The organism is Janthinobacterium sp. SUN026, assembly GCF_030397625.1.
GTDB classification, from domain to species: Bacteria; Pseudomonadota; Gammaproteobacteria; order Burkholderiales; family Burkholderiaceae_D; genus Janthinobacterium; species Janthinobacterium kumbetense.
Genome location: NZ_JAPQNU010000005.1, coordinates 1 through 458,763 on the forward strand (window position 1 = coordinate 1; position 458,763 = coordinate 458,763).

A 458,763-nucleotide genomic window follows, 5' to 3' on the forward strand; every position below is an offset into this window, starting at 1 on the left:
ACCAAGCATGCTGCCTGCTGTTTGAACTCAGGGGAAAACGTACGTCTTTGCTTGCTCATCAAACACCTCTCCATGGCGAGCATTCTCGCCTAAATCAGTGTCCGGGTACATTAAACCACTACACACCGCTTCCGCTAGGCAATAAAAAACCACCCGAAGGCGGTTTTTATTGCCTATCTGAAACGAGCTGGGCGCCTTCGTGCCCTTTGTGTGAGATTCGAAGGGCCGGGCCTACCGGTCCAGCCCGCCCCGAATGCCGTTGCGCGGCAGCCCCGCGCGCTGCGGGCGCGCGTTCGTGGCTCCAATTAGGCTTCGACTGAGTTAGCTTCTACAGCACCCAACGCATCAGTCCGTATCCGAATAGCAGACCTGCCCCTCGTACTGCTAATGCACACTCTTCATCAACACCAGCACGAGGAACACGCAAAACACGATGTTGGCCACTACCAGCAGCATGCAAGTGCGCCACAGCGCGCCCCATTTGCCCAGGTTGTAGGTGCCGCGTAGCTGCAGAAACATGTGCAGGGGCGGCGCCACGCACACCAGCAATCCGATCAGCCAGCCCTGGTTGAGTATCGATAGCGGTATCAGCACGGTCAACAGCAAGGACATGAAGCACAGCGAGTACAGCACGAACACCGCATGCTCGTACATGGTCACGCCAGGCTTCCAGAAAAACATCAGCCACATGAAGGGCAGCGAGATCGGGATCAGCAGGAACGAGAACTTGTAGATCGTGTTCTTGAGCTTGTAAAACGCCAACTCGGGATTCTCTGCGGCGTGATGAAAGCTTTTTTCCAGCGCAGGAAAAGTGGCGTCGGGATTGGGCGGGCTGGACGCGATCCTGGAGATAGTCTTGTCGAACCAGCCGGGCTCTCTCAACTCAATTGCCTCCTCACTGTTCACTTTTTCGGGCGATGCGACGTACAGCAGGCGTTGCTCGGCTTCGTGTTGCAGCTTGCGCGAAACGGCCAGCGCCTTCTCGACACCGGCGACCCCGGTATTGGCCTTGCGGGCCTCCTCCAGCGCTTGCTCATTGCGCTCGACCCGGAGCTTGGCAGACGCGGCATGGTTGGTCAGCGAGGCGATATTGGCGTCGCGGCTGAGAAGCTGGCCGCTGCCGAACGAGGTGACGAAGAAGGTCAGGAAGACCATGAACAGGAACAGCGCCAGCGGCGAAACATAGTTCTTGCGCTGGCCGTCGATGTAGCGGCGCGTCAGGCGGCCAGGAAAGGCCACCAGCAGCGGGAGCGTCTTCCAAGCCTTGGCGTCGAAGTGCAGGATGCCGTGCACGACTTCTTCGGCCAGGTGCAGCAGCGAATGGTGGATGTGGGCCGGCTGGCCGCAGGCCTGGCAAAACGCGCCGCCCAGCGGCGCCTGGCAGTTGGCGCAGTTCGCCAAGGGCGCGGCACTGGCCGGCTGCGGCGTTTGATCGCCCGCGATCTCGCTGGCCGTCACATCTGCCATCGTCAGGGCGCCGGCCGCTTTCTGGTCACTCATCGTGCATCTCCCACCAGGAAAATGGCTGATTGTGCAACAAGGAGCCTGTATGTTCAAGTAAATACTGGCAAAAACGGCTATCCGTTCGACCAGCCCGGTGCGTGCTAAAAAAACGACGTTTTTCTTCCGCTTGTCCGCCGAAAACGCAGTTCGTCGCAAGCCGCTGGTTCTTTGCCGTCATCCTCTTTATCTTCCTTACTGAGCTGGCGCGAACGGTCGCGCTGCCGAGCCACTTTCAACGGGATATCCATATGTCGAAACTTTACTCGCGTCGCCTCGCCTCACCGCTGCTGCTGACACTGCTTTTGGTGCTGCATGCTCCCGCCAGCCATGCTGACTCCGCCTCCACCACCGCTCCTGCAAGCGTCACTGGGGCCAGCGAAGAAGTGGCGCTGGCCGCACGTATCGACAGCGAGATCGCGCCCCTGTTCAAGGCAAACGAGCCTGGCGCCACTGTCATTGTCACGCAGGCTGGCCTTACCGTGTTTCGCAAGGCGTATGGCATGGCCGACGTGGCCAAGGGCCTGCCCATGACCCCGGACACCGTGATGCGCATCGCTTCAATCAGCAAACAGTTCACCGCCACCGGCATCCTGATGCTGGCGGATGAAGGCAAGCTGGCTTTGGACGACGACATCCAGAAGTTCCTTCCCGACTACCCCAGCGGTGGCAAGCGCATTACGATCGAGCATCTGCTGACGCATACCTCGGGCATCGCAAACTTTACCAACAAGCCGACCTTTGAGGCGGGAATGAATACGGATCAGACCGTGAGTCAGATGATAGACAGCTTCAAGAACGATGCGCTCCAGTTCGAGCCAGGCACGCGCTATTCGTACAGTAATTCAGGTTACTTCTTGCTGGGTGCAATTATCGAAAAGGTCTCAGGCCTGTCGTATGCCAAATTCGTCGAGCAGCGCATCTTCGTGCCGCTCGGTATGCGCGACAGCGCGTACGAAGGCCATGAGCGTGGCAGTGCGATGCGTGCCAAGGGCTATACGCGCAGCAGTGCCGGTTCCGGCTTCGAACCAGGCAAGGCGGTCAGCATGACGCTGCCGTACGCGGCCGGAGCGCTCGTGTCCACGGTGGATGACCTGGCGCGCTGGGATGCCGCCGTCAGCGCCGGCACACTGCTTAAGCCTTCCAGCCAGCAGAAAGCGTTTACCGCCCATGTCCTGGCCGACGGCAAAAGTGTTCCCTATGGCTACGGATGGAGCGTGCGCAAGATGCGCGGCATGCCAATGCAGTCACATGGCGGCGGCATTCCCGGCTTTTCCACCTACGCTTTGCGTCTGCCCGAGAAACAGCTGTATGTGGCGGTGCTGACCAATGCTGACAGGGGCCTCCCGGGGGCCGAAATGATTGCGGTGAAGGCGGCGACTATCGCAGTTGGCAATGGTTTCCCTGAGTAATTCGAGGGGGATGCACACGTGCCGCCAACCGGCGCTGCAGAGGCAGGCGGTCACCCGGTGTCAGCGATCCTTCTGCCACCGCCGCCTGCAACGCCTCCGCAACCCGCAAAAAACGTGGCCCTTCATTCCTGGCCAGGCGCGGCAAGCAGATGGTCAGGTTTCAATCTTGTATGGTTTGCAACTGGGACATTTTGTCTCAATGTATGGATATTGTTTTAAAGTAGTATGTGTCAGAACCTGCAGCAACACCATCCTTGCATGGCCGTCGCTGACGTTTTCACCTCGCTCATCCGCATTCGGCAAATCACGGCGCTCGGTGCTCTTGATATTTCATAGCTGGCTATAATGAAAGAGTCACGCAGGATGCCCTGGGGGATGGTTTGAACCGTAGTTGCGGAAGCAGCGTTTTGGGGAAGTGCTCCTCACGATAGACAGTATCAAGTAATAAAACCTGGAAATACTCAAAATGATGGATTGGACCCCTATAGTCTTCGTTACGTTCAAGGCTCTCGTGCTTTGCACGGGCATGTTCTTCGCCATCAAGTGGCATTACGATCAAGGGAAGAAGGGGAAAGAGCAAGAGGCGCGCGCGGTGCTGCGTGCGGGCGGCAAGGTGGCCGCACTCTTCGTGCTCACGCTCCTGGGCCTGGGGCTCGTCACCTTCTTCGTCGTCAAGATGGTCGGTCTGGAGATGATCTGGCCCTGATGGCCAAGAATAGTCTGCCGATATCCGGTGATGCGGCAGCAATTCCCCGCTGCGCGGCAGCCCCGTGCGTGCACGGAGCTTTCTGAATCATGTGTACCTTGTCTGTTTGGAAATACTGTGTAAAAATACAGTGTCAACTTTCAAAAAGGACTCCTCATGATCAAAGGCAGTTGCTGCTGTGGCTCGGTAAAGTTTGAATTGGCATCCCCCCCGGGCATGATGGGCATGTGTCACTGTTCCCGTTGTCGGAAGGCTGGAGCGAGCACCCTGGCCTTCGTTGATAAAAATTCATTTACCTTGCTGGCGGGACGGGAATTTATTCAACGCTATGAGCCGGAGCCTCCGTTTACATATACAAGAACTTTTTGCAAAAAATGCGGAACTTCTTTAGGAGAAATTGGCTCAGAGAATGATTCATTTCCCATCTCAGTCAATTGCCTGGATGACGACCCTGAGGCAAGAATACAATTCCATGTGCATGTTGGCTCCAAGCCTGCATGGTATGAGATTTGTGATAGTGCAAAACAGTTTCAAGAAAGTCCGACATAATAAGAAAAGCCAGTCATTTGACTGGCTTTTTTATTGCACATGCAGTGCTGCTGCGCGGATGTTAGGCAATGCATTCAGCAGATAAAATATCCTGCCGACGCAAGGAGTTGAGTCAATTTCCCCACGGATCGGTATAGGGATCGCCTGAACGGCAAGATTCGCGCGTTTGCTCCAATTTGTAAGCGGTCGACTGTCCCCAGAGAACGGTGGTCCCGCCATTGCAGTGGAATTGTCCTTCGCCCACTTGCTCGCTGTAGCTGGCATCGGAATAGTATGCATATGAAATGGAGTATGCAGCTGCCGCGTAAGCATAGGTTGAAAAAGCTACTAATCCTACGGAGAACGTTGCAAAAATCGACTTTTTAAATGGCATTTTAAATCCTTTTAAATTAATGCGGTCAATGTTCAAGTATGGAGTGAAGTCGTGATGAAAAGTCGTGATTAATTATGTGACTTTTCAAAAATGCAAATCCATATTGCCCAGAGAGCGTATTGGTGTCAATGGATTTTTCAGCTATTTTTTCGCCTGTAGCCCTTATTGACAGGCACAAACACTTCCCATTTATGCTGTATCGCGGGATTGACGGTCTTGGCGCAACTCACGGCAACATTCGGTCCAGACAGGCCGTGGCTTTGCTGAACCCATTTCACGCTCAAAGCTGCCGCGCATTTCGTCACCAGAATCTTCCGGTTCGGCTCCAGGACTTGCCAACTTGTTCCCTTTTTGGAGTTTTCTGCTGCAATGAACTGTACTGCGGCCTCCCTGATTTCAAACAAGCCATGGATGTCACCGCGTGTCCGGTCTTCGTCGAGCGTGGCCGCGAGTGCCGATGAGACGCCAGCAACAAGAAAAACGGCGACGACCAAGGAAGCGTACATGCGTCTATTCAAACGTAACGGTGCCAACATATTTACAATCCTTGCCAAGTCTGTTCGATATCAGATAGAGATATGAAAGGTTTTGCATTCTACAGTCACAATCCCGGATCCACCGTTTTTGTTCTCCACTGGCGAGTGCGTACTTTTCGTGGCACGATGATAAGTTCATCGGCTACTCATTCAACTGACTGAACGCACATGGCTTTTACTTTTCACCCGCTTTCCGATATTCCCCACGAAGAATGGCTCCTTCTGTTGAATCACCCGGATGTCATCCGCCATATGCCACTGGCCACCGAACGTTGGACGGATGGCGCTATTGCGGAATGGGCGAAAGGCAAGGACGCGCAATGGCAAGCGAATGGCTATGGACCGTGGGCTATCCGGGTGGATGGCGCGTTTGCCGGCTGGGGCGGTTTTCAGAAGGAAGGGGGCGAAGCAGACCTGGCACTGGTATTGCTCCCTTGGTTCTGGGGACATGGGCCGGCGCTGGTGCGCCATTTCATGCACCGCCGGCTGGAACTGGGCATTGGGCCGGTCAGCATCCTGCTGCCGCCCAGCCGCACTCGCGTCAAGGGGCTGGCAAGAATCGGCTTCCTATTTGATCGCGAGGTGGAGTATGAAGGCCAACGCTTTTTGAAGTTCCGGACATCGGAATGAGCGTCACATGCGCGGTGGGGACGGGAGCAGCCTTTCTCTCCCGCAACTGGCATACTATTCAATGCATATGCGAATCTGAGTAAAGTTTGCAGAAACAAGCTATTCCCATGCGCGATCACTTTCCACTTTTGAATCCATGAAAAACAGCACCGTCGAATATCGCCATAACTTCCCCCTCGATCCGCTCGATGTCGTCCGTGTCTTCGATCAATCCGGCATCAAGCGGCCGACCGCCAATCTTCCGAGAATCGCGCGCATGTTCGCCGCGCCTTGCCTCTCGCTGTCGGCTTGGGTGGATAATGAGCTGGTGGGATTGGCCCGCTCGCTGACCGATTATGCGTATTGCTGCTATCTGTCGGACCTGGCCGTCGACCAGCGGTACCAGGGCCTGGGTATCGGCAAGGAACTTGTCAAGCGCACCCAGGCCATCATCGGCGACGACGTGTCCTTGATACTGCTCTCCGCCCCGGACGCCATGTCCTACTATCCGACGCTCGGTTTCGAGCCTGCCGGCAACGCTTACGTCATCCGGCGCAAACATTGAGCGACCGTTTTAACAATTCCCGCAGCTGATGAAACCCGTCTATACCCTCGCCGAAGCCCTGGCAAAAGATCCCGGCCGCGTCGCCAAAACCCAGGCCCTCACCCTCGACAGTGCCAGGCCCCACATGGGCTTGAAAGGCAGGCATGGCCTGTTCGCTTCCGTAGCCTGGTGGGAAAGCATCGAGGCCCAACGCCTCCCGACGCAAACCTTGACGGGCATCATTGAACGCACGTATTTCGCGGGCCAGGACAGCCGCCGTGGCGATCAGGTCAACAGCTTCACCTTGCGCATGGCGGATGGCTCGGCAGTGGACGAAAGCATCTACATAAACCACAAGCAAGACATCAGGCTGTTCGTGCCTGGCGCGATGGTGACGATGGTCTACGCGCAAGATGAGCTGAAGGCACAGCCGGCCGCCGACGGCGGCGTCAATGTGGCGCGTATCGTGCTGGAAGTGGCCATATCCGTCAGAAAAGATAAAGAGTAGGGGACGGCGCCATGCCGATGCTCCACGATCTGCACAAGCTTGATATTGGACAAGTTTCTAGCTGAAATTGGTTTGACCTCCCCCCGCGCCAGGTCTAGAGTCAGGCAAGAACCTTCAACGGACCACGATCGCCTCCCATGGCCAAGCCTTTCCCCTTGAATCCCAAGAACCCCGAACGCATCTGCTGGGGCTGCGACAAGTATTGTCCGCCGGATGCCATGCGCTGCGGCAATGGTTCCGAACGCACGCAGCATCCGATCGAGCTGTTTGGCGAAGGCTGGAATGACTGGGGGCTGGCGGCGGCCGACAAGGCCGATAAGGACGAGAACCCGCCTTGACGGCAAGCGCAGCACGCGGCGCGCCGCTACAATCTCTTTATCGCGTCCGCGCTGAGGATTCTCCATGCAAGAAACCCTGTCACGCTGGCTGGCAAGCAGCGCCGGCGATGTCCGGTTCGTCGAGCACCCGCTGCGCAACACGGCCACGGTGGCGCTGTCGCATGCCACCCTGGTCCGTTTCCTCGCGCAGACGGGACACGTGCCGCGCATCATGAGTGTCCCTGCGGCTCCCTGATGCTCAATGCCCGGCCACGGGCGCGCCGCCGCTGCGCCGTCCCGGCCGGAAGCCGTGCGCGCGGGCCGACCAGGCGATCGCAAAGGCCAGCACCAGCAAGCTGACCATGGCCCACGGGAAGGCGTCCGCGCCCCACGTTTCCAGCAGGGCGCCGCCTGCCACGCCCGCGGCCGCAATCGCGCCATTCCACGCCACCACGTTCATCGACAAGGCCACGTCGGCGCCATTGCCTGCCGTGTCGGCCAGCGCCGTCTGCAACAGCGTTGCCGCGCCGCCAAAGGACAAGCCCCAGACGGCCATGCCCAGGTAAATGACAATGGGAAACTGTGACGCGATGCCCAGCACGAGGGCCGTGGCGCCGAACACGGCCAGGCTGGCCAGCACGGCGGCGCGCAGGTGGCGCTCGACCAGCTTGCCCGTGATCCAGATGCCGGCCATGGCGGCGGCGCCGAAGACGAGCAGGACCAGGTCGACCCGCTCCGTCAATCCGGCCGGCGCCACGAACGGGGCGATGTAGGTATAGAGAATGTTGTGCGCCAGCATCCAGGCGATGACGACGGCCAGCACGGGGCGCACGCCCGGCGTCGTGAAGACGCGGCGCAGGGGCAGGCGTTCATGGATGGACTGGCCCGGGTAGTCCGGCACCTTCGCCAGCACCCAGGCGATCAGGATCAATGTCAGAGCGGAAATGATCCAGAATGCGGCGCGCCAGCCGACGAGCGAACCGAGCAAGGTGCCCAGCGGCACGCCCAGGGACAGGGCGACCGGTGCGCCCACCATGGCCAGCGCCAGGGCGCGGCCTTGCTGATGCGGCGCCACCATGCGCCGCGCGTAGCCGGCCAGCAAGCTCCACGCCAGTCCGGCCGCCATGCCGGCAAAGAAGCGGGCCGCCAGGGTCAGCCAGTAGTGGGACGACAGCGCCGTGACGGTATTGAACACGAGAAAGCCGATGATGGTCAGCAACAGCACGTTGCGGCGGCGCCAGCCGCGCGTGGCGATGGTGAGCGGAATGGCTGCCAGCAGGGAACCGAGGGCATAGGCCGTGACTATTTGTCCGGCCAGCGCGGCGCTGATGCCGAGTCCCGTACTGATCTGCGGCAACAAGCCGGCAGGCAAGGTTTCCGTGACGATGCAGATAAAACCCGTCATGGCCAGGGCCAGCAAGCCGGCGACGGGGAGGCGGTCGGCCAGCGCAGGGCTGGCTCCGGTGGTGAGCGTGGCGTGATTCAAAGCGAAATTTCCTTGGAAGTGTGACGAGTGGGCCGGGCGCAGGCGTGCCCCTGACCGTCGTTGCGGTACATATGTATCGATCGGTATAAATATAGGCGATGGCGCACCGCGTTGTCAACGACTTCTGTATCGAGTAGTATGTAAGTGGCATATGGGTAGATGAGAAGGAGCGATGGATGGCGCAAATGGGACGGCCGCGCACGTTCGACCGGCAGGCGGCGGTCGAGCAGGCCATGTTTTTATTCTGGCAACAGGGATATGAATCGACATCCTTGAGCCAGCTCAAGGCGAGCCTGGGCGGCGGCATTTCCGCGCCCAGCTTTTATGCGGCGTTCGGCTCGAAGGAAGCGCTGTTCCGCGAAGCGGCGCAATGCTATCTGGACACGTTTGCACGCGTGACGGAATGCCTGTGGGACGACGGCCTGGCGCCGCGCGCAGCCATCGAGCTGGCCTTGCGCCAGTCGGCCAGCATGCAGTCCGATGCGGACCACCCGCCCGGCTGCATGGTGGCGCTCGGCTGCATGAGCGCGCCGACGGCCGAGCATGCGGCCGTGGCCGCGCCCCTCACGCAATCGCGCGCCCGCACGCGTGCCGGCTTCGTGCGCTGCGTCGAGCGGGGCATGGCCGGCGGAGAATTGCCTGGTGATATGGATGCCGTGGCGCTGGCGTCCGTCTTCGACAGCTTTCTGTCGGGCGTGGCTATCCAGACCCGCGATGGCGTGGGCTACGCCGTGCTGGACGGCGCCATCACGCAGATTCTGCGCGTGTGGGATGCCAGCCGCGTGCCGGGCTAGACGCTAGGCCGTAAAGCGAAACTCCAGCACGTCGTCGCCATACTTGTCCGTCTCGCCCGTCGAGGTCCAGCCCAGGTAGCGGTAAAAGCCGTAGGAACGCGAAGCGGGGTCGTCGGAGCAGCCGAGGAACAGCCGTTGATGACCGTGCGCGCGCAGTTCCGTCATCACCAGTTCCAGCAAGGTTTTGCCGATACCGAGGCCTTCGAATTCCGGCAGCAGTGCCAGGACGATGATTTCGCCCGTGTCGCGCTCGCCAAAGCAGTAGCCGGCCAGCTGGCCGTCATGATGGCAGACGTGGCCAGGCAGGCTGCCCGAACGCATCATTTCCGCCCAGGTGCCGGCCGTGATGCCCACTTCCGCCAGGCGTTCCGCGGGCACGGCGTTTTGCCGCGTCCTGCCCCGCAAGTCGATAAAGGCCGGAGTGTCCTCCGCCTTGGCGGGATGGAAGGTAATGGAAGCTGGATGTGTCGTCATGTAATTACTCGCTGGTGTCGTGTCTGTGGCGAAAATGAGGCTGGATAAACCTCATTCCCAAGGTTTGCGCATGGTTTGCGCATGGCGCTGCCAGTCAAAGATTTTGCTATTCTCGATTGCCTGCTGGCCGGGATTGCCGCTATCGATGATTTCATCCTTGACGATAATCAAGTCGTTTTTGTCATTCAAGCGGTATTCCCGGTAACGCTCGCAATCCTGTGCGCGCCGGGCGATGGCGATTAATGTGTTGCCCCGCCACGCATAGCTGTCTTCATAAAAGCATTGCGCCGCGCAGCCGCAATTGGGTATGCCCCCTTCGATTCTTTGCTCGGCCATGTTGATGTTCAGATTCGGAATGGCTGACAAGGGTTGATTGAAACGGTATTGCTGCGCTGGCGCATCCCACAGCCATACATCGGAACAGCGGATGCGTCCCTGGCTATCCGTGTATCCGGTGACCCACAGGTCGGCATGGCCGTCGAAATTCATGTCCAGCAGCAGCGCGTGCAAATTGCCCGTGCCGCTGCTGCTGCAACTGCCATTCATCCACTGCTTTCCGATTTTCAGCCGATACGTCTGTTTTTCATCGTGATTCGCATAGCGGATATCGGCCGCTTGTTGCACTTTGCCTGTCGCGGCTTTATCCAGATGCAAGGTACCAGCATAAACCGAGGTGGAAATCAGGGATAAAAGCAGAGCGATCAGTTTCATGGCGATATTTATGGGCTGGCACGAGTGCACAATGCGTGGATTACATCAGGCGGAGAATGATCATACTGCATGAATCCGGCAATGCGCCACACGATTTCCTATCGTGCATTCTGCGCGGAACAGTGCTGTGTACAATGCCCAAAAATCCCCGAATAAGGAATCTTTATGAGCTCCTCTCCTGAATCTTTGAATGAAGCGGGCATCCTCGCCTATAACGACGGGCATTATGCCGAGGCCTTCAAGCAATTCGATGCGGCGGCGCGCACGGGCGATCCGGCCGGCCAGCATTTATTGGCCAGCCTGTATTACCAGGGCCATGGCGTGACGCAGGATTTGCCGAAAGCGGTGGAATTGTTCACGGCAGCCGCGCAAGCGGGTTTCCCGCCGTCGCTGGCGAATCTTGCCCTGATGTATGCGGGCGGCGATGGCGTCGCGCAAGACATGGCGCAATCGCTCGCGTATGGCCGCCAGGCGGCCGAGGCGGGCGATGGCCAGTCACAATTCAACCTGGCGCAGGCTTACCGCAAGGGGATTGATGTACCGCAAGATTATGCCGAGGCGGCGTTCTGGTACAAGCAGGCGGCCGAAGCCGGTTCCCTGTCGGCGCAGAATGAATACGGCTTGCTGTACGCGCAGGGGCAGGGCGTGGAACTCGATTACGTGCAGGCATATGCGTGGATCGCCATGCCGGCCGAGGCGGGCAGCGCGCAATCGATCAAGAACCGCGACCAGTTGCTGGAAATTCTCACGCCGTCACAGCAGCAGGCGGCGCGCGCGCTGGCTGCGGAGTATGCGGCGCAGTATGGCGTCAATCCCCATTGAGCGACGATTTCGCGGGCAGCTTGGTCAGCACGCCGGCCGCGTCGAGTTCATAGCTGTCGAAATCGCGCGCGAGAAATAGTTTGCCCGAGTAATGCAGCCGCGCTTCCGCTTCCAGCTCGGCCATGCCTTCCGCATGGTGATAGCGGGCGCTGAAGTGGGTGAGGATCAGGTTCGGCAAGCGGACCGCTTCGGCGAACTGCGCCACGCGCTGCACGGAGCTGTGCGTGGGGCCGGGGCCCACCTTTTGCAGCATGGCTTCCGTGTAGGTGGCTTCATGCACGAGCAATTGCGCATCTGCGCAAGCGTCGGCCAGCAAGGCCGGCGTGTCGTTGTCGCCGCCGACCACCACCGTGGCGCGCTGCGTTTCCGTCTGGCGGAAAGCGGCGGCGCGCAAGACCGTGCCATCGTCAAGCAGCGCATCCTGGCCAGCCTGCAAGAGTCCCCAGGCGGGACCGGGCGGCACGCCGGCCGCCTGCAGGGCCGCCTTGTCCAGCTTCCACCTGCTCGTTTCCAGCGCGAAACGGTAGCCGACGCTCGGTGCGCGGTGCGACAGCGCGTGGCGCGAGACGGTCAAGCCCGCTTCCTCGTACACCACTGGCGCGCTGTCCACGTCGATGTGGATCAGCGGATACGTCAGGAACAGTTCCGTGTGCAGCAGGGTGGCGTCGATCCAGGCCTTGATGGCGGCCGGGGCGATCAGCAGCAAGGGCTTCTTGCGCCCCGTCATCGAGGCGCTGGCCAGCAAGCCCGGCAGCCCATAGCTGTGGTCGCCATGCACGTGGGTGATGCAGATGCCCACCAGGTCGTGCACGGACAGGGGCAGGCGCTGCAGCCGGTGCTGCGTGGCTTCGCCGCAATCGATCATCCACCAGTCGCGGTTGTGCGTGGTTTGCAGGGCCAGCGACGTGACGTTGCGGTAGCGCGTGGGCACGCCGGAAGACGTGCCGAGAAAAGTCAGTTTGAACATGCGCGCATTATGCGGCAAGCCAACGCCGTTGCCAACGCGCCCGCCTTCAGCTTGTCAATGGCGCGCGCAATTTGTCCTTGTAGATGCGGCCGTTCTTCATGATCAGCAGCAGGTTTTCTTCCGGCTGGGCGAGGAAATCGAGGTTTTTCGCAGGGTCGCCATCGGCCACCAGCAAGTCGGCCAGCGCGCCCGCGGCCAGCTTGCCCAGGGTGCCAGGGTAGGGCGAGCGCTGGCCGGACAGGGCCAGCAGTTCGCCATTTTGCCCCGTCGCCTGCGCCAGCAAGGTCAATGGATCGTAAAAGCGCGTGAGTTTCGCCAGCTGGCGGCCTTGCGTGGGCGTGTTTTTCGCGTTGAACAGGATGTCCGTGCCCCAGCCCGTCTTGATGCCGTACTTTTGCGCCAGCGCATACGCCCTCACCGTGCCTTCGGATACGATCCTCTGGCTGGCCTTGCGCGCCGCATCAGGATACACATTCGCATCCGCGTCTTGCAGGAACGGTTGCAGGCTCCACCATGTGCCCGTGTCGCGCATCAGGCGCGCGGAGTCGTCGTCCGCCAGCTGGCCGTGCTCGATGCTGCGCACGCCTGCGCGGATGGCCCGCTGTATGCCTTTCGGCGTGTAGACGTGGGTCATCACATACGTGCCCCAGTCGGCGGCCGCTTCCACGCCGGCGCGCAGTTCGCGCTCCGAATACTGCGTGCTGTCGAGCGGATCGTACATGGAGGCGACGCCGCCGCCGGCCATCATCTTGATTTGCGTCGCGCCCAGCATCAATTGCTCGCGCACGCGGCGCAGCACTTCCGCTTCGCCATCGGCGATCATGGCCATGCCCGCCGTTTCCGCCATGCCCAGCGGCGCATTCGCCGCACGGGGGATGTCGGAGCGCAAACGGAAGTCGCCATGGCCCGAGGTTTGCGAAATCATGGCGCCGGACGGAAAGATGCGGGGGCCATCGACGATGCCTTCATCGATGGCGCGCTGCAATGCAAACGCGGGGCCGCCCGGATCGCGCACGGACGTAAAGCCCCGCAGCAAGGTGCGCTGCGCTTCCTGCGCCGCCACCAGGTACAGATAGCCGATATCGGAGGTCATGGCCGTCACCTGGTTGATGGCGGCCAGCATGGTGTGCCAGTGGGCGTCGATCAGGCCCGGCATCACCAGCTTGCCCTGGCAATCGACCACTTGCGCGCCGTCTACCTTTTCGCCGGCCGGCAACAGGGCGGTAATGGTCGGGCCCGTCACTAGCACGTGGATGCCGGAGCGGGGCGCCTTGCCCGTGCCGTCGAACAGGCGCAGATTGGTCAGCAGCAGTGGGCGCTGGGGCGTTTGCGGCTGCTGGGCGATGGCGTTGCTGGTGGACAAGCCGATGAAGGGCGCCAGCATGGCGGCCGCGCCGCCGAGAAATTGCCGGCGCCGCATGTCCGCCATCACCCGCTGGTGCAGGATGGTGAAGACGGTGCCGCCGCAGTCGCAGGCGCGCGGCTTCAAGCCGCCCGTTTGCCATGTATCCATCAGATGCTGCTCCTGTGCCAGTGCCATCGCGTCATCCTTTCATCGCTGCCGCGCCGTGTGCTGGCACGCGGACAAAGTTAATTAATGGAAACAATGACCATTGAAAGCCCGCAGCGATGGCAAGTCAAGCGTGCACTTGCTTTACAGCAAAGAATGCAGCATTTGCCGTTCAAGGTGCATGCTAAGGTGCATGCTGGCCGCTATCTTCGCTCGCCGTGTAATCGACAAAGCCGTCGCGGCGGCAAAAGCTGGCCAGCTGCATGCCGGCCTGGCGCGCGATGCGGATGGCCAGCGAGGTGGGCGCCGAGATGGTGGCGACGAGTCCGATATGCATGCGCGCCGACTTGCGCACCAGTTCATAGCTGGCGCGGCTGGACAGGAAGACGAAGCCGTCGTGCATGGCGATGCGGTGCAGGGCCAGGTAGCCGATCAGCTTGTCCAGGCCGTTATGCCGGCCCACGTCCTCGAACACCTTCACGATGGCGCCCTCGGCCGTGCACCAGGCGGCCGCATGTACGCCGCCCGTCTTGTGCATCAGCTCCTGGTAAGGCAGCAGCTCGCGCGCGGCGCGGCCGAGGATGGCGCTGCTGGCCACCAGCGGCGGCAGGGGGCGCGTGATCTTTTCCGGCACCAGGTCCAGCAGGGCCAGGCTTTCGATGCCGCACACGCCGCAGCCCGTGCGCCCGGTCAGCGCGCGGCGGCGGGCCTTGAGCTTGATCAAATCCGGCTGCGCGATGGTCAGCCGCACTTCGGCGCTATCCTCGCCGCAGCACACGTCGAGGTCGTAGATGTCGCGCACGCTGCCGACGATGCCTTCGGTCAAGGTAAAGCCGACGGCGAATTCCTCGAGGTCGCGCGGCGTGGCCATCATCACGGCGTGGGCGATGCCGTTGTAGACGAGGGCCACGGGATACTCCTCGGCCACCATGTCGCGGCCCGCCGTGGCCACGCCCCCCTGGTGGCGCACCATGGGAACGTCCAGGTAGCCGTCGCGTTCGATGGTGGTGATGTCGCATTCCATGATTTTTTCCTCCGGTTAATCGATCTGATAGCGCGGGCAGGGCCGTATCGACGGCGGCAGCGGGTCGCCATGCAATTCCAGCAGCGAGCGTTCCGTTTCCCGCGTCATGGCGTTCAGGGCCAGGCAGTTGGGCGCCAGGCCGAACGGTTCGGCGATCTGCTGCGCGATGGCTTCCAGCGCAAACAGGGTGTAGGCGACGAAGACGGAAATGAGGGGCGTGGCCACGCCGATGGCGTCCACCAGGCCCAGCGGCAGCAAGAAGCAATACATGTAGACGGTGCGGTGCACCAGCACGCCGTATGGATACGGGATCGGCGTGTTCTTGATGCGCTCGCAGCCGGCCACGGTGGCGGCCAGGTCGTTGAGCTGGGTGTCGAGCATCCACAGCAGCTGCGTCTGGCCCCCCTGGCGCTGCACGGCGTCGTGCAGCATGGCGCGCACCGCATGCAGTATGGCGACGGGCTTGAAGTTGACGCCCTGCAAACGCTGCACGTCTTCGGCCGGCAGGTAGCGCAGCAGGTCTTCCTGCGGGTCCGTCTGGCGCAACTGGTGCTTGAGCGCGTAGACGAAGGCGACCAGGCGACGCAGCAGCAACTCGTGGTCGAGGCCGCTCGTTTCCTGCGGCAGATACGTGAGCGCCTGCGAAGCGAGGGCCCGCGCGGCGATCAGCAATTGCCCCCAGATATGCCGCGCCTCGACGAAGCGCGCATAGCTGGCGTTATTGCGAAAGCCGAGAAAGATCGCCAGGCTGATGCCGACCATGGGAAACGGCGCCGTATCGAGCGGAATCTTGACGCCGAAGATACGGCCATCCGTCAGCAAGGCCAGGGAGCTGACGACCAGCATCAGCAACAATTGCGGGATGATGGCTTGCAGCACCGAGCCATCCCAGACAAACAGCATGCGGAACCAGTTGGTGGTGGGGCGAATGATCATGATGGAAGACGCATGCTGTGATGTGAATCAATGTTTCCGGGGCACGACTTTGCCCTCGAAGACGTAATATTGGAACAGGTTGTAGCCGATCATGATCGGCAGCATCGTGCCCATGCCGATCAGCATGAAGATCAGGGTCGGTTCATTGGACGCGGCCGCCTCGATGCTCAGCTTGCCCGGCACGAGGTCCGGGAAGAAGCTGATGGCCAGGCCCGCGAACGACGCCAGGAACAGCACGATGGCGCCGCGGAAGGGGCCGCGCACGCCGTTCACATGCACGGCCCACAGGATGTAGATGAAGGCGCTGGCGGCGATGGCGGCCAGGGCCAGCAGCACGCCGAACACGCCCGGCTGCGCCCAGCGGTCGTGGCCGATGGCGCTGAAGACCATGGTGCCGGCCGACAGCACGATGGCGGCCGCGACCGTTGCCAGCACGCTGGTGGTCGCGTAGCGGCGCGCCGCCGCTTCCAGCAGGCCGCCCGTCTTCTTGATCAGATACGTGCTGCCCAGCAGGCAATAGCCGGCCACCACGCCCAGCGCCGTACAGGCCGTGAAGATGCCGCTCAGCCAGCCCGGCTGCAAGCCCGTGATGACTTCGCCCAGCACCACGCCCTGCGCCACGGCGGCCAGCAGGCTGCCCACGCCGAAGACCACGTCCCACAGGCGCTTGTTGCCGGCCGCGTGGCGGAACTCGATCGAGGCGCCGCGCATGATCAGGCTGGCGATCAGCAGCATGATGGGAATGTACAGCTGTTCCAGCAAGGTGGCGTAAGCGCTGGGAAAGGCGCCGAACAGGGCGCCGCCCACCACCACCAGCCAGGTTTCGTTGGCGTCCCACACGTGGGCGATCGATTGGAAGATCAGGTTGCGTTCCTGCTCGCGGCGGGTGAACAGGCTGAGAATGCCCACGCCCAGGTCGAAGCCGTCCGTGACGACGTAAAAGATCAGCATCAGGCCGATCAAGCCGAACCAGGCATTGCCCAGCATGGCATGCGAATTCATATCCATTACATACTCCTAGTCAGATGGCGGCGCATGTCAATACCCCACGGCATGGGCGGCGTCCGGCAGCGGCAGCGCCACGTCCGGGCCTTGTTGCAGCCATTTCTTTGCGAACACAAAGAAGGTGAGGAACAGCACGACGTAAAACACGGCAAACATCAGCATGCTGCCGGCCACGGCATGGGCCGCCACGTCGGAGACGGCGTCGCGCGTGCGCAGCAAGCCGTACACGACCCACGGCTGGCGTCCCACTTCGCGCACAATCCAGCCGCACTCGACGGCGATGTAGGGCAGCGGAATCGTCAGCACCCAGGCCAGCAGCAGCTTGCGGTTGCGCACGAACTCCTGCACCCGTCCACCCACCTTGCGCCAGGCCACGAAGGTCCAGAACGACAGCAGCACGAACCACATGCCGATGCCGGCCATGGCGCGGAAGGCGTAGTACAGCAGCGGCAGCATGGGCGGCTGGTCTGCGCGGGCGATGTCGGCCAGGCCCGTGATCTTGCCCGTGGCGCTATGCGTGGCGATCACGCTGAGCATGCCGGGCACTTCGACGGACCAGTCATTCTTTTGCTCCGCCTGGTTGGGCCAGGCCAGCAAGGACCAGGCCGCGCCTTCGCCATCGCGGTTCGTGTGCCAGTGGCCTTCGATGGCCGCGCCCTTGGCGGGCTGGGTCTTGAAGACGTCGACGCCGCTGGAATCGCCGAGCCACACTTGCAACGGCGCAATGACCAGCAGCAACATCAGCGCCAGCTTGAACGAGCGGGCGAAGAAGGCCGGTTCGCGGCGCTTGAACATATACCAGGCGGAAATGCCGGCGATGACGAACAAGCCCGTTTCCACGGCGGCCACCCACATGTGGCCCACGGCCCAGGCCATGTCGGGATTGAAGATGGCGGCCACGTAATCGGTGACGATGATCTTGCCGTCCACCACGCGCACGCCGGCCGGCGTCTGCATCCAGGAATTGGCGACCATGATCCAGAACGAGGAAATGCTGGATCCCAGCGCCACCATGCCGGTGGCAAACAGGTGCACGCCCTTCGGTACGCGGCCCCAGCCGAACATCATGACGCCGATGAAACCCGCTTCCAGCATGAAGGCCATGGCGCCTTCGAAGCCGAGGATGTTGCCGATGAACTGGCCGGAATGGTGCGAAAACGGCGCCCAGTTGGTGCCGAACTGGAATTCCAGGGGAATCCCGCTGACGACGCCGACGGCGAAGTTGAGCACCAGCAACTTGCTCCAGAAGCGCGCGTGGCGGTAGTAGACGGGGTCGCTGGTGCGCAGCCACAGCGCCTCGACGACGAACAGGAACAGCGACAGGCTGATCGTCAGGATGGGCCACAGGATGTGGAAGATGGCCGTCATCGCAAATTGCGCGCGCGACAGGTCCAGGGTATCGAAACCGAACATGGCGTTCTCCTGTTCAGCTGACTGCGGCCGAAGGCGACAGCAGCACGGGGATGGATTTGAAGGTCGGCGTGCGCGAACCGTAACCGACGCTGTCGAGCGGCACCAACGGGTTGGTTTCCGGGTAGTAGGCGCCGATGCAGCCGCGCGGGATGTCGTACTCGACCAGCAGGAAGCGGTCGGCGCGGCGTTCGATGCCGTCGTGCCACACGCCGATCAGGTCGACCCAGTCGCCGGCCGCAAAGCCCAGCATGGCCAGGTCGTCCTTGTTGATGAAGACGACGCGGCGCTGGCCGAAGACGCCACGGTAGCGGTCGTCCATGGCGTAGATGGTGGTGTTGTACTGGTCGTGCGAACGTGTTGTCATCAGCACCATCAGGCGCTCGCCGTATTGCTGGCGGGCGCGGTGGATCGGCGTGTCCAGTTCCACGGCGTTGACGAGGAATTTCGCCTTGCCGCTTTCCGTCTTCCATACCCGTTCGCGCGAGGCGATTTCCAGGTGGAAACCACCGGGTTTGGCCACGCGCAAGTTGTAGTCGAAAAAGTCATCGAACACTTGCTCGATGGAATCGCGCAGCAAGGCATAGTTGCCGGAATAGCGCAGCCAGTCGATCTTCTCGCTGCCCAGGGTCGATTGCGCCATGCCGGCCACGATGGCGATTTCCGAACGCAGATTGGGCGAGGCGGGCTGGTTCATGCCGAACGAGATATGCACCATGCTCATCGAGTCTTCCACCGTCACGCCTTGCGCCACGCCCGACTGCACGTCGATTTCCGTGCGTCCCAGGGTGGGCAGGATCAGCGCATCCTTGCCGTGCACGAGGTGACTGCGATTGAGCTTGGTGGCGATGTGCACGGTCAGGTCGCACGAGCGCAGCGCATCCCAGGTGCGCGGCGTGTCCGGCGTGGCCATGGAGAAATTGCCGCCCAGGGCGACGAACACTTTCACTTTTTTCTCCAGCATGGCTTCGATGGTGCCGACGGCGTCGTAGCCGTGGTGGCGCGGCGGCTCGAAGTTGAAGACGAGACCCAGGCGGTCGAGGAATTCCTTGGTCGGCTGTTCCTCGATGCCCATGGTGCGGTCGCCCTGCACGTTCGAGTGGCCGCGCACGGGGCACAGGCCCGCGCCCCGCTTGCCGATATTGCCGCGCATCATCATCAAGTTCGACAGGATTTGCACGGTGGCCAGCGAATTCTTGTGCTGCGTCACGCCCATGCCCCAGGTCGAAATGACGGCCTTGCCCTTGACATAGATCTGCGTCAATTCTTCGATCTTGTCGCGCGCCACGCCCGATTCGGCCAGCAGCAAGTCCCAGCTTTCCGCGCGCAGGTCGGCGGCGAAGGCGTCGAAGCCGCTCGTGTGTTCGGCGATGAAATCGCAGTCGAGCACGCGCTCCTGGCCATGGGCGACGGCTTCATCATCGAGTTCGACGACGCGCTTGGCCATGGCCTTGATCAGCGCGAAGTCGCCGCCCAATGTCGGGCAGATGAACAGCGAACAGATGTTCGTACTGCCGCCCGTCAGCATTTCCAGCGGATGCTGGGGGCTGGTGAAGCGCTCCAGGCCCCGTTCGTGCAGCGGGTTGATGGAAACGATGGTGGCGCCGCGGCGCGACGCTTCGCGCAATTCGCCCAGCATGCGCGGGTGGTTGGTGGCCGGGTTCTGGCCGAACAGCAGCAGGGTGTCCGCATGCTCGAAGTCGTCCAGCAGCACCGTGCCCTTGCCGATGCCCACCGTTTCCGGCAAGCCGCGGCTCGTCGCCTCGTGGCACAGGTTGGAACAGTCGGGGAAGTTATTCGTGCCGTAGGCGCGCACGAACAGTTGATACAGGAAAGCCGCTTCGTTGCTGGCGCGGCCCGACGTGTAGAAGGCGGCCTGGTTCGGGTCGTCCAGCGCGTGCAGGTGGTGCGCCACGAGGGCGAAGGCGTCGTCCCAGGAAATGGCCTGGTATTTGTCGCTGGCCGCGTCGTACACCATGGGGTCCGTCAAGCGGCCATGTTGTTCCAGATCATAGTCCGACTGCTCCATCAATGCGGTGACCGTGTGCTCTTCGAAAAATTCCGGGCGCACGCGCTTGCTCGTCGATTCGGCGGCCACGGCCTTGACGCCGTTTTCGCAAAATTCGAACGTGGACGCGTGTTCTCGGTCGGGCCAGGCGCAGCCGGGACAGTCGAAGCCGTCCGGCTGGTTTTGCTCGAACAGCGAACGGTAATTGCCCGCGCTGACTTTTTCCTTGAACAGGTTGATGGCCACGTACTTGAGGGCACCCCAACCGGCCGCGGCATGGGTGTAGGGCGCGATGCGCGCGTCGGACTTTGGCTTGCTCATGATGACTCTCCTGGTGATATGCGATGGGACAATCACATGGTAGGGGCGGCGGCTTGCCCCGTAGGCGCACAGTTCCGGACAAAAAAACAGAGTACAGATGGCAAGATGACGATGCCGGTCGCGCCGGCGCCGGCCGTGATCTATGATGTGGACAAGGAGAAAAAACATGCACAAGGAAGACAAGGAAGACGGCATCGACGCGGCGCTGATTGCGCTGCTGGCGCTGCTGTGGGAAGCGCGGCAGGAGGCGCCGGAGAAACCGTGGTCGCTGGCCAAGCTGGCCAAGCGGGCGGGAGTACAGATGAGCACTTTGTTGCGCCAGCTCAATGCGCTGTCCAGCGCGGGACTGGTGAACGTGACGACGGCGGAGAGCGGCGGCGGCAGCGCGCTGCTCAGCGCGGCGGGCGCGGACCTGTGCGCCACGGTGTTTGCCGCACCACCTCCGCCAGCGCAGTAGGAGCACAGTCCCGCGCGTCTGTACTCTATCGGCCGGAGCCGGACTGTACCTCTTTGCCTGACCCCATTCGTCCTATGCTACTTCCAGACGAATGCCTATCGAGGGGAAGCACCATGAACACCATCCTGTATCCGCAGCCGGCGCTCCGGCAGCCAAGCCATATCGAACCGTGCGTGGATATGCTGGGCCGCCCCCTGACGGACTTGCGCATTTCCGTGATCGACCAGTGCAACTTCCGCTGCACCTATTGCATGCCGGCCGAGCTGTACCCCAGCGACTACCCGTTTCTTCCATCGAGCGAGCGCCTGTCCTTCGCGCAGATCGAGACCATGGCGCGCGCCTTCGTGCGCCTCGGCGTCGATAAAATCCGCATCACGGGCGGCGAGCCGCTGCTGCGCAAGAACCTGGAGCAGCTGATCGAAGCGCTGGCGAAACTGACCACGCCGGACGGGCGCGCCGTGAGCATCGCGCTGACGACGAATGGCAGCTTGCTGGCGGCCAAGGCGCAGTCGCTCAAGGATGCGGGCCTGGAGCGGGTCACCGTGAGTCTCGACAGCCTGGATAACGGCATTTTCCAGCGCATGAATGGCGTCGATTTTCCCGTCGAAAAAGTGCTGCACGGCATTGAGGTAGCGCAAGCCGTGGGCTTGACTCCAGTGAAGGTCAACATGGTGGTGCAGAAAGGCGTCAACGACAGCCAGATCGTGCCGCTGGCGCGCCATTTCCGCCACACGGGCGTGGTGCTGCGCTTGATCGAATTCATGGACGTGGGCGGCATCGGCGCCTGGTCGTGCACGCACGTCGTCACGTCCGAGGCGGCGCGCGCGCTGATCGCCGCCGAGTTCCCCCTCGTGTCGCTGGGCGAAGGCAAGCCCCTCTCGCACGAAACGGCCAGCCGCTACCGTTATCTGGATGGCGGCGGCGAAGTGGGCTTCATTTCCAGCGTGTCGCAGCCGTTCTGCGGCGACTGCAGCAGGGTGCGCGTGTCGTCGGACGGCAAGCTGTTTACGTGTTTGTTCGCCCAGGACGGCCTCGACCTGCGGCCCCGGCTTGATTCTGCGCAAGGTCTGGAAAGCCTGCTGCGCCAGCACTGGCAGCGCCGTGGCGACCGCTATTCGGAAGTGCGCGGCGCACTGGCCCAGCTTGGCGGGCGCAGGCAGTATCCCACCGTGCGCATGTCGCTGGTGGGCGGATAACTGGTTTACAACGCCTAGCAAAACCGTAGCGAGCGGAAGTAAGTTGTGGCTAAGAAGCGCAACTGTACGAAGGTACAGTGAGCATCGCAGGCCGCAAATTACGACGCGCAGTAGGTTTTGATAGGTGTTATTAGAGGAATTCGGTGATGAGCTTACCGAGCAGGATGATGGCTTGCTCGACGCCCACGCTCCACGGATAGCTGTAGTTGAGGCGGATGCAATGCTTGTAAGCCTGGCTGACGGAAAACATGCGTCCCGGACCCACCGTGATCTTGCATTCCAGCGCGCGCCGGTACAGCTGCATGGAGTCTATGTCGCCAGGCAATTCCACCCACAGCACGTAGCCGCCCTGCGGGTGCGAGATTTTCGTGCCAGCAGGAAAGAAACGCTGCACGGCGGCGGCCATGATGCGCGCCTGCTGGGCATACGCCTTGCGGGTGCGGCGCAGATGCTGTTCGTAGCCGTCGTTTTGCAGGTATTCGGCGATGGCCAGCTGGGGAAACGAGGACGTGGCCAGGGTGTTGAGGAATTTGAGTTCCTCCACCTTGCCCCGGTAGCGTCCGGCCAGGGCCCAGCCCACGCGCTGCGCGGAACTGAGGCTCTTGGAAAACGACGAGCAATGCAGCACCAGGCCCTTGCGGTCGTAGGATTTGAGCGAGGTTGGGTGGGCGTCGCCGTAATACAGCTCGTTGTAGACGCCGTTTTCGATGGCGGGCACGTCGTGCTGCTCCAGCAGCTGGTACAAGGCCCGCTTGCGCTGGTCGGACATCTGGAATCCCAGCGGATTCTGGAAGTTCGGCATCACCATGACGGCGGCGATCGGCTGCCGGGCCATGATGTCGGCCAGCGCCTCGATGCTGATGCCTTCATACGGGTCGGTGGACACTTCCACCACCTTCATGCCCAGCCGTTCGACGGCCATCAGCATGGCGTAGAAGGTGGGCGACTCGACGGCGATGGTGTCGCCCGGCTTGGCCACGGCTTGCAGGCACAGGTTGATGGCTTCCGTGGCGCCCACGGTGACGATGATTTCGTCGGGATCGACGGCCAGGCCGTTTTCCATGTAGCGGCGGGCGATTTCGCGGATCAGCTGCGGGTTGCCCGGCGGCAGGTCGTCCGTCACGTTCCAGGCGCGGTTGCGGCGCGCCACCGCGCCCGCATACTGGTTGATGCGTTCCCAGGGAAACAGCGACGGGTCGGGGTAGGGTGAGCCCAGCGGGATGGCGTCATGCAAGCCGATCGAGCGCAGGGTGGACAGCACCAGGCGGCTCACGTGCACTTCCGCCGGCACGGGGCTGGGGTGCGACGCCTGCATGCAGATGGACGGCGCGGCGGCGTCGCCGGCCCGTTGGCGCACGAAGTAGCCGGACTGGGGCCGGCTTTCGATCACGCCCATGCCTTCCAGCTTGACGTAGGCGCGCAGCACCGTGGTGATGCTCAGCTTGTGCTGCTGGCTGGTCTGGCGCACGGACGGAATGCGTTCGCCGGGCAAGAGCACGCCCTTGGCCACCAGTTGCTCGATGTCGCTGACGAGCTTTTCATACAATTTCATGCAATGGTATCCATTCTTATTCTTGCTCTACGTCATTGCATTATCGTCCAATTCATGACTACCTATAGTTACAGTTATCGCATGTTGCCAAAATGAAACTGCCAACCGGCACTTCTGGTTTAAGATCCACATAGAAACGAAAAAGAGGAACCTCTGTCATGGCAATTCCACAAAGCATGCTGTCTGTCGTCGCGCGCGACGAAGTGCATTTGCAGTTCAAGGTGAAGGCCGGCGTCGACATGCGGCAGCTGTTCCAGCGGCTGGGTAAGCTGTGGGAATCCGAAGTCACGGGCATTTTGGACCCCACCCTGAACCGCCACCATCAGTTGACGGGCGGCACGGCCAACGTGGTGCTGGGATTCAAGCCCGAACTGTGGCGCGCCGCGTGCCCAGGCTGCGTGCCGGACAATATGGCATCGTTCGCGCACGACCTGGTGGGCGCCAACGGCAAGACGGCGCCGGCCACCCAGCACGATTTCTGGGTCTGGATCACGCAGTCGAACGCGGCCACCCTGTACGACAGCATGCGCACGACGCTCACCTTGCTGAGTCCTTTTGCCGAGCTGGCCAGCGAACAGGTGTGTTTTCCGTATCACAACAATGTGACGTTTGACGGCTTTGCCGACGGCGTCGCCAACCCGAATCCATTCCGCGCCAACGGCGTGGCCATCATTCCGGACGGCGAAGCGGGCGCGGGCGGTTCCACCGTGTTGCTGCAGAAATGGCGCATGGACGTGGAGCGCCTGCGGGCCTTGCCCGTGCACGCGGCGGAGCAGGTGTGGGGCCGCACCAAGGCCGGCAGCCATGAATTGTCGCCGTTGCCCGTCGATTCCCACGTGGGCCGCAACCAATTCATCCGCGATGGCGAGGAAGTCGATATCGTGCGCCGCAACGCCAATTACGCCAATGCCAGCGAGGCGGGCGTCATGTTTGTCGGTTTTTGCAAGGACATCACCGTGACTATGGGCATGCTGCGGCAAATGTACGGCGTAGGCTATGATGGCGTCACCAAGACGGACCGGCTGCTGGATTTTTCCACGGCGCTGTCGTCGGCGATCTATTTCGTGCCCAGCATCGATGCCTTGCTGGCCGCGGGCATTTCGCCGGCGGACCCCGGCTGAGGGCCGCCCCGGCGGTCCCTATTTTTACTTTAAAGGAGTTTTCCATGCGTATACGTCCCGCCACACTGCTGTCCGCCCTGATCTTCGGCAGCGTCGTCTTCAGCGCTTCCGCTTCCGCCGTCGGCCTGGGTTTCCTGGCCGATACGCCGATGGCTTACCTGAACAAGAACGACAAGCCCGTCTTCGTCAAGGCCGTCACCGACGTGCTCAATGACAAGAAAGATGGCGAAACCGTGCAATGGAGCAATGAAGGCTTGCGCAATTCCGTGCGCATCGCCGCCGACATCACGGCCAGCGACACGCAAAAGACAGATGAGCAAACCTGCCGCAAGGTACAGGTGGGCTTGAGCGCCAAGGGTCAGGAACAGACCCTCAAGCTGACGGTCTGCAAGGCCGGCACGGCCGCCTGGAAAGTGAAAAAACAATAAGCACCGGCCGCCGCCCTTCCTTGCCGGAAGGGCGGCGTCGCGATGACTGCCCGCAGCGTGCGCTGCGGCTGCCTAGTCGTGGTTGATGGCTGCCACCTGGTGCAAGCATGCCTCGTCGGTGAGCAAGGTGACCACCGCATTGGTTCTGGCATGGACGCGCACGCCCTTGAGCCAGTCCGGCAGGACAAGGACGGCGCCCGCCACGATGGGCAGGATGACCTGGATCACGGGCTCGCTGCCCCTGGGCGGCGTCGCCCCGAAGTCCAGGTCCTGGATGCCGTCCTGCGGCGGCTTGAGGTAGACGCGCGGCGCGAGGGGGACCGCCTGCCAGCCGCCGGAGCTGACTTCGCCGATCGCGCTCACATGCAAATGCGGGGGAAGGCTCTTGTCGATGGCTAGGTGCACGGCCTTTACTTTGTAGATGGGAACGCTCATGGTATCTCCAGGAAGGATGGGGTGCGCCGCCAGGCCCGCGGCGTGTAGGGCCAGTCCCGATGTCTCGGCATCGTTAAGCTAGCTCAGCAAGTGTAGGTCGTATTTTCACCATCACCATCTCCAATTGTCACCATGGCCAGGCGCGCAAGCCATGCTGCTCTACTTTCTTGGGGGAAAGCCACCCGCAACGGTTAGAATCACGTTTTACCTTCTTTTTCCCATCTGCATGCAGCAAAGTCGCCTCCTGTTCTTCCGCCTGGCCGGCCAGTTTCGCCGCTATGGCGCCATCGTCGCCGCCACCTTGCTGGCCGTGGGCGTGGCGTCCGCCACCGATGTGTTGTTAATCAGGCAATTGCAAAACGTCGTCGACGCCATGCGCGCGACGGCCAGCACGCAGGCCGCGCCCGCGTCCGGCGTGATGGGCATGCTGCAGGGCTGGGTCGACCGTTTCTTGCCGGCACAGGCGGGGCAGGTGGACTTGTGGGTGATTCCCGCCACCATCCTGGGCCTGGCCGTGCTGCGCATGGTGTCGAGCTTTGCCGGCGATTACGGTTCCGTATGGCTATCGAGCCGGGTGCAGGCGGATTTGCGCGAAAAGATGTTCGCCACCATCATGCGCCTGCCCAGCCGCTTTTTCGACACCACCACCACCAGCCTGACGCAGTCGCGCGTGGCCTTCGACGCCAGCCAGGTGTCGCAGGCGGGCTTGAACGTGCTCAACGTGATGGTGCGCGATTCCGTCGCCACCGTCGGCTACCTGATTTTATTGTTCAGCATCGACGTGAAACTGGCCCTGTTCTGCATGGCGTCGATGCCCATCGTGGCCATCGTCGTGACCCTGGCGGGCCGCCGCATGCGCCACCTGAGCAAGAGTTCGCAGCAAGCCGTGGGCGAGCTGACGTCCGTGCTGGATGAAAGCATCGGCGGCCAGCGCGTGGTGAAAATCTTTGGCGGCCAGGATTATGAACAGGCGCGCTTCGTCAACGTCGTCAAGCGCAACCGCCAGCTGGCCGTCAAGCATGCCGCCACCTCGGCCATGAATTCCGGCTTCATCATGATGCTCGTCGGCATTACCCTGTCGTCCGTGATCTATTTCGCCATGCTGCGCGCGCAAAGCGGCGCCATCACGCCGGGCGCCTTCGTCGCCTTCATGGGCGCGCTGATGGCGATGCAGTCGCCGATCAAGAACTTGACCAAGATCAATGAGCCGCTGCAGCGGGGCTTGGCGGCTGCCGAGTCCGTCTTCGGCTTGATCGACACGCCGCTGGAACCGGACCCGGGTACCATCGCGCCGGTCACGGTGCAGGGTAATCTGTCCTTGCAGAACGTCAACTTCCGCTACAACAGCGACGATCCCGATGCGCCCACGGCCTTGAGCGATATCACGCTCGACATCCGCGCCGGCGAAACGGTGGCCCTGGTGGGCGGCTCCGGCGGCGGCAAGACGACCTTGCTGGGCTTGCTGCCGCGCTTCTACGACGTCAGCGGCGGCCAGATCCTGCTCGATGGCGTCGACCTGCGCGATTACGCCTTGCTGGCCCTGCGGCGCCAGTTCGCCCTCGTCAGCCAGGATGTGATTTTGTTCAACGACACGATGGCGGCGAATATCGCGTATGGCGACCCGGCCCCGGACCAGGCCCGCATCGAAGCGTCGGCGCGCGCCGCGTATGCGCACGACTTCATCATGCAGTTGCCGCAAGGCTACGAAACGCAGGCGGGGCAGAACGGTTCGCGCCTGTCGGGCGGGCAACGCCAGCGCCTGGCCATCGCGCGCGCCCTGTACAAGGACGCGCCGATTCTCTTGCTGGACGAAGCGACCAGCGCACTGGACACGGAGTCGGAACGTTCCGTGCAGGCGGCGCTGGAAGTGCTGATGCGCAACCGCACCACCATCGTCATCGCCCACCGCCTGTCGACCATCGAAAGCGCCGACCGCATCGTCGTCATGCAGGGCGGGCGCCTGGTGGAATCGGGCAGCCACGCCACCTTGCTGCAGCAGGGCGGCGCGTATGCGCGCCTGCATGCGAGCCAGTTGTCGCCCGTCAAGGATGGCGCGGCCTAGAACCTCAGAACACGTGAATTTCCTGTAATACCAGCGTGGCGCCCAGCGCCGTGCCTTCCACGCGGAAGGTGGCGGTCAGGTCCGACCAAACGCCATTCAGTGGCAGCGCGTGGCGCACTTCGGCGATCGCCACGCCGCCGTCCTCGCTTGCCGGGCGCTCGACGCAGCGTTCGTGCGGCGCACCGCTGGCTTGCGCCGCCGGCGTGACGCGATACACCATGCCATCCGCATACGGCTCCGGCGAACCATACCCTTCGATCACGGCGCGCAGCAGCGCCGGCGTCCAGCCGTAATACGCGTCGTGCGCCGTGCGCGCATGGGCGCACGCGTAATCGCCGCGCGCCAGGTCGGCGATCCAGGCGTCGATGATGTCCAGTATCTGTGTGTCGCTGGGGGCGGAGGGCAAGTGCATGGATTTCTTTCGTGACAGGGGAAAACGTTGCTTTCCATTATGATGGCCGCCGCACGATAACATTGCAACGGAACACAATGCACACACGACAGAAGATACGCGTGGCCCTGGCCGCCTTGCTGGGCATGGTCCTGGCCTTGCCGCTGGCGGCACAGGCACAGCCCGCAGGGCAAACGCCGACGCCAACCTTGCAGGAGGAAGACCGGACCATGTATTTGGATGAAAATTTCATGCCCAGCAATCAGCGCGGCGCCGTGTATGCGCTGCGCACGCCGCCCGTGCGCGACGAGGCGCTGGGCGCCTGGCATGTGCTGCTGGAATTTCCCGACACGCCGGGCGTGCCGGCCTTTGAAACCTATGCCACGGACCTGGACTTGAGCCAGGTCAAGTTCGTAAAGTTTCGCAAGTATTACCATGAAAATGGCCAGCTGCTGCGCGAAACCTATTTCGATGCCCAGGGCGAGGAATTGCTCGGCGGCAGCGTGTACTTCGAAAATGGCCAGGTCCAGCAGCGGGTGACCGCGTTGCCGAACGGGCGCGACAGCATCTCGGAAACGTATCACCAGAATGGCCAGCTGATGAGCCGCACGCTGTATCACGGCGACGAGATGGCCGATGGCGAGCAAGTGTCGTATGGCGCGAACGGGGCCGTCAGCAGCCGCTCGTATCAGCGCCATGGCAAGATGGATGGCGTGCAGGAATTGTTTTATGCGGATGGCAAAGTGCACCGGCGGGGACGCTTCGTCGATGGCCAGCGCGAGGGCGAGTTTGTCCGGTATGCCCAGGATGGCAAGGTGCTGGCCAGCACCGTGTGGGTGCACGGCCAGCCCGACGGCTGGTCGTTTGAAAGCCATGACAATGGCGTCGTGTCGAACAAGACGCTGTACCAGAAGGGTGCCGTGCTCAGCTTGCAAACGTGGGCCCCGAATGGCCGGCCTGTGTTTGCATGGCAGAAAGACGCGCAGGGGCGTGACCACGGCGACACGACGGATTGGCATGCCAACGGCGCGCGCGCCAGCGTGACCCCGTTTGTCGAAGGCCAGCGTCACGGCTTGCTGCAGGCCTGGTACGACGACGGCAGCCTGCGCCAGATCGTGCCGTATGAGCACGGCAAGAAGCACGGCATCGAGCGCCACTGGGACCAGGCCGGCAAGCTGGTGCTGGAGCAGGCGTGGCAAGCCGGAGAGCCAGTTTCCATGCGCTAGGAGTCGCCCGCCTTTGCAGGTATCATGCAGGGATTCCGGCCCGCCAGCAGGCGCGAAGCCGGCAGGATAACTGGAGGCAATGGTGGTGGAAGCGGAAGTTTCGGCGATGGCCAGGGCGCAAGGCATGGCCTTGCAAAACATGCGCGTCGTCATGCGCGCGGCGCAGCGCCACTCGGCGCAAATCGAAAAGCAATGCGGCGTGTCGGGCGCGCAATTGTGGGTGATGCAGGAATTGCTGGAACGGCCAGGCTTGCGCATGGGCGAGCTGGCCAGCAAGATGTCGATCCACCAGACGACGGCCAGCAACCTGGTCGAGGCGCTGGTCAAAAAAACCTATGTGCGCAAGGCGCGCGACCAGCCCGACCAGCGCGTCGTCACCCTGACCCTGACGGCGGAAGGGCAAGCCGTCATCGCCGGCGCGCCGCAGCCGGCGCGCGGCTTGCTGCCCAGTGCGCTGGCCCAGCTGGACCCCGACAGCCTGGCGCACCTGAACCAGGGCTTGAACGCCTTGCTGGCCGTCGTCGCCCCCGACGACCGGCAGGCGGGCATGCAGCCGTTTCCGTTCACCATGTAGTCACGCGCAAGCGTGTGGCGCGCCGCCCTGCTTGCCCGTATCATCGGCGCCGTCGCACCGTTGATGAAAGCATGCATTGAAGGTACTCACCTCTGTTTTGCTGGCCTCTGTCCTGGCCGGTTCCCCGTCCGTTTCCATGGCCAACGCCCTGGACAACGCCCCGGCCACCCCGGCCACCCCGGCCGTGGCTGCCGAACCGTCGCCGGCGTCCCTGTATTTTGACGGGGATTACCAGCCCGTGGCGCCCGCAGCGGCCGTGTACGAGCAGCGCGCGCCGCTGCGCCACGATGCGGCCCGCCAGGCCTGGCATTGGCAACTGCATTTCGCGCAGCCGCCGGGCAAGCTGCACATGGATGCCTGGCTGCTGGGCACCGACGTGGCGTCGCCGCGCTACGCCGGCCAGCGCAGCGTGTATTTTGCCGATGGCCAGCTGGGCCTGCAGGAAGAGCGCAACGGGGAGGGCGATTTCAATGGCGTGAACGTGGAATACTATGCGGACGGGACGGTGAAGAGCCGCAAGGCGTACCGCGACGGCGAGTACGACGGCTTGCACAGCCACTACCATGCGAATGGCCAGCTGAGGCATGCCTTGCTGTACCAGGCGGGCCAGCCCGCCGATGGCGAATTCCTGAGCTTTGACGAGCATGGCCAGGTCAGCAACCGCGCGCATTTCGCCGATGGCGTGCTGACCGGTGAAGTGACGGCGTTTCATCCGGATGGCCGGCTGGCCGAGCGGGGACCGTATCTGGACGGCCAGCGCAACGGCTTGCACCAGGCCTGGTGGCCGGACGGCCGAGAAATGTCGCGCCTCAATTTTTTGCATGGCAAGCCGCAGGGCTGGTCGCTGCTGTATTTCGCGAATGGCCAGCTGGACCAGAAAAACCTGTTCGAGGATGGCGTCATGCTGAGCACGCAAAGCTGGCGCGACGATGGCACGCCGCTGCGCCAGCGCCAGCAGGATGAGCAGGGCCGCGCGCAGGGCGACGACAGGCAATGGCATGCGAACGGCACGCTGGCCCGGCTCGCTTCCTACCGCGATGGCGAGCCGCATGGCGCGTGGCGCGAATGGCATGCGGACGGCTCGCCCCGCCACGCCGTGGACTATGCGCGCGGGCGCAAGCAGGGCCTGGAGCGGGCCTGGGCCGGCGACGGCACGCGCACCGTCTGCGAGTGGCAGGATGGCCGCTTGCTGCGCGCCTGCCGCAATTTCTAGTGCGGTGGCGCGGGCAGCCGTTGCAGCTGCAACTGCGCCAGCGCCCCGTACAGCGGTTCGCTGAGCACGCGCGATACGGTGCTGGCCACGACGGCGCAAGCCATCAGGCTGAGCACCATGCCGTGGCCGTCGACCATTTCCATGACAATAATGAAAGCCGTCAGCGGCGCCTGCGTGGCGGCGGCCAGGAAACCCACCATGCCCAGCGCGATCAGGGCGGGCGCGTGCGGATAGTGCAGCAGCACGGCGATATCGTGGCCGATGCCCGCGCCGATGGCCAGGGATGGGGCGAAAATGCCGGCCGGCACGCCCGACCACACGGTCAGCCACGTCGCCACATATTTGAAGGCAACGAAGGCGGGCCCCACGTCGGACGAGCCTTCCAGCATGGCGCGCGTGGCCACGGTGCCGCTGCCGAACGTGGCGCCATGGCTGGCGATGCCGATGGCCGCTACCAGCACACCGCAGACGGCGGCGAACAGCACGGGCCGGCCTTTTCTCCACGCGGACAGCTTGCCCAGCGGATTGCCCCTGGCTGACGCCAGCAGCAGGCGCGCAAACAGGCCGCCGGCCACGCCCGCGACCAGGGTCACCAGCAAACCCGGCAAGGCCAGCGCCAGGCCGATGGGGCCGGGATGGATGATGCCGAAGTGGGTGGCGTTGCCGTGGATGGACACGGCCATCATGCCGGCCAGCACGATGCCAGCGACGATGAGGCCGCTGTTGCGCTGCTCGGGCGAGCGCGACAGTTCCTCGATGGCAAACATGACGCCCGCCAGCGGCGTATTGAAGGCGGCCGCGATGCCGGCCGCGCCGCCCGCCACCAGCAGGGAATGGGCGCTCACCTGCGAGTGGCGGGGCAGCCAGCGGCGCGCGGCCAGCATCACGCCGGCCGCGATTTGCACGGACGGTCCTTCGCGTCCCAGCGAGAGTCCTCCCAGCAAGCCGCCCGCCGTCAGGCCGATCTTCGCGGCGCTCAGTTTCAACGAGACAAACAAGGAGCGCTGTTCGGGCGCCACGGCCGGGTCCAGTGTCGCCATCACTTGCGGGATGCCGGAGCCGGCCGCGCCCATGGCGTAGCGGCGCGTCAGCCAGACGAGCAGGGCGGCGCAGGCGGGCGTCCACAGCAGGGCGAACCACCAGGCCTTGCCGTTAAAAAAGAGGAACAGGTCCAGCGCTTCCTCGGCCAGCCACGTAAAGCCTACGACGACGAGACCGGCGATGGCGGCCATGCCGACGACGACGGCGCGCGACCACCACAGGCGCGGGTTGGCAAATTCATGCTTGAAGGCAGAGGGAATATCGTGCAAGTGCTTCATTGCGGCAAGTCCAGGAAGGGGCGCGCAGGGCGTCGGGAAGACTTGCCATTATAGAGATATATTTGTCCGAATGTTTTTGCTCTGCCTTATTTGTGGGCAATTGACGACAACAGCTGCGCCTCGGCCAGGAAATCGACGAGCGCCCGCACTTTCGGCGCCAGGTGCGGCCCGGACGGCCACAGCAGCCAGCAACCGTGGGCCGGATGGCCGCTGATGGCGTAATCCTTCAGCACCTCGATGAGGCTGCCGTCAGCGAGTGCCGGGCGCACATGAAAGTCGGGCAGCCAGGCGATGCCCAGGCCTTGCCGGGCAAAGTGCAGCCGCGCTTCCACATTGTTGCAGATCATGGACAAAGGCAAGTCCGGCGCAGCCTCGCCATCGTCCTGGCGCAAGCGCCACTGCTCCACCTTGCCGCTGTGGCGGAAGCGGTAGTGCAGGCAAGCATGTTGTTGCAGCTCAAGGGGATGCTGCGGCGTGCCGTGGCGCGCCAGATAGGCGGGGGAGGCCACGAGGCAGGAGCGGAACTGGCCCAGCTTGCGCGCGGCCAGGCGCGAATCGCGCGGTGCGCCGATGCGGATGACGGCGTCGAAGCCATCGCCGACGACGTCGGCCAGCGCGTCGGAAAAGTCCAGCTCCAGCGCGATGGCGGGGTGCTGCGCGGCAAAATCGGCCAGCGCGGGCAGGAACACGCCGCCCAGTTCCGGCAAGCCCAGGCGCAGGCGTCCCCGCGGCGCGCGCGCTCCCTCCAGTTCTTCCTGCGCCGCCTGCATTTCCGCCAGGATGCGTTCGCTGCGCGTCAAAAACAGCTGCCCCTCGGCTGTCAGGCTCAGCTGGCGGGTGCTGCGCTGGAACAGGCGCGCGCCCAGCCGCTGCTCGAGCCGGGCCAGGCTCTTGCTGACGGCCGACGGCGAAATGCCGGCCTGGCGCGCGGCGGCGACAAAGCTGCCCGCCTGGGCCAGTTGCACGAACAGGGCCACGCCGGAGAGATTATCTGTTTCCTGGTTTTGCATGATTCATGACAGTTTGGTCAGTAGTGAAACGCATTGAAGCATATTTTTCTTTGTTGCGTGGCTGCTTACCATGGGCTTTTATTTGCGGGGGGTGGCAATGAAGACGATCGGTTTCAACAAGGGCAGCGGCGTGGGCGACGAGCATGGCTTGTTCGACGTGGAGGGGCCGATGCCCGTGCCCGGCCCGCGCGACGTGCTGGTGCGGGTGCGCGCCGTGGGCGTCAACCCGCTCGACACCAAGGTGCGCGCCGGGCGGGTAGAAGTGCCTGAGCGTGTCGTGACCCTGGGCTGGGATGCGGCCGGCACCGTGCATGCGGTGGGCAGCGAAGTCACCCTGTTTGCGCCGGGTCAAGCCGTGTATTACGCGGGTTCGTTCGACCGCGCGGGCGTCAATGCCGAATATCACCTGGTCGACGAGCGCATCGCGGGGGCCATGCCGGCGTCGCTGGACTTTGCGCAGGCGGCCAGCGTGCCATTGGCGGCGCTGACGGCGTGGCAATTGCTGTTCGAGCGCTTTGCCATCGCGCCCGGCGATATGCAGCCGCGGGGCAGCCTGCTGGTGCTGGGCGGCGCGGGCGGCGTCGGTTCCATGCTGATCCAGTTGGCGCGCCAGCTGACGGGTTTTATCGTGATCGCCACGGCGTCGCGCGGCGACAGCATGGCGTGGTGCCGCGCCATGGGCGCCCATCACGTGATCGACCACACGCTGCCGCTGGCGGCGCAGGTGGCGGCCTTGCACGTGGCGCCCGTGCGCCATATCGCCGCCCTGTCGCACACGGCCCAGCATGCCGCGGCGCTGGTGGAGCTGATCGCGCCGCACGGCAAGCTGGCCGTCATCGACGACCACGATGCTTTCGACGCGGCGCCGCTGAAGGGCAAGAGCATCTCGCTGCACTGGGAAATGGTGTTTACGCGGCCGTTGTTTGCTACCGACGACATGATCGAGCAGCACCGCATTTTGCAGCGCGTGGCGCGGCTGCTGGACGACGGCGTGCTGCGCCACACGGTGCGGCAGCGCCTGTCGCCCATGGATGCGGCCACCTTGCGGCGCGCCCACGCGCTGCTGGAGCGGGGCGGGCAGCCGGGCAAGATCGTCGTCAGCGATTGAATCTGCCTTACACGAACAGCTCGCGCCGCGCGCTCTGGCTGATGGCGATGGTGGCCGGGTGGCTCAGGCGCCGTTCCGTGGTGATCGCATACACTTGCTCGACGAGGCTGTCGACCCGGCCCAGCGCCACCACGGCGTATTGCTCGCAGACCTGGGGCGCGATGACGGTGGGCGCGAAGAACAGGCCGGCGCCGGACTGGCCGAAGGCTTTCATCATGGCGCTGTCGTCGAACTCGCCGACGATGCGCGGGTGCAGCTTGTTGTCGCCCAGCCACTGCAGCAAGCGGCCGTAGATGGCGAAGTCTTCGCCGGGCAGCAGCAGCGGCGCGCCGTCCAGGCATTGCGGAAAGCCGCCCGCCAGGGTGGCGGCCAGCGCCGGCGTGCCGAACAGGGTCATGCCGCTTTCGCCCAGCAAGTGGTTAAAGCCGCGCACGCTCAAGTGGGCCGGCATGGGGCGGTCCGCCATGATCAGGTCCAGCCGGTGCACGGCCAGGTCCGCCAGCAGGCTGGCCAGCCGGCCTTCGCGGCAAATGATGCGCAGCGGCTCGGCCAGTCCCAGCGCCGGCGCGACGAGGCGGCAAGCGATCAGTTTCGACACGGAATCGGCGCAGCCCACGCGGAAGGTCGTCGTCGTCGTGCGCGACTGGTCGCGCACGATTTCCAGCAATTCATCGCCCGTGCTGAAGATGCTTTCCGCATGGCTGAGGATGCGCCGGCCCGTGTCCGTCAATTCCAGCTGGCGCCCGCTGCGGCGGAACAGTTCCACGCCCAGGGTGTCGGCAAACTCGCTGAGCTGGCCGGAAATCGACTGCGGCGTCAGGTGCAGCTGCTCGGCCGCGCGGGCGATGCTGCCCGTCTTGGCCACCATCCAGAAATAGCGCAAGTGCTTGAAGTTGAGTGTGGACATGGTGTTTCCCGGAAAATAAATGCATCGAATTTTTCGATGTATTATTAAATTATATTCGATTTGTTCGATGTTTATAAGAAGGCTATGATGGCTGCTCAATTCATGCAAGGAGAGTGCCATGGACTTCAGAATACAAACAGAGCATTGCGGAGGCCGCCGATGAACGGCCTGGAAAGTATTGCAACGGCACCCATGTGGGCCGGTTTCATCGCCTTTGTCCTGGTGATGCTGGCGCTGGACTTGTTCGTCTTCGGCGGCAACAAGGCGCACAAGGTGGGCGTCAAGGAAGCGGCGACGTGGTCGCTCGTGTGGGTCAGCCTGGCCCTGCTGTTCAACGGCGGACTGTGGTGGTATCTGAACGGCACGGCCGGTCCCGAGATCGCCAACCAGAAGGCGCTGGAATTTTTCTCCGGCTACCTGATCGAAAAAGCCTTGTCGGTCGATAACGTGTTCGTCTTTCTGCTGATCTTCAGCGCCTTCCAGGTGCCGATCCAGTACCAGCGCCGCGTGTTGATCTATGGCGTGCTGGGCGCGATCGTCATGCGCGCCGTGATGATCATGGCCGGTGCGTGGGTGGTGAGCGAGTTCAGTTGGGTGCTGTACCTGTTCGGCGCCTTCCTGCTGGTGACGGGCATGCGCATGCTGGTGGCGGCCGATGCGGAGCCGGACGTGGCGAACAACCCGGTGCTGCGCTTTGCCCGCCGCCACTTGCGGGTGGCCGATGGCGACCACGGCGAACGTTTCTTCGTGGCAAAGGGCGGTTTGCGCTATGTCACGCCGCTGTTCCTCGTGCTGATCCTGATCGAGGTGACGGACCTGGTGTTCGCGGTCGATTCGATCCCGGCGATCTTCGCCATCACGACGGACCCGTTCATCGTCTTCACGTCGAACCTGTTCGCCATCATGGGCTTGCGGGCACTGTATTTCCTGCTGGTGGATGTGGCGGACCGCTTCCACATGCTCAAGTATGGCCTGGCGATGGTGCTGGTGTTCATCGGCGCCAAGATGCTGATCATGCCGTGGTACCACGTGCCGGTGGAAGCGTCCTTGCTGGTGGTGGCGGTACTGATCGTGTCGAGCTGCGTGGCCAGCGTGTTCATCACCCGCAGCGACAAGAAGTAAATGTTGTACGGCGCGCCCCGCCTGGCGGTGGCGTGCCTTTTAATTGACTAATAGAAAGAGTAGAAAATCATGCGTACCTATGAAGCAAACAGTCCCCAGGCAGCGGGACGTATCCTGGCCCTGATGATGGTGGTCGACGGCAACCTGGCCAGCGCCGAGCTGCAAGCCATGCATCGCAGCAAGATCCTCGAGCATATCGACCTGGAACCGGCAGCCTTCCAGCAATTGCTGCAAGACTTGTGCGACGACATGCTGACGTCGACCGTGCATGGTGCCGTGCAGCTGGCCCATGGCGTGATCGACAGCTTGCTCGATGAAATCACGGACCCGGACTTGCGCCGCAAGCTGCTGCAAGCCATGTGGAAGATCGCCGATGCGGACGACTGGCTGGCCGATGGCGAAGCCGTCCTGCTGGCCCGCGCCAGCGCGGCATGGTCGGCGGAAACAAACTTCCGCGCGCATGCCGCTTGAGGTAAATCAAGCCGCCTTGTGTCCCATGGCAATGACGGCGGCGCCGGCCAGGGCCAGGCCCACGCCGGCGATGTCGGTCCAGGCGGGCGTGACGCCGTCCACCAGCCACAGCCAGCCCAGCGCCGTGGCGATATAGATGGCGCCATACGTGGCATACACGCGGCCGCTGGCGGCCGGATGCAGGGTCAGCAGCCAGACGAAGATCAGCAGGCTGACGGCGGCCGGCAACAGCAGCCAGGCGCTGCCCTTGTTGCTCAGCCATAGCATGGGCAGGTAGCAGCCCAGCAGTTCGGCCACGGCCGTGACGGTAAACAGCCCGAAAGTGCGGGCAAGGCTGGTCCATTCGAAGGCGTCGTTCATGCTGTTCCTGTTGTGCGGTCAGCCGCCATTGTAGACGGGCCTGCGTCAATTCAGTTGCAGGGCGACATACAGCAGCAGGCGGTCATCCGTGTCGTCCAGGTCCAGCCCCGTCAGTTCGGCGATCTTTTGCAGCCGGTAATCGAGCGTGTTGCGGTGGATGTGCAGTGCCCTGGCCGTGGCCATCGGGTGGCTGTGGTGGCGGAACCAGGCGGCCAGGGTGCGCATCAGGGTGCCGGACTTGCGGTCGTGCGCCTGCAGGCGCGCCAGGGTCTGGCGCAATTGCTCCGCCTGCCAACCGGCTTGCAGGCCGGACAGCAGCACGGGCAGGCTCAGTTCCAGGTAGGAAAAAGTGGCTTGCCCGCCATCGCGGGCGCGCCCCACGCGCGCCGTCTGCTTCGCCGATTCATACGACGCCGTCGCGCCATCGAGGCCCGGCAAGGCCACGCCCATGGACAGGGTGGCGGACGGGGTGAGCGCCTGCTGCGCCACCTGGTGCAGTTCGAGCAGGCGCTGCCTTGCCTGCGCCGCGCGCGCCTGCTGCGGGCCGCTGGCGGGAAAGGCGTCGAGCAGCACCAGTTCGCCCGGCGAGACGACGGCCATCAGCAGGGCGGGCCAGCGCGCCGACAGGTCGGACTGCACTTGCTGCAGCTGCGTCAGCACCTGGTCCAGCCGCTCGCCCGGACCGTCTCCCGCATCGGGTATTTCCAGCACGAACATGGCGCGCGGCACGCGCAAGTCCAGCGCCAGGCGCGCCGCCCACGCTTGCATGCTGGCATCCGAAATGCCCGTGCGGTACACGAGCTGGAACACGAATTCCTCGCGGTAGCGCTTTTCATGCTGCAACTCGCTGACCAGGCGCGCCTGCTCCAGCATCATTTCCGCCATGGCCCGCACCAGTTCGCCGAACTGGCGCACGGCGTCCGGCTCGCCCGTCAGGCCCAGCACGCCGCAAATCTCGCCGCGCACCGTCAGGGGCAGGTTGATGCCGGCCCGCGTGCCCGGCAGCCTGGCCATGTCGGCCGCGCCGATTTCCACGCTGGCGTGCCGGGCCAGCGCCAGTTGCGCGCCCGGATGCAGGTCGCCCACGCGCTGCGGATCGCCGCTGGCCAGGATCACGCCGCGCGCATCGATCACGTTCACGCTGAAGGGAATGATGTGCATGGTGCGCCGGACGATGTCCTGCGCCAGGGGGGGATCGATGCTCGGCATGGTGTTCACCTTCTGGTTTTGTGCATTTGCATGGAATCATCGGATTCAAGACGGGTTTTCTTCATGCATCCGCACGATGACTGTTTCTGTGGGCGATTGTACGATGGGCTGGTCGCATCCCATAAAAAAATAGTCAGGAGACACCCATGACCACCCATCCAGGCGCCAGCCTGTCCGCCGGCGCGTCCGCGCAGGACCGCGTGCGCGAAGGCGCCTACCGCAAGGTCACCTTGCATCTGATCCCCTTCATCTTCATCTGCTACCTGTTCAATTACCTGGACCGTGTCAATGTCGGCTTTGCCAAGCTGCAAATGCTCGATGCGCTGCAATGGAGCGAAAGCGTGTACGGCCTGGGCGCCGGCATTTTCTTCATCGGCTACGTGGCCAGCGGCGTGCCCAGCAATCTGCTGCTGCACCGCCTGGGCGCGCGCAAGGTCATCGGCACCCTGATGATCGCCTGGGGCATCGCCTCGGCCTGCCTGATGTTCGTCACCACGCCGGCCGCGTTCTACTCGCTGCGCTTCATCACGGGCGTGTTCGAGGCGGGTTTCTTCCCCGGCATCGTGCTGTACTTTACGAACTGGTATCCCGCTTCGCGCCGGGGCCGCATCATGGGCCTGTTCATGTCGGCCATTCCCATTTCCGGCTTGCTGGGCAGCCCCCTGTCGGGCTGGATGATGCAATCGTTTGCCGGCCACGGCGGCCTGGCCGGCTGGCAATGGATGTTCTTGCTGCAAGGCATTCCCACCGTGCTGCTGGGCTTTCTCGTGTATGTGCTGTTGAACGACGGCATCGCCCAGGCGAAGTGGCTGAATGCGGAAGAAAAGCAGCTGCTGCGCGCCGACCTCGACGAGGACGAACGCCAGCGCCGCAACAGCGCGAATACGGCCGACACCTTCGCCAGCGTGCTGCGCAACAAGCATGTGTGGATGCTGGGCCTCGTGTATTTCTGCATCCAGATGGGCGTGTACGCGATCAATTTCTGGCTGCCCACCATCGTCAAGTCGCTGGGTTTCGCCAGCCCCGTGGCCGTGGGCTGGGTCAGCGCCATTCCCTACCTGTGCGCCAGCATCTTCATGATCTGGGTGGGCCGTTCGGCCGACAAGCACAAGGAACGCCGCTGGCATTTGAGCGGCCCCCTGCTGATGGCGCTGTGCGGCTTGCTGCTGGCCACCCAGGCGCATGGCAACGTGGTCGTCGCCCTCATCGGCCTGTCGCTGGCGACCATGGGCGCGCTGTCCGGCCTGCCCATGTTCTGGCCCTTGCCGACGGCGTTTCTCGGCAGCGCGGCGGCGGCCGGCGGCCTGGCGTTGATCAATTCGCTGGGCCAGGTGGCCGGCTTCGTCAGCCCCTTCCTCGTCGGCTGGATCAAGGATGCGACGGGCGGCACCGACGTGGCCCTGTATATTCTTTCCGCAGTCATGCTGCTGGGCGCCATACTGGTGCTGCGCGTTCCCGCGCGCATCGTGAACCGTTGAACGAAGCTGCCATCGAACCGGAGGAATTGACCATGACGACCACCCCGGCGCCGCGCGCCTTGCTGCAAGCCATGTTCCAGGCCGCCATCGAAGCGGCCCAGCCATCGCACTGCATACCGCCCCATCTGCCGCCGGCGCCCAAGGGCCGTTTGATCGTCATCGGCGCCGGCAAGGCGTCGGCCGCCATGGCGCAAGCCGTGGAACGGCATTGGCCGGGACCGCTGTCCGGGCTGGTCGTCACGCGCTACGGCTATGCCGTGCCGTGCGAACGCATCGAGATCGTGGAAGCGTCGCACCCCGTGCCGGACCAGGCCGGCATGGACGCGGCGCGCCGCATGCTGGAACTGGTCGGCAACCTGCAGGCGGACGATACGGTGCTGTGCCTGATTTCCGGCGGCGGCTCGTCGCTGCTGGCCTTGCCGCTCGATGGCATCACTTTGGCCGACAAGCAAGCCTTGAACCGCGCGCTGCTGGCGTCCGGCGCCACCATCGGCGAAATGAATTGCGTGCGCCGCCATTTGTCCGCCATCAAGGGCGGGCGCCTGGCGGCCGCCTGCCATCCGGCGCAGGTCATCACTTTGGCCATTTCCGACGTGCCTGGCGACAAGCTGGGCGACATCGCGTCCGGCCCCACGGTGGGCGACGCGACGACGTGCGAGGATGCGCTGGCCATCGTGCGCCGCTATGGCATGGACTTGCCGGACTGCATACGCGCCACCTTGGAAAGCGGGCGCGGCGAATCCGTGAAACCCGATGATCCCCGCCTGGCGCGCACGCGCACGACCCTGATCGCCACGCCGCAGATGGCGCTGGAAGCGGCGGCGCAGGTGGCGCGCGCGGCCGGCGTCACGCCGTATATATTAGGCGACAGCCTGGAAGGCGAGGCGAGGGACGTGGGCAAGGTGATGGCCGGCATCGCGCTGCAAACGGCGCAGCGGGGCCAGCCGTTTCCCGCCCCGTGCGTGCTGCTGTCGGGCGGCGAAACGACGGTCACCGTGCGCGGCAACGGGCGCGGCGGGCGCAACGTGGAATTCCTGCTGGCGCTGGGCATCGCGCTCGATGGACGCGAGGGCATCCACGCGCTGGCCGGCGACACGGATGGCGTCGACGGCCAGGAAGACATCGCCGGCGCGGTCCTGGCGCCGGACACCCTGCAACGGGCCTGGGCGCTGGGCATCAAGCCCCGCGACAGCCTAGACAACAACGATGGCCACGGCTTCTTCCAGGCGCTGGGAGACAGCGTGGTCACGGGCCCGACATTGACGAATGTCAATGATTTCCGGGCCATCCTGATTACCTGATTACTGGAAACTTGCCAGCACGATCTTTCCTTTTGCCGTATTGCTTTCCAGCAGGGCATGCGCGCGTTTCAGGTTTTGCGCGTTGATCGTGCCGAAGCGCTCTGCCAGGGTCGTCCTGATGACGCCGGCGTCCACCAGCTGCGCCAGCTCTTCCAGTAGTTCATGCTGTTTGACCATGTCCGGCGTCTGGAACAGCGAACGGGTAAACATCAGTTCCCAGTGCAGCGACACGCTCTTGCCCTTGAACTTGCGCACGTCGATGTGCTCGGGGTCGTCGATCAGGGCAAACTTGCCTTGCGGCGCGATCAATTCCACGATCTGCTCGAAATGCCGGTCGGTCTGGTTCAGGCTGATCACATAGTCGACGGGCGGCAAACCCAGGCGCGTGATTTCCCCCGCCAGCGGCAGGCTGTGGTCGATCACGTGGTGCGCGCCCAGTTCCTTCACCCAGTCCGCCGTTTCCGCGCGCGAGGCCGTGCCGATGATGGTGACACCCGTCAATTGCCGCGCCAGTTGCACCAGCACGGAGCCGACGCCGCCGGCCGCGCCGATCACCAGCAGGGACTTGCCCGTCAAACTCTTGTCGCGGCTGATCTGCAGGCGGTCGAACAGCAATTCCCAGGCCGTAATGGCCGTCAGCGGCAGGGCGGCGGCCGGAGCGAAATCGAGGCTGGCCGGCATGTGGCCGACGATGCGCTCGTCGACCAGCTGGAATTCGCTATTGCTGCCGGGGCGGTTGATGGCGCCCGCGTACCAGACCTTGTCGCCCACTTGGAACAGGGTGGCATCGGGGCCGGCGGCCGTGACGACGCCGGCTGCATCCCAGCCCAGCACTTCCGGCTGGCCATCCTTCGGCGCGCGGTTCTTGCGCACCTTGGTGTCGACGGGATTGACGGAAATGGCCTTGACGGCGACGAGCAGGTCGCGCCCCGTGGCGACGGGCACGGGCAGCTCGATGTCGAGCAGGGCGTCGGCATCCGTGATGGGCAGGCTGTGGTGGTAGGCGATGGCTTTCATGTGCTTCCTCGTTGAGTGGATACCGTATGATGGTGGCAATGCCGCCCTGGAAACAGGGGGCGCGTACGGAAACACTTTCAAAGGAATGCTGAAAATTGCTGCGACTCGATGACTTGCAGGTATTTGTGCGCACGGCCGACCGGGGCAGTTTGTCGGCGGCTGCGCGCGAGATCGGCATCTCGCCCGCGCTGGCCAGCGCCGCCGTCAAGCGCCTGGAAGGCGTGTTGGGCTTGCGCCTGCTGGCCCGCACGACGCGGTCGCTGAGCCTGACGCCGGAAGGCACGCAATACCTGGAACATGCGCGGGAAGCCTTGCGCCTGCTGCGCGCAGGCCACGATGCACTGTTGGCCGGCAAGGACAGTTTCGGCGGAACCTTGAAAATTGCCATGCCCTCCGACCTGGGCCGCAACCTGATGCTGGGCTGGCTGGACGAATTCCAGCTGCGCCATCCGACACTGCATTACCAGCTCAGCGTCAGCGACCGGGTGGCCGACATGGTGCGCCAGCAAGTCGACGTGGCCATCCGCTATGGCCAGCAAGACGATTCGAGCCTGATCGCCATGCCGATCGCGCCCGCCAACGACCGGGTGCTGGTGGCGTCGCCCGCCTACCTGCGCGAATACGGCCCCCTGCTGGCGCTGGAAGAGTTGTCGCAGCGTAATTGCCTGCGCTTCGCGCTGGAAGACGGCTTGCACGATCGCTGGACTTTTTACCGCCTGCCCCAGCGCGAGCAAGTGACGGTGTCCGTGAGCGGCAACCGCAGCGCCGACGACGCCGACCTGGTGCGCCGCTGGGCCGTGGCGGGACTGGGCATCGCCTATAAGTCGCGGCTCGACGTGGCGGGCGACCTGGACGCCGGCCGCCTGCAAGCGCTGTTGCCCGACGTGGCGGGCGAGGCCACGCCCTTGCACCTGGTCTGCACGCACCGGGCGCAGGTGACGCCGCTGGTGCTGCAGTTGCGCGATTTCCTGCGCGACAAATGTGCGCAGTTATTAAAACAGCAGAATTGACCGGGGAGCGTTGCTGCGCGACGTATGTATCGCTTATCTGATATCAGTGATTTTTTAAAATCACATCGCTCATGTATTGATTCAAATCGCGAAAATCCTTTACCCGCCAGGCATATGGCGCAATCTTGACGCCATTCTCTTTCAAGGTCTTGGGAATCAGATCGCCATTCGGACGCAGGATGACCGACGATACGATCACGCCAGGATAATCCTTCAGGCGTTTTTTGAAGGCGGCGGTGGTCAGGTCCGGCGTGGGCGGATTGCTTTTATTCGCCAACGGCCCCGTTCCCTTGATCTCTGCGCCATGGCACACGGCACAGCGCTGTACATACAGGGTTTTCCCATTCAGATTCTCCGCCAAGGCTGACGGCGCTTGAATCAGCGATAACGTTCCTAATGCAGCGATAAATAATATTTTCATTTCTTTTTAATGTGGACGTATTGTATGGATAATGTCTGGTTCGAGAGAAAATACGCAGCTGCCATTGCAATACGCAATTCTTCCGATAACATTTTATCCGAGATGATTCATGATAATGTGCCCGTAATGTGCCCCTGCCCGCGAGAGCCTGGCTGCTGAACCATCGTGCTTGATTACAACTCGTTGCAAATGGCAATCATGCGCAGGTCAACCTGGGCGTACCCTCAAGCATTCTGCATGAAACCGCTTGAAGGACCGCCATGACCCCGCACCGATTATTGCCGACGACCTTGATTTCGCTGCTCTTGCTGGCCGGCTGCGCCGCGACCGGACCAGGACCGGCCGCCCAGGCCGATCATCGCGCGCAGAGCAGTCCCGCGCAGACCAGTTCCGCGCAGGACGTCGCCATGCTGGAACGGGTCAGCTGGGGCGTGAGCGGGGGCAGCGTGCGCCAGGTACAGGACAAAGGCTGGAACGCCTGGCTGCGGACGCAGTTGCATCCAGGAAAAGCGGCCTTGCCGCCAGCCATCGCCGCGCAAATCGACGCCATGACCATCAGCCAGGTGCCGCTGGAGCAATTGGTGATTTCTATGGAGCAAAAGCGCAAGGAGTCGGCCGGCGTCATGGACGACATGGCGAAGCAGCAGGCGCAAAAGGATTATCAGCAGGAACTTAACCGCCTGGCGCGCGAAGCGGCCACGCGCTCCTTGTTGCTGGACGTGTATTCGCCGAACCAGTTGCAGCAGCAGCTGAGCTGGTTTTGGCTCAACCATTTCAGCGTGCACCAGGGCAAGCACAACTTGCGCGCCATGGTGGGCGATTACGAGGCGAACGCCATCGCGCCACATGCTCTGGGGAAATTCCGTGACTTGCTGGGCGCCACCGTCCACCATCCGGCCATGCTGCGTTACCTGGACAATGAAGCCAATGCCGCCAAGCGCATCAATGAAAACTATGCGCGCGAGCTGATGGAGCTGCATACGCTGGGCGTGAACGGCGGCTATAGCCAGATGGACGTGCAGGAACTGGCGCGCATCCTGACGGGCGTGGGCGTGAACCTGGGAGCGGACACGCCGAAAGTGAAGCCGGCGCTGCAGTCGCAATACGTGCGCCGGGGCTTGTTCGAGTTCAACCCCAACCGCCACGATTACGGCGACAAGCAATTCCTCGGGCAAACGGTGAAGGGCAGGGGGCTGGCCGAGCTCGATGAAGCGCTGGACCGCCTGAGCCGCAGTCCCGCCACGGCGCACTTTATCAGCGGCAAGCTGGCCCAGTATTTCGTCGGCGACAACCCGCCCGCACCGCTGGTGGCGCGCATGGCGGCCACCTTCCAGCGCAGCGACGGCTTGATCGCCGACGTGCTGCAAACCATGTTCGACAGCCCCGAATTCAGGCAGTCGCTGGGCAAGAAATTCAAGGATCCCATGCATTATGTCGTATCGGCCGTGCGCCTCAGCTATGACGACAAGCCCATCCTGAATGCGGGACCCATGCTGAACTGGCTTTCGCGCATGGGCCAGTCCCTGTACGGACGCCAGACGCCCGATGGCTATCCGTTGACGGACGCTTCCTGGGCCAGTCCGGGGCAAATGACGACGCGCTTCGATATCGCCCGCACCATCGGTTCGGGCAGCGCGGGCCTGTTCAAGACGGATGGCCCGCAGCCGCAGGAAAAAGTGGCGTTCCCGCAACTGGCCAGCGCCCTGTATTACCAGGCGCTGCAGCCAGGCTTGAGTCCGGCCACGCGCCAGGCACTGGATCAGGCCGCTTCGCCGCAGGAGTGGAATACATTTCTTCTTTCCTCGCCGGAAATGATGCACCGCTAAGTTGAAATCGGAGGATTGCCATGAATCGTCGTGACCTGTTGAAAGCCCTGGCCGCCGCACCCTTGTTCACCCATGTGGGCAGCCTGCTGGCCGCACCCGCCACGGATGCGAAGCTGCTGTTCGTCTTCTTGCGCGGCGGCTATGACGCGAATAACTTGCTGGTGCCGGTCGGCAGCGATTTTTACTATGCGGCGCGGCCGAATATCGCCATCGCGAAACCGGGTGAGGAAAACGGCGCGCTGGCCTTGAACGCGGACTGGGCCTTGCATCCGGCCTTGCGCGAGAGCATTTATCCCATGTTCACGGGCGGCGAGGCGGCCTTCATCCCGTTCGCGGGCACGACGGATTTGACGCGCAGCCATTTCGAGACGCAGGATACCATCGAGTTGGGACAAGAGATCAACACGCGGCGCGACTTCCGGTCGGGTTTCCTGAACCGCCTCGTGCAGACCTTGAATGGCAGCAAGGCCGGCCCCGCCATCGCTTTCACCGACCAGTTGCCGCTGATCTTCCAGGGCGGCGTGCAAGTGCCGAACATGGCGCTGCGCTCCGTGGGCAAGTCCGGCATTGATGCGCGTCAAAGCCAGATCATCGCCGCCATGTACCGGGGCACGCCCCTGCAGCAACCCGTCAGCGCCGGCTTTGTCGTGCGCGACGACGTGACGAAGGAATTGACGGGGGAAATGCAGGCGGCCAACCGCAACGCCATCAGTACCAAGGGCTTTGAACTGGAAGCGCAGCGCATCGCCCGCTTGATGAAGGACAAATACAACCTCGGCTTCGTCGATGTGGGCGGCTGGGATACGCACGTAGGGCAGGGCGGCGCCAGCGGCTACCTGGCGGGGCGCTTCGATGAACTGGGACGGGGACTGGCCGCGTTTTCGCAGGAAATGGGCAGCGCCTGGCGCAATACCGTCGTCGTCGTCGTCAGCGAATTTGGCCGCACCTTCCGCGAAAACGGCAACCGCGGCACGGATCACGGCCACGGCAGCGTGTTCTGGGTGCTGGGCGGCGGGATCAAGGGCAAGCAGGTGGCGGGCGAACAAGTGGCGATTGCGCAGGCAAACCTGTTCCAGAACCGCGACATGCCCGTGCTGAATGAATACCGGGCCGTGCTGGGCGGATTGCTGCGCCGCACTTTCGGCTTGACGCCGGCGCAACTCGACCACGTGTTTGCCGGCGTGAAACCGGCGGAACTGGGCCTCGTGTAAATCGGCGAATCTCCGTGTTACGCTACGCCTGCGCATGTGGCGCATAGCGAATACTGGCGGCCGATGGCGCCGGGCACGAATGGAGCAGCATGAACGATACCCAGCGCGACATTGTCAGCGCAGGCTTTTCCCTGGCCCTGATCGCCGTGACGGCCTTCGTCATGCAGCGTTTCTTTTTGCCGCTCGTGTGGGCCGGCATCCTGTGCGTGGCGACCTGGCCTTTGTATGTGCGCGTGCGCGCGGCGCTGGGCCAGCGCACCATCGTCGCGGCAGCCGTGCTGACCCTGGCGTTTGCCTGCATCTTCATCATTCCCGTGCTGTTCGGCGTGGCGCAGGCGGCGCGCGAAGTGCCCGTGCTGGCCAATTTCGTCGTGCATGCGAATGCCGACGGCTTGCCCGTACCGGACTGGGTGGCGCATGTCCCGCTGGCCGGCAGCGCCATCGGCGACTGGTGGCAAGCCACCCTGAGCCAGCCCCATGGCCTGGGCCACTTCTTTGCGGGCAGCGCCGTGGGCGGCTTTCATTCCGCGCGCGACATGCTCAAGGTGCTGGGCGCGGACGTGTTCCACCGCCTGGTCGACTTCGGCCTGGCGTTTTTATGCCTGTTTTTCTTTTACAAGGATGGTGAAGCGCTGACGCGCCAGATCACGGCCGTCGGCAGCCATTTTTTGCGTCCCGAACGGTGGGGCCGCTATGCGCAAAAGATCCCCACGGCCATCCGCGCGACCGTCAACGGCCTGGTGCTGGTGGGCCTGGCCGAAGGCGTGCTGATCGGCATCGCCTACGCCATCGCCGGCTTGCCGTCACCGGCCCTGTGGGCGTTTGCCACGGGCATCCTGGCCATCATCCCGTTTGGCGCGCCGCTCGCGTATGGATGCGCGGCCGCCTTGCTGGTGTTCCAGGGCAATGTGGGCGCCGCCATCGGCGTGGCCGCCTGGGGCACCGTGGTGCTGTTTGTTGCCGACCACTTCGTGCGCCCTGGCATGATCGGCAACGCCACCCGCTTGCCTTTTCTTGCCGTGCTGTTCGGCATCCTGGGGGGCGTGGAAACCCTGGGCCTCGTGGGCCTGTTCATCGGCCCTGTCGTGATGGTGCTGTTTGTTACCTTGTGGTACGAAGCGAATGCGACTGACCGCGTACCGCCGGCCAACATGCCTTCCAGCACAGCTGCCGATGCAGGTGCTGACGCACTTGCCGGTACAGTTGCCGAAACACCTGCCAGCCCGGCCGCGCCGGAACGCACACAGTAGTGAGGGGTCGGTCAGCGTGCTGCTGGCCGGTACTGAGGCGTTCCCGGCGTGGCCGGACGGAGCTGACTTGATAACAGGGTGCGAACACCTTGTTTTAAAGTCATTCTTAATGTGCCTTGGATAGAATAAGCAACCAACGGCGCATCAGCAGCACTTCAATATAGCCCGGCTCGATGCCCGTACCGCACTCGATCAAGGGATTGACGGTGTAGTAGCGCTTGCGGAAGTCGCGGCAGACGAGGATTTCGCGCTTGCCCATGCGGACGAGGAAAGAGCTTGGGGCGTATTCCAGGCCGAACCGTGAGCCAAAACCGCTATTCAATGTTGCCATGACAATTCCTTTGAGGGAGATGTGTTGAACGAGTCATCAGAATAGCATAACTACTGTATGAATACACAGCTACTGTATGAATAAACAGTATTTTTTTATTGGTGTGGTTTTTTTGATCAGTACCAGGGATATGAAAGAGAGATGAGTTTGCAAGAGAAAAATGACATGGGCATGACCACGGGCTGGACCACGAAACTGCGCCGCTTCGTCGAGGCGCGCCTGTCGCCCGAAGGCGAACTGGGCCTGCATATGACGGTGGGCGTGGCCCTGATGCTCGTCGCCATCGTGGTCTTCCATGAGATCGCCGAAGCCGTCATGGGCATGCAGCAAATTACCGTGATCGACTTGCAGGTGGCGCAGTGGTTCAACCAGCATGCCGTGCCGTGGATCACCAGCTGCCTGCTGGTCGTCACGCACATGCATGGCGTGATCGGCGCCATCACCCTGGCTGTCTTGCTGGGCTGGTATCTGCACCGCAAGGGCGCCAGCTACTGGCTGTTTACCCTGGTCATCACCATGCCGGGCGTCATGTTTTTGAACCTGCTGCTAAAGTACATTTTTGTGCGCGCGCGGCCCAGCTTTGACGAGCCCATCCTGCAGACGGCCCTGAGCACGTACAGCTTTCCCAGCGGTCATACGGCCACCTCGACGGCCCTGTACGGCTTGCTGGCCGCCTACCTGATTTGCCAGACGGCGCCGGGTGCGTGGGGCAAGCGCATCGCCATCGCGCTGGGCGCCTTCCTGATGGCCTCACTCGTGGGTTTCAGCCGCATTTACCTGGGCGCGCATTACCTGAGCGATGTGCTGGCGGCCATGGCGGAAAGCTATGGCTGGCTGGCCATCTGCATCGCCGGCGTGTCGACCCTGCGCCGCCGCCGGCATATCCGGCAAACCAGTTAAGGGGAAACCATCCTGAGCAAGATTGCAGTCATCATCAATGCGGGCGCCGGTTGCGGCTATGCGCCCGACTGGGCGCAGCAGCTCGAAGCGAAATTCGCCGCCGTGGGGCTCGACGCCGCCATCACCCTGGCCGCCAGCGGCGCCGACATGATCGCCACGGCCGGGCAAGCGCTGCGCGATGGCGCGCCCAGCGTCGTGGCCGGTGGCGGCGACGGCACCATCAATGCTGTCGCGTCCGTCGTTGTCGGCAGCGGCACGCCGTTTGGCGTCTTGCCGCTGGGTACCCTGAACCATTTCGCCAAGGACTTGAATATTCCGCTCGAACTCGATGCGGCGATCGCCAACGTGGCGCAGGGCGTGCCGCACCAGGTCGACGTGGGTGAAGTCAATGGCCGCATCTTCCTGAACAATTCCAGCCTGGGCCTGTATCCCGATATCGTGCGCGACCGCGAAAAGCAGCAGCGCCGGCTGGGACGGGGCAAGTGGCTGGCGTTCAGCTGGGCGCTGGTGGCCGCGTTGCGCCGCTATCCCTTCCTCAGCGTGCAATTGAAACTGAAGGACGCCGTGCATGCGCGGCGCACGCCGTTTGTCTTTATCGGTAACAATGAATACCTGATGGAAGGCTTGAATATCGGCGAGCGCGAACGGCTCGATGGCGGCCAGCTGAGCCTGTACGTGGCGCAGCGTCCGGGCCGCCTGGGATTGCTGAAGCTGGCCTTGCATGCGCTGTTCGGCAGGTTGTCGCAGGCCAAGGACTTCGACGTGCTGACGGCGACCGACCTGGAAATCGCCACGAAGCACCGGCGCCTGCGCGTGGCCACGGATGGCGAAGTGACCGTCATGAATACGCCGCTGCAGTACCGCATCCGCCCCGCCGCGCTGACGGTGCTGGTGCCTGCGCCGGCACCTTCCGGGGAGTAAGGCCATGCGTACCATCGTGCATTTGTCCGACTTGCATTTTGGCAAGGTCGACGCGGACTTGCTGGCGCCCTTGCGCGCGCTCGTCGAGCGCCTGGAACCGGACGTCGTGGTGGTGTCGGGCGATTTGACGCAACGGGCCCGCAGCGCCCAGTTCCAGCAGGCGCGCCACTTTCTCGACAGCTTGCCGGGGCCGCAGATCGTGGTGCCGGGCAACCATGACGTGCCTTTGTATAACGTCTTTTCCCGCTTCCTGACGCCGCTGGTGAAATACCGGCGCCATGTGACGGACGATTTGTCGCCCGAATATGTGGACGAGGAAATCGCCGTGCTGGGCATCAATACGGCCCGCTCGCTGACGTTCAAGGATGGCCGCATCAGCCACGAACAGATCGATTTCCTGCGCGAACGCCTGGGCCGTTTGCCGCCCGGTTTGACGCGCATCATCGTCACGCATCATCCATTTGACTTGCCCGAGCACTTCGACGACGATGATCTGGTCGACCGTGCACCGCTGGCGCTGCAAATGTTTTCCGAATGCGGCGTGGATCTATTGCTGGCCGGGCACTTGCATGCGAGCGTGGCGGGCAACACGGCCGAGCGCTACAAGATCGCCGGCTACGCTGCCCTGATGGTGCAGGCGGGCACGGCCACGTCTACGCGGGGCAGGGGCGAATCGAATTCCTTCAACGTGCTGCGCGTGGAAAACAGTTGTATCCGCGTCGAGCGCTACAGCTGGAATGAAGACAGCGCCGACTTTGAAAAAGTCAGCACGGAAGCATTCGCGCGCCAGGGTGGCGTGTGGGCCAGCTTGCGGCCGCTGTAGCCAGAATTAATGGGGTAGGCGGCAACCGGCATCAGGAGTGGCCGGCAAAATGGCCAGGGCTAGGCGCGTTGCCGAAGACAGTACGAATAGTACGGCGAGGCAATGCAACAACGCCCTGGACTTTTTGATGGCTACTCCGCTACAGCCAGTAATTCATGAAGCGGGCCGCCCACTCCTTCATACGGTCGGCAATCGGCCGGGTTTCCCATTTCGCCCTGGTGATCTCTTCCGAATCGCGCAAGTCTTCCTGGAAGGCGTTTTCCATTTCGCGGCCGAAGCTGTCGCCCAGCACGATCACGTTCAGTTCGCTGTTATGCAGGAAGCTGCGCATGTCGATGTTGGTCGAGCCCACCGTCGACCAGGCGCCGTCGATGACGGCCGTCTTGGCGTGCAGCACGGCCAGTTTCAAGTGGAAGATGCGGATGCCGCCGGCCAGCAGCTTGTCGTACAGCGCGTGTCCCGCATGGAACACGAGACCGCTGTCGGACACGCCGGGCAGCACCACGGTGACGTCCACGCCCCGTTTCGCGGCGGCCACCAGCGCGTCGACCGTCTGCTGGTCGGGCACGAAATAGGCGGACGTGATGTGGATGGATTTTTTTGCTTCCTGGATGGCCAGGATATACGCCTTGTAGATTTCGAAGCCGCCGTCCGGCTCGCTGGCCACGACGCGCACCAGCTTGTCGCCCACTTCCGACAGGGTCGGGAAATAGTTCGCGTCCGGCAAGTCGGCCTGGTCTTGCTGGGCCCAGGTGCGGATGAACAGCCACTGGAAGGCGGCCACGGCCGGGCCTTCCACTTTCACGTGGGTATCGCGCCAGCCCACGTCGCTCTTGTCGGCGGACTTGTTCTTGGAGCGGAACAGCGAGCTTTTCGCATAGGTGTCGCTGATGTTGACGCCGCCCGTAAACGCCGTCTTGCCGTCGACGATCAGCACCTTGCGGTGGTCGCGGTTGTTGATCTTCCAGTCGTCGCCCTTGAGCTTGGCGGGATTGACGGGGTTGAAGGCCACCAGGTGCACGCCGGCCGCGCGCATGCGCTCGAAGAACGCCTGCGGCACGCCGAGGGTGCCCACGCTGTCGTAGATGACGTTGACCGTCACGCCCGCCTGCTGCTTTTCGATGAGCATGTCGGCAAACTTCAGGCCCAGCGGGTCCTGGTCGAAGATATACGTTTCCAGGTTGATACTGTTCTTCGCTTCGCTGATGGCCTGGAACATGGCTTCCATCGTTTGCGGGCCGTCAAACAGCAGGGTCACCTTGTTGCCCTTGATCAAAGGCACGCCCGTGGCCGCCTCTTCCAGCGCGGCCTGGGCTTTCAAGTCCATGCCAGACTTCGCCCAGCGCTTGTTGAGCAGGGCGGCGCGGCTATTGACGTTCAGCACGGCACCTTTGCCCGTGATGACCTTGGGCTTGGCCACGGGCTCCAGCGTGGTGTTGAGATTCTTGACGTTGGGCAGCGAGGCGCATGCAGCCAGGGTCCAGCACAGCAGTAGGGCGGTGAGGCAGGGTTGCATGCGCCTGGCGGTCATTTTTGAGCCTTGGTCGTGGGTGACAGGTTTGCCGAGTCATCGGCCAATGCCAAAGGTGGCGGGTTTTTCGAGCCGAAGAAGAAGACGATGGGCGAGCGCAGGAAGCGCTTGCCCAGGATCTTCAGCAATTGCATGCCGTGCTTGAAGCGCACCTGGCGCGAACGCAGGGCCACCCACAGGGCCAGGCCGAAGCTCACCAGCAGGTTGGCCGTGCCGATGGCGAAGATGCCCGACAGCGACTTGACGGCCAGTTGCCAGCTCATGTTGTGGTCCAGGCCCACCAGCGCGGTGGCGAAGTTGGCGGCCGAGAAGGTGATGTGGCGGATATCGATCGGCAAGCCGATCAGGAAACCCAGGGTGCCGATGGAACCGAGCAGGATACCGAAATAGAAGTTACCCATCAGGCCGCCCAGGTTGTTTTCCAGATACAAACCCAGCCGTTGCAGGCGTTCCTGGCCGATGACGCGGCCCAGGCCGCGCAATTGCGCGATGCGCTGCGCCCAGCGCGTGTACAGGGCCTGGTTGTCGTAGTAGCCGGAAATCAGGCCAGCCACGAACAGGCACACGCCGGCGATCATGGCGTAAAAGATGGCGGGGCTGCCGATGGGGTCGATATCGTGCAGCAAGCGCATGGCCTTCTCGGGCGTCACCAGGTTGTGCCCGGTGATCGCCTTGTAGCCGAGCGCGATCAGCCACGCCGTGGGGATGGCCGTGGCCAGGTTGCCCAGCACGGCCATGTTTTGCGTGCGGAACACCTTGTTGATCAATTCCGCCATGCTGTCGAGGTCGATATTCCGCCCATCCTTGCTGTGCAGGCCGGCGGCGATGCGCGACGCCGTCATGGCCGGCTGCTTGGTGGCCACCGTGAAATGCAGCAAGTGGATGAACATGAAGCCGATCGAGTAATTCATGCTGAACATGAACGCTTCGACCAGCGGCGCCGAGCGCAGGTAGGACATCAATATCTTGAACAGGGCCATGAAGCCGATGATCACGCCCGCGCCCGCGGACGAGAGGAACATGGCGCCCATCTCGCGGCGGTTTTCCGCGATGTAATGCTCGCCCGTGCGGCTGGCGTTTTCCGTCACATTGCGCGCCAGCAAGTTGATATTGTCGGAAAACAGGTCGCTGACCTTGTATTTGTTGTTGTGCGCCTGGATCAGTTCCAGCGCCAGCCCGACGGCGCCCGCGCGGCGGCGGCTGACGGGTTGCGGGTGCAGCAAGTCTTGCGTGGCGTCCACCGTGATGGCGGCGATGTCCACGTTGTTCGAGGCCGGCAATTCGCCGCTCGTGTCGACGAGGAACAGCAGCTTGCGCAGGCGCTCGATACTTTGCGCCAGCGCCACCAATAAATACGTAAGGGGGATGCTGGTGCCCTGGTATAGCGCCTTCTTGCGGATCTTGGCGATGACGGCGTCGCACTGGTCCAGCATCACCAGCAAATGGCGCGCATCCTCGATGTGCTCGAGATCGCCGTGCAGCAGATTCGTGTAGGCGTCCAGGTAGGCGTTCACTTCCGTGTTTTGCACCATGAACGGCGACTGGAACACTTCAATTTCGCTATGGAAACGCGTCAATTCCGGTTCCAGGCCCATGGCGCAGACGCGGTAGGACAGGGTGCGGATGGCGTCGAGCATGCCTGGCAGCATGATATTGCCGTCGCCGACGGCCAGTTCGATGTCGTCGCTCGTGAGCACGTCGAACAGTTCCAGCCAGTCCGTGGCGGGCACGTTGCTGATCCACAAATAATCGGTCTTCAGGTACAGCACCTGGTCGAGCGCGTCGTTCAGGTATTCGTCGCCGAGGGCGGGCGGCAGCATGCGGTAGGCGATGCGGCGTTTCAATTCAGTGAAAAAGCCGCTGTTCGACAGCACGCCGATATCGGTGTACAGGCTGGCGTGGCGGCGCGCGGCCAGCACGCGCAGCACGTACTCGTGCAGGGCGCGCGCTTGCGCGGGGTTACCTTTGAGAAGCTGGCGCAGGGTGCGCACGTTGGCAATCGCGGTAGCGCTGTCGTGGGGGCGCTTGGGACGCAGTGAGTTGAATAGTTCCACCAGCAAGTCGATATTGCTGGAGTTGGGGTCAATGCGTTCGAGGATAGCTAGCATGCAGAAAAAACGGGCGAGCCGCTGTCGGTAAAACCAGTAGTGTACCGCCTGCGTCAATTCTCGCAACGTTCGCCACCGAACATTGCTTTACGGCAGGGCCTGCATTTAACGCCATTTTGCCGCAAATTGCCTGAATCATGCTCACTCTTGCGTGTTGTCAGTACGCGACGTGGTTTCATGGCCTAAGCTGAAGTTTCTGTTGTACAACGCACGGATGGCTGGACAAAAAGCGAGGATAAGGTAACACTAAGATCAGACACACAGCGCATGTCCTGATCAATACCGGGAAGTTTCAATTCACGTTACCGAGATATTTATCATGCAGACCTCGTATTTTGCGCTTGCTGTGATAGGGATGGGGCCGTGGATGCTTTTTGCACCGGCCCAGGCTGCCGATGGCGCAGGCAGTGCCGCATCCACTAACGTTGCCGTGTACGGCGTGCTCGACGCGGGCATCGTGGCCGAGCGGGGCTGCGCCGCCAATTGCGCCAACACCAAGGTGTCCGGCGGCGTCGCGTCCGGTTCGCGCCTGGGCGTGCAGGGCCGCGAAGCGCTGGGTAATGACGTGTCCGCCGTATTTACCCTGGAAGCGGGCATCCAGAACGACACGGGCCAGTCGGAAGAGGGCCGTTTGTTCGGCCGCCAGGCCTACGTGGGCCTCGACAGCCGCCTGGGCGCGCTGACCCTGGGGCGCCAGTACAATCCCCACTACCTGGCCCTGACCGACGTGGCCGACCCGTTCAAGGGCGGCATGGCCGGCAGCGCCGGCAACCTGGCCGGCTACAGCGTGAAACGCTACGACAATACCGTCAAGTACGTGACGCCCGCCTTGCGCGGCGTGACTGCCAGCGCCATCTACAGCTTTGGCGAGTCGCCGTACAGCAACGCCAGCAACCGCGCGTATGGCGCCACGCTTGGCTATTCGGCCGGCGCCGTGAATGTCAGCGTGTCGCACCAGCGCAAGAATAACCTCATCCTCGCTTCCGGCACCTTGCCCGCCATCGACATGTCGGCCCGCAATACCCTGATCGCGGCGAATGTCGACCTGAAAGTGGCCACCGTCTTTGCCGCCGTGGGCGTGAACAAGGGCTACGGCAGCTCGCCGTGGGACCCGAACAACGCCTACAGCGCGCTGGCCCTGTCGATGTCGTCGTCGGACAGCCGCGACACCTTGCTGGGCGTGTCCGTGCCCGTGGGCGGCTTCAAGCTGCTGGCGTCCTGGGTGCGCAAGGATGACCGCGACCTGGCCAACCGCGACGCCAGCCAGATGGCCGTCGGCCTCACGTATTCCCTGTCAAAACGCAGCGATTTCTACGCGTCCTACGCGAAGATCCACAACAAGAACGGCGCCCGCTACACGGTGGGCAATGCCAGCGACAGCGGCCGCGGTGATGCAGCGTTCAACCTGGGCTTCCGTCACGGCTTTTGAGCTGCCGTCGTGGCCGGGGCAGGGCAGCTGGCGCCCAGCCACTTGCCGCTGCTCGTCACATTCACCTGTTCCGGCGCGCCGCGCGCGCTGGTCGTCACGGCCAGCTGCATGTTGAAAGCCTGGTCGCCCGTGAACATGACCTTGCCTTCGCCGCTCGATTTCGGGTTGGCGCAAGTGAACGATACCTGCATGCCGCCCGCGATGTCCGTGTTTTTCGACTTGCAATCGCCGGGCTGGCCCGTGGGAATCTGCTTGCGCGCCGCCATGTCCGGCGTCACGCACGCCGTCACGCGCACGGCGCCGTCGGCGCCCACGGTGGGCATGGCCATGCCGCGGCTGGCCGCCATGCTTTCCAGCTGCTTGCGTTGATCGGGAGGAAGGTTGCCCAGTTGTTGCAGCACCATGGACATGGCGTTGTCGGTGGCGGCGTCCGGCGACGCCATCTTGCTGTCGACTTGCCACAGGCCCGGCTTGATGCTGGCGGATGGCGAGGCGGCGTGGGCGCCGGCGTGGCTGCCTAAGGCGGCGCAAGCCAGCAGGGTCAGGCGTAGCAGGGATTTTTTCATTGTGGGGTCTCCGGTATGGGCAGACCCCAGCATACGGCATGGCAAGCGGGGCACGCTTGCCATTGTGTTACAAACTGTGATCGGGCTCGATGCGGCGCACGTCCACGCAGGCGATGCGGCGCTCGTCGGCTTCGACGATTTCATAACGCAAATCATCGAGTTCCAGCACTTCGCCCACGGCCGGCATGTTTTCGAAATGCGCCAGCAGGAAGCCGGCCAGCGAGTTGTATTCGCCATCTTCGCTGACCAGCGTTTCCGTCTCGAACACTTGCTCCAGGTAATGCAGATCCGTCGCGCCATCGATGCGCCAGTGGCCGGGGCCCAGCACTTCCACGTCCGGCTGCTCGTCCTCGTCGGGGAATTCGCCGGCGATGGCTTCCAGGATGTCGATGGGTGTGAGCACACCCTGCACGGTGCCGAACTCGTCGACCACCAGCACCAGCTGGCCGCGCGAGCGCTTTAACGTTTCCATGGCTTTCAGCACGCCGGCCGCTTCCGGCACGACGACGGCTTCGCGCATGCTGTCCGGGTCGATCTTGCCGCGCGACACCAGGTCCTCGATCAGGTCCTTGCTGCGCGCGATGCCGACCACGTTGTCCAGGTCGTCATTGCAGACAGGAATCATGCTGTGCGGCGTTTCGCGCAGCAATTGCAGCATCTTTTCGCTGCTGTCGTTCAGGTTGACCCACGACACGTCGCCGCGCGGCGTCATGACGGAGCGGATCGAGCGTTCGGCCAGGGTCAGCACGCCGCTGACCATGTTGCGCTCTTCCACGCCGAAGGCGGAAACGTCGGGCAGTTCCTTGACTTCGTGCTCTTCCACGGCTTCGCGGCCCTTGCGTCCGCCCAGCAGGCTCAACACGGCTTGCGCCGTGCGGTCGCGCAGCGGGGCGTTCGACTGCAGCTTGAGGAAGTTGCGGCGTGCCAGCTGATTGAAGAATTCGATGACAATCGAGAAACCGATAGCGGCGTACAAATACCCTTTCGGAATGTGGAAGCCCAGGCCTTCGGCCACCAGCGACAGGCCGATCATCAGCAGGAAGCTCAGGCACAGCACGACGACGGTAGGGTGGGCGTTGACGAAGCGCGTCAGCACTTTCGACGCCAGCATCATGACGACGATGGAAATGACGACGGCCGCCATCATCACGTACAGGTTTTCCACCATGCCGACGGCCGTGATGACGGCGTCGAGCGAAAAGACAGCGTCGAGCACGACGATCTGCGCCACCACGAGGCCGAAGCCGGCGTAGACTTTCGGGCCAGTCTGGGCGTGCGTGACCCCTTCGAGGCGCTCGTGCAGCTCGCTGGTGGCCTTGAACAGCAGGAACAGGCCGCCGACGAGCAGGATCAGGTCGCGTCCCGAAAATGAGAATGTCAGTATGGAAAACAATGGCGTGGTCAGGGTGACCAGCCAGGAAATCAGCGAGAGCAGGCCCAGGCGCATGACGAGGGCCAGGGTCAGGCCCAGCACCCTGGCCTTGTCGCGCTGGTGCGGCGGCAATTTCTCGGCCAGGATGGCGATGAAAATCAGGTTGTCGATCCCCAGTACGATTTCCAGTACGACCAGCGTCAGCAGGCCGACCCAGATTGTCGGGTCAAATAACCATTCCATGTGTATAACCTTGTAAAGTCGATCAGTGTAAAGCGTGCCTGGTGGCTAAAGCCCCGGGCGCGTGGGTGCTGCATGCATGTCTTCAGGGGCGGACGCGCGGCGGCCGGGTGGCCAGCCGCACGTCCGCTTCGGCAAGTGCGCCCGGTCCCGCTTGCCAAATGATGGCGCAAAACGGCGCCCCCTGGCGCGAGCTCGGGTACAGCGTGATGGGGTCGTTGTCGCATTCTTCAGTATCGCAGCTGTCGCCAGGCAGGTCCGCATGGAGGCTGGCGTCAGCACAATCGATGCCGAAGGCGGGCGTGGCGGCAGCGCCGGCCGCGATTGCATGCTGGAATGGGGAAGGACTGGCGTAGGCCATGCTGGCGAACGCCTGGGGTAACGCGATGAAAACAAAAAGGCAGAGCAGGACGAGAGCTCGTCTCATATACAGGCAGATAGTTCTGGAACCATGGAGTATAACACGGGCACATAACAGCTCGATGACAGGACTTGCGTAAGTGATAAGTATGCCGTAAATTGCGAGAGCAATGATTTCCCTGGGCGGCGAAGACGCAGCGCGGGTCCATGGCAATTCTTGCGTTTGTATTCCATGGCGCCGCTTGTGCGCTTGTCTAAAACGTAGTGTTACCAGGACTCTGCCTTGAAACCCATTACCGCCCTCCTGCTTGCCGCCGGCATCCTCTCGCCTTCGTTCATCCTTGCCGCCACCCCGGTGGAAGCGGCGCCGACCCAGAAAGCCGGCAAGGCTGCGCCCAGCCGCGCCGCCGTCAAAGTCACGTCCGTCGAAGGCATCACGGAATACCGCCTGGCCAATGGCTTGCGCGTGCTGCTGTTCCCCGACGCCAGCAAGCCCACTTTGACCACCAACATCGTTTACCTGGTCGGTTCGCGCCATGAAAACTATGGCGAAACGGGCATGGCCCACTTGCTCGAGCATTTGCTGTTCAAGCCCAGCGCCAATTTCGGCGTCAAGAAGGGGAGCAAGACCCCCGTTGAGATCCTGAACTCGACGGGCGCCCAGTTCAACGGCACCACCTGGTACGACCGCACCAATTACTACGCCACCTTCCCCGCCAACGACGACAACCTGCGCCAGATGCTGGCCATGGAAGCGGACCGCATGGTGAACGCGGCCATCGACCAGAACGACCTGTGGAATCCGAAGACGCAGAAGGGCGAAATGACCGTCGTGCGCAATGAGTTCGAAATGGGCGAAAGCGACCCGATCGGCGTGACGAGCGAACGCATCCAGGCCGTCGCCTACGACTGGCACAACTATGGCAAATCGACCATCGGCGCCCGTTCCGACATCGAACAGGTGAACATTCCCCGCCTGCGCGCGTTTTACCATAAATATTATCAGCCGGATAACGCCGTGCTGATGGTGGCGGGCCGCTTCGACGAAGCCAAGGTCTTGAAGCAGATCAATGAGCTGTTCGGCAAGATCCCGAAACCGACGCGCGTGATCGAACCGACCTACACGGCCGAACCCGTGCAGGATGGCGAGCGCGCCGTGACGGTGCGCCGCAGCGGCGGCACGCAGTTCGTCGGCGCCGGCTACCACGTGGCGCCGTCCGGCAACCCGGACGCCGTCGCCATCGAGGTGCTGGGCCACGTGCTGACGGACGCGCCGGCCGGCCGCCTGCACAAGGCGTTGGTGGAAAGCAAGCTGGCCAGCAAGATCGAATACAACTCCGTGAGCAACCTGGAGCCCGGTTACAACCTGTTCGGCGCGCTGGTGCCCGTCGATGGCAACCTCGACGCGGCGCAAGCTGCCATGCTGAAAGTGCTGGAAGACTTGAAATCGCAGCCGGTCACGGATGCGGAAGTGGCGCGCGTGAAACAGCAGCTGAACAAGCAGATCGAACTGGCCACCTCGAACACGGCGAGCCTGACGATCGCCCTGACGGAATCGCTGGCGGCCGGCGACTGGCGCCTGTTCTTCCTGCAGCGCGACCAGCTCGACAAGCTGACGACGGCGCAAGTGCAGGCGGCGGCCGAGAAATACCTGAAGAGCTCGAACCGCACCCTGGGCCGCTTCATCCCGACCGATGCGCCGGACCGCACCGTCGTGCCGGCCTACGCCGACGTAGCGCCGCAACTGGCCGGTTACACGGGCCGCGCCGTCGTGGCGCAGGGCGAAGCGTTCGACCCAAGCCCCGACAATATCGAAGCGCGCACCACGCGCTTCACCTTGCCGAACGGCTTGAAGGGCGCCTTGCTGCCGAAGAAAACCAAGGGCAGCACGGTCAGCGTCGTGTTGAAACTGCGGATCGGCAGCGAAGAGAGCTTGCGCGGCAAGGGGCAAGTGGGCAGCTACACGGCGAATCTGTTGTCGCGCGGCACGGATAAACTGTCGCGCCAGGAAGTGAAGGACAAGTTCGACCAGCTGGGCATGCAGGTCGCCATCACGGGCGGCGCCGAGGGCGTCACCGCCATGCTGACGGGCAAGCGCGAAAACTTGCCGGCCGCCATGGACTTGCTGGCGCAAGTGCTGCAAAAGCCGGCCTTGAACGAGACGGAATTCTTGGAATTGCAGCGCGAGCGCGTCGGCCGCGCGGAGCAGGAATTGCCTGAACCGCAGCCGCTGGCCGTGAACGCCTTCCGCCGCCTGCTCGACGCCACGCCGGAAGGCCATGTGCGCCACGTGGCCACCTTGCCGGCCGAGCTGGCGCAATGGAAAGCCATCCAGGTGGCCGACGTGAAAGCCTTCCATGGCGCCTACTATGGCGCGTCGAACGCGACTTTTGCGGCCGTGGGCGACTTCGACCCGGCCGCGCTGAAGGCGCAAGTGGCCAGCCTGTACGGCAGCTGGAAGGCGCAGCAGCCGTATGTGCGCATTCTTGACACCGTCAAGCCCGTCAGCGGCGAGAAAGTCACATTGGAAACGCCGGACAAGGCGAACAGCGTGCTGTTCGCCATCCAGCCTATCCCCCTCAAGGATGACGCCGCCAGCTATCCCGCCTTGCTGATCGCCAATCACATGCTCGGCGGCGGCGCCTTGCGCAGCCGCCTGGCCGACCGCATCCGCCAGAAGGAAGGCCTGTCGTACGGCGTCGGCTCGCAAGTGAGCATTCCATCGCGCGAACCGGCCGGTTACTGGATGGCGTATGCCATCAGCGCGCCGCAAAACACGGTCAAGGTGGAAGCGGCCCTGCGCGAGGAAATCGCCAAGGTGCTGGCCGACGGTTTCACGCAAGACGAATTGACGGAAGCGAAAAAGGGCTGGCTGCAATCGGAAGAAGTGGAGCGCACGCAGGATGCGGGCCTGGCGCGCGAACTGGCCGGCTATCTGGCGCAAGACCGCACCATGGCGTACAACAAGGACCTGGAAGCCAAAGTGGCCGCCTTGACCCTGGCGCAAGTAAACCAGGGCTTGCGCGACTACCTGAAGCCTTCGGCCGTGTCGATCGTGACGGCGGGCGACTTCGCCAAGGTGGCGAAAGAGGGTGAAAGCGGCGCCAAGGCAACGACGTCGAAATAAGCTGCTTCAAAATAAGCTGCTTTAAATGGAAAAAACCCGTTGGCAAGTGACCTTGCCAGCGGGTTTTTTTACGATCTTGATTTTGATGTCAACATCCCGACACCGAACAAAACCGTAGCGAGCGGAAGGGAGAGGTGGCCGAGAAGCGCAACCGTACTTTAGTACGGTGAGCATCGCAAGCCGCCTATACCGACGCGCAGTAGGTTTGGTTCGGTGTTACCCCCGCGGGGCTAGCTCTGCTACGTAGATTTCCACGCGGCGATTGCGTGCGCGTCCCGAGGCATCCGCATTCGAGGCGATCGGCTCGCGGGCGCCGCGGCCTTCCGTGACGACGCGGGTCGGCGAGACGCCGCGCATGGACAGGTAGTCGCGCGTGTGGGCCGCGCGTTCCACCGACAGCGGTTCATTGATGGAATCGCTGCCCGTGCTGTCCGTATGGCCGATGATGCTGACCGTCGTGTTCGGGTTTTCATTCAGGGTGGCGGCAAAGCGGTCGAGAATCGGGCGGAAGTTGCCCTTGATGTCGGCGCGGTTGGTGTCGAAGGAAATGTCGCTTGGAATTTCCATTTTCAGGCGGTTATCGGCCGTCTGCGACACTTGCACACCAGTACCCTGTGTCGCCTGTTCCATCGCGCGCTTCTGGTTTTCCATGCGGTTCGACCAGATATTGCCGACCACGGCGCCAGCCGCCGCACCCAGCAGGGCGCCGCCGGCCGTGCGGCCGCTGCTGCCGCCACCGGTGGTGCCGCCGATCAAGGCGCCCAGGCCCGCGCCGATGCCTGCGCCCGTGGCCGTGCCACGTTGCGTCGAGGACATGTCCGCGCAGCCGGTGGCGGCCAATGCGATCACCAGCATGCCGATCAGGGATTTGGCGCCAGGGCCTTTTTTGAATGTTTCTTTCATGGATTTTCTCCTTGTTTTGTTATGGGGACATACCCAGGACTACCCGTACACGTTACTGCAAAACGACGCCGCTTGCCAGTGCGCGCACACCGTGCGAAAAATACGGCAAAAGGCGACGCCCGTTTGCACGCGCGCCGCTCTTGTCAGACCTGGCTAAGGGCCTGGGCTATAAGCCGCGCCCGCTGATCAGGCGCAGCAGCACCATGATCACGGCGACCACCAGCAGGATGTGAATGAAGCCGCCAATGGTATAGGAAGTTACCAGGCCCAGCAGCCAAAGAATGATGAGTACGACGGCGATTGTATACAGCATGATGTGTCCTCCGAGAGTAATGTGTGGATGACGGCGACTGCCGTGGCCTTGCAGGCGCTGGCGCGTGGCGCCGTCATCGGTTCTTGTCATTGCGCGGCGACCGGGTCGCTGAACGCTGATGCCATGACTAAGTGTCTACTTTGTTTCCCTTGCGTTCTGTACGCTGTCGTACACAAGGCTCAACTATCGGGGGCGGTCCGCGTGTTCATCGGCCATGCCCGGCACCCACGCCAGCATGCCGGCCATGCCGACTGCGCCCGCCAGGCAGCTGACCATGCCGCCCGTGAGCAGCAGCATGACGCCGAATACGGGGCTGCCCGCCGGCGGCGCCAGGTCCAGCGCGCAGAAGCCCAGCGCGGTGGCCAGCAGGCCGCCGCCAATAAAGCCCAGCCAGATCCTGTTGCTGCCTGTCTTGTCGTCTTCCATGGCGTCTCCTTTGACATTCCGTTGAACTTTCCTGAATGCATCATCTCGCGGGACGGCAAGCTCATCTGTACGCCAGCGAACATTGCCAAAAAGAAAACGCCCGGACTAGCCGGGCGTGTGTTTAATTTGCAACTAATCGCGACAGCGGTGCCGCCGCGGTTCGCTTAGCCCATGGCGCGCAAGCCGCCGTTGACGACGCGCACGCGGTCGCCCTGGCGCCAGTTCGGCGCGGCGCTCTGGTGCACGGTGCGCGTCTTGCCGTTATCGAGGCGCACGACGATGTTGTAGCTGCGCGTGGCGCGCACGCTGCCTTCGATCTGGTTGCCGGCCACGGCGCCGCCGACGGCGCCCAGCACGGTGGCCAATTGCCTGCCGTGGCCGCCGCCCACCTGGTTGCCCAGCAAGCCGCCGACGACGGCGCCGCCGGCCGCACCCACGCCGCTGCCTTCGGCGCGCGTATTGACTTCATGGATGGCTTCGATCACGCCGCAATTGGCGCACACCTGCGGCGCCGGGGCGGCCGCGTATTGCGGCTGCGGCTGGCGCACGGGTTGCTGCTGTGGCTGCTGCTGCTGCTGCTGCGGTGGCAGGGCGGCCAGCGGCAAGGCGCCGGCAGGCTGCAGGTTCGCTGGCGGCTGGTTCGCCTGCAGGTTGGCCATCTGCTCGGCCGAGGTGCTGGCCGCCAGCGGCTGGGTGTCGCCCTGGGAGGAGGGCAGCCAGCCCATCAGGGCAGCCGTGCCCACGCCGCAAAACAGCAGGACGGCGACGGCGGCGGCAAGCACCAGCGGATGGAGGGATTTGGTGGTGGTAGTCATGGAAGGCTCCTTGGTTTTTTTAAAATAGTAAAAAGGGTAGTGCGTGTTCTGCGTGTTATGTGCGTCTGTTGCCAGTGTGCTGTGCCGCTTGCTTCGCTTCCGTGCGTCACCGTACATACAGGGCCGGTAGTGCACCGTAGGCTAGGTAAAAATTATGTCGAGTTGTAACGACGCCGAGGAAAAGCAATGCCACCAACGACTGCCAGCATGACCCTGCCCCGCGATGCAGGCCGATCCGGCCTGGGTTCGCCCGTGGGTGCGCCAGACGCCGGCAACCGCTTGCTGGCCAGCCTGCCCGAGCACGACTTGCGGCACCTGACGGCGCTGTTCGATACCGTCACGGTCGAGGTGGGCGAGGTGCTGTACGAACCGGGCCAGCCTATCGGCCACATCTATTTCCCCGGCGATTGCCTGATCTCGCTGCTGGCCGTGGCGGAAGGGCGGATGACCCTGGAAGTGGGCTCCGTCGGCCGCGAAGGCGTGCTGGGCGCGTCCGTCGCGCTCGGTCATGACCTGGCGCAAGTACGTGCCGTGGTGCAACGTTCCGGTACGGCCAGCCGCATCGCGCGCGCGGAGTTCTGCGCCGAGTTCGCCCAGCTCGAATCCCTGCAGCGTTTGCTGTACCGCTACACGGACACCTTGCTGGCGCAAGCCATCCAGATTGCCGTGTGCAGCCGCTTCCACGTGCTCGAGGCGCGTCTGGCCCGTTCGCTGCTGATCACGCGCGACCGCCTGCAGTCGGAAAAATTTCACCTCACGCATGAATTTCTTGCCCACACCCTGGGCGTGCGGCGGGTCGGCGTGACCAAGGCGGCCAGCGCGCTGCAACAGCAAAAACTCATCACCTATAGCCGCGGCAATATCGAGATCCTCGATTCGGCGGGCCTGGAAGCCGTTTCCTGCCGCTGCTACGAGCTGGTCAAGGATAGCGGCGCCATCGGCATGGCCAACGTCTTCGTCTAATTTCCTCAGAATAACTTTTCAATTCGTCAACGGAAGCCGGACGCAAAAAAGCGGGGCGGGCGCCTGGGCACCCACCCCGCTTTTTCGATCAACGATTACTTCGGCTTGACCTGGTTGCCGATCACGCCGCCGACGGCGGCGCCGCCGACTGCGCCGACAGCGCTGCCGCCCGTCAGCACGGAGCCGGCAACGGCGCCGATGCCGGCGCCGATGGCCGTGTTCTTATCCTGGCCGGACATGTTGGCGCAAGCCGTCAGGCTCAGCAGCAGGGCGGCAACGGAAGTGGTGGCAGCGATTTTTTTAATGATTTGCATGATAGTTCTCCTATGAATTCGGACCTCGTGGCGCCGGCATGGTATGGGCCGGTGGGACTTCGTATCGCCACGTCTTGGGTGTTTCAGGCACGATCACAGAATAGATTTGCGGCAAGGCAGGGTCTGTTCGGCAACGCACATAGGGGTGTAACAATTGTAAAAGCACACATGCCGCGCTTAACGGGCCTTGCGCACGGGCTTGCCCGGCTTGGGCGCCACCGGTTTCACGCGCGCCTGGGCCAGCAAGGCCGCGCATTCGCTATCCTCGACGGGGCCGGTGTTGACCAGCGGCAGCAGCGCCGCCACGGGCGCCACCACGGCCAGCGCCAGGGCGCCGCCGGCGCGCAGGGCCAGCACGCCCTTGTCGACGCTCACGTCGGGCTTGCTGAAAGTGCCATGCACATACAGGGGCGAGCGCAGCGAAAAGATGCGCAAGCCCTTGCTGTCCGGCCGCAGGGTGAGGTCCAGCCGTTCATCGGCCAGGTTCACCGTGCCATCGATATGCAGGATGGCGTCATCCGTGTCGACGATGAACTGGCGCGTGCGCATCAGCCCCTTGGTGACGGCGAAGTCGGCCGCCATGCAGTTCAGCTTGACCTGCTTGTCGCCTGCCAGCTTGGCCAGCACGATACTGCCGATATTCAAGCCCATTTCTTCCAGTAACAGCTTGCTGATGCTGCCCCGGTTGATCAGCGCGCGCACTTCGCCGTTCGAGCTGCCCAACAGGGTGGCGACGGAATTGCCCGTGGCCGACAGCGACGCATCGCCATTGATTTCGCCCACGCTCGCTTGCAGGGCCGGCAGGCGGGGGAACAGTTGCTGGATGTGCAGATGGCGGGCGCTGGCCTTGAGTTCGGCCGCGATGCCGTTGGCGATGACCTTGCCGCTGCCGTCGAGCTTGATCTGCGACGTCAGGGTGCCGCCCGCCACGTTGAAGTTGAGCGGCGTCAAAGACAGCACGCCGTCCGTCAGCACGACATGCGTGTCGAGCTTGCTGATCGGCAATTCGGCATCGCGCGTGATCTTGTCGGCCGTGTAGCGCACGTCGGCGTCCAGGCTGGTCCAGCGCTCCGTCTTGAAGGTTTCCACCGGCAAGACGCGGCCGGCCGGCTGCGTCGACGGCACGCCCCGTTCCTTCTTGCTGGCGCTGGAATCGGCGCCCACCAGCGGACCCAGGTCGGAAAATTGCAGCAGGCGCGAGTGGACTTCGCCCGTCAGGCGCTTGCGCGGCGTGCTGGCGGAAAAGGCCAGCTTGCCGTTGATGTCGCTGGAGCCCACCTTGCCGCTGAACTGGTCGTACACCCATTCGCCGCCGCGCGGCGCCAGGGTGCCCGTCAAATGGCCTTCCGTGCTGAAGTGCGGCGTTTCCGGCAGCAGCACGCCCGTCAACGGATACAGGCGCGCCATGCTGGGTCCGGATAGCTTCAGGCGCACGTCGAGCGCGGCCAAGTCGGTCGGGCGGGTCAGTGTGCCTTCGATGGCCACGCTGCTGCCGCTGGCGCGCATGTCGGCCTGGATGGGGAAAGGCGTGCCTTGCCGCTGCAGCGACAGCACGCCGCCCGCCTTGCCGCCGCCCTTGACGGTTTCGCCGCGGTAAGTGCCGGACAGCGTCCACGCGATGCCGTAGCGCGCATCGTCCGCGATGGTGTCGATATCGGCGCGCATCGCCGTCTTGCTGACGCCATCGTCCAGGGTCACGGTGCCCTTGCTGAAGACCACGCTTTGCAATTCCAGCTGCCATGGCGATGGCTGGTCCTGCTTGTCGAAGGTCCAGTTGTTCTTGCCATCCTTGCTGCGCAGCAAGCGCACTTGCGGCGTGTCAAAGCGCAATTGCGGGATGATGATTTTCTTGTCCAGCAGGGCCAGCGGATTGAGCGAGAACGCCAGCTGGCTCACGGTGGCCAGTTGCCCCTTCTCACCCGTGTCCGCCATGGCGTTCGGGTTGCCCAGGCGCACGTCCTTTGCCTGCAGGTGCGGCCAGGGCAGATAGTCGCGCCAGGTTTTTTGCCCCGCGGTGGCTGGCTGTTGCCACGTCAGCGCCAGGTCGCCCTCGATGGCAAACGGCCGTCCCAGCGCGTCGCTGGCGCGCGCATTGAGCCAGGGCTTGGCGCGGTTCCAGTCCATGTTCAGCAGGACGACGGCGGCCGTGACGGGCAGGGCGATCAGCACGGCGGTACTGGCGAGGGCGATTTTTTGACGGCGGGAGAGCGGCATGAGCTGATTCTTTCTGGACAAGTAGTCACGATGCTACAGGAATCGCTCCAAAGCCGGGCCTGTTTCAGGTTTTGCTGGCGGACACGTGCGCTGGCGCACGTTGCCCATGCAAGTATTGTCGATTTCCTACCCTATGTGCGGCACCGAACGGATATGCGGGGATGCGGGGCCTATAACGTCATACATCAAACGCAGTTCCTGATTCGTTCCATGTATGACTTATATCGTTACCTCACTCTCCAGGAGAAGAAAAATGACAAACCGAGATTCCATCAAAACCCCCTTGACCGCCCTGGCTGCCTGCATCAGCGCCGTCGTCCTGATGACGGGCTGCTCCAGCCTGAAAACGCCCGCCACGGCCGATGTCGCCGTGTCGCGCGCCGCCGTCGATAACGCCGCCAGCGCCGGCGCCGCCGACCTGGCTCCCGATGAAATGCGTTCGGCCCGCGAAAAAATGCGCATGGCTAACCAGGCCTTGAAAGACCGCGACTACAAGACGGCGCGCGACCTGGCCGACCAGGCGCAAGCGGACGCCAAGCTGGCGCAAAGCAAGGCCAACTCGGCCAAGGCGACATCGGCCGCCGATGAAATCAACGAGAACATCCGCGTCATGCGCGAAGAGCTCGACCGTGCCAATCAGCAAGCCCCAAAACAATAAGCAATAACAATAACAGGACCCCATCATGAAAAAAGCTACCTACACCACCATTCCCGGCCTGCTGGCCATGGCCGCCCTGGTTGCCGCCTGCAGCTCCGCACCGACCACCACCAGCCTGCTCGACCAGACGCGCGGCGACTACATGGCGGCGCAATCGAATCCGATCGTGTCGACCTATGCGCCACGCGAATTCCGCGAAGCGAGCGCTGCGCTGGAAGCGGCAAACGCGGCCGCCACGCGCCAGGAAGATAGCGAAAAAGTCGACAAGCTGGCTTACCTGGCCAAGCAAAAGATAGCCACGGCGCAAGAAGTTGCCAAGCAAAAGGCGGCGGAAGCCGATATCGCCAACGCCGGCAAGCAGCGCGACCAGTTGCGCCTCGATGCGCGCACGCAGCAGGCTGACCAGGCCACGGCCCGCGCCCAGTCGGCGCAAGCGGATGCGGAAGCGGCCAAGGCCCAGGCACAAGCGGCCGAAGCATCGGCCCGCGATGCGCAAGCGCGCGCCGCCGGTCTGGAAGCGCAGCTGGCCGACCTGGCCGCCAAGAAAACGGAACGGGGCATGGTCATTACCCTGGGCGACGTGCTGTTTGGCACGGACAAGGCGAACCTGACGGCCGATGGCGCGAATACGGCGCGCAAGCTGGCCGACGTGCTGAAAAACAACCCGCAGCGCACCGTGCTGATCGAAGGCTTTACGGATAGCACGGGCGGTTCCGCGCACAACCTGGAATTGTCGCAACGCCGCGCCGAGTCCGTGCGCAATGCGCTGCTGGAGCAAGGCATCAGCCGCGACCGCATCGCCACGAAAGGCTACGGCGCCGCCTATCCGGCCGCCGGCAACGATACGGCGGCAAACCGCCAGCTGAATCGCCGGGTGGAAATTGTCCTGTCTGAGGACAACACGGCCATTCCCGCCCGCCGCTAAAACACCAGGCCAAACCTGCTGCGCGTCGCGACTTGCGGCCTCCGATGCTCACTGTGCTATAGCACAGCTCCGCTTCTCGGCCACAATTCACTGCCGCTCGCTACGGTTTTGCCAGGTGTTTGATTTGTTAGTAGGCAGCACCGGCCGCTACCTGGCCGGTGGATACCCATGCAAGACTTGAAAGGAAACATCATGACCCAAACATCTGTTGAGATTCCAGCTGGCATCGATACGGCCGCCATCCGTGCCGCCGCGAAAAACCTGGACGACGGCGCCGTCACGGCCGGCTATCAGGGCGACCGCCAGGAGTTGATCACCCTGTTGAATGGGGCGCTGGCCACCGAACTGGTGTGTATTGCGCGCTATAAACGCCATTACTACACCGTGAGCGGACGCGACAACGGCACCATCAAGGCCGAGTTCCTGGAACATGCGCAGCAGGAGCAGGAACACGCCGACTGGCTGGCCGAGCGCATCGTGCAATTGAATGGCAAGCCAGATTTTAATCCTGCAACATTGCTTGCGCGTAGCCATGCCGAGTATGATGACTCCGAAGACGTGCAAAGCATGGTGCGTGCCAACCTGATCGCGGAACGGGTGGCAATCGAGTCGTATCGCCAGATGATCGTGAAAATCGGCGACAAAGACCCGACCACACGCCATTTGTTGATCAAAATCATGGCTGTCGAGGAAGAGCACGCCGATGATATGCGCGATCTAATGGAATAGTGTTTTTGAGTAAAGTAGGTATAGTAACTACATTCATCCACAGCTAAGGAGCTAAACCATGTTGGAAAACAATATCACCACCGTCAATAACGATGTCAAAACCCTGGTCAAGGACGCTCAGGCCCTGTTCAGCGCCGCTGCCGCCCTGACCGGCGAAAAAGCCGACGAAGTGCGCGTCAAGGGCATGAAAACCCTGGATGCCGCGCTGGCCAAGGCACATGAAGCGCAAGCGTCGGCCATCGTCGCCACCAAGCAGATGGCTGCCCAGGCAGACGGTTATGTCAAGGAAAACCCATGGCGCACCGTGGCCGTCGCCGCTGGCGTCGGCGTGCTGGTTGGCTTCATCCTGGGCCGCAAGTAATCCACTGTCAGGAGCGATATGGACAAGTCTGCTTCGTCTCACCAGGGGCCGGGATTGATCGGCTCGGTCGCCGGCCTGGCCAAAAACGCCGTCGGACTGATGTTGTCGCGGCTGGAGCTGGCCACCATCGAACTGTCGGAAGTGCGCAATCACATGTTGCAGCTGATTGTCATTTTCGCGTTGGCGACCGTGGCGGGCTTGTTTGCCATCGCTTACGGCAGCGTGCTGGTCGTCTTCCTGGCCTGGGATAGCCTGGGCTGGAAGATCCTGGCGATCATGACGGTCGTGTTCGTACTGCTGGCGATCGCCCTGGTCATGTATGCGCGCGCCATGTTGCGTCAAGGAAAGCTGTCCATGCCGGCCACCATGGCGGAATTGAAGGCCGACCGCGACATGCTGATGTAAGCGGCCTTACGAGGAGAATTCATGTCGGAAAACGACAAACTGGCGGCGCAAGCCGCCCGCAAGCGCCTGCTGATCGCCCAGGGTGAAATGTACCGCGTGGGCATCGTGCATGCGCGCGCCAACGTGGGCTACGCATTGCGTCCCGAATCGATGCTGCAGGGCGTGGTCGAAACGGCCGTCGGCTTTGCCGGCCACCGCGTCGAATCCCTGCTGGCGCCGGGCGGCATGCGTTTGCAAGGCGCCATGCCTTACGTGCTGACGGCGCTGTCATTTATCGGACGCAAGAAGCTGGTCAAGCCGGCCCTGGTCCTCGTGGCCGTTGCCGCCGTTGCCGCCAGCTGGCTGCGCCGCAAGCGCTGAACGCCAGCCGTGTTGCACAGGAACGCCGTCATTGACGGCGTTTTTTTTGCCCGTACCCAACGTCCGGCACGTGCAGGCGCAATCCCTTACAATGATTCACGCCGCACCCGCGCGGCGGACAGAGGGCCATCTCGATGACGAATTCAAAGACACCGATCAATCAGTTAAATCCCTCGCGCCTGCGCATCGTGCTGGTGCTGCAAGGCGGCGGCGCACTGGGCGCCTACCAGGCTGGCGTCTACCACGCGCTGCACGAACATGGCCTGGCGCCCGACTGGGTGGTGGGCACCTCGATCGGCGCCATCAATGCCGCCATTCTTGCCGGCAACAAGCACGAAGACCGGCTCGTGCGCTTGAAACAGTTCTGGCAGCGCGTGGCGCACCGTGACAGCATCGACATGAACCTGGTATCGGACCAGCAGCGCCGCTCGAACATCTGGCTGGCCACGCTCGATACGGTGCTGCGCGGCGTGCCCGGCTTCTTCAAGCCGCGTTCCTTCAGCATGTTTCCGGCAGGAATCGCCGTCAAGCCGGAAGAGGCCAGCTTCTATGACACCAGCGAACTGGCCGGCACCCTCGAGGACCTGGTCGATTTCGATTACCTGAACCAGCCTGGCGGCATGCGCCTGACGGTCAACGCCCTGCGCGTCAAATGCGGCAGCCTCACCAGTTTCGACAGCCAGCAGCAACCCCTGACGGCGGACCATATCCGCGCCAGCGGCGCCTTGCCGCCCGGCTTTGCCGGCGTGCGCGTCGATGGCGACTTATATTGGGATGGCGGCCTGTATTCGAACACGCCGCTGGAGACCGTGCTCGACGATACGCCCCACGTCGACACCCTCGTCTTCATGGTGGACCTGTGGAGCTCGGAAGGGCCGGAACCGACCACCCTCGACGAAGTGCAGACGCGGCAAAAGGATGTCACCTTCGCGTCGCGCTCGAAGCGGCATATCGCCGATTATGTCAATACGCATACCTTGCAGCGCAAATTGCGCGAACTGTACGCCGGGCTGCCCGATACCAAGCACAACCGCCAGCAGACGGAAGAGCTGGTCGCGCTGGGTTGCGACAGCACCATGCACATCGTGCGCCTGCCGTACGCGGGACGCGACTGGCACATGGCGGCCAAGGACATCAATTTTTCCAAGGGCTCCATCGAGTGGCGCTGGGAGCAGGGCTACCAGGATGGCTTGCGCGCGATCAAGGCGGCCGGCTGGCTCGCCTATGTCACGGAAGACACGCCGCTCGTGGTGCACGAACTGCCCCCTTACGAGCGCGACGCCGCCTGATCAGGCCGAGTCGCAAGAGTACGCTTCACTATTGCGGATGGGCTGCTTCGCGCAGTTTTTCCGCGTTCGCCATGTCTTGCCGGTAAGTGTCTTGCGCCTCCTTCAGGCAGGTGGCGCGCGCCGCGGACGGTTCCGAGCGGCAGGCTTTCTTGGCTTCGGCCAGGGCGGCGGCGATTTCCTTGCGCAGGGTGCGCAGCTGGGCTTGCGCCGTGCTGTCTTCCTGGTACCAGCGTTGCGGGTCGCCCGGCTGCGGCGTGGCCGTCTGGGCCAATGCCAGCGGCGCCAGGCTGCAGGCGAACAGGGTGGCCAACAGTGTGCTGTGGATAGTCATGATATTTCCTCCTTGAAATAAAAAAGGCGCCGTAGCGCCTTTTTTTACAACCTGCCCGTCAGTAATAGCAGGATCAGTATCACTACGACGAGGCCGGCGATGCCGCTGGGGCCGTAACCCCAGTTGCGGCTGTGCGGCCAGGTAGGCAGGACGCCGACCAGGGCCAGGATCAAGATGATCAGAATGATGGTGCCCATGGTATCTCCTAGTTGGTGCATGGTCCGGCGCAGGCTTGCGGGCAAGCCCGGCCAGGGGATTAATAGCGGTAGACGCGGCCGTCAACGATGCGCACGCGATTGCCGGGGCGCAAGTCATTCGCGTTGTCCTGCACCACGGTGCGGTATTCGCCGTTATCGAGGCGCACGCTGATCTGGTAGCCCTGCGCTTGCTGCCTGCGGCCTTCCACCTGGTTGCCCACGACGCCGCCGGCGACGGCGCCCGCTACGGTGGCGGCCGTGCGTCCGCCGCCCGAGCCGATGGTGTTGCCCAGCAGGGCGCCCGCGATGCCGCCTACGACGGCGCCGGCGCCGCTGGTTTGTCCGCCGCCCTGCACAAGCTGGATGGAATCGACGGTGCCGTACATAGCGGACTCAGGCTGGTTGGCTGGATAGTATGGTTGTTGTGACTGGTAAGAAGGGCCGGTGGCGCAACCGCTCAGTACGGCGGTGGCGGCGAGCATCAGTGCAGCCATGGTGGCGTTGGTTTTCATTTTATTCTCCTGACGAGGTGAGGGTGTAGTGCCATCTTAGTCATGCCCCCGTCCCCGGTCTGTACGCTGCCGCACGTACTTATTTCATGTCGAAATGGTATTTTTTACCACGGCGATCCCGCAAAACGTTGTTATTTCTCCCTGTCTGCCTCCCGCTTTCAAAATAAATTACTTGTGTACGGCAGCGTACAGAAGAGAGGCGGCGATCCACGTAAAACGGTAGTCATGCCAAGCAGACATGCTTGCTACCACCAGGGAGAAATACATGAACAAGAATAAGCTTTTCACCGCCATCGTCGTCAGCCTGGCGTGCGCCGCCTGGGGCGGCCAGGCAGCGGCTGCCACGCCGGAAGCGAAAGCAGCTTACAAGGCGGCCAACGAGCAGGCGGGCCTCAATTACAAGCTGGCGCATGCCGAATGCGAAAAAATCACGGGCAACCCGAAGGATGTCTGCATCGCCGAAGCGAAGGCCGTGCGCGCTTATGATGAAGCCGTGGCCCAGGCGCAATACACGAATACCCTGCGTGCCTACACCAAGGCGCGCATCAAGATTGCCGATGCCAACTACGACGTCGACCTGGCGCGCTGCAATGCGCTGACGGGTAACGACAAGGATGTCTGCGTCAAGCTGGCCAAGTCCACCAAGGTGGCGGCCCTGGCCGACGCCAAGGCAGACAAGAAAGTGATCGAAGCGCGCAGCGATGCGCGCGAAGCAAAAAGAAAAGCCGAGTACAAGGTCGCGACAGAAAAATGCGATGCATTAGCCGGCGCAGCCAAGGATGACTGTATCAAGGCTGCAAAAACCCAGTTCGGTTACTGAGCTCCCTCCGGCGCGCAGTCACCAGACTGGTATAAGAAGCTCATTGTGAGCACATTGATTGACCACTCCTAAGGAAACCACCATGAAATTCACTAAATCTATCGCTACTGGCCTTTTCGTCGCTTCCCTGTTCGCCGTTGCAGGTTGCGCTTCGACCCCGACCAAGGAAGGCACGGGCGAGTACATCGACGACGCGGCCATCACCACCAAGGTGAAAGCCAGCATCTTCAACGAGCCTACCCTGAAATCGACGGAAATCAACGTTGAAACCTTCAAGGGCGTGGTTCAGCTGAGCGGCTTCGTGGCCCAGCCGTCGGATGCCGCCAAAGCAGGCGAAGTCGCCCGTGGCGTCAAGGGCGTGAAGTCGGTGAAAAACGACATCCGCGTCAAGTAATGGCCTGACCTGCCGCAGCGGCCCGCCCCACGGCTGGCCCTGCGGCCCACCACCGACCGTCGCGGGAATCGCATGCATATCCAGCCTACAGATACCCCGCCCGAGCCGGTGGCGGCCGCCTCCACCGAGCCTGCCGGGCCACCTCCCGGCGCGCCCGTGGAGAATCCGGACGCATCCCTGCGTTTGCCGCTGCATGTCAATGCGCGCGGCATGGCGCTGGGCATCATCGCCACCGTCAGCTTCATTTATGCGCTGCAGTGGGCACAGAAATTCCTCATTCCCGTCATCTTCGGCATTTTCATTGCCTATACCCTCAATCCCGTCGTCGCCTGGCTGGAAAAGCTGCGCCTGCCGCGCGCCATCGCCGCCACCGCCGTGACGGCCCTGATCCTGTTCGGCTCCATCGTCGTCGTCGAGCGCGTGCAGGGCGAATTCGAATCCATCGTGGAAGAATTGCCGGCCGCCACGCATAAACTGTCGCGCCTGATCGCCGCCAATACGGGCGGCAAGAACAGCACCTTCCAGAAGATGCAGGCCGTCGCCAATGAAATCGAGCAAGTGGCCGCCGGTGCCGAGGCGCGCCGCAACAACCGCCGCGCCGCCGCGGCCGAGGCGCCCAACTTCAAGATCATGGACTGGGTCTGGGCCGGCTCGCTGGGCCTGGTGGGCTTCCTCAGCCAGGCCACCATGGTCATCTTCCTCGTGTTTTTCCTGCTGCTGTCGGGCGATACCTTCAAGCGCAAGCTCGTCAAGCTGACGGGGCCGTCGCTGAGCCGCAAGAAAGTCACCGTGCACATCCTGGAAGACATCAATACCTCGATCCAGAACTATATGTTCATGCTGCTCGTCACGAATGGCTTGCTGGCCGTCCTGATGTGGATCGCCCTGCGCGTGATCGGCCTGGAAAACGCGGGCGCCTGGGCCATCGTGGCCGGCTTGCTGCACATCATGCCGTATTTCGGCCCCTTGCTCATCACCATCGCCACGGGCCTGGTGGCCTTTTTGCAGTTCGAATCGCTGGAAATGGTCTTGCTGGTAACGGGCACGTCGATGGCGATTGCCACCCTGGTGGGCACCTTTGTCACCACCTGGATGACGGGGCGCATCGCCCGCATGAATCCCACGGCCGTGTTCATCAGCCTGCTGTTCTGGGGCTGGCTGTGGGGCGTCTGGGGCTTGCTGCTGGGCGTGCCCATCATCGTCATCGTGAAAGTCGTGGCCGAGCGCGTGCAGGGCATGGAAGTGGTGGCCGAGCTGCTGGGCGAATAGTTTGCGGTAGCTCAAGAAAAACGGCGCCCGCGGGCGCCGTTTTGATCTGCCGCAGCCGGCTCAGGATTGGTGGCGTTTCAATATCTTGACTTGCACGTCGCCATCGTCCGTCTTCGGCATATCCTTCATGCTGCCCAGTTGCAGGGCGAACTGGCGCGTGAATTCGGCGCCCAGGAAGAAGATTTGCGCCGAGTAATACACCCACAGCAGCAGGGCCACGAGCGAACCGGCCGCGCCATAGCTGCTGGCCACACCGCTATTGCCGATATACACGCCAATTGCATATTTCCCCAGGGAAAACATGAAGGCCGTGCCCACGGCGCCGATCACCACGTCGCGCCAGGACAGGCGCACGCGCGGCAGCATTTTATAGATGACGGCAAACAGGCTGGCGATGACGGCAAAGCCGATCAGGTTCGACAGGATGGTAAACAGCACGGCCGTGTCTTTCCACACGCCTTCCCAGAAATTGGCGAGGATGGCCATGGCCGCATTGACCACCAGCGACACCATCAGCAGGAAGGCCAGCACCAGCACCAGGCCGAAGGACAGCAAGCGCGTGCGCAGCATGTCCCAGGCGCCCGCTTCCTTCAACGGCGGCACTTGCCAGATTTCATCCAGGCTGGCTTTCAGTTCGGCAAACACGCTGGTGGCGCCGAACAGCAGCAGGGCGCTGGCGATGAGGGTGGCGATGCGGCCCTGCTCATGATTCTTCGCGCCGGCCAGCACCAGCTGGATGGCTTCGGCGCCCTGCGTGCCCAGCAAGCCCTGCAATTGCCCCATCAGCTCGCCGCGCGCGGCGGCCGGGCCATAGAAAAAGCCGGCGATGGCGATCACCAGCACGAGGATGGGGGCGATGGAAAACAGGGTGTAATAGGCGAGGGCGGCGCCCTTGCTCGAGGCGCGGTGTTCCAGCCATTCGGTGACGGAACAGACGATGACGCTGCGCATCTGCTTGCTGAACGGCGCCAGGCCGGCCAGTCTGGGATAGCGGGGGGAAATATTCATGATGGCTTTCAATGCAAAAAAGGGGCGCGAGCCCCTTTTTCTATTCACGAGTGGCGTACCACTGTTGAGCTTACTGCACGCGGCGTTCGATGGTGATCTGTTCCACTTCAACGCGGCGGTTTGGTTCCAGGCACTTGATCAGGTCGGCACGCTTCTTGTTATCGCAGGTGACGACAGGATTGGTGGAGCCCTTGCCTTCGGCCGTCAGGCGGTTGGCGGCGACACCGTGAGCGACCAGGTATTCCTTGACTGCATCAGCGCGCTGCTGCGACAGTTTCAGGTTGTACTTGGGCGAACCGATGCGGTCGGCATAACCGCTGATGACGACGTTGTTGACGTCCGGCGCTGCGTTCAGCACGCGGGCGATTTCGTCGAGCTTGGTCTGTGTCGGACCCAGCTTGGCGCTGTCGAACGCGAACAGTTCCGTTGCCGCCATCGTCACTTTTTCAAAGCGTGGCGGTGGTGGTGGTGGCGGTGGCGGCACGACCACGACGACTTCTTCACGCACTGGCGGCGGTGGCGGTGGTGGCGGCGGTGCAGGCGGTTTGTCGAACGCGTAGTTCAGGCCCACGGTGACGTAGTAGTTGTTGGACTTGCTGCTCGGGTCGAAGGTGTTGCCGCGCAGGAAGCCGTGCACATTGCGTACGTCAGCCTGGAGGGACAACTGATCCGTGATGCTGGACTGGAAACCCAGGCCCACGCTGGCGTACGGCGAGCTCTTGCTGCGTTCACCGAAGGCGAAGCTGGTGTCCTTGTCGCGCTGCATGCCGGCACCGACCAGCAGGAAGGGGCGGAAGGCTTTGCGCGAGAACATGTACAAGCCGTCTACGCCCAGCGTATTTTGCTGGTAGCGCTGACCGCCATCCTTGGAGCGGGCATACGTGGTGCCCAGCTGGATATCCCAGTCCGGCGAAACGGGTTTACCGAAACGCAAGCCCGCGCCATAGCCGGTTTTATCCGTGGCGAAGTCGGAATCTGGCTTGAGTGCGTTGATGCTAGGTTGAATGTACCAGGAGGGATTGATTTCCTGGGCCTGTGCGCCGAGGGCGGAGCACAGTACTGCGGCGGCGACGGCGATTTTTTTTAGATTATTCACAAGTAACTCCCAACGTTGATAAGAGATTTTCTCTACTGCATCAATGCGACAACTGCCAGACATGCTATTGCTAGAGGTAGACAACAATTCCAGGTGCGCTTTCTTGCGATAAATGCACTGCTGTTGGACTAGAGAATACGGTTGCAGGTTCAACTGGTCGGTGCGTTGGCGCACAAAGCATTGTTGTATATCAATGGTGTTGCAGATTCACGACAAAGACTTCGGTGTTGAAAAAAACTAATTCGCCTCGGGAAACTTTTGCAATCACGGCCACTTCCTGGCGCCGCGACCAGAGGCAATCGTACGACTTGTTACCAGCGTGCCACTGTATATTAGCAACAATGATGAGCTTGATAACTAATATTACATTGATGTTGTATTCCTGCCGCGTTCTGTTGCCTTGCCGGGCTTCTTTTAGGCAACTTTTACGCGCCGCAGCCAGCTCCGCCACTTTTCATCAAGGAGTCACCCGTGCCTGATCACCCCCGTGTTGTTTCCTCCCCGCTGTCTGGCAAACTGGGCCCGCTATGTCTGCTGAGCCTGCTGCTGTCGCCGGGTCTGGCCATGCCGGCCTGGGCCGATAGCGGCGTGTCCCTGTTTTCGCCCAGCGGCACGGTCAAGGCCGTGCGCCAGGTGCGGGCCCAGTTCGCCACGCCGATGGTGCCGTTCGGCGACATGGGCTTGCCCGCGCCGTTCGCCATCGATTGCGGCAAGGCCGAGCCTGCCGTCGTGGCGGGCGCGGGACGCTGGGCCGACGAGCGCAACTGGAACTACGATTTCGAGCGCGACTTGCCGGCCGGCGTGGCCTGCAGCTTTACCTTGAAAGCGGGGCTGAAGGACGTGGCGGGCCAGGCCTTGCAGGGCACTGGCGCTTACCGCTTTTCCACGGGCGGGCCGGCCATCGTCGAGGCCGTACCGTATGACGGCCAGCCGTATATCGATGAAAACCAGATCTTCGTGCTGGGCCTGGACGCCGCGCCGAACGAGGCCAGCGTGGCCGCCAACGCGTATTGCCGCGCCGATGGCATCAATGAAAAGATTCCCGTGCGGCAGCTTGTAGGCAAGGAACTCGAGCAGGTACTGACCCTGCGCAAGAGTTTTCTTGACCGCTACCTGACCGTGTATTTCAAGAAGCGGGGCACGCTGTGGAAGGTGGGCATGCCCGTCGCCAGCAAGGGCGCGCCGCCGCTGCCCGTTACCGTGCTGCAATGCAAGCGCAGCTTCCCCGCCAACGCCAAGGTGTCGCTCGTGTGGGGCGAGGGCATTGCCAGCGCCAGCGGCATCGCCACGGACAAGGCGCAAACCCTGCAGTTCAAGACGCGGCCCGATTTCACGGCCAAGTTCAGCTGCGAGCGCAGCAATCCGAAGGAGCAATGCATTCCCTTCCTGCCCATGCGCGTGCAGTTTTCCGCGCCCGTGAGCGCGGCGCAGGTGCGCGCCATGACCCTGAAGGGCGGCGGCAAGACGTATGCGCCGACGATATCAAAAGACGAGGAAAAGGCGGAATTCCTGTACGGCGCCACCTTCAACGGTCCGTTTCCCGTGCAAGCCAGCTTCGTGCTGAATTTGCCGCCGAAATTGACGGATGACGCGGGCCGCGCCTTGCTCAACCGCGCGCGCTTCCCCATGACGGTGCGCACGGGCGAACAGCCGCCGCTGCTCAAGTTCCCGGCCCCGTTCGGCATCATCGAAGCGAAGGGCGACGGCTTGCTGCCCGTGACGGTGCGCAATATCGAGCCCGTGCTGTCTGGCAAGGAAATCGCCCAGCCAGCCGCCGCCACGGGCGCCACCTTGCGCGTGCCCGACAATGACGACAAGTTCATCATCGAGTGGATGCAGCGCCTGGCCGGCAATGGCGACGGGGGAGAGTACTGGCAGCCGTACGCCCAATATGCGGGCAACATGAGCAAATCCGTGTTGGCGGACGCGGCCGGTACGCGCCCCATCAGCCTGCCGCGCCCCGATGGCAAGAAAACCTTTGAAGTGATCGGCATCCCGTTGCAGAAGCCGGGCTTTTACGTGGTCGAGCTGGCCAGCCCCATCCTGGGCAAAGTGCTGCTGGGCAAACCGACGACGGCCTACATCCGCACGGCCGCGCTGGTGACGAACCTGGCGGCCCACTTCAAGCATGGCGCGCAATCGTCGCTCGTGTGGGTGACGTCGCTGGACAAGGGCGCGCCTGTTGCGAAAGCGCAAGTGGCCGTGCGCGACTGCGCTGGCAAGCTGCTGTGGCAAGGCGCCACGGGCGCGGACGGTGTGGCGCACATCCCCGGCGAGCTGGCCAATTCCAGCTGCAAGAACAATGGCCGCTACTTCATCAGTGCGCGCAGCGGCGGCGACATGACGTTCACCCTGTCGGACTGGGTGGGCGGCATCGAAGCCTGGCGCTTCAATTTGCCCACGGACGACACGCGCGCCGACAACACCCTGCTGGCCACGGTATTCGACCGCACCTTGCTGCGCGCCGGCGAAACCGTGCACATGAAGCATTTCATCCGCAAGCACACGGGCGAAGGCATGAGCCTGGTCGACAAGAACAACGGCCCCGGCAGCGCCACCTCCATCGTCATCACGCACCAGGGCAGCGACCAGAACTACCAGTTGCCCCTGCGCTGGTCTGCCGGCGGCACGGCGGAAAGCGACTGGCTCATTCCCGCCGACGCCAAGCAGGGAGAGTACAGCGTGACGATGGCGGGCCGTCCTTCCGGCAGTTTCCGCGTAGAAGCGTTCCGCGTGCCGACCATGAAAGCCGTGCTGCAGGGACCGAAGGCGCCCGCCGTGCAGGCGAAGCAGCTGGCCCTGGATGCGCAAATCACCTATCTGGCCGGCGGCGCCGCCACGAATGCGCCCGTCAAGCTGCGTACGGTGCTGCAAGACAAGAGCGTGACGTTTGCCGACTATCCCGATTACAGCTTCAGCAATGGCGACGTAAAGGAAGGCCTGGTGAAACAGGGCACGGGCTACGACGACGATGAGGGCGAATGGCAGGACGAAGGCCATGGCGCGGCCGGCGCCGGCGCGGCGGCTGCGCGCACGCAAAGCTTGACCCTGGACAAGGCGGGCGGCGCGCGCATCGTCATCGACCAGCTGCCGCAGCTGTCCACGCCGCGCGACCTGGTGGCGGAAATGGCTTTCCAGGATGCGAATGGTGAGACAGCCTCGGTGGCTGCGCGGGTGCCGCTGTGGCCGTCCAACTATGTGATCGGCATCAAGCCCGACGCCTGGGCCCTGAGCAAGGATGCGTTCAAGTTCACGGTGGCCGTGCTGGGCACCAATGGCAAGCCCGTGGCGAACGCCCCCGTTGCCGTGGATTTCTTCCAGCGCAACAGCTATTCGCACCGCCGGCGCCTGATCGGCGGCTTCTATGCGTATGAAAACAGCAGCGAAGTCGTCAAGCTGGGCCCCGCGTGCTCGGGCAAGACGGACAGCAAAGGTTTGCTGATCTGCGACGTGAAGGCGCCCGCCAGCGGCAATCTGATACTGCGCGCCCGCACGCAGGATGGTGCCGGCAATGCGGCCGTCGCCAACCGCGAAACCTGGGTGGCCGGCAGCGGCGACTGGTGGTTCAACGCCAGCGACAATGACCGCATCGATGTGTTGCCTGAAAAGAAACGCTATGAGCCGGGCCAGGAAGCGAGCTTGCAGGTGCGCATGCCCTTCCGCTCGGGCACGGCCCTGATCACGGTCGAGCGTGAAGGCATCCTCGACACCTATGTGCGCCAGCTCAATGGCCGGGAACCGGTGGTGGCTATCCCTGTCAAACCGAATTACGCGCCGAATGTGTATGTATCCGTGTTTGTCGTGCGGGGCAGGGTGGATGGCGTGCAGCCGACGGCCTTGGTCGACCTGGGCAAGCCAGCCTACAAGATGGGCATCGCACCGCTGAACGTGGGTTGGCAGGCGCATGAACTGAACGTGATGGTCGTGTCCGACAAGGAGGTGTACAAGACGCGTGACAAGGCGGAAGTGTCCGTGCGCGTGCGCCGCGCCGACGGTAAAGCCTTGCCGGCCGGCGCCGAAGTGGCGCTGGCGGCCGTCGACACGGGGCTGCTGGAATTGATGCCCAACGATAGCTGGAAGTTGCTCGATACCATGATGGCGCAGCGCAGCTTGCAGGTGGAAACGGCGACGGCGCAGATGCAGGTGATCGGCAAGCGCCACTTCGGCCGCAAGGCCTTCCCGGCCGGCGGTGGCGGCGGCAACAGCGCCAGCCGCGAACTGTTCGACACCCTGCTGTTCTGGAAGGGCACCGTCAAGCTCGACGCCAAGGGCGAAGCGACCGTGCAAGTGCCGCTCAACGATTCGCTGACGGGCTTCCGCATCGTCGCCATCGCCAGTGCCGGCAAGGAATTGTTTGGCACGGGCAGCACGGACATCCGCAGCTCGCAAGACTTGATCTTGCTGTCCGGCTTGCCGACCCTCGTGCGCGAAGGCGACCAGTTGCGCGCCGGCTTTACGGTGCGCAACACTTCGGCCGCATCCTTGAGCGTGGACCTCAACGCCACGGCGGCCGGCAAGGCCTTGCCGCGCCAGAGTGTGACCCTGGCGGCGGGCGAGGCGCGCGAAGTGGGCTGGGATTACCAGGTGCCGCTCGGCGCGGCCAGCATTGTGTGGGAGATCGGCGCGAAAGCAGGAAACCATACGGACAAGCTGAAAATCACGCAAAAAGTGGGCCAGGCCACGCCCGTGCGCACCTATCAAGCCACCTTGCAGCAGATCGACAAGCCCGTCAATATGTCCGTGCAAATGCCGGCCGGCGCCTTGCCGGGCCGGGGCGGCATCCAGACCAGCTTTGTCGCCAAACTGGGCGGCGAACTGCCCGGCGTGCGCGAGTACATGGCTGCGTATCCGTACACCTGCTTCGAGCAAAACACGTCGAAAGCCATCGCCCTGCAAGACCAGGAGGCGTGGAACAAGCTGGCCGCCAGCTTGCCCGCCTACCTGGACAGCGATGGCATGCTGAAATACTTCCCCATTATGGAGCAGGGCAGCGACAGCTTGACGGCGTATGTACTGTCGGCAACGAGGGAGGCGGGCTATGCGATTCCCGAACAGACGAAGAACCGCATGGAAGAAGCCTTGACGGCCTTCGTGCAGGGCCGCATCGTGCGCCGTTCCGCGCTGGACACGACCGACCTGGCCGTGCGCAAGCTGGCCGCCCTGGAAGCGCTGTCGCGTTCGAACAAGGTGTCGCCCGACGCCCTGGAGAGCATCAGCATCAATCCGAACCTGTGGCCGACGTCGGCCATCATCGACTGGAGCTTGTTGCTGCAACGCACGCCAAGCCTGGCGCGCCGCGATGCATTGCTGGCCGAGGCGCAGCAAATCTTGCGCAGCCGTTTGAACTTCCAGGGCACGACCATGGGCTTTTCCACCGAGCGCAAGGATAACTGGTGGTGGCTGATGGTGTCGGGCGACGTCAACGCCAACCGGCTGTTGCTGGCCGTGCTGGACAATCCCGCGTGGAAAGACGACATCGGCCGCCTCGTGCGCGGCAGCATGGGCCGCCAGAAGAAGGGCCGCTGGGATACCACGGTGGCCAACGCCTGGGGTACCCTGGCGATTGCCAAGTTCTCGGCCAAGTTCGAGTCCACCCCCGTGACGGGCGCCAGCGCCGTCAAATTGGGCAGCGATACGCAAGCGCTCGTGTGGAATGGCGCGGCGAAAGTGGGCCCCGTGCTGCAAGCGTGGCCGAAGGGCACGGACACCCTGGGCCTGGCGCACAGCGGCACGGGCAAACCGTGGGCCACTGTGCAAAGCCTGGCCGCCATCCCGCTCAAGGCGCCCGTGTCCAGCGGCTACACGATCAAGAAAACCATTACGCCAGTGGAACAGAAGACGGCGGGCGCCTGGTCGCGCGGCGACGTCTACCGCGTGCGCCTGGACTTGTCCGCGCAGGCGGACATGAGCTGGGTGGTGGTCGACGACCCGATTCCCGCCAGCGCCACGGTGCTGGGCAACGGCCTGGGCCGCGATTCGCAGCTGCTGACGGCCGGCGAAAAATCCACGGGCTGGGTCTGGCCCACGTTCGAGGAGCGGGCTTTCGACGCCTTCCGCGCCTATTACGCCTTCGTGCCGAAGGGTAACTGGAGCGTGGAATACACGGTGCGCCTGAACAATGCCGGGGATTTCAGCCTGCCCGCCACGCGCATCGAAGCGATGTATTCGCCGGAAATGTTTGGCGAGTCGCCGAACGCGAATGTGAAGGTGGGACAGTGAAGAGTTTGATTTTTGTCACGGGCTGCCTGCTGGCCGGCCAGGTTTTCGCCGAGGTGGTCCTGACGCCGGCCCAGGTGCAGGCCGCCTACCGCAGTTCGGAAGCGCAATTGCTGGACCGCAGCGGCGCGCCCCTGCAATCCTTGCGCGTGGACATGAAGGTGCGGCGTTTGCCGTGGGTGCCGCTGGCCGACATCTCTCCCGCCGTGCAGCAAGCCGTGCTGCTGGCGGAAGACCAGCGCTTCATGCGCCACGGCGGCGTGGATGTGTCCGCGCTGGCCACGGCCGCCTGGGACAATCTGTTTTCCAAGAAACCCCGGGGCGCTTCCACCATCACCATGCAGCTGGCGGGCCAGCTGGATGCGGACTTGCAGGCGTCCTCGGGCGGACGCAGCCTGCGCCAGAAGTGGGACCAGATGCGCGCGGCCCAGGCCATCGAGGATAGCTGGAGCAAGGCGCAGATTTTCGAAGCGTATTTGAACCTCGTGTCGTTCCGCGGCGAATTGCAAGGCATCGCGTCCGCCTCGTATAGCCTGTTCGGCAAGGCGCCGTCGGGCCTGAACCAGACGGATGGCGTCATCCTGGCCAGCCTCGTGCGGGCGCCGAACGCGCCGCCGGCCACCGTCACGCGCCGCGCCTGCGCGCTGGCGAAGGAATGGCGCATGGACAGCAGTTGCCAGCTGATCGGCCAGCGCGTGCAGACGGCCTTGCAGCGCAACGCCCTGTATGTGGAGCTGGCGCCGGCGCCGCAAGTGGCGCAGCAACTGTTGAAACAGCCGGGCGCGCAGGTCGCCAGCACCCTCGACGGTCCCTTGCAGCGTTTCGCGCAGGAAAACCTGCGCCAGCAACTGGCATCCTTGCGCGAGCGCAATGTCAACGATGGCGCCATCATCGTGCTCGACAACCGCAGCGGAGACATTCTCGCCTATGTCGGCAATGCGGGCGGCAGCCATGTCGACGGCGTGGCGGCCCTGCGCCAGGCTGGTTCCACCTTGAAACCATTCTTGTATGAACTGGCCATCGAGCGCCGCCTGATGACGGCCGCGTCCGTCATGGACGACTCGCCGCTCGACGTCGCCACGGCGTCCGGCATGTATGCGCCGCAAAACTATGACCGCAATTTCAAGGGATACGTCAGCGCCCGCACCAGCCTGGCCAGTTCGCTCAATATTCCCGCCGTGCGCACGGTGTTGCTGACGGGGCAGGATGGCTTCTACAACCGTCTGAATGACGTGGGCTTGTCGAGCCTGACGGAGCCGGCCGAATACTACGGCCCTTCGCTGGCGCTGGGTTCGTCCGAAGTGACCTTGCTGGAACTGGCCAACGCCTACCGCGCGCTGGCGAATGGCGGGCTGTACAGCACGGCCAGCCTGCAGCCGGGCCAGGCGGGCAAGGACAAACGCCGCGTGATGGAAGCGGGCGCCGCCTTCATCGTGGGCGACATCCTGGCCGACCGCGCCGCGCGCAGCATGACCTTTGGCTTGCGCAACGAACTGGGGACGAATTTCTGGAGCGCCGTCAAGACGGGCACGAGCAAGGACATGCGCGACAACTGGTGCATGGGCTACTCGGCGCGCTACACGGTGGGCGTGTGGGTGGGCAACTTCGACGGCAAGCCCATGTGGGACGTGTCGGGCGTGACGGGCGCCGCGCCCGTGTGGCGCGACGTCATGGATTACCTGCACAAGAACGTGCCCAGCCATGCCCCGAAAGCGCCGCCCGGCGTGCTGCAGCAAATGGTGGCGTACCAGCCCGCGCTGGAAGCGCCGCGCCGCGAATGGTTTATCGCGGGCACGGAAAGCCCCGTCATCGCAGTCGTGGGCGACACCGTGAAGCCGCCCGCCATCGTGTATCCGGCCGACGACAGCATCCTCGCCATCGATCCCGACATCCCGCCCGCCCTGCAGCGCGTGTTCTTCCAGGCCCAGGGCAGCCGCGACTTGCGCTGGGTGCTCGACGGCAAGGACCTGGGCGGCGCGGCGGAGAGCATCAGCTGGCGCCCCGTGCCCGGCAAGCACGCGCTGGCCCTCGTCGACGACGCAGGCAAGACGGTGGCGCAGGTGGCGTTCCAGGTGCGGGGGAATGCGCTGGCGCAGCTTGCCGCACAGGGTAAGTAATCAGTTCGATGGATAGTTCGCCGGGTCGATGGCTGGCGTGACGTAATGCCGCAATACATCGCCGCCGTGCGGGTGTTTTTGCGTGCGGCGTCTTTCGTCCGATGGCGGACTGACCAGCACGATGGTCGCTTCTTCCGGATTACGCAGATTCACCACGGCGCTGACGCCGCCGTCGCGGTAGCTGCCCATCACGCCGACGGCCATTTGCACGAACAGAGTGGCCGCGCCCGTGTTGCCCAGGCGCTGGTCCGTATCGATCCACTGCTGCGGCTTGCCGCTGTCGAGTTCCGTGCCGCCATCTTCCGCATGCTTGAGCAAGGTCTTGTGCAGCGCCACCAGCTGTGCCTGATTGCCGCCCGTGGCGGCGACCAGGCGCGCCGGGGCGGCGGGGCGCTCGGCTTCCGGCAAGCTGTGCAGGGCCTCCTGCCAGCCCGCCTGCAAGGCCTGTTCGCGCTGGTCGCGGCGCGTGAGCGGCTTGCCGTGTTCATCCGTCATCCTGACGAACGTGGGCCTGTGGATGAAGCCGAAGGTCGGCAGGCGGTCCAGTTGCGCCAACTGTTCCTTGTTGAAGGGCACAGGAAACCAGGGCGTGGGCTGCCACTCTTTCGGCGGGTGATAGGTCTTGTGCTGGAGCTTGTCGAGCATGCTGAAGCTGCCCGTGCCACGGATGTCGGGACGCTGCGCGAATTGTGCGGCGACTGGGAGCCATTCGGCGATTGAGGGCTGGCGCTGAGTGATTGCAGTTGGATCTTCCTTCTTGCGTGGGTGCGGAACGGCCCGCTTCAATTCGTCATACGCCAGATACAGGCGCCGCGCCACGCCGTAGGTATTCAAGTCATCGACGCTATCCTCGGGCGGTGCATCGTCGTAGGCGAACTTTCGCACGGCATCGATGCGTTCGCGCCGGGCCAGCACGAACAGGGCCGAGGCGTCGGGCATTTCGGGAATGTAGTAGCCGTCCTTGACGAGTGATGGCGATTCATTGGGCCGGTAAAGATCGCGCGTGGACATGCTGTCCTCTGAATTGAGTACGATGTACGGCACGTCGGGATGGGCATCGAAGAAGGCAAATATGTCCTCCAGAATACGGTCCGGGTATTCGCTGAAGCGGCGCGGACCGGCAGCGAACAGATGCCAATGCATGCCGGAAGGTGCTGCGCCAGTGGCCAAGCCTATAACCGGTGCGTCGGGCCTGTCACGCATGCGTGAATTAATGATCGGTGGTTCTGCGTTAAAAACGGGCACGCCAAAATACATCGGAGTATCCCTCGCGCCATTTTCCAGCGTGTCGCCGCCGCGGCCACCAGCCATTCCAGATCGTTCCATCGCATCCCAAGGATATTTTTTAGTATCCTGCTCGCGGATGCTGGCGTAGGCATTTCCATTCTGCAGCGCTTCCCACAGCTTGCCTTGGCGATACTTGTCCAGGGTGATGCCAAGGCCGATGACTTCCAGCACGTACTCGCGCTTTTCCTGCTCGGTGGGCGCCGCTAACTGCACTTGCTGCTTTGCGACTGCCACGGGCTTGGGCGAATGTAGCCAGCGTGATCCAAGCAATGTGGCCGCGACGATAGGCGGGACCAGCAACAGCCACTGCAGGTGTTTCCATATATTGCTGCGCATCGTGGACTCCAGCAAGAAAGGTAATGGGCTGATCACTAATGACCACAGCACTAGTAGTGCCATGACGATGGCGGCTGCATACAGCGGATATTGCATGCGGAGGAATAAATTTTTCATCTTGGGATGTCGTTGCTGGCTTTATGGACGACAGGAGTAACGACCGATTCAGTGCGCCTGCCGTTGACTATTTCACATACAACGGTGGAGGGCAGCCCAGCCTGCAGGGCAGGTAACCAGGCCGGTAACTCTCCCGAGCTATAGTATTGAGCATTTCCTTCAATAATCTGTTTGCGCTGCGCGGACTCAGCGGCCCAATAGATACCAAATTGCGTCAAGAACTCTTCCCATCTGGGTATGGATGGTCGCTTAAGTATCAGTGGATTTCGTTGCAGCCGCCAATCCGCCACCGCACACAAATACCGGTAAAACCTCGGATCGCTGCTCGCTTTGCCTCCGCCGATGGCCACGTCATACGCCGTCACGTTGCGGTGGTTTTCCGCGTTGCCGATGATGGCGCCGTGGAAGGATTTGGGGCTGACCTCGTTCTGCCAGCGCTGGCGCGCCTCGTTCGGGGTTTCTTCGCGATCCACGCGCAGCCTGTCGCCGCCGCCCGGATGGCGCGAGACGCGGTCTATCCTGCATCGGTCGCCCGCTTCCTTGCCCAGGTTCAGGGCCTTTTCCACTTGCTCGCGCTCGCCCGCGCCGAACATGCCGGCGCCGTACTCGGGAATGCGATGCTTGAGCGGCCGCGGATCGGCGATGATTTCCTGCTTGCGGATGCGCAAACCTTTCTTGCTGGTCACCGCGATGGCCGCGTCGATCGGGTCGACTTCCTCGCACGGTCCTTGCTGGTCGCGCGGCAGCCTGGCCTGGTCGGAATCCTTCGGGAATTGCCCAGGGCGGATCTCGCCGCCGTCCAGCACGGCCGCCCTGGGTACGCGCAGCGCTTCGCCATTGATCGTGCGCAAGCCTTCGCGCCTTCCCGCTGCCGTGGAAAAGACATTCCATTTGCTGGGCTTGACGGGCGGCCAGGGCGCTTCGTCATGGCTGGCGCGGTGACCCCGGTTGGCGCCCGCCACGTGGGCATGGTCATCCTCGCCTTCCACGCGCAGGGCGAAGTCGTGCGGCGGCAGGCCCACCGGCACCGGCCCGCGGTTCTTGCCGGCCGCATCTGGGCGTTGTTTGTTGGTAAATACGCGCTGGTAAAACCCTTTGCCCAGTTCCGCCAGCGGCTGGCGGCGCTGGAATTCCTTTTCCCAGTAGGTGGGGCCGTCGCCCCAGATGCTTTTGTTCGTCTTGCCCTTGGTTTTGGACAGGCCATGGCCATCGACGTGGTCGGGTATGCCTTGCCAGCCTATGCCCTGCATATTATCCAGCGCCACAGTCATGTCTTCGGGGCAAAAGTACAGATAAACCTTGCCCCGGTTGTCGCGGTCCGCTTCCGCGCGCCATGCGGCGCCCGCCATGCCATGGCAGATAGTGTGATCCTTGATGTGCGCAAAGGCGGGCGTGGCGTGCTTTTTTGCCACCACGCCCTGCACGATCTGTACGAGGGTTTGCAAGCGTGCATGCAGGGTCTGGCGGTTGTCGATGGCGTCGTACTGGCTTTCCATCGCCGCATCGCGGCCGCCGCCGAAGATGCGGCTCGCCTCCGCCGCGCCGAAAAACATCGTCGTGTCTTCCACCAGGCTGTAGGGAGGATGCGTGAGGATCAGGGTGTCGGCGGGGCGCTTGCCCTCATCGAGCAGGAAGGCTTGCGCCAGCAGCGAGATCAGACAGCCCTGGCTGTGCGCGACGATGGATACCACGTCGTTGCTGTCGTAGTCGCGGATCATGGCGGTCAGCGCGGCCAGGCGCTTGGCCGCCAGCACCATGTACATGCGGCCCGGCGCCGTCATCAGTGGACGCACGGGGTCGCCGCCCACATCGTAGGGTGAAAACAGCCCCTTGTTCCACATGTCGGGCAGGGTGTTGGTGGCATTGCCGAACGGACCGCCGTTCTTCGACATGTCCTTGTCCAGGCGGTTGCCGTAGCGGTCAGTGTTTTGGCCGTTGACCACTTTGCTGGCGTTGCCGCGTTCGCGAAAGCCCCAGTAAAACGGAATGACGGGGCTGTACGTCGCCTCATCAGGCTTGCGCTTGAAATACACATCGTCCGGGTCGGCGATGGTTTCACGCTTGTCGGCCTCTTGCGGCAGGCGGTAGGCGGCTGGGGTGAAAACGTGGCCGCCGCCGTACATGCGCGCGTCGAGTCCCTGGCACAGCCCCTTTTCCACGGCACTGAAACTCGTGCCCACGTCATTGACGCCATGGATGACGATGACGTTGCCCGGCAGTTCGGGGCGGATGCGCACGATGGCTTCCTGCGTGCGGTCGCAGTGCAGCAGGGCGGTGCTCTTGCCGCTAATATACGGAAGTTTGGGATACGCCATCGCCGCTCCAGGCTGACCAGACAGGTCAGTGTAGAGGGGCGGGATGACTGATTAATTGCGTTTCCGCAAGCATTGCGGAAAAGAAGGTGTCCTTACGGCGCGCTGATGATCTTCGTCAGCGCGATGCGGTACGCGGGCTGCACGTCGCCATCCTTGTCCAGCTTGTCCGTCATGATCGCGCCATAGCCTTGCGCGTACCACACGTATTCGCCGCTTTTACCACGGCTCTTGCCGCCGACGTCGCGCAGTTCGAACTTGCAGGCGTCGGGGAAGCGGCGGCCGCCCAGTTCCAGGCGTTCCCAGCCGAGGAAGGTGATGGAGAAATCGCGTTTATCGGTGCGCGTGGAGGTGGTGATCTTGTCGGACAGGCCCGCCAGCGGGTAGTGGGTGCTCGTTTGCGTGTCCGTGAACTGCACGCGCACTTCCTGGCCGGGGCGCATGTTGGCGGGAATGGCGGACTGCGGCGTGTAGACGTTCTTGCTGTGCACGGTGCCGTCTTCGTTGTAGTGGATGGCGCCCGTCAGGAAGACCTGGCCGTCGCGGATATCCTGGTAGGACGTGGCCAGCAGCACGCCGCCGTCGAGGATCAGCTGCGTGCCCTTCTGTTTCTTGCCGTCGAACATCTCCTCGACGTTGACTTGCGCGTCGCCATTGTTCTTGCTGAACTTGATGCCTGTCGTCAATTCCATGCATTCGCCCACCGTGGGCGCCGCCTGTACGCTCGCGGCCGCGAATACGCTGGCCGCCGCCATTCCACACCATGCTGCTTTCATTGTCATCCTGGATATATTGCAAAGGCGCGATGATAACGTGCCTTGGAGCAATGTGGCGCAGCGCTGGAGGCAGACTTAGCGGGCCGGCGCGACTGGCGTCGCCGGCGGCGCGGTGGCCGGTCCGCTGGCGGCCGGGGTGTCCGGCGTGGCCACGGGCTTGCCGCGCCGCGTGCGCTTGTCCGTGCGCGTCTTGCCGGGCTTGGCGTCGTGGATCGGCTTGCCTTTGTTATCGAGCTTGTCGGACTGGTCCGATTGCTGGCCAGGGTCCCTGGCATTGTTGGTGTGGTTGCCCGTCTGGTTCACATTCGTCGTCGACTGGGCTTGCACCCAGGCGCCGCCGACGGTCATCAGGGTGGCGGCCAGCAAGAGAGCGGCGGTTTTCATGGCGGTATCCTGTGAGAAATGAGGTTGAACTTGCATTCTCACACAGGAGTCCGTCCGCACGGGTAGGACGCCGCCTCATGGCCGTGTCGGCTATTTGCTTCAGATCAACGGAACTGTTCCGTCGAGATATCGAAGCGCTTGAGCTTGTCGTACAGGGTTTTCTTCGGGATATTCAGGCTGGCAGCCGCGTCGATGACGTTGCCGTTGTGGCGGCGCAAGGCTTCTTCGATGATGGAAATCTCGAAGGTGTCGACTTGTTCGGCCAAGGATGCTTCGCGGCAGCCGGCCGGGCTCAGGGTGTCGTCGAGCAGGCCCAGCACGAAGCGGTCGGCCACATTGTGCAGCTCGCGCACATTGCCGGCCCAGCGCTGCGCCATTAGCGAGGCGATCAGTTCGCCGCTGACGAGGGCAGCCGGCTGGCCGTAGCGCAAGGCTGCCTGCAGCACAAAGAATTCAAACAGCAGGGGAATATCCTCGCGCCGGTTGCGCAGCGCGGGCAAGGTCAGGCTGGCCACGTTCAGGCGGTAATACAGGTCGGGCCGGAACTTGCCCTGTTCGGCCAGCACATTCAAGTCTTCCTTGGCGGCGGCGATGACGCGGAAATTGACTGAAATCAATTTGTTGGAGCCGAGCCGTTCCACTTGGCGTTCCTGCAGCACGCGCAGCAGTTTCACTTGCAGGGCCAGCGGCATGCTTTCGATTTCGTCTAAAAACAAAGTGCCGCCGTTGGCGTATTCGATCTTGCCGATGCGCTGGCGCTGCGCGCCCGTGAATGCCCCTTCCTCGTGGCCGAACAGTTCCGATTCGAAGATCGATTCGGGCAGGGCGCCGCAGTTGATGGCCACGAACGGGTGGTCGCGCCGCTCGCTGAAATCGTGCAGGCAGCGGGCGATGAGTTCCTTGCCGGTCCCCGTTTCGCCGAGGATGATGATGTCGGCCGATTTCGGCGCCAGGTTCAGCACCAGCTGGCGCACCTTGGCCATGGCCGCGCTGCGCCCAACGATGCGCGCCTCGATGCCGACCCGCTGCTCGAGCTGGCGGCGCAAGTTCATGTTTTCCAGCACCAAATGGCGTTTATCCAGGGCGCGGCGGCACACTTCCACCAGCAAGTCGGCGGAAAACGGTTTTTCGATGAAATCGTAGGCACCACGGCGCATGGCGCCCACGGCCATCGACACGTCGCCGTGGCCCGTGACGAGGATGACGGGCAGGCTGGCATCCTGCGCCACGGCGATATCGAGCAGTTTCAAGCCATCCATGCCGGGCAGCTTGATATCGCTCAATAAAATGCCCGCAAATTCCGGCACCAGGTAGGGCAGTGCTTCCTCGGCCGTGGCGATGGCCGTCACTTGCAAGCCCGCCAGTTCCAGCGATTGCCGGGCGCCCTTGCGCACGACGGCATCGTCTTCCACCAGCAGCACTTGCATGCCTTCAAAATTATTCTCGTGCATCGGGTGTTTCCTCTGTCTCTTTATTCTTTTCCCCCGGGGCGCAACTGAGGGTGATGGTAAATTGCGCGCCGCCCCCTTCCTGCGCGCTGCGGTTGCGCACGGCCAATGCGCTGCCGGCCGCGCGCAGTATGCCAGCGCTGATCGACAATCCCAAGCCCAGCCCGTGTTCCTTGGTGGTATAGAAGGGGTCGAAGATCTTGTCCAGCGAAGCGAGCGGGATGCCGGGGCCATTATCGGTGATATGCAGCACGGCGAGGTCGCCTTCGCGGCGCACCTGGAACCAGATTTGCACGGGCTCGTTTTCCGGCACGGCATCCATGGCGTTCGTGATCAGATTGGTAAACACCTGTTCCAGGCCGATGGCGTTGCACAGGACGATGATGTCGTCCTCCAGCCAGCTTTCATGCAGGGTCAGGCGCTGCGAATGCTTGCGTGTGCGGATTTGCAGCATGGTTTGCGCAAACGCCTGGCGCACGCTGACGGGTTTGCGCGCATCGTCGCTGCGCCGCGCAAAGCCTTTCAGTTGCGACGTGACATAGCCGAGACGCTTGACGAGGTCGGAAATGGTCGACAGGTTGTCGAGCGCATCGTCGATGCGCCCGCGCGCCAGGAACACCTTGGCATTGTCGGAAAACGTCTGCAGGGCGGCCAGCGGCTGGTTCAGCTCGTGCGTGACGCCGGCCGCCATCTGGCCGATGGCGGCCAGCTTGCCGCTTTGCACCAATTCCGCCTGGGCATAGCGCAGGGTCTGCTCGGCCCGCTCGCGCTCGGCCACTTCCGCCTGCAGGCGGCCATTCGCGTGCACGAGGTCGGCCGTGCGCTGCTCGACCTTGATTTCCAGCTGTTCATAGGCGCGTGCCAGCGTCTGTTGCGCATTGAGCTTGTCGGCGATGCGGCGCCGGCGCTGACGCGCATACATCAGGGCCAGCAACAGCAAGGCCCAGCCCAGCGCGGCGGCGATGGCCGCGTTGCGCGCCGCCTCGTCGACCTGGTCGAGCTCGGCCAGCACGGTGATCTTCCATTGCAGCGGGCCCAGGGCGCGGTTCACGGCCAGATAGTCTGCGTTGCCGGACAGGGCGGGCGTATCGCCCGTCTGCGGACGTTCCAGCGTCATCACGCTGGCGCCATCGGCGAACTGGCGCCGCAACCGGTGCGGCAAGATGGGTAGGTTTTCCTGCAGGAACTGGCGCTGCGCGCTGATATCGTTCTTCGCGGCCGGCGACAGGGGCGCCAGGGTCTTGAACTTGAAGGCGGGCGTGGTAGCCAGGATCAGCACGCCATTTGCATCCTTGACCCAGATCTGCTCGCCGGCGCCGGGCGTGCGCCACGATTGCTCGATCCAGTCCAGGTTGACCTTGGCGGCGACGATGCCGATGATGCGCCCGTTGCGCTGCACGGGCTGCGAAATGAAATAGCCGGCCTCGAAGGTGGAGGCGCCGATGCCGTAGAAGCGGCCGATGCCGCCCGCGATCGCATCCTTGAAGTAGGGCCGGAAACCGTAGTTGACGCCCACGTACGAGCTGCGGTCTTGCCAGTTGCTCGACGCCAGGGTCGTGCCCTTGTCGTCGAGCACGTAGACGGCAAAGGCGCCCGCGCGGCGGTTCATGTCGACCAGGTAGGCGTTGATCTGCGTGACCTTGTCGGCGCTGGGCTGTTCCAGCAATTGCGCCACGGCATCGCTCTGGGCCACGGCCAGGGGCAGGAATTCGTACTTGTTGAGGGCGCCGCCGATGGACGCCGCATACAGTTCCGCGCGCGAATCGAGCGTGCGGTGCAATTCATCGAGCTGGCGCTGCTTGACCCAGGCATACGACGCCCACGTCAGCACGACCAGCGATCCCACGGCCAGCAGGGGGCCGAGCGCGGGTCTCAGGGTCCATTTGCCGAATGCCATGGTGCTCCGTGTGTCGGGTTAAGCTTGCGTGTGCCGCAAAGAAGGAATGGTAGTGTACGGCGGGATTCACCCGAATGGGTGAATCCTGATTTACGACTGACATGCAAAGTTGCAGTGTCTGACAAAACCGTAGCGAGCGGAAGGGAGAGGTGGCCGAGAAGCGGAACCGTACTCTAGTACGGTGAGCATCGCAGGCCGCCTATACCGACGCGCAGTAGGTTTGGTCAGACACCACTAATCAGCGGTGCTGGCCATGGTCTCGGCGTTATGATGACGCTGTTGCTCTTCCATCACCATCTCGCCCAGCATGCGCTTGAGGCGGTTGAACTCCGGGTCGCTCGGGTCGCGCGGGCGGGGCAGTTCGATGGCCACGTCGCGCTTGATGGTGCCGGGACGGTAGGTCATGACGATGGTGCGGTCGGCCAGGTAGATCGATTCCTCGATCGAGTGCGTGACGAACACGATGGTGGTGCCGAAGACTTTCCAGATTTTCAGCAATTCATCTTGCAGGTTGCGCCGCGTCAAGGCGTCCAGCGCGCCGAACGGTTCATCCATCAGCATGATCGGCGAATCGAGGGCCAGCACGCGGGCAATCGCCACGCGCTGGCGCATGCCGCCCGACAAGTCTTTCGGGTAGCGGGCACGGAATTCCGTCAAGCCCAGCATGCTCAGCAGCATGTCGACCCGTTCCTTGATTTCGGCCGGCGTCTTGCCGGCGATTTCCAGGCCGAAAGCGATATTGCTTTCGATGGTCATCCACGGGAACAGCGCATATTCCTGGAACACCATGCCGCGGTCGGGACCGGGTTCGGTGATCAGCTTGCCGCCGGCCAGGATCTGGCCCGACGTCGGCTGCGAAAAGCCGGCGATGGCGTTGAGCAGGGTCGACTTGCCGCAGCCGGATGGTCCCAGCAGGCAGATGAACTCGCCGCTGGCGATTTCCAGGTTGATATCCTTCAGGGCGATGACGTCCGCGCCGCCCGTGGTGAAGATTTTATTGACTGCATTGATATTGATCGTGGTCATGGCCGTTCCTCTCAGTGTTCCAGGCCGCGATGCCACTGCAGCAAATGATTATTCAGGGCATTCATGGCCATGTCGATGGCCAGGCCGAACAGGCCGATGGTGAACATGCCGGCGATAATCTTGTCAGACCAGAAATATTCGCGCGCTTCCAGGATGCGGAAACCGAGGCCGCTATTGACGGCGATCATTTCCGCCACGATCACGACGATGAAGGCCGTGCCCATGCCGATGCGCGCGCCCGCCAGGATGTAGGGCGTGGCGGCCGGCAGGATGACGCGGCGGAACATGGTCATCTGGCTGGCGCCCAGGTTGCGCGCGGCGCGGATGTAGATGCCGTCGACCTGGCGCACGCCGGCGATGGTATTCATCAGCACGGGGAAGAAGGAGCCGATGCTGATCAGGAAGAAGGCGGGCGGGTTGCCCAGGCCGAACCACAAAATGGCCAGCGGAATGTAGGCGATGGGCGGAATCGGGCGCAGCACCTGCACCAGCGGGTCGAACAGTTTATAGATGGTCTTGTTGGTGCCCATCAGCAAGCCCAGCGGCAATGCCAGGCCGGCGCCGATGGCGAAGCCGCCCAGCACGCGCGACAGGCTGGCCCAGGCGTCATGCGGCAACTCGCCGGAGAACATCCACACCAGGTAATTGCCCGTTTCGGGCGTGTAGGCTTCCATCGGCACCAGGTATTCATACCATTTCACCAGCACGGCCACGGGCGAGGGCAGGATTTGCGGGTTGATCCAGCCGAACGTCGACATGGCTTGCCACAGCAGCAGCACGGCCACGGGCACGGCGGCACCGTGCGCGAAGCGTTTCATCATTTGAATATTCATCGTGATACTTTCAGATTAGCGTGGTCATGGTTAGCGTGGAACATAGGACTTCTTGGCTTTGTCCAGCAGGTCCAGCTTGACCCAATCCTGTGCTGCAGGCGGTTTGGCCATGCGGCCCACGCCGAATTTCACCATGTAATCGGTGGTCAGCTGCACGTGGCTTTGCGTGATGTCTTCCGTGAAGATGGCGTTGTCGATGGCGTCGCGGTAATCCTCGGTCGTGATCTGGTTCTTGAACATCGATTCGCGCACGTATTTTTCCGCCAGTTTCGGGTCGGCCAGGAAGGCGCGCGTGGCGGCGACGAAGCAATCCATGAAGCGCTGGGCCACGGCAGGTTTCTCTTTGTACATCTTTTCCGTCATCACGAGCGCGCGCACGGGCTCGCCCAGCGGCGTGTCGTAAGGCTTGATGATGGCCGCGCCGTATTTCTTGTGGATCGCCTGGGTCGAGTACGGCTCGGACTGGCTCATGACGTCGATATCCTTGGTCAGCAGCGCCTGGTTCAAGTCCGGGTAGCCCATGTACAGGATCTGCACGTCCTTGCCCGGCTTGTCGGACCAGGTCAGCTTGGCCTTGGTCAGTTCGGCAAACAGCAGGATTTCCTGCGGGCCGCCGCGCGTGACGCCGACTTTCTTGCCTTTCAGGTCGGCGATGCCCTTGATGTTCAGGTCGGGACGGCCGACGATCTGCACGCCGCCCTTGGCGAAGCCGCCCACCAGGTACACGGGCAAGCCCGTGGCGCGGCCCGTGATGGCCGCTTCCAGCGCGCTGGCGGAAACGTCGATTTCACCGGCGATCATGGCCGGCACGATGTCGAGGCCCTTGGCGAAGATGCGCTCTTCAATTTTCAAGTCGTATTTGGGCGCGATTTCCTTCATGTAGGCGACGGCGCCGTAATGGGCGAATTTCAGGTTGCCCAGGCGGACCAGGTCGGCTGCATGGACGGCCAGCGGGAATTGCGCGGCCAGTGCGACGGCGACGGTCAGTGCCTTGGTGTTCAGGAAGGACGAGATGCGGAAGGTGCGTGCCATGCTGTTGTCTCCAAAAGGTAGATGGTTTTATATAGTGGGTCGGGCTGCCGCTCTGACGGCGGTTATGAAAATATAAAAGCATCTTCCGTGCCAGTGGAGCGCATTTTGACGTTTATTGCAAGTGATTGTTTATAAAGGTTTAATTTGAATCTAGTGAAAATGGGAAATGGCGTGATTCCGTCTTTCCGCACGACGAGGGGAAAGGCTGTGCGGATTGCCGCATTTTCGGGGCGGTGCGCGCTTGGCTTGCGGGCCACATGCCGGTGAACCTTCAGGGCGTGGCCGACTCCAATCGTAAAAAAACGCGTTGCAAACAGGCTGGCAACGCGTAACTCCCCCGTGGAGTAGGGATGGCGCCGCGCGGGCGCCCGTCTGAGGCCGTGCTGGCCTCGACTGTAGGCTTACTTCGGCGCCGTGGCCGGCGGCAGGGCGGGCGCGGTGGCGGGATCGGTCAGCGGCGCAGGCGGCGTGGTGCTGCCGGGACCCGCGTCCGGCATGGCTGGCGTGACGGGGGCAGGCATCACTTGCGGGGTGGAAGCGGGATTGGGCGCCGTTTCGGGCAGGGGCGGCTCGGCCGGTTTCTTACAGGCGGACAGGGTGACAAGCAAGGCGGCGGCCAACAGGGCGGGCATTTTCATGATGTTTCCTTTGCAAGAGTCGAAGATTCGCGATGCGGGCGGCAGGCGCCGCGCGCGAAGCTTGAATTTATTGCAATGGCGTTTCCGCTTCTGTTCGCTATTTCACTTTGCGCCACGAATGGCGGCACAGGCTCGTCATGCCGGTTTTTTAGATGTCTTTTTTAGATGCCACGAGAGAAAGAATTCAGTAGGGCAATATTTTTCACTTTCTTGCTTCTAATGTTCGTTAACGCACAGACCGCAGCCGCCGACACGGGCATTCTGTGCCCAGACGCTCAGGATTCGTGGTGTTCTGGTATAAAAATTGCCAAGAACTTAACAATCCGGGCTACCGGCAATCGTTTAAAAGGAGTATTCAAATGCATGCAATGACTCAGTCTCACGTGAAGAGCGAATTAAAGGCAGCGCACCAGGAACTTCGTAGCCCCGAAAAAGGCTCGCAAATGGTAGAACGCGCAGCACCTATCCCCCCGGAACGCATGAATCCCATTTCCATGGCACCGATCGAGCGCGTGCGTTCGACGTCGGCCACCCTGCGCCGCATCGAAAACATGCAAAAGCTGATCGGCGAATTGTCGCTGCACGAGATGCTGGCCGACGAAATCGCCTGGTTCCTCAAGTTTTCGCCATCGGGCGCCCGCAAATACATCCGCGACCTGCGCGAAGCGGGCGTGATCGAACTGGCCCGCTACATCGAAGGCACCGCCACCTACCTGGGCAAGGCAGTGTACCAGCTGACGCCAGACCCTGAGCGCGTGCGCGCCTTCCTGGCCGCCATCGTCCAGCCAAAACGCGAAGGCGCGCCACCGCGCAAGGATCGTCCAGGCTTGCGCGAGCAAAGCATGGCAGGCAGCGGCCGTCACTTCCACATCCTGGCCGATGACACGCATTACGCCATCCGCGTCAACCGTGGTCCCGTGACGCGCGATCCGCTGGTGGCAGCCCTGTTTGGTGCGCCGCAGCAGAAAGCTGCCGAGTAATAGTTACGGCGCCTGAACGGCCGCCTGGCGGCTGGCGGGCGTAATACTTGTGGTTCGTATTATCAGACGCATGTCGAAAGCCGGGTTGCGACCCGGCTTTTGGCGTTGTGCCGAACCATCCGAGGTGAGTCGATTGAACGTGGTCTGATTGAAAAGACTGCAAGCATCCCCATGTGGGCTGGACTGCTGCCCGCGCCGTGCGGGTTCACTTGAAGGAGCTTGTCCTTGTCTGCCTACGCCGTGTTCTCCTGCATTGCTCCCATTGTCCTGAAACGGGCCGCCGCATGAACCCGCTGCTGTGGATCGCCCTCGTCACGGCGGCCATCGTCTTTTCGCTGTGGTTCCCCCGCTGGCGTCTGAAGCGGGCCCTGGCGAAACCCTTGCCGGCCGCAGGCTTGGCCGTGCTGGAAAACAATATCCCCGTCTATCAGCATATGCCGGCGCCGCAGCAGGAGCAGTTGCGCCGCCTCGTCGTGCAATTCCTGTATCAAAAGAAATTCGTCGGCTGCGGCGGCCTGGAAATCACGGACGAGATGCGCTACACCATCGCCGGCCAGGCTTGTTTGCTGCTGCTGAACCGCCAGACGCAGGTGTATCCCGAACTCGACACCATCCTCGTGTATCCCACGGAATTCATCGTCACGCGCAATGAAGTGGGGCCGGGCGGCGTGGTGACGCCGTCGGCGAATGGCTTGCTGGGCGAATCCTGGGGCGATGGCCGCGTGGTGCTGGCCTGGGACCACGTGCAGCGGGGCGCGGCCGACTGGAGCGACGGCCACAATGTCGTGCTGCATGAATTTGCCCACCAGCTCGACAGCGAATCGGGCGCCGCGAATGGCGCGCCCTACCTGCCTAGCGTGTCGAGCTACCGCAGCTGGGCCACCGTGCTGTCGCGCGACTTCGACAACCTGCGCCACGACGCCATGTACCAGCAGCAAAGCGTGATGGACCATTACGGCGCCACCAATCCCGCCGAATTCTTTGCCGTGGCCACGGAAACCTTCTTTGAAAAGCCGTACCAGATGGCGGAACACCATGAAGAACTGTATGCGCAATTCTTGCAGTACTACAAGGTCGACCCGCGCGACTGGATGGCGCCGCCCGTGGAACCCGAACACATGGCCTCGCCATTCCCCAACTACGCACCGCACTGGTAAGCGGGAACGTCAGCCCAGCAACCGCTGTTTCAGCGCGGGATAGCTGCTGCGCGACACGGGGATGCCCGTGCTCGTCTGCGTGTCGAGCGCGTATTTGCCGCCCGCGCCGATCTGCAGCCGCTTGAAACCCAGGCTGTTGACGATGTAGGAGCGGTGCACGCGCAGGAAGTGGGGCGGCAGCAGGGCCATGAGCTTGTCGATAGGCAAGTCGTGAAAGCATTGCTCGCCGCTGCACAGCACGATATTGCTGTAGTGGCCATCGGCTTGCACGTGGTCGATGTCGGCCATGGCGATCCATTCCAGCGCCCCCCGTTTCTTGACGGACAGCGAAGCCGCTTCCGTGTGCCGCCCCGTATAGCGTTGCAGCGCCTTGTGCAGGCGTTCGCGGCTGAAAGGCTTGGCGACGAAATCGAGCACGCCGAATTCGAAGGCCGTGATCGAGCGTTCCGCGTGGGCCGAGACGATGATGGTCTGGAAGCGCGCATCGGCGGCCAGGCGCAGCAAATCATAGCCGTCCGCGCCGTGCAGGTTCAAATCCAGCAGCAGCAGGTCGATCTGCTCCTGCCCTTGCCCCTGCGCCAGGGTGGCCAGCGCTTGCGGCACATTGTCATGCAGTACGAGATTGCTGAGGCGCGCGCCGAAATGCGCGCGCACTTCGCGTTCCAGGCCTTGCGCGATCAGCGGTTCATCTTCCAGTATCAACACATTCATGGCGTCGCCGGCAAGGTAAAGGTGAGGCGCCAGCCTGCCGGATGCTGTGCGCAGGCATAGTTTGCCGCATCGCCGAACACGGCGTGCAGGCTGGCGCGGATGTATTGTTCGCCCACGCCGCTGCCCGCATGGGGGCGCGCTTCGCCTTCGGGCAGCAGCAAGGTAAGTATTTGCGTTTGCGCATGTTTTTCGATGCGCAGGATAAAGGACGCGCCGTGGCGGTAGCGGTTGTGGCTGAATGCATTTTCCAGCGCCGTCAGCAACAGGGCGGGCGGCACGGTGATGCCCGCCGCCTCGCCGTCGAACTGCAGGCGGCACGGCTGCTGCAGCCGCGTGCCCATGATGCTCAGGTAATTCTCGCACAGGGCCAGTTCCTGCGTCAGGGCAATGCTGGGCTGCTGGGCAAACTCGTTGAGCATGCGCAATTCGGCCCCCAGCGCCTCGATGAAGGTTTCCGCCGCCTGCGGCGATTGCGCGTTGAGTTCGCTGATCAGGCTGAGGGAATTCATCAGGAAGTGCGGTTGCATGCTTTTGCGCAAGAGCTGGTTTTCCAGCTGCTGGGCGCGCGCTGCCTTGCTGCGTTCGCGCAATAGCTGCGCCAGCAATTGCGCGCATACAGGCAGCAGCAGGAAGCACACGACGAGGGCGAAGCCGCCTTCGGCAAACTGGCTGCCCGTCAGCAGGAACAGGGCGCACGACGCCAGCGCGATCAAGGTGCCGCCGCGGCTGCCCGGCAGGCGGCGCCACAGGGCGACCAGGTTGAGCGCCAGGCTCGCCGCCAGGCCCGTCAGAAACATCAGCCAGCAGCGCGCGTCGAAATGCGTGGGCAGCGCGCCGGCCAGCGCGATGCCCGCCAGCAGCACCGCCGCCGCCAGCGGCCAGCGGGGCAGGCGGTAAGCCGTATAAAAATACAGGGGCAGCAAGGCGGAAAACAGCCAGGTCAGGGCGCTGACGGCGTACAGGCGCGGCATGTGCGAGGGATAGGCATAGCCGGCAAAGCTGCGCCACAGTTCCGCCACCAGCAGCAGCCCCGCCGCCAGGCACAGCGCCGCAAACATGGCCCAGTGCCGCTGCCGCTGGTACAGTACCGTCAAGGCGAGAAACAGCAGGGCGACGGCGCCCAGCGCCCCGGCCAGCAGCAGTGGCGGCAACCGGTACCAGGCCAGCGCCGCGCGGTAATCGTGCCGGTCGACCAGGTACAGCGCATAGAATGGCGATGCCAGGTGAACCGGCACCTGCTGCGTCGACAGCAGCAGGCGCAGGTGGTGCGTGCCCATGGCCAATTGCTGCGGCCTCAGGTGGAGGGCGAAATCGACGTCGCCCGCGCGTTCCCCGCTGGCCTGGCGGGCCGGCTGGCCATTGCTGCCGATCAAGACCCCATCGAGCCACAGCTCGCTGGAAGCCAGCGCCGACAGCACCAGCAATTGCGTCGACGACGGCGTGGCGGCCAGGGCGACATCGCGCTCGACGCACAGCAGCTGGCCCGGCCGGACCAGCTGCTGCAGCGAGGCGGGCGCGGAAGCCGTGTTGCCGCAGGTGTGCCAGCCGTCGTCCAGCGAGAGCGGATGCATGGCGCAGGCGAAAGAGGGCAAGGCCAGGCAGCACAGCAACAGGTAGCGGAAGAGGGAGGGCATGGCGGGCATTGTAGCTGCTCATTTACTACCCCTTTGCAACATTTTCAGCCGTTTCGGTGCCGTTCGTGCGGGCCACGTGCATTTCGTGCACGGCCCGCCAACGGCGTGTGAAAGACACTTACCATGCATCAGCGCCGTGCTGTGCACACGGCCCTCACCATGGAATCATGACTATGCAAAGCAGCAAATACTACGGTTTCGCCGGCGCGCTGGCGCTGTTCTGCGGCGTGGCGCAGGCCGCCTCCGCCGCATCCTCTGTTTCACCCGCTGCTCCGTCCGCCGCGCTGGCCGCGCGCCTGGCCGATTTCGACGGCTGGGCGGCCCGGCGCATGGGCGCGGAGCGCATTCCGGGCGTGACCGTCGGTTTCAGCCAGGGCGACGTGGAATGGGTAAAAGGCTACGGCTATGCGGACCTGGAAAACCGCGTGCCGGCCACGGCCCAGTCCAGCTACCGGCTGGCGTCCGTCACCAAGCCCATGACGGCGGTGGCCATTTTGCAACTGGTCGAACAGGGCAAGATCGACCTGGATGCGCCCGTGCAAACCTATGTGCCGTATTTTCCCGTCAAGCCGTTTCCCGTGACGGTGCGCCAGCTGCTGGGCCACCTGGGCGGCATCGACGCCTACCGCGACAGCAGGGTGGAACAGCATTTCAAGGAGCACAAGGATACGCGCCAGTCCATCGCCGTCTTCGAACAGTTCGACCTGATCGCCGAACCGGGCACGCGCTTCCGCTACACCAGCTATGGCTACAACCTGCTGGGCGCCGTTATCGAGGCCGCCTCGGGCGAAAGCTATGGCGGCTACATGCGGCGCCACGTGTGGGGGCCGCTGGGCATGGACGCCACCGTGATGGACGACCCGGACGCCGTGATCGCGCACCGCGTGCGCGGCTACCGGCTGGCCGGCAAGGAGTTGAAGAATTCGGAATTCGTCGACATCAGCAGCCGCTTTTCGGCCGGCGGCACGCGCGCCAGCGTGCCCGACATGCTGGCCTTTGGCCGGGGCGTTCACGCAGGCAAGATCTTGTCGGCGGCCAGCGTGGCCGTCATGGTGCAGCCGATGGCCACGCGCGCGGGCCGCTTGACGAATTACGGCATGGGCTGGGAAATCTTGCCGACGGGCGGGCGCTACGCCATCGCCCACGGCGGCCAGCAGCCGGAAACCGTCACCTACCTGTACAGCTTTCCTTCGCGCAAGCTCACCATCGCCGTCGCCGCCAATCTCGAGCGCGTCAATCCCGAGGCCTTCGTGCAGCGCCTGTTCGAAGTGGTCACGGGCGAACCGTGGCAGCTGAACACGTATATTGCCGATGCGGGTGCGCAGCGCGCTTACCGGGTGGCGCAAGGCTTGTTCGAGGAGGGCAGGGCGCATGCCGAGCGCACGGATCAAGCATATGCCGATGCGGCCGCCACGCGCGAGGCATTTACGCAAATCAATCTGCAAGCGCTGGCGCCGGACGCCCAGGCGGCGCGCGCTTATATCGATGCGGCCCGCCATCCCGCAGGCGGCCGCGTGTTTCTCACGGCTGGCGCCAGCATGGCCAGACAGCTGCGCGAGGCGGGCATCGACCTGAATCAATACTCGCGCGGCGGCGCGCTGGCATTTGCGCGCGACTATATCCGCTTGTCGCAAGATGCAAAGGCCGGCACCGTGCCCCGTTTCGACGCCGCCTTCGAGCAAGCCATCGTGGCCCTGGCCGCCAGCTGGGACCGCACGGCCGCCATCGCGTGGCCGGCCGCACCCGTCTCCATCGCCGCACGCGATAGCCAGCTGCGCACGGCCTTCCGCGGCCAGCGCGCCTATCCCGATTTCGTGCCCGAGCTGCTTGATCTGGCGCAAGCGTCGGCCGCGCGCGGCGAGGCGGATGCGGCGCTGGCGGCCAGCCGCCTGGCCGTGGAACTGTATCCGCTCAGCGACCGCGCGCATGCGCTGCACGGCTTGACCTTGTTGCGCGCCGGAAAGACGGAACCCGCGCTCGCGGCCCTGCGCCTGGCGCTGGCCCGCGACCCGCTGGGCGCGGCCAGTCCGGCGGCGCTGAACCTGGAAGCGTACCGCCTGAAAGGCGGCGGCGCCGTGGCGCAAGGCATGGCCGTGCTGCAGGCGGCCGCCAGCCTGCATCCGCGCGACGCGAATCTGCAGGACAGCCTGGCCGAGTTTTATGTGGAGCAAGGCTTGCGCCCGCAGGCGGTCGAGGCGTACAGGCAGGCGCTGCAGCTCGACCCCCGCTATCCGGGCGCCGTGGGGGCCAGGGCGGCGATCATCCGACTCGGCGGCGAGACGAAGGCGCTGGCGCCTTAGATGACGCCTTACAACACCTAACAAAACCGTAGCGAGCGGAAGGAAGGCTCGGCGCCCCCGTTGGCTTGAGAAGCGCAACTGTACGAAGGTACGGGGGCGCCGAGCCAGTGAGCATCGCAGACCGCAAATTACGACGCGCAGTAGGTTTTGATAGGTGTTCTTAGATGAATTCTGCATAAGCAAGGGTGAAAAGATTCCTTTTTGGAAATAAGAGCGCTGCGGTCTAATGGCGGCATTCATTGTCCACCAGAGGAATTCCATGCAGACCCGCCTACACTTCGCCGCGCTTCTTTTCACCTCCATCGCCTTCACGCAGGTGGCGCAAGCGGACCAGCTGGCCGCGATCAAGGCGAAGGGCGAGCTGGTCTGCGGCACCCTGGGCACGGACGAGCCGAACAGTTTCATCGACGTCAAGTCGCGCCAGCTGGTCGGCTATGAAGTGGACCTGTGCCGCGCCATCGCCCAGGGTCTGGGCGTCAAGCCGGTGATCAAGCAGCTGGCCGTGGCTGCCCGTATTCCCGAACTGCAGCAGGGCCGCATCGATATCCTGACGGCATCCTTGACGCACAACAAGGAACGCGAAGCGCTGGTCGATTTTTCCCTGTCCACGTTTTATACGGGCCAGCGCGTGCTGGTCAAAAAAAGCAGCAATATCACGACGGTCGCTGGCCTGGCTGGCAAGAAAGTGCTGACCGTCAAGGGCGGCACGCAGGAACCGAATATCCGCAAGGCCGTGCCCGGCGTGGACGTGGTGACGTTCGAGACGGCGGGCCAGGCCTATCTGGGCTTGCAGCAAGGCAAGGGCGTCGGCTATGTCGACGATGAAGTCTCCTTGCTCAACAACTACGCCAAGCTGGGCGCCGCGCAAAAGGATTACATTGTGCTGCCGCAAAACATCAGCCAGGAAGTGTTTGCCTTCGGCATCCGCAAGGGCGAGACGGGCGTGAAAACCGCCGTCGACAAGGTGTTGCGGGAACTGGAAAAGTCGGGCGAGGCGGAAAAACTGTTCTTCAAATGGTATGGCCCGACGAGCAATGTGAAATTCCAGAAACGCACATTTAAAATTGAATCGGACAAGATCGACGCCTGAACCTTGCCTGACTCTTCCGCATGTTTGATCTGAATTTTTTGCTGGCCGGCGACTACCGCGACTGGTTGCTGTCTGGCTTGCTGCTGTCATTGCAACTGATGGGCATCACCTTGCTGTTGTCGCTGCCGCTGGCGTGCGGCGTGGCCATGCTGCGCCTGGCGCCGTCGCGCCTGCTCAACGGGCTGGGCGCCGCGTATGTCGAGCTGATCCGCAACGTGCCCTTGCTGGCCCACTTCCTGTTCTGGTATTTCGGCGCGCCCGAATTGTTGCCCGACGCCTGGAAGGAGCGCTTGTATGCCGGCAATATCGAAGCCGTCAGTGCCGTCACGGCCCTGACTTTATATACGGCCGCCTACATGGCGGAAGACATCCGCAGCGGCATCCGCGCCATTCCTGCCCAGCAATTCGAGGCGGGCCGGGCGCTGGGCTTCGGCTTTCTCGCCACCATGCGCCTGTGCATCGTGCCGCAAGCCTTGCGCCTGGCCGCGCCGCCGCTGCTGTCGCAAACCCTGAACCTGTGGCAAAACACCAGCATCGCCACCGTCATCGGCGTGGCCGAGCTGATGTACCAGACGCAGCGCGTGGAAGCGGCTTCGTTCCGCAGCGTGGAAGCGTTCGTCTTCGCCAGCGTGGCCTATCTGGCCGTTTCCCTGGTGATCGCGGGCCTGGCGGCCTTGCTGCAAAAGAAGGTGTCCTGATGCTGGAACTGATCCACGATTACTGGCTGTATTTCCTTGTGGGACGCTATCCCGAGGGGCCGCTGGGCGGCCTGGCGCTGACGGTGCTGCTGGCCAGCCTGGCGCTGGTGCTCAGCCTGCCATTCGGCTTGCTGCTGGGGCTGGCGCGCCTGAGTCCCTGGCGCCTGCTGCGCTGGCCCGTCGCCGCGCTGATCCACGTGGTGCGGGGCATCCCCTTGCTGCTCGTCATCTTCTGGGCGTATTTCTTCCTGCCCAGCCTCACCGGCCATGAAAGCGGGCAATTCGGCACCATGCTGGCAGCCCTCGTCATCTTCGACGGTATTTATCTGGCGGAAATCGTGCGCGCCGGCGTGCAAGCCGTGCCGAGTGGACAGGTGGAGGCGGCCCTTTCGCTGGGCTTGAACTATCTGGACAGCATGCGCACGGTGGTGTTGCCGCAGGCGCTGCGCCACATGCTGCCGTCCCTGGTCAACCAGTTCGTCTCGACCATCAAGGAAACCTCGCTCGGCACCATCATCGGCCTGGCCGAAGTGTCGTTCATCGCCTCGCAAGTCAATGGCCTGGTGCTGACGAAACCCGTGCAAGTGTATTTCTTGCTGGGCATGACGTACTTTGTTTTATGTTTCAGCCTGTCGCGCGCCGCCTTCTGGCTTGAGCGGCGCCAGGCGCGACTCTTGAAAGCGGCTGCATGATTACCTTTGACAACGTCAACAAATACTATGGCGAGTATCACGCCTTGAGCGGCATCAATGAACACGTCGCCAAGGGCGAAGTACTGGTGGTGTGCGGGCCGTCCGGTTCCGGCAAGTCCACCCTGATCCGCACCATCAACCGGCTGGAGCCGATCGCCTCGGGCCGCATCACGGTGGCGGGCCAGGACATCCACGCGCCGGGGCTGGACGTGAACGCCTTCCGTTCGCATATCGGTTTTGTTTTCCAGCAATTCAACCTGTTTCCGCACCTTTCCGTGCTGGACAATTGCGCGCTGGCGCCGCAGCGCTTGCGCGGCCTGAGCCGCAAGGAAGCGGAAGAGCGGGCGCTGGCCCTGCTGGAACGGGTGGGCCTCGCGCACAAGGCGCGCGCCATGCCAGCGGCCCTGTCGGGCGGGCAGCAGCAGCGCGTGGCGATTGCCCGCGCGCTGGCCATGCAGCCGCCGCTGATGCTGTTCGATGAACCGACCAGCGCGCTGGACCCGGAAATGGTGGGCGAAGTGCTGCAAGTGATGCGCGACCTGGCGCAGGGCGGCATGACGATGGTGTGCGTGACGCATGAAATGGGCTTTGCGCGCGAAGTGGCGGACCGCGTCTGGTTCATGGATCACGGGCAAGTGCTGGAACGGGCCGCGCCCGAGGATTTCTTTGCGCGGCCTCAACATGCGCGCGCACAACAATTCCTGTCGGATATCCGCAGCCCCTTCAGCGCGTCTGCTTGAGTGAGCATATGATTGGGCATGGGAGTAAGCGGCTGTGTGCGTAAGCGAACGGTATCCTGGCGTTGTCTGGCGCACGCTATCGAGGCGGCGCATGGTGCGCCAGCAGCCGACGAGGAGGGCCGTATCATGTCACGCATCATCGCAGGTCATTTTCAGTTGCAGGAACAGATCGACGTCGCGCGCGCCGCGCTGAACCAGGCGGGCTTTTCCGACAGCCGCATCAGCGCCTTTTTTGTCAACCAGCCGGGGCAGCATGATCTGCACGCGCTGGGCGGCGACCGCGACATGTCGCCGGGCGCGAAGGAAACGCCGGAGGGCGTGGTGGAAGGTGTGGCCGTCGGGGCCGCCTTGGGCGCGGGCATCGGCGCGGCCACCGCCCTGGCGACAGGGCCGCTGGGTCCGGTCGTCGGGGCGCTGGTGGGCGCCCACGTGGGCTCGCTCTACAGTTTCAACAAGATGAAGGAAGCGGGCGAAGCCGAGAAGAATGGCGAAGACAACGGTGAAAACCGCCGCCAGCCACGCCATCCGGGCATGCTGATCGCCGTCGCGCTGGGCGGCCTCGACGAGCGCGAACGGGCGCTCGAGGCGCTGCACCGGCTGGGCGCCGAGCATATCGAGGAAGCGGAAGGCACGATCGCCAATGGCGACTGGCATGATTTCGATCCGCTCAGCATTCCCGTGCTGGTGGCGTGAATTGGCGCTTCTGTGGCGCAAGATGCATAAATTCCGCGCTGCATGAAATTTAGGTATGATCCTTGTTAGTATTAGTAATTATTGGTAAACAATGCCGACAGGGATAGTTTCCGCGCGCCCGAAGTGACACTGGACCAAGGTGACTGCCCGTAGTACTTGCCTCGCATGCTAACGAGTATGGATAGGAGGGCGCGTCATGACACAGGCATGGTTCATTCTGACACGGGCCGATGGGCGCGACATCTGCGCGCCCTCGCCGGCACAGCTGGCCGATGCGCTGGCCGAGGTCTACCGCGGCGGCGCCGTCACGCCGGACGGCAGCCCGGCCGCCGTCCTGTTGCGCTTTGGCTACGACGATGGCTTGATGTATCAGGTCGAGGTCGCTAGCGGAGGCGAAGTCACTTTCGAGGAATGGTCGGACCGCGATTGTGAAATCGCCCTGGCCACGCCGCGCCACATGTCGGCCCTGCCGCAGGACGCGGCCCTGCAGCTGTGGCAGTGGCTGGCGCAGCGCCAGGTGGCGAAGATCCGCAGCCAGCCCTGGCAGGGCGGCTAGTCCTGCCATCAGTCCGCCCGCCTAGTGCGCCATCAGCACGGGGATCGTCATGCTTTGCAAGATCGTGCGCGTGACGCCGCCCAGGATGGTTTCGCGCAGGCGCGAATGGCCATACGCCCCCATCACCAGCAAGTCGGCCGACAGGTCGGCCGCCTGCGACAGCAGCGCTTCGCCGATATCGCCGCGCCGCACGCCACCGCCATCGAGCATATGCAGCCGCGCTTCCACGCCGTGGCGCGCCAGGTAGTGCGTCAGTTCCGCGCCCGGCTGTTCGCCGTGCTCGGCGGCGTGCACCTGGGCGTCGAAGATGGCCACGTGGACTTGTCCGGCGCGCTGCAGCAGGGGCAGGGCGGCGCTCACGGCGCGGCTCGCTTCCTTGCTGGCGTTCCAGGAAATGAGCACATTGCGCGCGGCCGCCGGCGGCGCCAGCCGGGGCAGCGGCGGCGCATACGGCACGATTAGCACGGGACGGCCCGAATGCAGCAGCACATAGGCGGGAAAGTCGCGCATCACGGACGGCGATTTATCGCTGGCATTGTATTGGCTGATGACGACCAGGTCCGCATAGCGGGCCAGCAGGCTGATGCCGCCCGCCGCCTCGTCGTCGAGCACGCGCTGTTCGAACGAAGCGACGCCGGCCGCACGCACCTGCGCCTCGAAACCGTCGAGCGCGCGCGTCGCCCGCTCGCGCAGAAAATTGAGGTGCAAGCTCAGGTTCGGGTCCGCATCGAGGTCGGGCTGGTTCTGGTACAGCAGGCGCGACACGCCCGTCAGCGCCACGCCCGTCAGGTGGCCGCCGCACGCCTGGGCGATGCTGGCCGCCGCGTCGATACGTGCGGCGCGCCCGGCGCTGTCGTCGATGTGGAGCAATACGGTCTTGTAGGTCATGGCCTGTCCTCTCGCTGTGCAGTAGTGGCCATTCTGGCACAGTCCCGGGTGCCGGCCGCGCACGACTGCGGCCGGTGCTTGTTGCCTCAGCTCATGGCGATGATGATGATGTCGGCGTCGCAGTTGCGGTAATGAATCACGATGACGATGACGCGCCGCAATTGCGCCGCCTTTTGCGCCACCTCCAGCATGGCGCGGCTGGCGCGGTTCTTCATCGTCACCTGCACTTGCGAGGCATCGCTGACGGGGATGCCCATGGCTTTCAGCGCCGCTTTCGGGTTGGCCATCAGGGCCAGCGCATGCTGTGGATCGAGCTCCGCCTGATGCACGGATTCCACGTCGCTCATGCCGGGATTGATATCGTTGAACAAGTCCCTCAATGCTTCTGTGTCGTCCTGGATTTCCATCGCGTTCTCCCTGTGAATCTTACCGTCAAGCAAAGTCCGCACGACTTGCCTGTCGAGGTGCCATCACCTCTTCGAGGAGTATAATTTTGATAATTATCTCTGCATGGATGCAGCGCAGACGGACGCTGCAATACGCAGGCTCAGCCTTTGATCTGGCGCAATGCCCGCTTCAAAAGTGCCACCTACACTTGATCCCACGCAGAACAACCATAACAAGCGGGGAGAGACAGCAATGAAGGAACAAAAGGTAGCACTGGTCACGGGCGGCATGGGCGGCCTGGGCACGGCCTTGTGCCGGCGCCTGCATGCGGCGGGGTTTGCCGTTGTGGCCGCGCATACGCCGGGCAATGCGCGGGTGGGCAGCTGGCTCGACGAACAACAGGCGCAGCAGTATTATTTCCACCCGCTGGCCCTCGACGTGGGCGATTTCGATGCCTGCAGCGAGGCCGTGGCAAGCGTGCTGGCACAGTTCGGCCGGATCGACGTGCTGGTCAACAACGCCGGCATCACGCGCGACCAGAGCATGCGCAAGATGGAATTGCCGCACTGGGCCGAGGTGATGCGCACCAATCTCGACAGCCTGTTCAACATGAGCAAGCAAGTGCTCGAACCGATGCTGGCCAACCGCTGGGGCCGCATCATCAATATCTCGTCCGTCAACGGCCAGAAGGGCGCGTTTGGCCAGTGCAACTATGCGGCCGCCAAGGCGGGCGTGCACGGCTTCAGCAAGGCGCTGGCGCTGGAAGTGGCGCGCCACGGCATCACCGTCAACACGGTCTCGCCCGGCTACCTGCGCACGCAGATGGTGACTGCCGTGCCGGCCGACATCCTGGAAACGAAGATCCTGCCGCAGATTCCCCTGGGCCGCCTGGGCGAGCCGGACGAGGTGGCGGCTCTGGTCGCTTACCTGGCGTCCGACGAGGCGGCCTTCGTCACGGGCGCGAATATCGCCATCAATGGCGGGCAGCACATGAGTTAGGCAAGCTGGCAGCTTGCAGGAGGGCAATGGCAGTAGAGGAGACCCGTCCACCCAGCCGGCGCACAGAAGCTGGCAGGGGACGCAAGGCAGCAGCAAGGAAGGAAAGCAGGGGGCAGGGCAGCGATGCCTTGCCCTTTGTCATGCAGCAACGGCTGGTGACATGCCGCGCCGCTGCCCGGCCTAGCGCTGGGCTTTTTCCAGCCGCGTCTGGCAATCGATGCACAGGCGCGCTTCGGGGCGCGCATTCAGGCGCGACAGGCCGATGGCTTCGCCGCAGTTGTCGCACAGGCCGTAGCTGCCGTCGGCAAACTTGGCCAGCGCGTGCTTGATGATGGCCAGCTGCGCCACGTTGTGTTCGGCCGCTTCGCTGACGAGGGCGTTCAAGGTGCGCACGCTGGCGTTGTCGGCCGGCGAGGCTTCGATTTCATTGAGCAGCGAGGCGCGCGCGTCCGCTTCGGCCGCTTCATTCTCGATCTGTTCCAGCAACGCCAGCTTGCGTTGCTCCAGCACGCCCTGCAGGCGTTGCAGCTGGTCTTGCGGCAATCCATTCATGGCCATCACCCGTTAAGAGTCTGTCCTATATGGTAGTCCAGGATGGGCGACTCTGCTTGCGCTACCACCCGCGCCGCGTTTGACGCGGCGCAGGCTGGCAGCGGCCGTTCTATGCTGGTTCTTTCAGGCAGTTGATCATCCAGGCGACGCCGAACTGGTCTTTCAGCATGCCGAAGCGCTTGGCCCAGAATGTTTCCGCCAGGGGCATCTGGATGGTGCCGTCGCGCGCCAGCGCGTCGAAGGCCCGTTCCGCCTCTTCCGGCGTGTCGACGGTCAGGCAAATCGCGCTGCCGCTCATGCCCTTGGCGCCCTCGTCGCAGCCGCCGTCCGAGCCCATCAGCATGGTCGGCCCTAGCTGCACGGAGCCGTGCATGATCTTGTCGTACCAGTCTTCCTTGACTTGCTCCTGGGCCGGCGAGCCCCGATACGGCATCAGGCACAGGTCGCTGCCATGCAGGTGCTGGCGGTAATATTCCAGCGCTTGCGCGCAGTTTCCATCGAATTGCAAATACGGTTCGATACGCATGTTGGTCTCCTCTGGTCATCGCCCCGCAGGCACGATTGCCAGGCGGGGACGTCCCAGTATAGGCGCTTGCCAGCCGATTTCAATCAGTCCGGCGCCATCTCTTGTAGCCGCTCACGCACCTTGCCCAGGGCGCCGAGGATGCGCTCGGGATTGCCGGCGAGAACGGCGCTGCCCAGGTGCAACAAGCTCGTCGCCAGGCTGATCCAGTGCCGCACGTCGTCGTTGCGGGCGATGCGCAGGCGCACCGTGTCGAGCAGGCCGCTGAGCTGGCGCTGCGCCGTTTCCAGGCCCGCCACCGTGTGCCCGGCCGCATCGGCATACAGCTGGTTGGCTTGCTGGCGCAAGGCCACTTCCAGGGCGAAGACGGCTTGCGCCTGGCTCAGGCTGATGCCATTTCCCCCCTGGCTGGCGCGCTTGCGGATGGCGCGCATGACGGCGCCGTGCAAGGTGACGGCCGCCTGCGACAGGCTGTCGGCCAATTGCTCGACGCGCATGGCGCTGCTGAGAGCCGCTTCGCGGCGTTCGCTGCCTACCGATCCGTCCATCTTGCCTCCGTGGTGGTGAGGGCGGCGGCGAGCTGGGCGTGTTCGCGCCCCAGTGCCGCCAGTTGCCGGCGCGCCAGGGTATGGCGCAGGCCCGCCAGGCGGTATTCCTCGGTTTTGCTTTGCTGCATGTTTTTCGCCAGCACGGCCAGCAGGCGCTGCTGCGGCGTGTCCGCATACGCGATTTCCACGTCGAGCAAGCCGAGCACCATGTCGCGCTCGTTATCGCCGCTCTTGTCGTACAGCGCCAGCAAGCTGTCGAGCGCGGCCAGCAGGGCTTGCAGCGGCGCATCGCCCTCGTGCAGCACTTGCGCCAGGTGCGCTTGCTGGCCGGCCGCGCCGCCCAGGCGCGATAGTTGCTGCAGCAACAAGGTGTAGGCGCTGACATGGCGGTCGTCGATGCCGCTGCCCGGCCAGGCGCGGATGGCGGCACCGGCGCCGGCCAGTTCGGGCTGCACGTCATACGCATCGGCATCGGCCAGCCGGCCCAGCGCCTGCAGGTACAGGCGCACGGCCTGCGCCAAACGCGCCACGTCCGCCTGCGCGGCGCGGCGCTGCGCATCGAGCAGGCGCTCGCGCGCGTCTTCGGCCGGCGACAGATAGGGGCGGGCGCGCTGGTAAGTGTTCACGTGGCGCTGCGCCAGTTCGTTGAAGGCGGTCAAGGCATCGGCGCCGGCCGCCAGGGCGCGCACTTGCGCCAGCTCGGGGCGCGCGGTGGCGCAGCCGCACAGCACGGCAGCCAGGAAGAGGCTCTGGCACAGCTTCAGGCAAAGGGCGCGGCGATGGCGGGCGGGCAGGGTGGACACGGCACCTCTCGACAGGAAATACTGTATGGAAAGGTATTGTCGTGCCGGCTTGCGCCGGCCGCCTTGTGCGGGCGCAAGCGCGCTGCGATCAGGCGCCCGGCGTGCCTGCTGTGCCCGTCAATTGCTCGCGCCAGCCCAGTCCCGCGACGGTGTCGCTGGCGGGGCGGTATTCGCAGCCGACCCAGCCTGCGTAGCCGACCTGGTCCAGCAGTTTGAACAGATGGCGGTAGTTGATCTCGCCCGTGCCCGGTTCGTGGCGGCCCGGCGTGTCGGCGATCTGGATGTGGCGGATCAGGGGCAGCAGGGCGCGGATGGTGTTGCTCAGTTCCCCCTCCATGCGCTGCATGTGATAAATGTCGTATTGGAGGAAGACATTGCCGCGCTGGCAGTCGGCGATGATGTCGGCCGCCTGCTGGCTATGGTTCAGGAAGTAACCGGGCATGTCGTAGCGGTTGATCGGCTCGATCAGCACGTTGATGCCATGCGGACGGCAGGCGTCGGCCGCATATTGCAGGTTGGCAATCAGGCTTTGCCGCGCCCGCTCCAGGCTCATGCCGGGCGGCACGATGCCGGCCATGCAGTGCAACTGCTTCGCCCCCAGCGCCAGCGCGTAATTGAGCGCCAGTTGCACGTTGCCGCGGAATTCCTCGCCCCGCCGCGGATCGCAGGCGATGCCCCGCTCGCCGTGTTCCCAGTCGCCGGGCGGAAAGTTGAAGAGGGCCAGATGCAGCTGGTGGCGTTCCAGCCGCATGGCGATCTGCCGCGCCTCGACGGCATAGGGGAAAAGAAATTCGACGGCATCGAAGCCCGCTTCCCTGGCGGCGGCAAAGCGGTCCAGGAAGGGCAGTTCGGTAAACATCATGCTGAGGTTGGCAGCGAAGTTCGGCATGGCAGCACGCAGGTGAGGATGATGGGCACTATCCTAGCCCAAATCGGCAAATGGTGGCGTGCATAAAAAAACCGTCCCAAGAGCAAGTCCTGGAACGGTTTTATTGTATTTTTAATACAGGTAAACGGGGCCTGAAAGCGTAGCGAGCGGGAGTGATATTGCGTCGAGTCGCGCAGCCGTACAAGAGTACGGCGAGCAACGCAAACGCCATAGCGCCCCGCGCAGTAGCTTTAAGGCCGCGTTTTAGCGGCCGCGGCCACCGGAGCGATGGTTCGCCGCCGAACGCGGCGCATTGCCCGAACGGTTGCCGCCGCCACCGCCGCCCGATGGGCCGGCGCTGCGTGGCTTGGCGCCGCTGCCGCCCGTTTTCACGCGCACCACGGCGCCCGCTGGCGCGCGGCTGTTGTTGCGGTGACCGCCGGTGCCGCTGCGCAATTGCACAGGCTGGGCGCGGGCGTTCAGGTCCGGCTCGAAGCCTTCGATGACTTCGCGCGGCAGGGTTTGCTTGATCAGCTTTTCGATGTCTTTCAACATTTCGTGCTCATCCACGCAGACCAGCGACACGGCTTCGCCCTTGGCGCCGGCACGGCCCGTGCGGCCGATACGATGCACATAGTCTTCCGGAATGTTCGGCAAGTCGTAGTTGACGACGTGCGGCAACTGGTCGATATCGATACCGCGCGCGGCGATGTCGGTGGCGACCAGCACTTGCAGGGTGCCATCCTTGAACTCGGACAGCGCGCGCGTGCGTGCCGACTGGCTCTTGTTGCCGTGGATGGCCAGGGCGCCGATGCCGTCCGTGCCCAGCTGCTCGACCAGTTTATTCGCGCCATGCTTGGTGCGCGTAAATACCAGCACTTGCGTCCAGTTGTTCGACTTGATCAGGTAGGACAGCATCGGGTGCTTCTTGTCGCGGTCGACGGGATGGATCTTTTGCTTGATCACTTCCACGGTCGAATTGCGGCGCGCCACTTCGATCATGGCTGGCTTGTTCAGCAAGCCGTCGGCCAGGGCCTTGATCTCTTCCGAGAACGTGGCCGAGAACAGCAGGTTCTGGCGTTTCGGCGGCAGCACGGCCAGCACTTTCTTGATGTCGCGGATGAAACCCATGTCCAGCATGCGGTCGGCTTCGTCCAGGATCAGGATTTCCACTTTCGACAGGTCGACGGTGCCCTGGCCCATATGGTCCAGCAAGCGGCCCGGCGTGGCGACGAGGATGTCGACGCCATGTTTCAGTTGCTTGATCTGCGGGTTGATGCCGACGCCGCCGAAGATCACGGCCGAGTTCAATTTCGTGTACTTGCTGTAGGCGCGCACGCTTTCCTCGACCTGCGCGGCGAGTTCGCGCGTCGGTGCCAGGATCAGGGCGCGGATCGGGCGCGTCGAGGTGTTGCTGGTGATGGCCGCGCCATTGGCGTCGGTCGACAGGCGGTGCAGCACGGGCAGGGTGAAGCCGGCCGTCTTGCCGGTACCGGTTTGTGCGCCGGCCAGCAAGTCGCCGCCAGCCAGCACGGCGGGAATCGCCTGCGACTGGATCGGGGTCGGCACGGTGTAGCCGTGTTCGGTAACGGCACGTACGATAGCGTCGGACAATCCGAGGGAGGAAAAGGACATGGTAACTTTATTGTGAGATCGGCCTGTCGCCATCGTGGGGCGCCAGTCGCAGGCAATCAGATTAGGGGTCGAAAGACAGCGGCAAGGGGACTGGTCATATGTGCCGCACACGCGAAGTATAACAGCCTGGCAAAAACGCGCCTGTTTTGTTTCAGGTTTGCAATGCCGCAAGTAAAGAAAAATGCGGCAAGGGCGCGCTGCCCCGGCGTAAATCTGGGTAGAATTCCCGCCTGCACCCCTTGCGCGGGGGGATCGCCGCGCTGCCGGGGTTCTTGTTCCTGGAGGAATACCATGCGCATTGCCGACCTTCGCATCGCCACCCGCCTGTACGGCGGCTTCGGCGCCATTGTCTTGCTGCTGGCCGTCCTGGTCACAGTGGCCACCTTGAATTTCTCGAAACTGGCCGACGCCAACGCCATCAATACCCACACCTACCAGGTGCTCGGTGAAAATGACGCCATCCTGGAAAGCCTGATCAATATGGAAACGGGGCAGCGCGGCTACGTGATCACGGGCGCGGAGGCGTCGCTGGAACCCTACACCGTGGGCAAGACTTCGTTTCGCAGCCACCTCGACAAGACGCGCGCCTTGACCAGCGACAATCCTGTCCAGCAGCAACGCCTGGCGAAACTCGATGCCGCCCAGCAAGCCTGGCTGGCCGGCGCGCTCGACCCCGTGATCGCGCTGCGGCGCGCCGTGGCGCAGGGCACGGCCCCCATCGAACCCGTGCTGGCGCTGGAAAAAGAGGGCCGGGGCAAGCAGGGCATGGACGCCATGCGCGCGTTGCTGAAGGAAGTGGGCGACGCGGAAACGGCGCTGCTGGCGCAGCGTTCGCAGGCGCTGGCGGGCTTGCAGGCGCAGACGCGCTGGGTCTTGCTGGGCGGCGGCGCGGTGGCCGTGTTGCTGGCCGGCATGATCGCCATGTGGCTGGCCAGAAATATCAGCCGGCCCCTGCGTTCGGCCATCGAGGTGGCCAGGCAGGTGGCGCAAGGCGACTTGACGGTGCCGGTGGCGGTGGGCTCGAAGGATGAGACGGGCGAGCTGATGCAGGCTTTGCAAGACATGACGGCCAGCCTGCTGCGCATCGTCACCGAGGTGCGCAGCGGCACGCAAACCATCGCCACGGCTTCGCGCCAGATCGCTTCGGGCAACCTCGACCTGTCGGCGCGCACGGAACAGCAAGCCAGTTCGCTGGAAGAGACGGCGTCGTCGATGGAAGAACTGACGGGCACGGTCCAGCAGAATGCGCAGAACGCCCACGAAGCCAATGGCCTGGCCGCGTCGGCCGAGTCCGTGGCGGGCAAGGGCGGCGCGGTGGTGGCGCAAGTGGTCGACACCATGGGTTCGATCAACGATTCCTCGCGCAAGATCGTCGACATCATCGGCGTGATCGACGGCATCGCCTTCCAGACGAATATCCTGGCCTTGAACGCGGCCGTGGAAGCGGCCCGGGCGGGCGAGCAGGGGCGCGGCTTCGCCGTTGTCGCCACGGAAGTGCGCAACCTGGCACAACGCTCGGCCAGTGCCGCCAGGGAAATCAAGGCCCCCATCAACGATTCCGTGGCACAGGTGGAGAGCGGCGCGCGCCTGGTCGACGAGGCGGGCCGCACGATGCACGAGATCGTCGACAGCGTGCACAAGGTCAGCAGCATCGTCGGGCATATCTCGGCCGCCAGCGACGAGCAGCGCTCCGGCATTGAGCAAGTCAACCGGGCCATCGGCCAGATGGACCAGGTGACGCAGCAAAATGCTGCGCTGGTGGAAGAGGCGGCCGCGGCGGCCGAAGCCATGCAGGAGCAGGCGGCCCGCCTGGCCGACGCCGTGGCCGTGTTCAAGACGGCGCAGGCGGCCGCCACGCCGGCGCTGGCATCCCGGCCCGCCGCGCGCCGTCCAGTGCCGCTCAAGGCGGCGCGCGCCGCCGTCCGCCTGCCCGCCAAGGGGGCCGCGCCCCATGCGCCGCAAGTTTCAGCCAGGAAACAGCGTCCGGAGGACGATGCGTGGGACGAGTTCTAGGGCGAGCGCCGCAAGCCTAGTCGTCGACCTCCGCGACGGCGTAGTCCACGCCCTGCGCATCGAGCCAGGCGCGCACGGCGTCCAGGCCGTGCCACGGTTCCGGGCGCAGGTACTGGCATACATACAGGCCGGCATCCGTCAGCCTGGCGTCCGTGCCGGGCATGCCGTCGGCCGCCTGCGGCAGCGCCGCCAGCAGCTGTTCGATGTGCTGGCGCTGGCCGGCCGTCAGGCTGGCCGCGATCCTGAATTCAAACCCCATGTTTTCCTCCGTGCGATTGGTTGCGGTGCGCTTATTTTATATCATCGAAAAAATCGAATATAGCTTGGCATTCTTTCCGTTTTTGTTTTCCTTTTTGTGCGTGCATACTGCCTATCACTGACACGCAACATGGCAGCGCAAGAAGGAAGGCGCTAGATTGTGCGGGCCGGATACCACTACTTTGATATTCAATTATTTTCACTGAGGAAAACATCATGCCTATCGCTACCGCCCAAGCCGCCCAAAAACTGCTGACCCCGAACGACCATACCCTGATCATGATCGACCACCAGTCGCAGATGGCGTTCGCCACGCGCTCCATCGACCTGGCCTTGCTGCGCAACAATGCGGCCCTCGTCGCCAAGGCTGCGGCGGAATTCAAGGTGCCGACGATCCTGACGACGGTGGCGGCCAAATCGTTCTCCGGCCCTATTTTTGACGAAATCCAGTCCGTCTTCCCGGAGCAGGCGCCGATCGACCGCACCAGCATGAATACCTGGGAAGATGCGCGCATCGCCGACAAGGTGAATGCCTACGGCAAGGGCAAGATCGTGCTGGCCGGCCTGTGGACGTCCGTGTGCATCGTCGGCCCCGCGCTGTCGGCGCTGGAGCAGGGCTTTGACGTGTACGTGATCGCCGACGCCAGCGGCGACGTCTCCGACGAAGCGCATGCGATGGCCATGCAGCGCATGATACAGGCGGGCGCGCAGCCGATGACGTCCGTGCAATACTTGCTGGAACTGCAGCGCGACTGGGCACGCGGCGAGACCTACAACGAGACGGTGGCGACGGCCGTGGCGCACGGCGGCGGCTATGGCCTGGGCTTGATCTACGCCAAATCCATGTTCAATGCCAGCGAAGGCCATTGAGATTTTATTGATATCGTGCCACCGCCGCCCGCCGGCGGGGGCGTATCCTTCACCTGAATCGGGAGTTCCCATGCATGCACACACGATCTTGCTCAATGGCCGTTTCCACACGGTCGACAGGGCGCAGCCGCTGGCGTCCGCCGTCGCCATCGCCGATGGCAAATTTCTCGCCGTGGGCGACGTCGAGGACGCGATGCGTCATCGCGGCCCCGCCACGCAAGTGATCGACCTGGCTGGCCGCACCGTCATTCCCGGCCTGAACGACTCGCATTTGCACCTGATCCGCGGCGGCTTGAACTACAACCTGGAATTGCGCTGGGAAGGGGTACCCTCGCTGGCCGACGCCTTGCGCATGCTCAAGAAACAGGCGCTGCGCACGCCGAACCCGCAATGGGTGCGCGTGGTGGGCGGCTGGACGGAATTCCAGTTCGCGGAAAAGCGCATGCCGACCCTCGACGAGATCAACGCGGCCGCGCCCGACACGCCCGTCTTCATCCTGCACCTGTACGACCGCGCCCTGCTGAACCGCGCCGCCCTGCGCGCCGTCGGCTACGACAAGAATACGCCGAACCCGCCCGGCGGCGAAATCGTGCGCGACGCTGCCGGCAACCCCACGGGCTTGCTGATCGCCCGCCCGAACGCCATGATCTTATATGCGACCCTGGCGAAAGGCCCGACCCTGCCGCGCGAATTGCAAGTCAATTCCACGCGCCAGTTCATGCGCGAATTGAACCGTCTGGGCATCACCAGCGCCATCGACGCGGGCGGCGGCTTCCAGAATTATCCCGAGGATTACGCCGTCGTCGACGAGCTGGCGCAAAAAGAGCAGCTGACCATCCGCATCGCCTACAACCTGTTTACGCAGAACAAGGGCGCCGAATTGCAGGACTTCCAGAAGTGGACGGGCATGGTCAAGCCGGGCGACGGCACGGACTTTTACCGCCACAACGGCGCCGGAGAGATGCTGGTGTTTTCCGCCGCCGACTTCGAGGATTTCCTCGAACCGCGCCCGGAGCTGGCGGCCGGCATGGAAGACGAGCTGGAAAAGGTCGTGCGCCACCTGGTCGAGCAGCGCTGGCCGTTCCGCCTGCACGCTACCTATGACGAATCGATCGGCCGCATGCTCGACGTGTTCGAGAAAGTCAACCGCGACACGCCGTTCGGCGGCTTGCACTGGCTGTTCGACCACGCGGAAACCATCAGCCCGAAAAATATCGACCGGGTCAAGGCGCTCGGCGGCGGCCTGGCCATCCAGCACCGCATGGCCTTCCAGGGCGAGTACTTCGTCGAGCGCTATGGCGCCGAGGCGGCGAAGGCCACGCCGCCCGTGCAGCGCATGCTGGACGCGTGCGTGCCCGTGGGCGGCGGCACGGACGCCACGCGCGTGGCCAGCTACAACCCGTGGACTGCGCTGTACTGGCTCGTGTCGGGGCGCACCGTGGGCGGCCTGGCCCTGACGGATGCGGCGGGGCGCCTGTCGCGCGACACGGCGCTGGAACTGTGGACGGCGGGCAGCGCCTGGTTTTCCAGCGAGCAAGGCAAGAAGGGGCGCATCCGCGAGGGCATGCTGGCCGACCTGTCCGTGCTGTCGGCCGATTATTTCACGGTGCCGGAAGAGGCGATCAAGTCCATCGAATCCGTGCTGACCATGGTGGGCGGCAAGGTCGTCTACGGCCAGGCGGAATTCACGACCCTGGCGCCGCCCCCGATTCCCGTGCTGCCCGAATGGTCGCCCGTGCGTGCGGTGCCGGGCCATTACCGGCCCGTGGCCAGGCCGGCGCAGGCGGCCATGCCGCACCAGTGCGCGGGCGCCTGCGGCGTGCACGCCCACGCCCACGACCGGGCGCGCAAGTCGGCCGTGCCGATCAGCGATTTTTCCGGCTTCTGGGGCACGCTGGGCTGCAGCTGCTTCGCTTTCTAGTAGAGGACAGAGCCATGCGCTACAAGAAAGTCATCCTGGGCCTGCTGCTGGCCTTTGTCGTGGGATTCGTCTGCCAGCTGGCGCACATCCCCGTGCCGGCGCCGCCCGTGCTGGGCGCCGCGCTGCTGGTGTTCCTGACCAGTTGCGGCTACTGGCTCACGGGCCTGTATTTGCAGCGCCGTGAAACGCAAGGGGAGGCGCCATGAACGTCATGCTGGCAGGATCGGTACTGGGCTTGCTGGTGGGGGCCGTGTGCCGCTGGTTCGACTTGCCGTCGCCCACGCCGCCTACGCCGACCGGCGCGGCGATGGTGGTAGCCATGACCCTGGGTTTTGTCGTGGCGGGGCAGTGGCAGGGTTAGGCGCTTATTTGGACAGGCGCAGAATGGCCGAGGCGAGCCGGGTGAAGCAGGGACTCAGGTCGCTGTCGCTGGCCGCATAGCAATACAGGCCCACGGGTTCGGCCGGCTTGCGGCAAGCCGCTTTCGCATCGGTGGTATTGGCCAGGCAGCGCAGCAAGTCTTCGCCCAGCTCGTTGTCCGGCCCTTCCTTGGTTTTCAGCGATGCGCCCATGCCCAGGGTAAAGACGAAAATGCCTTCCTGGCGTGCCTTGGCCGCCATCGCTTCGACCAGGTTGCGCGAGGCGCGGTGCACATTCGTCCATTGCGCCTGCGCCGTAGCGGTGGAAGCGGTCACGACGCGGGGCGAGTTGGTGACGATGGGAAACTCACGCAGTGCCGCGTCATTCGTCGCGTTGTACCATGCGGGAAGCGCGGTGATCTGGCTGGCGGCGCAATCGCCGTACTGGAGCGAGTCGCTCACTTTCATCCTGTACAGGCCCGCCAATGCCGGGTTTTGCAGTTTCGGAAAGGTGGCGAGGCCGCCTGCGTCCTTGCATTTGTTGTCCTTGTTGGGAAAGTACGAGGAAAATGCCGCCGGCGAACCGTCGGAGAAAAACACGATGACGCGCAGGCTGGAGCGGTCGACCTGCGCGATGTCGTTCAGCTGCTTGCGCGCCTGGAACATGCCGGCGGACGAGTTGGTGCCGCCGACAAAGGCGAATTGATCGATCTTTCCACCTTTCATGATCATGCCGCCGCGGTCGAAACCGCGGTCGGTCTGCCTGATCGGGACGTCGATTTGCGCTTCCGAGGCGAAGTGCAGCAAGCCGACCCGGTCGACCGTGGCGTTGAACTTGTTCAGGAAGGACTTGCCCGCCGCCCGCACGGCGTCCGCATTGTGTTCCAGCGAACGCGACGTATCCATCACCAGCACCATGTCCAGGTCCTTGCGGATGGTTTGCGCGCTGGCGGCCACCTCCAGGGTCTTGAAGCCGAGTACGCCCATCAGCGAGACGGGCAGCGAGGCGCTGGCCGAGACGTCGATGGTGACGGTACCCTTGTCGAACGTGACGTCGACGGGATGGAGGGTCGGCGTCGACAGCAGGAAGTGGTCCGGATAATTGACGTCAAAAAAATCCTTTGCCGACTGGCGCGCCCTGGTCCGCTGTTCCTCTTCCGAGTTGCCCGCGGTGACGCCGCGCGCCGCCGCCAGGCTGGCCGAGTCGACGGCCGCGTTGAGCTTGGCCTTGACGAAGTAGCCGAGGGCCGAATCGATGGCCAGGCCCACGGAGGCGATCAGGACGACGGCCGACAGCGCCACCATGACCAGGACTTGCCCGCCTTGCCGCTTGTGTGGAATGCGCATCAGAATACCGTCATCGAAGTCAGGTTGGGCGCCAGCACGGGCGTCGTGCTGTTGCCAAATTTCAATGTGCCGAACAGCAGGTCGAAATTGTAGAAAGTTTCCACGGCGTAAATCAGTTCGCCGTCGGCCAGCTGGTTCTGCATCAATGACACCGTGGGGGCGTATTCGTCCTTGGCGATGCCGGTGCACGTGCCATCGCGCCAGCTGCCGCATTGCCACACCTGGCTGGCGGGCAGGTAGCCGCTGGCCTTCGCGCCGGCGTCCCAGCGGTACTGTTCCAGCACGATATTGCGCAAGCCGCTCTGCGCCGTGTAACCCATGATCTTGGTGATGTAGATCATGCCGCGCCCGTGCATGTCCAGCGGCGGCGTGCTGGCGGCCAGCGCATTCATGATGCCCTGGCTGGAGCCGCTCAGGTCGGACGTGGCGCGCGCGGACAGGTTGGCGCCTTCGCGGCTGATATTGAGCAGGATGGTCTTGGCCTGGATGGCGCGCGACAGGTCGGCCAGCATGAACAGCAGCAAGGCCAGCAAGGGCAGCACGATGGCAAATTCCACGGCGGCGATGCCGCGCGCGGCGCGGCGCGGAAAACGGGGAGCGGGCGCGCGCATCACAGGCCGCCAAAACTTTCATTGCGCATGGTGGCCGCCACCACGAAATGCGCCTGGCCATCGCGGAACAGGGCACGGATCATGGGCGTGGCGAACGCCCAGCGGCAATCGACGGAAATGACGACGATATCGCCGGCCTGGCCGAACATGGCGGCGCCCACCGCATCGCTGCCGTTGACGGAGATCACGGGGCTGACCTTGTCATACATGCCCATGGAGCTGTCGCGTATTTTTTGCATGACGGCGTGGTAGCGCTGCTGGTTGGCGTTGTCGGGGTCGAGGTCCTTGGCCCCCGTGACGGCATAGCGTGCCCCTTCGCGCACCGCGTGCTGCATGGTCATATTGGCAAAATAAGCCATGCTCAATTCAATGATGCCGATTATCAGCATGAGAAAGACCGGTGTTATCAGGGCCAATTCGACCAGGGTGGCGCCACCCTGTCCGCTTTGCTTGCGGAATATGCGGGAATCGGCCTGTTTTAAACGCATGGGAATAATCCGGTTAAGTTCCGCGATGACGAATGTCGGGCGGATGGCATTGCGCCATTTGACTGGCAATTATTCTATATCGATTTTCAAGGGCGTGTCCGCCATTTAAATTATTACAGGTCAAGATAATCGCAATTAACTGCGTTATTTCAAACGTGCCGGCCCCGTCGCTACAGGGCCGGGAGTAATATGCGCGGGTATGAAAACAGGCCTGGTGTCAGGATTGTCCTGCGTGCAGGCAAGGACTTGTTTTGCAAGGTGATGCAACAAAAATGCTGCAATGTAAGCAACAGCAGCGGTGGCAGCAGCGATGGCGCACCCGTGGCGCACCCGCCCCGGCCACGCTGCCCATCCATCGGCTCACGCCCGGCATGCGGCGACCGCTGCCTTGGGGCACGCACCGCGTTGGCGCGTGCCGGCCCAAGGCCTCTTCCTTTGTGCCCCCATGACTTCTTTCCCCCGCGTGCGGCAGCAGAAGGCGCGCGCGGACGAGGCAGGCAAGCCGATTCGGATCAACAGCATTCCCCGATGGGAGTGGGCTACAAGTAAAGAGGTAAAGCATGTCAACAAACAATGTCATACGCGTCATGCTGGTGTCGGACCACAAGACCTGGCTGTGGGGCCTGGAGCAGTTGCTCGCCGGCGCCCAGCCGCCGATGCAGGTGGTGGCCAGCTCCACCGAGATCGACAGCGCGCTGCTGCTGGCGCGCACCCTGTGTCCCGACGTCATCGTGCTCGACGCCGATCTTGGCTGCGGCGGCGCCTGCGCCATCGATTATCTGCCGCAGCTGCTGGGCAATGGCGTGTCGCGCGCATTGCTGTTCAGCGGCACGCAGGACCAGGCCGCCTGCGGGCGCGCCGTGCGCAGCGGCGCGCGCGCCGTGGTGGGCAAGGAAACGCCCGTCAAGCAAATGGTCGACGCCATCGCCCGCCTGCATCAAGGCGAATTGTGCCTGGACCCGGCGCTGCTCGACAGCATGCTGGGCGTGCTGAACAAGCCGGAAGCGGCGCCCGACCCGGAAGAGCAGCGCATCGCCAGGCTGACGCTGAAGGAGCGCAAGATCGTGGCCATGATGGTGGAAGGAAATGGCGCGCTGAACCGTGCGATCGCCCAGCGCGCTTTTATCTCGGAGCAAACCTTGCGTAATCATTTGACATCGATCTACAGCAAGCTCGATGTCACCAACCGCCTGGAATTATATGTGTACGCCACCCGCAACCGGCTGGCCGAACCCGTCCATGCGGAGTGACAGTACATATGTCCTGATTATAGACAAAAAATTAAGATGGTTTGTACTGCGCATAAAATGACTTTTCTCTGATTCGATTTAATGTTTGTTTATATAAAATACACGCATCAGAAATTGGCAAATAAAAACAAAGAGAATGTTTTTATTTTCAGACTGTATTTTCAGTTTTTATCATGTTTAAAACTTGACCTGAAAGGGAATAATATGAATTTCATTAAAAACTTTATCGCCGAAGAAGATGGCGTGACGGCCATCGAATATGCGCTGATCGCTGCGCTGGTAGCTGCGGCGCTGGTCACGGCCGTCGGCTATTTCACCACCGGCCTCGATGGCGCCTTCAAGGCGATCGGCACCAAGCTGACGGGCGCGGCGATCTAAGGCGCGTGCCCACCGCGCTGCACCCCGACAGGCCGGCTGCCCCTGCGCACCGGCTTGTCGACTTCCCGCCCAACGATGCGCATGCCGTCATGCCATCGGCTTGCATCAGGTACACGATGGACCCTCATTCTTTCTGGACGTTCAGCCCCGCCTTAGTCTTGTGGGGGCTGCTTGCCGCGGCTGTCTGGCATGACGTGCGCCGCCGGCGCATTCCCAACCGGCTGGTGTTTTCCGGCGCCTTGCTTGGGGTGCTGCTCAACAGCGTGGCCTGGCCCGGGGTGACGCCGGCCGGGCCGTGGCTGGCGCTGGGCGGCCTGGCCGTCGGCCTGGGCTTGCTGCTGCCCATGTATGCGATGAAGGCGCTGGGCGCGGGCGACGTCAAGCTGATGGCGATGGTGGGGGCTTTTCTTGGCCCGCGCCCCGCCGTGTTTGCCGTGCTGTGCAGCCTGCTCGCGGGCGGCGTGCTGGCGCTGGCCGTCGCCCTGTGCCAGGGCACGCTGCGCCAGGCGATGGCGAATGCCCGGCAATTGCTGCTGCAAGGCTGGCTGCGCGCCGCGGCAGGCGAAGTGCCGCGGGTCGATGCGCCCGCCGTGCCGGGCGGCAAACTGCCGTACGCGATCGCCATTGCCGCCGGCACCGCCATCTGGCTGGCCCTGGCGGCCGGCGGCTATGCATGATGTGCCCGTCCGGAAACCCAAGTTTTACCAAGAGGAAAAATCATGAGAAATAGCCGCGTTGCGATCGTGCTGCTGCTGGCGCTGCTGATGGCGGGGGGCGCCGTGCTGGCGGCGGCCCGCTGGATGTCGGGACAAGGCGCGCCGGCCAGCCAGACGGTGATGGTCGCGCTGGTCGATATCGGCGTGGGCGCGAAGGTGACGCCGGCCATGCTGCGCGGCATGGACTGGCCGGCGGGCGCCATGCCGCCGGGGGCGTTTGGCGAGGCTGGCGCGCTGGACGGGCGCATCACGCGCACGGCGGTCAGCAAGGGCGAGCCTGTGCTGGAAAGCAAGCTCGCGCCGCCCGGCGCCACGGGCGGCCTGTCGGCCATCGTGGCTGCCGGCAAGCGCGCCATGACCGTGCGCGTCAACGACGTGGTGGGCGTGGCCGGCTTCGCCCTGCCGGGCAATTTCGTCGACATTCTCGTGCATACGCAGGATGACCGCGCCAGGCCGGCGGGCGGCGGGCCGCTGGCCATTTCCAAGATCGTGCTGGAACGCATCCTGGTGCTGGCCGTGGCGCAAGAGTCCGGCCGCGACGACAACAAGCCCAAGGTGGTCAATGCCGTGACCCTGGAGCTGACGCCGGAGCAGGTGGAAAAGCTGGACCTGGCGCGCAGCGTGGGCAGTCTGTCGCTGGTGCTGCGCAACCAGGTCGATCCGGCGCCCGTCACCACGGGCGGCGCCACCAAGGAGTCGCTGCTGGAACTGAAGGCGCCGGCGGCCGCGCCGGTGCGCGCGGCGCGGCGCCAGGCGGCCCCGGCACGCGCTCCCGCGCGCGACAGCATCACCGTCATCAAGGGCATGGATACGAGCGTCCAGCAATTTTAAAAATCAGCAGGCAAGCGAGCAAGGATGATCGATGAACAAATTTCGTAAGCACGCCGCGAGTGCGGGCATGCGCCTGGCCCTGACGCTGGGCGGCGCGGCGGCAAGCCTGGCCTGGCCAAGCGGCGCCAGCGCGGCGGCGCCGGCCAGGCAGGCCGTCATGTCGCCCGTCGCGGCGCCGGCCATGTCGCTGGGCGCCGATATCGCCCGCCTGGGCGCGCCCGTGCGCATCGCCGTGGGCAAGTCCACCTTGCGCAGCCTGAGCCTGCCGGTGTCGCAGATCGCCGTCAACGATCCGCGGGTGGCCGGCGCCAGGATGCTGGGCTCGTCCAGCCAGCTGTTCGTCTGGGGCCTGGCTCCGGGCAGCACCAACCTGATCCTGTGGGACCGGCAGCAGCGCCCCGTGATCGTCGATATCGAAGTCGAGATCGACGTCGAGGGCTTGCAGGCGCAGCTGGCCTATGTCTTCCCCGGCGAGCGCGCCGTCAAGGCCGGCGCGGCCGGCGGCAGCATCGTGCTGTCGGGGCAGGTGAGCGACAGCGTCAAGGCCAGCCAGATCCTGGACATGGCGCAAGCCTATGCGCAGCGCGGCGCCGGCGAAGCGGCAGCGCCGGCCGACGGCGCCGCCAGCGCGGCCGGCGGCGTCAAGGTCATCAACATGCTGACGATCGCGGCGCCGCAACAGGTCATGCTGGAAGTGAAAATCGCCGAAGTGTCGAAGAGCCTGGTCGACCAGCTGGGCGCCAGCGTGGGCATCAGCGGCACGCGCGGCAACTGGAGCTACGGCTTGCTGTCGAACTTGCTCAGCGGCAACCCCAGCCAGCTGGGCGCCGTGCACGGCAAGAATGGCAACGGGCTGACGCTCGACGCACAAAAGCGCGACGGCCTGGTGAAGGTGCTGGCCGAACCGAACATCATGGCCATCAGTGGCCAGGAAGCCAGTTTCCTGGCGGGCGGCAAGATTTTCATTCCGGTCGCGCAAGACAGCACCACCAACAAGATCACGCTGGAGGAAAAGGAATTCGGCATTGCCGTCAAGTTCACGCCCACCGTGCTGGAAGGCGGGCGCATCAACCTGAAGGTGGCGCCGGAAGTATCGGAGCTGAACCGCGAAGGCATCGGCATCACCACCGGCGGGGGCGCCGCCGCCAATGCCGTATTGCCGGCCTTTACCACGCGGCGCACCACCACCACGGTGCAGCTGTTCGACGGCCAGAGTTTTGCCGTGGGCGGTTTGATCAAGAACAATGTGACGACCAATATCAAGGCCTTGCCCTTCCTGGGCGAGATCCCCGTGCTGGGCGCGCTGTTCCGCAGCAGCGATTTCCAGACCGACCGTACCGAGCTGGTGTTCATCATCACGCCGCACCTGGTCAAGCCGCTCGACGGCACGCTTGAAGGCGATATCGTCTTGCCGACCGACGCCTATGTGGCGCCCAGCCGCAGCGAGTTCTTCTTGCAAGGAAAAATGGAAGGCGCTGGCGCGCCACGGCCACGGCAGGAAGCGGCCACGCAGACGGCGCCCGCCGGCCCGGACACTCACTAGGAGCACATCATGCAGCATTCCCTTTCCCTCTCTGTGCTGCTGGCCGCCCTGGCCGCCAGTGGCTGCGCTGCCACGCCGAACCTGGACCGCCAGTTCGGCCGCAGCGTCGAGCAGCTGCGCCTGCGGCAAGTGCTGTCGCCGCAGGCGGGCGCGAACCGCGATCCCGTGGCCGGCATGGACGGCAAGGCCGCCCAGGCCGCCTACGCGGCGTACCAGAAAAGCTTTGCCGCGCCCGCGCCGCAAGGGGCCGCCTTCACCATCGGCGTCGGGGCGCGCCAGTGAAGCGGGCACCGTCACCACAGAACCCGCAAGGCATATCGTGAAAATCGCCATCCATTCAACGGATCAAAAAACGCTGTCCGAACTGGGGCGGCTGCTGCGCAGCCGCAACCGGCTCGACGAGATCAACGCAGGCGGCGAAACGCTGGAACCGCTGCAGGCGGCGCAATCGCTGCCCGACGTGCTGATCTTCGACCGCCCGTCGAACGACGGCGCCGACCTGGCCGCCATCGAGCGCCTCAGCAACCAGCATCCGCGCATGGCCTTCATCGTGCTGTGCCACCAGCAGGCGCCTGAATTCCTGCTGCAGGCCATGCGTGCAGGCGTGCGCGACGTGCTGCCGTTTCCCGCCGCGCCGGCCAGCCTGTATGCGGCGCTCGAACGCATCGAGGAAAAGCTCGAGCGGCGCGAGCATGGCAACGGCAAGGTGCTGGCCTTCATCTCCTGCAAGGGCGGCAGCGGCGCCACCTTCATCGCCAGCAACCTCGGTTATGCGCTGGCCGCCGGCGGCCAGCAGCGCGTTGCCCTGATCGACATGAACCTGCATTTTGGCGACGCCTCGCTCTTCGTGTCCGAGAACAAGCCGCTGGCCACGCTGTCCGACGTCACGCGCGACATCCACCGGCTCGACGCCTCGTTCCTGGCATCGAGCATGCTGCACATCCTGCCCAACTACAGCGTGCTGGCCGCGCCCGAGGATCCGGCGCACGCCAGCGAAGTGGCGCCCGAGCACATCGACGCCGTCATCCGGCAAGCCAGGCGCCAGTACGATTTCATCGTGCTCGACGTGGGCCGCAACCTCGACGCCGTCAGCGTGCGCGCGCTCGACCACGCCGACATGATCTTTCCCGTCCTGCAGGCGACCTTGCCGTACATCCGCGACGGCAAGCGCCTGCTGGGCATGTTCCGCTCGCTCGAATACGCGAAGGACAAGGTGCATATCATCGTCAACCGCCACGACAAGGGCGGCGAAATCCGCCTGCGCGACCTGGAAGCGGCGTACGGCACGGCGGTCTACCGCACGGTGCCGAATCACTACGCCTCGGCCGCCGCCTCGGTCAACCAGGGCGTGCCTATCCTGCAGCTCGACAAGGCCAGCCCGATCACCCGCTCGCTGCAGGAGTTCGCCGCCAGCCTGGCCGGCGGCGCGGCCAGCACGGCGCGCCAGGGCTGGCTCGGCCGCGTCCTGCGGCGCGCCTGATCCACGCGCTTGACCCCCATCCCAGAACAGGAGCACTTCATGGCTACTTCCCCCATCGCCGCCTTGTCCATCCGCGAACGGCTCGGCAGCGCCAAGATCGCCGCGCTCGCGCCGCAACGCATGGCCGTCATCGACAACCACGGCTACCGCGACCTCAAGCTGCGCATCCATGGGCTGCTGCTCGAACGGGTCGACCTGGAAAGCATGCAGCGCCTGTCGCAGGAGCGCATCCGCGAAGAATTGCGCGGCCTGGTCGAGCGCCTGCTGGACGAAGAGGCGGTGGTCATCAACGACGCCGAGCGCCGTAGCCTGACGCGCGACATCCAGCACGAGATGCTGGGCTTCGGACCGCTCGAAACGCTGCTCGCCGATGCCAGCGTGTCGGACATCCTGGTCAACGGCCACAAGCAGGTGTATGTGGAGCGCGGCGGCCGCCTGGAGCTGACCGACGTCTGCTTCGACGACGACGCCCATCTGATGAAGATCATCGACAAGATCGTCTCGCGCGTGGGCCGCCGCATCGACGAATCGAGCCCCATGGTCGATGCGCGCCTGCCCGACGGTTCGCGCGTCAACGCCATCATCCCGCCGCTGGCCATCGACGGCCCCGTGATGTCGATCCGGCGGTTTTCCGTCGATCCGCTGCGCCTGGCCGACCTGGTCGCCTACCACAGCATGACGGCCGAGATGGCCGAGGTGCTGCAGGGCCTGGGCAAGGCGAAGATGAATATCCTCATTTCCGGCGGCACGGGCAGCGGCAAGACCACCATGCTCAACGTGATTTCCGGCTTTATCGGCCAGACGGAGCGCATCGTCACGGTGGAAGACGCGGCCGAGCTGCAATTGCAGCAGCCGCACGTGGTGCGCCTGGAAACGCGGCCCGCGAATATCGAAGGCAAGGGGGAGGTGAGCCAGCGCGCGCTGGTGCGCAATGCGCTGCGCATGCGCCCGGACCGCATCATCCTGGGCGAGGTGCGCGGCGCCGAGGCGCTCGACATGCTGGGGGCCATGAACACGGGCCATGAAGGCTCGATGGCCACCATCCACGCCAATACGCCGCGCGACGCCATCACGCGGCTGGAAAACATGATCAGCATGGCGGCGGCCAACCTGCCCAGCAAGGCCATCCGGCAGCAGATCAGCTCGGCCGTGTCGGTGGTGGTGCAAGTGTCGCGCCTGATCGACGGCAAGCGCAAGGTCACGTCGATCCAGGAAATCACTGGCATGGAAGGGGAAGTCATCACGATGCAGGAAATCTTCAGTTTCCGGCAGACGGGCGTGGCCGAGGGCGGCGCGGTGGTCGGGCATTTCTCGGCCAGCGGCATCCGCCCGCGCTTCCTCGATCGCCTGAACAGCTTTGGCATCGGCGTGTCGGCCGCCCTGTTCGAACCCACCGCGGCGGGGCGCTGACCGGCCATGCTTCCCTACCTTGTCTATCTGTTCCTTTTCCTGGCCGTGCTGCTGCTGGTGGCTGGCGCCTGGCTGGCGTGGCAAGCGGCGCGGGGAGCGGGCGCGGCGCGGGTGGCGCGGCGCCTGCAAGCCATGTACACGGCCAGCGATGGCGAACAGGCGCTGTCGATCACCAAGCAGCGCCCGCTGAGCGTCCATCCCTTGCTGCACGGCGTGCTGGAAGGCTTGCCCGGCGCGCGGCGCCTCGACCAGCTGCTGCTGCAGGCGGGCATGCGCTGGTTCGTGGCCACTTTTCTGGGCTATTGCCTGCTGGGCGGGACGGCCGGCCTGCTGCTGGCCGGCGCGCTGCCGCTGCCATGGTATGTGCGCCTGGGCCTGGCCGCGGGCGGCGCCGCGCTGCCGTATCTGCTGGTGCGCCGCGCCAGGAGCAAGCGGCTGGTGCGCATCGAGCAGCAATTGCCGGACGCGCTCGACCTGATGAGCCGCGCCATGCGCGCCGGCCATGCCTTTCCCACCGCGCTGAAAATGGTGGGCGAGGAAATGACGGGGCCGCTGGCCGACGAGTTCCGCGCCGTGTTCGACGAAGTCAGTTTCGGCGTCGCGATGGCCGATGCGTTGGGCAATCTGGCCGCGCGCGTGCCCAGCACGGACTTGCGCTATTTCGTCATCGCCGTGCTGATCCAGCGCGAAACGGGCGGCAACCTGACTGAATTGCTGAGCAGCATCAGCGCCATCATCCGCGACCGCCTGAAATTGCTGGGCCAGGTGCGCGTGCTGTCGGCCGAAGGGCGCATGTCGGCCTGGGTCCTGGGTTTGCTGCCATTTGGCGCGGCGTTGATGATGCATTTGATGAATCCGCAGTTTATTGCCGTGCTGTACACGGATGGGGGCGGGCGCAAGATGGTTGGAGTATCGCTGGGCTTGCTGATGCTGGGCTTGATCTGCATCAGAAGAATTATCAATATCCGGGTGTAAGATGAAAGAAAAGACACGATGAGCACGATGAGTACGGCGCAGCTGGCCTTGCTGGGCCTGCTGTTCCTGATTGTTTTCGCGCTGGCCTTGCTGGTGTTGCGCCTGTGCACGGGCAGTGCCGTGCAGGAGCGGCTGCAGGCGCTGGGCGATGCGGGCGCCGGCGGCGATGGCGGGCGCCCTGCGAGGCGGCGCTGGCTGGCGCATGCCGTCAGCCTGACGCGCCCGCTGGCCAGGCTGTCGCTGCCGGACGAGGGCTGGGAAAGTTCGCCCATCCGCAGCCGCTTCGTCCATGCGGGCTGGCGCAGCCAGGCCGCGCCCGCGCTGTTTTACGCGGCCAAGACAGGCTTGTTCGTGGGCTTGCCGCTGCTGGCATATTTTCTGCTGCGCCGGGGCGAACATAATCTGCTGTTGTGGCTGGTCGCCGCGGCCGCCCTCGGTTACTACCTGCCCAATGCCTGGCTGTCGCACTGCCTGAAACAGCGTCAGCGCGAAGTGTTCGAAACCTTTCCCGATGCGCTGGACCTGATGACGGTGTGTGTCGAAGCGGGGCTGGCGATGGATGCGGCGCTGGCGCGCGTGGCGCAGGAAATCGGCTTGAAAAGCGCGGTCCTGGCCGAAGAGCTGCAACTGGTGACCTTGGAATTGCGCGCCGGCAGCGCCAAGGACAAGGCCTTGCGCAACCTGGCCCTGCGCACGGGAGTGGAGGATGTGGACGCGCTGGTGACCCTGCTGATCCAGGCCGAGCGCTTCGGCACGAGCATCGGCGCGTCGCTGCGCGTGCAGTCCGACCAGCTGCGCACCAAGCGGCGCCAGCGGGCCGAGGAAACGGCGGCCAGGATCGCCCTCAAGCTGCTGTTTCCGCTGATCTTTTTCATCTTCCCCTCGCTGATGGTCGTGCTGATGGGGCCGGCGTTCCTGCAGATTTACCGCGTGCTGCTGCCGGCCATGCGCGGCAACTGAAGAGGGGCCGGGGCGAAAAAAAAGCTGCCGGAGTCGCCTCCGGCAGCTTTTGTTACATCAGCGCGGGCCCGGCAATCAGGCGAATGGCGTCAGCAGGGTGATCATCTGGCCAAAGATCTTCGGGCTGGCGGCGATGACGTCGCCCTTGTACAGGTAGTCCGATTCGCCGGAAAATTCACCGACGATGCCGCCCGATTCCGTGATCATCAGGGCGCCGGCGGCGATATCCCAAGGCTTCAAGCCTTTTTCGTAGAAGCCGTCCAGGCGGCCGCAAGCGACGTAAGCCAGGTCCAGCGCGGCCGAGCCGGCGCGGCGCACGCCCTGGCTGCGTTCGCCCATGATCGCGTACATCTTCAGGTATTCGTCCAGCGCGCGGGCGCTGCCGGCCACGTAGCCGGTGCCCAGCAGGGCGTTCGAGATACGGTCCAGTTTGGTGACGCGGATGCGTTTTTCGTTCAGGTAGGCGCCGGCGCCCTTGGTGGCCGTAAACAGGTCATTGCGGACCGGATCGTAGATGACGGCTTGCGTGACGACGCCGCGATGCGCGAGGGCGATCGAAATGCAGTATTGCGGGAAACCGTGGATGAAGTTGGTGGTGCCATCGATCGGGTCGATGATCCACTGATATTCATTCTCGTCGTGCGAGTTGGCGGAAGCTCCCGATTCCTCAGCCAGGAACGCGTGGTCCGGGTAGGCTTTGGACAGCACCTCGATGATGGCTTGTTCGGCCGCCTGGTCGACGTCGGTGACGAAATCGTTATGTTGTTTTTCCGTGACGACGACGCGGTCGAGGTCAAAAGAGGCGCGATTGATGACGGCGGCGCCGCGGCGGGCGGCTTTGATCGCCGTGTTGAGCATTGGGTGCATGTGAGCTTCCGTTAAAAGCACGCGACCGCCCAGCGTCGCCTTTCGGCGCCGGTACGATAGAGTGCAAGAATGAATTAAAGAGCGGAGCGGTGCCGAAGTGGTTAAAATCCCGGCCTGGAGTCAGCGTTTTGTGACTCCGTTTCCCGAAATTTCCTGTATCGATACCGCGCAATAGCGCTATTTTAAATGAATCTGCCCGAAATCAACACGTCTCTTTTCAAACGCCTGCGATTTATTCTTGTCGAAACTAGTCGATCCGGCAACATTGGCGCCGTCGCGCGGGCCATGAAAACGATGGGTTTTTCCGATCTGGTGCTGGTCAACCCCCGCTTTCCCGATGCCTTGACGGACGCGGAAGCGGTGGCTTTCGCCAGCGGCGCGCAGGATATCCTGGCGGGCGCGCGCATCGTCGGCTCCATCGCCGAGGCGCTCGAAGGCTGCAATTACGCGGCGGCCGTCTCGGCCCGGCTGCGCGAATTTTCGCCGCCCGTCACGGCGCCGCGCGCCATTGCCGCGCAGCTGGCGGCCAGCGAGGACTTGCACGCGGCCGTCATCTTCGGCAACGAGCGCTTCGGCTTGCCCAACGAGATCGTCGAGCAGTGCAATGTGCTGATCAACATCCCCGCCAATCCCGAGTATTCCTCGCTGAACCTGTCGCAGGCGGCGCAAGTCGTCGCCTATGAATGCCGCGTGGCGGCCCTCGGCGATGGGCAAATCGCCAGTCCCGTCGGTTTTCACGGCGACGCGGCCAGCCTGGCGCAGGTCGACGGCATGTATGCGCACCTGGAACAGGCGCTGGTGGCCATCGATTTCCTCGACGCGGACAACCCGAAAAAACTCATGCCAAGGCTGAAACGCCTGTTTTCGCGCACGGGGCTGGAAACGGAAGAAGTCAATATCCTGCGCGGCATCGCCCGGCATATCCTGGCGGTGGCGAAAAAAGGCCCATGATAGAAACCCGGCTGCTGCGCCAGTTCATCGCCGTCGCCGAGGAACTCAATTTCCGCCGCGCGGCCGAACGGCTGCACATGGCGCAGCCGCCGTTGTCGCAGGCGATATTGCGGCTGGAAGAAGCGCTCGGCTACCCCGTCTTCGAGCGCACCAACCGCAAGGTCAGCCTGACGCCGGCCGGCACGGCTTTCCTGGCCACGGCCCGCCAGGTGCTGGCCAGCCTGGAAGAGGGCGTGGCCGCCACGCGCCGCGTGGCGCAGGGCATCGAGGGCCACTTGCGCCTCAGTTTCATCCACATCACGCCCTACGCCCACGTATTGACGGCCTTGCGGGCCTTCCGCGCCGCCTCGCCCGCCGTGCAATTCACCTTGCGCGAAGCGTCGACGCAGCAGCAGGTCGAGTGGCTGGAACGGGGCGAGGTCGATGTCGCCCTGCTGCGCGCGCCGGGGCGCAGCACGCCGGGCCTGCGCTTCGAGCGCCTGTCCGGCGAAGACATCGTCGTGGCGCTGCCGTTGAACCACCGCTGCGCGGGCCAGGCGCGGGTGGACCTGGCGGATTTGGCCGGTGACGATTTCGTCGCCTCGCCGCGCGAACTGGGCCAGGGTTTCCACGACCAGCTGGCCAGCCTGTGCCTGCATGCGGGCTTCGTGCCGCAGGTGGCGCAGCAGGCGCGCCGCTTGCAGACTGTGCTGGGATTGGTGGCGGCCGGTTTTGGTGCGGCCCTGCTGCCGGCCAGCCTGGCGGCGTCCATGCCGGCGGGCGTTGTCATGCTGCCGCTGGCAAGCAGCGCGCCCGCGCCGCTGCGCCAGCTCGACCTGTACATGGCGTGGGACCCGCGGCGCACATCTCCCGTGCGCGAGCGGCTGCTGGCGCAATTGCGGCACTTTTCCCCGCATTGAGACTTTGAGCGTCTCGTTTCAAGATAAATAAGATATTTTACAGATGGCGATCGCGGGGCCAGCATGGCGTTTTGATTGTCAGGAACTGCCATGTCCACCATGTCCTCGCGCACTGCGCTGCCGTCCGCCGCGCTGCCACTCTCCATTTATCTGCTCTCCCTGTGCAGCTTCGCCTTCGGCTTGTGCGAATTCATCGCCGCCGGCCTGTTGACGCCCATGGCGCGCGACCTGCACGCCAGCGTGGCGGCGGCCGGCGGCGCCATCGCCGCGTATGCGCTGGGCGCGGCCATCGGCGCGCCCGTGCTGACGGCCCTGTTGGCGCGCCGGCCCGTGCGCCAGGTGCTGGTGGCCACCATGCTCGTGCTGGCGGCCGGCAGCGTGGCCATGGCGGCCGCGCCGGCGCTGGGCGCGCTGCTGGGGGTGCGCTTTGCCGTCGGCCTCGCGCATGGCGTGTTCATGGCCATCGCCTCGCATGCGGCCACCAGCCTGGTCGACCCGTCGCGCGCGGGCCGGGCGCTGTCCATCGTCTGGCTGGGCCTGACCCTGGCGCTGGCGGGCGGCGTGCCGCTGGGGACGTGGCTGGGCGCCGTCGCGTCGTGGCGCTGGGTATTTGCGGTGATCGGCGTGCTGGCCCTGTGCGGCGGTGCGGGCTTGCGCCTGGCCATGCCGGCCGCGCGCCAGCAGGCCGCCGCCACATCGGCCCTGGCCAGCCTGCGCGCCATCCTGCAACCGCCCCTGCTGCTGGCGGCCGGCGTGGCGGCGCTGGTCAGCGTGGCTACCTTCAGTTTTTTCACGTATGTCTCGCCCTTCCTGCTGCAGCTGGGCGGACTCGATGCGGGCTGGCTGGGCGCCGCCATGCTGTGCTTTGGCGCGTGCGCCATCGGCGGCAACCTGCTGGGCGGCTGGTGCGCGGACCGCCCCCACGCGCTGCGCGCCACCATGCTGGCCCTGGCCGCGCTGGCGCTCAATCTGCTGGCCTTTTATCTGCTGCGCGCCTGGTCCCTGGCCATGCTGGCCCTGTGCGGCACCTTGGGCTTGCTGTTCTTTGCCCTCGTCACCCTGTCCACCATGGGTTTGCTGCGCCTGGCGCGGCGGCATTGCCCGGGCAGCGACGCCGTGGCGGCGGGCTTGAATATCGCCGCCTTCAATGCTGGGACGGCGCTTGGCGGTGCACTGGGCGGTGCGCTGATCGTCGCCTTCGGCTTGCCCAGCATCGCCATCGGCGGCGCGCTGGCTGCGCTGCTGGCCATGCTGCTGCTGTGGTTTCAGTCGCAAAAACTAGACTCTCCGCTCTAGTTTTTGCGTTCAAACGTCCACTGCCTTTGGCGTACACTGGCTTGCAAAAGGCGGTATAAAACAAGGGGATAGGGGATATGCAACGCAGATCGTTTCTGAAACTGGGTGTGCTCGGCGCCTGCGCGCTGGCCGCCGGCGGCGCCGCGTATCGGCTGGTGCGCGGACCGTCGCCTCCCGGCCGCTTCGTGCTCGATGGCGCGGCGCGCGCGGCGCTGGCGGCCATCGTGCCGGCCATGCTGGGCAGCGCGCTGCCGCGGGAAGCCCCCGCGCGGGCCGCGGCGCTCAATGGCGCCATCGCCGGCGTGGACACCGCCATCCGCGGCTTGCCCCTGGCGGCGCAGCAGGAAGTGCAGGATTTGTTCGGTTTGCTGGCGCTGGCGCCCGCGCGGCGCTTCGTCGCCGGCGTAAAAGATGGCTGGCGCGAAGCCGACCCCGCCCAGGTGGCAGCCTTCCTGCAATCGTGGCGCACGCACCGCCTGGCCACCCTGCAGACGGCCTACCTGGCCCTGCACGACCTGATCCTCGGCGCCTGGTATGCCGATGCCGCCCACTGGGCCGCCATCGGCTATCCGGGACCGCTGCCCGAACTGAGCGCATAAGGCATCCATGAGCACATCCCCCATTCCTGACCCCATCGCCATCGGCGTGGCCGACGGCTGGAGCGTCACCGACGCCAGCACCCTGAATGCCGACCGCACCCTGGAGGTGGATGTCGTCGTCATCGGCAGCGGCGCCGGCGGCGGCGTGACGGCGGAAATCCTTGCGCTGGCCGGCCTGAAAGTCTTGATCGTCGAAGAGGGCGGCTTGAAGTCTTCGCGCGACTTCAAGATGCGCGAAGCGGACGCCTATCCCGCGCTGTACCAGGAATCGGCCGCGCGCAAGACGCGCGACAAGGCCATCAACATTTTGCAGGGGCGCACCGTGGGCGGTTCGACCACCGTCAACTGGACGTCGAGCTTCCGCACGCCGCCCGGCACCCTCGATTACTGGCGCAAGCATTTTGGCTTGTCCGGCTATTCGGTGGACGCCATGGCGCCGTGGTTCGCCATGATGGAAAAGCGCCTGCACGTGAGCGACTGGGCCGCGCCGCCGAATGAAAACAACGACTTGTTGCGGCGTGGCGCCGCGGCGCTGGGCATCCCCACGGCCGCGATCCGGCGCAATGTGAACGGCTGCTGGAACCTCGGCTACTGCGGCATGGGTTGCCCGACCAACGCCAAGCAATCGATGCTGGTGACGACGATCCCCTCGGCGCTGGCGCTGGGCGCGGGCTTGCTCGTGCACGCGCGCGCGGAACGCTTCAGCTTCAAGGGCGAGCGCATCGACAGCCTGCAGGTGACGGCGCTCGATGCTGCCGGGCAGGCGCCCACGGGCGTGCGTCTGACGCTGCGCGCCAGGCACTTCGTGCTGGCCGGCGGGGCCATCAATTCGCCCGCGCTGCTGCTGCGTTCACAGGCGCCCGATCCGCACGGCTTGCTGGGGCGGCGCACCTTCTTGCATCCGACGGTGATTTCGGCGGGCTTGTTCAAGCAGCGCGTCGACGCCTATGCGGGCGCGCCGCAGACGATTTATTCCGACCATTTCCTGCACACGGCGCCCATCGATGGCTCCATCGGCTACAAGCTCGAAGCGCCGCCCCTGCATCCGCTGCTGATGGCCACCACCATGGGCGGCTTCGGCGACGAGCATGCGCGCACCATGCGCGACTTCCCCCATGCGCACGCCTTGCTGGCGCTGCTGCGCGACGGTTTTCACCATGAAGCGGCGGGCGGCAGCGTATCGATCGACAGCTTCGGCGCGCCCGTGCTCGACTATCCGCTCACACCCTTCATCTGGGATGGCGTGCGGCGCGCGCTGCTGTCGATGGCGGAAATCCAGTTCGCGGCCGGCGCGCGGAGCGTGTATCCCGTACACGAGCTGGCCAGCCATTACACCAGCTGGGCGCAGGCGAAACAGGCCATCGGCGATTTGCCGATGAAGGCGCTGCTGACGCGCGTGGTATCGGCCCACGTGATGGGCGGCTGCGCCATGTCGGACGATGCGCGCCTGGGCGTGACGGGCGCCGACGGCCGCTACCACGGCGTGCGCAACCTGTCCGTGCACGACGGCTCGCTGTTTCCCACCTCGATAGGCGCCAATCCGCAATTGACGCTGTATGCGCTGGCCGCGCGCCTGGCCAGCGGCCTGGCGCGGGAACTGACGGGCAAGCCCGCGCCCGTTCCCGTCGCAGGCACGGCATGATCGCGCGCATCCTCAGGTGGCTGATGCTGCTGCAGGTGCTGGCCGTGCTGGCGGTGGCGTACCTGGCCATGCATGCCTGGGGCGTAGCGTCGCCGGTGCTGGCCTTGCTGCTGGCGGGCGCCATGCTGCTGGCCGTGCGCGCGCTGGTCGTGGCGCGTAATTTCCGGGAAAGCCGGCATCTTGGCAGCCCCGTGCCGGCGGAGCATCAGTTGGGTATGCGGGGCGCCGCGCGGCTGTTCCTGGGCGAGTTGCGCGCCACCCTGTGGACGTCGTCGTGGGGCATGCTGCGCCCGCGCCTGCATGCGGCCGACACCGTCGCTGGCCAGGGCTTGCCGGTGCTGCTGATCCACGGCTATGTGTGTAACCGCGGCTACTGGGCGCAGCTGAGCCGGCAGCTGGCGCGGGCCGGCATCGTGCACGACGGCGTCGACCTGGAACCGATAGGCGCCGATATCGAGGAGTTCGTGCCGCAGGTCGAGCAAGCCATCGCGGCGCTGTGCGCCCGCACGGGCAGCGACCGCGCCATCATCGTCGCCCACAGCATGGGCGGCCTGGTGGCGCGCGCCTGGCTGCGCCATTACGGCGCGGCCCGCGTGGCGCGCATCATCACCATCGGCACGCCGCACCACGGCACGGCGCTGGCCAATGTGGCGGCGGGCGCCAATGCGCGCCAGATGAGCCGTATCCATGGCGCGCCCAGCGGCTGGCTGGCGCAGCTGGCCGCAAGCGAGACGCCGGAAACGCGCGCCCTGATCACCTCGATTTACTCGCACCACGATAATATTGTCGCGCCGCAATCTTCCGCGTACTTGCCCGGCGCGCGCAATCTTGCCTTCGGCGGCATCGGCCACGTGGCGCTGGCCAGCGATGCGCGCGTGCTGCGTCAGCTGTTGGTGGAAATTACTATCAAGACCGAAGTCGCCCAGCCCCCATCTTCCCCCCGTTTTGCCTGAATCCTGTTGTGTTTTATCTGCATGGCAAGACTGTCTCTTTTGACTCTGCTGTTGCCCGTGTTTAACAGCGTCACGGGCAGAAAATGCTGTTTTCCACTGGCGTACTGTATTAAGCTAACGTCAGAAGACGGCTGGCGGAAATTTGTTCCCGAGGCCGCTTGCGAAGCTCTGCTAGTACCCTGCGCACAGATATTTTTCTGGATGTATGGCAAGATGTTATAGGATTGTTATGTTAGCCGCGCATGCGGAAAGTTGAACGCAGGCGGAAAATGAGTCCATGCAGTTTTTATTGGGGGCGCTAATTGTCCGCACGTATCCTGATTATTGAAGATAACGCCACCAATATGGAATTGATGGTGTATTTGCTGCGTGCCTTCGGGTACACGCCGCTGGCAGCCTATGACGGCGAAGAGGGCGTGCGCATGGCGCGCAGCGAATTGCCGGACTTGATCATTTGCGACGTGCATTTGCCCAAGCTCGACGGCTACGGCGTGGTGGCGGAGCTGAAGAAAGACCCGCGGCTGCGCGCGATCCCGGCCCTGGCCGTGACGGCGCTGGCCATGGTGGGCGACCGCGAACGCTTGCTCGAGGCGGGCTTCAATGGCTACATCGGCAAGCCGATCGAGCCCGACCTTTTCGTCGCGGAGCTGGAGTCTTTTTTACCCGGGGCGCCGTCGACGCCAGTTAAAAACGACATAGCCACCATCCTGATCGTCGATGATCATGTGCTGAACCGCGAATTCCTGACCGCGCTGCTGGGTTACGGCGGCCACCGCCTGCTGGAAGCGGCGAATGGCGCCGACGCGCTGGAAATCCTGCGCACCGAGCGGCCCGACCTGATCATTTCCGACATCCTCATGCCGAACATGGACGGTTACGAATTCGTCACGCGCGTGCATGCCGATCCCGCGCTGACCGACGTGCCCATCATCTTCTATACGGCCACCTACCGCGAGCAGGAAGCGATCCTGCTGGCGCAGGCCTGCGGCGTGCGCTGGGTGCTGCCCAAGCCGTCCGATCCCGAGGTCATCGTGCGCACCGTCAACGAGGCGCTGGGGCTGATGCCGGCCGCGGCACAGGTGCCGGGAGCGCCGGACGCCGGCGACGCGGCGCTGCCCGCCGCGGGCAAGCTGGCCGGCATCGAGCACCAGGTCAGCGGCTATCTCGATGAACTCGAATCGAGCAGCCAGCAGATTTCGCAGCTGGCCAGCCAGCGCGAGGGCCAGGCTGCCATCCCCGAAGACCTGGGCGTCATGACGGAGCGCCTGTCGCGTTCCCTGTCGAGCCTGCAGGCGGTCAGCCTGCGCCTGACGGCCTTGATCGAGCTGGGCATCGAGCTGGGCGCCGAACGCGATCCGCGCGCCCTGATCGAGGCGGGCTGCAAGGTGGCGCAGAATATCTGCGTCTCGAAGTACGCCTGCATCGGCGTGCTGGAAGAGGGCGCCGAAAAGCTCAGCTATTTTTCCTCGTGCGGCGCCGAGAAAAACCTCGAGCGCATCGCCAGCGCGCCGCGCACGGGCATCCTGAACCGCTTGCTGGAGCAGCGCCAGCCCTACCGGGTCAATGGCTTGAAGGGCGACCCCGGCGCGCTGGGCTTGCCCGACACGCACCCGCCCGTGCACTCCTTCCTGGGCGTGGCCATCGCCTCGCGCGAACGCAGCCACGGCTGGCTGTACCTAGTCGACAAGCTGGGGGCGACTGAATTTTCCGAAGTCGACGAGCGGGTCGCCGCCACGGTGGCGGCGCAGATCGCCGTCGCCTACGACAACCTGCTGCTGTACGACGAGATCAAGCGCCATCACGAGCAGCTGACCCTGGACATGGCGGCGCGCATCCGCCTCGATGAAGACTTGCGCCGCTTCCGCCTGGCGATGGATGCCACGGCCGACGCGATTTTCCTCGTCGACCGCGCCGGCATGTGCTTCGTCGACGTCAACCAGACGGCTTGCCGCATGCTTGGTTTCGAGCGCGAGGATTTCCTGCGCGTGGGACCTGGCCGCGCGCACGAGGGCGAATCCCAGCTGGAAGAGCTGTACAACAAGCTGCTGGCGGGCGACCAGGGCGGGCCGATGACGGAATTGCAGTTGCAGCGCAAGGACGGCTCGCCGCTGTCGGTGGAAGTGCAGCGGCGCACCCTGCGCTCGGGGCAGAGCTGGATCCTGGTGGCCGTGGCGCGCGACATCACCGAGCGCAAGGATGCCGAGCAGCGCCTGATGAAGCTGGCCCATTTCGACACCTTGACGGGTTTGCCGAACCGCAGCCAGTTCTACGTCTCGCTGACCCATTCCCTGGCCCAGGCGGCCGAACATCAGTGGGCCGTGGCCGTGCTGTTCATGGATATCGACCGCTTCAAGAATATCAACGACACCCTGGGCCACACCATCGGCGACGACCTGCTGCGCCAGTTTTCCAGCCGCCTGGTCGATTGCCTGCGCGTGCGCGATACCATCGGCCGCTTTGGCGGCGACGAATTTGCCACCATCCTGGTGCTGCCCGACGGCGCCCAGCACGCCGTGGGCGTGGTCCACAAGGTGCGCGAGGCGATGCGCAAGCCCTTCGATTTGCAGGGCCATGAAGTGACGGTGACGGTCAGCATCGGCATTTCCGTGTACCCCGACGATGGCGTCGATGCGGACACGCTGATTCAATATGCCGACACGGCCATGTACCGCGCCAAGGAGGCGGGCCGCGACGCCTTCCGCTTCTTCACGGCGGAAATGAATGCGCAGTCGATGGCGCGGCTGGACATGGAAAACGCCCTGCGGCGCGCCATCGACAACGAGGAATTCGTGCTGTTCTTCCAGCCCAAGGTGAATATCATCTCGGGGCGCATCAGCGGCGCCGAAGCGCTGATACGCTGGCGCCGCCCCGGTCACGGCATGGTTTCGCCGGCCCTGTTCATCCCCCTGCTGGAAGAAACGGGACTCATCGTGCGCGTCGGTAACTGGGTGCTCGACGAAGCGTGCAAGAAGATCAGCGAGTGGGGCGCCAGCAGCATCGGGCCCGTGCACCTGTCGGTGAACGTCTCGGGCATCCAGTTTTTCGTCGGCGGCCTGGAAGAGGAGGTGCTCAAGGCCATCCGCAAATACGAGATCGCGCCCGAGCTGCTGGAACTGGAGCTGACGGAAAGCTCGCTGATGTCGAACGCCGAGGAAACCATCGCCGTGCTGCGCAACCTGAAGGCGCTGGGCATCCAGATTTCCATCGACGATTTCGGCACCGGCTATTCCAGCCTGGCCTACCTGAAGCGCTTCCCCATCGACAAGCTGAAGATCGACATCGCCTTCGTGCGCGAAGTCACCAGCAATCCGGACGACGCGGCCATCGTGCTGGCCATCATCAGCATGGCGCACAGCATGAAGCTGGAAGTGATCGCCGAAGGCGTGGAAAACGACGCGCAGCTGGCCTATTTGCGGCGCCACGGCTGCGACGAGATGCAGGGGTATTATTTCAGTCGCCCCGTGCCGCACGAGGAATTCGAGCAGATGTTGATGGGCGGCAAGTTGCTGCAGGCGCCTGAGGATGCCGCCGGCGAAGAGCAGCAAACTTTGCTGATCGTCGACGATGATGTCTTCATGCTCGACGTGCTCAGCGACTTCCTGGCGCAGGACGGCTACCGCATCCTCACGGCGCAGACGGCCGCCGAAGGCTTCGACATCCTGGCGCGCCACAAGGTGCAGGTGATCCTGTGCGACCAGTGCATGCCGCTCATGAGCGGCACCGAATTCATGGAACGGGTCAAGCACCTGTGTCCCGACACTTTCCGCATCATGCTGTCGGCCTTTGCCGACCTGACGCCCATCATGGCGGCCATCAACCGCGGCGCCGTCGACCGCTTCTACACGAAACCGTGGAAAGGCGCCGTGCTGCGCGAGAATATCCGCGAAGGCTTCCGCCTGCACAAGCTGCTGCATGGCCAGGTGAAGGCGGCGGCCTAGGCGCTGGCCACTGCGTGCGCTGGCGCACCTTCCGAGGCAGCTTTCTATCGGATTAGACTCCCGTCTCTAGTTTTGCTCACTAGAATAAAAAGTATCCATGAAGTGGCATGGCCTTTCATATGACGGGAGCTGGCGATGGTGAAGAAATTGAAGGAATTGGCGGAAGACAAGGAATTGGCGAACGCCGTGCGCTCGTCCGCGCAGCAGATCTGGCAAGCGGGTCTGGGCGCCTTCGCCAAGGCGCAGGAAGAGGGTGGACGCGTGTTTTCCCGGCTGGTGAAGGAAGGCACGGAATTCCAGAAGCGCGCCGAAGACAAGGTTTCCGGCGTCAGCGACAGTGTCAGCAAGCTGGCCGATGGCGTGGGCAAGCAGGCCAGCGGCTCCTGGGACAAGCTGGAACAGGTGTTTGAAGAGCGTGTCGCGCGTGCGCTGGCCACCATCGGCGTGCCCACGCAACAGGATATTTCCGCACTGCATGCGCAGATCGAGGCCTTGAGCCGGCAAGTGGCGGCGCTGTCGGCCCAGGCCGCGCCTGCGCCCAAGCCGAAGGCCGCGGCCAAGCCCGCCGTGAAGGCGGCGCCGAAAGTTGCACTGAAAACCGCGCCGAAAGCGGTCGTCGTCAAGGCCCCGGCCAAGCCGGCAGCCCGGAGCGCGCCGCGGGCCGCGGCCAAGCCGGCGAGCAAAGCGGCGAGCAAGCCGGCAAGCAAGCCGGCGGCGAGACCGGCGGCGAAGAAAAAAGCGCCGGCCGCCTGAGCCGGTGCCGCATCCCTCCAGCCTGCGCGAGCAGGCTTTTTCTTGCCCGGGCTTTTCGTTGGCGCCCGGGGGGCGGAGTGTTTCATTACAGCTATCTTAGGTGGTATGCTTGAGGCAGAACACAGAGAGATTGCCCGCCATGCTACAAAAAGCACCACGCCGTACCCGCGAACGCATCCTGGAGTTGTCGCTGCGCCTGTTCAATGAGTTTGGTGAGCCGAATATCACGACGACCGTGATTGCGGAAGAGATGAACATTTCGCCCGGAAACCTGTATTACCACTTCCGTAACAAGGACGACATCGTCAATTCCATCTTCGTCCAGTTCGAGGCGGAAATCGAACGCATCCTGACCGTGCCCGACGGGCGCCGCTCGAATATCGAGGATGTCTGGCTGTATTTGCATCTGATGTTCGAACTGATCTGGCGCTACCGCTTCTTCTATCGCGACCTCAACGATTTGCTGTCGCGCAACCGCAAGCTGGAATTGCACTTCAAGCTGATCCTGGCGCACAAGATCAAGGTGGCTACGCAGCTGTGCGAAGACTTGCGCAGCGAACAGTCGCTGGAAGCGTCGGACATGGAAGTGGCCGCGATGGCGACGAATATGGTCGTCGTCGCCACCTACTGGCTGTCGTACGAATATGTGCGCAACCCGCGCAAGTACAGCGAGCAGCAATCGATGTCCGACGCGCTGGCGCGCGGCTGTTACCAGGTGCTGTCCCTGATCGGGCCGTATTTACGCAATGAAACGCATTTGCTGTTTCGCAAACTGTCGGAAGAGTATGTGACAAAACTCAAGAACGACTGACGCGACTGCTGGCGCCACGTCGTCATTTACAGGAGAGATATATGGCTTGGAAACAATTTCCTTATCCGGACGAAGCATATGTCTACACCCCGCAAACCCTGGAAGCGGCCTGGGCGCGCCTGCATGCGGGCGATGTGGAACCCTTTCCCACGCACCCGGCGCTGGTGCAGGCGTGGCTGGCCTTCCATGCGGGCGACTTCGAGCGGGCCGTGAAACTGGGCCTGGCTGTCGGCGTGCCCGGCTATGCGGTGGCGCACAAGGCGACCTGCATCTATGCCACGCACCTGGAAGTGGATGACAGCCGGAAACTCGACATGTACGAGGAAGTGGCGGAGCGCTGCGAGCGCCAGCAGAGCGAGCAGCCGGACAATCCGGCCGGCTACTACTGGCATGCCTACAGCCTGGGCCGCTATGCGCTGGGCACGTCCGTCGTCAAGGCCCTGGCGCAGGGCATGGGCGCGCGCGTGCGCAATAGCCTGGACCGCACGATGACGGTGGCGCCCATGCATGCGGAAGCGCATATCGCGTTTGGGATTTATCATACGGAAATTATCGACAAGGTCGGCACCATGATAGGCGGCCTGACCTACGGCGCCAACAAGGAAGATGGCTACCAGCACTTCAAGACGGCGCTGGCCCTGACGCCGTATTCGGCGCTGGCGCACAGCGAATATGCGCGCGCCTTGAATATGCTGGACGGAAAGAAAAAGCTGGCGGAAGCGCTGGCCCTGTATGAAAAGGCGGCCGAGTGCGTGGCACTGGACGCCAAGGAGCGCCTCGAGGTCGAGGCGGCGATCGATGAATTGAAAGGGTAGGGAATACTGTGATCAAGGCTTTATGTGTGTATTGCGGCGCCAACGCGGGCGTCTCGCCGGACTATGCCGTGGCGGCGCGCGAACTGGCGCGCGTGCTGGTGGCGGAAAATATCTCGCTCGTGTATGGCGGCGGCAAGGTGGGACTGATGGGCGTGATCGCCGATGAAGTGCTGCGCCTGGGCGGTGAGGTGACGGGCGTGATTCCCACCCAGCTGGTCGAGCGCGAAGTGGGCCACACGGGCTTGACGCGGCAGTTCATCGTGAAGGACATGCACGAGCGCAAGGCGATGATGGCCAGCCTGTCCGACGCCTTCATTGCCATGCCCGGCGGCTATGGCACCCTGGAAGAGCTGTTCGAGATGCTCACCTGGGCCCAGCTGGGCTTGCACGCCAAGCCCATCGGCTTGCTCAATGTCGACCGTTTCTATGACGGCTTGATCGCTTTCGTACAAAACGGCAAGGAACAGGGCTTCATCCGCCCGCAGCACGCGGCGTTTCTGAACGCCGACGCCGATCCTGCGGCCCTGGTGCAGCGGTTGAAGGATAGTGCGCCGTAAATCTTCTTTGTGAAGTCTCATCCAGAGCCATGCATTGTGAAATGCATGGCTTTTTTATTTATGTGCGGGAAAATTGATCAAGATCAATTAATTAATTAATATAAATATAGCTAGAATGTTTCCATGTAGGCATGTTTTTTTGAAAATGAAGATGCTTTTTATGCATGAATGTGTTCTACTGCAATTGTTCAAAAGACAGGCATGTCGGACACCCAGCGAGGCGCCTCCCGTTTTCCGCTACGACGCCTAGATATTGCAAGTTGCCACAACCTCGCTACTTCATCATCTTGAAAGGATATTATTGTGAAACCAATGACTCTCTTGCGCGCGACCGCCGTCGCCGCCATTCTCGCCGCCGGCGGCGCCCATGCACAAACCACCATCATCGGATTTGATGCGCTGGAGCAACCCGGCATTCTCGGCTCCGTCTTCGATTCCTATTCCGAAGGCGGCTACAATTTCGACAGCAGCTTCCTGGGCCTGTTGAGTTCCGCACATCAAAGCAACTTTGCCTATGCCGGCTCGGCCGGTCTTGGCGCCACCGTGCTGACGACGACAACCTTGAGCCGTACCGATGGCGCCGCTTTCTCGCTGAGCTCGATTCGCCTGGCTGACTTCGTGAGCTTGCCTGGCCCTTACGACGTGACGTTCTTCGGCCATCAGGTGGGCGGCGGCACGGTGACCCAGACCTTCAGCCTCGATGGCAGCCATAACTTCAGCGATTACACGTTCACGGGTTTCAACAACCTGCTGTCGGCAACGTGGCAGGAGGGCGCCTTGCACACCTTCCAGGTCGATAATATCGCCGCCAGCGTGAGCGCCGTGCCGGAACCGGCCACCTACGGCATGATGCTGGGCGGACTGGGCTTGCTGGCCTTCCTGCGCCGCCGCAAGAACGCCGCCTGAGCTTGAGCACGCTGCCGGTCCCGCCGGCACATGCGTCAAGAGCCGCCCGTCTTGCCGGGCGGCTACTCTGACCCACACCAACAATGCCGCCCAATGGATGCCCGGGGCGGCATTGTTATGTGGATGTCATGACCACAGGCGCTGGCCGGACAGGTCGAGCTGGGTCAGGTACAGGCGCACGTCGAATTCGTACTGGTGGTATTGCGGTTCCATATACGTGCACAGCTTGTAGAACGCCTTGTCATGCTGCTTTTCCTTCACGTGCGCCAGTTCGTGCACGGCGATCATGCGCAGGAATTCCAGCGGCACTTCCTTGAACATGGTGGCCACGCGGATTTCATGCTTGGCCTTGAGCTTGCCACCTTGCACGCGCGAGATCGAGGTATGCAAGCCCAGCGCGTGCTGGATCACATGGATCTTGCTGTCGAACGCCACCTTGTTGATGGGCTCGGCATTGCGCAGGAATTCATTCTTCAAGTCCTGCACATACTGGTATAAAGCCTTGTCGTTGCGTACATCGTGCGCGTTCGGATAGCGTTTCAACAGGACGTCGCCCAGCTTGTCTTGCGCGATCAGTTGCTGCACTTGCGCTTGCGTTTGTTCGGAATAGGCGCTCAGGTATTTCAGGGATGGCTGCATGCGGGGAAGGGCGGGGCGTGGCGCGGAGGTGTCGGTAAGGCGAGAATGTACCATACCGCCGCCCCCCGCGCTGCGCCAGCCCTTGCACGGGGCTACCCGGGCTGCCAGGGCCGCCCCTGCCTACCTGCATCAGGCCGCGCGCCGCAGGGGCAGCCCGGCGGCCTGTCCCGCTCAGCCCGCTCCGCCTGCTCCACCCTTGTCGTCCTCGTCCTTGCCGCCTTGCCGGCCGGGGCGGCCCTGCTCGGTGCCGCTGCTGCGCGTGGCCGTGCCGCTGCGGCTTTCATTGGCGCGCTGGGCCGATTGCCGGCTTTCGCCGCCCTTGCGGCCGATTTCCGCCATATGTTCGCGGTTGCGGCTGACGGCTTCGCCGCCTTTCTGTCCGGCCCGGCGCGCTTCTTCCGAGTCGAATTCATGCGCCGTGCCTTTTTGATGGGCTGCCTGGCCGCCCTTGCTGGCGATTTCGCGTTGCTGTTCCTCGTTCATGGCGGCGAAACCGCGTTTGCTCGGGCCTTTGGCACTGCCCGATTCGCCGGCTTTCTGGCTGCTGCCAGCGCCTTTGCCCTGTTCATTACCTTGATTGCTAGCCATGTCGCTCTCCTTGCTGTCGAGTGGGGTCAAGTGGTCAATTCAAGTGCTCAATGCGCCTGATCGGATTGCCTGCCGGTATCGCGGCTGCGGCCGGCGCCATTGCTGGGGGCCGTGGCGTGCATCTTTTCGATCATTTCACGCTGGCGCTGCGTGGCTTTTTCCGTTTCCTCGGCCGTCTTGCGCACCACTTCGTCAGCGAAGGCCACGGCCGTGCGCCTCGCTTCGGGCAGGTGGTTCTCTGCCGTGCGGTTCATTTCGACATTGGCGTTGGCGACGAGGTTGCCGAGCTGCTGCTGGTACTGCTGCAGCTTGTTGCTGCTCGGCTGCAACTGGGCCGCGGCCAGCGACATGAACTCGCCCGTGTCGCGCGCGCACAGCAGTTGCTGGCTGGCGCTGCTCCATTCCTGCAGCAAGTCTTGCGCCAGCCGCAGATGCAGCTCGCTCAGTTGCTGCGCCGTATCGACCAGCTTGCGTGATAGTTCCGTGGCGAAATTGCACTGGGCCTCCAGGTGGGACTTCAGGGCGGGGCTGAAACTGGGGGAAATACTGTTTGTGAACATGTTCTACCTCAATGAAAAACGGATCCAGGAAACACCCGGTGCACCGGATGCGGCGTATGGTGAAACAAGCAAAGGGATAGACGCCGGATGGCGTGCCAGGTTCCACGCCAGCTGCCCGTTTGGCGTGGGAATGGCGCCTGGAAGACGGAGAAATGCGATGACTTTGTGTTAGATCAAATGAACGTGAATCGGCTTGCCGCCGCCGGCAGCCATGCTGCTTGTGTGGAAAATGCGGGTTGACTGGCCCGGCCGTGCGACAATAGCCGGCTCGCGGCAGCGCAGCCGATGGCCGGCGCGCGTGGCTGAGCCGAGCATAGCCCACTTTTTTTGCTTTATTCCGCGACCATGACGCATCCCGAATACATCCTGACCCTGTCCTGCCTGGACCAGCGCGGCATCGTGCACCGCGTGTCCGGCTTCCTGGCCGAACGCGGCTGCAACATCCTCGATTCCGCCCAGTTCGGCGACCAGGAATCCCAGCTGTTCTTCATGCGCGTGCATTTCGCGCTGGAAGACGGCGCCGTCAGCGACGCCCAGTTGCGCAGCGACTTCGCCGACCTGTCGCAAGCCATGCAGTTGAACGGCCCCTTCCACGGCCAGCTGCACGATGCGCGCGTCAAGCCGCGCGTCATGCTGATGGTGTCGAAGATCGGCCATTGCCTGAACGATTTGCTGTTCCGCTACAAGAGCGGCTTGCTGAACGTGGAAATTCCCGCCATCGTGTCGAACCACATGGAGTTCTACCAGCTGGCGGCCAGCTACAATATTCCGTTCCACCACCTGCCGCTGGCCACCGGCGCGCCGGAAGCGGCCAAGCTGGCGCAGGAAGCGAAGATCATCGACTTGATGGACACGCACAAGATCGACCTGGTGGTGCTGGCGCGCTACATGCAGATCCTGTCGCCCGGCCTGTGCCAGGCGCTCGACGGCCGCGCCATCAATATCCACCATTCCTTCCTTCCCAGCTTCAAGGGCGCCAAGCCGTATGCGCAGGCGCATCACCGCGGCGTCAAGCTGATCGGCGCGACGGCCCATTTCGTCACGGGCGACCTGGATGAAGGCCCGATCATCGAGCAGGACGTCGAGCGCGTCGACCATGCGATGGATGCGGAAACCCTGACGGCCATCGGCCGCGACGTCGAGTGCGTGGTGCTGGCGCGCGCCGTGAAATGGTTCGTCGAGCACCGCATCCTGAAAAATGGCGACAAGACCGTGGTTTTCCGCTGATACCGACTTCACTATTTACTTTACCGAGACAGAAACACGATGGCCCTCAAAGCAACAATTTTCAAAGCCGATCTGCAGATCGCCGACATGGACCGCAATTACTACCAGGATCACGCGCTGACCCTGGCGCGCCACCCGTCCGAAACGGACGAGCGCATGATGGTGCGCCTGCTGGCGTTCGCCATCCACGCCGACGAGGCGCTGACGTTTACCAAGGGCCTGTTCGATACGGAAGAGCCCGACCTGTGGCAGAAAGACTTGACGGGTGCCATCCAGCTGTGGATCGAAGTGGGTCAGCCAGACGAAAAACGCATCCTGAAGGCGTGCGGCCGCTCGGAACAGGTCATCGTCTACAGCTATGGCGCAACCAGCCACATCTGGTGGAAGCAGATCGCGAACAAGCTGGAACGGGCGAAGAACTTGACCGTGATCAACTTGCCATCGGAAGCGGCGCAAGACATGAGCAAGCTGGCGCAGCGCACGATGCAGCTGCAATGCACGATCCAGGATGGCCAGATCTGGCTGACGGACAGCGTCAATACGGTCCTGATCGACCGCGAACCGGTGAAGCCGGCCCGCTGATGTAGCCTGTCTGAAACGCAAAAAGCCCGGATCGCTCCGGGCTTTTGTCATTGCGGGGGCTTAATTCGGCGCCGCGCCCAGCCGCTTGATGCTGCTCGAACGCTGCATGCTGCGGCTGATGCGCGGGTCGCCGTAGTAGCTCACTTCGCCCGAGCCGCCGATGCTGATGGTCAAGTCATCCTTGGCCCACACTTGCGCCTCGCCCGAGCCGCCGATGCTCACCTGCACGTCGCGCGCGGCCAGCTTGCCCGCCTGGATATTGCCCGAGCCGCCGATGGAGGCCGTCAGTTGCTCCGTCTTGCCGCTGGCCTTGAAGTTGCCGCTGCCGCCGATGGCGATGGAAACCTGGCGGCTGTCGAGGTCGCGTGCGTGGATGGAGCCGGAGCCGCCCACGTCGAAGCGCAGATTCTCGGCGCGCAAGCCCGTGGCCGTGATGTTGCCCGAGCCGCCCACGCTGATGCGTTCCACCTGGCGCGCCTGGATGACGATGTTCAGGCTGCTCTGGCGGAAGTTGGCGTTGCGCTTGGCGGGGCGGATGCGCAAGGTGCCGTTTTCCACCGCCGTCTCGATCAGCGGCAGGATATTGTCGTCGGCCTCGATGGTGATGCTGTCCGTGTTGCCGATACGCAATTCGACCGTGCCCGGCACGTTCAGCGCCACGGCATGGAAATTGCCGACTTCGCGTGTCTGCTTTTGCAGCTTGCCGCTGCCCTGGATGCTGTTGCCGGAAATCCAGTCGAGCGGCGAGGCCAGCGCCGGCACGGCCGGGAGGGCCAGCGCGCAGGCGGCCAGCAGCAGGACGGTGGCGGCGCGGGCACGGCGTGGGTGGAAAAGTGTCGGTGTCATTCTTGCTCCCTGTTTGGAATTGGTATACTTGCATGGTATGCCAGCCGGCCGCGCCTGCGTAGCGCGCTGCGACAGACTGCGCCAGCAGCGGCATGGAATGCAGGAGGATGCGACAGGATGGCATGAGGTATCATGCCGGTATTGGACATACGACGACCGGTACGCGCCGGTCACACTACTGGAATTACATGCTGATCATCACCATCAAACAGGGCAAGGAAAAGAGCTTGCTGGGCCAATCGTGGATTTACGCCTCCGCGATTGAAAAAGTCGAAGGCAAGCCGCAGGAAAAAATGAAGCCCGGCTCGACGGCCATCGTGCAAAGCTCATCGAAGCAATTCATCGCCCGCGCCGCCTACAATTCGAAGTCGCAGATCCGCGCGCGCATCTGGAGCTTCAAGGAAGACGAACCGGTCGACCACGCGCTGATCAAGCGCCGCGTCAAGGCCGCCATCGAGAAAAAATTATCTGCCATCAAGAAGGCGGGCGAAAACCAGCTGTTGACCCTGATCAAGGGCGAAGACGAGGGCTTGCCCGGCCTGGTGGTGCAGCTGTTCGGCGGCGTGCAAGGCTACCTGATCTGCGAATTCAACGCGGGCGGCGTCGATGCGTGGAAAGTGGCCATCGTGCAATCGCTGATGGCGTCCACGGGTTGCGTCAACGTGTACGAGCGCTGCGACGACCTGATGCGCAAGGGCGAAGGCTTGCCCCTGATCGACGGCGCCCTGGCCGGCGAAGAGCCGCCCGATGAAGTCATGCTGACGGACAACGGCGTGCGTTATGCGCTGGACCTGAAGACGGGTCACAAGAGCAAGTTCCGCTGAGAACGGCTGCTTGACGTGAAAAAACCGGCGCTGGCCGGTTTTTTTCGTATGCGCGCCGGCAAAACGTTCAGGGCAAGGAGATGCAACGCCGCCATGGACGTTTTTCAGGCGCGCTACTCCAGTGGTACGCTGCGGTATTTGTTCACCTCCAGGGCCGACACGGCCGGCGCGTCATTGCCCCACGAGGCGCGCAGGTACGTGACCACGGCCGCCACTTCCGCATCATCCATGACGGGGCCGAACGGCGGCATGCCGTAGGGGCGCGGGTTGCCTTTTGTCCCGGGCGCGAAGCCGCCGTTGAGGACGAGCCGGATGGCGTTGACGGCCGACTCCGTCGTCAGCGCGCGGTTGCCGGCCAGCGGCGGGTAGCCGGGCGGCACGCCCTTGCCGTCGGCCTGGTGGCAGCTTGCGCATTGCGCCTCATACAGTTTCGCGCCCAGCGCCAGTTGCTGCCGGGCTTGCTCTGACGTGTCGCGCGGCGCCCGTTGCGCGGGCTGCGCGGGGCCGGGCAGGCTTTTCAGGTAGACGGCCATCGCTTGCACGTCGGCATTGCTCATGTGCTGCAAGCTTTGCCGCACGACTTCCGCCATGGGGCCGAAGACGGTGGCGCGCGGCGACACGCCCGTTTGCAGCAATTCCACGATATGCGCCGTGTCCCAGTTGCCCAGGCCCGCTTCCGCATCCGACGTCAGCGACGGCGCATACCAGCCCAGCACGGGAATCAGGCCGCCCGACAGGCCGTCGTCGCTGCCGCCCAGGGTCGTGCGGCTGCTATGGCAGGCGCTGCAGTGGCCCAGGCCCTGCACCAGGTAGGCGCCGCGGTTCCACTCCATGCTTTTGCCCGTCAGCGGCTGGTACACGCCCGGTTTGAAATACAGGGCGCGCCAGGCGGCCAGGGCGATCTGCTGGTTGTAGGGGAAGCGCAGCGCGTGCGGCGCGTTGGCTTGCCGGTGCGGCGGCACGCTCTGGAAATATGCATACAGGGCGTCGCTATCCTCGCGCCGTACCTTGGTGTAGCTGGTGTAGGGAAAGGCCGGATACAGCAGCCGGCCATCCTTCGACTTGCCGTTGTGGATGGCGCGCCAGAAATCGTCGCTCGTCCAGCTGCCGATGCCCGTTTCCCTGTCGGCCGTGATGTTGGGCGAGAGCACCTTGCCGAACGGCGTCTGCAAGGCCCGGCCGCCCGCGTAGGGCACGCCGCCGCGCGTCGTGTGGCAAGCCATGCAGTCGCCCGCCTTGGCCAGGTAGGCGCCGCGCGCGACCAGCTGTTCCTGGCTCAGGGTGCTGGCGGTGGCCGGCGGTCCCACGTCGTCCGCCGGCCACAGCAGGAATTTGGCACCGGCTGCGCCGATGGCGACGATGGCGGCCGCGAGCATCCATTTTTTCATGGCGCCACCTGTGCGCCGGAGCCGGGCACGCCGCCGCAATGCAGCGGCAAGGGCAGGGCGATACTGGCGGCCGGACGCGCGTCGGCGCTGGCCACCTGCGTGCCCAGCCAGGCCGAGACGGCGCCCACGTCCGCGTCGGACAGGCGCTGCGCCACTTGCGCCATGCAGTCTGGCGCGTGGGCGCGGCGGATGCCGTTCTTCCACGCGCCCAGCTGGGCGTTGATATAGTCGCGCGGCAAGCCCAGCAAGCCGGGGATGGCGGGTGCCACGCCGGCCAGCTGCTGGCCGTGGCAGGCGATACAGGCGGGAATTTTCTTGCCGGCATCGCCATGCAGCACCAGCTGCTTGCCGCGCGCCAGGGCCGTCGTGCCGGCGCTGCTGGGCTGGGCCGGCGGCGGGGCAGGGTGCTGTGCCGCAAAATAGCCGGCAATTTCGCGCAGGTAATCGTCAGGCAAGTGTTCCACCATATAGTTCATCATCGGATACTGGCGCCGTCCCTCGCGAAAGTTCAGCAGCTGGTTGTACAGGTAGCCGGCCGGCTTGCCCGCGATGCGGGGAAAGAAGGCGTCGTGGCGTTCCTTTTGCGCATGACAGGCCGTGCACGCCTTGATGCGCTGTTCCAGGCTGTCGTGGCTGGCGGAAATGCTGGCGGGCGCGGCCAGCGCCGTGGCGGGCAGGGCAATGGACAGCAACAGCACGAGGGGGGAATGCAGTAGCATGGAGAGTTGCATGGAAAAGTAACCTGTCTCGTCGGTCGATTATGGCGTGCCGGTGTTGCTGCCCGGATGTTGTTACCCTAGCATATAACGGGTGCTGTCACTGTGACAGGATCAGTTGTGCAATAAAACTACGGATCAGTTTGAGGAGCAGGGTTGAAACGATATGAGGAATTGGCGGAAGAAGTCGCCGCCATGATCAGCACGCAGCTGTTGTTGCCTGGTGATAAGTTGCCTTCCGTGCGCCAGCAGCATGCGCGCAGGGGCGTGAGCCCGTCGACGGTGTTCCAGGCCTATTATTTGCTCGAAGCGCGCGGCATGATCGTCTCGCGGCCCCGCTCCGGCTACTACGTGGCGCCGCAGCGCGCCGCGCTGGCCCCCGAGCCGGACAGTTCCCGCCCGCTCGACGCCAGCACCACGGTCGATGTCAGCGACCTCGTGTTCGAAGTGCTGGGCGCCGTGGGCGCGCGCGATATCGTGCCCTTCGGCTCGGCGTTTCCCAGCCCGCATCTATTCCCGATGGAAAAGCTGGCGCGGGCCGTGTCGGCCAGCATGCGCCGCCTCGACCCGTGGAGCACGGTCACGGATTTATCGCTGGGCAATGCCGAACTGCGCCGCCAGATCGCCCTGCGCTACCAGCTCGACGGGGTGCTCGTTTCCAGCGACGACATCGTCATCACGAATGGCGCGCTGGAAGCGCTGAACCTGTGCCTGCAAGCCGTCACGCGGCCCGGCGACACGGTGCTGATCGAGTCGCCCAGCTTCTATGCGTGTTTGCAGGCGCTGGAGCGGCTGGAACTCAAGGCCGTGGAAATTGCCACCAGCCCCCGCGACGGCGTCGATCTGGCGGCGCTCGAGGAATTGCTGCTGCGCCACCAGCCCAAGGCGTGCTGGCTGATGACGAATTTCCAGAATCCCCTGGGCAGCCTGATGTCGCCGGAAAAGAAGCGCGCGCTGGTCGAACTGCTGGCGCGCCATGGCGTGCCGCTGATCGAGGATGACGTGTATGGCGAGTTGTATTTCGGTAAGCAGCGCCCCGGCTTGACGAAAAGCCATGACAGCGCGGGTCTGGTGATGCATTGCAGCTCGTTTTCCAAGACCCTGGCGCCCGGCTTTCGCCTGGGCTGGGCCGTGGCGGGCCGCTACGCGCGCCAGGTCGAGCGCCTGAAGCTGACGACCAGCCTGTCGGCGCCCATCCCGCTGCAGATGGCGCTGGCCGATTACCTGGCGGCAGGCGGCTACGACCGCCATTTGCGCCAGCTGCGCCTGACCCTGGCGGCGCAGCAAAATACCATGCTGCAAGCCATCGCCGTGCATTTTCCGCCCGGCACGCGGGTCACGCGGCCGCAGGGCGGTTATTTCGTCTGGGTGGAGATGCCTGCCGGTATCGACGCGCTGGCCTTGCACCGCAGCGCGCTGGCGGCCGGCATCAGCATCGCGCCCGGCCCCATTTTTTCCGCCACGCGCGCGTTTCGCCACTGCATCCGCCTCAATTACGGCCACCCGTGGAACGCGCAACTGGAAGAAGCCATCGCCACCCTGGGGCGGCTGGCGCTGGCGGCGGCATAGCGGCGAAAAAAAAGTCCCTTGCGGCAGCAAGTGTTCCATTCCAAAAAGAAATATTACTGTTATATTGATGTATCTATAACTAATGATGGGAATCATAATGGATAACACGCAGCCGGAAGTGGGTCGTACACAAGATACGACGATCGCCATTCTGTCCCACGTTGGCGGCCTGTTCACCAGCTGGGTGGCGCCGCTGATCATTTATTTGATCAAGAAAGATGATGCGGATAAATTCTCGGCCGAGAACGCCCGCGAAGCGCTGAATTTCCAGATCACCCTGATCATCTGGTATTTCGCCTGCTTCATCCTGTCGTTCGTGCTGATCGGCCTGTTCCTGTTCTGGATCGTGGCGCTGGCCAACCTGGTGTGCTCGATCGTCGCGGCCGTCAAGGCCAGCAATGGCGTCACTTACCGCTATCCCTTGACCTTGCGCCTCGTCAAATAAGGCTGTGCCGGCCGCCGGGTGTCAGCCCGGGCGGCCGGGCAGCGCGAGGAATGCGGCAAAGCCGGGCGCCACCGCGGTGGTGGCGCCTGTTTCGTGCGACCACAGCACGACCACGGGTTCGCCCGATGGTCCCGTTTGCGCATAATCAAAACAGTAGTAATCGCCCGTGCCGAACTGGGCGAAGGGCAGCAGGCTGCCGGCCTCGTCGCCTGTCCCCGCATTCTCCAGCCATTCCTGCCAGCCTTCGCGGTAATGGCGTGCTATCGACTCCCACGTCTTGCGCGCATTGGCTGCGTCGTAGACGGGAAACACGCTCAAGGCGCCCAGCGCGCGGCCATTGTTCTCCAATAACCATTGCACATGGGATGCGGGCAGCTGCCGCCCCAGCGCCTGTTCGGCGGCGGCGATCGCGTCAAGCGTGGTGCCGATGGACTTGCTCTTGCTCATGCTGCAGGACGGCGCGCCGGCTCAGGCGGCGATAGGCGGCGGGGCTGGCGGCGTGCTGGCGCGCGGGGCTTTTTGTGGCGCGACCTTGCCGCCGTCGGCGATCCAGCGGCGGTACACGCGCAGGGCCACTTGCGCATCGTCGGCTGCATACAGGATCTGCTTTTCCGTCAGGCGCGACGTGGCCCAGTTGGTGGTGGAAATCTTTTTCGATTTCTGCAGGTGCAGGCCGAAGAACTTGGCCACGGCCGTCTTCGCGCCCAGATCGTTGCGCTGGCCGCCGCGCAGGGCGACGGACAGGTCGAGCACCTGGGCCGGGGCGATGCCCAGCTTGTTGCGCAGGCGCTTGACGTCGTCGGACAGGCCGAAGCCCACCTTCAGGGTGGTGGTCGATTCGAGGATGGCCTTGAGTTCGGCCAGGGCCGGCGCCGGCGTGCTGCCCACCTGGAACAGGTAGGCGATGTCGTCGGTGGCCAGCTGGATCAGGTGCGGTCCCGTGGAGGATTCGCCCTTCACAAAGGTCGGCTTCGATTCCGTATCGAAGCCGATGGCGTCCGCTGCCAGCAGGGCGGCCATGGCCGCCTGCGCATCATCGCTGGTGCGTACCAGCTTGACGTGGTCGAGTGCAATGCCTTGATAGGGGGGCAGTGGCGGTGCGGCAGCTGTGTCCATGAAACCGGATCAGCCTTTGCGCGAGAATTTCGCGGTCAGCTGATTCAGTTTTTCCAGGCGCAAACGGTTCGCTTCTTCGGCGGCCGCGGCATCGCGCTCGGCTTTCTTGCGCTCGGCTTCCTTCTTGAAGCGTTGCTGCAATACTTGCGTGGCGTGGTCGCGGTGGGTTTGCGTCACTTCCGCGCCGGCGGTGCCGTCGAGGTCGTAGCGTACCTTGGCTTTTTCCATCACGCGCAGGTAACGCAGCGAACCCGTGTGGATGCCCAGCGCCGTGCGCATCAGCTTGCGGTCCAGGTCCGGCAGGCGCGCGAGGATCTGCTTGTCGATACCGATCGACAAGGGCAGGCAATCGCGGAATGGCGGGAATTGCTCCTGGAACTGTTTCAGCAGCGCGCGCGCGGTCAGGCCGGCAGGCGCCGGCGTGGTCGCTGCGGCCGGTGCCGCCGCTGGGGCTGCATCGACTGGCGTGTCAGGAGTGGTGGCTTGCTGGTCTGGCGTGGAGCTGGTCATCGACATCATTGGTTGGGCTATAAAAGGGGAGCATAGCACGCGCCACAGGCAAGTGCATTGTCTTTTTTGGCAACTTGACCTGCGATAAGCGGGTTCGCACTACAGCCGGCACAGCGCGAAATACGGGAAATGTGTATAATGTCGGCTTGCGCTGATGACTGGACCCTGTTTTTGAAGGTCTGGCTCAGGTGTGCAGGGGATAGGAGCAGTGCGGCGCAGGGCCACCATTATTGATATTTTTGATATCGGTTATTCCACTTATCAATTATTCAGATAACGGGCCTTCGTGCATAATCTTGCTCTCCGCTGTGTCTTCACTGAACAACAATAGATTCAAGCCCGTTCTGGTACGGGCTTTTTTTCATTCCGCAATGTACATCGCTTATTTATCTGACCCGGCTTCGGCCCCGCGCTCCTCATGCCGGATGCGCGGGCTATGAACGTCACGATAGACAGGCGCCGCTGCCCTTGACGGCAGCCGCAACAATACGCTCCATCGAGTCCGGTTTCGCAGGCTTAGGTGGAATCATTCACTTCGCGCCGACACCATCTGGTCTCGCATTAAGAGATATCTCATGAAGAATACGCCAAAAACTTTAACGTTGTCCGCCAAGGCGCCACGCCCAGCCGCGGCGCCGCTTGCCGTACCCAAAACGACTTTATCTTACTTCATCGATAATGCGCAAGCGAATCCGGAAGCCACCGTCACGACGGCGCCGACCGTCGTCACCGTGGTGAAGAAAAGCCGCTCGCGCCTGGCTGCCGTGCCGCCGGCCGAAACGGTAGCGGAAGCGGCGGTTGCCGCGCCCGTGGCCGACGCCGCCGACGCCGTGGAAGCGGCGCCCGTCAAGACGCCGAGCGTCAAGGTGGCGCCTGCGCCGCGCAAGGTCAGCGAAAGCGCCGCCACGAACAAGGTGGTGACGGCAGCCCGTTCGAAAGTCGTGCGCGCCAAGCCTGAAGCGGCGCCCGTGACCATCATCACCGGTGCGCAAGTGGTCAGCAAGACCACGGACGCCGATGCCCTGGCCGCCATCGATACCTCGAATTACTTCTTGCCGACCGTCAAGGTGCCGGGCCGCCGTGGCCGCAAACCGAGCGAATTCACGCCGGAAAACGACGAAGTGGCAGCACTGAACGCCGTCGAGCGCGCCGAACTGAAGGCCGTCTCGAAAGCGCGCGACCGCAAGGCCAAGGGCGGCCTAGCCGATGCGCTGGGCGATCCGGAAGCATCGGCAGCGGACCTGGAACGCCGCCGCAAGCAGATCACGGGCTTGATCAACATGGGCAAGGAACGCGGTTTCCTCACCTATGCCGAGATCAATGACCAATTGCCGGAAAACATCATCGATCCGGAAGCCATCGAAGGCATCATCGCCACCTTCAACGACATGGGCATCGCCGTCTACGAGCGCGCCCCTGACGCGGAAAGCCTGTTGTTGACCGACAACGTCGCCACCGTCACCAGCGACGATGAAGTGGAAGCGGCCGCCGCGACGGCCCTGTCGACGGTCGATTCCGACTTCGGCCGCACCACCGACCCCGTGCGCATGTACATGCGTGAAATGGGCGCCGTGGCGCTGCTGACGCGCGAAGGCGAGATCGAGATCGCCAAGCGCATCGAAGGCGGCTTGAAGGACATGATCCAGGCGATTTCCGCCTGCCCGACCACCATCGGCGAAATCGTTGCGCTGTCGCAAAAAATCGCGCGCGATGAAATCAAGGTCGATGAAGTGGTCGACGGCTTCGTCGATTTGAACGAAAGCAATGCCCCGGCGCCTGCCGCTGCCGCCGCGCCCGCCGCCGCCAGCGGTGACGACGAGGAAGAGGAAGAAGAAGCCGAGGAAGAAGACGGCGACGCCAATGGCGGCGCGGCCGGTTTCTCCAGCGAGCAATTGGCCCAGCTGAAAAAGAATGCGTTGGAGAAATTCAACGTCATTTCGACGCAGTACGACAAGATGCGCAAGGCGCCCGAGGGTTACAACTCGAAAGCCTACGTCAAGGCGCAGGAAGCCATTTCGCAGGAATTGCTGGGCATCCGCTTCACGGCCAAGGTCGTCGAAAAGCTGTGCGACACCCTGCGCGGCCAGATGGAAGAAGTGCGCCACATCGAGCGCGCCGTGCTGGAACTGTGCGTGAACAAATGCGGCATGCCGCGCGCCCACTTCATCAAGGTGTTCCCGGGCAATGAATGCGATCTGGAATGGGTCGACCGCGAAGTCGATTGCAAGTATCCGTACAGCGCCATCCTCAGCCGCAACGTGCCTGCCGTCAAGGAACTGCAAAAGAAGATGATCGACCTGCAAGCCCGCGTGGCCCTGCCGCTGGCAGACTTGCGCAAGATCAACAAGCAGATGGCTGCCGGCGAAAAGCGCGCGCGTCACGCGAAACGCGAAATGACGGTCGCCAACTTGCGCCTGGTCATTTCGATCGCCAAGAAATACATCAACCGCGGTTTGCAATTCCTCGATCTGATCCAGGAAGGCAACATCGGTCTGCTGAAGGCCGTCGATAAATTCGAATACCGCCGCGGCTACAAGTTCTCGACCTACGCCACCTGGTGGATCCGTCAGGCCATCACGCGTTCGATCGCCGACATGGCCCGCACCATCCGCGTGCCGGTGCACATGATCGAAACGATCAACAAGATGAACCGCATCTCGCGTCAGATCATGCAGGAAACGGGCAGCGAGCCGGACCTGGCGACCCTGGCCGTCAAGATGGAAATGCCGGAAAACAAGGTGCGCGAGATCATGAAGATCGCGAAAGAGCCGATTTCCATGGAAACGCCGATGGGCGAAGATGGCGATTCGCAACTGGGCGACTTCATCGAAGACAACACGACCCTGGCGCCGCTGGACGCCGCGCTGCACGCCTCGATGCGCAACGTGATCAAGGAAGTGCTGGACTCGCTGACGCCGCGCGAAGCGAAAGTGCTGCGCATGCGTTACGGCGTGGAAATGTCGAACGACCACACGCTGGAAGAAGTGGGCAAGCAGTTCGACGTGACGCGCGAGCGCATCCGCCAGATCGAAGCGAAAGCCATGAGCAAGCTGCGCCAGCCTTCGCGTTCGGACAAGCTGAAAACCTTCTTGACGCAAAATTAAGTAGTCAGCAGGCAATAAAAAAGAGGCGCAAGCCTCTTTTTTTTCGCCCTGGAATTGTCCTAGGCTTCGACGGCCTGGCTTTTGGCGATCGGCAGGCGGATGGCCAGCGCCGTGCCCTGGCCCTCCTGGCTGTCGATGCGCAGTTCGCCGCCCAGCGCATGGACGCGTTCGCGTATGCTCTTCAGGCCGAAGGCGGCCTTCTTGCCGTGGGCGTCCGGCTGCATGCCGATGCCGTTGTCGCTGATGCGCAGCACGATGGCATCCGTATCTTGCGCCAGCGCCACTTCCACTTCGCTGGCCTGGGCGTGGCGCACAATGTTCGACAGCGATTCCTGCAGCACGCGGAAGATGGCCGACGTCTGGCGCTGGTCCAGGCCCAGGTCGGGCGCCTCGCTGTCGAGCGAGAGCTGGTAGCGGATGGCGCCGCGGCTTTCCATCTGGCGTATCAGCCATTCGGCTGCCGGGCCCAGGCCCAGCTCCAGGGTGCTGGGATGCAAGTCATTGATGATGGTGCGCACCGAGCGGATGGTGGCGTCGATGGTGTCGAGCACGCGCTGGGCGTGGCGGTGCAGGCGCGGGTGGGTCCTGGCCGTGCGCGCGTGCAGCAGCGACACGTCGATGCGCAGCACCATCAGGTTCTGGCCCAGGTCGTCATGAATGTCGAGCGCGATGCGGCGCCTTTCCTCTTCCTTGATGGTCTGCTGGTGGTCGGTCAGTTCGCGCAGCTGGGCCAGGGTGCGCTGCAGGTTCTCCTCGTTGCGCTTGCTTTCCGTGATGTCGATGCCCATGGCGATGATCATCTGCGGCCGGCCTTGCGCATCGAAGATGGGTTTTTTATGCGTCTGCAGCAGGCGGTTTTCCTGCAGCCGCGCATTCCACACGAGTTCTTCGCGGATCACCACCTGGCGGCTGGCAAACGCTTCCTGGTCCGCCGCGTGGAATCCCTGGGTCTGGTCCGAAGGAAAGTGCTGCACGTCGCGTCCCTCGGCGATATCCTGGAACAGCACGCCCCATTGCTGCTCGCAAGCCTGGTTCATCAGCAGCATGCGCGAATCGGCGTCTTTCAGGAACAGCGACAGGGGCATCATGGAAATGATGTCCTGCAGTCGCTCTTCGCTGCGCGCCAGGGCCGCTTCCGTTTGCGCGCGCATGGCGATTTCCGCGGAGAGCTGGAGATTGACATCGAGCAACTGGGCCGTGCGCAGGGCCACGCGGCTTTCCAGCTCCGCATGGGCGACGGTCAGCGCGTGTTCGGCCCGCTTGTGTTCCGTGATGTCGCTGGCCATGACCAGCGCTCCCGTCAGGGTGCCGCGCTGGTCGTACAGGCGGCGTCCGCTGAGCATGGCCCAGCGTTCCGAGCCGTCGCCATGCTGGTAATGCAGTTCTCCCATGCAACTATCCGTCGCCGTCTGGCGCAGCGGACACAGGCGCAGCAAGGTGGCTTCGTCGTGGAATTCGTCCATCGAGTGGTCCAGCAGCTGTTCCGCGGGGACGCCCAGCATGTCGCACAGGCGCTGGTTGACGTGCAGGATACGGCCGTGCGCATCCGTTTGCCACATGCCGTCCTGCGCCGTTTCGCTCAGGTGCTGGTAGCGCATCAGGCTATCGTCGAGCTGCGCGCGCGTCAGGGCCAGGTGGCTGCGCAGCTTGCGCATCAGCCAGAGGACGGCGACGGCGGCGGCCAGCAGCAGCAGGGCCAGCCAGACATGCTGCCAGAAATCGAGTTCTTGCCAGGTTGCGCCGGCGAACCAGCCCAGCATGATCAGGATGAGGGCGCCGCAAGCGCCACTCAGGGTTTCAATCGACCATTTGCTCATCCGCGTCCCTGGCGTCGTGGTTGGCCGCTGCCGTGCGCCTGGCGCCGGAGAGGGGAAGGTATCCGACGCTAGTGTAATACCAATTGTTGTTTTCTTGAGAATATTTTTCCATTGGGCAAGCAAACAGGGCCGGCCCTTGCGGTGCCGGCCCTGTTTGCCGATGGCAAGGCGGTGCGATCAGCCCGTGTTGCGCAGGCCGGCCGCCACGCCATTGATCGACAGCTGGATGCCGCGGTGCACCCTTTCGTCGATCCGGCTTTCCGCCGACAGGGCGCGGTTGCGCTTGATCAACTCCACCTGCAAGTGGTTCAGCGGGTCGAGATAGGCGAAGCGGTTCTGGATCGAACGGGCCAGCAGCGGATTGCCCGCCAGGCGTTCCGTGTTGCCGGTGATCAGCTCCAGGCAGCGCAGGGTGTTGCCGTGCTCGTCCGTGATGCGCTTGTAGATGCGTTCGCGCAAGCCCTGATCCGCCACCAGTTCCGCATAGCGCGAGGCGATCGCCAGGTCCGTCTTGGCCAGCACCATGTCCATGTTCGACAGCAGGGTGGCGAAGAATGGCCATTCGGCGTACATGGCGCGCAGGGTGGCGATCCTGTCATCTTTCGCGGCCCCGTCGGCTTGATTGATCCACGTTTCGATGGCGCTGCCGAAGCCGAACCAGCCCGGCAGCAGCAAGCGGCACTGGCCCCAGGAAAAGCCCCAGGGAATGGCGCGCAAGTCTTCGATGCGCTGGTTGGCCTTGCGCGAAGCGGGGCGGGAACCGAGGTTCAGCTCGGCGATTTCCGCGATCGGCGTAGCCGAGAAGAAATATTCCGTAAAACCCGGCGTTTCATACACGAGGTGGCGGTAGGCGTGATAGGCGAGGTCCGACAGTTGCGCCATCACGGCTTCGAACTGCGCCAGTTGGCCGTTGCGGGCCGGATTGGCTTCCTGCGGCGCCAGGCTCGCTTCCAGGGTGGCGGCCACCAGCAATTCCAGGTTGCGCCGGCCGATTTCCGCGTTGGAAAACTTCGAGGCGATGATCTCGCCTTGCTCCGTCAGGCGGATCTGGCCGTTGACGGTGCCCGGCGGCTGGGCCAGGATGGCTTCGTAGCTGGGTCCGCCGCCACGGCCCACCGTGCCGCCGCGGCCATGGAACAGGCGCAGCTTGACGCCGGCCTTCTGGAAGTCGGCGACCAGCGCCAGTTCCGCCTTGTACAATTCCCAGTTGGACGTGAGGAAGCCGCCATCCTTGTTCGAATCGGAATAACCGAGCATGACTTCCTGCAATTGTCCCTGCTTGGCGATCAATTGTTTGACCAAAGGCAAGGCCATGACCTGGCTCATGATGCCGGCCGCGCGCTGCAGGTCGGGGATCGTCTCGAACAGGGGGATGACCATCAGCTCGCAGATGCTGTCGCCAGTTTGCCAGTCGGTGCGCAGCAAGCCCGTTTCCTTTTGCAGCAGCAATACTTCCAGCAAGTCGGACACGGTTTCCGTGTGCGAGATGATGTAGTTGCGGATGGCCCGCGCGCCGTAGCGCTGGCGGATGTCGCGCGCCGCGCGCAGGATCGCCAGTTCGGAATCCGTTTCCGCCGCGTAGGCGATGTAGGGCGAGTACAGCAGGCGCGGCTGGGCCAGTTCGTTCAGCAGCAGCGCCTGCTTGTCTTCCTCGGACAGGGCCGTGTAATCGGCGGCCACGCCGCTCTTGGCGAACAGGTCGGCCAGCACGCGCTCGTGCACGTCCGAGGTCTGGCGCATGTCCAGCGACGCCAGGTGGAAACCGAAGATGTCGGCCGCGCGCGCCAGGGTGGCCAGGCGCGGGCGCACGAGGGCGGCGCCGTGGTGCGACTCGAGCGAGGCGACGATGGTGCGCAAGTCGGCCACAAAGGCGGCCGCGTCCGGGTAGGCGGCCGCGGCGCCCACTTCCTTGCGCAGGATGTTGGTGGCGCCCAGGGCGCGGGCCGTGGCGGCCAGGCGCGCATAGATGCCGATCAGGGCGCGGCGGTACGGCTCGTCGCTGCGGTGCGGCGAGGCGTCCGGCGACTGGTCGGCCAGCGCCTGCAGTTCGGCGCTCACGCCCACCATCAGGGTCGAGACGGACAATTCCGCGCCCAGCGCGTGCGCTTCGTCGAGGTAAAAGTCGAGGATGGTGGTGGCGTGGCGCGCCAGCGCGTGCTGCATGGTGCCCGCGTTGACGTTCGGGTTGCCGTCGCGGTCGCCGCCGATCCAGCTGCCCATCTGCACGTAGGCGGCGTTGATGGGCTCGATCGTGCCGTCGCCGTTCGGGTATTCGGCGGCGATATCGTCCTCGATGTCGTCATACAGGCCCGGCAGTTCGCGCAGGAAGGTGATGCGGTAGTAGGACAGGGCGTTTTCGATCTCGTCGGCCACCGTCAGCTTCGAGTAGCGCAGCATGCGCGTCTGCCACAGGGTGGCCACGCGCGAGCGCAGCAGCTGCATGTTGGCGTGCCGCTCTTTCGGCGTCTGCGGCAAATCGCGCTCGGCCAGTAGGCGGGCGATGTCGTGCTCGGCGTCGAGGATGCTCTTGCGCTGCACTTCCGTCGGGTGGGCCGTCAGCACGGGGGCGATCAGGGCGTCCTGGAAGAAGGTGTCGACCGTCTTGCGCGGCACGCCGGCCAGGCGCAGTTTTCTCAGCGCGAAGCTGACGCTGCCCTTTTGCGCGGGCGAGCCGGCCAGCAGGTGGGCGCGGCGGCGGCGGATGTGGTGTTGATCTTCCGCAATGTTGGCCAGGTGCGAAAAGTAGGAAAAGGCGCGCACGACGGAAATCGTCTGCTCGCGGCTCAGTTCCTTGAGCATGGCGTCGAGTTCCAGCGCGGCGTCCGCGTCCGCTTCGCGGCGGAAGCGCACGGACGTCTGGCGTATGGTTTCCACCACATTGAAGACGGCGTCGCCTTCCTGTTCGCGCAGCACGTCGCCCAGCAGGCGGCCCAGCAGGCGGATGTCTTCTTTCAGCGGCGCATCCTTGTCGGAGCCGGCCGCTGGAACTATTTCTGGTGCTACTGCGTCATTGAGCATAATAAAGAACCAAAGTAAGTGTAAAAGCAAGGGAATGTGGATCGCACCGGGCGTTTGGCCGCAGAGGGGAGGGGGCGCATGATAAAATTTGTGGTCTTCAACATGGACGCTAGCCTGACTTGGCCTTCTAGGCTAAGCGATAACGATTATAGCGACGCCAGGCGCCACCCGATACAAAATTGATATCAGACGGGCGAAATGGCAACGATAATGACAACGACAGCCACAGCGAAAGAACTTGTTTTGAAAGCATCCGAATTGACCCCGAACGAATTGAATATTCCTGCCCGCCTGGTGATCGCCACGCGCGAGAGCCGTCTTGCCATGTGGCAAGCTGAACACGTGCGCGCCCGCCTGGCCGCCCTGTATCCGCAGTGTAGCGTCGAAATTCTCGGCATGACCACACGCGGCGACCAGATTCTGGACCGCGCCTTGTCCAAGGTAGGCGGCAAGGGCCTGTTCGTCAAGGAGCTGGAAGTGGCGATGGAAGAAGGCCGCGCCGACCTGGCCGTGCATTCGCTGAAAGACGTGCCGATGGAGTTGCCGGAAGGCTTTGCCCTGGCCGCCATCCTCGAGCGCGAAGACCCGCGCGACGCGTTCGTGTCGAACGATTACGCCAGCCTGGCCGAGCTGCCGCACGGCGCCGTCGTCGGCACCAGCAGCCTGCGCCGCCAGTCGCTGATCGCCGCGCGCTATCCGCACCTGACGATTCTGCCCCTGCGCGGCAACCTCGATACGCGTTTGGGCAAGCTGGACCGCGGCGACTACGCGGCCATCATCCTGGCCGCCGCCGGCTTGAAACGCCTGGGCCTGGCGTCGCGCATCCGCGCCGTGCTGGCGCCGGAAGACAGCTTGCCGGCCGCCGGCCAGGGCGCCATGGCGATCGAGATCCGCAGCGGGCGCGCGGACGGCGCCGACCTGGTGCGCCTGCTGGCGCCGCTGAACCACACGGCCACGGCGCAAGCCGTCACGGCCGAGCGCAAGGTGTCGAAGATCTTCGGCGGCAGCTGCCAGATTCCGCTGGCCGCGTTCGCCACCGTCGAGGGCGAGCAGATGCGCTTGCGCGCCATGGTCGCCACGCCGGACGGCGCGCGCATGGCCAGCGCCGATGTTAGCGGTGCTGCCGGCGCGCCGGAACTGCTGGGCGAGCAAGTGGCCGAATTGCTGCGCGGGCAAGATGCTGCCGGCATCCTCGCCTCGTGCGCCGTCACTCCCGACAACCATGAAGGCCTGGCGCCGCATGCCTGACACCGTGGTGATCACGCGGCCCGCGGCGCAAGCGGGGCCGCTGGCCGCCCGTATCGCGGCGCTGGGCTTGCCCGTGCAACTGCTGCCGCTGCTGGAAATCCACGCGCTTGACGGCGCAGAGGAATGCGCGCGGCTGCACGCCGTGCTGGCCCGCCTGCGCGATTACGACCTGGTGGCGTTCGTCTCGCCCAACGCCATCGATTGCGTCTTTGCGCATCTGCCCGCCTGGCCGGCCGGCCTGGCGCTGGCCGTGGTGGGCGAGGGCAGCCGGATGGCCCTGGGCGCGCATGGCGTCACGGACGCCAACGCGACCATCACGAGTCCGCTGGACACGGCGCGCAGCGACTCCGAACATTTATTATTGGCGCTGGACTTGCCGGCCCTGCGCGGCAAGCGCGTGCTGATCGTGCGCGGCGATGGCGGACGCGATTACCTGGCCGACGGCTTGCGCGCTGCGGGAGCAACTGTCGAGTTCGTCACGGCCTACCGCCGCAAGGTGCCAAGGCTGACGCCATCCTTGCGGGCGACCCTGGAAAACCTGTTGCAGCATAATAATGACTGGATCATCACCAGCTCGGAAGCGCTGCGCGGCTTGCTGGCGCTGCTGGGCGAAATGGATGCTGAAAAGGCAGCTGTTGTGAAAATGCAACAGCAGCATCTGATCGTGCCGCACGCCCGCATTGCACAAACGGCGGCGGCCCTGGGTTTTGCCCGAGTCACCTTGACAGGATCAGGCGACGCAGGAGTGCTCGCCGCGTTACAATCACGACCATGAACGAAATGCCTACACTCTCCGAACCGAATGCAACGCCTGGCAGCGCCGTGAAGACGGCGCCGCAGGCGGCCGACCAACCTGCCGGCCGCGCGCCGACCCTGCTGGAACAACTGCAAAAGCCCATGAGCATCGCCGTCATCGTGCTGGCCGTGCTGCTGGCTGCGCAAAGCTGGTCGACCAGCAAGCAGATCCGCAACCTGCGCGAAGAAGTGGCCAAGCGCCTGCAAAAAGGCGATGTCAGCAACGCCGAAACGGGCGTGCTGGCGCGCAACGTGCAAGAAGGCACGAAAGAGCTGCAAATCAAGGTGGGCGCGCTGGAAAACCGCCAGAGCGAAACGCAAAGCCAGCAGCTTGCGCTGGAACAACTGTACAACGACTTGTCGAAGAACCGCGACGAGTGGGCGCTGACGGAAATCGAGCAAGTGCTGTCGACGGCCAGCCAGCAGCTGCAACTGGCCGGTAACGTGCCCGGCGCGCTAATCGCCCTGCAAAACGCGGACCGCAGCCTGTCGCGTTCCGACAAGCCGCAATTCATCACCATCCGCCGCGCCATCGGGCGCGACATGGAAAAATTGAAAGCCCTGCCCAGCGTCGATTCGACGGGCGTGGCCCTGCGCCTCGACGCCGTGATCGCCCAGGTCGACTCGCTGCCGATGCTGTCCGACGAAACGCCGGCCTTGCCGGCCGCACCGGAAAAACCGGGCAAGGCCAAGCCCGTGCGCGATGCGAGCGGCAAGCTGATGGGGCCGCCTGCGCCGGAACCGCTGCTGCAAAAAGTGCGCGACGGCTTCAATACCTGGAGCGGCGACATGTGGGCCGACGTGCGTCAATTGATACGCATCCGCCGCGTCGATACGCCGGAAGCGCTGATGCTGTCGCCGACGCAATCGTATTTCTTGCGTGAAAACGTCAAGTTGCGCCTGCTCAATGCCCGCATGGCCTTGTTGTCGCGCAATGAAACGGCTTTCCGCAATGATTTGATCGCCGCGCAGGATGCGCTGGCCAAGTATTTCGACACCCGCGCCAAGAGCACGCAGACGGCGCAAGCCCTATTGCGCCAGGTGCAGGGCAGCAACCTGGCCATCGAAATGCCAACCTTGTCCGACAGCCTGACGGCTGTGCGCAACTACAAAGCGAAGTCCTGAGCCCATGCGTCTATTTCTCTGGTTACTCGCCCTGATGGCCGCGGCGATCGGTATCGCCGTGACGGCCCGTTTCAATCCCGGCAACGTGGTGCTGTTCTATCCGCCATACCGCATCGATTTGTCGCTGAATTTCTTCCTGTTGCTGCAGGTCGTGCTGTTCGTGCTGCTGTACCTGCTGGTGCGCGCCGTGCGCGCCACCGTGCGCATGCCGGCGCAAGTGGCGGCCTACCGCCAGCGCAAGCGTGAGCGCGACGGCAACAAGGGCTTGCGCGAAGCCTTGAAAGCCCTGTTCGAAGGCCGTTTCGGCCATGCCGAGAAGGCTGCCTTGCGCGCCGCCGAGCTGGAAGAGAACGCCGGCCTGGCCGCGCTGATCGGCGCGCGCGCCGCGCACCGCATGCGCCAGTCCGAACGCCGCGACAGCTGGCTGTCGCGCGTCGAAGGCGATGCCAGCTTGAAGACGGCCCGCTTGATGACGGTGACGGAATTGCTGGTCGACGACCACCAGCCGGAAGCGGCCCTGGCCGCCGTGCGCGAACTCAATGCCAGCGGCACGCGCCACATCCACGCGCTGCAATGGTCGCTGAAAGCCGAGCAGCAGGCGAAGAACTGGCCGGAAGTGCTGCGCCTCGTGCGTTCGCTCGACAAGCACCGCGCCCTGCATCCGGCCCTGTCGTCGCGCCTGCGCGAACTGGCCTACGACCATCTGCTGTCCGACCCCTCGCATGACGCCGAATCGTTGATGCGCGTGTGGTCCACCGTGCCAAGCGCCGACCGGGTCAAGCCGTACATCGCCTGCCGCGCCGCCACGGCCCTGAATGCGCGCGGCTTGCACGATGAAGCGCGCCTCGTGTGCGAAGAATCGCTGGCCGCCGACTGGGACGAGCGCGTCGTGCGCGCCTACCGCGAAGCGGCGGCGCCAAGCGGCACGCCGGCCCTGCTGCTGCAGATCGAGCATTGCGAGCAATGGATGAAGCAGCGTCCGCTGGATGCGGAACTGGCGCTGACCCTGGGCACCTTGTGCCTCAAGCAAAAACTGTGGGGCAAGGCCCAGCGCCACCTGGAGCAGGCTTTGTCGGATGCCAACGAGCCGCAAATGGTGCGCGACGCCCACCTGAAGCTGGCGCAGATGCACGACGCCCTGCAGCAGACGGAACAGGCTGCCGCGCATTACCGGCAGTGCGCACTGGCCACCATCCTGTAAGCTCATTCTCCAGACGTAAAAAAGCCGTTCAGTGCAGACTGAACGGCTTTTTTTGTGCGCGCACTCCATGGCGGAGTGCGCTGCTACCTTGCTAATTTACTTCTTCGAGCTTTACTTCTTCGTTACCGCAGTGCCTTCCGGCAAGGCATATGCGACCAGGGTGTCGCTCATCTTCGTGCCCAGGGAACCGTGGCCGCCGGCCATGACGACGACGAACTGGCGTCCCGACTTGTTCGATACATAGCTCATCGGCGTAGCCTGGCCGCCGGCTGGCAAGCGGGCTTTCCAGATCACCTTGCCGTTGCTGACATCGTAGCCGCGGATGTAGTAGTCGAGCGTGCTGCTGAGGAAGGTCACGCCACCGCCCGTGGTGACCATGCCGCCCAGGCTGGGCACGCCCAGTGGCAAGGGGATCGGCACGGGGCCGCTGTCGCGCGTGGTGCCGTTCTTGTGCATCCACACTTTCTTCATGGTGCGCAGGTCGACGGCGGCCACATAGCCCCACGGCGGTGCCTGGCATGGGAAGCCCAGCGGCGACAGGAAGGCCTTGATTTCCACGGCGAACGGTACGCCCGTCTGCGGCTGCAAGCCCATTTCGCCACCGGTGCCGCCCTTGGCCGTCGTTTCCGCGCGCGGCACGAGTTTTTCCAGGAAGCCCATGTAGTCAGGGTTGACGATCAACAACTGGCGTACGGGGTCGATGGCCGCGCCACCCCATTCGAAGATGCCCAGCGGGCCCGGCGAGATGACGGCGCCCTTGCCGGCCGTTTGCGGCGTGAACGGGCCTTCATAGCGGCGTTCCTTGAAGATGATGCGGCAGGCGAGCTGGTCGAACGGCGTGGTGCCCCACATGTCCGCTTCGCTGATATTGCGTTCTGGCAAGAAGGTCAGGGCCGAGAACGGCTGCGTGGGCGACAGGGTGTCGCCGGCGGCAGGATTGCTCGTCGGTACGGGTTTTTCCGGTGCCGGCACGACCAGGCTGCCGTCGCGGCGGTCGATCACGTAAATGTCGCCGCGTTTCGTCGTGGCAACAACAGAGGGTACTTTACCTTTCGGCGTGTCGATGTCGACCAGGCTAGGCTGGCCGCCGATGTCCATGTCCCAGATATCGTGGTGCACGGTCTGGTAGACCCAGCGTACTTTACCCGTCGCCAGGTCCAGCGCGACGATGGCGCTGTTGAATTTCTCGCCATTCTTGTTGCGGTTGCCGCCCCAGGTATCGGGGGTTTCATTGCCCATCGGAATGTAGACCATGCCCAGCTTTTCATCGATGCTGGCCACGCCCCACGAGTTGGGCGAGTTGTTGGTGTAGTTCTTGCCTTCAGGGAAAGGCGCTGTATCTTCCGGCGTGGCCGGGTCCCAGTTCCACATCAGCTTGCCGGTGACGGGATCGTAGCCGCGGATTACGCCCGATGGCTCTTCCGTCGAATGGTTGTCCGTCACGCTGGCGGCGATCACGGCCATTTTCTGCGAGACGGCCGGCGGCGACGTTGGCATCAGGAAACCGCGCTTGATCATGGCCATGTTTTTATACAGGTTGACGACGCCGTTGTTGCCAAAGCTCTTGCACGACTCGCCCGTATCGGCGTTGACGGCGATCATGGTGCCGTCCATGGTCGGCGCCAGGATGCGGCGCGGGCATTCCATGCTGGCAGCTTCGGGAGCCGGATTGTTCTTCGCCCGGCCCGCGTTCACGTCCCAGTAGGCCACGCCACGGCAGATCATGTGCTGGTAGCTGGCCGCGTCGCGGTTGATCTTCGGGTCGTGGCGCCAGATTTCCTTGCCCGTGTCCGGGTTCAGGGCGATGACGATATTGTGCGGCGTGCACAGGTACAGCATGTCATTGACCTTCAGCGGCGTGACTTCGTTGGCGATCTCGCCCGGGTCGTTCGGACCCTTGAAGTCGCCCGTGTGGTAGGTCCAGGCTTCTTTCAGGCCGGAAATATTGGCGGGCGTAATCTGTGCGGCCGGGGCATAGCGGTCGCCATAGCCGGAGCGGCCATACGCGGACCAGTCGTTGTGCTCGACGCCGGGCGCGAAATCGCCGGAGGCCGTGGCGGCCATGTTTTCGGCCGGCACGTCGCCATGCAGGTCATGGTAATCCTGGAACAGGGCGATGACGCCGGCGATGACGGTCAGGGCCACGGCGGCGGAGAGGGCTGTCTTGCCCGCTTGCGGCTGTTTCGCTGCGTCGGCGGGAGGGGCCAGGCGGCGGCTGACGAAGGGCAGCAGCAGCCAGACGGCGGCGGCAAACCAGATGTCCAGGCGCGGCAGCAATTGCCACCAGTCGAATTTCACTTCAATGAGGGACCAGATCAGGGTGGCGAGCAGCAGCAGCGCCATGAACGGTTGCGCGCTGCGCTTGCCCTGGAATACCAGCGCGCCGGCGATCAGCATGCCTATACCGGCCAGCAAGTAGTACCAGGAGCCGCCGAGCGTGGCCAGCCAGATGCCGCCGCCCAGCAGGGCGAGGCCAAACAGAATGAAAATAACGCCGGTGACCTTTAATAAAGGACCGGGCCGGAAAGAGGGAATCATCATATTCCTTTTTGCAAGGATTTATCGGTGGCGCGTGATGCGCCATATTGAATTCAGGGAAGGCGTCGATTGCAGAATATACAAAGTTTGGAATCACCAGAATGTGACAGTTTATCAGAATTGATGATTGTCTTCCGGTAGCGCCATTTTTTGGCGGGGCTCTTGTTTGAATCAAATAAACACTTCAAATAAGAACAAATATTATGCTGGATAAGGGTGTTGCGGGGCTGGCAGGCCGCCTGGAGGGCAGGGGACGGGGTGTCGCGCAATAATGCAGGGGCGCCGCGGAATGAATGAGAATAAAACTGTTGTTATAAGTGGCTGCAAAAAATGCAATGCGGATTATAATAACCATGCCTGGCGTGTGGCGATATTCAAATGAAAATACGCGGATATTCCATCGGCATTAATTCAAGGCGTCGGTAGTATTGCTTAGGTGTTTGTACTTATTATTGCCGATGGTTTGTTTATTCTCTCGATGGCCGGTTGCGCGCGCCGGCGGGCCAGGCACGCCACTGTTGCTGGCTGGACGCGCAAAACGCCGGCGGGCCGCTGCTGCATCGCACAAGCTGCCTGTACTTCGCTATAATTGCGCGGTTAAAACACAATCCGCTAATGAGGAACCCCATGAGTTTGAATAACGTCTCTTCCGGCCGCGATCTGCCGAACGATTTCAACGTCGTCATCGAAATCCCGATGAATGCCGATCCGATCAAGTACGAAGTCGACAAGGAAAGCGGCGCGATTTTCGTCGATCGCTTCATGGGTACCGCCATGCATTACCCGTGCAACTACGGCTACGTGCCGAACACCCTGTCGCCGGACGGCGACCCGGTCGACGTGCTGGTCATCACCCCGTTCCCGCTGATCCCGGGCGTGGTCGTGCGCTGCCGTCCTATCGGCGTGCTGAAAATGACCGACGAGTCGGGCGAAGACGCGAAAGTGCTGGCCGTGCCAGTCGACAAGGTCCTGTCGATCTACAGCCACTGGCAAAAGCCGGAAGATCTGAACGAACTGCGCTTGCGCCAGATCCAGCATTTCTTTGAGCACTACAAGGATCTGGAAAAAGGCAAATGGGTCAAGATCGACGGCTGGTATGGTCCTGAAGTGGCCAAGGAAGAAATCCTGAACGGCGTTGCCGCCTTCAAGACCGACGCCGCCAAAGCCTAAGAACACCCAGTAAGAAAAACGCTCCCCGCCTGCGATGGCCGGGAGCGTTTTTTTATGCGCGAAACGGGCTGTGCTCGTTCAATTCATCGAGGTAGGCATCGATGCCGCCCCGTTCGCGCTCGAGGAAGCGCTGCACGGCGTCCGCAAAGGCCGGGTGCGCCAGCCAGTGGGCGGACCAGGTCTTTTGCGGCAGGAAGCCGCGCGCCATCTTGTGCTCGCCCTGGGCGCCCCCTTCGAAGGTGGCGATGCCGTTGGCGATGCAAAACTCCAGCGGCTGGTAATACGCCGTCTCGAAATGCAGGCAAGGCACGTGTTCGAGCGCGCCCCAGTAGCGGCCATACAGGGTGTCGGCCGTGTGGATCACCAGCGAGGCGGCAATGGCCCGGCCTTCGCGCTCGGCGATCACCAGGAGTATGTTCTGCGGCATGCTGAAGGCTATGCGCCGGAAGAAGTCCAGGCTCAGGTAAGGCGAGGAGCGGTGTTCCGCATAGGTATTGCTGTAGCAGCGGTGGAACAGTTTCCAGTCAGCATCAAGAGCGTCCACCCCGCGCACCTGGCGCAGGGTGACGCCCGCTTCGCGCACCTTGCGCCGCTCGGCGCGGATATTCTTGCGCTTCTTGTGTTCCAGGGTGGCGAGGAATTGCTCGAAATCCGTGTAGCCCGGATTGAGCCAGTGAAACTGCACGCCACTACGCATCAGGTAGCCAGCTTCCTCCAGCTGGCGCGCTTGGCTTTCCGGCGGGAACAGGATGTGGCAGGACGATACCTCGCTGGCTTGCTGCTGGGCCTGCAGGAAGGCCAGCAGGGCCGCGCGCGCCTCGCCATCGCGGGCCAGCAGGCGCGTGCCGCTGACGGGCGTAAACGGTATCGCGGACAGCAGTTTCGGGTAATATTCGAGACCATGTTGCTGATATGCATCGGCCCAGGCCCAGTCGAACACGTATTCGCCGTACGAGTGCATCTTCAGGTACAGGGGCAGGGCGGCGGCCAGCACCTCGCCTTGCCACAGCACCAGGTAATTCGGTTGCCAGCCCGTGTCCGCGCTGGCGCAGCCGGACTCGTGCAGCGCGTGCAAAAAGGCGTAGGAAAGGAAGGGAGTGGCGTCCGCCTGGCTTGCCAGCAGTTCAGACCAGGCCGCTTCGCCAATTTCAGCCAGGGTAGTGACGATAGCCGTGCGATAATTCATTGTTGTAGTGTGCATTCATCACTCTCGGGGCGCCGCCATCGGCCTGCGCGCCCCTGTCTTGTTTAATAGAACGAAATATCCATCATCATCATGACAGTCAAAGTCGCAATTGCTCAAATGAATAGTACGGTCGGCGATCTGGCCGGCAACCGTGCCAAGATCTTCGACCTTTCCCGCCGCGCGTTCGAGGCGGGCGCCGATATCGTGCTCACGCCGGAACTGTCGCTGGTCGGCTATCCACCCGAGGACCTGTTGCTGCGCAATGCATTCTACGCAAAAACGCAGGAAGCGTTTGCGGGACTGGCTGCCGACCTGGCCCAGTTCAAGGATTTGCACGTGGTGGTGGGCTTGCCCCTGCAGGACGAGAAGGGCGTGCGCCACAATGCCGCCTCCGTGTTGCTGAACGGCGAAGTGCTGGGCACCTATCGCAAGCACGACTTGCCGAATACGACCGTGTTCGATGAAAAACGTTACTTTACGTCGTTCGACCAGGCTTTCGTGTTTGGCGTGAAGGGCGTGCGTTTCGGCATCAATATCTGCGAAGACACGTGGTTCGAGCACGCACCGATGCGCGCCCGCGCGGCCGGCGCGCAAGTGCTGCTGGTGCCGAACGGCTCGCCCTACCACATGAACAAGCAGCATCTGCGCTATGACACCATGCGCAAGAATGTCAGCGCACAAGGCATGGCTCTTGTCTACGCTAACCTGGTCGGTGGCCAGGATGAGCTGATTTTCGACGGCGACTCGTTCGTCATGGATGCGGCCGGCACGATCTGCGCCCAGCTGCGCCATTTCGGGGAAGACTTGCAGGTCGTCGACTTCGACGGCGCCACCCCCGTGCCGCAGCCGCTGGCCGCACCGTTGACCACCGAAGCGCAGGTGTACCAGGCGCTGGTGCTGGGCGTGCGCGACTATATCGGCAAGAACGGCTTCCCTGGCGTGCTGATCGGCATGTCGGGCGGCGTCGATTCCGCGCTGACCCTGGCCATTGCCGTCGATGCGCTGGGCGCCGACAAGGTGCGCGCCGTGATGATGCCGTCGCAATTTACGGCCGATATCTCGTGGATCGACTCGCGCGACATGGTAAAACGCCTCGATGTGCGCTACGATGAAATTCCGATCAAGCAAACTTTCGACGCCTTCCGCGCCACCCTGGCCGAGGAGTTCGCGGGACTGGCGGAAGACGCGACGGAAGAGAATATCCAGGCGCGTATCCGCGGCACCTTGCTGATGGCCCTGTCGAACAAGCATGGCAGCATCGTCTTGACGACAGGCAACAAGAGCGAGATGGCCGTTGGCTATTGCACCCTGTACGGCGACATGGCGGGCGGCTTTGCCGTGATCAAGGATATCGCCAAGACCCTCGTCTACCGCTTGTGTGCGTACCGCAACAGCGTGTCGGACGTGATACCCGAGCGTATCCTGACGCGCGGACCGTCGGCCGAGCTGCGCGCCGACCAGCTGGACCAGGATTCCTTGCCGCCGTATGAAATACTCGACGGCATCATGCAGTTGTACATGGAAGAAAATCGGCCGATCGCCGACATTATCGAGGCTGGCTACCCGCCGGCCGACGTGGCGAAAATCACGCGCCTGATCAAGATCAATGAATACAAGCGGCGCCAGTCGCCGGTGGGCATCCGCGTCACGCACCGTGGCTTCGGCCGCGACTGGCGCTATCCCATCACTTCCAAGTTCTACGAATAAGCAGCCATCTGTCCACAATCCAACAATTTTAAGGAGTAGCCATGAAACAGATTACCGCCATCATCAAACCATTCAAGCTCGACGAAGTACGCGAGGCCCTGGCCGATGTGAACGTGACGGGCTTGACCGTGACGGAAGTAAAGGGCTTTGGCCGCCAGAAAGGCCATACCGAGCTGTACCGTGGCGCCGAGTATGTGGTCGACTTCTTGCCGAAAGTCAAAGTTGAAGTGGTGGTGGACGACAGCGTGTCGGAACTGGTGGTCGACGCCATCATCAAGGCGGCCCGCACGGGCAAGATCGGCGATGGCAAGATCTTCGTGCGCGACGTGGAGCAGGTCATCCGCATCCGTACGGGCGAAACGGGTCCAGACGCCGTCTAGCACCAGCCATAAGCTACTGCGCGTCGTGCTTTGCGGCCTGCGATGCTCACCGTGCTTCAGCACGGTTGCGCTTCTTAGCCACAAATCGCTGCCGCTCGCTACGCTTCTGGCAGGCGCTATGTAGATGTTCTTCAGCAGACCGTAGGTCGGATTAGCGCCAGCGCGTAATCCGACATGAGTTGCCAATAATATTATGGATTACGCATCAGCACCGTTCAGCGCCCCAAGCGCATGTCGAATTTCCAGCATATCAGGCGCAGAATCGTGATGCCGCTGGCGCTGGTCCACAGCGCAAAGTCGTGCTCGGCGCCGAAGTGCATCTGCAATAAATAAGCCCAGCAGCCGAAAAACGCGCAGATCGCATACGGTTTGCCGTCGCGAAACACCATCGGCACTTCGTTACAGACGATGTCGCGCATCACGCCGCCGAAAATTCCTGTAATCACCCCCATCATCGAGGCAATAAAGATCGGCATGCCGGCGCGCATGGCTTCGGCCACGCCCGCGATGGCGAACATGCCCAGGCCGATGGCGTCGGCGATGACGATCAGGCGTTCCGAGACGATCTGGCGCAAATGCTGGATCAGGGGCGCGGCCGTCAGGGCCAGCACGAAGATCAAAATCGCGTATTCCTGGTGCGACACCCAGAACAGGGGCCGCTTGTCGAGCAGGATGTCGCGCAGGGTGCCGCCGCCGAATGCCGTGATGAAGGCCACGACGAACACGCCGACCAGGTCCATGCGCTTGCGGCGCGCTTCGATGAAGCCGGAAAACGCGCCCACCAGGATGGCGATGACCTCAATGATCTTGATCAGCGAGCCAGGCGGCAATTGGGGTGGCATCATGGGTGGAGCGCTTGAGCAGGAAATAATTGTCACAGGTTAACATGACACGGCCCCGAATGGTGACAAACGGGGCCGTGTGCAGTGCGGAACTGGTGACTGAATTGTAATTGCTTGCTGTCAAGCCTAGCGGATGGGCTGCAGTGCGGAAGAAAGCAATACCACCAGCGCGCCATCGCCCCCTTCGGAGCGGCGCGCCTGGCAAAAGGCGATGACTTCATTCTTTTGCACGAGCCAGCTGTGCACCATCGATTTCAAGACCGGTTCCTGGCCTTTCGAGCCGAAACCCTTGCCGTGGATCACGCGCACGCAGCGCAGCTTGCGCCGCGTGGCCTGGTTCAAAAAGGCGCCGATGCCGTCGCGCGCCTCGTCGCGGCGCAAGCCGTGCAAGTCCAGCTCATCCTGCACGGGCCAGTGGCCCTTGCGCATCTTTTTCACGACGTCCGGTCCCACGCCGGGGCGGGCGTAGTTCAGGGCGGGATCGTTTTCCAGGTAATGGTCGACTTCGAACAAGTCCGACAGCGATTCGCGCAGCACGGCCGCATCGTCCTCTTCCGGCGACAGCTTGCGGGCCGGCTGCTGGGCCGCCATGGCGCCCGCCTTGGGCAGGCTGGGCACGTAGCGGTCCGACTCGGGCAGGCGCTTGACGCCGCCGATGCTGGCCTTGAACAGATTGCTTTCCACGGCCTGCACCTTGGCTTGCTGGACGCGCTCCGCCGCAGCTTGCGCGCGCGCGTCCGCCTGCTCCTTGAGCTGCTTGCTGACCGCTTTCAGGTCGGCAAAGTCTTTCATCGACGCCATGCGACGCTTACTCCTGGCCTTCCAGGTAGCGCTGGGCGTCCAGTGCTGCCATGCAACCCGTGCCGGCGCTGGTGATGGCCTGGCGGTAGATGTGGTCTTGCACGTCGCCGGCGGCAAACACGCCCGGCGCGCTGGTGGCGGTGGCCATGCCTTCCAGGCCCGTCTTGGTCTTGATGTAGCCGTTGTGCATTTCCAGCTGGCCTTCGAAGATGCCCGTGTTCGGCTTGTGGCCGATGGCGATGAACACGCCATGCACGCTCAGCGCTTCGACCTTGCCGTCGATGGTCGACTTGATGTTCAAGCCTGTCACGCCGCCTTCGTTGCCCGTCACTTCGTCCAGGGTGTGGTTATATTTCAACACAATCTTGCCTTCGGCAACCTTGGCGTTCAGGCGGTCGATCAAAATCGCTTCCGCGCGGAACTTGTCGCGGCGGTGGATCAGGGTGACTTTATTGGCGATGTTCGACAGGTACAGTGCTTCTTCGACGGCCGTGTTGCCGCCGCCGACGACGGCCACTTCCTGGTTGCGGTAGAAGAAACCATCGCAGGTGGCGCAGGCGGACACGCCCTTGCCCATGAATTCCGCTTCCGATGGCAGGCCCAGGTATTGCGCGGATGCGCCCGTGGCGATGATCAGCGTGTCGCACGTGTATTCGTGGCTGTCGCCCTTCAGGCGGATCGGTTTTTCATTCAGGAAAGTGGTGTGGATGTGGTCAAACACGATTTCCGTATTGAAACGCTCGGCGTGCTGCAGCAGGCGCTGCATCAGGTCCGGACCTTGCACGCCCATCGGGTCACCTGGCCAGTTTTCCACGTCGGTGGTGGTCATCAGCTGACCGCCTTGTTCCACGCCGGTGACCAGCATCGGGTTCAGGTTGGCGCGGGCGGCGTAGACGGCGGCGCTGTAGCCGGCTGGGCCGGAGCCGAGGATCAAAACGCGGGCGTGTTTGGTAGTGGTCATAATGAGGCTTCTCTATGAGTGGGGTCTATCCGAATTGGGGGCATACGCGCGAAGAACAAGGGCGTATTGCGCTTGCGCAAGCAATCCACGATTATAGACCAAGCCGCCTGTAGCGACGAATCGTGGGGCCGTCCGGGGCATATATGGCTTAGAATACTTCCTTATTATGGGAAATTCCCTTTCAGAAACATTTTTCACCTTGCAGCGCTTCCCAGAATGACTAAACCAGCCCAGGCCAATCAAAATAGCTACACCCGAAAACCGGTCGAACGCCGGCCCCTGCCCAACCGGCTGGTGCGGCTGTTGTCCGAGGCGCGCTGGTTCGCGCTGGCCGCGTTTGCCTTGTATTTCGTGCTGATCCTGGCCAGCTTCAACAAGCTCGACCCTGGCTGGTCGCACGCCACCAATGTCGACAAGGTCGCCAACCTGGGCGGCAAGCTCGGTGCCACCTTTTCCGATCTGTTGCTGTATATCTTCGGTTTTTCCGCCTGGTGGTGGTGCGTGTGGCTGCTGCGCACGGTGTGGAATGGCTATCGCCGCCTGAGTAAGCGCTTCCTGCTGGAAGAGGAAGAGGTGGAGCGCGAGCACCATGTCGAGATGCTGATCCGCATCGTCGGCTTCTCCATCATGCTGATCGGCAGCATGGGTCTCGAATACCTGCGCATGGCGAAAAGCCTGCACGTGCAGCTGCCGCGCGATCCGGGCGGCGTGCTGGGCCAGCTGGTGGGGCACTCGGCCCACGTGGCGTTCGGTTTCACGGGCGCCACTTTATTGCTGTTGCTGCTGTTCGGCCTCGGTTTCAGCCTGTTCTTCCATGTGTCCTGGCTGCAAGTGGCCGAGCGCATCGGCGGCGCCATCGAAGACGCTTTCAACTGGTTCGTGCTGCGCTACCAGGACCGCGAAGATCGCCGCCAGGGCGAAGTGGCCGCCGTGCGCCGCGACGAAGTGGTGGTGATCGAACGGGCCAAGCACGTGGAAAAGCACGTGGCCGCGCCGCCCGTGAAGATCGAGCCGCAAGTGGTCACCGTCGTGAAATCGGAGCGCGTGGAAAAGGAACGCCAAGCCCATCTGTTCGAGAACCTGGGCGATGGCAAGCTGCCGCCCTTGTCGCTGCTCGACGAGGCGCCACCCGTGGTGGAAACGGTTTCCGTGGAAACCCTGGAATTCACGAGCCGCCTGATCGAAAAGAAACTCTCGGACTTTGGCGTGGATGCCAAGGTAGTGGCCGCTTACCCCGGCCCTGTGGTGACGCGCTATGAAATCGAGCCGGCCACGGGCGTCAAGGGCAGCCAGATCGTCGGCCTGGCGCGCGACCTGGCCCGTTCGCTGTCCTTGACGTCGATCCGGGTGGTGGAAACCATTCCCGGCAAGAATTACATGGCCTTGGAATTGCCGAACAGCAAGCGCCAGATCGTGCGCCTGACGGAAATCCTCGGCTCCAAGGTCTACAACGATGGCGTGTCCAGCCTGACGATTGCGCTGGGCAAGGATATCGCCGGCAAGCCCGTCGTGGCCGATTTGGCGAAAATGCCGCACTTGCTGGTGGCCGGTACCACCGGTTCCGGTAAGTCGGTCGGCATCAATGCGACCATCCTGTCGCTGCTGTACAAATCCGACCCGCTCGACGTGCGTTTGATCCTGATCGATCCGAAGATGCTGGAAATGTCCGTCTACGAAGGCATCCCGCACTTGCTGGCGCCCGTCGTCACCGACATGCGCCAGGCCGGCCATGCGTTGAACTGGGCCGTGAACGAGATGGAACGCCGCTATAAGCTGATGAGCAAGATGGGCGTGCGTAACCTGGCCGGCTACAACGCGAAGATTGCCGACGCGAAAAAGCGCGAAGAACACATCCCGAATCCGTTCAGCCTGACGCCGGATGCGCCGGAACCGCTGGAAAAACTGCCGACCATCGTCATCATCATCGACGAACTGGCCGATTTGATGATGGTGGTGGGCAAAAAAGTCGAGGAATTGATCGCGCGTATCGCGCAAAAGGCGCGCGCCGCCGGTCTGCACTTGATTCTGGCCACGCAGCGCCCATCTGTAGACGTGATCACGGGCTTGATCAAGGCCAACATTCCTACGCGTATCGCCTTCCAGGTATCGTCGAAGATCGACTCGCGCACCATTCTGGACCAGATGGGCGCGGAAACCCTGCTGGGCATGGGCGACATGCTGTACATGCCGCCCGGCACCGGTTTGCCGATGCGCGTGCACGGCGCGTTCGTTTCCGATGAAGAAGTGCACCGCGTCGTCAGCCATTTGAAGCTGCAGGGCGAACCGAATTACATCGAGGGCATCCTCGAAGGCGGCACCCTGGAAGGCGACGGCGCCGAAGGCGGTGCGCCGGGCGAGGGCGGCGGCGAGGCCGATGCCCTGTATGACCAGGCGGTGGCGGTGGTACTGAAAAACCGCCGCGCCTCGATTTCGCTGGTGCAGCGCCATCTGCGCATCGGCTACAACCGCGCCGCCCGTCTGCTCGAGCAGATGGAGCAGAGCGGGGTGGTATCAACCATGCAATCCAATGGCAACCGGGAAATCCTCGTGCCGGCGGCAAGTGCCGAACAAGGGTAAAGAATGAAAAGCAATACTTTCGCAGCAAAAATGATGATCGGCGCGGCCAGCGTTGCCTGCAGCCTGCTGTTCGCGGCCAGCGCCTCGGCCAGCGCGCTAGAGCAATTCAAGAGCTTTGCGGCCGGCACCAAGTCGGCCAAGGGCGAGTTCGTGCAGCGTCAAGTCAAGAAGGCGGACGCCAGCGGCAAGGCGAAAGTGTCGACGCCGGCCAGCGGCACGTTCGAGTTTGCCCGTCCGGGCAAGTTCATCTGGACCTATCTGAAGCCGTACGAGCAGTTGCTGCAAGCCGATGGCGACAAGCTGTATATCTACGACAAGGACTTGAGCCAGGTGACGGTCAAGAAACTGGGCGACGCGCTCGGTTCCTCGCCGGCGGCCATCTTGTTCGGCAGCAACGACCTGGAAAAGAATTTCACCCTGGCCGAAGCGGGCACGCGCGATGGCCTGGAATGGCTGAAAGCGACACCGAAAGCCAAGGACACGACTTTCGATGAAATCACCATCGGCCTGCGCAACGGCGTGCCGGAAGCGATGGAATTGCGCGATTCGTTCGGCCAGACCTCGGTGCTGGCGTTCAAGAACTTCCAGAAGAATCCGGCGCTTTCGGCCAATCACTTTAAATTTGTCATGCCCAAGGGCGCCGACGTCATTAATAATTAAGACTGTCGCGCCTTGCGTATGAGCCGGCCTCGCAGCGATGCGGGGCTTTTGCATTCTTATTAGGTAACTCACTATGGCGGATCTCTTTTCCACCGCACCGCGCCAGCCGCTGGCCGAAGCCTTGCGGCCAGCCACCCTGAACGAAGTCATCGGCCAGACGCACCTGCTGGGCGCTGGCAAGCCGCTGCGCCTCGCGTTCGAGGCGGGCAAGGCCCATTCGATGATTTTATGGGGGCCGCCCGGCGTGGGCAAGACCACCCTGGCGCGCCTGATGGCGAATGCCTTCGACAGTGAATTCATTGCCTTGTCGGCCGTATTTGCTGGCGTGAAAGATATCCGCGCAGCCATGGACCAGGCCCGCCACAGCCTGGACCAGTTCGGCAAGCACACCTTGTTGTTCGTCGACGAGATCCACAGGTTTAATAAATCGCAACAAGACGCCTTGCTGCCCTTCGTCGAATCAGGCCTGGTGACGTTCATCGGCGCGACGACGGAAAACCCCAGCTTCGAAGTCAATTCGGCGCTGCTGTCGCGCGCGCAAGTGTATGTGCTGAAATCGCTCAACGAAGACGAGATGAAGCAGTTGCTGGCCAAGGCGCAGTCCACGGCCTTGACGCACCTGAGCTTCGACGAGGCGGCGGCCGACACCCTGATCGGCTACGCGGATGGCGATGCGCGGCGCTTCTTGAATTTGCTGGAGCAGGCCGAGACGGCTGCCAGCTCGACGGGCACGACCAAAATCGACGCGGCCTTCGTCGACAATGCGCTGACCTTGAATTCGCGCCGCTTCGACAAGGGCGGCGACAATTTCTATGACCAGATTTCCGCCCTGCACAAGTCCGTGCGCGGTTCCAACCCGGACGCGGCCCTGTACTGGTTTTGCCGCATGATCGATGGCGGCGCCGACCCCCGTTATTTGTCGCGGCGCATCGTGCGCATGGCCTGGGAAGACATCGGCCTGGCCGATCCCCGTGCCTTGACCATGGTCAATGATGCGGCGGAAACATATGAACGGCTCGGTTCGCCCGAAGGCGAGCTGGCGCTGGGCCAGGCCGTCATCTACCTGGCGATTGCCGCAAAAAGCAATGCCGGCTACAACGCGTTCAACACGGCCATGGCCTTCGTCAAGAAAGATAAATCGAAGGAAGTGCCCGTGCACTTGCGCAATGCGCCGACGAAGCTGATGAAGGAACTGGGCTACGGTCACGCCTACCGCTATGCGCACGATGAACCCGATGCGTATGCGGCCGGCGAAACCTATTTTCCGGACGGCATGGCGGAGCCGGGCTGGTACCAGCCCGTGCCCCGCGGCCTGGAAAGCAAGATTGCCGACAAGCTGGCCTGGCTGCGCGAGCTTGACAGGAAGGCAGGCAAGGGCTGAGGCTTACAGGCCCAGCAAAGTAAAACCGTCATCCTGCGGCGCGTAGCCCACCAGCTGGTGCGTCGCCGCGATCGACAGCCGTTTATAACGGTTGTCCGACACGCCATGCACGACGTGGTAGCCGGGCGGCACGTCGGCGGCGATGCAGCGGGCCAGCAATTGCACCACGTCGCGCTCGCTGATGAAGGCGGCGATGTCGCGCGCGCTGTGTTGTTGACCTTTCTCAAACTGCGCCACGTTGGCGATGCGCACGGCGATCGCCGTCATGCCATGCTGGTGGGCGAATGCGGAGGCCACGCCTTCGCCGAAGGCCTTGCTGGCGCCATACATGTTCGCCGGGCGCGCCGGCATGTGCTCGTGCACCTGTACGTCGAGCGGGTAGCCTTCGATGGCTTGTGCGCTGCTGGCGAACACGACTCTTTTCACGCCTTGCGCCTGTGCCGCGCGGAAGATGTTGTGCGTGCCGATGACGTTCGGTTGCAGCAGTTGCGCATCGAAATCGGCGCTGGCGTGCGGCACGCCGGCCAGGTGCAGCACCACGTCGATGCCGGCGCAGGCGGCCAGGCAGGCGGCGTAGTCGCTCACGTCGAGCTGGATGGATGGGCAGGGCGCTTCGGCCAGCTTGCCTGTGTGCAGGTCGGCCAGGCGCAGGGAAAATTCCCCGTGCCGGCTCTTCCAGAAAACGGTGCCGATAACGCCGGCGGCGCCCGTGACGAGGACGCGCAGTGGTGGTGCTTGAGTCATGTATTCCTAGTATTCAAGGTGTGAGGCAGTGCCAGGTTCAGCCAGCGCAGCAGGGCGGGGCGCTGTGCGCTTGTGCCATGGACTCGGATGTGTCCGCTACCCACGGCTTCGACCAGCACCAGACCGTCATTCGGTATCGTATAGCGTTCGCCGCTGCGCAGCACGCAATCCTCGAACTGGGCGTAGGCCGTGATCCACGCCGTGCCGGACAGGCATTCGATGACCTTGGCGCGCCCTTTTTCCAGGCGCAAGGGCCGTTCGCTGCGTAATTCGTGGTCGGTATGCATGGCGTCGCTCCTGTTGTGCTGACAGGAACAGCTTAGGCGCTTGCCGTGAACCATGACAGATGCAGGAAAACGAAATTGTGATGAATACAGTACACTTCGCCGTAGACTGTGCTTATCAAAAAAGCGGGCAACTGTATCTGTGCCGGCCCCGCGCGGCCGCCGCATACTGAAGGGATGAACATGAGCGCGCATTTGAATCTGTATGAGCACCTGGCCAACGAGCTGGGCGCGCTGATCGATTCGCGCGTGTTCGCGCCCGGCGACCGCCTGCCGTCGATACGCCACCTGGCGCAGCAAAAGCGCATTTCCATCAGTACCGTGATGCAAGCCTTGCGTCTGATGGAAGACCGGGGGCAAGTCGATGCGCGGCCCCAGTCCGGCTATTTCGTGCGCCACCGGGCGCCACGCCGGCCCTGCAGCGCCGACGCCCAGCACCTGAAGGAGCCAGCCTTCGTCGGCATCAACAATCTGTTGATGCGTGTGCTGAAGGACAACGAGACGGCGAATATCGTGCAGTTGGGCACGGCATGGCCGCCCGACGAAATCTTGCCGATCAAGCGCATGCAGCGCACCATCAGCGCCGTGGCGCGGCGCGATCCCGTCCTGCTGAGTAAAGTCAGCTGCTACGATATCAGCGAAGGCAATTTCCTGCGCCAGGTGGCGCGCCGCGCGCTGGACTGGGGCAAGCTCGACCCGCACGAGATCGTCGTGACGAATTCCTGCACGGAAGCGATCAGCCTGTGCCTGCGCGCCGTCGCCAAGCCGGGCGACACCATCGCCATCGAGTCGGCCACGTATTTCGTGCTGCTGCAAATGATCGAAAGCCTGGGCATGAAGGCGCTGGAAATTCCCACCGACCCGAAGACGGGGCCGTCGCTCGACGCGCTGGAACTGGCCCTGCGCGCCGGCCTCGTGCAAGCGTGCCTGTTCGTGCCGAACGCGAACAACCCGCTCGGCTGCGTCATGCCGGAAGCAAACAAGAAGCGGCTGGCGGGCCTGCTGTCGGAATTCAATATTCCGCTGGTGGAAGACGACGTATATGGCGACCTGTGCTTTGCGCCGCAGCGTCCGTGGCCCGTGAAGGCCTATGACACGAGCGGCAATGTGCTGTTGTGCTCCTCGTTTTCCAAGGCGATCACCCCCGCGTCGCGCGTGGGCTACGTGCTGGCCGGGCGTTTCGCGCAGGAAGTGGCGCTGCTGAAAACCGTGTCGAGCGGCGCCACCAGCCATTTCTTCCAGGCCGTGCTGGCCGACTTTCTGGAAGGCAGCAGCTACGACCAGCAGCTGCGCAAGATGCGGCGCACCCTGGTGCAGCGCATCGCCCGCATGTCCGACGCCGTGGCGGCCAGCTTTCCGGCGGACTGCATGCTGTCCGAGCCGCAGGGCGGTTTCGTGCTGTGGGTGCAGATGCCGCCGCAAGTCGATGCGCTGGCCCTGCATGGCCAGGCCATCGCGGACGGCGTGGCGTATATGCCGGGCCAGCTGTTCTCGGCCTCGGGCAAGTTCGGCAATTATCTGCGCCTCAATTGCGGCAATGCGTGGACGCCGCGCATCGAGCAGGCTATCGGCCGGTTAGGGCGTCTGGTCAAGGACGCCTTGTAGAACGCCTGTCAAAACCTACTGCGCGGCGCGCTTTGCGGCCTGCGATGCTCACCGTGCTTTAGCACGGTTGCGCTTCTTAGCCACAAATCACTGCCGCTCGCTACGGTTTTGTCAGGCGTTGTTCATTCCCTTGTTTTCCCTTCAGTCCCCGTTTTTCACCGTTCGCTCCCTGTTTTTCGCCGCTGGTCGCAAGCCGGTGGCGTTGTTTGCGGCCGTTGGCTAAAGTACCACCATACCAGCAGCAGTCAACGAAACAAACTAACCAGGAGTCACATCATGAACGCACTGAAAAACATGGAAATCACCTTTGTCGCCGCCGCCATCATCGCCATCGGCGCCAGCTTCGCCACCGCCGGCGCGAATACCCTGGAAGTGAGCGCCAGCAGCAGCGTGATCGCCCAGGCTGCAGACAGCACGATGCCTGTCGTTACCGTCAGCGCCCGCCGCCTGACCGCTGCCGAAAAAGCCGCGTTCATTTAAGCAATAAGCCAAGCAGAAAATGTAAAGCGGGCGCGAGTGCCCGGCCAGGCCGCCATGACGATGGTTGACCTTGCGCAAAACTCATCGAAGTGAACTGGGTCTTGGTACAATGAGTGCTTTCGATACATCGGCACCGCCATCCACCCATGATAGATATCCAACTTCTCCGTAAAGACATCGCCACCGTCGCAGAACGCCTGGCGACGCGCAAATTCCAGCTCGACGTGGCAGGCTTTACCGCCCTCGAAGCCGAACGCAAGGCGATCCAGACGCGCACCGAAGAGCTGCAGGGCAAGCGCAATGCGCTGTCCAAGCAAATCGGCATGTTGAAAGGCAAGGGGGAAGACACCTCGGCCGTGATGGCGCAAGTGGCTGGCCTGGGCGATGAATTGAAAGCCGATGAAGCGGCCCTGACCCTGGTTCAAGCCAAGCTGAGCGATTTCATCATGGCCGTGCCGAATTTGCCGCATGAATCGTCGCCCCTGGGCACGGACGAGTCGGGCAACGTGGAAGTGCGCAAGGTCGGCACGCCGCGCACCTTCGATTTCGAGGTCAAGGATCACGTCGACGTGGGCGCCCCGCTGGGCCTCGACTTCGAAGTGGCTACCAAGCTGACCGGTTCGCGCTTCTCCGTCATGAAGGGCGGCATCGCCCGTTTGCACCGCGCACTGGCGCAATTCATGCTGAATACGCATGTGGACGAGCACGGCTACACGGAATGCTATACGCCGTACATGGTCAACGCCGATTCCTTGCGCGGCACGGGCCAGTTGCCGAAATTCGAAGCCGATCTGTTCTCGGTGAAAAAAGGCGGCGCGGAAGGCGAGGGCGAGACCTTCTATCTGATCCCGACGTCGGAAGTGTCGCTGACCAACATCGTGCGCGATGAAATCCTGGCGCTCGATCAACTGCCCCTGAAAATGACGGCCCACACGCCATGCTTCCGCTCGGAAGCGGGCAGCTACGGCCGCGACACGCGCGGCATGATCCGCCAGCACCAGTTCGACAAGGTGGAAATGGTGCAAGTAGTGCACCCGGATACGTCGTACCAGGTGCTCGATGAAATGGTTGGCCACGCGGAAGCGATCTTGCAACGCCTGGGTCTGCCATACCGCGTGATGTCGCTGTGCACGGGCGACATGGGTTTCGGCGCCACCAAGACCTTCGACCTGGAAGTATGGCTGCCGGCGCAAAACACCTATCGCGAGATTTCGTCCCTGTCGAATTGCGAAGCCTTCCAGGCCCGCCGCATGCAGGCGCGTTTCCGCAACGCGGCCGGCAAGCCGGAACTGGCGCACACCCTGAACGGCTCCGGCCTGGCAGTGGGCCGTACCCTGGTGGCCGTGCTGGAAAACTACCAGCAAGCGGACGGCAGCGTCGAGATCCCGGCCGTGCTGCGCCCCTACATGGGCGGTCTGACGCACCTGAAGGCTTAAAAGGGTCGGGCAGCCGGTGAATGGAAGGCGAAAAATAGTCCTTCCATTTTTTCAAGCGGCTGCTATAATCTTGCCTTCTCGCAGCAATGCGGGAGAGACCGCAGCAAATGGAGAGGTGGCAGAGTGGTCGAATGTACTTGACTCGAAATCAAGCGTACGTTAAATCGTACCGTGGGTTCGAATCCCACCCTCTCCGCCAGAACAAATAGAGAAAGCTCCCGCAAGGGAGCTTTTTTTATTTGTGGCGGCGAAGAGGAGCAAGGCGCCTGCGCGCCTTGCGCGTGGGATTCGAAGACGAGCGCGTATTCGCGCGAGGCTCCCCGAATCGTCAAATTGGTTTTCACGCGTGCGCCAAGGCGGCGTCTACAAAGGCGAGCCGCGCCTTTATGAGACTCTCAGAATCGCCCAATTGTTTTTTTGGTTTGGCCACCAGCCCTCAGTTGCAAATCGCCAATAAAACCCCTACCCAAGCCAACAATCCCCATGCTAAAATAGCGCCTCGTTCAAACAGGCACGTCAGTTTGGACGAATAGACCGCAGTAAACGGAGAGGTGGCAGAGTGGTCGAATGTACTTGACTCGAAATCAAGCGTACGTTAAATCGTACCGTGGGTTCGAATCCCACCCTCTCCGCCAGAATACATAAGAGAAGCTCCCGCAAGGGAGCTTTTTTTATTCCCCCAAGGTCAAAAGACCACCAGCGCAAAGTCCAGGTAGAAAAACCGCCCAAAGCGCGCAGCGCAAGGCGTTTTTTCCTCCATTCAGACTTTGAAAGCCAGCGTCCCCACTACCGCAAGCTAGTGCACGAGCCTCGCCACCGCAAACGCGACGCCCGACATGGCAATGATCGTCCCCACACACGACAGGATGACAGCCGACTTCGCCTCAGCCACATCTGACTTGGTCGCATAATTGGAGCGCACCACAGCGAGGTCCAGTTTCAAGCCACTGACATCCGTCTTGAGAGCGCCGACATCGGTCTTGAGAGCAGCGACATCCGTTTTCAGACCAGCAACATCCACCTTGAGGCCAGTGACATCCGTTTTCAGGCCGGCAACATCCACCTTGAGACCAGCCACATCGGCCTTTACATCCTTTACGTCCAGTTTCACACTGGCCATGTCTTTTGCCAGTGCGTTGACTTGCTCGTCCATGGCGCAATCCTCCGTGCTTGTCACTGCATGCTCCTCGCTTTTTTCACCGCTGTCAAACAGTGTCCCGAGGGTATCGCGCATGGCTTTGCTATTGCTTGCCAGGCGTTGCGCCAGCGCCGTCACGCGCTGCAAGTCGGCCATTCCTTCGCCCTGTAGCTGCTCCGTGGCAGTCTGCAATTCGACGGTGATCTGCTCGCTGAGACTGGCTGCGACCTGCAGCCACGCATCGATCTTGCGCTGGCGTGACTGTTGCGCCAGCGCGCCATGCCGCACCTGCGTATCGCTCAGCTTGTGCATGCTGTTCATGCTGCGTCCTCTTCGCGTTGGGGCCGATGCCGCCTACGCTACTCCTCGCCGATAGTGTCCGCCTTGACCCCGCTCACCCTATGGTAATCTACCGTATCCCCATCCTGCCCCCACCAATAAAGCAATGAGCCGATTCTGGAGCACCATCGTCAGCGAGCTGACCCCCTACATCCCGGGCGAGCAACCGAAACTGCCCGGCCTGGTCAAACTCAACACCAACGAAAACCCCTACGGCCCGTCACCGCAGGTGCTGGCCGCGCTGCGCGCAGCGGCCAACGACAGCCTGCGCCTGTATCCGGACCCTTCCGCCAGCGAACTGAAGCAAATCCTGGCCACTTACCACGGCTTGAGCAGCGCGCAAGTGTTCGTCGGCAACGGTTCCGACGAAGTGCTGGCGCTGGCCTTCATGGCCTTGCTCAAGCACGATGCGCCGCTGCTGTTCCCGGACATCAGCTACAGTTTCTATCCCGTGTATTGCAAGCTGTACGGCATCGATTACCGCACGGTAGCGCTCGACGAGTCCATGCGCATCCGCCCGGAAGACTACCAGGGGCTGTGCGGCGCCATCATCTTCCCCAATCCCAACGCGCCGACAGGCGTGGACTTGCCGCTGGCCGGCGTGAAAACCCTGTTGCGCGAGCATCCCGACGCCGTGGTGGTGGTCGATGAAGCGTATGTGGATTTCGGCGGCGAGAGCGCCGTGGCCCTGGTCGAGCGTTATCCGAACTTGCTGGTGGTGCAGACGTTCTCGAAATCGCGCTCCTTGGCCGGCTTGCGCGTGGGCAGTGCCTTCGGGCATCCGGACCTCATCGAGGCGCTGGAGCGAGTGAAGAACAGTTTCAATTCGTATCCGCTGGACCGGCTGGCGCTGGCCGGCGCCGTCGCGTCGCTGCACGACGAAGCGTATTTCCAGCAGACGCGCCAGGCCGTGATCGCCAGCCGCGAACAGCTGACTGCGGACTTGACGGCGCTGGGCTTCGAGGTGCTGCCTTCGGCGGCCAATTTCGTGTTTGCCCGCCACCCGCAGCATGACGCGGCGCAACTGGCGGCCGGCTTGCGCGCCCGCTCCGTGATCGTGCGCCATTTCAATGCGCCGCGCATCAGCCAGTATTTGCGCATCAGCATCGGCAACCCGGACGAATGCGCAGCCCTCATGGCGGCGCTGCGCGACCTGCTGTGACGCCATGCTGACCTTCTTGCCTGTCAGCCTGGCCGATGGCGAGGCGCTGGCCAGCCTGCGCGTGGCTGCCATGCGTGCAAGCCTGGAGCGCATCGGCCGCTATGATCCGCAGCGCGCGCGTGATCGTTTCCTGGCCAGCTACGACCCCGCCCGCACCTGGCAGTTGCGCCATGACGACACGCTGGCCGGCTTCTATGTGTTGCGGCCGCAAGCGGACTATCTGTTGCTCGACCACCTCTACCTGGCGCCCGGCTACCAGCGGCAAGGGATGGGCTCGGCCGTGCTGGCGCGCGTGTTTGCCGAGGCCGATGCGGCCCGCCAGAGCGTGCGCGTGGGCGCCTTGCGCGGCAGCGAGGCGAACCGCTTCTATGTGCGTCACGGCTTCGTGCCCGATGGCGAGGAAGAGTTCGACCTGTATTATCGGCGCGCCCCCGCGCTTTGAGGCTGCCGGCGGCGACTGTTTGTGCAACAATAATCGGATTCATTCATCGACAGGACGGACAATATGGCAAAAGTGGCATTCATCGGTTTGGGCGTCATGGGTTTCCCCATGGCAGGTCACCTGGCGGCGGGCGGGCACGACGTCACCGTGTACAACCGCAATCCGGCCCGCGCGGCCGCCTGGCTGGAACAGCACAAGGGCAGCAGCGCCGCCACGCCGGCCGCCGCCGCTGCAGGCGCCGAGTTCGTGTTTACGTGCATCGGCAACGATAATGATCTGTATCAAGTCATCCTGGAAGAGGGCGGCTTGCTGTCCGCCATGGCGCCGGGCAGCATCCTGATCGACCATACGACGGCCTCGGCCGAAGCGGCGCGCACCATCCATGCGGCGGCGAAAGAGAAGGGCGTGTTCTTCCTCGATGCGCCCGTGTCCGGCGGCCAGGCGGGCGCGGAAAACGGCAAGCTGACCGTGATGGTGGGCGGCGATGCGGAAGCGTATGCAAGGGCCGAGCCCGTCATCGCGCTGTTCTCGCGCGCCGTCACCTACATGGGTGCTTCCGGTTCCGGCCAGCTCACAAAAATGGTCAACCAGATCTGCATCGCGGGCCTCGTGCAAGCCTTGAGCGAAGGCATCGCCTTTGCGGAAAACGCAGGCCTGGACGCGGCCCTCGTCGTCGACGTGATTTCCAAGGGCGCGGCGCAGTCGTGGCAGCTGGAAAACCGGGGCAAGACCATGATCGAGCGCAAGTTCGACTTCGGCTTCGCCGTCGACCTGATGCGCAAGGACCTGGGCATCTGCCTCGCCGAAGCCAAGCGCAACGGCAGCGACTTGCCCGTGACGACCTTGACGGACCAGTTCTATGGCGAAGTGCAGCAGGCGGGCGGCAACCGCTACGATACATCCAGCCTGATTACCCGCCTGAACAAAAAGTAAGCCCTCAGGCTCATAGTTAAAGAGCGGCGCGTCCCTGCAAAGGGCCGCGCCGCTTGTCGTTTACGCCAGCATCAACCTTAAAACGTCAGTTTCCGGAACATCCGGTTTCGATTTTCATGGAAAAGCATGGACTTCGCTAGCTCATCGTGTATTATTAAAAAACGAGATGAAATGTCCCAATTTTTAAAACATTATGAGCGGACCCGCATGAAAACCAACTCCTCAGCGATAACACGCGTTGTCGACAAGAACATTCCCTACCTGTCTTCCGCCGTCGCCATCTGGCGTCCCCGCGCCGTGCTGCGCAGCTGGCCCGGCGTGGCCATCGCGCTGGTGATCGCCCTGTCGGCCACCTTTATTTCCAGCAATTACGGCGGCCCCCAGTTGCTGTACGCGCTGTTCTTCGGCCTGGCCTTCCACTTCCTCGCCTCCGACCCCACCTGCAAGCCCGGCATCGAGTTTTGCAGCAAGGTGCTGCTGCGCACGGGCGTGGCCCTGCTGGGCGCGCGCATCACCTTCAACCAGATCGCTTCCGTGGGCGTGACGCCCTTATTGATCGTCGTCGGCGGCCTGGTGGCCACCCTGGGCTTTGGCTATATGCTGGCCAGGTGGCTGAAACGGCCCATCACGGAAGGGATTTTGTCCGGTGGTTCCGTGGCCATCTGCGGCGCCTCGGCCGCGCTGGCCATCTCGGCCGTGCTGCCGCAAACCAAGGAAAACGAGAAATTCACGCTGCTGACGGTGGTGGGCGTGACGTCGCTGTCCACCCTGGCCATGATCGTCTACCCGCTGCTGGTCAAGCTGCTGGGCTTTGACCCGACGGAAGCGGGCGTGTTCATCGGCGGCACCATCCATGACGTGGCGCAAGTGGTGGGTGCCGGCTACCTGGTGAGCAACCATACGGGCGACGTGGCCACCTTCGTGAAACTGACGCGCGTCGCGTGCCTCGTGCCCGTCGTGCTGGGCCTGTCGATCATGTTCAAGCGCAAGGATGGCAAGAGCGAAGTCGATGCGCCGCCGCTCGTGCCCTTCTTCCTGATCGGCTTTGTCTGGCTCGTCATCACGAACAGCCTGGGCCTGATTCCGCAGGAAGTAAATGGCTGGATCAACAATGCCTCGCGCGCCTGTCTCGTCATCGCCATCGCTGCGCTGGGCGTGAAAACGTCGTTCCAGTCGCTGGCCTCACTGGGCTGGCGTCCCGTGATCATGCTGGTGATGGAAACGGTGTGGATTGCCGCCTTCGTCGCCATTGCCGTCCTGCTGACGCGCTGAGCGAACCGGGCCCGCCATGAAGATCCTCGTCCTCGGCGCCGGCGTGGTCGGCACGGCATCGGCCTGGTATTTGCGCCAGGCGGGCCACGATGTGCGCGTGTTCGAGCGCCAAGCGGGCGCCGCGCAGGAAACCAGCTTCGGCAACGGCGGACAGATTTCCGTCTCGCATGCGGAACCGTGGGCCAATCCCGCCACCCTGCGCAAGGTCGTGCGCTGGCTGGGCAAGGACGATGCGCCGCTGCTGTTCCGTCCTCGCCTCGATACGTTGCAATGGCAGTGGGCGCTGCATTACCTGCGCGAGTGCTTGCCGTCGCGCGTGTCGCGCAATATGCGGCAGATCGTCGCCCTGGCCGAGTACAGCCGGCAGAGTTTGCAAGCTCTGCGCCGCGAAACGGGTATCGCCTACGACCACCTGGAGCGCGGCATTCTGCATTTCTATACGGAGCAGCAGGAGTTCGATAAATCGCAGTCGGGCGCCGCCCTCTTGCGCGAGCTGGGCTGCCCGCGCAATACCGTCAGCGCCGATGAAGTGATAAGGCTGGAACCGGCCCTGGCCCATGCGCGCCCGCACATCGTCGGTGGCGATTTCACGGCCAGCGACGAGTCGGGCGACGTGCATCTGTTTACCACGGCGCTGGCGGCCCGGGCCGCCGCGGCCGGCGTGGATTTTCAGTACGGCACGACGGTGACGCGGCTGCTTCTGGATGGCGAAAGAGTTACTGGCGTGGAATGCATCGATGCGCAGGGCTGCCACCGCCTGGAATACGCGGACGCCGTGGTGGTGGCCATGGGCAGCTTTTCCGCGCCCCTGCTGCAGCCGCTGGGCATACGCTTGATGTTGTATCCGGGCAAGGGTTATTCCGCCACCTATCCGATCCTTGACCCATCCGCCGCGCCGACCGTCTCGCTGACGGACGACGGCTACAAATTGGTGTTTTCGCGCCTGGGCGAGCGCTTGCGCGTGGCGGGCACGTGCGAGCTGAACGGCTACACGCGGGAACTCAATCCCGTGCGCTGCGCCGCCATCACGCGCCGCGTGCAGGCGCTGTTTCCCCACGCCTGCGATTACAGCGACCCCGTCTACTGGGCTGGCTTGCGCCCCCTGACGCCGTCGAACGTACCCTACATCGGCGCCACGCGCTACCGCCAGCTGTTCCTCAACACGGGTCACGGCACCCTGGGCTGGACCATGGGCTGCGGCGCGGGCAGGGCGATCGCCGACCTCGTGTCGGGACGCCGGCCGGAAGTCGATTTTGCGTTTTGCGGCGAGCCACCCCGGCAAGAGACCGCTTTGGTTCAACTTAGGAGAGCACCACGATGAGAGACGACGCCCCCCCCAGCCAGCCACCCAGCGGCCTGACCCTGGCCGGCACCACCTACCAGTCGCGCCTGCTGGTGGGCACAGGTAAATACAAGGATTTCGAGGAAACGCGCCTGGCCATCGAGGAGAGCGGCGCCGACATCGTCACCGTGACGATCCGCCGCGTGAATATCGGCCAGGAAAAGGGCGAGCCGAACTTGCTCGACTTCATCCCGCCATCGAAATACACGATTCTGCCCAACACGGGCGGCTGCTACAACGCGCGTGACGCCGTCTACACCTTGCAACTGGCGCGCGAGCTGCTGGGCGGCCACCCGCTGTGCAAGCTGGAAGTACTGGGCGATGAAAAGACCCTGTTCCCCAACATGCCGGAAACCTTGAAGGCGGCCGGGGAGCTGGTGCGCGACGGCTTCCAGGTGATGGTGTATTGCAGCGACGACCCCATCCAGGCGCGCATGCTGGAAGACCTCGGCTGCATCGCCGTCATGCCGCTGGCCTCCCTGATCGGCTCGGGCATGGGTATTTTGAATCCGTGGAATTTGTCGCTGATCATCGAGCAAGCCCGCGTGCCCGTGCTGGTCGACGCGGGCGTGGGCACGGCGTCGGACGCGGCCATCGCCATGGAACTCGGTTGCGACGGCATCCTGATGAATACCGCCATCGCGGCGGCGCGCGAACCGATACGCATGGCGCGCGCCATGAAACTGGCAGTGCAGGGCGGGCGCGAGGCTTACCTGGCCGGACGCATGCCCCGGAGAGCGAACGCCATGAGCGCTTCGCCCTCGTCGCCGATGGCCGGGCTGATCGCCTGAGCCGCCGCATTTACCCGCAATTGCAGCACCGTTGTTGATTCTTGTTGAAGTACCCATAAAAACCACAATACCTGGAGATGACATGAAACACACACTCGTAGCGGCAGCCATCCTGGCTTCCTTTCTTGCCGGCAACGCCAGCGCCCAATCGTCCGTCACCGTGTACGGCTTGCTCGACGCGGGCCTGACGTCCGAACATGGCGGCGCGGACGGTTCCGTCACCAAGCTGGCCACCGGCGTGCAGTCGGGCAGCCGCATCGGCTTCAAGGGCACGGAAGACCTGGGCAATAATTTAAAGGCCAACTTCTTGCTGGAAAACGGCCTCGACGTGGATACGGGCGCCAACCGCCAGGGCGCCTTGTTCGGGCGCAAGGCTTACGTGGGCCTGTCGGGCGGCTTCGGCGCCGTGAACCTGGGCTTGCAGCACAACCCGCTGTTCACCGCGCTGGACAATATCGATCCGTTCGAGACGGGCATGACGGGTGCCTCGATCAACCTGATGAGCGTGGCCAGCCTGCGTACGAAAAACTCCATCATGTACGAGACGCCAAAGGTGAACGGCCTGTCGGCCGCCGTCATGTACGGCCTGGGCGAAAAGCCGGACAGCAACACCCTGGGCCGCACCATCGACTTTTCCATCGATTACGCCAACGGCCCGCTCGTGCTGACCCTGGCCCACGACAACCGCAAGGATACGCCGCTGAACACGGCGAAAGTCACCTTGCTGGGCGGCACCTACGACTTCGGTCCCGCCAAGCTGCACGCCGCGTATGAAACGGACAAGGACGATGCGGGCACGGATTTCCGCAACTACATGCTGGGCGCATCGGCCCCCGTGGGCGCGGCGGGCAGCGTGATGGCTTCGTACATCCGCAAGGATGACCGCACGAATGCGCGCCGCGGCGGGCGCCAACTGGCCATCGGCTACACGTATGCCTTGTCCAAGCGCACGAATCTGTACACCTCGTACGGCCGTATCAGCAACGATGGCGCGGGCACCAACTTCGTCGGCGATGCATCGAGCGGCGGTAGCGTGCCCTTGCCTGGGCATAACTCGAGCGCCTTTACGGCCGGCATGCGCCTGAAGTTCTAAGCGCGACGGCGCAGCGAGGGATGGCGGCTTGTCTGTTGCGGATAAGCCGCCATTGTTGTTTCAGGAGTGGGGCAAAGTCGCGGATTCCGGATTCAGGAATGAAACAGTCCGATTTTTCATGAAATTTCATTGACAGCGCATTTCGCAACCGTTAAATTGAACACGTATTTCAAATATCGGAACAAAACATACCGATTTTTCATAAAACCGTAAGGAGACTGAGCCATGACCGATTTGTCCGACCAAAAAGCCGCCGCCGCAGCGATACCTGTAGGCCCGCAAAAGATGACGCCTTCCGAAGCGTTCGTGGAAACCCTGGCCGCCAATGGCGTGACCGACATGTTCGGCATCATGGGCTCGGCCTTCATGGACCCGATGGATATCTTCGCCCCGGCCGGCATCCGCCTGATCCCCGTCGTGCACGAGCAGGGCGCCGGCCACATGGCCGACGGTTATGCGCGCGTTTCGGGCCGCCATGGCGTCGTCATCGGCCAGAACGGCCCCGGCATCAGCAATTGCGTCACGGCCATCGCCGCTGCCTACTGGGCGCACACCCCCGTCGTGATCATTACGCCGGAAACGGGCACGATGAGCATGGGCCTGGGCGGCTTCCAGGAAGCGAACCAGTTGCCGATGTTCGAGGAATTTACGAAATATCAAGGCCACGTGACGAATCCCGCCCGCATGGCGGAATTCACGGGCCGCTGCTTTGACCGCGCCATGTCGGAAATGGGCCCGACGCAGCTGAACATCCCGCGCGACTATTTCTATGGCGAAATCAAGGCCGAGATCCCGAAACCGAACCGCCTGGACCGCGGCGCCGGTGGCGAGCAAAGCCTCGACGATGCGGCTGAGCTTTTGGCGCAAGCCAAGTTCCCCGTGATTATCTCGGGCGGCGGCGTCGTCATGGGTGAAGCGATCGAGGAGTGCAAGGCCCTGGCCGAGCGCCTGGGCGCGCCCGTCGTGAACAGCTATCTGCACAATGACTCCTTCCCCGCCAGCCACCCGCTGTGGTGCGGCCCCCTCGGCTACCAGGGTTCCAAGGCGGCAATGAAACTGATCGCCCAGGCCGACGTCGTCGTGGCCCTCGGTTCGCGCCTGGGACCGTTCGGCACCTTGCCGCAGCACGGCATGGATTACTGGCCGAAAAACGCCAAGATCATCCAGATCGACGCGGACAACAAGATGCTGGGCCTGGTCAAAAAGATTTCGGTGGGCATCTGCGGCGACGCCAAGGCGGCCGCCAAGGCGATTATTGCCCGCCTGGATGGCAAGAAGCTCGATTGCGACGCCACGCGCGACGCACGCTATGCCACCGTGCAAGCCGAAAAGGCTGCATGGGAAGAAGAATTGACGAACTGGACGCACGAGAAAGATGCGTACAGCCTGGACATGATCGAAGAGCAGAAGAAAGAGCCGGGCAATTACCTGCACCCGCGCCAGGTCTTGCGCGAGCTGGAAAAAGCCATGCCGGAAGACGTGATGGTGTCGACCGACATCGGCAACATCAACTCGGTGGCCAATAGTTACTTGCGCTTCGAAAAGCCGCGCAGCTTCTTTGCGGCGATGAGCTTTGGCAATTGCGGCTACGCGTTTCCGACGATCATCGGCGCGAAAGTGGCTGCACCGCATCGTCCGGCCGTGTCGTATGCGGGCGACGGCGCATGGGGCATGAGCTTGATGGAAACGATGACTTGCGTGCGCCATAACATTCCCGTGACGGCCGTGGTGTTCCACAACCGCCAGTGGGGCGCGGAAAAGAAAAACCAGGTGGATTTCTACAACCGCCGCTTCGTCGCCGGGGAACTCGACAACCAGAGCTTCGCGGAAATCGCACGCGCCATGGGCGCCGAAGGCATCACAGTCGACAAGCTGGAAGACGTGGGCCCGGCCCTGAAAAAGGCCATCGACATGCAGATGAATGAGGGCAAGACCACCATCATCGAAATCATGTGCACGCGCGAGCTGGGCGACCCGTTCCGCCGCGATGCGCTGAGCAAGCCGATCCGCCACCTGGACAAGTACAAAGACTACGTGTAATCAGTCTGCCCGATCCTTGTATGACCCCGGCTTGCCGGGTTTTATGTGCCGGAATCATGTTTCATGTCTCATGCTTCATGCTTGCGTGGTTCCGGCATTTTTTTACCGAATTGGAGTCGCCATGAAAGCCCTGCACCGCATCATCGCGCAAGCCCGCGCCGTGCCGAAAAACATCGTCTTGTGCGAGGGCGGCGACGTGCGCGTGCTGCAGGCGGCCGCGCGGGCGGCCAGCGACGGCCTGGCGCACATCACCATCGTCGGCAAGCCGGCCGCCATCCTGGCCCTGGCGCGCGAACAGGCGCTGGACCTGGATGCCGTGCGCCTGGTCGACCCGGAAACGTCCGACGAGTCGGAACACTATGCCCAGCAATTGTTTGTGCTGCGTCAAGCCAAGGGCATGACGGTGGAGCAGGCGAGGATCGCCGTGCAAGATCCCTTGTGCTACGCCAACCTGATGGTGCGGCTGGGCGACGCGGACGGTTGCGTGGCGGGGGCCGTGCACACGACGGCCGACGTGGTGCGCAGCGCCATCCAGATCATCGGCGTCGACCCGGCCTTCAAGCTCGTGTCGAGCTTTTTCCTGATGATGCTGTGCGAACCGTTCCACAGCCTGAAGGGCGGTTTCATCTTTTCCGACTGCGCCCTCGTCGTCGACCCGAAGGCGGAGGAATTGGCCGACATCGCCATGGCCGCCGCCGACAGCGCGCAAGCCTTGCTGATGGAAGAGCCGCGCGTGGCCATGCTGTCGTTTTCCACCAGCGGCAGCGCCCACCACGCGGCCGTCGACAAGGTGCATGCGGCCACGGACCGGGTCAAGGCCCAGCGTCCGCTGCTGGCCATCGATGGCGACGTGCAGCTCGACGCGGCCATCGTGGCCGAGATTTCGCAAAGAAAAGTCAAGGATTCCGTCGTCAACGGCCGCGCGAACGTGCTGGTGTTCCCGAACCTGGACGCGGGCAATATCGGCTATAAATTGGCCGAACGCATGGGCGGCGCCGTCGCCATCGGTCCCTTGCTGCAAGGCTTGAACAAACCGGCCAATGATTTGTCGCGCGGTTGCTGCGCCGACGACGTGTATAACGTGATTGCCGTCACGTCCGTGCAGGCCCAGGGTGGGCGCTGAGTTGTTCAGCCTGCCCGTGCTGGCGCTGCTGGGCGTGGTGGCGGCGGGCACATATTTCCAGACCGTCACGGGTTTCGGACTGGGCATGATCGTCATGGGCGTGGCCAGCGGCCTGGGCCTGGCGTCTGTGCCCGCGCTGGCGGCCCTCGTCAGTTTGTTGTCCCTGGCCAATTGCCTCGTGGCCTTGCCGGGCGCCTTGCACCACCTGGACTGGCGCGCCATCCGCGCCGCCAGCATCGGCTTGCTGCCGGCCATGGCGGCCGGTGTCTTGCTGTTAGGATACCTGGACCAGGCGTATGCGCCCATCCTGAAACTGTTATTGGGCGCGGCCATCGTGTATGGCGGCGTCAGCATCCTGCTGCAGGCGCCGCCGGGACCGGGCGCGGCGGATAAACGCAGCTTCTTCATCAGCGGCGTGTGCGGCGGCCTGTTCTCGGGCCTGTTTTCGCTGGCGGGACCGCCGCTCGTGTACCAGTTTTATCGCCAGGAAATGAGTCTGACCACCATCCGCTACAGCCTGATCTTCCTGTTCGCCATCAGCGCGGGCGGGCGCTCGCTGATGGCGGGCAGCCAGGGCCAGCTCGATGCGAAAGTATTGCTGCTGTGCACGCTGGCCTTGCCCGTGGGCGTGCTGGCCACGATGGCCGGCAAGCGCTATCCGCCGCCGATCGCCCAGCGCGGCATGCGCCGCATCGCGTTTGCCGTGCTGACCGCCATCGGCATTTCGCTGATGGCGGCGGCCGTGCCGCAATTGCTGGCCTAGGCCTTGAACGTCAATAAAGGTTTCAGGCGGGCCACCGATTGCAGCAAGCCCGCTTCCTCCTGCGCGGCGATGACGGGACCGATTTTTTTATAGGCCATCGGCGCTTCCTCGACGCGGCGTTCCTCGCGCAAAGTCACGCACTGGAACGCCATCTCGTCGCCGCCCACCGTGGGCCGCATGGCGCGCATGGCCTGGCGGCGGATGCTGCGCCCCGCGCCGTGCGAGCACGACCACAGCCAGTCGGGATTGCCCATGCCCGTTGCCACATAGGAATAATCGCCCATGGAACCGGGGATCAGCGCCAGGTCGCCTTCGCGTGCCGGCGTGGCGCCCTTGCGGTGGATATTCATGCCGTGCTCGCGCAGGATGACGTTGTGCGGCACGTCCACCACTAGGCGGGATTGATCCTGCGCAAACACCTGCGCCAGGCTGTCGCGCACCAGCTCGGCCAATACCATGCGGTTGACCCAGGCATAGCGCGACGCCACGCCCATGGCGTCCATGTATTCGCCGGCCAGTTCGCCCGTCAAGCCGTACAGGCCGGACTTCGGGTGGCGCACGCCTGCCGGCCACGCCTCTTTGGCGCGGTCCATCCAGCGGCTGCCGACAAAAAAGCCCACGTCGCGGCTGCCGCTGTGGATCATGACGACCACTTCGCCGGGCACCAGTCCGTGCCGGTACGCGGCATGGCGGTCCATGACGGCATCGACCAGCTGGATTTCCACGAAGTGGTTGCCCGATCCCGTGGTGCCCAGGCTGGGATCGCGTATCACTTCGCGCGTGCCCACCAGCGCTTCGGGCGCATGGCGCAAGCCTCCGCCCAGTTCGCGCAAGGCGATGCAATCGTCGAGCTCGCGCAGCAAGCGCTGCTTGTCGACCCGTGGCCACAAGCCATCATTGTGCAGGCTGTCGATGAACGCTTCCGGCCCCACGTCGAACAGGGCGGCAAACGCTTTCGAGCGCAGCGGCACGTTGCGGCCGTCTTCCAGCAGCACATGTTTGAGCTTGGCGAGCAGCTGCGGCTTGCGCGCCTCGAACTGCGCCAGGCTCAAGCCCGTCGTGATCAGACGCATGCCGCAGGCGATGTCCGTGCCGGGGATGGCGGGGATCACCATGTCGGGGCTGGTGGCAACGATGCTGCCCACGGGCGCGATGCTGCCCGGGTGAAAGTCGGGCGTGGCGCACGCTTTGCACACATGGCCATCCTGGCCCGGCACGGCGACGGCGGCAAACTCCATCAACTGGCGCACGGCTTTTTCCTCGAGGGGAAAGTTGTGGGGCAGCAGCACGGACGCCTGGGCGTGCGGATTGCTGAGTGTATAAATGCCGTCGGCATAGGCGACAGCGATGCCCTGGCGGCGCAGGGCTTTTTGTAATCTGGATAGGGGAAACACGATTCTGCTCCGGAAATAACGAATGCACGGCCATTTTGCAAGGGCCATGTTTGTTTTCCACGCAGCAGCGACAGGAAGTGCCGCCAGCTTAGCAAACTTTGTGCCGCTTGCAAAGCCGCCGGCCCCGACAGTGCACACAAGAGTGCGCACGATACGCAGCGCCACTTGCAAAATAATCAAACAGCCTTTATATTCGCGGTTCTTTCTCGAACCTCTTCCTTATTGGAGCCAAAAGTGCCTCGCTTCTTCGCCATCACCTGCTAACGCTGACGAAATGCTCTCTGCAGCATCGTTCGGCGCGTTGACGCCCCCGATTGCTGCGGCACTGTTTTTGCTCTCTCCGCACACGTATCCAGGACCACCGTCCTGATCGTCCACGCCCGAACACGTCGTCAGCACCCCTGACCCTGTATGGACACGCCCCGGTGAACGCGGCGTGGGACGCTATGTTTTTACAATCTTTGCCCTTATTTAAATACCCGCGCACGCCGCACCTGGAAGGTTCGCGCCTGCAGGATGGCGACGACGGTTCCGACCAGATGCCCCTGAAAAAGCTGGCCGGCCAGTACGTCGTCATCGAGGAAAAAATCGATGGCGCCAACTCCGCCGTGTCGTTCAGCGACGCGGGCGAGGTGCTGCTGCAGTCGCGCGGCCATTACCTGGCGGGCGGCGGCAGCGAACGCCAGTTCAACCTGTTGAAACCGTGGGCCCATGCGCACGAACATGCGTTGCTGGGCTTGCTGGAAGACCAGTATGTGCTGTTTGGCGAATGGTCTTACAGCAAGCATTCCGTGTTTTACGACTGCTTGCCCCATTACTTCAACGAGTTCGACGTGTATTGCCGCCGCACGCAGATGTTTTTGTCGACGGCGCGCCGCCACGCCATGCTGGCCGGCTCGCCCGTGCTGTCCGTCCCCGTGCTGTACGCGGGTTTGATGCCGACTTCGCCCAAGCAGCTGTGGCAGCTGCTGCGCCATTCGCTGGCCAAGTCCCGCCTGTGGCGCGACGCTTTCGAAGGCGTGGTGGCGCGCGAACGCCTGCCGCTGGACCTGTGCTGGAAGCAGACGGACAAGTCCGACCACGCGGAAGGCTTGTACCTGAAAGTGGAAGACGACGAGCAGGTGCTGGCCCGCTACAAGCTGGTGCGGCATGACTTTACGCAAACCATCCTCGACAGCGGCTCGCACCACAGCACGCGGCCCTTGATCCCGAATCTGCTGGCCGAGGGCGTCGACCTGTACGCGCCGCAGCCGCTGGTGACCTGGGAGAGCCTGGGCTTGCACACCTGCCAGTCGCTGGACGAACTGGCAATATTTTCAAGGAGTACTAGATGAACTGGAAACAGTTACAACAACTGGTGCCGCCAGCGGGCCAGTCGCCCGATTTCAACGCCTGCCTGGCCGCCTTCCCGCAGCTGGAATTGGCGAAGACGACGCCGCAAAACCCCGTGTACCACGCGGAAGGCGATGTGTGGACGCATACGATGATGGTGGTGGAATCTCTGCTGGCCATGCCCGATTACCAGCAAGCCACGCGGGCGCAGCAGGAAATCGTGTTCCTGGCCGCCTTGCTGCACGACGTGGCCAAGTGCAGCACCACCGTGATCGACCCCGTCACGGGCGCCATCGGCCAGCCCGGCCACTCGCGCAAGGGCGCCCTCGATGCGCGCATCGCCCTGTGGGATGTGGACGTGCCGTTTGCCGTGCGCGAGGAAATCTGCCGCCTGATTAATGTACATCAAGTGCCGTTTTTCGCGCTGGAAACCTCGCGGCGCGGCGTCACGCCCGAGTTCACCGTGCGCGAACTGTCGTGGCAAGTCGATATCCATTTGCTGGCCATGCTGGCCGAGGCCGATATCCGCGGCAGGATCTGTCCCGATCCGCAGCGCATTCTGGACGCCATCGAACTGTTCCGCGAACTGGCGCGCGAGGAAGGCTGCTATGGCCAGCGCAGGGTGTTTGTCGACGATCACACGCGCGTCAAATACTTTCGCGGCGCCGAGGCGCATCCCGATTATTCCCTGTTCCAGGAGCCGGGCTCGCACGTGATCGTCATGTCGGGCTTGCCCGCGTCGGGCAAGAATACGTGGGTGGAGAAGCACCATCCGCGCCTGCCCGTCGTGTCCTTCGACGATGCGCGCATCGCCTTGGGCTTGAAGCACGGCAAGAACGAAGGGCAGGTGGGCGACTATGCGGAAGAGCGGGCGCGCGAGCTGCTGCGCAAGGGCGAACCGTTCGTGTGGAACGCCACGCATCTGTCCAAACTGATGCGCGAAAAGACGCTCAACCTGCTGTACAAATACCATGCGCAGGTGGAACTCGTGTACCTGGAGCAGCCGCGCAAGGAATTACTGCGGCGCAACGGCCAGCGCGACACGTCGCTCAGCAACAAGAAGTTGCAGTCGATGCTGTGGAACTGGGAAATCCCGCTGCCGATGGAAGCGCATGCCGTGCGGTACGAAGTTACTTGAGTGATTGACGTTTGCATCCACCGAGCAACTGCGCGATCTCGCTGAACAGCTCATTGTTCAGCGAGGCGGGCAGGGTGGTGGCCAGGCTGCGGCTGTAGTAGGCGCCCAGGTCCAGGCCCAGTCCCAGCCCGCAGATTTCCACGGCGCCCTGCGCTTCGCGGCGCGCCACCACTTGCTTTAAATGTTGCGCCAGATAAAACTCGTCGTTGGCCAGATTCGTGGCTGTATCCATCGGGCAACCGTCGGACACGACGAGCAGGATGCGCCGCCGTTCCGGGCGCGCCAGCATGCGCGTGCACGCCCAATCCACGGCTTCGCCATCGACGCCTTCGCGGTACAGGTCCGCTTTCAGCAAGGCCGCGATGTCGGGCCGCGCGCGGCGCCAGCTCGTATCGCCATCCTTGAAGACCATGTGCACCAGTTCGTTCAAGCGGCCCGGCTGGGCGGGCGAGCGGGCGCGCATCCAGTCGCGCTTGACTCGTCCCCCGTTCCACGCGCCCGTCGTAAAGCCCAGCAACTCCGTGCTGATCCCCGCCTGGTCCAGCGCGCGCAGCAGAATGTCGAGCAGTACGGCCACAGATTCCGCATGCGTCTTCATGGAGCCGGAGCAATCGACGAGGAAGGTGACGAGGCAATCGGCTTGCGGCAGGAATTGTTCCTTGCGGAACAGCCGGCGTTCGGACGGCGAACTGATCAGCTGAGCCAGGCGGCGCCCGTCGATATAACCCTCTTCCTCGCCGAACGACCAGCCGTCGCGTTGCGGCACGGCCAGCAGTTGCGTGAAACGCCGCGCCAGGCGGGCCGTGTTGATGCCCAGGCTGGCGATGCGCGCATCCATGCGTTCGCGGTATTCGAGCAGCAGGGCGCGGCGCACCAGTTCGCCCGCTTTTTCTTCGCGGTCATATGCCGTGGAGTACGCCCTGTAGCCGCCCTTGCCGTCGCTATCGTTGAAAGCGCGGCTGTCGCCCAGCGGTGCGGCATCGGGCAGGTGGTCGTTGTCGCTGTCGAAATCGAGCAGCAGCTTGAAGGCCGCCTGCGCCCTGGCGTCGCCCGCCTCGTCCTGTTGGCCCTCGCGCTTCGCCTGCGCCTCTTGCAGCATGGCGTCGACGGCGTGGGCGATGGCCAGCGCGTGGCGCGCAAAGGCCGCCTGGTCCGTTCGGTGGCGGCGCAAGCCCGCCAGGTCGCCGCTCAGTTGCGAAGACACGGACCAGCGCGTGGCCTCGATGAAATCCTCCGTCTTTTCCAGCACGGGCCGGGCCGTCAGGCGCGACCAGCACATCTGGAACACCGTGTACAGCAGCAAGCCCGACGCGCCTTCGGCCAGGCCGGAATCGTAGAACGCATGTGACCAGGCCGTGAAACGGTGGCGCAGGTTGTGCGCCACGCCCGCATGTTGATCTGGCGCAAGTGTTTCCACCCTGAGCTGTTCCAGCAATTCGAAGACGAGCCGCGCCACGGGTTCTACCGGACACAGGGCCTTGTGCAGGGCGGCGTCCGTGTGCAGCAGGCGCAGGGCCACGCTGTCGGCCGCGCCGCGCAGCGAGGGCAAATCCTGCAGCGCGGCATCGGGCTGCAGATGGGCGGAGTGGATGGGCAGGGGGCGGTGGCCGTCGTGCAGGCGCCGGCCCCGGTAGCGGATGGAGGCAACGCCGCTCAGCGCGCGGATGGCGCCCGCGCACAACTCGTCCGTTTCCTGCTGCTCGCGCGTGTAGGGCGCAGGCGCGGTCGCTTCCGTACTCATGCCTGGCTCGCCAGCAATTCCTCATTGAAACAGCGCTGGTAATACTCGGCCACCATGGGCCGCTCGGCCTCGTCGCATTTGTTGAGGAAGGACAGGCGGAAGGCCAGCGCCGGGTCGCGGAAGATCTGGCAATTTTCCGCCCAGGTAATCACCGTGCGCGGCGACATCAGGCATGCCAGGTCGCCCGCCGCATAACCGTGGCGCGTGAGGCTGGCCACGGCCACCATGGCGGCTGCCAGCCGGCGGCCCGCCTCGTCGTTCATGGCGGGCACCCTGGCCAGCACAATCTCGGCTTCTTCCGCCTGCGGCAAATAGTTCAGGGTGGCAACGATATTCCAGCGGTCGATCTGCGCGTGGTTCAGCACTTGCGTGCCGTGGTACATGCCGTTCAAGTTGCCGAGGCCCACCGTGTTCGACGTGGCGAACAGGCGGAAGTGCGGATGCGGCGTGATGACGCGGTTTTGGTCGAGCAGGGTGAACTTGCCGTCGCGCTCGAGGATGCGCTGGATGACGAACATCACGTCGGGGCGGCCCGCATCGTACTCGTCGAAGATCAGGGCCACGGGGCGCTGCAGCGACCAGGGCACGATGCCTTCCTGGAATTCCGTCACTTGCTGCTGTTCGCGCAGCACGATGGCGTCCTTGCCGACCAGGTCCAGGCGGCTGATGTGGCCGTCGAGGTTGACGCGCACGCAAGGCCAGTTCAGGCGCGCCGCCACTTGTTCGATATGCGTGGACTTGCCTGTGCCGTGCAAGCCTTGCACCATCACGCGGCGGTTGTGGGTGAAGCCGGCCAGGATCGCCAGGGTGACATCCTTGTTGAAGCGGTAGGCGGGGTCAATGTCGGGCACGTGCGGGTCGCGCTCCGTGAAGACGGGCACGTGCAGGTCGCTGTCGATGTGGAACAGGCTGCGCACGGACTGCAAGGTTTGCGCCGCTGCGGCGGGGGGATGTTGGCGTGAATCTGGCACCTTGTTCTCCTGTGAAACCGCAGCGGGGGCGCTACGGGGTTATGAATTACCTGCCTGCAATGCGTCGTCGTCCCCGCCCGTCGTCGGCATGGTTTCCGATTCGATGGCGGCCAGGGCTTGCGCGGCGCGTTGCAATGCTGGCAAGAAATGTAAAGCCTTGTCGTGCGTCAAACGGATGATGGGCGCCTGGATGGCCACAGCCAGATTCGAGCGGCCGTTCGGGTTCGGCACCAGCACGGCCACGCACAGCAGGCCGGGCAGGAATTCCTCGTCGTCCAGCGCATAGCCGTTGCGGCGCACCAGTTCCAGTTCGCGTTCCAGCTTGACGGGGTCCGTTTCCGTCTTGTCCGTAAAGCGCGTCAATTCCATGTGGCCCAGCAGGCGGCGCCGTTGCACGGGCGTCATTTGCGCCAGGAACAGCTTGCCGCTGGACGAGCAGTGGGCCGGCACCCGCGAACCGGGATGCAGGTAGAAGCGCAGCGGGGCCGCTGTTTCCACCCGGTCCAGGTACACGACTTCGCTGCCGCTGAAGGCCGTCAGGTTGCAGCTTTCGCCCACTTCCTCGACCAGCTGGCGCAAGACCATGCGGCGGGCGCCATGGAAAGTGTTGTTAATCAGTAGGTTCGATGCGAGGCGGCGCAGGCGCACGCCCGTGCTGTAGTGGCGGCCATCGCTTTCGCGCTGCAGCACGCCCACGCTTTCCAGCTGTTGCAGCATGCGGTGCAGGGTGGGCTTCGGCAAGCCCGTTTCTTCCACCAGCGCTTGCAGCGACAGCAACTGGTCTTTTTCGGCAATCACTTCCAGCAAGGCAAACAAACGCATCGTGGGCGTGTCGCCTTCCAGTTTTTCCGGCTCAAGTTTTGGGGATGAAATCATGTCCATGGTGGCCTCGGTTGGGTAGCTCTGAGTGTGACGTCAGCTTATTTCATTTTCGAACTCAAATTGTACCGTTTCCTTGAAAATCTGTTTGACTTTTGATTGCCGAACGCTTAAATTGAATTGTATATCAAATTTCGGAACAAAATATACCGATTTTTGATAAATTAATTGATAATTCGCTGCACTTCATCACCACAGACCAGGAGACACCCATGAATGACATGACCGAGCAAAAAGCCGCCGCCGCAGCGGCCATCCCCACCGGCCCGCAAAAGATGACGCCTTCCGAAGCGTTCGTGGAAACCCTGGCCGCCAATGGCGTGACCGACATGTTCGGCATCATGGGCTCGGCCTTCATGGACCCGATGGATATCTTCGCCCCGGCCGGCATCCGTTTGATTCCCGTCGTGCACGAGCAGGGCGCCGGCCACATGGCCGACGGCTATGCGCGCGTCTCGGGCCGCCATGGCGTCGTCATCGGCCAGAACGGCCCCGGCATCAGCAATTGCGTCACGGCCATCGCCGCCGCCTACTGGGCGCACACGCCCGTCGTGATCATTACGCCGGAGACGGGCACGATGAGCATGGGCCTGGGCGGTTTCCAGGAAGCGAACCAGTTGCCGATGTTCGAGGAATTTACGAAGTATCAAGGCCACGTGACGAATCCCGCCCGCATGGCGGAATTCACGGGCCGCTGCTTCGACCGCGCCATGTCGGAAATGGGCCCGACCCAATTGAACATCCCCCGTGACTATTTCTATGGCGAAATCAAGGCGGAAATCCCGAAACCGAACCGCCTGGACCGTGGCGCCGGTGGCGAGCAAAGCCTGAACGATGCAGCGGAATTGCTGGCCAAGGCCAAGTTCCCCGTGATCATCTCGGGCGGCGGCGTCGTCATGGGCGAAGCCATCGAAGAGTGCAAGGCCCTGGCCGAGCGCCTGGGCGCCCCCGTCGTCAACAGCTATCTGCACAACGATTCCTTCCCCGCCAGCCACCCGCTGTGGTGCGGCCCGCTGGGCTATCAGGGTTCCAAGGCGGCCATGAAACTGATCGCCCAGGCCGACGTCGTCGTCGCCCTCGGTTCGCGCCTGGGACCGTTCGGTACCTTGCCGCAGCACGGCATGGATTACTGGCCGAAAAACGCCAAGATCATCCAGATCGACGCGGACAACAAGATGCTGGGCCTGGTCAAAAAGATTTCGGTGGGCATCTGCGGCGACGCCAAGGCGGCCGCCAAGGCGATTATTGCCCGCCTGGATGGCAAGAAGCTCGATTGCGACGCCACGCGCGACGCACGCTACGCCACCGTGCAAGCGGAAAAGGCCGCGTGGGAAGAGGAATTGACGAACTGGACCCATGAAAAGGATGCGTACAGCCTGGACATGATCGAAGAGCAAAAGAAAGAGCCAGGCAACTACCTGCACCCGCGCCAGGTCTTGCGCGAGCTGGAAAAAGCCATGCCGGAAGACGTGATGGTGTCGACCGACATCGGCAACATCAACTCGGTGGCGAACAGTTACCTGCGCTTTGAAAAGCCGCGCAGCTTCTTTGCGGCGATGAGCTTTGGCAATTGCGGTTATGCCTTCCCGACGATCATCGGCGCGAAAGTGGCCGCGCCGCACCGTCCGGCCGTGTCGTATGCAGGCGACGGCGCCTGGGGCATGAGCTTGATGGAAACGATGACGTGCGTGCGCCACAACATTCCCGTGACGGCCGTGGTGTTCCACAACCGCCAGTGGGGCGCGGAAAAGAAAAACCAGGTGGATTTCTACAACCGCCGCTTCGTGGCAGGCGAGCTGGACAACCAGAGCTTCGCGGAAATCGCACGGGCCATGGGCGCCGAAGGCATCACGGTCGACAAGCTGGAAGACGTGGGGCCGGCCCTGAAAAAGGCCATCGACATGCAGATGAATGAAGGCAAGACCACCATCATCGAAATCATGTGCACGCGTGAGCTGGGCGACCCGTTCCGCCGCGATGCGCTGAGCAAGCCGATTCGTCACCTGGACAAGTACAAAGACTATGTTTAATTAAGTGAGCCAGCCTGTGGGAGTGGGCTGTGACCAAATTCTCACAGATTGTCACGAAAGCATCATAATTTCATTAAAGAATACAAGGCGTCCCGTTTTTTGAATTATTTGATTTGACAAGGCCATGCTTAAGGCTTAAATTCAATAAAAGACAAAAAACGGAACGTAGCGTATCAAAAACGATTTACGGAGACAACCATGAACCACCCTGTACCGCACACTGACGCCGTCACCACGGACTTCCTGCAAGCGTTCGGCGATGCCTGGAACCGCCACGATATCGACGCCCTGATGGCCGCCATGGCCGACGATTGCGAATTCCACGCTGTCGCCGGTCCGGAACTGCTGGGCAAAAGCTTCATCGGCCGCGACGCCGTGCGCGCCGGCTTCGAGCTGGCCTGGCAAACCTTCCCCGACGCGGCCTGGCTCAACCCCGTGCATTTCGTCAGCGGCGAACGGGGCGTGACGGAGTCGACCTTTGCCGGCACCAAGGCGGACGGCACGCGCATCGAAGCGCGCATGGTCGATATCTTCACCTTCCGCGACGGCAAGATCGCAGTCAAGAATGCTTTCCGCAAGGATCGCCCACCCGTCGTCACAGTCTGAGCCAGCACGTTCACCAGGAATGACCATGAACAAACCTGTCGACACCCCGCCTGGCGTAATGGGCAACAACAGCACCGCCGCCCGCACGCCCTACGATCCCGCCTTCGATCCGCTGGTGGCCCAGCGCCCCGGCCATGGCAATGCCTATGCGCCCACCTACTGGATCGGCACGGCCGGCGAGCCGCCCGCCGACGACGGCCCCATCACGCATGACATCGACGTCGACGTGGCCATCATCGGCTCGGGTTTTACCGGCCTGTCCTGCGCCATCTTTTTGGCCCAGGAACACGGCATCAAGGCCACCGTGCTGGAAGCGAACCGGGTCAGCTGGGGCTGCAGCACGCGCAATGGCGGCCAGGCCCAGTGCACGACGGGCCGCCTGAAGCGCTCGCAGTGGATAGACCGTTATGGCCTGGACACGGCCCTGAAACTGCACGCGGAAGTGTGCGACGCGATGGAAACGTTCAAGAAGATCACGGCCGATATCGATTGCGACCCGCAGCCGGGCGGCCACCTGTACATCGCCCACAAGGCGAAAGCCATGCCCGCGCTGGAAAAAGAAGCCAAGGTCATGCGCGAGATCTTCAAGTACGACGCCCGCATCCTCGACGCCGGCACCGTCAAGCGCGAATTTGTCGACGACAAGGAAGCGGCCGGCGCGCTGCACGAGCCGGAAGGCATCGGCATCCATGCGGGCAAGCTGGCCTTCGGCTACCTGCGCAAGGCGCGCGCGCTGGGCGCCAAGGTGCATCCGTCCAGCCCCGTGATGGGCTGGGAAACGCGCAATGGCGTGCATTATCTGCAAACGCCGGGCGGCGTGGTGCGTGCCCGTTCCGTGGCCGTGGCCACGGGCGGCTACACCTCGCCCCACCTGCATCCGCAAGTGAAGAACCGCTTGCTGCCGATTCTGTCGAACTCGCTCGTCACGCGCCCGTTGACCCCGGCGGAAATCGAGGCGTGCAACTTCCGCACCCATCAGGTGATCACGGATACGCGCATCTTGCGCCACTACTACCGCTTGATGCCGGACAACCGCGTGCAGATCGGCAGCCGCAGCGCCATCACGGGTGCTGACGCGCCGGACGACAAATACAAACAGTTTTTGATCAACGATCTGCACCGCAAGTTCCCCGCGCTGACGGGGATCGGCATCGATTATTCGTGGTGGGGCTGGGTCGACGTCAGCCACGACATGATGCCGCGCATCGTGCAACCGGACCCGAAGCAATCGATCTTCTATTCGCTCGGTTACGGCGGCAACGGCGTCATGTACTCGGCGCAGGCGGGCCGGCGCATGGCCGAGCGCATCGCGGGCAAGGCCAGCGACACGGGCTTGCCGATCTTTAATTCGAAACTGCCGTACCCGAACATGATGGAACTGGTCGAATCGCAAGCGTTCGCCCCGTTCCGCCGCCTGGGCCAGCGCTTCCTGTACCGCTGGTATCACTTGAAGGATGAAGTGTTTTAAATAGTAATAGCAGTAGCCGTACTAAGCCGCCGTATGAGTTGACATAGAGCAACCAACGGCGCCTCCCGCAAGGGATGAGATTGCCCGCACGTTCACACATAACAATAACTTGGAGTGAGACATGAACACATACACGAGCAAAAACACGGTATTTTCAACGATGCGCCGCGCCGTCCTCGGCACCCTGGTGCTGGGTGTCGTGGCCGCCTCCAGCGGCACGGCCTTCGCGCAAGGCAAGGAAGTGACGATTGCCTACCAGGAAATCAACGGTCCCTTCCTGGTAGCCATCGCCAGCGGCGAAGTGGAAAAAACCACCGGCTATAAAATCAACTGGCGTAAATTCGATTCGGGCGCCAAGGTGGCCACCGGCATGGCGTCCGGCGACGTGCAGATCGGCGTCATCGGTTCCAGCCCATTGACGGCGGCCGTCAGCCGCGGCGTCGACTTGCAGCTGTTCTGGATCATCGACGACATCAACGAAGCCGAAGCGATGGTGGCGCGCAACGGCGCCGGCATCAGCAAGCCCACGGATTTGCGCGGCAAGAAGATCGCCGTGCCATTCGTTTCCACCACGCATTTTCACACCATGTTCGCGCTGGAAACGTGGGGCATCAAGCCCACGGAAGTGAAATTGCTGAACATGCAGCCGAACCAGATCGCTGCCGCCTGGGAGCGGGGCGATATCGACGCGGCCTTCGTGTGGGATCCGGCCTTGAGCAAACTCAAGCAAAATGGCAAGGTGCTTGTCACTTCCGGCGAACTGAGCAAGAAGGGCAAGGCCACGTTTGACGGCATGGCCGTCGAGCGCGCCTGGGGCGAAGCGAACGCGGACTTCATGGCCAAGTTCGTCAAGGTAATGGCCGCTGCCGACGCCGACTACCGCGCCAATCCGAAAGCGTGGACCATCGATTCCCCGCAAGTGAAAGCCAACGTCAAGCATTCGGGCGCGGCCGCCAAGGACGTGGCCGCTTCCGTGGCCCTGTACGCCTACCCATCGCTGCAGGAACAGGCGTCGCCGGCCTGGCTCGGTGGCGGCGCGAAGGGCGGCGTGGCGCAAGCCTTGCTGGCCACGGCGCAATTTTTGAAGGGCGAAGGCAAGATCGACACCCTGGCAAGCGATTACGCCAAATATGTGACACCCAAGTATGCACAGGCCGCCGGCCTGCTGAAGTAAACGTTGTGCGATGGCGCGCCTGCGGGCGCGCTGACTGAACAGAATACGTTGAACTGAAGTGACTACACCTATGCGGGGCACACGATGGAAAATCTCTACGTCAAGGATGTCAGCGTGATTTATCCGGGCAAGACGGCCGGTGAACGCGTACATGCCTTAAACAATATCAATCTCACCATCAATAGCGGCGACTTCGTCGTCGCGCTGGGCGCCTCGGGCTGCGGCAAGACCACCTTGCTGAGCCTGATGGCAGGCTTTATCGCTCCCTCCAAGGGCGAGATCATGTTGGGCAGCAATAAAGTGGAAGGGCCGGGCGCCGACCGTGGCGTCGTATTCCAGAAACATGCCTTGTTGCCGTGGCTGAACGTGATGGAAAACGTGGAATTCGGCTTGAAGCTGCAAGGCGTGCCGAAAGCCGTGCGGCGCGAACAGGCGGCAAAAAACCTGGCGCTCGTCGGCTTGAAGGACTTTCACGACAATATGATTTATCAATTGTCGGGCGGCATGCAGCAAAGGGTGGGCATCGCCCGCGCCCTGACCAGCAATCCCGCCATGCTGCTGATGGATGAACCGATGGCGGCGCTCGACGCGCTGACCCGCGAAACCATCCAGGAGTTGCTGCTCGATATCTGGGCCAAGTCCAGCACCATGTTCTTCTTCATTACCCACAGCGTCGACGAGGCGCTGTTCCTGGCGAACCGGCTGATCGTCATGTCGCCCCGTCCGGGCCGCATCACGCACACGTATGAACTCGATTTCAACAAGCGCTTCCTCGAATGCCGCGATGCGCGCGCCGTGAAATCGAGCCCGGACTTCATCAAGATGCGCGAAACGGTGCTCAACATCATTTATGGCGACGAACGCGCCGTCAATAAAGAGCTGGAGGTGTCCCATGCATAGCCCATCCGTCGTGGGATTTCCTCCCACCACCGCCAAGCGCGTCGGTTTTTTTGGCCGCCTGTTCGCCCCCCGCTGCGCCATGCCGGGCGAAGCGTTCGGCGCGCCGGGGCAGGGCAATTCCAGCCGCATCGCCACCGTCACCGTCATCGCCGTGCTTTTGCTGTGGTTTGGCGTGACGGCCAGCGGCATGGTGAAACCCTTGTTTTTACCTTCGCCGCAAGCCGTGTATGAAAAATTCATCATGGCGGCCACCACCGGTTTCGGCGGCGCCACCCTGTGGGAACACACGGTGGCCAGCCTGGTGCGCGTGTTCGGCGCCTTTGGCCTGGCTTGCCTGTTTGCCATTCCCGTCGGCGTGATGATGGGCGTCAACCGCGTGGCGCGGGGCATCTTCGATCCCTTGATCGAGTTCTACCGTCCATTGCCGCCGCTTGCTTACTTGCCACTGGTCATCATCTGGTTCGGCATCGGCGAGTTTTCGAAGGTCTACCTGATCTTCCTGGCCATCTTCGCGCCGATGGCGATCGCGGCCCGCGCCGGCGTCAGCTCTGTTTCACTGGAGCAAATCCATGCGGCCTACTCGATGGGCGCTACCCGTTTCCAGGTCATCGTGCACGTGATTTTGCGTGCCGCGATACCGGAAATCCTCACCGGCATGCGCATCGGCATCGGCGTGGGCTGGACCACCCTGGTGGCGGGCGAGATGGTGGCGGCTACGCGCGGCCTCGGCTACATGGTGCTCAGCGCTTCCGAGTTCCTGGCCAGCGACGTGGTGATCATGGGCATTATCGTGATCGGCTTCTTCGCTTTCCTGTTTGATTTGATGATGCGTTACCTCGAACGTACCCTCGTGCCATGGAAGGGCAAGGTGTAAGACGTTCCCGGGAGTGGCGCGCACGCCACAAGTGTTGCCGCCGCTCCCTTTTTTTAATCCGCAATAAGCCGTACTTACCCTCCAGCGCGCTTGCCCCTCGGGCGCCGCGCCGGGCCGCTGCATTTCCAGATTGACTTATGGAATGCGGCCAACCAGACTGATTCACACGATGTATCGATGCTGCTTGACGGTGTTGCCTAAATAAAACAAAGCCGCGCGGCAAGAACAAGCCGCAGCAGGCAGGGCGCACCGAGCTTCAGAGATTTTCAGGAGACAAAACATGATTAGCGAATCGCATAACAGTACCGGCTTGCAGCACTCGCTCAAGCAACGCCACATGAGCATGATCGCCATCGGCGGCGTGATCGGCGCCGGCCTCTTTGTCGGCAGCGGCGTCATCGCCAAGGCCGCCGGCCCGGCCGCCATCCTTTCCTTCCTGCTCACGGGCGGCCTCGTCGTCCTGATCATGCGCATGCTGGGCGAGTTGGCCTCGTCCCTGCCCGTGGTCGGCTCCTTTTACGAATATGCGCGCCTGGCCTTCGACGACAAGCCGAAAGTGTCGAAATTCCTCGGCTTCATGAGCGGCTGGATGTACTGGTATTTCTGGGTCGTCGTCGTTGCCCTGGAAGCCATTGCCGGTGCGAAATTGGTCAACTTCTGGCTACCCGACGTGCCGTCGTGGTCGATCAGCCTGGTGCTGCTCGTGTCGATGACCATCCTGAATCTGTTCTCCGTGAAGGCGTTTGGCGAATTCGAGTTCTGGTTCGCTTCGATCAAGGTGGTCGCCATCATCGTCTTCCTGTTCGTCGGCGCCTTGTTTATCACGGGAAGCTTGCCTAACAGCATCCCGACCCTGGGCTTTTTGACCAGCAACGGCGGCTTCATGCCGCATGGCTGGGGCCCCGTGCTCAGCGGCGCCGTCGCCGCCACGGCCTTTTATTCGGGCGCCGAAATCGTCACCATCGCCGCCGCCGAAACGTCGGACCCGGCAAAGGCCATCGCCCGCGCCACCAATTCCGTCATCACGCGCGTGCTGATGTTCTATGTGGGCTCCATGTTTGTCGTCGTCTGCATCGTGCCCTGGGATTCGCCGGCCATCGCCACGCCTTTCGTCAGCGCCCTGACCGTCATGAATATCCCGTACGCGGCCCACATCATGAACGCCATCATTTTGACGGCCGTGCTGTCGGCCTTGAATTCCAGCCTGTACGCCTCGTCGCGCATGATCTTTGCGCTGACGCGCCGCGGCGATGCGCCCACGGGCCTCGTGAAACTGAGCAAGAACGGCGTGCCGATCCGCGCCATCCTGTTCAGCACCTTGTTCGCCTACTTTGCCATTGCCGTCTCGTATGTGTCGGCCGACCTCGTGTTCCCCTTCATCGTCAACTCTTACGGCATCCTGATCCTGTTTGTGTACCTGCTCATTGCGATATCTCAATTGCGTCTGCGTCGCCGCCTGGAACGCGAATGCCCGGAACGCATCAAGGTGCGCATGTGGCTGTTTCCTTACCTGACGTATTTCACCATCATCGCCATGCTGGTGATCCTGGGCGCCATGAGCGTGTCGTCCGATACGGAGCAGCGCGTGTCGTTCTGGTTTGGCCTGTTGAGCGTGGTCATCCTGAGCGTCATGTATTACATCAAGAAGCTGGTCAACGACGACCGCAACGGCGGTGAGGCGGCCGACACCAAAGTGGAGCTCAAACATGTCTGACCCGACCTTGTTGCCCGCAGGCCGGCGCCGCTTCCTGCGCACGACGGCCGCCCTGGGCGCCGCCGCAGTGGCGGGGCCTGGGTCAGCCTTGGCCGCTTCCGTCACCTTGCCGTTTGAAAATGGCGAACGCGAACTGGTGGCCTTCCCGCAAAAGCGCCCGCTGATCCTGCTGACCAGCCGTCCGCCCCAGCTGGAAACGCCGTTCGGCGTGTTCAATGAAGGCGCGATCACGCCCAACGACGCGTTTTTCGTGCGTTATCACTGGAGTGGCTTGCCCACCAGCATAGACGGCGACAGCTACCGGCTGCGCATCGCCGGCCTCGTCAAGACGCCCTTGGAACTGTCGCTGGCGGAACTGAAGCAGCTGGCCGAGCCCGTTGACGTGGTGGCCGTGACGCAATGTTCAGGCAACAGCCGCGGCTTTTTTGCCCCCCGTGCGAATGGCGGGCAGCTGGGTAATGGCGCCATGGGCAATGCCCGCTGGACGGGCATCCCCCTGAAAACCGTGCTGGAAAAGGCCGGCATCGCGGCCAATGCCGTGCAAGTGGCCTTCAATGGCCTGGAAACGCCGCCCGTGGGCGACGGTCCCGACTTTCAGAAAGCCTTGTCGGTCGAGCACATCATGGCCGGCGACGTCATGCTGGCCTGGGCCATGAATGGCGAGGACATTCCTTTCCTGAACGGCTACCCGCTGCGCCTGATCGTGCCTGGCTATTACGGCACTTACTGGGTCAAGCACTTGAGCGACATCACGGTGCTGGACAAGCCGTTTGATGGCTTCTGGATGAGCACGGGCTACCGCATTCCCGACAATGGTTCCGGCTTCATCGAACCGGGCGCGCCCGTGGGCAAGACGACGCCGATCAGCCGCCTCAACGTGCGCTCCTTCATTACCAGCGTGCAAGATGGCGCGCAAGTGAAGGCGGGACGCGACCTGGCCCTGCGCGGCATCGCGTTTGATGGCGGCCAGGGCATCAGCGAGGTGACCGTCTCGGTGGATGGCGGCCAGACCTGGCAGGAAGCCAGGCTGGGCAAGGACCTGGGACGCTTTTCGTTCCGCGAGTGGACGATGGTCATGAAGGCGCCGCGCAAGGGCAAGCATGTGCTGATGGTGCGCGCCGTCAACCGCATCGGCCAGAGCCAGCCCATGAAAGCCCTGTGGAATCCCATGGGTTATATGCGCAACGTGGTGGAAACCACGCGCATCCAGGCAGTCTGAGGAGAACCATATGAAGATATTACTTGCCGCGCTGGCACTGTCGACGGCGGGCGGCGCGTGCGCGCTGGACATCCACTTGCCGCCGGAAACGGCGACCTACAAACCCAGCGAATTGCCGGGCTACCAGCTGGTGCAGCGCAATTGCATGACGTGCCATGCGGCCCAGTACGCATCGACCCAGCCGCCCGCCTCGCCGCGCGCCTATTGGGAAGCGACCGTCAAGAAGATGAAAAAGCCGTTCGGCGCCCAGTTTGACGACGCGGACGTGCCGGCCATGGTCGATTACCTGGTGAAAACCTATGGCGCGGAGCGGGGCGCCGCCATGCCTGCCGCCGCCGTCGCCAAACCCGTCGCAGCCGCCGTCCCGCCCGCCGGCGGCAAGGATGTCAAAACCTTGCTGGCGGCGAACGGCTGCATGGCATGCCACGCCCTCGACCAGAAAGTGGTCGGCCCCGGCTTTGCGGAAGTGGCGGCCAGGTACAAGGGCAAGGATGGCATCGCCGCCGTGGCGACCAACATCCGCAGCGGCGGCGCGGGCAAATGGGGTCCCGTGCCCATGCCGCCGTTCAGCCAGCTCAGCGAAGCCGATGCGGCGACCCTGGCGAAATACGTGCTGTCCAGGTAACGCCTGGCCGGGTCCGCCCGGCACCATCCCTCATCTCCCCGCTTTTTTCGCAGCCATCCGCCATGCCAGCTTCATGCTGACGTGCCGGGTGGGCCTCCCATTTTCTTCGTAGCGCCGGCCGTCGCGTGCCAGCAGTGGCATGGTCAAGGGAGGTATTTGCAAGTTCATAATATTTTTTTTATATCTCATTTTCATAAGAGTGTGACATGCCAGCGTGCGACACAAAAGTGCGGCGCTGGAGGCATATCTTGATGTCGGGAAAATAACATTGTTTTATATTGCGATAATAATAATTCACCATCCATTTTTTCCCATACCGGCCTGCGTGGAATAGCATTTTGCCAGTGGCAGACGGTCAACATTGTTGCACAAAGACAACGAATTTTTCTTTGAAATGCAGCATTTTTACGCTACTTCGCGGATGTTGGCGCTGCTCGTATACAAGCTGCACCAAAACGGTGAATGAGGCCTTCGGATAGGTATTTCCCCGTTCAATGGCGCGCTAAAATGGATCAATGTTGCTGGTGGGAATTTTATTTTTTCATTGTCATTGTATTTAACATTGATATCAAAAAAGTATTTTTTCATTCAGCTCTTGTATTCCCCGTCAGTGCAGCCGCAAGCGGCGAGCCTGGCGCGGGCGCGCCGCCTGAAAGGATGATCTTGAACACCAAATTACTTCCGTTGACCCTGCTGCCCTTGCTGGCGCTGATACAGACCGCCTGGGCCGTCGATCCTCCTGGTGCCGGCAGCCAGCTGCAGCAGATTCCCGTGGCGCCCTCGCTGCCGAAAGCGCCGCCCGCCATCCGCGTGCAGCAGGGCAATGTACCCGCCGCCACGGTGGGCGACACGACGCGCATCGCCGTGCAGCGCCTGCAGATCGCGGCGCCGCCAGTCTTCACCGAGAGCGAACTGGTGGCCGCCTCGGGATTTACTCCGGGCAGCGAGCTGACCCTGGGCGAGTTGCGCGCCATGGCGTCCAACATCGCCAGCTATTACCAGAACCGCGGCTATTTCCTCGCGCAAGCCTATCTGCCCGCGCAAGATATCCAGGATGGTGTCGTCACGATCAGCGTGTTGCCAGGCCAGTATGGCCAGGTGCAACTGCGCAACCAGAGCAATCTGTCCGACGGCCTGGCCGGCACCGTGCTGGCGGGCCTGGACGGGCAGGTGATCGCCACGGCGCCGCTGGAACGCCGCTTGCTGCTGCTGTCGGATTTGCCGGGCGTGCAGGTCAGCTCGACGCTGGCGCCGGGCGCCTCGCTGGGCGCGTCCGACCTGATCGTCGACGTGCAGCCGGGCTCGCGTTTCAACGGCAGCATCGACCTGGACAACCAGGGCAACCGCTACACGGGCCGCAACCGCATCGGCGCCACCCTGAACATCAATGAACTGGCCGGCATCGGCGACGTGGCCACCGTGCGCGCGTTCACCTCGGCCGACGGCCTGAACTATGGCCGCCTCGCCTACCAGGGGCAGGCGGGCTTGCTGCGCCTGGGCGGCGCCTACACCTATATGGACTACAAGCTGGGCAAGGAATTTGCCGTGCTCGACGCCAAGGGCACGGCGAAGATCGCCAGCGCCTACGGCAGTTATCCGCTGATCCGCTCGCGCAGCAACAACCTGTATGCACAGGTCAGCTATGACGACAAGACTTTCCAGGATCGCACGGAATCGACGGGCAGCGTCAACGACAAGAAGGCCAGGGTGTGGATGCTGAATCTGAATGGCGACAGCAAGGATGGCTGGGGCGGTGGCGGCGCCAGCACCTATTCGTTGACATTTACCACGGGCAAGATCGATATCGGGACGCCGGCAACCTTGGCGCTCGACCGCGCGACGGTGAACAGCAATGGCCACTTCAACAAGCTGGCCTTCAACGCGGCGCGCGTGCAAAGCCTGGGCGGCGAGACGAGCTTGTTCGGCACCGTCAGCGGCCAGGCGGCGTCGAAAAACCTCGATGTGTCGGAAAAGATGGGCATCGGCGGCGTGGGCGGCGTACGCGCCTATCCGGGCGGCGAAGCGTATGGCGACCAGGGCTATGTGCTGAATGTGGAGCTGCGCCAGAACGTGACGGCGTTCACGGCCTTTCCCGGCCAGCTGCAAGTGCTGGCGTTTGCCGACACGGGCACCGTCAAGCTGAACCGCGATGCCTGGAGCGCCGGCGAGAACCGCCGCACCCTGAGCGGCGCGGGCGTGGGCGTGACGTGGACGGGCGCCAACGCGCTCGTGCTGAAGGCGTATTACGCGCACAAGCTGGGCAATGCCAAGGCGACCTCGGCACCGGATGCGGCAGGCCGCTTCTGGTTGCAAGCCGTCAAGTATTTCTAAATTACTACATCAATAAAAACATCAGGACACTGCCATGAACCGCATCTACCGCTCCATCTGGAACCAGGCCACCGGCGCCTACGCCGCCGTTTCCGAAAACGTCAAATCCGCCGGCAAGCGCTCAATGCCGGGCAGCAGCGGGGGGGGCGCGCATTTCGCCCTGACCAGCATGGCGGCGGCGCTGATGCTCGGTTATGGCTCCCTGGCCCTGGCGGGGCCGGCGGGCGGCACGGTGGTGGCGGGCCAGGCTTCCATCAATGGCGCGCCGGGCAATACCGTGATCCAGCAGGGCAGCCAGCATGCCGTCATCAACTGGGCCAGTTTCAATATCGGCAAGGGCGAATCGGTGCAGTTCCAGCAGCCCAACAGCAATGCGGTAGCCTTGAACCGCGTGCTGGGCAGCGACGGCACGACCATCCTGGGCAAGCTGTCGGCCAACGGCAAGGTGTTCATCGTCAATCCGAACGGCGTGCTGTTCGGCCACGGCGCGTCCGTGAACACGGCCGGCCTGGTGGCTTCCACGCTGGATATCAGCAATGCCGACTTCATGGCGGGCAAGTACCAGTTTTCCGGCAATGGCAGCGGTAAAGTCTTGAATCAGGGCAACATCAGCGCACCGGGCGGCTATGTGGCCTTGCTGGGCGCGAACGTATCGAACGAAGGCACGATCCAGGCACGTCTGGGCTCGGTGGCCCTGGCGGCGGGCCGCGCCATCACGCTGGACGTGGCGGGCGATGGCTTGCTGAACGTGGCGGTGGACCGGGGCGCCGTGGGCGCGCTGGTCAATAACGGCGGCTTGATCCAGGCCGATGGCGGCAGCGTCGTCCTGACGGCGCAAGCGGCGGGCGACTTGCTGAAAACCGTCGTCAACAACACGGGCGTGATCGAGGCGCACAGCATCGACACGCGCGGCGGCACGATCAAGTTGCTGGGCGACATGCAAAGCGGCACGGTGAACGCGGCCGGCACGCTGGACGCCAGCGCGCCTGCGGGCGGTAATGGCGGCTTCATCGACACCTCGGCCGCGCACGTGAAGATCGACGATGCGCTGAAGGTGACGACGGCGTCGGCCAAGGGCTTGTCCGGCACCTGGCTGATCGATCCGACCGACTTCAATATCGCCGTTTCCGGCGGCGACATGACGGGCGCCTTCCTGAGCAACTCCTTGAAGTCGGGCAATGTGCAGATCCAGAGCGTGTCGGGCGGCAGCGGCACGCAAGGCAATATCAACGTCAACGACAATATCAACTGGACGGCCAACAAGCTGACCCTGACGGCGCAAAACAATATCAACATCAACAAGGCCATGCGCGGCGCGGGCACGGCCAGCCTGGCCCTCGAATATGGCCAGAGCGCGCTCGCGGCCGGCAATCTGTCCACCTATAACGTCAAGGCGGAAGTCGATTTGCCATCGGGCAATAATTTCAGCACCAAGCTGGGCAGTAACGGCAGCGTGACCGTGTACCAGGTGATCAACAGCCTGGGCGCTTTCAACAGCACGAGCGGCAACGATGTGCAGGGCATGCAGGGCAATTTGTCCGGCAACTATGTACTGGGCAGCAATGTCGATGCCAGCGCCACGGGCAGCTGGGACAGCGGCAAGGGCTTTGTGCCCATCGGCAGCGCCGGGACGCCCTTCACGGGCAAGTTTGACGGCCTGGGGCATGAACTGTATGGCTTGACCATCAACCGCCCCGAGACGCCGGTGGGGATGTTCGGCAACATCGGTACCGCCGGCAGCGTGCGCAACCTGAGCTTGAGCAATGTCAATATGTCGGGTTCGCAAGCCGTGTTCAGCGCCGCGTATACCGACATCGGCGCGCTGGCGGGGCGCAACAACGGCACCATCGAGAACGTGTCCAGCAGCGGCGCCGTGCATGGTTCCGGCTATATCAACATGGGCGCGCTGGTGGGCACCAATGCCGGCACGCTCAGCAACAGCCGCGCCGCCGGCACCGTCGTTGCCGGCGCGTATGGCGCCGCCGGCGGCCTGGTGGGCGTGAATGCGGCAGGCGGCTTGATCAAGGGCAGTTCCAGCGCCGTGGCCACCACCTCGGCCAATTATTTCGCCGGCGGTCTGGCGGTTTTCAACCGCGGCACGATCAGCGACAGCTACGCCACGGGCGCCATCAGCGTCGGCAGTGCTGGCGGCAGCTATGGCGGCGGCCTGGCCGCCATTAACGACGCCACCGGCGTGGTGACGAACAGCTATGCCACGGGCAATGTCACGGGTGTATCCGGCCTGGGCGGCCTGCTGGGCAGGATAGAGTCGGGCGGCACGGTCGATAACAGCTATGCCACCGGCAATGTGACAGGCACTGGCAATAACATCGGCGGCCTGGTCGGCTTGTCGTATGGCCCGATACGCAACAGCTACGCCACCGGCAATGTGACTGCCAATTCCACCGTGGGCGGTGTCGTCGGCTACAACCTTTCGACAATGACGAACGTCTATTACTCTGGCAAGCTCACGGCGGGGGGCGCCAGCGTCGGCATGATCGTCGGCGATAACAACGGCGGCACGGTGACGAATGCCTATTTCGACAAGAGCTTGAATGGCGCGATCGCCGCCATCGGCGTGACTGGCAACGCGGCCACTTCGAACGCGCTGGGCCTGACCAGCGCGCAGATGTTGCAAGGCAGTAATTTCGCAGGTTTCAATTTCACCAACATGGCCGGTGCGGCGGGCAACAACTGGGTGATCGTCAGCGGCGACGGTTCCATCAATGGCGCGAGCGCCGGCACGCGCCCCATGCTGGCGTCGGAGTGGTCGAACACCATCAATTCCACGCACCAGCTGCAATTGATGGCAATGAGCAAGGCAGCCAGCTATACGCTGGGCAGCAGCTTCAGCGCAGCCAGCACGGCCGCGAACGGCAACGACGTGTGGGGCAGCACTGGCTTTATTCCCGTCGGTACGGCAGGTTCGGCCTTCACGGGTAGCCTCGATGGTACCGGGCATATTGTTTCCAACCTCAATATTATCAAGTCGGGCGTGGCGGGCGTGGGCTTGTTTGGCGTCGTCGGTAGCGGCGGCGTGATTGCCAATGTGGGCTTGTCTGGCGGCGCAATCAGCGGCGGCGACAATACGGGCGCCCTGGTCGGCATGAATGGCGGCAGCGTCAGCGGCAGCTTTGCCACCAGCGCCGTCACGGGCGCCAACAACGTTGGCGGCCTGGTGGGCACGAGTACGGGCACGCTCAAGGATAGCTATGCCAGCGGCGCGGTGACTGGTAGCAGTGGCGCGGGCGGCTTGGTGGGCAGCAACAGCGGCACCGTCGCCACCAGCTATGCGAATGGCAGCGTGAGCGGCGCGGGCGGCGGCCTGGTCGGCGCGGGCGCGGGTAGCGTCACGGGCAGTTACTGGGATACCACGGCCAGCGGCAAGGCAACGAGTGCGGGCGGCACGGACCTGACCACGAGCGGGCTCAAGACGCTGTCGAACTACACGGGCGCCGGTTGGGAATTGGCGCAGATGTGGGTGGTCTACGATGGCCAGAGCGCGCCTTTCCTGCGCTCGTTCATGAAGCAGATCACCGTGCGCGTTTCCTACGACAGCAAGGTGTATGACGGCGTGGCCTACGCCGGCGGCAGCAACAGCGTCAGCTACTCGAACACGGTGGCAGGCAGCAGCCTGCTGGGCACGCCCATCTATGCGGGCAATGCCGCTGGCGCCGTGAATGCGGGCACGTATGGCGTGTCGGCCAGCGGCCTGTACTCTTCGGGCGGGCAGTCCGGCTATGCGATCAGCTATATCGACGGCGGCCTGGTGATCACGCCCAAGTCCGTCACCCTGAATGGCGCGGCCGTGAGCGGCAAGGTGTACGACGGCACCACCACGGCTTCCATCAGCGGCACCCTGAGCGGCGTGCTGGCCGGCGACCTGGCCAATGTGAGCTCGACCGTGAATGGCACGTATGCGAGCAAGAATGCGGGCAACGGCATTGCCGTGACGATCGACGCCGCCCTGGGCGGCAGCGCCGGCGGCAACTATGCGCTCGCGCCTGTCGTTGGCTTGACGGGGGATATCAGCAAGGCCACCATCAGCGCCGTGACCGGCATCGTCGCCGGCAACAAGACGTATGACGGCAGCGCCAACGCCAGCCTCAACACGACAGGCGCCACGTTTGCGGGCATGGTGGGCGGCGACAGCCTGAGCGTATCGGGCGCCAGCGGCAGCTTCGGCGACAAGAATGCGGGCAACGGCAAGACGGTCAGCATCAGCGGTATCGTTCTGGGCGGCACGGACGCGGGCAACTACAACCTGACCGGCACCACGGCCAGCAGCACAGCCGATATCGGCAAGGCCACCATCAGTGGCGTGAGCGGCATCGTCGCCGGCAACAAGACGTATGACGGCAGCGCCGCAGCCAGCCTGAACACGGCAGGGGCCACGTTTGCGGGCATGGTGGGCGGCGACAGCCTGACGGTGTCGGGCGCCAGCGGCAGCTTCGTCGACAAGAATGCCGCCAACGGCAAGACGGTCAGTATCAGCGGCATGACCTTGGGCGGCACGGACGCCGATAACTATACTTTGACCAGCAGCACGGCCAGCACGACGGCCAACATCAGCAAGGCCACTATCAATGGCGTGACCGGCATCGTTGCTGAAAATAAAGTGTATGACGGCAATGCCACTGCCAGCCTGAACGCGGCGGGCGCCGCATTTGCCGGCATGGTGGCCGGCGACAGCCTGACGGTCTCGGGCGCCAGCGGCAGCTTTGCCGACAAGAATGCCGCCAGCGGCAAGACCGTCAGCATCAGCGGCATCGCGCTGGGCGGCACGGACGCGGGCAACTACAACCTGGCCAGCAGCACGGCCAGCAGCACAGCCGATATCGGCAAGGCCACCATCAGCGGCGTGGCTGGCATCGTAGCCGGCAACAAGGTGTATGACGGCAGCGCCGCCGCCAGCCTGAATACGGCGGGCGCCTCGTTTACGGGCATGGTGGGCGGCGACAGCTTGACGGTGTCGGGCGCCAGCGGCAGCTTCGTCGACAAGAACGCCGCCAACGGCAAGACGGTCAATGTCAGCGGCATCACCTTGGGCGGCACGGATGCGGGCAACTACAACCTGGCCAGCAGCACGGCCAGCAGCAGCGCGAATATCAGCAAGGCCACCATCAATGGCGTGACCGGCATCGTTGCTGAAAATAAAGTGTATGACGGCAATGCCACTGCCAGCCTGAATACGGCGGGCGCCGCATTTGCCGGCATGGTGGCCGGCGACAGCTTGAGCGTGTCGGGCGCCAGCGGCAGCTTTGCCGACAAGAATGCGGGCAATGGCAAGACGGTCAGCATCAGCGGCATTGCGCTGGGCGGCACGGATGCAGGCAATTACAACCTGACCGGCAGCACGGCCAGCAGCAGCGCCGATATCGCCAAGGCCACCATCGCCAGCGTGAGCGGCTTGGCGGCCGGCAACAAGGTGTATGACGGCAGCATGGCCGCCAGCCTGAACACGGCAGGCGCCGCTTTCAGCGGCATGGTGGCCGGCGACAATCTGACGGTGTCCAACGCGGTCGGCACGTTCAGCGACAAGAACGCCGGCAATGGCAAGGTCGTCAATGTCAGCGGTATCGTGCTGGGCGGCACGGATGCAGGCAATTACAACCTGGCCAGCGACACTGCCGCCAGCAGCGCCAATATCAGCGCCAAGGCGTTGACATTGACGGGCTTGAGTGGCGGCAATAAAGTCTACGACGGCACGGCCAATGCGAGCCTTGCCGGCGGCGCCTTGAACGGCCTGGTCAACTCGGAAACCCTGGCCTTTATCGTTCAGGGCGCCAGCTACAGCGATAAGAACGCGGGCACGGGCAAGACCATTACGGTTGGCGGCGTGACCTTGAGCGATGGCACTGGTCTGGCCGGCAACTACACGCTGAGTGCGCCTGCCAGCCTGACGGGGGATATCGCGAAGGCAACGATTTCCGGCATTAGCGGTTTGAGCGCCCTGGACAAGGTCTATAACGGTAACCTGAATGTCAGTCTCAGCCCCAGTTCGGCCGTGATTAATGGCAAGATTGCCGGCGACGATGTGCAGCTGTTCAGTGCGAACGGGGCGTTCACGGATAAGAACGTGGGCAGCAACAAGGCCGTCAATATTAGCAATATCGCTTTGTCCGGCAGCGACGTGGGAAATTATATTTTCACCAATAATTCTGCCACTGCCACGGCCAGTATCACGCCCAAGGCCGTCACGCTCTCCGGCGTGACGGCAGGCAATAAGGTCTACGATGGCACGACGGCGGCCGTGTTGTCGGGCGGAACCTTGAGCGGCATGGTCGCGGGTGAAACGCTGGGCTTCAGCGGCGGCGTCGGCACGTTCAGCGACAAGAACGCGGGCACGGGCAAGCTGGTCACGATCAGCGGCACTGTCTTGCAGGACGGCACTGGCCTGGCCAGCAATTACACCTTCAGCAGCCCGGGCAATGTGAATGCCGACATCAGCAAGGCAAGCATTAGCGGCGTGACGAACGTGGGCGTCAATAACAAGACTTACGACGGCCTGGCGGATGCCACGCTCACCGGCGCGGCGACCTTCAATGGCAAGATTGGCAACGACAGCCTGACGCTGGCCGGCAATGGCGCCTTCAGCGACAAGAATGCGGGTACCGGCAAGACTGTCAATGTGAGCGGCATCACCCTCGCTGGCGCCGATGCGGGTAACTACAACCTTGTCAGCACTGTTGCCAGCAGCACGGCCGACATCGCCAAGGCGGACATCAGCAGCGTGACGAACGTGGGCGTCAACAACAAGATCTACGATGGCTTGACCACGGCCACGCTCAATGGCGCGGCTATCTTCAATGGCAAGATCAGCGGCGATGTGCTGACGTTGGCCGGCAGCGGCGCCTTCGGCGACAAGAATGCGGGCACGGGCAAGACGGTGACGGTCAGCGGCATCACCCTCGGTGGCGCGGATGCGGGCAACTACAATCTTGTCAGCAATTCTTCCAGCGGCACGGCCGATATCGGCAAGGCAACTATCGGCAGCGTGACGGACGTGGGCGTGAACAGCAAGACCTACGATGGCTTGAGCACGGCCACGCTGAACGGCGCGGCGACCTTCAATGGCAAGATCGGCGGCGATACGCTGACGCTGGCCGGCACCAGTGCCTTCAGCGACAAGAATGCGGGTACGGGCAAGACGGTGACGATCAGCGGCATCACGCTCGCTGGCGCCGATGCGGGCAACTACATTCTGGTTAGCAATACCGCCAGTGGCACGGCCGATATCACGCCAAAAGCCCTGACGCTCGTGGGCCAGCTGGCGGCCGACAAGGTGTATGACGGCAATGCAGTGGCGCAGCTGAGCGGCGGCAGCCTGGCCGGCCTGGTGGCGGGCGAAACCCTGGCCATCGCCGGACAGACGGCAGCGTTTGGCGACAAGAACGCTGGCAATGCCAAGGCCGTGACGGTCAGCGGCACCACCTTGCTGGACGGCTCCGGCTTGGCCAGCAACTACACGGTCAGCAATCCCACAGGCTTGACGGCCAACATCACGCCGGCGTCCATCAGCGCCATTTCCGGCATCGTGGCAGCGAACAAGGTGTACGACGGCGGCACGGCAGCCAGCCTGAACCTGGCGGGCGCCAGCTTCAATGGCATGGTGGCCGGCGACGCCTTGAGCCTGGCTGGCGGCCCCGTCCTTGGTACATTCGGCGACAAGAATGCCGCAACGGGCAAGACCGTGACCATCAGCGGCCTGGGCCTGGGCGGCGCCGATGCAGGCAACTATGTGCTGGCCAGCAACCTGGCCAGTACCACGGCGGATATCACGCCAGCCACGCTGACGGTGAGCGCCAGCGGCGTCAACAAGGTGTATGACGCGACGACGAATGCCCTTGTCTCCCTGCGCGACAACCGCATCGGCAATGATCAGCTGAGTATTGCCAGCAATGGCGCCAGCTTCGGCGACAAGAATGCGGGCGTGGGCAAGACGGTGACGGTGGCCGGCATACGCCTGAGCGGCGCGGACGCGGGCAATTACGTGGTCAACGGCACCGCCAGCACCACGGCCACGATTACGCAGGCAGCGCTGACGGTGAAGGTCGATAACGCTGAAAAAGACCAGGGACGCGCCAATCCCGACTTCAGCGCCGGCTACAGAGGCTTGCTCGGTGGCGATACGCTGGCCGCTGAAGTGAGCGGCAAGCTGGCGTTCGGCACGCCGGCGACGACGGCTTCCGCGGCAGGCAGTTATCTGGTATCGGCATCGGGCCAGGCGTCGACCAACTACGCGCTGAACTATGTTGACGGCGTGCTGACAGTCAAGCCGACGGAAGCGCTGCAAAGCGCGGTCGCGAACGTGATCGCGGCTGTTGCCGTGGCGCCGTCGCAGGGTAATATGGTGCAGGCCGACATGATCGCCAGCGGCGAGGCGGCGCCAGGCAAGTCCGCCGCCACGCAGGATGCGCCGCGCGAGGCAGAGCAGGGCGCCGCGGGCAGCGCACCGGTGGTGCAGCTGGCGGGCAATGTCGTCAACAATGTCCTGCCAGGCTTGCGCCTGAGCGTGGTCGATAGCGGGCTGCGCCTGCCGGTCGAAGCTGGCGGCAACACGCGCCAGGACAGCCAGTAAGGCACGTGGCGTCTCCTTGCGGGGACGCCGGAGATGCCGCTTCGTGTTTCGAAGCGGCATTTTTTATGCGGCCGCGCCGTTGCAACGCTCATATAATTGCTGCACCATCGTTGTTTTCCATCAGAAGCGCAGCGCTGAACTGAAAGTACAATCGCATGACATCCAATTTCATCGGCGTGGCAGGCCTGCCGCGCGCCGGTTCCACCTTGCTGTGCCAGTTGCTGGCGCAGCATCCCGACCTGCATTGCGAAGGCAATAGTTCGCCTCTGTGCAACGCCTTGCTGGGCATGCGGCGCATGGTCAGCGACGATGCTTTCTTCCTGTCGCAACTCGATACGACATTCGAGACCAGCTACGGTCACCTGAAAACGGCCATGCAGGGTTTCTTGCGCGGCTGGTACCAGGACTGCGGCAAGCAGGGCGTGGTCGACAAGAACCGCGCCTGGCTGCACTGCGTGGAAATGCTGCTGCAACTGGCGCCGGAAGCGAAAATCATCGTTTGCGTGCGCGAACTGGGGCAAGTCTATGGCTCCATCGAGGCCCAGCACCAGCGCACCATCCTGCTCGACTTCGTCGATCACCTGGCCGACTTCGACCGCCTGGGGCGGGCCGACATGCTGTTTGCCAAGGACCGCACCATCGGTGCCCCATTGAGTTCGCTGCATGCCGTGCTGGACCTGCCCATCGAGGTGCAGCAGAAACTGTATTTCGTGCGCTTCGAGGACTTGATGGCGAGGCCAGTGGAATGCATGTCGCACTTGTATACATGGCTGGGGCTGGCACCATTCCAGATCGACCCGAAGGCGCTGGCGGTCGGCATCCAGGAAAGCGACAGCCACTACCGCATGAAATACACGCACAGCCAGCAAGCCACCATCAGTGCGCCCAAACAGCATGCGATTCCGCCGCGCATCCAGGCACAAATTGAAAGTGCGTACGGCTGGTTTTATGAGCTGTATTATCCGGAAAGAGTGCAGGCGGCGCCGAAACCGGCCTGATTCTGGCGCGGCAGTGCTAATACCACTTGCCGCGCCATCGCTTGCGCGGTATTGCCGCTACCGCTCGCGGAATCTTCTTTTTTTCCTTTCCTCATTCTTCGCCTGCCACAGCGTGGCCAGACCGCCTGAAGTCACTGGTATTGTAAAAAACACCGTTATATAAAACCACTTGACTACCAATTTTTAGCGTCGCATTCTCTGTGCAGAAAGCCGACGCTTCGCTGTGCTTTCTTTACGTACAACATAAAAGCTACTTCGATAGTTTTCGTATAACGTTCAGGAGACATTGTGAAGACACGGCAAATTAGCCGGCTGGCCTCGCCTTTGATGGCTGGCCTGCTGGGCAGCGCGCTGCTCGCTTGCGGCGGCAATTCCACCACCGAACCCCCATCGACCCTGCTGGCCGCCACGGCCGCCAGCGACAGTTGCGCGGCCTGGAGCGCCGCTGCCGTCTACACGGCGGGCCAGTGCGCCGTCTACGACGGCAAGGTGTACCGGGCCAAATGGTGGGTGCAGGGCACGGCGCCGAACAACGACCAGTGGGGGCCGTGGAGCCTCGATAGCACCACGCCGACACCGACTCCGACACCGACGCCCACTCCCACGCCGACACCCACGCCGACTCCCACCCCGACGCCCACTCCAACACCCACGCCTACGCCTACGCCCGGCATTCCCACCAAGGCCCAGGCCGAAGCGAACGAGGCGGCGCTGACGAATAACGATTTCTTCCGCAAGGTCAAGGCCTCGATCCGCACCCTGGGCAATGCGGCCGTCGAAGCCGTGCAGCCCGGCCTGACCAGCAATCCCCTCAACGTCAAGCGCGTCGAGCGCCTGTTGCCGGCGGCGAAGTGGGATTACTATTTTGCCGCGCGCGACGCCAGCTATACGTATCAGCGCTTCCTGCAAGCGGTGGCCAAGTTCCCGGCCGTGTGCGACGACTACAGCGACGGGCGCAATGCGGACGCCATCTGCCGCCACAGCCTGGCGACCATGTTCGCCCATTTCGGGCAGGAAACGGGCGAACATAACGCCAGCAGCCCGCTGCCGCAATGGCGCCAGGGCTTGAAGTATTTGCGCGAACTGGGCTGCGACGAGACGGGCGCCGGCTGCGGCTACAACATCGAGTGCGCCGACCCCGTCTTCAACAAGGTGTGGACCTGCGGCAAGAATGCCGACGGCAGCTTCAAGAAGTATTTCGGCCGTGGCGCCAAGCAGCTGTCGTACAACTACAACTATGGACCGTTTTCGCAAGCCATGCATGACGGCGATCAATCCGTGCTGCTGAAAAATCCGGACCTGGTGGCCTCGACGTGGCTGAACCTGGCGTCGGCCACGTTCTTCTTCGTTTATCCGCAACCGCCGAAACCGTCGATGCTGCACGTGCTCGATGGCACGTGGGTGCCGAACGCGGCCGATACGACGGCTGGCGCGGGCAATAACTTTGCCACCACCATCATGATCATCAACGCCGAATGCGGGCAGGGCACGGAAAAGCAGGCCGCGCAAAACCGCATCGATTACTACAAGCAATTTGCCGCCGACATGGGCTGGGATTATTCCGGCGAACAATTGTCTTGCGCCAACATGCAGCGCTTCACCCCGGCCAGTTCCGCCTCCTACAACATCTATTGGGAGAAAAACTGGAGCGCGGGTGGCGAGAACCAATGCCAGCTGGTCAGTTACCAAACCCCGTACAGCGCCTTGCTGGCCGGAAACTACGTGAAATGCGTGGAAGCCAACTGGAATGTGAAGTTGCAGTAGCAGTAAATGCAGGAATAGCCGGCCAGGGATAACAGTTGACAAGAGCCCCTTCAGGGGCCTGCAACAGCTCACAACGTACAACCTGTACAACCATAACGGAGACCAATACAACATGAAATCGAATGCATTATTGATGGCCCTGCTCAGTGGCGTGCTCGTCGCTTGCGGCGGCGGCCAGGAAGGCACGACCGCCACGCCCAACACCTTGCTGGCCGCCGCGGAAGCGTGCGCCGTCTGGGATGCCGCCACCGTCTACACGGGCGGCCAGTGCGTGCTGTACCAGGGCGTCACCTACAAGGCCAAGTGGTGGACGCAGGGCAATGTCCCCAGCGCCACCGACCAGTGGGGCCCATGGGCCGTGACGGATACCCCAACGCCGACACCGACCCCGACCCCGACCCCGACCCCGACCCCGACACCGACGCCGACACCGACACCAACGCCGACCCCGACCCCGACGCCAACGCCGACCCCAACGCCGACACCGACCCCAACGCCGACACCGACGCCAACCCCCACGGCTTGCCGTCCGGACGGCTTGATTTCGGCCGTGCCGAATGTGCCGTATTGCAAGGTGTACGACGCGAATGGCCGTGAAGTGCTGGGCAATGGCTTGAACCGGCGCATCGTCGGCTATTTCGCCAGCTGGCGCACGGGCGCCGATGGCAGCCCGACTTACCTGGTGAATAATTTGCCGTGGGACAAGATCACCCACTTGAACTATGCGTTTGCCTCCGTCGATCCGGCCACGTCAAAAATCGCCATCGGCAGCGGCGCGGCCAATCCCGATACGGGCCTCACGTGGCCGAACGTGCCTGCCGCCGCCATGGATCCGTCGCTGCCGTACAAGGGCCACTTCAACTTGCTGTCGCAGTACAAGAAGAAGTATCCGGGCGTGAAACTGATGATTTCCGTGGGCGGCTGGGCCGGCAGCGGCGGCTTTTACACGGCCACGACGAATGCGGACGGCAGCATCAACACGGCCGGCATCAACACCCTGGCCGATTCCATGGTGGCCTTCGTGCGCCAGTACAACTTCTTCGATGGCGTCGATGTCGATTACGAACATCCGACCACCAACAATGAAGCGGGCAATCCGAACGACTTCGCCGTCTCGAAACCGCGCCTGGCCGGCCTGATGACGAGCTACAACGTGCTGCTGAAGGTGCTGCGCCAGAAGCTCGACGAAGCGGCCGTGCAGGACAATAAATATTACCTGCTGACCATCGCCGGCTCCGCCTCGGGCTGGGTCTTGCGGGGCGAGGAAAACATGTCGGGATTGAAATATCTCGATTACGCCAGCCTGATGTCGTATGACTTGCACGGCGCGTGGAACCAGTATGTGGGACCGAACGCGGCGCTGTTTGACGACGGCAACGACGGTGAGTTGCGCGCCGGTAACGCCTACCAGTTCCAGAACATCGGCTATCTGAACACGGACTGGGCCTACCGCTATTACCGTGGCGCCATGCAGGCGGGGCGCATCAATATCGGCGTGCCGTTCTACACGCGGGGCTGGAAGGATGTGACGGGTGGCACGAATGGCTTGTGGGGCACGACGCCGTTGATCAGTTCCACGGTCACCTGCGCCGGCACCAAGACGTGCGGCACGGGCGCCACCGGCATCGACAACGTGTGGTACGACCTGGATTCGCAGGGCAAACCGACGCCAGGCGGCGGCAACCCCATCTGGCATGCGCTGAACTTGCAGAACGGTATCGTGCCGAGCTACCTGGATGCCTATAAAGTCACGGACAAGGCGCTGGTGGGCACGTATGTGCCGTATTACAGCAGCACCATGGTGGCGCCGTGGCTGTGGAATGCGACCAAGAAAGTATTCATTTCCACGGAAACCACGCAGTCGATCGCGGCCAAGGCCCAGTACATCGTCAACAACAATATCGGCGGCGTAATGATCTGGGAAATGGCGGGCGACTATGCCTGGGATGCCACGCGCAACGGCGGCAAGGGCGAGTATTTCATGGGTACCACCCTGACGGACGTGCTGTACCAGGCCTTCCGCACGGCTGGCGCGTATGGCAACAAACGCGCCGAAATCGCCATGCCGGGCACGGCGGCCAATGTCAGCATCACCCTGGGGGGCTGGAAGCTGGGCGACAACAACTTCCCCATCAATCCGGTGATGACGGTGAAGAACAACACGGCGTCGACCTTGCCGGGCGGCACCGTGGTGGAGTTCGATTATCCCGTCTCGGCGCCGTCGGACATGAGCGACCAGTCCGGCTTCGGCTTGACGGTGATCAATGCCGGCTACACGGGGCCGAACAATATCGGCGGCTTCACGAAGAACTACAACCGGGCCCGCTTTGCGATTCCCGCCTGGCAATCGCTGGCGCCGGGCGGCTCCGTGGCGCTGACCTTGAATTACCGCTTGCCGATCTCGGGACCTGCCAACTACACGGTCACCGTGGGCGGTACCAAGTATGCGCTGACGCAAGAGTATCCGGAATTGCCGGTGGCGCTGCCGTAAGTTGAATCCGGTAGTGTAAACAGAGAAGGGCGGAACCGCGGTTCCGCCCTTTTTGGTTTCTGGCGTTAGCTAAGCTGGCTTAGAACCACGTTTCCACCTGGAAGCCGTAGGACGTGCCGCTGGTATTGTTGTTGTAGATCGGGCCGCCGTTGTTCGACGCGTTGACCGAGGCGGTGGCCGCATCGTTCCATTTGCCGTAGGTCACGAAAGCGCGCAGCTCAGGACGCGACCACAGGCCAGGACCGGCCGAGATCGTCGGGGCGATGGTCAGCTTGGTCAGGCGCTTGGCCGGCAGGCCGCCCGCTTGCGTCACGCGGTCCGTGCCCAGTTCGCCCACCAGCTTGAAGTTGTCGGTGAATGCGTACACAGGGCGCACGCCAACCGAGGTCCAGGTCGAGGAACCGTTGGCGTTCGACTCGTCTTTTTGCCACAGGGCGACGAATTCCATGCCGAAGTTGGCCATCGGCTGGATCGCCATGTCATTGAAGATACGCGTGCGCTTGACGTCCGAACCGAAATTGGTGTCGCCCGAAGCGCCGAACTGCGCGCCCTTGCCCGTGCCGGGACCGACGCCGTACTGCACGCCAAAGGTGTTGCCGCCGCCAAACACTTTACCTTGACGGTGGAATGCCGACAGCTGCCAGCCGTTATTGCGCTTGCCAGTGGCGACGTCATCCTTGCCTTCGCCGATGATGTAGGTCGCGGCCAGGTCCAGGGTGCCGTTTTCATTGACGGGAATCTCGCCGTAGATGAAGTTCTGGCGCACGGCCGATTTGGTGTTGACGCCGCCGTTCGGTAACGCGACCTTGACGTCGTTGTCCTTGAAGAAGGCATACGAGAATTTACCAGGACCGGCAGGAATGCGGTCCAGGCCGGCGCCCGTGCCGTTCATATTGATGTATTGCAAGTCCAACATGTGGATGTCAGGACGGTAGTAGAAGCGTTTACCGATCCAGGCCGTGCCGCCGTTCAGGAAATCGAGTCCCTGCGCTTCGACGTAGGCCTTGACGATGCCCAGCTTGTTGTCGCCGAAATCCGAGTTTGGCGCATAAGCGTTGACCCAGATGGTGGCCAGGTAGTTCACGCCGCCGGACTTGGCGACGGACTTGGTGTAGCCAAATTCCGTGTAGGCGTCGCACTCATTGCCCAGACGGTATTTCATGGTATTGCCACCCAGGCCGAAGCAGCCTTGCGAACCGCCGTCGCCCGACGTATTGCTGCCGGCGCCGGCGCGCAGGTAGCCGTGGAAGCCTTCGGAATCGGATGGGTACATCGGGTCGGCCATGGCGGAAGCGCTGGCGATGGCGAGGAGCAGGGCAGGCAAGGTTTTCAAGGCAGTGCGGTTCATGCGGTCTCCAGAAAAATGTAGGTGGTAGCGGTGGCGCCCCGGAAGGCTGTCACCGCACACGGTCTAATGCCGAAAACCAAGTCTAGCAGCGCTTTTTTAACCACCCTGATACAAAACGAACAAGTGACGATACTTTCTTTCAAAGTGTTGTTTTTATCCAATGTCGATACTCTTGCGCATAGTGGGCTTGCAAAGGAGTATCGAATTGCGGTTTTGGAGTATCAGAAAGTATCAAAGTCTGGTGCTACATTGTGGTCGTGGTGCTAAGTACCTGAGCATTGCCAACGACAAAAAACACTGGAGACACACAATGAAACGTTCCGCCATTGCCGCGCTGTGCGCCGGCTTCCTCAGTTCGTCCGCCTTCGCCGCAACCGACCTCGTCATCGCCACCGTCAACAATGGCCACATGATCGAAATGCAAAAGCTCAGCAAGTTCTTCGAGCAGGCCAACCCCGACATCAAGCTCAAATGGGTGACTCTGGAAGAGGGCGTCTTGCGCCAGCGCATGACCACCGATATCGCCACCAAGGGCGGCCAGTTCGACGTGATGACCATCGGCCTGTATGAAACGCCCATCTGGGGCAAGAAAAACTGGTTGATCCCCATCAAGCCGGACGCCAAATACGATATCGACGACTTGCTGCCTGCCATACGCGAAGGCCTCTCCGGCGACGGCAAGCTGTACGCGTCGCCGTTCTATGGCGAAAGCTCGATGATCATGTACCGCAGCGACCTGGTGAAAAAAGCCGGCGTGACGATCGAGGACCGTCCTTCCTGGAACCAGTTGCGCGACGTGGCGGCCAAGCTGCACGATCCGGCCAACGGCGTGTACGGCATCTGCCTGCGCGGCAAGCCGGGTTGGGGCGACAACATGGCGCTGATCACCACCATGGCCAATTCCTATGGCGGCCAGTTGTTCGACATGCAATGGAAGCCGCAATTTACCAGCAAGCCGTGGAAAGACGCGGTCAACATGTATGTCGACCTGATGAAGAAATACGGCCCGCCGGGCGCGGCAGCCAACAGCTTCAATGAAAACCTGGCGCTGTTTAACCAGGGCAAATGTGGCATCTGGATCGATGCGACCATCGCCGCCTCCTTCATCACCGACCCAAAGCAAAGCAAGGTGGCCGACAAGGTGGCGTTCGCCCAGTCGCCCGTGGGCGTGACGGAGCGGGGCGCCAACTGGCTGTGGATCTGGTCGCTGGCCATCCCGTCCAGCTCGAAGCACCCGAATGAGGCGCAGCGCTTCATCAACTGGGCCACCTCGCCCGACTACGTGAAACTGGTTGCCAAGGAAACGAGCTGGGCCAACGTGCCGACGGGCACGCGCAAGTCGACGTATGCGAGCCCCGAATTCCAGAAAGTGGCGAAATTTGCCGCCGCCGAAGGCAAGGCCCTGGCCACCACGCGCGCCGTGCAAAGCACCTTGCCGCCGTCGCCGTACGTGGGCGTGCAATTTGCGTCGATTCCCGAATTCCAGGTGATCGGCGTGGCGGCCGGCCAGCAGATGGCGGCAGCGCTGCTGGGCAAGGTGACGGTGGACCAGGCGCTGGAATTGTCGCAGCAGACGGCTGAAAGAGAAATGCGTAAAGGCGGGTACTACAAATAAGACGTCTCCGGTCTTGCTGTGCCATTTGCTTTGTCAACAGGTGATGTGATCGGCCTTGCTGTTCAGCGGGCCGTCACTCCCTCACGTCCCAAGAGTATCCTATGAAACGCATTATCCCCCGGACTTTGCTGACGCCGGCCGTGGTCGCCGTCTCCGTCATTTCCGTGATCCCGCTGCTGATCACCCTGTATTACTCGTTCGTGCGTTATTCCATGCTCGATCCCAGCGGCCATCCTTTCCATGGCCTGGCCAATTTCCACTTTTTCTTTACGGATGCCTCGTTCCTGCCGGCCCTGCAGAACACGTTTACCCTGCTGTTTTCCGTCATGCTGATCACGGTGGTGCTGGGCACGGCGCTGGGATTGCTGATCAATGAAGCGTTTCCGGGGCGCGCCGTCGTGCGCGTGCTCTTGATTTCGCCGTTCCTCGTCATGCCGGCCGTGAATGCCCTGATGTGGAAGAACATGCTGCTCAACCCGATCTACGGCTTGTTCGCGCAGATCAGCCTGTTCTTTGGCGCCACGCCCGTCGACTGGCTGTCGGCCCACCCCCTGTTTTCCATCATCATGATGGTTTCGTGGCAATGGCTGCCGTTTGCCTGCCTGATCTTCATGACGGCGCTGCAATCGATGGACCGGGAACAGCTGGAAGCGGCGCGCATGGATGGCGCCACGTATGTGCAGCAGTTGCGCTACCTCTACATTCCCCACCTGGGACGCGCCGTCTCGGTGGTGCTGATGATCGAAATGATCTTCTTGCTGTCGATCTTTGCGGAAATCTTTACCACCACGGGCGGCGGTCCCGGCTTCGACACGACCACCATCACTTTCATGATTTACCAGCAGGCACTGCTGTCCTATGACGTGGGAGCGGCCTCGGCCGGCGCCCTGTTCGCCGTGCTCATCGCCAACATCGCCGCCTTCTTCCTGATGCGCGTCATCGGCAAGAATCTGTCGAAATAAGGAGACCTTGATGCATAGCAAACTTAACTTATATGGCCGCACGGCTGCCGCCTGGCTGTTCGCGCTGCTGCTGTTCTTCCCCATCTTCTGGCTGGGCCTGATGGCCTTCAAGACGGAAGGGCAAGCCATTTCCACGCCGCCGCTGCTGTTCTTCACGCCGACACTCGACAGCTTCCGTGAAGTGCTGGCGCGCGACAATTACTTCGGCTACGCGTGGAATTCGCTGTTTACCAGCGTGCTGTCGACGGCCATCGGCCTCTTGATCGCCATCCCGGCCGCGTATTCGATGGCTTTCTTTCCCACGGGCGGCACCATCGGTTTGCTGAAATTCATGCTCAGCTCGCGCTACATGCCCGGCGTGGGCGCCTTGATGCCGATCTATATCTGCTACCAGTACTTCGGCCTGCTCGACACGCGCATCGGCCTGACCATCATGTTCATGCTGATGAATTTGCCCATCATGATCTGGCTGCTGTACACGAGCATGAAGGAGTTGCCGCGCGAAATCCTGGAAGCGTCGCGCATGGATGGCGCCACCGTGTGGGACGAATTCCGCCACGTCGTGCTGCCCCTGTCCGTGGGCGGCATCGCTTCCACGGCCCTCGTGTGCATGGTGTGGTCGTGGAATGAATCGTTCTGGTCGCTGAACCTGGGCGCGTCCAACGCGGGCACCCTGGCCTGGCTCATCGCTTCATATTCCAGCCCGGAAGGCTTGTTCTGGGCGAAATTGTCGGCCGCTTCCCTGATGGCCATCGCGCCCATCATGGCGCTGGGCTGGTTCTGCCAGAAGCAGTTAGTCCAGGGTATGACCTTCGGCGCAGTCAAATAAACTACAGAATAGAGACACACATCATGGCTTACCTTCAACTGAGCAATATCGAGAAATTCTTTGGCGAGCACCGCGCCATCAAGGGCATCGACCTGGAGATCCGGCAGGGCGAATTCGTCGTCTTCGTGGGACCGTCGGGTTGCGGTAAATCAACCCTGCTGCGCCTGATCGCGGGCCTCGAACCGATCGACGGCGGCAAGCTGTCGCTCGACGGGCGCGACATCACGGCCCTGCCATCGTCCAAGCGCGACCTGGCGATGGTGTTCCAGTCGTATGCGCTGTACCCGCACATGACGGTGTTCCAGAACATGTCGTTCGCGCTGAAACTGGCCGGCGTCGATCCGGCCATCATCCGCGAAAAAGTCGACAAGGCGGCCGCCATCCTCGACCTGGGGAAGTACCTGGAGCGCACGCCCAAAGAATTGTCGGGCGGCCAGCGCCAGCGCGTGGCCATCGGCCGCGCCATCGTGCGCGACCCGAAAGTGTTTTTGTTCGACGAGCCGCTGTCCAACCTCGATGCGGCCCTGCGCGTGCAGACGCGCATCGAGATCGCCAAGCTGCACCGCGAGCTGGGCGCCACCACCATCTATGTCACGCACGACCAGGTCGAGGCGATGACCCTGGCGGACCGCGTGGTGGTGCTGCGCGACGGGCAGATCGAGCAGCATGGCTCGCCCCTGGAACTGTACGACCGTCCCGCCAACCGCTTCGTCGCGCAATTCATCGGCACGCCCAGCATGAACGTGGTGCCGGCCGACGCGGCGCCGCAGCTGCTGGCGCAGGCGGGCAGCGCGGCGCAGGCCGACGGCTTTGTCGGCATCCGCCCCGAACACGTGCACCTGGGCGCGGCGCAGCCGGGCAGCGTGCCCGTCACCGTCGACCTGGTCGAATCGCTGGGCGTGGAAACCCTCACCTATGTGCGCCTGCCGAACAATGTGCAGGTGGTGTCGCGCGGCGCGGAGCGCAGCAGCCTGCAGCCGGGCCAGCAGACGCACCTGACGTTCGAGCCGGGCTTCGTGCATTATTTCGACCGCGCCGGCAAGACCTACGCGGCAGCGAAAGGAGCGCTGTAATGGACGCCATCGCCTTGAACCAGGCAAACCTGGCAACGCTGCCAGGGACCGTGGCCGTGCCAGCGTATGCGCGCGGCGCGCTCGTGCCCAGCATCGTGCATATCGGCGTGGGCGGGTTTTTTCGCGCCCACCAGGCCGTGTACCTCGACGACTTGCTGGCGCTCCAAGGCCAGGAGCATGCGCAGTGGGGCTATTGCGGCGTGGGCTTGCTGGCGCATGACGCGGCCATGCGCGACGCCATGCAGGCGCAGGATGGCTTGTACACGGTGGTCGAGCGCAGCGCGGCCGGCGATAGCGCGCGCATCATCGGCAGCATCGCCGAATACCTGTATGCGCCCGACGAGCCGCAAGCCGTGCTGGATAAGCTGGCCGACCCTGGCACGCGCATCGTCGCGCTGACCATCACGGAAGGCGGCTATTACGTGAACCAGGGCACGGGCGAGTTTGACGCCGGTCATGCCGACATTGCGTACGAACTGGCGCACCCCGAGGCGCCGCGCTGCTCGTTCGGCTACCTGGCCGCGGCGCTGGCCTTGCGCCACCAGCGTGGCCTGGCGCCGTTTACCATCATGTCCTGCGATAACCTGCAAAACAATGGCGACGTGACGCGCAAGATGCTGCTGGCCTTTGTCGCCCTGCGCGACGTGGAACTGGCGCGCTGGCTGGCCACGCACGGCAGCTTCCCCAACAGCATGGTCGACCGCATCACGCCGGCCACCACGGACGAACACCGGGCGCTCGTGCGCGAGACCTTCGGCATCGTCGATGCCTGGCCCGTCGTGTGCGAGCCGTTCCGCCAGTGGGTCATCGAAGACGAATTCCCGCAGGGCCGGCCGGCCTGGGAACAGGTGGGTGCGCAGATGACGCACGACGTGCTGCCGTACGAAAAGATGAAGCTGCGCTTGCTCAATGCCAGCCACCAGGCCCTGTGCTACATTGGCATGCAGCTCGGTTACACGTTTGCGCATGAAGCGATGGGTGATCCTGGCATCTGCGCGCTCGTGCGCCGCATGATGGATGACGAGGTCACGCCCTTGCTCGACGAAGTGGAAGGCATAGACCTGGACAGCTACAAAGACACCCTGATCGAGCGCTTCTCGAATCCTGCCGTGCGCGACCAGCTGGCGCGCATCGGCACGGAAGGTTCGGCGCGTATCCCGAAATTCGTGCTGCCGTCCGTGCGCGAAGCACTGGCCCGGGGCGGCGCCATCACGCTGCTGGCGTTTACCGTGGCGTGCTGGTTCCGCTACCTGGAAGGCCACGACGAGCAGGGGCGCGAGATGCCCTTGAACGATCCGTATGCGGCGCGCCTGCGCGCGCTGGCGCTGCAGGGCGGGGCGGACGCCGCGGCGCTGCTGTCCTTGCGCGAGCTGTTCGGCGACCTGAGCGACACACCTGCCTTCACGCAGGCGGTGGGGCAGTCGCTGGCCAGCCTGTATGGGCTGGGCGCGCGCGCGGCGCTGGAACAGATCGTCGCCTGACGGGGGAGGGCGCGCCATGCAACGCAAGGCCGAATATCCGCAACCGCAGATGGAGCTGGAACAGCAGCGCGACGCCACGCCCGGCTTCGAGCCGAAGGGCAGTTTCGGCTTCATCCGCTACCTGGAGCACGGCTTTCCGAATTCGCTGGTGCGCTGGCATTATCACGACGAGTATGAGCTGCACCTGATCGTCGAGAGCAGCGGCAAGGTATTTGTCGGCGACTACATCGGCCAGTTCGCGCCCGGCCACCTGGTGCTGACGGGGCCGCGCGTGCCGCACAACTGGGTCTCGCTCGGCACGCCGCCGGAAGGCGTGGCCTTGCGCGACATGGTGATCCAGTTTTCGCACGCGCCGCTGGCGTCGATGGCCGCCGCCATGCCCGAGTTGAAGGATATTTTCCCGCTGCTGCAGCGCGCCCTGCACGGCGTGGAATTTTTCGGCGTCAGCGAACAGTCGCTGCGGCGCTTCCGGCGCATCCGCGACAGCAGCGGCTTGCCGCGTCTGATCGAATTTTTGAGCCTGTTGGGCGAACTGGCGCAGACCAGCGACTACCAGCTGCTGTCGACGGTGCCCATGCAGTCGAGCGACGACGACGTGGCCCTGGCGCGCATCAGCTCCGCCATCAACTTCATCGTGCATAATTACAGCAGCCAGTTTTCGCTGAAACAGCTGGCCGAGCAGGTGGACATGCCCGAGCGGACGTTTTCGCGCTTCTTTCGCCACGCCACGGGCAACAGCTTCACGGACTTCGTCAACCGCCTGCGCATCAACAAGGCGTGCCAGCTGCTGATGGAGACGGAGCGCTATGTCAGCAACATCTGCTACGAGGCGGGATTCAACAACGTGGCCAATTTCAACCGGCGCTTCCTGGAATTGAAGGGCATGACGCCGAAGGAGTTTCGCCAGCAGGCGCTGGGCCGTTTTGGCGAGTGAGGCTTTTTGAGGTACATTGGATGGCACAGGCGGGGACAGCCTGGGAGAGACGAGCATGGAACACCTGTGGCAGAAGGACAGCGAGCGCAAGGCGCCCGAACTGGAACGCGAAAGCTATGACGGCATCATCAATTACCTGGAACACGGCTATCCCAGCTCGCGCGTGCGCTGGCACTGCCATGAAGAGTACGAGCTGCACCTGATCGTCGCCACCAGCGGGCGATTGTTCGTGGGCGACTATATCGGCGAGTTTTCGCCCGGCCACCTGGTGCTGACGGGCCCGCGCCTGCCGCACAACTGGATTTCCAACGTGATGCCGGAAGGCGGCGTGGCCCTGCGCGACATGATCGTGCAATTCGCCCACACGCCGCTGGCGGGCGCCGCGCGCGTCATTCCCGAATTGCGCGAGTTGTTGCCGCTGCTGGAGCGCTCCAGCTATGGCGTGGAGTTTTTCGACATGGGCGCGGAAGCGGAGCGGCACCTGGCGCGTATCCGCGTCACGCATGGCGCCGAGCGCTTCGCCGAATTCGTGCAACTGATGAGCAAACTGGCGCGCACGGCCAATTACCGCTTGCTGTCGAGCGCCTCCCTGCGTTCGTACGACGACGATGCGACTCTGGCCAAGGTCAATTCCGTCCTCAACTACATCACGGACAATTACCGCGAGCCGATTTCGGCGGAAATGCTGGCCGAGCAGGTGGGCATGTCGCTGAGTAAATTCTCGCGCTTCTTCCGCAAGGCGACGGGCAACAGTTTTACGGATTTCATCAGCCGGCTGCGCATCAACAAGGCGTGCCAGCTGCTGATGGATACGGACCAGTATGTGTCGAACGTCTGCTACGACGTGGGTTTCCAGAACGTGGCCAACTTCAACCGCCGCTTCCTGCAGGTGAAGGGCGTCACGCCGAAGGAATTCCGGCGCCAGGCCGATGGCCGTTTTGGCGGCATCGGCGGGCCCGTGGCGGATATGCCACAGGCCTAGCCGCTGTCATTGCCTTGTCACTTTGATTAGTTATGCTCCACGGCTACTCCACCCACCTTAGCCGAGGAATGCATGAATACTGCCGTAACGCCGATCCCGAAACTGACCCTGTTGGCCATCGCCGCCGGCCTGGCCCTGGCCGCGTGCGGCGGCAGCGACAATCCGCCGGCGGAGCCTTCCAAGCCCGTGGCGCAGACGGGCGTGTTCCTCGATGGCGCGGTGGAAGGACTCGATTACGTGGCGGGCAGCGCGGCCAAGGCCAGCACCAATGCCAAGGGCGAATTCGTTTGCAATCCGGGCGAGACGGTCGCCTTCAGCGTGGGCGGCCTGGCCCTGGGCTCGGCGCCGTGCGGCGCCGTCGTCACGCCGCTGGCGCTGGCCGCCAGCACGAATGTGGCGGACGACAAGGTCGTCAACCGCCTGCTGGCGCTGCAATTGCTGGACGATGACAGCGATCCGTCGAACGGCATCAGGCTGACGGCCGAAGTGAAGGCTGCGCTGGCCGGCAAGACCCTGGATTTCGCCGCCGCCCCGGCAGCTTTCAACACGGCCCTGGCCGCGCATCTGGCAACGGTGGGCGCGAAATTCGCCGGCCGCACGGTCGATGCGGAGCGCCGCGCCCTCGTGCGCGAGCATTTCGAAGACACCCTGGCTTCGAAAGCGGGCGCGCCCGTCAACGAGGCGCTGACGCAAGCCAATCCGGTGGGCGACGTGAAAGTGACCGTGACGCGCTACCAGATCCAGGCGGCCGATAAATTCTACGTGCCGTACGAAGGCGCGAACGCGAAGATCAAGGGCGAATTCCCGAACGGCTTCCTGCCGTCGTACGGCTCGGGCCTGGCCTACAAGGGCAAGAATGCGGCCGGCGACCTGGAATTCTATGGCTTGACGGACCGCGGCCCGAACGGCGACGGCCCGCTGGTACCCGACCCTTCTGGCAAGGGCACCATCGGCAGCAAGATCTTCCCGTCGCCCAGTTTTACCCCGTCGTTTGGCGTGATCACGGTGGGCAAGAACGGCGCCGTGCTGGCGTCGAGCACGCCGATCAAGGTGTCGGCCACCGTCAACAGCTCGGGCTTGCCCGTGCCCGTGGGCGCGGTCGGCAATTCGGCCGAGATTCCCGTCATGGATGCGATGAAGTTCGATGCCGCCGGCAAGGCTGTCTTCAACGCGGGCGGCCTCGATTCGGAAGCCATCGTCGTCGATGCGAAGCGCAATGCGCTGTGGGTCTCGGACGAATACGGCCCGTTCATCATCAAGATCGATGCGGCCACGGGCATCATCCAGGCCAAGTACGAGCCGGGCAAGGGCTTGCCGGCGCTGTTCGCCAAGCGCCGCGCGAACCGCGGCATGGAAGGCATGACCCTCGACACGAGCAACGACAAGCTTTACGCCTTCCTGCAAAGCCCCTTGAGCGACGGCACGGCCATGTATTCGGTGACGAAGAAGGCGGAGCAGGTGGAGCGCTTCGCCCGCTTCACGCGCTGGATCGAATTCGACCCGGTGACGGGCACCAGCGGCAAGATGTATGCGTATCCCTTGAATGCGGCCGACTACCAGGATGGCCGCACGGGCAACGCCAAGCTGGGCGACATGGTGGCGCTGGGCGGCGGCAAGTTCCTCGTCATCGAGCAGGGCGCCGCGCCGTCGGGCAAGGTCTTCAATAAACTGATGCTGGTCGAATTGAAGGGCGCCACGGACATTTCCTCCGCCGCCTTCAATGCGACGACGTCCGACCTGGAGAAGAGCAGCATGGGCGGCGCTGGCGTCAACGGCGCCGACTGGGCCGCCGTCACGCCGCTGAAGAAAACCCTGCTGCTGGACTTGAACGCCATCGGCTGGGCGGCGGAAAAGGCGGAAGGCCTGACCCTGATCGACGACTCCACCATCGCGCTGGCCAACGACAATGACTTCGGCCTGAAGACGAAGATCTTTGACGCGAATGGCGTGGAAGTCGATGGCGCCGACGTCACCAAGTGCACGGTCGACGCCAACGGCACCATCGTCACGAGCAGCGCGGCCGGCTGCAACGCCGCCAACACCATCCGCGTGGCGCGCGGCGACGACCGCGAGCGTCCTAGCCGCTTGTGGATCGTGAAGTTCGCCAAGGCGCTCAATACGTATTGATGGCGTATTGATTTGGCTTAATTGATGGATGAAAAAAAGCCGCACAGTGCGAACTGTGCGGCTTTTTTACGCTGGAACAGGCTTACTTTTTAGTGTAGGTGTTGAGCCAATCGAGCACCGTGTGATGCCACAGCAGCGAATTGGCCGGTTTCAGCACCCAGTGGTTTTCGTCCGGGAAGACCAGCAGCTTGCTCGGGATGCCCTGGCGCTGCAGCGCCGTGAAGGTGCCCAGGCCTTGCGCGGTAGGGATGCGGAAATCCAGGTCGCCCTGTACCACCAGCATCGGCGTCTTCCAGTTCTTCACGAAGTTGACGGGGTTGAACTGCTCGTGCTTGGCCGGCGCGTCGTAGTACGGGCCGCCGTTTTCCCACTCGGTGAACCACAGTTCTTCCGTCGCGTAAGCCATGCCGCGGTTGTCGAACACGCCGTCGTGGTTGACCAGGCATTTGAAGCCGTCCGGCCAGTTACCGGCGATCCAGTTCATCATGTAGCCGCCGTACGACGCGCCCAGCGCGCAGCTGCGCTCGCGATCCAGCCACGGGAACTTCTTGGTGGCTGCTTCCAGGCCCTTCTGCAAGTCGACCAGCGGCTTGCCGCCCCAGTCGCCGCTGATGGAATCCGTGAATTTCTGGCCATAGCCGGTCGAACCGTGGAAGTCGATGAAGACGGTGGCGTAGCCGGCACCCGCATACACTTGCGGGTTCCAGCGGTAGCTCCAGCTATTGCCAAAGCTACCTTGCGGGCCGCCGTGCACCAAAAAGGCGACCGGATACTTTTCGCCGGCCTTGGCATTCCACGGCTTCATGACGTGGCCGTAGACGGTTTCGCCATTCGCGCCCGCGAACGAGAACTGTTCATATTCGCCGAAACGCACGTCGGCCAGGGCCGCCGCATTCTGCTTCGTCAGCTGCACCATCGGCGCGTTTTCCGACTTCGCATCGAGCTTGCGCGTGTACAGCTGCGCGCCCGAGGCCAGGTTGGCTTGCGCCAGCACGATGGTATTGCCGCGCACGTCGAAGTCGCCTACGGCGCCCTTGCCCGTCAGCGCAGCGACCTTGCCGCTGGCCGCGTCGATGTGGAACAAGCGGTGCTGGCCCACGTCATCGGCGGCGACGAGGAAAGCCTTGCTGTCCGGCGTCCAGCGGAAGTCGGCCACGGAACGGTCCCAGTCATCGGCCAGGGTGCGCTTCTTGCCGGTGGCGACATCCATCAGCACCAGATGAAAACGGTCCGCTTCGAAGCCCGGCTTGGTCATGGCGACATAGGCCAGGGTGCGGCCATCGGGCGACCAGGTGGCTTTCGCATCCCAGGCCGGATTGTCGGCCGTGAGGTTGCGCGGCGCCTGGCCGCCGATAGCAGGAATCGTGTAGACGTCGAAGTTGGTCGACCACGATTCCGTGCGGCCGGCCACGCGCACGGAGAAGGCTACCGTCTTGCCGTCCGGGCTGAAGTGGTATTCGCCATTGTCGCCGAACGGTTTCGAGGGCGCGTCGCCGTCGAGGGTGCCGCTCAGGCTCACGGGCGCGGCGCTGACCTTGCCCGTGGCGTCGATGGGCGCCGAGTACAGCGCGTTGCGGCGGCCATCGGCCCAGGTATCCCAGTGGCGCACGAACATCTGGTCGTAGACCATGCCGCTGGCCTTGTTTTTCGCTTTTTCATCGAGGCGCTTCTTTGTGCAGGCGAGGTCCGCGCAATCGAGGAAGACGCCTATGCTGAAGGCCAGGCGGTCGCCCTGCGGCGACAGGCGGTAGGTGTCGACGTCCAGCGCCAGGTCGGTGACCTTGGCCGCATCGCCGCCGTTCAGGGGCAGCTGCCACACTTGCGAGGAGCCGGAGCGGCCGGACAGGAAGTAGATGGCGTCGCCGTTCGGCGACCATTGCGGGTCGCTGGCGCTCGCTTCGCCACGCGTGAGCTGGCGCGGCGCCGCGTTCGGCGCGCGCAGGTCGATCATCCATAGCTGCGTGTTGCCGCGGTTCTTGTCCAGGTTGGTGGTGCGCACCGTGTAGACGACGCGCGTGGCGTCCGGCGACAGCACGGGGCTACCCACGCGCTCCATGGCAACCATGTCTTCCACGGTGAAACCGCGCGGCGCAGCCAGGGCCGGCACGGCGGCGGTGGTGGCCATGGCGGCACTGAATGCTCCCAAGAGCAGCAGACGTAAACTCATTCAAACTCCCGATTTTTATGACGACGTTATCGATATGGTATTGATGTGGCCGGCTGTACCGCCGGCAGCCCGACATCATAGCAATAAAGACGCGCCTGCTGCGGGAGTTGACCGCCGGTTAGCCGGCCGGCAGTGCCAGTTGGTCGAGCGCGACGTGGCCCAGGAAGCTGCCCTGGCTGGTGGCCGGCAAGCCGTCCTCGATGGCGTGGGCAAAGCGGATGCCGGGGTCCTGTTCCAGCGCCGCCAGCACGCGCGCCGTGTCCGGATAGTCTGCCAGGCGCGCCAGCTGCAGCGGTTCGGCCCAGCGCGCCGTGGCGGCCAGGTAGGCGTCGGCGATGGTGGGGCCGGTATCGGACGCGAGCCAGGTGCGGCCGGCGAGCAGGCGCTCCAGGTGCGCCAGGCTTTTGTTGACCTTCTCGACGGCCATCTCGCGCCAGACGGCCGCGCGCGCGTCGGTTTCCGGCGCGTGCGATGCCTGGAAGGCGGGCATGAAGGCCGCGTGGAAGGTCGTGTGCAAAAAGGAGAGCACGCTGTTCAGGCGGTCGTATTGCGGCGTGCCCTGCGCAAACCCCAGGCCTGTGTGCGGCGCGCGCGCGGCGATGTGCAGCAGGATCGCCATGCTTTCCAGCAGCGGCGCGCCCGCGTGCGTGAGCAGGGTGGGCGTCTGGCCCAGGGGATTGATGGCGAGAAAGGCGGGATGCAGCTTGCTGGCCGGGTCGCGCGCTTCCACGCGGGCTAGTTGGTACGGCAGGCCGCTCCATTCGAGGGCGGCGATGGCGGCAAACGAGCAGCCGAACGGCACGCTGTAGATCAGGGTGGTTTCCATGCTGGAGCTCCGGTGAGAGGAAAGAACGGCAGTCTAATCGTGATGGTTACTATTTGGAAGAAGGCAGAATAATGTGGTATAGGTACATTTTTTATACCAAGTTGGAAGCCAACCATGAAAGACAATGTCTCCGGCTGCGCCGTGGAAGAAGCCATGCGATTGATGGGCGGGCGCTGGCGCATCGTGCTGCTCAGCTATCTGATGGCGGGGCCGAAGCGCTTCAGCGAAATCCGCCGCGCCGTGCCGAATATCTCGCAGCGCATGCTGACCCTGGACTTGCGCGCGCTGGAAGAGGCGGGCTTGCTGACGCGCACGATTTACGCGGAAGTGCCCGTCAAGGTGGAATACCGGCTGACGGACGAGGGCTTGCGCTTGCGGGAGCTGGTCGAGATGCTGCGCGCCATCGGCTTGCGCCTGCGCGGACAGGCGGACGGGGGCGGCGCCTTTCTCACGCCCGATGGCGACGATCATTCTCAATAGAAACAACTGTCTTTATGTAAAGTGCTAGACTGCCGGCCTTTGCTCACTACTCTCGATACCCATGCGCCTGACTTCCCTCGCCCTGACCGCCGCCGCCCTGTTTGCCGCCTTGCCGGCCCAGGCGGCCACCATGCCGACGCTCGAACAAATCCACGCCGCCGTGCAGGTGGGCGTGGCCAAGACCCGGGCCAAAATGCAATCGACTGTGACGGTACCGATCGCCGTCAAGGTCACCAGCTTGACCGGCTGCCAGGATTCGCAGGAAGTGCCGGGCGAAGTGGTGTGCCTGGTCGCCATGAGCGGGGGCATGCGCGATGCTTTCATGGTGCTGCCGTTGCGCAACGAGAACGGTACCTGGGTGGGCGTCGAGCGCAAGGATGCCAAGTTCGCGGGACCGTCGCCGGCCGAGGCGCAAGCGATGATACGCGCCTGGGCCAAGGAAGAAGTGGCGCGCAATCCGGAAGCGGCCAAGGATGTGCAGATGCAGGAAGCGCAGAGCACCATGCAGGTCAAGGCCATCAACGAGTGCGAGGTCAAGCGCAAGACGGGCTATCTGGTCTGCGATACGGAATTGAGCGTGCCAAGCCGTCCGGAAGCCATCAAGACGGAACTGACCTTCATGCTGGAAAACGCCAACTGGCGCTACGTGCCGCGCTAAGCCGCCGCGTTGTTTGCCGCCGGGACAGTCACGCTGTTCCGGCACCGTTCCCGCCATTCCCCTGCGGCCACGCTGCCGCCTGCAATATTTGCAGATTCGCAAGGCAATTTCGCCAGTGAAAATTGCCGATTTAAATTAATAATTAGATATTAAAATTAATGTATCGGTGCAGATTGCCGCCGGCTTCCTGCCGCCTTGCATTTGCCCGCTTCCCCGTGCCTGCACGGGCTACCTTTGAGGATGTGACCATGCGACTCAATCTTCCTGTCAGCGATACCGAAATCAACCTGAGCGATACCGAGACCATCGTCTCGACTACCGACTTGCAAGGCAATATCACCTATGCCAACCCGTATTTCATCGCCGTCAGCGGTTACAGCGCGGAAGAATTGATCGGTGCGCCGCAGAACATCCTGCGCCATCCCGACATGCCGGTCGAAGCGTTTGCCGATTTCTGGGCCACCATCCGTTCGGGGCGTTCGTGGAGCGGCATGGTGAAAAACCGCTGCAAGAATGGCGATTACTACTGGGTGCTGGCGAACGTGACGCCGGTGGTGGAAGACGGCGTGGCCGTCGGCTACATGTCCGTGCGTACCAAGCCCACGCGCCAGCAGGTGGCGCAGGCATCGGCCCTGTACGCGCGCATCAAGGCGGGGCAGGCCGACGGCATCGTCATCAGCCAGGGCGCGACCGTGCGGACTGACTGGCTGGCCAGGTTCGCGCGCCTGCGCGACTTGCCGCTGGGCAAGCGAATCGGCTGGAATCTGGGCTTGCTGAGCCTGGTATTGCTGCTGCAACTGGCGTGGAATGCGGGCGTGCTGCCGGCCGGCGCGGCCGGCTGGCTGACGGGCTTGTCCGTGGCGGCCTTGGGCGCGACCCTGTATTTCTGGCACAGCCTGCACCGCGCCGTGCTGCAACCGTTGCAGCAGGCGCGCCAGGCTTGCGACGTGATGGCGGGCGGCGACCTGACGGGCGAGCTCGACACCACGCGGCGCGACGAAATGGGGCAACTGCTGCGCTCCCTGCGCCAGTTGCGCGTAAACTTGCATTCCATCGTCGGCGACGTGCGTGGCAATTTCTTGCGTATCAGCATGGCCAGCCAGGAAATCGCCGCCGGCAATATGGACTTGTCGGGCCGCACGGAAGCGCAGGCGTCGGCCCTGCAGCAGACCGCGTCGAGCATGGAGCAGCTGGCGGCCACGGTGCAGCAAAACAGCGGCAACGCCGTGCAGGCCAGCGACATGGCGGGCAAGGTCCACGGCCTCGCCGGGCGCGGCGGCGAGATCGTCGGCCAGATGGTGAGCATGATGGCCGATATTGACGCCTCTTCGAAGAAGATCGGCGACATTACGGGCATTATCGAAGGCATCGCCTTCCAGACGAATATCCTGGCCTTGAACGCGGCCGTGGAAGCGGCGCGCGCCGGCGACCAGGGGCGGGGCTTTGCCGTGGTGGCGGGCGAAGTGCGCAGCCTGGCCCATCGCAGCGCGGCGGCGGCCACGGAAATCAAGCAATTGATCACGGCGTCGTTGGCGCAGGTGCAGGCGGGCGCGAAGCTGGCCCAGCAGGCGGGCGCCAGCAGCGCCGAAATGCTGGGCGCCGTGCAGGGCGTGCACGGCATCATGGAAGAGATCGCCTCCGCTTCGCGCGAGCAAAGCCACGGCATCGGGCAAGTCAACATGGCCGTCACGCAGATGGATGAAGTGACGCAGCAGAACGCGGCGCTGGTGGAGGAGTCGGCGGCCGCCTCGGCGTCGCTGCAAGACCAGACCTTGCAGCTGGAGCAGGCGATGGCCTTGTTCAAGCTGGAACGGCGGCGCGGCGGCCAGGCAGGCTCCGCCACGCCCCCGCGCACGGGGGAGCGCCGGCGTGCTACAGCAGGCGCTCTGACAACGCCTTGAAGGAAACCTTGGGCACGAGAAAGGCAAACGGCTGGGAGACGGGCGGCAACTGCGCCAGCAAGCCGCAGTCGGCGCGCAAGGCCGTCAGCGCTTGCACTTGATCCACATCAACAGGCAGGTCGATTTCTCCAAAGACCAGCTTGCCGTTGCGCGGCACGTGCGCGATGGCCGCATCCTGGCAGGCGAGGAAGGCGACGGCGTCGCGCCAGTTGCCGAACAGCGCTTGCCAGCCGGCATCGAGGGCATGGTCGGTTGCGATGTCCGCCTGCACGTCCAGCGAGGGCGCGCTGCCGTTGCCGCTGGCAATGCTGCAGCGCGCTTGCGTGGCGCCGACTTCCAGCGTCATGCCGGCGGCCAGGTGGGTCGGAAGGATGTCGCTGAACAGCCGCGTGCCCAGCGCATGCGGCAAGCTGTCCATGATGTTTTTCAGAAAGTACACGCAGGGCACGGCCGGCGCGCCCGCTGGCGTGTGGTCCAGATATACACGCCAGTTGCTTTGCAACGGAGACGGCAGCATCCGGCGCAAGGGGCCGAGCAGGGCCGGGCCGAAATGCCCGTGGCGGTAGGTCAGCACGGTAAACGGCGTCTTGCCGTCGCGCTGCCACAGGGTCACGCCGGCGGGCAGCAGTTGCTGCGCGGCAGCGGCGTCGACCAGCCAGCTCACGTAGACGACGTCGCGCACGTCGCTGTGCAGGGTCAGGAAGGGCAGGCGGGACATGATCGCCTGGCGTGCGTTGGCAAAGCGCGTGGAATTGGCGAGCGCGGCAAACAGGCGCCCCGGCCAGCCCGCGCGCGGGTGGCGGTAAGTGTTGTCTTGCAATTAGGAACTTTCGGGGTAGATACCGGGGGAATACGCTGATGCAAAAGCGCCCGTCCACATCATCGCGAGCGGCAGCGATGTGTGGCCGAGACGCGCAGCTGTGCTGGAGCACAGCGAGCATCGCAGGCCGCACAGGGCGCCGCGCAGCCGATGTGGGCGGGCGTCACTGTTATTGCATGTGCCAGCCGTGGCTGACAACGATCGACTGGCCGCTCAGGGCGTTCGACGGGAAGGCGGCCAGGAAGACGGCCGTTTGCGCCACGTCCTGTGTGGTGGTGAATTCGCCGTCAATGGTGTCTTTCAGCATGACTTTCTTGATCACGTCTTCTTCGCTGATGTTCAGCTGGGCCGCCTGTTCGGGGATTTGCTTGTCCACCAGCGGTGTGCGCACGAAGCCGGGGCAGATGACGTTGGCGCGGATGCCATCCTTGGCGCCTTCCTTGGCCACCACCTTGGCCAGGCCCAGCAATCCATGCTTGGCGGCAACGTAGGCACTCTTGAACGGCGAGCCTTCGTGCGAGTGCACGGAACCCATGTAGATGATGGCGCCGCCGCGGCCCGCCTTGATCATTTCGCGCATGCAGGCGCGCGTGGTGAGGAAGGCGCCGTCCATGTGAATGGCCAGCATCTTTTTCCATTGATCGAACGGGTAGTCGACGACGGGGCTGATGATCTGGATGCCCGCATTGCTGATCAGGATATCGATGCCGCCGAAGTGGGCGGCGGCATCGGCCACGCCCTTGTCCACTTGTTCTTCGCTGGAGACATCCATGGCGACGGCAAACGCCTGGCCGCCCGACTGCTTGATTTCCTCGGCCGTCTTGCTGGCCGCTTCCAGGGCCAGGTCGGCGATGACGACCTTGGCGCCTTGTTTCGCGTATTCAATAGCCATTTCCTTGCCGATACCACTGGCGGCGCCGGTAATCAGTGCGACTTTGTCTTTGAGTTGCATATTAATCCTTTGCATTGCGGGTTGGAGTGATCGTGGAAAACCTGACTATGCCAGTATAGCCAGAAAACGCGCCGCGCATGCCCCGCGCACGCCTATGGGGCTTGCTGCCGGTCAAGCTGCCTCTCTTGCATTTCCTGCAAGCGCCAGGCGCCGGGATTGGTACCCGCCCAGGTACGGAACGCATGATTGAACGCGCTTTGCTCCTGGTAGCCGAGCAGGAAGGCGATGTCGACCAGCGACAAATCCGGCGCGCGCAGATAATCGCGCGCCAGGCCGTACCTGGCCTGGTCCAGCAGGGCCTGGAAGCTGGTGCCCGCGTCGGCCAGCTTGCGCTGCAGGGTGCGCGGCGTGACGGCCAAGGCGGCGGCAACGGTGGCCAGCCGCGCCGACCCGTGGCGCAAGCCCGCGACGATGGCCGCGTGGACTTGCGCGTCGATGGCGCCGCCAGTGCCGGTTTCAGCCTGGCGCTGCGCCAGCAGTTGTTCCGCATGCTGGCACAGCACGGGGTACAGGCTGACGTCGGCGTTCGGCACGGGCCAGTCCAGCAATTGCGCGTCGAATGTGGCCGTGTTGGCAGGGGCGTTGAAGGCGGGCAGGCTGCCCAGCACGCGCACGTATTCGTCGCGGTGCGCCGCGTGGCGCAGCAGGTCGCCGCCGCCATCGTGCGTGAACGCCAGCCGGGCCGGCGGCAGCGGCATGCCCGCCAGCCAGTCGCCGCACACGCGGATGCCGGCAAAGACGCTGTCGACCAGGTGCCGGCTGGCGCCCGGGTAGTTACTTGCCCAGCGGTAATGTGCGACGGCGCCGTCGCGCTGCAGGGTCGAGCGGCCCAGGTCGTGCGCCAGCCGTTCATAGCGGGCCGTCTGTTCCAGCGCCTGGCCCACGTTGCTGCAACTGAGCAATATCAAACCGTAGGCGCTGTAGGTGCCCATGCGCACGCGCTGGCCTACGTGCAGGCCGAAATGCGCATCGCCCGCCAGTTGCGCGCCCGCATCGAGCAGGCGCACGTAGTCGCGCGCGGCCAGGCTGGCTGCGGACGCTTCCAGGCTGTGCGGCGCCACGCCGGCCGCCTGCGCCAGGGCGGCAACGGGGATGCCGTGCGCGCCGGCCGCTTCCAGCAGCGGCTGCAGATAGGCGCCGGCGACCCGGCCGTCAGTGCTTGTCATGATGGAACAATGCGATTGTCATGAAAAACCAATACCCTTGGCCTGTGGCGGCATATGCTGTTGAACAGGCAAGAACAGTATAGCAAGCCGCCGTGGCGCGCAACTGGCCGAACACAGGGGATGTCGATGCAACGCTGGAATGGCTGGGGAGACGAGAGCATCACGTATGCGCTGAGCGAGGACGCGCTGGCCTTCCTGGGCGAGCGCCTGGGGCCGGGCAGCGCCATCGTCGACGCCACCTTCGACGACGCCTGCGCGCAAGTGCCCGCTTCGCGTCTGGCGCCGCATCCGCTGATCGACACCCAGCCTGCCACGCGCGTGCGCCATGCGCTCGGTCAAAGCCTGCCCGACTGGTTTAAATTACGCCATGGCCGCATCGGCGCCGTGCCCGATGGCGTGGCCTTTCCCGACAGCGCGCTGCAGGTGCGCCAGCTGCTCGCGTATGCGCGCCAGGCGTGCGTGGCCGTGATTCCCCACGGTGGCGGCACCAGCGTGGCCGGGCATTTGACGGTGGCGGCGGGGCCGCGCCCCGTGCTGGCGCTGAGCCTCGCGCGCCTGTGCGCGTTGGGCCACCTGGACCGCGAAGCGCAGCTGGCCACGTTCGGCGCGGGCGTGTATGGTCCCGACCTGGAAGCGCAGTTGCGCGCGCATGGCTACACCCTGGGCCACTATCCGCAGTCGTTCGAGTATTCGACCCTGGGCGGCTGGATCGCCACGCGCTCGTCGGGCCAGCAATCGCTGCGCTATGGCCGCATCGAGCAATTGTTCGCGGGCGGCGAAGTGGAAACGCCGGCCGGTACCTTGAGCATTCCCACGTTTCCCGCTTCGGCGGCCGGCATCGACCTGCGCGAAATGGTGCTTGGCTCCGAAGGGCGGCTGGGCATCCTGACGCAGGCCACGGTGCGAGTCTCGCCGCTACCGCCGTATGAAGCGTTCCACGCCGTGTTTTTCGCCGACTGGGGCCAGGCGCAAGCGGCCGTGCGGGCGCTGGCCCAGTCGCGCCTTCCGCTGTGCATGCTGCGCCTGTCGAATGCGCTCGAAACGCAGACCATGCTGACCCTGGCCGGGCACAAGAAGCTGGTGGGCTTGCTGGAGCGCTATCTGTCGCTGCGCGGCTGCGGCGAAGGCAAGTGCATGCTGATGCTGGGCGTCAGCGGCGAAACCGGGCCGGCGCGCGCGGCCCTGCGCGGCGCCCTGGCGCTGGCGCGGCGGCACAAGGGCGTGCACGTGGGACGGCACATGGGCGACAAATGGAAGCAGGGGCGCTTTCGCAACGTCTACCTGCGCAATGGCGCGTGGGAACACGGCTATGTCATCGATACGGTGGAAACGGCCGTCGACTGGCCGCGCGTCACGGCGATGATGGCGGCGCTGGAGCAGGCGGGCGCCAATGCGCTGGCGGCGCACGGCGAGCAGGTGCATGCGTACACGCATTTGTCGCACGTGTATGCGCAGGGGGCCAGCGTCTACACTACGTATGTGTACCGGCTGGCGCCGACCTTTGAAGACAACATGGCGCGCTGGCGTACGTTGAAAGACGCGGCCAGCGCCGCCATCGTCGCCAACGGCGGCACCATCAGCCACCAGCACGGCGTGGGCACGGACCACGCGCCGTGGCTGGCGGCGGAAAAGGGAGAGCTGGGCATCGCCGCCATGCGCGCGCTGCTGCGCCAGTTCGACCCGCAGGGCATGATGAATCCCGGCAAACTGCTGCCTGACCTTGGAGACCGATTGTGAACAGGGCGGAGCTGCCTGGCCTCCTGGCGCGCGAGTGGGATATCTTGATCGTCGGCGGCGGCATCACGGGCGCCGGCATCCTGCTGGAAGCGGCGCGGCACGGCTTGACGGCGCTGCTGGTGGAGCAGCGCGATTTCGCCTGGGGCACGTCGAGCCGCTCCTCGAAGCTGGTGCACGGCGGCTTGCGCTACCTGAAGCAGGGACAGTTCGCGCTGACGCGCGAATCGGTGCATGAGCGGCAAGCCTTGCTGACGGATGCGGCGGGGCTGGTCGAGCCGCAGGGCTTTGCCTTTGGCGATTACACGGGCCGGAAGCCAGGCCGGCGCCAGTTCATGCTGGGCCTGGCCATCTATGACGTGATGGCGGGCCGGCGCGCACGCCGCTATGTCGATGCGGCGGATTTCGCCATGCTGGCGCCGCATGTCAACCGCGATGGCCTGCGGGGCGGCATGCTGTACCAGGACGCCAAGACGGACGATGCGCGCCTGGTGCTGCGCGTGCTGCAGGAGGCGCGCCGCCATGGCGGCGTGGCCGTCAATTACCTGGGCGTGGACTCGCTGCTGCGCGACGATGGCAAGGTCGCCGGCGCCACCTTGAACGATGCGGTCGATGGCAGGGCACTCACTGTGCGCGCGCGCCTGGTGATCAGCGCCACGGGCGCCTGGGCCGACGGCTTGCGCGGCCAGGTGGGAGAGCCGCCGAAACTGCGGCCCCTGCGCGGCAGCCATCTGCTGTTGCCGGCCTGGCGCCTGCCGCTGGCGCAAGCCGTCAGCCTGATGCACCCGCACGATGGCCGCCCCGTGTTTGCGTATCCCTGGGAGGGCGTGACCCTGGTGGGCACCACCGATGTCGACCATGGCGCCAGCCTGGACCTGGAGCCGGCCATCACGCGCGGCGAACTCGATTATCTGCTGGCGGCGCTGCGCTGGCAGTTCCCGCAGCTGGCGCTGGGTGAAGACGATGTGCTGGCCACGTTTGCCGGCGTGCGCCCCGTGATCGACAGCGGCCAGCTTGACCCGTCGAAGGAAGCGCGCGAACATGCGCTATGGCTGGAAAACGGCTTGCTGACGGTGGCGGGCGGAAAATTGACGACGTTTCGCGTGATTGCCCTGGACGCATTGCGCCGCGCCGCGCCGCTGCTGCCGGGCTGGCAGGCGGATTTGCGCCCTTTGCCGATCTTTGACCCGTCGCCGCCCTTGTCGGGCAAGGCCTTGGCGCTCGATGGCGAGCAGCGCGCACGCCTGCTGGGCCGTCATGGCGCGGCCGCGCAAGCGCTGTGCGATGCGGCGCAGGAGGGCGAACTGGCACCGGTTCCCGGCACGCAGACTTTATGGGCGCAGCTGCGCTGGGGCGCGCGTAACGAGGACGTGCAGCACCTGGACGACTTGCTGCTGCGGCGCACGCGCCTCGGTTTGCAGCTGGCCGGCGGCGCGCTTGCTATCATGCCGCGCCTGCGCGCCATCTGCCAGCAGGAACTGGGCTGGGACGATGTGCGCTGGGAGGAAGAGCAGCAGCGCTACCTGGCCCTGTGGCGCCGCCATTACAGCGTGCCGCAAGGCGAATGACGCAATGATAAAAGCAGCGATACAAGCAGCGATAAAAATATAAAAGAGGAGAGCATCATCGAAACTACCCTGTTTGGCCAGCCCCTGGCGCTGGGCGACGCCCGCATCACCTACGACAGCCTGTCGCCGCTGGACTTGCGCCAGAGCGTGGACGTCCTCGTCGACGACCTGGGCGAGGACCTGTTGCAAATCACGTGCGCGAATGGCGACATCGTCGACGTGGGCTGGTATCCGGCCTGGAATGCGCAGGGACGCTTGCGTGTGGTGGCCGTGCGGGGACAGGACTGGGACGCGCCCGTGTTCAGCGCGCAGCCGGACAAGGATCCGCAGGCGCTGCTGCAGGCGCTGCGCGCTGCGCTGGCCAGCGTGGGCTGAGCCATGACCTCCGCAGCGGGCGATGGCCCGTATATCCTCTCCATCGACAATGGCACGCAAAGCGTGCGCGCGCTGCTGTTCGACCGCGATGGCAAGCTGGCGGCCAAGGCGCAAGTCTTCCTGGAAGCGTATTACTCCGACCACCCCGGCTGGGCCGAGCACGACGCGGACGGCTACTGGCAAGCCGTATGCGAAGCGTGCCAGCAGCTGTGGCGCGGCACGGACATAGCCAAATCCTCGGTGGCCGGCGTGGCCGTCACCACGCAGCGCGGCACGGTGGTCAACGTGAATGAACATGGCGCACCGTTGCGGCCCGCCATCACCTGGCTGGACCAGCGCAGCACGCGCGACATTCCCCGGCTGGCGCCGTGGTGGCGCGCCGCCTTCCGCGCCACACGCCTCGACGGTACGATACGCTACTTCCGCCGCGAGGCCGAGATCAACTGGATCAGCGCGCACCAGCCCGACATCTGGCGCCGCACGCACAAATTCCTGCTGCTGTCGGGTTTTCTGAATCACCGGCTCTGCGGCAACTACGTCGATTCGACGGGCTCGCAAGTGGCGTACATCCCGTTCGACTACAAGCGCCACGCCTGGGCCGGGCGCTTCGACTGGAAATGGCAGGCGCTGGCGATTCGACGCTCGATGCTGCCCGAGCTGGTAACGCCGGGCACGCGCATGGGCGCCATCACCAGGGCCGCCGCCGCGGCGACGGGCATCCCGGAAGGCACGCCCTTGCTGGCGGCCGCCGCCGACAAGGCGTGCGAGGTGCTGGGCGCCGGCTGCGTCGAACCGCACGTGGCGTGCCTCAGCTACGGCACCACGGCGACCATCAACACGACCAACCGCAAGTATGTGGAAGTGACGCGCTTCATTCCGCCGTATCCGGCCGCCATGCCGGGCGCCTACAGCACGGAAGTGCAGATATTCCGCGGCTACTGGATGGTCAACTGGTTCAAGGAGCAGTTCGGCGACCGCGAACGGGCGGCGGCGGCCGAGGATGGCACGGGCCTGTCCGCCGAAGCGCTGTTCGACCGTCTGGTCGAGGCCGTGCCGCCCGGCTCCATGGGCCTGATGCTGCAGCCGTACTGGAGTCCCGGCATCAAGGTGCCGGGGCCGGAAGCGAAGGGCGCCATGATCGGCTTTGGCGATGTGCACACGCGCGCGCACATCTACCGCGCCATCCTCGAAGGACTGGCGTATGCGCTGCGCGAAGGCAAGGAGCGCATCGAGCAGCGCAGCGGCATCGCCATCACGGAGCTGCGCATCGCGGGCGGCGGTTCGCAAAGCGATGCGGCCATGCAGCTGACGGCCGACATCTTCGGCTTGCCCGCCGCGCGCGCCCACGTGTATGAAAGTTCGGGCCTGGGCGCTGCCATCGCCGCTAGCGTGGGCCTGGGCTGGCATGCGGACTTTCCCGCCGCCGTGCAAGCCATGACGCGCAAGGGCAAGGTATTCCAGCCGGATCCCGGGCACAGCAAGGTCTATGAAAAACTGTACCGGCGCGTGTACCGCAAGATGTATGCGCGGCTGCAGCCCCTGTACCGCGAAATCGCCGACATCACCGGCTATCCTGAAAAGTGACCGGCTAGCGCAGGACGAGCGCCTTCACCGTTTCCCAGGCCGCGCTGCCCGATTGCGTGACGCGCACCTGGTTGCGGCCCCCTTCCTTGGCTACGTACAGGGCGCGGTCGGCGGCGACGAACAGCGCTTCGCGGTCGTCCAGCTGGTGCGGGCGGATGGTCGCCACGCCGATGCTGACGGTGATCCACGGCGAGGTGATCGATCGCGGGTGCGGCAGTTGCAGCGCCTCGATGTGCGCGCGGATGGCTGCGGCCAGGTGCAGGGCACCTTCGGCATCCGTGTCGGCGAACAGCAGGACGAATTCTTCGCCGCCGTAGCGGGCAGCCAGGTCGCCGGGGCGTGCGGCGTGCGAGGCGATGGCTTGCGCCACCTGCTGCAGGCAGGTGTCGCCGGCCGGATGGCCCAGGCTATCGTTGTACAGCTTGAAGTGGTCGACATCGAGCACCACCAGCGACAGGACGCCGCCGCCGCGCACGGCGCGCTGCCATTCCTTTTCCAGGAAGCTGTCGAAATGCCGGCGGTTGGCGATCTGCGTCAGCGGGTCGAGATAGGCGGCGCGCTGCAAGGCGTCTTCCGACTGTTTGTGGTGCGTGATGTCGTGCAGCAGGCCGATATACAGGGGCTGGCGCAGATACATGGGCGTCAGGGTCAGGTCCATGCTCAGCGCCTCGCCGTTGCGGTGGCGGATCGCCACTTCGCGCGTGCCGTGGTTGTGCGCTTTTTCCGGATTGGCCGCGTGCATGGTGAAGTAATCGAGGTATTCCTGCGTCACCAGGGGGCTGAGCAACTCGCCGATGGAGCGCCCGGCCAGTTCGTTTTCGCGGTAGCCCAGGTACTGGTCGCAGGCGGGATTGGTGTACTGGATGTGGCCATCGGCTTCGATGATCAGCAAGCCCTCGGCCATGTTGTTGACGATGGTGCGCAGGCGCTCGGCCTGTTCCTGCTGGGTTTCATTGTTGCTGCGGATTTGCAGCTGGGCGCGCACGCGCGCGCACACTTCGGCCATGCGCAGCGGCTTGCTGATGTAATCGACGGCGCCGCAGTCGAAGCCGGCCACCACGTCTTCCGTTTCTGTCTTGGCGCTCATGAAGATGACGGGGATACCCTGCGTCAGCGGGTGCTGCTTGAGGCGGCGGCACGTTTCGATGCCGTCCATGTCCGGCATCAGCACGTCGAGCAGGATCAGGTCGGGGTGGGCGCGCTGGGCGATCGCCAGCGCCCGTTCGCCGGACGTGGCGACATAGGTTTGATAGCCTTGCTCGCTCATCAGTTTGCGCAGCAGCTCAAGGTTGGCCGGCGCATCGTCGACAATCAAAATGGCGGCCTCGCGCCGCTGGGAATGCTCCACACTGCCTGGACTCATTGCTTCCGGCCTTCTCGATGTACTTTGCGATGCCAGCGATTGCTGCACTTTCGGTGATGCTGGCCGGGTTCAAATCTGCGACAGCGGTCAAATCATACCGCCTTGCCAATTTTTTGGGTAAAAAAATCGACGTTGCGCGAGGCGGTAAAATATTATTTTTATGATATTTTTAAAAATAAATACACGCAATTGCTATCGTGAAGGCGTTTTTTGGGCGAAAAAGACGCGTGCCCCCTGGAGTTGGGGCAGCTGGGACACGCCCCGCGGCAGGCGGGGCGTGGGGAGTGTGCGATTACATTTTTGCGGCGATCAGTTTGCCGAGGATGGCGATGCCTTCGCGGATGCGTTCCGGCGGTACCGTCACGAACGACAGGCGTAGGGTGTGCGTTTCCGGCGTGTTGGCGTAGAACGGCGCGCCCGGCACGAAGGCGACCTTGTTGGCGATGGCTTCATCGAGCAGTTTCATCGCATCGATGTGCTTCGGCAGGGTTACCCAGATGAACATGCCGCCTTCAGGCTTGGTCCACGTGACGCCTGCCGGGAAGTGCTCTTCCAGCGCCGACAGCATGGCCTGGCACTGGTTGCCGTACAGGCTGCGGATGCTGGGGATATGCCGGTCCAGGAAACCATCCTTGATCACTTCATGCACGACCATCTGCGTCAGCTGCGACGTGTGCAGGTCGGCCGCCTGCTTGGCCAGTTCCAGGCGGCGCACCAGCGGCATCGGCGCCACCACGTAGCCGAGGCGGATGCCGGGCGTGAGCACTTTCGAGAACGAGCCCATGTAGATCACGCCATCCGGATTCATGTTGATCATCTTCGGATACGGCTCGCCGCTGTAGCTCAGGGCGCCGTATGGATCGTCCTCGATCAGCGGCAGGCCGTGGCGGGCGCAGGTTTCCACCAGTTCCACGCGGCGCGCCACGGACAGGCTGCGGCCCGTCGGGTTCTGGAAGTTCGGCAGCGCGTACAGCAGGCGCGCGCCATCGGCGACGGGGTTGATCGACGACGGCACCAGGCCTTCGTCATCGGTATCGACGGAAACGAATTCGGGACGGTAGACGGAAAACGCCTGCAGGGCGCCCAGGTAGCTGGGGGTTTCCACCAATACCTTGCTGCCTTCGTCGATCAGGACCTTGCCCAGCAAGTCCAGTGCCTGCTGCGAGCCGGACGTCATCAGCACTTGTTCCGGCATGATGGTGCTGCCGTTGGCGGACAGGGAATCGGCGATCCACTGGCGCAGCGGCAGGTAGCCGTCGGTCGGGCCGTATTGCAGGGCGACCTTGCCATTGTTCGACAGGACCTTGTCGAAGGCGGTTTTCATTTCTTCCACGGGGAAGGTGGCGGGCGAGGGCAGGCCGCCGGCAAACGAGATGATCTCGGGACGCTGCGTGATCTTCAGGATTTCGCGGATGAACGAGCTTTGCAGCTGTTCCGCGCGTTCGGCAAAGCGCCATTGGATCGGATTCGGATTTTCAATTTTCATACGAGTCTCACAGAAGATGCCGAGCTGCGCCGGCTGGATTTGTTGGCCCGCTTGTGGCGGTGCGTGCGCAAGCGGCGCCGGATAGGCGTCGCCATGGTGCTGCGGTATTGTACGGCTTGCACGCCGCTCTGCCCATCCGCACGCGCAACGGCGTTGCAAATGGGCGTCAGGGAGCGTTACTTCAGCTTGCGCCCGATCCCCACCACGGCGATCACGGCGCCCGCAAACAGCAGGCTTTCACCCGTCAGGGGTTCGTGCAGCAGCAGCGCCGCGCCCAGCAGGGTGAGGAAAGGCTGCAGCAACTGCGTCTGTCCCACGCGCGCCACGCCGCCCAGCGCCATGCCCCGGTACCAGAAAAAGAAACCGATAAACATGGAAAACACGGAAATGTAGGCAAAGCCCAGCCAGGCCGCGGCGCTGGCCTGCGCCATCAGCGCGCGCTGCGGCCAGGCGTTCCACAGCACCACGGGCAAGACAAATGGCACGGCTAGCAGCAGTGCCCAGGAAATCACATGCTGGCCCGGCATGGCTTGCGCCAGGCGCCCGCCTTCGGCATAGCCGAGCGCGGCCAGCAGCACGGCGGCAAAGATTAGCCAGTCGGCCAGGTGGAAGCTGCCGCCGCCCTGGCGCAGCGCGAAGGCCACCACCAGCGCCGTGCCGAGCAGGGCCATCAGCCAGAAGCCCGGCGATGGGCGCTCCTTGCCGCGCAATACGGCAAACACGGCGGTGGCCAGCGGCAGGATGCCCACCAGCACGGCGCCGTGCGAGGCGGGCAGGCTGCGCATGGCGATCGACGTCAGCCAGGGGAAGCCCAGTACGCAGCCCAGCGACACGAGCGCCAGCGGCAGCCATTGTTCGCGGCGCGGCATCGGCGCGCGCTGCTGCCATAGCCACAGGCCGGCCAGGACGGCGGCCACCAGGGCGCGGCCCAGAGCGACGAAGGTGGGGTCGAGTTCGGCCACCGCCAGCCGCGTAAAAGGCAGGGTCAGGCTGAAGAGGGCGACGGCGATCAAGCCCAGCAACAGGCCGGTGCGGTCGGCGCTGAGGCGCGGTGGATGGTTGGAAACGATGGTGCTGGTGTGCGAAGACATGGGATTCCCGAGGCTGGCGTGACAAGGTATGGGCATGGATTAATCTGCCCGATACTGCTATCCTAGGGCGCAATAGCAATACAGTACAAATACACTTTCACGCATAATTTCACATACTGTAATGGTCACATGAGCAATACACTCCCTTTGCTGTTGCGCGTCTCAGGCGAAACCCTGATCGACCAGATCGTGCGCTCGCTGGCGGCGCGCATCGACGACAAGCTGCTGCGCGGCGGTGCGCGCATGCCGTCGATCCGCCAGTGCGCGGCCAGCCTGAGCGTGTCGTGCGCCACGGTGGTGGCCAGCTACGACAAGCTGGTGGCGCGCGGCTACCTGGAATCGCGGCGCGGCGCCGGCTTTTTCGTGTGCGAGCGCTCGCCGTTGAACACCCCCTTGCCGCCCGCTGGCGCGCAGGATGCGGCGGTGCAGCCGATGGACGTGGTGTGGCTGATCCGTAACATGTTCCGCCAGACGCCGGCCATCCCCGCGCCAGGCTCCGGCATGCTGCCCGCCGAGTGGCTCGATGGCGACCTGGTGGCGCGCGCCTTGCGCGACGTCAGCCGCCAGCCCGGCAGTTTGCTGCTGGGCTACGGCGCGCCGCAGGGTTTCCTGCCGCTGCGCCAGCAGTTGCAGCTGAAGCTGGCGGGGCTGGAAATCGGCTGTCCGCCCGAGCAGATCGTCACCACGGTGGGCGTGATGCAGGCGCTGGACCTGGTGGCGCGCGAGTTTGCCCGTCCCGGTGAAACGATTTTCGTCGACGATCCCGCGTATTGGCTGATGTTCGGCGCTTTTGCCGCCATGGGCATGAATGTCATCGGCATCCCGCGCTTGGCCGACGGCCCCGATATCGCCGTGCTGGCCGAGCTGGCGGCGCTGCACCGTCCCAGGCTGTACGTGATCAATTCGGTGCTGCACAATCCCAGTTCGACGTCGCTGTCGGCGGCCAAGGCTTTCCAGGTGCTGCGCCTGGCCGAACAGCACGATTTCCTCATCGTCGAGGATGACATTTATTGCGACATGCACCCGGGCGGCGCGGTGCAGCCGGCCACCCGCCTGGCTGCGCTGGACCAGCTGCGTCGCGTAATTTACCTGGGCGGCTTTTCCAAGAGCCTGGCGGCGAACCTGCGCGTGGGCTTCATCGCCACCTCTGCGGAGCGGGCGCAGCGCCTGGCCGACCGCAAGATGCTGGCAACGCTCACCACCAGCGACATCGGCGAGCGCGTGGTGTATAAAATCCTCTCGCAGGGGCTGTACCGCAAGCATGCGGAGCGCCTGCGCGCGCGGCTCGACAAGGTGCGCGAGGGTACGTACCGCAAGGTCGAGCAGGCGGGCTTGCGCTTCAACCCGGCATCGGCGGGCATGTTCGTGTGGGCCGATGCGGGCTGCGACACGAATGTATTGGCCGAAAAGGCGCTGGCTCAGGGCCTGGTGCTGGCGCCGGGCAGCCTGTTTTCGCCGCGCCAGCTGCCGTCGACCCGCATGCGCCTGAACCTGGTCACGGTGCAGGACGAGCGCATCTGGGCGTTTTTTGACCGCGCACTGGGGTAAACTGGGCATTGCAGGACATTCGGCTGGGGCTCTTGAAATCGCTTGGACCATCCCCAACTCCGTAGAATCCGTCCCATCCACAAGACTATGAGGTAAAAATGGCTGTCTCCGAAAAGCAAACCCTGGGTTTTCAGACCGAAGTGAAGCAAATGCTGCACCTGATGATCCATTCCCTGTACTCGAACAAGGAAATCTTCCTGCGCGAATTGATTTCGAACGCGTCCGACGCGGCCGACAAATTGCGCTTTGAAGCGATCGATAACGACGCCCTGTACGGCAACGATCACGAATTGAAGATCAAGGTCAGCTTCGACAAGGATGCGCGCACCATCACCATTTCCGACAACGGCATCGGCATGACCCGCGACGAGGCAATCTCGCACCTGGGCACCATCGCCAAGTCGGGCACCAAGGAATTCTTCGGCAAGCTGTCGGGCGACCAGCAGCAGGACGCGGCCCTGATCGGCCAGTTCGGCGTGGGCTTCTATTCGGGCTTCATCGTCGCCGACAAGATCACCGTCGAAACGCGCCGTGCCGGCGTTGACGCCTCCGAGGGCGTGCGCTGGGAATCGGCCGGTGAAGGCGATTACAGCATCGAGACCATCGAAAAAACGGGCCGCGGCACGGACATCATCCTGCACCTGCGCGAAGGCGAAGACGAATTGCTGTCGAGCTGGAAGATCAAGTCCATCATCCGCAAATATTCGGACCATATCTCGCTGCCGATCGTGATGCAGAAGGAAGAGTGGGACGACGAGAAAAAAGAAACCGTCCTGAAAGACGAATTCGAAACCGTCAACCAGGCCAGCGCCCTGTGGGCCCGCAACAAGGCCGACATCACGCCGGAACAGTACGACGAATTCTACAAGCACGTGTCGCACGACTTCCAGTCGCCGCTCACGCACACGCACAACCGCGTGGAAGGCCGCAGCGAATACACGCAGCTGCTGTACATCCCGGCCAAGGCGCCGTTCGACATGTGGGACCGCAACAAGCGCGGCGGCATCAAGCTGTACGTCAAGCGCGTCTTCATCATGGACGATGCCGAGCAGCTGATGCCGACCTACCTGCGCTTCGTGCGCGGGGTGATCGACTCGGCCGACCTGCCGCTGAACGTATCGCGCGAAATCCTGCAGGAATCGCGTGACGTGAAAGTGATCCGCGAAGGCTCGACCAAGCGCGTGCTGGGCATGCTGGAAGAACTGGCGAACGCGGACGAGCAGGACAAGAAGGACAAGTACGCTGTCTTCTGGAAAGAATTCGGCCAGGTGCTGAAGGAAGGTATCGGCGAAGACGCGGCCAACAAGGAACGCCTGGCCAAGCTGCTGCGCTTTGCCTCGACGGCCAACGACAGCGACGAGCAAATCACCTCGTTCGCCGACTATGTGGCGCGCATGAAGGAAGGCCAGGACAAGATTTACTACGTCACGGCCGACAACTACGCCGCCGCCAAGAACAGCCCGCACCTGGAAATCTTCCGCAAGAAGGGCGTCGAAGTGCTGCTGCTGACGGACCGTGTCGATGAATGGATGCTGTCGTTTATCCAGGACTTCGAAGGCAAGGAACTGGTCTCCGTCGCCAAAGGCGGCCTGGACCTGGGCGCGCTGGAAGATGAAGCGGAAAAGAAAGAGCACGAAGAAACGGAAACCTCGTACGCCGACCTGGTGGGCAAGATGAAGGCCGTGTTGGCCGACAAGGCCAAGGATGTGCGCGTGACGTTCCGCCTGACCGATTCGCCAGCCTGCCTGGTGGCCGATGAAAACGAATTGTCGGGCAACCTGCTGCGCATGCTCAAAGCTGCTGGCCAGAGCGCGCCGGAATCGAAGCCGATTTTGGAAATCAACCCGAACCACCCGCTGGTGACGCGCTTGAAGTATGAAGATGCGGAAGGCGGCAAGTTCGGCGACTGGGCCAACATCCTGTTCGACCAGGCCATGCTGGCCGAAGGCGGTTCGCTGGCCGACCCGGCCAGCTTCGTGAAACGCCTCAACGAATTGCTGCTCAATTCGGCGAAGTAAACACCTTGCTGTTGACGTAAGCAAGCCGGCCCTTTCTGCGTGAAAGGGCCGGCTTTTTTTATGCTACAGTGCGCGATTATTTTATTTTATGGAAAAAGCAATGGCGCATTGCCCGGCATGTGACAGTTCCAACGTTCAACGCCTCTCCATGGTGCATGCCTCCGGCATTTCAGGCACATCGACCCATATGTCGGGCAGGATCGATGGTGATTTCATCCACGGCCATGCGCATACGCGCAGCCAGACCTTGCTGTCACGCCAGGCCGCAGGGCCGACGATGCAGACCCACCAGAAGGCAGGGCTGATCGTGTTGGGCGTGATCATTTTTATTATCGCCGCCGTCGTCTTTTACCAGGCCGGCGCGAATGGCCTGTTCTGGATCTTCGTGGCAGGGGGCGTTGCCTCCATTGCCTTGTCGCAAACGACCTTCGTCGCCAATTGGGACAAGGAGGCCGCCGCCTTGCAGGACACGTATGCGCGTACCTTCATGTGCCATGCCTGCGGCCACCGCTTCATTCCTGTACTCAGGCAACCGTGAAAATTCGCCTGATGGCCGGCCTGGGCGCGCATGCGCTGGGCTGCCTGCTGTTTATCGCATTGAGCTGGCTGGGGTTTTATTTGTACACGCAGCTGTTCGGCAGCCTCGGCTCGCGCGGCGTGGCCGGCGGCCTGGCCCTGCTGCTGGTGTTTTACGTGTATGCGGGCACGAATCTGCTGCTGGCGCTGCTTCCTCCCGGCAGGTGGAAGCCGGTGCTGTGCGCCTTGCTGGGCGCGGCCGTGCTCGCGTATCTGCTGCCCCAGCATCCGCTGCGTGCCATTTACTTCAGCGCGCTGTCGGGCGGCTTGAGCTGGCTGGCCGTGCTGGCCGGCGCGCGTTTAAGCGGATACCTGCGCGGCTGACAGGGCGTTGACAAAGGCGGCGACGGCGGCGGCGGCCGCTTCCGGCGCCGCCTGCAGCAGCATGTGGGGCGCGGCGATGTCGGCCAGTTGCGCGCCGGGTGCCAGGCGCAGTATCTGCAGGGCGTTCGCCGGCGGCACCAGGCGGTCGTGCCGGGCGCGCAGATACAGCACGGGCAAGCTGCCGCGCGCGAAGCTGCGCGAGGCGTCGGTTTCCAGCACGGCGCGCAGGCGCTGGCGCAGCACGCTGGGGGGCACTTGCGCCAGCGCTGCCGCCAGTTCCGCCTGCAGTTGCGGCGTGGCGCAGGGCGCCAGCAGCGCCTGGCGCAGGGCGAAGCCGGGCATGGCGCCAAAGGGCACAAGGCCGAGCAGGTGGCGCAGTGGCGCCAGCATCGGGCGCGGATTGCGCACGAATGAACAGCACAGGATCAGGGCGCGCATGCCGGGCGGCGGATCGGCGCGCAGGGCGGCCCCCAGCGGCCCGGAAAACGATTCGGCCAGCACGACGAAAGGGCGATCCTGCGGCAAGCGCTCGCGCACGAATGCTTCCAGCGCCGCGTAACCGAGTGGCGCGGCCGGATAGGCGATGGCCAGGGTATCGAGGGCGGCCTGCGCGCGCAGGGCGGCGTCAAAGCGGTCGAATAGCCAGGCCGTGCCATCCATGCCAGGCAGGAGGACAAGCAGGGGCGAGGCGTGGGTTGGTGTCGTCATTGCGGCCATCATAGCAGCCGTGCCGGCATATGCGCCGTCCGCCAGCCGCACGGCATGGGCGCTGGCGCCATGCTAGAATCGCCAGCGCGCCCTGCGTGGCCGCAATTGCGGCCAAATCCCCGACAGACAGAATCATGCATATCATTTTTTCGAATTACCGTACTCTGGGCGGCGCCTTGCTGGCAGCGGCCTGCGTCCTTTCCCAGCCCGCCCGCGCCACGGCGGCGCCCTCCGCGCCGGCCGGGAAAAGCCTGTCCTCCTTGCTGGCCGGCGGCCCCTTGCCGCGCCTGAGCGACGATGCGCAGGTGCGGGCCGCCCTGTTCGACTTCTTCGGTTACGCGCGCGGCAGTTACACGGAAGACGATGAATTGCTGCTGGCGCAGGCGCTCGAAGCGATCAGCGAAAAGCGCGATGCCACGCGCACCGTGCTGGCCGACGGCCGCCAGTTGCTGGCGTCGATGAATGACCGCAAGCAGGGCCGCGAACGGGGTGCCATGCTGCTCGACAAGCGCGGCGCCATCATCGCTTTTGGCCTCGTCAACGGGCATTGCCACCTCGAGGGCCAGCCGCTGGCGAAAGTCTGCAATCCCGATCCGAACGCGGTGTTGACGGTGTTCCACCGCAAGGGCATGCTGGTCGGCGAAGCGGCGCCCCTGCTGGCCTGGGCCCGGCAATTGCCGCCCATGCTGGCGCTGATCGCGGGCGACAAGGAAGCGGGCGCCGACGGGCAAAAGATCGCCAGCGTCGAATATGTGCTGGCGCAGCCGGCCCTGCCGGGATGGAACCGCGCCCAGCTGCCGCCCGCCTATCCGCCGGCGCTGCTGCCGCTGCTGCTCGATAAGTCCACGGTGCTGACGTCGGCCGGCGCCGGCGTGTTTGCCTATCCGCTCACGCTGAAGGGCAAGAAACAGAACAATGTGCTGGACCATGCAGAAGGCCGCCCGCCGCGCGACCTGGAAGTGGCGCTGCGCAGCTATGCCAGTTTCGACACGGTGGTGGAGCGCTACCGCCAGTTGGCCAAGGGCGCCAGGCTGCAGCGCAATGAGCGCACGGCCTACCTCGATGGCGAAATGGGGCAGGGCAGCTACCGCGTCTACATCCGCAACACGGGCGCGGATGGCGTGATGATCGACGTGGCCTTGTGGCAGCGCAAGCTGGCGGCCGGCCGCTGATTTCAGGCAGGGCGCGCCGGTTCGTAGCCCAGTTGCACCAGCTGCGCGGCGATGGCGTCGTCGCGTGTTTTCCTGCCGGTGCGTAGGCGCGCATGCGTCAGGGACGGGGGCAAGCCATGCGCCAGCAATGCGTCGATGTCGAGCATGGTCTCGGATGCCGACAACTGGCGCAGGGCGGGCAAGGTGGCGAGGCCGGGCAGGCTGTCGAGCGTCTTGCAGGTGTGCAGGTTCAGGCGTTCGAGCACGGGATTGGCCCCCAGCGCGATCTGCCGCAGCTTGATCTGGTCTTCCACCCATAGCGCCTGCAGCAACGGGAAGCGGCCGATATCGCCCAGCGTTTCCAGGCCGCGCACGCGTATCACTTCCAGTTTCTTCAACAGCGGCGCCTCGATGTGGGCGAGCGATTCGCGGCCGCCCAGCTGCAACAGCAGCCTGTCCAGACGGCCCATCTCCGAGATGAAATCCAGCGGCACCTTGTTCTTGATGCGGTACAGCGACAGCTCGTGCAGCGCCGGCAGGCCGGCCAAGGTGTCGATGCGCTGGTGGTGGCCTTCGAGGACCAGGCTGGCCAGGTGCGTATAGTGGCGCAGGGGTGCCAGGTCGATATTGTTTTTGGCCGACTCGCCCAGATGCAGGTATTCGAGCCCGCGCAAACTCTCCAGCTGCAGGATGTCGGCTTGCGCCAGCTCGTACACGCCCAGGCTCAGGTGCTTGAGATGCCGCAACTCGCCTAGCGCTTCCAGATGGATGGCTTGCCGGTGGTAATCGATGGACAGGCTGGCCACATGCGGCAGCGCGCGCAGGATGCTGGCATCGAACACCCTCGGGTCGTAGCCGTAGATGCGGATGGTCAGCGCCGTGCCGCAGGTGGCGGCCAGGGCGTCGAGGTCGGCCAGCAGCGGTTCCGGCTCGGCCAGGGTATTGAACTGCACCAGCACCTGCTTGCCAGCGGCAATGGCGGCGCGGATCGCCGCGGCGTCGATGCGCTCGGGGTTCTGGATGCACTGCGGCCGTTCTGCTTGCGTCATCGTCACAATCCTATGGGGTAGGTTACCTGCCTGGGGGGCGGACAACCTTCCGGGCCCGGGAACGTCTGCTTGCCCGTGTCATCGTAGCGCTTGCCGCATTCCACGAGCACGCGCTTGCGGAAGGTGTAGATGCTGGCCACCTTGCCGTTCGGGTGGTAGCAGATATTGTCGCCGTCGCGGTCGGCCGACGCGTAGCTGTTCATGGTTTGGCCATTCACCGTGCGCGTGCTGTGGCCGCTGCGCGGCTCCGTGCATTTGAGCTGGCCGCTTTCGTAATACACGTTGAAGACGGAGGTGTCGGCGGCGCGGTCGACCAGCAGTTCGTCCTTGCGCTTGCCGTTCGGGTAGTTCTCGTATCCTTCCTGGCGCTGGCCGTACTGGAAGGCGTAGTAAGACTGCGGCTTGCCGTCCGGGTAGTACATGTGGTGGTACTCGCACACGTCGTCGCGTGTGCTGCCGTACTCCTGGAAGGTGCAGCGGTGGATGTCGTTGAGCAGCTGGCCGTCTTCATAGTATTCGCGCAGGTGCGTGAGCAGGCGGCCCTGATCGATGACGGCCAGGCGTTCCGGCTTGCCGTTCGGGTAGTAGCGCGCGTCCAGCCCCTGCTTCTTGCCGTTGTCCCACAGGGTATCGAGGCGCAGGATCTTGCCGCTGTCGTCGAACGCCTGTTCGCGCCCATCGAGCTGGCCGTTGCGGTAGGTGGCCGTGTAGACCACGTATTCCTTGCCCGCCGGGCCCAGATAGCGCGTGCGGCTGCCATCGAGCACGCCGGCCTGGTAGTGGTCGCGCACGCGCAGCGCGCCTTGCGCATCCGTGTCGACCGCCTCGCCCTGTTTCTTGCCTTGCACAAAAGTAACGCTTTGCGTGACCTTGTCCTTGAGCCTGAGTTTCCACGGCCCGTCGCGCAAGCCGTCGATAAAGCTGCCGTCGCCGTCTTCCGTGATCCACGCGCCATGGCGCGCGCCGTTGACGTAATTGCCGCGCGTTTGCAGCTTGCCGCCCATGCTGCGCTCGTGCGGGCCATTGAGCTGGCCGCCCGCGTAGGTGTCGAAGCCCGTCACTTCCTCTGCATCGGCATAGTTGACGACCGTCCAGCGGCCTTCGCGCTTGCCGGCCCGGTACATGCCGCTCTCGCTCTGCCTTGGATAATCGAAGCGCCACAGGCCTTCCTGCAAGCCGTTGACGAAATGTCCCTTTTCGCTGCCTTCGTGCATGCCTTCGCGTACCCACAGTCCCTGGCGCTTGCCCTTCACGTACTGCCCCCGTTCGACCACCGAACCGTCGTCCCAGGCCAGGCTGTAAATGACGGACGGGCCGTCTGCGCTGCCCGTGAACTGCCGCGGGGCCGTTTCCCACGTCACTTGCCATAGGCGGTAGTTGGGCAGGATGCCCGCGCCCGCGTCGCTGTACAGGGTGTAGCTGGCCGTCAGGTAGTGGTCACCTTTTTTCAGGAAGGTTTTCTTGTAGGTGATGGCGTCCTTGTCGCCAGCGGCCACGGGCTTGCCGTCATCGCTGTAGTAGCCGACGATGGTGCCTTGCGTATGGTCGATGGCGTCGAAGTCCGCATTGCCGCTCTTGCCCCGGGCGACGCTGTAGTCCATCGGCGCCAGTTTCGCCAGCGCGGCCTTGACCAGTCCCGCGTTGGGACTGGCGCTTTGCGCCGTGATCCGGTTCAGGGCCGGCTGCAAGCCATCGAGGCGCCGGTATTTGCCGGAACTGCGGTGGAAGCGGTAGGCGCGCAAGCCGTCCTTGCCACCCTGGCGGAACAGCACCAGCATGGTTTGCACGCTGTCGTCCGTTTCCTTGTCCAGCGAAGCGTAGAAGACGGAGCGGATGACGGCATTGCCGAACTGGTCGAGCAAAATGGATTTCGCGCTGCCGCTCTTGCACTCGCAGTAATAGCCGTTGACACCATCCTTTTCCTTGAGGAAGGCGATATCGAAGCCGCTGTCCTGCGATGCGCTGATGGCGGGATGGGCGAGGCTCTTGCCTTCATAAAAGGGCGCGCCATGGGCCAGCGCGGAGCAGAGGAGTAAGGGCAGAAGCAGACGTTTCATCGAGTGGCTGGCGCCGGGGCGCCGCAATGGAAAGGCCACGATTCTGCCTGCGTTCTTACTTGTGGGCAAATATGCGCCTATTGTGCGCAGGTGCACGCCCTGCGTGTCAGGGCTGGTGCGCGGCGCAGAAGTCCAGCAGCAGCTGCTCGCCATCCGGCCACGGGCCGTAGCCGGCGTCGCCGTTGATATGGCCGGCGTCGCCGATCAGGGTGAAATCGCTGCCCCAGGCGGCGGCAAACGCGCGTGCGCGCGCGAAGCTGACGTAGGGATCATCGCCGCTGGCGACCACCAGGCTGGGGAATGGCAAGGCTTGCAGCGGCATCGGCGCAAAGCCGGTGGTGCCGGACGGGTAGGAGGGCGCTTCCACATCGCTGGGGGCGACGAGGAAGGCGCCGGCGATCCTGTGCGGCGAGCCGCTGGCCGCCCAATGGGCCACCAGCGTGCAGGCCAGGCTGTGCGCCGCCAGCACGGGCGGGCGCTCGCAGGCGGCGATGGCGCGGTCGAGCTCCGCCACCCATTCGTCCTTGTCCGGCGTCTGCCATTCCCCGTGCGGCACGCGCGACCATTGCGGGTGGCGCGCTTCCCAATGGGTTTGCCAGTGCTGCGGCCCCGAATTCCACAGGCCGGCCAGGGTCAGGACGAGAGGCGACATCAAATCTCCTTGTAAAATGCCCGACAAAATCGTAGCGAGCGGCAGTGAATTGTGGCCGAGACGCGCAGCTGTGCGCATGCACAGTGAGCATCGCAGGCCGCAAGGCGCGCCGCGCAGTAGATTTGGTCTGGCATTTTTATAACTCCGTGCGCAGGGCGAATAATTCAGGGAACAATACCACGTCGAGCATCTTGCGCAAATAGCTCACGCCCGCCGTGCCGCCCGTGCCCGTCTTGAAGCCGATGATGCGCTCCACCGTCGTCACATGGCGGAAGCGCCAGAAGCGGAAGGCCGTTTCCAGGTCCACCAGCTTTTCGGCCAGCTCGTACAGGGCCCAGTGTTTCGACGGGTCGCGGTAGACTTCCAGCCACGCCGCCTTGACCGAGGCGTCGGAGGCGGTCGGCAGGGTCCAGTCGGCGTTCAATCGTTCGGCGGAGATGGGCAAGCCGCTGCGCGCCAGCAGCTTGATGGCTTCATCGTAGACGGAGGGCGCGCGCAGGGCGGCGTCGAGCACCGCATAGGTTTCCGGCGCCGTCGTATGCACGTTGAGCAGGGCGGCGTTCTTGTTCCCCAAAATGAATTCGATTTCGCGGTACTGGAAGGACTGGAAGCCGGACGAGGCGCCCAGGTAGGGGCGGATGGCCGTATATTCGGGCGGCGTCATGGTAGCCAGCACGTCCCAGGCATGCACCAATTGATCCATGATGCGCGCCACGCGGGCCAGCATTTTAAAGGCTGGCGCCAAATCGCCGCTTTGCAGGTTGGCGCGCACGGCGTGCATCTCGTGCAGCATCAGCTTCATCCACAATTCGCTCGTCTGGTGCTGCACGATGAACAGCATTTCGTTGTGGTTCGGCGACAGCGGATGCTGGGCCGTGAGAATGCGGTCCAGCGCCAGGTAGTTACCGTAGCTCATAGATTCGCTGAAATCCATCTGCGCGCCATGCCACTGCGCGTCCTGGGCGCCGGCATGCATGGGGCAGCCGCTGGTGTTTTCCTTGTTCATAGTCTTATCGTCGCTCATGGGATGGTTCAGGTGACCGCATCGCGCTTGGCGGCGATGTCATAGGCTTGGGTATCGAGGATGTCGCGCAGGATGTCCACGGCATCCCATACGTCGGCAAAGCTCGTATACAGGGGCGTGAAGCCGAAGCGCATGATGGCCGGTTCGCGGTAGTCGCCGATCACGCCGCGCGCGATCAGCGCCTGCATCACGGCATAGCCGTGCGGGTGCGTGAAGCTGACCTGGCTGCCGCGCCGCGCATGTTCGCGCGGCGTGACGAGGCCCAGCGGATGGCTGGCGCAGCGCTGCTCCACCAGCGCGATGAACAAATCGGTCAGGGCCAGCGATTTGTGGCGGATGGCTTCCATGCTCGTTTGCGCAAAGATATCGAGGCCGCATTCGACCAGGGCCAGCGAGAGTATCGGCTGCGTGCCGCACAGGGCGCGGGCAATGCCGTCGGCGGGCGCGAAGCCCGGATCCATGGCGAACGGCGTGGCATGGCCCCACCAGCCGGACAAGGGCTGACGGAAGCGCGCCTGGTGTTTTTCCGGCACCCAGATGAAGGCGGGCGAGCCGGGGCCGCCGTTCAGGTATTTATAGGTGCACCCGACGGCCAGGTCGGCGCCGGCGCCGTTCAGGTCCAGCGGCACGGCGCCGGCCGAATGGGCCAGGTCCCACAGCGCCAGCGCGCCCTGCGCGTGGCAATGGCTGCTGATGGCGGCCATGTCGTGCTGGTAGCCGGTGCGGTAGTTCACGTGCGTGAGCATGGCGACGGCGCAATCGGCATCGATGGCTTGCGCCAGTTCTTCGGGACTGTCGACCAGGCGTAGCTGGTAGCCACGGTCCAGCCAGGCAGCCAGGCCCTGTGCCATGTACAGGTCGGTGGGGAAGTTGCTGCGTTCGCTGACGATGATGCGTCGCGCGGCCTGCGCCGGATCGCCGGCCTGCATCTGCAGGGCGGCGGCCAGGGCCTTGAACAGGTTGACGGAGGTGGTGTCGGTGATCACCACTTCGCCTGTGCCGGCACCCAGCAGCGGAGCCAGGCGGTCGCCCAGGCGCTTGGGCAAGTCGAACCAGCCTGCCGTATTCCAGCTGCGGATCAGGTCCGTGCCCCATTCGGCCGTGATGACGTGCTGGGCGCGGGCGAGGGCCGCTTTCGGCCGCGCGCCCAGGGAATTGCCATCGAGGTAAATCACGCCTTGCGGCAAGTCGAATTGCTGGCGCAGGGGCGCCAGGGGATCGTCGAGGTCGCGCGCGCTGCAGTCATGTCGAGAAATCATGGTGGCTTTCATATTGATACTTGTCTGGATGGCATGATATTGCTTGAGGCTTAAAGTATCACGCGGAAGTGGCAGTGTAGCAAATCCCCGTCGCAAAACGTGTTTCCTGGCATGGACAGGCGGCGAAAAAATGCCTGCTTGTGGGGCGTCAACGAAAAAAATCACGATTTTTAAAAATATTTTCAAATAGCCCTAAAGTTTTGCCAGGCGCCGCCGTCAACGATTACATGAACGGCGTCAAACCGACGGAAAAAGAATGCAGCTTTTTTAAATATTTTTCAAAAAAGCCCTAAAGTTCCTGCCAAGGCAGCCGTTATCTCAGTTGACAGGCTTGATTCTTATCAAGTTGTTGTAAAAAAGTGATATTTTTTACAGGCCAAAAGTCGGGCAAATCCGGCACAGAGCCAACCTCCGACATCCGCGCCGTTGCTGGCGTGCGACCATGATCGAGCAGTGTTTGTCAGACAAACACCTACGATCCCATCCGCTATTTCCCGACCAAAAATACAGCGCTTTGCCTCTGTTGCGTTTAATGTTGCTCCTGCAGAATGTATCTCACTGGCAACACACAACGCCAGCTGAATTCAACGGATTGAGGAGATGGAAATGACTGCTAACGATATGATGGCTGAGATTCGCGACGCTAACCTGAGCTACCTGATGCTGGCCCAGCAAATGATTCGTGCGGACAAAGTAACGGCCATCTTCCGTTTGGGCATTGCCGCCGAAATCGCCGAACTGATCGAGGGCATGAGCAATGCGCAGATCCTGAAGCTGGCTGGCGGCAACATGATGCTGGCCCGCTTCCGCTTCGACGACAGCGCCATCCTGGGCATGTTGACGAACTACAATAAAGACCGCTCGCTGGCCCAGTCCCATGCTGCCATCCTGATGGCCGGCCAGGGCGTCGAAGAAATCGCTTAAGGTTTCCGACCTTATCAGTCAGTATCAGTCAGTAGTGGAGTACACAGCATGGCCAAGAAAAGTGTCGTATCGGAAGCGCAGGAAATCCAGCTGGCCATCGAATTGATACAGCTGGGCGCCCGTTTGCAACTGCTGGAGACGGAAGTCTCGCTGTCGCGTGAACGCCTGCTGAATCTGTACAAGGAATTGAAGGGCGTCTCGCCGCCCAAGGGCATGCTGCCGTTTTCCACCGACTGGTTCATCACCTGGCAACCGAATATCCATTCCTCGCTGTTCATCAATATCCACAAATTCCTCGTCGACCACGCCGGCGCCACCGGCATCGAAGCCGTGATGAAGGCATATAAGCTGTATCTGGAGCAGATGCCGCCCGAAGCGGGTGAAGAGCCCCTGCTGTCGCTGACGCGGGCCTGGACCCTGGTGCGCTTTTTCAGCAGCAAGATGCTGGACATGGCGTCCTGCGGCAAGTGCGGCGGCAAGTTTGTCGTCAACTGCCTCGACCTGAACGCCGATTATGTATGCGGCCTGTGCCACATGCCTTCGCGTGCCGGCAAGACCAAGAAGGCGCGCGATGAGGCGGCCGCTGTCGCGCCGCCAGGCGTCGCCGCCTGATGCTGCCTCAATAGCTGCCCGAACAATAGCCTCAGTGAAAACCGGAGCGGTCGCCAGACCGAACTCCGGTTTTTTCATGGTGCTTTCGCTTACACTGGCGTTTTCCTCCTTTGACTGCCCCATGCTGCAACAAATCCTGCGCGCGCCCGCGCTCAAGGCCATCCTGATCCAGGTGCTGGCCTTTCCCTTGATGTTGCTATTTGTATATGTTCTGGCGCGTGCAGGCGTGGCCATGTCGTTGCTGGCCGTGGCGTTGGTGCAGGGCGTGCTGGCGGCGCTCATCACGTGGCGCGCGGGACTGGCGCGCTGGTGGTGCGCCATCGGCCTGCTGTTTGCGCCCGCCTTGCTGGCGGCCAGCCTGCTCGATTTGCCGCCGGCCGTGTTCTTGGCGGCCTTTGTCTTCCTGCTGAGTTTGTACTGGTCGACGTTTCGCACGCAAGTGCCGTTTTATCCGTCGGGGCCGAAGGTGTGGCAGGCGGTGGCCGAGCTGATCGCGGACCGTCCCGGCGTGCGCCTGGTCGATATCGGCAGCGGCCTGGGTGGCCTGGTGCTGGACCTGGCGCGGCGCCGGCCCGATGGGCAGTTTTCCGGCATCGAACTGGCGCCGCTGCCATGGCTGGCAAGCCGCTTGCGCGCAGGGCTGGCGGGCAGCCGCGCGCGCTTCCTGCGCGGCGACTACGAGGCGCTCGATTTCGGCCACTACGATGCCGTCTTTGCCTACCTGTCGCCGGCGGCGATGGCGGCCCTGTGGCGCAAGGCGGAAAGGGAAATGTTGCCCGGTAGCATGCTTCTTAGTTACGAATTCCAGATTGCGGCACGCGAGCCCGATAAGACCATCGCCGCCACAGAGGGTGGCCCTTTACTTTACATATGGTGCTTTTAAGCAATTGTCTGCGTTATTTGCTTGCCCGTAGGGCAATCTCACGTTATTGTAGTTCCACACGGCATTTTCTCGGAATTGCATTGAAAAGCAGCGCATTTCAATTAACTTCCGGTTGCTTTTTTTGCCGCTGTCTTTGCCGGCGGCGCAGCCGCCAGAAGACAGGAACAGGTTTGAACATGCCGGGCATACAGTCCCGGCCATTATTGGGAGTCAGGGCACTTGTTAGTCATAATCGGATACATCATCGTCTGCGCCTCGGTCTTTGGCGGCTTCGCGTTGGCCGGCGGCCATCTGGCGGCGCTGTTCCAGCCGCTGGAGTTGCTGATGATCGGCGGCGCCGCCCTGGGCGCCTTCCTTGTTGGTAACAATAACAAGGCCATCAAGGCGACGATCGCTGCCTTGCCCAGCCTGTTCAAGGGGTCGCGCTATACCAAAGAGCTGTACATGGAACTGATGTCGCTGCTGTTCGAAGTGCTCAGCAAAGTGCGCAAGGAAGGCTTGATGTCGATCGAAGGCGATATCGACAAGCCCGAGGAAAGCCCGCTGTTTTCCAAGTATCCGGCCGTGCTGGCCGACCACCACATCGTTGAATTCATGACCGATTACCTGCGCCTGATGGTGTCGGGCAATATGGATGCGTTCCAGATCGAAAACCTGATGGACAACGAAATCGAAACGCACCATCACGAAGGCGCCGTGCCGGCCCACGTGATCGCCAAGGTGGGCGATGGATTGCCCGCCTTCGGTATCGTCGCTGCCGTGATGGGCGTGGTGCACACGATGGAATCTGTGGGCATCCCGCCGGCCGAGCTGGGCATGCTGATCGCGCACGCGCTGGTCGGCACCTTCCTCGGCATTTTGCTGGCGTATGGTTTCGTCGGACCGCTGGCCAGCCTGCTGGAACAGAAGCTGGAAGAGTCGAGCAAGATGTTCCAGTGCGTGAAAGTGACCCTGCTGGCCAGCCTGAACGGCTATGCGCCGGCGCTGGCCGTGGAGTTCGGCCGCAAGGTGCTGTTCTCGACCGAGCGCCCGACGTTCAATGAGCTGGAAGACCACATCAAGAAATCGAAAACGAAGTAAGCAGTGAATATACGCCTGGACACCATGAGTCATTTGCAGCACACGGAAGGGGGACGCCATGGCCGATGAAGGCATGCGCCCGATTATCGTCAAGCGTATCAAGAAGACGGCTGGCGGACACCATGGCGGGGCGTGGAAAATCGCCTACGCCGACTTTGTCACGGCCATGATGGCCTTCTTCCTGCTGATGTGGCTGCTGGGTTCCACCTCGAAGGGCGACTTGAACGGTATTTCCGAATTCTTCAAGACCCCCTTGAAAGTGGCCATGGCGGGCGGTTCCGGCAGCGGCGAAAGCAATTCCGTGATTCAGGGCGGCGGCCAGGACTTGTCGCGCCAGGATGGGCAAGTGCGCAAGGCGCAGGAAGAGCAGCAGCGCAAGTCATTCGACCTCAATTCCGCCAAGGCCGCGCTCGAACGCGAAGAGGGCAAGCGCCTGCAGGCGCTCAAGGCGCGCATCGAAGCGACCATAGACGCCAATCCCCTGCTGAAAAAATACAAGAACCAGTTGCTGCTCGATATCACCAGCGAAGGCTTGCGCATCCAGATCGTCGACGAGCAGAACCGTCCGATGTTTGCGCTCGCCAATGCGAATCTGCAACCGTACACCAAGGAAATCCTGCACGCCATCGGCTCCGTGCTCAATGAAGTGCCGAACCGCATCGGCCTGTCCGGCCATACGGATTCGACGCCCTACATGAGCGATGCCGGCTACAGCAACTGGGAATTGTCGGCCGACCGCGCGAACGCGTCGCGGCGCGAACTGGTGATTGGCGGCATGAAGGAAGAGAAAGTATTGCGCGTGGTGGGACTGGGCTCGGCCGCCCACCTGGACAAGCTCGACCCCTTCAATCCGATCAACCGGCGCATCAGCATCATCGTCATGAATAAACGCACGGAAGAAAATGTCCTGCGCGATGGCTCGGCGATCGAGCTGCCGGTGACCGATGCCGCTGCCGCCGCTGTCGCTTCAGGGCTGGCGGCCGGTGCGCCGCCCGCGGCGGCGCCAGCCCCCAGCCCGGTAGCGGCGAAAAAATAACACGCAAGGCTGTCGACGCGTGGTGTATTGAAACAATGAGACCTTTATGACAAGAAAGAAAATACTTGGCTCGCATGTAAAGCGCCTGCTGTCTGGCGTGTCGGACCATGGCCGCAAGCACTTAACGGAGGTGGAAACCGACCTGGTGCAGACCGGCATCTTGCTGGAAGAGGCGATCGAGAAGCTGTCCTTCAATTTCATGGCGATACACGCAGCTGTTGCTGCGCAGCAAGATACCATCGCCTTGCTGCTCGACGGCGGTATTCCGGCCGAGCAGCAGCGGGAAAAACTGCTGGCGTTGCAGGATGAGGTGGGGGGTTACGTGAATGCCGCCATCACCAGCCTGCAGTTCCAGGACATGACCAGCCAGCTGATCGAGCGCACCTTGAAGCGAGTGACGGGCTTGCGCGAGTTCCTCGGAACCCTGGGCTCGCATGGCGCGGAGATGTTGCCGGAGAGCGACAATGAAGAAATTGTCGCCTTGCTGGGGCGGGTCAGCATGGCGCTGGCGATTCAAAGCCTGGAGTTGCGCAGCGTGCTGCGCAAGGCTGTCAGTCAACAGCATTTGGAAAGTGGCGACATCGAGCTGTTCTAGCATGCCAGTGCGGAACGCTTGTGGTTGCATGGATTGATTAATCAAATACTCGGGCAGGATGCCCGGAATAAGTGGGAGCAAAGATGGCCAAAACGATACTTGCAGTGGACGATTCCAGCTCATTGCGCCAGATGGTGGCGTTCAGCCTGAAAGCCGCCGGTTACCAGGTGGTGGAGGCCGTCGACGGCCAGGATGGACTGGAAAAAGCCAAGCTGCAAACCGTGGACCTGGTATTGACGGACCAGAACATGCCGCGCATGGATGGCCTGGAGCTGATCAAGCTGCTGCGCGAACTGCCGACCTACCAGAAGGTACCCATCCTGATGCTGACGACGGAGTCGTCGGACGAGATGAAATCGAAGGGACGTGCCGCCGGCGCCAATGGCTGGCTGGTCAAGCCGTTCGATCCGCAACGCCTGATCGAAGTGGTCAAGAAGGTGATCGGCTGATGCCAGCCGCGCAGCACAACGATGCAATTGACGGAGTCACCCTATGACCATCGATATTAGCCAGTTTTTTCAGGTCTTTTTCGATGAGGCCGAAGAACTGCTGGCTGAAAAAGAACGGCTGCTGCTGGCCGTTGATATTGCGGCGCCCGACGCCGAAGACCTGAATGCCATTTTCCGCACGGCCCATTCGATCAAGGGCGGTGCATCGACGTTCGGCTTGAGCGACATGAGCGAGGTAACGCACATCCTCGAGTCGCTGCTCGACCGCATCCGCCAGGGCCAGATGGCCCTGACAGCGGAACACGTCGACGCCTTCTTGGCGGCCAAGGATATCCTCAAGATGCAGCTCGACGGCCACCGCCTGGGCAGCGCCGTCGACCAGGATGCCGTGGCCAATGTGCGCATGATGCTGCAGTCGTTCTCGCAGGACGTGCCCGTGGCCGCGCTCACGCCCGTCGCGCCGGCCTTCCATACGGCGGAAAAGGCCGCCGTCAGTCATGCCGGCGGCCATCGCATCCGCCTGGAGCTGCCGGCCATGGAGCCGCGCGAAGTCGATGCGCTGGCGGCCGAACTGGGCTTGCTGGGCGACGTCGTGGTATCAAGCCTGCCCGACGCGCGCAAGGTGCTGGAAGTGACGACGCATGAAAGCCTGGACGATATCCTGGCCATCTGCTCCTTCGTGCTCAATCCGGACGACATGGTGATCACGCAGGCGCCGCCACTGGCGCCAGGCGAAGCCGAAGCGGCCCGCGCGGCGCAGGAAAAAGCCCAGGGTTACGGCTTCTTCGACCCGCTGCCAGGCGCGCAGGGCGCGGCCGATCCCGGTTACGGCTTCTTCCAGCCGCTCGAGGACATCCGCGCTGCCGCAGGCGTGCAGAGCGAGGCCGAACAGGGCTACGGTTTCTTCCAGCCGCTCGAACAGATTCGCGCCGACGCGGCCAAGGCGGGCAACGCCAGCGCCGCCGCCACGCCGGTCGTGGCCAGCGCCGTGGCCGAAGCGGAGCAGGAAAAGAAACCGGCCAAGAAAGAGGGCGACAAGGCCGGCGCCGAATCGTCGTCGATCCGCGTCTCGATCGAGAAAGTCGACCAGCTGATCAACCTGGTGGGCGAACTGGTGATCACGCAGGCGATGATCGAGCAGCGCGCCAGCGCGCTCGACCCGATGCTGCATGAAAAACTGCTCGACAGCGTCAGCCACCTGACGCGCAATACGCGCGACTTGCAGGAAGCGGTGATGTCGATCCGCATGATGCCGATGGATTTCGTCTTTTCGCGCTTCCCGCGCATGGTGCGCGACCTGGCGACGAAACTGGGCAAGAAGGTCGACTTCATCACCAATGGCGCCGCCACGGAACTGGACAAGGGCCTCATCGAGCGCATCGTCGATCCGCTCACGCACCTGGTGCGCAACAGTATCGACCATGGCGTGGAAATGCCGGCCGCCCGCGTGGCCGCCGGCAAGACCGAGGCTGGCCGTTTGTTCCTTTCGGCCAGCCACCAGGGCGGCAACATCATCATCGAAGTATCCGATGACGGCGCGGGCCTGAACCGCGAGCGCATCCTGGCCAAGGCCGCGCAGCAGGGCCTGGACGTGTCCGAGACGATGAGCGACGCCGACGTGTGGCAGCTGATTTTCGCGCCCGGCTTTTCCACCGCCGAAGCGGTCACCGACGTGTCGGGACGCGGCGTGGGCATGGATGTCGTCAAGCGCAACATCAGCGCCATGGGCGGCGTCGTCGACATCCGTTCGGCGAAGGGTTTCGGCACGACGATTTCCATCTCGCTGCCGCTGACCCTGGCCATCCTGGACGGCATGTCGATTCGCGTCGGCGACGAAGTGTATATTTTGCCTCTGGGCTTTGTCATCGAATCGCTGCAACCGGCCGTTGAGGATATCAAGGACATCAGTGGCAAGGGCCAGGTGGTGAAAGTGCGCGGCGAATACCTGCCCTTGATCCCGCTGTACCAGATGTTCGACATCGCGCCGCGCTTTACCAGTCCCTCGGAAGGCATCTGCGTGATCCTCGAGACGGAAGGGCGCAAGGCGGCCCTGTTTGTCGACGACCTGGTGGGACAGCAGCAGGTCGTGGTGAAAAACCTCGAATCGAATTACCGCAAGGTGGTGGGCATTTCCGGCGCCACCATCCTGGGCGATGGCGGCGTGTCGCTGATTCTCGATGTCGCCGCCCTGATCCGTTCCTCTCGCCAGCTGGCCGACGAGTCCATTTTTTCGTAATACCGATAGATAAAGATAGGAAAACGCACCATGTCAGATACTCAACAAACATCCGGAAGCAATGCGGGCGACGGCAAGGACATCGCCGGCCGTGAATTCCTGGCCTTCACCCTGGGCTCCGAAGAGTACGGCATCGATATCCTGAAGGTTCAGGAAATCCGCGGCTACGAAGCGGTTACCCGCATCGCCAACGCGCCTGAATTCATCAAAGGCGTCATCAACCTGCGCGGCATCATCATTCCCGTGGTCGACATGCGCATCAAGTTCAACCTGGGCACGCCCGTGTACGACCAGTTCACGGTGGTGATCATCCTGAACATCGGCGGACGCATCGTCGGCATGGTGGTCGACAGCGTTTCCGACGTTACCACCTTGACGCCGGAGCAGGTGAAGCCGGCGCCGGAAATGGGCACCGCCTTCTCGACCGACTACATGATCGGCCTGGGCACCATCGACGAACGCATGCTGATCCTGGTCGACATCGACAAGCTGATGTCGAGCAGCGAGATGGGCCTGATCGACAAGCTGGCGGCGTAAGAGGTCGCATGGCAGCAAGGCGGCGCCCGGTGCGCCGCCGTTTTGGCACGCAAAGAATCACTACAGATATGCATGTACCGGTGCGACTAGAGGCGCGCCGGCAGGCTGCAAGGTCCGTCAGAGACCAGGCCACAACACGGCGCCGTCCGGTTGAACGGGCGCCGTTCACATAAATATTGGAGACTGTAATGAGTTTGCGCGATTTCAAGATAGGCACCCGGCTGGGGATAGGTTTTGGCAGCATCCTCGCCATCCTGGTGGTAGTGATCGTTTCGGCGAATGCACTGAATTACCGTAACAAGGCCCAGTTGCTCACGGGCCTGGAGCTGGCAAGCGAAAAGAATACGCAGGCGTCGCTGATGAAAAGCGCGATGCTGGAAACGGGTATCGCCATGCGCAATATCGGCCTGCAGGGCGATGTGGGGCTGATGCAGGTGGAAGAGGGCAAGGTGCGCGAGCAGCGCAAGCTATACGACGGCGCGCGCGGCAAGCTGGCCAGCCTGGGGCTGTCCGAGGGCGAGAAGGCGCTGCTGGCCAATATCGCCAAGGTTGACGGCGAAGTCGATGCCGCCTTCAAGGAAGCGATGGGGCAGGTGCTGGCGTTTAACAGCGAGGGCGCGGCGAAGGTGATTGCCACCCGCATCGATCCCTTGAACAAGACGACCCTGGCCGACATCAACAAGCTGCTCGACTTGCAGCATGTGGCGCAGCAAAGCTTCATGGACGACTCGCTGGCGGCCGATGCGCGCCTGATGACGGTGCTGTTCATCCTGGGCGGTGCGGCGGTGGCGATCGGCGCCTGGTGCGCCATCTTCATCACGCGTTCGATCACGGTGCCGTTGTCCGGCGCCCTGGCCGTGGCGCAGAAGGTGGCTGCCGGCGAGTTGACGGCGCGCGTGGTGGTCGAGGGCAAGGATGAGACGAGCGCCTTGCAGCAGGCGCTCAAGGACATGAACGCGAGCCTGGTGCAGACGGTCAGCGACGTGCGCCAGGGAACGGATACGATTACCGTGGCGTCGCGAGAGATCGCCAGCGGCAATGCGGACCTGTCGGCGCGTACGGAAACGCAGGCCAGTTCGCTCGAAGAGACGGCATCGTCGATGGAAGAACTGACGTCGACCGTGAAGCAGAACGCGGACAACGCGCGCCAGGCCAACCAGCTGGCCGTGTCGGCGTCGTCGGTGGCGGAGCAGGGCGGCAAGGTGGTGGCGCAAGTGGTCGATACCATGGGTTCCATCAAGGACAGTTCGCGCAAGATCGTCGATATCATCGGCGTCATCGACGGCATCGCGTTCCAGACGAATATCCTGGCCTTGAATGCGGCCGTCGAAGCGGCGCGCGCAGGCGAGCAGGGACGCGGCTTTGCGGTGGTGGCGTCGGAAGTGCGCAACCTGGCGCAGCGATCCGCTGGCGCAGCGAAAGAGATCAAGGGCCTGATCGGCGACTCGGTCGACAAGGTCGATGCGGGCAGCCGCCTGGTGGACGAGGCGGGGCAGACCATGGGCCTGATCGTCACGTCGATCCGGCAGGTGGCCGACATCATGGGCGAGATCACGGCGGCAACGCAGGAACAGAGCCATGGCATCGAGGAAGTGAACCAGGCCATCGCGCAGATGGACCAGATGACGCAGCAGAACGCGGCGCTGGTCGAGGAAGCGGCGGCGGCGGCCGAAAGCATGCAGGACCAGGCGCAGAAACTGGCCGACGCCGTCAGCATCTTCAAGCTCGATGGCGAGAGCGGGGCGCAGGCGGCCATGCCCGCACCCGCGCCAGTAGTCAAGATGGCTGCACGGCCGGCACCAAGTGTGGCGGCAAATACACGGCGGTTGGCAAAGACGGCGCAAGCCGGCACGCCACCGCCCGCGAAAAAGCTGGCGGCGGCCGGCGGCGACGATTGGGAAGAGTTCTGACGCCAACCCGGTCCCGCTAGTTATACTTGCAAAGGCATTGGTCAGAGTAGTCATAGAGAGGTAAAAACAAAATGCCGCAAACTAAAACGGATTCGGTCAAGGAATTTGATTTCACCGGCAAGGACTTCGAACGGGTCCGCGCCATGATTTACAAGCGGGCCGGCATCGCGCTGGCCGACAGCAAGCAGGAGATGGTCTACAGCCGCCTGGCGCGGCGCCTGCGCGCGACCGGCATCTCCTCGTTCGTCCGCTACCTGGACGACCTGGAAGCGGGCCGCATGGGCGACGAATGGGAAGCGTTCACGAATGCGCTGACGACCAACCTGACGTCGTTCTTCCGCGAGGCGCATCACTTCCCGCTGCTGGCCGAGCATGTGAAAAAACTGAGCGGGCCGATCACCATCTGGTGTTCGGCCAGTTCCACCGGCGAGGAGCCGTATTCGATCGCCATGACGGTGTGCGAGGCATTCAATACGCTCACGCCGCCCGTCACCATCATCGCCACGGACATCGACACGAACGTGCTGGCCACGGCCGCCAATGGCGTCTACAACCTGGACCGGCTCGACAAGATGCCGGCCGACCGTGCGCGGCGCTTTTTCTTGCGCGGCAAGGGCGATCGCGAGGGGCAGGTGCGGGTGCGCCCGGAACTGCGCCAGATGATCACCTTCAAGCCGCTCAACCTGCTGGCCGACAGCTGGCCGGTGACGGGCCAGTTCGACGTCATCTTTTGCCGTAACGTGATGATTTATTTTGACAAGGCGACGCAGCGCAAGATCCTGTCGCGCTTTGTGCCGTTGATGAAGCCGGATGCCCTGCTGTTTGCGGGCCATTCGGAGAATTTTCTGTACGTGTCGGATTCATTGAAGCTGCGCGGTAAAACAGTCTATGAGCTCGATCAGCCTCGGGGCACCGCGCCCAAGGCATCGTCGCATCGTACATGAGAGTGAAATATGAGCCTGGAATCCAAAGAGCAATTCGCCACTAACGTCTATTACGACAGGACGTTCAATTGTGACGCCGCCAAGATCTTGCCTGGTGAGTATTACTTTACCAACAAGGACATGCTGATCGTCACCGTGCTCGGCTCCTGCGTCTCGGCCTGCATCCGCGACCGCGTCACGGGCCTGGGCGGCATGAATCACTTCATGCTGCCCGACGGCGGCAGCGATCCGAATAGCCCGATTTCCGCGTCGATGCGCTATGGTACCTACGCCATGGAGATCCTGATCAACGATTTGCTGAAGGCGGGCGCGCGGCGCGAGAACATGGAAGCGAAAGTGTTCGGCGGCGGCGCCGTGCTGCGCGGCTTCACGGCGATCAACGTGGGTGAGCGCAATGCGGCCTTCGTCATCAATTATCTGAAGGCGGAAAAGATGCGCGTGGTGGCGGAAGACCTCAACGACATCCACCCGCGCAAGGTGTATTTTTTCCCCCGCAGCGGCAAGGTGCTGGTGAAAAAGCTGATGCAGACGCATAACGATACGCTGGTGCGCCGCGAACTCGATTACGCAAGCCGTCTCAAGGTCGCGCCAGTCGGCGGCGAAGTCGAGCTGTTCTGACAAACACCAGACCAAACCTGCTGCGCGTCGCGCCGTACGGCTTGCGGCGATTTTGTCCGGTGTACTAATTTAATAAAGAATAAGGGCCGCAAGGCCTGGAAGGATAACTATGAAGATCAAAGTATTGATCGTGGATGATTCGGCCTTGATCCGCAGCGTGATGACGGAAATCGTGAACAGCCAGCCCGACATGGAGGTGGTGGGCGCTGCGCCCGATCCGCTGGTGGCGCGCGAGATGATCAAGCAGACCAACCCCGACGTGCTGACCCTCGACGTCGAGATGCCGAAGATGGATGGCCTCGACTTCCTGGAAAAACTGATGCGCTTGCGCCCGATGCCGGTATTGATGGTGTCGTCGCTGACCGAGCGCGGTTCGGAAATCACCATGCGCGCGCTGGAGCTGGGCGCCGTCGATTTCGTCACCAAGCCGAAGATTTCCATCCAGAGCGGCATGCGCGAGTACACGGACATGATCGCAGACAAGATTCGCGCCGCCTCGAAGGCGCGCATCCGTGCGCGCACCCTGCCGTCGGCCAGCGACAAGGTCGCCGCGCCGCTGCCTGCGCTGCGCAGCCCGTTGACGTCGAGCGAAAAGCTGATCATCGTCGGCGCCTCCACGGGCGGCACGGAAGCGATCCGCGAATTCCTCATGCAGATGCCATCCGATTGTCCCGGCATCCTGATAACGCAGCACATGCCGGAAGGCTTTACGCGCTCGTTTGCGCGCCGTCTCGATTCGCTGTGCAAGATATCGGTGCAGGAAGCGGCAGGCGGCGAACGGGTACTGCCCGGCCACGCCTACATCGCGCCCGGCCATTCGCACCTGACCCTGACGCGCAGCGGCGCCAACTACATGACCAAGATCGACCAGGGTGAGCCGGTAAACCGCCACCGCCCGTCCGTCGACGTGCTGTTCCGTTCGGCCGCGCAATCGGCCGGTAAAAATGCCGTCGGCGTGATCCTTACCGGCATGGGCAAGGATGGCGCACAAGGCATGTTGGAGATGAAGGCTGCAGGAGCGTATAATTTTGCGCAGGATGAAGCCAGTTGCGTGGTGTTCGGCATGCCGCGCGAGGCGATCGCCGTCGGTGCTACGCATGAGGTCGGCGCTCTGACGGCGCTGCCTGGCATGGTGCTGGGACACCTGGCTGCGCATGGCATGCGTGCTTTGCGCGTGTAAGCCACGTTTTATATGATCTGAGGCAAGTTTGTTCGCCTAAAAGCAACGAAAATGCTATCCTACAACTTGCTGCCGTAGTGTCGACCATAATGTCGGCATTCATGTCGATATTATTAACAAACCGCTACAGAAACAACGGAGTTATTCATGGCTGATCCAAAGATGAAATTTTTAGTCGTTGACGATTTTTCGACGATGCGCCGCATTGTCCGGAATCTGTTGAAGGAACTGGGTTATGCCAACGTCGATGAGGCGGAAGACGGCGTGATGGGCCTGGCCAAGCTGCGCGCGGAATCCTACGATTTCGTCGTGTCGGACTGGAACATGCCAAACATGGATGGCCTGACGATGCTGCAGCATATCCGCGCCGATCCCGCACTGGCCAAGCTGCCCGTGCTGATGGTCACCGCCGAAGCGAAAAAAGAAAACATCATCGCCGCCGCCCAGGCTGGCGCCAGCGGTTATGTCGTCAAGCCGTTCACGGCCGCGACCCTCGATGAAAAGCTGAACAAGATTTTCGAGAAGCTGGAAAAAGCCGGCGCCTGATCACGGCTTGATACCGATCAAGAAAAACGCTGCCAATGCGAATTGGCAGCGTTTTTTTTCGTCCGCAAAAAACTCAGACCAGCCCGCCATTCGCGCGCAGGGTCTGGCCATTCACCCAGCGGCCATCCGGCCCTGCCAGAAAAGCCACGGCGGCGGCGATGTCGTCCGGCGTGCCCAGGCGCTCCAATGGCGCCATCTTGCCCATGCGCTGTATCGTTTCTTCCGTCTTGCCGTTCAAGAACAACGCCGTGGCCGTGGGGCCGGGGGCGACGGCGTTGACGGTGATGTTCTTGCCGCGTAACTCTTTTGCAAAGATATTCGTCATCGTCTCGATGGCCGCCTTGGTGGCGCCGTAGACGGCATAGCCGGGCAGGGCCAGGCCGATTACGCTGGTGGAAAAGTTGACGACGCTACCGCCGTGGCGCAAGCGCGTCGCCGCCTGGCGCATGGTGTTGAAGCTGCCCTTGACGTTGATGGCGAACAGGCTGTCGAAGGTGGCGTCGTCCGTGTCGGCCAGGGCCGGCAGCGCGGGCGGCATGATGCCGGCATTGTTGACCAGCACGTCGACGCCGCCATAGGCCGCCTCGGCCGCATCGAACAGGGCTTGCACCTGGCCGCGTCGGCGACGTTGGCCTTGACGGCGATGGCGGCGCCACCGTCGGCCACGATGGCCGCCACCAGCTGCTCCGCTGCCACGTTGCCGCTGGCGTAATTGACGACGATCCGCATGCCGTCGCGCGCCAGGCGGCGGGCGATGGCCGCGCCGATGCCGCGCGATGCACCAGTGACGATGGCGACCTTGGCCGGTATAGCTGCTGTGTTCATGGGTGTTCTCCTGTCGTGGTGGGAGGCCCGCATGCTGTCGCTGCGAACCAGTACAGCCATTGTCATCTTTATTGATTGATGGATAAAGGTGGGTTTGATGATTTCAGTATGCAAATTACATTAACAATTTCCCCAGGCATGCGGGGTACGGACAGAGATGATCGCGCGGCCTGCAGATAATTGCGCAAAGGAATGAAATATTTCCCAAAGTTAACTTTACACGTCAAATAATTTGGCCCATGATCGCTGCAGTATTTCCCCTTTGTCCCCGACCCCGACAAGAAGGAGCGCACGATGCGCCGAGCACCCGTATTATTTTTCGCCCTGGGCACGGCCCTGTTAACGGCCTGCGGCGTGAGCCTGGAGCAAACCGCCGTTGCGCCCGTCGCGTCGGTCGAGATGCAGGAGCCTGCCGCGCAGCCGGTAATCGAAGCCGATGGCCGGCATGCCTATTTGCATCGCGTGGGCGGCCATGACTATGTCAGCCTGAGCCAGCATGGCCCGCAGGGCGGCTTGCCGATACTCACGGGTACGCAGCGCCATGCGCATGCCATCCGCCTGTTGGCGGCCGATCCGGCCCAGGCACGGGCCATCTTGCGCAGCCTGAGGCTGCCTGCGAACCAGCGCAAGCTGTGGGCGGGAGAAGAAATCGTGCTCGATGCGGCCAGCTATGACATGTTGCAAGCGGCACGCGGCAGCAACAGGCCGCTGTTTGCCGAACTCAAGCTGGTGGGGATGGAGAAGTAAGGAAAAGAAACAGAAACAGAAACGGGACCGAATGGCCCCGTCGAGGTGACGCTTGGAGATGGCGCTTAAATTTCCAGGTTGTCGATGAGGCGAGTCTGTCCCAGCTTGGCGGCGGCCAGCACCACCAGCGGTTCGCCGGCGGCCAGTTCGGCGGCGTTCGGCGCCTGCAGGTTGGCGCGCTTGCGCACGGCGATGTAGTCCGATTTCCAGCCGCGGCCGTCCAGCAGCTGCATGGCCGCCTGTTCCAGTTCGCCGACGGCCAGGTTACCCTTGCGCACTTCCTCGGCGACGAAATTGAGGCCCTTGTACAGTTCAGGCGCTTCCGCGCGTTCGCTTTCCGACAGGTACATATTGCGCGAGGACAAGGCCAAGCCATCGTCTGCGCGGTAGGTCTCGGCGGCGATGATTTCCGTCGGCAGCGCGAACTGGCGCGCCATGTTGCGGATGATCATCAGTTGCTGGTAATCCTTCTTGCCGAACACGGCCACTCTCGGACCCACGCAGGAAAACAGTTTGGTGACGACCGTGCACACGCCTTCGAAGAAGCCGGGACGGAATTCGCCTTCCAGGGTATTGCCCAGGTCATCGGGCGGGCGCACGCGGTATTCCTGCGGCTCCGGGTACAGTTCCTTTTCCGTCGGCGCGAACAGCACGTACACGCCTTCCTTTTCCAGCTTGGCGATGTCGGCCGCCATGGTGCGCGGATATTTCTCGAAGTCTTCGTTCGGGCCGAATTGCAGGCGGTTCACGAAGATCGAGGCGACGACGGGGTCGCCATGCTTGCGCGCCAGGCGCATCAGCGACAGATGGCCTTCGTGCAGGTTGCCCATGGTGGGGACGAACGCCGTGCGCAGCTGTCCGCTGAGCTGGTCGCGCAATTCTTCGATGTCGGAAATAATTTTCATGGATTGCTTTCGCTAAAACCCCGTTGTACGGTGGTCAGTGACAAAGGGAAGGAGTCAGGCGGGCGAATAGGCCAGCCGGACGTAGATGGGGGCAAACGGTTCTGCCTGTGTGATTTCGATCAGGGTTTCCTTGGCCAGTTCCAGCAGGGCCACGAAGTTGACCACCACCACGGGCACGCCGCCGGCAATGTCGAACAACTCGCTGAATTCGACGAAGCGCGACGATTGCAAGTGGCGCAGGATGCTCGACATGTGCTCGCGCACGGACAGTTCCTGGCGGCTGATGCGGTGATGCTGGGTCAGTTTGGCGCGTTTCAGCACGTCGAGCCACGCCTGCTGCAAGTCCACCGGTTCCACGTCGGGCCAGGTGGGCGTCAGGCTTTGCTCGATGAAAATCTGCGTGCGCACGAAATCGCGCTCGAACTGCGGGATGGCGTTCAGGTCGTAGGCGGCCAGCTTGATCTGCTCGTATTCGAGCAGGCGGCGCACCAGTTCGGCACGGGGATCGCCGCCATCTTCCTCGACGTCGCTCTTGCGCGAAGGCAAGAGCATGCGCGACTTGATCTCGATCAACATGGCCGCCATCAACAAATACTCGGCGGCCAGTTCCAGGTTGCGCACGCGGATCTGGTCGACATATTTCAGATATTGCAGGGTCACCTGCGCCATCGGGATATCGAGAATGTTGAAATTTTGCTTGCGTATCAGGTAGAGCAGCAAGTCGAGCGGGCCTTCGAAGGCTTCGAGGAAGATTTCCAGCGCGTCCGGCGGAATGTACAAATCCGTCGGCATGCGCATCATCGGCTCGCCATACAGGCGGGCGATGCCGAGCGGGTCGGCGGCGGGCGCCGCGTCCGTTACTGCCGTGGCGGATGCTGCAGGGTCGCCGCTGCCGTCGCCGCCAGCGGCGGGTTCGGGCGACTCGATGACTGCGCCGGCACCGGAAGCGTCGGCTTCCGGCGTGACTGCAGACTCTTCAGGCAACATCGTGCCGGTTCCAGATCTTAGTTCTTGTTCTGGTAAACGTAAGCCTGTTGCTTGACGGCCGACGCCAGCTGGCGCTCTTGCTCATCGATGCTGACGGCCGGCTTGTCCCACAGCAGGGCGCGGCCCGCTTGCTGGCCCGCTTCCATGCCAGGATTCTTGGCCTTCAGTTCAGCGATGAACAAGGTGTGGTCGGATACGTAGTTGTTGTGTTTTGCAGGCAGTTTCATATTCTCTTCTGAGTGTCTTATAGGTAAGGTCAGCCGGCCGTATTTTACCGCGCCGTGCCGCCTGGCGGGTTGTTGTATCGGCAAGTCCGGGGCGAAATTGCTAAAAATCAATAACGCAACAAACGCCGCATCACCATCGGCGCCGGTTCGGCGGGGTTGGCGTGCGAATATTCCAGTTCTTCGGCCAGGTCGAATTCGAAGGCCGCATAAAAATCGATCAGCTTACGCTGGTCGCGCCGCACGGCCAGGCGCAATTCCTCCGCCTGGCACGACAGGCCATGATGAATGATGGCTTCCAGCAAATGTTGCGAAACGTGGCTGCCCCGGTAGGCGGGCAGCACGCCCATGCGTGAAATCTTCCAGATGGCGGGATCGCTGTCGAGCGGCATCCAGCGCAGCGAACCGGCTGGAATGTCGTCGATCAGCAACAGAAAACCGCCGCCGTGGCGCAATTGCTCTTCCACCTGCTGCGCCGTCTCGTGGTGTCCACTGGACGAGGCCGCCACCTTGCCGGCCCACGCAGCGCGGGTCAGCTCGGCCATCAGTTGTGCATCGGCATTCGTTGCTTCGCGCACCACGATATTCATCATCGGTCCTTGTGCGGGCTTAGCGGATGCGCATGCCAGGTTCGGCGCCTGGCCAAGGGTTCAGGATGTAGATGCCTGGATTGGCCTTCTCGTCGGCGCTTGATGCGGCCATGACCATGCCTTCGGAAATTCCGAACTTCATCTTGCGCGGCGCCAGGTTGGCCACCAGTACCGTCAGCTTGCCGACCAGCTCTTCCGGCTGGTAGGCCGAACGGATGCCGGAGAAGACATTGCGCAAGCGGCCTTCGCCCGCGTCCAGGGTCAGGCGCAGCAGCTTGTCGGAGCCGTCGACCAGTTCGCAGTTGACGATTTTCGCGATGCGCAGGTCGACCTTGAGGAAGTCGTCGATCTTGATCTCAGGCGCCAGTTCCTCGATGGCGGAGGCCGGTGTTTCAGCGACCGGTGCGGCGTCGTTCGCGGCATCGCCAGCCGGCGCCGCGATGGCGGCAGCTTGCGGTGCGTCAAACAGCGCTTCGATCATCTTTGCATCCATGCGCGTCATCAAGTGGCTGTAGGCGCCGATGGTACGGCCCAGCATGCTGTTCGAGACGGCGTCGCCGAACACTTGCGTATCGGCCCAGGTGAATTGCTCGTCGTTGAGGAACGAGGCCACGTTCTTTGCCACGCCCGGCAAGACCGGCGACAGCAGGATCGTCAACTGGCGGAACAGGATCAGGGCCGTCGTGCACACGTCGTGCAGTTCGGCTGTCTTGTCCGCATCCTTGGCGAGGATCCACGGCTTGTTTTCATCGACGTACTGGTTGGTGATGTCGGCGATTTCCATGATCTCGCGCAAGGCCTTGCCGAATTCGCGGTTCTCGAAGTGCGCGGCGATGCTGGCCTGGCGCTCGACGATGACGCCGTTGGCGTCCACCGTCAGCGCGCGGTTGATCCAGCTTTGCGCGCCTTCCGACAGCGTCGATGCCAGCTTGCCGTCGAAACGCTTGGCGATGAAGCCGGCGCAGCGGCTGGCGATGTTCACGTATTTGCCGATCAGGTCGCTGTTCACGCGGGCCACGAAGTCGTCGCCGTTGAAGTCCAGGTCTTCCACTTTCGAGTTCAGCTTGAAGGCGATGTAGTAGCGCAGCCATTCCGGGTTCATGCCCAGGTCCAGGTAGCGCAGCGGCGAGATGCCCGTGCCGCGCGACTTCGACATCTTTTCGTTGTTGACCGTCAGGAAGCCGTGCACATTGACTTTCAGTTTGTCGATCACCGGGTGGCCGGCAAATTTCAGCATGGCGGGCCAGAACAGCAAATGGAAGGAAACGATGTCCTTGCCGATGAAGTGGATTTGTTCCGTGGCAGGATCGTTCAGCAGGGCGTCGAAATCGAGGCCTTTCTTGTCGCAATAGTTTTTCAGGCTGGCCAGGTAGCCGACCGGCGCGTCCATCCACACATAGAAGAACTTGCCCGGCGCATCGGGAATCGGGATGCCGAAATAGGGCGCATCGCGCGAGATATCCCAGTCGGCCAGCTTTTCGCCCGCTTCACCCAGCCATTCGCTGACCTTGTTGACCATTTCAGGCTGCAGGCGGCCTGGCGTGTTGAGCCAATCCTTGAGGAATTCGAAGCAGCGCGGGTCGGACAGCTTGAAGAAATACTGTTCCGACGGCTTCATCACGGGCGTCGCGTTGGTGAACACGGAGAACGGGTTGACCAGGTCGGTCGGCTGGTAAGCCGCGCCGCACACTTCGCAATTGTCGCCGTACTGGTTCTTGGCGCCGCATTTCGGGCATTCGCCCTTGATGTTGCGGTCGGCCAGGAACATGCCCTTGACCGGATCGAAGAAGCGGTCGACGGTTTTCGTGACGATCAGGCCCGTATCGCGCAGCTTGCGGTAGATCGATTGCGACAGATCGACGTTTTCCGGCGAATCGGTCGAATACCAGTTGTCGAAGGCGATATGGAAGCCATCGAGGTACTGGGCGCGGCCGGCCGCGATGTTGGCGACGAATTGCTGTGGGGTAATGCCTTCCTTTTCGGCGGCGATCATGATGGGCGTGCCATGCGTATCGTCGGCGCCCACAAAGTGCACTTCACGGCCGGCTGCGCCATCGCGTTGCATTCGCTGGAACCGGACCCAGATATCGGCCTGGATGTATTCCATGATATGGCCAATGTGAAAAGCGGCGTTTGCGTAAGGCAGGGCAGTGGTGACGAACAGCTTGCGAGTCATGATTGATGCACTTTTGGGATGGATAATAGGTCATTTTAACAGCGGAAAGGCAATATGAGCAGATGCAGCGCTGGCAAGTGATGCTTTTGCCGCCATCGCGCCATGCAAATTTGCGCTAGACTGCGCGTATTGCACATATGTAGTACACACGGAGATTTACATGAGCATCACAGTAGAAGACGTCAAGGCCGCGCTGGCCCAGGTTATTGATCCAAATACACATAAAGATTTCGTTTCCAGCAAAACCGTCAAGAATCTGAAGGTTGATGGCGATGATATTTCGCTCGACATCGAACTGGGCTATCCCGCCAAAAGCCAGATCGACCTGATCCGCAAATCCGTGCTGGCCGCGCTGCGCGTGCTGCCGGGCGTGGGCAACGTCAGCGTGGGCGTGTCGTCGAAAATCATTTCGCACACGGTGCAGCGCGGCTTGAAGCCGATGAGCAACGTGAAAAACATCATCGCCGTCGCTTCCGGCAAGGGCGGCGTTGGCAAATCGACCACGGCGGTCAACCTGGCCCTGGCCCTGGCGGCCGAAGGCGCCACCGTCGGCATGCTGGACGCCGATATCTATGGCCCGTCGCAGCCGATGATGCTGGGCATCAGCGGCCAGCCGAAGACCCTCGACGGCAAGAGCATGGAACCGATGGAAAATCACGGCCTGCAAGTGTCGTCGATCGGCTTCATGATCGATCCGGACGAGCCGATGGTGTGGCGCGGCCCGATGGTCACGCAAGCCTTGCAGCAATTGCTGGACCAGACCAACTGGCGCGACCTCGATTACCTGATCGTCGACATGCCGCCGGGCACGGGCGACATTCAATTGACCCTGTCGCAAAAAGTGCCCGTCACGGGCGCCGTGATCGTCACGACGCCGCAGGACATCGCGCTGCTGGACGCGCGCAAGGGCTTGAAAATGTTCGAGAAAGTCGGCATTCCTATCCTCGGCGTGGTGGAAAACATGAGCACGCACATCTGCTCGAACTGCGGCCATGCGGAAGAAATCTTCGGCGCCGGCGGCGGCGCGAAGATGTGCGCGGACTTCGGAGTGGAATTCCTCGGCGCCTTGCCGCTGACCATGGCGATCCGCCAGCAGACGGATTCCGGCACGCCGACCGTCGTGGCCGAGCCGGAAGGCCCCGTCGCCGTCATCTACAAGCAGATCGCCCGCACCATCGCGATCAAGGTGGCGGAAAAGGCAAAGGATATGACCAGCAAGTTCCCGTCGATCGTCATCAAGAACGATTAAACGTTGGGCTTGGCGCTGCCACGCGCCATTGTCAGCAGGAATATGGTTTCATGCAGTCCGTGTTGTTATTAAACAAGAGGAGACATCATGCAATTGACCACCGTATTCCTGCGCCAAGCCGCAGCCGTGATCGCGGGCAGCCTGCTGGCCGCCAGCGCGTTTGCGCAATCCGTTTCGTTCGTCGAGCCCGTCGATGGCGCGACAGTGAGCAGCCCGTTCAAAGTGAAATTTGCCGTCAGCGGCATGGACGTCAAGCCGGCCGGCGACATGACGGCCAAGACGGGCCACCATCATTTGCTCATCAATATGGGGCCGATGAAGGCGGGCGAAATGATACCCATGGACGATAAACATTTGCACTTCGGCAAAGGACAGACGGAAACGGACGTCACCTTGCCGCCGGGCCAGTACACCCTGACGATGCAGTTCGCCAACGGCGCGCACCAGTCGTATGGGCCGGAGTTGAGCAAAAGCATCAAGGTGACGGTCAAGTAAGCCAGGCAAGTAAGCCAGGTAAATAAGTCAGGCAAATTCATCTGTTTCAGTAAAGGCCGGGTTCCAGCGATGGAGCCTGGCCTTTTTCATATTGTTGCCTCTTGTCATTATTGTGTCATATAGTCGGCGTATGCTGGCCGGTGGCCTAACTTTTGATGAGCGGATATGACGAAACATTTCTCCCTTTCCCGGCAACTGGCGCAGGCGCTGCTGTTGGCGGCTGGCGTGGCGGCGAGCCAGGCGCATGCGGCCAAGGCCGTTCCTGCTGTTGCTGCCGGTGCGGCGCAGCCGAAGCTGGTGGTGGTGCTGGTAGTGGACGGCTTGCCGCAAGAGCAGGTGACGCGCTACCGCGACCAGTTCGGCCAAGGCGGCTTCCGCCGCCTGCTGGAGCAGGGCGCGTGGTTCAGCGACGCGCACCAGGCGCATGGCATCACGGTCACGGCCATCGGCCACTCGGCCGTGCTGTCGGGCGCTTACCCTTATCAGCATGGTGTGATCGGGAATAACTGGATCGATCCCGTCACGAAAAAATCCGTGTACTGCACCGAAGATGGCAATTTCCATTACATCGGCGAAGACACGCAGCCCGACGACGGCACGGCGCCGACCAAGCTTCGCGTGAGCACTCTGGGCGACGAGTTGCGCTATTCCACGGGCGACAAGGCCAAGGTCGTCACCGTGTCGGGCAAGGATCGGGGCGCCATCCTGCTGGCCGGGAAAACGGGCACGGCGTATATGTACATGGAAAAGACGGGCAATTTTGCCAGCAGCACCTATTATATGCAGCAGCATCCGCAATGGGTGCAGCGCTACCAGGCCGCCAAGCCGCAAGACCGTTATTATGGCAAGAGCTGGACGCCGCTGCTGGCCGATTCCGCCTATGCGCGCGATGCCCGCGATGATCTGGTGCCGGCCAAGCCGGGCACGCGCAACACCTTCCCGTTTGCCTATTACAGCGACAGCGGCAAGCTCGATGGCGAGTACTACAGCCGCCTGAAGGCCGGTCCCTTCCTCGATGAACTGACCTTGGAATTCGCCCGCGCCGCCATCGATGGCGAAAACCTGGGCCACAACCCGGCCGGCGTGCCCGATATCCTGGGCGTGAGCCTGTCCGCGCACGATTACGTGAATCACGCCTACGGCCCGGAAAGCAAGATGTCGCACGACCACCTGCAGCGCCTGGACCGCATGCTGGCCGGCTTCTTTGCCGACCTCGATAAAAAAGTCGGCATGGACAACGTGCTGGTGGTGCTGACGGCTGACCATGGTTTTGCCAACGTGCCGGAATTTGCCGAAACGCGGGGTTTCTCGGCCAAACGCATCGACGGCGCCAAACTGGTCGATGCCTTGAACCAGCACCTGGCGACTAACCTGGGTATCGATAAACTGGTGACGACGTCGTCGCTGCCGAATATCTACCTCGATTACGCGCTGGCGGAGAAGGGCGGCGTCAATCGCGCCGCCCTGGAAGACGCGGCGGCCCGCTTCCTGCTGCAGCAGGACGGTCTGGCGCAAGTCTATACGCGCACGCAGATGGAAGCGGGTGCCGTTTCCACGCGCATGGACACCCTGATGCGCCGCGCCTGGAATCGCCAGCTGTCGGGCGACCTGATGGTCGTGACAAAGCCGGCCTGGTACTTCGGCAAGGGCGCGGGCGGCACTTCGCACGGCACGCCTTATACCTATGACACCAATGTGCCGCTGATGGTCTTCGGCCCCCGCTGGATCAAGCCGGGCGCCTATGGCCAGTATGCGGAAGTGGTCGATATCGCCCCGACCCTGGCGCACCTGCTGCGCATACGCCAGCCGTCGGCGTCGGAAGGGCGGGTGTTGATGGAGGTGGTGCGGTAGTTCAGGCATAGAGGTGTATCGTTGATGTAAAGGCCAGGCTTGCGTTTTCACGGAAGCCTGTTTTTTTATTGATTTAAGAGTTGTAAGTCGATAAATATCAATAGGCACGCAAAGTTCTTGACGGATAGTGAAATTTCTTTATTTCACGATGAGGACGTCAATGAACAGTTCACTATTCAAATGTTGTTGTATGGCATTGATGTGGATTTTGCTGCCGGGGTGCGTCGTGCCACACTTCGATCATGCCTCATATGACTATTATTATGCCGTTCCCTTGAAGGCCGACAAGCCGTGGCTAAGTCTGAGCAACGGGCTTGATCTGCATGCCTATAACAAATGTGAGCATAGTGAAGTGCCGCCAAAATGTGACCCGCCGGGTTTTTGGGTGATGGAGCGACCGCAGAAGCCGGATTGGCATGAGATAGGTCGCTACAGAGTGAGCGTGTGGCATCCCGGCAAGTTGCAGTTTCAACCAATGCTTTCGGCCTATGCCAACACGACGTATCGTGCAGTTAGTCTTGTTAAAGAAGAATCACGCAAAATATATTTGCTTCGGCCTGGGTTTGGCGGTGACGAGCGCCGATCACTGGAAGGAAACGACGCTGGTGTTGTTGCAATCGATTTGCGGCCAAACGCATTATGTAGCACGGATGAGCCTGTACCACGCCTTATTGTCTTTGATGCCGATAATATATGGGTATTTGCGGAGTATGAATCAGACTGCCGAAAGGATCTGCAGGCCGATTTCGCCCCGCTTGATATATTGAACTTTGAGGACAGCGATCAGTTTAATGCTATTTTGCGTAAACCGATGAAACTGTTTTACCTCAGCTCCAGCGTGGTAGGTCAGTCAGATTTTGGTCAACCGCGCACGGTTTTACGGGATGCTGATCTCCCGAATGAAAGTACGCGCAAGACCGTGCGCTTGTCCGAGGTTGTCCGATTACAGAGCACGATGTTCCGGCTTGAGACCACACCGGCGCCACCTCTGTTGCCAGTACCGGATTATCCCAATTTTTATTGTCACTACTCAGATACGGTTATTGGTTTGAGAATGATATTTTTTGATGGTGAGAAACCATACCCCGACCTTAAATATTGTCGGCCATTTCGCGGGAAATGACATAGGCTGCGTGCTTTACAGTAGCCAATCAATCGGCAGCACCGACAGTATCGCCACCCCGATGCGCTTCCACACGCTGGTGCCCGGCTCCGTGTCGTAGCGCGTGGTGGCGCCGCTGGCGTCGCGGGCGATCCAGTACAGCGCGCCGTCGTCGCCCAGCAGTACCTGGTAGGCGCGCTGCGGGATGGTGGTGCGCATGGCTTGCCCCAGCTGGCTGGCCAGCGCGGGGCTGTCGATGACGAGGCCCATTTCCGTGTTCAATTCGATCGAGCGCGGGTCGAAGTTGAACGAGCCGACAAAGATGCGCCGGTCGTCGACGGCAAAGGTCTTCGCATGCAGGCTCGATGCGGAGCTGCCGAAGCGGCCCGGCTGTGCGCGCGCATCGCCGGCTTCCCACGAGCGGCGCGACTCGTACAGCAGCACACCCGCTTCCAGCAGCGGTTTTCTCCACTTCGCATAGCCGGCATGCACGGCCGCCACGTCGGTCGCTTCCAGCGCATTCGTCAGGATGCGCACGCCCACGCCTTTTCTTGTCAGGTCGGCGAAGGCCTGGGTGCCGGCTTTGCCGGGCACGAAATATGGCGACACCAGGTCCACTTCCTTTTCCGGCACGCCCAGCAGGTTTTTCAGGTTGTCCGCCACGCCCGTGCCTGGCCTGGCCTTGTCCAGCACTTTGGCCGGGTCGTCGCTGACCATGCGCGTCCTGGCCCATTCGAAGGGCAGGGTGCGCTCCATCATTTGTCTGACGAAGGGCGAGGTGCGCAGCGCCTGCACGTATTCCTCGGCCGCCTTGGTGTCGTCGATGCGGTCCGCTTCGGCGGCGATGGTGGCCGCGTCGCCGTTGACAGGGCTGGTCAGCAGCAGGCTGGCCGGGTAGGCCGAGGCGCTGTTCCAGTAGCGGTCGAAATCGCGCGAAACGTCGTCGACGACGGGGCCGACGGCCAACACGTCCAGGTCGGCAAACAGCACGTCGCCGGCCGCGCCAAAATATTCGTCGCCCACATTGCGCCCGCCGACGATGGTGGCCTGGTTATCGGCCGTAAACGATTTGTTGTGCATGCGCCGGTTGAGGCGGGAAAAATCGGTGGCAAAGGCCAGCGCGCGCGGCGCGCGGGGCACGAAGGGATTGAACAGGCGGATTTCCAGGTTGTGCTGTTTGCCCAGCATCGCCAGGGTCTGGTCCAGGCCCGCTGTGTTGTTATCGTCGAGCAGCAGGCGCACGCGCACGCCCCGCTCGGCCGCTTGGCGCAGGGCGTCGAACAGCAGGGTGCCCGTGATGTCCTTGTGCCAGATGTAGTACTGCACGTCCAGGCTGCGCTGGGCGGCGGCGGCCAGCAGGGCGCGCGCGGCAAAAGCGTCGCGCCCATCGGCGAGCGGGTAAATGCCGGACACGCCGGGATGCTGCGCCACCATGGGCGCAATGGCCGTGGCCAGTTGGGTGTGCTTTGTGTCGGCGATGACGCTGGATGCCACGCGGCCTTCCAGCGAAGGCAGCGAGACGCAGCCGGCGAGGACGGCGGACAGCAGCAGTGGCAGCAGCAGCCGGGTGGCGCTGCGGAAGGGAAGTGCTTGGGCGGGCATGGCGGGCTTTCATCGAGTTGCCCCGATGTTAGCAGATGCGCATGCCCGCACGCGGCGCGGTTTTAGAGTTGTTCCAGCGCGATCAGCTCGGCCACCGTCTGGCGGCGGCGGATCAGGCGGGATTGCGCGCCATCGACCAGGTATTCCGCCGCATGGGGGCGGCTGTTGTAGTTCGACGACATCGACGCGCCATACGCGCCCGCGCCTTCGAAGACGACATAGTCGCCCACCTGCGCTGCCGGCAACAAACGGGTTTCCACCACGCCGCCATCGCGCTGGGTAAACACGTCGCCCGATTCGCACAGGGGGCCGCCGACCACGGTGGCACGCTGCGCGTCCAGCGCGCGGCCGTCATGCGCAATGACCGACATTTCATGGTAGCTGCCGTACATGGCAGGGCGCATCAGTTCATTGAAACCCGTATCGAGCAAGGTGAAGTGGTTGCCGCCCATTTGCTTGGTGGCGCGCACTTCGGCCACCAGCAAGCCCGCGTCGGCCACGAGGAAGCGGCCCGGTTCGATTTCCAGGTGCACGCGATGGCCCAGGTGCGCCTCGATCTGCTTGCGCGCCGCATCCCACAGCTGGAAGTAGTGGTCCGTGTCGACGGGCTGCTCGCCTTCGCGGTAGGGCACGGACAGGCCGCCGCCCGTGGAAATGGCTTCGATGTCGTGGCCCATGTTTTTCACCAGGTCGACCATGGTGCCGCAGACGGTTTCCAGGTGGCTGTAGTCGACGCCCGAGCCGATGTGCATGTGCAGGCCCACCAGGTGCAAGCCATGTGCGCGGATGACGGCCAGCGCCTCCGGCAGCTCTTCGTGCCAGATGCCATGCTTGCTGTTTTCGCCGCCCGTATTGGTCTTGTTGCTGTGGCCATGGCCATAGCCGGGATTGATGCGCAGCCAGACGCGGTGGCCGGGCGACAGGGGGCCCAGCTGGCGCAGCATGTCGACGGAGCCGCAATTGACTTCGATCTTTGCCGCCGCCACGCGCGCCAGGGTGGCGCGGTCGAACAGGTCGCAGGTGAAGACCACGCCGGCGGCGCCATTCGTTTGCGCCGGCGCAAAGCCTGCTTGCAGCGCGCGCTCGATCTCGCCCAGCGAGACGGCGTCCACGTGCACGCCCGCTTCGCGCATCAGGGTGAGCAGGTGGATGTTCGAATTGGCCTTTTGCGCGAAGCGCACCGTGTCGAACTGCGCCAGCTGCGCGATGCGCGCGCGGATGGTGGCCGCGTCATACACCCACAGGGGCGTGCCGTGTTCCTGGGCGAGTTGGGCGAGGGTCTGGTCGGTGACGGGCTTCATCGTGTGCTTTCGGTGGAATGAGGAGATAGCGCATGATGGCCGATTGTGCTTCGACTATAAAATATCTATTTGAGGCTACCTTATTCATTTATGATATGGGTATGACTATCTCCCTGCGCCATATCGAGGTCTTCCGCGCCATCATGACGACGGGCAGCGTGACGGCCGCCGCCGCCATGCTGCATACGTCGCAGCCCACCGTCAGCCGCGAGCTGGCGCGCCTCGAGCATTTGACGGGCCTGACCCTGTTCGAGCGCGAGCGGGGGAGGTTGCGCCCCACGGCCCAGGCGCTGCAGCTGTTCGAGGAAGTGCAGCGCGCGTATTTCGGCCTGGAGCGCATCATCAGCACGGCGGCGGCCTTGCGCCAGTTCGACCAGGGGCAGCTGTCGATCGCCTGCCTGCCCGTGTTTTCCCAGTCGCTGCTGCCGCAGGCGTGCAAGCGTTTCGTCGCCGATTTTCCCAAGGTGAGCATCAGCATCACGCCGCAGGAGTCGCCGCTGCTGGAAGAGTGGCTGTCGGCGCAGCGCCACGATATCGGCCTGACGGAAGTGGGCAATGCGCCGCCGGGCACCGCGCTTGACACATTGATGTCCGTCGATGAAGTGTGCGTGCTGCCCGACGGCCATGCGCTCGCCGGCAAGGCCGTGCTGCAGCCGGCGGACTTCGCGGGCCAGCCTTTCATCAGCCTGGCCGCCGTCGACCCCTACCGCCAGCAGATCGACGCCATCTTTGCGCAGGCGGGCGTGGAGCGGCGCATGGCGCTCGACACGCACAGCGCCGCCTCCGTGTGCGCGATGGTGCGCGAAGGCGTGGGGCTGGCCATCGTCAATCCGCTCACGGCCCTCGACTATGCGGGGCAGGGCTTGCAGATCCGCCGCTTCGGCGTTTCCTTGCCGTTCACGGTGAATCTCGTGAAACCTTTGCACCGGCCCCTGTCGCAACTCGTCGCCCTGTTCGAGCAGGCGCTGCATGCGCAGGCGGCGGAGGTGAAAAGGCGCTTGCTGCAGCTGTGACGGTGCTTGTGGAGCAGCGGCGGTCAACAGAGTAAAATGGCGTTTTACTTATTCAAGCCTGACTACTTCGATGACCACAACCGCTACTCCTGTCCGTACCCGTTTCGCTCCCAGCCCGACCGGCTATCTGCACCTGGGCGGCGCCCGCACCGCTTTGTACAGCTGGGCGTATGCCCGCCACTTCGGCGGCACCTTCGTGCTGCGCATCGAAGACACGGACGTGGAGCGCTCCACGCCGGAAGCCGTGCAAGCCATCATCGAAGGCATGAAGTGGCTGGGCCTGGACCACGACGAAGGCCCGTTCTACCAGATGCAGCGCATGGATCGCTACCGCGAAGTGGTGGCGCAGATGCTGCTTGAGGGCACGGCATATCACTGCTACTCGTCGCCGGAAGAAGTCGAAGCGATGCGCGAGCGCATGCGCGCCGCCGGTGAAAAGCCGCGCTACGACGGCACCTGGCGTCCGGAGCCGGGCAAGACCCTGCCGGCCGTACCGGCCGACCGCAAGCCCGTCGTGCGTTTCAAGAACCCGCTCGACGGCGACGTGACATGGGACGACGTGGTCAAGGGCACGATCACGATTTCCAACCGCGAGCTGGACGACCTGGTGATCGCCCGCCCGGACGGCACGCCGACATACAACTTCTGCGTGGCCGTCGATGACTGGGACATGCAGATCACGCACGTGATCCGCGGCGACGACCATGTCAACAACACCCCGCGCCAGATCAACATCCTGCGCGCCATCGGCGCACCGCTGCCGCTGTATGGCCACCTGCCGATGATCCTGGGCGCGGACGGTGAAAAGCTGTCGAAGCGCCATGGCGCCGTCAGCGTGATGGATTACCCGGCGCAGGGCTTCCTGCCGGAAGCGATGCTGAACTACCTGGCGCGCCTGGGCTGGAGCCATGGCGACGATGAAGTGTTCTCGACCGAGCAGTTCTGCGAGTGGTTCAACCTGAACCACCTGTCGAAATCGGCGGCCCAGTTCAATAATGAAAAACTGGCCTGGCTGAACAACCACTATATCAAGCAGGCCGACAATACCCGCCTGGCCGACCTGGCGCGTCCGCAAATGGTCGCCGCCGGCGCCGTCTTCGAAGGCGCGCCGGACCTGGCGCAAGTGCTGGGCATGATGAAAGAGCGCGCCAACACCGTCAATGAGCTGGCTGCCGCCTCGATGCTGTTCTTCCGCGAACCGCAGCCCGATGCCGCGCTGGTCACGCAGCACATCACGGATGCCATCAAGCCCGTGCTGGCGCAGTTTGCCGAGCGTATCGCCACGGTGGAGTGGAGCAAGGAAGCCGTCGCCGCCATGATCAAGGAAGTGCTGGCCGCGAACACCATCAAGATGCCGCTGCTGGCCATGCCTTTGCGTTTGATCTTGACGGGCCAGCTGCAGACGCCTGCCATCGACCAGGTGGTGGTGATGTTCGGCCGCGAGACCGTGCTGGCGCGCCTGGCAAAGTGGCTGTAATCGTCGCGCCGAATTGAGCGTGTAAATGCGGCGCAGAAACCGCCCCTATGAAAAGTTGCTCATAGACGAAAAAGGGTATTTGCAGAGTGAAACTTCTTTGCTATACTCTTGTTTCTGCACCAACGGGGGTATAGCTCAGCTGGGAGAGCGCTTGCATGGCATGCAAGAGGTCAGCGGTTCGATCCCGCTTACCTCCACCAGCAGCAAAATCGCAGTCGGGTTTTGTTAGTCGTTGAAGTGGTGCAGATGTTGTTTGGAAGTTCCGCGGTCCCCATCGTCTAGAGGCCTAGGACATCACCCTTTCACGGTGAGTGCAGGGGTTCGAATCCCCTTGGGGACGCCAGGTAGTTGTGGTATAGTAGTGGCAGTTGTTTGTACTGATTGTTGTAAGTTCAGGCCCGTAAAAAGCGGAATCTGGATGGAAAGCAAGTAGTGGAACAAAGTCGCCAAGTGCGGCTTTTATTATTTCTGCGCCCGGGGGGTATAGCTCAGCTGGGAGAGCGCTTGCATGGCATGCAAGAGGTCAGCGGTTCGATCCCGCTTACCTCCACCAACAGCGCAGAAGTAAGGTGGTAAAACTGTAGTGCCGAGGTCCCCATCGTCTAGAGGCCTAGGACATCACCCTTTCACGGTGAGTACAGGGGTTCGAATCCCCTTGGGGACGCCAGTTCAGTCTGGTGTTGTAGTTGTAAAGAAGTAGCAGTGTTTCTGCGCCCGGGGGGTATAGCTCAGCTGGGAGAGCGCTTGCATGGCATGCAAGAGGTCAGCGGTTCGATCCCGCTTACCTCCACCAACAGCGCAGAAACAAGTGGTAAATGGAAGTGAATAAATCAAAGTCGCCTTGGGCGGCTTTTTTTATTTCCGAAGCATTTGTTGTTATGCCTTTCAGGGAAGTATGGTTTAACTGTTGGGGTGTTTATATGGCAGGCAAGAGGCGAGTGTTTGATCCCGCTTGCGTTTGCCAATGGGGTGGAAATTGAAATACATCAAAGTCGCCTTGAGCGGCTTTTTTTGTGCCTATTGGTTGCATGGATATAACTGACAGTGATTTGCGGAGTGGTTACATTTGGCAGGCGGCTTGATTTCATCATGCCCGCGGATAAAAAATGGACCATTACACTGAGGAGACAGGATGCACCGCGTATTTGCCAGTTTTTTTCTTGCTGCCGTTATGCACGTTCCCGCGCACGCGGAGGCGCCGCCTGCGGCGAAATTCGATCCTAGTGCGCTGAAGTTGCAAAAGGGGCCGTTCAATGACGTGCTGGTGCTCGGTTCGCCCCATTTGGCGCAATTGCCAACATCGTTTGATCCGTCTCAATTGAGCTTGCTCAACGAGCGCCTGGCGGGCTGGCGGCCGGATGCGATCGCGATCGAGGCGCTTTCCGGCTTGCAATGTGCTTACTTGCGCGCCTATCCGCAGCGCTATGACGATACGGTGAAAGCGTATTGCTATGACACTTCCGCCGCGCGGGCCGCCACGGGGCTCGATGTGGTGGCGGCCACGGCGCAGGCCGAGCGTTTGCTGGCCGCCTGGCCGGCGGCGCCGTCCCCCGCCCAGCGGCGTACATTGGCTTCCCTGTTCCTGGCCGGTGGCGAGCGTGCATCGGCGCTGGTGCAATGGCTGCGCCTGCCCGCGGATGAGCGGCGCGCCGGTGATGGCGTGAGCGAGCCCTTGGCCGCGAACCTCAATTCCCTGCTGGGGCAGCGCAACGAGAGCTATCAGATTGCTGCCGTGCTGGCGGCGAAGGGCGGGCACGAGCGGGTGCATGGCATGGATGACCATACGTCCGATATGCCTGTCGACGATGAGAAGGCGTATGCCAAGGCGATCAGGGCGGCCTGGAATAATTCCTTTTCGGCCGAGCGCAAGCGCATCCATGCCGGGTTTGAGGAGCAATGGAATACGCCCGCCGGTGTGCTGGCGATCTACCGCGCGTATAACGGACGCGTAGAAGCGGACCTGGCCTTCCACGGCGATTTTGGCGCGGCGCTGGAAGAGCCGTCGCCGCCGCGTTATGGCCGCAACTACGTGGCATCCTGGGAGGTGCGCAACTTGCGCATGGCGTCGAATATCCGCGAAATCATGGCGGCGCGCCCGGGCATGCGCGTGCTGGTCATCGTCGGCGCATCCCACAAGGGCTACCTGGAGGCGTATCTGAACCAGATGCATGACGTGCGCATCGCCAATGCGGACGATATCTTGCGCTAAGGAATACTTTTGCCGCGCCAGATGGTTAGCGCGGTTTTCCCTGCGTGCCTGGCGTGCTGCCGCTTCCATATCTTCCTGTCATCATCCTGTCTCCATAGGGAGCGATGATACAAATAAGGTGGAAAAAAGAAGGCCAGCAGTTGATTTCGTGAATCGCTTCGTGTTAAACTTCGCGCACGCTTTTTTGAGGGGCTAAGCAAAGCCTTCAACGAAGAGTCCGCTGAGAGTAAAGCCAGCACAGGTCCCCATCGTCTAGAGGCCTAGGACATCACCCTTTCACGGTGAGTACAGGGGTTCGAATCCCCTTGGGGACGCCAGGATTTAGTTGTAAAGTAAGAGTGCAGTGCTGAATGGGCCTGACAAGTCAGGCTTTTTTTGTTTCTGTAATATTGCTGCAGTACCGGGTCAGGATGCAAATAGTGCATTCAGGACAGATTTCTGTCCCCATCGTCTAGAGGCCTAGGACATCACCCTTTCACGGTGAGTACAGGGGTTCGAATCCCCTTGGGGACGCCAGATTCGCAAGCAGTAACAGGTCGGGATGCGGAATAGTGCATTCAGGACAGATTTTCTGTCCCCATCGTCTAGAGGCCTAGGACATCACCCTTTCACGGTGAGTACAGGGGTTCGAATCCCCTTGGGGACGCCAGACCGGCTGAATCAGCCAACAAAAAAGCCGCCTGGTAACAGTGCGGCTTTTTTGTTATGGGCTGCCATGCCACATTTTTCTCTTCCCCTTTGAATATGCCATTAGCTACCGATCGCGCGCCAACCTTGGCCATCTTCTGCAAAGTCGTCGACAACTACGGCGATATCGGCATTTGCTGGCGCCTGGCGCGGCAGTTGAGTGGCGAGCATGGCGTGGCCGTCACCCTGTGGGTCGATGACTTGCCGAGTTTCCGGCGTATCTGCCCGAAAATCGACGTGACGGCGCCAGTGCAGCAGGCCGGCGGCGTCACGGTGCGCCACTGGCGCGACCAGGAGGGAGAGTTCGCCCCCGCCGACATCGCCGACATCGTCATCGAATTCTTTGCCTGCGACATTCCACCCGGCTATATCGCCGCCATGGCGCAGTGCGCGCCGCATCCCGTGTGGCTGAACCTGGAAGGCTTGACGGCGGAAGAGTGGGTCGAGGGCTGCCACGCGCTGACGTCGCCGCGCCACGGCATGATCAAGCACTTCTTCTTTCCCGGTTTTACGAACAAGACGGGCGGCTTGCTGCGTGAAGCGGCGCTGGACGAGAAAAGACTGGCGTTCCAGGCCGATGCGGGCGCCATGGCGGCATTCCTGGGGCAATTCGGCGTGACGGCGGCGGAAATGTCCGCCTTGAAAATATCGCTGTTCTGTTACCCGTCCGCGCCGGTCGCCGAGCTGTTTGCGGCCTGGCAGGCGGGCAGCGAGCCCGTGACGTGCCTGGTGCCGGAAGGCGTCGCGTTCGATGCCGTTCAGGCGTTTATCGGCGACGATGCGGCGCTGGCCGGTGCGGCGCGCACGCGCGGCGCGCTCACTGTGCGCGTGCTGCCGTTCGTGCCGCAAGACGATTACGACCGCCTGCTGTGGGCGTGCGACGTCAATCTCGTGCGCGGCGAGGATTCCTTCGTGCGCGCCCAATGGGCTGGCCAGCCGTTTCTTTGGCATATCTATCTGCAGGATGAAAACTTGCATCACGTGAAATTGCGCGCCTTCCTGCAGCGCTATGCGGTGGATGCGGACGGCGCCATCGACAGCCTGGTGCAGGCGGCGTTGGCCTGGAATGGCGCCAGCGCGGATGCCTTGCCATGGGCGCAGCTGTGGCCCGCTCTGCAAGCCGACCTGCCGCGCATCCGGGCGCGCGCGCAGGCCTGGCAGCGGCAGATGCAGGCCAATGGCGATCTGGCAAGTAACCTGCTGGCGTTCGCTGGCGCGACGAGATAGGCGCTTGCCAAAAATTAAGGTAAAATGCCCGGTTATTTCTAACGTATTTTTAACCGATCAAACGCAAGCTTGCGGCGCCGATGGCGCACAGGCGGCAGATGGTCTTCATGCAACCCACTTTTTACGTACATTCCTATGAAACCCGCAAAAGAAATTCGTGTTGGCAATATCATCATGGTCGACAGCAAGCCAATGATCGTGTTGCGTTCTGATGTCAACGGTTCGAGCCGCACGGGCTTCACCTACAAATGGAAGATGAAAAATCTTCTGACGAACACCCCGATGGAAAACGTGTTCCGCGGCGACGACAAGTTTGACGTTGTTGTTCTGGATAAAAAGCCAGTGACGTATTCGTACTTCGCCGACCCGCTGTTCGTGTTCATGGACACCGAGTACAACCAGTACGAAATCGAAGAAGAAAACCTGGGCGAAGCGCTGAACTACCTGAAAGATGGCATGGAATGCGAAGCCATTTTCTACGACGGCAAAGCTATCTCCGTTGAACTGCCTACGACCATCGCCCGTCAAGTGGTGTACTCGGAGCCAGCGGTCAAGGGCAATACTTCGGGCAACGTCCTGAAAGAAGCCAAGATCGAAAACGCCATCGACGCACACCGCCACACCGTGCAAGTGCCGCTGTTCGTGGCACAGGACGACGTCATCGAAATCGACACCCGTACCAACGAATACAAGCGTGTCGTACGCAACTGATAGATTCTTGCACTGCGCTGCGCGCATGGCCCGGCAGATGCCGGTCTGGTTTGCCTCAGTGCTTGATCACCAAGAAACGCTGCCTTCGGGCGGCGTTTTTTTTGCTTAAAAAATAATTCCCTTCAACAACAATTGTGTTGCAAGGACTGCTATGCTATGGCTACAACATTATTGCGGTAGAAACATTGAAGTTTCCTGGAGATAGCATGCAGCGCAGTCAGATGTTACGCAGTGGCGCGTCCCGGGGCGTGGCGCGTCCCGTATTGGCCCGTGCCACGGTGCCCGCCAGTCCCATGGCCCATCTGCTCGATGCGGGCGTGTTGCCGCAACAGCAGATGATGCAGGCGGGCAAACTCAGTTCCCATGCGCTGACGTCGCAGTACCTGGGGCGCATCCGTTCCCTGTGCAGCATCGGCGCGCGCGCCTATCCCGGCATTGAAATCAACCCCGATGCGCTGAAAATCGCCCTGGAAATGGACCGCGAACGGCAGGTGCACAAGGTGCGCGGCCCCTTGCACGGCATTCCCGTCGTCTTGCGCGACAATATCGCCACGGGCGACCGCATGAAGACGCGCACGCAGGCGCCTCTGGCCACGCATGCCAGCTGCGATTCCTTTGTGGCGGCGCGCTTGCGCGCGGCCGGCGCCGTCATCATCGGCAAAAGCAATTTGCGCCAATGGGCCGCCGTCAGCGTACCGCATGCGAGTGCCAGCTGGGCCGGGCTGACCATCCTCGCCGTCGACAGCGCGGCGGACGGTTCCATCGTCGCGCCGGCTTCAAACTGCGGCCTGGTCGCCATCAAACCCACGGGCAGGACTGCCGCGGGGCAGGGCGGCGAGCCGGCCACGGCCGGACCGATGGCGCCCAGCGTGCGCGAGGCGGCCTGGCTGCTCGCGGCCCTGAGCGGCGAACGCCTGGCCGATGGCGTGGTGTTGGATGCCGCCGGCTTGCATGGGCGCCGCATCGGCGTGGCGCGCAGCCTGTTCGGCCTGTGCGCCGGGACCGATGCCGTGATCGGGCAGGCGCTGCTGGCGTTGCGCGAGCAGGGGGCGGAATTGATCGAGATGCCGCCCGCGCCCGAACCCGGCGGCATCGAAGCGCTGCTGGGCTCGCACAGCCTCGATGCGCTGGTGGGGCCCACCTGCCATGGCGTGGCGCAGGCGCCGTCGGCCTTGCCGCATATTACGGTGCCGGCCGGCGTGGCCGGGGGCTTGCCGGTCGGCTTGTCCTTCATCGGCCCTGCGCACGGCGACATGCAACTCATTGCGATGGCGTATGCCTATGAGCAGGCGACTTTGCACCGGCGCACGCCAGCGTTGCCGTCGAGCATTACCCTGGCGTTGCGCCTGCCATGATGATTTTTTTCGTTTTCTTTCGATAAACTATGCTTGCAACCTTGCTGCTGACTGCGGCCGTGACGGCCATTCCGACTCCTTTTGATGCCGCGCAATTGTCTGGCAGCTGGTCCGACAGCGTCAATACGAATAGCGTTTGCGAAGAAGCGCGGCACTTTACGCGCATGCAGCTGTCTGACGATCATCAGCGGCTGGCGATCTTCAGCGACCGGACGTGGAAAAGCAAGCTGGGGGAAACCAACCGCTTTGCCGCGACGGTGGTGGCGGAAACGGAGCACAGCCTGACTTTGCGCTATGACAATGAAACCCGCCTCAATGCCGCTGGCAAGCTGGTGGAGTGGCAGTTGATCATCGTCGCGCCCGGCGTGTACCGCTGGCGCGAGACGGGATGGGCGGAAGGCAAAGTCAACGGGGTCGTCGGTATCCGCTGTTCTCCCTGAGACGGGCGCACAAGCATGCCATTCTGCTATGCTGCCCGCATTACTGTATGCTTTTAGGAGATTGCATGTCCGCACGTTTGTTCCTGCCCCTGTTCCTGGGCGCCGCCGTGGCGCTGGCCACCCTGCCGGCGCACGCGCGTACGCCGCAACTGTCGCTGATCGAGCAGGCGCAAAGCTGCGACGGCGGCCACACCTGCCCGTACTTCCCCGACGTCTACAAGGCGGACTACGCCTTTCGCAAGGCCTTCAATATCGGCCTGAAGAAGGCTGGCCTGAAGCGGCAGCGCTGGGTGCCGAATGGTGTGGCGAGTCCGCTCAAGCCCGTCGAGATCGACGGCAAGGCGCGTCTGCTGAGCAGTGTCTGCGAACCGCACAATTGCGGCCACCGCTACTCCATCCTGTACGACCCGGCCGAGCGCAGCATGACGGGCGTGTATATCGGCAGCGATGGCAAGGGCGGCTCACGCACCGTCTACTTCGGCGAACCCAGCATCGCCGAAGCCGACCTGTTGTTCAAGAACTGATGCACGCGCCACTGCGCATTTCCAGCGAACGCGGCGAGCTGGACGTGGCCATGATCCACCGCTACCTGAGCGAGCAGTCGTACTGGAAGCGCGGCGTGGCGCTGGAAACGGTGCGCAAGGGCATCGCCAACGCACTGTGTTTCGGCGGTTATGTGGATGGCCAGCAAGTGGCGTTCGCCCGGGTCATCACCGATTACACGGATTTTGCCTACCTGCGCGACGTGTTTGTGCTGCCGCAATACCAGGGGCGCGGCTATGGCAAGCAGATCGTGGCCGCCGCGCTCGGCGATGCGCGTGTGCGCGATGTCGTCTGGATGCTGGGCACCGATGACGCGCATGGCCTGTATGCAAGCTTTGGTTTTGCGCCACTGGAGGCGCCGCACAAGTACATGCGCCGTCCTGCGGCGTGAGAATTATCAAAACAACCTTTAGGTGTCAAGAGGACTATTAACATTATTGTACGCAATAATGTTGCATTGATAATGACATCATGTCATTATGCGCGCTCTGCAGCTTACGCAGCGGTGCGTTGCTGGTGCTGTGCTTTGCCGTCGCTACCTGGCGGGGCAAAGGTGGTGAGCGGTCCGATTGGTCGTCCCTGGCACGTTTTCTCGTCACTTTAAAGGAATACATCATGAAACAATATGGCGCCGAATTTCTCGGCACGTTCTGGCTGGTCTTCGGCGGTTGCGGCAGCGCCGTGCTGGCCGCCGCCTTTCCCGGCCTTGGCATCGGCTTTGCCGGCGTAGCGCTGGCATTTGGCCTGACGGTACTGACCATGGCTTATGCCATCGGCCACATCTCGGGCTGCCACCTGAATCCTGCCGTCTCGATCGGCCTGTGGGCCGGCGGCCGCTTCCCCGCCAATCAACTGTTGCCATACATCATTGCGCAAGTGCTGGGTGCCATCGTGGCCGGCGGCGTGCTGTACGTGATCGCCAGCGGCCAGGCCGGTTTCGATGTCAGCAAGGGCTTTGCCTCGAACGGCTTCGGCGCCCATTCGCCGGGCGGCTATTCGATGCTGTCGGCGCTGGTCATTGAAATCGTGTTGACGATGTTCTTCCTGATCGTCATCCTGGGCGCCACCGACAAGCGCGCACCGGCCGGCTTCGCCCCGCTGCCGATCGGCCTGGCGCTGACCCTGATCCACCTGATCAGCATTCCCGTCACGAATACCTCCGTCAACCCGGCCCGCAGCACGGGCGTGGCCCTGTACGTGGGCGACTGGGCCACCAGCCAGCTGTGGCTGTTCTGGCTGGCACCCATCATCGGCGCCTTGCTGGGCGCGCTGGCCTATCGCTTGATTGCTGGCGAAAAAGAATCAGCTTGAACATGTAAAAAAGCAGCCCGCGGGCTGCTTTTTCGTTTAGTCGGCGGCGCGCCACTCGCTCAGGTAATGCTGCGGCGTACGGCCCAGGATGCGGCGGAACATGGCGCTGAAGGCGCTGGGGCTGGCGTAGCCCAGCGCATAGGCGATGGCCGCCACGCCTTCGCCCCGGTCCAGGCGGCAGAAGGCCTCGGCCAGGTGGACTTGCTGCAGCCATTGGCGGTAGTGCAAGCCCGTTTCCTTGGGGAATAAGCGGATCAGGGTGCGTGCGCTGGCGCCCGCGTCCTGCGCCCAGTCCTCGATGCTGCGCCGGCTGCCGGGCGCGCTCATGATGGCCGAGCAGACGGCCACCAGGCGCCGGTCGCGCGGCCAGGGGATGGCGATGGGTACGGTATCGGCCGCCGTCAGCTCCGACAGGATCAAATGCGCCAGCCAGTCGCCGCGGCCCGCCAGCGCATATTCGATCGGTTCGGCCAGCAAGGCCAGGATCAGCTCGCGCAACAGCCGGCTCACTTCCAGCACCTTGCAATCGGCGCCATACGGGGCGGCCACCTGCGCGTCGATGTACACGGTGCGCATGCTCAGTTCGCTCAAGATGTGGACTTCATGCACCACGCCCACGGGGATCAGCAGGGCGCGCCGCGGCGGCAATATCCACACGCCGTGCTCGGTGGAGACGCGCATCACGCCTTCCGTCGCATACAGCAGCTGCGCCCGCACGTGGCTGTGCGGCGCCGTATAGTCGCCCGCCGCATATTGCCTGGACATGGCCGTCACGGGGCGCGGCACGTGCTGGTAGTCGTGCGAGCTGGTGCTGCGGCTGAATGGCACGCCATCGGGATGGGTCTGGGCGGGTTGCTGGGTGTACATGTGGGGCGCGGGCTTGTCTCTTGGTTGTCACTTGGGCGACGATTATTGGAAGTTATCAGTTCAGTGACCATACTATACTGGCTTCTTTGCCGGGCCGCCCGCCGTGCCCGATTATTGCGGATGAGACATGCACACAACCACACCTGCCCCAGCATTGGCCACGCCCGTGCCGGCGGCGCCCTCGCTTCCTAGTTCCCAACAACAATCCGGTCTGGCCATGCACATCCTGGGCGCCGTCGCCTTCGTGCATTTGCTCAATGACTTGATCCAGGCATTACTGCCGTCGATTTATCCGATGCTGAAAGCCGAGTTTTCACTCAGCTTTACCCAGGTCGGCCTTATAACCCTGACGTTTCAGTGCACGGCATCGTTGCTGCAGCCCTGGATCGGCTTGTACACGGACCGCCGTCCGCTGCCGTTCCTGTTGCCGGTCGGCATGTGCTTTACCCTGGCCGGCGTGCTGATGCTGTCCATCGTCTCGACCTTCCCGACCCTGTTGATCGCGTCGGGCCTGATCGGCGTCGGTTCGTCGACTTTCCACCCGGAAGCGTCGCGCGTGGCCCGCATGGCGTCGGGCGGACGCTACGGCTTTGCCCAGTCGCTGTTCCAGGTGGGCGGCAACGTCGGTTCCGCGCTGGGGCCGCTGCTGGCGGCCGCCGTCATCGTGAATCGCGGGCAGGGCAATATCGCCTGGTTCAGCTTGCTGGCCGTGCTGGCCATCGGCGTGCTGTACAAGGTCAGCCACTGGTATAGCGGTCACCTGGCCAGCTTCAAGCCGAAGGCGGGCGGCCATGGACCGAACTTGTCGCGCAACAAGGTGATGGGTGCCTTGGGCGTGCTGGCCTTGCTGGTGTTCTCGAAATACATTTATATGGCCAGCCTGTCGAGCTATTACACGTTTTATTTGATCGACAAGTTCCACCTGTCGATCGGCGCGGCGCAACTGTACCTGTTCCTCTTCCTCGCCGCTGTGGCGGCCGGCACCTTCATGGGCGGTCCCATCGGCGACCGCATCGGCCGCAAGCGCGTGATCTGGATTTCCATCCTGGGCGCCGCGCCATTTACCCTGCTGCTGCCGTATGTCGACCTGTTCTGGACGGCTGTATTGACGGTAATCATCGGTTTCGTCATTTCTTCCGCGTTTTCCGCCATCGTTGTGTTTGCGCAAGAACTGGTGCCGGGCAAGGTGGGCATGATCGCGGGGATCTTCTTTGGCCTGATGTTCGGCGTCTCCGGCATCGCGGCGGCCGCCATGGGCCATCTGGCCGACGTGTCGGGCATCGCCTATGTGTATAAAATCTGCTCCTACCTGCCGCTGCTGGGTATATTGACGGTGCTGCTGCCGCATATCGAGCAGGCGAAAAAATAAGACAGTGGCGCCGGCGGGCTTGACGGCCAGCCGGCCCGCATGCGATATTCTCTTCATGATTTCTTCCATCTTCCATCCAGTCCTTGCATACCGCCGCGCCGCCGCTGCGCTGTGTCCGTGTACCTGGCTTCGTGAGGATGCGGCCCGGCGCCGTTAAATTTTTACTCCTCATTCCGATGGCCACAGTGTTGAAAAACCTGTGGCCATTTTCTTTTTCCGCAGCGTTCACGAGAGTCCCGCATGACACTACACCTGTACGACACCTATAGCCGCAGCCTGCGCCCCTTCGACCCTCTCGCCCCGGGCCAGGCTGGCCTGTATGCCTGCGGTCCCACCGTCTATGACTACGCGCACATCGGCAACCTGCGCACCTATCTGTTTGTCGACGGCTTGCGCCGTGCGCTCGAATTCAACGGTTTGCAGGTGCGCCACGTGATGAACATCACGGACGTGGGCCATCTGACGTCGGATGCGGACAGCGGCGACGACAAGGTCGAGGCCCGCAGCGCCCGCAGCGGCAAGTCCGCCTGGGATATCGCGGCGGAATTCACCCGCGCGTTCGAGGGCGATCTGCGCCAGTTGAATATCCTGCCGCCCACCGTCTGGTGCCGCGCCACCGACCACATTGCGGAGCAGATCGCATTTATCCTCGACCTGGAAGCGAAGGGCTATACCTACCACACGGACGACGGCATCTATTTCGATACGACGCGCCAGGACAGCTATGGGAAACTGGCACGCCTGAATCGCGACGGCCTGCAGGCAGGGAAGAGGGTAGACCTGGGCGAGAAGCGCGACATCTGCGACTTCGCGCTGTGGAAGTTCAGCGGCGTGCCGGGCCAGCGGCAAATGGAGTGGGACAGTCCCTGGGGCCTGGGTTTCCCTGGCTGGCATATCGAATGCTCGGCCATGGCGGAAAAACACCTGGGTGCGTATTTCGACATCCATTGCGGCGGCGAAGACCACGTGGCCGTCCACCACAGCAACGAGATCGCGCAAACGGAGGCGCGCCACGGCACGCGCCTGGCCAATTTCTGGCTGCACGGCGCCTTCCTGAAAACCGGGGAGGCGAAGATGTCGAAATCCTCGGGCGACTTTTTACGTTTGCACAGCCTGGTGGAGCAGGGCGTCGATCCGCTGGCTTACCGCTACCTGTGCCTGGGCGCCCACTACCGCAGCAGCCTCAATTTCACGGACGATGCCCTGCGCGCCGCTGCCAGCGGCCTGGCGCGCTTGCGCTCTACCGTGCATGGCCTGGACCAGGCGGATGGCGAGGCCGACCCCGCGTGGCTGGCGCGTTTTGCGGCCTGCGTCAACGATGACCTGAACTACCCGCGCGCGCTGGCCGTGGCCTGGGAGCTGCTGAAAAGCGAGCTGCCCGACGGCGTGAAAAAGGCCACGATGTCCCGCTTCGATACGGCCCTGGGGCTCGATCTGCTGGCCTGGCAGCCGGCGCAGGTGGAAGTGCCGCAGCAGGTGCAGGCGTGGATGGCGGAACGGGCTGCCGCCCGCCTGGAGCGCCAGTGGGCCGAGGCGGACCGTTTGCGCGCACTGGCGCGCGCGGCCGGCTATGACATCGACGATACGCCGCAGGGGCAACAGGCGCGGCCTTTGTGAAGATGTCCTGCATAATGGCCGCCTGATGAAACTGGAGCTGCCGTGAAGCGTTGTTTGCTGCTATTGAGTTGTTGCCTTGCCTTGTCGAACTCCGTCCAGGCGGCCAGCGCCTGCCCCGGTTTTCCCGTGCTGGCTACATCGAGCGAGGCGCTGCTGGCGCAAGTGCGCGCACTGCCGCCCGTCGGCGTCGACCGCGAACGGCAGGCGTGTGCGCCGGCGACCGTCATCGATTTCGCCTACAGCGGCGGAGTGCTGTGCAGTTTTGGTGGTGAAGTAGATGCGGCGACGGCCGCCGTCACGCGCCTGGCTGAGGGCGGCGAACTGGTCGAATACCTGTATCTGTTCCCGTATGCGCCGGCCTCGCACGCGCGCCTGTTGGCGCTGCTGGCCGCGCGTTTTAATCAAGTCGACAAGGCGGCTTGGCCCGGCTTCCTGCAAGGTGCGACGCCAGGCAAGGAAACCACGGCCCTGTTCACCGACGGCGCTTACTATATTTCGCTGGGCAAGCCCACCGAAGGCGACCCTGCCGCATGGTATTCGAATGTGATCTTTGAAAAGGTGGATAAACCTGCGCTGGGCGTGCGCAAAGTGTGCCAGGAGGAGCGCGATGCTTGAAGCAGGCGCCTTTCCGGCGGCATTGGCCGGCACTGTGGCGCAGCTGCTGCCCGCGCTGGGGAGTAGCCAGGCACACCCGCCATTTGCCGTATGCCAGGATGGAGAGGCCTTGCTGATCCCGACGCGCACGTATTACGACCGCCTGCGATTGCTGGCCTGTACGCAGCTGCCCGGCGACGCGGGCGTGATCGCCCTGTGCCTGGGCACGCGCCACCACGATGGCCATCTGCGCGAAGCGTGTTTAAAACAGCTGTTGCTGCAGGAGCGGGCGTGGACGGTGCCCTTCGTCGTGCACCTGTGCGGTGAATACGTGCTGGAGATCGTCGAGAGAATCGGGGCGGCGCTGCCGGCCTGGAATGCGCAGGCGCTGGCGCGCTACCTGCGGGAGAACCCCGCGTATATGGATACGCTGGAGCGGCGCGCCGTCAGCTACTGGAACGGCTACTACCGCGGGCGCTACCCCGCATGGGACGATTATCCGGGGTGCAGGGCCATGGCGGCCCTGCGGGCATTACAGCGGCTTACGCCTCGATAAAGCGCATCTTGAAGCTGCGGCCCTTGATGTTGCCGAAATCGCGGCCCAGGGAGTTACCGGCGTTGAGGCGCTTGAAGGCCGCTTCGGCCACCTTGCGGTCGAGCGCCACGTAGGTCATGAACTCGAACACGTTGATCTTGCCCACTTGCTCCTTGGTGAGGCCCGCGTCGCCCGTCAGCGCGCCCAGCAGGTCGCCCGGGCGCAGCTTGTCCTTCTTGCCGCCCATGATGCACAGGGTGACCATCGGCGCCGGCAGCGCTTCCATCCCGTCATCTTCCGCCAGTTCCTTCAGGTCGTGCCATTCGGCGGCGCTGTTCTGGTATTGCTCGATCAGCTTGACCCATTTTTTCTCGTTCGGCGCGCACAGCGACAGGGCCAGGCCCTTCTTGCTGCCGCGGCCCGTGCGGCCGATGCGGTGGATGTGCACTTCCGTGTCCTTCGACACGTCGACGTTGATCACGGCGCCCAGGTCGGAAATATCGAGGCCGCGCGCGGCGACGTCGGTGGCCACCAGCACGGAGCAGCTGCGGTTGGCGAACAACACGAGGATTTCATCGCGCTCGCGCTGTTCCAGCTCGCCGTACAGGGCCAGCGCGGAAAAGCCTTGCTGGCGCAGTTCTTCGGCCAGTTCGCGGCAGTGCACCTTGGTGTTGCAGAAGGCCAGCGTCGATTCCGGCTTGAAGTGCTTCAACAGCTTGCCGACGGCGCTATTGCGTTCGTCGAAGCCGATTTCATAGAAGCGCTGCTCGATCTTGTCGTTGTCGTGCTGCGCTTCGACCGTCACTTCCAGCGGGTTGACGAGGAACGACGCCGTGGCGCGGCGGATGTCTTCCGGATACGTGGCCGAGAACAGCAAGGTCTGGCGGCGCGCCGGGCAGGCGCTGACGATGCCGGCGATTTCCTCGTAAAAGCCCATGTCCGTCATGCGGTCCGCTTCATCGAGCACCAGCGTTTGCACGTGATTCAGGTTGATGGTACCGCGGCCCAGGTGGTCGCGCAGGCGGCCCGGCGTGCCGACGACGATGTGGGCGCCGTGTTCCAGCGAAGCGATTTGCGGGCGCATCGGCGCGCCGCCCGTCAGGGTCAGGATCTTGATGTTGCCGGCCGCGCGGGCCAGGCGGCGCAATTCATTGGCCACCTGGTCGGCCAGTTCGCGCGTGGGGCACAGCACCAGGCCTTGCACGGCAAACCAGGCCGGATTGAGCTTGTGCAGGATGCCGATGCCGAAGGCGGCCGTCTTGCCGCTGCCTGTTTTCGCCTGGGCGATCAGGTCGCGGCCATCGAGCACCGCCGGCAGGCTTTGCGCCTGGATGGTGGTCATCTCGTGGTAGCCGAGCGAATCCAGGTTGGCCAAAAAGGCGGGCGTCAGCGGCAGGCTGGCAAAGGAAGTGGTGGTGTCAGTGGTGGTGTTCATAGGGGCGGAGCCGGTAAAAAGCGGGTGGATGGGCACAGTCTACAGGCGTTCTACGCCCTTGTGCGGATGGTGGTGTGGAAGCCGGCGGCAAACGGCCGCCGGCATGGGGTGTTAATTGTCGGGCGCCCAGATGGGCAAGCCGGTCAGATCGAGGCCGGCGTCGCGCGTCCACACGGGCAGGCCCGTGGCATCGGTCGGCTCCAGCAATTCGAGCTGCACCTGCTTCAAGGCCACCTTGCGCGCGCGCGTGCGGCGCTGCGGTTCCGGCGCCGGCTCTGGCGCCTCGGGCGCTGGCGGCGGGCCGAAGCCGGGCAAGTCGATGGTGGCGTTGTCTTTTTTATCTCTCATTTGCTAACCTCTGTCCCTGGCTTGCGATGGCCAGGGGGCGGGCAAGGTGCTGCCCGCCTATGTCTATACGCTTTAACTTCATCCACAAAACAAAAGCCCGGCTACTGGAGTCGGGCTCATTGTTGGGATAACCTGCAGGAAAACTTGTCCTGCGGATTTAAGTGCGGCACGCAGTGTATCACAGGCGTGCCGCACTGTGTGGGGCTTAGCGGAAGCTCAGCGCACCCGTCAGGTCGCCCGGCGGCAGCGCGCCGCGTGACGCGAACGCGTCATTACGCACCTTCAGGCCTTCGAGCAGCGGCAAGTCGTGCAGGCGCGTGATCAGGCGCAGGATCGACGTCGTGTCATAAAAACTGTGGTCGACGGCGCCTTTCTTCGCGTACGGCGAGACGACGATGGCGGGAATGCGCGTGCCCGGCCCCCAGCGGTCGCCCTTCGGCGGCGCCACGTGGTCCCACCAGCCGCCGTTTTCATCGAACGTGATCACCACGATCATGTCTTTCCACTGCGGCGATTCCTTCAGATGCTGGATGACGTTGGCCACGTGCTGGTCGCCCGACTCGATGTCCGAATATCCCGCATGCAGGTTCAGGTTGCCTTGCGGCTTGTAGAAGGTCACGGCCGGCAGCTTGCCCGCCACGGCCGCGGCGAGGAATTTGTTCGAGATCGGGCTGTCGCCCGTGCCGCCGTCGCGCAGGTGTTCGGCGCGCGCGGCCGTGCCGGGAGCGAACTGCTTGAAATAGTTCAGCGGCTGGTGGTGGAACTGGAAGTTCGGCTTGCTGCCGCCGCCCTTGTGGTCGAGCGCCGCTTGCCAGCCGCCGCCATACCACGCCCAGCTGACGCCCTTGCGCGACAGCAGGTCGCCGATGGTGTCATAGGTTTGCGGCGGCAGCGTATTCGCGTCGGCCGGGTCGGCGTGCAGCGGGTCGCCGTCGAAGGCCGGGCGGATGTAGCTCGGTTGATATGGCGGCGCCATGGTGTTGACGGCATAGCCGTCCGGAGTCAGGGCGCCGTCGTTGACGTATTTCGGCTTGCCGTCCAGCGCGGAGGCGGGGCAGTCGGGCGAGATGGCCAGGCGCACGCCTTGCGGGCCGTCTGACAGCACGGCGATCTTTTTCTTCGCCGCCGTCTCGGAAGCATTGAAATATTCGTTGGCGCGGCCCGTCACGAGGAACTGGTGGTTCATGTAGGAGCCGCCGAAGGCCGCCATGAAGAAGTTGTCGCACAAGGTGTACTGTTCGGCGATCTGCCACAGGTTCAGGTTTTTCGACGTTTCTCCGTAATGGCCCATCACCAGGCCGCCGCTGTCGGCCCACGCGGCAAAGCCGTCGTTCTTGCCGCCGTTGATCTGCATCTGATTGTTATAGAAACGGTGCACGAGGTCGCGCGTGATGATGCTCTCGGGCAGGGGCTTGCCGGCCGCGTCGCTCAATTTGTAGGGCGCGTTGGGCAGGCCGGAAATCTGGTCTTCCTTGATCAGGTAATCGATGCCGCCGATATTCTGCTGGTTCGGCACCAGGCCGCCCCAGATCTTCGGCAGGGTGGCCAGCGGCTTGCCGTCGCGGTCCAGCTGCTGCGCCTGTTCCGCCGTGACGGCGGACAGGGGCGCGCTGGTGCCGGGGAAGTTGGCGAACAGGTTGTTGAAACTGCGGTTTTCCAGGTAGATCACGACCACGTTCTTGACGTGCGCCTTGAGTTTCGCGTCGAGCGAACCCTTGGCGATGGTTTTCCTGGCTGGCGCGGCGTCGGCCAGCGCGGGCAGGCTGGCGGCCAGGCCGACTGCGGAAGCGGCCTGGAAAATGCGCCGGCGCGAGGGATTGGCGGGTTGGTCGGCCGGATCGGCTGGCAGGGCGGGGGCGAGGTCCTTCACACATTCTCCTTGGGTGTCATTCGTTTGCTGGTGCGCGAAAATTGTATCACCGTGGCATGGCAAATGTGAAATTTCACGGCTGCCTGGAGGGCGACGTCGCCGCATGGCGCTGGCCGTTCGCGTTGCCGCAGTCCTGCGGCAGGCTAAATAATCCATCCGTGTCGCATGGATTCAAGCCTGCCCGGCCTGCGCATGAAAAGATGGGGCATCCGAATGGCGATGGTCGCCATTCTCGTGGCGCGACGTCCGGCGTCATTGCATGGACTGCGCGCACCCATACACGCAGGGAGGCGCTCATGTGGCTGGTCTTGAAGTTATTGCTGTTTATCTTTTTTGTCCTGCCGTTTGCCTTCGGCTTGACGCTTATTTTTTTACCCTATTCCATTCCCGTTGTCCTGTGCCTTGTGTGGTGGTGGCGGTCGCGTGTGCGCGCGGAGCGCGCGCGGGACAAAGTCGTCAGCGTCGGGGGGATAGAGGGGCGGACGTGGGTCCTGGAATCGGCGCGCTTCACGATGGAGCTCGATTATGCCAGCGCCCAGCTACGCATCCGGTCCAAGGGCAAGCGCTCCTACGTTACCTCGGGAGCCAAACGTCAGGTGCGGCGTGGCGCTTTCGACGTGTTCTTGCCTGCTGAAAACATTTTTATTTATGCATCTGAAAATATGGTAGAGCATTACCTGACGAAATGGAAACCTTCAGTTGAAATCACCGATCGCGGCTTCGAGCATGTGATCGTGGAAATGCCGGACGGAGTGCATACGCAGGGAACCGGGAAATCTGATTTGACAATCACGTCACCCATATTTTCGGGACATACATTGGCTGGACGGCGCTTGCGCGACAGCGAGGCACAGGGACCGTTTTCGGCCATCTTTCTCCGCATGCCGCTCGCCACGGCCGTGTGTGTCAAGGAAGAGTGGCAAAAGGCCCGTGCGCGGCTGCAGGAGATGCAGCGCCAGCGCCCGGCGGCGCCAGGACAGGCATCGACGGGCATATAGAACATTTTAATGTTTCCAAAAATACCATTTAGTGATGTTTTCATTGTATTATGGCAACTAACGAACGCGGCATCGTGATGCAGGCCTGACCGGGCAGACAGATGCCTGCGGCCCCATCACCGATGCTACAGGATGCCAGGAATGTCGAACTCGCTTGCGTATCACGTGGTTGTCCATGCACTGGAAGGGCGGGCCGGCTGGACGCCCATGGCGCGCTTCGCTTCGGCCGTCTCGCACGTGATCCAGGGACATTTGCCTTATCAGCGCTACCATGCCGCCGGCATGGCCAGGAGTCCCAAAGGATCGGCACCAGGCGTCATCGAACGCCTGGTGAATGACTTCCTGGCGACCGACATCAATCCCAGCTATCTGCTGCTCTCCTCATTCCGGCGCGAAGCCGACGTGTTCGTCGCGTTCAATGCCTATAACCAGTCTGCGAACCTGGGCGTGCAGACCAGTCTTGGCGGGCAAGGGGCCGGCAATGTGGCGCGCGGCGCGGCGCGCGCTTCCCGCGTGGCCGCCAGCGACCCCGATAGCTGCCGCCATGGCACCCTTGCCATCATCGACACCATGCTGGCGACCACGCGCGCCAATGCGGTTGCGCCGGACGGCGCACCAAAGCGCAGCCTGGGTGCGCTTGCCCTGTTGCTGGGCATCGAATCGTCGACGGCGGCGGAAGTGGCGTTCGTCTTTGAAAACGAAGGCCACTTCCCTATCGGCCAGCTTGCCGGCAGACTGGGTTGCCATCAGCGCACGCTGGAACGCCGATTGCGCGAAGTGGGAATGACGGCGGAGGCATTGCGCCAGGCCGCGCGCCTCGTGCGTGCCGCGCATCGGCTGCCGTCCGCCGATAGCCTGACGATGATCGCCGCCGACGAGGGGTTTTCCGATCTTGCCCACATGACGCGCGCCTTTCAGGCTGCCGCAGGCATGCCTCCCAGCTTGATCCGCAAGCTGGGAAAGGGTCAGAACTGATAGCGCACGGTCAAGGCCACCTTGCGGGCGGGGCCATGCATGCCCGAGTACCACCAGTCCGATACCGAGGCCGTATACTTCTTGTCGAACAGGTTGGCCACGTTGACGGTGGCCGACAGCTTGTCGCTGACGTCGTAGCGCGCCATCAGGCTGGCCACCGAGTACGCCTTCTGTTCCCAGTGCAGGGTGCGCTCGATCTGCCACGCATCGATGTCCGAATACACGCGGCTTTGCCAGTTCATGCCGCCGCCCACCGTCAGGCGATGCAGCTCGCCGGGCAGGCGATAAGTGGTCCACAGTTTCACCAGGTGGCGCGGGAAGGTGGTCTGGATCGCCTTGCCCGTATTGTCTTCCGTCTGGCTGTACGACCACGATGCGGATACGTTCCAGTCCGGCGTCAGTGCGCCCGTCGCTTCCAGGTCCACGCCTTGCGTCTTGGCGCCCTTGATGGTGCGGTTCGCGGGATTGTTCGTGCCCGGCACGGTGTAGCCGGGATCCGATTCGGACAGATTGCTCTGGCGGATCTGGTACAGCGCGGCCGAGGTGTTCAGGCGGCCATCGAGCCAGCCGCTCTTGATGCCCGCTTCGTAGGTCTTGCCCGCACGTGGCGCCAGCAGCTTGCCATAGCGGTCTTGCGCGGCCTGCGGCTGATAGATGGATGAATAGCTGGCGTAGAGGCTGTGCGTGGCGTCGATGTCGAACACCAGGCCGCCATACGGCGTAAAGACGCGGCTTTCCGATGCCGGGGACTCGCCATAAAATGACACGGCAGGCGCATCCGAGATGTAATTCTCGCTGTAGCGCAGCACCTTGGCGCCGGCGATCAGTTTCAGGCGCTCGGACAGGCTCAGGCGCGTGGCGGCATAGACGCTGGCCTGGCGGCGCGTGCTGTCGTAGGTGACGAAGGTATCGCCAAACACGGGTGCTGCGATGCGATTCCAGCTGTACAGGTTGACGGGGGTCTGCTGGATGTTCTTGTCGAAGCGGCCATCCGTCGTGCTTTGGAATTCGTTGTAGTCCATGCCCAGCACCAGTTCGTGCTGGCGGCCGAAGGCGCTGAACGGACCGCGCACATTGACGTCCACGCTGTTGACCTTGAGCCGGTAATCGCGGTAGTCGCCGTTCAGCATCAGGCCATCGCCCGTGGCTTGGTCGGGAAAGGCGCTGCTCACGCTCATGTAGACGGCGCGCTCTTCCTGCGACGACTGTACGCGGTTGGCCGAGATTTTCAGCTTCCAGTCGTTCGCCAGCGCGTGTTCCACAGTGGCGAAGACGTCGGTCGAATTGCTGCCGAAGCGGTTCGATCTGGCGGCCGGGCTGAAGGAGCGGGGCAGGTCCGTCATTGCGCCATTGCTGTAGAACAGGGGGAAGCCCAGATACGACAGCGACCCCTTCGAGCGGTTGCGCTGGTGCGTCACGCCGGCCGTCAGTTTCGTTGCGGCCGACAGGTCCGCTTCGATCACGCCATACACCACTTTCTTGTCGCGGCGATAGCCGTCGATGATGCTGTCGGCTTCCTCGTACAGCGTGACCAGGCGGCCGCGCAAGCTGCCTGCCTGGTTCAGCGGGCTGGAAATGTCCGCCACGCCACGCCGCTCGTCGCGGGAAGCCAGTTCGCCTTCGACGGAGGCCTGGAATTGCGTCGTCGGTTTCTTGCGCACCATATTGATGGCGCCCGAGGCGTCGCCCGCGCCCGTCATCAGGCCCGAGGCGCCGCGCAGCACTTCGATGCGGTCGTACAGCGCCATGTCGGCCAGGCTTTGCGACGGTATCGCATTGAGACCAAGGTTTTCCGAGTGCGTGTTGACGCCATCGAGCTGGTAGTTGGTAATCGCATAGCCGCGCGAGGTAAAGCCGGAGCGTTCGCTGCCCAGCGAGAACAGGGTGATGCCTGGTGTCTGTGCCATCACTTGCGCGATCGTGCTCAAGCCCTGGTCCTGCATGCGCTGCTGCGTGATGACGCTGACCGACTGCGGCGTTTCCCGGATTGACAGGCCCAGTGGCGTGGCCGTGGCGATCGGCAGGGTGGAGACATATGCGCCCGAGCCTTCGGTGGCATCCTGCTGCGCCTTGACCGATACTTCCGGCATCATCGACACCGCTTCGCCACCCGCAGCGGCATCGGCCGGGCGCAGCACATAGCTGCCGTTGGCGCTGCGCTCGGCCTTCAGGCCCGTGCCGCGCAGCACGCCGTTCAGGGCGGCCAGCACGTCGTGGCGGCCGCTCAAGCCGGCCGACGTCTTGCCGCGCGTCTGCTCCGGCGTGAAGCTGAGGATGACCCGCGACTGGCTGGCGACCTGGCGCAGCGCCGTCGCCAGGTCGCCGGCCGGTACCTGGAAGTCGAGGCTGGCCGCTGGCGCTGTTGCGCTTTCCTGCGCCAGGGCTGGCGCCTGGGCGTTCAGCAGCAGGGCCGAACCGATGAAGACGAGTTGGATGGCATACGCCATGCGCTTGATGCGCGGCTTGGAGTGAATGGCAAGAGACATGGTTACCTTGTGGTGTAGTCGTCAAAAAGGACGTTGCCTACACAGGTCACGCGAGAAGCGAAAGCGGGTACCTTTTTTTTGCGTCGGCCTCAAAATAAATGGTCAGCGCTGCTGGCGCGCTTCCACCTGCACCCAGTAGCGCGTGCGCAGGCGCACGTCCACCGGCAGGGAGTCGGGCAGCGACAGCAGCACGGCGTCCAGGTCGGCCAGCGGGAAGACGCCGGAAATGCGCAGGCCGGCGACGGCGTCGTCGCAGCCCAGCAAGCCGTGGCGGTAGCGGCTCAGTTCATGCAGGAAGTCGCGCAGCGGCATGGCGTCGGCCAGCAGCAGGCCCTGGCGCCAGGCCCAGATGTCGGGCGAAACGGCGTGCGCGGGCAAGACCTGCTGCGCCGTCATGCCGCCGCCCTGGCCAGCGCGGAGGAGCAGATTGCCATCGCCCTGGCGCGGCAGCAGCCGGACGGCGCCTTCTTCGACGGCGACCTCGGTGCTGCCGTCCGCCTGGCGCACCGAGTAGCGCGTGCCCAGCGCCTGCGCGCGGCCGTGCGTCGTTTCGACGAGGAAGGGGCGGTAGGGCATGTCCGTTTCGCGGGCGGTGGCGATGAAGACTTCGCCCTGCACCAGTTGCAGCAGACGCTGCGTGCCCGTGTAGCGGATGTTGACGGCGCTGCCGCTGTTCAGGTGCAAGCGGGTGCCGTCGGGCAGGGTCAGCTCGCGGCGTTCGCCCACGCCGGTGGACAGGTCGGCCAGCGCGGCGCGGGCAAAGTCGGGCGCGTATTCCGACTGCGCGCCGAACCAGCCCGTGAGGCCGATGGTCGATGCCCACGCCAGCAACCGCAGGCTGCTGCGCCGCGAGACCGGGGGCGAGGTGGGACGTTGCAGCAGTGCCTTGCGGCTGGCCTGCGCATCGAGTTCCCGCAAGCCGCCGCTGACGCTTTCGATGTGTTTCCACGCGCGTTCATGGTCGGGGTGCGCCTGGCGCCACTGCTGCCAGGCCGTTTTTTCCGCCGGCGTGGTGGCGCCGCTCATCAGGGTGGCCAGCCATTCTGCCGCCTGTATGGCGATGGCCAGGTCGATGGGCTGGCCCTGGGCGTAGACGGTGGCGCCGCGCATGTCAGGGGCCGGCAAAATCGGGCACGGCAAAAAAGCACAGCAGGTTGGCCTTGCTCAGGTATTTTTTGACGGAATGCGTGGTGGTATCCAGTTCGGTGGCGATCTCGGCATAGGTCATGCCGTCCAGGTGGGCCAGCAGGAAGGCGGCCCTGGCCTTGGCGGAAAGCTGGTCCAGCGCGCGGTCGACCAGTTGCAGCGATTCGAGCAGGAGGGACATCGCTTCCGGCGACGGCGTGCAGGCTTGCGGCTGGTGCAGCAGGGCGTCGAGGTAGGCCCGTTCGAGCGCTTCGCGCCGGCAGTGGTTGGCCAGCAGGCGTTTGGCGATGGTGGCCAGGAAAGGGCGCGGCTGCGCGATCCCGGCACTGCTGCGCGCAACGAAGATCTTCAGGAAGGTATCCTGCGCCAGGTCGCCCGCCAGCCCCGCATCGTGCAGGCGGCGCTTCAGCCAATGCAGCAGCTAGGAATGGTGCTCGGCATACAGAGACTGGAAATCGGACGGCGGGGAAGGGGCGGACAGCATGCGTACGGGGCGGCTTAATCTAAATGAGAATTGTTCTCATAATAGCGTAGCGGCGCCCGCCAGGCAATCGGGAAAACGCGGCGTTGCTGAAATGCGACTGCGCGCCAAGTCGTGTGCGGCGGTGGATTTGCGCCCGCGCACGGCAGATGTAAAAGTTTCCTTGACGCAAGCTTTCATGTGAGAAAATGCGGGCTGTCGATGTGGTGCGGAGCGAAAAATGATGTGGATGGTTGGCGGTGCCCTGGTTCTCCTGGTCGCCCGATTCTTATGGTTGGCCTTTTTCCATCGGGTCAACGCGATGTCGCGCCAGGCGGAACTGATGAACTGGCTCGACATCGGCCGGGTGTCGAATGCCGATGGCGGCAAGGATATTCTGTTGGCGAGAAATGAGCGCGGCGCCCGGATCGACTGGCGCACGGGCGAGGTCTGGCTGATGAATCCCAAGGTGGCCGAGCCGTTTGCCGATTTCCTCGCCGTCGAGCGCTGGCTGACCCTGCGCGACATGCCGCCGGCGGACAAGCCGGCCGCAGCCGCGCCTGCACCAGCGGAGCCGGAACCCGAAGCGGCGCCGGACGCCGGCCCCGTGCGCGATACCTTGCCGGCCTTCCAGCAAAAGGTCGATGCGTGCCTGGCCAAGGCGGAAGGCGGCCAGGAATTGCTGGAAACGAAGCAGGCGTTCGAGGCGGGCAGCGAGCCTTACCTCGAAGCGTCGACGGAATTGAGCAAGACCGCGCTGGAACTGGAAGTGTCGCCGGCGATGGTGGCCACGTTTCATATCAGCGCCTTTGCCGCGCTGGCCGAAACGGCGGGAGCCGACAAGCTGGAGCGGGTGGCGGCCAGCCTGCATGCGGCGGCCAGGCAGATCAGGGCCAGCGTCGCCGTATAAAGGCGGCCAGGAATGAAAAAACCGCTGAATCCCTTGCAGGAATCAGCGGTTTTCAAATATTGGTTGCGGGGACAGGATTTGAACCTGTGACCTTCGGGTTATGAGCCCGACGAGCTGCCAGACTGCTCCACCCCGCAGGCGAATTATAACCGAGTTTGTTGCATTGCGAAAGAGCGGAGCGCAACCGGGGGCATTTGGCTTGCATGGGGGTATTGGCATACCGCGCCGCAATGAAAAAAGCCGCCGATCCCTTTGCAGGAATCAGCGGCTTTCAAATATTGGTTGCGGGGACAGGATTTGAACCTGTGACCTTCGGGTTATGAGCCCGACGAGCTGCCAGACTGCTCCACCCCGCAGGCGAATTATAGCGGGGTTTGCTGCAATGCGCAATGGCCGGGTTTCAGACCCTCGATTATGCCGCCGCCAGGCGCCACAGCGACGTGACTTCCTGCGAGCGGGCCGCGTGCAGGCTGTCCGTCGCATCCTGTGCGCGCGGGTGCGTGGGTTTCACGTCCAGGCGGTCGACGACTTTCAAGCCCGCCTGCGTTATCCATTCGAGCAATTGCGCGCGCGGGCGCAGGCCCAGGTGCTCGGCCAGGTCGGACAAAATCAGCCAGCCTTCGCCGCTTGGCTCCAGGTGGTCGGCCAAGCCGGCGAGGAAACCGCGCAGCATGCGGCTGTCCGGATCGTAGACGGCGTATTCGATCGGCGAGCTGGGACGGGCCGGCAGCCAGGGCGGATTGCACACGATCAGCGGCGCGCGGCCGGCGGGGAACAGGTCGGCCTGCACCACGTCGACCTTGCCCTGCAAATCGAGGCGGGCCAGGTTTTCGCGCGCGCAGGACAGGGCGCGCGGGTCCTGGTCGGTGGCGACGATGCGTTCGATGCCGCGCTGCGCCAGCACGGCGGCCAGCACGCCCGTGCCGGTGCCTATATCGAAGGCCAGCTTGGCGCGCGCAGGCAGTGGCGCATCCGCCACCAGGCCCACGTACTCGCCGCGGATGGGCGCGAACACGCCGTAATGCGGATGGATGCGCTGGCCAAGGGCCGGCAGTTCCACGCCCGTGCGGCGCCATTCGTGCGCGCCGATCAGGCCCAGCAGCTCGCGCAGCGAGGCGACGAACGGCTCTTCGCCGCGGCCATACGCTTCATTGCAAGCCAGTTTCACGTCCGGCGCGCGGCGCAGCGGGATCGTGTAGTCGGCGTCGAAAGGCAGCAGCAGCATCGCCAGGGTGCGGGCGCGCTGTGACTGTGCCTGGCGGTGCAAATGGAAGGCTTCCGTGGCGGATGGTTCCGGCTTGGCCAGCTTGGCGGCCTTGGCCTTCTTGCTTGGCTTGTCGTTCTTGTGGTCGGCGCGCCGCGCCAGCGCCTGCAGCAGCTGGCGCGCGTTCTGGAAGTCGCCGCGCCACAGCATGGCCGTGCCTTCGCAGGCCAGGCGGTAAGCCTGGTCGGCCGTCGTGCGGTCATCGGCGATGACGACGCGCTTGGGCGGCGGCATGCCGCTTTCCGAGCGCCAGCGGGCCGAATGCTCGGCGCCGTTTTCGCTCCAGTGGATCTGCGGATGAACGGTAGGTGAAGAAGTGTCGGACATGGGATTCAATCGATAGAAGGGGGCGCGCGGCATGGTCGCCTGCGCAGGCCGTCTTCCATTATACGTCGCCGGCCGTGCTGTTTGCCGTGTCGGTGCCATAGGCGAGTGCCAGCGCACGGGCACGCGCCTGCTCTTCCGGCGTGGTGTCCACGGCTTGCCTGCCGACTTTGGCGGTCTCGGTGGCATGGTCCGGCTGCACCAGCTTGAGCAAACGCAAGCTCAGGCTGCCCGCCAGGTCGCCATCCTTGCCGCTGGCGCTGGCGCCATCGGACGTGCCCTGATGGAGATTGCTTTGCAATTGCTGGCCCAGCAGCTTGAACAGGTCATGCAGGTTGCCGCCGAAGTGCGTGGCGGGCAACTCCCTGGCGGGCAGGCTGGCGTAGTCGGCGGAGCTGGCTTCTTCGTCGGCTTCTTGCGTTTGCTCAAGGACGCCCGCGCTGATGTTCGATTGATATTGCACTTCCACTTCGAAGTCGAAGGTCTGGCCATCGGCCGTCGTGATCTTGCCCTTGCCGATGAAATGCGCGTTTTCATCGAGGCTGAAGGCGGCTGCGCGGCTGCTGCCGTTGGCGCCCGAGACGCTGGCGCTGCCACTGCTGAAGCTGGAACCGGCCTGCAAGTCGACGGAATCGAAGGCAACCGTGGCGCCGTCGCCGAACAGCTGGCGCGTCATGCTGGAGAGAAAATCCTGCGCCACGTCGACCGTGGCGTTGCCCAGCGCATCGGTTCGTTGCGACAATCCCTTGGCCGACAGGTCCAGGCCATTTTTCGACAGCGCCACCACGTCTTGCGCCGTGCGCTGCATCAGGGGCGAAGCGGCCAGGCCGGACGCACCTGCGCCTGCTTTTGGCGGCGTTTGTCCTGCCAGGGGATTGGCGGCGGGCTGGCGCGAGCCGGAAAGGAGGGCGGGGAGCTGGGACATGGTCGGTTCAAATGGGGAAGATAGGCGAATTAACGGCAATATCGCCCCATTCTTTAACCATTAGTGGTGGTGCGACCAGCTACCGTCTGCCGATTCCAGGTAGGACTTGACGGCATCGGCCTGGCCCGTGGCGTGACGCTTGAGTTCGCCGCATGCGCAAATGCCCTGATACGGCTGGATATGCGAGCAGGCGGAGACTTTTTGCAGGTAAACCTGCATGGATTTGTGACATTTTACGCACTTGAAGGTGAGGCTGCGGGCGGCTTTCATGGGGTTCCTTGAACTGTTGCGGGGCGTAGGCGGTGCCTACGCGAAGGCGGCGATTTTAACGCACTCCGGCCATGGTTACACGTTGTTGCATCTGCGCCACGCGCACGTCAACTGAATCCGCGCCGTGACGTTGAACGTATATAGGAGGTCGTCTGACCGCCATTGAAGAGGTAGCACCATGGACAAGCGTGACAAGGAAAAGCCTGTACAGCCCGCCAAGGAGCTGGTGAGAAAATGGTTGAAAGCGGAGCTGGAACAACGCCGGCCCCCACCCGACCCCGAGCAGATCCGCCGCGAACTGGGCTGGGATTTGCTCCGCCTGGGCCGCGAACCGCTAGCTCGATGACGCCTTTGCCACGCCCTTAGAGCCTATCCCGGTAGATGAATACATCCCCTGCTGGCGCCCCTCAGAAGCGGGGACTGCGTTGCTCGTCGTCGCGTGGCTCGCCACGCGTCCTCCTCACGCCTTGTCCGCGCTCCTGATGCGCTGCCAGCAGAAGACGCTCCCTACCGGGATAAGCTCTTAGCGCACCGTCACCACGCTCTTGCCGCCGGACCCAGGCTGCACGAGGATGCGGGTGGCGATGCGCTCCGTCATTTCCTGCACGTGCGAGATGACGCCCACCTTGCGGCCCATCGCTTGCAAGCCGTCGAGCGCATCCATGGCCACGCGCAGGGTTTCCGTGTCCAGGCTGCCGAAGCCCTCGTCGATGAACAGCGATTCCACGCGCACCCGGTTCGAGGATAGCGAGGCCAGGCCCAGCGCCAGGGCCAGCGAGACGAGGAACGATTCGCCGCCCGACAGCGAATGCACGGAGCGCAGCTCACCGCCCATGTCCTGGTCGCGCACCATCAGGCCCAGCGACGGGTTGTTCGGGTTGTCGATGCGTTCCAGCTGGTAGCGGCGCGCCAGGTGGTTCAGGTGCGCGTTGGCATAGCCGAGCAGCACTTCCAGCGTGAACTGCTGCGCGTAATTGCGGAATTTCTTGCCGTCGGCCGAGCCGATCAATTCATTCAGGCTGGCCCAGCGCCGCTCGATGAGGGCTTGCGCCTCGATTTGCGCCAGCATCGCTTGCGCGCTGTGGCGCCTGGCGTCGTCCTGCGCTATGGCCAGGCGCAGCCGCGTCGCTTCCTGGTTGGCCGCCTGGAGTTCGGCGCCCAGCGCGTCGAGCGCCGCCTGCAGCATGGCCTCGTCCATTTCCAGTGCTTCCGGCGGCTGCTGCACGTGCGCGGCCAGTTGCTGCCGGCGCTCGGCCAGCACGGAAACGGCCGCCGTGTGGCGGTCGGCGATCACTTGCAGGGCATCGCGCTCGGCGCGCATGGCGTCCATGGAGATGGCCAGGCGCGCACGCAGCTCGTCGAGCGTGGCGGGCGCGTGGCCGGAGTGACGCTGCCGGAATTGCTGCAGCCAGTCGTGCAGGGCGACGGTGGCGCCGTGTTCCTGTTCGCGCAGGGCGGCCAGGCGCTGCGCCAGCTGCGCGCACGCTTCGTCGAGGCGCGTGCGCTGCGCGCTGGCCGCGTGGGCTGCTGCCTGCTGCTGCGCCAACTGGTCTTTGGCCTGCGCGATGGCCGCCGTGAGGCTGCGTTCCACCTCGGCCACGCTCTGCCCCTGCCACAGCGCGTTGCGCTCCGCTTGCAGTGCCGTGAGTTGTTTGTCGGCTGCGGCAAAGGCTGCGTGGGATTCCTGCGCCGCTTGCCGTGCCTTGCCGGCCGCCAGTTGCGCCGCTTCCAGCTGCGCGGCCAGGGTCGCCAGCGCGTGGCCGCGCTGGTCCTGGTCCGCCTGCTGTTTCAGCCACTGCCGGCTTTCCGTTTCGCGCGCCGCGCGGAAGGCGGCGGGGCCGGCGCGCCAGTTGTCTTTCCAGCCTTCGGCGCCTTCCACGTCGGCAAACGCGGCATCGAGCTGCGCCAGCAAGCCGTCAAGCATGCCGCGCGACGTTTCCGCCTTGTCCACGCTGGCCGCCTGCTGCGCCTGCAACTGCGCCAGCCGTGTCTGCGTTTCGGCGACGGCGCTTGTGCAGCGCGCGTGTTCGGCGCCGGCCAGTTCGTGCGCCGCCTGCGCCTGCTCGCGCCGCGCGCCGGCCTGGCGCAGCGCCGCCTCCTGCTGCGCCAGGGCCTGCAGGGCTGCCGCATTGGCTGCCAGTTGCTGCGCGAACCAGTCCGCGCGCTGGTTTTCCAGCGGCAGTTGCAGGGTGTCCGCATGCGGCTGCCATTGCGCGTGCAGGCTGGCGATGGCGGGCGGCAGGATGGCCAGTTCCGCATCCGTCTGCGCCTGTTCGCGCGCGGTCGCGGCCAGCGCCGCCTTGTGCGTGGCCAGCCGTTCCAGATTGCCGCGCACCTGCGTGCGGCAAGCCAGCACTTCGTCCTGCAAGCTGGCCAGCATTGCCTGCAGGGCGTCGTCGGCGTGGGTGTACGGGTGTTCCAGCGCGCCGCAGACGGGGCAGGGCTGCTCGTCCTGCAAGGTGGCGCGCAACTGCCCGACGCTGGCCGCGCACGCCGCTTCCGCCCCCTTCAGGGATTTTTCCGCCTGCGCCAGGCCCGCTTCCAGCAGCGCCGTTTGTGCCGCCTGCGCCGCCAGCGCCGTCGTTTCCGTTTGCGCGGCTTGCGCCAGTTGCGCCGCCCTCGCTTGTCCGTGCGCCAGCTCCTGCTGCTTGCGCGCCAGTTCCGTCCACGTCTTTTCCGCCGCGTTCAACTGGCGCGCATGGTCTTCCAGCTGGCCGCGCTGTTGCTGCAGCAGCTGTCCATCGATGGCTTGCACGGCGCACTGCGCCTCGCGCCGCTGCGCATCGTGCACGGCGAGCGTGGCGGCGGCCGCCGTCAACGCGGCCTGTGCCTCCTGGCCCGCGGCGCCTGCCGCGCGCACCAGCTGCGCCGCGTCGGCCGCCCTGGCGTCGGCCGCATCGGCTTGCGCGGCCGCCTGGCCGGCCTGGGCGAACAGCTGGTCCGACAATTGCCACGACGCGGCCAGCGCTTGCCAGTGCTGGTGCGACGCCAGCCACAGGCGGCCCGTTTCCTGCTCCGCCTGCATGGCGTGCTGGTGCTGCTGCAGCTCGTGCAAGGTGGCGCGCGCCGTTTCGTTGGCTCGGTCGGCCGCCAGTGCGCCATCCTGCGCCTGGCGGTGGGCAGGCAAGTGTGCCGCAATGCCGGCATCGAGCGCCTTGGCTTGATCGAGCTGGGGCGCCGCGTCGCGCTGCGCCATTTCCCTGGCTTGCAAGGCTGCCGCCGCCAGCTGCACGCTGGCAGCCAGTTGCGTTTCGCTGGTCACGGCTTGCGCCGCCTGCGCGCGCGACGCTTCCAGCGCGGCACCGGTGCCGGCGATGTCGTTCGCCAGGCGCGCCACGTCGTCGATGAGGGGCCGCGCCGGCTGCAGCAATTCCCACTGCGCCAGCGCCGTGCGGCGCGCTTCGGCCGCGGTGCGTTCGGCATCCGCGCCATCGAGCGTCTCTTGCGCCGCTGCTATCTGGCTTTGCAGCTTGTGCGTCTCCTGGTGCCAGCGCTGCTGCAGCTCCAGCACCGCCTTGCGCAAGTCGATGGTTTGCAGGGCGGTGTCGGCCGCGCCGCACAGCGCTTCGGTCTCGGCCCGCTCTTCCGGCGACAGGGGCCGCTGGTCGGCCAGTTTTTCGCCCAGACGTTCGAGGATCTGCTTTTCCTTTTTCGCCCGCTCGAAGGCGCGCATGGAAATGTCGGTATAAATGCTGCTGCCCGTCAGGGTTTCCAGCAATTCTCCCCGTTCATTGTCTTCCGTCTTGAGGAAGGTGGAAAACTCGTTCTGCGCCAGCAGCACGGCGCGCGTAAACTGGTCGAACGACAGGCCGATGCGCTTTTCGATCTCTTCCTTGACTTCCGTCTTGGTGCCGCCGATGGGCTGCAGCGCGGGCAGCTGGTGCAAGCTCATGGCGGTTGCCTGCAGCGCCCCTTCGGCCCGGGTGCGCGAGCGGCGCACGCTCCAGCGCGCGCGATAGTGACCGCCATCGTTGCCGACGAAGTCCACTTGCGCGTAACCGTCCGGCGTGCCGCGGCGCAGCAGGGTGCGCGTATCCTGGGCGTTGACGGTTTCCTTGCCCACGTCGGGCAGGGCGCTGCCCCGGCCCAGCACCTTCAGCAGGCGCGGCGTGGCGTCGTACAGGGCCAGGCACAGGGCGTCGAGCAGGGTGCTCTTGCCCGCGCCCGTGGGGCCGCTGATGGCAAACAGGCCGGAGGACGCCAGCGGTTCCTGCTGGAAGTCGACTTCAAATTCGCCGGCCAGCGAGGCCAGGTTCTTGCCGCTGATTTTCAGTATTTTCATGGTTCTTCAGGTACCGTCAGGCGCCGGGCAGCAGCAGTTCGGCCAGGGCCGACAGTTGTTCGGGCGGCGCTTCCTTGCCGTATTTTTGCAGGTACAGGCGTCGGAAGATGTCGTCGGGCTGCAGCTGGCTCAATTGGTCCAGCGTCATGTTGTCGGGCGCGCTGCTGCGCGCGGCGCTCGACGTTTCGATCTTCGCCAGGCGCACCTGCTTGCCGTCGAGCGCTGTTTCGATGCGCGTGCGCAGGCCCGGTTCCGGCGCATCGAGGCGTACGCGCACTTCCAGGAAGGGCTGCGCTTCGGGTGCGGCGGCGGGTACGTCGAGGGCGGCCAGCTGCGCCAGCACCTCGTCGATCGGCGCCGGCGTGGCGGGCACGCGCAAGAGGGGCACGGCACGCGGCACCTCGATGGTGCGCATGTCCTTCAACTGTTCGCCATCGATGTCCAGGCACAGCACCTGATGGCGATAATTGACTTCGGCGAAGGACAGGGGAATCGGGCTGCCGCAGTAGCGGATATGTTCCTGGCCGCCCACGGCCTGCGCCTTGTGCAGATGGCCCAGCGCCGCATAGGCGATGGCGGCGTCAAAAATCCCCGACGGCAGCATTTCCGTGCCGCCGATGACGATGCGCCGCTCGGAATCGTTGGACATTTCGCCGCCCACCATGTGGCAGTGGCCCATGGCTACGATGGCTTGGCCGGGCTGGCGACGCGCCAGCGCCAGGTCCGCCAGCTGGCGGTACAGCAGGGCGATGCCGCCCAGGTAGGCGTCCTGGGTATCGCCGGCCGGCAGTTTCGGCACGTCGCCGGGACGCAGGAAGGGCACGGCCAGGCACCAGGCTTGCACTTGCCCATCGGCGCCCGTCAAAGGCAGCAGCAGGCGCTCCAGGTCGATCTGGCCATCTTCGTCGCGCAGCAGATTGCCGATCACGTGCGTGCCGTGCGCGGCCAGCAGGGGGCCGGGCGCTTCGAGCCGTCCCGCCGAATCGTGGTTGCCGGCGACGACGACCAGCTGCAGCGCTGGCAGGCGCGCGCGCGCCTGCTGCAGGAAGACGTACAGCTGCTTTTGCGAGGCGGCCGACGGGTTGGCGTTGTCGAACACGTCGCCGGCAACGAGCAGCACGTCGACCTTTTCGGCCACGAGCGTGTCGAGCAGCCAGTCGAGGAAGCGCTGGTGTTCGTAGCCCCGCTCGTAATTGTGCAGGGTCTGGCCCAGATGCCAGTCGGAAGTGTGCAGCAGGCGCATGGTGGGCCAAGGGTAGGGAAGACAGGCGCCAATATAGCAGGAATGATAGGGGTCAGACCCGCGCCAGGCGCCAGCGGCCATATCAAGTGGTCAGCATCCCGGCGCGATAGGTATTCCGGCCATCCTGCTTGGCCTTGTACAGCAGCACGTCGGCCCGCTGCAGCAGCACGGCGGGGGAAATGTCTTCGTCGCGATAGAAAGCCAAGCCGATGCTGGCGGAAATGCGCACGGTGATGCCATCGAGTTCGAACGGCTGCTGCATGGCGGCGACGATTTTTTCCGCCAGCACGGCCGCGTCCTCGGGCCGGGTGATCTGTTCCATGATGATGGTGAATTCGTCGCCGCCCAGGCGGGCGACGATGTCGGTGACGCGCATGGTTTGCGTCAGGCGCTGGGCGAAGGCGCGCAGCAGCGCGTCGCCGGTGCCGTGGCCGTGCGTGTCGTTGACGGGCTTGAAACGGTCGATATCCATGTACATGACGGCCATCAGGTGCTGATGCTGGCGGCTTGCGTGCATGGCGTCGCTGAGTTTTTGCTGGAATCCGGCGCGGTTCGACAAACCCGTCAGCGCATCGACCTGGGCCAGTTTCAGCAGGCGCTGTTTTTCGCGCTTTTGCACGGTGATATCCTGGCGCATCACGTGAAAGCCCACCACCTGCAGCTTGTCTTCGCCGATCTGCGGGATGTAGATCACTTCCAGGCAGCGCTCGATGCCTTCCTTGTCGTCTTCTTCCTCGAAGCTCAGGGTTTCGCCCGCCAGCACTCTTTCGATGTACGGCGCCACCGTGCGGTAGCGCGCCTCGCCCACCGTGTCGCGCACGCTCTTGCCCAGCGCTTGCCGGCCCGTCAGGCCGAATTCGCGTTCATAGGCGATGTTCAGGAAGCGGTAGACCTGGTCGGCGTCGATGTAGGCGATCATGGCCGGCAGTGTGTCGGCGATGGTGCGCAGGCGCGCTTCGCTTTCCAGCAGCGCCACTTCCGATTCGCGCAAGATGGTGATGTCGTCCAGGCTGCCCACGTAGCCTTCGATCCGGCCGTCGATGAGGATGGGGGCAATTTTGACGGAGACCCAGACCAGCCTGCCGTCGCGGTGCAGGCAGCGCAGGGTGGACTGGAACGGCGCATGGCTGCGCGTGAGCTGTTCCAGCGCCACGTGCATCAGCGGATAGTCGTCCGGGTGCAGGGCGCTGGTCCAGCCGGCGCCCAGGGCGGCCGCGCGCGGCAAGCCCGTGATCGATTCGAAGGTGCGGTTGACGTAGGTGCAGCGGCGCTGGCGGTCCAGGCGCACCAGGCCGAGCGGGGAAGCGTCGTTGACGGCGGCCAGTTCGGCCTGTTTCTGGCGCAGTTCCAGTTCCTGCTGGCGGCGCTGCGAGATATCCTCGGCGATGCACAGGATATGTTCGATCTGCTGGCGCTCGTCGAACACGGGCACGGAGACGGCGCGCAGGTAGCGCAGGCTGCCATCGAACAGGCGCAACGGCTTTTCCGTATGGTCGATGACGCCCCGCTCGGCCAGGATGGCGCGGTCGTCCTCGGCGTCGTGCAGGCCGAAGTCGGGCGGGAATGCCTGGCAATCGGTCCTGCCGATGACGTCGGCGGCCAGGTGGCCGGTGATGTCCTCGGCCGCCTTGTTCCACACTTCCATCTGGCCGAAATTTTCCGGGCGCGCGCTTTTTACATAGACCAGCACGGGCAAATGGTCGATCAGCGACTGCAGGAAGCTGCGGTTGTCCTGCAGCGCCAGTTCGTCGTGCTTGCGCGCGCTGATGTCGCGCGAGGTGACGGCCACGCCATCGGCGATCGGCACCACCTGGTGGCGCAGCCAGCGCGTGCCGCCCGAGGCCAGCGGCAGTTCGAATTCATCTTCCAGCGGCTGGCCCGTTTCCATCACCAGCACGAAGCGCTTGAAGAAACGCTCGCCGCGCAGCAGCGGTATCAGCGGCAGCACGCGCTGGCCCAGCAGTTCGGAGCGCGGCTTGCCCAGCATGTCGGCGGCGCGCTCGTTGATGTCGGCAAAGGTGAAGTCTTCCACCGGCTTGCCCGGCGCGGCGCGCCAGGCTTTCAGCAGCAGCACGGCATCGAGGCTGCCCTGGTGCGCCGCGCGCAGCAAGGCTTGCGTTTCCGTGGCCTGGCGGATGCTGCGGCGCAGGCGCGCGCTCTGGCGCATCAGCAGGGTCGTAAAGCCGGCAATGAGCACGCTGGCGGCGAGCAGCGCGCCGACATATATCAGGCGGCGGTGTTCGAAGCGCGTCAGGGCGACGGCGCGGCTCACGCCCACCACGGCCAGCAGCGGGTAGCGCGGCAGCTCGTGGTAGCTGTAGATGCGGGACGTCGCGTCGACGGGCGGCTCGATCAGCAATTCTTCGGCGGCGTGCTGCGGCGGTCCCGGCATGCGGAAGTCGATGCGGTCGCTGAGGATCAGTTGTTCGCCGATGCGCCCCGCCGTCAGGCCGCTGTCGCGCGCCACCAGCATCAGCGCGCCCTGTTCATCGAGGTTCAGGCGGTCGTAATCGTCGACAAAATACGTGGGGTCGACGAGGATGACGATGGCGCCGGCAAAGCGGCCTTGCGCATCGTTCAGGCGGCGCGCCAAGCGGATGGTCCAGTGCTTGCCGCCCGCGTCGAGCATGGGCGTGTCGACCAGGGCCGTGTCGGACGCATTCGCGGCCAGCGCCTTGAAAAATGCCTGGCCGGCCAGGTTTTCCGGCAGGTAGGCGTTGGCGCTGTCGAGCACATTGCCCTGCGCATCGACGAGGGCGATCGGCAATGCCAGCTTCGACGGCAGCACGCTGTCGAGCAAGCCCTGGCGGCGCGTGAATTCGTTGAGGCGCAGGCCGCCGTCCGTTTCCTCGTATTTGAGCTTGAACAATTGCGTGGCGTGATCCGTCTGGCGCAGGGTGAAACTGGTATGGTCGGCCAGGGTCCGCGCCAGCGACTGGCTGACGGCCACGGCGTCGCGCACGGCGCTGGCCCGTTCCTGGCCCACCTGGTAAAAGACGGCCGCCCACAGCGCCAGCAGCAGGATGAGCGCGAACAGGGGCACCAGGCTGAGACGGTACAGGCGGCGGGCAAGGCGTTGCAGGGGTCTTGTTATCGCTATCACGGGCGCTTGCAGGCTATATTCATGGAAAAGGGGAGGGGCAGCGTGGCGCGCATGATAGCCGAAATCGGCCGCCTTGCGCGTCAGCGTGTTGCCGCCGCTGCCATCGTCTGTTCGTCGTCTGTCGCTGGCCTTATTTTGCTTTAAATCAAGTAGCCGTGGTGCCGCGCACGCTAAAAAAAGCACGCCGGCGGCGACACGGGCTGGCGCCGTGGCAGAAAAAGTACAATTGCGCCCCCATCCTCATTAAAATGGATGCTTCTTCCTCCCATATCGAAAGTTGTCATGCAGAGTAAAAAGCCCGACGCGGCAAGACTGGACAAGATCGTGGCTGAAGCGCGCCGCGCCGCCGACCAGCGCGAGAGCGGCTACCGCGAGCGTTCGCTGAAGATGTACCCGTGGGTCTGCGGCCGCTGCATGCGCGAATTCACGCGCGCCAACGTGCAGCAGCTGACGGTGCACCACCGCGACCACAACCACGACAACAATCCGCCCGATGGCAGCAACTGGGAACTGCTGTGCCTGTATTGCCACGACAATGAGCACTCGCGCTACCTGGAAGCGGACCGTGGCGCCGGCCTGCTGTCGGCCGAGGTGGCGCCCGCCACGCACAATCCCTTCGCCGCGCTCGCTGGCCTGATCAAGAAAAAGGACTGAGCGGCCCGTCCGCCTCCCACCCCATGCGCATCTTGCTGACCGAAGACGACCCGCAGCTGGGCCGCGCCACGCAGATTGGCCTGGAACAGGCCGGCCATGCCGTCGACTGGGTCACGAGCGCCGAACACGCGCACACGGCCGTGCGCCTGCACGACTATGGCTGCATTTTGCTGGACCTGGGCTTGCCGGGACAGGATGGCATGCAGGCGCTGGGCGTGCTGCGCGACAATGGCTACAGCGGCGCCGTGCTGGTCGTCACGGCGCGCGACCAGGTGGGCGAGCGCATCGCCGGGCTCGACGCGGGTGCCGATGACTTCATCGTGAAACCGTTCGACCTCGACGAGCTGGCCGCGCGCATCCGCAGCGCCTGCCGGCGCGCCGCGGGCCGCCTGCGCGAGCACCTCGTGCACGGCGACCTGGTGCTCGATATCGCCGACCGGCAGGTGACGCAAGGGGGATTGCCCGTGATGCTCACGATGAAGGAATTTCGCATCCTGCAATTGCTGCTGGAACACGGCGGCAGGGTGCTGAGCCGGGAACAGCTGGAGAAAAACCTGTACAGCTGGGGCGATGAAGTGGAAAGCAATGCCGTGCAAGTGCATATCCACCACCTGCGCAAGAAGCTGGGGCGGGACTTGATACGCACCGTGCATGCGATCGGTTATTGCATTGATAAAGCGCAAGCGGCCTGATGAAAAAACGGGCTACCCTGAGGCAGCCCGTTGGCATCAATGATGCGGCTGGATTAGCGCATCAGAAATCGACGGTTGCCGACAGCCACAGACGGCGGCCGTCCAGGCTGTTGACATAGCGGTTGGCGTAGGTCAGCGTCGGTGCGCGGTAAGGCTGGTAGTCGACGAAGTCCTTGTTGAGCAGGTTGTACACGGCCGCGTTCAGGGTGACACGCTTGTTTAGCTGGTAGCTGCTGCCCAGGTGCAACATGGTGTAGCCCTTGTAGTCGCCCAGCGCGGCCTTGGCGGCGCGCGTGGAAGCGGAGGTGCCCGGATCGCGGAAGCGTTCGCTGCGGTACTCGGCGCGCAGCCAGCCGTTCCATTCGCGCGAGATATCCCAGCTCAGGCGCGCGTTGACGGCGTGCTTGGGCGTGTCGCTCAGGGGCTTGCCCGCGTTGCTGCCACTCTTCTGTTCGCTTTCCGTGTACGTGTAGTTGGCGCTGGCCGACAAGGTCTTGCCCAGCGGGAAGCGCGTATTCAGTTCGACGCCGCGCGTGACGGCCTCATCCACGTTGACCGACTGGCCGAACGCATCGACGTTGGGCCAGTTGCCGAAGCTGACGCAGCCGGGACGGTTCGGCGAGGGACGGTAATCGCAGTTGACGAGGCCTGTGCCCGTCGTGATCTTGTCCTTGAATGCATTGTTGAACAGGGAGCCGCTGGCGGTCCAGCCGGCCAGGTTGTCGAAATACGCGCCGATTTCCGTCGTCGTGCTCGTTTCCGGCTTCAGGTTCGGGCTGCCGACGAGGGGGATCGTGCCCTGGCCGCCGAAACCGTTGATGCCTGGGGACAATTGTTCCACGCGTGGCGTCTTGTAGCCCTTGCTGACGCCGCCCTTGACGGTCCAGCTCGGGTTGGCGTTCCACACGGCATAGGCGCGGGGGCTGGTCTGGCCGCCGAAGATGCTGTGATCGTCATAACGGGCGCCGAAGGTCAGCGCGACATTCTCCAGCACCTGCCATTCGTCTTCCACGAACAGGGCTTTTTGCGTGAATTCGAATTTCTTTGGCGCCACGCCATCCGTCATTTCCGCTTTCCACCATTGCGCGCCGACGGTGGCCATGTGTTTGCCCAACGGCAAGACCAATTTGGTGTCGAACACCTGGCTTTCCACTTCCAGGGTGCGCGCGCTGCCGGCGACGGCGCCGGGCGTGCCTGGCGGAATCGTGCGACCCAGGGTTTCCGTCTTGTTCACCATGTAGCTGCTGTCCAGGGTGCCGAAGCCGAAGCGGCCCGTGTGCGACAGCGTCCACTGGTCGCGGTTGTATTTCTGCTCGGGACCGTAGCCGCCCTGCAAGCCCAAGGTGCCCAGTTGCTTCTTCGAATTGTCGTAGGTCTGGCGGCCCGCATCCGCGTCGAGGATGACGGTGTGGTAGCGGTTTGGCGTGAAGGCCAGGCGCGCGCCAAAGTTTTCGATGTCCGCGCGCACGGGATTGGCGCCCATGTTCGGCACATTTTCCGCACCGGCCGCGTCGTTGTAGCGGATGTGGGCTGCATCGCGGCGTTGCTTGCTGCCGCGCAGGGATAGGCCCAGCAGGTCGGTGGCGAGAGGGCCGCTCAGGTAGAAGCGGCCGCTTTTCACGTCGCCGAAATCGGACTCTTCCTGCAAGGTGTAGTCGGCCGAGATGGAACCCATCCACTGCTTGCCCACCTTGCGCGTGATGATGTTGATCACGCCGCCCATGGCGTCCGAACCGTACAGGGTCGACATGGGGCCGCGGATGATCTCGATACGCTCGATGGCGGCCAGCGGCGGCATGAAGCTCGTCTGCGTGCCGCCGAAGCCGTTCGGCGTGACATTGCCGGCCGCATTCTGGCGGCGTCCGTCGATCAGCACCAGGGTGTAGTCGCTGGGCATGCCGCGGATGCTGATGTTCATGCCGCCCGTCTTGTCGCCCGCCGCGCCCACGTCGATGCCTTCCACGCTTTCCAGCGCCTGCGTCAGGTTGCCGAAGCGTTCCTTCGACAGTTCTTCACGCGTCAGCACGGTGATCGAGGCGGGCGCCTGCTTGATATCCTGCTCGAAACCGGAGGCGGAAACCACCACTTCCGGCATGCTGGCAGGCGTGCCCGTCTGGGCGTGAGCCGGCAGGCAGGACAGGGCGGCCAGGGCCAGGGCCAGGGCCAGGGTGGTGGGACGCGGCAGGCGCGCGCGGCGGGGGCTGTTGGACATGCAAACTCCTGAGGGTGAATGAATTATTGGTCTGTATTCTTGAGGTAATGGGAATCATGAAGGCAATAAGAATCATTTACAATTGCAGGCATGGCTTCCCAAAAAATATTTCGCTCCGGATCTTGCGCAGAAGTTCTTAAGAGATTCTTAACGGCTGGCGGCGGCGTGAAAAGCTGGTCGCTGCGGCGCACCCTGCTGGCCGTGCTGCTGGGCCTGACCCTGGCCCTGTGGGTGGGCAGCGCCGCCATCGTCTACGTGGAAGCGCGCCGCGAAAGTCAGGAATTGTTCGACCAGTCGCTGATCGAAACGGGCCATTTGCTGCTGTCGCTGGTGGAAAAGGATGCGCGCGAGCATGGCTTGACGGGGCCTATCGACCTGCCGCTGCGCGGCCATCCGAATCCCCACCAGTATTTGCTGTTCAAGGTGCGCGACGCGCAGCAGCGCGTCCTGTACCGCAACGACGCGGCGTCCGACATCGCCCTGTCGCGCAGCGCGCCGGACGGCCTGTCGTGGACCAGCATCGGCGGCCAGCGCTGGCGTCTGTTTTCGCTGTGGGATCCGCAGCGCAGCCTGCAGCTGCTGGTGGCCGAACCGACCAGCCACCGCGACGACATCAGCCGCGGCTTCTTTTACCGCATCGCGCTGTTCGGCTTGCTACTCGTGGCGCTGGCCACCATCGCCATCTGGTGGAGCATCCACCGCGTGTTTCGCGTGCTGCAGGCGTCCGCCGACGAAGTGTCGGCGCGCACGCCCGACGAACTGACGGACGTGCATGTGCACGGCGCGCCCTCGGAGCTGCATCCGCTGCTGCTGGAAATTAACCGCCTGTTCGGCAGGGTGAGGCACAGCCGCGACAACGAACAGCGCTTCACGGCCGATGCGGCGCACGAGCTGCGCACGCCGCTGGCCGCCATCAAGACCAATCTGCAAGTGCTGCAGCGGGCCCGCAGCGCGGACGAACGCGAGGAATTCATCGCCGCCCTGGGCGCCAGCGTGGAGCGCGCCACGCGCCTCGTCAACCAGTTGCTGGCGCTGGCGCAGCTCGATCCGCAGTCGCAGGCAGAGACGGCGCTGGCGCCGGGCGACCTGGCGCAGCTGCTGGCAGCGCAGGGGGCGCAGTGGCAGGCGCTGGCCGCGCCGTACCAGTTGTCGCTGGCGGTCAACGTGGCGCCGGCGCCCTGCGCGCTGCATGCGGACAGCCTGCAGGTGCTGCTGCGTAACCTGGTCGACAATGCGCTGCGCTATACCCCGGCGCCGGGCGCTGTCGAGATCAGCTGCGGCGTGGAGGCGGGGCGCAGCTACCTGCGTGTGGCCGATACGGGGCCGGGCATCGCCGAGCAATGGCACGCGCGCGTGTTCGAACGCTTCGTGCGCTTGGGCGGCAGCCAGGTTCCCGGCAGCGGGCTGGGCCTGTCCATCGTGCGCCGCATCGCCGAGCGGCATGGCGCGCAGATCCTCCTCGGCGCCGGACTGCAGGGCCGGGGGCTGGCGGTGACGGTCGTGTTTCCCGCAACGTAGCGGGCGCGATCCGATAGCGATAAAACGCCCAAGGCGTGTGCAGAATGCGGTATCTTTCTGTTATGCACAGCCCATACCAGCCCATTCCTTTCGATCCCCCCGCTTTATCGCTGGCCGCCGCGCGCGCGCTGCACCTGGCCGCGCAAGGCTTGCTGCAGGCGCGGCGCAAGAAAGCCGTGAAGGCGGACGTGGTGGCCGCCGTGCGGCAGATGGGCGTGCTGCAGATCGACACCATCCACGTGGTGGCGCGCAGCCCCTACCTGGTGCTGTGGAGCCGGCTGGGCGACTATCCGCAGCCGTGGCTGGAGCAACTGCTGGCCGAGGGCGCGTTGTTCGAGTACTGGGCGCACGAGGCTTGCTTCGTGCCCATCGAAGACTATGGCCTGTACCGCCACCGCATGCTGGATCCGGCCGCCATGGGCTGGAAATACTCCGTCAAATGGATGGCGGAGCAGGGAGAGGCCGTCGCTTCGGTGCTGGAGCACATCCGCGCCAACGGCGCCGCGCGCTCGGCCGACTTCGAGCGCACGGATGGCCAGGCGGGCGGCTGGTGGAGCTGGAAGCCGGAAAAGCGCTCGCTCGAAGTCCTGTTTACATCGGGCGTGCTGATGATCGCCAAGCGCCACAATTTCCAGCGCTATTACGACCTGGCCGAGCGCGTGCTGCCGGACTGGCACGACGGCTTGCTGCCGTCCGAGGAGCAGGTGCGCCGCCGGCTGCTGCTGGCCAGCGTGAAGGCGCTGGGGCTGGCGCGGGCCAGCTGGATCAGCGACTACTTCCGCACGAAGCAGTCGCGCGCCAGCCTGGCGCGCGATCTGCAGGCGCTGGTGGACGAGGGCGCGCTGCTGCGCTGCACGGTCGATGGCTGGAGTGATGCCGTGTACGTGCATGCCGGGCATGGGGACTTGTTGCGCGACGCGGCGGCCGGCAAGCTGGCGCCCACCCTGACGACGATCCTGTCGCCGTTCGATCCCGTCGTCTGGGACCGGCGCCGCGCCCTGGAATTGTTCGGCTTCGACTACCGGCTCGAATGCTACACGCCGGCCGAAAAGCGCCGCTATGGCTATTTCACCTTGCCGATCTTGCGCCGCGGCGCGCTGGTGGGGCGCCTGGACGCCAAGGCGCACCGCGCGCAGGGGCGCTTCGAGATCAAGTCGCTGGCGCTGGAAGACGGCGTGCGCCTCAGTGCCCGCCTGGCGCAGGACGTGGCCGGCGCCGTGCAGCGCCTGGCGCTCTGGCATGCCTGTCCGGATATTGATATTGCGCAGACGCAGCCGGCAGCCTTCGGCGCGCTGCTGGCCCAGGCCCTGCTCGACGGCGGCGCTGCCGCAAGGCGGGCCGCATGATGCTGCCACCGGCTCCTCCCCAGCTGCTCGACGCCGATGGCGTCCCCTGCTTTGGCCGCTACACGGGCCAATTGAACGCCTTTGACTGGGCCGCTCTGGCGCCACCCCACGCGCGCGGCGCCCTCTGGCGCCTGTTCCACCACAAGCGCTGGCATTACGTGGCCCTGTCCACGCCGACGCTGTTCTGCGGCGTGGCCATCGTCGACCTGGGCTGGACCAGCACGGCCTTCGCGTATGCCTTCGACCGCCACAAGGGCAAGATTGTGGCGGCCTTTTCGCAGGATGGCGTGCCGGGCTTGAGCGCCACGGTGGCGCCGCATGCGGGCGCCAGCAGCCGTTTCCGCTTCCTCTCGCAAGTGATCTCCATCGAGGCCCAGCCCCAGCAGCGCTATCGATTGCTGCTCGATTGCGGCCATTTCGGCATCGATGCGGAATTCGGCCCGCCCGTGGCGCCCACCTTGCTGGCCGTGGGGCCCGTGGGCGAGGGCGGCAGCGTGCATGCGACGCAAAAGTCGGGCGGCTTGCCCCTGTGGGGCACCGTGCGTTGCGGCGCCATGGGCTACAGCTTGGACGACGGCGTGGCCAGCTTCGATTATTCGAATGGCTTGCTGGCGCGCGAAACGGAATGGCGCTGGGCCTCGGCGCACAGCCTGGACCTGGGTTTCAACCTGCAGGCCGGCTATTTCGGCGCGCATGAAAACGCGCTGTGGCTCGATGGCCAGCTGTATCCGCTGGGCCGCGCGCATTTCGACTTCAATCCCGACAACCCGCTGGCGCCGTGGCATGTGTGGACGGACGACGATTTGCTGGACCTGCACTTCAAGCCGGAAGGCGCGCGCCGCGAGGATAAGAATCTGTGGATCGCCGCAAGCCGCTACATCCAGCCCATCGGCACCTTCAGCGGCTGGGTGCGCACCAGCGCGGACTCTCCCAAGCGCATCGTGGCGCAGCTGGCCGGGGTGACGGAAAGCCACCGCTCGCGCTGGTAGGGGCACGCGGATTTTTCGTGAAATGCAGCGCAAGGTCAAATTCTTTTGGCAACGCATCCCTTACACTGGCGCGTAGCCGCTCCGGCAATCCATGAGGCCAGAACATGAGTATCCGTAATCTCGACAAGCTGTTCAAGCCGGCCTCGGTGGCCCTGATCGGCGCCACGGCGCGCGAACGCAAGCTGGGCGCCATCGCCCTGTACAACCTGCTCGGTGGCGGCTACCAAGGAGACATCTGGCCCGTCAATCCCAAGTATGACGAGCTGATGGGCCTGAAATGCTACCGCAAGCTGGCGCAACTGCCGAAAGCGCCGGACCTGGCCATCATCTGCACGCCGCCCGCCACCATCACGGCCCTGATCCGCGAACTGGGTGCGCTGGGCACGCGTGCGGCCATCGTCATGACGTCCGGCCTCGACCCCGTGCGCGAGCAGTCGCTGCGCCTGGCCATGCTGAAGGCGGCCAAGCCGCACCTGCTGCGCATCCTTGGCCCCAACAGCATGGGGCTGCTGGTGCCGAAACTGGGCTTGAACGCCAGCTTCGCCCACGTGGGCGCGACGAGCGGCAAGATCGCCTTCGTTTCGCAATCGGGCGCGCTCGTGTCGGGCGTGCTCGACTGGGCCAACGCGCATGGCGTGGGCTTTTCCAAGTTCATTTCGCTGGGCGCCAGCTACGACATCGATTTCGGCGATCTGCTCGACTACCTGGCCGGCGACATCGACACGGCCGCCATCCTGCTGTACATGGAAGATATTCAGGCGGCGCGCAAATTCATGTCGGCGGCGCGGGCGGCCGCGCGCAGCAAGCCCGTCATCGTCCTGAAAGCGGGGCGCGAGGCGGAAGGCGCGGCCATGGCGGCCTGGCATACGGGCGCGCTGGCCGGTTCCGACGCCGTGTACGACGCGGCCATCCGCCGCGCCGGCATGCTGCGCGTGTATTCGGCCGAGGAATTGTTCGACGCCGTGGAAACCCTCACGCATATCCGCTCGCAGCGCGGCGAGCGCCTGGCGATCCTGTGCAACGGCGGCGGCCTGGGCGTGATGGCCACCGATGCGCTGGTGGGCAGCGGCGGCAAGCTGGCCGACCTGTCGCCGGACACCGTCATCGCGCTGGAAAAGGCGCTGCCACGGGGCTGGTCGCACGACAACCCCGTGGGCTTGCCCGGCGACGCGGCCGTGCAGCGCTATGCCGACGCCATCAAGCCGCTGCTCGACGAGCCGCAGGCGGACGCCTTGCTGCTGCTGCACGCGCCCACGGCTATGGTCTCGTCGATCGACATCGCCGAAGCCGTCACGCCGCTGATCAAGGCCACCTCGCGCACGGTGCTGTCGTGCCTGCTGGGCGGCACCACCGTGGCGCCCGCGCGCCAGGTCTTCAACCGGGCCGGCATTCCCACCTACGACACGCCGGAAAAGGCCGTGCATGGCTTCATGCAGATCGTGCAGTACCGGCGCAACCAGGAAACCCTGATGCAGGTGCCGGCGCAGCTGCCCATGTCGGCCACGCCGCGCCGCGCCAGGGTGCGCGAAATCGTCGCCGCCGCGCTGGCGGCCGGCCAGACGGTGCTGGGTGAATGCCGCTCGAAGGAAATCCTGGCCGCCTACGGCATTCCCGTCGCCACCACGCGCATGGCGGCCGACGTGGAAGAGGCGCTGGCCGTGGCGGCCGACATCGGCTATCCCGTCGCGTTGAAAATCCACTCGCCCGACATCGCCCACAAATCCGACGTGGGCGGCGTGGCGCTCGACCTGGACACGCCCGACATCCTGCGCACGGCCGCCGCCGCCATGCTCAAGCGCGTGCGCCGCATGCGTCCCGACGCGCTGATAGACGGTTTTACCGTGCAGCAGATGGCGCGCCGGCCGCAATCGCATGAACTGATCGTCGGCGTGACGACGGACGCCGCGTTTGGCCCCGTCATCCTCGTGGGGCAGGGCGGCATCGCCGTGGAAGTGACGGCCGATCACGCCATCGGCCTGCCGCCCCTGAACATGGTGCTGGCGCGCGACATGCTGGCGCGCACGCGCGTCTCGAAACTGCTGGCCGGCTACCGCAACCAGCCGCCGGCCGACATCGACGCCATCTGCTACACCCTGATCCAGGTGGCCGAACTGGTGGCCGACATCGGCGAGCTGGCCGAACTCGACATCAACCCCCTGGTGGCCGATGCGGATGGCGTGATCGCCCTCGACGCGCGCATCCGCCTGCAGCCGGGCCAGAAACGCGACCGCCTGGCCATCCGCCCGTATCCGCAGGAGCTGGAAGAGCAGGTGACGTGGATGGATCAATCCATCCTGCTGCGCCCCATCCGCCCCGAGGACGCGCCGCAGCACATGGACCTGTTCCACGCGCTGGACCCGGACGACGTGCGCCTGCGCTTCTTCACGTCCATGCGCGAGCTGCCCGTGTCGCAGCTGGCGCGCCTGACGCAGATCGATTACGACCGCGCCATGGCCTTCATTGCCACGCACACGGGCCCGGACGGCAAGCCGGAAACCCTGGGCGTGGTGCGCGCCGTGGCCGACCCGGACAATATCCACGCCGATTTCGCCATCGCCGTGCGCTCGGCCCTGAAAGGCAAGGGACTGGGACACATCCTGTTCGAGAAGCTGGTCGACTATTTCCGCAGCCGGGGCACGGAAGCGCTGGTGGGTGAGGCGATGGCGCGCAACAAGGGCATGCAGCGGCTGGTGAAAAGCTTTGGCGGCGAAGTCACGCCGTCGGAAGAGCCGGGCGTCGTCAACCTGCATATCGGCCTGCGCGCGCCGTAAAAGAAAGCGCGGCTGGCCAGCCGCGGGTTTGTGCAGGATCAAACCGGCCCCTGTCGGTAGTCTTTACACTTTCACTTCCAGGATGACATATCCAGCGCGTTTTCGGGAGTGAGTGCATGCTTACTGCAACATATATATTGGTTTCCCTGTCGGTGGAACAGGCCAGCATCCGCATGAGCTTGTTGGCTTTTCAGAAATACATGCAGGTGCAACTGCGCCAGCAAAGCAGGCTCAGTTTGGCGCAACTGCAGTACACGGGCGACTGGCTGAACCGGTTGTACCAGGGGAGCTATTGGCGCAAGGTGGAGATGTACCTGATTCCCGCCATCCGCCAGGCTGCCCCCCATGTGGACGGATTGCTGGACGAGTTGAACGGCTTGAACCACGCGGCGCTGGAAAGCATCAATGTCGTGCAGCAGCGCGCGGGTGCCGCCATCGACCATTCCGAATTACAGGCCGAGCAGCTATGCGCCGCCATCGACGCCTTTTGCGCGGCCTTGCTGCAGCGCCTGGAAAAGGAAGAGCGCGAACTGTTCGCGCTGGCGCGCAAGGTCATCGTCGGCGAAGCGTGGTTTGCCATCGCCTACCAGTTCCTCGCCCACGATGCGCGCGCTCAGGAAGCGCGCCGTGGCAAGGCGCAAGTGCTGCCCTTTGTTTTGCCAGCGCCCTTGCCTGCAGCCGGCGGCGCTGAAACGCTGGCGGATGGCGCCGCGCCCGCGCCGCCCGCGCCGCCACAGCCGCTGCGTGCGCAGGCTTGAACGGGTAGCGAGCGCACACCCCGCAGGCGGTGTCTGCCGGAGGCGTTTTCGCGAGGGCGGCTGGCACACCGTCATAGGGCAAAAATCCAGGGAAAAGATTCGGGAAAGATTCGGAAAAGATTCGCTTTATTCATTTGATAACTTGTTCAGTCCTGTCCGATGCAATACCCCGGGCTTTGTTATGATGGTGGTTTTGATCCACGCGAAACCCGTCATGTTCGAATTTCTCTTCAAGCGTTCTGCCAGCAAGACTGCCGTACCCGACCCTGTCGTGGCAGAACAGGCCGCCGCCTCGGCGCAGAGCGCATCGCGCCGCGCCGAACAGGTGGCGCGTGCCCATGCCGTGGCTGGCGACGAGGCTGCCGCCTTTGAATTCATCGTGTCCAGCGAATTTGCCGATGCCCGTCTGATCGCGGCCGAACACGTCCACGCTTTGCCCCTGCTGGAAAAAGTCCACCACGCCATGCGCAACACGGACCGCCGCGTGGCCAAGCTGATGCAGGGCCGTATCGACCTGATCCGTCATCAGGCTGCCGAGACGCAACGCGCCCAGGCCAGCATCGACACGGCCCAGCGCCTGTTGAACGATGAAAAGCTCAGCCCGAACCAGGTAGCCGAACTGGACCGCCAATGGCAAGTCATCAAGGCCACGCCGGAGCTGGCGACCGCCTTTGCCGCCGCGCGCGCCGCCCTGGCCGCCCGCCTGGAAGCGCAAGTGGTGCTGCAGCGCGCCGTGATCGACGCCGTCGCCGCTGCGCGCGCGTTGGCCAGCAATGGCCAGTCCGCCGGCGAGCTGGCGCAGGCGCTGGCTCACCTGGACGGGGAACATGCGCAGCATGCGCAATCGCCCGAGCGCGGCTCCTTGCCGAAACACCTCGAAAGCGACTTTGCCCAGGCACGCGAGCAGGCGCAGTCCGCCTTGCAGGCGCTGCAGCAGCACCAGGCCGTGTTCGACGCGCGCCAGGCCGCGCTGGCCGACTGGCAGGCGCAGGACGCCGCCACGCTCGACGTGGACACCCTGAAACGCGCGTGGCAAGCCCTGCCGCGCCTGCCAGAGTCGCCCTTGTCCGACAGCTTGCAGCAGCAATTTGCGGCCGTGCTGGCCAGCGCGCCGGTGCCCGTGCAGGCGGCAACGCCAGAGGCCGCACCAGCCCATGCCGACCCGGCGCTGCGCAAGCCGCGCGCGGAACACGCACCCGTGTCGAAAGAAGCGACGGAACAGTTCTTCAAGGTGCTTGACGCCATGGAGGCGGCCTTGCAGGATGGCTTGCTGCACGTGGCTTCCGAGCATGACAAGACCTTGCGCGATAGCAAGCACGGCCGTTTGACGCCCGCGCAAGCGGACCGCCTGGCCCATGTGCGGGGAGAATTCAAGCGCCTGGCCGACTGGGCGCGCTGGGGCGGCAATGTGTCGCGCGAGGAACTGGTCAAGGCGGGCGAGGAATTGCCGGCACAGGAACTCCCAATGGCCGAGCTGGCCAAGAAAGTGGGCAGCCTGCGCGAGCGCTGGAAGTCGCTCGATACCTTGTCCGGCCCGGCGCCGAAATCCCTGTGGGAACGTTTCGACGCCGCCTGCAGCCTCGCGTATGCGCCGGCGGCCCAGCATTTCAAGCAATTGGCCGAAGAGCGCCACGGCAACGCGGTCAAGGCCCAGGAACTGATCGCGGAAACGGCGGCCCTGGCGGCCGAAGAAAGTACCGACTGGAAACATGTCGCCTCCGCCTCGCAGCGCCTGCGCCAGGCCTGGACGCGCCTGGGCACCATCGACCGCAAGGAAAAGAAACGCCTGGATACGGAATTTGGCGCCGCGCTGGACGCCCTGTCGAAGCCGCTGGACACGCAGCGCCAGATCGAGACGGCGCGGCGCGAACAATTGATCGTCGAAGTGGGTCTGCTCAAGCCATCGGAGCGCAACACGGTCGACATGCTGAAAGCCCTGCAGGATAAATGGCAGGAACTGGCGAAAGCCCTGCCGCTGGAACGCCGCGCGGAACAGGCGCTGTGGCAGCGTTTCCGTGCCGCCTGCGACGATATCTTCGCCAAGCGCAAGGAAACGGCCCACGCGGCCGACCACGAGCGCCGCGAACACCTGCATGCGCGCGAAGCGCTGTGCGCCACGCTGGAAACGGCCGTCGTGCCCGAGGGCGACGACAAGTCTCGCACGGCCTTCATCCATCACTTGCTGCGCGACACGCGCGCCGCCTGGAACGCCACGGGCCCCGTGCCGCGCGCCAGCGAAGCGAAGATCGAGCAGCGCTACCACGCGGCCGTCGCCGGCGTGCAGGCGCAAGCGGACGCCATCGCCGAACGGGCCGGCGCGGCCCAGGCCAACGCCTTGCGCGACAAGCTGCGCCTGGTGCAATCGCTGGAAGCGTCGCTGGCCGAGGGCGGCGCCGATGCCGACGCGCCAGCGTGGAGCGAGCGCTGGAGCGCCTTGCCGCCGCTCGATACGCAATACGAACGCAGCCTGCTGCAGCGCTTTGCCGCTGCCCAGGCCGCGCTGGGCGAGGGCGCTTGCGCCTACGTGCAGCAATTGCAGGCCAACGAGGCCCGCTTGCTCGAAGAAGTCTTGCGCCTGGAAATCGTCGCCGGCGTCGACAGCGGCGCCGAATTTGCCCGCGACCGCCTGAAAATGCAGGTGGAAGTGCTGCAATCGTCGCTGAAATCGGGCCAGAAGCCGCTCACGCAAGTGTCGCAGCTGATGCAGCTGTGCGCGATTGCCGCCGCCACCGATGCGCGCACGGCCAGCCGCATCGAAACCCTGCTGCGCCGTATCGGAGGGCATGCCAAATGAGTACCAGCGTCCGCGTCCAGCAAGCTGATTTTGACTTGAGTCAAGAAATCGCACAATTGCGTGCAGGCAACCCCAAGGTGGGCGCCGTCGTCGGCTTCGTCGGCACGGTGCGCGACATGAACGAGGGGCTGGACGTGGCCGCCATGGAGCTCGAGCATTATCCGGGCATGACGGAAAAGTCCATCGAAGCCATCGTCGAGCAGGCGCGCGCGCGCTGGCCCCTGTCCGGCGCGCTGGTGATCCACCGCGTGGGGCCGCTGTTGCCGCAGGAGCAGATCGTGCTGGTGGCCGTCTCGTCCGCCCACCGGGGCGAGGCGTTCGCCGCCTGCGAGTTCATCATCGACTACCTGAAGACGGAAGCGCCGTTCTGGAAGAAGGAAGATACGCCGGAAGGGGCGCGCTGGGTCGATGCGCGCGACAGCGACGAGACGGCGCTGGACAAATGGGCGACAAAAGCAAGCACCATTTGAATCGTATCTGCCGCGCACGCTAGCATTTGCCCAAATGCAGCGGTTTTCTGCTTTGTGTATGCTTGAAAAGTACTGCCTCACCCCAATTTGGTTAACAACTAATTAACCGGGAGCGCTTTTCATGCGACAAGACAAACTCACTACCAAATTACAGGAAGCCCTGGCCGATGCGCAAAGCTTGGCCGTGGGCAACGACAATCCCTATATCGAACCAGTCCACCTGCTGACGGCCCTGTTGAACCAGGACGACGGCGGCGCCCGTTCGCTCTTGCAGCGGGCCGGCGTCAACGTGGGCGGCCTGTCCAAGGCCCTGGGCGCGTCCATCGAACGCTTGCCGAAGGTGTCGGGCACGGGCGGCGACGTGCAGGTCAGCCGCGAATTCGTGGCTCTCTTGAACCTGGCCGACAAGGAATCGCAGAAGGCGGGCGACCAGTTCGTGTCCAGCGAAATGGTTTTGCTGGCGATGACGGACGACAAATCCGACTGCGGCAAGCTGGCGCGCGAAAACGGCCTGACCCGCAAGGCGCTGGAAGCGGCCATCGAGGCTGTGCGCGGCGGCAACAAGGTCGATTCGCAAGAAGCCGAAGGCCAGCGCGAAGCCTTGAAAAAATACACGCTGGACCTGACGGAGCGGGCGCGCAAGGGCAAGCTCGACCCTGTGATCGGCCGCGACGATGAAATTCGCCGCACCATCCAGATCCTGCAGCGCCGCAGCAAGAACAACCCCGTGCTGATCGGCGAACCGGGCGTGGGCAAGACGGCCATCGTCGAAGGCCTGGCGCAGCGCATCGTCAACGGCGAAGTGCCGGAATCCCTGAAAGGCAAGCGCGTACTGTCGCTGGACATGGCCGCCTTGCTGGCTGGCGCGAAATTTCGCGGCGAATTCGAGGAGCGCCTGAAATCCGTGCTGAAGGAACTGGCCATGGATGAAGGGCAAACCATCGTCTTCATCGACGAAATGCACACCATGGTGGGCGCAGGCAAGGCCGAAGGCGCGATGGATGCCGGCAATATGCTGAAACCGGCGCTGGCGCGCGGCGAACTGCATTGCGTGGGCGCGACCACCCTGGACGAGTACCGCAAGTACATCGAGAAGGATGCCGCGCTGGAACGCCGCTTCCAGAAGGTGCTCGTCGACGAACCGACCGTGGAAGCGACGATCGCCATCCTGCGCGGCTTGCAGGATAAATATGCGCTGCACCACAAGGTGGAAATCACGGACGCGGCCATCATCGCCGCCGCCGAGCTGTCGCACCGCTACATCACGGACCGTTTCCTGCCCGACAAGGCGATCGATCTGATCGATGAAGCGGCGGCCAAGATCAAGATCGAGATCGATTCCAAGCCGGAAGTGATGGACAAGCTGGAGCGCCGTCTGATCCAGCTCAAGATCGAGCGCGAAGCCGTCAAGAAGGAAAAGGACGAGGCGTCATTGCGCCGCCTGGCCTTGATCGAGGAAGAAATCGTCAAGCTGCAGCGCGAATACAATGACTTCGAGGAAATCCTGAAGGCGGAAAAAGCCGTGGTGCAGGGCAGTACGCACATCAAGGAAGAGATCGAGCAAGTCAAGCTGCAGATGGAGCAGGCCACGCGCGAGAGCAACTGGCAGAAAGTGTCGGAATTGCAGTATGGCAAACTGCCGCAGCTGGAAGCCCAGCTCAAGCAGGCTGACAGCGGCATCCCGAAACTCGACCCTGACCAGCCGAAACTGCTGCGCACGGAAGTGGGCGCCGAGGAAATCGCCGAAGTGGTGTCGCGCGCGACGGGTATCCCCGTGTCGCGCATGATGCAGGGCGAACGCGACAAGCTGCTGCACATCGAAGAGAAGCTGCATGAGCGCGTCGTGGGCCAGGATGAAGCGATCACGGCCGTGGCTGACGCCATCCGCCGCTCGCGCGCCGGCCTCTCCGACCCGAACCGTCCATATGGTTCCTTCATGTTCCTGGGACCGACGGGTGTCGGCAAGACCGAGCTGAGCAAGGCGCTGGCGACTTTCCTGTTCGATACGGAAGAATCGATGATCCGCATCGACATGAGCGAGTTCATGGAGAAGCATTCCGTGGCCCGTCTGATCGGCGCGCCACCGGGCTACGTGGGCTACGACGAGGGCGGCTACCTGACGGAAGCCGTGCGCCGCAAGCCGTACAGCGTGATCTTGCTCGACGAAGTGGAAAAGGCGCATGCCGACGTCTTCAACGTGCTGCTGCAAGTGCTCGACGATGGACGCATGACGGATGGCCAGGGCCGCACGGTGGACTTCAAGAATACCGTCATCATCATGACCTCGAACCTGGGTTCGCATAAAATCCAGGCCATGGAAAGCGATGATCCCGGTGTCGTGAAGCTGGCCGTGATGGCCGAGGTGCGTTCGCACTTCCGTCCCGAGTTCGTCAACCGTATCGACGAAATCGTCGTGTTCCACGGCCTCGACGAGAAAAACATCGGCGCGATCGCGAAGATCCAGCTGAAGATCCTCGAAGAACGCCTTGCGCGCATGGACATGGCGCTGAGCTTGACGGACGCGGCCTTGCAGCAAATCGCCGAAGCGGGTTACGACCCGGTGTATGGCGCCCGTCCGCTGAAGCGGGCGATCCAGCAGCAGATCGAAAATCCGCTGTCGAAGCTGATTCTGGAAGGCAAGTTCGGCCCGAAAGACGAAATCCGCATCGACGCCCAGAACGGCAACCTCGTGTTTACGGGGGCGCAAGTGGGGCTGGACAAGGTGTAAGCTGCCGCGGCAATACCGCGCGATAGGGAAGGGCGCGATCAGGGTAGACCTGATCGCGCCCTTCTTGCTATCATCGGCACTATTTTCTGACTAATTCCGGAGGCGGTACGATGGCAAACACATGGCAAGCAGGGCGGCGCATTGGAGTGGGACTGACCTTGGCGGCGGCCGTACTGGCCTTGCCTGGCCAAGCTCAGGCTCAGGAAGAAAAGGTTCTGAACATCTATAATTGGTCGGACTATATCGGTGACGATACGATCAAGAATTTTGAGAAGGAAACGGGCATCAAGGTACGCTACGACGTTTTCGACAATAACGAAATCCTCAATGCGAAACTGGTGGCGGGCAAGTCCGGCTACGACATCGTCGTGCCCACGGCCCAGTGGGCGCGCCTGCAGATCGATGCGGGCCTGTTGCGCAAGCTCGACAAGAGCAAGCTGACGAATTTGGGCAACCTGGACCAGAACCTGCAGGCCAAGCTGTCGAAGATCGACCCGAACAACGATTACCTGGTCGACTGGCTGTGGGGCTACACGACGGTGGGCATCAACGTCAACAAGGTCAAGGCCGCGCTGGGCGGCATGCCCATGCCTGACAACGCCTGGGACTTGATCTTCGACCCGAAATACGCGGCGAAGCTGAAATCGTGCGGCGTGTCCTTCCTCGACTCGCCGTCGGAAGTGCTGCCGGCCGCCCTGCAATACCTGGGCAAGCCCGCGTACTCGAAAGCGGCTGCCGATTACCAGGAAGCGGGCAAGGTGCTGCAGGCGATCCGTCCTTACGTGACCCTGTTCAGCTCATCCGGCTACATCAACGACATGGCCAACGGTTCCGTCTGTGTCGCGCTGGGCTGGTCGGGCGACATCAATATCGCGCGCCAGCGCGCCATCGATGCGAAAAACGGCAATGTGATCCAGGTGCTGGTGCCGAAGACGGCCGCCCTGATGTTCGATACCATGGCCATCCCCGCCGACGCGCCCCATCCGACCAACGCGCACCTGTTCATCAACTACATTTTGCGCCCGCAAGTGCATGCCAGCCTGAGCAACAAGGTGTTCTACGCGAATCCGAATCCGGCCAGCATCAAATATGTGCGCAAGGACATCGGTGAAAACAAGGCCATCTTCCTGTCGGACGCCGACAAGCAGCGCATGGCCGCGCCGGAAGCGACCACGGCCGACATCCGCCGCTTGATGACGCGTATCTATACGAAGTTCAAGACGGGAGTGTAAGGCGGGAGTGTAAAAACAAGGATGGCGCGAGGGACGGGCCTGTAGGCTGTCGCTGGCGCCATGCGATATTGCCGAGGCGAACACTACTCGTGGTAGCGATCCATCAGCTTGTGGTGACTGCCGCGCATTTCTTCGATCAGTTCAAAGGCGACGAAGCCGATGATGGCGGCGAAGATGGCGATGAAGAGAAAAACGACGAAGGTTAACATGGTCTTTCAGCCGCCGTTGGACGGCTGTCCGCTGGGTTGCTCAATGTGCCAGAGCAGCGCTCCAACACGTAGTTGATGCAATTAAACTCTAGCAGATCGGCAGCGCTTTACAAGGCTGCCGAGTTGTAATTCCTGCTAGTATTTGTCCCAGCGCACTTTTTGCGCATTTTCTCTATTTCACCACCCTTATTTCACCACCAGGTCATGCGCCATCACGGCCTTCAGATATACACTGATGGGGGCGCCTGGTGCGCGCTGCGAGAACCCGTCCATCCTTGCGCTGGCCTTGCGCAGTTCCCTGCTCGAGCACCTTTATTTCACCACCAGATCGTGCGCCATCACGGCTTTCAGATAAACACTGATCGGGTCGCCTGGTTCGCGCTGCGAGAACCACCACGCGCTGGCCTTGCGCAGTTCCCATTCCTGCTCTTCTCCCGTCAATAGCAGGGCGGCGGCCTGGCCCAGGGTGGGCTGGTGGCCGACGATGAGCACAGTTTCCTTGCCGCCGGGCCAGTTGGCCGCTTTCAGGATATCCTCCGCCTCGGCGCCGGGCGCCAGTTCCGGCATCAGCTTGAACTTGCGCCCCAGCGCTTCCGCCGTTTGCAGGGTGCGCAGGGCGGGGCTGACGAGGATACGGCAATTTTCCGGTAGTTGCGAGGCCAGCCATTCGCCCATGCGGCGCGCCTGTTTCTGGCCTTTGACGGTCAGGGCGCGTTCGAGGTCGGGGACGCCCGGCTCGGCTTCTGCGTGTCGCCACAAGATGAGATCCATGCTGTGCTCCTCTGTGTAGAATTGCCTATTCGCCGACCTCCGCGCCCGGCGTGCCCAGTGAGTGCATCAAATACTGCTGGGCACTGAACGGCGTTTGCTTGCCGCGCGGCTTGCGGCGCGCGTAATGGCCCGTCGGCTCCAGTTCCCATGCATTGGTATTATCCTTCAAATACGGATTCAGGCCCTCGGCGATCACGCGCCGCTTCAGCGCCCGGTCCAGCACGGGGAAGGCCACTTCCACCCTGCGGAACAGGTTGCGGCTCATCCAGTCGGCGCTGGCCAGGTAGACATCGTGCGCCAGGTCGTTGCGGAAGTAGTAAATACGGCTGTGTTCGAGGAAACGGCCGATCACGGAGCGCACCTTGATGTTTTCCGACAGGCCAGGCACGCCCGGCTTCAGGGTGCAGGCGCCACGCACGATCAGGTCGATCTTCACGCCATCGGTCGAGGCCGCATACAGGGCGCGGATCACGGATTCATCCACCAGCGCGTTGACTTTCACGATGATGCGCCCGCGCCGGCCCGAACGGGCGATCTTCGCCTCGTTGCGGATGGCCTTGATGATCTCGCTTTGCAGGCCGAACGGGGCCAGCCACAAATGGTTCAGGTTGTGCGGCTTGGTCAGGCTGGTCAGGTGGATGAAGACTTCGTTCACTTCCACAGCCAGGTCCTGGTTGGCCGTCAGCAAGCCGAAGTCCGTGTACAGCTTGGTTGTCGTGGGATGGTAGTTGCCGGTACCCAAGTGGGCGTAGAAGCGCAAGGAGCCTTCTTCGCGGCGGATGACGAGCGCCACCTTGGCATGGGTTTTCAGTCCCACGACGCCGTACACGACTTGCGCGCCGGCTTGCTCGAGCTTGTCGGCCCAGTTGATATTGGCTTCTTCGTCGAAACGCGCCATCAATTCCACGATGACGGTCACTTCCTTGCCCATCTTCGCCGCCGTAATGAGCGACTCCATCAGGTCCGAGTTCATGCCCGTGCGGTAAATCGTCTGCTTGATGGCGACGACGGATGGATCGTAGGCGGCGCTGCGGATGAAGTCGATGACCGTCTGGAACGACTGGTAGGGGTGGTGCAGCAGGATGTCGTGCTTGGTCAGGGCGGCAAAGATGTCGTTGCCGATGGCTTTATGCGCGAGGCCGGGGAAGAACGGCGGGAAGCGCAGCTCGGGCTGCTTGACGTGGTCGATCATTTCCGACAGGCGCACCAGATTCACGGGGCCGTTGACGCGGTACAAACGGCTTTGATCCAGATTAAACTGGTCGAGCAGGAACTGCGACAATTCTGGCGGGCAATTGCGCGCCACTTCCAGCCGCACGGAGGTGCCGAACTGGCGACCGACCAGCTCGCCTTTCAGGGCTTGGCGCAGATTCTTGACTTCATCCTCGTCGACCCACAGGTCGCTGTCGCGCGTGACCCGGAATTGCGAATAGGCAATCACTTCGCGTCCGGCGAACAAGTCCGAGATATGCGCATGGATGACGGAGGACAATAAACAGAAGGACACGCCATCGCCGGAAATCTCGTCCGGCAGCTTGATGACGCGTGGCAAGACACGGGGCGCCTTGACGATGGCGATCGCCGTGCCGCGGCCGAACGCATCCTTGCCGCTCAGCGAGACGATGAAATTGAGACTCTTGTTGACGACCTGCGGGAACGGGTGGGCCGGGTCGAGGCCGATCGGCGTCAGCAGGGGGCGCACTTCGCGGTCGAAATATTCCTTGACCCACGCGCGCTGCGCCTCGTTGCGGTCGCTGTCGCGCAGCAGATGCACGCCCGCTTCGCGCAGGGCCGGCAAGACGTCGTTATTTAATATCTCGTACTGGCGTTCCACCAGCGCATGGCATTCCTTGCCTATGCGCTCCAGGTTGGCCGCCAGGGCAGGGTGGCCGGCCAGCGAACCGCCGATGCTGCCGGCCGCCAGCAGGCTGGCCACGCGCACCTCGAAGAACTCATCCATATTACTGCTGACGATGCACAGGTAGCGCAGGCGCTCGAGCAGCGGAATGTTCGGGTCTTCCGCCTGGGCCATCACGCGCCGGTTGAAAGTCAGTTGCGACAGCTCGCGGTCAAGCAGGATGCCCGATTTGGTCACTTCCGTGTGCAGTTCAGGTTTCATATTCTTTTGTCTTTGCAGATAGTTAATTCTAGCCGTATTTCATCATGTATGACGCGCTGTGAGTGTAATCATGAAATATGACGTAAGCGTGACATAAGCTGTCATAAAGCGTCGCCCGGCCTGTCATTTTTCATGCCGAAAAGGGGTATTCTCGGGGCGTAGCCAATTATTTCAGGATTTTTTACCCATGTCATAAAGCTGTCATATTCGCTTGCTAGACTGCGCAGCATTCAACCGGGACTTTGAGCCCTAACAACCCTGAGGACTTGATATGCAAATGAAGCAAATGTTCAAATTTATCGTCGTGGGTGCTTCGGCAGCGATGGCATTTTCTTCCGCTTCCGTCATGGCGGCAGATATGACAGGTGCTGGCGCAACCTTCCCGTACCCTATCTACGCCAAATGGGCTGAGACGTACAAAGCCAACACGGGCAACGGCCTGAACTACCAGTCCGTCGGTTCCGGCGCCGGCATCAAGCAAATCAAGGCCAAGACTGTTGAATTCGGCGCCTCGGACATGCCTTTGAAGGCAGAAGAGCTGGAAGAAGCGGGCCTGATGCAGTTCCCGGCCATCATGGGCGGCGTGGTCACCATCGTCAACCTGGACGGTGTAACCCCAGGCCAGCTGAAAATGACGGGTAAAGTCGTTGGCGACATCTACCTGGGCAAGATCACCAAGTGGAGCGCGCCGGAAATCGCCGCACTGAACACGGGCGTCAAGCTGCCGGACACGGAAATTACCGTGGTACACCGCGCCGACGGTTCGGGCACGTCTTTCCTGTTCACCGACTTCCTGTCGAAAACCAACCCGGAATTCAAATCGAAAATCGGTGCTGGCTCGGCTGTGAAATGGGCCGTGGGCGTGGGCGGCAAGGGTAACGAAGGCGTCGCCGCCAACGTGCAGCGTATCAAGGGTTCGATCGGCTACGTCGAGTGGGCTTACGCCAAGAAAAACAAGATGTCGCACACCCAGCTGCAAAACAAGGATGGCAACTACCTGCAACCTGACGACGAAAACTTCAAGGCAGCAGCCGCTTCCGCACCTTGGACGCAAACCCCAGGCTTCGGCGTGGTTCTGACCGACCAAGCTGGCAAGAACAGCTGGCCGATCACCGGCGTGTCGTTCATCCTGATGCACAAAGTCCAGGCTGATGCAGCCAAGGCCAAGGAAGTCCTGAAATTCTTCGACTGGGCCTACAAAAACGGCGGCCCAGCTGCCGTTGAACTGGACTACGTGCCAATGCCAGCATCGGTCGTGAAACTGGTGCAAGAGTCGTGGAAAGCCAACCTGAAAGACGCATCGGGCAAGTCGATCTACTAATCCGATAGTCTGCATGGCTAACTAAGTACCCATCCTTGCCCCCGCCAGCAGCACGGCGGCGGGGCAGGGAGTTAGCCAGGACCGCCCGCAAGCCCTTGCAGACGGTCCTGGCTAAAAAAGCAAGATAAAACAAGAGTTCAAAATAGCGACACCGGCAGTACCACCCACATCTGGCACAATATGAGCGCACAATCTACCTCCTCCACGATCCCCCTGCCAGGCGGCACCATGACCGATTCCATCAGTCACGCGCAAATGCTTTCTACCATGCGCAAGCAGCGCATCCAGGATTTTCTGTTCCACAAGGTGACGATGCTGTTCGCCCTGTCGGTGCTGATCGTCCTGGTCGGCATCATCATTTCGCTGATCATGGAATCGATACCGGCCTTCCAGACCTTCGGCCTGCATTTCATCGTGTCCGCGGAATGGGACCCCGTCAATGACCAGTACGGTGCCCTGATTCCCATCATCGGCACCCTGGTGACGTCCGTCATCGCCTTGCTGATCGCCTTTCCCGTCAGCTTCGGCATCGCCCTGTTCCTCACGGAAATTTGCCCGGCCTGGCTGCGCCGCCCGCTGGGCACGGCTGTCGAGCTGCTGGCCGGCGTGCCATCGATCATCTACGGCATCTGGGGCCTGTTCGTCTTCGCGCCCCTGTTCGCCGACCACGTCCAGCCTTTGCTGAAAGCCACCCTGGGCAACGTCCCCGTCATCGGCCAGCTGTTCAGCGGCCCCATGATGGGCATCGGCTTGCTGACGGCCGGCCTGGTGCTGGCCATCATGATCATCCCCTTCATCGCTTCCGTGATGCGCGACGTGTTCGAGATCGTGCCTGCCGTGCTGAAGGAATCCGCATACGGCCTGGGCTGCACGCGCTGGGAAGTGGTGCGCAAGATTGTCTTGCCATACACCAAGACCGGTGTCGTCGGCGGCGTCATGCTGGGCCTGGGCCGCGCGCTGGGCGAGACCATGGCCGTGACCTTCGTCATCGGCAACGCGAACAAGCTGTCGTGGTCGCTGTTTGCCGCCGGTAACAGCATCACCTCGCTGCTGGCGAACGAATTCGGCGAAGCGCAATCGGCGCTGCACGTGTCCTCGCTGTTCTCGCTGGCCCTGATCCTGTTTGTCATCACCTTTATCGTCTTATCCGCCGCCAAGCTGATGCTGGCTGGCATGTCCCGCAAGGAAGGCACGAAATGAGCCAAGTAAGCACTCTCGACGTTCCGGCCAAGCCGGCCATGAACCCCGTCTACCGCAAGCGCCTGCTGATGCACCGCGTCGGCATCGCCCTGTCGGTGGCCGCCATGGCCCTGGGCTTGGCCGTGCTCGTGTGGATCCTGTTCACCCTGGTGATCAAGGGTTTCGGCGCCTTGTCTGTCGACCTGTTCACGCAAACGACGCCGGCTCCCGGCAGCGAAGGCGGCGGTCTGATCAATGCCATCGTCGGCAGCGCCCTGATGGTGGGCCTGGCAACCGTCGTCAGCACCCCGATCGGCATCCTGGCCGGCATCTACCTGGCCGAATACGGCGAAGAGAACAAGCTGGCGCAAGTGACGCGCTTCGTGACGGACATCATGCTGTCGGCGCCATCGATCGTCATCGGCCTGTTCGTGTATGCGCTGTACGTGGCGCACGTGAAACACTTCTCCGGCTACGCGGGCGCCATCGCCCTGTCGCTGATCGCCGTGCCGGTGGTGGTGCGCACGACGGACAATATGCTGCGTCTGGTGCCGAACAGCCTGCTGGAAGCCGCGTTTGCCCTGGGCGCGCCGCGCTGGAAGGTCGCCACCCTGGTGCGCTTGCGCGCCGTCAAGGCGGGCGTCATCACCGGCGTACTGCTGGCATTGGCCCGCATCGCCGGCGAAACGGCGCCGCTGCTGTTCACGGCCCTGAATAACCAGTTCCAAAGCTTCAACATGAATGCGCCGATGGCCAACTTGCCGTCCGTCATCGCATCGTTTGCGATGAGCCCGTACGACAACTGGCGCTCGCTGGCCTGGGGCGGCGCACTGCTGATCACCTTCAGCGTGCTGGCCCTGAATATCCTGTCGCGCACCGTGTTCAGCCAAAAAGTCCCTAATTAAACAGATACCGAGCGAAGCGAACCCATATGAATACGCAAATGAATCCAGCACAAGACCTGGCACCAAAGAAAAAAACCATCGAAATTTCGGGCCTGAACTTTTTTTACGGCAAAACGCAAAGCTTGCATAACGTCAACCTGGACATCCACGAAAAGAAGGTTACCGCTTTCATCGGCCCGTCCGGTTGCGGTAAATCAACCCTGCTGCGCACGCTGAACCGCATGTACGACCTGTATCCGGGCCAGCGCGCGGAAGGCTCGATCCTGTACCGCGGCCGCAACGTGCTCGACGCCGACCAGGACGTCAACATGCTGCGCGCCAAGGTCGGCATGGTGTTCCAGAAGCCGACGCCGTTCCCCATGTCCGTGTACGACAATATCGCCTTCGGCGTGCGCCTGTATGAAGACCTGTCGAAGGGCGAGATGGACGAGCGCGTCGAGTGGGCCCTGAAAAAGGCCGCGCTGTGGGGCGAAGTCAAGGATAAGCTGAGCAAGAGCGGCCTGTCGCTGTCGGGCGGCCAGCAGCAGCGCTTGTGCATCGCGCGCGGCGTGGCCGTCAAGCCGGACGTCTTGCTGCTCGACGAGCCGACCTCGGCGCTGGACCCGATCTCGACCTCGAAAGTGGAAGAGCTGATCAGCGAATTGAAACAGGATTACACGATCGCCATCGTGACGCACAATATGCAGCAGGCGGCGCGCTGCTCCGACTACACGGCCTATATGTACCTGGGCGAGCTGGTGGAATTCGGCGAAACGGACCAGATCTTCATGAATCCGGCCCGCAAGGAAACGCAGGATTACATCACGGGCCGCTTCGGCTGATCCGCCCCGAGCATACACAACAACTGAATACGGAGAGACAGCATGATAGGCGAACATTCATCCAAGCAATACGACAACGAACTCGAAGCGATCCGCTCGAAAGTGCTCCTGATGGGCGGCATCGTTGAAACCCAGTTCCTCGACGCGATGACGTGCTTCCGCATCGGTAATCCGGAACGCGCCGACCGCGTGATGCGCGAAGACGACGTCGTCAACCAGTTGGAAGTGTCGCTGGACGACGCCTGCAGCCATTTGATCGTGCGCCGCCAGCCGGCCGCCAACGACTTGCGCACCATCATGGCCACCATCAAGGTGATTACCGACCTCGAACGCGTAGGCGACGAGGCGACGAAAATCGCCCGCGTGGCGAAGAATCTGCACAAGCGCGGCAACGGCGTCGTCAACCATTACGAAATGGTGCGCGGCATTGCCAACACGGCCACCGACATGCTGCACGATGCGCTGGACGCATTCGCGCGCAACGATGGCAAGCAGGCCTTACAATTAATTGCACAAGATGCCATCATCGACCATGAGTTTCGGTCTATCATGCGCAACTTGATAACCTTTATGATGGAAGACCCGCGCACGATTTCGGCGGCGCTCGATACCCTGTGGGTGGCCAAAGCCATCGAACGGATCGGCGACCATGCGAAAAACATCGCCGAATACGTGATTTACGTGGTTGAAGGCAAGGACATCCGCCACACCAAGGTGGCTGCTCCCGCCATTTCCGAGGAGCTCCCTGAGTAAGCTTTATGGCATCTGATAAAACCACGGTATTGATTGTTGAAGATGAGCCGGCCATCGTTGAACTGGTGACCTATTCGCTGCGCGAATCCGGCTGGAATTGCTGTTCTGTACAAAACGTCGCCGATGCCTGGGAATTCATCCAGCACCGCACGCCGCACCTGATCCTGCTGGACTGGATGCTGCCGGACCAGACGGGCTTGCGCCTGCTGTCGCGCATCCGCGCCGACCGCAATTTCGCCGCCATCCCCGTCATCATGCTCACCGCCAAGAGCATGGAAGAAGACAAGCTGGCCGGCTTGAACAGCGGGGCCGACGATTACGTCACCAAGCCGTTCTCGCCGCGCGAGCTGCTGGCCCGCGCCAAGGCCTTGCTGCGACGCAAGAGTCCGGAACACGCGCAGGCGCCCATGCGCGCCGGCAACGTGGCCCTGGACCCCGTCAGCTGCACGGTGATGATGGATGAACAGAAGATCGATATCGGCCACGCCGAATACAAGCTGCTGAAATTCCTGCTGGCCCATCCGGAACGCGTGTTTTCGCGCAGCCAGCTGCTCGACAAGGTGTGGGGCGACCATGTGGTGATCGAAGAACGCACGGTCGATGTCCACGTATTGCGCTTGCGCAAAGCCTTGAAAGAGGCGGAAAGCCTGATCAAGACGGTGCGCAGCGTCGGCTACATGTTGTCTGAAAAGTAAAGTTTGACTCTATGAATCCGAAATTGCTGTTCTGGGTACCGGCCGCCCTGCGCATGGTGCTGGCGCTGCTGGGCGTGGCCGTTGTCTGGTATCTGTTTGGCGCCACGTATGCGCTGGGCATCGCCTTCGTGCTGATGGCCATGATGGTGTTCGTGCAGCTGTCGTATCTGTTCCAGCTGAGTAACTGGCTGGACAATCCGCAAAGCGCCAAGCTGCCCGACGGCTGGGGCGCCTGGACCAGCATTTTCGCGCGCCTGTACCGCATGCGCCGCGACGACGAGAAAAACCAGGCAGAGCTGACGGAATGGCTGGCACGTTTCCGCCAGGCCATGCACCTGCTGCCCGACGGCGTCGTCATCATGGATGACGTGCTGTTCCTCGAATGGTGCAATCCTGCCGCCGAGAAGCATCTGGGTCTCACGCACGAGCGCGACAAGGGCATGCGCGTGACGAACCTGATCCGCAGCCCCGAGTTCATGGATTACATCATCCTGGGCCGCTACGACCAGCCGCTGACGATCACCTTCCGCAACCGCAAGCTGATCGTGCAGATCATTCCATTCGAAAACCGCCGCCAGATTCTCGTCACGCACGATGTGACGGAGACGGAACGCATCGAAATGATGCGCCGCGACTTCATCGCCAACGCCTCGCACGAGCTGCGCACGCCGCTCACCGTCATCGTCGGCTTCCTGGAAATCGCTTCCGCCGAGCTGGACCTGGATGCCGCCACGCGCGCCGCCCACCTCAAGCTGATGACGGAGCAGGGCCACCGCATGCAGCATCTGATCGAGGACATGCTGACCCTGTCGCGCCTGGAATCGGTCGACTATCCGCTGCGCCCCGAACCGGTGGATATCAAGAAACTCATGCAGCAAGTCTTGCGCGACGCCAAGGGTTTGTCTGCCGGCAAGCATGAAGTGACCATGGAATGCAACGGTCCCGATGTGCTGGGCAGTTATGACGAGCTGTACAGCGCGTTCGGCAACCTTGCGTCGAACGCCGTGCGCTACACGCCGGCCGGCGGCACCATCACCCTGCGCTGGCAGGATGGCCCGGCCGGACCGCAATTCATCGCGCAAGATACGGGCATCGGCATCAGCCAGGAACATATTTCGCGCCTGACGGAACGTTTCTACCGCGTCGACAAGAGCCGTTCGCGCGAAACCCAGGGCACCGGCCTGGGTTTGGCCATCGTCAAGCACGTGCTGCTGCGCCATGGCGGGACCTTGGCCATCCAGTCCGTGGCCGACAAGGGCAGCAGTTTTATTGTCAGCATGCCAAAATCGGTCGTCACGCCGCTGCAGGGCGAGCTGCTGGTCAAGTAGGCCGGGGGGCATGGCCCCCCATGTTTCCTGCGCGACTAGTGCAAGGTTGGCATAAGTCGTTACAATCAGGCTATGACTTTAATCAACGCCTCTTTTCGCCACGCCGGCGCGCAGCAACTGGCCCAGTCGCTGCAGGCCGCGCGCCAGGATACGCTTTCCCTGTTCGACTGTTATGTTACTGCCGGCCTGGACGTGGTGGCCGGCATGCCGCGCCATTCGCGGCTCACGCCGCCCCTCTGGCAACTCGCGCAGATCGCCTGGTTTGCCGAGTGGTTCATCCTGCGCGAAGCCGCTACCAGCCACCCGGCCGACGCCATTTATAACTCCCTGCTGACGCGTGGCGACGACTTGTTCGACGCCAACATGGTGGAGCACCGCGCGCGCTGGAAGCTGGAATTGCCCAGTCCGGGCGCCGTGAAGACGTATTGCCGCGAAGTACTCGACCGGGTGCTGGACAAACTCTCGCGCGAAGCCAATGTCGACAGCGCCCTGGCGCCGTACCGCTTGGCCCTGGCGCATGAAGACTTGTGTGGCGAAGAAATGCTGGCCGGTTTGCAATGGCTAGGCCTGGAAGCACCGGAGTCCCTGTCGGCCAGCCCGGCCTTGCCGCCGGGCGCGGGCGAGATCGCGTTTCCTGGGGGCACCATCGAACTGGGCTCGCCGCGCGGGGCCGGTTTTGCCTTCGACAATGAATCGCCGCCCTACAGTTGCTACGTGGCGCCGTTTTCCATCGATGCCTGCGCCGTATCCAACGCCCAGTATGCCGATTTTGTCGCGGACGGCGGCTACCAGAACCGCCAGTTCTGGAGCGCTGCCGGCAGCGCCTGGCTGATGCAGCAGGAGCGCTCGTCGCCCCTGTACTGGCTGCGCGAAGCGACACAGTGGCGCACCATGCGTTTCGGCCAGCGCACGACCTTGCCGCCGAACGAAGCCGTGCGCCACATCAACCTGTTTGAAGCGCAGGCGTACTGCGCCTGGGCGGGGCGCCGCCTGGCGACCGAGGCGGAATGGGAGTATGCTGCGCTGTCCGGCCGTCCGCGCTTTCACTGGGGCCAGGTATGGGAGTGGACGGCGACGCCGTTCGAACCGTATCCGGGCTTTGCGGTGGATGCCTGGCGCGAATATTCCGCGCCGTATTTCATGCGGCACCAGGTGCTGCGCGGCGCCGCCTTCGCCACGCCGCCGCGCCTGCATTCGGCCCGCATGCGCGCCTTCCACGCGCCCGAGCGGGGCGACGTCTTTGCCGGCCTGCGCACCTGCGCCTGGTAAGTCCCGGGACAGCCAGTCGCTACCCTTTTCAGGAATTCTTTTGAGTACAGATAACGCCCCGCAGTTCATTCCCAAACGCATCACGCCCACGCCGGAACAGGTCGCCATCCAGACGGCGCAAAAGAAAGTGGTGCTGATCGACGCCAATGCCGGCGCGGCCAAGACGACGACCCTGGCCCTGCGCCTGGCCGAGGCGCTGCACCGGGGGCGCGCGCCCGAACGCATGCTTGCCCTCGTGTTCACCGAGGCGGCGCGCGTGGCCCTGCGCCAGCGCCTGCTGGAAGTGGGCGTGCCGCTGGGCGTCGTCAAGCGCCTGACCATCGACACTTTCGACGCTTTTGCCGCCAAGGTGCTGTTGCAGCTGGAAAACATGCAGGTGGCAGCCATGCGCAGCGATGAAGAGCTGCGTCCGGTGGCCTGGGAAGCACTGGAAGTCGTGTCGGAAAAGTACGCCCACCGTTACCCGCTGGAAATCAATACGACCAACGGGGCGATTGCCGAATTCCTGAAACTGCAATTGCGCACCAAGGCGCGCCTGGATTTCCAGAATCCCGACTTCGAGAGCAATTCCCTGGATGACAACCTGGAGCTGCTGGGCATGTCGCGCACACATTATCTGTGGCTGCGCGAATACGAAGGCTTGCGCGGCGCCGACACGGGCGATATCCAGTTCCGCGCCCCGTTCGACGCCACCTACGACCTCGTGCGCATGCTCGACGGCGATGAGCCGCTGCGCCAGCAATTGCCCGCCTTCCAGATCATCGTCGCCGATGAATTGCACGATTTGAACGAAGCGTCGTTCCGGCTGCTGACCATGCTGATACGCCGCGGCAACGCGTTTTTCTGCGGCGCGGGCGACAAGGACCAGGTCATCTACACATGGTCGGGCGCCGACCACCGCTTCCTGCGCCAGCGCTTCGAACAGGAATTCCCGGCCTTGCAGCGCTTGCCGCTGACGGCCTCCTACCGCTACGGTCCGCAACTGGCGCACGCCGTGGGCGTACTGAAAAACAAGGCCAGCGTGTCGGCCCTTTCGCGCGCCACCCACATCGAGCTGCTCGAGTACGACCATGCGCAGCCGCAAGCGTGCAGCGCCCAGCTGATCGCCGCGCTCGAGCACGCGCATGCGGGCACGACGGCCATCTTGCTGCGCGACCGCGACCAGGCGATCCGCGTGGAAACGGCGCTATTCCAGAGCGGCATCGCGTATGGCCTGGTGGACATGAACAGCTATCTGCTGAGCCTGGAAGTGCTGATGCTGCGCGGCATGGTCGCCATCGCCCGCAAGGACTTGCACGCGATCAAGAGCGGCCCGCGCCGCGGCGAAATCCTCGAAGCCCTCGTGGCCTTCGCGGAAATCCCGTTTACGCGCACGGAATTGCAGCAAGCCAAGGCCGACGTGGCCAACTATCCCGACTTGCTGGAAGGTTTCTTGACGAACCAGCTGGCCAAGTCGCAGAACCAGGACAAGGCGGCGCTGACCCTGGCCGCCGTCGACTACCTGCGCGCGCTGCCTCCCGACGCCCTGGCGGGCGACGCCTTGCAGCACATCTTTGACTTGATGCAGCTGGAACAGACGGCGCGCCGCATCTATGTCGACCCTGCGCAGGCCAGAGTGGTGGCCCGTTCCCTGCACGGCTTCATTGCCGTGTGCCGCGAAGCGGGCGTGGCACTGGGCGGCTTTGCCGGCTGGCTGGGGGAGATGGAAGACGCCGTGACGGTCTCGACCGGCAAGGCCAGGCTGGTGATCGCCTGCATCGACCAGATCAAGGGCCTCGAATACCACCACGTGATCCTGCCTTACCTGGCCGTCGACGAATTTCCGCGCAGCAAGACCGACCCGCTGGAAGAGGAAAACCGTTTCTATGTGGCCGCCACCCGCGCGCGCGACAGGCTCACCTTGCTGACGCCGCAAGACCCTGCTTACCAGAGCCGCTACATCGCCGCCTTGCAGCTCAAACAGAAGATTGTTGCGCCCAAGTCATAGATCTTTTGCTGAATGCCTGCTTTTTGCGAAAGACGAAAGCGGGCATACTGGACTGGTGTGATTGACAGCAATCTAACCAGACAAGGAGCAAGATATGAAAGTGTTTTTGACAGGCGCAGCAGGTTTCATCGGCAGTTCTATCGCGGCGGGTCTCGTGCGCGCCGGCCATCAGGTCACGGGCCTCGTACGCAAACCGGAACAGGTGGCCGAACTGGCCAAGATCGGCGTGTTGGGCGTGCAGGGCGAGTTGAACGATCGCGCATTGCTCATCGAGCAGGCGAGGGCGGCGGACGCCGTCATCAACGCGGCCAGCAGCGACCACAGGGGCGCCGTCGAAGCGATCCTCGACGCGCTGGCAGGCAGCAACAAGCCTTTCCTCCATACCAGCGGTTCGTCCATCGTGGGCGACGCTTCGGGCGGCGAGGGCACGCAGCAGATCTATTATGAAGACAAGTTGCCGGCGCCCACGGCCGACAAGGCGGCCCGCGTCGCCATCGACGACCTGGTGCTGGCCAGCGCAGGCAAGGGCGTGCGCGCCAGCGTGCTGTGCAACACCCTGATCTACGGCCATGGCACCTTGCCGCGCGACAGCGTGCAGCTGCCCCGCCTGCTCAAGCAGGCGCGCAAGAGCGGCATCGTGCGCCACGTGGGACCGGGCCGCAACATCTGGTCGAACGTGCATATCGACGACGTCGTCAGCCTGTATTTGCTGGCCCTGGAAAAGTCGCCCGCCGGCACCTTTTACTTTGTCGAATCGGGCGAAGCGGCTTTCCGCGAAATGACGGCCGCCATTGCCAAGGCACTGGACCTGGGGCCCGCGCAGGACTGGCCGCTGCCCGAGGCGATAGCCGAATGGGGTTACGAGATGGCTTCCTACGGCCTCGGTTCCAACAGCCGCGTGCGCGGCGAGCGGGCGCGTAAGCTGCTGGGCTGGCAGCCGCAGGGACCGTCCGTGCTGGCATGGATCAAGAACGACATGCTGCACCCGCCGCATGCCAGCACCGTTTGATGCAGCTCAGCAAAACCTCATCAGTGTGCGCTAGCGAACGGTGCTTTGTGGCGATCGGGAGTATGATGGCTTTGCTTGGTTGAGACGCACTGCCGTGAAGTTGGCGGCATGTTCGATCTTCCAGCAGGTCAGCCGGTCGCCTCAAGGATCGGCACCAGATTCTTGCTGCCGGCGCGCGTGCGCCATGCGGCTGTGCACTGCAACTCCAGGTCGCGGTGTGGACTGCGAACCCCTTCAAGGCCGGCTCTAGCCGGTCTTTTTTTTGCCCGTTGTTTCCATCGCCGCGCCATTCACCGCTGTCTTTCCGCCATTCGCCGAAGCGGTGTTTTCCCCCGTCCGAAATCCGCGTATCTTTACGATCAACCAACTTCAAGGGGTGACCGTGAAACCTGAACCAGCTTATTGCCGCCGTACCCAGCTGCTGTGGGGCGTGCTGCTGATCGCCATCGGCGCCATCATCCTGCTGGACCGGCTCGATATGATCTATCTCCACGATTACTATGCACTATGGCATTATTGGCCGGTGATACTGGTCGTTTTCGGCTTGAACAAGCTGCTCACGCCAGTGTCCGCCAAGCAGGTATTGAGCGGCCTGTGGCTGATCTTCTTCGCCGCCTGGTGGTATGTATCGTATGAAGAACTGTGGAACTTGAGTTTTTATAACAGCTGGCCCGCCTTGCTGATCGCCTGGGGCGTGGGCCTCGTGCTGGAGCCGCTGTTGAACAAACATTTTATTGCCTACCGGGAGTCCGAGCATGAAAAATAAACCGCCGCTGCACTCGCCATCGCAGATCGTGCTGGGCGTCATCGTCATCGGCCTGGGACTGTTGTTTCTGCTCGATAACCTCGGTTTCATCGATGTGCGCTACACCTTCCGTTTCTGGCCCACGGCGCTGATCGTGTTTGGCCTGCTGAAACTGTCGCAAAGCCGCAGCGCGAACGGTTATTTATTGGGCGGCATGCTGGTGCTGCTGGGCGTGGCCTGGACCCTCAAGCACATGGGCATCTTCTACATGAACTGGGACTTGCTGTGGCCGCTGCTGATCATCGGCTTGGGCGTGGCCGTGGTGTCGAAGTCCCTGCCCGGCGCGCAGCAGCGCCAGCGCCGCCGGCGCTTTGCCGCGCAGCAGGATGGAAGCGCTGCGCCCGACTCGTTCGGCCAGGCCAGGAATGGCGCCGTGTCGCTGGACAAGGACGCCGCCGATGCCACTGCGGCGCCCGGCGCCGGCGGGCAGGCGGACGATGACAGCATCATCGAAGTGACGGCCATCCTCGGCGGCTACGTGCGGCGCGTGTCGTCGCAGCGCTTCAAGGGCGGCGATATCAATGTCATCATGGCCGGCTGCGAAATCGACTTGCGCCAGGCGTCGATCGAAGGCGAAGCCGTGCTCAACGTATTTGCCCTGTGCGGCGGCGTCACCATCAAGATTCCGCCCGACTGGAGCGTCGTGCTGCAGGGCACGCCCATCCTCGGCGGCTTCGAAGAAAAGACCATCGTGCCGCCGAACCAGAACAAGCGCCTGTATGTGACGGGCTACGCCATCATGGGCGGCCTGGAAATCCGCAACTAGGCGCGCATGTCGGGGCCCTTGTCGAAGCGGCGCAGCGCCGTGGTGGTGTTCCTGATCTGCATCGCGCTGGGTCTGGCCCTGGCCTTTATTCTGGCCAGGGTGGCGCACGCGCCCTGGCTCAATGCCGTCGTGCTGGTGGTGCCCGCCACGCTCGTGTATGCGATCGGCTCGGGGTTTTCCGCGTTTTACCTGTGCCGCGCCTACCCCTTGCATGCCCGCCATCCGCTCGCCATCGCCGGCGTGGTGGGCGTGGCGGCCCTGTTCGCGGGCTTGTTGTGGGCCACCCTGCTGCAATTTCTGAATAGCGTCAGCCTGTTGCTGGAGCTGCGCTGGCTGGGCGTGAATCTGACGCAATCGCTGCTGGCCCTGTTCTTCGGCCTGGGCGTGCTGCTGTATTGCCTCGCTGCCGCAGTGCATTATCTGTTGCTGGAATTCGTGCGCGCCAGGATGGCCGAGCAGCGGGGGCTGGAAGCGCAGCTGACGGCGCAGGAAGCGCAATTGCGCATGCTGCGCACGCAAATCGATCCGCATTTCCTGTTCAACAGCTTGAACTCCATCAGCGCCTTGACGTCTATCGATGTGGCGGGCGCGCGCCAGATGACGGTGCAACTGGCCAGTTTCTTTCGCCAGAGCCTGAGCCTGGAAGCGCACAAGCACATCACCGTGGAACAGGAACTGGTGCTGATCCGCCATTTTCTTGCCATCGAGCATGTGCGTTTTGGCGAACGCCTGCAAGTGGCGGAAAGCATCGACACTGCCGCGCTGGCGTGTTTGCTGCCGCCCATGCTGATACAGCCGCTGGTGGAAAATGCCGTCAAGCATGGTATCTGCGGCTTGACGGAGGGCGGCCTGATCGCCATCGAAGCCCGGCGCGCAGGCAGCCTGCTGCAGATCGCCGTGCGCAATCCGGTTGATGCAGATCAAGGGCCTGCCCGCGGCAATGGCGTGGGCCTGGAAAATGTGCGCCAGCGCCTGGCCGGCGCGTATGGCCACGAAGCCAGCGTGCACTGGGGCCGGCGCGACGGCCAGTTCGAAGTGATGATTTCCATGCCGGCGCAGACCGGCGACACGGAGGAAGCATGATGCAGGCAAGAATGCGGGTCGCCATCGTTGACGATGAGCTGCTGGCGCGCAGCGTGTTGCGCGAATACCTGGCGCGCCACGACGATATCGACATCGTGGCCGAGTGCGCCAACGGCTTCGAAGCCGTCAAGGCCATCGCGGAGCTGGAACCGGAACTGGTGTTTCTCGACATCCAGATGCCGCGCCTGGACGGTTTTGAAGTGGCGGAACTGATCGGCGTGAAGACGCGCTTGATCTTTGTCACGGCCTATGACCAGTACGCCTTGAAGGCCTTCGAATGCCATGCGCTGGATTACCTGCTCAAACCGTTCAGCGAACAGCGCTTCGACCAGGCGCTGGCCCATGCGCGCGCCAGCCGCAGCACGCCCGAGACGGTGCTGACGATGGCGCGCGAGGCGGCTACGCGCGCCGCCCCGCTGGATCGCGTGCTGATACGCGACGGCGCCAAGGTCCACGTCATCGCCAGCGCGCGCATCGATTACATCGAGGCGCAAGATGACTACATCAGCATCCGCTCCGAGGGCAAGTCCTACCTGAAAAGCCAGACCTTGGCGGAGCTGGAAACCCAGCTCGACCCCGCCAAGTTCCTGCGCGTGCACCGGTCATACCTGCTCAATATCGACGGCATCCGCCGCATCGAGGCGGCCACGAAAGACAGCCACGTGGCCATCCTGCGCGATGACACGAGGATACCCGTGAGCAAGGCGGGGTATCAAAAGCTCAAGTTACTGGTTGGCTAAGTAATCCTCAGGAAATTATTGTGAAATTATGACGAACAGAACCGGATGCTATGCAAGGCGCCCGGTGCGACGCAGTGCGAGCACTGCTAGCAGCGGGCAACGCCGCAGAGCGCCGGTTATGGAAGTCAGAAATCATAATAATTTATTGGGGGTTACTTAGCTGCACATCCCACCACGTGGGTAGCAGCTGGCGGATTTCCGGGCGGGAAAAGCGGTCGTCGATCAGGTAGACGACGCCCTTGTCCGATTGCGTGCGGATGACCCTGCCTGCCGCCTGTACCACCTTTTGCATGCCCGGATACAGATACGTGTAGTCGTAGCCGGCGCCGAAGATGTCGCCCATGCGCTGTCGGATCTGTTCGTTGACGGGATTGATCTGCGGCAAACCCAGGGTGGCGATGAAGGCGCCGATCAGGCGCGCGCCGGGCAAGTCGATGCCTTCGCCGAACGCGCCGCCGAGCACGGCAAAGCCGATGCCGCGCGTGTCCAGGCCGAAACGGCTCAGGAATTGTGCGCGGGCAGCGTCGTCCATGCGGCGAGGCTGTTGCCAGAGTGGCACGTCCGGGTAATGCTGGGCGAACAAGTGGGCCGTCTTTTCCATGTAGTCGAAGCTGCTGAAGAAGGCCAGGTAATTGCCCGGCGTTTCTGCGTATTGCTTCGCCATCAGCTGGGCGATGGGCAGCAGCGAGGCGGCGCGGTGCTGGTAGCGCGTGGAAATGCTGTCGGCCACGCGCACGGACAATTGCTCCGCCTGGAAAGGCGATTCCACGTCGACCCAGGCCGTGTCGGCCGGCATGCCCAGGGTATCGCTGTAGTAATTCCACGGACTCAGGGTGGCGGAAAACAGGGCCGTGCTGTGGCTGGCCGCGAAGCGTTCCTTGAGGAAAGGCGCGGGGACGATGTTGCGGAGGCAGACGGTGGAACCGGTATCCGTCTTGCTGACGTCGAACAGCGAATGCTCGCCAAAGCTTTCCGCCAGGCGGTTGATCAGCAGCACGTCAAAGTAAAAGCGCTGCAAGTCCTCGTCCAGCGCGGCGGCATGCTCGGCCAGGTAGTCGCCGATGGCCGTGGCCACGCCTTGCAGGGCGCCAAAGAATTTGTCCGGCAACGCTGCATGCACGTGGTAATCGCCATCCTGCTCTTTCAACAAGGCCGTCCACTGGCGCGAGAGGCGGTCCAGCGGCTTTTTCAAGCCCTCCGGCGCGAACTTGCGCAGCATTTTCAGGTCGATCTGCGCCAGTTCGGCCGAATACATGCTGCGCGCGCGCGACACCATATTGTGCGCTTCGTCGACCAGCACGTTGACTTTCCAGTCGTGGGCCAGGGTCATGCTGTACAGCATCGCGCTGAGGTCGAAGTAATAATTGTAGTCGCCGATGACGACGTCGCTCCAGCGGGCCAGCTCCATGCCCAGGTAATACGGGCAAATACCTTGCTGCAAGGCGATGGCGCGCACGGCTTCCTTGTCCAGGATCAAACCGCTGGCCAGCGCCACCTCGCGCGCCAGCGGCAAGCGGTCGTAAAAACCCTTTGCCAGCGGACACGACTGGCCATGACAGGCTTTGTCAGGATGTTCGCAGGCGCTGCTCTTGGCGCTCAGTTCCAGCACGCGCAGCGGCAGCAGGGGCGCGCTATCCTTGAGGATGGCGCAGGCGTCGAGCGCCATCTGGCGTCCCGGCACCTTGGCGGCGAGGAAAAACAGTTTATCCAGGCCATGCGCGGCCGTCGCCTTCAACATGGGAAACAGGCTGCCCACCGTCTTGCCGATACCCGTCGGCGCCTGCGCCAGCAAGCCGCAGCCACGGCTGCTGGCCTTGTACATGGCTTCGGCCAGCTGGCGCTGCCCCGGGCGGAAGTCGGCATGGGGAAACGCCATGCTGGTCAGCTGTGCATCGCGGCTGGCGCGGTGCGCCAGTTCCTGCTCGGCCCAGTCGAGGAAGAGCGCGCAATGCTGTTCGAAGAAAAGGCGCAACGCCTCGGCCGTGCATTCCTCGTGCATGACCGTTTCCTTCTGGCTTGCGATATCGAAATACACGAGCGCCACGCGCAGCATGGGCAGGTTCAGCTGCTGGCACAGCAAATGGCCGTAGATGCGTGCCTGCGCCCAGTGCAACTGGCGGTGGTTGGCGGGCATCGTGTCCAGCTCGCCCCGGTAAGTCTTGATTTCTTCCAGCTGGCGCCGCGCCGGGTCGTAGCCGTCGGCGCGGCCCCGCACGTGCAGGGGGCCGAAGTCGCCGGACAGGCTGATTTCGCGCTGGTAATCGTCGTCGCGCCGGCCAGTGACGGTGGCGTGCCCGGCCATGCCTTCCTGCGCCGTGGGCGAGGGGGTGAAGCGCAAGTCCAGGTCGCCTGCCTTGGCCGTGAATTCGCACAGGGCGCGCACGGCGATCGTGTACTTCCTGACGCTCATGCGGCCGCCTCCCACTGCAGGTAGCACACGCTGACGGGCATGGCGTGTTCGGCGCAATACGCGATCCAGCGCAGCTGGTTGTCTTGCAGGCGGTCGCCCGGACCCTTGACTTCGATCATGCGGTAGCGCCGTTCGGCCGGCCAGAACTGGATTAAATCGGGAAAGCCGCTGCGGTTGCTTTTGATGTCGAGCAAGATGCGCTCGAATGCCTTCTTCAGGTGGATGGCCGGGATGCAGGCCAGCGCCAGGTCCAGCAAGCCGTCGTCCAGCACGTCCCAGCTGACGAAGGGCGAGACGATGCCGTGCTTGGCGGCAAGCGTGGCGCGGATGGCGGCGTGGTAGCTGCCGTCGTCCAGTTGCGCCAGGCAAGCGGCGAAGTCCAGGCTGCGGCGCTGGTAAAAATCGGCGCTGTGCAAGTCGGCCGGGCCACGGTGAAACGGGTGGAAGAAGGCGCCCGGCATGGCCTTGAAGATGGCGGGCCAGCACAGCAGGCCGAACAGCGAGTTGATCAGGGTGTTTTCCACGTAGTACACGGGCGCGTCATCCCGCATCAGGTGTTGCTGCACCACACCTTCCACGTAGCACGCTTGTTCAGGGCAGGGCAGCAGCAGGTCGATGCGTTCCACGCTTGCCGCCGCGCTGGCCGCCTGCTTCGCATGGCCCAGCTTGCGCCGCAAACGGGGGGCCATGCGCAGCAGCAATTGCTGTTCTGCTTCGCTTTCCGGCGCGGCCAGGGCGATCGTCAGGCGCTCGTAGGCCGCTTGCGGCTGCTCATCTTTTTCCAGCACGCGGATGGCGCGGCCACGCGCGCCCGGATAGCGGCAATCGGCGTAGGCGCGGTAGGCGGCCGGCCAGTCCTGGCATTTTTCCAGGTGCTGGGCGATCTGGTAACGCAGCTTGTCGCGCCGGCTGGCCAGCCAGGAATTGTCCTGCGACAAGGGCAGCGCCGCCAGTTCCTGCAGCACTTCGTCGGCGGGCGCGCTGTCGTTGTAGCGTTCGCGGCACTGGTGCAGCACTTCATAGTGCTCGATATCCTGGCGCGTGCGAAAACCGCGCGAAGCGGGCGAGAATTCCACTTTTTCATACTGGTACACGCCCAGGTCGGACAGCACGAATTCCGACCAGTCCTGGTGATAGTTGCCAAAGTAAATCAGGCGCAAACGGTCGCACAGGGCTTGCAGGCCGAGGCGGTACAGCACGTCGCCGCAGGCGGGATGCCAGGCGGAAAACGGCTTCTCATTCACATGCTGTTCGCGCAAGGTGTCCAATTGTTCCGCCTTGCGCGCCGCCTTCAGGGGCGCGGCGAGGTCGAAGGCCTGGGCGATTTCCGCTTTCAGCAGCAGTTCGAACAGCTCGTCTAGAGAAATGACCGGATCGGCTGCCACCCAGCCGGTGGCCAGCAGGGGCAGGGCGGCCGCGCGCGTGTCGCCGATTTCCGGATAATTGAGCTTGCTTGCGCGAAACAAGCAACCCTTGCGCATGACGAGGCGCACGAACAGGGCGCGCGACGGCAGCGGCAGTGCGCCGAAGTCGGCGATGAACTGCGTTTCCTCAACACTCAGCAGATCGGCGTAACGCGCGCTGATCCAGTTCAGCACATCCTGGAAATTATCCAGATAGTACAGGGGATTTTCCAGGACTCTCAACATGGGTGCAATAGGGCAAGGTGATCGGTTTTACTGTGTTTATATACAGTTTAAACCTTCAGCCGCCGCTTGCACAGCGATTTTATGTTCAGCCAGCCGTGCTGTAGGCAAAACAGCTGTCGAACTTTTCGTAGGGAATGAGTTTGTCGCGCAGGCCGGCCAGTTCGATATCGCTCAGCAAGCCCCGGTGCGCTTCCTTGCGTCCCTTCGGCAACAGCACATCGTAATCGATGATGTCCCTGGCCAGCAAGGCTTGCAGCACCTCGGCCTGACGCGCCGTCAGGTAGCGCGCATGCGTGCCCAGGGTGTTTGCCAGTTGTTCCTTGAATTCCCCGTCGCTGACGTCGTTGTACGTGTCCTGGTCGGCCATGCTGTTCAACAACATGTGAAACAGGAAATCCTGCAGATTCTTTGCCAGATATTGGGCTTCATCCTGGTCATGCCACAGCAGCACGACGGGCATCTCGCCGTCTTGCTGGCCAGACGCGAAGAAGCAGTAGTGGTCGCCCGCGCCCGTTTGCGCGAACGGGATGAAGCGGAAGGCGGGAGCGATCTGCCGGTAATCGTCGGGATCGGCCAGTTCTTCCATGGCTGCCGCTGCGGCTTTGACGCTGAGCAACTCGAAATCGTCCGCATGCAGCAGCAGGGTGGGCCGCTCGGTCAAGGTGGGGTAGACCAGCTTGTACCAGTCGGGGCCGTATTCGCCCACGGCCAGCATGCCGTCGCGGTCCAGCTGCCGGTACAGCGCAGGATAAGTGAAGCCGTGTTGCTGTTCAATTTCTGCCAGTGTCATGTTTGCCCTGTTCAACGTGAGTCATGCGGTAATGATAGCCGAGGCGCTGGCGCGCACGGCTGGCCCCACGGCGACAATGATGCGCATAATTAATAAACATTTTAGTTTACTTATGCGGCGTGCTCACGTAGTCTGGCCAGACCATTTCCATCGAGCCCGCATGAAAAACATCATCCTGATTTCCGCCGCCTGTTTGCTGGCGCTGCTGTCGACCATCGGCGCCTCCCTGCCGTACCCGATCCTGCCGCCCCTGTTCGCGGCCGAGGCGCCGAATGCCTTCAACAATTTCCTCGGCTTGCCATCGAAACTGCTGTTCGGCCTGGCGCTGACCATCAACCCGCTGGGCTTGCTGATCGGCTCGGCTTTGCTGGGGCCGCTGTCGGACCGCTATGGCCGCCGTCCCTTGCTGATGCGCACAGCCGTGGGCGCCGCCATCGGCCACGCCTTCACGGCCTGGGCGCTGGTGATCCAGTCCTATCCCCTGTTCATCGTCGCCCGTTTCATCACCGGTTTGCTGGAGGGGAACGGCGCCGTGGCGCGCGCCATGCTGGCCGACCAGCTGACGGGACCGCTGCGCCTGCGCGCCATGTCCTGGCTGAATGGCGCGTTTTACCTGGGCTGGCTGGTGGGGCCGATCCTGGCGGGCGCCACCCTGCATTGGGGCGTGACGGTGCCGTTCTGGATCGCCGCCGCCGCCCTGATGCTGGTCGCCGTGCTGGTGGCCGCGGGCTTGCCGTGCGAAACGCCGTCCCTGCTGACGACGTCGTGGTGGCAAGTGGCGCGCGACCGCCATTCGCTCAATTTGCTGCGCCATGACGAGCTGCGCACCCTGTTCATCGTGCAGCTGGCGCTGACGTGCGGCGTGGCCAGCTTTTACGAGTTCTATCCGCTGTGGCTGGTCGAGACGGCCAATTACCATGCGCAAGAGATTGCCTGGGTGAATGTGGGCCTGTGCGGCACGATGACCATCACTTCGCTGCTGGCGGGCGGTCCCAGCCGCCATGCGCCCTTGCTGCGCGCCAGCTGGTATGCGTGCGGCGTGGCGCTGGCCGTGGGTATCTTGGCGCTTGGCAATATCTGGGTGGGCATCGCCGCCATCGTGCTGTTCGGCATTCCGAATGCGCTGTACAACACGGTGATCCAGGGCTGGTGCGCCGAGCGCTTCAGCGCGCACGGGCAGGGCGCCGTGATGGGCTTGCTGGCTACCACCTTTTGCATCGCCAACATCGTCGTCGCCCTCAGCGGCTCCGTGCTGACCCTGATCGATACGCGGCTGATCCTCGTCGCGGGCGCCTGTTCTGCCGCCTGGGCCGCGTGGCGCATGGCCGCCTGGCGCCGCCAGCTGGCCGGCGCCGTCGATGCCGAGGCCGTGGCATGAATACGTCCGAGCAGACGCTGTTCTTGCTGAAGATGCGCGGGCCGCAGACGGCGCAGCAGCTGGCGGCCTTGCTCGATATCACCTCCATGGGCGCGCGGCGCCAGCTGGAAGCGGCGCAGGACAAGGGCCTGGTGGCTTGCGGGGACGTGGCCGACAAGGTGGGACGCCCGTCGCGGCGCTGGCAGCTGACGCCAGCGGGCCACGCGCGCTTTCCCGACCGCCATGCCGACCTGACCCTGGAATTGATCGCGCAAGTGAAAACCCTGTTCGGCGACGAGGGGCTGGATAGACTGATCGGCGCGCGCGAGCGCAGCAGCGAAGCCGCCTACGGCAAGCTGGTCGACCCTGGGCTTGATCTGGCGCAACGGGTGGACAGCCTGGCGCGGGCGCGCGATGGCGAAGGTTACATGGCCCATGCGGAACCGCAGGACGATGGCAGTGTCTTGCTGGTGGAAAACCATTGCCCGATCTGTGCGGCCGCCAAGGCGTGCCAGAATTTCTGCCGGGCCGAGCTGGCCATCTTTCAGCGGGTATTGGGGGACGATTGCACGGTGGAACGCAGCGAATATCTGCTGGAGGGGGGGCGGCGCTGCGTGTACCGGATCATACCTATCGGGACCTGAGGAATCAGGCCCCGATAGCTGCAAACGGACTTCTTGTCAAATTACTTCTTGGCAGCCTTCGGCTTGGCGGCAGGCGCCGCTTTTTCAGCCGCGGCGGTGGCGCCGCCCGTCGCCTTTTCCGTGGCTTGCGCCACTTGCGCGCTGGCCTTGGCGATCTGCTCTTCCACTGTTTTCACTGCCTGTTTCGTGGCCTTGGTCACTTGTTCGTAGCCGAGGAAGGCGTTGTCGATGGCGGCCTTGACGATGGCGACGGCGTTTTCCGAGCCTGGCGGCACGTTTTTCGTCACGTCGTAGATCAGGGCGCTCAAATTGCTTTTCGCTTCGGCCACATGGGCTTCGGCGGCCGTCGTGAATTCCGTGTGGATTTCCTTGATGATGTCGTCGAGTTGCTGTTTATACGCTTTCGCGCCGGCCACGCCCGGTTGCAGCTGGGCAGCGGCGGCGGCCATGGCGGCCTTCGGATCCTTGGCCTGGCTGATTTCCTTGCTGGCGGCTAGGCCATCCTCGATGCCGGACTTGGCGGTGGCCATGTTCAGCGCCAATACCTGTTCCACGCCTTGCACGGCCTTGGAGGTGAGGGTGTTGAAGGTCATCAGCTGGAATTCAAACAGGGCCTTGGTGGCCGTTGCGAATTGTTCGGGATTCGTAAACATGTGGTCTCCTCGGTTTGAATAGATACGTTCTTATCGTTCCATACTCTTTCGACGCCGCATTGCCATCGCTTGCTCTCAAGCCGGTGCCCCGTGTGGTCATGGCCCCATTATTTAACAAGCGCCGGTTTTTCGCAACGGCTATCTTTGTACGGTCCCGAGGCCAGTTCCCAGCCAAATCCCAGGGTCGATTGGGCGCACGACAGGGTGCCGTCGATCTTGCTGCGCCATTTGTACCAAGGGGCAGGTCCGGCCATTGCGCCAGCGCAAACTGCCAGCAGGGCAGTGGCGATAAGGTATTTCATGGGTGCTCCGAAAGAAATGCTTGCTGGCATTGTAGCGCGCCTGCCCGTCAGGGGGCGGGCGCTTGCGGCGCGGCGGCGGGCAGTTGCAGGGTGAAGGTGGTGCCGCTGCCGTCGCCGGTGCTGCTGGCAACATGGATATGGCCGCCCAGCACGCCCGTGACGATGTTGTGCGCCACATGCAGGCCCAGGCCCGACCCGCCGGAACCGAGCTTGGTCGTGAAGAAGGGGTCGTAGACATGCACGAGGTCATCGGCGGCGATGCCCACGCCCGTGTCGGCGATGGACAGGGTGATCGTCTGCCCGTCGTCGCTGCCGCGCGCGGTGATGGCGATGGTGCCGCCGCTGCGGCCCTCGAAGGCGTGGCGAAGGCAGTTTTCCAGCAGGTTGCTCAGGACCTGGCCCAGCGGACCCGGATAGCTGTCCATGGCCAGGCCTTCGGGCACGTCCTGCGTCAGGCTCAGGCCGGCGGCCTTGAGCGGCGTCGACATGGGCAGCATCAGTTCGGCGATGAACTGGCGCAGCAGGAAGTGGCGGCGCTGCGAGCTGGCGCGGTCGACGGCGATCTGCTTGAAGCTCGACACGAGGTCGGCGGCGCGCTGCAGGTTGCGCAGCATGATGGCGTCCGCCTCGCTGGCCTGGGTCAGGTAGGCGCCCAGTTCGGAGCGGCGCAAGCCGTCGAGGAAGCTGGCCTGGATTTCGCGCGTGCGCTCGGCCATGGTGGTGGCCACCACCAGGCCGTTGCCGATCGGCGTATTGAGTTCGTGTGCGATGCCGGCCACCAGCGCACCCAGCGCGGCCAGCTTGTCGCGGCGCACCAGTTCTTCTTGCGTGATGGACAGGTTTTCCAGCGCGGCGGCCAATTCGAGGTTCATCTGCTCCGAGTGTTCCTTGGCCTGCGTCAAGGCGGCCGTGCGTTCGGCCACCAGCTCTTCCAGGTGGGCGCGGTGGCGCTGCAGCTCGCGTTCGTGGCGCATGCGGCCAATCGCGATGCCGGCCAGGTCGGTGGCCGTGTCGATCAGCTCCAGGTCGCGCGCGTCGGGCTGGCGCACTTCGCGGTAGTACATGGCGAAGGAACCGAGCACGGTGCCATCCTGGCCGAAGATGGGGCGCGACCAGCAGGCGCGCAAGCCGAATGGCGCCGCCAGCTCGCGGTAGGGCGCCCACAGCGGATCGCGCATGATGTCGGTGACGACCACCGGTTCGCGCAGGAACATGGCCGTGCCGCAGGAACCCACGCCGGGGCCGATGGCCACGCCTTCGAGCAGGTCCATGTACTCGGCCGGCAGGCTGGGGCCGGCCGCGCTATGCATGTGAATGCCGTCGTCGTCGAGCAGCATGATGGAGCAGAGCACGCCGCGCGACTGGCCTTCGATCAGCAGCAGCAAGTGGTTCAGGGTGGGGATCAGCGGCGCGCCCTTGGCGACCATTTCCAGCAGGGCGCTCTGGCCCGAGCGCATCGCTTCGGCGAGGTTGCGTTCGGTCAAGTCGATGATGCGCGCATGCACCAGCTGGCGGCCGGGCACGGACAGGCGCATCAGGCGGATTTCGCAGGCGATCGGGTGGCTGTCGCGGTGGCAGCAGCTGGCGCGGAAGACGACGATCTTGCCTTGCAAGGTATCGCGGATCTTTTCTTCCAGCAGTTGCGGCGAGGCGCGGCCATCGCCCTGATGCCTGGGGAACAGCGGCTCCATGCCGCCTTGCAACAGCTCGGCCAGCGGCATGCCGAACAATTCTTCGGCCAGGTGGTTAGCGTCGATCAGCAGGCGGTTGTCGATATCGAACAGCAGCACGGCGTCGGGCGAACCGGCCAGGATGGAGTGGTAATTGACTTCCAGCGTTTGCGGATGCAGGGGGCGCGGCGGCGTGGCAGCGCGCGGCGCGGGCGCCTCGGCCTTGTGCAGCGCCAGTTCCATGAGGATTTTTTCCGCCACGTCGCGCGCATTGAAGGGCATCTTGATGTAGTCGGAAGCGCCGGCGCCCACGCTGCGGCCTTGCTCTTCGGCGCTGGGGGTGGCCGACATCAGCAGCAGGGGTACGCCGTGGCGTCCGCCCGCATTGCGCAAGCGCATGCAGGTGGCGCCGATATTCGTGCCCGCCAGGGCCGCGTCGAGCAGGATCAGGTCCGTGCCGCCGGCCGCCAGTTCCACGCCCTCGTCGATATCGCCCGCCAGTCCCGTGCCCAGGTTATGCCGGTCCAGCACATACAGCAGTTCGCGCACATCGTTCGGCGAATTGCTGACCAGCAGCACATTGGCCCGGTCAGTGATGGAAGAAATCAACTGGTTCATGGTGTCGCGCCCTTACGCGTTTCATGGGCCTAGTATTACATCAAGGCAAGTAGGAGTAAACGATAATTCTTGATGACTAAAAGCAATGCGGATGGCCCTCGTTCACGCGGCGTTTTGCACGGCAGGCGCCGTGGCCAGGTCGGTGCGCGCCTGTTCGATGCGCGGGTAATTATCCTCGATCCAGTCGACCAGCACGGCCAGGCGTTCGGCCGCCTCGCGTCCCAGCGGCGTAAGGCTGTACTCCACCTTGGGCGGGATCACCAGGTACGCCTGGCGCAGCACGAAGCCGTCGCCCGCCAGCGCTTCCAGGGTTTGCGCCAGCATTTTTTCGCTGACGCCGCCCACTTCGCGGCGCAGTTCGCTGAAGCGCCGCGTGCCGCTCAGCAGCAGTACCAGCACCAGCACGGCCCAGCGGCTGGTCAGGTGGCTGAGCACGGCGCGCGACGGGCAGGCGGCCGCCAGCAGGTGCGCGCCCTGGTTTTGGCGGGCGAGGGCGGCGCGCAGGCTGGCGCCGGGAGTGTCTGTGGACATGATAGTTGGCCTCGTTAATGAGATTTTATTTATACTTACCAAAAGGTACGTACTTACAATAAGTAAGTAATAGTCCTATTATAGGGTTTTACCACCCACGTACCAAGGAGAAATCATGATCGTCATCACCGGCGCCACAGGCAACCTGGGCCAGCACGTCATTGCCAGCCTGCTCAAATCCGTCCCTGCAGCCAACATCATCGCCGCCGTGCGCAACCCGGCCAAGGCCGCCAGCCTGGCCGCACTGGGCGTGCAAGTGCGCCAGGCCGATTACAACGATGGCGCCAGCCTCGATGCGGCGTTCAAGGGTGCAACGAAAATCCTGCTGATCTCGTCGAGCGAAGTGGGCCAGCGCGCGCAGCAGCACCAGAACGTCATCGATGCGGCCAAGCGCGCCGGCGTAGCCCTGCTGGCCTATACCAGCGTCTTGCGCGCCGACACGTCGCCGCTGGGCCTGGCCTCCGAGCACGTCGTCACGGAAGCGGCCATCCGCGCATCCGGCCTGCCATACACTTTCCTTCGCAACGGCTGGTACCTGGAAAACCATACGGAACACCTGGCGCCCGTGCTCGAGCATGGCGTCGTGCTGGGCGCGGCGCAAAACGGGCGTTTCTCGTCGGCCGCGCGTCTCGACTACGCGGCGGCCGCCGCTGCCGTGCTGACGGCGACCCAGCCGCAAGCCATCTATGAACTGGCAGGCGACCAGGGCTTTACCCTGGCGGAATATGCGGCCGAAGTGGCGCGCCAGTCGGGCAAGGCGATCGCGTACAAGGATATGCCGCAGGCGGACTTCAAGGCGGCGCTGGTGGGCGTGGGCGTGCCGGAAGGCTTTGCCGACTTGCTGGCCGATTCCGATGCGGGCGCGGCCAAGGGCGGCCTGGAAGACCATGGCAAGCAATTGAGCGCGCTGATTGGCCGTCCGACGACGAGTCTGCATGACGCCGTGAAGGCGGCGCTGGCCAAATAAGGGGAGGGTGCCGCAGGGATGCGGCATTCTGGAATCATTCTGGAATGAAAAAAGCCGCAAACTCGTGAAAGTTTGCGGCTTTTTTGCGAATTAGGTAATGGTGCCCACGAAGGGACTCGAACCCCTACACCCGAAGGCACATGGACCTGAACCATGCGCGTCTACCAATTCCGCCACGTGGGCACTGATGCTGCTACTGCTATATCTCACTACTGTACTGCGGACTACAACGAAAACGACTCGTTGCTGGTGGTGCCCACGAAGGGACTCGAACCCCTACACCCGAAGGCACATGGACCTGAACCATGCGCGTCTACCAATTCCGCCACGTGGGCATTGTGCTGCTTTTACTGCTATCGACTACTTTACTGCGGATCACAACAATGAACAACTTGTTGCTGGTGGTGCCCACGAAGGGACTCGAACCCCTACACCCGAAGGCACATGGACCTGAACCATGCGCGTCTACCAATTCCGCCACGTGGGCATTGTTACTGCTTGCTGCTTGTCGCTGCATGTTCTGCAGCGAGGACAAAATCATAAGGGCTGGCGCGCATTCGGTCAATCAACATTTTGCACTTTTCTGCAAGAAACATGTTTTTTCGCATGAAAAGGGCTTTTCCCTATGAGAAAAGGCTGAATCTGCCTCTTTTTTCAGCGTTTTTGATGACGGATGGCGTTCGCTGGGGTGCGGGGAGTGAATGTCATCGCCTGGCAGGTGCGTGGCGATTGCGGGGAGGGGGAATGGATTTTCGTTTCGGAAATGAAAAAAGCCGCAAACTCGTGAAAGTTTGCGGCTTTTTTGCGAATTAGGTAATGGTGCCCACGAAGGGACTCGAACCCCTACACCCGAAGGCACATGGACCTGAACCATGCGCGTCTACCAATTCCGCCACGTGGGCACTGATGCTGCTGTGACTTACTACATTTTACTGCTCGAGTACTTGTTGAAAAATAACTTCACAACAATTCTGCTATTATAGCGACTTGAAGAGTTTTGCGCCAGATGAGCTTTCGCTCCATACTGCACATCAACCCTGTACCGCTTTCCTGCAACTGCATCCCCGTGAAGGTTTGTCGCTGCAAGAGACCGAGATTATAGAGCAATATTTGCCGAAGTCAAATGCATTGCGCAGCTTTTCTCCTTTTTTTCATCGGCGGGGCACTTGTTCGGTTTCCGCTACGCTGTCCGTTAGGCAAACCAAGGCGTCCTCCGGTACACTACCGGACATCACCGTGTCAATATTGACGGTGATGTCATCGGTCTTTGTCTTCCGTTTGATCACTGTCAATAACAACTATAGAAATACTTTTGAGCCAAAATACCCACACCATCCCCAGCCGGGAGGACATTCTCGGCATATTCCGCAGCGTCAGCGCGCCTCTCGACCCGCAGTCTCTCGGGAAAACGCTGCAAGTGCATGCCGATTCCATGGATGTCCTGGTCCGTCGCCTGAAGGCGATGGAGCGCGACGGCCAGCTCAAGTCTGACGCCAGCGGTGTTTTCAGCCTGGCCGACCAGAGCGCGCTTGTCGCCGGTCGCGTCACCAGCCACCGCGATGGCTTCGGCTTTGTCATTCCCGACGACGCCAGCGCCGACCTGTTCCTGCCTGAGAAGGAAATGCAGAAAGTACTGCATGGCGACAAGGTCATGGCCCGCATCGTCGGCACGGACCGCCGCGGCCGTCCGGAAGGCACGATCGTCGAAGTCACCTACCGCGCCAATACCCACGTCATCGGCCGCCTGATCCAGGAAAACGGTACCTGGGTCGTGGCGCCGGAAGACCAGCGCATCGGCCAGGACATTTTGGTCACCGGTTCGGTGGGCAAGGCGAAAGCGGGCCAGATCGTCAGCGTCGAGCTGACGGAGCAACCGATGCGCTTCAAGCAGCCGGTCGGCAAGATCGTCGAAGTGCTCGGTGCGCTCGATGACCCCGGCATGGAAATTGAAATTGCCGTACGTAAATTCAACGTGCCGCACGTCTTTTCCGCCGCCGCCTTGAAGCAAGCTGAAAAGCTGCCCTTCGAAGTGCGCGCCGCCGACCTGAAAGACCGTGTCGACCTGCGCGACGTGCCTTTGGTAACCATCGATGGCGAAGACGCGCGCGATTTCGACGATGCCGTGTATTGCGAACCCGTCAAGATCGGCCGCGCCAACTGCTTCCGCCTGATCGTGGCGATTGCCGACGTCAGCCATTACGTGAAACCGAACGACGCGCTCGATATCGATGCGCTCGAGCGCAGCACGTCCGTCTACTTCCCGCGCCGCGTCATCCCGATGCTGCCGGAAAAGCTGTCGAATGGCCTGTGCTCGCTGAACCCGGCCGTCGACCGCCTGACCCTCGTGTGCGACGCCGTCGTCAGCGACAAGGGCGAGCTGAAGGCGTACCAGTTCTATCCGGCCGTCATCCATTCGGCCGCGCGCCTGACCTACGACGAAGTCGCTGCCGTGCTAGGCAATACCAAGGGACCCGAAGCGGCACGCCGCGCGGACATCCTGCCGCACCTGCAAAACCTGGAAGCCGTCTACCGCGCCTTGCTGAAAGCACGCACGGAGCGGGGCGCCATCGATTTCGAGACGACGGAAACGTATATCGTCTGCAATAGCGCGGGCAAGATCGAAAAGATCATCCCCCGCACGCGCAACGAAGCGCACAAGATCATTGAAGAGTGCATGCTGGCGGCCAACGTCTGCGCGGCCGATTTGTTGCTGCGCAACAAGCATCCAGGCACCTACCGCATCCATGCCAGCCCGACCAAGGAAAAGCTCACGCAAGTGCGCACCTTCCTCAAGCAGGTGGGCCTGAACCTGACAGGCGGCGACACGCCATCGGCCTCCGATTACCAGACCCTGATGCAGCAGATCAAGGCGCGTCCCGACGCGGCCCTGCTGCAAACGATGCTGCTGCGCTCGATGCAGCAAGCCGTCTACAGCCCGGACAATATCGGCCACTTCGGTCTGGCCTACGAGGCGTATGCCCACTTCACCAGCCCGATCCGCCGCTATCCCGACCTGCTGACGCACCGCGCCATCAAGGCCATTCTGCAAGGCAAGAAATACGAGCCGAAGCTGTCCGAAAAGACCGTGCTGAACACGAACGTGTCGAACGCCACGCGCAAGCAGCAGGCGAAGGACAAGGCCGACGGCAAGCCGAAGAAGACGGATTTGACCATCTGGGACGCGCTGGGCGTGCATTGCTCGGCCAACGAGCGCCGCGCCGACGAAGCGTCGCGCGACGTGGAAGCCTGGCTGAAGTGCTACTTCATGCAGGACAAGCTGGGCGAGGAGTTCACCGGCACCATCACGGGCGTGACGACGTTCGGCGTGTTCGTGCAGCTCGATACCCTGTTTGTCGAAGGCCTGGTGCATGTCACCGAGCTGGGCACCGATTACTTCCAGTACGACGATGCGCGCCATGAATTGCGCGGCGAGCGCACGGGCAAGCGTTATCAATTGACCGACCGTTTGACGGTGCAAGTGGCGCGTGTCGACCTGGAAACGCGCAAGATCGACCTGCGCCTGGTCACCGATGCGGAACTGGCGGGCGAAGAAGCGCCAGCCAAGCCGAACGGCAGCGGCAAGCGCAAGGGCGAAAAGAAATCGATGGTCAAGCCCGGTCCAGCGACCGAGCAGCGCCATGAGATCAAAACCAGCGTCAACAACGGTGGCAAACCCGGCAATGGTTCCGGCGGCCGTGCCAACGGCGCCAAGGCGCAAGCCAAGCCTGCAGCCAAGGCCGCGCTGAAGGAAGCCCCGAAGGCGGCGGCGCCCAAGGCCGCCGCGCCGAAACGCAGCAAGAAACCAGCCGCGGCACCCGCTGCGGCGGCACCACGAGCAGCAAAAACTGTATCTGTATCAAAAACAAGCAAGAAGAAACGATAAATAATGAAGAATAAAATGATTTTCGGCTTCCACGCCGTCACCTCGCGTCTGCGTCATGAAGCGTCGTCCGTGGAAGAAATTTTTGTCGATGCCAGCCGCGTCGACGGCCGCATGAAGGACATGATCGCCGCAGCCAAGGCTGCCAACGTGCGCGTCATGCCTGTCGACTCGTCGCGTCTGGACAAGATCGTCGGCACGCGCCGCCACCAGGGCGTGATCGCGTTTGCCTCGCAACTGTCGCTGGCGCGCAATCTTGATGAGTTGCTGGACGCCATCGACGGCCCGCCGCTGCTGTTGATTCTCGACGGCATCACCGACCCGCACAACCTGGGCGCCTGCCTGCGCGTGGCCGACGGTGTCGGCGCACATGCCGTCATCGTGCCGAAGGACCGCGCCGTGGGCCTCAACGCCACGGCCGCCAAGGTCGCCAGCGGCGCCGCCGAAACCGTTCCGTACATCACCGTGACGAATCTGGCGCGCACCATGCGTGAACTCAAGGAACGCGGCATCTGGCTGATCGGTACCTCGGACGACGGCGAAAAAGGCTTGTACGAAGCCGATTTCACGGGCCCGACGGCCCTCGTCATGGGTTCCGAAGGCGAAGGCATGCGCCGTTTGACGCGCGACACCTGCGATATCCTCGTCAGCATTCCGATGTTCGGCTCCGTCGAGAGCTTGAACGTGTCGGTCGCTTCCGGCGTCTGTCTGTATGAAGCCCGCCGCCAGCGGATTGCGAAAGAAGGCTAAAAAACGTCCAGGGCGGCGTTGCATTGCCTCGCCGTACTTGCGTACTGTCTTCGGCAATGCGCCTTGCCCTGAACGTTTTGTAGCGCTTCTTTATATGCCGCCGCCCTTGAGGCGGCGGTTGTTTATCTGCCTCCCCGGCAGCACGCCGCCGAATACGCTACCATTTGCGTTCCACCTTATTCATTGTCATTATGTTCCACCACCTGCGCGAAGATATCAACAGCATCATTGAACGTGACCCCGCCGCCCGCAATGGCTGGGAGGTGCTGACCTGTTATCCGGGCTTGCACGCCATCGTCATGCACGGCTGGGCGCACTGGTGCTGGACGCGGCACATGAAGTGGGTAGGGCGCTTCATTTCGTATATCGGCCGCATCATCACGGGCATCGAGATCCATCCGGGCGCCGTCATCGGCCGGCGCGTCTTCATCGACCATGGTTTCGGCGTGGTGATCGGCGAGACGGCCGTCGTCGGCGACGATTGCACCATCTACCAGGGAGTCACTTTGGGCGGCACCTCGCTGCACAGCGGCAGCAAACGCCATCCGACCCTGGAACGGGGCGTCATCGTCGGCGCCGGCGCGCAGGTGCTGGGCAGCTTCACGGTGGGCGAGTACGCCAAGGTGGGTTCGAACGCCGTGCTGCTGAAACCCGTGCCGTCCGGCGCCACGGCCGTCGGCAACCCCGCGCACATCGTGCAAAAGGATGTCAGCGCCCTGCGCGAGGGCAGCACGGCCCATTTGTTCGCCGCGTATGGCGTCACGCCCAACGGCGACGATCCCCTGTCGAAAGCCCTGCAAGGCTTGATCACGCACGCCGTGGCGCAGGAACAGCGCATCGAGACCATCCTCGCCACCCTGAAGGCGGCGGGCATCTGCTGCCAGGGCGTGCCCGAGTGTGATAAATTTGATTCCGAGCAAATGAACAAGCTGGTTGATTAAGGATACAGGCATGACTACAGACGCAAACGCAGCAGAGAAAAGCAGCGACAATCCGAATCTGCTCGACCCCTTCGAGATCCGCGTGCTGGCCGTGCTGGCCGAAAAGGAAGCGCTGACGCCGGACAGCTATCCGCTGTCGCTGAACGCGCTGACGAACGGCTGCAACCAGCTGTCCAGCCGCGACCCCGTCATGGCCCTGTCCGAAGAAACCGTGTACGACGTGCTGCAGCGTTTGATGCAGCGCAAATTCGTCAACGGCATCACGCAGGCCGGAGCGCGTGTCGCCAAGTACGAACACCGCATGCGCATCAAGTGGTCGCTGGAACAGGATAAATTGGCCATCCTGACGATCTTGATGCTGCGCGGCTTGCAGACGGCGGGCGAGATCCGCAGCCGCAGCGGCAGGGTACATGAATTCAAGTCCGTGGCGGAAGTGGAAGCCGGCCTGCAATTCTTGATCGATAAATACCCGCCGCTGGTGGCCAAGCTGGCCGTCGCGCCCGGCGCCAAGGAACCGCGCTACGGCCATCTGCTGGGCGGTGAAGAGGCGCTGGCGCAGATCGAGACGGCGGCCGGTTTTGCTGGCGCCGTCAGCGCGCCGCAGCAGGGCAGCAGGGTCGCCCAGCTGGAACAGGAAGTGCTGCAATTGCGCAGCGACTTCGATGGCCTGGCGGCGCAGTTCGAGGCGTTCCGCAAGCAGTTCGAATAGTTTTCAGGGTACGCGCCTATTGGGCCTGGGGGTCGAAATAGGCGGTCCAGGTCAGGCTGGAAGCGGCAAGACCCTGCGCCTTGCCAAATTGCGCCATGGCCTTGCGCGGTTTTGCCAGTCCCGCCAGGGCCACCCCCAGGTTGTAATGGGTATGGCTGTCCGTCGAGCCCAGCTTGAGCGCTGTTTCCAGTACGTTGACGGCGTCCCTGTACTTGCCCTGGTCGCACAGCACGGCGCCCAGGCAAGTGATCAGGGCCGTGTCTTGCCGGGCCGCTTGCAAGGCGCTGCGCAACACGGCTTCAGCCGCCGCCATGTGCATCTCCCAGTGCCCGGCATCGCCTTCGGCCAGCTGGATATGCGCCCTGCTTGCGGCGATGGCGTCCATTGCCGCCCTAGCCAGGCCAGGCGGCGGAATTGCTTCCGGTTTCATAGGCGACGCTGGCGGTAAAATCCCAGTCATCGGTGTCACGCCCTGTCTTCTCGGACCAGGCCTCGGGAGCGACGCTCAACAGTTCCTCCAGCCACTCGTCCGTTTGATCGGGCATCAGTGTGGGGTCGGCCAGAACGCTGTCATACATGGTCTTGCCCGAGCCGACGACGAAACAACGCGCATACAGGAAACTGTCATCCGACTTCCCCGAGTCCCCGGCCTGCTCCGCAAACACCTTGCCATCGAGTTGGTACAGTACCTGCGCCAGGCACTCTTCGAAGCCCTTGATGTCCTTGACCGGCAACTCGGCGAGGGCTTCCGTCAATGGTTCCACCGCGGCATCGGCGTCGCCGTCTTGCAGGGCTTCACGGTCGATTTTCTCTATCAGCTGCCAAAATTTTTCGTCGTTCATTGTTCATTCCAGGTAAATAGTCCATCGATACTGAAAGAGGTCAGGCATGCAATGCCCGTGGCGCGATGCGTCCCGTCTGTGCATCTTGAGCTTGTTTAGAATATCATCTTGCCCGAATGCCAAGCGCACGGTTTCCCCACGTAACTTTTTGCATGCAATACCGCAAACAATTCGAATAAGCAGCCTTCCCATATGACTTTCTCCTTCCAGTGCCGCTCCTGCGGCGAGACCCACACGGGCATGCCCAGCTTCGGTGCCGATACGCCGTGGCTGTACGAGCAGATGGCGCCCGCCGAACGCGCAGCACGCTGCCAGCTCGACAGCGACGCCTGCATCGTCGACGAAGCGCACTGTTTCGTGCGCGCCACCATCGACATCCCCGTGCACGGCGCGGACGAGCCGTTCAGCTGGGGCGTGTGGGTGTCGCTGAGCGGCGACAGCTTCGATGCCTGGGACGCCTGCTTCAACGATGCCAAACGGGCGCACATCGGCCCCTTCTTCGGCTGGCTCAGCACGCAACTGCCCGTGTATCCGGACACCCTGAACCTGAAAACCCGCGTGCACCTGCGCGACGATGGCATACGTCCGGCCATCGAGCTGGAACCGACGGATCACCCGCTGGCGGTGGAACAGCGCGACGGCATCACGGCAGAGCGGGTGGCCGAGCTGTATGCGCGACTGATGCATGGCGCGTGACAGGCCCGGCGTTGCAGCCTCTCCCTGTCGGACCGCTCATGTTTCCGGTATCATTCGGCATGAATACTATTTCCTTCCAACCGTTTGTTATTGGTGTCGCTGGCGGAAGCGGCAGTGGCAAGTCCACCGTATCCCAGCAAGTGCTGGCGTCGTTCGGCGCCGACATGGTCTCGGTCGTGATGCAGGACGACTACTACTGCGACCAAACCCATCTCTCCCCTGAAGTGCGCCGGCAGCAGAATTACGACCATCCGCAGGCGTTCGAGTGGCCATTGCTGGTGCAGCACATCCAGGCCTTGCGCAATGGCGAATCGATCGAGATGCCCGAGTACGACTTCACGCTGCACAACCGCTCCGACAGGACCATCTTGGTCAAGCCGGCGCCGGTGATCGTCATCGAGGGCCTGTTTGCCCTGTATGACGAAGACTTGCGCGACATGATGTCGCTGAAGATCTTTGTCGACACGGCCTCCGACGTGCGCTTCATCCGCCGCATGCAACGCGATATCACGGAACGTGGCCGTTCGGTGGAAAGCGTCATCGAGCAATACCTGGAAACCGTGCGCCCGATGCACAAGCAATTCATCGAACCGACCAAGCGCAATGCCGACGTCATTTTGCCGCACGGCGCCAATGGCCCCGCGGTCGACATGATCACGGCCAAGGTGGCCAGCGTCATCGGTCAATTGAAGCCGGCCGTTTGAAGCCTGCCGGTGACGCAGCCCGCTGCGTCACCGCTCTCCCATCGACTCCGAGAACGTCTTGGTGATCGGTTTCGTCAGGTAGCGCAACACCGTCTTGCGGCCCGTGTTGATTTCCACGGTGGCCGTCATGCCGGGCTGGATCAGGATAGGCTCGCCATTCTTGCCCATCAGGTTGCGCCCGCTGGTCTTGATCTGCACGCGGTAGTACGGCTGCTCGTTGCCCTTGTTGTCTTCGCTTAAGGTGTCCGCGCTGATGTAGCTGACGGTGCCGCGCAGGCGGCCGTAGATGCCGTAGTCATAGGCGTCCAGTTTCACGGCCGTGGGCAGGCCGGGCTTGATGAAGGCGATGTCGGCCGGTTTCACTTTCGCTTCGATGATCAGGTCATCGTCCGTGGGCACGATTTGCAGGATTTCCTCGCCCGGCTTGGCCACGCCGCCCAGGGTGGTGAGGCGCACGTTGCGCACGATGCCGTCGGTGGGCGCGTAAATGTCCGTCGAACCCAGCTGCTCCTTGCGCTGGGTCACCGTCTGCAGCACGCCGGCCAGGTCTTCCTGGGCTTTCACCAGGTCCGTCTGGCTGTCTTGCAGGTATTTGTTACGGCGGTTGGTGATCTGCGCCTGGATGTCGACCACTTGCCGCCGCAGCTTCAGCACTTCGGCGCGGCTGACGTCACCCGTTTCCAGCAGCGGCAGATTCATTTCCAGCTCTTCCTTGATCAGTTTCATGGCGCTTTCCAGGGAGCTCACTTCCGCCTGCACGGCGCCCTGGCGCTTGCTGAACAGGGCCAGCTGGTTGGCGCGAAATTCCGGAAACGCCTGCAGTTCGGGCGGGAACTTCGGCGCGCCGCCAAACACTTCCGCCTGCAGGCGCGCCACGGCCGCTTTCAGCCCCGCCGCCTTGGCCGTGCTTTCCAGGTAGCTCGTTTCGGCCCGCGTGCGGTCGAAACGGGCCAGCAATTCGCCCTTTTTCACGATGCTGCCTTCATGCACGCGCAACTCGGCCAGCACGCCGCCATCGGCCACCTGGATGATCTGGTTGCGCGAGCTGGCGATCACCTGGCCGTTGGCGCGCGTCACCTGGTCCAGCTCCGCCCACGAAGCCCAGGCGATGACGCCCGCCAGCGCCGCCGTGCAGCTCCAGATCAGCACCCGGCCCCGTTTCGCTTCTTCCCTCGTTTCGACCTTGGCCAGTTTCATGCGACGGCTCCTTGCGCTGCCGCAGCCTGGACCACCGGCGCGGGAGCGGAAGCGGGAACGGCTTGCGGTTTGCCCGACAGCTTGGCCAGTACGGCATCGCGCGGGCCGTCCAGCAGCACCCGTCCCGCCTGCAGCACCACCAGGCGGTCGAGCAGGGGCAGGAGGGCGTTCTTGTGCGTGGTGGCGACCATGGTCACGCCTTCGGCCGCCAGCTCACCCAATAGCCCGACGATGCGCGCTTCCGTCTTCGCATCCATGGCACCCGTCGGCTCGTCGAGCAGCCAGATGCGCGGCTTGGCCAGCAGCAGGCGCGTGACGGCGATCAACTGGCGCTGGCCGCCCGACACGCCTCGTCCGCCTTCGGTGATGCCCAGCGCCAGTCCCCGTGGCTGGCCCAGTATCAGCTCGATCAGACCCGTGCGTTTGGCGGCGGCCAGGATGGCTTCCTCGCCCGGGTCGGCAAGTCCCAATAACAGGTTGTCGCGCAGGGTGCCGCTGAACAGCCGCGTTTCCTGCGGCAGGTAGCCGACCATTTCGCGCACCACGGCCGGCGCCAGCAGGGCCATGTCGACGTCGCCCAGGTAGGCTTTCCCCTCGGCCGGCAGGTACAGGCCCGATGCCAGTTTCAGCAGGGTGCTCTTGCCCGAGCCGATGGCGCCCACCAGGCCGACGCGCTCGCCGGGGCGGATGGCGAGGTTTTCCACTTCCAGCGCCACCTTTTGCGCGCCGCCATACGTAAAGCGGATGCGTTCGAAGCGCAAGCCCGTGTCGAGGCTGCGCGGCGTCAGCGCGAATTGCGCGTTGTCCGCTTCGTTGGGCAGGCTGATGACCTGTTCCAGGCCGTCGATCGAAGCGCGCGCATGCGCCCATTGCACCATCACGGCGGGCAGCTGCACGATGGGCATCAGGGCGCGGTTGCTGATGATGGTGCAGGCCATCAGGGCGCCCATGGTCATCTGGTTTTCGGCCACGAACCAGGCGCCCATGGAGATCAGCGCCACATTGGTCAGCTGCTGGAAGGCGGCCGTGATGTTTTGCGACAGGGCCGCATAGTCGCGGATATTCTGCTCGGCGTGGCTGCTCTCGGCCACCAGTTCGGCCCAGCGCGCCTGCATCATCCATTCGGCGCTGCTGCCCTTGAGCGTTTCGACCCCGTCGACGGCTTCCACCAGCAAGCCGGCCTTGCGGTTGCTGGCGTTGAGGTTCTTGCGCGTATGGCTTTCGATGGCGCGCTGGAACATCAGCCCGCACGCGAGGGCCAGCGGCAGGGCCACCAGCGGCACCACTACCAGCCAGCCGCCGATGATGGTGATCATGGCGAGAAAAATCACGGCGAAGGGCACGTCCGTCAGCACGAACAGCGATGTCGACGTGAGCACGCCGCGCACCATCTCAAAGCCTTTCACCTGCGCCGCCAGGGTGCCGACGGACGCGGGGCGCGCCTCCATGCGGATGCCCAGCATGCGCTGGAAAAACCACTCGGACAGTTCATGGTCGACGTCATTGCACGAGTGGTCGACGATGCGGCTGCGCACCTGCTTGAGGATGAATTCCAGGCTGATCGACAGGGCCACGCCCACCACCAGTACCCACAGGGTGCTGAAGCTCTGGTTCGGGATCACGCGGTCGTACACCTGCATGGAAAACAAAGAGGTGGCCATGGTGAGCAGGGTCACCAGCGCCGTGGCCAGCACGGCGTCGACAAACACGCTTTTCTTCAGCCACAGGGCGTTGCGCACCAGGCCCAGGGCGCCGGGGCGGGCGCCGCTTTTTTCGCTGCGGCGCGGCAGCCCCACGCAAGCCAGGCCGGCCAGCGAGGCCAGTTGCAAGGCGCGCCCGTCGATGCCTTCGCCGCGCCAGGCGCCGTCGGCACCGCGCGACTGCAGCAAGCCCCAGCCCGTGCTGGCGCTGTAGACGGCGAACGGCAGCTCGCCCGGCGTCGGCTCGTGCAGCGCGCGCGCCGCGCCTTCCAGCCCGGCCGCCTGCCAGATGGTGGTCAACACCACGCCGGGGGCGCCGTTGTCGTCGACGTCATCGAGCTGGCGCTGCAGGTCGGCCAGGCGGGCGGCGGGTACGTGCTGTCCCGTCAGGCGGGCGGCCCGCTCGATGAGTGTCAGCAAGCCATGTTTGATGGAGGTATCCACGCTGTCTCCTGTTCGTGTTCTGTGGCGGTCAATTGGCGCGCACCGACGCGGCCGGCGCCGTGCGCCCGGCGAGGGTGCCCGTTTGCGCGGCCAGGCGCAGGCTGGCGGCGATCGCCTGCGCGCGCGTGTCTTCCAGCGAAAATTGCGCCTGGGTCGCTTCGCGCACGGCGTTGAGCACGTCGTTCCAGCTCTTGCGGCCGATCACGTACTGGCGCGCATACGATTCGAATACCTGCGTCGAGGTGGTGCTGGCCTCGCCCGCGTTGCCCAGGCGCTGGCGGCTCGCCTCGGCCTCGTTCCAGTCCAGGGTAAAACGCTCGCGCACCTCGCGTTCGGCCACGTCGTGCGCGGCGCGCGCGCCTTCGCGCTTGGCCACGGCCGCATCCACGCCCGCCTTGGCCGACAGGCCGGCGCCCGGCTGCGCCTGCAGCACCAGCATGGCGCGCGTGCGGTTGTCGGCATTGATGCCGCCCGTCGGCTTTTCCATGCGCAGCACGACTTTCGGCATGTAGGCCGAGCGCTGCATGGTGATTTCGGAATCGGCTGCCTGCGCCTCGAAATCGAGGCGGTGCAGGGTGGGGGAATAGTCGATGGCCTGGCGCATGACCCGCTCCAGGCTGGCGTCGGGCAGCGGTTCGCCCACGCCGATGCCGGTGGTGCTGACGAGGCGCACGGGCTTGCCCGCCAGTTGCGACAGCTGCGCCAGCGCGTTTTCCAGCGCCTGGCGCGCATTCGACACGTCGTTGGCGGCCTGGTAGGCGCGCGACTCGGCCAGGCGCTGGTCCGTCTGCGAGCTGACCGACTGCACCACGCGGCGCTTGATCATGTCCAGTAGGCGCTGGTGCTCGGCCAGGCCCGCCTCGGCTGAACGCACGCGCGCCGTCTGACGCAACGCCTCGGTATAGGCGGCGATCACGCGCAGGGACAGGGTCAGGCGTTCTTCCTCGATGGCGGCGCCGGCCGCGTCGACCCGGCTGCTGGCGGCATCGATGCCGGCGTCGATGCGCCCGCCGCTCCACAGCGGCTGCTCGATGCGCACCACGCCGCCCGTTTCCTGCGAACCGGTGGGGACTTCCGCCGACAGGCTGGGAAAGCGCTGCCATTGCGCGCCATCGAGGTCGGCCCGCGCGGCCGCCTGTGCCGAGCGCCTGCCCTGCACGGCGGGATGGCTTTGCAGCGCCTGCTGCAAGACCTGGTCGAAGTTCCAGGCGGTGGCGCCCTGGGCGCCGGCGAAAGGGGTGACGCTGGCCATGGCGACGGCTGCCAGTACAGCCGCGATGCAGGGCAGGATGCCGGGCCAGGGGCGCCGGCGGCAGGGTAGTGCTGGCAAACTGCGTAATCTCATCCCGTGTTTTTCCGGCCTTGCGGCCTGCAGGGTTGCAACGAGGATCACCAGGACCGCAGGAGCGCGGCGCGACTGCGTACGCGCCCCTGCGGCCGTTGTGGCTACGTTTCCATGAGCATGGCCTCAGACATGGAAGTTCGCCGCCGTCAGCTGCGTGATGTTCACGCCGCTCAGCAGCACCAGCGCCGTGTCGATGGCGTTGGCGTTGCTCAGGTCACTCGAGTGATAGACCGTGACGGCGCCGCTGTTTTGCGCATCGGCGATGACGATGTAGCCCTGTCCCGACAAGACGCTGTTGTCGGCCGCGATGGCGCCGGCGGCATCGTGGATCGACACGGCCGTGCTGTCGAAGATGAACAGGTTGTCGTTGCCAAAGTCCGTGCTCAGGTTGACGCCCACCGCCACCGCTGCCGTCAGGTGGGCGATGGCCGACATGTCGATCACGTCGCCGCCGGCGGCTGGCAGGCCGGTGCTGAAGTCGCTCACCGTCAGCGGGTTGTGCAGTGCGTTCTGGCTCAGCACGAACAACTGGCTCGCATCCGTCAGGTCGGCGTGGGCCTGGGCTGCCGCTGCCGCTGCGGCTGCGGCGTTTGCCGACACCGTCAGCGAGTTTGCGTCCGTCAGGTCCGCCTGCGCCTGCGCCTGCAGGGCCGCTGCCGCTGCCGCATCCGCTGCCAAGTGCAGGGCGGCGGCGTCCGTCAGGTTGGCCGTCTGCGCCGCGGCCAGGGCGGCGGTCGCAGCCGCATCGGCGGCCTGGGTGAGCGCCACGGCATCGGTCTGGTCGGCCAGCGCTTGCACAGCGGCGGCGTGGGCGGCATCCGCAGCCGATATCACTCCCAGGGCGTTGGCGTCCGTTTGCGCGGCCAGGGCGTTCGCTTGCACCAGGGCCGCATCGGCTGCCTGCGCGTTGGCGTTGGCCTGGGCCGCCGCCGCATCGTCCGCGTAGGCCGCGTTGGCATTGGCATGCGCCTGGGCCGCTGCTGCCGCCGCGTTGGCGGCGGCGGCATCGTCCGCTTGCGCCGCCTGGAAGGCCAGCAGCGAAGCTGCTGCCTGGGCCTGGGCCAGCGGCGCGGCCGCATCGGCGGCATGGGCGGCCAGCGCGGCTGCGGCCGCATTGTTCGCGTTGACGGTGGCCGCTGCCGCTGCCGCATCGTCGGCCTGTGCCTGTTGCGTGATGGCCAGCGAAATGGCGGCCTGGGCGGCGGCCGCCGCCGCGGCGTCATCGTCGTTCTGCGCCGCGGTGGCGGCGGCCAGAGCGGTGGCCGCCGTTGCCGCCGTGCTGACGGCGAGGGCATCGGCGGCGATGGCTGCCGTGTGCGCGGCGGTGGCGGCGGCGGCATTTGCCGCAGCCTGGTTGGCGGCCGTGTCGTCGGCTTGTGCTGCCTGGGCGGCGAGCAGTGCCGATGCTGCCGCCGCGGCGCTGGCGGCGGCGGCGACATCGGCGGCGGCTGCTGCCGTCGCTGCCGCTTGTGCGAGGGAGGCGGCGGCTGCGGCGTCCGCTGCGGCCTGGTCGTCGGCGACGGCGGCGTTGTGCGCTGCCTGGGCGTTGGCGGCGTTGGCCGCGGCCAGGGCGGCTGCCGCATCGTCGGCCTGGGCTGCCTGCGTGGCTGCCAGGGTAATGGCGGCCGCGACGGCGGCTGCCGCGGCGGCGGCATCGGCATCGTGCGCGTTTTGCGCCGCCAGCTGGGCGGCGGCGGCTGCAGCTGCGGTGGCGGCGACGTTGGCGTCAGCGGCGAGGGCCGCGTTCAATGCCAGTTGCGCATTCGCGGCGGCCGTGGCGGCCGCTGCTGCCGTGGCGTCATCCGCCTGGGCATTGAGCGTGGCGGCCAGCGAGATGGCCGCCTGCGCCGCCGCCGTTGCTGCGGCTGCATCGGCGTTCTGCGCTGCGACGGCCGCCGCATGCGCGGCTGCCGCATTGTTGGCAGCCGTGACGGCCGCCGCATCGTCGGCCTGGGCCGACGCCAGCGCCGCATGGGCGGCTGCCGCATTCGCGTCGGCCTGGGCTGCCGCATCGGACGCATTTTGCGCGGAGATGAGGAGGTTCAGCTTGAGCGTCTTGTCATTGTCGGCGTCCAGGGCGTTGGTATCGGCCGTTACCGCCGCGTTCAGGTTGGCGATGGCCGCGTTGAGCGCCGCATGGGCGTTGATGGCGGCCGTGTCGGCCAATTGCGCCGCCAGCGTGGCGGCTGCCGACAGGGCTGCCGTGTGTGCGGCACTGGCGGCCGCATCGTCGGCGGCCAGCGCGGCGCTGGCTGCGGCCAGTGCATTGTTGGCCGCCGTGGCGAGGGCCGCCAGGCCGGCGTCGGCCTGCAGCGCGGCGTCGGCAATGATCTGCGCGGCCGCGGCCGCGGCTGCCGTGCTTGCCGCCGTGGCGTCGGCACCCACGGCGGCATTGGTGGCGGCGAGCGAGGCGCTGGCCGTCAGGATTGCCGCGTTGAGCGCCGTCGTGGCCGCATTCAGGGCCGCTTGCGCATTGTTGGCCGCCGTGGCCGCTGCTGCGGCGACGCTGTCGTCGTTCAGGGCCTGATTCAGCGCGGCCAGCGCGGCCGCTGCCGCCGCCGCCGTCGTGCCGACGGCCAGGTCGGCCGCCTGCGCGGCTTGCGTGGCGGCCAGCGAGATGGCCGCCGTGAGGGCGGCTGCCGCTGCTGCGGCATCGTCCGCCTGCGCATGCTGCGTGGCGGCGGCCGAGATGGCGGCGACGGCGGCGGCAGCGGCGGCGGCCGTATCGGCGGCGGTAGCGGCCGCAGCGGCGGCCGTGGCGTTGGTGGAGTTGAGGACGGCGGCAGCGGCGGCCGCATCGTCGGCCAGTGCCTGGTTCAGCGCGGTCAATGCATTGGCGGCGATGGTGGCGGCGCTGGCGGCCGCATTGTCGGCCAGCTGCGCCGCTTGCGCGGCCGCTTGCGAGGCATTGGCGACGGTGGCGGCCGTGGCGGCGGCCAGATCGTCGGCGACGGCGGCGGCCGTGGCTGCATTGGCCGTGACGGCAGCCGCGGCGGTCGCTGCCGCATTCGCGTCGGCGGCCAGGGCCGCATTCAAGGCGGCCAGGGCATTGGCTGCCGTCGCTGCCGTCGCGGCGGCGGCGGCATCGGCCGCTTGCGCTGCCTGCGCCGCTGCCAGCGAGGTGGCGGCCACGCCAGCGGCGGTCGCCGCGAGAGTGTCGTCCAGCTGCGCCGCCGTGGCGGCGGCCTGGGAGGTCAGGGCCAGCGTGGCGGCGGCGGTGGCGGCATTGTCGGCGGCAATCGCATTGTTCAGCGTGACCAGCGAGGCGGCAGCCGTGGCGGCCGTCGAGGCGGCAGCCGCATCGTCCGCTTGCGCCGCCAGTGCCGCCGTGTGCGATAGGCCGGCCGTGGTGGCGGCCACGGTGGCGGCCAGCGCGGCCACCAGGTCGAGTGGATGGGCGGCCGAATAGGCGGCGGCCGCAGCGGCGCTGGCGGCATCGTTGTTGGCGATGGTGGTCAGCGCGGCCGCGTCCGTCAGCGCCGCCTTGGTGGCGGCCACGGTGGCGGCCGTGACGTCGAGCGTATGCTGGGTGCCCAGCACGACGGCGTCGGTCAGGCCGGCGACGGTGGCGGCGGTCGCGGCGGCCGTGGCATTCACGGTTGCCACCAGGCCCAGGGCGACGGCGTCCGTCAGGTTGGCCGTTGTTTGCGCGGCGGTGGCGGCGGCCGCATCGACGGTGGCCGTCAGCCCCAGGGCCACGGCATCGGTCAGCGCGGCGGTGGCGGCAGCCGTGTTGGCGGCAGCCGTGGCGGCCGCCGAGACGGTGCCCAGGGCAACGGCGTCCGTCAGGTTGGCTGTCGTGGCGGCCAGGCTGGCGGCCGTGTTGGCGGCCGTCGAGACGAGGCCCAGCGCCACGGCATCGGTGAGGTTGGCCGTCGTCTGCGCCGTGGCGGCGAGCGCCGCATCGGCCGTGGCGACGAGGCCCAGGGCCGTGGCGTCCGTCAACGAGGCGGTGGCGGCGGCCGTATTGGCGGCCGTGGTGGCGGCCGTCGAGACGAGGCCCAGCGCCACCGCATCGGTCAGGTTGGCAACATTCGTCGCCGTATTGGCGGCGGCAGCGGCGGCAGTGGCGATCAGGCCCAGGGCGGCAGCGTCCGTCAAGTTGGCCGTTGTCAGCAGGGTGGCGGCCAAGGTGGCATCGGCGGTCGAGATCACGCCCAGCGCCGTGGCATCCGTCAGCGCCGCCAGGCTGGTGGCCGAGGCGGCAGCCAGGCCATCGGCGTTGGAAATGAGGCTCAGCGCGATGGCGTCCGTCTGGCCCGCCGTCGTGACGGCTGCGGCGGCGGCCGCATCGGCGGTCGATGACGCCACGGCCAGGGCTGCGGCATCGGTCTGGCCGGCCACGAGCTGTGCCGCGGTCAGGGCGTTTTGCGCCAGCGTATTGGCGGCCGTCAGTGTGCTGACGGCGGCCTGGGCGGCAAGTTCGGCGGCGGCATCGGCGGTGGAGACAAGGCCCAGCGCGCCTGCATCGGTCAGCGCGGCGGTGGCCGCTGCGGCCGTGGCTGCGGTCTGGGCCGCAACGGCGGCGCTGACGGCCGAGATGTCGATCCCGCCCAGCAGGGCAGCCGTTTCCGCCGCCGCAACGGCCGCGGCGGCGGTGTTGGCGAGCGCCACGGCGTCGGTCAGGTTGGCAGTGGTCAGCGCAGTCGCGGCCGCCAGCGCATCGGCGGCGGAGACGCCGGCGAGGAAGAGGGCGTCCGTCAGGCTGGCATCGGCATCGGCGCCATCGGCGTCGAGCTGCAAGGCATTGACGGTCGCCGTCAGGTCGACGACGCTGGTCTGCCCGGCCGTGACGTTGGCGGCCAGGGCGGCGAGGTTGGCCAGGTTGAAGGCATTCAGGGCGACGTTGACGTCCAGCAGGCTCGCTTGCGAATGGGCGGCCGCCGCATCCGCATCGGCCTGGTCGGCAGCTTGCTGCAGAGCAACTACATCGGTCTGACCGGCCACGGCCTGGGCATTTGCGGCATCGCTGGCTGCCGCCGCGTCGGCAGCGGCCAGGGCGGCGGCATCCGTCTGGTCGGCGGTGGTTTGCGCTGCCAGTGCGGCGGCGGCATCATTGTCGGAGACGATTTGCAGCGCGGCCGCATCGGTCAGCGCCGCTTGCGCGGCGGCGGCGGTCGAGGTGTTGGCGGCGGCATCGGCCGTGATCTGCAGGGCGGCCGCGTCGCTCAGGTTGGCTGTCACCACGGCGTTGGCGGCGGCAGTGGCGGCAGCGGCGGCAGCGATGTCGAGCGCGGCGGCATCCGTGTTGCCGGCTAATGTGGCCGCTGTCGCCGCTGCGGCGGCATCGGCGCTGGAAATCAGGGCCAGCGCTGCCGCGTCGGTCAAGTCGGCCTGCGCCTGCGCCGCATCCGACGCCAGGGTGGCGGCATCGGCGATCAGCCCCAGGGTGGGCGCGTCCGTCATGTTCGCTTGTGTCTGCGCATTTGCGGCGTTCGTGGCGGCCGCATCGGCGGCGGCCTGCAGGGCCACGGCATCGGTGGCGTTGGCGATCGAGGCATCCCAGGCGGCGACGCCGGCGGCGGCGTCCGCTGCCATGGTCAGCGTCACGGCGTCGGTGAGTCCTGCTTGCGTGCTGGCCGCTGCGGCGGCACTCACTGCCGCCGTGGCGGCGACGCCCAGTGCCGCGGCGTCGCTGGCATTGGCGTTGATTGCCGCATTCGCTGCCGCGGTAGCGGCCGCATTCGAGGCGGCGGTCAGGGCGGCGGCATCGGTGGCGGCGGCCACGCTGGCGGCCGCGGCGGCGGTGGCCGCATCGGCATCGGAGATGACTGTCAGAGCGGCGGCGTCCGTCAGGCTGGCCTGTATGCCGGCCGTGACGGCGGCGTTGGCGGCGGCCGTTGCCGCCAGGTCCAGCGCGGCGGCGTCCGTGGCATTGGCCAGCGCCGTGGCAGCGGCGGCAGCGGCGGCATCATTGGCCGAGATGACGCCCAGCGCCGCGGCATCGGTCAGCGCCGCCTGGGTGTTGGCGGCGGCGGAGACGACATCGGCCGCATCGGCGATGACTTGCAATGCGGGGGCGTTGGTCTGGTCCGCTTGCGTTTGTGCCGCATCGGCAGCGGCGTGCGCGGCGGCGGCGTTGGCGGCGGCCGTGACGGCAGCCGCATCGGCATTTTGTGCCGAAGTGGTGGCGGCCAGCGAAATGGCGGCGGTTGCGGCAGCGGCAGCGGCCGCGTTGTCGTCGGTCGTGGCAGCCGTGGCAGCGGCTTGCGCACCGGGCACGGCGGCTGCCGTGCTGGCGGCCAGCACATCGTCGCTGGTGGCGTTATTGGCTGCGAGCAAGGCTGCCGCCGCTGCAGCTGCCGCGGCGGCAGCCTGCTGGTCGGCGAGCGTGGCCGCATTCGCCGCTGCCAGCGCAGCTGCTGCCGTGGCGGCGGCGGCTGCGGCGGCGGCATCATCGGCCAGGGCACTGTTGGCCGCCGCGACCGCTGCTGCTGCGGCCAGCACGGCCGCGTCGGTAATCGTCGTGGTCGTGGATTGATTTCCCGTGCTACCGCCGGTCGAGCCGCCCGTGCCGCCAGTTCCTCCCGTTCCGCCCGTGCCACCGGTTCCTCCCGTGCCCGTGCCGCCAGTGCCGGTCCCGCCCGTACCCGTGCCACCCGTGCCTGTGCCTCCGGTCCCCGTGCCACCGGTGCCGGAACCGCCAGCCGCGGCACCGCCTCCGCCGCCACCGCCTGCTGCGGCGGCTACCAGGCCAAGGCCGCCGAGCGCGCCCAGCACGCCAAGTCCGCCCAGGCCGCCTGCCGCACCGGCGCCTGCGCCTGCGCCTGCGCCCGCTCCAGCTGATGCTCCTGCGACATCCACGACGCTGCCGCTGGGGATGCCGGCGGCGCCTGCGCCTGCCGCGCCCGCCGCACCGCCGTTGTTGTCGCCTTGCGACGTGCCGGGATCGGCACTGCCGTTGCCGGCCTGGCCTGCGGCCGCACCGCCGCCACCGGCTGCCAGGGCGGCTGCAGCCACTGCCGCGGCCGTGCCCAGGGCGGCGGCATTGCCGCTATCGGCGCTTCCCGTGACTTCCACGACATTTTCAGGCGGCATGGTCGCGCTGGCATCGGCCCCTTTTATCAGTTCGTCTTCGTCATACTGCTTGCGGTCGCCGTTTTTCGGATTGAGCGCTTTTTTAGCGGGCGTCGCGATCTTGGCGCCAGCGCCTTCGGCATTGACGGGAACTTGTGCTGGATTTTGGGTGGTGGCCATTTGAAAATCTCCGGAAGAAGGTTATATGTTCGTTCAATTTTTTAAGATATTAAAAAATCAATAATGTGGTTCGTTTCCTTGCTTACTCCGGCGTGGCTTGGGCCGTGGTTGAAATTGGGTATTGCCGATGCAGATGGTGAAAGTAAAACATAACTGGGGAAAAAACGCTGGCGTAATGGAACGCCGGCCCTGAAATATTTAAAATGCCATTTTTGCATTTGTTTTGCATGGCGTTATTTTCTTGCATCCTGTTTTTGCGATAACTGGCTTGCCAGCCGATGCGCCTTGAAAGATAGCGGTATTTACATGCAGGCCGCACCATCTCTCACTCTGATGGTAGTTTCAATTTTGAAACTTTCAATTTCATTTTAATCATTTTTCATGACTCTATTCTGTCAAGCTTTGCGCAAGCGAATAATCACGGATTGTCACGGAATGGGACTTTTAGGATGAATCCGCTACCCGGTTGCAGTGTTTCTGCGATTTTCATCGAAAAAACCCTATCGCTATCGAATTGCTAGTTGTTGCTTTTTTGCATGGTGATTATCAAATTTGATTGGTAATAAAATACGATAGAAATAATTATTTGTAATTTTTATATCGGATTGATACTATCGAATGAATAGTCTTTATTCGGGGAGGGAATTTTTTAATAATCACTATCAGAAATGTAGTTATTATTTTCAGATGTTTTGCCAGCGCAGAAATAGAAAACGCCCCGACGGGCGGGGCGTTTTTGAGGGGGAAGAGATAGTGCGCTGTCAGCCTTCCTCGCGCCAGCTGCGCAGGCGGATGGCGGCGTAAATCAGCGCCGCGCCTGCAGCCGCACCGAGCCAGACGGCCGGCAAGGCCAGGCTGGACCAGGAATTGCTGAACACATCGATGCGCGTCATGTGCGATCCCCCCTCTGCCAAGGCGTGCATGCGCGGCAGCAGTTCCGGTTCGAACAGATACCAGCTGCCGGGGAGGGTGCCCAGCAGGGCGCGTCCGATGACATTCATCTGTATCCAGCTTACATCGCTTTCCGTCTGCGTCAGCTTGCCGGCCCAGACTGTCAGGATGAGTAGCAGCAACGGCACGCCGACGGCCCACAGGAAGACTTTCGACTTGGCCCAGCTCGATACCATCAGCAGCCAGCCGACAGTCGGCAAGGCCCACAGGCAATACACGGGCAGCAAGCCAAACACGCGCAGCGGTCCCAGGTACAGGCCGGAAGAGCCCAGCAGTTCGGCAAACACGTGGATGCCGTTGGCCGCCAGCACGCCGCTGAGGATCAGGATCAGGGCCAGCGACGTCAGGCTGGCGGCGGCGGCCACGATCAGCGGCGCGACCAGCAGGGCGATGGTCGCTTTCGACAGCACCGTCTGCGCATCCGAGATGGGCAGCGATTTCCAGAACAGCACGCTGCGGTCGCGGCGGTCGTCATGCAAGGCGCTGAGGCAATAGAAAAACACGAGGAAGCCCAGCGCCAGGAACAGCGGCGCGGCCGTGTACGTATAGTTGTTGGCGACGGCGTCGATGATTTCCGTGCGGCGCGGGCCAAAGGTGCGCGTATTGAAGACGGTGCTCCAGGAAATTTCCTCGCCATTGACGATGAGCGCCGTGTGCATTTTGGTCTTTGCGACGGTCGCGGCCGCCATCAGGGCGCCCAGCACCGTCATGACGACGCCGATCACGGCAGGCGTCCACACCAGCATGCCCTTGTGTTCCCACAACTCGCGCCGGAGCAGCCATTGCATCTTGTTTACAGGGGAAATACTCATTGGTACGATCCTTTCATGGTCGCGACAAACAGGTCAGCCAGGCTGGGCGTGCGTACTTCGCCGAGGGCAGCCAGCTGGGTGCGGGCGACGCCATCGAACAGCATCACGGACTTGCCGAACACGCTGCGTTCGCTGATCGGCTGCAGGGCGCGCGCCGGATTGACGTGCTGCGGGCCCACCATCACCTCGATATAGCGCTCGCCCACCTCTTCCATGCTGGACGCCAGCACGATCTTGCCGTCGCGAATGAACATCAGGTCGCTGAGGATGTGTTCCACTTCCTCGATCTGGTGCGTGGTGATGACGATGGTCTTGTTTTCATCGAAGTAGTCTTCCAGCAAGTTCTGGTAGAACTGCTTGCGGTACAGGATATCCAGGCCCAGGGTCGGCTCGTCGAGCACCAGCAGTTTGGCGTCGATGGCCATCACCAGCGCCAGGTGCAGCTGCACCACCATGCCCTTCGACATGGCCTTGACCTTCATCTTCGGCGACAGCTTGGTGTGGGCCAGGTAGCGTTCGGCCTTGCTGCGGTCGAAACGTGGATGCACGCCGGCAACGAAATCGATGGCGTCGGCCACGCGCAGCCAGCCCGGCAGGATGGCCACGTCGGCGATGAAGCACACGTCGTCCATCAGCGCGTCGCGTTGCACGCGGGGATCGCGCCCCAGCACGGACAAGTCGCCATCGAAGCCCGTCAGGCCCAGGATGGCTTTCAGGGTGGTGGTCTTGCCGGAACCGTTAGGCCCGATCAAGCCGACGATGCGCCCCGGCGCGATATCGAAGCTGATGTTGTCGATGGCCACCTGCTTGCCATACTGCTTGCGCAGGCCGCGCGCGCTGATGACGCTGTCCTTGTTCAATGCATTCATGCGTTCTCTCCGTGTGCGCCGCCGTCGCGGCTCGCTTGCAGCAGTTGATCGAGATCAAGGCCCAGGCGGGTGATGTGTTCCAGCAAGGCTGGCCATTCTTCGCGCAGGAAGCGTTCGCGTTCGCTGGCCAGCAATTTGTCGCGGGCGCCTTCCAAGACATACATGCCGAGTCCTCTGCGTTTTTCCACCAGGGCATCGTCGACCAGTTCCTGATAGGCGCGCGAGACCGTGATGGGATTCAATTGGTAATCGGCCGCCACCTGGCGCACCGACGGCAAGGCGTCGCCGGACTGCAGCACGCCATCGAGCATCATGCCCACCACCCTGGCCTTGAGCTGGCGGTAGATGGGGCTATTGTCGTTCCATTCCGCGCTCATGGGATGCGCTCCGACAACGGCGGGGCGGGGCGGCGCGTAAAAAGTGCTGTAGGCATCGAAGCTCCGTGGTGTATTGGGTTGGTGTTGTAGTGAACTATAACAGTGAAAATATAAATGTCAACATTTTCATGTTTCTCTATCCATGGAGAAACTATAATGTTGCGTGTTTGAGAATCTTACTTGATAACTTTTGGCGTGCATCGTCGCCACAACCATGAAAGCAGAAATGATAAATTGCTTTGGAGAAGTACAAAACCTGTTCAGGCGTGCCGGTTGCGGTGCCGCCCTGTTGGCCCTGCTGAGCGCCTGCGGCGGCGGTTCCGGCGGCGGCACGGCCACGCCGTCCACCACGCCTGCCGTTGAAACGACGCGTTACCTGCTCGGTGGCACGGTCAGCGGCTTGCTGCCTGGCGCCAGCGTCGTGTTGGCGAACGGCACGGATAAAGTGACCGTCACGGCCAACGGTCCCTTCAGTTTTGCCGGCAAGCTGGCGGCGGGCACGGCGTATCAAGGCAAGGTCGACAGCGCTTCCGCCGGCCTGGGCTGCAGCATCGCGCAAGGCGCGGCAACGATGGGCAGCGCCGACGTCAGCACCCTGGCCGTGCGTTGCCTGCCCATCGTGCTGGCCGGCGTGCAGGAACAGATCCAGCGTGTCGATGGCATGGTGCAGGATGGCGCGGGCAATTATTACTTCGCCGATTCGTCCACGCAGGTGATCCACAAGCTCACCCCTGACGGCAGCCTCAGTATTTACGCCGGCGTGCCGGGCAAGGCTGGTGCCGTTGACGGGCCTGGGATCAGCGCGACTTTCTACATGGGCGGCGGGCGTGCACCGCTGGCGATCGACGACAAGTCGAATTTGTACGTGGGCGACAGCTGCAATGGACTGGTGCGCAAAATTACGCCAGAAAGGGTGGTCACTACTTTGGCCGGCAAGCGCCGCGCCAATTGCAGCGCGATACCGCCCGAGCCGAATGGCACGCCGGTGTATGCCGATGGGCCGGGAGCGCAAGCGGGGTTCGGATGGATCTCCAGCATGGCCGTGGAGCGTAATGGCGATCTGCTGCTCGTCGATGATGGGCAGTTCCAGCTTCGCCGGGTGACGCCAGATGGCGTGGTCAGCTCCGTGCATGTCATGTTTTTCGAACCGAACAGCCAGCTGCGGGCAGGGCAGGTTGGTCAGATTGCGGTCGATGCCAGCGGTCTCATTTATTTGAGCAACTATGGCGGCAGCAAGATATATCGCCTTGATAATGGCCAGGCTTCCCTGATGGCTGGCAATGCGAGAACGACTGGCTACGATGGCAAGGGCGTCAATGCCAGCTTCAGGGGCGTACGCAGTATGGTGTTCGAGCGCAACGGCAATTTGTTGCTGGTCGACCGCGACGCCATCCGCCGCATGGCGCCCGATGGCGAGGTGACGACGGTCGTGGGGCGCCTGGTGCCTGATGCTGCGGGGAAACCTGTCGACTGGAAAAACCTCGCGCTGATATTGCGCGAGAATTCAGGCGCTATGCTGGTCTTCGATTTTGCCTTGCAACGGCTGAGCCGGGTGGATGCCGGCAACAGGATTACGACCGTGCCGGTCATTCTGAGCGAAGCCGGGCCGGCGGACGGCGTGGGCGCGGCAGCCCGCGTGGGTGCGGTCAGGGCATCGGGCATGTGCAGCGACCCTGCCGGGAATGTCTATCTGCTCGATGCGGCCAACAAGGTATTGCGCCGGCTCGCGCCGAATGGCAAGCTGGAAGTCCATGCGGGGATTGCCGGCCGCGCGGGCAGCGATGACGGACCACGGCTCAGCTCGACCATGCTCAGCCCCGTGGCGATCGCTTGCGGCGCGGATGGCGCCGTGTATGTGGCGGACAGGGCGCCGAATTCTGCTTCGTTTAATTTGCGCAAGATCAATGCTGACGGGGTCATGTCCACCATCGAGCAATTGCCGACTGGAATGACAGGCATTCAGCAGTATATCCTGGCGATTGACAAGGATGGCTATATCACATGGACGGAGTCCTTCGGCGAGGGCATTTACCGGCGCCCGCCCGGTGGCGTATTTTCCTTGTTTGTATCTTTTGAGACGCTCGCGCGCTCCTTCAGCGACAGCGATTTCGGCTTGCAAGATATTCTGCCCTACAGCATGGTGTTTGACAGCAAGGGGGAGATGTATTTTGATGACTATTATCATCAGGTGGTATTCAAGGTGAATCGTTCCGGCGCCGTGAGCGTGTTTGCCGGCACCCTGTACTCGACTAAAAATATCGACGGTGCACCTGGCGTGGGCAGCCTGTCCTTTGCCGGCATACCCAGCCTGGCCATCGACAAGGCCGACAACCTGTACCTGAGCGGCCAGGATGGCGTGCGCAAGATCGATACGGCCGGGGTCATTTCCACACCGCAACTGGCATGGGGCAATCCCATCGTGGACATCGTGGCTTTTGGCAACGGTACCCTGTATGGCTATACCGCCCGCGCCATCGTCCAGACGCCCTTGCCTTAAGTGGAGCGATGCGCAGGCGCGGCTGGCGACTCCATCAGCCGCGCCTGCAATTCCAGCGCATTGAACAGGGCGGCTCCGGCCGCCGTGTTGTCGAAGATGCACCAGCTGTCCGCATGCGTTTGTGCGTGCAATTCAGCGGCCAGCGCCGCCAGGTAGTCGGCCGGGTAGTCGGAATAGTATATTGTCGGGCTGCCGTGCAGGCGCAGGTAGGCCACTTCCGTCGTCGGCACGTGCGCCCCCGGCTGGCTGGCGGGCGGATCGGCGCGCACGCGCGTGATGCGCTGCGCGGTCAACAGTTCGGTGGCCTGCGCCGCGAACCAGCCTGGGTGGCGCGCCTCGCAAGCGAGCATGCCGCCGAAGTGCTGGCGCAGCGCCTGAAAAAACTGCACGGCCACGTCCGCCTCGAAACGCAGGCTGGGCGGCAGCTGCACCAGCACGCAGCCCAATTTATTTCCCAGTTGCATGACTTCTCCCGCAAAGCGATCCAGTTCGGCCGCACAGTTGCGCAAGCGCCGTTCGTGCGTGATGCTGCGTGGCAATTTCACGCTGAAGCGGAAATGCTCGGGTGTGCTGTCGGCCCAGCGCGCGTAAGTGGCGCTCTGGTGCGAGCTGTAGAAAGAGCTGTTGATTTCCACGCAGGGCAAGACCTGGGCATAGCGCTGCAGGTGGCTGCCATCGAGGGGGAAGTGGCTGGTGGCGGCGCTGGACAGGCTCCAGCCGGCCGTGCCGACGTAATGAGTATGCATGCTGCGATTACAGCAAGGCCGGGCGGGTTCGGCTATCGGACAAACGCCCGTGACGTGGTCGGCGCCAGCCTAGTCGATGATGTCGCCGTTCAAGTCATGGCGCGTGATGTTGCCGCGCGCATCGATGGCGATCCAGCCGCCGCGCGGCTGTTGTGGCGGCGTCACGTCGCATTCCCAGTCGGGCAAGACATAGCGCAAGGTTTCGTCAACTTTATGCAGGGCGGGGCGGTGCGTATGGCCGTGGATCATGACGGTGCTCGCGTGTTCGGCAAATACTTGTGCCACGGCATCGGGCGTTACATCCATGATGTCCATGGATTTTTCGCCATTGTGCTCGCGGCTGCTTTTGCGCAAGCCGTCGATGATCGCCTTGCGCTGCGCCAGCGGCATGGACAGGAACTGTTTTTGCCAGGCAGGCTGGCGCACCATGGCGCGAAACTCCATGTATTGGACGTCTTTCGTGCATTCGGCGTCGCCATGCAGCAAGACGATGCGCCGGCCGGCAAGCGTGGCCACGTGCGGTTCGCTGAGCAGGGTGGCGCCGGCGGCGGCGGCAAAGCCGGAGCCGACGAGAAAGTCGCGGTTGCCGGCGATCCAGTAGACGTGCACGCCCGCATCGCTGACGGCGCGGATGGCGGCCGTCATGCGCGCATTGAACGGGTCTTCCAGGTCATCGTCGCCGGCCCAGTATTCGAACAGGTCGCCTAATAGATACAGCGCTTGCGCATATTGCGCATGGTGTTCCAGGAAAGAAAGAAACGCCGCGCTGGTGCGCGGGTGCGAGCTCTGCAAATGCAGGTCGGAAATAAAGAGTGCGGCAGGCATTGTCATCGTTCAACGCTCCCAAAAAGTGATGTACATGGAGAGGCGCAAACGCTGCAATGCCTGTTATTCATGGTGCCAGAGCCGAATTAAGCGGCTTCTACCTTCTCGATGATGACGTCGGTGACTGGCACGTCGGCGAACATGCCGGCGCGCGAGGTTTTCACGGCGCGGATGGCGTCGACGACTTCCTTGCCTTCGGTGACTTTACCGAACACGGCGTAGCCCCAGCCGTCCTGGCCTGGGTAGTCGAGGAAGCTGTTGTTCTTGATGTTGATGAAGAACTGGGCCGATGCCGAGTGCGGGTCCGACGTGCGGGCCATGGCCAGCGTGTAGGTATCGTTTTTCAGGCCGTTCTTGGCTTCGTTTTCCACGGTGGTGTCGGCTGGCTTTTGTTTCATGCCTGGCTCGAAACCGCCGCCCTGGATCATGAAGCCGTCGATGACGCGGTGGAAAATCGTGTTGTCGTAGTGGCCGGCTTGCATGTAGGCCAGGAAGTTGGCAACCGTTTTCGGCGCTTTTTCGGCGTCCAGTTCAGCGGTGATCTTGCCCAGATTGGTGGTGATGATGACGGAGGTCATGATGATCCTTAATAAATTGGATGAATAATTGATTCAGCGGCGCCAGGCAGGCGGGCGCCGCAAAAACGCTATTTTACAGTTTTGCGGGCGCTGTCTTGAGTAAAGTCGCCGATTCGATCACCACGGGGGTGACGGGCACGTTCTGGTGCGGCCCCTTGTCCGCCACGGGCACGGCCTTGATCTTGTCGACCACGTCCATGCCGCTGACGACTTTGCCGAACACCGTGTAGCCGAAACCGTCGCGGCCAGGGTAGTCGAGCGGGCCGTTGTCGTTGACGTTGATAAAGAATTGCGCGGTGGCCGAATGCGGGTCGCCCGTGCGCGCCATGGCGATGCTGTAGGTCACGTTCTGCAAGCCGTTCTGCGCTTCGTTCTTGATCGGCGCTTTCGTCGGTTTCTGCTTCATGTTCTTGTCGAAGCCGCCGCCCTGTATCATGAAGCCGTCGATGACGCGGTGAAATACGGTGCCCTTGTAGTAACCGCTGTTGACGTATTGCAGGAAATTGGCCACGCTTTTCGGTGCTTTTTCCTGGTCCAGTTCCAGCACGATCTCGCCCATGCTGGTTTTCAGGGCCACGTGCGGCGTTGGGTCGACGGCGGTCGCCGGAGCGGCTGCCACGACGGCGCTGCCCAGGGTCAGGCCGGCAAACAGGGTGCAAAAGCGGGCCAGGAAAGACAGGCGTTTCGATTTGATTTCTTGCATGAAGGCGTCCTTGATCGTTATTTTTCTTTAAACTTGCTTTAATTGTAAAGAAGTGAAAATTCGGTTGAACATCGTAAAAACCTGATTCATATCGGGCCAGTATGGTTTTTATCAATGTTATACTTGACCGCTAACGCCCTAATTCTAACAAACAAGAACAACAATATAGCGGGTCGTACAGTCTTCGGCGCACACGGCAGTTCTGTGGCGCGGCACCCCCGGTGTCCGCGCCTGTCTGTCGTTTTGCCAGGCTGGCGACCGCTCCACTTGCAAAGCACGATGAGCAATCTAAAGATTTACAACACCCTGGCTCGCGAGAAGCAGGTATTCGTCCCGATGGAAGCGGGCAAGGTTCGCATGTACGTGTGCGGCATGACCATCTATGATTATTGCCATATCGGCCATGCGCGCATGATGATGGCGTTCGACGTCATTTACCGCTGGCTGAAGGCGTCCGGCTTCGACGTCACCTATGTGCGCAACATTACGGACATCGACGACAAGATCATCCGCCGCGCCGTGGAAAACGGCGAGACGATTTCCCAGCTGACGACGCGTTTCACCCGCTACATGGATGAAGACACGGCCGCGCTGGGCATTTTGACGCCCGACCACACGCCGCGCGCCACCGAATACGTGCCGCAGATGCTGCGCCTGATCGAACAACTGGAAGCCAAGGATTTGGCTTACCAGGGTGCGGATGGCGATGTGAACTATGCCGTGCGCAATTTCCCCCACTATGGCAAGCTGTCGGGCAAGTCGCTCGACGACCTGCGCGCGGGCGAGCGTGTCGACGTCAACACGGGCAAGCGCGATCCGCTCGACTTCGTGCTGTGGAAGTCGTCGAAAGAGTCGGAGCCGGAAGAAGTCAAATGGGATTCGAAGTGGGGCAAGGGCCGCCCGGGCTGGCATATCGAGTGTTCGGCCATGTCGTGCGCCTTGCTCGGTGAACAATTCGACATCCACGGCGGCGGCGCGGACTTGCAATTCCCGCACCACGAAAACGAGATCGCCCAATCCGAAGGCGCGTTCGGCCATACCAGCGTCAATTACTGGATACATAACGGTTTCGTGCGCCTGGACAATGAAAAAATGTCCAAATCGCTGGGCAACTTCTTCACCATCCGCGAAGTGCTGCAAAAATTCGATGCCGAAGTGATCCGCTTTTTCATCCTGCGCGCGCACTACCGCAGCCCCCTGAATTACTCGGACGTGCACCTCGATGACGCGCGCCTGTCCCTGACCCGGTTGTACACGGCGCTGGCCGACGTGGCGGTGGAAGAGGGCGCCATCGACTGGAGCGAAGCCCATGCCGTGCGCGTGCGCGAAGCGATGGACGACGATTTCAACACGCCGCTGGCTGTGGCCGCCCTGTTCGACCTGGCAACGGAAGTCAACAAGAGCAAGTCGCCCGCCCTGGCGCGTCAATTGAAGGGCCTGGCGGGCGTGTTCGGCTTGCTCGAGCGCACGCCGCAGCAATTCCTGCAAGCAACCGTCGGCGCCGCTGACGGTGGCCAGGATGAGGCGGCCGGCATCGAAGCGGCCATCGCGGCGCGCAGCGCGGCGAAAAAGGCGCGCGACTTTGCCCAGTCCGACAAGATCCGCGCCGAATTGTTGGCTGCGGGCATCATTCTTGAAGATAAGCCTGACGGCTCGACCAACTGGCGCCGCGCATGATGCCAACGTCCAGGGAAAACGGGGAAGCCCCGGTGGCGGCGCAGGTGATCCAGGTGCCGCACTACTGGGAAGAGGCGAAGATCGAGCTGATGAAGCGCGACCGCATCATGAAAAAGCTCATCCCGCAATTTGGCGACCTGCACCTGGTCGGCCATAGCGACCCGTTTACTACCCTGGCCCGTTCGCTGGTGGGGCAGCAGATCACGCCCAAGGCGGCGGATGCTGTCTGGAAAAAACTGCTGCTGGCTTGCCCGAAATGCACGCCTTCGCAAGTGTTGAAGGCAGGCGCCGAGCAGTTGTCCGCCTGCGGTTTGTCCAAACGCAAGACCGAATACATTCTCGACCTGGCCGACCATTTCAAGGCCAAGCGCGTGCACGCGAGTCAGTGGGACCAGATGGATGACGAAGCCGTCATCGCCGAACTGGTGCAAATCCGCGGCATCGGCCGCTGGACAGCCGAGATGTTTCTGATATTTAATCTGCTCCGGCCGAATGTCTTGCCGCTCGACGACCCCGGTTTGATCCAGGGCATCAGCGTCAATTATTTCTCCGGCGAACCAGTTTCCCGCAGCGATGCGCGCGAAGTTTCCGCCAATTGGGAACCGTGGCGCACCGTGGCGACGTGGTATTTGTGGCGCAGTCTCGACCCTGCAGCCGCCCCTGCCGCATCCGATACAGCCCCCGGCGCACCAGCCGGTACGGTAAAATAAACATAGATGACGCCGCGCGCCCTGGCGCCGTGGCCGGTAAAACCTGGAGGTACAATGACTAAAACGACTTTCCTCAATTTTGAACAGCCGATCGCGGAACTCGATTCCAAGATCGAAGAGTTGCGCTTCGTGCAAGACGATTCGGCCGTCGACATCTCGGAAGAGATCGACCGCCTGGCCAAGAAGAGCCAGCAGCTGACCAAGGATATCTATGCCAAGCTGACCCCTTGGCAAGTGGCGCAGATCGCGCGCCACCCGCAGCGCCCCTACACCATGGATTATGTGAATGAAATCTTTACCGATTTCCACGAATTGCATGGCGACCGCAGCTACGCGGACGATTTGTCCGTCGTCGGCGGCCTGGCCCGCTTCAACGGCCAGCCGTGCATGGTCATCGGCCATCAAAAGGGCCGCGACACGAAAGAGCGCGCCATGCGCAATTTCGGCATGCCGAAGCCGGAAGGCTACCGCAAGGCCATGCGCCTGATGAAAGTGGCTGAAAAGTTCAACTTGCCTATCTTTACCTTCGTCGACACGCCAGGCGCCTTCCCCGGCATCGACGCGGAAGAGCGCGGCCAGTCGGAAGCCATCGGCCACAACCTGTACGTGATGGCGGAACTCAAGGTGCCGCTGATCGCCACCATCATCGGTGAAGGCGGTTCCGGCGGCGCGCTGGCGATTGCCGTGGGCGATGCCGTGCTGATGCTGCAATACTCGACGTATGCCGTGATCTCGCCGGAAGGCTGCGCCTCGATCCTGTGGAAGAGCGCCGAGCGCGCCTCCGACGCGGCCGAAGCGCTGGGCCTGACGGCGCACCGCCTGAAAGCCATGGGCCTGATCGACAAGATCATCAACGAACCGCTGGGCGGCGCCCACCGCGATCCGAAACAGATGGCGACCTTGCTGAAACGCGCACTGGCCGACACCCTGCGCCAGTTCCACGGCATGAAAACCAAGGACTTGCTGGCCGCGCGCCATGAAAAACTGCTGAGTTACGGCAAGTTCAAGGAAACCACGCCGAGCGAGTAAACCATCGCCGGCGCAGGCCGGCAGCAAGAACACCAGGGACAGGCAGCCAAGCGATATCACTCGTTTGGCCACCTGTCCCTCTTTGCATTCCAGGAGTCTTATGAAAAAGCAACAAAACGCCACCGTCGCCGATATCTTCGCCGGCGCGCTGGCAACTTGCGGACCGCAAGCCGGCGAAGCGGTCGGCATCGCCCTCAGCGGCGGCCTCGATTCCTCGGCCCTGCTGCACCTGGCGCATGCCTGGGCGCAAGAGCACGGCGTGGCCCTGCACGCGTTCCACGTGCACCACGGCCTGAGCCCGAACGCGGATGCGTGGCTGGCGCACTGCGCGCAGTTGTGCGCCGGCATGGGCATCGCCTTCGAGGCACGCAAGGTCACGCTGGAAAAGAATGCGAAGACGGGCACGGAAGAGGCGGCCCGCAAGCGCCGTTACGCGGCCCTGGGCGAGCTGTGCGCCGCGCACGGCGTGCGCCTGCTGCTGACGGCGCACCACCAGGATGACCAGGCTGAAACGGTGTTGCTGCAATTGCTGCGCGGCTCCGGCACGGCGGGCTTGTCCGGCATGGATGGCGCCAATAGTGCGCCCGAGCTGCTGGGCAATCCTGACCTGGTGATGGCGCGTCCGCTGCTGCCCGTGTCGCGCAGGCAACTGGAGGCGTACGTGGCGAAACATGCGATCGCGCACATCCACGACGAATCGAACGACGATCCCCGCTTCGCCCGCAATGCCTTGCGGCACCAGGTGATGCCCGTGTTGGCACAGGCGTTTCCCGGTTTCCAGGAGCGCTTCGCCCGCAGCGCCCAGCACGCGCAATCGGCGCAGCGCCTGCTGACGGAACTGGCGACGCAGGACCTGGCCGCCTGTCTCGACGGCGACTGCATCGAGCTGGCGAAATTGCGCGCGCTGAGCGCGGACCGCTGCTACAACCTGCTGCGCCACTGGTTCGGCACGCGCGGCTTGCGCATGCCGTCGACGGCGTGGCTGGTGGAAATGCTGGCGCAGCTGCTGGAGGCGCGGCCCGATGCGCAATTGCTGGTCACGCATCCCGAATGCCACGTGCGGCGCCACCGCGACCGTCTGTACCTGACGCCTAAGCTCGATGACCTGGCCGGCATGCGCGAGCGTGACGATGCGGGCATTCCCGGCCTGGAAAAAGCCGGCCAGCAATTCACCTGGCAAGGCGAGGCCAGCCTGGCGTTTCCCGCGTATGGCGGCGTGCTGCATTTCGATGCGGTGGATGAGGGCGGGCAGGGTATCGATATTGCCTGGTTGCAATCTCAAACCTTGACGATCGATTTCCGCCAGGGTGGCGAGCGCTTGAAACTGGCCTTGAACCGTCCCACCAAGAGCTTGAAATACCATTACCAGGCGTTTGACGTGCCCGCCTGGGAGCGCGAACGCCTGCCCCTTGTCTGTGCGGCGCAACAATTGCTGTTCGCGGCTGGTATTGGCCTCGATTGCCATTGCCTGAGCCTGCTGGATCGTCCCCGCGTGGCCTTGCGCTGGGTCTCCTGCTGAGCGTAAGGGCAGCCGCCACGGCCACTCCCGGGGTGGCTGCCAAGCGGCTGCTTAAGCCAGCTGGACTGCATGGATTGGTTATTTCCATATACGCAATCGGTATGAGCTAATGCGCTTTTTAGCTTGTTATTTTGCATTGCGGCATGTAGAGTAAAGCCCTCCTTTTTTATTCTTCTTGAGCGGAAACTTCACTCTTATGGCTTTAATCGTCCACAAATATGGCGGTACGTCGATGGGCTCGACTGACCGTATCAAGAATGTCGCCAAGCGCGTTGCCAAGTGGCACGACGCCGGGCATCAAATCGTGGTGGTGCCATCCGCCATGTCGGGCGAAACCAACCGCCTGATTGGACTGGCCAAGGAAATCATGGATCAACCCGATCCCCGTGAACTTGACATGATCGCCTCGACAGGCGAACAAGTGTCCGTCGGCCTATTGTCGATGGCATTGCTGGCGATCGGCAAACAAGCCGTATCCTATGCTGGCTGGCAAGTCGCGATCAAGACCGATTCCGCCTTTACCAAGGCACGCATCCAGTCGATCGATGACGAAAAAGTCAAACGCGACCTCGATGCAGGCAAGATTGTCATCATTACCGGTTTCCAGGGCGTCGACGAACACGACAACATCGCGACCCTGGGCCGCGGCGGTTCGGACACCTCGGCCGTGGCGATCGCCGCCGCCATGAAGGCGGCCGAATGCCTGATCTTCACGGACGTCGACGGCGTCTACACGACCGACCCGCGCGTGGTCTCCGAGGCGCGCCGCCTGAAGACCATCACCTTTGAAGAAATGTTGGAACTGGCTTCGCTGGGTTCCAAAGTGCTGCAGACGCGCTCGGTGGAATTTGCCGGCAACTACCGCGTTCCCACGCGCGTGCTGTCGTCGTTGACCGACCCGATGTTGCCGCTGGAAATAGAAGCCAATTCAGGCACCCTGATTTCGTTTGAGGAAGATACAAACATGGAACAAGCAGTCATCTCCGGCATCGCCTTCAACCGCGATGAAGCCAAAATCACCGTGCTCGGCGTGCCCGACCGTCCAGGCGTGGCGTACCACATCCTGGGACCGGTGGCGGACGCGAACATCGAAGTCGACATGATCATACAGAATCAGTCGGTAGACGGTAAAACGGACTTCACCTTCACCGTCTCGCGCGGCGAATACACGCGCGCGTTGGCCGTGCTGGAAGCGAACCGCGAATCGCTGGGCGCGGCCAGCATCACGGGCGACGCGAAAGTGTCGAAACTGTCCGTCGTCGGCGTGGGCATGCGCAGCCATGTCGGCGTCGCATCGCAAATGTTCCGGACCTTGTCGGAAGAGGGCATCAACATCATGATGATCTCCACTTCCGAGATCAAGATCTCCGTGCTGATCGATGAAAAGTACATGGAACTGGCCGTGCGCGCGCTGCATAAAGCGTTCGAGCTGGAAAAAGCTTAAATATCCAAAAATATTGCCCCACGCCCTTGACCAAAGGGGGGGCAATCGATATTATGACGTTCGTCGCTGCAGCGCAGTTAGCTACAGAGACATAGTTGAGTAATCAGCTAGGAGACGTGGCCGAGTGGCCGAAGGCACATCCCTGCTAAGGATGCATACGGCTTATACCTGTATCGTGGGTTCGAATCCCACCGTCTCCGCCAGAATCAAATAAAAAAGCCTCCCCTGCGGGAGGCTTTTTTATTTGTCTGGACGGAACGGTGGAATTCGAAGGGCTGGGCCGTGCCGGCCCAGCCCTCTCCGAATCGCCCAATCACCGCGCTGCGCGCGGCACGTTGGCCGCGCAGCGGCCAACGCCTTCCCCCCATCTCAGGCTGCAGCAGCCAGCTCCCCCGTCGGCGCCATTCCCTCAGCAATAAATACAACAAGTGACTTAGTGTGAGTATTGACTCTTTGTCATTATGGATAATGGCAATGTTATTAATAAAAATACGCATGCCCAGCCATGCTTCCATTGTCCAGTCCAATCGAGGAGTTGTCATGTCCCACCGCCTTCCCCGCAGGTACGTGTCGCTGTGCCTGGCCGCCATGCCGTTCGCTTGCAGTGCCGCCTTCGCCGCGGAAAGCACGGTCAATCTGAATGTCGACCTGAACCTGCAGTCCGTGCCCAAACTCGAGCTGCGCCTGCTGCAGGAGCCGCCGAAGCTGAAGGCGCGCGCCAGACCCGCCAACCGCGCGGCGAGCAAGCGCGACGAGTACGAGAAAGCGTACGACCTGTACATCCGCTACGCCAACGGCAGCATCTATAACCCGACCACGGCCAAGCATGACAAGGTGCGCCTGCGCTCCTACCAGCAGACGGACGGCCTGGCGCTCGATGGACGCGACGAGAATGCGGCCACCTTCATGGCGCCCACCGTGGTGATGGCGCCGGGGCAAACCGTGCGCTTCAAGCTGCATAACCAGTTGCCGGCGCTGCCGGACGAGCAGTGCGCGACGAGCGATATCAATGCAGCGCGTCCCATTGGCTGCTTCAACGATACCAATCTGCACTCGCATGGTCTGTGGGTCTCGCCCTCGGGCAATAGCGACAACGTGTTGATATCGATCAAGCCTGGCGTGGATTTCGAGTACGAATACAATATTCCCATCGACCATCCGGCCGGCACGTTCTGGTATCACCCGCACCAGCATGGCGCGACGGCGATGCAGGTCGCCAGCGGCATGGCCGGTGCGCTGGTGGTCGAAGGCGACCGTTATCCGAGCGCCACGGCGAATGGCGACCTCGATGTGATACTGAAGCCATTCCAGCCCGACGATGGCAGCGGCAGCGCTGGCGAGGTGATGCTGCTGCAGCAAATTCCCTATGACTGCCCCAGCAACAGCCTGACGCCGACGACGCCGTGCGCCACGGACGGGGTAGGCGTGCTGGAGGATTTCGGTCAGGTCAACGATCCGAATGCCTGGCTGAAGTCGGGCCGCTATACCTCCGTCAACGGCAAGGTGCAGCCGGTGCTGAAGATGAAGACGCAGCGCCTGTACCGCTGGCGCATGATCGACACGGGTTTCCAGGCAACCGTGGTGCTGCGCATCCGCCGCGCGAACGATCCGCAAAAGCTGTTCAAGGCGCTCAGCGTGGCCAACCAGGACAAGGACGTGATGGAGCTATGCGATGGCGAGGACGTCACGCAGTTCGAGGTGGCCAGCGACGGCTTGACGCACGACAGGATCATCCCCAAGACCTTGAACTACCTGCAGCCGGGCTACCGCAGCGATATCCTGTTCTCGCTACCGAAAGCCGGCGCCTATTGCGTATATGCGGAAACCAACGTCAACAACATGACGACGATGCATGACGTCAACAACACGCGCCTGATCGGCGTGATCGCCGCCAGGACCAACGCCAAGGCATCCGCACGCGTCAGGTCGGGCGAATCGCCGCGCGATTTCCTGCTGGCCGAGTTGCGCAATGCCGTCCAGAGCCTGCCCGGCGCCCAGTTGCCCGATAGCGTCAAGAGCACGATCCTTGGCGACCTGGAGAATGGTCTCAAGCTCGGCAAGTTCGTCCCGCATGCGGGCTTCAGCGCGGCGGCAAAGGACGCGATGCGCGGCAAGAAGAAGGAGTATGTGACCTTCAATATCGCCAAGTTGGGCGGCAAGGCCCGCTTCATGGTGGAAGGCAAGCCGGAAGACTCGCCGATACCCGAGCTGAAGTATGTCTATGACCCGCACCGCGTCGACCACACGCTGGTGCTGGGCACCGAGCAGATCTGGGAGCTCGCTTCGAAGAATGGCAGCCACCCCTTCCATATCCACGTCAACCCCTTCCAGATCATCGGCATTACCCGTACCGACGGCGGCGCGGTCGATGCGCAATACAAGGACCTGATCGGCACGTGGAAAGACACCTTGCTGGTGATCGAAAAGCACAAGATCGAGATCGCCACGCGTTACCAGCGCTACATCGGCGAATACGTGCTGCATTGCCACATCCTCGAACATGAAGACCAGGGCATGATGCAAAACGTCAAGGTGGTACTGCCGGATGGCAAGGGCGGCGGCGACGCGGGCGGACACGGACACTGACCGTTCCTGGCGGCAGCGCGTCCGGCGCGCTTCCGCCTTTCCCAACCTGTCTTTGGAGCAACTGCCCATGTTACGCATGAAAACTTCCATCCTTCCCCTCCTGGCCGGCTTGCTGTGCGCGGGTGTCTGCACCGCGGTACAGGCGCAGGTTACCGTATCGTGTCGCCCGGAATTGCAGGCCCAGGCGGAGCCGGGTGGCGCGCGCGTCGTGCGCTACCGCAAGAATATCGATGAACTGACCCCGGCCGAGCTTGACGCCTTCAAGCATGCGGTGAGCGAGATGAAACGCAAGAGCCAGGAAAACGTGTATGACCGGCGCGGCTTCCTGTGGCAAGCCTGGGTGCATAACTGCACCTCCGTCGACGTCTTCAATGACCGCCAGGCGGCCTTGCCCGGCGACAGGCTGAAGCAGTTGCTGGGCGATCCGACGCGCAACAGCTGCGACATTGCTTATTTCATCGACAAGGTGGCGACCGAGGACAATGCCCACGAGGAATTCCCGGGCGAGTGCGAGCACCAGAAGAACACTTTTTTGCAATGGCACCGGGCGCAGCTGTACTTTTACGAGCAAGCCCTGCAGGCGGCCGACCCGAACGGCGAACGGGGCCCCAGCACGCGCAACGTTGCGTTGCCGTACTGGAACTTCACCCGCAAGCCTTCCGGCGTGCGCTATCCGAAAGCCTTCGAGGATGTCGATTCGCCGCTGTACGATGCGACGCGCAAGAGGGAGGGGCTCGACAGCTCGCTGGCCACGGCTTCCCCCAACTTGCTGGCCTACCAGATCTACTACATGGATTGGGCCGATTTTGGCGGCGACGAATACGGCAGCCTGGGCGGCGGCAATCTGGAGACGAAGATCCACAATCACATGCACGCCACCTACATGGGCGGCAATATGGGCGACAACGTCACGGCCGGCCTCGATCCGCTGTTCTATGCATTCCATAATTTCCTCGATTACAGTTTCGAGAAGTGGCTGGACGAGCATGGTGACGCCGGCATACGCGGCAGCGGGCGCACGGCGTTCATGCGCAGCGAACAGGACGCCAGCTTGCCACGGCCCATCGGCTGGAGCGCCGGCAGCGGCGATGCCCAGCGCAGCGATTCGGGCGACTACACGGCCAACATGGGCCAGGCGGTGCTGTACTTCGACACCCTCCGGCAAGGCTATGGCTTCCAGCCGCGCTATGGCGGCGAATTTGCCCGCAAGAAGGATATCCAGGCCTTGATCGACCGGCACCAGCAGGCGGGGTTTGTATTCGGCGACAACCAGAAAAGCCTGTTCGCCGCCCTGCTCAGCGACGATGCGGCCGATGGTGCGGTCGCCAGGCCCGACCTCACCGTCACCAGCGCCTACACGATCCCGGCGCGGCGGGTGGCCGGCGACAAGCGGGCGAACATGGTGCTGGACCGCGCGCATGCGGACGAGGACTACAGTTTTCAGGCCGATATCTACCTGTATCCCGCCAAGGTGACTGCGCGCATCGGCGACAAGGCGTTCCGCGACCGCTACCTGGTCACCAGCACCAGCCACTGGGCCTTGTCCGGCGCCCACCAGCATGATAAATATGTCATCGAAACGGATATCACCGGCATCGTCGACAGCCTGGTTCCCAAGAAGCGCAGGCAGGCCTGGCGCATCACGGCGGCCATCACCACAAATGACAAGGGCCGCGGCCTGATACGGCAAGGCGATTTTTCCACGCCCGTGATCCAGGTCGTCGACCGCCGCAAACCTGCCGAACCCACGTATGAGGAGAGCAAGCCATGAGCGAACGGACCAGCTTCAAGCGCGACGTGCAGGGCCTGTTTTCCCGCTACGTGGCCGACATGAACAAGATCAAGCTGTCGAACCCCGAGTCGACGGGCGTGCAGCGGCTGTACCTGAATGACTATGCGAGCGTGAAGGCGTTTGCCTGGCAAATCCAGGTGGCCATCCACGGTTACGACTATGACAGCCGCAACGCAAAATGGCGGGTGGATGCCGGGCACCGCCTGCGCGCACCGGGAGGGCGGGAAGGCGAGTATGTCATGTCCGCGCCGCACCCGATGCCGCCCGACGGGCCGATGCCGCAGGAAGGCATCGATATCTTCGACCAGTGGGTGAGGGACGGCATGCAGCCGTGACTCTCAGGCCAACCGGCACAGACACCCTTGATGATCAGGAGTTCAGCATGGCATACACAGGTTTGAGAATTCACCCGGCCATCGGCATCGCCCGCGTCGGCAACAGCGAAGAATACTATCTGGGCCCGGAAAGCCTGGCCGGCATGCCGCTCGATGGCCAGGATGGCACGGGAGGCTTGCCGATCCGGCCCGGCACGGAAGACACGACCATCGCCAGCACCGAGTTGCGCGACGCCGGCGGAAAGCTCAAGCGGCAGGCGGCCCGCTTCCGGATTTACCAATATGCGTTCGACGCGGCGGACGGCGTGGAAAGCTACCCGCTGGGCCGGCGGGGCGCGGCAGCCGAAGTGGCCATCGGCAGCATGGTCGATGGCAAGATCGTCAAGGACATCGTCTGGACCGTGCACCTGGCCAACAAGAAAGCCAATAGCTGGGAGGGCGGGGACGGCGTGGCGCCGTTTGAAAACCAGCGCGCGCCAGCCCTGCGCAATCCGGCCTTCGGCACGCCAGGCTCGCCGCACTTCGGCACGCCGGCCGACCCGCTGCGCCTGAAGCTGCTGGTCATCGACCCCGGACCGCGCACCGTGCAGGCTACGCGCCAGGGCGTGCAGCAGTTCGACACCTCGACGCCGCCGTCGTGCGCGGATGCGGCCAGCGGCGCCGTGCGCAGCCTGCCCGACTATCCCGTGTCGTTCCCGCGCGGCGGGCAGCCTGGCGCGCCGGCGCAGGGCCCTGGCGCCATCATCGCGTCGCTGGGCGCCATCACGACGGAAAAGAATGGACGATTGCTGGTGCTGGGCGGCTATGGCAAGGCCTGCGGCTTCGACGCGCAAGGCAATTATTCGGCCGCCGCCGTCCTGCACGACAATGTCAACAACGACAACTGGTTCGATGACGTGGCCGATGGTCCCGTCACGGCCATGCTGCTTTTTGCCGACGGCACGGCGCGCAGCGTCGAGGGCAGCGCCTGGGTGATCTCGAGCGACCCGTCGTACGCGCCGCAAACGGCGAACGTCGTATCGCTGTGGGACGACCTGTATTGCACCTGGCTGGAAAAGATGGCGCTGCGGCCCGCCGTCCATGCGGACGGCAGCTACCAGGCGGGCTACCGGAGCAATTTCCGTACCGATGTCCAGCCCATCCTGCGCGCGGCGTCGCTGCAGCGCTGGACGACCAGCTTGCCGGCCAGGGCGATCAAGGAGCACGACTTGCTGGGCAAGATGAAGGCGGAAGGCCTGACCTACCCGATCATGAATTTCATCCGCCATCCCGACCAGACGGGCGCGCCGTCGCTGAAGCCGCAAATGCCGCTGTCGCTGGGCGATGCGGGCAGCAGCCTGCTGACCCTGACCCGGGCCCAGTATTTTTTCATGGACCAGTGGGCGCATGGCCAGTATGTGGCCGACAGCGGTGATTTCCTGCTGGGCGCGGGCGAAGCGCTCGACCGTACGATCCTGTTCAACTGCCTGGGCGGCCGCTACAGCCCCGGCATCGAGATGGGTTTTATCGTGCGCGACCCCGGCCTGTACCGGCAGGCGTGGCGGCGCCATGATGCCGGCGGCCCGTTCCGCCTCAATGCCCAGCATCTCGACTACGCGGCCGCCGTCAGGGACCAGCCTTTCCTCGGCGCCGGCTACATGCCGCTGCGCGGCGGCGAGCTGCAGCCCGGCGACGTGTCGAAGTTCATGGCCTTGCCGTGGCATACCGATTACAACTCGTGCGCCACGCATTTGCCCGATCCGAATCCCGGCGGCACGGTGCTCAATAACCAGCAGGCGATCGATGCGGCCACGGCGCTCAATGGCAATGGCTACAATACCTTGCTGTATTCCTCCTGGCCGGCGCAGCGGCCCGTGGCCGTGTACACCTACGACGACGTTGTCGCCAACGGCGGCGAATTGACGACGCCGCGCTATTCCGTGCGCGGCAAGGGCACGCGGGCAGATGGGCTGCCATCGGCCACCCCGGAGAATGCGGAAATCGACCGGCCCGCCATGCATGTGGGCCGCTACCAGGACCGCGCGCAGTTCCTGCTGAACTGGCACCGCATCGGCGTGGTCGTGCAAAGCACGGCGATTGCGCGCAAGGCGGGCGAAAAGGCCATCTGCAAGGATTACTACCTGGAAGTCGAAAGCCTGTTCGACAGCGATGAAAGCAACCTGGTCGAGTATTGGCGCAACACGGCCATCGACAAGGTGTACCGGCCGAAGCCGCAGCCGAAACCGAAGCCCTGATGGCGGCGGTTGCAGACAGTCCCGGCGCGGCAGGGCCATCGCAGCAGCGCTACCGGGTCGCCATCATCGGCGGCGGCCCGGCCGGCTGCGCCTGCGCGCTGGCGCTGGCGCAGCATGGCGTGCACGACGTGCTCGTGGTCGAGGCGGGCGACTACGCTCAATTTCGTATCGGCGAGAGCATTCCGCCCGAAGCCAACCGTCTGTTCCAGGCGCTGGGCATTGCGCAGGATTTTTTCGCCGAGGCGCACGCGCCTTGCCATGGCAGCTGTTCCTGGTGGGGTAGCGACAAGCGCGGCTACAACGACGCGCTGCTGCATCCGCTGGGCCATGGCTGGCACCTGGAGCGTTCCCGTTTCAATGGCTTCCTGGCGCGCCAGGCGCGCTTGCGCGGGGCGGAGGTGCTGCTGCGCGCCAGCCTGGCCGCGTCGGCTCCGGCGCAAGGCGGCGGCTTTGCCCTGGAATTGGTGCTGGGCGATCCTGCGCACCCGCGACCGGCCAGCATCCATGCCGATGTGGTGGTCGACGCCAGCGGCACGCGTGCCGTCTTCGCGCGCCAGCGCGGCAGCCGCAAGGTCGAAACGCTGCCGCTGGTCTGCCTGGCCATGCGCTTTGCCGCGCCCGACGCCCCCCGTTCCGGCCTGACGCACCTGGAAGCCGTTGAACATGGCTGGTGGTATGGCGCGCATCTGCCCGACGCCACCTTGCTACTGGCGTTCTACAGCGACGCGGCCACCGTCAAGGCGCGGCGCCTGCAGCATGCCGCGCACTGGCTGGAAGGGCTGGCGGCCGCGCCCAATACGGCAGCGCTGGCCCGCGGCGCCGTGCTGCTGGCAGGCGGCGTGCAGAGTTTTCCCGCGCCGTCCTACTGCCTCGAGCAACTGCATGGCGACGGCTGGCTGGCCATCGGCGACGCCGCCTCGGCCTACGATCCCGTCACCTCGCAAGGCATCGTCAAGGCGCTCGCCAACGGCATGGCGGCCGCTGGCGCCATCGCCGGCCACGCCACCCTGGACGCGGTGGCGCACACGGTGGCGCAGCGCTACGCCGATTACCTGGCGCAGCGCCAGCAGTACTACGGATGGGAGCAACGCTGGCCCGCCGCGCCGTTCTGGCGCCAGCTGCATGCGGGTGCGCAGGCGCGCTAGCGGTCTTATCGCCGCTGCGCTTCGCGTTCGAGGGTATCCCTGCCGATGATCTTCAGGCTGGCGCCGCCCTTGAACGGCAGCGCTTCCTCGCTGCCCGCCGTCTGGATGCCGGCCGAGACGCCGATTTCGACCGTCACGTCGACGAATTCCGTACGGAACATGCGCAGCTCGGTGTGCTTGATGACGCTTTGCAGCGCAATCGACTGACCCGGCGCGATGGGGGTGAAGGCGCGCTTGAGCGCGTGATTGGCCAGGCCCGTCTTCAATACCTGGCTTTGTTCGCTCGCGTTGTCGATCAGGCGCATATTGGGCCCCCGCGCTTGCATGTACTGGAGCGGATAGCCGACTTCCCCATTGCCGATATTCTTGATGACCACCTCGATGCGCATGTCGCTGCCCGTGAAAATGCAGGCTGGATTATCGATGCAGTGGGCGCTGATGGAGAGGATGTCGTTCGGCATGGCGTTTCCTGGGAGTTGTAGGGACACTGCGAGCAGTGCGATTAGGAGCCGTTCAGGATGATATCGCATTTGATCTGCCGTCCTATTTTCGTCCGTAGCAAGTCCTGCACTTCGATGGCGATCTGCCAGGCATGCCGGTCACGGATGACGATGGAGCCGGCCGAGTTCATGATGTTGGCAGCGGCCGGTTCCGGTTCCTCATCGTCCGAGAGCGAAGGCACAGGCGCATCCCAGCTGCCGTCCGGCTTCTTGTATTTGACGGTCTCGTCGTCTCCTTCCACATACGAGTATTCATCCGGCAGGCCATAGCAGTGACCGAATTCATGGGCGTGTGTCTGGCCATCGGTCGAGGCGGACACGTCGATGATGGTCCCCGTCACGCTTTCGCGGTCGTAGCGTTTGTGGATCTGCATGACGTAGTGCTCGTTGCTCTCCACATAAACGACGCGGTAGATGATGGGCAGGGTGCGCGTGCCGCATTCCGGATCGCTGATTTTCATCTGGAATTTATTGTTCCAGTGGCTTTCCAGCCCGGTGGTGGCGATGCCCTTGACGTACTTGATGACGGCGGCGCGCTGCTTGGCCCGCGTGGCGGCCTGCGGGGTTCCCTTCTCGCGGTCTTCCAGCGCCTGGTCGGCCGGCTCGAGCACCGTGATCACCTTGACGCGCAATTCGGCGATGATGCCGGTATTCGACTTGACGGGCACGTAGATCTTGTAGCGCACGGTGTCGAAATAGTTATGCGGCGCGCCGGTGGCGCCGAAGGTGTTGTTGTAGCGCGGCACGCTGGAGACGCTAATCTCCTTTTCATAGTCGGCGATCCAGCAGGCGGGGCGCTTGATCAGCACTTCCTTGCGCTGCTTGTTGTCGACAGGGCTGGTGCTGGACGTGCCCGTTGCCTTGAATTTCGGTTCGGGGTTGGGCGGCGCCTTGGCCGTCGTGCCGGGCGCGGGCGCCTTGGCGCGCGTGTCCGAGCTGGGTGCAGGAGCCTGGTCTGGGCCGTTCTCCGTCTCGGGCAACTGGCCCGGCGACTTGAGCAGTTCGATCACCAGCGCCTCGACGGCGGCAGCGGCCACGATGTGGGTCAGGCCCCTGGCGTCCGTCATGCCCGTTTCGATGCTGCCGTCGGCGCGCTTGACGCGATACGGCTGGCGCGCCATCAGTTCGCCCGTGTCGCGGTCTTTCAGCACGAAGCCTTCGTCGAACAGTTTCAAGCGGCTGTCCGGCAACGGCGGCAGGCCGGCCGCGGCGCTGGCGCCGCCATTGAAGAGATGCTGCCCGCCCTTGACCGTAAAATGGCCGGGGCAGCGGAAGGTGATGTCGCCGCCTTCGAGCGTGATCGAGGATTGTCCCGCCTGCAGGACGATTTTCTGGTTGGCCTTGATGTCGATGCTGTCGCTCACGGAGATCACCGTGACGGCTTGATCGGCGAGGATTTCCAGCTGGTCGGTATGCGCTTCGAGCGAGACGGGGCCGTTGCCCGCGACGGCCTTGATGCCGCCTTCCTGGCTGAACAGCGTGGCCGCGTTGGCCGCCACCGAGGCGACCGTCTGGCCGGCCGTCATGTGCAGGTCGGCCTGCGCCGTCCAGTGCAGCTGCTGGCCCGCGAACAGCACGGTCGATGCGGGCGTGGCCCAGTTGATGCTGCTGGGCGACTCCATCAGCACGAGCGGCTGGGCGTAGCGTTCCACGGGCTGCGCCGTATCGGGCGCGCGCGTGCCGCTGCCCGCCTTGCTGGCTTCCTGGCCGCCGACACTGGCCTGGTACTTGCCGTCCTGCTGCGGGTCGATCTGCTTCGCCATGTCCAGCTGCGCCTGGTTCGCATCCTTGCTGACGAGGGCTTTTTGCTGGCTTGCCGACGTCGCCACCGCCTTGCTCAGTTCACAGGCGCCGCGCAGCAGGGCCAGCGCCTCCCTGGTGTCGAGCTGGCTCGACGCCACGCCAGCGCCCTGGCGCGCGCGCGCCGTGGTCGAGAGCAGTACGCCTTCGCCGGCGCGCAACATGGCCCAGGCATCGGTGCGCAACTCAAAGCCGCTGCCGCGGTAGTTGCCCCGTTGCGCCGAACTGGCGCCTTGCTGCACCAGGTAGCCCAGATTGAGCTCGGTGGCGGCGCTGCTCGACGCGAGCCGGGTGCGCAGCTGGCCCTGGGTATCGTCCAGCACCCACTGGTTGTAGCCGGCGCCATCGAAATTGTGGCTGTGCATGCCCGACAGGACGCCCGCGTGGTTGACGCCAGAATCCTCGCCGGCCGCATACGGCGGCGTGTCGCTGCCCGTGTAGAGCTGGGCGACGACCAGCGGGCGGTCCATGTCGCCTTCGATGAAGTCGACCAGCACTTCGGTGCCGAGGCGCGGCGTGAATTGCGAGCCCCAGTTCGGGCCGGCCAGCGCTTCGGCCACGCGCACCCAGGCGCCGGACGCCTCGTTGCCGGGCGCGTTGCCCTGCTGGTCGGTGTTGTGCGCCAGGCCGCCGGGATTGGCGGCGCTGCCGCGCTGCCAGGCAAACTGGATGCGCACCTGGTGGTCGCGGCCCGTGGTGGCCACGCTGTCGGCCAGGCCCACCACCAGTGCCGTCTGCGGACCCAGCGCCACGGCCGGCGCACGCGCGGCGGTGGCGCGCGGCACGATGGCCACGCTGGTGCGCACGCAGCCGAAGCGGTTGCGGTAGGTGCCCGGCTCGATCTGGCCGGCGATCCAGTCGGCCACGCCGCCCAGGCCGGCCGTCCTGGCCAGCTTCGACAGCATGCCGCCCAGGCTGGCGCTGGCCGGTCCCGTATTGTTGCGCGCCTGGTGCTCGGCCCACAGCACGGTGAAGGCGTTGGCGCCATCGGCATGCTGCTCGTGCTGCAGCAGGCGCATGGCGTGGCCGGCGGCCAGGCGGCGCACGGCGCCGGCGCCGTCGAACTGCTTGTTGTCCAGCTCCAGGGCTTGCAGCATGCGCTCGCTGTGCGGCCCGGCCGCCGCGCGGTCGGCGTGCAGGCGCTCGCCGGCACCGTCATACACGGCCAGCTGCGGCAATTGCCCGGCCTCCAGGCTGGAGACTTGCTCGGCGGCGGGCGCCGTCACCTGCGCCGGGTCCCAGCTGCTGATGCTGACGGCGTTCGATTGCACCTGGCGGCGCGCGCCGAAGCGGTCGATGGCGTCGTCGGTATCGGTGGCGCGCACGCCGTGAAAGCGCATGTCGGCGCCGCCCGGCGTCTGCGGCGCGGTGGCCTTGCTGTCGAAGATCACCAGTTTGTGCCTGGCCTGCGCCTGGCCATCGCCGCTGTCCTGTGCGCCGCCGGGCTGGTCGTGCTCGAAGCGCCAGCTCAGGCCTTCGGCAGCGAGCAGGCGCGCGAAGAAATCAAAGTCGCTTTCGCGGTACTGGGTGCAGATGGCGCGCGTGGCCAGCGTCTGGCTGACGTCGAATGCGAAGCGCAACTGCGGGTAGTCGGCCAGCAGCTCGGTGACGATGTCGCGCGCATTCTTGTCCTGGAAAATGTAACTGTCGCGGCGCAGCTGCAGCAGGGCCAGGGCCGGCTCGAGGCGCAGCCGGTAGCGCGCCACGCCGCCGTCGGCGCCCAGCCAGGCGCAATCGGTGCAGATGCCGTGCCAGGCGCGCTGGCTGCCGTCGGGCTGCAGCAGGCACAGCGTCATTTCCTCGCCGATGAAGGAGGCCAGGTCCAGGCTGGCCGCGGTGCTCAGGGCATCGACCTCGAAGCGGAACAGTTCATTGACGGCCTCGCGGCCCTCGAACTGTTCCGCCATCAGCGATTCCGGCTGCCCGGACTGCTGGGCCGTGGCCAGGCTGATGAGCCGTGCGTGCTGGCTCAGGCCCGTGCCGAACTGGCCCGTTGCCGCGGGGGGGTGTTGTGCGTCGCCCATCACGGCAGGGTAATGCTCAGGTTAGCCACGCGCGGCGCCAGCTTGACGATGTCGTTGTAGGCATTGATCTGCGTTTGCGTCTGTTTGGCCAGCATGGTGCGCAGGCCCAGGTAGCCCAGTGCGCAGATCAGGGCGAACACCGAGCACAGCACCCATGGCGGCACGTTGTTGCGCAGCTTGTGGATGATCTGGTCGGGTCGCTCCGCATGCGGGGCGAAGCCGGTTTTCTTGCCCTTCATCTGGGCGATTTCGTCGCCCAGGCGCGCCGTCAGGTAATTGAGTTTTTCCGGGCCTTCGAGGATGTAGCGGCCCTGGAAACCCAGCAGCAGGCACATGTGGAAGACTTCGAGCGCCTGCAGGTGCGCGCTGCCGCGCGCGCGCAGCGCTTCGAGACGGATGAAGAAGTTTTCGCCGGCCAGCTGGTCGCCGAACAGCACCAGCTGCAACGGCCGCCGCGCCCATTCGTCGCGGATGCTGTAGGGCGAACGCAGGATGATTTCATCGACGGCCGCACAGAACGCATATTTGGCGGCGTCGATGTCGTCCGCCGACGCGCCCTGTTTTTTCGCGCCGCGGCTGAACTCATCGAGGAAGTGCGTCATCTTGCTGATGAAATCGGCATTGTCTTGCGGTCCGCTGCCGTTCTTCAGCATGAACAGGGCGTAAAAACCGTCGTACATCAAGTCCATCAAGGTGTGTTCGGTGCCGGGGCCGGCAGCCATGCTGGCGGCATAGGCGGCCTGGCTGCCGGACATCAGGGAAGGGGGGGCGCTGGAGTGCATCGTTGGACCTCAGGAAGTGACGGCGACAAGTTCGAGTTTCAGTTCACGCATGCCGGAAGGGACATACACCAGCAGCGACTGCGCCTGCAGCATGCGTTCGTACATCTGGCCCTTGGCCTCGATGGTGAAGTAAAACATGTCGGGACGTACCGGCACGGCGGCCGGCACCTGCGGCGCATGCTGCAGGCGTACCCCGGGCAGGGCGGACAGGACGAATTTTTCCACGTCGTCGGGCGCGCCCACCTTGAAGCGCAGCGGCACCACGTCGACCAGTTCCACGCCGGCCATGTCGGCGGACACGCCCAGGTAGAACGCCGTCTTGGCATCGATCTTTTCCGAGTCCAGCTTGCCGTGATGGTAGGACGGCTTGGTTTCCGTCAGCGCGATGGCGAAGTATTTCGACGAGATCACGGTGTCGAGCAATTCGCGGATCATGGCGTGCAGCTGGGCGAACGACGGTCCGGGATCGGCATGCCGGTACGGCGGCAGGTCGGCCAGCGCATGGCTGCGTGAAAAGGTCATCAAGCCGCCCGCCAGGGCCAGCAGCTGCTCGTACAGGCGCTCCGGATGCAGCGCCGGATGATGGAAGTAATGGCTGAGCGAGGCGTAGGCCGCGCTGGCCGTGTGCAGCAGCCAGAACGAGGACATGTCGCCGGAGCGAAATTCGATCACGCTCTTGCTCGGCTCGCGGTGATGCCCATACAGCGCGTTGACCTTGGCCTGCAGCGCGTCGATCAGGCGGCGCAGCTGCAGGAACAGCAGGGGCGCGCTGCGGATGGACAGGCTGGGGGGCACGAAGGCGGGATCCTGCTCGAAGCCGCCCGTCGACAGGCGGCGCAGGCGCAGCAGGGGGAAGCTGACGTAGGAATCGCGCGGTTCGGCATCGGCGACCAGGCGCAGGGTTTTTTTCAGGTAGGTCAGTTCGGCCTGCGCGGCCTGGGTGTACAGGTCCGGCGTGCTGAGATTGGCCTGGGCGTAGCGCGCCGCGTTGTTGGGCTGGCCGCTGGCGGCGAAGTTGCCGCCGAATGGCTTGAAAGCCGGCAAGGCGGCGTGGAAGGTCACCGATTGCAGCGACGACGGCAAGTTGCCCAGGTCGAGTGCGTCGGGCAGGTCATCGCTTCCGGCGGCGTTGTAGATTTCGCCGTCCTGGAAGACCAGCGACAGTTCCAGCAGGCGCAAGCTGTTGTTGGCCAGCGCATCGCGGTCGATCTGCAACTGGTTCACGCCCCACGCATACGGGTGCAGCGCCTTGACGCTCTCGTGCAGGCGCTGTTCGTGGTACTGGTCTTGCTGCTGGAAATGCTGGGGCCGCAGGAACAGCCCTTCGCCCCATAACAATTTGTTTGCCATGCTCATGAATTGCCCTCTATGCCAGACACAGTGAGGCGCGCGGCAGCGACTGAAAATCATGCTTCGCATCGCGCAACTTGGTGCTTTTTTCGCAACTGCAAGAACCTTAACATTATCTTGAAGAATGGTGCGTACGGTACGTTTTTAGCGTGAGTAGTGTGAGTTTTCGCGTATTTTCTATCGAACGCAGTGAATTTTGAAATCATGCTACGCTCCGAAAAATAAACAATTAGCAACTATAAAAAGCAACTTTTCAATCGCCAGAACCGTCTTCTTTTTTGAAGGAAAGCTCAACATGACACGCCCGGTTTCGCTATGCACGCTTGCAGTTATCGCCTGTGCTTTTACCCTCAGCGCCTGCAGTACTGCGCCGGTGGCCAAGCCGCCGCCCGTCGTGGCGCCGACGCTGGAAGAACTGATGGCCAAGGCCACGCAGGCGGCGGACACGGGCAACAAGGCGGCGGCGCTGGCGCTGTGGCAGGAGGCGGCCGCCGCGGCGCCCGCCGACAAGCAGCCCTGGGTGCGCATGGCGCAAAGCCGCTACGATGCGGGCCAGTATGGTGAAGCCATCCTCAATGCCCAGGAAGTGCTGGTGCGCGATCCTGCCGACAAGCTGGCCAACAGCGTGATCGCCATCAGCGGACTGCGCCTGTCGACGCGGGCGCTGGCCGACCTGAGCCGCCAGAACAACCTGTCCGGTCCGCTGCGCGCGGAATCGCAGGACTTGGCCAAGCTGCTGCGCGAGAGCCTGGGCGAAACCGTGCTGGTGCCGCCGCCGGACAAGCCGCCCGTGCGCGCGTCGCGCAAGCAGCCAAGCAAGCGCACTGCCGATGAGGGCAGCGCCAATCCATTCAATGCCCTGAAGTAGCCAGCCAGGCACAGGTACGCCGCAGTTCAACAGGCGCATCGCCGATGCCGCCAATATTTGGGAAGGGGATGTCATGTCGAAAAAAGATAGTGTGCAGAAGCGCTTGCAAAAGGTACGCCCGCCACGCGTGCAGATGACCTATGACGTCGAGATCGGCGACGCCATCGAAAACAAGGAGCTGCCCTTCGTGGTGGGCGTGGTGGGCGATTTCGGCGGTAATTCCGAACTCGAGCAGAAGCGCCTGAAGGACCGCAAGTTCGTCGATATCGACCGCGACAATTTCGATGAAGTGATGAAGGGCATCGAGCCGCGCGCCACCTTCCGCGTGCCGAATGAACTGGGCGCCGCTGGCGGCCAGTTCGGTGTCGAGCTGAAATTTCGCGCGATCGCCGATTTCCGCCCGGAAGCGGTGGTCGAGCAGGTCGAGCCGCTGCGCAAGCTGCTCGAGGCGCGCACCAAGCTGGCCGACCTGCGCAACAAGCTGGCCGGCAACGACAAACTGGAAGACATCCTGAATGACGTGCTCAACAGCACGGAAAAACTGGCCCAGCTGGAACAACATTCCCACGTCAGGAAAGATTGATATGTCCGCACAACTGACCCCCGCATCGAGCGCTGCCGGCGCCGCCGAAATCGACTTGCTCGACCAGATCGTCGAGCAGAGCAAGGTGGCCAAGTCCAGCGTCGAACACGCCCGCGCCAAGGATCTGATTTCCGAACTGGTCAGCCAGGTCATGGATGGCACGGTGGTGGTATCGAATAACCTGGCCGCCACCATCGATGCCCGTGTGGCCGAACTGGACCAGCTCATTTCCGCGCAGCTCAGCGCCATCATGCACGCGCCCGAATTCCAGAAGCTGGAAAGCAGCTGGACGGGCCTGCATTACCTGGTGAAGAACACGGCTACCGGCACGAATCTGAAAATCAAGATGATGAACGCGACCAAGCGCGAACTGGTCAAGGATTTCCAGAGCGCGCTGGAGTTCGACCAGTCGACCATGTTCAAGAAGGTCTACGAAGAGGAATTCGGCACCTTTGGCGGCGCGCCGTTCGGCACCTTGCTGGGCGACTTCGAATTCAGCCGCCAGCCGGAAGACATGTATTTCATCGAGCAGATGTCGCACGTGGCCGCCGCCGCGCACGCGCCGTTCATCTCGTCCGCCTCGCCGGAACTGTTTGGGCTGGAAAGCTACAGCGACCTGGGCAAGCCGCGCGACCTGGCCAAGGTCTTCGACACGGTCGAGTATGCGAAGTGGAAATCCTTGCGCGAATCGGAAGATTCGCGCTACGTGGGCCTGACCTTGCCCCGCTTCCTGGGCCGGCTGCCGTTCAATCCGCTCGATGGCGCCACCGTCGACGGCTTCAATTTCGTCGAGGACGTCGACGGCACCGACCACCAGAAATACCTGTGGTGCAACGCCGCCTACGCGTTCGGCACCAAGCTGACGGCCGCCTTCGAGGATTACGGCTGGTGCGCGGCGATCCGCGGCGTGGAGGGGGGCGGCCTGGTGGAAGACTTGCCGACGCATACCTTCAAGACGGACGAGGGCGAGGTGGCGCTGAAATGCCCGACCGAGATCGCCATCACGGACCGCCGCGAAAAGGAATTGAGCGACCTGGGCTTCATCTCCCTCGTGCACTGCAAGAACACGGACTATGCCGCGTTTTTCGGCGCCCAGTCGGCGCAGAAGGCGAAAAAATACAATACCGACGCCGCCAACGCGAACGCCGTGCTGTCGGCGCAGCTGCAATACATCTTCGCCGTATCGCGCATCGCCCACTACATGAAGGCCATGATGCGCGACAAGATCGGCAGCTTTGCCGCCGCTTCCAACGTGGAAGATTTCCTCAACCGCTGGCTGACGCAGTACGTGCTGCTCGACGATAACGCCAGCCAGGAACAGAAGGCCCAGTTTCCGCTGCGCGAAGCCTCGGTGCAGGTGGCGGAAGTGCCGGGCCGGCCCGGCGTGTACCGCGCCGTGTCCTTCTTGCGTCCGCATTTCCAGCTCGACGAATTGTCCGTTTCACTCCGTTTGGTCGCGGAGCTTCCGCAGTCGACCAAATCGTAATGTATTTTTCTTCACACCCTTGAAAGGAATAACATGGCAATCGACGTATACTTGCAAATTGATGGCATCAAAGGCGAATCCACGGATAACAGCCACAAAGATTGGATCGAATGCAAGTCGGTCCAGTGGCAGGTGTTGCAACCCAAATCGGCGACCGCCTCGACGGGCGGCGGCCATACCGCCGAACGTACCGAGCACAAAGATATCGTCATCGCCAAGATGGCCGATCTCGCCAGCCCCCTGCTGCTGCAAACTTGCTCTTCTGGTAAGACCATCCCGAAAGCCAAGCTCGAGTTCCTGCGCGCCGATGGCCAGGGCGAGCGCATCAAGTACTTCGAGATCGAACTGGAGAATGTGATGATCAGCAGCGTGGCGCCATCGGTGGCCGCGGGCGACATTCTCGGCGAAGACCTGGCACTCAAGTATTCGAAGGTCAAGTGGAAGTACACGCAGCAAAAAGTGGGTGGCGGTTCGGGCGGCAACACCTCCGGCGGCTGGGACCTGTCGGCCAACAAGACAGCCTGACCGCATCTGACCGCGTACGCCAGCGGCGCGCTGCCGCCGCTGGCTTTCCTGGCCGCCGGCAGCGGCGTCCACGCCACCCATGAAACGGGAAGCCCATGAAAGGTTTTACGCCGGGCCTGTTCGACCGCCTGATGGATACGCCCGTGCACGGCGCCTCCAGCGGCACCGTCTCGCGCCTCTCGCTCGAGGACTTGAAAGACACCGTGGCGCGCGACCTCGAAGCGCTGCTCAACACGCGCGCCGTGCTGCCCGAGGCGCTGCTCAAACCCTTTCCCGAGTGCGGCAAGTCGATCATCACGTACGGCTTGAATGATTTCGCCGGGCTTAGCCTGTCGAGCACGGACGACCGCGCCTATATCTGTCAGTGCCTGGAAAAGGCCATCGCCCGCCACGAGCCGCGCTTGCGCCAGGTACGCGCATCGCTGGAAATCGAGGAAGGCTCGATCAACCGCCTCAATTTCGCCATCAGCGCGCTGCTGGTGGTGCATGCGGCGCACGAACCGGTCAGCTTCGACGCCATCCTGCAGCCTTCCAGCCTGCATTACACGATCAGCAAGGGGCGCCGTGCCGCGTCCACGGGAGCCTGACCTTGGATGAATTGCTGCCCTATTACGAGCGCGAACTGGGTTTCCTGCGCCGCTATTCGCGCGAGTTTTCCGAGCGCTACCCGAAGATCGCCGGCCGCCTGCTGATGGGCGGCGAGGTGTGCGAAGACCCGCACATCGAGCGCATGATCCAGTCGTTCGCGCTGCTCAATTCGCGCATCTCGAAGCGCATCGACGACGATTATCCCGAATTTACCGAAGCGCTGTTCGAAGTGCTGTATCCGCATTACCTGCGGCCATTTCCCTCGTGCTCGATCGCGCGCATGGATTACGGCGCCGCGGCGGCGCAGCTGACGGCGCCTGCGGAAATCGCCCGCGGCACGGAGCTGACGACGCGCCCCGTGAAAGGCGTGGCCTGCACCTTCCGTACCGCCTATCCCGTGACGGTGGCGCCGCTGGCGCTCACGCATGCTGCTTTTTCCGCCATCATCGAGGCGCCGGAACAGGTGCTGCTGCCGGCGAATGCCACCTCGGGCGTGCGCATCACCATCGAGTCGAGCGCCGCGCAGCTGTCGCTGGGCCAGCTGGGACTGGCGTCGCTGCGCGTGTTCATCGATGGCCAGCCCTCGTTTTGCGCGGCGCTGCGCGACGCCCTGTTCATGCGCACCGTGAAGGCCTATGCCGAGGCGGACGGCAGCGGCAGCTGGGTCGCGCTCGACGGCATTCCCGTGCGCAGCGCCGGCTTTGCCGAGGACGATGCACTGATCCCGTTTTCCGCACGCTCGCATCCGGCCTACCGGCTGCTGACCGAGTATTTCTGCTTTCCCGAAAAATTCAATTTCTTCGACATCGACCTGGGTGCGCTGTGCGCCGCGCTGCCGTCCGGCAGCCGCCGCATCACCTTGCACCTGGCGCTGAGCGGCTTGCGCACCGATTCGAACACGGCACGCCTGCTGGGGACGATGAACACGCACAACCTGCTGCTGGGCTGTACGCCGGTGGTCAACCTGTTCCGCCAGCGCGGCGAGCCTATCCGCCTCACGCACACGGCCGCCAGCTATCCCGTGCTGGCCGATGCGCGCCGCGCGTATGCGTTCGAGGTGCAGGCTATCGACTCGGTCAAGCTGGTGCGGCAGACGCCGCAGGGCGAATCCGTGGTGGAATTCCGCCCATTCTATTCGCTGCGCCATGGCGAGACCCCGGCCAGGGATGGCCACTACTGGGTCATGCGGCGCGACGAGATCATCGCCAGCAAGAGTCCCGGCTACGAAATGCAGATTTCGATCGTCGACATCGATTTCGATCCGGCCGCGGTGGAAACGGACACGCTCAGCCTGGAGCTGAGCTGCACCAACCGCGACTTGCCTGCGCAGCTGACCTACGGCTTGCACGGCGGCGACCTGTTTCTCGAAGGCGGCTCCAGCGTGCGCAGCATCAGCCTGCTGCGCAAACCCAGCGAGTCGCACCGTTTCGAACGGGGCAGGGGCGCCCACTGGCGGTTGATTTCGCATCTGTCGCTGAATCACCTGTCGCTGGCCGGCAGCGGCCTGGAAGCGTTCCAGGAAATGCTGGCCCTGTACGACTTGCCGCGCTCGGCCACGTCGCAGCGGCAAATCCGAGGCATCACGGCCATCGCCCACCAGGCCGTCAATGCCTGGCTGCCAGGCAATCCCTTCGCCTGCCTGGTGCGCGGCGTCGAAGTGCGGCTGACGATAGATGAAGAGGCCTTCGTCGGCAGCGGCATCCACGCCTTTGCGCATGTGATCGAGTGCTTCCTGGGCTTGTATGTGCATGCGAACAGCTTCACGCAGCTGGTGGTGCTGGCAAAAAAATCAGGAGAGGAGCTGTGGCGATGCAAACCACGCAGCGGCGATTCGAGCCTAGTGTAATCGAGCGCCTGTTCGCCCAGCCTTGCCGCTTCCAGTACTTCCAGGCGGTACGCATGCTGGAGCTTTGGCTCAGGCGCAATGGCTTGCCGCACGACGATGCGGTGGCCAGTTTCCTGCGCTTCCAGAATTCCGTCTCGCTCGACTTCGCCCCCAGCCAGATCGAAGCGCTGGCGCCCGAACCGCGCGAACTGGCCACGGACTCCAACGCCCTGGGCGCGGCGCTGCGCAGCTCCCAGCTGAAATACGTGCGCGTCACGCCGGCCTTCATGGGTTTTCTCGGCGTCGCCGGCGCGCTGCCGCTGCACTATACGGAACGCATCGCCACGCACCAGCTGTATGAAAAGGACGAGGGGCCGCGCGCCTTCCTCGACACGTTCTCGAATCGCGCCCTGGCCCTGTTCTATGAAGCCTGGCGCAAGTACCGGCTGGAGCTCAAGTATCAGCTCGACGGCAAGGACCAGTTCCTGCCGCTGCTGCTGTCGCTGGCAGGGCTGGGCAACGCCTCGCTGCGCCAGCGCCTGGCGGAGGACGGCACGGGCGTGCTCGACGAATCGGTGGGCTACTTTGCCGCCGCCATGCGCCACCGGCCGCCGTCGGCCGTGATGATAGGCCAGGTGCTGTCCGAGTATTTCGGGCAGCGCATCGCCGTCAGCCAGTTTGTCGGCTGCTGGTACGACGTGCCGCGCGAGCAGCAAAGCACGCTGGGCGGCAGCAACGCCGTGCTGGGCGCCACCGCCATGGTCGGTGCGCGCGTCTGGCAGCGCGACTTGCGCCTGCGGCTGACCATCGGCCCCCTGGCCCGCCGCCACTTCGACGCTTTCCTGCCCGGCGGCGCGGCCGCCCTCGCGCTCGAGAAAATGCTCGCCATGTTCACCGGCCTGTGCCTGGAATACGAAGTGCAGCTGGTGCTGCGCGCCGCCGATGTGCAGGGCGTGGCGCTGGCAGTGCCGCGCAGCGGTGGGCGGCTGGGCTGGGACAGTTTCCTGATCACCGGCGGCGAGGCGTGCGACCGCGCCGATGTCCGCTATGAACTGCATGCGCCGGCTTGAGCGCGCCACTCCACCGATTTCGCCAACCATCACCCGACAAGGACCGCCGCCCCATGAGCATCAACCTGAAAACCCTGATCAGCAAGTTGAACGACACCTGCCGCACGGCCGCCACGCGCGCGGCCAGTCTGTGCGTCGGGCTGGGGCAGTATGAAGTCGACCTGGAGCATGTCTTTCTCGCCTTGCTGGAGCAGCCGCGCAGCGATTTCGTGCTGATTGCCCGCAGGAGCGGCGTCAGCGTGAGCATGCTGGAAGCGGATTTGCGCGCCGAAGTGGCGCGCCTGCAGACGGGCAACGCGCGCACGCCCGTGTTTTCCGTGCGCCTGCCGAAACTGTTCGAGCATGCCTGGCTGATCGCTTCGCTCGATTTGCGGGCCGGGCGGCAGGTGAGCATCCGCAGCGGTCATCTGCTGCAGGCGCTGCTGACCGAGCCGGAACTGGCGCAGCTGGCCTACCGGGGCTCGGCGCTGTTCCACGAATTCAAGCTCGACGAGATCAAGCACGGGCTCGACAAGCTGACCGAGGGTTCGCAGGAAGCCGGCGAGGCGGCTGCAGGGCAGGAGGGGGCGGGCGACGCCGGCGGCGATCCCGTGGGGGAATTGGCCGGCGCGGCGGCGTCGAAAACGCCGGCGCTGGACCAGTTCACCGTCAACCTGACGGCGCGCGCGCGCGCCGGCAAGGTCGATCCCGTGATCGGGCGCGACATGGAAATCCGCCAGGCGATCGATATCCTGATGCGGCGGCGCCAGAACAATCCCATCCTGACGGGCGAGGCCGGGGTCGGCAAGACGGCCGTGGTGGAGGGCCTGGCGCTGCGCATCGTGCAGGGCGACGTGCCCGACATCCTGCAGGGCGTGGAAATCCACACGCTGGACATGGGCCTGCTGCAGGCCGGCGCCAGCGTCAAGGGCGAGTTCGAGAACCGCCTGAAAAACGTCATCGCCGAAGTGGGCAAGAGCGCGCACGCCATCATCCTCTTCATCGACGAGGCGCACACGATGATCGGCGCCGGCGGCAGCGCTGGCCAGAATGACGCGGCCAACTTGCTGAAACCGGCACTGGCGCGCGGCGAGCTGCGCACCATCGCCGCCACCACGTGGGGCGAATACAAGAAATATTTTGAAAAGGATGCCGCGCTGGCGCGCCGCTTCCAGGTCGTCAAGATCGAGGAACCGAGCGAAGAGCTGGCATGCGCCATGTTGCGCGGCATGGCGCCGCTGATGGAACAGCATTTCAAGGTGCGCATCTTCGACGAGGCGATCACCGAAGCCGTGCGCCTGTCGCACCGCTACATCGCGGGCCGCCAGCTGCCGGACAAGGCCATCAGCGTGCTCGATACGGCCTGCGCCAGGGTGGCGCTGGGGCAGAGCGCCACGCCGGCCCTGCTCGACAGCGTGGCGCGCCGGCGCGAGCGCATCGATGCGGAAGCTTCGGCCCTGGCGCGCGAGGAGAGCGGCGGCGCGCGCCATGGCGCGCGGCTGCAGCAACTCGACGTCGAACGCGGCGCCGCCACGCAGGAACACGCGCAGCTGGCCGCGCGCTGGGATGGCGAAAAGGCGCTGTCGGAACAGATCCAGGCGATCCGCCGGCAGCTCGAGGAGGGCAAGCCGGCCGACGCGGGCCAGGGGCGCGAGCTGCTGGCGCTGCAGGTCGAGCTGGCGTCGCTGCAGGGCGAGACACCGCTGGTGCCGGTGCAGGTCGACGGCCACGTGGTGGCGGAAATCGTCGCCGGCTGGACCGGTATCCCGCTGGGCAAGATGGTCAAGGATGAACTCAAGACGGTGCTGCGGCTGAAGGACTTGCTGCAGGAGCGCGTGCTGGGCCAGCCCCACGCGATCGAGGCGGTGGCGCAGCGCGTGCGCACGGCGCGCGCCAACCTGGACGACCCGGACAAGCCGAAGGGCGTGTTCCTGTTCGTCGGCCCGTCCGGCATCGGCAAGACGGAAACGGCGCTGGCGCTGGCCGACGTCCTGTACGGCGGCGAACGCAAGCTCATCTCCATCAATATGAGCGAATACCAGGAAGCCCACAGCGTCTCGGGTCTGAAGGGGTCGCCGCCCGGCTATGTCGGCTATGGCGAAGGCGGCGTGCTGACCGAGGCGGTGCGCCGCAATCCGTACAGCGTGCTGCTGCTCGACGAGGTGGAAAAGGCGCATCCTGATGTCATGGAGCTGTTCTTCCAGGTCTTCGACAAGGGCGTGATGGACGATGCCGAGGGACGCGAGATCGATTTCAAGAATACCATCATCATCCTGACCTCGAACGTGGCGTCGGCCACCATGATGCAGGCGTGCCTGAACCTGCCGCAAGAGCAGCTGCCGACGCCGGAGCAGCTGGAGCTGTCCATCCGCCCGCAGTTGCTGAAGGTTTTCAAGCCCGCGTTCCTGGGGCGCCTGAAGGTGATTCCCTATTATCCGCTCGGCGACGATGTACTGGCCCGTATCATCGGCCTGAAGCTGGGCCGGATCGCGGCCCGCATCGCCGCCAATCACCAGGCCGAGTTCCTCTACGACGAGGCGCTGGTCGAGGCGGTGCTGGCGCGCTGCACCGAAGTCGATTCGGGCGCGCGCAATGTCGACAATATCCTGAATGGCAGCCTGCTGCCGGAAATCGCCGAAGCCGTGCTGGCGCGCATGGCGGAAGGGCAGGGCATCAGCCGCATCAAGGCCAGCGCCGGCAAGCAGGGGCAGTTCCGGTATACGATCAAATAGGCGTCAAGCCGGCTCAGTGGCCGCTGCCGGGCGCGATGCCCAGCAGCTCCTCGATGTGGGCCAGCGAGGCGCCGTCCTTGACCACGCCGCGCAGCCATTCGTGCAGGTTCTGCTCGCCGGCGTTGGCGGCCTTGTCGGCGAAGTAGGAGACGGGGCTGTGCGGTTCCGTCTGGCGGAAGTACTGCGCTACCTGGCGCAGCTGCGCCAGCGCCTGGGCGCGGCTTTGCAGCTCGCCGGGCGCCGCCGGCAGCGGCGCCGGCACGGCGGTCGCCGCCTGGCCGCCAGCCGGCACCGGCGCGGCGGCGACGCTGGAGGCAGGGATGGCCGTGGCGGCGGCAGGCAGGGCGAGCTGTATCGCCTGCAGGGCCTCGCGCGCCATGGAAAAGCCCGGGCTATCCCTGCCCAGGCGGGTATCGGCCGCCTGTTCCAGCTCGGCCAGCGCGTCCAGGCAGAACTGGGCATCGGCGGCAAAGGCGGCGCGGAACTGCGCCGACGTGCCGCGCCGCGCCGCCTCCATGTCCACCAGCTTGGTGCCGTTGACGCCGTCCTGGTTGCTGGCGGCCCGCTTGCGCGCCGTCTCGAAGTCGACCGTCGACCAGCCGCCCGATTGCTTGTCCGTCAGCGCCATGGCGCGCACGAGGGACGGCGTGCGCGCCAGGATCCAGCTCAGGTTGCCGATGCGCTGCTCGTGGTCGTCGCCATCGGGCTGCGGGTACAGGCCCAGGTCCCAGTACTGGTGCAGCAGGCCGGCCAGCAGGCGATAGCCTTCGCCCAGGCCGCGCAAATGGTCTTGCCTGGCGCAAGCTTCGGCCAGCCAGGCGGCGAGCCGCAAGTCCTTGCTCTTTTCGCCCAGCAGGGTGGCGCAGCGCTGCAGTACGAAGGCCCAGTCGGCTTCCTTCAGGTCGGTGACCCACTCGCCCTGGTCGAGCGTGGGGTCGTCGAACTTGCGCGCCTGGCCGATGGCGTCGAAGTCGGTGGAGAAGGACAGGTCGATGCCGCATGGCTGTTCGGCGCTGATGGGAAGCAGGAGCTGGTCGGCTGAAATCATGTGTGTTCTCGGCAGTGGGGCGGATGGCTTGCGGGAGGCGTGGCGGTCTTACTGGACCATGCGAAATTCGATGCGGCGGTTGCGCGCGCGGCCATCGGCGCTGTCATTGCTGGCGATGGGACGGTCCGGGCCCTGTCCGGAAGCGCTGAGCAGGTCGCCGTCGATGCCCTTGCCGGCCAGGTAGGCCTTGACCGCCTCGGCGCGCGCCTGGCTCAGGTTCTGGTTGCTGGCGCGCAGGCCCAGGTTGTCGGTGTGGCCGATGATGTCCACCTTGCGGCCCGCCAGCTTGAGCAGCGCCGCGCTCATTTCGTCGAGGATGGCGCGGCCAGACGGCGTCAGCGTGGTCTTGCCGCTCTCGAATTCGATGGTGCGGTTGGCCAGCGTGCCGTCGAGGATGTTCTGGTCGGAGGCGGACACGCGCAAGCCGTTGTTGACGGTGTACGTGGGATTGAGGCTGGTGGCGAAGTCGCTGGCGATCTTTTGCCGCTGCGCCTCGTTGGCCACTTCGCCGCGCACGCTGACCACGCTGCCTTCGATCTTCAGCTGGCCGCGGCGGATCTGCTTGAGGTCCGCCGTCAGCAGCTTTTGCACATAGGCGTTCCAGTTGGCCGGCTGCGCGACCTGGCCGACGGCGATCTGGTCGACCACCTTGTCGGCGCCATACAATTCGCGCAGGCGCACCAGCACCGCCGCCTTGGCCGCTTCGTCCGGCACCGTGCCGCTGGCCAGAACCTGGCCCGGTTGCGGCGTGGCGGCGGCGGGCGCCGAGACAGCGGCCGCCGGCGCGGCGGCGCTTTGCGCGCTGGCGCCGGCCGGGGCGAATACCAGGCTGAGAAGGATGGCAAGGCGGAGGTGGCGCATGATCAGGTCCCGATGAAGGCGGCACGAAACGTGTCATGCGCCGATTTGAGTGACAGGTTGGGCTGCGCGAGGTAGCTCGAGGCTTTCTTGATGGCGTAGTCGCTGTTGGCGTGTTCCTCGACCCAGGCCAGGTCGTCGAAACCGATGTGGTGTTCCAGCGCCGCCTGCGGTTCCATGATGGCGTGCAGGGTCTGCGCCGAGGCGCCGCAAAAGCCCAGCACCAGCGCATGGCGGCCGCGGATGCGGGTGATGAACAGCGCCAGTTCGAAGTCGGCGCGCGCCAGGAACGGGGCGATCAGGTGCATCCAGAAGGCCGCCACCAGATTGCGGTACAGCGGGTCGGCCGGCAGCGGCAGTTCCAGGCTTTTTTCCAGCCGGCTGGAGCTGCTGGCCATGACGGGCTGCAGCAGCATGCCCAGGGCCAGCAGCACCTGGCGCACGGAACCGCCAAAACCCGTGGGCGCCAGCAGGGCGTCGAGCGCGCCCACCGTCTGCAAGCCGAGGAAATCGTCGAAGGCCGCATCGTAGGCGCTGCCGCGCAAGTCCAGTTCGATGCTGGCGCCCGCGGCGGCGGCCGGCAGCGCGGCGCCGGCCGCCGCGCCGCACATTTCGGCGCTCAGGGCATCGAGGCGGTTCCACAGGCGCGACAGCACAAGCGGACTGGTCGGCACGAAGCCGGCCGGCTGCGCCACTTCCATGGCGCCCATCATCAGGAAGGGAAAGCGGCGCGACGAGGCATCGCTGCTGGCGGCGATGTGCCCGGCGATGGCGCGGCCGCGGCGCGGGCCGATGAAGGCGAAATGCAGCGGCGGCAGCGCGTCGTAGGTCAGCTTCCAGCGCGCATCGGCCGTCATCAGTTCCATGGCGTTGGCGAGCCACTCATCGAGCATCTTCAGCAGGGCCGGGTTGTCGCCGTGCTTGATGAAGTCGCCGCGGCTGGGGATCTTGCCGAAATAGCCGATCTGGGTAACGGTAGGGCGGCTCATGGCGTGTTCCCGGCGATGGCGGTGGCCGTTTCCGGCGCCCCGATGACGACCGATTCCGGCAGTTTCAGGCCGCGGAAACCCTGGTTGGCGGCGGAGGTGGCGGCCGGCGCGGTCGCGGCCACGATCTTCAGGTTGGCCATCACGGTGACGCCGCCGTTCTCCCAGCTCAGTTCGAATACGCCGCCCTCCTTGCGCGTGCGCCTGGCCGAGTCGATCATCTTCTTCAGGCCGAAATGCCCCGGTTCGTTCAGCAGTACCACGGTGCGCCCTTCCGGTGTGATGGCGCTGATGCGCGAGCCGGGCAGGCCCTGCGGATTGGGCCAGACCATGTGCACCCAGGGCTGCGGCTGGCCGCGCCAGCGCAGCGCCTGGCCATCGATCTCGATCGTATATTCGGTGGCGCCGGGTGCGCTCAGCGCCTGCAGGTCGAAGCGCGTCTGCGCTTCGGCAGCGCCGGCCGCCGTGGCCACGCCGTTGGCGCTGAGCGGGGCGACCCAGCCGGGCAGGCTGGCCACCACCGGCGGCGCCAGGGTGATGCCCATCGCGGCCCAGGTCCTGGCGCTGATGGCGTCGCCGCGCCGCACGACCAGCGGGCCGATGGTGGTGTTGAAGAACTTGGCGATGGCGCCTTCCGGGCCGAATACCTGGCCGATGTCGGCATTGCTCGCCTCGATGCGCGAGTCGGGCGCGAACGGATATTTCGGCGCCAGGGTTTTCTGGAACGGTTCGAGCACCTGCGCCAGCCATACCTTGTTGATCTCCGTCTCGGTGGGCTTGACGATGACGGCGAAGGTCTGCATCAGCGGGCGTACCAGCAGCGGGCGGATGGCCTGCTTTTGCGGGTCGCTCATGCCGGTCAGCATCTGCTCGTCCACGTATTTCAGCGCGTCGGCCAGCTCCGAGCCGCTGCCATCGAGCGTCTGCTGCATCAGCTGCTTGGCGCCGGGGCCCGTGTCGCCCTGGTTCTTGATCTGGTTGAAGCGCACGCGCAGCTTCGACAGGGCCGCCAGGTAGCCGCGCATGGGCGAGGCTTCCTTGTCGCGCGCCACCACCAGGCGCGCCACGCCGGAAAATTCGCGGCCGACGGGCCCCATCGGCATGGCGCCGCCGGCCTGGCCCGCCGCCGCGGCGGCAGGCTTCTGGCGCAGCACCGTTTCGCGGAACCAGTCCATCGCCCCGCGCTGGGCGCGCTGCAAGCCCTGGCCCAGCAAGGAGGGGTTGTCCCACGAGGTTTCCTGGTACACCGTCTCGATCAGTTTGTTGAGGGGCGAGGCTTGCGGATCGCCGAGGCGGTTCATCGCCTGCGCCGCATTGTCGAAACCGTTCAATTCGCGGATGCTGACGCCCTGGATGAATTTCTGCCACTCCCGCGCGTAATCGGTCTTGTACAGTTCCACCAGCGCCTTCTGGATCTGTTCCGGGCTGCCTTCCAGGGTCAGGTCATCCTTCGACGCCGTTTTCAATACCCAGTCGGCGCTTTGCAATTCGCGGTTGGCCGCTTCCTGGAACGCCTGCTGGATGTATTTTTCCCACGCGTCGCGCGTGAAGGTGCCGGGGATGGCGTAGCTGCCCAGTACCAGTTCCTTGTCCTGCTCGCCAACGATGCGCGCCACCGTCATCGACGGGAAGCGCGTGGCGGCGCGCGCCTTCACGTCCGCATACACGCGGTCGCGCGCCGGCATGCCGCGCACCACGCGCCGCAGGCTGTCGCGCGACTGGTCGGCCAGGGCCAGCTTGTTCTCGATCTGCGGCCAGGACGGGTCGTCGATCTGCGTCAGGTAGAACGAGATCAGGCGTTCGGCGCTGCGGATCATCTGTTCGCGCGGCATGTTGCCCCGGTTGGCGTCGAGCCAGCCGCGCCAGTAGCGGGTCAGCTGGTCGTTCAGGTGGCCGGCTTCGGCGCGTGACTTGTCGCCCAGCATCAAGTAGGTTTTCAGGGCATTGTAGGCATCTTCCACATTCGTCGGCGCGGCATCCTTGAAGGGCTGGCCTGTCGTACCGACCGCCGTACCGGCTGCCGTGCCGACTGTGGCAGCGGCCGTCGTGCCGGCCGGCGCCGGCGTCAGCGGCTGCAGCCGGTCGGCGCCCGCGTTTACTTCCGCGAGGAAGGACTCCAGCGATTGCGCCACCGGCGCGAGCATGACTTCCTTGAGGCCGGAAAAATACTCCTCGCGCAGTTTGCGCTCCAGCAAATCCCCCTGGTACAGGCCCAGGCTGAGCGCCAGCGGCCGCTTGCTGCGGTACGCTTCCAGCTGCTCGATGCGGTCCTGCATGATTTCCAGGGCCTGGAAGCGCGACTGCAGGTCCAGGCGCTGGTCCTGCACCTTGATGGCTTGCTCCAGGTCGGCCTGCACGTTGGCCGCCAGCTGGCGGTTGGCCAGGTAGGACCAGCTCCAGCCGCCCAGCGCCAGGCCGGCCAGCGCGATGGCGGTGAAAAACGTGGCATAGCGCAAGCGCGTCTTGCGCGGGCTGGCGTATTGCGCCACCAGTTCCCTGTCGGCGAAGATCACCTTGCGAAACAGGTTCAGCAGGAAATAGCCGTGCTGGTCCTGGGCCTGGACCGTCTTGTGTTCCTGCTGCTGCGGTTTGAGGTCGAAGCGCTGGGCCACCCGTTCCGACGAGGCGGAGACGGAGGCGCCTTCCTGCAGCGCGCTGGTGAAATAGAAACCGCGGAAGACGGGCTTGAACTGGAAGGGATTTTCCTCGAACAGGGTGGCGATGAAGGCGCGCAGCGGTCCCTTCACGGAACTGAATTCCAGCGGGAAGGTGAACACGCCGGGCGGCATGCGCTCGCGTCCTAGCAGCGACATATTGGCCAGGCTGAGGTCCTTCAAGCCATCGTACAGCTCATCGAAGCGCTGGTCGAACTGCTCCAGCACATCCTGCTTCGAGCTGTTGACGCTGTAGGGCAGGGTGGCGCCCCAGACCTTGTCGCGTTCGGCGCGTTCGGCATCCTGGAAAAATTCGCTGAAGCCTGTGATCAGGTCGGCCTTGGTGAATACCACGTACACGGGCGCATGGACTTCCAGCTTCTCCGTCAGTTCCTGCACGCGCTGGCGCAGGTTCTTGGCCAGTTCGATGGCGAATTCGGGCTTGCTGCCGGTCAGCTCGGCAATACTGACGGCGATGATGATGCCGTTGATCGGCGCGCGCTTGCGGTGCTTTTTCAGCAGGCCGAGAAAGCCGAACCATTCGGCGCGGTCTTCATCGTTGATGGCGTAGCGCCCGGCCGTGTCGAGCAGGATGCCGTCGGTGGTGAAAAACCAGTCGCAGTTGCGGGTGCCGCCCATGCCTTGCACGATCTTG

Annotated in this window: 394 protein-coding genes, 17 tRNA genes and 1 pseudogene (1 of these 412 only partly in view); 249 read left to right on the forward strand and 163 right to left on the reverse strand. The window is 63.5% G+C overall.

Annotated features, from left to right (window positions below; translation table 11 throughout):
* Window positions 1–384: 384 nt before the first annotated feature.
* Window positions 385–1,500: a DUF3667 domain-containing protein gene (locus tag OX459_RS20925; RefSeq protein WP_289906428.1), complete on the reverse strand. Its 1,116-nt coding sequence runs from the start codon at window positions 1,498–1,500 to the stop codon at window positions 385–387.
* A 101-nt stretch (window positions 1,501–1,601) separates the two neighbouring features.
* Between OX459_RS20925 and OX459_RS20930 the strand changes: the two genes are divergently transcribed.
* From OX459_RS20930 to OX459_RS20940, 3 genes are all read left to right on the forward strand, one after another.
* A complete protein-coding gene (locus OX459_RS20930) occupies window positions 1,602–2,912 on the forward strand; it encodes a serine hydrolase domain-containing protein (RefSeq protein WP_289906429.1) in 1,311 nt (436 codons plus the stop codon).
* 466 nt (window positions 2,913–3,378) lie between these two features.
* Window positions 3,379–3,618, forward strand: coding sequence for a hypothetical protein (locus tag OX459_RS20935; protein ID WP_077401383.1), 240 nt, complete (start codon window positions 3,379–3,381; stop codon window positions 3,616–3,618).
* 156 nt (window positions 3,619–3,774) lie between these two features.
* Window positions 3,775–4,167 (forward strand): GFA family protein, encoded by a 393-nt coding sequence (locus tag OX459_RS20940; RefSeq protein WP_289906430.1) that lies wholly within the window; start codon window positions 3,775–3,777, stop codon window positions 4,165–4,167.
* A 112-nt stretch (window positions 4,168–4,279) separates the two neighbouring features.
* On the opposite strand, the gene OX459_RS20945 is transcribed toward OX459_RS20940, so the two are convergent.
* A complete protein-coding gene (locus OX459_RS20945; protein ID WP_289906431.1) occupies window positions 4,280–4,576 on the reverse strand; it encodes a hypothetical protein in 297 nt (98 codons plus the stop codon).
* Between the two features lie 101 nt (window positions 4,577–4,677).
* A complete protein-coding gene (locus tag OX459_RS20950; RefSeq protein WP_289906432.1) occupies window positions 4,678–5,046 on the reverse strand; it encodes a hypothetical protein in 369 nt (122 codons plus the stop codon).
* 198 nt (window positions 5,047–5,244) lie between these two features.
* Here OX459_RS20950 and OX459_RS20955 point away from each other — a divergent pair, with 198 nt between their 5' ends.
* The 5 genes from OX459_RS20955 (at window position 5,245) to OX459_RS20975 (ending at window position 7,310) form a co-directional block, all read left to right on the forward strand.
* A complete protein-coding gene (locus OX459_RS20955) occupies window positions 5,245–5,706 on the forward strand; it encodes a GNAT family N-acetyltransferase (RefSeq protein ID WP_289906433.1) in 462 nt (153 codons plus the stop codon).
* A gap of 136 nt (window positions 5,707–5,842) precedes the next feature.
* A complete protein-coding gene (locus tag OX459_RS20960; RefSeq protein WP_289906434.1) occupies window positions 5,843–6,250 on the forward strand; it encodes a GNAT family N-acetyltransferase in 408 nt (135 codons plus the stop codon).
* A 28-nt stretch (window positions 6,251–6,278) separates the two neighbouring features.
* Window positions 6,279–6,737, forward strand: coding sequence for a hypothetical protein (locus OX459_RS20965; RefSeq protein ID WP_289906435.1), 459 nt, complete (start codon window positions 6,279–6,281; stop codon window positions 6,735–6,737).
* A 137-nt stretch (window positions 6,738–6,874) separates the two neighbouring features.
* Window positions 6,875–7,075 (forward strand): DUF3079 domain-containing protein, encoded by a 201-nt coding sequence (locus OX459_RS20970; RefSeq protein WP_070255230.1) that lies wholly within the window; start codon window positions 6,875–6,877, stop codon window positions 7,073–7,075.
* A gap of 64 nt (window positions 7,076–7,139) precedes the next feature.
* On the forward strand, window positions 7,140–7,310 hold the full coding sequence (locus OX459_RS20975; protein ID WP_251350826.1) for a hypothetical protein: 171 nt from the start codon (window positions 7,140–7,142) through the stop codon (window positions 7,308–7,310).
* A gap of 3 nt (window positions 7,311–7,313) precedes the next feature.
* Here OX459_RS20975 and OX459_RS20980 read toward each other — a convergent pair whose 3' ends face one another.
* Window positions 7,314–8,459, reverse strand: a complete 1,146-nt coding sequence (locus OX459_RS20980; RefSeq protein WP_289906725.1) for an MFS transporter — start codon at window positions 8,457–8,459, stop codon at window positions 7,314–7,316.
* Between the two features lie 257 nt (window positions 8,460–8,716).
* On the opposite strand from OX459_RS20980, the gene OX459_RS20985 reads away from it, so the two are divergent.
* A complete protein-coding gene (locus tag OX459_RS20985) occupies window positions 8,717–9,334 on the forward strand; it encodes a TetR/AcrR family transcriptional regulator (protein ID WP_289906436.1) in 618 nt (205 codons plus the stop codon).
* 3 nt (window positions 9,335–9,337) lie between these two features.
* Here the strand turns inward: OX459_RS20985 and OX459_RS20990 are convergent, their stop codons facing one another.
* Both OX459_RS20990 and OX459_RS20995 read right to left on the reverse strand, forming a co-directional pair.
* Window positions 9,338–9,808 carry a GNAT family N-acetyltransferase gene (locus tag OX459_RS20990; RefSeq protein ID WP_289906437.1) on the reverse strand — a complete coding sequence of 157 codons (471 nt, stop codon included), beginning with the start codon at window positions 9,806–9,808 and terminating at the stop codon, window positions 9,338–9,340.
* 51 nt (window positions 9,809–9,859) lie between these two features.
* Window positions 9,860–10,519, reverse strand: coding sequence for a hypothetical protein (locus OX459_RS20995; protein ID WP_289906438.1), 660 nt, complete (start codon window positions 10,517–10,519; stop codon window positions 9,860–9,862).
* A 165-nt stretch (window positions 10,520–10,684) separates the two neighbouring features.
* Here OX459_RS20995 and OX459_RS21000 point away from each other — a divergent pair, with 165 nt between their 5' ends.
* Entirely contained in the window at window positions 10,685–11,341 is a 657-nt protein-coding gene (locus tag OX459_RS21000; protein ID WP_099664930.1) for a tetratricopeptide repeat protein, read from the forward strand.
* Here the strand turns inward: OX459_RS21000 and OX459_RS21005 are convergent.
* The 7 genes from OX459_RS21005 to OX459_RS21035 all read right to left on the reverse strand — a co-directional run bounded on the left by OX459_RS21005 (window position 11,328) and on the right by OX459_RS21035 (window position 20,522).
* Window positions 11,328–12,308 (reverse strand): ribonuclease Z, encoded by a 981-nt coding sequence (locus tag OX459_RS21005; protein WP_289906439.1) that lies wholly within the window; start codon window positions 12,306–12,308, stop codon window positions 11,328–11,330. The genes OX459_RS21000 and OX459_RS21005 overlap by 14 nt on opposite strands.
* A gap of 46 nt (window positions 12,309–12,354) precedes the next feature.
* Window positions 12,355–13,848 (reverse strand): amidohydrolase family protein, encoded by a 1,494-nt coding sequence (locus OX459_RS21010; RefSeq protein ID WP_289906440.1) that lies wholly within the window; start codon window positions 13,846–13,848, stop codon window positions 12,355–12,357.
* 154 nt (window positions 13,849–14,002) lie between these two features.
* The gene (gene fdhD / locus OX459_RS21015) at window positions 14,003–14,842 is read right to left on the reverse strand and encodes a formate dehydrogenase accessory sulfurtransferase FdhD (protein ID WP_289906441.1); all 840 of its coding nucleotides are present in this window, start codon (window positions 14,840–14,842) and stop codon (window positions 14,003–14,005) included.
* A 15-nt stretch (window positions 14,843–14,857) separates the two neighbouring features.
* The gene (locus OX459_RS21020; RefSeq protein ID WP_289906442.1) at window positions 14,858–15,778 is read right to left on the reverse strand and encodes a bestrophin family ion channel; all 921 of its coding nucleotides are present in this window, start codon (window positions 15,776–15,778) and stop codon (window positions 14,858–14,860) included.
* Window positions 15,779–15,805: 27 nt separating this feature from the next.
* Entirely contained in the window at window positions 15,806–16,786 is a 981-nt protein-coding gene (locus tag OX459_RS21025) for a cytochrome d ubiquinol oxidase subunit II (protein WP_289906443.1), read from the reverse strand.
* 30 nt (window positions 16,787–16,816) lie between these two features.
* Complete coding sequence (locus OX459_RS21030; RefSeq protein WP_289906444.1) at window positions 16,817–18,196, reverse strand: cytochrome ubiquinol oxidase subunit I; 1,380 nt, start codon at window positions 18,194–18,196, stop codon at window positions 16,817–16,819.
* 13 nt (window positions 18,197–18,209) lie between these two features.
* Window positions 18,210–20,522 (reverse strand): FdhF/YdeP family oxidoreductase, encoded by a 2,313-nt coding sequence (locus OX459_RS21035; RefSeq protein WP_289906445.1) that lies wholly within the window; start codon window positions 20,520–20,522, stop codon window positions 18,210–18,212.
* Window positions 20,523–20,688: 166 nt separating this feature from the next.
* Here OX459_RS21035 and OX459_RS21040 point away from each other — a divergent pair, with 166 nt between their 5' ends.
* Complete coding sequence (locus OX459_RS21040) at window positions 20,689–20,979, forward strand: helix-turn-helix domain-containing protein (protein WP_289906446.1); 291 nt, start codon at window positions 20,689–20,691, stop codon at window positions 20,977–20,979.
* Window positions 20,980–21,092: 113 nt separating this feature from the next.
* Window positions 21,093–22,175: a GTP 3',8-cyclase MoaA gene (moaA, locus tag OX459_RS21045; protein ID WP_289906447.1), complete on the forward strand. Its 1,083-nt coding sequence runs from the start codon at window positions 21,093–21,095 to the stop codon at window positions 22,173–22,175.
* Window positions 22,176–22,305: 130 nt separating this feature from the next.
* On the opposite strand, the gene OX459_RS21050 is transcribed toward moaA, so the two are convergent.
* On the reverse strand, window positions 22,306–23,727 hold the full coding sequence (locus OX459_RS21050) for a PLP-dependent aminotransferase family protein (protein WP_289906448.1): 1,422 nt from the start codon (window positions 23,725–23,727) through the stop codon (window positions 22,306–22,308).
* 158 nt (window positions 23,728–23,885) lie between these two features.
* Between OX459_RS21050 and OX459_RS21055 the strand changes: the two genes are divergently transcribed.
* Together OX459_RS21055 and OX459_RS21060 are read left to right on the forward strand one after the other, a co-directional pair.
* Complete coding sequence (locus OX459_RS21055; RefSeq protein WP_289906449.1) at window positions 23,886–24,848, forward strand: Dyp-type peroxidase; 963 nt, start codon at window positions 23,886–23,888, stop codon at window positions 24,846–24,848.
* A gap of 44 nt (window positions 24,849–24,892) precedes the next feature.
* Window positions 24,893–25,276 (forward strand): hypothetical protein, encoded by a 384-nt coding sequence (locus OX459_RS21060; RefSeq protein WP_251350810.1) that lies wholly within the window; start codon window positions 24,893–24,895, stop codon window positions 25,274–25,276.
* Window positions 25,277–25,348: 72 nt separating this feature from the next.
* Here OX459_RS21060 and OX459_RS21065 read toward each other — a convergent pair whose 3' ends face one another.
* A complete protein-coding gene (locus OX459_RS21065) occupies window positions 25,349–25,711 on the reverse strand; it encodes a hypothetical protein (protein ID WP_289906450.1) in 363 nt (120 codons plus the stop codon).
* A gap of 226 nt (window positions 25,712–25,937) precedes the next feature.
* Here OX459_RS21065 and msbA point away from each other — a divergent pair, with 226 nt between their 5' ends.
* A complete protein-coding gene (msbA, locus tag OX459_RS21070) occupies window positions 25,938–27,773 on the forward strand; it encodes a lipid A export permease/ATP-binding protein MsbA (RefSeq protein WP_251350808.1) in 1,836 nt (611 codons plus the stop codon).
* A gap of 4 nt (window positions 27,774–27,777) precedes the next feature.
* On the opposite strand, the gene OX459_RS21075 is transcribed toward msbA, so the two are convergent.
* A complete protein-coding gene (locus tag OX459_RS21075) occupies window positions 27,778–28,185 on the reverse strand; it encodes a hypothetical protein (RefSeq protein WP_289906451.1) in 408 nt (135 codons plus the stop codon).
* A 77-nt stretch (window positions 28,186–28,262) separates the two neighbouring features.
* On the opposite strand from OX459_RS21075, the gene OX459_RS21080 reads away from it, so the two are divergent.
* The 3 genes from OX459_RS21080 (at window position 28,263) to OX459_RS21090 (ending at window position 31,177) form a co-directional block, all read left to right on the forward strand.
* Window positions 28,263–29,390: a toxin-antitoxin system YwqK family antitoxin gene (locus OX459_RS21080; RefSeq protein WP_289906452.1), complete on the forward strand. Its 1,128-nt coding sequence runs from the start codon at window positions 28,263–28,265 to the stop codon at window positions 29,388–29,390.
* A 79-nt stretch (window positions 29,391–29,469) separates the two neighbouring features.
* Complete coding sequence (locus OX459_RS21085) at window positions 29,470–29,964, forward strand: MarR family winged helix-turn-helix transcriptional regulator (RefSeq protein ID WP_099664914.1); 495 nt, start codon at window positions 29,470–29,472, stop codon at window positions 29,962–29,964.
* A gap of 76 nt (window positions 29,965–30,040) precedes the next feature.
* Window positions 30,041–31,177, forward strand: coding sequence for a toxin-antitoxin system YwqK family antitoxin (locus tag OX459_RS21090; protein WP_289906453.1), 1,137 nt, complete (start codon window positions 30,041–30,043; stop codon window positions 31,175–31,177).
* Here OX459_RS21090 and OX459_RS21095 read toward each other — a convergent pair.
* Both OX459_RS21095 and OX459_RS21100 read right to left on the reverse strand, forming a co-directional pair.
* A complete protein-coding gene (locus OX459_RS21095) occupies window positions 31,174–32,496 on the reverse strand; it encodes a chloride channel protein (protein ID WP_289906454.1) in 1,323 nt (440 codons plus the stop codon). The genes OX459_RS21090 and OX459_RS21095 overlap by 4 nt on opposite strands.
* An 86-nt stretch (window positions 32,497–32,582) precedes the next feature.
* On the reverse strand, window positions 32,583–33,506 hold the full coding sequence (locus OX459_RS21100; RefSeq protein ID WP_289906455.1) for a LysR family transcriptional regulator: 924 nt from the start codon (window positions 33,504–33,506) through the stop codon (window positions 32,583–32,585).
* A gap of 97 nt (window positions 33,507–33,603) precedes the next feature.
* Between OX459_RS21100 and OX459_RS21105 the strand changes: the two genes are divergently transcribed.
* On the forward strand, window positions 33,604–34,614 hold the full coding sequence (locus OX459_RS21105; protein WP_289906456.1) for a zinc-binding alcohol dehydrogenase family protein: 1,011 nt from the start codon (window positions 33,604–33,606) through the stop codon (window positions 34,612–34,614).
* A 7-nt stretch (window positions 34,615–34,621) separates the two neighbouring features.
* Here OX459_RS21105 and nhaR read toward each other — a convergent pair whose 3' ends face one another.
* Window positions 34,622–35,521: a transcriptional activator NhaR gene (nhaR, locus tag OX459_RS21110; protein ID WP_251350801.1), complete on the reverse strand. Its 900-nt coding sequence runs from the start codon at window positions 35,519–35,521 to the stop codon at window positions 34,622–34,624.
* Between the two features lie 159 nt (window positions 35,522–35,680).
* Here nhaR and OX459_RS21115 point away from each other — a divergent pair, with 159 nt between their 5' ends.
* Window positions 35,681–36,643, forward strand: coding sequence for a TerC family protein (locus tag OX459_RS21115; protein WP_034759011.1), 963 nt, complete (start codon window positions 35,681–35,683; stop codon window positions 36,641–36,643).
* 69 nt (window positions 36,644–36,712) lie between these two features.
* Window positions 36,713–37,114 carry a TerB family tellurite resistance protein gene (locus OX459_RS21120; RefSeq protein ID WP_077401482.1) on the forward strand — a complete coding sequence of 134 codons (402 nt, stop codon included), beginning with the start codon at window positions 36,713–36,715 and terminating at the stop codon, window positions 37,112–37,114.
* 6 nt (window positions 37,115–37,120) lie between these two features.
* On the opposite strand, the gene OX459_RS21125 is transcribed toward OX459_RS21120, so the two are convergent.
* The gene (locus tag OX459_RS21125; RefSeq protein ID WP_099664910.1) at window positions 37,121–37,474 is read right to left on the reverse strand and encodes a YnfA family protein; all 354 of its coding nucleotides are present in this window, start codon (window positions 37,472–37,474) and stop codon (window positions 37,121–37,123) included.
* A gap of 45 nt (window positions 37,475–37,519) precedes the next feature.
* Entirely contained in the window at window positions 37,520–38,683 is a 1,164-nt protein-coding gene (locus OX459_RS21130; RefSeq protein WP_289906457.1) for a sugar diacid recognition domain-containing protein, read from the reverse strand.
* Between the two features lie 146 nt (window positions 38,684–38,829).
* Here OX459_RS21130 and OX459_RS21135 point away from each other — a divergent pair, with 146 nt between their 5' ends.
* A complete protein-coding gene (locus OX459_RS21135; protein ID WP_289906458.1) occupies window positions 38,830–40,161 on the forward strand; it encodes an MFS transporter in 1,332 nt (443 codons plus the stop codon).
* A 32-nt stretch (window positions 40,162–40,193) separates the two neighbouring features.
* Window positions 40,194–41,462: a glycerate kinase gene (locus OX459_RS21140; RefSeq protein WP_289906459.1), complete on the forward strand. Its 1,269-nt coding sequence runs from the start codon at window positions 40,194–40,196 to the stop codon at window positions 41,460–41,462.
* On the opposite strand, the gene OX459_RS21145 is transcribed toward OX459_RS21140, so the two are convergent.
* Window positions 41,463–42,479: a zinc-binding alcohol dehydrogenase family protein gene (locus OX459_RS21145; RefSeq protein WP_289906460.1), complete on the reverse strand. Its 1,017-nt coding sequence runs from the start codon at window positions 42,477–42,479 to the stop codon at window positions 41,463–41,465.
* Window positions 42,480–42,574: 95 nt separating this feature from the next.
* Here OX459_RS21145 and OX459_RS21150 point away from each other — a divergent pair, with 95 nt between their 5' ends.
* Complete coding sequence (locus OX459_RS21150; RefSeq protein WP_099664906.1) at window positions 42,575–43,489, forward strand: LysR family transcriptional regulator; 915 nt, start codon at window positions 42,575–42,577, stop codon at window positions 43,487–43,489.
* A 43-nt stretch (window positions 43,490–43,532) separates the two neighbouring features.
* Here the strand turns inward: OX459_RS21150 and OX459_RS21155 are convergent, their stop codons facing one another.
* Window positions 43,533–43,910, reverse strand: a complete 378-nt coding sequence (locus tag OX459_RS21155) for a cytochrome c (RefSeq protein WP_215408352.1) — start codon at window positions 43,908–43,910, stop codon at window positions 43,533–43,535.
* 260 nt (window positions 43,911–44,170) lie between these two features.
* Between OX459_RS21155 and OX459_RS21160 the strand changes: the two genes are divergently transcribed.
* The 3 genes from OX459_RS21160 (at window position 44,171) to OX459_RS21170 (ending at window position 48,197) form a co-directional block, all read left to right on the forward strand.
* Window positions 44,171–45,736 (forward strand): DUF1800 domain-containing protein, encoded by a 1,566-nt coding sequence (locus OX459_RS21160; protein WP_289906461.1) that lies wholly within the window; start codon window positions 44,171–44,173, stop codon window positions 45,734–45,736.
* 20 nt (window positions 45,737–45,756) lie between these two features.
* Window positions 45,757–46,947: a DUF1501 domain-containing protein gene (locus OX459_RS21165; RefSeq protein WP_289906462.1), complete on the forward strand. Its 1,191-nt coding sequence runs from the start codon at window positions 45,757–45,759 to the stop codon at window positions 46,945–46,947.
* An 89-nt stretch (window positions 46,948–47,036) separates the two neighbouring features.
* Window positions 47,037–48,197 (forward strand): AI-2E family transporter, encoded by a 1,161-nt coding sequence (locus tag OX459_RS21170; protein WP_289906463.1) that lies wholly within the window; start codon window positions 47,037–47,039, stop codon window positions 48,195–48,197.
* A gap of 106 nt (window positions 48,198–48,303) precedes the next feature.
* Here OX459_RS21170 and OX459_RS21175 read toward each other — a convergent pair whose 3' ends face one another.
* Complete coding sequence (locus tag OX459_RS21175) at window positions 48,304–48,528, reverse strand: hypothetical protein (RefSeq protein WP_289906464.1); 225 nt, start codon at window positions 48,526–48,528, stop codon at window positions 48,304–48,306.
* Window positions 48,529–48,669: 141 nt separating this feature from the next.
* Between OX459_RS21175 and OX459_RS21180 the strand changes: the two genes are divergently transcribed.
* Genes OX459_RS21180 through OX459_RS21190 form a run of 3 tightly spaced genes read left to right on the forward strand, consistent with a single transcriptional unit; the run spans window position 48,670 to window position 51,172 of the window.
* A complete protein-coding gene (locus tag OX459_RS21180) occupies window positions 48,670–49,428 on the forward strand; it encodes a phosphatase PAP2 family protein (RefSeq protein WP_289906465.1) in 759 nt (252 codons plus the stop codon).
* Window positions 49,429–49,440: 12 nt separating this feature from the next.
* Window positions 49,441–50,349: a diacylglycerol kinase family protein gene (locus OX459_RS21185; RefSeq protein WP_289906726.1), complete on the forward strand. Its 909-nt coding sequence runs from the start codon at window positions 49,441–49,443 to the stop codon at window positions 50,347–50,349.
* 4 nt (window positions 50,350–50,353) lie between these two features.
* Complete coding sequence (locus tag OX459_RS21190; protein ID WP_289906466.1) at window positions 50,354–51,172, forward strand: metallophosphoesterase; 819 nt, start codon at window positions 50,354–50,356, stop codon at window positions 51,170–51,172.
* A 139-nt stretch (window positions 51,173–51,311) separates the two neighbouring features.
* Here the strand turns inward: OX459_RS21190 and cls are convergent, their stop codons facing one another.
* A complete protein-coding gene (gene cls, locus OX459_RS21195) occupies window positions 51,312–52,703 on the reverse strand; it encodes a cardiolipin synthase (protein ID WP_251350789.1) in 1,392 nt (463 codons plus the stop codon).
* The gene (locus OX459_RS21200; RefSeq protein WP_289906467.1) at window positions 52,700–54,811 is read right to left on the reverse strand and encodes a site-specific recombinase; all 2,112 of its coding nucleotides are present in this window, start codon (window positions 54,809–54,811) and stop codon (window positions 52,700–52,702) included. The genes cls and OX459_RS21200 overlap by 4 nt, the downstream gene beginning before the upstream one ends.
* Window positions 54,812–55,178: 367 nt before the next feature.
* Here OX459_RS21200 and OX459_RS21205 point away from each other — a divergent pair, with 367 nt between their 5' ends.
* On the forward strand, window positions 55,179–56,240 hold the full coding sequence (locus tag OX459_RS21205; RefSeq protein WP_289906468.1) for a porin: 1,062 nt from the start codon (window positions 55,179–55,181) through the stop codon (window positions 56,238–56,240).
* On the opposite strand, the gene OX459_RS21210 is transcribed toward OX459_RS21205, so the two are convergent.
* The 3 genes from OX459_RS21210 to OX459_RS21220 form a co-directional block, all read right to left on the reverse strand.
* Window positions 56,228–56,806 carry a DUF3617 domain-containing protein gene (locus tag OX459_RS21210; protein ID WP_289906469.1) on the reverse strand — a complete coding sequence of 193 codons (579 nt, stop codon included), beginning with the start codon at window positions 56,804–56,806 and terminating at the stop codon, window positions 56,228–56,230. The two genes, OX459_RS21205 and OX459_RS21210, sit on opposite strands and share 13 nt — an antisense overlap.
* 67 nt (window positions 56,807–56,873) lie before the next feature.
* Window positions 56,874–58,421 (reverse strand): TerC family protein, encoded by a 1,548-nt coding sequence (locus tag OX459_RS21215; protein ID WP_289906470.1) that lies wholly within the window; start codon window positions 58,419–58,421, stop codon window positions 56,874–56,876.
* Window positions 58,422–58,503: 82 nt separating this feature from the next.
* Complete coding sequence (locus OX459_RS21220; protein WP_289906471.1) at window positions 58,504–58,779, reverse strand: hypothetical protein; 276 nt, start codon at window positions 58,777–58,779, stop codon at window positions 58,504–58,506.
* Window positions 58,780–59,061: 282 nt separating this feature from the next.
* Between OX459_RS21220 and OX459_RS21225 the strand changes: the two genes are divergently transcribed.
* On the forward strand, window positions 59,062–61,905 hold the full coding sequence (locus OX459_RS21225) for a pitrilysin family protein (protein WP_289906472.1): 2,844 nt from the start codon (window positions 59,062–59,064) through the stop codon (window positions 61,903–61,905).
* A 216-nt stretch (window positions 61,906–62,121) separates the two neighbouring features.
* On the opposite strand, the gene OX459_RS21230 is transcribed toward OX459_RS21225, so the two are convergent.
* The 4 genes from OX459_RS21230 to OX459_RS21245 form a co-directional block, all read right to left on the reverse strand.
* Window positions 62,122–62,808 carry an OmpA family protein gene (locus OX459_RS21230; protein WP_233516313.1) on the reverse strand — a complete coding sequence of 229 codons (687 nt, stop codon included), beginning with the start codon at window positions 62,806–62,808 and terminating at the stop codon, window positions 62,122–62,124.
* 166 nt (window positions 62,809–62,974) lie between these two features.
* Entirely contained in the window at window positions 62,975–63,121 is a 147-nt protein-coding gene (locus OX459_RS21235; protein WP_010396376.1) for a lmo0937 family membrane protein, read from the reverse strand.
* A gap of 183 nt (window positions 63,122–63,304) precedes the next feature.
* Window positions 63,305–63,547 carry a hypothetical protein gene (locus OX459_RS21240; RefSeq protein WP_099664894.1) on the reverse strand — a complete coding sequence of 81 codons (243 nt, stop codon included), beginning with the start codon at window positions 63,545–63,547 and terminating at the stop codon, window positions 63,305–63,307.
* A gap of 164 nt (window positions 63,548–63,711) precedes the next feature.
* Window positions 63,712–64,362: a glycine zipper 2TM domain-containing protein gene (locus OX459_RS21245; protein ID WP_289906473.1), complete on the reverse strand. Its 651-nt coding sequence runs from the start codon at window positions 64,360–64,362 to the stop codon at window positions 63,712–63,714.
* A 186-nt stretch (window positions 64,363–64,548) separates the two neighbouring features.
* On the opposite strand from OX459_RS21245, the gene OX459_RS21250 reads away from it, so the two are divergent.
* On the forward strand, window positions 64,549–65,325 hold the full coding sequence (locus OX459_RS21250) for a Crp/Fnr family transcriptional regulator (protein ID WP_099664892.1): 777 nt from the start codon (window positions 64,549–64,551) through the stop codon (window positions 65,323–65,325).
* Window positions 65,326–65,420: 95 nt separating this feature from the next.
* Here OX459_RS21250 and OX459_RS21255 read toward each other — a convergent pair whose 3' ends face one another.
* Both OX459_RS21255 and OX459_RS21260 read right to left on the reverse strand, forming a co-directional pair.
* Window positions 65,421–65,639 (reverse strand): glycine zipper 2TM domain-containing protein, encoded by a 219-nt coding sequence (locus tag OX459_RS21255; protein WP_010396384.1) that lies wholly within the window; start codon window positions 65,637–65,639, stop codon window positions 65,421–65,423.
* 177 nt (window positions 65,640–65,816) lie between these two features.
* Complete coding sequence (locus OX459_RS21260; RefSeq protein WP_289906474.1) at window positions 65,817–67,853, reverse strand: AsmA family protein; 2,037 nt, start codon at window positions 67,851–67,853, stop codon at window positions 65,817–65,819.
* Window positions 67,854–68,106: 253 nt separating this feature from the next.
* Between OX459_RS21260 and OX459_RS21265 the strand changes: the two genes are divergently transcribed.
* The 7 genes from OX459_RS21265 to OX459_RS21295 all read left to right on the forward strand — a co-directional run bounded on the left by OX459_RS21265 (window position 68,107) and on the right by OX459_RS21295 (window position 72,580).
* Window positions 68,107–68,511, forward strand: coding sequence for a DUF4398 domain-containing protein (locus tag OX459_RS21265; RefSeq protein WP_099664890.1), 405 nt, complete (start codon window positions 68,107–68,109; stop codon window positions 68,509–68,511).
* A 25-nt stretch (window positions 68,512–68,536) separates the two neighbouring features.
* Entirely contained in the window at window positions 68,537–69,436 is a 900-nt protein-coding gene (locus tag OX459_RS21270) for an OmpA family protein (protein WP_099664889.1), read from the forward strand.
* 192 nt (window positions 69,437–69,628) lie between these two features.
* Window positions 69,629–70,165 (forward strand): ferritin-like domain-containing protein, encoded by a 537-nt coding sequence (locus tag OX459_RS21275; protein ID WP_070224913.1) that lies wholly within the window; start codon window positions 69,629–69,631, stop codon window positions 70,163–70,165.
* A gap of 58 nt (window positions 70,166–70,223) precedes the next feature.
* The gene (locus OX459_RS21280; RefSeq protein ID WP_035826246.1) at window positions 70,224–70,526 is read left to right on the forward strand and encodes a DUF883 family protein; all 303 of its coding nucleotides are present in this window, start codon (window positions 70,224–70,226) and stop codon (window positions 70,524–70,526) included.
* Between the two features lie 18 nt (window positions 70,527–70,544).
* A complete protein-coding gene (locus OX459_RS21285; protein WP_251350778.1) occupies window positions 70,545–70,931 on the forward strand; it encodes a phage holin family protein in 387 nt (128 codons plus the stop codon).
* Window positions 70,932–70,952: 21 nt separating this feature from the next.
* Window positions 70,953–71,291: a hypothetical protein gene (locus tag OX459_RS21290; RefSeq protein WP_035826249.1), complete on the forward strand. Its 339-nt coding sequence runs from the start codon at window positions 70,953–70,955 to the stop codon at window positions 71,289–71,291.
* A gap of 134 nt (window positions 71,292–71,425) precedes the next feature.
* Window positions 71,426–72,580 (forward strand): patatin-like phospholipase family protein, encoded by a 1,155-nt coding sequence (locus OX459_RS21295; protein WP_251350777.1) that lies wholly within the window; start codon window positions 71,426–71,428, stop codon window positions 72,578–72,580.
* A gap of 28 nt (window positions 72,581–72,608) precedes the next feature.
* Here the strand turns inward: OX459_RS21295 and OX459_RS21300 are convergent, their stop codons facing one another.
* Genes OX459_RS21300 through OX459_RS21310 form a run of 3 tightly spaced genes read right to left on the reverse strand, consistent with a single transcriptional unit; the run spans window position 72,609 to window position 73,620 of the window.
* Window positions 72,609–72,911, reverse strand: a complete 303-nt coding sequence (locus tag OX459_RS21300; RefSeq protein WP_289906475.1) for a hypothetical protein — start codon at window positions 72,909–72,911, stop codon at window positions 72,609–72,611.
* Window positions 72,912–72,955: 44 nt separating this feature from the next.
* On the reverse strand, window positions 72,956–73,108 hold the full coding sequence (locus OX459_RS21305; protein ID WP_010396415.1) for a DUF3309 family protein: 153 nt from the start codon (window positions 73,106–73,108) through the stop codon (window positions 72,956–72,958).
* Between the two features lie 59 nt (window positions 73,109–73,167).
* Entirely contained in the window at window positions 73,168–73,620 is a 453-nt protein-coding gene (locus OX459_RS21310; RefSeq protein ID WP_077401560.1) for a glycine zipper 2TM domain-containing protein, read from the reverse strand.
* Window positions 73,621–73,885: 265 nt separating this feature from the next.
* Between OX459_RS21310 and OX459_RS21315 the strand changes: the two genes are divergently transcribed.
* The 3 genes from OX459_RS21315 (at window position 73,886) to OX459_RS21325 (ending at window position 76,103) form a co-directional block, all read left to right on the forward strand.
* A complete protein-coding gene (locus OX459_RS21315) occupies window positions 73,886–74,440 on the forward strand; it encodes a hypothetical protein (RefSeq protein ID WP_099664885.1) in 555 nt (184 codons plus the stop codon).
* An 82-nt stretch (window positions 74,441–74,522) separates the two neighbouring features.
* Window positions 74,523–74,834 carry a BON domain-containing protein gene (locus tag OX459_RS21320; protein WP_046682432.1) on the forward strand — a complete coding sequence of 104 codons (312 nt, stop codon included), beginning with the start codon at window positions 74,523–74,525 and terminating at the stop codon, window positions 74,832–74,834.
* Window positions 74,835–75,011: 177 nt separating this feature from the next.
* A complete protein-coding gene (locus tag OX459_RS21325) occupies window positions 75,012–76,103 on the forward strand; it encodes an AI-2E family transporter (RefSeq protein ID WP_251350953.1) in 1,092 nt (363 codons plus the stop codon).
* Window positions 76,104–76,163: 60 nt separating this feature from the next.
* On the opposite strand, the gene OX459_RS21330 is transcribed toward OX459_RS21325, so the two are convergent.
* Together OX459_RS21330 and OX459_RS21335 are read right to left on the reverse strand one after the other, a co-directional pair.
* Window positions 76,164–77,111 carry a YihY/virulence factor BrkB family protein gene (locus tag OX459_RS21330; protein WP_099664884.1) on the reverse strand — a complete coding sequence of 316 codons (948 nt, stop codon included), beginning with the start codon at window positions 77,109–77,111 and terminating at the stop codon, window positions 76,164–76,166.
* Window positions 77,112–77,181: 70 nt separating this feature from the next.
* Window positions 77,182–78,207: an OmpA family protein gene (locus OX459_RS21335; RefSeq protein ID WP_289899244.1), complete on the reverse strand. Its 1,026-nt coding sequence runs from the start codon at window positions 78,205–78,207 to the stop codon at window positions 77,182–77,184.
* Between the two features lie 471 nt (window positions 78,208–78,678).
* Here OX459_RS21335 and OX459_RS21340 point away from each other — a divergent pair, with 471 nt between their 5' ends.
* Both OX459_RS21340 and pbpC read left to right on the forward strand, forming a co-directional pair.
* Window positions 78,679–84,426, forward strand: a complete 5,748-nt coding sequence (locus OX459_RS21340; RefSeq protein WP_289906476.1) for an MG2 domain-containing protein — start codon at window positions 78,679–78,681, stop codon at window positions 84,424–84,426.
* Window positions 84,423–86,540 (forward strand): penicillin-binding protein 1C, encoded by a 2,118-nt coding sequence (gene pbpC, locus OX459_RS21345; RefSeq protein WP_354669679.1) that lies wholly within the window; start codon window positions 84,423–84,425, stop codon window positions 86,538–86,540. Before OX459_RS21340 ends, pbpC begins: the two co-directional genes overlap by 4 nt.
* Here the strand turns inward: pbpC and OX459_RS21350 are convergent, their stop codons facing one another.
* The 10 genes from OX459_RS21350 to OX459_RS21395 form a co-directional block, all read right to left on the reverse strand.
* Entirely contained in the window at window positions 86,541–88,280 is a 1,740-nt protein-coding gene (locus tag OX459_RS21350) for a DUF2875 family protein (RefSeq protein WP_289906477.1), read from the reverse strand.
* Window positions 88,277–90,595, reverse strand: coding sequence for a DUF3274 domain-containing protein (locus OX459_RS21355; protein ID WP_289906478.1), 2,319 nt, complete (start codon window positions 90,593–90,595; stop codon window positions 88,277–88,279). The genes OX459_RS21350 and OX459_RS21355 overlap by 4 nt, the downstream gene beginning before the upstream one ends.
* Before the next feature lie 92 nt (window positions 90,596–90,687).
* Entirely contained in the window at window positions 90,688–91,368 is a 681-nt protein-coding gene (locus OX459_RS21360; protein WP_289906479.1) for a hypothetical protein, read from the reverse strand.
* A gap of 75 nt (window positions 91,369–91,443) precedes the next feature.
* Complete coding sequence (locus OX459_RS21365; RefSeq protein ID WP_251350771.1) at window positions 91,444–91,752, reverse strand: hypothetical protein; 309 nt, start codon at window positions 91,750–91,752, stop codon at window positions 91,444–91,446.
* 104 nt (window positions 91,753–91,856) lie between these two features.
* Complete coding sequence (locus OX459_RS21370) at window positions 91,857–93,203, reverse strand: sigma-54 dependent transcriptional regulator (protein ID WP_289906480.1); 1,347 nt, start codon at window positions 93,201–93,203, stop codon at window positions 91,857–91,859.
* Window positions 93,190–95,097 carry an ATP-binding protein gene (locus tag OX459_RS21375; RefSeq protein ID WP_289906481.1) on the reverse strand — a complete coding sequence of 636 codons (1,908 nt, stop codon included), beginning with the start codon at window positions 95,095–95,097 and terminating at the stop codon, window positions 93,190–93,192. Before OX459_RS21375 ends, OX459_RS21370 begins: the two co-directional genes overlap by 14 nt.
* A 234-nt stretch (window positions 95,098–95,331) precedes the next feature.
* A complete protein-coding gene (locus OX459_RS21380; protein ID WP_077401587.1) occupies window positions 95,332–96,123 on the reverse strand; it encodes an ABC transporter ATP-binding protein in 792 nt (263 codons plus the stop codon).
* Between the two features lie 11 nt (window positions 96,124–96,134).
* The gene (locus tag OX459_RS21385) at window positions 96,135–96,956 is read right to left on the reverse strand and encodes an ABC transporter permease (RefSeq protein WP_099380440.1); all 822 of its coding nucleotides are present in this window, start codon (window positions 96,954–96,956) and stop codon (window positions 96,135–96,137) included.
* 30 nt (window positions 96,957–96,986) lie between these two features.
* Window positions 96,987–97,988: an ABC transporter substrate-binding protein gene (locus OX459_RS21390; protein WP_289906482.1), complete on the reverse strand. Its 1,002-nt coding sequence runs from the start codon at window positions 97,986–97,988 to the stop codon at window positions 96,987–96,989.
* Window positions 97,989–98,389: 401 nt separating this feature from the next.
* The gene (locus OX459_RS21395) at window positions 98,390–98,626 is read right to left on the reverse strand and encodes a hypothetical protein (RefSeq protein ID WP_289906483.1); all 237 of its coding nucleotides are present in this window, start codon (window positions 98,624–98,626) and stop codon (window positions 98,390–98,392) included.
* Between the two features lie 479 nt (window positions 98,627–99,105).
* Here OX459_RS21395 and OX459_RS21400 point away from each other — a divergent pair, with 479 nt between their 5' ends.
* Together OX459_RS21400 and OX459_RS21405 are read left to right on the forward strand one after the other, a co-directional pair.
* Complete coding sequence (locus OX459_RS21400) at window positions 99,106–99,606, forward strand: winged helix-turn-helix domain-containing protein (RefSeq protein ID WP_010396453.1); 501 nt, start codon at window positions 99,106–99,108, stop codon at window positions 99,604–99,606.
* Between the two features lie 284 nt (window positions 99,607–99,890).
* Entirely contained in the window at window positions 99,891–100,763 is an 873-nt protein-coding gene (locus tag OX459_RS21405; protein ID WP_289906484.1) for a M90 family metallopeptidase, read from the forward strand.
* Between the two features lie 9 nt (window positions 100,764–100,772).
* On the opposite strand, the gene OX459_RS21410 is transcribed toward OX459_RS21405, so the two are convergent.
* Both OX459_RS21410 and OX459_RS21415 read right to left on the reverse strand, forming a co-directional pair.
* Window positions 100,773–101,474, reverse strand: a complete 702-nt coding sequence (locus tag OX459_RS21410; RefSeq protein ID WP_289906485.1) for a LytTR family DNA-binding domain-containing protein — start codon at window positions 101,472–101,474, stop codon at window positions 100,773–100,775.
* Window positions 101,471–103,108, reverse strand: coding sequence for a sensor histidine kinase (locus OX459_RS21415; RefSeq protein ID WP_289906486.1), 1,638 nt, complete (start codon window positions 103,106–103,108; stop codon window positions 101,471–101,473). Before OX459_RS21415 ends, OX459_RS21410 begins: the two co-directional genes overlap by 4 nt.
* 173 nt (window positions 103,109–103,281) lie before the next feature.
* Here OX459_RS21415 and OX459_RS21420 point away from each other — a divergent pair, with 173 nt between their 5' ends.
* The 7 genes from OX459_RS21420 to OX459_RS21450 all read left to right on the forward strand — a co-directional run bounded on the left by OX459_RS21420 (window position 103,282) and on the right by OX459_RS21450 (window position 109,877).
* Window positions 103,282–105,408 (forward strand): serine hydrolase, encoded by a 2,127-nt coding sequence (locus OX459_RS21420; protein ID WP_289906487.1) that lies wholly within the window; start codon window positions 103,282–103,284, stop codon window positions 105,406–105,408.
* A gap of 259 nt (window positions 105,409–105,667) precedes the next feature.
* Window positions 105,668–106,498 (forward strand): transporter substrate-binding domain-containing protein, encoded by an 831-nt coding sequence (locus tag OX459_RS21425; protein WP_289906488.1) that lies wholly within the window; start codon window positions 105,668–105,670, stop codon window positions 106,496–106,498.
* Between the two features lie 20 nt (window positions 106,499–106,518).
* Entirely contained in the window at window positions 106,519–107,196 is a 678-nt protein-coding gene (locus OX459_RS21430; RefSeq protein WP_289906489.1) for an amino acid ABC transporter permease, read from the forward strand.
* Complete coding sequence (locus tag OX459_RS21435) at window positions 107,196–107,888, forward strand: amino acid ABC transporter permease (protein WP_289906490.1); 693 nt, start codon at window positions 107,196–107,198, stop codon at window positions 107,886–107,888. The genes OX459_RS21430 and OX459_RS21435 overlap by 1 nt, the downstream gene beginning before the upstream one ends.
* Complete coding sequence (locus OX459_RS21440) at window positions 107,885–108,628, forward strand: amino acid ABC transporter ATP-binding protein (protein WP_099664867.1); 744 nt, start codon at window positions 107,885–107,887, stop codon at window positions 108,626–108,628. Before OX459_RS21435 ends, OX459_RS21440 begins: the two co-directional genes overlap by 4 nt.
* Before the next feature lie 126 nt (window positions 108,629–108,754).
* The gene (locus OX459_RS21445) at window positions 108,755–109,321 is read left to right on the forward strand and encodes a glycine zipper domain-containing protein (protein WP_099664866.1); all 567 of its coding nucleotides are present in this window, start codon (window positions 108,755–108,757) and stop codon (window positions 109,319–109,321) included.
* Window positions 109,322–109,517: 196 nt separating this feature from the next.
* Window positions 109,518–109,877 (forward strand): hypothetical protein, encoded by a 360-nt coding sequence (locus tag OX459_RS21450; RefSeq protein WP_077401630.1) that lies wholly within the window; start codon window positions 109,518–109,520, stop codon window positions 109,875–109,877.
* A 21-nt stretch (window positions 109,878–109,898) separates the two neighbouring features.
* Here the strand turns inward: OX459_RS21450 and OX459_RS21455 are convergent, their stop codons facing one another.
* Both OX459_RS21455 and OX459_RS21460 read right to left on the reverse strand, forming a co-directional pair.
* Window positions 109,899–110,765 (reverse strand): universal stress protein, encoded by an 867-nt coding sequence (locus tag OX459_RS21455; protein WP_289906491.1) that lies wholly within the window; start codon window positions 110,763–110,765, stop codon window positions 109,899–109,901.
* 86 nt (window positions 110,766–110,851) lie between these two features.
* Window positions 110,852–111,172 (reverse strand): hypothetical protein, encoded by a 321-nt coding sequence (locus tag OX459_RS21460; RefSeq protein ID WP_150130844.1) that lies wholly within the window; start codon window positions 111,170–111,172, stop codon window positions 110,852–110,854.
* Between the two features lie 232 nt (window positions 111,173–111,404).
* Between OX459_RS21460 and phbB the strand changes: the two genes are divergently transcribed.
* Window positions 111,405–112,151: an acetoacetyl-CoA reductase gene (gene phbB / locus OX459_RS21465; RefSeq protein ID WP_289906492.1), complete on the forward strand. Its 747-nt coding sequence runs from the start codon at window positions 111,405–111,407 to the stop codon at window positions 112,149–112,151.
* 180 nt (window positions 112,152–112,331) lie between these two features.
* Here phbB and OX459_RS21470 read toward each other — a convergent pair whose 3' ends face one another.
* The 6 genes from OX459_RS21470 to OX459_RS21495 all read right to left on the reverse strand — a co-directional run bounded on the left by OX459_RS21470 (window position 112,332) and on the right by OX459_RS21495 (window position 117,080).
* Window positions 112,332–112,703, reverse strand: coding sequence for a TraR/DksA family transcriptional regulator (locus OX459_RS21470; protein ID WP_251350759.1), 372 nt, complete (start codon window positions 112,701–112,703; stop codon window positions 112,332–112,334).
* Between the two features lie 109 nt (window positions 112,704–112,812).
* Complete coding sequence (locus OX459_RS21475; protein ID WP_289899228.1) at window positions 112,813–113,229, reverse strand: VOC family protein; 417 nt, start codon at window positions 113,227–113,229, stop codon at window positions 112,813–112,815.
* 83 nt (window positions 113,230–113,312) lie between these two features.
* Complete coding sequence (locus OX459_RS21480) at window positions 113,313–113,774, reverse strand: hypothetical protein (RefSeq protein ID WP_099664860.1); 462 nt, start codon at window positions 113,772–113,774, stop codon at window positions 113,313–113,315.
* Window positions 113,759–114,577 carry a hypothetical protein gene (locus OX459_RS21485; protein ID WP_289906493.1) on the reverse strand — a complete coding sequence of 273 codons (819 nt, stop codon included), beginning with the start codon at window positions 114,575–114,577 and terminating at the stop codon, window positions 113,759–113,761. Before OX459_RS21485 ends, OX459_RS21480 begins: the two co-directional genes overlap by 16 nt.
* Before the next feature lie 88 nt (window positions 114,578–114,665).
* Window positions 114,666–115,466, reverse strand: a complete 801-nt coding sequence (gene otnI, locus OX459_RS21490; RefSeq protein ID WP_099664858.1) for a 2-oxo-tetronate isomerase — start codon at window positions 115,464–115,466, stop codon at window positions 114,666–114,668.
* A 243-nt stretch (window positions 115,467–115,709) separates the two neighbouring features.
* Window positions 115,710–117,080 (reverse strand): DEAD/DEAH box helicase, encoded by a 1,371-nt coding sequence (locus OX459_RS21495; protein ID WP_289906494.1) that lies wholly within the window; start codon window positions 117,078–117,080, stop codon window positions 115,710–115,712.
* A 291-nt stretch (window positions 117,081–117,371) separates the two neighbouring features.
* Here OX459_RS21495 and OX459_RS21500 point away from each other — a divergent pair, with 291 nt between their 5' ends.
* Window positions 117,372–119,093 (forward strand): methyl-accepting chemotaxis protein, encoded by a 1,722-nt coding sequence (locus tag OX459_RS21500; RefSeq protein ID WP_289906495.1) that lies wholly within the window; start codon window positions 117,372–117,374, stop codon window positions 119,091–119,093.
* Between the two features lie 16 nt (window positions 119,094–119,109).
* Here the strand turns inward: OX459_RS21500 and OX459_RS21505 are convergent, their stop codons facing one another.
* The gene (locus tag OX459_RS21505; protein ID WP_289906496.1) at window positions 119,110–119,352 is read right to left on the reverse strand and encodes a hypothetical protein; all 243 of its coding nucleotides are present in this window, start codon (window positions 119,350–119,352) and stop codon (window positions 119,110–119,112) included.
* Between the two features lie 215 nt (window positions 119,353–119,567).
* Here OX459_RS21505 and OX459_RS21510 point away from each other — a divergent pair, with 215 nt between their 5' ends.
* From OX459_RS21510 to OX459_RS21525, 4 genes are all read left to right on the forward strand, one after another.
* Window positions 119,568–120,221, forward strand: coding sequence for a hydrolase (locus tag OX459_RS21510; RefSeq protein ID WP_289906497.1), 654 nt, complete (start codon window positions 119,568–119,570; stop codon window positions 120,219–120,221).
* Window positions 120,222–120,291: 70 nt separating this feature from the next.
* Window positions 120,292–122,142: an amidohydrolase gene (locus OX459_RS21515; RefSeq protein ID WP_289906498.1), complete on the forward strand. Its 1,851-nt coding sequence runs from the start codon at window positions 120,292–120,294 to the stop codon at window positions 122,140–122,142.
* A 14-nt stretch (window positions 122,143–122,156) separates the two neighbouring features.
* On the forward strand, window positions 122,157–122,348 hold the full coding sequence (locus tag OX459_RS21520) for a DUF1427 family protein (RefSeq protein WP_099664848.1): 192 nt from the start codon (window positions 122,157–122,159) through the stop codon (window positions 122,346–122,348).
* Window positions 122,345–122,503: a XapX domain-containing protein gene (locus OX459_RS21525; RefSeq protein WP_077401676.1), complete on the forward strand. Its 159-nt coding sequence runs from the start codon at window positions 122,345–122,347 to the stop codon at window positions 122,501–122,503. Before OX459_RS21520 ends, OX459_RS21525 begins: the two co-directional genes overlap by 4 nt.
* A 4-nt stretch (window positions 122,504–122,507) precedes the next feature.
* Here OX459_RS21525 and OX459_RS21530 read toward each other — a convergent pair whose 3' ends face one another.
* Genes OX459_RS21530 through OX459_RS21540 form a run of 3 tightly spaced genes read right to left on the reverse strand, consistent with a single transcriptional unit; the run spans window position 122,508 to window position 124,947 of the window.
* Window positions 122,508–123,848 (reverse strand): VWA domain-containing protein, encoded by a 1,341-nt coding sequence (locus OX459_RS21530; RefSeq protein WP_289906499.1) that lies wholly within the window; start codon window positions 123,846–123,848, stop codon window positions 122,508–122,510.
* Window positions 123,848–124,459, reverse strand: coding sequence for a TadE/TadG family type IV pilus assembly protein (locus OX459_RS21535; protein ID WP_289906500.1), 612 nt, complete (start codon window positions 124,457–124,459; stop codon window positions 123,848–123,850). The genes OX459_RS21530 and OX459_RS21535 overlap by 1 nt, the downstream gene beginning before the upstream one ends.
* On the reverse strand, window positions 124,459–124,947 hold the full coding sequence (locus tag OX459_RS21540) for a TadE/TadG family type IV pilus assembly protein (RefSeq protein ID WP_289906501.1): 489 nt from the start codon (window positions 124,945–124,947) through the stop codon (window positions 124,459–124,461). Before OX459_RS21540 ends, OX459_RS21535 begins: the two co-directional genes overlap by 1 nt.
* 560 nt (window positions 124,948–125,507) lie before the next feature.
* Between OX459_RS21540 and OX459_RS21545 the strand changes: the two genes are divergently transcribed.
* From OX459_RS21545 to OX459_RS21590, 10 genes are all read left to right on the forward strand, one after another.
* Window positions 125,508–126,197, forward strand: coding sequence for a response regulator transcription factor (locus OX459_RS21545; RefSeq protein WP_253192842.1), 690 nt, complete (start codon window positions 125,508–125,510; stop codon window positions 126,195–126,197).
* A 204-nt stretch (window positions 126,198–126,401) separates the two neighbouring features.
* A complete protein-coding gene (locus tag OX459_RS21550; RefSeq protein WP_071650303.1) occupies window positions 126,402–126,575 on the forward strand; it encodes a Flp family type IVb pilin in 174 nt (57 codons plus the stop codon).
* 116 nt (window positions 126,576–126,691) lie between these two features.
* Window positions 126,692–127,252 (forward strand): A24 family peptidase, encoded by a 561-nt coding sequence (locus tag OX459_RS21555; RefSeq protein ID WP_289906502.1) that lies wholly within the window; start codon window positions 126,692–126,694, stop codon window positions 127,250–127,252.
* A gap of 42 nt (window positions 127,253–127,294) precedes the next feature.
* Window positions 127,295–128,122, forward strand: a complete 828-nt coding sequence (cpaB, locus tag OX459_RS21560; RefSeq protein ID WP_289906503.1) for a Flp pilus assembly protein CpaB — start codon at window positions 127,295–127,297, stop codon at window positions 128,120–128,122.
* A 31-nt stretch (window positions 128,123–128,153) separates the two neighbouring features.
* Window positions 128,154–129,665: a type II and III secretion system protein family protein gene (locus OX459_RS21565; RefSeq protein WP_289906504.1), complete on the forward strand. Its 1,512-nt coding sequence runs from the start codon at window positions 128,154–128,156 to the stop codon at window positions 129,663–129,665.
* A 9-nt stretch (window positions 129,666–129,674) separates the two neighbouring features.
* On the forward strand, window positions 129,675–129,947 hold the full coding sequence (locus tag OX459_RS21570; RefSeq protein WP_289906505.1) for a hypothetical protein: 273 nt from the start codon (window positions 129,675–129,677) through the stop codon (window positions 129,945–129,947).
* 37 nt (window positions 129,948–129,984) lie between these two features.
* A complete protein-coding gene (locus OX459_RS21575; protein ID WP_077401700.1) occupies window positions 129,985–131,145 on the forward strand; it encodes an AAA family ATPase in 1,161 nt (386 codons plus the stop codon).
* A gap of 120 nt (window positions 131,146–131,265) precedes the next feature.
* A complete protein-coding gene (locus OX459_RS21580) occupies window positions 131,266–132,555 on the forward strand; it encodes a CpaF family protein (RefSeq protein ID WP_289899369.1) in 1,290 nt (429 codons plus the stop codon).
* Between the two features lie 6 nt (window positions 132,556–132,561).
* The gene (locus OX459_RS21585) at window positions 132,562–133,530 is read left to right on the forward strand and encodes a type II secretion system F family protein (protein WP_289906506.1); all 969 of its coding nucleotides are present in this window, start codon (window positions 132,562–132,564) and stop codon (window positions 133,528–133,530) included.
* Between the two features lie 18 nt (window positions 133,531–133,548).
* A complete protein-coding gene (locus OX459_RS21590; RefSeq protein WP_289906507.1) occupies window positions 133,549–134,490 on the forward strand; it encodes a type II secretion system F family protein in 942 nt (313 codons plus the stop codon).
* Between the two features lie 75 nt (window positions 134,491–134,565).
* Here OX459_RS21590 and OX459_RS21595 read toward each other — a convergent pair whose 3' ends face one another.
* Window positions 134,566–135,348, reverse strand: a complete 783-nt coding sequence (locus tag OX459_RS21595; RefSeq protein ID WP_035826389.1) for an inositol monophosphatase family protein — start codon at window positions 135,346–135,348, stop codon at window positions 134,566–134,568.
* Window positions 135,349–135,543: 195 nt separating this feature from the next.
* On the opposite strand from OX459_RS21595, the gene OX459_RS21600 reads away from it, so the two are divergent.
* The 12 genes from OX459_RS21600 to OX459_RS21655 all read left to right on the forward strand — a co-directional run bounded on the left by OX459_RS21600 (window position 135,544) and on the right by OX459_RS21655 (window position 149,477).
* The gene (locus OX459_RS21600) at window positions 135,544–136,308 is read left to right on the forward strand and encodes an RNA methyltransferase (protein WP_289906508.1); all 765 of its coding nucleotides are present in this window, start codon (window positions 135,544–135,546) and stop codon (window positions 136,306–136,308) included.
* Window positions 136,305–137,207 (forward strand): LysR substrate-binding domain-containing protein, encoded by a 903-nt coding sequence (locus tag OX459_RS21605; RefSeq protein ID WP_289906509.1) that lies wholly within the window; start codon window positions 136,305–136,307, stop codon window positions 137,205–137,207. Before OX459_RS21600 ends, OX459_RS21605 begins: the two co-directional genes overlap by 4 nt.
* A gap of 90 nt (window positions 137,208–137,297) precedes the next feature.
* Window positions 137,298–138,503, forward strand: coding sequence for an MFS transporter (locus tag OX459_RS21610; protein WP_289906510.1), 1,206 nt, complete (start codon window positions 137,298–137,300; stop codon window positions 138,501–138,503).
* Between the two features lie 77 nt (window positions 138,504–138,580).
* The gene (locus OX459_RS21615; protein WP_289906511.1) at window positions 138,581–139,102 is read left to right on the forward strand and encodes a hypothetical protein; all 522 of its coding nucleotides are present in this window, start codon (window positions 138,581–138,583) and stop codon (window positions 139,100–139,102) included.
* 7 nt (window positions 139,103–139,109) lie between these two features.
* Window positions 139,110–140,744: a GMC family oxidoreductase gene (locus OX459_RS21620; protein WP_289906512.1), complete on the forward strand. Its 1,635-nt coding sequence runs from the start codon at window positions 139,110–139,112 to the stop codon at window positions 140,742–140,744.
* A complete protein-coding gene (locus OX459_RS21625) occupies window positions 140,741–141,697 on the forward strand; it encodes an alpha/beta fold hydrolase (RefSeq protein WP_289906513.1) in 957 nt (318 codons plus the stop codon). The genes OX459_RS21620 and OX459_RS21625 overlap by 4 nt, the downstream gene beginning before the upstream one ends.
* Before the next feature lie 302 nt (window positions 141,698–141,999).
* Window positions 142,000–145,635, forward strand: a complete 3,636-nt coding sequence (locus tag OX459_RS21630; RefSeq protein ID WP_289906514.1) for an EAL domain-containing protein — start codon at window positions 142,000–142,002, stop codon at window positions 145,633–145,635.
* Between the two features lie 135 nt (window positions 145,636–145,770).
* Window positions 145,771–146,388, forward strand: coding sequence for a phasin family protein (locus OX459_RS21635; protein WP_289906515.1), 618 nt, complete (start codon window positions 145,771–145,773; stop codon window positions 146,386–146,388).
* A 139-nt stretch (window positions 146,389–146,527) separates the two neighbouring features.
* Entirely contained in the window at window positions 146,528–147,199 is a 672-nt protein-coding gene (locus OX459_RS21640; protein ID WP_034758777.1) for a TetR/AcrR family transcriptional regulator, read from the forward strand.
* A 41-nt stretch (window positions 147,200–147,240) separates the two neighbouring features.
* Window positions 147,241–148,014 (forward strand): hypothetical protein, encoded by a 774-nt coding sequence (locus tag OX459_RS21645; protein WP_289906516.1) that lies wholly within the window; start codon window positions 147,241–147,243, stop codon window positions 148,012–148,014.
* Window positions 148,015–148,025: 11 nt separating this feature from the next.
* Complete coding sequence (locus OX459_RS21650; protein WP_180278808.1) at window positions 148,026–148,571, forward strand: TIGR00730 family Rossman fold protein; 546 nt, start codon at window positions 148,026–148,028, stop codon at window positions 148,569–148,571.
* Window positions 148,572–148,883: 312 nt separating this feature from the next.
* Entirely contained in the window at window positions 148,884–149,477 is a 594-nt protein-coding gene (locus OX459_RS21655; protein ID WP_289906729.1) for a PEP-CTERM sorting domain-containing protein, read from the forward strand.
* A 126-nt stretch (window positions 149,478–149,603) separates the two neighbouring features.
* Here the strand turns inward: OX459_RS21655 and OX459_RS21660 are convergent, their stop codons facing one another.
* From OX459_RS21660 to OX459_RS21670, 3 genes are all read right to left on the reverse strand, one after another.
* Window positions 149,604–150,116: a M48 family metallopeptidase gene (locus OX459_RS21660; protein WP_034758768.1), complete on the reverse strand. Its 513-nt coding sequence runs from the start codon at window positions 150,114–150,116 to the stop codon at window positions 149,604–149,606.
* 171 nt (window positions 150,117–150,287) lie between these two features.
* Window positions 150,288–150,704: a KGG domain-containing protein gene (locus OX459_RS21665; RefSeq protein ID WP_289906517.1), complete on the reverse strand. Its 417-nt coding sequence runs from the start codon at window positions 150,702–150,704 to the stop codon at window positions 150,288–150,290.
* 47 nt (window positions 150,705–150,751) lie between these two features.
* Window positions 150,752–151,264, reverse strand: a complete 513-nt coding sequence (locus OX459_RS21670; protein WP_099664830.1) for a phasin family protein — start codon at window positions 151,262–151,264, stop codon at window positions 150,752–150,754.
* 345 nt (window positions 151,265–151,609) lie between these two features.
* On the opposite strand from OX459_RS21670, the gene purU reads away from it, so the two are divergent.
* Window positions 151,610–152,491: a formyltetrahydrofolate deformylase gene (purU, locus tag OX459_RS21675; RefSeq protein WP_077401742.1), complete on the forward strand. Its 882-nt coding sequence runs from the start codon at window positions 151,610–151,612 to the stop codon at window positions 152,489–152,491.
* A gap of 39 nt (window positions 152,492–152,530) precedes the next feature.
* Window positions 152,531–153,073, forward strand: a complete 543-nt coding sequence (locus OX459_RS21680; protein ID WP_070291303.1) for a YaeQ family protein — start codon at window positions 152,531–152,533, stop codon at window positions 153,071–153,073.
* Window positions 153,074–153,133: 60 nt separating this feature from the next.
* On the opposite strand, the gene OX459_RS21685 is transcribed toward OX459_RS21680, so the two are convergent.
* Window positions 153,134–153,919, reverse strand: coding sequence for a head GIN domain-containing protein (locus OX459_RS21685; RefSeq protein ID WP_289906518.1), 786 nt, complete (start codon window positions 153,917–153,919; stop codon window positions 153,134–153,136).
* Between the two features lie 188 nt (window positions 153,920–154,107).
* On the opposite strand from OX459_RS21685, the gene OX459_RS21690 reads away from it, so the two are divergent.
* A complete protein-coding gene (locus tag OX459_RS21690) occupies window positions 154,108–154,743 on the forward strand; it encodes an SAM-dependent methyltransferase (protein ID WP_077409040.1) in 636 nt (211 codons plus the stop codon).
* A 113-nt stretch (window positions 154,744–154,856) separates the two neighbouring features.
* Here the strand turns inward: OX459_RS21690 and OX459_RS21695 are convergent, their stop codons facing one another.
* Both OX459_RS21695 and OX459_RS21700 read right to left on the reverse strand, forming a co-directional pair.
* Window positions 154,857–156,131 (reverse strand): cytochrome c, encoded by a 1,275-nt coding sequence (locus tag OX459_RS21695; protein ID WP_289906519.1) that lies wholly within the window; start codon window positions 156,129–156,131, stop codon window positions 154,857–154,859.
* Window positions 156,128–156,850 carry a c-type cytochrome gene (locus OX459_RS21700; RefSeq protein WP_289906520.1) on the reverse strand — a complete coding sequence of 241 codons (723 nt, stop codon included), beginning with the start codon at window positions 156,848–156,850 and terminating at the stop codon, window positions 156,128–156,130. The genes OX459_RS21695 and OX459_RS21700 overlap by 4 nt, the downstream gene beginning before the upstream one ends.
* A 153-nt stretch (window positions 156,851–157,003) precedes the next feature.
* Here OX459_RS21700 and OX459_RS21705 point away from each other — a divergent pair, with 153 nt between their 5' ends.
* On the forward strand, window positions 157,004–158,416 hold the full coding sequence (locus OX459_RS21705; RefSeq protein ID WP_289906521.1) for a PLP-dependent aminotransferase family protein: 1,413 nt from the start codon (window positions 157,004–157,006) through the stop codon (window positions 158,414–158,416).
* Window positions 158,417–158,513: 97 nt separating this feature from the next.
* Complete coding sequence (locus OX459_RS21710) at window positions 158,514–158,861, forward strand: DUF4870 domain-containing protein (protein ID WP_034786172.1); 348 nt, start codon at window positions 158,514–158,516, stop codon at window positions 158,859–158,861.
* Window positions 158,862–158,882: 21 nt separating this feature from the next.
* Here OX459_RS21710 and OX459_RS21715 read toward each other — a convergent pair whose 3' ends face one another.
* From OX459_RS21715 to OX459_RS21725, 3 genes are read right to left on the reverse strand one after another with little or no spacing between them, the layout of a single operon-like run.
* Window positions 158,883–159,308: an SMI1/KNR4 family protein gene (locus OX459_RS21715; RefSeq protein ID WP_099664824.1), complete on the reverse strand. Its 426-nt coding sequence runs from the start codon at window positions 159,306–159,308 to the stop codon at window positions 158,883–158,885.
* A 21-nt stretch (window positions 159,309–159,329) separates the two neighbouring features.
* The gene (locus OX459_RS21720; RefSeq protein ID WP_077401767.1) at window positions 159,330–159,977 is read right to left on the reverse strand and encodes a 3'-5' exonuclease; all 648 of its coding nucleotides are present in this window, start codon (window positions 159,975–159,977) and stop codon (window positions 159,330–159,332) included.
* Window positions 159,978–159,986: 9 nt separating this feature from the next.
* Window positions 159,987–160,496, reverse strand: a complete 510-nt coding sequence (locus tag OX459_RS21725; protein WP_034758713.1) for a ProQ/FINO family protein — start codon at window positions 160,494–160,496, stop codon at window positions 159,987–159,989.
* Between the two features lie 566 nt (window positions 160,497–161,062).
* On the opposite strand from OX459_RS21725, the gene rpoD reads away from it, so the two are divergent.
* Window positions 161,063–163,591, forward strand: coding sequence for an RNA polymerase sigma factor RpoD (rpoD, locus tag OX459_RS21730; protein WP_289906522.1), 2,529 nt, complete (start codon window positions 161,063–161,065; stop codon window positions 163,589–163,591).
* Between the two features lie 59 nt (window positions 163,592–163,650).
* Here rpoD and OX459_RS21735 read toward each other — a convergent pair whose 3' ends face one another.
* Both OX459_RS21735 and ppc read right to left on the reverse strand, forming a co-directional pair.
* Entirely contained in the window at window positions 163,651–165,408 is a 1,758-nt protein-coding gene (locus OX459_RS21735; RefSeq protein ID WP_289906523.1) for a PAS domain S-box protein, read from the reverse strand.
* A 177-nt stretch (window positions 165,409–165,585) separates the two neighbouring features.
* Window positions 165,586–168,426: a phosphoenolpyruvate carboxylase gene (gene ppc, locus OX459_RS21740; RefSeq protein WP_289906524.1), complete on the reverse strand. Its 2,841-nt coding sequence runs from the start codon at window positions 168,424–168,426 to the stop codon at window positions 165,586–165,588.
* 243 nt (window positions 168,427–168,669) lie between these two features.
* On the opposite strand from ppc, the gene hemC reads away from it, so the two are divergent.
* Genes hemC through OX459_RS21760 form a run of 4 tightly spaced genes read left to right on the forward strand, consistent with a single transcriptional unit; the run spans window position 168,670 to window position 172,795 of the window.
* A complete protein-coding gene (gene hemC, locus OX459_RS21745) occupies window positions 168,670–169,674 on the forward strand; it encodes a hydroxymethylbilane synthase (protein WP_289906525.1) in 1,005 nt (334 codons plus the stop codon).
* Window positions 169,667–170,449, forward strand: coding sequence for a uroporphyrinogen-III synthase (locus OX459_RS21750; protein WP_289906526.1), 783 nt, complete (start codon window positions 169,667–169,669; stop codon window positions 170,447–170,449). Before hemC ends, OX459_RS21750 begins: the two co-directional genes overlap by 8 nt.
* Window positions 170,446–171,594, forward strand: coding sequence for a uroporphyrinogen-III C-methyltransferase (locus tag OX459_RS21755; protein WP_077401782.1), 1,149 nt, complete (start codon window positions 170,446–170,448; stop codon window positions 171,592–171,594). Before OX459_RS21750 ends, OX459_RS21755 begins: the two co-directional genes overlap by 4 nt.
* A gap of 4 nt (window positions 171,595–171,598) precedes the next feature.
* The gene (locus tag OX459_RS21760; protein ID WP_071653290.1) at window positions 171,599–172,795 is read left to right on the forward strand and encodes a heme biosynthesis protein HemY; all 1,197 of its coding nucleotides are present in this window, start codon (window positions 171,599–171,601) and stop codon (window positions 172,793–172,795) included.
* Between the two features lie 111 nt (window positions 172,796–172,906).
* Here OX459_RS21760 and OX459_RS21765 read toward each other — a convergent pair whose 3' ends face one another.
* Window positions 172,907–175,336, reverse strand: a complete 2,430-nt coding sequence (locus tag OX459_RS21765; RefSeq protein WP_289906527.1) for a membrane-bound PQQ-dependent dehydrogenase, glucose/quinate/shikimate family — start codon at window positions 175,334–175,336, stop codon at window positions 172,907–172,909.
* 624 nt (window positions 175,337–175,960) lie between these two features.
* On the opposite strand from OX459_RS21765, the gene ppa reads away from it, so the two are divergent.
* A complete protein-coding gene (gene ppa / locus OX459_RS21770) occupies window positions 175,961–176,503 on the forward strand; it encodes an inorganic diphosphatase (RefSeq protein WP_034786159.1) in 543 nt (180 codons plus the stop codon).
* A gap of 52 nt (window positions 176,504–176,555) precedes the next feature.
* Here ppa and OX459_RS21775 read toward each other — a convergent pair whose 3' ends face one another.
* Complete coding sequence (locus OX459_RS21775) at window positions 176,556–177,689, reverse strand: GNAT family N-acetyltransferase (RefSeq protein WP_289906730.1); 1,134 nt, start codon at window positions 177,687–177,689, stop codon at window positions 176,556–176,558.
* 90 nt (window positions 177,690–177,779) lie between these two features.
* Between OX459_RS21775 and OX459_RS21780 the strand changes: the two genes are divergently transcribed.
* Complete coding sequence (locus OX459_RS21780; protein ID WP_289906528.1) at window positions 177,780–179,396, forward strand: NAD+ synthase; 1,617 nt, start codon at window positions 177,780–177,782, stop codon at window positions 179,394–179,396.
* A 41-nt stretch (window positions 179,397–179,437) separates the two neighbouring features.
* Complete coding sequence (locus tag OX459_RS21785) at window positions 179,438–179,776, forward strand: P-II family nitrogen regulator (RefSeq protein ID WP_034758685.1); 339 nt, start codon at window positions 179,438–179,440, stop codon at window positions 179,774–179,776.
* Between the two features lie 215 nt (window positions 179,777–179,991).
* Here the strand turns inward: OX459_RS21785 and OX459_RS21790 are convergent, their stop codons facing one another.
* From OX459_RS21790 to trxB, 3 genes are all read right to left on the reverse strand, one after another.
* A complete protein-coding gene (locus tag OX459_RS21790) occupies window positions 179,992–180,621 on the reverse strand; it encodes a trimeric intracellular cation channel family protein (RefSeq protein WP_034786156.1) in 630 nt (209 codons plus the stop codon).
* 123 nt (window positions 180,622–180,744) lie between these two features.
* On the reverse strand, window positions 180,745–181,419 hold the full coding sequence (locus tag OX459_RS21795; protein ID WP_289906529.1) for a Smr/MutS family protein: 675 nt from the start codon (window positions 181,417–181,419) through the stop codon (window positions 180,745–180,747).
* A gap of 7 nt (window positions 181,420–181,426) precedes the next feature.
* Window positions 181,427–182,380 (reverse strand): thioredoxin-disulfide reductase, encoded by a 954-nt coding sequence (gene trxB / locus OX459_RS21800; RefSeq protein ID WP_034786153.1) that lies wholly within the window; start codon window positions 182,378–182,380, stop codon window positions 181,427–181,429.
* Window positions 182,381–182,596: 216 nt separating this feature from the next.
* On the opposite strand from trxB, the gene OX459_RS21805 reads away from it, so the two are divergent.
* The 3 genes from OX459_RS21805 (at window position 182,597) to OX459_RS21815 (ending at window position 186,998) form a co-directional block, all read left to right on the forward strand.
* Entirely contained in the window at window positions 182,597–184,957 is a 2,361-nt protein-coding gene (locus tag OX459_RS21805; protein ID WP_289906530.1) for a DNA translocase FtsK, read from the forward strand.
* A gap of 3 nt (window positions 184,958–184,960) precedes the next feature.
* Complete coding sequence (gene lolA, locus OX459_RS21810; protein ID WP_035826475.1) at window positions 184,961–185,617, forward strand: outer membrane lipoprotein chaperone LolA; 657 nt, start codon at window positions 184,961–184,963, stop codon at window positions 185,615–185,617.
* 73 nt (window positions 185,618–185,690) lie between these two features.
* Entirely contained in the window at window positions 185,691–186,998 is a 1,308-nt protein-coding gene (locus tag OX459_RS21815) for a replication-associated recombination protein A (protein ID WP_289906531.1), read from the forward strand.
* 3 nt (window positions 186,999–187,001) lie between these two features.
* Here OX459_RS21815 and OX459_RS21820 read toward each other — a convergent pair whose 3' ends face one another.
* The gene (locus OX459_RS21820) at window positions 187,002–187,742 is read right to left on the reverse strand and encodes an NAD(P)-dependent oxidoreductase (RefSeq protein ID WP_289906532.1); all 741 of its coding nucleotides are present in this window, start codon (window positions 187,740–187,742) and stop codon (window positions 187,002–187,004) included.
* Complete coding sequence (locus OX459_RS21825; RefSeq protein ID WP_289906533.1) at window positions 187,739–188,029, reverse strand: DUF2917 domain-containing protein; 291 nt, start codon at window positions 188,027–188,029, stop codon at window positions 187,739–187,741. Before OX459_RS21825 ends, OX459_RS21820 begins: the two co-directional genes overlap by 4 nt.
* A 180-nt stretch (window positions 188,030–188,209) precedes the next feature.
* Here OX459_RS21825 and OX459_RS21830 point away from each other — a divergent pair, with 180 nt between their 5' ends.
* The 5 genes from OX459_RS21830 to OX459_RS21850 all read left to right on the forward strand — a co-directional run bounded on the left by OX459_RS21830 (window position 188,210) and on the right by OX459_RS21850 (window position 192,182).
* Window positions 188,210–189,631, forward strand: a complete 1,422-nt coding sequence (locus OX459_RS21830; RefSeq protein WP_251351833.1) for a PLP-dependent aminotransferase family protein — start codon at window positions 188,210–188,212, stop codon at window positions 189,629–189,631.
* 276 nt (window positions 189,632–189,907) lie between these two features.
* The gene (locus OX459_RS21835; RefSeq protein WP_289906534.1) at window positions 189,908–190,111 is read left to right on the forward strand and encodes a hypothetical protein; all 204 of its coding nucleotides are present in this window, start codon (window positions 189,908–189,910) and stop codon (window positions 190,109–190,111) included.
* Between the two features lie 146 nt (window positions 190,112–190,257).
* Entirely contained in the window at window positions 190,258–191,547 is a 1,290-nt protein-coding gene (gene serS / locus OX459_RS21840; protein ID WP_289906535.1) for a serine--tRNA ligase, read from the forward strand.
* A gap of 109 nt (window positions 191,548–191,656) precedes the next feature.
* Window positions 191,657–191,746: transfer RNA gene (locus tag OX459_RS21845), tRNA-Ser, on the forward strand.
* Between the two features lie 346 nt (window positions 191,747–192,092).
* Window positions 192,093–192,182 (forward strand) — tRNA-Ser (locus OX459_RS21850).
* 161 nt (window positions 192,183–192,343) lie between these two features.
* Here the strand turns inward: OX459_RS21850 and OX459_RS21855 are convergent.
* On the reverse strand, window positions 192,344–193,006 hold the full coding sequence (locus OX459_RS21855; RefSeq protein ID WP_289906536.1) for a hypothetical protein: 663 nt from the start codon (window positions 193,004–193,006) through the stop codon (window positions 192,344–192,346).
* A 124-nt stretch (window positions 193,007–193,130) separates the two neighbouring features.
* Here OX459_RS21855 and hisC point away from each other — a divergent pair, with 124 nt between their 5' ends.
* The 10 genes from hisC to OX459_RS21905 all read left to right on the forward strand — a co-directional run bounded on the left by hisC (window position 193,131) and on the right by OX459_RS21905 (window position 203,985).
* Window positions 193,131–194,186: a histidinol-phosphate transaminase gene (gene hisC / locus OX459_RS21860; protein WP_289906537.1), complete on the forward strand. Its 1,056-nt coding sequence runs from the start codon at window positions 193,131–193,133 to the stop codon at window positions 194,184–194,186.
* 4 nt (window positions 194,187–194,190) lie between these two features.
* Window positions 194,191–194,628 (forward strand): GNAT family N-acetyltransferase, encoded by a 438-nt coding sequence (locus tag OX459_RS21865; protein ID WP_289906538.1) that lies wholly within the window; start codon window positions 194,191–194,193, stop codon window positions 194,626–194,628.
* A gap of 63 nt (window positions 194,629–194,691) precedes the next feature.
* On the forward strand, window positions 194,692–195,561 hold the full coding sequence (locus tag OX459_RS21870) for an NAD(P)-dependent oxidoreductase (RefSeq protein ID WP_128139945.1): 870 nt from the start codon (window positions 194,692–194,694) through the stop codon (window positions 195,559–195,561).
* Between the two features lie 207 nt (window positions 195,562–195,768).
* Window positions 195,769–196,833 carry a YeiH family protein gene (locus tag OX459_RS21875; RefSeq protein ID WP_251352042.1) on the forward strand — a complete coding sequence of 355 codons (1,065 nt, stop codon included), beginning with the start codon at window positions 195,769–195,771 and terminating at the stop codon, window positions 196,831–196,833.
* Between the two features lie 16 nt (window positions 196,834–196,849).
* Window positions 196,850–198,154, forward strand: a complete 1,305-nt coding sequence (locus OX459_RS21880) for a D-amino acid dehydrogenase (protein WP_289906539.1) — start codon at window positions 196,850–196,852, stop codon at window positions 198,152–198,154.
* Window positions 198,151–198,966 carry a thiazole synthase gene (locus OX459_RS21885; protein WP_289906540.1) on the forward strand — a complete coding sequence of 272 codons (816 nt, stop codon included), beginning with the start codon at window positions 198,151–198,153 and terminating at the stop codon, window positions 198,964–198,966. Before OX459_RS21880 ends, OX459_RS21885 begins: the two co-directional genes overlap by 4 nt.
* Before the next feature lie 82 nt (window positions 198,967–199,048).
* Window positions 199,049–200,059: a porin gene (locus tag OX459_RS21890; protein ID WP_099664802.1), complete on the forward strand. Its 1,011-nt coding sequence runs from the start codon at window positions 199,049–199,051 to the stop codon at window positions 200,057–200,059.
* Window positions 200,060–200,284: 225 nt separating this feature from the next.
* The gene (gene xsc / locus OX459_RS21895; RefSeq protein WP_289906541.1) at window positions 200,285–202,099 is read left to right on the forward strand and encodes a sulfoacetaldehyde acetyltransferase; all 1,815 of its coding nucleotides are present in this window, start codon (window positions 200,285–200,287) and stop codon (window positions 202,097–202,099) included.
* Between the two features lie 121 nt (window positions 202,100–202,220).
* The gene (gene pta, locus OX459_RS21900; protein WP_099664801.1) at window positions 202,221–203,222 is read left to right on the forward strand and encodes a phosphate acetyltransferase; all 1,002 of its coding nucleotides are present in this window, start codon (window positions 202,221–202,223) and stop codon (window positions 203,220–203,222) included.
* A gap of 1 nt (window position 203,223) precedes the next feature.
* The gene (locus tag OX459_RS21905; protein ID WP_289906542.1) at window positions 203,224–203,985 is read left to right on the forward strand and encodes a TSUP family transporter; all 762 of its coding nucleotides are present in this window, start codon (window positions 203,224–203,226) and stop codon (window positions 203,983–203,985) included.
* On the opposite strand, the gene OX459_RS21910 is transcribed toward OX459_RS21905, so the two are convergent.
* Window positions 203,982–205,379, reverse strand: a complete 1,398-nt coding sequence (locus OX459_RS21910; protein ID WP_289906543.1) for an RtcB family protein — start codon at window positions 205,377–205,379, stop codon at window positions 203,982–203,984. The genes OX459_RS21905 and OX459_RS21910 overlap by 4 nt on opposite strands.
* A gap of 446 nt (window positions 205,380–205,825) precedes the next feature.
* On the opposite strand from OX459_RS21910, the gene OX459_RS21915 reads away from it, so the two are divergent.
* Window positions 205,826–206,713, forward strand: coding sequence for an RNA ligase family protein (locus OX459_RS21915; protein ID WP_289906544.1), 888 nt, complete (start codon window positions 205,826–205,828; stop codon window positions 206,711–206,713).
* Window positions 206,710–207,849 (forward strand): AAA family ATPase, encoded by a 1,140-nt coding sequence (locus OX459_RS21920; RefSeq protein ID WP_289906545.1) that lies wholly within the window; start codon window positions 206,710–206,712, stop codon window positions 207,847–207,849. The genes OX459_RS21915 and OX459_RS21920 overlap by 4 nt, the downstream gene beginning before the upstream one ends.
* Here OX459_RS21920 and OX459_RS21925 read toward each other — a convergent pair.
* From OX459_RS21925 to OX459_RS21935, 3 genes are read right to left on the reverse strand one after another with little or no spacing between them, the layout of a single operon-like run.
* Window positions 207,842–209,590 (reverse strand): cobalt chelatase, encoded by a 1,749-nt coding sequence (locus OX459_RS21925; RefSeq protein WP_289906546.1) that lies wholly within the window; start codon window positions 209,588–209,590, stop codon window positions 207,842–207,844. The two genes, OX459_RS21920 and OX459_RS21925, sit on opposite strands and share 8 nt — an antisense overlap.
* Window positions 209,587–210,561, reverse strand: a complete 975-nt coding sequence (locus OX459_RS21930) for an AAA family ATPase (RefSeq protein WP_289906547.1) — start codon at window positions 210,559–210,561, stop codon at window positions 209,587–209,589. Before OX459_RS21930 ends, OX459_RS21925 begins: the two co-directional genes overlap by 4 nt.
* Window positions 210,562–210,600: 39 nt before the next feature.
* Window positions 210,601–211,443: an IclR family transcriptional regulator gene (locus tag OX459_RS21935; protein WP_099664793.1), complete on the reverse strand. Its 843-nt coding sequence runs from the start codon at window positions 211,441–211,443 to the stop codon at window positions 210,601–210,603.
* Window positions 211,444–211,661: 218 nt separating this feature from the next.
* Here OX459_RS21935 and xsc (OX459_RS21940) point away from each other — a divergent pair, with 218 nt between their 5' ends.
* From xsc (OX459_RS21940) to OX459_RS22005, 14 genes are all read left to right on the forward strand, one after another.
* On the forward strand, window positions 211,662–213,470 hold the full coding sequence (gene xsc, locus OX459_RS21940) for a sulfoacetaldehyde acetyltransferase (RefSeq protein ID WP_289906731.1): 1,809 nt from the start codon (window positions 211,662–211,664) through the stop codon (window positions 213,468–213,470).
* A 198-nt stretch (window positions 213,471–213,668) separates the two neighbouring features.
* Window positions 213,669–214,076: a nuclear transport factor 2 family protein gene (locus OX459_RS21945; RefSeq protein WP_289906548.1), complete on the forward strand. Its 408-nt coding sequence runs from the start codon at window positions 213,669–213,671 to the stop codon at window positions 214,074–214,076.
* A 58-nt stretch (window positions 214,077–214,134) separates the two neighbouring features.
* On the forward strand, window positions 214,135–215,544 hold the full coding sequence (locus OX459_RS21950; RefSeq protein WP_289906733.1) for an FAD-dependent oxidoreductase: 1,410 nt from the start codon (window positions 214,135–214,137) through the stop codon (window positions 215,542–215,544).
* 160 nt (window positions 215,545–215,704) lie between these two features.
* Window positions 215,705–216,718 (forward strand): taurine ABC transporter substrate-binding protein, encoded by a 1,014-nt coding sequence (gene tauA / locus OX459_RS21955; protein WP_289906734.1) that lies wholly within the window; start codon window positions 215,705–215,707, stop codon window positions 216,716–216,718.
* A gap of 84 nt (window positions 216,719–216,802) precedes the next feature.
* Entirely contained in the window at window positions 216,803–217,618 is an 816-nt protein-coding gene (locus OX459_RS21960; protein ID WP_071324509.1) for a taurine ABC transporter ATP-binding protein, read from the forward strand.
* Window positions 217,619–217,697: 79 nt separating this feature from the next.
* Window positions 217,698–218,492, forward strand: coding sequence for an ABC transporter permease subunit (locus tag OX459_RS21965; protein ID WP_058049276.1), 795 nt, complete (start codon window positions 217,698–217,700; stop codon window positions 218,490–218,492).
* Between the two features lie 280 nt (window positions 218,493–218,772).
* Entirely contained in the window at window positions 218,773–220,206 is a 1,434-nt protein-coding gene (locus OX459_RS21970; RefSeq protein ID WP_099664790.1) for an amino acid permease, read from the forward strand.
* Window positions 220,199–221,425: a molybdopterin-dependent oxidoreductase gene (locus OX459_RS21975; protein ID WP_289906549.1), complete on the forward strand. Its 1,227-nt coding sequence runs from the start codon at window positions 220,199–220,201 to the stop codon at window positions 221,423–221,425. Before OX459_RS21970 ends, OX459_RS21975 begins: the two co-directional genes overlap by 8 nt.
* 10 nt (window positions 221,426–221,435) lie before the next feature.
* Window positions 221,436–222,050: a c-type cytochrome gene (locus OX459_RS21980; protein ID WP_289906550.1), complete on the forward strand. Its 615-nt coding sequence runs from the start codon at window positions 221,436–221,438 to the stop codon at window positions 222,048–222,050.
* A gap of 663 nt (window positions 222,051–222,713) precedes the next feature.
* Window positions 222,714–224,381 (forward strand): ShlB/FhaC/HecB family hemolysin secretion/activation protein, encoded by a 1,668-nt coding sequence (locus tag OX459_RS21985; protein ID WP_289906551.1) that lies wholly within the window; start codon window positions 222,714–222,716, stop codon window positions 224,379–224,381.
* A gap of 34 nt (window positions 224,382–224,415) precedes the next feature.
* Entirely contained in the window at window positions 224,416–232,962 is an 8,547-nt protein-coding gene (locus tag OX459_RS21990) for a YDG domain-containing protein (protein ID WP_289906552.1), read from the forward strand.
* Window positions 232,963–233,117: 155 nt separating this feature from the next.
* Window positions 233,118–233,960, forward strand: coding sequence for a sulfotransferase (locus OX459_RS21995; RefSeq protein WP_289906553.1), 843 nt, complete (start codon window positions 233,118–233,120; stop codon window positions 233,958–233,960).
* A 288-nt stretch (window positions 233,961–234,248) separates the two neighbouring features.
* Complete coding sequence (locus OX459_RS22000; RefSeq protein ID WP_289906554.1) at window positions 234,249–235,724, forward strand: glycoside hydrolase family 19 protein; 1,476 nt, start codon at window positions 234,249–234,251, stop codon at window positions 235,722–235,724.
* 112 nt (window positions 235,725–235,836) lie between these two features.
* Window positions 235,837–238,215 carry a glycosyl hydrolase family 18 protein gene (locus OX459_RS22005; RefSeq protein ID WP_289906555.1) on the forward strand — a complete coding sequence of 793 codons (2,379 nt, stop codon included), beginning with the start codon at window positions 235,837–235,839 and terminating at the stop codon, window positions 238,213–238,215.
* A 79-nt stretch (window positions 238,216–238,294) separates the two neighbouring features.
* Here OX459_RS22005 and OX459_RS22010 read toward each other — a convergent pair whose 3' ends face one another.
* Window positions 238,295–239,563, reverse strand: a complete 1,269-nt coding sequence (locus OX459_RS22010) for a carbohydrate porin (RefSeq protein ID WP_289906556.1) — start codon at window positions 239,561–239,563, stop codon at window positions 238,295–238,297.
* A gap of 310 nt (window positions 239,564–239,873) precedes the next feature.
* On the opposite strand from OX459_RS22010, the gene OX459_RS22015 reads away from it, so the two are divergent.
* From OX459_RS22015 to OX459_RS22050, 8 genes are all read left to right on the forward strand, one after another.
* Complete coding sequence (locus OX459_RS22015; RefSeq protein WP_099664784.1) at window positions 239,874–241,178, forward strand: sugar ABC transporter substrate-binding protein; 1,305 nt, start codon at window positions 239,874–239,876, stop codon at window positions 241,176–241,178.
* A 101-nt stretch (window positions 241,179–241,279) separates the two neighbouring features.
* A complete protein-coding gene (locus tag OX459_RS22020) occupies window positions 241,280–242,140 on the forward strand; it encodes a sugar ABC transporter permease (protein WP_289906557.1) in 861 nt (286 codons plus the stop codon).
* Between the two features lie 10 nt (window positions 242,141–242,150).
* On the forward strand, window positions 242,151–242,969 hold the full coding sequence (locus OX459_RS22025) for a carbohydrate ABC transporter permease (protein ID WP_034777945.1): 819 nt from the start codon (window positions 242,151–242,153) through the stop codon (window positions 242,967–242,969).
* Window positions 242,970–242,992: 23 nt separating this feature from the next.
* Window positions 242,993–244,042, forward strand: coding sequence for an ABC transporter ATP-binding protein (locus OX459_RS22030; RefSeq protein ID WP_099664782.1), 1,050 nt, complete (start codon window positions 242,993–242,995; stop codon window positions 244,040–244,042).
* Window positions 244,042–245,523, forward strand: coding sequence for a mannitol dehydrogenase family protein (locus tag OX459_RS22035; protein WP_289906558.1), 1,482 nt, complete (start codon window positions 244,042–244,044; stop codon window positions 245,521–245,523). Before OX459_RS22030 ends, OX459_RS22035 begins: the two co-directional genes overlap by 1 nt.
* 16 nt (window positions 245,524–245,539) lie before the next feature.
* Window positions 245,540–246,457, forward strand: coding sequence for an AraC family transcriptional regulator (locus tag OX459_RS22040; RefSeq protein ID WP_251351900.1), 918 nt, complete (start codon window positions 245,540–245,542; stop codon window positions 246,455–246,457).
* A gap of 55 nt (window positions 246,458–246,512) precedes the next feature.
* Window positions 246,513–247,439: an AraC family transcriptional regulator gene (locus OX459_RS22045; protein WP_289906559.1), complete on the forward strand. Its 927-nt coding sequence runs from the start codon at window positions 246,513–246,515 to the stop codon at window positions 247,437–247,439.
* A 72-nt stretch (window positions 247,440–247,511) separates the two neighbouring features.
* A complete protein-coding gene (locus tag OX459_RS22050) occupies window positions 247,512–249,566 on the forward strand; it encodes an esterase-like activity of phytase family protein (RefSeq protein ID WP_289906560.1) in 2,055 nt (684 codons plus the stop codon).
* Between the two features lie 82 nt (window positions 249,567–249,648).
* Here OX459_RS22050 and OX459_RS22055 read toward each other — a convergent pair whose 3' ends face one another.
* Both OX459_RS22055 and OX459_RS22060 read right to left on the reverse strand, forming a co-directional pair.
* The gene (locus OX459_RS22055) at window positions 249,649–251,691 is read right to left on the reverse strand and encodes a S9 family peptidase (RefSeq protein WP_289906735.1); all 2,043 of its coding nucleotides are present in this window, start codon (window positions 251,689–251,691) and stop codon (window positions 249,649–249,651) included.
* A 160-nt stretch (window positions 251,692–251,851) separates the two neighbouring features.
* Window positions 251,852–252,559, reverse strand: coding sequence for a glutathione S-transferase family protein (locus OX459_RS22060; RefSeq protein WP_289906561.1), 708 nt, complete (start codon window positions 252,557–252,559; stop codon window positions 251,852–251,854).
* Window positions 252,560–252,673: 114 nt separating this feature from the next.
* Here OX459_RS22060 and OX459_RS22065 point away from each other — a divergent pair, with 114 nt between their 5' ends.
* The 3 genes from OX459_RS22065 to OX459_RS22075 all read left to right on the forward strand — a co-directional run bounded on the left by OX459_RS22065 (window position 252,674) and on the right by OX459_RS22075 (window position 255,598).
* The gene (locus OX459_RS22065) at window positions 252,674–253,039 is read left to right on the forward strand and encodes a helix-turn-helix domain-containing protein (protein WP_289906562.1); all 366 of its coding nucleotides are present in this window, start codon (window positions 252,674–252,676) and stop codon (window positions 253,037–253,039) included.
* 61 nt (window positions 253,040–253,100) lie between these two features.
* Complete coding sequence (locus OX459_RS22070; RefSeq protein WP_099380592.1) at window positions 253,101–253,697, forward strand: hypothetical protein; 597 nt, start codon at window positions 253,101–253,103, stop codon at window positions 253,695–253,697.
* Window positions 253,698–253,945: 248 nt separating this feature from the next.
* Window positions 253,946–255,598, forward strand: a complete 1,653-nt coding sequence (locus OX459_RS22075) for a PAS domain-containing methyl-accepting chemotaxis protein (RefSeq protein WP_289906563.1) — start codon at window positions 253,946–253,948, stop codon at window positions 255,596–255,598.
* On the opposite strand, the gene OX459_RS22080 is transcribed toward OX459_RS22075, so the two are convergent.
* From OX459_RS22080 to OX459_RS22090, 3 genes are all read right to left on the reverse strand, one after another.
* The gene (locus OX459_RS22080) at window positions 255,570–256,418 is read right to left on the reverse strand and encodes a DUF2071 domain-containing protein (RefSeq protein ID WP_289906564.1); all 849 of its coding nucleotides are present in this window, start codon (window positions 256,416–256,418) and stop codon (window positions 255,570–255,572) included. The genes OX459_RS22075 and OX459_RS22080 overlap by 29 nt on opposite strands.
* A gap of 169 nt (window positions 256,419–256,587) precedes the next feature.
* Entirely contained in the window at window positions 256,588–257,370 is a 783-nt protein-coding gene (locus OX459_RS22085; protein ID WP_034777971.1) for a 3-hydroxybutyrate dehydrogenase, read from the reverse strand.
* A 92-nt stretch (window positions 257,371–257,462) separates the two neighbouring features.
* Window positions 257,463–258,536 (reverse strand): AraC family transcriptional regulator, encoded by a 1,074-nt coding sequence (locus OX459_RS22090; protein ID WP_289906565.1) that lies wholly within the window; start codon window positions 258,534–258,536, stop codon window positions 257,463–257,465.
* Between the two features lie 126 nt (window positions 258,537–258,662).
* Between OX459_RS22090 and OX459_RS22095 the strand changes: the two genes are divergently transcribed.
* From OX459_RS22095 to OX459_RS22110, 4 genes are all read left to right on the forward strand, one after another.
* Window positions 258,663–260,273 (forward strand): FAD-binding oxidoreductase, encoded by a 1,611-nt coding sequence (locus tag OX459_RS22095; protein ID WP_289906566.1) that lies wholly within the window; start codon window positions 258,663–258,665, stop codon window positions 260,271–260,273.
* The gene (locus OX459_RS22100) at window positions 260,270–261,838 is read left to right on the forward strand and encodes a glycerol-3-phosphate dehydrogenase/oxidase (RefSeq protein WP_289906567.1); all 1,569 of its coding nucleotides are present in this window, start codon (window positions 260,270–260,272) and stop codon (window positions 261,836–261,838) included. Before OX459_RS22095 ends, OX459_RS22100 begins: the two co-directional genes overlap by 4 nt.
* A gap of 147 nt (window positions 261,839–261,985) precedes the next feature.
* Window positions 261,986–262,213 carry a hypothetical protein gene (locus OX459_RS22105; protein WP_099664769.1) on the forward strand — a complete coding sequence of 76 codons (228 nt, stop codon included), beginning with the start codon at window positions 261,986–261,988 and terminating at the stop codon, window positions 262,211–262,213.
* Between the two features lie 3 nt (window positions 262,214–262,216).
* Window positions 262,217–263,797 (forward strand): FGGY-family carbohydrate kinase, encoded by a 1,581-nt coding sequence (locus tag OX459_RS22110; protein WP_289906568.1) that lies wholly within the window; start codon window positions 262,217–262,219, stop codon window positions 263,795–263,797.
* Between the two features lie 4 nt (window positions 263,798–263,801).
* Here the strand turns inward: OX459_RS22110 and OX459_RS22115 are convergent, their stop codons facing one another.
* The 3 genes from OX459_RS22115 to OX459_RS22125 all read right to left on the reverse strand — a co-directional run bounded on the left by OX459_RS22115 (window position 263,802) and on the right by OX459_RS22125 (window position 267,737).
* Complete coding sequence (locus OX459_RS22115) at window positions 263,802–265,160, reverse strand: diguanylate cyclase (protein ID WP_289906569.1); 1,359 nt, start codon at window positions 265,158–265,160, stop codon at window positions 263,802–263,804.
* A 292-nt stretch (window positions 265,161–265,452) separates the two neighbouring features.
* A complete protein-coding gene (locus OX459_RS22120; protein ID WP_289906570.1) occupies window positions 265,453–266,646 on the reverse strand; it encodes a PLP-dependent aminotransferase family protein in 1,194 nt (397 codons plus the stop codon).
* A gap of 176 nt (window positions 266,647–266,822) precedes the next feature.
* A complete protein-coding gene (locus OX459_RS22125) occupies window positions 266,823–267,737 on the reverse strand; it encodes a DMT family transporter (protein ID WP_289906571.1) in 915 nt (304 codons plus the stop codon).
* A gap of 129 nt (window positions 267,738–267,866) precedes the next feature.
* On the opposite strand from OX459_RS22125, the gene OX459_RS22130 reads away from it, so the two are divergent.
* From OX459_RS22130 to OX459_RS22145, 4 genes are all read left to right on the forward strand, one after another.
* Window positions 267,867–269,285 carry a PLP-dependent aminotransferase family protein gene (locus OX459_RS22130; RefSeq protein ID WP_289906572.1) on the forward strand — a complete coding sequence of 473 codons (1,419 nt, stop codon included), beginning with the start codon at window positions 267,867–267,869 and terminating at the stop codon, window positions 269,283–269,285.
* 98 nt (window positions 269,286–269,383) lie between these two features.
* Entirely contained in the window at window positions 269,384–271,303 is a 1,920-nt protein-coding gene (gene htpG, locus OX459_RS22135) for a molecular chaperone HtpG (RefSeq protein ID WP_289899153.1), read from the forward strand.
* A 187-nt stretch (window positions 271,304–271,490) separates the two neighbouring features.
* On the forward strand, window positions 271,491–271,841 hold the full coding sequence (locus OX459_RS22140) for a hypothetical protein (RefSeq protein ID WP_289906573.1): 351 nt from the start codon (window positions 271,491–271,493) through the stop codon (window positions 271,839–271,841).
* Entirely contained in the window at window positions 271,838–272,203 is a 366-nt protein-coding gene (locus tag OX459_RS22145) for a hypothetical protein (RefSeq protein ID WP_289906574.1), read from the forward strand. Before OX459_RS22140 ends, OX459_RS22145 begins: the two co-directional genes overlap by 4 nt.
* On the opposite strand, the gene OX459_RS22150 is transcribed toward OX459_RS22145, so the two are convergent.
* Window positions 272,180–272,911 (reverse strand): alpha/beta hydrolase, encoded by a 732-nt coding sequence (locus tag OX459_RS22150; RefSeq protein ID WP_289906575.1) that lies wholly within the window; start codon window positions 272,909–272,911, stop codon window positions 272,180–272,182. The genes OX459_RS22145 and OX459_RS22150 overlap by 24 nt on opposite strands.
* A 134-nt stretch (window positions 272,912–273,045) precedes the next feature.
* Between OX459_RS22150 and OX459_RS22155 the strand changes: the two genes are divergently transcribed.
* Window positions 273,046–274,083, forward strand: a complete 1,038-nt coding sequence (locus tag OX459_RS22155; protein ID WP_289906576.1) for a hypothetical protein — start codon at window positions 273,046–273,048, stop codon at window positions 274,081–274,083.
* A 2-nt stretch (window positions 274,084–274,085) separates the two neighbouring features.
* Here OX459_RS22155 and OX459_RS22160 read toward each other — a convergent pair whose 3' ends face one another.
* From OX459_RS22160 to kynU, 5 genes are all read right to left on the reverse strand, one after another.
* Window positions 274,086–275,111: a hypothetical protein gene (locus tag OX459_RS22160; protein ID WP_289906577.1), complete on the reverse strand. Its 1,026-nt coding sequence runs from the start codon at window positions 275,109–275,111 to the stop codon at window positions 274,086–274,088.
* 2 nt (window positions 275,112–275,113) lie between these two features.
* A complete protein-coding gene (locus tag OX459_RS22165; protein ID WP_289906578.1) occupies window positions 275,114–277,168 on the reverse strand; it encodes a hypothetical protein in 2,055 nt (684 codons plus the stop codon).
* Between the two features lie 106 nt (window positions 277,169–277,274).
* Window positions 277,275–277,820 carry an alpha/beta hydrolase gene (locus OX459_RS22170; protein ID WP_289906579.1) on the reverse strand — a complete coding sequence of 182 codons (546 nt, stop codon included), beginning with the start codon at window positions 277,818–277,820 and terminating at the stop codon, window positions 277,275–277,277.
* Window positions 277,821–277,956: 136 nt separating this feature from the next.
* Complete coding sequence (gene kynA, locus OX459_RS22175; RefSeq protein ID WP_257219051.1) at window positions 277,957–278,826, reverse strand: tryptophan 2,3-dioxygenase; 870 nt, start codon at window positions 278,824–278,826, stop codon at window positions 277,957–277,959.
* A gap of 26 nt (window positions 278,827–278,852) precedes the next feature.
* On the reverse strand, window positions 278,853–280,103 hold the full coding sequence (gene kynU, locus OX459_RS22180; protein WP_289906580.1) for a kynureninase: 1,251 nt from the start codon (window positions 280,101–280,103) through the stop codon (window positions 278,853–278,855).
* A gap of 606 nt (window positions 280,104–280,709) precedes the next feature.
* Between kynU and flhD the strand changes: the two genes are divergently transcribed.
* The 14 genes from flhD (at window position 280,710) to cheY (ending at window position 293,653) form a co-directional block, all read left to right on the forward strand.
* Window positions 280,710–281,027 (forward strand): flagellar transcriptional regulator FlhD, encoded by a 318-nt coding sequence (flhD, locus tag OX459_RS22185; protein WP_034758381.1) that lies wholly within the window; start codon window positions 280,710–280,712, stop codon window positions 281,025–281,027.
* 48 nt (window positions 281,028–281,075) lie between these two features.
* Window positions 281,076–281,639, forward strand: a complete 564-nt coding sequence (gene flhC / locus OX459_RS22190) for a flagellar transcriptional regulator FlhC (RefSeq protein ID WP_289906581.1) — start codon at window positions 281,076–281,078, stop codon at window positions 281,637–281,639.
* Between the two features lie 121 nt (window positions 281,640–281,760).
* The gene (locus OX459_RS22195) at window positions 281,761–282,522 is read left to right on the forward strand and encodes a class I SAM-dependent methyltransferase (protein WP_289906582.1); all 762 of its coding nucleotides are present in this window, start codon (window positions 281,761–281,763) and stop codon (window positions 282,520–282,522) included.
* Between the two features lie 219 nt (window positions 282,523–282,741).
* On the forward strand, window positions 282,742–283,602 hold the full coding sequence (gene motA / locus OX459_RS22200; protein WP_077401985.1) for a flagellar motor stator protein MotA: 861 nt from the start codon (window positions 282,742–282,744) through the stop codon (window positions 283,600–283,602).
* Between the two features lie 58 nt (window positions 283,603–283,660).
* Entirely contained in the window at window positions 283,661–284,638 is a 978-nt protein-coding gene (motB, locus tag OX459_RS22205; RefSeq protein ID WP_077401988.1) for a flagellar motor protein MotB, read from the forward strand.
* Between the two features lie 46 nt (window positions 284,639–284,684).
* Complete coding sequence (locus OX459_RS22210; RefSeq protein WP_077401991.1) at window positions 284,685–285,233, forward strand: chemotaxis protein; 549 nt, start codon at window positions 284,685–284,687, stop codon at window positions 285,231–285,233.
* A gap of 83 nt (window positions 285,234–285,316) precedes the next feature.
* Window positions 285,317–285,682 carry a response regulator gene (locus tag OX459_RS22215; RefSeq protein ID WP_034758362.1) on the forward strand — a complete coding sequence of 122 codons (366 nt, stop codon included), beginning with the start codon at window positions 285,317–285,319 and terminating at the stop codon, window positions 285,680–285,682.
* 43 nt (window positions 285,683–285,725) lie between these two features.
* The gene (gene cheA / locus OX459_RS22220) at window positions 285,726–287,918 is read left to right on the forward strand and encodes a chemotaxis protein CheA (protein ID WP_289906583.1); all 2,193 of its coding nucleotides are present in this window, start codon (window positions 285,726–285,728) and stop codon (window positions 287,916–287,918) included.
* Between the two features lie 30 nt (window positions 287,919–287,948).
* Window positions 287,949–288,455: a chemotaxis protein CheW gene (locus tag OX459_RS22225; RefSeq protein WP_034758356.1), complete on the forward strand. Its 507-nt coding sequence runs from the start codon at window positions 287,949–287,951 to the stop codon at window positions 288,453–288,455.
* A gap of 188 nt (window positions 288,456–288,643) precedes the next feature.
* Window positions 288,644–290,365: a methyl-accepting chemotaxis protein gene (locus tag OX459_RS22230; protein WP_289906584.1), complete on the forward strand. Its 1,722-nt coding sequence runs from the start codon at window positions 288,644–288,646 to the stop codon at window positions 290,363–290,365.
* A gap of 71 nt (window positions 290,366–290,436) precedes the next feature.
* Window positions 290,437–291,309 carry a CheR family methyltransferase gene (locus OX459_RS22235; protein WP_251351875.1) on the forward strand — a complete coding sequence of 291 codons (873 nt, stop codon included), beginning with the start codon at window positions 290,437–290,439 and terminating at the stop codon, window positions 291,307–291,309.
* 9 nt (window positions 291,310–291,318) lie between these two features.
* Entirely contained in the window at window positions 291,319–291,927 is a 609-nt protein-coding gene (gene cheD / locus OX459_RS22240) for a chemoreceptor glutamine deamidase CheD (protein ID WP_034758343.1), read from the forward strand.
* 109 nt (window positions 291,928–292,036) lie between these two features.
* Window positions 292,037–293,107 carry a chemotaxis response regulator protein-glutamate methylesterase gene (locus OX459_RS22245; protein ID WP_034778028.1) on the forward strand — a complete coding sequence of 357 codons (1,071 nt, stop codon included), beginning with the start codon at window positions 292,037–292,039 and terminating at the stop codon, window positions 293,105–293,107.
* A gap of 147 nt (window positions 293,108–293,254) precedes the next feature.
* Window positions 293,255–293,653, forward strand: a complete 399-nt coding sequence (cheY, locus tag OX459_RS22250; RefSeq protein WP_010396677.1) for a chemotaxis response regulator CheY — start codon at window positions 293,255–293,257, stop codon at window positions 293,651–293,653.
* Window positions 293,654–293,726: 73 nt separating this feature from the next.
* On the opposite strand, the pseudogene OX459_RS22255 reads toward cheY, so the two are convergent.
* Window positions 293,727–294,445, reverse strand: a pseudogene (locus OX459_RS22255) (SDR family oxidoreductase).
* Here OX459_RS22255 and OX459_RS22260 point away from each other — a divergent pair.
* Together OX459_RS22260 and OX459_RS22265 are read left to right on the forward strand one after the other, a co-directional pair.
* Window positions 294,366–294,557 (forward strand): hypothetical protein, encoded by a 192-nt coding sequence (locus OX459_RS22260; protein WP_289906744.1) that lies wholly within the window; start codon window positions 294,366–294,368, stop codon window positions 294,555–294,557. The pseudogene OX459_RS22255 and the gene OX459_RS22260 overlap by 80 nt on opposite strands.
* Before the next feature lie 215 nt (window positions 294,558–294,772).
* Window positions 294,773–295,225 carry a hypothetical protein gene (locus OX459_RS22265; RefSeq protein ID WP_289906585.1) on the forward strand — a complete coding sequence of 151 codons (453 nt, stop codon included), beginning with the start codon at window positions 294,773–294,775 and terminating at the stop codon, window positions 295,223–295,225.
* Between the two features lie 65 nt (window positions 295,226–295,290).
* Here the strand turns inward: OX459_RS22265 and panC are convergent, their stop codons facing one another.
* From panC to metG, 5 genes are all read right to left on the reverse strand, one after another.
* A complete protein-coding gene (gene panC, locus OX459_RS22270; RefSeq protein ID WP_289906586.1) occupies window positions 295,291–296,130 on the reverse strand; it encodes a pantoate--beta-alanine ligase in 840 nt (279 codons plus the stop codon).
* A 54-nt stretch (window positions 296,131–296,184) separates the two neighbouring features.
* Window positions 296,185–297,117 carry a ScpA family protein gene (locus tag OX459_RS22275; RefSeq protein ID WP_077402012.1) on the reverse strand — a complete coding sequence of 311 codons (933 nt, stop codon included), beginning with the start codon at window positions 297,115–297,117 and terminating at the stop codon, window positions 296,185–296,187.
* A gap of 17 nt (window positions 297,118–297,134) precedes the next feature.
* Window positions 297,135–297,344, reverse strand: coding sequence for a DUF3460 family protein (locus OX459_RS22280; protein WP_034778041.1), 210 nt, complete (start codon window positions 297,342–297,344; stop codon window positions 297,135–297,137).
* A 107-nt stretch (window positions 297,345–297,451) separates the two neighbouring features.
* Window positions 297,452–297,931, reverse strand: a complete 480-nt coding sequence (locus OX459_RS22285; protein WP_034778216.1) for a GNAT family N-acetyltransferase — start codon at window positions 297,929–297,931, stop codon at window positions 297,452–297,454.
* A gap of 19 nt (window positions 297,932–297,950) precedes the next feature.
* The gene (metG, locus tag OX459_RS22290) at window positions 297,951–300,107 is read right to left on the reverse strand and encodes a methionine--tRNA ligase (protein ID WP_289906587.1); all 2,157 of its coding nucleotides are present in this window, start codon (window positions 300,105–300,107) and stop codon (window positions 297,951–297,953) included.
* Window positions 300,108–300,267: 160 nt separating this feature from the next.
* Here metG and apbC point away from each other — a divergent pair, with 160 nt between their 5' ends.
* The 4 genes from apbC (at window position 300,268) to OX459_RS22310 (ending at window position 304,825) form a co-directional block, all read left to right on the forward strand.
* Entirely contained in the window at window positions 300,268–301,356 is a 1,089-nt protein-coding gene (gene apbC / locus OX459_RS22295) for an iron-sulfur cluster carrier protein ApbC (protein ID WP_034758315.1), read from the forward strand.
* An 87-nt stretch (window positions 301,357–301,443) separates the two neighbouring features.
* The gene (locus OX459_RS22300) at window positions 301,444–301,851 is read left to right on the forward strand and encodes a DUF4399 domain-containing protein (RefSeq protein ID WP_152257152.1); all 408 of its coding nucleotides are present in this window, start codon (window positions 301,444–301,446) and stop codon (window positions 301,849–301,851) included.
* 165 nt (window positions 301,852–302,016) lie between these two features.
* Window positions 302,017–303,702 (forward strand): alkaline phosphatase family protein, encoded by a 1,686-nt coding sequence (locus OX459_RS22305; RefSeq protein WP_289906588.1) that lies wholly within the window; start codon window positions 302,017–302,019, stop codon window positions 303,700–303,702.
* Window positions 303,703–303,862: 160 nt separating this feature from the next.
* Window positions 303,863–304,825, forward strand: a complete 963-nt coding sequence (locus OX459_RS22310) for a hypothetical protein (protein WP_152257151.1) — start codon at window positions 303,863–303,865, stop codon at window positions 304,823–304,825.
* A 15-nt stretch (window positions 304,826–304,840) separates the two neighbouring features.
* Here OX459_RS22310 and OX459_RS22315 read toward each other — a convergent pair whose 3' ends face one another.
* Both OX459_RS22315 and lysA read right to left on the reverse strand, forming a co-directional pair.
* Window positions 304,841–306,406 (reverse strand): phospholipase D family protein, encoded by a 1,566-nt coding sequence (locus tag OX459_RS22315; RefSeq protein WP_289906589.1) that lies wholly within the window; start codon window positions 306,404–306,406, stop codon window positions 304,841–304,843.
* Between the two features lie 62 nt (window positions 306,407–306,468).
* Window positions 306,469–307,707, reverse strand: coding sequence for a diaminopimelate decarboxylase (lysA, locus tag OX459_RS22320; protein ID WP_289906590.1), 1,239 nt, complete (start codon window positions 307,705–307,707; stop codon window positions 306,469–306,471).
* 101 nt (window positions 307,708–307,808) lie between these two features.
* Between lysA and OX459_RS22325 the strand changes: the two genes are divergently transcribed.
* The 18 genes from OX459_RS22325 (at window position 307,809) to aqpZ (ending at window position 318,680) form a co-directional block, all read left to right on the forward strand.
* Window positions 307,809–308,720: a LysR family transcriptional regulator gene (locus OX459_RS22325; protein WP_251351870.1), complete on the forward strand. Its 912-nt coding sequence runs from the start codon at window positions 307,809–307,811 to the stop codon at window positions 308,718–308,720.
* 70 nt (window positions 308,721–308,790) lie between these two features.
* Window positions 308,791–310,197: a glutamate--tRNA ligase gene (gene gltX, locus OX459_RS22330; RefSeq protein WP_289906593.1), complete on the forward strand. Its 1,407-nt coding sequence runs from the start codon at window positions 308,791–308,793 to the stop codon at window positions 310,195–310,197.
* Window positions 310,198–310,321: 124 nt separating this feature from the next.
* A tRNA-Ala gene (locus OX459_RS22335) sits at window positions 310,322–310,397 on the forward strand.
* A gap of 67 nt (window positions 310,398–310,464) precedes the next feature.
* Window positions 310,465–310,540, forward strand: a tRNA-Glu gene (locus OX459_RS22340).
* A 134-nt stretch (window positions 310,541–310,674) separates the two neighbouring features.
* Window positions 310,675–310,750, forward strand: a tRNA-Ala gene (locus OX459_RS22345).
* A gap of 38 nt (window positions 310,751–310,788) precedes the next feature.
* Window positions 310,789–310,864 (forward strand) — tRNA-Glu (locus OX459_RS22350).
* 50 nt (window positions 310,865–310,914) lie between these two features.
* A tRNA-Ala gene (locus tag OX459_RS22355) sits at window positions 310,915–310,990 on the forward strand.
* Between the two features lie 339 nt (window positions 310,991–311,329).
* Window positions 311,330–312,406, forward strand: coding sequence for a DUF5694 domain-containing protein (locus OX459_RS22360; RefSeq protein ID WP_289906595.1), 1,077 nt, complete (start codon window positions 311,330–311,332; stop codon window positions 312,404–312,406).
* A gap of 241 nt (window positions 312,407–312,647) precedes the next feature.
* A tRNA-Glu gene (locus tag OX459_RS22365) sits at window positions 312,648–312,723 on the forward strand.
* A gap of 123 nt (window positions 312,724–312,846) precedes the next feature.
* Window positions 312,847–312,922 (forward strand) — tRNA-Glu (locus tag OX459_RS22370).
* Window positions 312,923–312,979: 57 nt separating this feature from the next.
* A tRNA-Glu gene (locus OX459_RS22375) sits at window positions 312,980–313,055 on the forward strand.
* A gap of 95 nt (window positions 313,056–313,150) precedes the next feature.
* Window positions 313,151–314,320 carry an elongation factor P maturation arginine rhamnosyltransferase EarP gene (gene earP, locus OX459_RS22380; protein WP_289906596.1) on the forward strand — a complete coding sequence of 390 codons (1,170 nt, stop codon included), beginning with the start codon at window positions 313,151–313,153 and terminating at the stop codon, window positions 314,318–314,320.
* Window positions 314,321–314,455: 135 nt separating this feature from the next.
* Window positions 314,456–315,031, forward strand: a complete 576-nt coding sequence (locus OX459_RS22385) for an elongation factor P (RefSeq protein ID WP_034758247.1) — start codon at window positions 314,456–314,458, stop codon at window positions 315,029–315,031.
* Window positions 315,032–315,237: 206 nt separating this feature from the next.
* Complete coding sequence (locus tag OX459_RS22390; protein WP_289906597.1) at window positions 315,238–316,386, forward strand: amidase family protein; 1,149 nt, start codon at window positions 315,238–315,240, stop codon at window positions 316,384–316,386.
* Window positions 316,387–316,415: 29 nt separating this feature from the next.
* The gene (locus OX459_RS22395) at window positions 316,416–316,826 is read left to right on the forward strand and encodes a hypothetical protein (protein ID WP_289906599.1); all 411 of its coding nucleotides are present in this window, start codon (window positions 316,416–316,418) and stop codon (window positions 316,824–316,826) included.
* Window positions 316,827–316,891: 65 nt separating this feature from the next.
* Window positions 316,892–317,350: an Ivy family c-type lysozyme inhibitor gene (locus tag OX459_RS22400; RefSeq protein WP_289906600.1), complete on the forward strand. Its 459-nt coding sequence runs from the start codon at window positions 316,892–316,894 to the stop codon at window positions 317,348–317,350.
* A complete protein-coding gene (locus tag OX459_RS22405; protein WP_099664737.1) occupies window positions 317,350–317,760 on the forward strand; it encodes a GNAT family N-acetyltransferase in 411 nt (136 codons plus the stop codon). The genes OX459_RS22400 and OX459_RS22405 overlap by 1 nt, the downstream gene beginning before the upstream one ends.
* A 224-nt stretch (window positions 317,761–317,984) precedes the next feature.
* Window positions 317,985–318,680: an aquaporin Z gene (gene aqpZ, locus OX459_RS22410; RefSeq protein WP_289899133.1), complete on the forward strand. Its 696-nt coding sequence runs from the start codon at window positions 317,985–317,987 to the stop codon at window positions 318,678–318,680.
* A gap of 36 nt (window positions 318,681–318,716) precedes the next feature.
* Here aqpZ and OX459_RS22415 read toward each other — a convergent pair whose 3' ends face one another.
* A complete protein-coding gene (locus OX459_RS22415; protein ID WP_099664735.1) occupies window positions 318,717–319,547 on the reverse strand; it encodes a helix-turn-helix transcriptional regulator in 831 nt (276 codons plus the stop codon).
* Window positions 319,548–319,764: 217 nt separating this feature from the next.
* On the opposite strand from OX459_RS22415, the gene OX459_RS22420 reads away from it, so the two are divergent.
* The 4 genes from OX459_RS22420 to OX459_RS22435 all read left to right on the forward strand — a co-directional run bounded on the left by OX459_RS22420 (window position 319,765) and on the right by OX459_RS22435 (window position 323,683).
* Window positions 319,765–320,916, forward strand: a complete 1,152-nt coding sequence (locus OX459_RS22420) for an MFS transporter (protein ID WP_218965341.1) — start codon at window positions 319,765–319,767, stop codon at window positions 320,914–320,916.
* 240 nt (window positions 320,917–321,156) lie between these two features.
* Window positions 321,157–322,533 (forward strand): cysteine--tRNA ligase, encoded by a 1,377-nt coding sequence (gene cysS, locus OX459_RS22425; protein ID WP_289906601.1) that lies wholly within the window; start codon window positions 321,157–321,159, stop codon window positions 322,531–322,533.
* Between the two features lie 81 nt (window positions 322,534–322,614).
* Window positions 322,615–323,148 carry a hypothetical protein gene (locus OX459_RS22430; RefSeq protein WP_289906602.1) on the forward strand — a complete coding sequence of 178 codons (534 nt, stop codon included), beginning with the start codon at window positions 322,615–322,617 and terminating at the stop codon, window positions 323,146–323,148.
* The gene (locus OX459_RS22435; protein ID WP_289906603.1) at window positions 323,141–323,683 is read left to right on the forward strand and encodes a hypothetical protein; all 543 of its coding nucleotides are present in this window, start codon (window positions 323,141–323,143) and stop codon (window positions 323,681–323,683) included. Before OX459_RS22430 ends, OX459_RS22435 begins: the two co-directional genes overlap by 8 nt.
* On the opposite strand, the gene dbpA is transcribed toward OX459_RS22435, so the two are convergent.
* The 3 genes from dbpA to OX459_RS22450 form a co-directional block, all read right to left on the reverse strand.
* The gene (gene dbpA / locus OX459_RS22440) at window positions 323,670–325,097 is read right to left on the reverse strand and encodes an ATP-dependent RNA helicase DbpA (RefSeq protein WP_289906604.1); all 1,428 of its coding nucleotides are present in this window, start codon (window positions 325,095–325,097) and stop codon (window positions 323,670–323,672) included. The two genes, OX459_RS22435 and dbpA, sit on opposite strands and share 14 nt — an antisense overlap.
* Window positions 325,098–325,208: 111 nt before the next feature.
* Complete coding sequence (locus tag OX459_RS22445; RefSeq protein WP_251351821.1) at window positions 325,209–325,445, reverse strand: hypothetical protein; 237 nt, start codon at window positions 325,443–325,445, stop codon at window positions 325,209–325,211.
* Between the two features lie 205 nt (window positions 325,446–325,650).
* Complete coding sequence (locus OX459_RS22450) at window positions 325,651–327,315, reverse strand: acid phosphatase (protein WP_099664729.1); 1,665 nt, start codon at window positions 327,313–327,315, stop codon at window positions 325,651–325,653.
* Window positions 327,316–327,371: 56 nt separating this feature from the next.
* Between OX459_RS22450 and OX459_RS22455 the strand changes: the two genes are divergently transcribed.
* Window positions 327,372–328,313 carry a hypothetical protein gene (locus tag OX459_RS22455; RefSeq protein WP_289906605.1) on the forward strand — a complete coding sequence of 314 codons (942 nt, stop codon included), beginning with the start codon at window positions 327,372–327,374 and terminating at the stop codon, window positions 328,311–328,313.
* Window positions 328,314–328,454: 141 nt separating this feature from the next.
* Window positions 328,455–329,288 carry a helix-turn-helix domain-containing protein gene (locus tag OX459_RS22460; RefSeq protein ID WP_289906606.1) on the forward strand — a complete coding sequence of 278 codons (834 nt, stop codon included), beginning with the start codon at window positions 328,455–328,457 and terminating at the stop codon, window positions 329,286–329,288.
* Here the strand turns inward: OX459_RS22460 and OX459_RS22465 are convergent.
* From OX459_RS22465 to OX459_RS22475, 3 genes are all read right to left on the reverse strand, one after another.
* Window positions 329,279–331,774 carry a TonB-dependent receptor gene (locus OX459_RS22465; RefSeq protein ID WP_289906607.1) on the reverse strand — a complete coding sequence of 832 codons (2,496 nt, stop codon included), beginning with the start codon at window positions 331,772–331,774 and terminating at the stop codon, window positions 329,279–329,281. The two genes, OX459_RS22460 and OX459_RS22465, sit on opposite strands and share 10 nt — an antisense overlap.
* Window positions 331,775–331,876: 102 nt before the next feature.
* Window positions 331,877–332,884 (reverse strand): FecR domain-containing protein, encoded by a 1,008-nt coding sequence (locus tag OX459_RS22470; RefSeq protein ID WP_289906608.1) that lies wholly within the window; start codon window positions 332,882–332,884, stop codon window positions 331,877–331,879.
* A 1-nt stretch (window position 332,885) separates the two neighbouring features.
* Window positions 332,886–333,341, reverse strand: coding sequence for a sigma-70 family RNA polymerase sigma factor (locus OX459_RS22475; RefSeq protein ID WP_289906736.1), 456 nt, complete (start codon window positions 333,339–333,341; stop codon window positions 332,886–332,888).
* Window positions 333,342–333,723: 382 nt separating this feature from the next.
* Here OX459_RS22475 and OX459_RS22480 point away from each other — a divergent pair, with 382 nt between their 5' ends.
* Window positions 333,724–334,290, forward strand: coding sequence for a hypothetical protein (locus OX459_RS22480; RefSeq protein ID WP_289906610.1), 567 nt, complete (start codon window positions 333,724–333,726; stop codon window positions 334,288–334,290).
* A gap of 60 nt (window positions 334,291–334,350) precedes the next feature.
* Here OX459_RS22480 and OX459_RS22485 read toward each other — a convergent pair.
* From OX459_RS22485 to OX459_RS22505, 5 genes are all read right to left on the reverse strand, one after another.
* Window positions 334,351–334,427: transfer RNA gene (locus tag OX459_RS22485), tRNA-Met, on the reverse strand.
* Window positions 334,428–334,569: 142 nt separating this feature from the next.
* Window positions 334,570–334,646: transfer RNA gene (locus OX459_RS22490), tRNA-Met, on the reverse strand.
* A 56-nt stretch (window positions 334,647–334,702) separates the two neighbouring features.
* Window positions 334,703–335,914: a class I SAM-dependent methyltransferase gene (locus OX459_RS22495; RefSeq protein WP_289906611.1), complete on the reverse strand. Its 1,212-nt coding sequence runs from the start codon at window positions 335,912–335,914 to the stop codon at window positions 334,703–334,705.
* A 25-nt stretch (window positions 335,915–335,939) separates the two neighbouring features.
* On the reverse strand, window positions 335,940–336,803 hold the full coding sequence (locus OX459_RS22500) for a hypothetical protein (RefSeq protein WP_289906614.1): 864 nt from the start codon (window positions 336,801–336,803) through the stop codon (window positions 335,940–335,942).
* Window positions 336,804–336,863: 60 nt separating this feature from the next.
* Window positions 336,864–337,073: a hypothetical protein gene (locus OX459_RS22505; RefSeq protein ID WP_034755039.1), complete on the reverse strand. Its 210-nt coding sequence runs from the start codon at window positions 337,071–337,073 to the stop codon at window positions 336,864–336,866.
* A gap of 178 nt (window positions 337,074–337,251) precedes the next feature.
* Between OX459_RS22505 and OX459_RS22510 the strand changes: the two genes are divergently transcribed.
* Window positions 337,252–337,419, forward strand: coding sequence for a hypothetical protein (locus tag OX459_RS22510; RefSeq protein ID WP_171984974.1), 168 nt, complete (start codon window positions 337,252–337,254; stop codon window positions 337,417–337,419).
* A gap of 177 nt (window positions 337,420–337,596) precedes the next feature.
* Here OX459_RS22510 and OX459_RS22515 read toward each other — a convergent pair whose 3' ends face one another.
* The 3 genes from OX459_RS22515 to OX459_RS22525 form a co-directional block, all read right to left on the reverse strand.
* Complete coding sequence (locus tag OX459_RS22515) at window positions 337,597–341,355, reverse strand: AAA family ATPase (RefSeq protein WP_289906615.1); 3,759 nt, start codon at window positions 341,353–341,355, stop codon at window positions 337,597–337,599.
* Window positions 341,356–341,371: 16 nt separating this feature from the next.
* On the reverse strand, window positions 341,372–342,598 hold the full coding sequence (locus OX459_RS22520; protein ID WP_289906616.1) for an exonuclease SbcCD subunit D C-terminal domain-containing protein: 1,227 nt from the start codon (window positions 342,596–342,598) through the stop codon (window positions 341,372–341,374).
* An 82-nt stretch (window positions 342,599–342,680) separates the two neighbouring features.
* Complete coding sequence (locus tag OX459_RS22525) at window positions 342,681–345,701, reverse strand: PAS domain-containing protein (protein ID WP_289906618.1); 3,021 nt, start codon at window positions 345,699–345,701, stop codon at window positions 342,681–342,683.
* A gap of 282 nt (window positions 345,702–345,983) precedes the next feature.
* Between OX459_RS22525 and OX459_RS22530 the strand changes: the two genes are divergently transcribed.
* Together OX459_RS22530 and OX459_RS22535 are read left to right on the forward strand one after the other, a co-directional pair.
* Window positions 345,984–346,355, forward strand: a complete 372-nt coding sequence (locus OX459_RS22530) for a YajD family HNH nuclease (protein WP_034755042.1) — start codon at window positions 345,984–345,986, stop codon at window positions 346,353–346,355.
* 23 nt (window positions 346,356–346,378) lie between these two features.
* Window positions 346,379–347,047, forward strand: coding sequence for a response regulator (locus OX459_RS22535; RefSeq protein WP_099664720.1), 669 nt, complete (start codon window positions 346,379–346,381; stop codon window positions 347,045–347,047).
* 61 nt (window positions 347,048–347,108) lie between these two features.
* Here OX459_RS22535 and OX459_RS22540 read toward each other — a convergent pair whose 3' ends face one another.
* Window positions 347,109–349,142, reverse strand: a complete 2,034-nt coding sequence (locus OX459_RS22540; protein WP_289906738.1) for a TonB-dependent receptor — start codon at window positions 349,140–349,142, stop codon at window positions 347,109–347,111.
* A 282-nt stretch (window positions 349,143–349,424) separates the two neighbouring features.
* On the opposite strand from OX459_RS22540, the gene OX459_RS22545 reads away from it, so the two are divergent.
* The 9 genes from OX459_RS22545 to OX459_RS22585 all read left to right on the forward strand — a co-directional run bounded on the left by OX459_RS22545 (window position 349,425) and on the right by OX459_RS22585 (window position 363,865).
* Complete coding sequence (locus tag OX459_RS22545) at window positions 349,425–350,777, forward strand: ATP-binding protein (RefSeq protein WP_289906620.1); 1,353 nt, start codon at window positions 349,425–349,427, stop codon at window positions 350,775–350,777.
* A gap of 62 nt (window positions 350,778–350,839) precedes the next feature.
* Window positions 350,840–352,123 (forward strand): crosslink repair DNA glycosylase YcaQ family protein, encoded by a 1,284-nt coding sequence (locus tag OX459_RS22550; protein ID WP_289906621.1) that lies wholly within the window; start codon window positions 350,840–350,842, stop codon window positions 352,121–352,123.
* Window positions 352,120–353,112 (forward strand): DUF2804 domain-containing protein, encoded by a 993-nt coding sequence (locus tag OX459_RS22555; protein WP_289906622.1) that lies wholly within the window; start codon window positions 352,120–352,122, stop codon window positions 353,110–353,112. Before OX459_RS22550 ends, OX459_RS22555 begins: the two co-directional genes overlap by 4 nt.
* Window positions 353,113–353,216: 104 nt before the next feature.
* Complete coding sequence (locus tag OX459_RS22560) at window positions 353,217–355,883, forward strand: bifunctional acetate--CoA ligase family protein/GNAT family N-acetyltransferase (RefSeq protein WP_251351805.1); 2,667 nt, start codon at window positions 353,217–353,219, stop codon at window positions 355,881–355,883.
* A 116-nt stretch (window positions 355,884–355,999) separates the two neighbouring features.
* Window positions 356,000–356,641, forward strand: coding sequence for a hypothetical protein (locus OX459_RS22565; protein ID WP_289906623.1), 642 nt, complete (start codon window positions 356,000–356,002; stop codon window positions 356,639–356,641).
* Window positions 356,642–356,822: 181 nt separating this feature from the next.
* On the forward strand, window positions 356,823–359,435 hold the full coding sequence (locus OX459_RS22570) for a DUF349 domain-containing protein (RefSeq protein WP_289906624.1): 2,613 nt from the start codon (window positions 356,823–356,825) through the stop codon (window positions 359,433–359,435).
* On the forward strand, window positions 359,432–359,905 hold the full coding sequence (gene moaE / locus OX459_RS22575; RefSeq protein WP_289906625.1) for a molybdopterin synthase catalytic subunit MoaE: 474 nt from the start codon (window positions 359,432–359,434) through the stop codon (window positions 359,903–359,905). Before OX459_RS22570 ends, moaE begins: the two co-directional genes overlap by 4 nt.
* A 121-nt stretch (window positions 359,906–360,026) precedes the next feature.
* A complete protein-coding gene (gene clpB / locus OX459_RS22580) occupies window positions 360,027–362,633 on the forward strand; it encodes an ATP-dependent chaperone ClpB (protein WP_251351801.1) in 2,607 nt (868 codons plus the stop codon).
* A gap of 110 nt (window positions 362,634–362,743) precedes the next feature.
* Window positions 362,744–363,865 (forward strand): polyamine ABC transporter substrate-binding protein, encoded by a 1,122-nt coding sequence (locus tag OX459_RS22585; RefSeq protein WP_289906626.1) that lies wholly within the window; start codon window positions 362,744–362,746, stop codon window positions 363,863–363,865.
* A gap of 83 nt (window positions 363,866–363,948) precedes the next feature.
* On the opposite strand, the gene OX459_RS22590 is transcribed toward OX459_RS22585, so the two are convergent.
* From OX459_RS22590 to ppk1, 3 genes are all read right to left on the reverse strand, one after another.
* Window positions 363,949–364,074: a hypothetical protein gene (locus tag OX459_RS22590; protein ID WP_257218666.1), complete on the reverse strand. Its 126-nt coding sequence runs from the start codon at window positions 364,072–364,074 to the stop codon at window positions 363,949–363,951.
* A gap of 312 nt (window positions 364,075–364,386) precedes the next feature.
* A complete protein-coding gene (gene sixA, locus OX459_RS22595; RefSeq protein ID WP_070254143.1) occupies window positions 364,387–364,845 on the reverse strand; it encodes a phosphohistidine phosphatase SixA in 459 nt (152 codons plus the stop codon).
* A gap of 25 nt (window positions 364,846–364,870) precedes the next feature.
* Window positions 364,871–366,964 (reverse strand): polyphosphate kinase 1, encoded by a 2,094-nt coding sequence (gene ppk1 / locus OX459_RS22600; RefSeq protein WP_099664711.1) that lies wholly within the window; start codon window positions 366,962–366,964, stop codon window positions 364,871–364,873.
* A 271-nt stretch (window positions 366,965–367,235) separates the two neighbouring features.
* On the opposite strand from ppk1, the gene pstS reads away from it, so the two are divergent.
* From pstS to OX459_RS22670, 14 genes are all read left to right on the forward strand, one after another.
* Entirely contained in the window at window positions 367,236–368,285 is a 1,050-nt protein-coding gene (gene pstS / locus OX459_RS22605) for a phosphate ABC transporter substrate-binding protein PstS (RefSeq protein ID WP_099664710.1), read from the forward strand.
* Window positions 368,286–368,513: 228 nt separating this feature from the next.
* Window positions 368,514–369,485, forward strand: a complete 972-nt coding sequence (pstC, locus tag OX459_RS22610) for a phosphate ABC transporter permease subunit PstC (protein ID WP_099664709.1) — start codon at window positions 368,514–368,516, stop codon at window positions 369,483–369,485.
* Complete coding sequence (gene pstA / locus OX459_RS22615) at window positions 369,482–370,369, forward strand: phosphate ABC transporter permease PstA (RefSeq protein ID WP_077402151.1); 888 nt, start codon at window positions 369,482–369,484, stop codon at window positions 370,367–370,369. The genes pstC and pstA overlap by 4 nt, the downstream gene beginning before the upstream one ends.
* Before the next feature lie 26 nt (window positions 370,370–370,395).
* A complete protein-coding gene (gene pstB / locus OX459_RS22620) occupies window positions 370,396–371,190 on the forward strand; it encodes a phosphate ABC transporter ATP-binding protein PstB (protein ID WP_029496304.1) in 795 nt (264 codons plus the stop codon).
* Between the two features lie 42 nt (window positions 371,191–371,232).
* The gene (phoU, locus tag OX459_RS22625) at window positions 371,233–371,943 is read left to right on the forward strand and encodes a phosphate signaling complex protein PhoU (RefSeq protein WP_034778131.1); all 711 of its coding nucleotides are present in this window, start codon (window positions 371,233–371,235) and stop codon (window positions 371,941–371,943) included.
* Between the two features lie 5 nt (window positions 371,944–371,948).
* Window positions 371,949–372,638 carry a response regulator gene (locus tag OX459_RS22630; protein WP_034755074.1) on the forward strand — a complete coding sequence of 230 codons (690 nt, stop codon included), beginning with the start codon at window positions 371,949–371,951 and terminating at the stop codon, window positions 372,636–372,638.
* 11 nt (window positions 372,639–372,649) lie between these two features.
* Window positions 372,650–373,966, forward strand: coding sequence for a phosphate regulon sensor histidine kinase PhoR (gene phoR, locus OX459_RS22635; RefSeq protein WP_034778134.1), 1,317 nt, complete (start codon window positions 372,650–372,652; stop codon window positions 373,964–373,966).
* Between the two features lie 72 nt (window positions 373,967–374,038).
* Window positions 374,039–375,235, forward strand: a complete 1,197-nt coding sequence (gene senA, locus OX459_RS22640; protein WP_289906627.1) for a selenoneine synthase SenA — start codon at window positions 374,039–374,041, stop codon at window positions 375,233–375,235.
* Window positions 375,236–375,275: 40 nt separating this feature from the next.
* Entirely contained in the window at window positions 375,276–377,222 is a 1,947-nt protein-coding gene (locus OX459_RS22645) for an ATP-dependent helicase (RefSeq protein WP_289906628.1), read from the forward strand.
* Window positions 377,223–377,316: 94 nt separating this feature from the next.
* Window positions 377,317–378,231: an NAD-dependent epimerase/dehydratase family protein gene (locus tag OX459_RS22650; RefSeq protein ID WP_289906629.1), complete on the forward strand. Its 915-nt coding sequence runs from the start codon at window positions 377,317–377,319 to the stop codon at window positions 378,229–378,231.
* Window positions 378,232–378,613: 382 nt separating this feature from the next.
* Entirely contained in the window at window positions 378,614–378,997 is a 384-nt protein-coding gene (locus tag OX459_RS22655) for a DUF5668 domain-containing protein (RefSeq protein WP_289906630.1), read from the forward strand.
* A complete protein-coding gene (locus tag OX459_RS22660) occupies window positions 378,987–379,802 on the forward strand; it encodes a DUF5668 domain-containing protein (RefSeq protein WP_251351797.1) in 816 nt (271 codons plus the stop codon). The genes OX459_RS22655 and OX459_RS22660 overlap by 11 nt, the downstream gene beginning before the upstream one ends.
* A gap of 6 nt (window positions 379,803–379,808) precedes the next feature.
* Window positions 379,809–380,885 carry a histidine kinase gene (locus OX459_RS22665; protein WP_289906631.1) on the forward strand — a complete coding sequence of 359 codons (1,077 nt, stop codon included), beginning with the start codon at window positions 379,809–379,811 and terminating at the stop codon, window positions 380,883–380,885.
* A gap of 11 nt (window positions 380,886–380,896) precedes the next feature.
* Window positions 380,897–381,625: a LytTR family transcriptional regulator DNA-binding domain-containing protein gene (locus tag OX459_RS22670; RefSeq protein ID WP_289906740.1), complete on the forward strand. Its 729-nt coding sequence runs from the start codon at window positions 380,897–380,899 to the stop codon at window positions 381,623–381,625.
* A 142-nt stretch (window positions 381,626–381,767) separates the two neighbouring features.
* On the opposite strand, the gene OX459_RS22675 is transcribed toward OX459_RS22670, so the two are convergent.
* The 3 genes from OX459_RS22675 to OX459_RS22685 all read right to left on the reverse strand — a co-directional run bounded on the left by OX459_RS22675 (window position 381,768) and on the right by OX459_RS22685 (window position 386,474).
* Window positions 381,768–384,035, reverse strand: a complete 2,268-nt coding sequence (locus tag OX459_RS22675) for an ATP-dependent DNA helicase (protein ID WP_289906632.1) — start codon at window positions 384,033–384,035, stop codon at window positions 381,768–381,770.
* The gene (locus OX459_RS22680) at window positions 384,032–385,684 is read right to left on the reverse strand and encodes a VRR-NUC domain-containing protein (RefSeq protein WP_289906633.1); all 1,653 of its coding nucleotides are present in this window, start codon (window positions 385,682–385,684) and stop codon (window positions 384,032–384,034) included. The genes OX459_RS22675 and OX459_RS22680 overlap by 4 nt, the downstream gene beginning before the upstream one ends.
* 85 nt (window positions 385,685–385,769) lie before the next feature.
* Window positions 385,770–386,474, reverse strand: coding sequence for an SMI1/KNR4 family protein (locus OX459_RS22685; RefSeq protein WP_289906634.1), 705 nt, complete (start codon window positions 386,472–386,474; stop codon window positions 385,770–385,772).
* 160 nt (window positions 386,475–386,634) lie between these two features.
* Between OX459_RS22685 and OX459_RS22690 the strand changes: the two genes are divergently transcribed.
* Window positions 386,635–387,852: an MFS transporter gene (locus tag OX459_RS22690; protein ID WP_289906635.1), complete on the forward strand. Its 1,218-nt coding sequence runs from the start codon at window positions 386,635–386,637 to the stop codon at window positions 387,850–387,852.
* Window positions 387,849–388,475, forward strand: a complete 627-nt coding sequence (locus OX459_RS22695; RefSeq protein WP_289906636.1) for a metalloregulator ArsR/SmtB family transcription factor — start codon at window positions 387,849–387,851, stop codon at window positions 388,473–388,475. The genes OX459_RS22690 and OX459_RS22695 overlap by 4 nt, the downstream gene beginning before the upstream one ends.
* Window positions 388,476–388,516: 41 nt before the next feature.
* Here the strand turns inward: OX459_RS22695 and phaP are convergent, their stop codons facing one another.
* The 4 genes from phaP to OX459_RS22715 all read right to left on the reverse strand — a co-directional run bounded on the left by phaP (window position 388,517) and on the right by OX459_RS22715 (window position 392,249).
* Window positions 388,517–389,128: a TIGR01841 family phasin gene (gene phaP / locus OX459_RS22700; RefSeq protein WP_077402186.1), complete on the reverse strand. Its 612-nt coding sequence runs from the start codon at window positions 389,126–389,128 to the stop codon at window positions 388,517–388,519.
* A 107-nt stretch (window positions 389,129–389,235) separates the two neighbouring features.
* Window positions 389,236–389,430, reverse strand: a complete 195-nt coding sequence (locus tag OX459_RS22705; RefSeq protein WP_099664698.1) for a hypothetical protein — start codon at window positions 389,428–389,430, stop codon at window positions 389,236–389,238.
* Between the two features lie 47 nt (window positions 389,431–389,477).
* A complete protein-coding gene (locus tag OX459_RS22710) occupies window positions 389,478–391,718 on the reverse strand; it encodes an ATP-binding protein (RefSeq protein WP_289906637.1) in 2,241 nt (746 codons plus the stop codon).
* Window positions 391,719–391,820: 102 nt separating this feature from the next.
* Window positions 391,821–392,249: a helix-turn-helix domain-containing protein gene (locus OX459_RS22715; RefSeq protein ID WP_289906638.1), complete on the reverse strand. Its 429-nt coding sequence runs from the start codon at window positions 392,247–392,249 to the stop codon at window positions 391,821–391,823.
* A gap of 115 nt (window positions 392,250–392,364) precedes the next feature.
* Between OX459_RS22715 and OX459_RS22720 the strand changes: the two genes are divergently transcribed.
* Window positions 392,365–393,216 (forward strand): SDR family oxidoreductase, encoded by an 852-nt coding sequence (locus OX459_RS22720; protein WP_289906639.1) that lies wholly within the window; start codon window positions 392,365–392,367, stop codon window positions 393,214–393,216.
* 98 nt (window positions 393,217–393,314) lie between these two features.
* On the opposite strand, the gene OX459_RS22725 is transcribed toward OX459_RS22720, so the two are convergent.
* The 4 genes from OX459_RS22725 to OX459_RS22740 form a co-directional block, all read right to left on the reverse strand.
* Window positions 393,315–393,399: transfer RNA gene (locus OX459_RS22725), tRNA-Leu, on the reverse strand.
* Window positions 393,400–393,466: 67 nt separating this feature from the next.
* A tRNA-Leu gene (locus OX459_RS22730) sits at window positions 393,467–393,551 on the reverse strand.
* Between the two features lie 67 nt (window positions 393,552–393,618).
* Window positions 393,619–393,703, reverse strand: a tRNA-Leu gene (locus OX459_RS22735).
* A gap of 330 nt (window positions 393,704–394,033) precedes the next feature.
* A tRNA-Leu gene (locus tag OX459_RS22740) sits at window positions 394,034–394,118 on the reverse strand.
* Window positions 394,119–394,528: 410 nt separating this feature from the next.
* On the opposite strand from OX459_RS22740, the gene rnr reads away from it, so the two are divergent.
* The 4 genes from rnr to OX459_RS22760 all read left to right on the forward strand — a co-directional run bounded on the left by rnr (window position 394,529) and on the right by OX459_RS22760 (window position 399,496).
* Window positions 394,529–397,099: a ribonuclease R gene (gene rnr, locus OX459_RS22745; protein WP_289906640.1), complete on the forward strand. Its 2,571-nt coding sequence runs from the start codon at window positions 394,529–394,531 to the stop codon at window positions 397,097–397,099.
* Window positions 397,100–397,102: 3 nt separating this feature from the next.
* Entirely contained in the window at window positions 397,103–397,846 is a 744-nt protein-coding gene (gene rlmB / locus OX459_RS22750; protein ID WP_034784003.1) for a 23S rRNA (guanosine(2251)-2'-O)-methyltransferase RlmB, read from the forward strand.
* A 191-nt stretch (window positions 397,847–398,037) separates the two neighbouring features.
* Window positions 398,038–398,787: a serine O-acetyltransferase gene (cysE, locus tag OX459_RS22755; RefSeq protein WP_099664693.1), complete on the forward strand. Its 750-nt coding sequence runs from the start codon at window positions 398,038–398,040 to the stop codon at window positions 398,785–398,787.
* Window positions 398,788–398,797: 10 nt separating this feature from the next.
* Window positions 398,798–399,496, forward strand: a complete 699-nt coding sequence (locus OX459_RS22760) for a YceH family protein (RefSeq protein WP_070260269.1) — start codon at window positions 398,798–398,800, stop codon at window positions 399,494–399,496.
* A gap of 16 nt (window positions 399,497–399,512) precedes the next feature.
* Here OX459_RS22760 and OX459_RS22765 read toward each other — a convergent pair whose 3' ends face one another.
* A complete protein-coding gene (locus OX459_RS22765; RefSeq protein ID WP_289906641.1) occupies window positions 399,513–399,881 on the reverse strand; it encodes a tetratricopeptide repeat protein in 369 nt (122 codons plus the stop codon).
* Between the two features lie 7 nt (window positions 399,882–399,888).
* Entirely contained in the window at window positions 399,889–400,338 is a 450-nt protein-coding gene (locus OX459_RS22770) for a DUF4240 domain-containing protein (protein ID WP_289906642.1), read from the reverse strand.
* Between the two features lie 192 nt (window positions 400,339–400,530).
* Between OX459_RS22770 and OX459_RS22775 the strand changes: the two genes are divergently transcribed.
* Both OX459_RS22775 and udk read left to right on the forward strand, forming a co-directional pair.
* Window positions 400,531–401,034: a DUF2199 domain-containing protein gene (locus tag OX459_RS22775; RefSeq protein WP_289906643.1), complete on the forward strand. Its 504-nt coding sequence runs from the start codon at window positions 400,531–400,533 to the stop codon at window positions 401,032–401,034.
* Between the two features lie 59 nt (window positions 401,035–401,093).
* Window positions 401,094–401,738 carry a uridine kinase gene (gene udk, locus OX459_RS22780; protein ID WP_289906644.1) on the forward strand — a complete coding sequence of 215 codons (645 nt, stop codon included), beginning with the start codon at window positions 401,094–401,096 and terminating at the stop codon, window positions 401,736–401,738.
* 27 nt (window positions 401,739–401,765) lie between these two features.
* Here udk and OX459_RS22785 read toward each other — a convergent pair whose 3' ends face one another.
* The 7 genes from OX459_RS22785 to OX459_RS22815 form a co-directional block, all read right to left on the reverse strand.
* On the reverse strand, window positions 401,766–402,935 hold the full coding sequence (locus OX459_RS22785) for an HlyD family type I secretion periplasmic adaptor subunit (RefSeq protein ID WP_099664688.1): 1,170 nt from the start codon (window positions 402,933–402,935) through the stop codon (window positions 401,766–401,768).
* Window positions 402,932–405,079 (reverse strand): ATP-binding cassette domain-containing protein, encoded by a 2,148-nt coding sequence (locus tag OX459_RS22790; RefSeq protein WP_289906645.1) that lies wholly within the window; start codon window positions 405,077–405,079, stop codon window positions 402,932–402,934. The genes OX459_RS22785 and OX459_RS22790 overlap by 4 nt, the downstream gene beginning before the upstream one ends.
* Window positions 405,080–405,107: 28 nt before the next feature.
* Complete coding sequence (locus tag OX459_RS22795; protein WP_289906646.1) at window positions 405,108–406,331, reverse strand: TolC family protein; 1,224 nt, start codon at window positions 406,329–406,331, stop codon at window positions 405,108–405,110.
* Window positions 406,332–406,547: 216 nt separating this feature from the next.
* Complete coding sequence (locus OX459_RS22800; protein WP_289906647.1) at window positions 406,548–413,621, reverse strand: hypothetical protein; 7,074 nt, start codon at window positions 413,619–413,621, stop codon at window positions 406,548–406,550.
* A gap of 761 nt (window positions 413,622–414,382) precedes the next feature.
* Window positions 414,383–415,384: a hypothetical protein gene (locus OX459_RS22805; RefSeq protein ID WP_289906648.1), complete on the reverse strand. Its 1,002-nt coding sequence runs from the start codon at window positions 415,382–415,384 to the stop codon at window positions 414,383–414,385.
* Window positions 415,381–416,253 (reverse strand): ABC transporter ATP-binding protein, encoded by an 873-nt coding sequence (locus OX459_RS22810; protein WP_289906649.1) that lies wholly within the window; start codon window positions 416,251–416,253, stop codon window positions 415,381–415,383. Before OX459_RS22810 ends, OX459_RS22805 begins: the two co-directional genes overlap by 4 nt.
* Window positions 416,250–416,630 (reverse strand): GntR family transcriptional regulator, encoded by a 381-nt coding sequence (locus OX459_RS22815; RefSeq protein WP_077402228.1) that lies wholly within the window; start codon window positions 416,628–416,630, stop codon window positions 416,250–416,252. The genes OX459_RS22810 and OX459_RS22815 overlap by 4 nt, the downstream gene beginning before the upstream one ends.
* Window positions 416,631–416,856: 226 nt before the next feature.
* On the opposite strand from OX459_RS22815, the gene OX459_RS22820 reads away from it, so the two are divergent.
* Window positions 416,857–419,127, forward strand: coding sequence for a hypothetical protein (locus OX459_RS22820; RefSeq protein WP_289906650.1), 2,271 nt, complete (start codon window positions 416,857–416,859; stop codon window positions 419,125–419,127).
* Here OX459_RS22820 and OX459_RS22825 read toward each other — a convergent pair.
* From OX459_RS22825 to OX459_RS22840, 4 genes are all read right to left on the reverse strand, one after another.
* Window positions 419,124–419,873 carry a DUF72 domain-containing protein gene (locus tag OX459_RS22825; RefSeq protein WP_289906651.1) on the reverse strand — a complete coding sequence of 250 codons (750 nt, stop codon included), beginning with the start codon at window positions 419,871–419,873 and terminating at the stop codon, window positions 419,124–419,126. The two genes, OX459_RS22820 and OX459_RS22825, sit on opposite strands and share 4 nt — an antisense overlap.
* A 69-nt stretch (window positions 419,874–419,942) precedes the next feature.
* Window positions 419,943–420,698, reverse strand: a complete 756-nt coding sequence (locus tag OX459_RS22830) for a UDP-2,3-diacylglucosamine diphosphatase (protein ID WP_077402238.1) — start codon at window positions 420,696–420,698, stop codon at window positions 419,943–419,945.
* An 86-nt stretch (window positions 420,699–420,784) separates the two neighbouring features.
* On the reverse strand, window positions 420,785–421,276 hold the full coding sequence (locus OX459_RS22835; protein ID WP_035817428.1) for a peptidylprolyl isomerase: 492 nt from the start codon (window positions 421,274–421,276) through the stop codon (window positions 420,785–420,787).
* A gap of 73 nt (window positions 421,277–421,349) precedes the next feature.
* Complete coding sequence (locus OX459_RS22840; protein WP_099664682.1) at window positions 421,350–421,979, reverse strand: peptidylprolyl isomerase; 630 nt, start codon at window positions 421,977–421,979, stop codon at window positions 421,350–421,352.
* Window positions 421,980–422,258: 279 nt separating this feature from the next.
* Here OX459_RS22840 and cysS (OX459_RS22845) point away from each other — a divergent pair, with 279 nt between their 5' ends.
* The 6 genes from cysS (OX459_RS22845) to OX459_RS22870 all read left to right on the forward strand — a co-directional run bounded on the left by cysS (OX459_RS22845) (window position 422,259) and on the right by OX459_RS22870 (window position 428,561).
* A complete protein-coding gene (cysS, locus tag OX459_RS22845; protein ID WP_077402243.1) occupies window positions 422,259–423,656 on the forward strand; it encodes a cysteine--tRNA ligase in 1,398 nt (465 codons plus the stop codon).
* Window positions 423,656–424,366, forward strand: a complete 711-nt coding sequence (locus OX459_RS22850; RefSeq protein ID WP_289906742.1) for a DNA-3-methyladenine glycosylase 2 family protein — start codon at window positions 423,656–423,658, stop codon at window positions 424,364–424,366. Before cysS (OX459_RS22845) ends, OX459_RS22850 begins: the two co-directional genes overlap by 1 nt.
* Window positions 424,367–424,420: 54 nt before the next feature.
* Window positions 424,421–425,395, forward strand: a complete 975-nt coding sequence (locus OX459_RS22855) for an acetyl-CoA carboxylase carboxyltransferase subunit alpha (protein WP_034756951.1) — start codon at window positions 424,421–424,423, stop codon at window positions 425,393–425,395.
* 100 nt (window positions 425,396–425,495) lie between these two features.
* The gene (gene tilS / locus OX459_RS22860; protein WP_289906652.1) at window positions 425,496–426,914 is read left to right on the forward strand and encodes a tRNA lysidine(34) synthetase TilS; all 1,419 of its coding nucleotides are present in this window, start codon (window positions 425,496–425,498) and stop codon (window positions 426,912–426,914) included.
* Between the two features lie 196 nt (window positions 426,915–427,110).
* Window positions 427,111–428,358, forward strand: a complete 1,248-nt coding sequence (locus OX459_RS22865; RefSeq protein ID WP_035817435.1) for an aspartate kinase — start codon at window positions 427,111–427,113, stop codon at window positions 428,356–428,358.
* Window positions 428,359–428,468: 110 nt separating this feature from the next.
* Window positions 428,469–428,561 (forward strand) — tRNA-Ser (locus OX459_RS22870).
* A 3-nt stretch (window positions 428,562–428,564) separates the two neighbouring features.
* On the opposite strand, the gene OX459_RS22875 is transcribed toward OX459_RS22870, so the two are convergent.
* On the reverse strand, window positions 428,565–428,900 hold the full coding sequence (locus OX459_RS22875) for a hypothetical protein (RefSeq protein WP_289906653.1): 336 nt from the start codon (window positions 428,898–428,900) through the stop codon (window positions 428,565–428,567).
* Between OX459_RS22875 and OX459_RS22880 the strand changes: the two genes are divergently transcribed.
* The 5 genes from OX459_RS22880 (at window position 428,899) to OX459_RS22900 (ending at window position 436,450) form a co-directional block, all read left to right on the forward strand.
* The gene (locus OX459_RS22880; RefSeq protein ID WP_289906654.1) at window positions 428,899–430,944 is read left to right on the forward strand and encodes a multicopper oxidase family protein; all 2,046 of its coding nucleotides are present in this window, start codon (window positions 428,899–428,901) and stop codon (window positions 430,942–430,944) included. The two genes, OX459_RS22875 and OX459_RS22880, sit on opposite strands and share 2 nt — an antisense overlap.
* Window positions 430,945–431,011: 67 nt before the next feature.
* Window positions 431,012–432,715, forward strand: coding sequence for a tyrosinase family protein (locus OX459_RS22885; RefSeq protein WP_289906655.1), 1,704 nt, complete (start codon window positions 431,012–431,014; stop codon window positions 432,713–432,715).
* A complete protein-coding gene (locus tag OX459_RS22890; RefSeq protein WP_289906656.1) occupies window positions 432,712–433,071 on the forward strand; it encodes a hypothetical protein in 360 nt (119 codons plus the stop codon). The genes OX459_RS22885 and OX459_RS22890 overlap by 4 nt, the downstream gene beginning before the upstream one ends.
* Window positions 433,072–433,118: 47 nt before the next feature.
* Window positions 433,119–435,305 (forward strand): LodA/GoxA family CTQ-dependent oxidase, encoded by a 2,187-nt coding sequence (locus tag OX459_RS22895; protein ID WP_289906657.1) that lies wholly within the window; start codon window positions 433,119–433,121, stop codon window positions 435,303–435,305.
* Entirely contained in the window at window positions 435,305–436,450 is a 1,146-nt protein-coding gene (locus OX459_RS22900) for an FAD-dependent oxidoreductase (protein ID WP_289906658.1), read from the forward strand. The genes OX459_RS22895 and OX459_RS22900 overlap by 1 nt, the downstream gene beginning before the upstream one ends.
* A 5-nt stretch (window positions 436,451–436,455) precedes the next feature.
* Here OX459_RS22900 and OX459_RS22905 read toward each other — a convergent pair whose 3' ends face one another.
* The 4 genes from OX459_RS22905 to tssK are packed head-to-tail and all read right to left on the reverse strand — an operon-like array spanning window position 436,456 to window position 442,912.
* Window positions 436,456–436,911 (reverse strand): hypothetical protein, encoded by a 456-nt coding sequence (locus OX459_RS22905; RefSeq protein ID WP_289906659.1) that lies wholly within the window; start codon window positions 436,909–436,911, stop codon window positions 436,456–436,458.
* 41 nt (window positions 436,912–436,952) lie between these two features.
* Window positions 436,953–440,774 carry a type VI secretion system tip protein TssI/VgrG gene (gene tssI / locus OX459_RS22910; protein ID WP_289906660.1) on the reverse strand — a complete coding sequence of 1,274 codons (3,822 nt, stop codon included), beginning with the start codon at window positions 440,772–440,774 and terminating at the stop codon, window positions 436,953–436,955.
* Window positions 440,774–441,556: a type IVB secretion system protein IcmH/DotU gene (gene icmH, locus OX459_RS22915; protein WP_289906661.1), complete on the reverse strand. Its 783-nt coding sequence runs from the start codon at window positions 441,554–441,556 to the stop codon at window positions 440,774–440,776. The genes tssI and icmH overlap by 1 nt, the downstream gene beginning before the upstream one ends.
* 9 nt (window positions 441,557–441,565) lie before the next feature.
* Entirely contained in the window at window positions 441,566–442,912 is a 1,347-nt protein-coding gene (gene tssK / locus OX459_RS22920; RefSeq protein WP_099664665.1) for a type VI secretion system baseplate subunit TssK, read from the reverse strand.
* 289 nt (window positions 442,913–443,201) lie between these two features.
* Between tssK and OX459_RS22925 the strand changes: the two genes are divergently transcribed.
* The 8 genes from OX459_RS22925 to tssH all read left to right on the forward strand — a co-directional run bounded on the left by OX459_RS22925 (window position 443,202) and on the right by tssH (window position 452,562).
* Complete coding sequence (locus tag OX459_RS22925; protein WP_289906662.1) at window positions 443,202–443,774, forward strand: hypothetical protein; 573 nt, start codon at window positions 443,202–443,204, stop codon at window positions 443,772–443,774.
* Between the two features lie 73 nt (window positions 443,775–443,847).
* A complete protein-coding gene (gene tssB, locus OX459_RS22930) occupies window positions 443,848–444,357 on the forward strand; it encodes a type VI secretion system contractile sheath small subunit (protein WP_077402277.1) in 510 nt (169 codons plus the stop codon).
* 1 nt (window position 444,358) lies between these two features.
* Window positions 444,359–445,843 (forward strand): type VI secretion system contractile sheath large subunit, encoded by a 1,485-nt coding sequence (gene tssC / locus OX459_RS22935; RefSeq protein ID WP_289906663.1) that lies wholly within the window; start codon window positions 444,359–444,361, stop codon window positions 445,841–445,843.
* Between the two features lie 33 nt (window positions 445,844–445,876).
* Window positions 445,877–446,368 carry a type VI secretion system tube protein Hcp gene (locus OX459_RS22940; protein WP_035817450.1) on the forward strand — a complete coding sequence of 164 codons (492 nt, stop codon included), beginning with the start codon at window positions 445,877–445,879 and terminating at the stop codon, window positions 446,366–446,368.
* A 95-nt stretch (window positions 446,369–446,463) separates the two neighbouring features.
* Complete coding sequence (tssE, locus tag OX459_RS22945; protein ID WP_035817453.1) at window positions 446,464–446,955, forward strand: type VI secretion system baseplate subunit TssE; 492 nt, start codon at window positions 446,464–446,466, stop codon at window positions 446,953–446,955.
* Window positions 446,956–446,957: 2 nt separating this feature from the next.
* Complete coding sequence (tssF, locus tag OX459_RS22950) at window positions 446,958–448,802, forward strand: type VI secretion system baseplate subunit TssF (RefSeq protein ID WP_289906664.1); 1,845 nt, start codon at window positions 446,958–446,960, stop codon at window positions 448,800–448,802.
* Window positions 448,766–449,851: a type VI secretion system baseplate subunit TssG gene (tssG, locus tag OX459_RS22955; RefSeq protein ID WP_289906665.1), complete on the forward strand. Its 1,086-nt coding sequence runs from the start codon at window positions 448,766–448,768 to the stop codon at window positions 449,849–449,851. The genes tssF and tssG overlap by 37 nt, the downstream gene beginning before the upstream one ends.
* Before the next feature lie 53 nt (window positions 449,852–449,904).
* Window positions 449,905–452,562, forward strand: a complete 2,658-nt coding sequence (tssH, locus tag OX459_RS22960; protein WP_289906666.1) for a type VI secretion system ATPase TssH — start codon at window positions 449,905–449,907, stop codon at window positions 452,560–452,562.
* Window positions 452,563–452,575: 13 nt separating this feature from the next.
* Here the strand turns inward: tssH and tssA are convergent, their stop codons facing one another.
* The 4 genes in view from tssA to tssM are tightly spaced (at most 48 nt apart) and all read right to left on the reverse strand, a layout consistent with a single transcriptional unit that may run on beyond the window.
* Window positions 452,576–453,610, reverse strand: a complete 1,035-nt coding sequence (gene tssA, locus OX459_RS22965; protein ID WP_289906667.1) for a type VI secretion system protein TssA — start codon at window positions 453,608–453,610, stop codon at window positions 452,576–452,578.
* Window positions 453,611–453,658: 48 nt separating this feature from the next.
* Window positions 453,659–454,471 carry an OmpA family protein gene (locus tag OX459_RS22970; protein ID WP_289906668.1) on the reverse strand — a complete coding sequence of 271 codons (813 nt, stop codon included), beginning with the start codon at window positions 454,469–454,471 and terminating at the stop codon, window positions 453,659–453,661.
* A gap of 2 nt (window positions 454,472–454,473) precedes the next feature.
* Window positions 454,474–455,457 (reverse strand): type VI secretion system-associated protein TagF, encoded by a 984-nt coding sequence (gene tagF, locus OX459_RS22975; RefSeq protein WP_289899073.1) that lies wholly within the window; start codon window positions 455,455–455,457, stop codon window positions 454,474–454,476.
* Window positions 455,454–458,763, reverse strand: partial view of a type VI secretion system membrane subunit TssM gene (tssM, locus tag OX459_RS22980; protein ID WP_289906669.1) — the 3' portion only. It continues 455 nt past the right edge of the window; the window shows 3,310 of its 3,765 coding nt (coding positions 456–3,765); the start codon falls outside the window, past its right edge — the gene reads right to left on this strand; its stop codon occupies window positions 455,454–455,456. Before tssM ends, tagF begins: the two co-directional genes overlap by 4 nt.

Coding starts and splice junctions, on each gene's coding strand:
- pstC (WP_099664709.1), top strand. CDS start 368,514: ATGACCGATTCCATCAGTCACGCGCAAATGCTTTCTACCATGCGCAAG.
- OX459_RS21725 (WP_034758713.1), bottom strand. CDS start 160,496: ATGATGTCGATGACCAGCTCCACGCCAGACCAGCAAGCCACCACTCCT.
- OX459_RS22720 (WP_289906639.1), top strand. CDS start 392,365: ATGATCGTCATCACCGGCGCCACAGGCAACCTGGGCCAGCACGTCATT.
- tssG (WP_289906665.1), top strand. CDS start 448,766: ATGCAAACCACGCAGCGGCGATTCGAGCCTAGTGTAATCGAGCGCCTG.
- OX459_RS21680 (WP_070291303.1), top strand. CDS start 152,531: ATGGCCCTCAAAGCAACAATTTTCAAAGCCGATCTGCAGATCGCCGAC.
- OX459_RS22840 (WP_099664682.1), bottom strand. CDS start 421,979: ATGCAAGAAATCAAATCGAAACGCCTGTCTTTCCTGGCCCGCTTTTGC.
- OX459_RS21870 (WP_128139945.1), top strand. CDS start 194,692: ATGGCAAAAGTGGCATTCATCGGTTTGGGCGTCATGGGTTTCCCCATG.
- OX459_RS22155 (WP_289906576.1), top strand. CDS start 273,046: ATGCATATCATTTTTTCGAATTACCGTACTCTGGGCGGCGCCTTGCTG.
- OX459_RS22095 (WP_289906566.1), top strand. CDS start 258,663: ATGCAACGCTGGAATGGCTGGGGAGACGAGAGCATCACGTATGCGCTG.
- OX459_RS22165 (WP_289906578.1), bottom strand. CDS start 277,168: ATGAAACGTCTGCTTCTGCCCTTACTCCTCTGCTCCGCGCTGGCCCAT.
- tssE (WP_035817453.1), top strand. CDS start 446,464: ATGAAAGGTTTTACGCCGGGCCTGTTCGACCGCCTGATGGATACGCCC.
- flhD (WP_034758381.1), top strand. CDS start 280,710: ATGACTGCTAACGATATGATGGCTGAGATTCGCGACGCTAACCTGAGC.
- OX459_RS21565 (WP_289906504.1), top strand. CDS start 128,154: ATGAACAAATTTCGTAAGCACGCCGCGAGTGCGGGCATGCGCCTGGCC.
- OX459_RS21205 (WP_289906468.1), top strand. CDS start 55,179: ATGCTTTTTGCACCGGCCCAGGCTGCCGATGGCGCAGGCAGTGCCGCA.
- OX459_RS21160 (WP_289906461.1), top strand. CDS start 44,171: ATGACCCCGCACCGATTATTGCCGACGACCTTGATTTCGCTGCTCTTG.
- OX459_RS21765 (WP_289906527.1), bottom strand. CDS start 175,336: ATGATGATTCCCTCTTTCCGGCCCGGTCCTTTATTAAAGGTCACCGGC.
- OX459_RS21400 (WP_010396453.1), top strand. CDS start 99,106: ATGAATCCCATTTCCATGGCACCGATCGAGCGCGTGCGTTCGACGTCG.
- OX459_RS22275 (WP_077402012.1), bottom strand. CDS start 297,117: ATGTTGCCTGAAGAGTCTGCAGTCACGCCGGAAGCCGACGCTTCCGGT.
- OX459_RS21685 (WP_289906518.1), bottom strand. CDS start 153,919: ATGACACCGACACTTTTCCACCCACGCCGTGCCCGCGCCGCCACCGTC.
- moaE (WP_289906625.1), top strand. CDS start 359,432: ATGAGTACCAGCGTCCGCGTCCAGCAAGCTGATTTTGACTTGAGTCAA.
- OX459_RS21735 (WP_289906523.1), bottom strand. CDS start 165,408: ATGAGCAAATGGTCGATTGAAACCCTGAGTGGCGCTTGCGGCGCCCTC.
- OX459_RS22820 (WP_289906650.1), top strand. CDS start 416,857: ATGATAAATTGCTTTGGAGAAGTACAAAACCTGTTCAGGCGTGCCGGT.
- OX459_RS22035 (WP_289906558.1), top strand. CDS start 244,042: ATGGACGCCATCGCCTTGAACCAGGCAAACCTGGCAACGCTGCCAGGG.
- OX459_RS21750 (WP_289906526.1), top strand. CDS start 169,667: ATGCCTGACACCGTGGTGATCACGCGGCCCGCGGCGCAAGCGGGGCCG.
- OX459_RS22885 (WP_289906655.1), top strand. CDS start 431,012: ATGTTACGCATGAAAACTTCCATCCTTCCCCTCCTGGCCGGCTTGCTG.
- OX459_RS21230 (WP_233516313.1), bottom strand. CDS start 62,808: ATGAAAGAAACATTCAAAAAAGGCCCTGGCGCCAAATCCCTGATCGGC.
- OX459_RS21460 (WP_150130844.1), bottom strand. CDS start 111,172: ATGGAAATCCAGGACGACACAGAAGCATTGAGGGACTTGTTCAACGAT.
- tssH (WP_289906666.1), top strand. CDS start 449,905: ATGAGCATCAACCTGAAAACCCTGATCAGCAAGTTGAACGACACCTGC.
- OX459_RS22590 (WP_257218666.1), bottom strand. CDS start 364,074: ATGTTAACCTTCGTCGTTTTTCTCTTCATCGCCATCTTCGCCGCCATC.
- OX459_RS20935 (WP_077401383.1), top strand. CDS start 3,379: ATGATGGATTGGACCCCTATAGTCTTCGTTACGTTCAAGGCTCTCGTG.
- cheY (WP_010396677.1), top strand. CDS start 293,255: ATGGCTGATCCAAAGATGAAATTTTTAGTCGTTGACGATTTTTCGACG.
- pstA (WP_077402151.1), top strand. CDS start 369,482: ATGAGCCAAGTAAGCACTCTCGACGTTCCGGCCAAGCCGGCCATGAAC.
- OX459_RS21880 (WP_289906539.1), top strand. CDS start 196,850: ATGAAGATCCTCGTCCTCGGCGCCGGCGTGGTCGGCACGGCATCGGCC.
- OX459_RS22555 (WP_289906622.1), top strand. CDS start 352,120: ATGATGCTGCCACCGGCTCCTCCCCAGCTGCTCGACGCCGATGGCGTC.
- apbC (WP_034758315.1), top strand. CDS start 300,268: ATGAGCATCACAGTAGAAGACGTCAAGGCCGCGCTGGCCCAGGTTATT.
- tssA (WP_289906667.1), bottom strand. CDS start 453,610: ATGATTTCAGCCGACCAGCTCCTGCTTCCCATCAGCGCCGAACAGCCA.
- OX459_RS22865 (WP_035817435.1), top strand. CDS start 427,111: ATGGCTTTAATCGTCCACAAATATGGCGGTACGTCGATGGGCTCGACT.
- OX459_RS21450 (WP_077401630.1), top strand. CDS start 109,518: ATGACACAGGCATGGTTCATTCTGACACGGGCCGATGGGCGCGACATC.
- tssI (WP_289906660.1), bottom strand. CDS start 440,774: ATGGGCGACGCACAACACCCCCCCGCGGCAACGGGCCAGTTCGGCACG.
- udk (WP_289906644.1), top strand. CDS start 401,094: ATGAATACTATTTCCTTCCAACCGTTTGTTATTGGTGTCGCTGGCGGA.
- OX459_RS21570 (WP_289906505.1), top strand. CDS start 129,675: ATGCAGCATTCCCTTTCCCTCTCTGTGCTGCTGGCCGCCCTGGCCGCC.
- OX459_RS21075 (WP_289906451.1), bottom strand. CDS start 28,185: ATGCACTTGCCCTCCGCCCCCAGCGACACACAGATACTGGACATCATC.
- OX459_RS21715 (WP_099664824.1), bottom strand. CDS start 159,308: ATGAGCAAGAGCAAGTCCATCGGCACCACGCTTGACGCGATCGCCGCC.
- OX459_RS21300 (WP_289906475.1), bottom strand. CDS start 72,911: ATGACTATCCACAGCACACTGTTGGCCACCCTGTTCGCCTGCAGCCTG.
- OX459_RS22395 (WP_289906599.1), top strand. CDS start 316,416: ATGCTTGCAACCTTGCTGCTGACTGCGGCCGTGACGGCCATTCCGACT.
- OX459_RS21255 (WP_010396384.1), bottom strand. CDS start 65,639: ATGCAAATCATTAAAAAAATCGCTGCCACCACTTCCGTTGCCGCCCTG.
- sixA (WP_070254143.1), bottom strand. CDS start 364,845: ATGGATCTCATCTTGTGGCGACACGCAGAAGCCGAGCCGGGCGTCCCC.
- cysS (WP_289906601.1), top strand. CDS start 321,157: ATGACACTACACCTGTACGACACCTATAGCCGCAGCCTGCGCCCCTTC.
- OX459_RS21130 (WP_289906457.1), bottom strand. CDS start 38,683: ATGCCGAGCATCGATCCCCCCCTGGCGCAGGACATCGTCCGGCGCACC.
- OX459_RS21305 (WP_010396415.1), bottom strand. CDS start 73,108: ATGGGCACCATCATTCTGATCATCTTGATCCTGGCCCTGGTCGGCGTC.
- OX459_RS21020 (WP_289906442.1), bottom strand. CDS start 15,778: ATGATCATTCGCCCCACCACCAACTGGTTCCGCATGCTGTTTGTCTGG.
- OX459_RS21385 (WP_099380440.1), bottom strand. CDS start 96,956: ATGAATATTCAAATGATGAAACGCTTCGCGCACGGTGCCGCCGTGCCC.
- OX459_RS21080 (WP_289906452.1), top strand. CDS start 28,263: ATGCACACACGACAGAAGATACGCGTGGCCCTGGCCGCCTTGCTGGGC.
- OX459_RS21440 (WP_099664867.1), top strand. CDS start 107,885: ATGATTACCTTTGACAACGTCAACAAATACTATGGCGAGTATCACGCC.
- OX459_RS22325 (WP_251351870.1), top strand. CDS start 307,809: ATGACTATCTCCCTGCGCCATATCGAGGTCTTCCGCGCCATCATGACG.
- OX459_RS22160 (WP_289906577.1), bottom strand. CDS start 275,111: ATGACGCAAGCAGAACGGCCGCAGTGCATCCAGAACCCCGAGCGCATC.
- OX459_RS21935 (WP_099664793.1), bottom strand. CDS start 211,443: ATGGACATGATTTCATCCCCAAAACTTGAGCCGGAAAAACTGGAAGGC.
- OX459_RS22245 (WP_034778028.1), top strand. CDS start 292,037: ATGAAGATCAAAGTATTGATCGTGGATGATTCGGCCTTGATCCGCAGC.
- OX459_RS21790 (WP_034786156.1), bottom strand. CDS start 180,621: ATGATGCCACCCCAATTGCCGCCTGGCTCGCTGATCAAGATCATTGAG.
- OX459_RS21605 (WP_289906509.1), top strand. CDS start 136,305: ATGATAGAAACCCGGCTGCTGCGCCAGTTCATCGCCGTCGCCGAGGAA.
- OX459_RS21050 (WP_289906448.1), bottom strand. CDS start 23,727: ATGAAATTGTATGAAAAGCTCGTCAGCGACATCGAGCAACTGGTGGCC.
- OX459_RS22770 (WP_289906642.1), bottom strand. CDS start 400,338: ATGAACGACGAAAAATTTTGGCAGCTGATAGAGAAAATCGACCGTGAA.
- OX459_RS22940 (WP_035817450.1), top strand. CDS start 445,877: ATGGCAATCGACGTATACTTGCAAATTGATGGCATCAAAGGCGAATCC.
- OX459_RS21670 (WP_099664830.1), bottom strand. CDS start 151,264: ATGTTCACAAACAGTATTTCCCCCAGTTTCAGCCCCGCCCTGAAGTCC.
- OX459_RS22875 (WP_289906653.1), bottom strand. CDS start 428,900: ATGACAACTCCTCGATTGGACTGGACAATGGAAGCATGGCTGGGCATG.
- OX459_RS22670 (WP_289906740.1), top strand. CDS start 380,897: ATGCGGGTCGCCATCGTTGACGATGAGCTGCTGGCGCGCAGCGTGTTG.
- OX459_RS21455 (WP_289906491.1), bottom strand. CDS start 110,765: ATGACCTACAAGACCGTATTGCTCCACATCGACGACAGCGCCGGGCGC.
- phaP (WP_077402186.1), bottom strand. CDS start 389,128: ATGTTTACGAATCCCGAACAATTCGCAACGGCCACCAAGGCCCTGTTT.
- flhC (WP_289906581.1), top strand. CDS start 281,076: ATGGCCAAGAAAAGTGTCGTATCGGAAGCGCAGGAAATCCAGCTGGCC.
- OX459_RS21585 (WP_289906506.1), top strand. CDS start 132,562: ATGCTTCCCTACCTTGTCTATCTGTTCCTTTTCCTGGCCGTGCTGCTG.
- OX459_RS21795 (WP_289906529.1), bottom strand. CDS start 181,419: ATGGCGTCGATGAAAGACTTTGCCGACCTGAAAGCGGTCAGCAAGCAG.
- OX459_RS22025 (WP_034777945.1), top strand. CDS start 242,151: ATGCATAGCAAACTTAACTTATATGGCCGCACGGCTGCCGCCTGGCTG.
- OX459_RS21550 (WP_071650303.1), top strand. CDS start 126,402: ATGAATTTCATTAAAAACTTTATCGCCGAAGAAGATGGCGTGACGGCC.
- cheA (WP_289906583.1), top strand. CDS start 285,726: ATGACCATCGATATTAGCCAGTTTTTTCAGGTCTTTTTCGATGAGGCC.
- rpoD (WP_289906522.1), top strand. CDS start 161,063: ATGAAGAATACGCCAAAAACTTTAACGTTGTCCGCCAAGGCGCCACGC.
- OX459_RS21100 (WP_289906455.1), bottom strand. CDS start 33,506: ATGCAAAACCAGGAAACAGATAATCTCTCCGGCGTGGCCCTGTTCGTG.
- OX459_RS21615 (WP_289906511.1), top strand. CDS start 138,581: ATGCAACGCAGATCGTTTCTGAAACTGGGTGTGCTCGGCGCCTGCGCG.
- OX459_RS22125 (WP_289906571.1), bottom strand. CDS start 267,737: ATGTCTTCGCACACCAGCACCATCGTTTCCAACCATCCACCGCGCCTC.
- OX459_RS21885 (WP_289906540.1), top strand. CDS start 198,151: ATGAGAGACGACGCCCCCCCCAGCCAGCCACCCAGCGGCCTGACCCTG.
- OX459_RS21220 (WP_289906471.1), bottom strand. CDS start 58,779: ATGGCCTACGCCAGTCCTTCCCCATTCCAGCATGCAATCGCGGCCGGC.
- OX459_RS20940 (WP_289906430.1), top strand. CDS start 3,775: ATGATCAAAGGCAGTTGCTGCTGTGGCTCGGTAAAGTTTGAATTGGCA.
- OX459_RS22565 (WP_289906623.1), top strand. CDS start 356,000: ATGCTTACTGCAACATATATATTGGTTTCCCTGTCGGTGGAACAGGCC.
- phoR (WP_034778134.1), top strand. CDS start 372,650: ATGAATCCGAAATTGCTGTTCTGGGTACCGGCCGCCCTGCGCATGGTG.
- OX459_RS21950 (WP_289906733.1), top strand. CDS start 214,135: ATGGGCAACAACAGCACCGCCGCCCGCACGCCCTACGATCCCGCCTTC.
- OX459_RS22210 (WP_077401991.1), top strand. CDS start 284,685: ATGACAAGAAAGAAAATACTTGGCTCGCATGTAAAGCGCCTGCTGTCT.
- OX459_RS22435 (WP_289906603.1), top strand. CDS start 323,141: ATGCTTGAAGCAGGCGCCTTTCCGGCGGCATTGGCCGGCACTGTGGCG.
- OX459_RS22895 (WP_289906657.1), top strand. CDS start 433,119: ATGGCATACACAGGTTTGAGAATTCACCCGGCCATCGGCATCGCCCGC.
- OX459_RS22680 (WP_289906633.1), bottom strand. CDS start 385,684: ATGTTGAGAGTCCTGGAAAATCCCCTGTACTATCTGGATAATTTCCAG.
- pstB (WP_029496304.1), top strand. CDS start 370,396: ATGAATACGCAAATGAATCCAGCACAAGACCTGGCACCAAAGAAAAAA.
- OX459_RS21925 (WP_289906546.1), bottom strand. CDS start 209,590: ATGAGTACGGAAGCGACCGCGCCTGCGCCCTACACGCGCGAGCAGCAG.
- OX459_RS21835 (WP_289906534.1), top strand. CDS start 189,908: ATGAACGCACTGAAAAACATGGAAATCACCTTTGTCGCCGCCGCCATC.
- OX459_RS22470 (WP_289906608.1), bottom strand. CDS start 332,884: ATGCGCGGCGCCACCGTCTACGCCCAGGGCCAGCCCATCGACCTGGCC.
- OX459_RS22195 (WP_289906582.1), top strand. CDS start 281,761: ATGCTGCAACAAATCCTGCGCGCGCCCGCGCTCAAGGCCATCCTGATC.
- OX459_RS21310 (WP_077401560.1), bottom strand. CDS start 73,620: ATGAAAACCAACGCCACCATGGCTGCACTGATGCTCGCCGCCACCGCC.
- OX459_RS21525 (WP_077401676.1), top strand. CDS start 122,345: ATGAACGTCATGCTGGCAGGATCGGTACTGGGCTTGCTGGTGGGGGCC.
- OX459_RS22420 (WP_218965341.1), top strand. CDS start 319,765: ATGCACATCCTGGGCGCCGTCGCCTTCGTGCATTTGCTCAATGACTTG.
- OX459_RS22540 (WP_289906738.1), bottom strand. CDS start 349,142: ATGCCGGAAGTGGTGGTTTCCGCCTCCGGTTTCGAGCAGGATATCAAG.
- OX459_RS21655 (WP_289906729.1), top strand. CDS start 148,884: ATGACTCTCTTGCGCGCGACCGCCGTCGCCGCCATTCTCGCCGCCGGC.
- OX459_RS21970 (WP_099664790.1), top strand. CDS start 218,773: ATGATTAGCGAATCGCATAACAGTACCGGCTTGCAGCACTCGCTCAAG.
- lysA (WP_289906590.1), bottom strand. CDS start 307,707: ATGAAGCCCGTCACCGACCAGACCCTCGCCCAACTCGCCCAGGAACAC.
- serS (WP_289906535.1), top strand. CDS start 190,258: ATGATAGATATCCAACTTCTCCGTAAAGACATCGCCACCGTCGCAGAA.
- OX459_RS21830 (WP_251351833.1), top strand. CDS start 188,210: ATGAGCGCGCATTTGAATCTGTATGAGCACCTGGCCAACGAGCTGGGC.
- OX459_RS20965 (WP_289906435.1), top strand. CDS start 6,279: ATGAAACCCGTCTATACCCTCGCCGAAGCCCTGGCAAAAGATCCCGGC.
- hisC (WP_289906537.1), top strand. CDS start 193,131: ATGAGCCGATTCTGGAGCACCATCGTCAGCGAGCTGACCCCCTACATC.
- OX459_RS21365 (WP_251350771.1), bottom strand. CDS start 91,752: ATGAAAACCGCCGCTCTCTTGCTGGCCGCCACCCTGATGACCGTCGGC.
- OX459_RS21095 (WP_289906454.1), bottom strand. CDS start 32,496: ATGAAGCACTTGCACGATATTCCCTCTGCCTTCAAGCATGAATTTGCC.
- OX459_RS21700 (WP_289906520.1), bottom strand. CDS start 156,850: ATGCTACTGCATTCCCCCCTCGTGCTGTTGCTGTCCATTGCCCTGCCC.
- OX459_RS22390 (WP_289906597.1), top strand. CDS start 315,238: ATGCAGCGCAGTCAGATGTTACGCAGTGGCGCGTCCCGGGGCGTGGCG.
- OX459_RS22660 (WP_251351797.1), top strand. CDS start 378,987: ATGAAAAATAAACCGCCGCTGCACTCGCCATCGCAGATCGTGCTGGGC.
- OX459_RS22570 (WP_289906624.1), top strand. CDS start 356,823: ATGATGGTGGTTTTGATCCACGCGAAACCCGTCATGTTCGAATTTCTC.
- OX459_RS22855 (WP_034756951.1), top strand. CDS start 424,421: ATGACTAAAACGACTTTCCTCAATTTTGAACAGCCGATCGCGGAACTC.
- OX459_RS22585 (WP_289906626.1), top strand. CDS start 362,744: ATGGCAAACACATGGCAAGCAGGGCGGCGCATTGGAGTGGGACTGACC.
- OX459_RS22710 (WP_289906637.1), bottom strand. CDS start 391,718: ATGAACCAGTTGATTTCTTCCATCACTGACCGGGCCAATGTGCTGCTG.
- OX459_RS22150 (WP_289906575.1), bottom strand. CDS start 272,911: ATGACGACACCAACCCACGCCTCGCCCCTGCTTGTCCTCCTGCCTGGC.
- pstS (WP_099664710.1), top strand. CDS start 367,236: ATGCAAATGAAGCAAATGTTCAAATTTATCGTCGTGGGTGCTTCGGCA.
- purU (WP_077401742.1), top strand. CDS start 151,610: ATGACGCATCCCGAATACATCCTGACCCTGTCCTGCCTGGACCAGCGC.
- OX459_RS22460 (WP_289906606.1), top strand. CDS start 328,455: ATGTCGAACTCGCTTGCGTATCACGTGGTTGTCCATGCACTGGAAGGG.
- OX459_RS22805 (WP_289906648.1), bottom strand. CDS start 415,384: ATGAGTATTTCCCCTGTAAACAAGATGCAATGGCTGCTCCGGCGCGAG.
- OX459_RS22305 (WP_289906588.1), top strand. CDS start 302,017: ATGACGAAACATTTCTCCCTTTCCCGGCAACTGGCGCAGGCGCTGCTG.
- OX459_RS22455 (WP_289906605.1), top strand. CDS start 327,372: ATGGCAAATGTGAAATTTCACGGCTGCCTGGAGGGCGACGTCGCCGCA.
- OX459_RS21865 (WP_289906538.1), top strand. CDS start 194,191: ATGCTGACCTTCTTGCCTGTCAGCCTGGCCGATGGCGAGGCGCTGGCC.
- OX459_RS22905 (WP_289906659.1), bottom strand. CDS start 436,911: ATGCCGAACGACATCCTCTCCATCAGCGCCCACTGCATCGATAATCCA.
- OX459_RS22090 (WP_289906565.1), bottom strand. CDS start 258,536: ATGACAAGCACTGACGGCCGGGTCGCCGGCGCCTATCTGCAGCCGCTG.
- OX459_RS22520 (WP_289906616.1), bottom strand. CDS start 342,598: ATGCGCCTGCTGCACACTTCCGACTGGCATCTGGGCCAGACCCTGCAC.
- OX459_RS21320 (WP_046682432.1), top strand. CDS start 74,523: ATGAAATTCACTAAATCTATCGCTACTGGCCTTTTCGTCGCTTCCCTG.
- OX459_RS22815 (WP_077402228.1), bottom strand. CDS start 416,630: ATGAGCGCGGAATGGAACGACAATAGCCCCATCTACCGCCAGCTCAAG.
- OX459_RS22530 (WP_034755042.1), top strand. CDS start 345,984: ATGCAGAGTAAAAAGCCCGACGCGGCAAGACTGGACAAGATCGTGGCT.
- xsc (WP_289906731.1), top strand. CDS start 211,662: ATGACCGAGCAAAAAGCCGCCGCCGCAGCGGCCATCCCCACCGGCCCG.
- OX459_RS22130 (WP_289906572.1), top strand. CDS start 267,867: ATGAGCAATACACTCCCTTTGCTGTTGCGCGTCTCAGGCGAAACCCTG.
- OX459_RS21170 (WP_289906463.1), top strand. CDS start 47,037: ATGAACGATACCCAGCGCGACATTGTCAGCGCAGGCTTTTCCCTGGCC.
- OX459_RS21875 (WP_251352042.1), top strand. CDS start 195,769: ATGAAAACCAACTCCTCAGCGATAACACGCGTTGTCGACAAGAACATT.
- xsc (WP_289906541.1), top strand. CDS start 200,285: ATGACCGATTTGTCCGACCAAAAAGCCGCCGCCGCAGCGATACCTGTA.
- OX459_RS22695 (WP_289906636.1), top strand. CDS start 387,849: ATGAATACGTCCGAGCAGACGCTGTTCTTGCTGAAGATGCGCGGGCCG.
- OX459_RS21645 (WP_289906516.1), top strand. CDS start 147,241: ATGGCTTGGAAACAATTTCCTTATCCGGACGAAGCATATGTCTACACC.
- cysS (WP_077402243.1), top strand. CDS start 422,259: ATGAGCAATCTAAAGATTTACAACACCCTGGCTCGCGAGAAGCAGGTA.
- OX459_RS22880 (WP_289906654.1), top strand. CDS start 428,899: ATGTCCCACCGCCTTCCCCGCAGGTACGTGTCGCTGTGCCTGGCCGCC.
- OX459_RS21595 (WP_035826389.1), bottom strand. CDS start 135,348: ATGCTCAACACGGCGATCAAAGCCGCCCGCCGCGGCGCCGCCGTCATC.
- OX459_RS22230 (WP_289906584.1), top strand. CDS start 288,644: ATGAGTTTGCGCGATTTCAAGATAGGCACCCGGCTGGGGATAGGTTTT.
- tagF (WP_289899073.1), bottom strand. CDS start 455,457: ATGAGCCGCCCTACCGTTACCCAGATCGGCTATTTCGGCAAGATCCCC.
- OX459_RS22215 (WP_034758362.1), top strand. CDS start 285,317: ATGGCCAAAACGATACTTGCAGTGGACGATTCCAGCTCATTGCGCCAG.
- OX459_RS21085 (WP_099664914.1), top strand. CDS start 29,470: ATGGTGGTGGAAGCGGAAGTTTCGGCGATGGCCAGGGCGCAAGGCATG.
- OX459_RS21475 (WP_289899228.1), bottom strand. CDS start 113,229: ATGCGTATCGAACCGTATTTGCAATTCGATGGAAACTGCGCGCAAGCG.
- OX459_RS21390 (WP_289906482.1), bottom strand. CDS start 97,988: ATGGCACGCACCTTCCGCATCTCGTCCTTCCTGAACACCAAGGCACTG.
- OX459_RS21960 (WP_071324509.1), top strand. CDS start 216,803: ATGGAAAATCTCTACGTCAAGGATGTCAGCGTGATTTATCCGGGCAAG.
- OX459_RS21720 (WP_077401767.1), bottom strand. CDS start 159,977: ATGGACACAGCTGCCGCACCGCCACTGCCCCCCTATCAAGGCATTGCA.
- OX459_RS22550 (WP_289906621.1), top strand. CDS start 350,840: ATGCACAGCCCATACCAGCCCATTCCTTTCGATCCCCCCGCTTTATCG.
- OX459_RS22045 (WP_289906559.1), top strand. CDS start 246,513: ATGGAACACCTGTGGCAGAAGGACAGCGAGCGCAAGGCGCCCGAACTG.
- OX459_RS22775 (WP_289906643.1), top strand. CDS start 400,531: ATGACTTTCTCCTTCCAGTGCCGCTCCTGCGGCGAGACCCACACGGGC.
- OX459_RS20985 (WP_289906436.1), top strand. CDS start 8,717: ATGGCGCAAATGGGACGGCCGCGCACGTTCGACCGGCAGGCGGCGGTC.
- OX459_RS22690 (WP_289906635.1), top strand. CDS start 386,635: ATGAAAAACATCATCCTGATTTCCGCCGCCTGTTTGCTGGCGCTGCTG.
- OX459_RS21215 (WP_289906470.1), bottom strand. CDS start 58,421: ATGGAATGGTTATTTGACCCGACAATCTGGGTCGGCCTGCTGACGCTG.
- OX459_RS21040 (WP_289906446.1), top strand. CDS start 20,689: ATGCACAAGGAAGACAAGGAAGACGGCATCGACGCGGCGCTGATTGCG.
- OX459_RS21500 (WP_289906495.1), top strand. CDS start 117,372: ATGCGCATTGCCGACCTTCGCATCGCCACCCGCCTGTACGGCGGCTTC.
- pta (WP_099664801.1), top strand. CDS start 202,221: ATGAAAGCCCTGCACCGCATCATCGCGCAAGCCCGCGCCGTGCCGAAA.
- htpG (WP_289899153.1), top strand. CDS start 269,384: ATGGCTGTCTCCGAAAAGCAAACCCTGGGTTTTCAGACCGAAGTGAAG.
- OX459_RS22800 (WP_289906647.1), bottom strand. CDS start 413,621: ATGGCCACCACCCAAAATCCAGCACAAGTTCCCGTCAATGCCGAAGGC.
- lolA (WP_035826475.1), top strand. CDS start 184,961: ATGAAAAGCAATACTTTCGCAGCAAAAATGATGATCGGCGCGGCCAGC.
- OX459_RS21270 (WP_099664889.1), top strand. CDS start 68,537: ATGAAAAAAGCTACCTACACCACCATTCCCGGCCTGCTGGCCATGGCC.
- OX459_RS22040 (WP_251351900.1), top strand. CDS start 245,540: ATGCAACGCAAGGCCGAATATCCGCAACCGCAGATGGAGCTGGAACAG.
- phoU (WP_034778131.1), top strand. CDS start 371,233: ATGATAGGCGAACATTCATCCAAGCAATACGACAACGAACTCGAAGCG.
- OX459_RS21025 (WP_289906443.1), bottom strand. CDS start 16,786: ATGGATATGAATTCGCATGCCATGCTGGGCAATGCCTGGTTCGGCTTG.
- OX459_RS21235 (WP_010396376.1), bottom strand. CDS start 63,121: ATGCTGTATACAATCGCCGTCGTACTCATCATTCTTTGGCTGCTGGGC.
- OX459_RS21370 (WP_289906480.1), bottom strand. CDS start 93,203: ATGCACGAGAATAATTTTGAAGGCATGCAAGTGCTGCTGGTGGAAGAC.
- OX459_RS22015 (WP_099664784.1), top strand. CDS start 239,874: ATGAAACGTTCCGCCATTGCCGCGCTGTGCGCCGGCTTCCTCAGTTCG.
- OX459_RS22225 (WP_034758356.1), top strand. CDS start 287,949: ATGTCAGATACTCAACAAACATCCGGAAGCAATGCGGGCGACGGCAAG.
- icmH (WP_289906661.1), bottom strand. CDS start 441,556: ATGCACTCCAGCGCCCCCCCTTCCCTGATGTCCGGCAGCCAGGCCGCC.
- OX459_RS22065 (WP_289906562.1), top strand. CDS start 252,674: ATGAAAGACAATGTCTCCGGCTGCGCCGTGGAAGAAGCCATGCGATTG.
- OX459_RS21990 (WP_289906552.1), top strand. CDS start 224,416: ATGAACCGCATCTACCGCTCCATCTGGAACCAGGCCACCGGCGCCTAC.
- OX459_RS21200 (WP_289906467.1), bottom strand. CDS start 54,811: ATGCTAGCTATCCTCGAACGCATTGACCCCAACTCCAGCAATATCGAC.
- kynU (WP_289906580.1), bottom strand. CDS start 280,103: ATGATTTCTCGACATGACTGCAGCGCGCGCGACCTCGACGATCCCCTG.
- OX459_RS21625 (WP_289906513.1), top strand. CDS start 140,741: ATGATCGCGCGCATCCTCAGGTGGCTGATGCTGCTGCAGGTGCTGGCC.
- OX459_RS22020 (WP_289906557.1), top strand. CDS start 241,280: ATGAAACGCATTATCCCCCGGACTTTGCTGACGCCGGCCGTGGTCGCC.
- OX459_RS21030 (WP_289906444.1), bottom strand. CDS start 18,196: ATGTTCGGTTTCGATACCCTGGACCTGTCGCGCGCGCAATTTGCGATG.
- OX459_RS22055 (WP_289906735.1), bottom strand. CDS start 251,691: ATGGCCACCACCGCCGCCGTGCCGGCCCTGGCTGCGCCGCGCGGTTTC.
- OX459_RS21640 (WP_034758777.1), top strand. CDS start 146,528: ATGCTACAAAAAGCACCACGCCGTACCCGCGAACGCATCCTGGAGTTG.
- OX459_RS21035 (WP_289906445.1), bottom strand. CDS start 20,522: ATGAGCAAGCCAAAGTCCGACGCGCGCATCGCGCCCTACACCCATGCC.
- OX459_RS21055 (WP_289906449.1), top strand. CDS start 23,886: ATGGCAATTCCACAAAGCATGCTGTCTGTCGTCGCGCGCGACGAAGTG.
- OX459_RS21815 (WP_289906531.1), top strand. CDS start 185,691: ATGGCGGATCTCTTTTCCACCGCACCGCGCCAGCCGCTGGCCGAAGCC.
- OX459_RS22890 (WP_289906656.1), top strand. CDS start 432,712: ATGAGCGAACGGACCAGCTTCAAGCGCGACGTGCAGGGCCTGTTTTCC.
- cysE (WP_099664693.1), top strand. CDS start 398,038: ATGTTCCACCACCTGCGCGAAGATATCAACAGCATCATTGAACGTGAC.
- OX459_RS22085 (WP_034777971.1), bottom strand. CDS start 257,370: ATGCAACTCAAAGACAAAGTCGCACTGATTACCGGCGCCGCCAGTGGT.
- OX459_RS22825 (WP_289906651.1), bottom strand. CDS start 419,873: ATGCATACTCATTACGTCGGCACGGCCGGCTGGAGCCTGTCCAGCGCC.
- OX459_RS21330 (WP_099664884.1), bottom strand. CDS start 77,111: ATGAATATTTCCCCCCGCTATCCCAGACTGGCCGGCCTGGCGCCGTTC.
- rlmB (WP_034784003.1), top strand. CDS start 397,103: ATGAAGAATAAAATGATTTTCGGCTTCCACGCCGTCACCTCGCGTCTG.
- OX459_RS22120 (WP_289906570.1), bottom strand. CDS start 266,646: ATGAAAATTGAAAATCCGAATCCGATCCAATGGCGCTTTGCCGAACGC.
- OX459_RS21515 (WP_289906498.1), top strand. CDS start 120,292: ATGCATGCACACACGATCTTGCTCAATGGCCGTTTCCACACGGTCGAC.
- OX459_RS21245 (WP_289906473.1), bottom strand. CDS start 64,362: ATGACTACCACCACCAAATCCCTCCATCCGCTGGTGCTTGCCGCCGCC.
- OX459_RS20950 (WP_289906432.1), bottom strand. CDS start 5,046: ATGTACGCTTCCTTGGTCGTCGCCGTTTTTCTTGTTGCTGGCGTCTCA.
- cls (WP_251350789.1), bottom strand. CDS start 52,703: ATGACCGCCAGGCGCATGCAACCCTGCCTCACCGCCCTACTGCTGTGC.
- OX459_RS21405 (WP_289906484.1), top strand. CDS start 99,891: ATGAACCCGCTGCTGTGGATCGCCCTCGTCACGGCGGCCATCGTCTTT.
- OX459_RS22515 (WP_289906615.1), bottom strand. CDS start 341,355: ATGAAAATACTGAAAATCAGCGGCAAGAACCTGGCCTCGCTGGCCGGC.
- OX459_RS21420 (WP_289906487.1), top strand. CDS start 103,282: ATGCAAAGCAGCAAATACTACGGTTTCGCCGGCGCGCTGGCGCTGTTC.
- OX459_RS21315 (WP_099664885.1), top strand. CDS start 73,886: ATGAACAAGAATAAGCTTTTCACCGCCATCGTCGTCAGCCTGGCGTGC.
- OX459_RS22765 (WP_289906641.1), bottom strand. CDS start 399,881: ATGGACGCCATCGCCGCAAGCAGGGCGCATATCCAGCTGGCCGAAGGC.
- OX459_RS21995 (WP_289906553.1), top strand. CDS start 233,118: ATGACATCCAATTTCATCGGCGTGGCAGGCCTGCCGCGCGCCGGTTCC.
- OX459_RS22405 (WP_099664737.1), top strand. CDS start 317,350: ATGCACGCGCCACTGCGCATTTCCAGCGAACGCGGCGAGCTGGACGTG.
- OX459_RS22760 (WP_070260269.1), top strand. CDS start 398,798: ATGACTACAGACGCAAACGCAGCAGAGAAAAGCAGCGACAATCCGAAT.
- OX459_RS21260 (WP_289906474.1), bottom strand. CDS start 67,853: ATGCCGCTCTCCCGCCGTCAAAAAATCGCCCTCGCCAGTACCGCCGTG.
- OX459_RS22310 (WP_152257151.1), top strand. CDS start 303,863: ATGAACAGTTCACTATTCAAATGTTGTTGTATGGCATTGATGTGGATT.
- OX459_RS21690 (WP_077409040.1), top strand. CDS start 154,108: ATGCTGATCATCACCATCAAACAGGGCAAGGAAAAGAGCTTGCTGGGC.
- OX459_RS22115 (WP_289906569.1), bottom strand. CDS start 265,160: ATGAGTCCAGGCAGTGTGGAGCATTCCCAGCGGCGCGAGGCCGCCATT.
- OX459_RS21135 (WP_289906458.1), top strand. CDS start 38,830: ATGACCACCCATCCAGGCGCCAGCCTGTCCGCCGGCGCGTCCGCGCAG.
- clpB (WP_251351801.1), top strand. CDS start 360,027: ATGCGACAAGACAAACTCACTACCAAATTACAGGAAGCCCTGGCCGAT.
- OX459_RS22810 (WP_289906649.1), bottom strand. CDS start 416,253: ATGAATGCATTGAACAAGGACAGCGTCATCAGCGCGCGCGGCCTGCGC.
- panC (WP_289906586.1), bottom strand. CDS start 296,130: ATGAAAATTATTTCCGACATCGAAGAATTGCGCGACCAGCTCAGCGGA.
- OX459_RS21535 (WP_289906500.1), bottom strand. CDS start 124,459: ATGCGCGCGCCCGCTCCCCGTTTTCCGCGCCGCGCCGCGCGCGGCATC.
- OX459_RS22170 (WP_289906579.1), bottom strand. CDS start 277,820: ATGTCGCCTCTCGTCCTGACCCTGGCCGGCCTGTGGAATTCGGGGCCG.
- OX459_RS22510 (WP_171984974.1), top strand. CDS start 337,252: ATGGACAAGCGTGACAAGGAAAAGCCTGTACAGCCCGCCAAGGAGCTG.
- OX459_RS21540 (WP_289906501.1), bottom strand. CDS start 124,947: ATGCGTTTAAAACAGGCCGATTCCCGCATATTCCGCAAGCAAAGCGGA.
- tssK (WP_099664665.1), bottom strand. CDS start 442,912: ATGAGCATGGCAAACAAATTGTTATGGGGCGAAGGGCTGTTCCTGCGG.
- OX459_RS22630 (WP_034755074.1), top strand. CDS start 371,949: ATGGCATCTGATAAAACCACGGTATTGATTGTTGAAGATGAGCCGGCC.
- OX459_RS20990 (WP_289906437.1), bottom strand. CDS start 9,808: ATGACGACACATCCAGCTTCCATTACCTTCCATCCCGCCAAGGCGGAG.
- OX459_RS21600 (WP_289906508.1), top strand. CDS start 135,544: ATGAATCTGCCCGAAATCAACACGTCTCTTTTCAAACGCCTGCGATTT.
- OX459_RS21295 (WP_251350777.1), top strand. CDS start 71,426: ATGACGAATTCAAAGACACCGATCAATCAGTTAAATCCCTCGCGCCTG.
- nhaR (WP_251350801.1), bottom strand. CDS start 35,521: ATGTCCACACTCAACTTCAAGCACTTGCGCTATTTCTGGATGGTGGCC.
- OX459_RS22505 (WP_034755039.1), bottom strand. CDS start 337,073: ATGAAAGCCGCCCGCAGCCTCACCTTCAAGTGCGTAAAATGTCACAAA.
- OX459_RS22235 (WP_251351875.1), top strand. CDS start 290,437: ATGCCGCAAACTAAAACGGATTCGGTCAAGGAATTTGATTTCACCGGC.
- OX459_RS21760 (WP_071653290.1), top strand. CDS start 171,599: ATGCGTCTATTTCTCTGGTTACTCGCCCTGATGGCCGCGGCGATCGGT.
- OX459_RS21965 (WP_058049276.1), top strand. CDS start 217,698: ATGCCGGGCGAAGCGTTCGGCGCGCCGGGGCAGGGCAATTCCAGCCGC.
- OX459_RS22075 (WP_289906563.1), top strand. CDS start 253,946: ATGCGACTCAATCTTCCTGTCAGCGATACCGAAATCAACCTGAGCGAT.
- dbpA (WP_289906604.1), bottom strand. CDS start 325,097: ATGAACACCACCACTGACACCACCACTTCCTTTGCCAGCCTGCCGCTG.
- OX459_RS21660 (WP_034758768.1), bottom strand. CDS start 150,116: ATGCAGCCATCCCTGAAATACCTGAGCGCCTATTCCGAACAAACGCAA.
- OX459_RS21120 (WP_077401482.1), top strand. CDS start 36,713: ATGCGTACCTATGAAGCAAACAGTCCCCAGGCAGCGGGACGTATCCTG.
- OX459_RS21250 (WP_099664892.1), top strand. CDS start 64,549: ATGCCACCAACGACTGCCAGCATGACCCTGCCCCGCGATGCAGGCCGA.
- OX459_RS21530 (WP_289906499.1), bottom strand. CDS start 123,848: ATGCGCATTCCACACAAGCGGCAAGGCGGGCAAGTCCTGGTCATGGTG.
- ppk1 (WP_099664711.1), bottom strand. CDS start 366,964: ATGAAACCTGAACTGCACACGGAAGTGACCAAATCGGGCATCCTGCTT.
- OX459_RS22685 (WP_289906634.1), bottom strand. CDS start 386,474: ATGACACTGGCAGAAATTGAACAGCAACACGGCTTCACTTATCCTGCG.
- OX459_RS22465 (WP_289906607.1), bottom strand. CDS start 331,774: ATGTCTCTTGCCATTCACTCCAAGCCGCGCATCAAGCGCATGGCGTAT.
- OX459_RS22785 (WP_099664688.1), bottom strand. CDS start 402,935: ATGAAACTGGCCAAGGTCGAAACGAGGGAAGAAGCGAAACGGGGCCGG.
- OX459_RS22900 (WP_289906658.1), top strand. CDS start 435,305: ATGGCGGCGGTTGCAGACAGTCCCGGCGCGGCAGGGCCATCGCAGCAG.
- OX459_RS21005 (WP_289906439.1), bottom strand. CDS start 12,308: ATGTTCAAACTGACTTTTCTCGGCACGTCTTCCGGCGTGCCCACGCGC.
- OX459_RS21505 (WP_289906496.1), bottom strand. CDS start 119,352: ATGGGGTTTGAATTCAGGATCGCGGCCAGCCTGACGGCCGGCCAGCGC.
- OX459_RS21975 (WP_289906549.1), top strand. CDS start 220,199: ATGTCTGACCCGACCTTGTTGCCCGCAGGCCGGCGCCGCTTCCTGCGC.
- tssC (WP_289906663.1), top strand. CDS start 444,359: ATGTCCGCACAACTGACCCCCGCATCGAGCGCTGCCGGCGCCGCCGAA.
- OX459_RS22665 (WP_289906631.1), top strand. CDS start 379,809: ATGTCGGGGCCCTTGTCGAAGCGGCGCAGCGCCGTGGTGGTGTTCCTG.
- OX459_RS22315 (WP_289906589.1), bottom strand. CDS start 306,406: ATGCCCGCCCAAGCACTTCCCTTCCGCAGCGCCACCCGGCTGCTGCTG.
- OX459_RS21180 (WP_289906465.1), top strand. CDS start 48,670: ATGAGTTTGCAAGAGAAAAATGACATGGGCATGACCACGGGCTGGACC.
- OX459_RS21190 (WP_289906466.1), top strand. CDS start 50,354: ATGCGTACCATCGTGCATTTGTCCGACTTGCATTTTGGCAAGGTCGAC.
- OX459_RS21890 (WP_099664802.1), top strand. CDS start 199,049: ATGAAACACACACTCGTAGCGGCAGCCATCCTGGCTTCCTTTCTTGCC.
- OX459_RS21125 (WP_099664910.1), bottom strand. CDS start 37,474: ATGAACGACGCCTTCGAATGGACCAGCCTTGCCCGCACTTTCGGGCTG.
- OX459_RS20925 (WP_289906428.1), bottom strand. CDS start 1,500: ATGAGTGACCAGAAAGCGGCCGGCGCCCTGACGATGGCAGATGTGACG.
- OX459_RS20980 (WP_289906725.1), bottom strand. CDS start 8,459: ATGACGGGTTTTATCTGCATCGTCACGGAAACCTTGCCTGCCGGCTTG.
- otnI (WP_099664858.1), bottom strand. CDS start 115,466: ATGCCGAACTTCGCTGCCAACCTCAGCATGATGTTTACCGAACTGCCC.
- OX459_RS20995 (WP_289906438.1), bottom strand. CDS start 10,519: ATGAAACTGATCGCTCTGCTTTTATCCCTGATTTCCACCTCGGTTTAT.
- OX459_RS21210 (WP_289906469.1), bottom strand. CDS start 56,806: ATGAAAAAATCCCTGCTACGCCTGACCCTGCTGGCTTGCGCCGCCTTA.
- OX459_RS21785 (WP_034758685.1), top strand. CDS start 179,438: ATGAAACAGATTACCGCCATCATCAAACCATTCAAGCTCGACGAAGTA.
- ppa (WP_034786159.1), top strand. CDS start 175,961: ATGAGTTTGAATAACGTCTCTTCCGGCCGCGATCTGCCGAACGATTTC.
- moaA (WP_289906447.1), top strand. CDS start 21,093: ATGAACACCATCCTGTATCCGCAGCCGGCGCTCCGGCAGCCAAGCCAT.
- OX459_RS21360 (WP_289906479.1), bottom strand. CDS start 91,368: ATGAAAGCAGCATGGTGTGGAATGGCGGCGGCCAGCGTATTCGCGGCC.
- OX459_RS21635 (WP_289906515.1), top strand. CDS start 145,771: ATGGTGAAGAAATTGAAGGAATTGGCGGAAGACAAGGAATTGGCGAAC.
- trxB (WP_034786153.1), bottom strand. CDS start 182,380: ATGACCACTACCAAACACGCCCGCGTTTTGATCCTCGGCTCCGGCCCA.
- OX459_RS22560 (WP_251351805.1), top strand. CDS start 353,217: ATGAGTATCCGTAATCTCGACAAGCTGTTCAAGCCGGCCTCGGTGGCC.
- cheD (WP_034758343.1), top strand. CDS start 291,319: ATGAGCCTGGAATCCAAAGAGCAATTCGCCACTAACGTCTATTACGAC.
- OX459_RS20970 (WP_070255230.1), top strand. CDS start 6,875: ATGGCCAAGCCTTTCCCCTTGAATCCCAAGAACCCCGAACGCATCTGC.
- OX459_RS21275 (WP_070224913.1), top strand. CDS start 69,629: ATGACCCAAACATCTGTTGAGATTCCAGCTGGCATCGATACGGCCGCC.
- OX459_RS22280 (WP_034778041.1), bottom strand. CDS start 297,344: ATGAAACTGCCTGCAAAACACAACAACTACGTATCCGACCACACCTTG.
- OX459_RS21105 (WP_289906456.1), top strand. CDS start 33,604: ATGAAGACGATCGGTTTCAACAAGGGCAGCGGCGTGGGCGACGAGCAT.
- OX459_RS21395 (WP_289906483.1), bottom strand. CDS start 98,626: ATGAAAATGCCCGCCCTGTTGGCCGCCGCCTTGCTTGTCACCCTGTCC.
- aqpZ (WP_289899133.1), top strand. CDS start 317,985: ATGAAACAATATGGCGCCGAATTTCTCGGCACGTTCTGGCTGGTCTTC.
- OX459_RS22385 (WP_034758247.1), top strand. CDS start 314,456: ATGAAACCCGCAAAAGAAATTCGTGTTGGCAATATCATCATGGTCGAC.
- OX459_RS21780 (WP_289906528.1), top strand. CDS start 177,780: ATGACAGTCAAAGTCGCAATTGCTCAAATGAATAGTACGGTCGGCGAT.
- OX459_RS21280 (WP_035826246.1), top strand. CDS start 70,224: ATGTTGGAAAACAATATCACCACCGTCAATAACGATGTCAAAACCCTG.
- OX459_RS21430 (WP_289906489.1), top strand. CDS start 106,519: ATGTTTGATCTGAATTTTTTGCTGGCCGGCGACTACCGCGACTGGTTG.
- OX459_RS22400 (WP_289906600.1), top strand. CDS start 316,892: ATGTCCGCACGTTTGTTCCTGCCCCTGTTCCTGGGCGCCGCCGTGGCG.
- OX459_RS21480 (WP_099664860.1), bottom strand. CDS start 113,774: ATGGACGGATCGGTAGGCAGCGAACGCCGCGAAGCGGCTCTCAGCAGC.
- OX459_RS21855 (WP_289906536.1), bottom strand. CDS start 193,006: ATGAACAGCATGCACAAGCTGAGCGATACGCAGGTGCGGCATGGCGCG.
- OX459_RS20960 (WP_289906434.1), top strand. CDS start 5,843: ATGAAAAACAGCACCGTCGAATATCGCCATAACTTCCCCCTCGATCCG.
- senA (WP_289906627.1), top strand. CDS start 374,039: ATGACTTTAATCAACGCCTCTTTTCGCCACGCCGGCGCGCAGCAACTG.
- OX459_RS21425 (WP_289906488.1), top strand. CDS start 105,668: ATGCAGACCCGCCTACACTTCGCCGCGCTTCTTTTCACCTCCATCGCC.
- OX459_RS22070 (WP_099380592.1), top strand. CDS start 253,101: ATGCGCCTGACTTCCCTCGCCCTGACCGCCGCCGCCCTGTTTGCCGCC.
- OX459_RS22110 (WP_289906568.1), top strand. CDS start 262,217: ATGACCTCCGCAGCGGGCGATGGCCCGTATATCCTCTCCATCGACAAT.
- OX459_RS20975 (WP_251350826.1), top strand. CDS start 7,140: ATGCAAGAAACCCTGTCACGCTGGCTGGCAAGCAGCGCCGGCGATGTC.
- OX459_RS22830 (WP_077402238.1), bottom strand. CDS start 420,698: ATGCCTGCCGCACTCTTTATTTCCGACCTGCATTTGCAGAGCTCGCAC.
- OX459_RS21665 (WP_289906517.1), bottom strand. CDS start 150,704: ATGGCTAGCAATCAAGGTAATGAACAGGGCAAAGGCGCTGGCAGCAGC.
- tilS (WP_289906652.1), top strand. CDS start 425,496: ATGAAAAAGCAACAAAACGCCACCGTCGCCGATATCTTCGCCGGCGCG.
- kynA (WP_257219051.1), bottom strand. CDS start 278,826: ATGAACAAGGAAAACACCAGCGGCTGCCCCATGCATGCCGGCGCCCAG.
- OX459_RS22495 (WP_289906611.1), bottom strand. CDS start 335,914: ATGCCGCGCGCCCCCTTCTATCGATTGAATCCCATGTCCGACACTTCT.
- OX459_RS22360 (WP_289906595.1), top strand. CDS start 311,330: ATGCACCGCGTATTTGCCAGTTTTTTTCTTGCTGCCGTTATGCACGTT.
- OX459_RS22500 (WP_289906614.1), bottom strand. CDS start 336,803: ATGTCCCAGCTCCCCGCCCTCCTTTCCGGCTCGCGCCAGCCCGCCGCC.
- OX459_RS21445 (WP_099664866.1), top strand. CDS start 108,755: ATGTCACGCATCATCGCAGGTCATTTTCAGTTGCAGGAACAGATCGAC.
- tssB (WP_077402277.1), top strand. CDS start 443,848: ATGTCGAAAAAAGATAGTGTGCAGAAGCGCTTGCAAAAGGTACGCCCG.
- ppc (WP_289906524.1), bottom strand. CDS start 168,426: ATGCTCAATGACGCAGTAGCACCAGAAATAGTTCCAGCGGCCGGCTCC.
- OX459_RS21470 (WP_251350759.1), bottom strand. CDS start 112,703: ATGAATGGATTGCCGCAAGACCAGCTGCAACGCCTGCAGGGCGTGCTG.
- OX459_RS22030 (WP_099664782.1), top strand. CDS start 242,993: ATGGCTTACCTTCAACTGAGCAATATCGAGAAATTCTTTGGCGAGCAC.
- OX459_RS21695 (WP_289906519.1), bottom strand. CDS start 156,131: ATGAAAAAATGGATGCTCGCGGCCGCCATCGTCGCCATCGGCGCAGCC.
- OX459_RS21945 (WP_289906548.1), top strand. CDS start 213,669: ATGAACCACCCTGTACCGCACACTGACGCCGTCACCACGGACTTCCTG.
- OX459_RS22300 (WP_152257152.1), top strand. CDS start 301,444: ATGCAATTGACCACCGTATTCCTGCGCCAAGCCGCAGCCGTGATCGCG.
- OX459_RS21375 (WP_289906481.1), bottom strand. CDS start 95,097: ATGGCATTCGGCAAATGGACCCTGAGACCCGCGCTCGGCCCCCTGCTG.
- OX459_RS22970 (WP_289906668.1), bottom strand. CDS start 454,471: ATGCGCCACCTCCGCCTTGCCATCCTTCTCAGCCTGGTATTCGCCCCG.
- OX459_RS22835 (WP_035817428.1), bottom strand. CDS start 421,276: ATGACCTCCGTCATCATCACCACCAATCTGGGCAAGATCACCGCTGAA.
- OX459_RS22005 (WP_289906555.1), top strand. CDS start 235,837: ATGAAATCGAATGCATTATTGATGGCCCTGCTCAGTGGCGTGCTCGTC.
- OX459_RS21415 (WP_289906486.1), bottom strand. CDS start 103,108: ATGCCCTCCCTCTTCCGCTACCTGTTGCTGTGCTGCCTGGCCTTGCCC.
- cpaB (WP_289906503.1), top strand. CDS start 127,295: ATGAGAAATAGCCGCGTTGCGATCGTGCTGCTGCTGGCGCTGCTGATG.
- OX459_RS22535 (WP_099664720.1), top strand. CDS start 346,379: ATGCGCATCTTGCTGACCGAAGACGACCCGCAGCTGGGCCGCGCCACG.
- OX459_RS21155 (WP_215408352.1), bottom strand. CDS start 43,910: ATGAAAATATTATTTATCGCTGCATTAGGAACGTTATCGCTGATTCAA.
- motB (WP_077401988.1), top strand. CDS start 283,661: ATGGCCGATGAAGGCATGCGCCCGATTATCGTCAAGCGTATCAAGAAG.
- OX459_RS22140 (WP_289906573.1), top strand. CDS start 271,491: ATGTCGGGCAGGATCGATGGTGATTTCATCCACGGCCATGCGCATACG.
- OX459_RS22285 (WP_034778216.1), bottom strand. CDS start 297,931: ATGAATATCGTGGTGCGCGAAGCAACGAATGCCGATGCACAACTGATG.
- OX459_RS22050 (WP_289906560.1), top strand. CDS start 247,512: ATGAATACTGCCGTAACGCCGATCCCGAAACTGACCCTGTTGGCCATC.
- OX459_RS22850 (WP_289906742.1), top strand. CDS start 423,656: ATGCCAACGTCCAGGGAAAACGGGGAAGCCCCGGTGGCGGCGCAGGTG.
- OX459_RS21000 (WP_099664930.1), top strand. CDS start 10,685: ATGAGCTCCTCTCCTGAATCTTTGAATGAAGCGGGCATCCTCGCCTAT.
- OX459_RS21545 (WP_253192842.1), top strand. CDS start 125,508: ATGTCAACAAACAATGTCATACGCGTCATGCTGGTGTCGGACCACAAG.
- metG (WP_289906587.1), bottom strand. CDS start 300,107: ATGACTCGCAAGCTGTTCGTCACCACTGCCCTGCCTTACGCAAACGCC.
- OX459_RS22010 (WP_289906556.1), bottom strand. CDS start 239,563: ATGAACCGCACTGCCTTGAAAACCTTGCCTGCCCTGCTCCTCGCCATC.
- OX459_RS21355 (WP_289906478.1), bottom strand. CDS start 90,595: ATGGCGTATCCCAAACTTCCGTATATTAGCGGCAAGAGCACCGCCCTG.
- OX459_RS21165 (WP_289906462.1), top strand. CDS start 45,757: ATGAATCGTCGTGACCTGTTGAAAGCCCTGGCCGCCGCACCCTTGTTC.
- OX459_RS20955 (WP_289906433.1), top strand. CDS start 5,245: ATGGCTTTTACTTTTCACCCGCTTTCCGATATTCCCCACGAAGAATGG.
- OX459_RS21805 (WP_289906530.1), top strand. CDS start 182,597: ATGACTAAACCAGCCCAGGCCAATCAAAATAGCTACACCCGAAAACCG.
- OX459_RS22060 (WP_289906561.1), bottom strand. CDS start 252,559: ATGGAAACCACCCTGATCTACAGCGTGCCGTTCGGCTGCTCGTTTGCC.
- OX459_RS21510 (WP_289906497.1), top strand. CDS start 119,568: ATGCCTATCGCTACCGCCCAAGCCGCCCAAAAACTGCTGACCCCGAAC.
- OX459_RS21060 (WP_251350810.1), top strand. CDS start 24,893: ATGCGTATACGTCCCGCCACACTGCTGTCCGCCCTGATCTTCGGCAGC.
- OX459_RS21755 (WP_077401782.1), top strand. CDS start 170,446: ATGAACGAAATGCCTACACTCTCCGAACCGAATGCAACGCCTGGCAGC.
- OX459_RS22675 (WP_289906632.1), bottom strand. CDS start 384,035: ATGAGCGTCAGGAAGTACACGATCGCCGTGCGCGCCCTGTGCGAATTC.
- tauA (WP_289906734.1), top strand. CDS start 215,705: ATGCGCCGCGCCGTCCTCGGCACCCTGGTGCTGGGTGTCGTGGCCGCC.
- OX459_RS21010 (WP_289906440.1), bottom strand. CDS start 13,848: ATGGCACTGGCACAGGAGCAGCATCTGATGGATACATGGCAAACGGGC.
- OX459_RS21520 (WP_099664848.1), top strand. CDS start 122,157: ATGCGCTACAAGAAAGTCATCCTGGGCCTGCTGCTGGCCTTTGTCGTG.
- OX459_RS22715 (WP_289906638.1), bottom strand. CDS start 392,249: ATGTCCACAGACACTCCCGGCGCCAGCCTGCGCGCCGCCCTCGCCCGC.
- gltX (WP_289906593.1), top strand. CDS start 308,791: ATGACCACAACCGCTACTCCTGTCCGTACCCGTTTCGCTCCCAGCCCG.
- earP (WP_289906596.1), top strand. CDS start 313,151: ATGCCATTAGCTACCGATCGCGCGCCAACCTTGGCCATCTTCTGCAAA.
- OX459_RS22415 (WP_099664735.1), bottom strand. CDS start 319,547: ATGTACACCCAGCAACCCGCCCAGACCCATCCCGATGGCGTGCCATTC.
- OX459_RS21920 (WP_289906545.1), top strand. CDS start 206,710: ATGAACTGGAAACAGTTACAACAACTGGTGCCGCCAGCGGGCCAGTCG.
- phbB (WP_289906492.1), top strand. CDS start 111,405: ATGAAGGAACAAAAGGTAGCACTGGTCACGGGCGGCATGGGCGGCCTG.
- OX459_RS21610 (WP_289906510.1), top strand. CDS start 137,298: ATGTCCACCATGTCCTCGCGCACTGCGCTGCCGTCCGCCGCGCTGCCA.
- OX459_RS22480 (WP_289906610.1), top strand. CDS start 333,724: ATGAACTGGCTCGACATCGGCCGGGTGTCGAATGCCGATGGCGGCAAG.
- OX459_RS22265 (WP_289906585.1), top strand. CDS start 294,773: ATGCGCCGAGCACCCGTATTATTTTTCGCCCTGGGCACGGCCCTGTTA.
- OX459_RS21265 (WP_099664890.1), top strand. CDS start 68,107: ATGACAAACCGAGATTCCATCAAAACCCCCTTGACCGCCCTGGCTGCC.
- msbA (WP_251350808.1), top strand. CDS start 25,938: ATGCAGCAAAGTCGCCTCCTGTTCTTCCGCCTGGCCGGCCAGTTTCGC.
- OX459_RS21915 (WP_289906544.1), top strand. CDS start 205,826: ATGTTTTTACAATCTTTGCCCTTATTTAAATACCCGCGCACGCCGCAC.
- OX459_RS21175 (WP_289906464.1), bottom strand. CDS start 48,528: ATGGCAACATTGAATAGCGGTTTTGGCTCACGGTTCGGCCTGGAATAC.
- OX459_RS22705 (WP_099664698.1), bottom strand. CDS start 389,430: ATGAAATACCTTATCGCCACTGCCCTGCTGGCAGTTTGCGCTGGCGCA.
- OX459_RS21580 (WP_289899369.1), top strand. CDS start 131,266: ATGGCCGTCATCGACAACCACGGCTACCGCGACCTCAAGCTGCGCATC.
- OX459_RS21980 (WP_289906550.1), top strand. CDS start 221,436: ATGAAGATATTACTTGCCGCGCTGGCACTGTCGACGGCGGGCGGCGCG.
- OX459_RS21590 (WP_289906507.1), top strand. CDS start 133,549: ATGAGCACGATGAGTACGGCGCAGCTGGCCTTGCTGGGCCTGCTGTTC.
- OX459_RS22795 (WP_289906646.1), bottom strand. CDS start 406,331: ATGGCCAGCGTCACCCCTTTCGCCGGCGCCCAGGGCGCCACCGCCTGG.
- OX459_RS21350 (WP_289906477.1), bottom strand. CDS start 88,280: ATGAAAAATTTATTCCTCCGCATGCAATATCCGCTGTATGCAGCCGCC.
- OX459_RS21410 (WP_289906485.1), bottom strand. CDS start 101,474: ATGAATGTGTTGATACTGGAAGATGAACCGCTGATCGCGCAAGGCCTG.
- OX459_RS21290 (WP_035826249.1), top strand. CDS start 70,953: ATGTCGGAAAACGACAAACTGGCGGCGCAAGCCGCCCGCAAGCGCCTG.
- OX459_RS21285 (WP_251350778.1), top strand. CDS start 70,545: ATGGACAAGTCTGCTTCGTCTCACCAGGGGCCGGGATTGATCGGCTCG.
- OX459_RS21555 (WP_289906502.1), top strand. CDS start 126,692: ATGGACCCTCATTCTTTCTGGACGTTCAGCCCCGCCTTAGTCTTGTGG.
- OX459_RS21495 (WP_289906494.1), bottom strand. CDS start 117,080: ATGTCCTTTTCCTCCCTCGGATTGTCCGACGCTATCGTACGTGCCGTT.
- OX459_RS22445 (WP_251351821.1), bottom strand. CDS start 325,445: ATGAGAGATAAAAAAGACAACGCCACCATCGACTTGCCCGGCTTCGGC.
- OX459_RS21065 (WP_289906450.1), bottom strand. CDS start 25,711: ATGAGCGTTCCCATCTACAAAGTAAAGGCCGTGCACCTAGCCATCGAC.
- OX459_RS21825 (WP_289906533.1), bottom strand. CDS start 188,029: ATGCATACCGACCACGAATTACGCAGCGAACGGCCCTTGCGCCTGGAA.
- OX459_RS21710 (WP_034786172.1), top strand. CDS start 158,514: ATGGATAACACGCAGCCGGAAGTGGGTCGTACACAAGATACGACGATC.
- OX459_RS21140 (WP_289906459.1), top strand. CDS start 40,194: ATGACGACCACCCCGGCGCCGCGCGCCTTGCTGCAAGCCATGTTCCAG.
- OX459_RS21775 (WP_289906730.1), bottom strand. CDS start 177,689: ATGAATTATCGCACGGCTATCGTCACTACCCTGGCTGAAATTGGCGAA.
- OX459_RS21115 (WP_034759011.1), top strand. CDS start 35,681: ATGAACGGCCTGGAAAGTATTGCAACGGCACCCATGTGGGCCGGTTTC.
- OX459_RS21145 (WP_289906460.1), bottom strand. CDS start 42,479: ATGAAAGCCATCGCCTACCACCACAGCCTGCCCATCACGGATGCCGAC.
- OX459_RS21435 (WP_289906490.1), top strand. CDS start 107,196: ATGCTGGAACTGATCCACGATTACTGGCTGTATTTCCTTGTGGGACGC.
- OX459_RS21820 (WP_289906532.1), bottom strand. CDS start 187,742: ATGACTCAAGCACCACCACTGCGCGTCCTCGTCACGGGCGCCGCCGGC.
- OX459_RS21240 (WP_099664894.1), bottom strand. CDS start 63,547: ATGGAAGACGACAAGACAGGCAGCAACAGGATCTGGCTGGGCTTTATT.
- OX459_RS22650 (WP_289906629.1), top strand. CDS start 377,317: ATGAAAGTGTTTTTGACAGGCGCAGCAGGTTTCATCGGCAGTTCTATC.
- OX459_RS21380 (WP_077401587.1), bottom strand. CDS start 96,123: ATGACCACGATCAATATCAATGCAGTCAATAAAATCTTCACCACGGGC.
- OX459_RS22925 (WP_289906662.1), top strand. CDS start 443,202: ATGACACGCCCGGTTTCGCTATGCACGCTTGCAGTTATCGCCTGTGCT.
- fdhD (WP_289906441.1), bottom strand. CDS start 14,842: ATGGAATGCGACATCACCACCATCGAACGCGACGGCTACCTGGACGTT.
- OX459_RS21620 (WP_289906512.1), top strand. CDS start 139,110: ATGAGCACATCCCCCATTCCTGACCCCATCGCCATCGGCGTGGCCGAC.